396 protein-coding genes, 1 tRNA gene, 8 pseudogenes and 1 riboswitch (2 of these 406 only partly in view) are annotated in these 461,373 nt (G+C 60.0%); of the genes and pseudogenes, 194 read left to right on the top strand and 211 right to left on the bottom strand.

Features of this window, described 5'->3' with window-relative positions:
- From LRS06_RS14755 to LRS06_RS14715, 10 genes and pseudogenes are all read left to right on the top strand, one after another.
- A protein-coding gene (locus LRS06_RS14755; RefSeq protein ID WP_257872172.1) for a hypothetical protein crosses the window boundary here: on the top strand, positions 1-296 show its final stretch. 622 nt of this gene lie to the left of the window's left edge; 296 of the gene's 918 nt are visible here — the last part of the coding sequence; its start codon lies beyond the left edge, outside the window; it ends in the stop codon at positions 294-296.
- Positions 297-333: 37 nt separating this feature from the next.
- Positions 334-1,323, top strand: coding sequence for a hypothetical protein (locus LRS06_RS14750; RefSeq protein ID WP_257872171.1), 990 nt, complete (start codon positions 334-336; stop codon positions 1,321-1,323).
- Positions 1,324-1,332: 9 nt separating this feature from the next.
- Complete coding sequence (locus LRS06_RS14745; RefSeq protein WP_257872170.1) at positions 1,333-2,184, top strand: DUF4129 domain-containing protein; 852 nt, start codon at positions 1,333-1,335, stop codon at positions 2,182-2,184.
- A gap of 11 nt (positions 2,185-2,195) precedes the next feature.
- The gene (locus LRS06_RS14740) at positions 2,196-3,626 is read left to right on the top strand and encodes a DUF4350 domain-containing protein (RefSeq protein ID WP_257872169.1); all 1,431 of its coding nucleotides are present in this window, start codon (positions 2,196-2,198) and stop codon (positions 3,624-3,626) included.
- 219 nt (positions 3,627-3,845) lie between these two features.
- Positions 3,846-4,839, top strand: a pseudogene (locus LRS06_RS14735) (AAA family ATPase).
- A gap of 147 nt (positions 4,840-4,986) precedes the next feature.
- On the top strand, positions 4,987-6,345 hold the full coding sequence (locus tag LRS06_RS14730) for a DUF58 domain-containing protein (RefSeq protein WP_257872168.1): 1,359 nt from the start codon (positions 4,987-4,989) through the stop codon (positions 6,343-6,345).
- Between the two features lie 255 nt (positions 6,346-6,600).
- Positions 6,601-7,752: pseudogene (locus tag LRS06_RS14725) on the top strand (beta-N-acetylhexosaminidase); the annotation flags it as partial.
- Between the two features lie 50 nt (positions 7,753-7,802).
- Positions 7,803-7,958 (top strand): annotated as a pseudogene (locus LRS06_RS25555) (hypothetical protein); the annotation flags it as partial.
- A complete protein-coding gene (locus LRS06_RS14720) occupies positions 7,959-8,666 on the top strand; it encodes a hypothetical protein (protein WP_257872166.1) in 708 nt (235 codons plus the stop codon).
- 91 nt (positions 8,667-8,757) lie between these two features.
- Positions 8,758-9,117: a hypothetical protein gene (locus LRS06_RS14715; protein ID WP_257872165.1), complete on the top strand. Its 360-nt coding sequence runs from the start codon at positions 8,758-8,760 to the stop codon at positions 9,115-9,117.
- A 33-nt stretch (positions 9,118-9,150) separates the two neighbouring features.
- Here LRS06_RS14715 and LRS06_RS14710 read toward each other — a convergent pair whose 3' ends face one another.
- The gene (locus LRS06_RS14710) at positions 9,151-12,564 is read right to left on the bottom strand and encodes a hypothetical protein (protein ID WP_257872164.1); all 3,414 of its coding nucleotides are present in this window, start codon (positions 12,562-12,564) and stop codon (positions 9,151-9,153) included.
- Positions 12,533-12,829, bottom strand: coding sequence for a hypothetical protein (locus LRS06_RS14705; RefSeq protein WP_257872163.1), 297 nt, complete (start codon positions 12,827-12,829; stop codon positions 12,533-12,535). Before LRS06_RS14705 ends, LRS06_RS14710 begins: the two co-directional genes overlap by 32 nt.
- A 168-nt stretch (positions 12,830-12,997) precedes the next feature.
- Between LRS06_RS14705 and LRS06_RS14700 the strand changes: the two genes are divergently transcribed.
- Positions 12,998-13,432 (top strand): DUF6799 domain-containing protein, encoded by a 435-nt coding sequence (locus LRS06_RS14700; RefSeq protein WP_257872162.1) that lies wholly within the window; start codon positions 12,998-13,000, stop codon positions 13,430-13,432.
- Positions 13,433-13,605: 173 nt separating this feature from the next.
- A complete protein-coding gene (locus tag LRS06_RS14695) occupies positions 13,606-15,513 on the top strand; it encodes a WG repeat-containing protein (protein ID WP_257872161.1) in 1,908 nt (635 codons plus the stop codon).
- A gap of 88 nt (positions 15,514-15,601) precedes the next feature.
- Here LRS06_RS14695 and LRS06_RS14690 read toward each other — a convergent pair whose 3' ends face one another.
- The 18 genes from LRS06_RS14690 to LRS06_RS14605 form a co-directional block, all read right to left on the bottom strand.
- A complete protein-coding gene (locus LRS06_RS14690) occupies positions 15,602-19,309 on the bottom strand; it encodes a HAMP domain-containing sensor histidine kinase (RefSeq protein WP_257872160.1) in 3,708 nt (1,235 codons plus the stop codon).
- 159 nt (positions 19,310-19,468) lie between these two features.
- Positions 19,469-19,870, bottom strand: coding sequence for a DUF983 domain-containing protein (locus tag LRS06_RS14685; RefSeq protein ID WP_257872159.1), 402 nt, complete (start codon positions 19,868-19,870; stop codon positions 19,469-19,471).
- A 4-nt stretch (positions 19,871-19,874) separates the two neighbouring features.
- Positions 19,875-20,132: a hypothetical protein gene (locus LRS06_RS14680; protein WP_257872158.1), complete on the bottom strand. Its 258-nt coding sequence runs from the start codon at positions 20,130-20,132 to the stop codon at positions 19,875-19,877.
- Between the two features lie 123 nt (positions 20,133-20,255).
- A complete protein-coding gene (locus LRS06_RS14675) occupies positions 20,256-20,810 on the bottom strand; it encodes a DUF420 domain-containing protein (RefSeq protein WP_257872157.1) in 555 nt (184 codons plus the stop codon).
- Positions 20,785-21,279: an SCO family protein gene (locus LRS06_RS14670; protein WP_257873418.1), complete on the bottom strand. Its 495-nt coding sequence runs from the start codon at positions 21,277-21,279 to the stop codon at positions 20,785-20,787. The genes LRS06_RS14675 and LRS06_RS14670 overlap by 26 nt, the downstream gene beginning before the upstream one ends.
- Before the next feature lie 183 nt (positions 21,280-21,462).
- A complete protein-coding gene (locus LRS06_RS14665; RefSeq protein ID WP_257872156.1) occupies positions 21,463-21,798 on the bottom strand; it encodes a cytochrome C oxidase subunit IV family protein in 336 nt (111 codons plus the stop codon).
- 115 nt (positions 21,799-21,913) lie between these two features.
- On the bottom strand, positions 21,914-22,684 hold the full coding sequence (locus LRS06_RS14660; protein ID WP_257872155.1) for a cytochrome c oxidase subunit 3: 771 nt from the start codon (positions 22,682-22,684) through the stop codon (positions 21,914-21,916).
- Positions 22,685-22,709: 25 nt separating this feature from the next.
- Entirely contained in the window at positions 22,710-23,297 is a 588-nt protein-coding gene (locus LRS06_RS14655; RefSeq protein ID WP_257872154.1) for a cytochrome c oxidase subunit 3, read from the bottom strand.
- A 100-nt stretch (positions 23,298-23,397) separates the two neighbouring features.
- Positions 23,398-24,249 (bottom strand): heme o synthase, encoded by an 852-nt coding sequence (cyoE, locus tag LRS06_RS14650; RefSeq protein ID WP_257872153.1) that lies wholly within the window; start codon positions 24,247-24,249, stop codon positions 23,398-23,400.
- Between the two features lie 54 nt (positions 24,250-24,303).
- On the bottom strand, positions 24,304-25,380 hold the full coding sequence (locus tag LRS06_RS14645) for a heme A synthase (RefSeq protein ID WP_257872152.1): 1,077 nt from the start codon (positions 25,378-25,380) through the stop codon (positions 24,304-24,306).
- 153 nt (positions 25,381-25,533) lie between these two features.
- Positions 25,534-27,402: a cbb3-type cytochrome c oxidase subunit I gene (locus tag LRS06_RS14640; protein ID WP_257872151.1), complete on the bottom strand. Its 1,869-nt coding sequence runs from the start codon at positions 27,400-27,402 to the stop codon at positions 25,534-25,536.
- 24 nt (positions 27,403-27,426) lie between these two features.
- Positions 27,427-28,494, bottom strand: a complete 1,068-nt coding sequence (locus LRS06_RS14635; RefSeq protein ID WP_257872150.1) for a cytochrome c oxidase subunit II — start codon at positions 28,492-28,494, stop codon at positions 27,427-27,429.
- A 79-nt stretch (positions 28,495-28,573) separates the two neighbouring features.
- Positions 28,574-29,896, bottom strand: a complete 1,323-nt coding sequence (locus tag LRS06_RS14630) for a quinol:cytochrome C oxidoreductase (protein ID WP_257872149.1) — start codon at positions 29,894-29,896, stop codon at positions 28,574-28,576.
- 3 nt (positions 29,897-29,899) lie between these two features.
- Positions 29,900-30,652, bottom strand: a complete 753-nt coding sequence (locus LRS06_RS14625) for a cytochrome c (protein WP_257872148.1) — start codon at positions 30,650-30,652, stop codon at positions 29,900-29,902.
- Positions 30,652-31,176: a DUF3341 domain-containing protein gene (locus tag LRS06_RS14620; RefSeq protein WP_257872147.1), complete on the bottom strand. Its 525-nt coding sequence runs from the start codon at positions 31,174-31,176 to the stop codon at positions 30,652-30,654. The genes LRS06_RS14625 and LRS06_RS14620 overlap by 1 nt, the downstream gene beginning before the upstream one ends.
- On the bottom strand, positions 31,169-32,623 hold the full coding sequence (gene nrfD / locus LRS06_RS14615; RefSeq protein ID WP_257872146.1) for an NrfD/PsrC family molybdoenzyme membrane anchor subunit: 1,455 nt from the start codon (positions 32,621-32,623) through the stop codon (positions 31,169-31,171). Before nrfD ends, LRS06_RS14620 begins: the two co-directional genes overlap by 8 nt.
- A 93-nt stretch (positions 32,624-32,716) precedes the next feature.
- Entirely contained in the window at positions 32,717-35,746 is a 3,030-nt protein-coding gene (locus LRS06_RS14610; protein ID WP_257872145.1) for a TAT-variant-translocated molybdopterin oxidoreductase, read from the bottom strand.
- A 148-nt stretch (positions 35,747-35,894) separates the two neighbouring features.
- Entirely contained in the window at positions 35,895-37,229 is a 1,335-nt protein-coding gene (locus LRS06_RS14605) for a cytochrome c3 family protein (protein WP_257872144.1), read from the bottom strand.
- A gap of 380 nt (positions 37,230-37,609) precedes the next feature.
- Here LRS06_RS14605 and rpsF point away from each other — a divergent pair, with 380 nt between their 5' ends.
- From rpsF to priA, 7 genes are all read left to right on the top strand, one after another.
- Positions 37,610-37,987 carry a 30S ribosomal protein S6 gene (rpsF, locus tag LRS06_RS14600; RefSeq protein WP_196957458.1) on the top strand — a complete coding sequence of 126 codons (378 nt, stop codon included), beginning with the start codon at positions 37,610-37,612 and terminating at the stop codon, positions 37,985-37,987.
- A 4-nt stretch (positions 37,988-37,991) separates the two neighbouring features.
- Positions 37,992-38,243 carry a 30S ribosomal protein S18 gene (rpsR, locus tag LRS06_RS14595; RefSeq protein ID WP_149071344.1) on the top strand — a complete coding sequence of 84 codons (252 nt, stop codon included), beginning with the start codon at positions 37,992-37,994 and terminating at the stop codon, positions 38,241-38,243.
- A 107-nt stretch (positions 38,244-38,350) separates the two neighbouring features.
- Positions 38,351-38,794 carry a 50S ribosomal protein L9 gene (gene rplI, locus LRS06_RS14590; RefSeq protein ID WP_257872143.1) on the top strand — a complete coding sequence of 148 codons (444 nt, stop codon included), beginning with the start codon at positions 38,351-38,353 and terminating at the stop codon, positions 38,792-38,794.
- 206 nt (positions 38,795-39,000) lie between these two features.
- Entirely contained in the window at positions 39,001-41,661 is a 2,661-nt protein-coding gene (locus LRS06_RS14585; RefSeq protein ID WP_257872142.1) for a GSCFA domain-containing protein, read from the top strand.
- Between the two features lie 66 nt (positions 41,662-41,727).
- Positions 41,728-42,573, top strand: a complete 846-nt coding sequence (locus LRS06_RS25435) for a DUF255 domain-containing protein (protein WP_308239912.1) — start codon at positions 41,728-41,730, stop codon at positions 42,571-42,573.
- The gene (locus LRS06_RS25430) at positions 42,512-43,765 is read left to right on the top strand and encodes a hypothetical protein (RefSeq protein ID WP_308239911.1); all 1,254 of its coding nucleotides are present in this window, start codon (positions 42,512-42,514) and stop codon (positions 43,763-43,765) included. Before LRS06_RS25435 ends, LRS06_RS25430 begins: the two co-directional genes overlap by 62 nt.
- Positions 43,766-43,885: 120 nt before the next feature.
- Entirely contained in the window at positions 43,886-46,429 is a 2,544-nt protein-coding gene (priA, locus tag LRS06_RS14575; RefSeq protein WP_257872141.1) for a primosomal protein N', read from the top strand.
- Between the two features lie 1,010 nt (positions 46,430-47,439).
- On the opposite strand, the gene LRS06_RS14570 is transcribed toward priA, so the two are convergent.
- Positions 47,440-48,030: a hypothetical protein gene (locus LRS06_RS14570; RefSeq protein ID WP_257872140.1), complete on the bottom strand. Its 591-nt coding sequence runs from the start codon at positions 48,028-48,030 to the stop codon at positions 47,440-47,442.
- A 489-nt stretch (positions 48,031-48,519) separates the two neighbouring features.
- Between LRS06_RS14570 and LRS06_RS14565 the strand changes: the two genes are divergently transcribed.
- The 3 genes and pseudogenes from LRS06_RS14565 (at position 48,520) to LRS06_RS14555 (ending at position 50,943) form a co-directional block, all read left to right on the top strand.
- A complete protein-coding gene (locus LRS06_RS14565) occupies positions 48,520-49,290 on the top strand; it encodes a class I SAM-dependent methyltransferase (protein ID WP_257872139.1) in 771 nt (256 codons plus the stop codon).
- Positions 49,291-49,313: 23 nt separating this feature from the next.
- Positions 49,314-50,533: pseudogene (locus LRS06_RS25550) on the top strand (S-adenosylmethionine:tRNA ribosyltransferase-isomerase).
- A gap of 77 nt (positions 50,534-50,610) precedes the next feature.
- Complete coding sequence (locus LRS06_RS14555) at positions 50,611-50,943, top strand: hypothetical protein (RefSeq protein ID WP_257872138.1); 333 nt, start codon at positions 50,611-50,613, stop codon at positions 50,941-50,943.
- 136 nt (positions 50,944-51,079) lie between these two features.
- On the opposite strand, the gene LRS06_RS14550 is transcribed toward LRS06_RS14555, so the two are convergent.
- Both LRS06_RS14550 and LRS06_RS14545 read right to left on the bottom strand, forming a co-directional pair.
- Entirely contained in the window at positions 51,080-53,647 is a 2,568-nt protein-coding gene (locus LRS06_RS14550; protein ID WP_257872137.1) for a M14 family metallopeptidase, read from the bottom strand.
- A gap of 181 nt (positions 53,648-53,828) precedes the next feature.
- A complete protein-coding gene (locus tag LRS06_RS14545; RefSeq protein ID WP_257872136.1) occupies positions 53,829-54,101 on the bottom strand; it encodes a hypothetical protein in 273 nt (90 codons plus the stop codon).
- Positions 54,102-54,280: 179 nt separating this feature from the next.
- Here LRS06_RS14545 and LRS06_RS14540 point away from each other — a divergent pair, with 179 nt between their 5' ends.
- Entirely contained in the window at positions 54,281-54,760 is a 480-nt protein-coding gene (locus tag LRS06_RS14540; protein WP_257872135.1) for a hypothetical protein, read from the top strand.
- 70 nt (positions 54,761-54,830) lie between these two features.
- Here the strand turns inward: LRS06_RS14540 and LRS06_RS14535 are convergent, their stop codons facing one another.
- Both LRS06_RS14535 and LRS06_RS14530 read right to left on the bottom strand, forming a co-directional pair.
- Positions 54,831-56,345 carry a RagB/SusD family nutrient uptake outer membrane protein gene (locus LRS06_RS14535; protein ID WP_257872134.1) on the bottom strand — a complete coding sequence of 505 codons (1,515 nt, stop codon included), beginning with the start codon at positions 56,343-56,345 and terminating at the stop codon, positions 54,831-54,833.
- Between the two features lie 25 nt (positions 56,346-56,370).
- Entirely contained in the window at positions 56,371-59,415 is a 3,045-nt protein-coding gene (locus LRS06_RS14530) for a TonB-dependent receptor (protein ID WP_257872133.1), read from the bottom strand.
- 242 nt (positions 59,416-59,657) lie between these two features.
- On the opposite strand from LRS06_RS14530, the gene LRS06_RS14525 reads away from it, so the two are divergent.
- The 7 genes from LRS06_RS14525 (at position 59,658) to LRS06_RS14495 (ending at position 67,521) form a co-directional block, all read left to right on the top strand.
- Positions 59,658-60,827, top strand: a complete 1,170-nt coding sequence (locus LRS06_RS14525; RefSeq protein WP_257872132.1) for an HRDC domain-containing protein — start codon at positions 59,658-59,660, stop codon at positions 60,825-60,827.
- A gap of 358 nt (positions 60,828-61,185) precedes the next feature.
- The gene (locus LRS06_RS14520) at positions 61,186-62,631 is read left to right on the top strand and encodes a helix-turn-helix domain-containing protein (RefSeq protein ID WP_257872131.1); all 1,446 of its coding nucleotides are present in this window, start codon (positions 61,186-61,188) and stop codon (positions 62,629-62,631) included.
- A gap of 137 nt (positions 62,632-62,768) precedes the next feature.
- Positions 62,769-63,761 carry an endolytic transglycosylase MltG gene (mltG, locus tag LRS06_RS14515; RefSeq protein WP_257872130.1) on the top strand — a complete coding sequence of 331 codons (993 nt, stop codon included), beginning with the start codon at positions 62,769-62,771 and terminating at the stop codon, positions 63,759-63,761.
- 98 nt (positions 63,762-63,859) lie between these two features.
- Positions 63,860-65,092, top strand: a complete 1,233-nt coding sequence (locus LRS06_RS14510; RefSeq protein WP_257872129.1) for an OmpP1/FadL family transporter — start codon at positions 63,860-63,862, stop codon at positions 65,090-65,092.
- Between the two features lie 51 nt (positions 65,093-65,143).
- The gene (locus tag LRS06_RS14505) at positions 65,144-66,550 is read left to right on the top strand and encodes a hypothetical protein (RefSeq protein ID WP_257872128.1); all 1,407 of its coding nucleotides are present in this window, start codon (positions 65,144-65,146) and stop codon (positions 66,548-66,550) included.
- A gap of 79 nt (positions 66,551-66,629) precedes the next feature.
- On the top strand, positions 66,630-67,085 hold the full coding sequence (gene dtd, locus LRS06_RS14500; protein WP_257872127.1) for a D-aminoacyl-tRNA deacylase: 456 nt from the start codon (positions 66,630-66,632) through the stop codon (positions 67,083-67,085).
- Positions 67,086-67,179: 94 nt separating this feature from the next.
- The gene (locus LRS06_RS14495) at positions 67,180-67,521 is read left to right on the top strand and encodes a nucleotide pyrophosphohydrolase (RefSeq protein ID WP_257872126.1); all 342 of its coding nucleotides are present in this window, start codon (positions 67,180-67,182) and stop codon (positions 67,519-67,521) included.
- Positions 67,522-67,569: 48 nt separating this feature from the next.
- Here LRS06_RS14495 and LRS06_RS14490 read toward each other — a convergent pair whose 3' ends face one another.
- Together LRS06_RS14490 and gcvT are read right to left on the bottom strand one after the other, a co-directional pair.
- The gene (locus LRS06_RS14490; RefSeq protein ID WP_257872125.1) at positions 67,570-68,292 is read right to left on the bottom strand and encodes a 2-phosphosulfolactate phosphatase; all 723 of its coding nucleotides are present in this window, start codon (positions 68,290-68,292) and stop codon (positions 67,570-67,572) included.
- Between the two features lie 137 nt (positions 68,293-68,429).
- A complete protein-coding gene (gcvT, locus tag LRS06_RS14485) occupies positions 68,430-69,536 on the bottom strand; it encodes a glycine cleavage system aminomethyltransferase GcvT (RefSeq protein WP_257872124.1) in 1,107 nt (368 codons plus the stop codon).
- Between the two features lie 161 nt (positions 69,537-69,697).
- On the opposite strand from gcvT, the gene LRS06_RS14480 reads away from it, so the two are divergent.
- From LRS06_RS14480 to LRS06_RS14470, 3 genes are read left to right on the top strand one after another with little or no spacing between them, the layout of a single operon-like run.
- Positions 69,698-70,063, top strand: coding sequence for a CZB domain-containing protein (locus LRS06_RS14480; RefSeq protein ID WP_257872123.1), 366 nt, complete (start codon positions 69,698-69,700; stop codon positions 70,061-70,063).
- A 47-nt stretch (positions 70,064-70,110) separates the two neighbouring features.
- Entirely contained in the window at positions 70,111-71,655 is a 1,545-nt protein-coding gene (locus tag LRS06_RS14475) for an ATP-binding protein (RefSeq protein ID WP_257872122.1), read from the top strand.
- Between the two features lie 55 nt (positions 71,656-71,710).
- Entirely contained in the window at positions 71,711-72,160 is a 450-nt protein-coding gene (locus LRS06_RS14470; protein WP_257872121.1) for a response regulator, read from the top strand.
- Between the two features lie 151 nt (positions 72,161-72,311).
- Here LRS06_RS14470 and LRS06_RS14465 read toward each other — a convergent pair whose 3' ends face one another.
- Both LRS06_RS14465 and LRS06_RS14460 read right to left on the bottom strand, forming a co-directional pair.
- A complete protein-coding gene (locus LRS06_RS14465; RefSeq protein ID WP_257873417.1) occupies positions 72,312-72,887 on the bottom strand; it encodes a ribonuclease HII in 576 nt (191 codons plus the stop codon).
- Positions 72,888-73,272: 385 nt separating this feature from the next.
- Positions 73,273-73,512 (bottom strand): hypothetical protein, encoded by a 240-nt coding sequence (locus LRS06_RS14460; protein ID WP_257872120.1) that lies wholly within the window; start codon positions 73,510-73,512, stop codon positions 73,273-73,275.
- Positions 73,513-73,688: 176 nt separating this feature from the next.
- On the opposite strand from LRS06_RS14460, the gene LRS06_RS14455 reads away from it, so the two are divergent.
- From LRS06_RS14455 to LRS06_RS14440, 4 genes are all read left to right on the top strand, one after another.
- On the top strand, positions 73,689-74,270 hold the full coding sequence (locus LRS06_RS14455) for an NUDIX hydrolase (protein WP_257872119.1): 582 nt from the start codon (positions 73,689-73,691) through the stop codon (positions 74,268-74,270).
- 95 nt (positions 74,271-74,365) lie between these two features.
- Positions 74,366-75,184: a 1-acyl-sn-glycerol-3-phosphate acyltransferase gene (locus LRS06_RS14450; protein WP_257872118.1), complete on the top strand. Its 819-nt coding sequence runs from the start codon at positions 74,366-74,368 to the stop codon at positions 75,182-75,184.
- 41 nt (positions 75,185-75,225) lie between these two features.
- The gene (gene gatC, locus LRS06_RS14445; RefSeq protein ID WP_196953661.1) at positions 75,226-75,513 is read left to right on the top strand and encodes an Asp-tRNA(Asn)/Glu-tRNA(Gln) amidotransferase subunit GatC; all 288 of its coding nucleotides are present in this window, start codon (positions 75,226-75,228) and stop codon (positions 75,511-75,513) included.
- A gap of 1 nt (position 75,514) precedes the next feature.
- Positions 75,515-77,677 (top strand): hypothetical protein, encoded by a 2,163-nt coding sequence (locus LRS06_RS14440; protein WP_257872117.1) that lies wholly within the window; start codon positions 75,515-75,517, stop codon positions 77,675-77,677.
- Here the strand turns inward: LRS06_RS14440 and LRS06_RS14435 are convergent.
- Entirely contained in the window at positions 77,670-77,834 is a 165-nt protein-coding gene (locus LRS06_RS14435) for a hypothetical protein (RefSeq protein WP_257872116.1), read from the bottom strand. The genes LRS06_RS14440 and LRS06_RS14435 overlap by 8 nt on opposite strands.
- Between LRS06_RS14435 and LRS06_RS14430 the strand changes: the two genes are divergently transcribed.
- The 5 genes from LRS06_RS14430 (at position 77,826) to prfB (ending at position 82,186) form a co-directional block, all read left to right on the top strand.
- Positions 77,826-78,545 (top strand): M48 family metallopeptidase, encoded by a 720-nt coding sequence (locus LRS06_RS14430; protein ID WP_257872115.1) that lies wholly within the window; start codon positions 77,826-77,828, stop codon positions 78,543-78,545. The genes LRS06_RS14435 and LRS06_RS14430 overlap by 9 nt on opposite strands.
- A gap of 11 nt (positions 78,546-78,556) precedes the next feature.
- Positions 78,557-79,282, top strand: a complete 726-nt coding sequence (locus LRS06_RS14425; RefSeq protein WP_257872114.1) for an ABC transporter ATP-binding protein — start codon at positions 78,557-78,559, stop codon at positions 79,280-79,282.
- 57 nt (positions 79,283-79,339) lie between these two features.
- Positions 79,340-79,888 carry a cob(I)yrinic acid a,c-diamide adenosyltransferase gene (locus tag LRS06_RS14420; RefSeq protein ID WP_257872113.1) on the top strand — a complete coding sequence of 183 codons (549 nt, stop codon included), beginning with the start codon at positions 79,340-79,342 and terminating at the stop codon, positions 79,886-79,888.
- A gap of 54 nt (positions 79,889-79,942) precedes the next feature.
- Positions 79,943-81,007, top strand: coding sequence for a branched-chain amino acid aminotransferase (locus LRS06_RS14415; protein WP_257872112.1), 1,065 nt, complete (start codon positions 79,943-79,945; stop codon positions 81,005-81,007).
- A gap of 101 nt (positions 81,008-81,108) precedes the next feature.
- Positions 81,109-82,186 (top strand): peptide chain release factor 2 gene (gene prfB / locus LRS06_RS14410; protein WP_257872111.1). Its coding sequence is split into 2 segments (ribosomal slippage): positions 81,109-81,168 and positions 81,170-82,186, totalling 1,077 coding nucleotides; the frame shifts between segments, so codons are not numbered across the junction.
- A gap of 104 nt (positions 82,187-82,290) precedes the next feature.
- Here the strand turns inward: prfB and LRS06_RS14405 are convergent.
- The 5 genes from LRS06_RS14405 to lon all read right to left on the bottom strand — a co-directional run bounded on the left by LRS06_RS14405 (position 82,291) and on the right by lon (position 93,122).
- Positions 82,291-83,955, bottom strand: coding sequence for a SusD/RagB family nutrient-binding outer membrane lipoprotein (locus LRS06_RS14405; protein ID WP_257872110.1), 1,665 nt, complete (start codon positions 83,953-83,955; stop codon positions 82,291-82,293).
- 15 nt (positions 83,956-83,970) lie between these two features.
- Complete coding sequence (locus LRS06_RS14400) at positions 83,971-87,240, bottom strand: SusC/RagA family TonB-linked outer membrane protein (protein WP_257872109.1); 3,270 nt, start codon at positions 87,238-87,240, stop codon at positions 83,971-83,973.
- Positions 87,241-87,903: 663 nt separating this feature from the next.
- Positions 87,904-89,313 (bottom strand): ATP-dependent protease ATPase subunit HslU, encoded by a 1,410-nt coding sequence (gene hslU / locus LRS06_RS14395; RefSeq protein WP_257872108.1) that lies wholly within the window; start codon positions 89,311-89,313, stop codon positions 87,904-87,906.
- 97 nt (positions 89,314-89,410) lie between these two features.
- The gene (porQ, locus tag LRS06_RS14390; protein WP_257872107.1) at positions 89,411-90,478 is read right to left on the bottom strand and encodes a type IX secretion system protein PorQ; all 1,068 of its coding nucleotides are present in this window, start codon (positions 90,476-90,478) and stop codon (positions 89,411-89,413) included.
- A gap of 175 nt (positions 90,479-90,653) precedes the next feature.
- Entirely contained in the window at positions 90,654-93,122 is a 2,469-nt protein-coding gene (gene lon / locus LRS06_RS14385; protein ID WP_257872106.1) for an endopeptidase La, read from the bottom strand.
- 291 nt (positions 93,123-93,413) lie between these two features.
- On the opposite strand from lon, the gene LRS06_RS14380 reads away from it, so the two are divergent.
- A complete protein-coding gene (locus LRS06_RS14380) occupies positions 93,414-95,420 on the top strand; it encodes an OmpA family protein (RefSeq protein ID WP_257872105.1) in 2,007 nt (668 codons plus the stop codon).
- A gap of 207 nt (positions 95,421-95,627) precedes the next feature.
- Here the strand turns inward: LRS06_RS14380 and LRS06_RS14375 are convergent, their stop codons facing one another.
- The 3 genes from LRS06_RS14375 to LRS06_RS14365 all read right to left on the bottom strand — a co-directional run bounded on the left by LRS06_RS14375 (position 95,628) and on the right by LRS06_RS14365 (position 98,870).
- Positions 95,628-96,128 carry a DUF6702 family protein gene (locus LRS06_RS14375; RefSeq protein ID WP_257872104.1) on the bottom strand — a complete coding sequence of 167 codons (501 nt, stop codon included), beginning with the start codon at positions 96,126-96,128 and terminating at the stop codon, positions 95,628-95,630.
- A 137-nt stretch (positions 96,129-96,265) separates the two neighbouring features.
- Positions 96,266-97,576: an RIP metalloprotease RseP gene (gene rseP, locus LRS06_RS14370; RefSeq protein ID WP_257872103.1), complete on the bottom strand. Its 1,311-nt coding sequence runs from the start codon at positions 97,574-97,576 to the stop codon at positions 96,266-96,268.
- A gap of 127 nt (positions 97,577-97,703) precedes the next feature.
- Positions 97,704-98,870 (bottom strand): 1-deoxy-D-xylulose-5-phosphate reductoisomerase, encoded by a 1,167-nt coding sequence (locus tag LRS06_RS14365; protein ID WP_257872102.1) that lies wholly within the window; start codon positions 98,868-98,870, stop codon positions 97,704-97,706.
- Between the two features lie 158 nt (positions 98,871-99,028).
- On the opposite strand from LRS06_RS14365, the gene LRS06_RS14360 reads away from it, so the two are divergent.
- Entirely contained in the window at positions 99,029-99,520 is a 492-nt protein-coding gene (locus tag LRS06_RS14360; RefSeq protein WP_257872101.1) for a hypothetical protein, read from the top strand.
- A gap of 76 nt (positions 99,521-99,596) precedes the next feature.
- On the opposite strand, the gene LRS06_RS14355 is transcribed toward LRS06_RS14360, so the two are convergent.
- The 3 genes from LRS06_RS14355 to LRS06_RS14345 all read right to left on the bottom strand — a co-directional run bounded on the left by LRS06_RS14355 (position 99,597) and on the right by LRS06_RS14345 (position 101,215).
- Positions 99,597-100,166: a hypothetical protein gene (locus tag LRS06_RS14355; RefSeq protein WP_257872100.1), complete on the bottom strand. Its 570-nt coding sequence runs from the start codon at positions 100,164-100,166 to the stop codon at positions 99,597-99,599.
- 121 nt (positions 100,167-100,287) lie between these two features.
- The gene (locus LRS06_RS14350; RefSeq protein WP_257872099.1) at positions 100,288-100,734 is read right to left on the bottom strand and encodes a 3-oxoacyl-ACP synthase; all 447 of its coding nucleotides are present in this window, start codon (positions 100,732-100,734) and stop codon (positions 100,288-100,290) included.
- Positions 100,727-101,215, bottom strand: a complete 489-nt coding sequence (locus tag LRS06_RS14345) for a hypothetical protein (protein ID WP_257872098.1) — start codon at positions 101,213-101,215, stop codon at positions 100,727-100,729. Before LRS06_RS14345 ends, LRS06_RS14350 begins: the two co-directional genes overlap by 8 nt.
- Positions 101,216-101,316: 101 nt before the next feature.
- Here LRS06_RS14345 and LRS06_RS14340 point away from each other — a divergent pair, with 101 nt between their 5' ends.
- Entirely contained in the window at positions 101,317-103,530 is a 2,214-nt protein-coding gene (locus tag LRS06_RS14340) for a response regulator (RefSeq protein ID WP_257872097.1), read from the top strand.
- Positions 103,531-103,566: 36 nt separating this feature from the next.
- Here LRS06_RS14340 and LRS06_RS14335 read toward each other — a convergent pair whose 3' ends face one another.
- A complete protein-coding gene (locus LRS06_RS14335) occupies positions 103,567-103,989 on the bottom strand; it encodes a LytTR family DNA-binding domain-containing protein (RefSeq protein ID WP_257872096.1) in 423 nt (140 codons plus the stop codon).
- 168 nt (positions 103,990-104,157) lie between these two features.
- The gene (locus tag LRS06_RS14330) at positions 104,158-105,651 is read right to left on the bottom strand and encodes a GH3 auxin-responsive promoter family protein (protein ID WP_257872095.1); all 1,494 of its coding nucleotides are present in this window, start codon (positions 105,649-105,651) and stop codon (positions 104,158-104,160) included.
- A gap of 172 nt (positions 105,652-105,823) precedes the next feature.
- Here LRS06_RS14330 and LRS06_RS14325 point away from each other — a divergent pair, with 172 nt between their 5' ends.
- Together LRS06_RS14325 and LRS06_RS14320 are read left to right on the top strand one after the other, a co-directional pair.
- Positions 105,824-106,252, top strand: a complete 429-nt coding sequence (locus tag LRS06_RS14325) for an OsmC family peroxiredoxin (protein ID WP_257872094.1) — start codon at positions 105,824-105,826, stop codon at positions 106,250-106,252.
- An 84-nt stretch (positions 106,253-106,336) separates the two neighbouring features.
- Complete coding sequence (locus tag LRS06_RS14320; RefSeq protein ID WP_257872093.1) at positions 106,337-106,810, top strand: hypothetical protein; 474 nt, start codon at positions 106,337-106,339, stop codon at positions 106,808-106,810.
- A 198-nt stretch (positions 106,811-107,008) separates the two neighbouring features.
- On the opposite strand, the pseudogene dnaA reads toward LRS06_RS14320, so the two are convergent.
- The 3 genes and pseudogenes from dnaA to LRS06_RS14305 all read right to left on the bottom strand — a co-directional run bounded on the left by dnaA (position 107,009) and on the right by LRS06_RS14305 (position 110,480).
- A pseudogene (gene dnaA / locus LRS06_RS14315) lies at positions 107,009-108,500 on the bottom strand (chromosomal replication initiator protein DnaA).
- A gap of 141 nt (positions 108,501-108,641) precedes the next feature.
- Positions 108,642-109,556, bottom strand: a complete 915-nt coding sequence (locus tag LRS06_RS14310) for a bifunctional UDP-sugar hydrolase/5'-nucleotidase (protein WP_257872092.1) — start codon at positions 109,554-109,556, stop codon at positions 108,642-108,644.
- Between the two features lie 165 nt (positions 109,557-109,721).
- Entirely contained in the window at positions 109,722-110,480 is a 759-nt protein-coding gene (locus tag LRS06_RS14305; protein ID WP_257872091.1) for a 5'-nucleotidase C-terminal domain-containing protein, read from the bottom strand.
- A gap of 221 nt (positions 110,481-110,701) precedes the next feature.
- On the opposite strand from LRS06_RS14305, the gene LRS06_RS14300 reads away from it, so the two are divergent.
- The 9 genes from LRS06_RS14300 (at position 110,702) to LRS06_RS14260 (ending at position 121,036) form a co-directional block, all read left to right on the top strand.
- Positions 110,702-112,510, top strand: coding sequence for a methylmalonyl-CoA mutase family protein (locus tag LRS06_RS14300; RefSeq protein WP_257872090.1), 1,809 nt, complete (start codon positions 110,702-110,704; stop codon positions 112,508-112,510).
- Positions 112,511-112,569: 59 nt separating this feature from the next.
- Entirely contained in the window at positions 112,570-112,938 is a 369-nt protein-coding gene (locus LRS06_RS14295) for a four helix bundle protein (RefSeq protein WP_257872089.1), read from the top strand.
- A gap of 121 nt (positions 112,939-113,059) precedes the next feature.
- Positions 113,060-115,264 (top strand): methylmalonyl-CoA mutase, encoded by a 2,205-nt coding sequence (scpA, locus tag LRS06_RS14290; protein WP_257872088.1) that lies wholly within the window; start codon positions 113,060-113,062, stop codon positions 115,262-115,264.
- Between the two features lie 110 nt (positions 115,265-115,374).
- Positions 115,375-116,133, top strand: a complete 759-nt coding sequence (locus LRS06_RS14285) for an IS5 family transposase (protein ID WP_257869830.1) — start codon at positions 115,375-115,377, stop codon at positions 116,131-116,133.
- A gap of 21 nt (positions 116,134-116,154) precedes the next feature.
- The gene (locus LRS06_RS14280; RefSeq protein WP_257872087.1) at positions 116,155-117,021 is read left to right on the top strand and encodes a ParA family protein; all 867 of its coding nucleotides are present in this window, start codon (positions 116,155-116,157) and stop codon (positions 117,019-117,021) included.
- Complete coding sequence (locus LRS06_RS14275; RefSeq protein WP_257872086.1) at positions 117,018-117,494, top strand: hypothetical protein; 477 nt, start codon at positions 117,018-117,020, stop codon at positions 117,492-117,494. The genes LRS06_RS14280 and LRS06_RS14275 overlap by 4 nt, the downstream gene beginning before the upstream one ends.
- Before the next feature lie 2 nt (positions 117,495-117,496).
- Positions 117,497-118,219 (top strand): hypothetical protein, encoded by a 723-nt coding sequence (locus LRS06_RS14270; RefSeq protein WP_257872085.1) that lies wholly within the window; start codon positions 117,497-117,499, stop codon positions 118,217-118,219.
- A 395-nt stretch (positions 118,220-118,614) separates the two neighbouring features.
- Positions 118,615-119,577: a hypothetical protein gene (locus LRS06_RS14265; RefSeq protein WP_257872084.1), complete on the top strand. Its 963-nt coding sequence runs from the start codon at positions 118,615-118,617 to the stop codon at positions 119,575-119,577.
- Positions 119,578-119,893: 316 nt separating this feature from the next.
- The gene (locus tag LRS06_RS14260; RefSeq protein WP_257872083.1) at positions 119,894-121,036 is read left to right on the top strand and encodes an acyltransferase; all 1,143 of its coding nucleotides are present in this window, start codon (positions 119,894-119,896) and stop codon (positions 121,034-121,036) included.
- Positions 121,037-121,222: 186 nt separating this feature from the next.
- Here LRS06_RS14260 and nudK read toward each other — a convergent pair whose 3' ends face one another.
- A complete protein-coding gene (gene nudK / locus LRS06_RS14255) occupies positions 121,223-121,810 on the bottom strand; it encodes a GDP-mannose pyrophosphatase NudK (protein ID WP_257872082.1) in 588 nt (195 codons plus the stop codon).
- Between the two features lie 161 nt (positions 121,811-121,971).
- Positions 121,972-122,370: a DoxX family protein gene (locus LRS06_RS14250; RefSeq protein ID WP_257872081.1), complete on the bottom strand. Its 399-nt coding sequence runs from the start codon at positions 122,368-122,370 to the stop codon at positions 121,972-121,974.
- Between the two features lie 162 nt (positions 122,371-122,532).
- Between LRS06_RS14250 and LRS06_RS14245 the strand changes: the two genes are divergently transcribed.
- Positions 122,533-123,324 (top strand): SDR family NAD(P)-dependent oxidoreductase, encoded by a 792-nt coding sequence (locus LRS06_RS14245; RefSeq protein WP_257872080.1) that lies wholly within the window; start codon positions 122,533-122,535, stop codon positions 123,322-123,324.
- A gap of 82 nt (positions 123,325-123,406) precedes the next feature.
- Here LRS06_RS14245 and LRS06_RS14240 read toward each other — a convergent pair whose 3' ends face one another.
- Positions 123,407-123,895 carry an ankyrin repeat domain-containing protein gene (locus LRS06_RS14240; RefSeq protein ID WP_257872079.1) on the bottom strand — a complete coding sequence of 163 codons (489 nt, stop codon included), beginning with the start codon at positions 123,893-123,895 and terminating at the stop codon, positions 123,407-123,409.
- A 407-nt stretch (positions 123,896-124,302) separates the two neighbouring features.
- On the opposite strand from LRS06_RS14240, the gene LRS06_RS14235 reads away from it, so the two are divergent.
- Positions 124,303-125,106: a zinc-dependent metalloprotease gene (locus LRS06_RS14235; protein ID WP_257872078.1), complete on the top strand. Its 804-nt coding sequence runs from the start codon at positions 124,303-124,305 to the stop codon at positions 125,104-125,106.
- A gap of 128 nt (positions 125,107-125,234) precedes the next feature.
- Here LRS06_RS14235 and LRS06_RS14230 read toward each other — a convergent pair whose 3' ends face one another.
- The 3 genes from LRS06_RS14230 to LRS06_RS14220 all read right to left on the bottom strand — a co-directional run bounded on the left by LRS06_RS14230 (position 125,235) and on the right by LRS06_RS14220 (position 127,992).
- Positions 125,235-126,149, bottom strand: coding sequence for a YitT family protein (locus LRS06_RS14230; RefSeq protein ID WP_257872077.1), 915 nt, complete (start codon positions 126,147-126,149; stop codon positions 125,235-125,237).
- A 200-nt stretch (positions 126,150-126,349) separates the two neighbouring features.
- Positions 126,350-126,712, bottom strand: coding sequence for a hypothetical protein (locus LRS06_RS14225; RefSeq protein ID WP_257872076.1), 363 nt, complete (start codon positions 126,710-126,712; stop codon positions 126,350-126,352).
- A 92-nt stretch (positions 126,713-126,804) separates the two neighbouring features.
- On the bottom strand, positions 126,805-127,992 hold the full coding sequence (locus LRS06_RS14220; protein WP_257872075.1) for an NAD(P)/FAD-dependent oxidoreductase: 1,188 nt from the start codon (positions 127,990-127,992) through the stop codon (positions 126,805-126,807).
- Between the two features lie 166 nt (positions 127,993-128,158).
- Here LRS06_RS14220 and LRS06_RS14215 point away from each other — a divergent pair, with 166 nt between their 5' ends.
- The 3 genes from LRS06_RS14215 to LRS06_RS14205 all read left to right on the top strand — a co-directional run bounded on the left by LRS06_RS14215 (position 128,159) and on the right by LRS06_RS14205 (position 130,850).
- Entirely contained in the window at positions 128,159-128,893 is a 735-nt protein-coding gene (locus LRS06_RS14215; protein ID WP_257872074.1) for a murein L,D-transpeptidase family protein, read from the top strand.
- Between the two features lie 143 nt (positions 128,894-129,036).
- Entirely contained in the window at positions 129,037-129,585 is a 549-nt protein-coding gene (locus LRS06_RS14210; protein WP_257872073.1) for a CoA pyrophosphatase, read from the top strand.
- Positions 129,586-129,764: 179 nt separating this feature from the next.
- A complete protein-coding gene (locus LRS06_RS14205) occupies positions 129,765-130,850 on the top strand; it encodes a WD40 repeat domain-containing protein (RefSeq protein WP_257872072.1) in 1,086 nt (361 codons plus the stop codon).
- Between the two features lie 133 nt (positions 130,851-130,983).
- On the opposite strand, the gene LRS06_RS14200 is transcribed toward LRS06_RS14205, so the two are convergent.
- Entirely contained in the window at positions 130,984-132,378 is a 1,395-nt protein-coding gene (locus LRS06_RS14200) for a DUF5723 family protein (protein ID WP_257872071.1), read from the bottom strand.
- 144 nt (positions 132,379-132,522) lie between these two features.
- Here LRS06_RS14200 and meaB point away from each other — a divergent pair, with 144 nt between their 5' ends.
- Positions 132,523-133,497, top strand: coding sequence for a methylmalonyl Co-A mutase-associated GTPase MeaB (gene meaB / locus LRS06_RS14195; protein WP_257872070.1), 975 nt, complete (start codon positions 132,523-132,525; stop codon positions 133,495-133,497).
- Positions 133,498-133,559: 62 nt separating this feature from the next.
- On the opposite strand, the gene LRS06_RS14190 is transcribed toward meaB, so the two are convergent.
- The 7 genes from LRS06_RS14190 to LRS06_RS14160 all read right to left on the bottom strand — a co-directional run bounded on the left by LRS06_RS14190 (position 133,560) and on the right by LRS06_RS14160 (position 144,105).
- On the bottom strand, positions 133,560-135,359 hold the full coding sequence (locus LRS06_RS14190) for a peptidase (RefSeq protein ID WP_257872069.1): 1,800 nt from the start codon (positions 135,357-135,359) through the stop codon (positions 133,560-133,562).
- A 78-nt stretch (positions 135,360-135,437) separates the two neighbouring features.
- On the bottom strand, positions 135,438-138,059 hold the full coding sequence (locus tag LRS06_RS14185; protein WP_257872068.1) for a carbohydrate binding family 9 domain-containing protein: 2,622 nt from the start codon (positions 138,057-138,059) through the stop codon (positions 135,438-135,440).
- 185 nt (positions 138,060-138,244) lie between these two features.
- Entirely contained in the window at positions 138,245-140,938 is a 2,694-nt protein-coding gene (locus LRS06_RS14180) for a M56 family metallopeptidase (protein ID WP_257872067.1), read from the bottom strand.
- On the bottom strand, positions 140,935-141,333 hold the full coding sequence (locus LRS06_RS14175; protein WP_257872066.1) for a BlaI/MecI/CopY family transcriptional regulator: 399 nt from the start codon (positions 141,331-141,333) through the stop codon (positions 140,935-140,937). The genes LRS06_RS14180 and LRS06_RS14175 overlap by 4 nt, the downstream gene beginning before the upstream one ends.
- Positions 141,334-141,494: 161 nt before the next feature.
- Positions 141,495-141,863 (bottom strand): dihydroneopterin aldolase, encoded by a 369-nt coding sequence (gene folB / locus LRS06_RS14170; RefSeq protein WP_257873416.1) that lies wholly within the window; start codon positions 141,861-141,863, stop codon positions 141,495-141,497.
- Positions 141,864-142,066: 203 nt separating this feature from the next.
- Positions 142,067-143,089: a DivIVA domain-containing protein gene (locus LRS06_RS14165; RefSeq protein ID WP_257872065.1), complete on the bottom strand. Its 1,023-nt coding sequence runs from the start codon at positions 143,087-143,089 to the stop codon at positions 142,067-142,069.
- Between the two features lie 65 nt (positions 143,090-143,154).
- Complete coding sequence (locus LRS06_RS14160) at positions 143,155-144,105, bottom strand: WD40 repeat domain-containing protein (protein WP_257872064.1); 951 nt, start codon at positions 144,103-144,105, stop codon at positions 143,155-143,157.
- 128 nt (positions 144,106-144,233) lie between these two features.
- Here LRS06_RS14160 and LRS06_RS14155 point away from each other — a divergent pair, with 128 nt between their 5' ends.
- Positions 144,234-144,902 carry a 4'-phosphopantetheinyl transferase superfamily protein gene (locus LRS06_RS14155; protein ID WP_257872063.1) on the top strand — a complete coding sequence of 223 codons (669 nt, stop codon included), beginning with the start codon at positions 144,234-144,236 and terminating at the stop codon, positions 144,900-144,902.
- Positions 144,903-144,912: 10 nt separating this feature from the next.
- Positions 144,913-145,521: a redoxin domain-containing protein gene (locus tag LRS06_RS14150; RefSeq protein WP_257872062.1), complete on the top strand. Its 609-nt coding sequence runs from the start codon at positions 144,913-144,915 to the stop codon at positions 145,519-145,521.
- A 99-nt stretch (positions 145,522-145,620) separates the two neighbouring features.
- Here LRS06_RS14150 and LRS06_RS14145 read toward each other — a convergent pair whose 3' ends face one another.
- The 11 genes from LRS06_RS14145 to LRS06_RS14095 all read right to left on the bottom strand — a co-directional run bounded on the left by LRS06_RS14145 (position 145,621) and on the right by LRS06_RS14095 (position 154,864).
- Positions 145,621-146,502: a transglutaminase-like domain-containing protein gene (locus LRS06_RS14145; RefSeq protein ID WP_257872061.1), complete on the bottom strand. Its 882-nt coding sequence runs from the start codon at positions 146,500-146,502 to the stop codon at positions 145,621-145,623.
- Between the two features lie 161 nt (positions 146,503-146,663).
- A complete protein-coding gene (locus tag LRS06_RS14140; protein WP_257872060.1) occupies positions 146,664-147,122 on the bottom strand; it encodes a GNAT family N-acetyltransferase in 459 nt (152 codons plus the stop codon).
- 58 nt (positions 147,123-147,180) lie between these two features.
- The gene (locus LRS06_RS14135) at positions 147,181-148,095 is read right to left on the bottom strand and encodes a DUF5694 domain-containing protein (protein ID WP_257872059.1); all 915 of its coding nucleotides are present in this window, start codon (positions 148,093-148,095) and stop codon (positions 147,181-147,183) included.
- 123 nt (positions 148,096-148,218) lie between these two features.
- Positions 148,219-148,674 carry a hypothetical protein gene (locus LRS06_RS14130; protein WP_257872058.1) on the bottom strand — a complete coding sequence of 152 codons (456 nt, stop codon included), beginning with the start codon at positions 148,672-148,674 and terminating at the stop codon, positions 148,219-148,221.
- 100 nt (positions 148,675-148,774) lie between these two features.
- A complete protein-coding gene (locus LRS06_RS14125; RefSeq protein WP_257872057.1) occupies positions 148,775-149,632 on the bottom strand; it encodes a DUF5694 domain-containing protein in 858 nt (285 codons plus the stop codon).
- Between the two features lie 130 nt (positions 149,633-149,762).
- Positions 149,763-150,221, bottom strand: coding sequence for a DUF3368 domain-containing protein (locus LRS06_RS14120; protein WP_257872056.1), 459 nt, complete (start codon positions 150,219-150,221; stop codon positions 149,763-149,765).
- A complete protein-coding gene (locus tag LRS06_RS14115; RefSeq protein ID WP_196953720.1) occupies positions 150,199-150,441 on the bottom strand; it encodes a UPF0175 family protein in 243 nt (80 codons plus the stop codon). The genes LRS06_RS14120 and LRS06_RS14115 overlap by 23 nt, the downstream gene beginning before the upstream one ends.
- A 427-nt stretch (positions 150,442-150,868) precedes the next feature.
- Positions 150,869-151,180, bottom strand: a complete 312-nt coding sequence (locus LRS06_RS14110) for a hypothetical protein (protein ID WP_257872055.1) — start codon at positions 151,178-151,180, stop codon at positions 150,869-150,871.
- Positions 151,181-151,197: 17 nt separating this feature from the next.
- Entirely contained in the window at positions 151,198-152,826 is a 1,629-nt protein-coding gene (locus tag LRS06_RS14105) for an acyl-CoA carboxylase subunit beta (RefSeq protein ID WP_257872054.1), read from the bottom strand.
- Positions 152,827-153,031: 205 nt separating this feature from the next.
- Entirely contained in the window at positions 153,032-154,060 is a 1,029-nt protein-coding gene (locus tag LRS06_RS14100; protein WP_257872053.1) for an MlaD family protein, read from the bottom strand.
- Between the two features lie 63 nt (positions 154,061-154,123).
- Positions 154,124-154,864, bottom strand: a complete 741-nt coding sequence (locus LRS06_RS14095; protein ID WP_257872052.1) for an N-acetylmuramoyl-L-alanine amidase — start codon at positions 154,862-154,864, stop codon at positions 154,124-154,126.
- A gap of 175 nt (positions 154,865-155,039) precedes the next feature.
- Here LRS06_RS14095 and LRS06_RS14090 point away from each other — a divergent pair, with 175 nt between their 5' ends.
- The 8 genes from LRS06_RS14090 to rplS all read left to right on the top strand — a co-directional run bounded on the left by LRS06_RS14090 (position 155,040) and on the right by rplS (position 163,387).
- A complete protein-coding gene (locus LRS06_RS14090; protein ID WP_257872051.1) occupies positions 155,040-157,799 on the top strand; it encodes a putative LPS assembly protein LptD in 2,760 nt (919 codons plus the stop codon).
- A 121-nt stretch (positions 157,800-157,920) separates the two neighbouring features.
- The gene (panB, locus tag LRS06_RS14085) at positions 157,921-158,736 is read left to right on the top strand and encodes a 3-methyl-2-oxobutanoate hydroxymethyltransferase (RefSeq protein WP_257872050.1); all 816 of its coding nucleotides are present in this window, start codon (positions 157,921-157,923) and stop codon (positions 158,734-158,736) included.
- A 97-nt stretch (positions 158,737-158,833) separates the two neighbouring features.
- Entirely contained in the window at positions 158,834-159,541 is a 708-nt protein-coding gene (locus LRS06_RS14080; protein ID WP_257872049.1) for an RluA family pseudouridine synthase, read from the top strand.
- A gap of 243 nt (positions 159,542-159,784) precedes the next feature.
- Positions 159,785-160,540, top strand: a complete 756-nt coding sequence (locus LRS06_RS14075) for an acyl-CoA desaturase (protein ID WP_257872048.1) — start codon at positions 159,785-159,787, stop codon at positions 160,538-160,540.
- A gap of 294 nt (positions 160,541-160,834) precedes the next feature.
- Entirely contained in the window at positions 160,835-161,377 is a 543-nt protein-coding gene (locus LRS06_RS14070) for a 30S ribosomal protein S16 (RefSeq protein ID WP_257872047.1), read from the top strand.
- Between the two features lie 92 nt (positions 161,378-161,469).
- A complete protein-coding gene (gene rimM, locus LRS06_RS14065; RefSeq protein WP_257872046.1) occupies positions 161,470-162,075 on the top strand; it encodes a ribosome maturation factor RimM in 606 nt (201 codons plus the stop codon).
- A 75-nt stretch (positions 162,076-162,150) separates the two neighbouring features.
- On the top strand, positions 162,151-162,834 hold the full coding sequence (gene trmD, locus LRS06_RS14060; protein WP_257872045.1) for a tRNA (guanosine(37)-N1)-methyltransferase TrmD: 684 nt from the start codon (positions 162,151-162,153) through the stop codon (positions 162,832-162,834).
- Between the two features lie 172 nt (positions 162,835-163,006).
- Positions 163,007-163,387 (top strand): 50S ribosomal protein L19, encoded by a 381-nt coding sequence (rplS, locus tag LRS06_RS14055; RefSeq protein ID WP_257872044.1) that lies wholly within the window; start codon positions 163,007-163,009, stop codon positions 163,385-163,387.
- A 143-nt stretch (positions 163,388-163,530) separates the two neighbouring features.
- Here rplS and LRS06_RS14050 read toward each other — a convergent pair whose 3' ends face one another.
- The gene (locus tag LRS06_RS14050) at positions 163,531-163,899 is read right to left on the bottom strand and encodes a hypothetical protein (protein WP_257872043.1); all 369 of its coding nucleotides are present in this window, start codon (positions 163,897-163,899) and stop codon (positions 163,531-163,533) included.
- A 135-nt stretch (positions 163,900-164,034) separates the two neighbouring features.
- Here LRS06_RS14050 and LRS06_RS14045 point away from each other — a divergent pair, with 135 nt between their 5' ends.
- Both LRS06_RS14045 and LRS06_RS14040 read left to right on the top strand, forming a co-directional pair.
- Entirely contained in the window at positions 164,035-167,022 is a 2,988-nt protein-coding gene (locus LRS06_RS14045) for a M1 family metallopeptidase (protein ID WP_257872042.1), read from the top strand.
- The gene (locus tag LRS06_RS14040; protein ID WP_257872041.1) at positions 167,003-167,602 is read left to right on the top strand and encodes an inorganic diphosphatase; all 600 of its coding nucleotides are present in this window, start codon (positions 167,003-167,005) and stop codon (positions 167,600-167,602) included. Before LRS06_RS14045 ends, LRS06_RS14040 begins: the two co-directional genes overlap by 20 nt.
- 78 nt (positions 167,603-167,680) lie before the next feature.
- On the opposite strand, the gene LRS06_RS14035 is transcribed toward LRS06_RS14040, so the two are convergent.
- Entirely contained in the window at positions 167,681-168,355 is a 675-nt protein-coding gene (locus tag LRS06_RS14035; RefSeq protein WP_257872040.1) for a hypothetical protein, read from the bottom strand.
- Between the two features lie 308 nt (positions 168,356-168,663).
- On the opposite strand from LRS06_RS14035, the gene LRS06_RS14030 reads away from it, so the two are divergent.
- Genes LRS06_RS14030 through LRS06_RS14015 form a run of 4 tightly spaced genes read left to right on the top strand, consistent with a single transcriptional unit; the run spans position 168,664 to position 171,951 of the window.
- Positions 168,664-169,071, top strand: a complete 408-nt coding sequence (locus tag LRS06_RS14030; protein ID WP_257872039.1) for a 6-carboxytetrahydropterin synthase — start codon at positions 168,664-168,666, stop codon at positions 169,069-169,071.
- The gene (gene folE, locus LRS06_RS14025; protein ID WP_257872038.1) at positions 169,064-169,717 is read left to right on the top strand and encodes a GTP cyclohydrolase I FolE; all 654 of its coding nucleotides are present in this window, start codon (positions 169,064-169,066) and stop codon (positions 169,715-169,717) included. Before LRS06_RS14030 ends, folE begins: the two co-directional genes overlap by 8 nt.
- A gap of 60 nt (positions 169,718-169,777) precedes the next feature.
- The gene (locus LRS06_RS14020) at positions 169,778-170,716 is read left to right on the top strand and encodes a TIGR01777 family oxidoreductase (RefSeq protein ID WP_257872037.1); all 939 of its coding nucleotides are present in this window, start codon (positions 169,778-169,780) and stop codon (positions 170,714-170,716) included.
- Between the two features lie 38 nt (positions 170,717-170,754).
- Complete coding sequence (locus LRS06_RS14015; protein ID WP_257872036.1) at positions 170,755-171,951, top strand: hypothetical protein; 1,197 nt, start codon at positions 170,755-170,757, stop codon at positions 171,949-171,951.
- Here the strand turns inward: LRS06_RS14015 and LRS06_RS14010 are convergent, their stop codons facing one another.
- The 9 genes from LRS06_RS14010 to LRS06_RS13970 all read right to left on the bottom strand — a co-directional run bounded on the left by LRS06_RS14010 (position 171,952) and on the right by LRS06_RS13970 (position 179,013).
- Positions 171,952-174,330, bottom strand: coding sequence for a transglycosylase domain-containing protein (locus LRS06_RS14010; protein WP_257872035.1), 2,379 nt, complete (start codon positions 174,328-174,330; stop codon positions 171,952-171,954).
- 175 nt (positions 174,331-174,505) lie between these two features.
- Complete coding sequence (locus LRS06_RS14005; protein WP_257872034.1) at positions 174,506-174,841, bottom strand: hypothetical protein; 336 nt, start codon at positions 174,839-174,841, stop codon at positions 174,506-174,508.
- Between the two features lie 35 nt (positions 174,842-174,876).
- Positions 174,877-175,116 (bottom strand): hypothetical protein, encoded by a 240-nt coding sequence (locus LRS06_RS14000; protein WP_257872033.1) that lies wholly within the window; start codon positions 175,114-175,116, stop codon positions 174,877-174,879.
- Positions 175,117-175,237: 121 nt separating this feature from the next.
- On the bottom strand, positions 175,238-175,645 hold the full coding sequence (locus LRS06_RS13995; RefSeq protein WP_257872032.1) for a hypothetical protein: 408 nt from the start codon (positions 175,643-175,645) through the stop codon (positions 175,238-175,240).
- A 13-nt stretch (positions 175,646-175,658) separates the two neighbouring features.
- Entirely contained in the window at positions 175,659-175,898 is a 240-nt protein-coding gene (locus LRS06_RS13990; RefSeq protein WP_257872031.1) for a hypothetical protein, read from the bottom strand.
- Between the two features lie 33 nt (positions 175,899-175,931).
- Positions 175,932-176,306 carry a hypothetical protein gene (locus tag LRS06_RS13985; RefSeq protein WP_257872030.1) on the bottom strand — a complete coding sequence of 125 codons (375 nt, stop codon included), beginning with the start codon at positions 176,304-176,306 and terminating at the stop codon, positions 175,932-175,934.
- A gap of 19 nt (positions 176,307-176,325) precedes the next feature.
- Complete coding sequence (locus tag LRS06_RS13980) at positions 176,326-177,936, bottom strand: DUF4173 domain-containing protein (protein WP_257872029.1); 1,611 nt, start codon at positions 177,934-177,936, stop codon at positions 176,326-176,328.
- 66 nt (positions 177,937-178,002) lie between these two features.
- The gene (locus LRS06_RS13975) at positions 178,003-178,302 is read right to left on the bottom strand and encodes a transcriptional regulator (RefSeq protein WP_196953745.1); all 300 of its coding nucleotides are present in this window, start codon (positions 178,300-178,302) and stop codon (positions 178,003-178,005) included.
- A 72-nt stretch (positions 178,303-178,374) separates the two neighbouring features.
- Complete coding sequence (locus LRS06_RS13970) at positions 178,375-179,013, bottom strand: hypothetical protein (protein WP_257872028.1); 639 nt, start codon at positions 179,011-179,013, stop codon at positions 178,375-178,377.
- Between the two features lie 705 nt (positions 179,014-179,718).
- Between LRS06_RS13970 and LRS06_RS13965 the strand changes: the two genes are divergently transcribed.
- From LRS06_RS13965 to LRS06_RS13955, 3 genes are all read left to right on the top strand, one after another.
- Positions 179,719-180,066, top strand: a complete 348-nt coding sequence (locus LRS06_RS13965) for a hypothetical protein (RefSeq protein ID WP_257872027.1) — start codon at positions 179,719-179,721, stop codon at positions 180,064-180,066.
- Between the two features lie 391 nt (positions 180,067-180,457).
- The gene (locus tag LRS06_RS13960) at positions 180,458-180,991 is read left to right on the top strand and encodes a UbiA family prenyltransferase (RefSeq protein ID WP_257872026.1); all 534 of its coding nucleotides are present in this window, start codon (positions 180,458-180,460) and stop codon (positions 180,989-180,991) included.
- A 66-nt stretch (positions 180,992-181,057) separates the two neighbouring features.
- Positions 181,058-181,678 (top strand): hypothetical protein, encoded by a 621-nt coding sequence (locus LRS06_RS13955; protein ID WP_257872025.1) that lies wholly within the window; start codon positions 181,058-181,060, stop codon positions 181,676-181,678.
- A 9-nt stretch (positions 181,679-181,687) separates the two neighbouring features.
- Here the strand turns inward: LRS06_RS13955 and LRS06_RS13950 are convergent, their stop codons facing one another.
- Positions 181,688-182,353 (bottom strand): DsbA family protein, encoded by a 666-nt coding sequence (locus tag LRS06_RS13950; protein ID WP_257872024.1) that lies wholly within the window; start codon positions 182,351-182,353, stop codon positions 181,688-181,690.
- Positions 182,354-182,587: 234 nt separating this feature from the next.
- Here LRS06_RS13950 and LRS06_RS13945 point away from each other — a divergent pair, with 234 nt between their 5' ends.
- On the top strand, positions 182,588-183,343 hold the full coding sequence (locus tag LRS06_RS13945) for a hypothetical protein (RefSeq protein ID WP_257872023.1): 756 nt from the start codon (positions 182,588-182,590) through the stop codon (positions 183,341-183,343).
- A 73-nt stretch (positions 183,344-183,416) separates the two neighbouring features.
- Here the strand turns inward: LRS06_RS13945 and rho are convergent, their stop codons facing one another.
- Positions 183,417-185,498, bottom strand: a complete 2,082-nt coding sequence (rho, locus tag LRS06_RS13940; RefSeq protein WP_257872022.1) for a transcription termination factor Rho — start codon at positions 185,496-185,498, stop codon at positions 183,417-183,419.
- A gap of 445 nt (positions 185,499-185,943) precedes the next feature.
- On the opposite strand from rho, the pseudogene serS reads away from it, so the two are divergent.
- Positions 185,944-187,219, top strand: a pseudogene (gene serS, locus LRS06_RS13935) (serine--tRNA ligase).
- Positions 187,220-187,297: 78 nt separating this feature from the next.
- On the opposite strand, the gene LRS06_RS13930 reads toward serS, so the two are convergent.
- The 7 genes from LRS06_RS13930 to polX all read right to left on the bottom strand — a co-directional run bounded on the left by LRS06_RS13930 (position 187,298) and on the right by polX (position 195,425).
- Positions 187,298-188,551 (bottom strand): hybrid sensor histidine kinase/response regulator, encoded by a 1,254-nt coding sequence (locus LRS06_RS13930; RefSeq protein ID WP_257872021.1) that lies wholly within the window; start codon positions 188,549-188,551, stop codon positions 187,298-187,300.
- Positions 188,552-188,560: 9 nt separating this feature from the next.
- On the bottom strand, positions 188,561-188,977 hold the full coding sequence (locus LRS06_RS13925; RefSeq protein ID WP_257872020.1) for a response regulator: 417 nt from the start codon (positions 188,975-188,977) through the stop codon (positions 188,561-188,563).
- A gap of 30 nt (positions 188,978-189,007) precedes the next feature.
- Positions 189,008-191,308 carry an ATP-binding protein gene (locus LRS06_RS13920; protein ID WP_257872019.1) on the bottom strand — a complete coding sequence of 767 codons (2,301 nt, stop codon included), beginning with the start codon at positions 191,306-191,308 and terminating at the stop codon, positions 189,008-189,010.
- On the bottom strand, positions 191,305-191,877 hold the full coding sequence (locus LRS06_RS13915) for a biliverdin-producing heme oxygenase (protein WP_257872018.1): 573 nt from the start codon (positions 191,875-191,877) through the stop codon (positions 191,305-191,307). The genes LRS06_RS13920 and LRS06_RS13915 overlap by 4 nt, the downstream gene beginning before the upstream one ends.
- 158 nt (positions 191,878-192,035) lie before the next feature.
- Positions 192,036-192,491 carry an OsmC family protein gene (locus LRS06_RS13910; protein ID WP_257872017.1) on the bottom strand — a complete coding sequence of 152 codons (456 nt, stop codon included), beginning with the start codon at positions 192,489-192,491 and terminating at the stop codon, positions 192,036-192,038.
- A gap of 73 nt (positions 192,492-192,564) precedes the next feature.
- Entirely contained in the window at positions 192,565-193,557 is a 993-nt protein-coding gene (locus tag LRS06_RS13905) for a glycosyltransferase family 9 protein (protein WP_257872016.1), read from the bottom strand.
- Positions 193,558-193,646: 89 nt separating this feature from the next.
- The gene (gene polX, locus LRS06_RS13900) at positions 193,647-195,425 is read right to left on the bottom strand and encodes a DNA polymerase/3'-5' exonuclease PolX (protein WP_257872015.1); all 1,779 of its coding nucleotides are present in this window, start codon (positions 195,423-195,425) and stop codon (positions 193,647-193,649) included.
- Between the two features lie 127 nt (positions 195,426-195,552).
- On the opposite strand from polX, the gene LRS06_RS13895 reads away from it, so the two are divergent.
- The 5 genes from LRS06_RS13895 to LRS06_RS13875 all read left to right on the top strand — a co-directional run bounded on the left by LRS06_RS13895 (position 195,553) and on the right by LRS06_RS13875 (position 201,264).
- On the top strand, positions 195,553-195,951 hold the full coding sequence (locus LRS06_RS13895; RefSeq protein WP_196953761.1) for a hypothetical protein: 399 nt from the start codon (positions 195,553-195,555) through the stop codon (positions 195,949-195,951).
- Between the two features lie 484 nt (positions 195,952-196,435).
- On the top strand, positions 196,436-196,843 hold the full coding sequence (locus LRS06_RS13890; RefSeq protein ID WP_257872014.1) for an EVE domain-containing protein: 408 nt from the start codon (positions 196,436-196,438) through the stop codon (positions 196,841-196,843).
- A 97-nt stretch (positions 196,844-196,940) separates the two neighbouring features.
- On the top strand, positions 196,941-198,434 hold the full coding sequence (locus tag LRS06_RS13885) for a hypothetical protein (RefSeq protein WP_257872013.1): 1,494 nt from the start codon (positions 196,941-196,943) through the stop codon (positions 198,432-198,434).
- Positions 198,435-198,497: 63 nt separating this feature from the next.
- Positions 198,498-199,061 (top strand): DUF4252 domain-containing protein, encoded by a 564-nt coding sequence (locus LRS06_RS13880; RefSeq protein ID WP_257872012.1) that lies wholly within the window; start codon positions 198,498-198,500, stop codon positions 199,059-199,061.
- Positions 199,062-199,218: 157 nt separating this feature from the next.
- A complete protein-coding gene (locus LRS06_RS13875; RefSeq protein WP_257872011.1) occupies positions 199,219-201,264 on the top strand; it encodes a 3'-5' exonuclease in 2,046 nt (681 codons plus the stop codon).
- Between the two features lie 68 nt (positions 201,265-201,332).
- On the opposite strand, the gene LRS06_RS13870 is transcribed toward LRS06_RS13875, so the two are convergent.
- The 3 genes from LRS06_RS13870 to LRS06_RS13860 all read right to left on the bottom strand — a co-directional run bounded on the left by LRS06_RS13870 (position 201,333) and on the right by LRS06_RS13860 (position 203,476).
- Positions 201,333-201,881 carry a GNAT family N-acetyltransferase gene (locus tag LRS06_RS13870; protein WP_257872010.1) on the bottom strand — a complete coding sequence of 183 codons (549 nt, stop codon included), beginning with the start codon at positions 201,879-201,881 and terminating at the stop codon, positions 201,333-201,335.
- A 199-nt stretch (positions 201,882-202,080) separates the two neighbouring features.
- Positions 202,081-202,773 (bottom strand): YetF domain-containing protein, encoded by a 693-nt coding sequence (locus LRS06_RS13865; RefSeq protein ID WP_257872009.1) that lies wholly within the window; start codon positions 202,771-202,773, stop codon positions 202,081-202,083.
- A gap of 10 nt (positions 202,774-202,783) precedes the next feature.
- Complete coding sequence (locus tag LRS06_RS13860; protein ID WP_257872008.1) at positions 202,784-203,476, bottom strand: DUF421 domain-containing protein; 693 nt, start codon at positions 203,474-203,476, stop codon at positions 202,784-202,786.
- A gap of 845 nt (positions 203,477-204,321) precedes the next feature.
- On the opposite strand from LRS06_RS13860, the gene LRS06_RS13855 reads away from it, so the two are divergent.
- The 5 genes and pseudogenes from LRS06_RS13855 to LRS06_RS13835 all read left to right on the top strand — a co-directional run bounded on the left by LRS06_RS13855 (position 204,322) and on the right by LRS06_RS13835 (position 213,077).
- Positions 204,322-205,167, top strand: a complete 846-nt coding sequence (locus LRS06_RS13855) for a cyanophycinase (RefSeq protein WP_257872007.1) — start codon at positions 204,322-204,324, stop codon at positions 205,165-205,167.
- Positions 205,168-205,262: 95 nt separating this feature from the next.
- Positions 205,263-207,485 (top strand): bifunctional alpha,alpha-trehalose-phosphate synthase (UDP-forming)/trehalose-phosphatase, encoded by a 2,223-nt coding sequence (locus LRS06_RS13850; protein WP_257873415.1) that lies wholly within the window; start codon positions 205,263-205,265, stop codon positions 207,483-207,485.
- A gap of 127 nt (positions 207,486-207,612) precedes the next feature.
- Positions 207,613-208,401: pseudogene (locus tag LRS06_RS13845) on the top strand (ferritin-like domain-containing protein).
- 39 nt (positions 208,402-208,440) lie between these two features.
- Positions 208,441-209,412 (top strand): ferritin-like domain-containing protein, encoded by a 972-nt coding sequence (locus LRS06_RS13840; protein WP_257872006.1) that lies wholly within the window; start codon positions 208,441-208,443, stop codon positions 209,410-209,412.
- Positions 209,413-209,864: 452 nt separating this feature from the next.
- Entirely contained in the window at positions 209,865-213,077 is a 3,213-nt protein-coding gene (locus LRS06_RS13835; protein WP_257872005.1) for a PAS domain S-box protein, read from the top strand.
- Positions 213,078-213,335: 258 nt separating this feature from the next.
- Here LRS06_RS13835 and LRS06_RS25415 read toward each other — a convergent pair whose 3' ends face one another.
- From LRS06_RS25415 to LRS06_RS13795, 3 genes are all read right to left on the bottom strand, one after another.
- Positions 213,336-214,817, bottom strand: a complete 1,482-nt coding sequence (locus LRS06_RS25415) for an OmpA family protein (protein WP_308239909.1) — start codon at positions 214,815-214,817, stop codon at positions 213,336-213,338.
- Positions 214,818-215,115: 298 nt separating this feature from the next.
- Complete coding sequence (locus tag LRS06_RS25410; RefSeq protein ID WP_308239908.1) at positions 215,116-216,705, bottom strand: OmpA family protein; 1,590 nt, start codon at positions 216,703-216,705, stop codon at positions 215,116-215,118.
- A 231-nt stretch (positions 216,706-216,936) separates the two neighbouring features.
- Positions 216,937-218,232, bottom strand: coding sequence for an aminopeptidase P N-terminal domain-containing protein (locus LRS06_RS13795; RefSeq protein WP_257872004.1), 1,296 nt, complete (start codon positions 218,230-218,232; stop codon positions 216,937-216,939).
- Positions 218,233-218,357: 125 nt separating this feature from the next.
- Between LRS06_RS13795 and LRS06_RS13790 the strand changes: the two genes are divergently transcribed.
- The 8 genes from LRS06_RS13790 (at position 218,358) to LRS06_RS13755 (ending at position 230,273) form a co-directional block, all read left to right on the top strand.
- A complete protein-coding gene (locus LRS06_RS13790; protein WP_257872003.1) occupies positions 218,358-219,401 on the top strand; it encodes a glycosyltransferase family 9 protein in 1,044 nt (347 codons plus the stop codon).
- Between the two features lie 344 nt (positions 219,402-219,745).
- Positions 219,746-220,978 (top strand): pitrilysin family protein, encoded by a 1,233-nt coding sequence (locus LRS06_RS13785; protein WP_257872002.1) that lies wholly within the window; start codon positions 219,746-219,748, stop codon positions 220,976-220,978.
- Between the two features lie 28 nt (positions 220,979-221,006).
- Entirely contained in the window at positions 221,007-221,909 is a 903-nt protein-coding gene (locus LRS06_RS13780; protein ID WP_257872001.1) for a YDG/SRA domain-containing protein, read from the top strand.
- 10 nt (positions 221,910-221,919) lie between these two features.
- On the top strand, positions 221,920-222,570 hold the full coding sequence (locus tag LRS06_RS13775) for an O-methyltransferase (RefSeq protein ID WP_257872000.1): 651 nt from the start codon (positions 221,920-221,922) through the stop codon (positions 222,568-222,570).
- 94 nt (positions 222,571-222,664) lie between these two features.
- The gene (locus LRS06_RS13770) at positions 222,665-225,625 is read left to right on the top strand and encodes a TonB-dependent receptor (protein ID WP_257871999.1); all 2,961 of its coding nucleotides are present in this window, start codon (positions 222,665-222,667) and stop codon (positions 225,623-225,625) included.
- Positions 225,626-225,787: 162 nt separating this feature from the next.
- Positions 225,788-228,100: a LysM peptidoglycan-binding domain-containing protein gene (locus tag LRS06_RS13765; protein ID WP_257871998.1), complete on the top strand. Its 2,313-nt coding sequence runs from the start codon at positions 225,788-225,790 to the stop codon at positions 228,098-228,100.
- Between the two features lie 40 nt (positions 228,101-228,140).
- Entirely contained in the window at positions 228,141-228,914 is a 774-nt protein-coding gene (locus tag LRS06_RS13760) for a LysM domain-containing protein (protein ID WP_257871997.1), read from the top strand.
- Positions 228,915-229,058: 144 nt separating this feature from the next.
- Positions 229,059-230,273 (top strand): FAD-binding oxidoreductase, encoded by a 1,215-nt coding sequence (locus tag LRS06_RS13755; protein ID WP_257871996.1) that lies wholly within the window; start codon positions 229,059-229,061, stop codon positions 230,271-230,273.
- Between the two features lie 3 nt (positions 230,274-230,276).
- Here LRS06_RS13755 and LRS06_RS13750 read toward each other — a convergent pair whose 3' ends face one another.
- From LRS06_RS13750 to LRS06_RS13740, 3 genes and pseudogenes are all read right to left on the bottom strand, one after another.
- Positions 230,277-231,443, bottom strand: a complete 1,167-nt coding sequence (locus LRS06_RS13750; RefSeq protein ID WP_257871995.1) for a DUF4249 domain-containing protein — start codon at positions 231,441-231,443, stop codon at positions 230,277-230,279.
- A gap of 60 nt (positions 231,444-231,503) precedes the next feature.
- The gene (locus tag LRS06_RS13745; RefSeq protein ID WP_257871994.1) at positions 231,504-232,658 is read right to left on the bottom strand and encodes a DUF4249 domain-containing protein; all 1,155 of its coding nucleotides are present in this window, start codon (positions 232,656-232,658) and stop codon (positions 231,504-231,506) included.
- Positions 232,659-232,874: 216 nt separating this feature from the next.
- Positions 232,875-233,852, bottom strand: a pseudogene (locus LRS06_RS13740) (DUF4249 domain-containing protein); the annotation flags it as partial.
- 443 nt (positions 233,853-234,295) lie between these two features.
- On the opposite strand from LRS06_RS13740, the gene dnaE reads away from it, so the two are divergent.
- Positions 234,296-237,982 (top strand): DNA polymerase III subunit alpha, encoded by a 3,687-nt coding sequence (gene dnaE, locus LRS06_RS13735; RefSeq protein WP_257871993.1) that lies wholly within the window; start codon positions 234,296-234,298, stop codon positions 237,980-237,982.
- Between the two features lie 68 nt (positions 237,983-238,050).
- Here dnaE and LRS06_RS13730 read toward each other — a convergent pair whose 3' ends face one another.
- The gene (locus LRS06_RS13730; RefSeq protein ID WP_257871992.1) at positions 238,051-238,899 is read right to left on the bottom strand and encodes a YsnF/AvaK domain-containing protein; all 849 of its coding nucleotides are present in this window, start codon (positions 238,897-238,899) and stop codon (positions 238,051-238,053) included.
- A 19-nt stretch (positions 238,900-238,918) separates the two neighbouring features.
- The gene (locus LRS06_RS13725) at positions 238,919-239,383 is read right to left on the bottom strand and encodes a YsnF/AvaK domain-containing protein (protein WP_257871991.1); all 465 of its coding nucleotides are present in this window, start codon (positions 239,381-239,383) and stop codon (positions 238,919-238,921) included.
- Positions 239,384-239,699: 316 nt separating this feature from the next.
- On the opposite strand from LRS06_RS13725, the gene LRS06_RS13720 reads away from it, so the two are divergent.
- The 4 genes from LRS06_RS13720 to trxA all read left to right on the top strand — a co-directional run bounded on the left by LRS06_RS13720 (position 239,700) and on the right by trxA (position 242,221).
- Positions 239,700-240,221 carry a GbsR/MarR family transcriptional regulator gene (locus LRS06_RS13720; RefSeq protein ID WP_196953785.1) on the top strand — a complete coding sequence of 174 codons (522 nt, stop codon included), beginning with the start codon at positions 239,700-239,702 and terminating at the stop codon, positions 240,219-240,221.
- 103 nt (positions 240,222-240,324) lie between these two features.
- Positions 240,325-241,239, top strand: a complete 915-nt coding sequence (locus tag LRS06_RS13715) for a TIGR01777 family oxidoreductase (protein ID WP_257871990.1) — start codon at positions 240,325-240,327, stop codon at positions 241,237-241,239.
- Between the two features lie 76 nt (positions 241,240-241,315).
- The gene (locus LRS06_RS13710; RefSeq protein ID WP_257871989.1) at positions 241,316-241,699 is read left to right on the top strand and encodes a hypothetical protein; all 384 of its coding nucleotides are present in this window, start codon (positions 241,316-241,318) and stop codon (positions 241,697-241,699) included.
- 192 nt (positions 241,700-241,891) lie between these two features.
- Positions 241,892-242,221 carry a thioredoxin gene (trxA, locus tag LRS06_RS13705; protein WP_135397675.1) on the top strand — a complete coding sequence of 110 codons (330 nt, stop codon included), beginning with the start codon at positions 241,892-241,894 and terminating at the stop codon, positions 242,219-242,221.
- Between the two features lie 92 nt (positions 242,222-242,313).
- On the opposite strand, the gene LRS06_RS13700 is transcribed toward trxA, so the two are convergent.
- From LRS06_RS13700 to LRS06_RS13680, 5 genes are all read right to left on the bottom strand, one after another.
- Positions 242,314-242,577, bottom strand: coding sequence for an energy transducer TonB (locus tag LRS06_RS13700; RefSeq protein WP_257871988.1), 264 nt, complete (start codon positions 242,575-242,577; stop codon positions 242,314-242,316).
- On the bottom strand, positions 242,481-243,266 hold the full coding sequence (locus tag LRS06_RS13695; RefSeq protein ID WP_257871987.1) for a toxin-antitoxin system YwqK family antitoxin: 786 nt from the start codon (positions 243,264-243,266) through the stop codon (positions 242,481-242,483). Before LRS06_RS13695 ends, LRS06_RS13700 begins: the two co-directional genes overlap by 97 nt.
- Before the next feature lie 468 nt (positions 243,267-243,734).
- A complete protein-coding gene (locus LRS06_RS13690) occupies positions 243,735-244,199 on the bottom strand; it encodes an Lrp/AsnC ligand binding domain-containing protein (protein WP_196953789.1) in 465 nt (154 codons plus the stop codon).
- A gap of 537 nt (positions 244,200-244,736) precedes the next feature.
- On the bottom strand, positions 244,737-245,864 hold the full coding sequence (locus tag LRS06_RS13685; protein WP_257871986.1) for an isoaspartyl peptidase/L-asparaginase family protein: 1,128 nt from the start codon (positions 245,862-245,864) through the stop codon (positions 244,737-244,739).
- A 100-nt stretch (positions 245,865-245,964) separates the two neighbouring features.
- Positions 245,965-248,115, bottom strand: a complete 2,151-nt coding sequence (locus tag LRS06_RS13680) for a cytochrome c biogenesis protein CcdA (protein WP_308239907.1) — start codon at positions 248,113-248,115, stop codon at positions 245,965-245,967.
- A 251-nt stretch (positions 248,116-248,366) separates the two neighbouring features.
- Between LRS06_RS13680 and LRS06_RS13675 the strand changes: the two genes are divergently transcribed.
- Positions 248,367-249,698 carry a hemolysin family protein gene (locus tag LRS06_RS13675; protein WP_257871984.1) on the top strand — a complete coding sequence of 444 codons (1,332 nt, stop codon included), beginning with the start codon at positions 248,367-248,369 and terminating at the stop codon, positions 249,696-249,698.
- Between the two features lie 72 nt (positions 249,699-249,770).
- On the opposite strand, the gene LRS06_RS13670 is transcribed toward LRS06_RS13675, so the two are convergent.
- Together LRS06_RS13670 and LRS06_RS13665 are read right to left on the bottom strand one after the other, a co-directional pair.
- Positions 249,771-250,283, bottom strand: coding sequence for a gamma carbonic anhydrase family protein (locus LRS06_RS13670; RefSeq protein ID WP_196953793.1), 513 nt, complete (start codon positions 250,281-250,283; stop codon positions 249,771-249,773).
- A 113-nt stretch (positions 250,284-250,396) separates the two neighbouring features.
- The gene (locus LRS06_RS13665) at positions 250,397-251,380 is read right to left on the bottom strand and encodes a radical SAM protein (protein WP_257871983.1); all 984 of its coding nucleotides are present in this window, start codon (positions 251,378-251,380) and stop codon (positions 250,397-250,399) included.
- A 159-nt stretch (positions 251,381-251,539) separates the two neighbouring features.
- On the opposite strand from LRS06_RS13665, the gene LRS06_RS13660 reads away from it, so the two are divergent.
- On the top strand, positions 251,540-251,989 hold the full coding sequence (locus tag LRS06_RS13660; RefSeq protein WP_257871982.1) for a hypothetical protein: 450 nt from the start codon (positions 251,540-251,542) through the stop codon (positions 251,987-251,989).
- Positions 251,990-252,037: 48 nt separating this feature from the next.
- On the opposite strand, the gene nth is transcribed toward LRS06_RS13660, so the two are convergent.
- From nth to accD, 4 genes are all read right to left on the bottom strand, one after another.
- Positions 252,038-252,796, bottom strand: a complete 759-nt coding sequence (gene nth, locus LRS06_RS13655) for an endonuclease III (RefSeq protein WP_257871981.1) — start codon at positions 252,794-252,796, stop codon at positions 252,038-252,040.
- 124 nt (positions 252,797-252,920) lie between these two features.
- Positions 252,921-253,628: an OmpA family protein gene (locus tag LRS06_RS13650; RefSeq protein ID WP_257871980.1), complete on the bottom strand. Its 708-nt coding sequence runs from the start codon at positions 253,626-253,628 to the stop codon at positions 252,921-252,923.
- A 253-nt stretch (positions 253,629-253,881) separates the two neighbouring features.
- Entirely contained in the window at positions 253,882-254,622 is a 741-nt protein-coding gene (locus tag LRS06_RS13645; RefSeq protein WP_257871979.1) for an OmpA family protein, read from the bottom strand.
- Between the two features lie 227 nt (positions 254,623-254,849).
- Positions 254,850-255,746 (bottom strand): acetyl-CoA carboxylase, carboxyltransferase subunit beta, encoded by an 897-nt coding sequence (gene accD / locus LRS06_RS13640; protein ID WP_257871978.1) that lies wholly within the window; start codon positions 255,744-255,746, stop codon positions 254,850-254,852.
- A gap of 308 nt (positions 255,747-256,054) precedes the next feature.
- On the opposite strand from accD, the gene LRS06_RS13635 reads away from it, so the two are divergent.
- The gene (locus LRS06_RS13635; protein WP_257871977.1) at positions 256,055-257,068 is read left to right on the top strand and encodes an OmpA family protein; all 1,014 of its coding nucleotides are present in this window, start codon (positions 256,055-256,057) and stop codon (positions 257,066-257,068) included.
- Positions 257,069-257,137: 69 nt separating this feature from the next.
- On the opposite strand, the gene LRS06_RS13630 is transcribed toward LRS06_RS13635, so the two are convergent.
- The 4 genes from LRS06_RS13630 to LRS06_RS13615 all read right to left on the bottom strand — a co-directional run bounded on the left by LRS06_RS13630 (position 257,138) and on the right by LRS06_RS13615 (position 261,261).
- Positions 257,138-257,797, bottom strand: a complete 660-nt coding sequence (locus LRS06_RS13630) for an SIMPL domain-containing protein (protein ID WP_257871976.1) — start codon at positions 257,795-257,797, stop codon at positions 257,138-257,140.
- Positions 257,798-257,923: 126 nt separating this feature from the next.
- Positions 257,924-259,183, bottom strand: coding sequence for a hypothetical protein (locus LRS06_RS13625; RefSeq protein ID WP_257871975.1), 1,260 nt, complete (start codon positions 259,181-259,183; stop codon positions 257,924-257,926).
- Between the two features lie 116 nt (positions 259,184-259,299).
- The gene (locus LRS06_RS13620; protein WP_257871974.1) at positions 259,300-260,016 is read right to left on the bottom strand and encodes a GDSL-type esterase/lipase family protein; all 717 of its coding nucleotides are present in this window, start codon (positions 260,014-260,016) and stop codon (positions 259,300-259,302) included.
- A gap of 105 nt (positions 260,017-260,121) precedes the next feature.
- A complete protein-coding gene (locus LRS06_RS13615; RefSeq protein WP_257871973.1) occupies positions 260,122-261,261 on the bottom strand; it encodes a cystathionine gamma-synthase in 1,140 nt (379 codons plus the stop codon).
- A gap of 188 nt (positions 261,262-261,449) precedes the next feature.
- Between LRS06_RS13615 and LRS06_RS13610 the strand changes: the two genes are divergently transcribed.
- The 3 genes from LRS06_RS13610 to LRS06_RS13600 all read left to right on the top strand — a co-directional run bounded on the left by LRS06_RS13610 (position 261,450) and on the right by LRS06_RS13600 (position 263,379).
- Positions 261,450-262,343, top strand: a complete 894-nt coding sequence (locus LRS06_RS13610) for a DUF2167 domain-containing protein (protein ID WP_257871972.1) — start codon at positions 261,450-261,452, stop codon at positions 262,341-262,343.
- 110 nt (positions 262,344-262,453) lie between these two features.
- Entirely contained in the window at positions 262,454-263,179 is a 726-nt protein-coding gene (locus LRS06_RS13605; RefSeq protein WP_257871971.1) for a TVP38/TMEM64 family protein, read from the top strand.
- A 126-nt stretch (positions 263,180-263,305) separates the two neighbouring features.
- Positions 263,306-263,379, top strand: a tRNA-Arg gene (locus LRS06_RS13600).
- 58 nt (positions 263,380-263,437) lie between these two features.
- Here the strand turns inward: LRS06_RS13600 and LRS06_RS13595 are convergent.
- The 5 genes from LRS06_RS13595 to LRS06_RS13575 form a co-directional block, all read right to left on the bottom strand.
- Positions 263,438-263,938 carry a GNAT family N-acetyltransferase gene (locus LRS06_RS13595; RefSeq protein ID WP_257871970.1) on the bottom strand — a complete coding sequence of 167 codons (501 nt, stop codon included), beginning with the start codon at positions 263,936-263,938 and terminating at the stop codon, positions 263,438-263,440.
- A gap of 8 nt (positions 263,939-263,946) precedes the next feature.
- A complete protein-coding gene (locus tag LRS06_RS13590) occupies positions 263,947-264,720 on the bottom strand; it encodes a metallophosphoesterase (RefSeq protein WP_257871969.1) in 774 nt (257 codons plus the stop codon).
- Positions 264,721-264,781: 61 nt separating this feature from the next.
- Complete coding sequence (locus LRS06_RS13585; protein ID WP_257871968.1) at positions 264,782-265,240, bottom strand: DUF6428 family protein; 459 nt, start codon at positions 265,238-265,240, stop codon at positions 264,782-264,784.
- A 31-nt stretch (positions 265,241-265,271) separates the two neighbouring features.
- Complete coding sequence (locus tag LRS06_RS13580) at positions 265,272-265,622, bottom strand: helix-turn-helix transcriptional regulator (RefSeq protein WP_257871967.1); 351 nt, start codon at positions 265,620-265,622, stop codon at positions 265,272-265,274.
- Between the two features lie 238 nt (positions 265,623-265,860).
- On the bottom strand, positions 265,861-266,202 hold the full coding sequence (locus tag LRS06_RS13575) for a hypothetical protein (RefSeq protein WP_257871966.1): 342 nt from the start codon (positions 266,200-266,202) through the stop codon (positions 265,861-265,863).
- Positions 266,203-266,443: 241 nt separating this feature from the next.
- Here LRS06_RS13575 and LRS06_RS13570 point away from each other — a divergent pair, with 241 nt between their 5' ends.
- Both LRS06_RS13570 and LRS06_RS13565 read left to right on the top strand, forming a co-directional pair.
- On the top strand, positions 266,444-267,457 hold the full coding sequence (locus LRS06_RS13570; RefSeq protein ID WP_257871965.1) for an NAD(P)/FAD-dependent oxidoreductase: 1,014 nt from the start codon (positions 266,444-266,446) through the stop codon (positions 267,455-267,457).
- Positions 267,458-267,558: 101 nt separating this feature from the next.
- Positions 267,559-267,885 (top strand): 2Fe-2S iron-sulfur cluster-binding protein, encoded by a 327-nt coding sequence (locus LRS06_RS13565; protein ID WP_257871964.1) that lies wholly within the window; start codon positions 267,559-267,561, stop codon positions 267,883-267,885.
- A 123-nt stretch (positions 267,886-268,008) separates the two neighbouring features.
- Here LRS06_RS13565 and LRS06_RS13560 read toward each other — a convergent pair whose 3' ends face one another.
- From LRS06_RS13560 to LRS06_RS13550, 3 genes are all read right to left on the bottom strand, one after another.
- Positions 268,009-268,473: a hypothetical protein gene (locus LRS06_RS13560; RefSeq protein WP_257871963.1), complete on the bottom strand. Its 465-nt coding sequence runs from the start codon at positions 268,471-268,473 to the stop codon at positions 268,009-268,011.
- A 140-nt stretch (positions 268,474-268,613) separates the two neighbouring features.
- Complete coding sequence (locus tag LRS06_RS13555; protein ID WP_257871962.1) at positions 268,614-274,904, bottom strand: alpha-2-macroglobulin; 6,291 nt, start codon at positions 274,902-274,904, stop codon at positions 268,614-268,616.
- A gap of 137 nt (positions 274,905-275,041) precedes the next feature.
- Positions 275,042-275,653, bottom strand: a complete 612-nt coding sequence (locus tag LRS06_RS13550; protein WP_257871961.1) for a DinB family protein — start codon at positions 275,651-275,653, stop codon at positions 275,042-275,044.
- A gap of 275 nt (positions 275,654-275,928) precedes the next feature.
- On the opposite strand from LRS06_RS13550, the gene LRS06_RS13545 reads away from it, so the two are divergent.
- Positions 275,929-277,269, top strand: coding sequence for a response regulator (locus tag LRS06_RS13545; protein WP_257871960.1), 1,341 nt, complete (start codon positions 275,929-275,931; stop codon positions 277,267-277,269).
- A gap of 62 nt (positions 277,270-277,331) precedes the next feature.
- Positions 277,332-278,048 (top strand): LytTR family DNA-binding domain-containing protein, encoded by a 717-nt coding sequence (locus LRS06_RS13540; RefSeq protein ID WP_257871959.1) that lies wholly within the window; start codon positions 277,332-277,334, stop codon positions 278,046-278,048.
- A gap of 48 nt (positions 278,049-278,096) precedes the next feature.
- Here LRS06_RS13540 and LRS06_RS13535 read toward each other — a convergent pair whose 3' ends face one another.
- Positions 278,097-279,542, bottom strand: a complete 1,446-nt coding sequence (locus LRS06_RS13535) for a hypothetical protein (protein ID WP_257871958.1) — start codon at positions 279,540-279,542, stop codon at positions 278,097-278,099.
- A gap of 405 nt (positions 279,543-279,947) precedes the next feature.
- On the opposite strand from LRS06_RS13535, the gene LRS06_RS13530 reads away from it, so the two are divergent.
- The 4 genes from LRS06_RS13530 (at position 279,948) to LRS06_RS13515 (ending at position 283,994) form a co-directional block, all read left to right on the top strand.
- Positions 279,948-280,145, top strand: coding sequence for a hypothetical protein (locus LRS06_RS13530; RefSeq protein ID WP_257871957.1), 198 nt, complete (start codon positions 279,948-279,950; stop codon positions 280,143-280,145).
- 75 nt (positions 280,146-280,220) lie between these two features.
- A complete protein-coding gene (locus tag LRS06_RS13525) occupies positions 280,221-281,942 on the top strand; it encodes an ABC transporter substrate-binding protein (RefSeq protein ID WP_257871956.1) in 1,722 nt (573 codons plus the stop codon).
- A gap of 41 nt (positions 281,943-281,983) precedes the next feature.
- Complete coding sequence (locus LRS06_RS13520; RefSeq protein WP_257871955.1) at positions 281,984-283,021, top strand: ABC transporter permease; 1,038 nt, start codon at positions 281,984-281,986, stop codon at positions 283,019-283,021.
- 76 nt (positions 283,022-283,097) lie between these two features.
- Positions 283,098-283,994: an ABC transporter permease gene (locus tag LRS06_RS13515; protein ID WP_257871954.1), complete on the top strand. Its 897-nt coding sequence runs from the start codon at positions 283,098-283,100 to the stop codon at positions 283,992-283,994.
- Positions 283,995-284,577: 583 nt separating this feature from the next.
- On the opposite strand, the gene LRS06_RS13510 is transcribed toward LRS06_RS13515, so the two are convergent.
- Positions 284,578-286,656, bottom strand: coding sequence for an OmpA family protein (locus LRS06_RS13510; protein WP_257871953.1), 2,079 nt, complete (start codon positions 286,654-286,656; stop codon positions 284,578-284,580).
- On the bottom strand, positions 286,640-287,704 hold the full coding sequence (locus LRS06_RS13505) for a tetratricopeptide repeat protein (protein WP_257871952.1): 1,065 nt from the start codon (positions 287,702-287,704) through the stop codon (positions 286,640-286,642). Before LRS06_RS13505 ends, LRS06_RS13510 begins: the two co-directional genes overlap by 17 nt.
- 232 nt (positions 287,705-287,936) lie before the next feature.
- Between LRS06_RS13505 and LRS06_RS13500 the strand changes: the two genes are divergently transcribed.
- A complete protein-coding gene (locus LRS06_RS13500; RefSeq protein ID WP_308239906.1) occupies positions 287,937-288,359 on the top strand; it encodes a BrxA/BrxB family bacilliredoxin in 423 nt (140 codons plus the stop codon).
- A gap of 160 nt (positions 288,360-288,519) precedes the next feature.
- Here LRS06_RS13500 and recQ read toward each other — a convergent pair whose 3' ends face one another.
- The gene (gene recQ / locus LRS06_RS13495) at positions 288,520-290,718 is read right to left on the bottom strand and encodes a DNA helicase RecQ (protein WP_257871951.1); all 2,199 of its coding nucleotides are present in this window, start codon (positions 290,716-290,718) and stop codon (positions 288,520-288,522) included.
- Positions 290,719-290,882: 164 nt separating this feature from the next.
- On the opposite strand from recQ, the gene LRS06_RS13490 reads away from it, so the two are divergent.
- A complete protein-coding gene (locus LRS06_RS13490) occupies positions 290,883-291,860 on the top strand; it encodes an SIS domain-containing protein (protein WP_257871950.1) in 978 nt (325 codons plus the stop codon).
- Between the two features lie 84 nt (positions 291,861-291,944).
- Positions 291,945-293,030 carry a mannose-1-phosphate guanylyltransferase gene (locus LRS06_RS13485; RefSeq protein ID WP_257871949.1) on the top strand — a complete coding sequence of 362 codons (1,086 nt, stop codon included), beginning with the start codon at positions 291,945-291,947 and terminating at the stop codon, positions 293,028-293,030.
- 80 nt (positions 293,031-293,110) lie between these two features.
- Here the strand turns inward: LRS06_RS13485 and rlmB are convergent, their stop codons facing one another.
- The 4 genes from rlmB to LRS06_RS13465 all read right to left on the bottom strand — a co-directional run bounded on the left by rlmB (position 293,111) and on the right by LRS06_RS13465 (position 298,679).
- Positions 293,111-294,061 carry a 23S rRNA (guanosine(2251)-2'-O)-methyltransferase RlmB gene (rlmB, locus tag LRS06_RS13480; RefSeq protein WP_257871948.1) on the bottom strand — a complete coding sequence of 317 codons (951 nt, stop codon included), beginning with the start codon at positions 294,059-294,061 and terminating at the stop codon, positions 293,111-293,113.
- Between the two features lie 235 nt (positions 294,062-294,296).
- Entirely contained in the window at positions 294,297-297,290 is a 2,994-nt protein-coding gene (locus tag LRS06_RS13475; protein WP_257871947.1) for a DUF2723 domain-containing protein, read from the bottom strand.
- A gap of 145 nt (positions 297,291-297,435) precedes the next feature.
- Positions 297,436-297,822, bottom strand: a complete 387-nt coding sequence (locus tag LRS06_RS13470; protein WP_257871946.1) for a T9SS type A sorting domain-containing protein — start codon at positions 297,820-297,822, stop codon at positions 297,436-297,438.
- A 68-nt stretch (positions 297,823-297,890) separates the two neighbouring features.
- Positions 297,891-298,679 (bottom strand): biotin--[acetyl-CoA-carboxylase] ligase, encoded by a 789-nt coding sequence (locus tag LRS06_RS13465; RefSeq protein WP_257871945.1) that lies wholly within the window; start codon positions 298,677-298,679, stop codon positions 297,891-297,893.
- Between the two features lie 15 nt (positions 298,680-298,694).
- On the opposite strand from LRS06_RS13465, the gene rsfS reads away from it, so the two are divergent.
- From rsfS to LRS06_RS13430, 7 genes are all read left to right on the top strand, one after another.
- Complete coding sequence (gene rsfS / locus LRS06_RS13460; RefSeq protein WP_196953828.1) at positions 298,695-299,081, top strand: ribosome silencing factor; 387 nt, start codon at positions 298,695-298,697, stop codon at positions 299,079-299,081.
- 91 nt (positions 299,082-299,172) lie between these two features.
- Positions 299,173-301,284: an ATP-dependent zinc metalloprotease FtsH gene (gene ftsH / locus LRS06_RS13455; protein ID WP_257871944.1), complete on the top strand. Its 2,112-nt coding sequence runs from the start codon at positions 299,173-299,175 to the stop codon at positions 301,282-301,284.
- Between the two features lie 122 nt (positions 301,285-301,406).
- On the top strand, positions 301,407-302,060 hold the full coding sequence (locus LRS06_RS13450) for an LUD domain-containing protein (RefSeq protein WP_257871943.1): 654 nt from the start codon (positions 301,407-301,409) through the stop codon (positions 302,058-302,060).
- Positions 302,035-302,826 (top strand): UDP-2,3-diacylglucosamine diphosphatase, encoded by a 792-nt coding sequence (locus LRS06_RS13445; RefSeq protein WP_257871942.1) that lies wholly within the window; start codon positions 302,035-302,037, stop codon positions 302,824-302,826. The genes LRS06_RS13450 and LRS06_RS13445 overlap by 26 nt, the downstream gene beginning before the upstream one ends.
- A gap of 10 nt (positions 302,827-302,836) precedes the next feature.
- Complete coding sequence (locus LRS06_RS13440) at positions 302,837-303,769, top strand: hypothetical protein (RefSeq protein WP_257871941.1); 933 nt, start codon at positions 302,837-302,839, stop codon at positions 303,767-303,769.
- Positions 303,770-303,963: 194 nt separating this feature from the next.
- The gene (locus LRS06_RS13435) at positions 303,964-305,127 is read left to right on the top strand and encodes a zinc-dependent alcohol dehydrogenase (RefSeq protein ID WP_257871940.1); all 1,164 of its coding nucleotides are present in this window, start codon (positions 303,964-303,966) and stop codon (positions 305,125-305,127) included.
- Positions 305,128-305,303: 176 nt separating this feature from the next.
- Positions 305,304-307,928 carry a S8 family serine peptidase gene (locus LRS06_RS13430; RefSeq protein ID WP_257871939.1) on the top strand — a complete coding sequence of 875 codons (2,625 nt, stop codon included), beginning with the start codon at positions 305,304-305,306 and terminating at the stop codon, positions 307,926-307,928.
- 78 nt (positions 307,929-308,006) lie between these two features.
- On the opposite strand, the gene LRS06_RS13425 is transcribed toward LRS06_RS13430, so the two are convergent.
- Positions 308,007-308,804 (bottom strand): zinc-dependent metalloprotease, encoded by a 798-nt coding sequence (locus LRS06_RS13425; RefSeq protein WP_257871938.1) that lies wholly within the window; start codon positions 308,802-308,804, stop codon positions 308,007-308,009.
- Positions 308,805-309,133: 329 nt separating this feature from the next.
- On the opposite strand from LRS06_RS13425, the gene ricT reads away from it, so the two are divergent.
- Together ricT and LRS06_RS13415 are read left to right on the top strand one after the other, a co-directional pair.
- Complete coding sequence (ricT, locus tag LRS06_RS13420) at positions 309,134-310,594, top strand: regulatory iron-sulfur-containing complex subunit RicT (protein ID WP_308239905.1); 1,461 nt, start codon at positions 309,134-309,136, stop codon at positions 310,592-310,594.
- A 7-nt stretch (positions 310,595-310,601) separates the two neighbouring features.
- Positions 310,602-311,108 (top strand): gliding motility lipoprotein GldH, encoded by a 507-nt coding sequence (locus LRS06_RS13415; RefSeq protein ID WP_257871937.1) that lies wholly within the window; start codon positions 310,602-310,604, stop codon positions 311,106-311,108.
- A gap of 154 nt (positions 311,109-311,262) precedes the next feature.
- Here LRS06_RS13415 and LRS06_RS13410 read toward each other — a convergent pair whose 3' ends face one another.
- The gene (locus tag LRS06_RS13410) at positions 311,263-311,454 is read right to left on the bottom strand and encodes a cold-shock protein (protein ID WP_196953837.1); all 192 of its coding nucleotides are present in this window, start codon (positions 311,452-311,454) and stop codon (positions 311,263-311,265) included.
- Between the two features lie 276 nt (positions 311,455-311,730).
- Between LRS06_RS13410 and LRS06_RS13405 the strand changes: the two genes are divergently transcribed.
- Positions 311,731-313,266: a hypothetical protein gene (locus tag LRS06_RS13405; RefSeq protein WP_257871936.1), complete on the top strand. Its 1,536-nt coding sequence runs from the start codon at positions 311,731-311,733 to the stop codon at positions 313,264-313,266.
- A 105-nt stretch (positions 313,267-313,371) separates the two neighbouring features.
- Here the strand turns inward: LRS06_RS13405 and LRS06_RS13400 are convergent, their stop codons facing one another.
- The 4 genes from LRS06_RS13400 to LRS06_RS13385 form a co-directional block, all read right to left on the bottom strand.
- Entirely contained in the window at positions 313,372-314,244 is an 873-nt protein-coding gene (locus LRS06_RS13400; protein ID WP_257871935.1) for a hypothetical protein, read from the bottom strand.
- A gap of 179 nt (positions 314,245-314,423) precedes the next feature.
- Positions 314,424-315,434 carry a helix-hairpin-helix domain-containing protein gene (locus LRS06_RS13395; protein WP_257871934.1) on the bottom strand — a complete coding sequence of 337 codons (1,011 nt, stop codon included), beginning with the start codon at positions 315,432-315,434 and terminating at the stop codon, positions 314,424-314,426.
- 188 nt (positions 315,435-315,622) lie between these two features.
- A complete protein-coding gene (locus tag LRS06_RS13390) occupies positions 315,623-316,522 on the bottom strand; it encodes an SDR family oxidoreductase (protein WP_257871933.1) in 900 nt (299 codons plus the stop codon).
- Between the two features lie 53 nt (positions 316,523-316,575).
- A complete protein-coding gene (locus LRS06_RS13385; RefSeq protein ID WP_374679428.1) occupies positions 316,576-317,217 on the bottom strand; it encodes a peptidylprolyl isomerase in 642 nt (213 codons plus the stop codon).
- A gap of 143 nt (positions 317,218-317,360) precedes the next feature.
- Between LRS06_RS13385 and LRS06_RS13380 the strand changes: the two genes are divergently transcribed.
- Positions 317,361-317,993 (top strand): DUF2238 domain-containing protein, encoded by a 633-nt coding sequence (locus LRS06_RS13380; RefSeq protein ID WP_257871932.1) that lies wholly within the window; start codon positions 317,361-317,363, stop codon positions 317,991-317,993.
- Between the two features lie 167 nt (positions 317,994-318,160).
- Here the strand turns inward: LRS06_RS13380 and hemC are convergent, their stop codons facing one another.
- The 4 genes from hemC to LRS06_RS13360 all read right to left on the bottom strand — a co-directional run bounded on the left by hemC (position 318,161) and on the right by LRS06_RS13360 (position 322,188).
- Positions 318,161-319,114, bottom strand: coding sequence for a hydroxymethylbilane synthase (hemC, locus tag LRS06_RS13375; RefSeq protein ID WP_257871931.1), 954 nt, complete (start codon positions 319,112-319,114; stop codon positions 318,161-318,163).
- A 159-nt stretch (positions 319,115-319,273) separates the two neighbouring features.
- On the bottom strand, positions 319,274-320,410 hold the full coding sequence (locus LRS06_RS13370; RefSeq protein WP_257871930.1) for a DNA polymerase III subunit delta: 1,137 nt from the start codon (positions 320,408-320,410) through the stop codon (positions 319,274-319,276).
- Positions 320,411-320,532: 122 nt separating this feature from the next.
- Positions 320,533-321,771 carry a GlmU family protein gene (locus LRS06_RS13365; protein WP_257871929.1) on the bottom strand — a complete coding sequence of 413 codons (1,239 nt, stop codon included), beginning with the start codon at positions 321,769-321,771 and terminating at the stop codon, positions 320,533-320,535.
- Positions 321,772-321,942: 171 nt separating this feature from the next.
- Positions 321,943-322,188, bottom strand: a complete 246-nt coding sequence (locus LRS06_RS13360) for a type B 50S ribosomal protein L31 (RefSeq protein ID WP_196953848.1) — start codon at positions 322,186-322,188, stop codon at positions 321,943-321,945.
- A gap of 206 nt (positions 322,189-322,394) precedes the next feature.
- Between LRS06_RS13360 and LRS06_RS13355 the strand changes: the two genes are divergently transcribed.
- From LRS06_RS13355 to LRS06_RS13310, 11 genes are all read left to right on the top strand, one after another.
- Positions 322,395-322,619 carry a hypothetical protein gene (locus tag LRS06_RS13355; RefSeq protein WP_257871928.1) on the top strand — a complete coding sequence of 75 codons (225 nt, stop codon included), beginning with the start codon at positions 322,395-322,397 and terminating at the stop codon, positions 322,617-322,619.
- A 101-nt stretch (positions 322,620-322,720) separates the two neighbouring features.
- Positions 322,721-323,311, top strand: coding sequence for an RdgB/HAM1 family non-canonical purine NTP pyrophosphatase (gene rdgB / locus LRS06_RS13350; protein WP_257871927.1), 591 nt, complete (start codon positions 322,721-322,723; stop codon positions 323,309-323,311).
- 161 nt (positions 323,312-323,472) lie between these two features.
- Positions 323,473-324,099: a uridine kinase gene (locus LRS06_RS13345; RefSeq protein ID WP_257871926.1), complete on the top strand. Its 627-nt coding sequence runs from the start codon at positions 323,473-323,475 to the stop codon at positions 324,097-324,099.
- A gap of 157 nt (positions 324,100-324,256) precedes the next feature.
- A complete protein-coding gene (locus LRS06_RS13340) occupies positions 324,257-324,634 on the top strand; it encodes a hypothetical protein (protein ID WP_257871925.1) in 378 nt (125 codons plus the stop codon).
- A gap of 119 nt (positions 324,635-324,753) precedes the next feature.
- On the top strand, positions 324,754-325,800 hold the full coding sequence (locus LRS06_RS25405) for a hypothetical protein (protein ID WP_308239904.1): 1,047 nt from the start codon (positions 324,754-324,756) through the stop codon (positions 325,798-325,800).
- Positions 325,801-325,814: 14 nt separating this feature from the next.
- Complete coding sequence (gene secF, locus LRS06_RS25400; protein ID WP_308239903.1) at positions 325,815-327,734, top strand: protein translocase subunit SecF; 1,920 nt, start codon at positions 325,815-325,817, stop codon at positions 327,732-327,734.
- A 191-nt stretch (positions 327,735-327,925) separates the two neighbouring features.
- Positions 327,926-328,522, top strand: a complete 597-nt coding sequence (locus tag LRS06_RS13330) for an RNA polymerase sigma factor (RefSeq protein WP_257871924.1) — start codon at positions 327,926-327,928, stop codon at positions 328,520-328,522.
- Positions 328,497-330,047 carry a PorT family protein gene (locus LRS06_RS13325; RefSeq protein ID WP_257871923.1) on the top strand — a complete coding sequence of 517 codons (1,551 nt, stop codon included), beginning with the start codon at positions 328,497-328,499 and terminating at the stop codon, positions 330,045-330,047. Before LRS06_RS13330 ends, LRS06_RS13325 begins: the two co-directional genes overlap by 26 nt.
- Positions 330,048-330,085: 38 nt before the next feature.
- A complete protein-coding gene (locus LRS06_RS13320) occupies positions 330,086-330,451 on the top strand; it encodes a hypothetical protein (RefSeq protein ID WP_257871922.1) in 366 nt (121 codons plus the stop codon).
- 20 nt (positions 330,452-330,471) lie between these two features.
- Positions 330,472-331,029: a YceI family protein gene (locus tag LRS06_RS13315; protein WP_257871921.1), complete on the top strand. Its 558-nt coding sequence runs from the start codon at positions 330,472-330,474 to the stop codon at positions 331,027-331,029.
- Positions 331,030-331,106: 77 nt separating this feature from the next.
- Positions 331,107-331,934, top strand: coding sequence for a DUF5777 family beta-barrel protein (locus LRS06_RS13310; protein ID WP_257871920.1), 828 nt, complete (start codon positions 331,107-331,109; stop codon positions 331,932-331,934).
- Between the two features lie 99 nt (positions 331,935-332,033).
- Here LRS06_RS13310 and LRS06_RS13305 read toward each other — a convergent pair whose 3' ends face one another.
- On the bottom strand, positions 332,034-332,636 hold the full coding sequence (locus LRS06_RS13305) for a NifU family protein (protein ID WP_257871919.1): 603 nt from the start codon (positions 332,634-332,636) through the stop codon (positions 332,034-332,036).
- Between the two features lie 210 nt (positions 332,637-332,846).
- On the opposite strand from LRS06_RS13305, the gene LRS06_RS13300 reads away from it, so the two are divergent.
- A complete protein-coding gene (locus LRS06_RS13300; RefSeq protein WP_257871918.1) occupies positions 332,847-333,890 on the top strand; it encodes an OmpA family protein in 1,044 nt (347 codons plus the stop codon).
- Positions 333,891-333,902: 12 nt separating this feature from the next.
- On the opposite strand, the gene aroC is transcribed toward LRS06_RS13300, so the two are convergent.
- From aroC to LRS06_RS13285, 3 genes are all read right to left on the bottom strand, one after another.
- Positions 333,903-334,982, bottom strand: a complete 1,080-nt coding sequence (gene aroC / locus LRS06_RS13295) for a chorismate synthase (protein ID WP_257871917.1) — start codon at positions 334,980-334,982, stop codon at positions 333,903-333,905.
- A 75-nt stretch (positions 334,983-335,057) separates the two neighbouring features.
- Entirely contained in the window at positions 335,058-335,675 is a 618-nt protein-coding gene (locus tag LRS06_RS13290) for a BatD family protein (RefSeq protein ID WP_257873409.1), read from the bottom strand.
- Between the two features lie 175 nt (positions 335,676-335,850).
- On the bottom strand, positions 335,851-336,432 hold the full coding sequence (locus LRS06_RS13285) for a BatD family protein (protein WP_257871916.1): 582 nt from the start codon (positions 336,430-336,432) through the stop codon (positions 335,851-335,853).
- 399 nt (positions 336,433-336,831) lie between these two features.
- Between LRS06_RS13285 and LRS06_RS13280 the strand changes: the two genes are divergently transcribed.
- From LRS06_RS13280 to LRS06_RS13255, 6 genes are all read left to right on the top strand, one after another.
- Positions 336,832-337,548 (top strand): ferritin-like domain-containing protein, encoded by a 717-nt coding sequence (locus LRS06_RS13280; RefSeq protein WP_257871915.1) that lies wholly within the window; start codon positions 336,832-336,834, stop codon positions 337,546-337,548.
- Positions 337,549-337,577: 29 nt separating this feature from the next.
- Entirely contained in the window at positions 337,578-338,447 is an 870-nt protein-coding gene (locus LRS06_RS13275) for a ferritin-like domain-containing protein (protein ID WP_257871914.1), read from the top strand.
- 159 nt (positions 338,448-338,606) lie between these two features.
- A complete protein-coding gene (locus LRS06_RS13270) occupies positions 338,607-339,311 on the top strand; it encodes a ferritin-like domain-containing protein (RefSeq protein ID WP_257871913.1) in 705 nt (234 codons plus the stop codon).
- 17 nt (positions 339,312-339,328) lie between these two features.
- On the top strand, positions 339,329-339,823 hold the full coding sequence (locus LRS06_RS13265; RefSeq protein WP_257871912.1) for a ferritin-like domain-containing protein: 495 nt from the start codon (positions 339,329-339,331) through the stop codon (positions 339,821-339,823).
- Positions 339,814-340,227: a ferritin-like domain-containing protein gene (locus tag LRS06_RS13260; RefSeq protein WP_257871911.1), complete on the top strand. Its 414-nt coding sequence runs from the start codon at positions 339,814-339,816 to the stop codon at positions 340,225-340,227. The genes LRS06_RS13265 and LRS06_RS13260 overlap by 10 nt, the downstream gene beginning before the upstream one ends.
- 279 nt (positions 340,228-340,506) lie before the next feature.
- Positions 340,507-340,701, top strand: a complete 195-nt coding sequence (locus LRS06_RS13255; protein ID WP_149070906.1) for a hypothetical protein — start codon at positions 340,507-340,509, stop codon at positions 340,699-340,701.
- Here LRS06_RS13255 and queG read toward each other — a convergent pair.
- The 3 genes from queG to ruvB all read right to left on the bottom strand — a co-directional run bounded on the left by queG (position 340,698) and on the right by ruvB (position 343,453).
- Positions 340,698-341,663, bottom strand: coding sequence for a tRNA epoxyqueuosine(34) reductase QueG (gene queG / locus LRS06_RS13250; protein ID WP_257871910.1), 966 nt, complete (start codon positions 341,661-341,663; stop codon positions 340,698-340,700). The two genes, LRS06_RS13255 and queG, sit on opposite strands and share 4 nt — an antisense overlap.
- Before the next feature lie 131 nt (positions 341,664-341,794).
- The gene (locus LRS06_RS13245) at positions 341,795-342,241 is read right to left on the bottom strand and encodes a hypothetical protein (RefSeq protein WP_257871909.1); all 447 of its coding nucleotides are present in this window, start codon (positions 342,239-342,241) and stop codon (positions 341,795-341,797) included.
- A gap of 162 nt (positions 342,242-342,403) precedes the next feature.
- Positions 342,404-343,453, bottom strand: coding sequence for a Holliday junction branch migration DNA helicase RuvB (gene ruvB, locus LRS06_RS13240; protein ID WP_257871908.1), 1,050 nt, complete (start codon positions 343,451-343,453; stop codon positions 342,404-342,406).
- A gap of 182 nt (positions 343,454-343,635) precedes the next feature.
- Here ruvB and LRS06_RS13235 point away from each other — a divergent pair, with 182 nt between their 5' ends.
- Positions 343,636-344,601: a hypothetical protein gene (locus LRS06_RS13235; protein ID WP_257871907.1), complete on the top strand. Its 966-nt coding sequence runs from the start codon at positions 343,636-343,638 to the stop codon at positions 344,599-344,601.
- Between the two features lie 41 nt (positions 344,602-344,642).
- Here the strand turns inward: LRS06_RS13235 and LRS06_RS13230 are convergent, their stop codons facing one another.
- Positions 344,643-344,987, bottom strand: coding sequence for an HIRAN domain-containing protein (locus LRS06_RS13230; RefSeq protein WP_257871906.1), 345 nt, complete (start codon positions 344,985-344,987; stop codon positions 344,643-344,645).
- A gap of 138 nt (positions 344,988-345,125) precedes the next feature.
- Here LRS06_RS13230 and LRS06_RS13225 point away from each other — a divergent pair, with 138 nt between their 5' ends.
- Complete coding sequence (locus LRS06_RS13225; RefSeq protein WP_257871905.1) at positions 345,126-345,587, top strand: DUF4268 domain-containing protein; 462 nt, start codon at positions 345,126-345,128, stop codon at positions 345,585-345,587.
- Positions 345,588-345,663: 76 nt separating this feature from the next.
- A complete protein-coding gene (locus tag LRS06_RS13220; protein ID WP_196953869.1) occupies positions 345,664-346,029 on the top strand; it encodes a hypothetical protein in 366 nt (121 codons plus the stop codon).
- Positions 346,030-346,178: 149 nt separating this feature from the next.
- Here LRS06_RS13220 and LRS06_RS13215 read toward each other — a convergent pair whose 3' ends face one another.
- Entirely contained in the window at positions 346,179-347,411 is a 1,233-nt protein-coding gene (locus LRS06_RS13215) for an acyl-CoA dehydrogenase family protein (RefSeq protein ID WP_257871904.1), read from the bottom strand.
- A gap of 196 nt (positions 347,412-347,607) precedes the next feature.
- Here LRS06_RS13215 and LRS06_RS13210 point away from each other — a divergent pair, with 196 nt between their 5' ends.
- A complete protein-coding gene (locus tag LRS06_RS13210; RefSeq protein ID WP_257871903.1) occupies positions 347,608-349,347 on the top strand; it encodes an APC family permease in 1,740 nt (579 codons plus the stop codon).
- 180 nt (positions 349,348-349,527) lie between these two features.
- Here LRS06_RS13210 and LRS06_RS13205 read toward each other — a convergent pair whose 3' ends face one another.
- Positions 349,528-352,008 carry a TonB-dependent receptor gene (locus tag LRS06_RS13205; RefSeq protein WP_257871902.1) on the bottom strand — a complete coding sequence of 827 codons (2,481 nt, stop codon included), beginning with the start codon at positions 352,006-352,008 and terminating at the stop codon, positions 349,528-349,530.
- Between the two features lie 62 nt (positions 352,009-352,070).
- Positions 352,071-352,179, bottom strand: a riboswitch (TPP riboswitch).
- 203 nt (positions 352,180-352,382) lie between these two features.
- On the opposite strand from LRS06_RS13205, the gene LRS06_RS13200 reads away from it, so the two are divergent.
- Positions 352,383-352,628, top strand: a complete 246-nt coding sequence (locus LRS06_RS13200; protein WP_257871901.1) for a hypothetical protein — start codon at positions 352,383-352,385, stop codon at positions 352,626-352,628.
- An 88-nt stretch (positions 352,629-352,716) separates the two neighbouring features.
- Here LRS06_RS13200 and LRS06_RS13195 read toward each other — a convergent pair whose 3' ends face one another.
- From LRS06_RS13195 to pnuC, 4 genes are read right to left on the bottom strand one after another with little or no spacing between them, the layout of a single operon-like run.
- Positions 352,717-353,133, bottom strand: a complete 417-nt coding sequence (locus tag LRS06_RS13195; RefSeq protein ID WP_257871900.1) for a GNAT family N-acetyltransferase — start codon at positions 353,131-353,133, stop codon at positions 352,717-352,719.
- Positions 353,134-353,155: 22 nt separating this feature from the next.
- Positions 353,156-354,028, bottom strand: a complete 873-nt coding sequence (locus LRS06_RS13190) for an aldose 1-epimerase family protein (RefSeq protein ID WP_257871899.1) — start codon at positions 354,026-354,028, stop codon at positions 353,156-353,158.
- A gap of 3 nt (positions 354,029-354,031) precedes the next feature.
- Positions 354,032-354,574 carry an ATP-binding protein gene (locus tag LRS06_RS13185; RefSeq protein WP_257871898.1) on the bottom strand — a complete coding sequence of 181 codons (543 nt, stop codon included), beginning with the start codon at positions 354,572-354,574 and terminating at the stop codon, positions 354,032-354,034.
- A gap of 54 nt (positions 354,575-354,628) precedes the next feature.
- Positions 354,629-355,249, bottom strand: a complete 621-nt coding sequence (pnuC, locus tag LRS06_RS13180) for a nicotinamide riboside transporter PnuC (RefSeq protein ID WP_257871897.1) — start codon at positions 355,247-355,249, stop codon at positions 354,629-354,631.
- Positions 355,250-355,370: 121 nt separating this feature from the next.
- Here pnuC and LRS06_RS13175 point away from each other — a divergent pair, with 121 nt between their 5' ends.
- From LRS06_RS13175 to LRS06_RS13160, 4 genes are all read left to right on the top strand, one after another.
- Positions 355,371-355,694: a rhodanese-like domain-containing protein gene (locus LRS06_RS13175; protein ID WP_257871896.1), complete on the top strand. Its 324-nt coding sequence runs from the start codon at positions 355,371-355,373 to the stop codon at positions 355,692-355,694.
- A 99-nt stretch (positions 355,695-355,793) separates the two neighbouring features.
- Positions 355,794-357,557 carry an ATP-dependent helicase HrpB gene (gene hrpB / locus LRS06_RS13170; RefSeq protein ID WP_257871895.1) on the top strand — a complete coding sequence of 588 codons (1,764 nt, stop codon included), beginning with the start codon at positions 355,794-355,796 and terminating at the stop codon, positions 357,555-357,557.
- On the top strand, positions 357,532-358,323 hold the full coding sequence (locus LRS06_RS13165) for an ATP-dependent helicase C-terminal domain-containing protein (RefSeq protein ID WP_257871894.1): 792 nt from the start codon (positions 357,532-357,534) through the stop codon (positions 358,321-358,323). Before hrpB ends, LRS06_RS13165 begins: the two co-directional genes overlap by 26 nt.
- 122 nt (positions 358,324-358,445) lie before the next feature.
- Positions 358,446-359,222: a DUF2490 domain-containing protein gene (locus LRS06_RS13160; RefSeq protein ID WP_257871893.1), complete on the top strand. Its 777-nt coding sequence runs from the start codon at positions 358,446-358,448 to the stop codon at positions 359,220-359,222.
- Positions 359,223-359,308: 86 nt separating this feature from the next.
- On the opposite strand, the gene LRS06_RS13155 is transcribed toward LRS06_RS13160, so the two are convergent.
- From LRS06_RS13155 to LRS06_RS13140, 4 genes are all read right to left on the bottom strand, one after another.
- Positions 359,309-360,148: an FRG domain-containing protein gene (locus LRS06_RS13155; protein WP_257871892.1), complete on the bottom strand. Its 840-nt coding sequence runs from the start codon at positions 360,146-360,148 to the stop codon at positions 359,309-359,311.
- Positions 360,149-360,387: 239 nt separating this feature from the next.
- On the bottom strand, positions 360,388-361,302 hold the full coding sequence (locus tag LRS06_RS13150; protein ID WP_257871891.1) for a hypothetical protein: 915 nt from the start codon (positions 361,300-361,302) through the stop codon (positions 360,388-360,390).
- Complete coding sequence (locus LRS06_RS13145) at positions 361,269-361,592, bottom strand: hypothetical protein (protein ID WP_257871890.1); 324 nt, start codon at positions 361,590-361,592, stop codon at positions 361,269-361,271. Before LRS06_RS13145 ends, LRS06_RS13150 begins: the two co-directional genes overlap by 34 nt.
- Before the next feature lie 247 nt (positions 361,593-361,839).
- Entirely contained in the window at positions 361,840-362,685 is an 846-nt protein-coding gene (locus LRS06_RS13140; RefSeq protein ID WP_257871889.1) for an oxidoreductase, read from the bottom strand.
- A 619-nt stretch (positions 362,686-363,304) separates the two neighbouring features.
- Here LRS06_RS13140 and guaB point away from each other — a divergent pair.
- The 8 genes from guaB (at position 363,305) to LRS06_RS13100 (ending at position 373,615) form a co-directional block, all read left to right on the top strand.
- A complete protein-coding gene (gene guaB / locus LRS06_RS13135; protein WP_257871888.1) occupies positions 363,305-364,777 on the top strand; it encodes an IMP dehydrogenase in 1,473 nt (490 codons plus the stop codon).
- A gap of 278 nt (positions 364,778-365,055) precedes the next feature.
- Positions 365,056-367,065, top strand: a complete 2,010-nt coding sequence (locus LRS06_RS13130; protein ID WP_257871887.1) for a PP2C family protein-serine/threonine phosphatase — start codon at positions 365,056-365,058, stop codon at positions 367,063-367,065.
- Between the two features lie 14 nt (positions 367,066-367,079).
- Complete coding sequence (locus LRS06_RS13125; protein WP_257871886.1) at positions 367,080-367,409, top strand: STAS domain-containing protein; 330 nt, start codon at positions 367,080-367,082, stop codon at positions 367,407-367,409.
- Positions 367,410-367,437: 28 nt separating this feature from the next.
- Entirely contained in the window at positions 367,438-367,848 is a 411-nt protein-coding gene (locus LRS06_RS13120) for an ATP-binding protein (RefSeq protein WP_257871885.1), read from the top strand.
- A gap of 162 nt (positions 367,849-368,010) precedes the next feature.
- Complete coding sequence (locus LRS06_RS13115) at positions 368,011-370,302, top strand: peptidylprolyl isomerase (protein ID WP_257871884.1); 2,292 nt, start codon at positions 368,011-368,013, stop codon at positions 370,300-370,302.
- A gap of 273 nt (positions 370,303-370,575) precedes the next feature.
- Complete coding sequence (locus LRS06_RS13110; protein WP_257871883.1) at positions 370,576-371,964, top strand: peptidylprolyl isomerase; 1,389 nt, start codon at positions 370,576-370,578, stop codon at positions 371,962-371,964.
- Between the two features lie 119 nt (positions 371,965-372,083).
- A complete protein-coding gene (locus LRS06_RS13105; RefSeq protein WP_257871882.1) occupies positions 372,084-373,046 on the top strand; it encodes a MoxR family ATPase in 963 nt (320 codons plus the stop codon).
- A gap of 128 nt (positions 373,047-373,174) precedes the next feature.
- The gene (locus tag LRS06_RS13100; RefSeq protein WP_257871881.1) at positions 373,175-373,615 is read left to right on the top strand and encodes a hypothetical protein; all 441 of its coding nucleotides are present in this window, start codon (positions 373,175-373,177) and stop codon (positions 373,613-373,615) included.
- Between the two features lie 100 nt (positions 373,616-373,715).
- Here LRS06_RS13100 and LRS06_RS13095 read toward each other — a convergent pair whose 3' ends face one another.
- Positions 373,716-374,609, bottom strand: coding sequence for an SDR family NAD(P)-dependent oxidoreductase (locus tag LRS06_RS13095; RefSeq protein ID WP_257871880.1), 894 nt, complete (start codon positions 374,607-374,609; stop codon positions 373,716-373,718).
- Positions 374,610-374,799: 190 nt separating this feature from the next.
- Between LRS06_RS13095 and LRS06_RS13090 the strand changes: the two genes are divergently transcribed.
- Positions 374,800-375,399: a GNAT family N-acetyltransferase gene (locus LRS06_RS13090; RefSeq protein WP_257871879.1), complete on the top strand. Its 600-nt coding sequence runs from the start codon at positions 374,800-374,802 to the stop codon at positions 375,397-375,399.
- Here LRS06_RS13090 and LRS06_RS13085 read toward each other — a convergent pair.
- Entirely contained in the window at positions 375,396-376,574 is a 1,179-nt protein-coding gene (locus tag LRS06_RS13085; protein ID WP_257871878.1) for a hypothetical protein, read from the bottom strand. The two genes, LRS06_RS13090 and LRS06_RS13085, sit on opposite strands and share 4 nt — an antisense overlap.
- 202 nt (positions 376,575-376,776) lie before the next feature.
- Between LRS06_RS13085 and recA the strand changes: the two genes are divergently transcribed.
- From recA to LRS06_RS13060, 5 genes are all read left to right on the top strand, one after another.
- Positions 376,777-377,877: a recombinase RecA gene (recA, locus tag LRS06_RS13080; RefSeq protein WP_257871877.1), complete on the top strand. Its 1,101-nt coding sequence runs from the start codon at positions 376,777-376,779 to the stop codon at positions 377,875-377,877.
- 307 nt (positions 377,878-378,184) lie between these two features.
- Positions 378,185-378,973 carry a DUF3108 domain-containing protein gene (locus LRS06_RS13075; protein ID WP_257871876.1) on the top strand — a complete coding sequence of 263 codons (789 nt, stop codon included), beginning with the start codon at positions 378,185-378,187 and terminating at the stop codon, positions 378,971-378,973.
- Positions 378,974-379,108: 135 nt separating this feature from the next.
- On the top strand, positions 379,109-379,810 hold the full coding sequence (locus LRS06_RS13070; protein WP_257871875.1) for a response regulator transcription factor: 702 nt from the start codon (positions 379,109-379,111) through the stop codon (positions 379,808-379,810).
- Positions 379,811-379,831: 21 nt separating this feature from the next.
- Complete coding sequence (locus LRS06_RS13065; protein ID WP_257871874.1) at positions 379,832-380,902, top strand: cell wall metabolism sensor histidine kinase WalK; 1,071 nt, start codon at positions 379,832-379,834, stop codon at positions 380,900-380,902.
- A 38-nt stretch (positions 380,903-380,940) separates the two neighbouring features.
- On the top strand, positions 380,941-381,654 hold the full coding sequence (locus LRS06_RS13060; RefSeq protein WP_196953897.1) for an RluA family pseudouridine synthase: 714 nt from the start codon (positions 380,941-380,943) through the stop codon (positions 381,652-381,654).
- Positions 381,655-381,667: 13 nt separating this feature from the next.
- On the opposite strand, the gene LRS06_RS13055 is transcribed toward LRS06_RS13060, so the two are convergent.
- A complete protein-coding gene (locus tag LRS06_RS13055; protein ID WP_257871873.1) occupies positions 381,668-383,113 on the bottom strand; it encodes a hypothetical protein in 1,446 nt (481 codons plus the stop codon).
- 197 nt (positions 383,114-383,310) lie between these two features.
- Between LRS06_RS13055 and rplM the strand changes: the two genes are divergently transcribed.
- The 5 genes from rplM (at position 383,311) to LRS06_RS13030 (ending at position 386,333) form a co-directional block, all read left to right on the top strand.
- The gene (rplM, locus tag LRS06_RS13050) at positions 383,311-383,763 is read left to right on the top strand and encodes a 50S ribosomal protein L13 (RefSeq protein WP_149070942.1); all 453 of its coding nucleotides are present in this window, start codon (positions 383,311-383,313) and stop codon (positions 383,761-383,763) included.
- Positions 383,764-383,796: 33 nt separating this feature from the next.
- Entirely contained in the window at positions 383,797-384,183 is a 387-nt protein-coding gene (rpsI, locus tag LRS06_RS13045; protein WP_196953898.1) for a 30S ribosomal protein S9, read from the top strand.
- A 21-nt stretch (positions 384,184-384,204) separates the two neighbouring features.
- Positions 384,205-384,972, top strand: a complete 768-nt coding sequence (rpsB, locus tag LRS06_RS13040; RefSeq protein WP_257871872.1) for a 30S ribosomal protein S2 — start codon at positions 384,205-384,207, stop codon at positions 384,970-384,972.
- Positions 384,973-385,130: 158 nt separating this feature from the next.
- The gene (tsf, locus tag LRS06_RS13035) at positions 385,131-385,967 is read left to right on the top strand and encodes a translation elongation factor Ts (RefSeq protein ID WP_196953900.1); all 837 of its coding nucleotides are present in this window, start codon (positions 385,131-385,133) and stop codon (positions 385,965-385,967) included.
- Positions 385,968-386,036: 69 nt separating this feature from the next.
- Positions 386,037-386,333, top strand: coding sequence for a hypothetical protein (locus tag LRS06_RS13030; protein WP_257871871.1), 297 nt, complete (start codon positions 386,037-386,039; stop codon positions 386,331-386,333).
- Positions 386,334-386,413: 80 nt separating this feature from the next.
- On the opposite strand, the gene LRS06_RS13025 is transcribed toward LRS06_RS13030, so the two are convergent.
- The 5 genes from LRS06_RS13025 to LRS06_RS13005 are packed head-to-tail and all read right to left on the bottom strand — an operon-like array spanning position 386,414 to position 390,252.
- Entirely contained in the window at positions 386,414-387,010 is a 597-nt protein-coding gene (locus LRS06_RS13025; protein ID WP_257871870.1) for a DUF6624 domain-containing protein, read from the bottom strand.
- A gap of 54 nt (positions 387,011-387,064) precedes the next feature.
- Positions 387,065-388,105 carry a DUF3089 domain-containing protein gene (locus LRS06_RS13020; protein ID WP_257871869.1) on the bottom strand — a complete coding sequence of 347 codons (1,041 nt, stop codon included), beginning with the start codon at positions 388,103-388,105 and terminating at the stop codon, positions 387,065-387,067.
- Positions 388,098-389,216, bottom strand: a complete 1,119-nt coding sequence (locus tag LRS06_RS13015; RefSeq protein WP_257871868.1) for an SHOCT domain-containing protein — start codon at positions 389,214-389,216, stop codon at positions 388,098-388,100. Before LRS06_RS13015 ends, LRS06_RS13020 begins: the two co-directional genes overlap by 8 nt.
- A 33-nt stretch (positions 389,217-389,249) precedes the next feature.
- Entirely contained in the window at positions 389,250-389,972 is a 723-nt protein-coding gene (locus LRS06_RS13010) for a hypothetical protein (RefSeq protein WP_257871867.1), read from the bottom strand.
- A 34-nt stretch (positions 389,973-390,006) separates the two neighbouring features.
- A complete protein-coding gene (locus LRS06_RS13005; RefSeq protein ID WP_196953906.1) occupies positions 390,007-390,252 on the bottom strand; it encodes a hypothetical protein in 246 nt (81 codons plus the stop codon).
- Between the two features lie 148 nt (positions 390,253-390,400).
- Here LRS06_RS13005 and LRS06_RS13000 point away from each other — a divergent pair, with 148 nt between their 5' ends.
- Positions 390,401-390,577 carry a hypothetical protein gene (locus tag LRS06_RS13000; RefSeq protein WP_257871866.1) on the top strand — a complete coding sequence of 59 codons (177 nt, stop codon included), beginning with the start codon at positions 390,401-390,403 and terminating at the stop codon, positions 390,575-390,577.
- 128 nt (positions 390,578-390,705) lie between these two features.
- Here the strand turns inward: LRS06_RS13000 and LRS06_RS12995 are convergent, their stop codons facing one another.
- Both LRS06_RS12995 and LRS06_RS12990 read right to left on the bottom strand, forming a co-directional pair.
- Positions 390,706-391,734, bottom strand: a complete 1,029-nt coding sequence (locus tag LRS06_RS12995; protein WP_257871865.1) for a YeiH family protein — start codon at positions 391,732-391,734, stop codon at positions 390,706-390,708.
- A gap of 90 nt (positions 391,735-391,824) precedes the next feature.
- The gene (locus LRS06_RS12990) at positions 391,825-392,733 is read right to left on the bottom strand and encodes a LysR substrate-binding domain-containing protein (protein ID WP_257871864.1); all 909 of its coding nucleotides are present in this window, start codon (positions 392,731-392,733) and stop codon (positions 391,825-391,827) included.
- Positions 392,734-392,854: 121 nt separating this feature from the next.
- Between LRS06_RS12990 and LRS06_RS12985 the strand changes: the two genes are divergently transcribed.
- Both LRS06_RS12985 and LRS06_RS12980 read left to right on the top strand, forming a co-directional pair.
- Entirely contained in the window at positions 392,855-394,909 is a 2,055-nt protein-coding gene (locus tag LRS06_RS12985) for a S9 family peptidase (RefSeq protein WP_257871863.1), read from the top strand.
- Positions 394,910-395,092: 183 nt separating this feature from the next.
- Positions 395,093-397,663 (top strand): alpha-amylase family glycosyl hydrolase, encoded by a 2,571-nt coding sequence (locus LRS06_RS12980; protein ID WP_257871862.1) that lies wholly within the window; start codon positions 395,093-395,095, stop codon positions 397,661-397,663.
- A 97-nt stretch (positions 397,664-397,760) separates the two neighbouring features.
- On the opposite strand, the gene LRS06_RS12975 is transcribed toward LRS06_RS12980, so the two are convergent.
- From LRS06_RS12975 to LRS06_RS12960, 4 genes are all read right to left on the bottom strand, one after another.
- Positions 397,761-399,887 carry an FUSC family membrane protein gene (locus LRS06_RS12975; protein ID WP_257871861.1) on the bottom strand — a complete coding sequence of 709 codons (2,127 nt, stop codon included), beginning with the start codon at positions 399,885-399,887 and terminating at the stop codon, positions 397,761-397,763.
- A gap of 79 nt (positions 399,888-399,966) precedes the next feature.
- Positions 399,967-400,335, bottom strand: a complete 369-nt coding sequence (locus tag LRS06_RS12970; RefSeq protein WP_257871860.1) for an STAS domain-containing protein — start codon at positions 400,333-400,335, stop codon at positions 399,967-399,969.
- 198 nt (positions 400,336-400,533) lie between these two features.
- Positions 400,534-401,502: a bestrophin family protein gene (locus tag LRS06_RS12965; protein WP_257871859.1), complete on the bottom strand. Its 969-nt coding sequence runs from the start codon at positions 401,500-401,502 to the stop codon at positions 400,534-400,536.
- Positions 401,503-401,781: 279 nt separating this feature from the next.
- A complete protein-coding gene (locus tag LRS06_RS12960; RefSeq protein WP_257871858.1) occupies positions 401,782-403,611 on the bottom strand; it encodes a DNA mismatch repair protein MutS in 1,830 nt (609 codons plus the stop codon).
- 444 nt (positions 403,612-404,055) lie between these two features.
- Between LRS06_RS12960 and LRS06_RS12955 the strand changes: the two genes are divergently transcribed.
- Positions 404,056-405,627: a hypothetical protein gene (locus tag LRS06_RS12955; protein ID WP_257871857.1), complete on the top strand. Its 1,572-nt coding sequence runs from the start codon at positions 404,056-404,058 to the stop codon at positions 405,625-405,627.
- 5 nt (positions 405,628-405,632) lie between these two features.
- Positions 405,633-407,219 carry a response regulator gene (locus LRS06_RS12950; RefSeq protein ID WP_257871856.1) on the top strand — a complete coding sequence of 529 codons (1,587 nt, stop codon included), beginning with the start codon at positions 405,633-405,635 and terminating at the stop codon, positions 407,217-407,219.
- Positions 407,220-407,712: 493 nt separating this feature from the next.
- Here LRS06_RS12950 and LRS06_RS12945 read toward each other — a convergent pair whose 3' ends face one another.
- Positions 407,713-408,270: a (4Fe-4S)-binding protein gene (locus LRS06_RS12945; protein ID WP_374679427.1), complete on the bottom strand. Its 558-nt coding sequence runs from the start codon at positions 408,268-408,270 to the stop codon at positions 407,713-407,715.
- The gene (locus LRS06_RS12940) at positions 408,246-408,680 is read right to left on the bottom strand and encodes a RidA family protein (protein WP_257871854.1); all 435 of its coding nucleotides are present in this window, start codon (positions 408,678-408,680) and stop codon (positions 408,246-408,248) included. The genes LRS06_RS12945 and LRS06_RS12940 overlap by 25 nt, the downstream gene beginning before the upstream one ends.
- A gap of 118 nt (positions 408,681-408,798) precedes the next feature.
- On the opposite strand from LRS06_RS12940, the gene LRS06_RS12935 reads away from it, so the two are divergent.
- Both LRS06_RS12935 and LRS06_RS12930 read left to right on the top strand, forming a co-directional pair.
- Positions 408,799-409,617 (top strand): energy transducer TonB, encoded by an 819-nt coding sequence (locus LRS06_RS12935; protein WP_257871853.1) that lies wholly within the window; start codon positions 408,799-408,801, stop codon positions 409,615-409,617.
- A 93-nt stretch (positions 409,618-409,710) separates the two neighbouring features.
- A complete protein-coding gene (locus tag LRS06_RS12930; RefSeq protein ID WP_257871852.1) occupies positions 409,711-411,267 on the top strand; it encodes a DNA integrity scanning protein DisA nucleotide-binding domain protein in 1,557 nt (518 codons plus the stop codon).
- A 146-nt stretch (positions 411,268-411,413) separates the two neighbouring features.
- Here the strand turns inward: LRS06_RS12930 and LRS06_RS12925 are convergent, their stop codons facing one another.
- From LRS06_RS12925 to LRS06_RS12880, 10 genes are all read right to left on the bottom strand, one after another.
- A complete protein-coding gene (locus tag LRS06_RS12925) occupies positions 411,414-412,496 on the bottom strand; it encodes a 3-oxoacyl-ACP synthase III family protein (RefSeq protein ID WP_374679426.1) in 1,083 nt (360 codons plus the stop codon).
- A 164-nt stretch (positions 412,497-412,660) separates the two neighbouring features.
- Complete coding sequence (locus tag LRS06_RS12920; RefSeq protein WP_257871850.1) at positions 412,661-413,146, bottom strand: DUF4442 domain-containing protein; 486 nt, start codon at positions 413,144-413,146, stop codon at positions 412,661-412,663.
- Positions 413,147-413,279: 133 nt separating this feature from the next.
- Positions 413,280-415,271, bottom strand: coding sequence for a DUF3857 domain-containing protein (locus LRS06_RS12915; protein WP_257871849.1), 1,992 nt, complete (start codon positions 415,269-415,271; stop codon positions 413,280-413,282).
- A 148-nt stretch (positions 415,272-415,419) separates the two neighbouring features.
- Complete coding sequence (locus tag LRS06_RS12910) at positions 415,420-416,652, bottom strand: transglutaminase family protein (RefSeq protein WP_257871848.1); 1,233 nt, start codon at positions 416,650-416,652, stop codon at positions 415,420-415,422.
- Positions 416,652-417,380 (bottom strand): DUF3857 domain-containing protein, encoded by a 729-nt coding sequence (locus LRS06_RS12905; RefSeq protein WP_257871847.1) that lies wholly within the window; start codon positions 417,378-417,380, stop codon positions 416,652-416,654. The genes LRS06_RS12910 and LRS06_RS12905 overlap by 1 nt, the downstream gene beginning before the upstream one ends.
- Positions 417,361-420,672, bottom strand: coding sequence for a hypothetical protein (locus tag LRS06_RS12900; protein ID WP_257871846.1), 3,312 nt, complete (start codon positions 420,670-420,672; stop codon positions 417,361-417,363). The genes LRS06_RS12905 and LRS06_RS12900 overlap by 20 nt, the downstream gene beginning before the upstream one ends.
- Positions 420,673-420,836: 164 nt before the next feature.
- Positions 420,837-421,343, bottom strand: coding sequence for a PPC domain-containing DNA-binding protein (locus LRS06_RS12895; protein ID WP_257871845.1), 507 nt, complete (start codon positions 421,341-421,343; stop codon positions 420,837-420,839).
- Between the two features lie 90 nt (positions 421,344-421,433).
- On the bottom strand, positions 421,434-422,654 hold the full coding sequence (locus tag LRS06_RS12890) for a hypothetical protein (protein WP_257871844.1): 1,221 nt from the start codon (positions 422,652-422,654) through the stop codon (positions 421,434-421,436).
- Positions 422,651-423,403, bottom strand: a complete 753-nt coding sequence (locus LRS06_RS12885; RefSeq protein ID WP_257871843.1) for a hypothetical protein — start codon at positions 423,401-423,403, stop codon at positions 422,651-422,653. Before LRS06_RS12885 ends, LRS06_RS12890 begins: the two co-directional genes overlap by 4 nt.
- Positions 423,404-423,489: 86 nt before the next feature.
- Positions 423,490-424,053 (bottom strand): RNA polymerase sigma factor, encoded by a 564-nt coding sequence (locus LRS06_RS12880; RefSeq protein WP_196953927.1) that lies wholly within the window; start codon positions 424,051-424,053, stop codon positions 423,490-423,492.
- Positions 424,054-424,255: 202 nt separating this feature from the next.
- On the opposite strand from LRS06_RS12880, the gene LRS06_RS12875 reads away from it, so the two are divergent.
- Positions 424,256-424,756 carry a hypothetical protein gene (locus LRS06_RS12875; protein ID WP_257871842.1) on the top strand — a complete coding sequence of 167 codons (501 nt, stop codon included), beginning with the start codon at positions 424,256-424,258 and terminating at the stop codon, positions 424,754-424,756.
- 54 nt (positions 424,757-424,810) lie between these two features.
- Here the strand turns inward: LRS06_RS12875 and LRS06_RS12870 are convergent, their stop codons facing one another.
- The 16 genes from LRS06_RS12870 to LRS06_RS12795 form a co-directional block, all read right to left on the bottom strand.
- The gene (locus LRS06_RS12870; RefSeq protein ID WP_257871841.1) at positions 424,811-426,409 is read right to left on the bottom strand and encodes an aldehyde dehydrogenase family protein; all 1,599 of its coding nucleotides are present in this window, start codon (positions 426,407-426,409) and stop codon (positions 424,811-424,813) included.
- Positions 426,410-426,580: 171 nt separating this feature from the next.
- Positions 426,581-428,089 (bottom strand): Do family serine endopeptidase, encoded by a 1,509-nt coding sequence (locus LRS06_RS12865; RefSeq protein ID WP_257871840.1) that lies wholly within the window; start codon positions 428,087-428,089, stop codon positions 426,581-426,583.
- Between the two features lie 199 nt (positions 428,090-428,288).
- Positions 428,289-428,735, bottom strand: coding sequence for an Hsp20/alpha crystallin family protein (locus LRS06_RS12860; RefSeq protein WP_257871839.1), 447 nt, complete (start codon positions 428,733-428,735; stop codon positions 428,289-428,291).
- A gap of 244 nt (positions 428,736-428,979) precedes the next feature.
- Complete coding sequence (locus LRS06_RS12855) at positions 428,980-429,762, bottom strand: hypothetical protein (protein WP_257871838.1); 783 nt, start codon at positions 429,760-429,762, stop codon at positions 428,980-428,982.
- Positions 429,755-430,987, bottom strand: a complete 1,233-nt coding sequence (locus LRS06_RS12850; protein WP_257871837.1) for a M20 family metallopeptidase — start codon at positions 430,985-430,987, stop codon at positions 429,755-429,757. The genes LRS06_RS12855 and LRS06_RS12850 overlap by 8 nt, the downstream gene beginning before the upstream one ends.
- Positions 430,988-431,031: 44 nt before the next feature.
- Positions 431,032-431,427 carry a hypothetical protein gene (locus LRS06_RS12845; RefSeq protein WP_257871836.1) on the bottom strand — a complete coding sequence of 132 codons (396 nt, stop codon included), beginning with the start codon at positions 431,425-431,427 and terminating at the stop codon, positions 431,032-431,034.
- Positions 431,428-431,432: 5 nt separating this feature from the next.
- The gene (locus LRS06_RS12840; protein ID WP_257871835.1) at positions 431,433-431,990 is read right to left on the bottom strand and encodes a sporulation protein; all 558 of its coding nucleotides are present in this window, start codon (positions 431,988-431,990) and stop codon (positions 431,433-431,435) included.
- Positions 431,968-432,654, bottom strand: a complete 687-nt coding sequence (gene deoC / locus LRS06_RS12835; RefSeq protein ID WP_257871834.1) for a deoxyribose-phosphate aldolase — start codon at positions 432,652-432,654, stop codon at positions 431,968-431,970. Before deoC ends, LRS06_RS12840 begins: the two co-directional genes overlap by 23 nt.
- Positions 432,655-432,737: 83 nt before the next feature.
- Positions 432,738-436,145 (bottom strand): preprotein translocase subunit SecA, encoded by a 3,408-nt coding sequence (gene secA, locus LRS06_RS12830; RefSeq protein ID WP_257871833.1) that lies wholly within the window; start codon positions 436,143-436,145, stop codon positions 432,738-432,740.
- A gap of 224 nt (positions 436,146-436,369) precedes the next feature.
- Positions 436,370-437,548: a UDP-galactopyranose mutase gene (gene glf, locus LRS06_RS12825; protein ID WP_196953936.1), complete on the bottom strand. Its 1,179-nt coding sequence runs from the start codon at positions 437,546-437,548 to the stop codon at positions 436,370-436,372.
- 54 nt (positions 437,549-437,602) lie between these two features.
- Positions 437,603-438,826, bottom strand: a complete 1,224-nt coding sequence (locus LRS06_RS12820; RefSeq protein WP_257871832.1) for a glycosyltransferase family 1 protein — start codon at positions 438,824-438,826, stop codon at positions 437,603-437,605.
- 165 nt (positions 438,827-438,991) lie between these two features.
- Positions 438,992-439,507 carry a GNAT family N-acetyltransferase gene (locus LRS06_RS12815; RefSeq protein ID WP_257871831.1) on the bottom strand — a complete coding sequence of 172 codons (516 nt, stop codon included), beginning with the start codon at positions 439,505-439,507 and terminating at the stop codon, positions 438,992-438,994.
- 156 nt (positions 439,508-439,663) lie between these two features.
- A complete protein-coding gene (dapF, locus tag LRS06_RS12810) occupies positions 439,664-440,470 on the bottom strand; it encodes a diaminopimelate epimerase (protein ID WP_257871830.1) in 807 nt (268 codons plus the stop codon).
- On the bottom strand, positions 440,467-441,663 hold the full coding sequence (locus LRS06_RS12805) for a hypothetical protein (protein WP_257871829.1): 1,197 nt from the start codon (positions 441,661-441,663) through the stop codon (positions 440,467-440,469). The genes dapF and LRS06_RS12805 overlap by 4 nt, the downstream gene beginning before the upstream one ends.
- A 259-nt stretch (positions 441,664-441,922) precedes the next feature.
- Complete coding sequence (locus LRS06_RS12800) at positions 441,923-442,384, bottom strand: transposase (RefSeq protein WP_257869901.1); 462 nt, start codon at positions 442,382-442,384, stop codon at positions 441,923-441,925.
- The gene (locus LRS06_RS12795) at positions 442,381-442,698 is read right to left on the bottom strand and encodes a transposase (protein ID WP_257869900.1); all 318 of its coding nucleotides are present in this window, start codon (positions 442,696-442,698) and stop codon (positions 442,381-442,383) included. The genes LRS06_RS12800 and LRS06_RS12795 overlap by 4 nt, the downstream gene beginning before the upstream one ends.
- A gap of 122 nt (positions 442,699-442,820) precedes the next feature.
- Here LRS06_RS12795 and LRS06_RS12790 point away from each other — a divergent pair, with 122 nt between their 5' ends.
- The 3 genes from LRS06_RS12790 to LRS06_RS12780 all read left to right on the top strand — a co-directional run bounded on the left by LRS06_RS12790 (position 442,821) and on the right by LRS06_RS12780 (position 446,062).
- Complete coding sequence (locus tag LRS06_RS12790) at positions 442,821-443,705, top strand: class I SAM-dependent methyltransferase (protein WP_196953940.1); 885 nt, start codon at positions 442,821-442,823, stop codon at positions 443,703-443,705.
- A gap of 237 nt (positions 443,706-443,942) precedes the next feature.
- Positions 443,943-444,896: a phosphatase gene (locus LRS06_RS12785; RefSeq protein ID WP_257871828.1), complete on the top strand. Its 954-nt coding sequence runs from the start codon at positions 443,943-443,945 to the stop codon at positions 444,894-444,896.
- Positions 444,897-444,994: 98 nt separating this feature from the next.
- Complete coding sequence (locus tag LRS06_RS12780) at positions 444,995-446,062, top strand: Ldh family oxidoreductase (RefSeq protein WP_257871827.1); 1,068 nt, start codon at positions 444,995-444,997, stop codon at positions 446,060-446,062.
- A gap of 66 nt (positions 446,063-446,128) precedes the next feature.
- On the opposite strand, the gene LRS06_RS12775 is transcribed toward LRS06_RS12780, so the two are convergent.
- The gene (locus tag LRS06_RS12775) at positions 446,129-446,956 is read right to left on the bottom strand and encodes a murein L,D-transpeptidase catalytic domain family protein (protein ID WP_257871826.1); all 828 of its coding nucleotides are present in this window, start codon (positions 446,954-446,956) and stop codon (positions 446,129-446,131) included.
- A 327-nt stretch (positions 446,957-447,283) separates the two neighbouring features.
- Between LRS06_RS12775 and LRS06_RS12770 the strand changes: the two genes are divergently transcribed.
- A complete protein-coding gene (locus LRS06_RS12770) occupies positions 447,284-449,650 on the top strand; it encodes an alpha-amylase family glycosyl hydrolase (protein WP_257871825.1) in 2,367 nt (788 codons plus the stop codon).
- 57 nt (positions 449,651-449,707) lie between these two features.
- Here LRS06_RS12770 and LRS06_RS12765 read toward each other — a convergent pair whose 3' ends face one another.
- From LRS06_RS12765 to LRS06_RS12735, 7 genes are all read right to left on the bottom strand, one after another.
- Positions 449,708-450,196: an SMI1/KNR4 family protein gene (locus LRS06_RS12765; protein WP_257871824.1), complete on the bottom strand. Its 489-nt coding sequence runs from the start codon at positions 450,194-450,196 to the stop codon at positions 449,708-449,710.
- Between the two features lie 19 nt (positions 450,197-450,215).
- The gene (locus LRS06_RS12760) at positions 450,216-450,995 is read right to left on the bottom strand and encodes a murein L,D-transpeptidase catalytic domain family protein (protein ID WP_257871823.1); all 780 of its coding nucleotides are present in this window, start codon (positions 450,993-450,995) and stop codon (positions 450,216-450,218) included.
- A 120-nt stretch (positions 450,996-451,115) separates the two neighbouring features.
- Entirely contained in the window at positions 451,116-453,410 is a 2,295-nt protein-coding gene (locus tag LRS06_RS12755) for a TonB-dependent receptor (RefSeq protein WP_257871822.1), read from the bottom strand.
- A 108-nt stretch (positions 453,411-453,518) separates the two neighbouring features.
- A complete protein-coding gene (locus LRS06_RS12750) occupies positions 453,519-453,911 on the bottom strand; it encodes a hypothetical protein (protein WP_257871821.1) in 393 nt (130 codons plus the stop codon).
- Between the two features lie 19 nt (positions 453,912-453,930).
- Positions 453,931-454,614 carry a HupE/UreJ family protein gene (locus tag LRS06_RS12745; RefSeq protein WP_257871820.1) on the bottom strand — a complete coding sequence of 228 codons (684 nt, stop codon included), beginning with the start codon at positions 454,612-454,614 and terminating at the stop codon, positions 453,931-453,933.
- A gap of 36 nt (positions 454,615-454,650) precedes the next feature.
- Positions 454,651-455,985, bottom strand: a complete 1,335-nt coding sequence (locus tag LRS06_RS12740) for a lipopolysaccharide assembly protein LapB (protein WP_257871819.1) — start codon at positions 455,983-455,985, stop codon at positions 454,651-454,653.
- Positions 455,986-456,081: 96 nt separating this feature from the next.
- The gene (locus tag LRS06_RS12735; protein WP_257871818.1) at positions 456,082-458,196 is read right to left on the bottom strand and encodes a DUF4331 domain-containing protein; all 2,115 of its coding nucleotides are present in this window, start codon (positions 458,194-458,196) and stop codon (positions 456,082-456,084) included.
- A 390-nt stretch (positions 458,197-458,586) separates the two neighbouring features.
- Here LRS06_RS12735 and hscA point away from each other — a divergent pair, with 390 nt between their 5' ends.
- The gene (gene hscA / locus LRS06_RS12730; RefSeq protein ID WP_257871817.1) at positions 458,587-460,449 is read left to right on the top strand and encodes a Fe-S protein assembly chaperone HscA; all 1,863 of its coding nucleotides are present in this window, start codon (positions 458,587-458,589) and stop codon (positions 460,447-460,449) included.
- 99 nt (positions 460,450-460,548) lie between these two features.
- Positions 460,549-461,373: the 5' portion of an anhydro-N-acetylmuramic acid kinase gene (locus LRS06_RS12725; protein WP_257871816.1), read on the top strand. Its footprint extends 381 nt past the window's final position; the window shows 825 of its 1,206 coding nt (coding positions 1-825); the start codon lies at positions 460,549-460,551; its stop codon lies off the right edge, out of view.

The raw sequence follows: 461,373 nt of genomic DNA, 5'->3' as shown, positions 1-461,373 counted from the left end.
TGGCGATTCTAAGCGCCATCTTTAGCATCCCGAATACGGTGCTGGTATACAGCAAAGCGTTGCGTCTGAATGCCCTGGACTTTCCGCTGGTTTCCCTGGTTCTGGCGCTGCTCACCACTACCCTGAGTGCTTTTCTGTATGTGCTCGTTGCGGTGGCCGTGATGTTTCAGTACTTCAACCTGGTAGAGCGCAAGGAAGGCCACGGCCTGCACTCCCTTATCAACAGCCTGGGGCAGCAGCCCACGCCTGTAGCCCACAACCACCACTTCCGCCCCGACGACGACGGCGAGTATTAACCCCGTACGGCCTCATCCTCCACGTCCATCAGTTCCTATGAAAACACCCTTTACCCGCGCCGCCGACTTCCAGCAGGAGCGTGACTTCGGGCAGAAAATCAGCGCTACGTTTGAGTTTCTGGGCACGCACTGGCGGCCCCTGCTCAAGTGCCTGGCCTACTTCGTGCTGCCCGGTACGCTGCTGGCCGGCATCGGGCTGGGGCTGATGATGAACTCGATGTTTGACCTGATAACACAGACTCAGCAAGGGGAGGCGGCACGTATCAGCAACGGCAGCATGCCGTTTGGGCCGGGCTACTTTATCGGCATCGGCGTGGCGTTTATCGGCGGTATCATCTCGTTTGCCCTGCTGCTGAGTACCGTGTACGCCTACGTGCGGCTGCTGTACACTGACGAGCCCGCGCCCCTGCCGCAGCCCCGGCAGGTATGGCTGGAAATGAAACCTCGTCTGGGGCGGGTATTCCTGTCATTTGGCGTGCTGGGCGTGGCGTACCTGCTGCTGGCAGTTGTGTTGGTGTCCCTTATTGCTCTGGACGAAGTGGTGGGCGTAGTACTGCTGTTTCTGGTGATGCTGCCCGCACTGCTGTACGTGGTGGTACCCTTGTCGCTGTTTTTCCCGGCTATGTGGCTGGAGGACCTGGGCATCTTTGCCGCGCTGCGGCGCAGCTTCCAGCTGGTGGCCGGGCGCTGGTGGGCTACGCTGGCCTTGCTGCTGGTGGCCTCCCTTATTCAGGGCACCATGTCGTTTGTATTTATCATTCCCTTCTACGCCAGCATGTTCGGCAAAATCCTCAAGCTGCCGGTGCTGAGCTCCGATGTCTTTGGAATGGTGGTGCAGTGCCTGTACATGACGGGCGTTTCGTTTTTATACGTGGTGTCGCTGATTGCCAGTGCGTTTCAGTTTTTCCACCTGGTAGAGCAGAAGGAAGGCCACGGCCTTTTACAGCTGGTAGCCAGCCTGGGCCAGACGGCCGCTCCGGCCGCTGCCAACAGCGCCTACTCTCCCACCGACGACGGCGAATACTAACTTATTGCCGTGGCCTGCATTTCCCTTGAAAACAACAGACTGGTGACGTATTGCCTGCACTTTCTGTACGCTTCGCTTAACTGGCTGCGCGCGTTGCTAAGCCACTTAGAGCGGCCTGAGCAGCGGCTAAAGCTTCCGGCGCAACAGTGGCTGCTGGCCTTGCTGCTGCTGGCAGCCCCGGCCTTAGCTGCGCCCGCCCCCGCCCCAGTGCCTTCGCAGGCAGCTACGCGGGCTACCTACCGGGCCCCCGATACGGAGCGCCTGCGGGAGCTGCGCGGGCAGCGCGAGTTTCAGTACGTGGACGTGCGCAGTGAGCAGAGTGGCTGGGACCTGTTCTGGCGCCGTTTCTGGGAATGGCTGGGCGAGCTGCTGAATACGCGCGGCGGCCGGCTCACCTGGAAGTACGGCGTCTATGCCCTGCTGGTGGCGGCGCTGGTGTTTGGGGTGCTCAAGCTGCTGCAGGTAGACGTTACGCGGGCCTTTGGGCGGGCACCCCGCACCGGCCTGCTGGCCTACGATATAGCCAGTGAAGACCTGGAAACCATCAACTTCGACGCGGCTATTGCCGAGGCCGAGCGCCAGGAAAACTACCGGGTGGCCGTACGCCTGGGCTATCTGCTGGCCCTCAAGCAGCTGGCCGATAAGGGCCTGATTCGTCTGCAGCCCGAGAAAACCAACCACGATTACCTCTACGAGCTGCCCGAGGGCACGCTGCCGCCCGCTTTCCGGGAGTTGACACGGCAGTTTGAGTTTGTGTGGTACGGGGAGCACGAAGACCTCACAGCCAGCCAGTACCAGCAAACCCGAGCCACCCGCCTGCGCTTTCTGCAAACCCTTTCAGCCACCCGTAACGCCGCCTGATTTCTATGCGCATGACGACGTTTCGGTGGTATCTGGTGGGCCTGGTGCTGCTGTTTGCGGCTTACGTGGCCGTGGAGTACTACCGCCCCAAGCCCCTCAACTGGGCGCCTACCTACCAGAACAAAGACAAAATTCCCTACGGCACCTTCGTCCTGCACGACCAGCTGCCGCATGTGCTGGCCGTGCCGGCCCGCGAGGTATACACTGTGCGCGTGCCCATCTACAACCAGCTGGAAGGCCGCGAGGAGCCCCGCCCGACCGACGACGCAGCCACCGCGCTGGACTCGGCTGACATAGCGGAGATGATAGACCAAGCGGCCGATACAACCCGCGCCGGGAGTAGCTGGGAGGCTACGGATACAACGGCCGCCACAGCCGCCGCGCCTGCTCTCATCGACTCGGCTGATGCCACCGATGCCGATTACGCCGCCGGCCTGGCCGAATCGGGCTATAAGCGCGCCTCCTACCTGTTCGTGAATGGCTCTTTCAGCCTCAGCCGCCTCGACTGCCGCTCCCTGCTGCGCCACGCTGCCCGCGGCAACGACGTGTTCATTGCGGCCGAAAACTTCGATTTGCAGTTTGCCGATACGCTCGGCTTCCGCAGCGTGTCGACGGTAGACCAGCCAAACCCGAAAGACAAAAAGCTGCAGCTGGATTCGGTGCGCCTAAGCTTCACCAACGCTGCCCTGCAAAAGGCTGCTGGCGCCCCCGCGTTTAAGCTCCCCGCGCTTACGGCTTCCTACCACCTGGCACCCGACAGCAGCCGCATGGGCGAGTTTACGGTGCTGGCCATCGATGCCCGCAACCGGCCCGTGCTGGTTCGCCGCACCCACGGCCGGGGCCACGTATACCTGTGCTCAGTGCCGGTAGCTTTCAGCAACTATTACGTGCTGCGGCCTCGCACCCATGGCTTTGCTTTTGCGGCCCTCTCCTACCTGCCCACCGGCCGCCTGGTGTGGTGGGACGAGTATCAGAAGCAGGGCCGGGTGGGAGAACAGTCCTTACTGCGGGTGCTGATGGCCCACGATGCCCTGCGCTGGGCCACCTATCTGGCCTTGCTGGGCGCTCTGATGTTCATGCTATTCGAGGCCAAACGCCGCCAGCGCGTCATTCCCATTCTCAAGCCTCTTCCCAATACTACGCTGCTGTTTACGCGCACCGTGGCCGGCCTTTACCGGCAGGGCCGCAACCATCAGCTTATTGCCGAAAAGAAAATCGGCCTGTTCCTGGAGCATTTGCGCACCCAGCTGCACGAGCCTACCCTGGATTTGCAGGACGAGGCCCTGCGGGAGCGGCTTAGTCAGAAGTCCGGTGTGGCCCGCCCCGAAGTGGACGCCCTGGTACGCCGCATCAACTTTGCGCTGACGGCTCCGCAGCTTTCGGACGTAGAGCTGCTGGCGTTAAACCGGGCCCTGAATGATTTCCGTCGAGCCATGAGCTAAGTTGCACTATCCGGTAAATTATGATTTAGCTCATTTTGCACTATACCATTATGTGACTCTAGAACAGTTTAGATGATAAATTAAGCCATAATCTATTTTTTACTATTAAAACTATTCCACCCTGTTTTTCTCTTCTCTGACTTGATTTCTGCCGAATATATGGAAAACCTCCACCCCGAACAGCCAACTCCTGACGCAACCTCCGCTCCACTATCGGCCATGCCCGAGGCTACGGGTGACGCGGGCTCCTTTGCGCCCCGCACCGACCTTTCGGCCCTCAGTCGCCATGCCGATGCTATCCGGGCCGAGCTCGGCAAGGTGATTGTGGGTCAGCAGGCCTTGGGCGAGCTGCTGCTCACCGCCATTCTGGCCGATGGACACGTGCTCTTGGAAGGTGTGCCGGGCGTAGCCAAAACCCTTACGGCCAAGCTGCTGGCCCGCACCCTGGCCGTGCCGTTCAGCCGCCTGCAGTTCACCCCCCGACCTGATGCCTTCCGACGTGCTGGGCACCGCCGTATTCCGCCCCGCCCAGGCCGATTTCGAGTTCCGCCCCGGCCCCATCTTCGCCAGCGTGGTCCTCATCGACGAAATCAACCGCGCCCCGGCCAAAACGCAGTCAGCCCTGTTTGAGGTGATGGAGGAACGGCAGATAACCCAGGACGGCACCTGCTACGCTATGCCATTGCCCTTTATAGTGCTGGCCACCCAGAACCCCGTGGAGCAGGAAGGCACCTACCGTCTGCCCGAGGCCCAGCTCGACCGTTTTCTGTTCAAGCTGAACGTGGGCTACCCAACGGTGGAAGAGGAAATTGCTATTCTGCAGGGCCACCACGCCGGTTTCGGGGGCACGCCGCTGGATGTAGTGAAGGCCGTAGTATCGGCAGCGGAGCTGGCCGAGCTGCGCGAGCAGGTGCGCCGCCAGCACGTGGAGCCGCGCCTGCTGGAGTACATTGCCCGCCTCGTGGGCCAGACGCGCATGCACAAAGGCCTGTATCTGGGTGCTTCGCCCCGCGCCTCCCTGGCTCTGCTCAACGGCGCCAAGGCCCTAGCGGCCCTGCGCGGCCGCGACTTCGTGACGCCCGAAGACGTGCAGTACCTGGCGCCCCACGTGTTGCGGCACCGCATCCAGCTCACGCCCGAGCGCGAAATGGAAGGCCAGACCCCCGACGACATCGTGAAGCAAATCCTCCAGCAGATTGAGGTGCCGCGGTAGGTTGTTGCGTTGGCTGTCATGCTGAGCGAAGCCGAAGCATCTCTGGCTAATCAAAACCAGAGGTAGAGATGCTTCGGCTTCGCTCAGCATGACGCGGCTTTTCTGAGGTATTCCTCATTATTCACTCCTCATTTTCAATTCTCCTCTGTGAAGTCCCTGTACCTTACCCGTCGGTTTTTTCTGGCATTGGCTGCGGTGGTGGTAGGGCTGGTGGTGGCATTTTTTCTGCCAGGCTGGCTGAGTCCGGTGCTGCTGGGGCTGGGACTGGTAGCCGTGCTGCTGCTGGTTGACGTGGCTCTGCTCTACGCTCCGGCCCAGCAGGGCGGGGCGGGCAGAGTGTTTGGCCGGCGGGTGATGGGCGACAAGCTGGCCAACGGCTCCGACAACGACATTCACCTCTACCTCGAAAACCACTTCCGCTTTCCCATCCGCACCGAAACCATCGACGAGATTCCGCACCAGTTTCAGCGGCGCGACGTGCTTTTTCGCAACCACATCGGGCCGGGCCAGACGCAGGTGATTCACTACCAGCTGCGGCCCACCAAGCGCGGCGAGTACGAGTTTGGGGCCCTGAACGTGCTGGCAGCCTCCCCGCTGGGGCTGGTGCGGCGGCGCTTCCGCTTCGAGGCAGGGCGGATGGTGCCGGTGTACCCCTCGTTTCTGCAGATGCGCCAGTACGAGCTGCTGGCCATTCATAACCGCCTCACGGAGGTGGGCGTGAAGCGCATCCGGCGGGTGGGCCAGAGTATGGAGTTCGAGCAGCTGCGCCCCTACACCCTCGGCGACGACCCGCGCACCATCAACTGGAAAGCCACGGCCCGGCGCGCCACCGCCCCCCAGGCCACCGATGCGCTGATTGTCAACCACTACCAGGATGAGCGGGCCCAGCAGGTGTACTGCCTGATTGACAAGGGCCGGGTGATGCGGATGCCGTTTGAGGGCCTGAGCTTGCTCGACTACGCCATCAACGCCACGCTGGTGGTCAGCAACATTGCCATTCTCAAGCACGACAAGGCCGGGCTCATCACATTTTCGCACCAGCCCGGCGCCCTGCTGCCCGCCGACCGGCGCGGGGGCACTATGCGCCGCCTGCTGGAAGTGCTTTACCGCCAGAAAACCAAGTACCTCGAAACCGACTACGAGCGGCTCTACATCAGCGTGAAGAACAACGTGCGCCAGCGCAGCCTGCTCATTCTATTCACCAACTTCGAGACGCTGAGCGGGATGCAGCGCCAGCTACCTTACCTGCGCCGCATGGCCAAAGACCATTTGCTGCTGGTAGTATTCTTCGAAAACACGGAGCTACGGGCGTTTCTGGATGCACCCACGCTCACCACCGAGGACGTGTACAACCAGACCACGGCCGAGAAATTCGCCCAGGAAAAGCGTCAGATTGTGCGGGAGCTGAACCGCTACGGCATCCACGCCCTGCTCACGGCCCCGCAGAACCTCACCGTCAACACCATCAACAAATACCTGGAGTTCAAGTCACGGGGGCTGATATAAACCACGACGGAACAACGGATTCGCGCGGATTTTTCGGATTTCACGGATTTTGTGGACGGCGCGTATGTTAGGTGTTTCCGGGGTAAGCAGGCTGGTTTTTAGCTCTTTGAATGAGTTTACAGGCATTTAGGAACGACGCCCTGGCTGTGCCGGGGCGTTTTTCTTGCCTGATGTTTGCAACGGGTGCGTAGTACCGTATCCGCCGGCTGGCCACCCTGACATGGCTAACTTGCCGGCCCTCCTACCCTGTTGCTTATGTTTCCGCGCCTTTTCCTGCTGCTTGTTTTTGGTTTGGCTTGTCGGGTGGCTGGGGCCCAGACGGGCACTGCTCCCGCGTCTCGCAACCTGCTGCCGGTGCCCACGGAAGTTCGCTGGGGTAAAAGCAGCCTGCCCTGGAAAGCGGCCCTCCGGCCCCAGCTGGATGGACCGGTTGACTCGGTGGTAGCGCAGGCGGTGCTGCGCACGCTTAACCGGCTGCACCGCAACGGCACGGCCGCCCCGCCTAATACAGCCCTGCCGCTGCAAATCCGCTACGGCCAGGTAGGGCGGCCCGAGGCATTTGATGAGGAACGCTACAGCCTGCGCGTGACGCCCATGGGCGTATCCATTGATGCGCCCACCAGCCTGGGGGTGTTGCGGGCACTGGCTACGCTGGAGCAGCTGCCGGAGCGCCAGGGCCGGCACATGGTGCTGCCCGAAGTAGACATTGTGGATCAGCCGCGCTTTGCCTGGCGCGGGCTGCTGCTGGATGCGGCCCGGCACTTTATGCCGGTTTCGGTTGTCAAGCGCAACCTCGATGCTATGGCCGCCGTGAAGCTGAACGTGCTGCACTGGCACCTCACCGATGACCAGGCCTTTCGAATCGAAAGCACGCGGTTTCCGCGTCTGCACCAGTTCAACACCACGCCTGGCGTGTACAGCCGCGCCCAGATCCGGGAGGTGCTGGCGTACGCGGCCGGCCGGGGCATTCGGGTGGTGCCGGAGTTCGATGTACCCAGCCATACCACCAGCTGGCAGGTGGCCTACCCGCGCCTGGCTTCGCTCGATACCACGTATACGCCCTACCAGAGCTTCCGAACCTCCAACATTGCCCTCGACCCCACCCGCGAAACCACGTACTCGTTCCTGGATTCGCTATTCGCCGAAGTAATACCCCTGTTTCCCGACCCCTATTTCCACATTGGCGGCGACGAGAATGACGGGCGGCAGTGGCGGCGCAATCCGCGCATCCAGTCTTTCATGCGCGACCAGAAGTTTCTCAACGCCAAAGGGCAGCCCGACAAGCACCAGCTGCAAACCTACTTCAACCGGCGCGTGCTGACGATGGTGCAGAAGTACGGCAAGCAGATGATTGGCTGGGACGAGATTCTGGGGCCGGGGCTGCCCCCCGAGGCCATCATCCAGAGCTGGCGGGGTAAAAGGGGCTTGCCGACGCCGTCAAGGCCGGCCACCGGGCTTTGCTTTCCAACGGCTACTACCTGGACCTCTACTTCACAGCGGCCAGCCACTACACCACCGACCCACTACCGGCCGATTCTCCCCTTACGGCCGAGGAGAAAAAGCGCGTGCTGGGCGGCGAGGCCACACTCTGGGCTGAGTTTGTCGACAGCGTGGTGGTGGATTCGCGCATCTGGCCCCGGGCCGCCGCCGTGGCCGAGCGGCTGTGGTCGGCGGCGAGTGTAAACGACGTGGCGGATATGTACCGACGGCTGGGGTCCGTGTCGCAGCAGCTGGAAACGCTGGGTTTGCAGCACCGCCGCGCCCCGGAGCAGCTGCTCACGCAGCTGGCGGGCGGAGCTACGCAGGTGGGGCCGCTGCGCACCTTGGCCGAGGTACTGGAGCCGGTGAAGGAATACAAGCGCCATTTCCAGGGTTTCACGTACACGCCCCAAACGCCGCTCAATCGTCTCGTAGATGCCGCCCCGGCCGAATCGGAGGTGGCTCGAACGTTTGGGGTGCAAGTGGATAGCCTGCTGGCGCTGGCAAAGGCCAGTGGTGGGCAGCTGCCGCGCACAGCCCCAGTCCGCCGCCTGCTCAGCCAGCTTCAGGCGCAGCTGCAGCGCTGGCAGCTCAACGACGTGCAGGTGCAGCCCACCCTGGCCCTGAACCCCACGCTGCGGGAATACGCCCCGCTGTCCACGCAGCTCACCCTGGTTTCGACGCTGGCGCTGGCCCGCCTCACGCAGCTGGAACGCGCCGAGGCATCGAAGCCCGAGTGGCAGGCAGCAGCCCTCAAGCAGCTGGACGCCGCCAAAGCCCCGGCCGGGCAAGCAGAGCTGGCGGTGGTTTCGGCCGTGCGGCGGCTGGTGGAAGCGAAGTAATGTAAAACATAACAGTGCGTTGGAGAATCATCGTGTGACGCTGAACGCAACGGAGTTTTTGTAATTCTTCTCTCTCCCAAACTTAGTTTGCATGTCTGCTAGCCGAACTGTTCATCTGATCCAAGACCCGCTATTCGGCAATAAGCTGGCAACTATACCTGTTTTTGATGCGGTTTGGATACTTGACAGCGTTGAAAATCGCTATGCCGTAGCCGAGCTTAGAAAAGCTTCTCTCCGCCAGTTCACACTTTTCCAGGTACAGGCAATGGATGACCTTTTATATATGATTGAGTTGCATCATGGGGTGGACAGCCAGACGCCAGCCTTTCAACAACTCATTATTTGGGGATATAAGCCAGAAGAATCCTTATTACGGGCATGTCTGGAATCCATCGACTTCCAACTCGTGGAAAGTAAACAGAACTACATTAGGGCACATCGTAGGGCTTAGGCCTTACGGCTCATGTAACCTAGCAAGTCTTCGCTAAAACAATACTGCAACCTGCATGCGGCCGGTGTGAACGGCGCTGAGGCCATTGGGCTTGCGGCCGTCGTAGCTGAGCGTGAGGTTGAGGCCGTTGCTGAGGCGCTGTTCGGCGTTCAGGTTCCAGGTGAGGTTGTTGCCGGGGCGCAGGGCATTCAGGATTTCCAGGCCCACCACCGACGACAGGTCGCCCTCGAAGCCCACGCGCACCAGCCGGGTATTGGCCGTGACGGTGCGCTTGCCCACCTGGCTGAGGCGGGTTTCCACGCCTAGCTCGTCGAACACGCCGCTGGCGCCCTCATTGGGGCCTGCCAGGGTGTTTTGCTTGCTGGTATGCAGGTAGGTGCCGGTAAAGCGCAGGGTGTTGCTGGGCTGGTAGCTGAGCTCGGGCGCCACCTCATAAATCAGCAGGCGGAAGTTGCGGGGCGAGAGGTAGGTGGACTCGTTCTGGCGGATGGAGCGCGTGGACGTAAAGCGCCCCGTGAACGACTGGGCCAGCGTGCGGCGCAACAGCACGCTCTGGCTGGCCAGATTGCGGATATCGGTGCCCTGGGTGAGGAGTACCTTCTGCTGGGTTTGCTGCACCGTCAGCTCGCCCCCGAAGATGGGGTTGGAGCGGTTGAAGTAGAGCGTGTTGCGCAGCAGCTTGTTGAGGCTGAGCAGAAACAGATCCTCGGTCTGGAAGGCGAAGGGGTTGAGGCGGGAGCTGAGGCTTTTGTCGGTAGTGCGCCGGTCGAGGCTTACGGTGGTAAGGGCACTGAAGCGGGCGGCGGCTTTGCGCCAGCCGGCCTGTTCGCGCCAGCGGGCCGGGGCCGAAGTAGTAAGGCGGTAGCTGAAGCGGTTGGAGAAAGCCAGGATGTAGTCGTCGGTGGGCAGGAACACCTTGATGTGGGTGCGAAACTGGGCGTCCGTGGTCTGGGCCTCGAAGAACTCTTCCTTGTCTTCGCGGCCATTCTGGTTGGCGTCGCCAGCGTAGTAGTGCGTGCCCTGGCCGTTGGGCACCGGCAGAAAGGAGTAGTCGCGCTTCAGCTCCCGGCCCGAGGCCACGCTGTAGCTCAGCTCCGAGCGCAGGGCGTTTTGCAGCAGCGTGGCATTCCAGTCGATTTTGCCCAGCACGGTTTGCTGGCGGGCGCTGTCGCGGGCAGCCAGGTCGCGGTAGGTGGCCAGCACGTTCAGCTCCTGGTTTTTGCCCAGACGGCTGCTGAGCGTGCCCTGCCAGGTTTGGGCCCGGCCCCGGGTTTGCAGATTATTCAGCTCGGGCGTGGGCGTCTGGTCGCGGCGGAAGCTGTAGTCAAGCCGGAAGCGGGTACGAGCCGAGTCGCGGCTCTGCAAGAACACGTTGTGCTCGTCGTAGTAGTTGGCCGAGGAAATAGAGTCGCCGGAAGGCAGGGCGACGCGGTTTTTGTCGAAGCGGTAGGCGTAGCCGGGCACTACGGGGCCGCGGGCGTAGCGGGCCGTAGCCTCACCCCGCGCCCAGGAAGAGTGGCGACGACCGGCGTCGGAGTTCAGCAGAAACAGGGCCCCGCGCACTTCCACCGCGCCCAGCTGGCGGGCACCTTCCAGCCAGTGCTGTACCCCGCTCACCTCGCCCGTGCGGAAGCGCCGACTCAGGCGGTAGCTCAGCAGATTGTTGGCGTCCTTCACCGCGCCCAGCGAAAAGTTGAAGATGTTGTCTTCGCGCGGGGTCCGCCGGGTGCCGTTCCCGAGCACGGTGCTGGTGGTGCTCCAGTTGCGGTCAAACTCAATGTCGCGGTACCGGTCGATGGGCGCAAACAGGCGGCTGGTGTACTCGTAGTCGAGGGTGCTGCGCAGCTTGTAGCCCTGCAGCACCGGCAGCCGCAGCGGCTTATCCACCACCGCGTAGCCTACCCGAAACGCCTGGCCCTGGTCGGCCTCGGGCGAAAACCGGTTCAGATCCAGCTGGGAAGTTGCCACGTCCACGAACACGGTGCTGGTTGAGTCGACACGGAAGCTGGCGCCCCCGGCCAGCATCTGCTTTTGCAGGGGCGTGGGCAGCAGCCGGATGGGGGCGTAGCTGCCCTGGGGTACGCCATTGATAGAGGCTACGTACTGAAACACGCGCCCGTTGGCACTCACCGCGTTGGAACTCAGAACATAGTCGCCCTGGTTGGCGCCGAGGTTGGTGAAGCGCACCGTGTACACGCCCCGGGTAGAATCGGGCGGGTACGTAAACACCGGCACTCGCTGTCCGTTACTGTTCGTGACAATATCCCGGTTGTACTGCACCTGGCGCCGGTCGTAGGCTACGGAGTCGATGCCCGAAGTGGCTACCTGGCTTACGTTGTCGCCGGTGTTGCGCAGCAGCTCACGCTGGGCGGCGGTCAGCTCCAGGTTGGGCGAGTTGTCGGGGTTATCGGCCTCGCGGTAGTAGTTGGCGTGCACGCTCAGGCGGCCGGCCTGCTGGTAGTGGCTCAGGTGGGTGAGCGAGCGGGCGTAGTTGAAGTCGGAATACTCGAAATCAATACGGATGCGGGTGTTGCGGGTAATCAGGTGCTGAGGCGAAAACGTGACTTCGGCCTGGTTGTAGTCGATAACGTAGTCGTTGTCGAAACCCCGCGTCATCAGGCGCCCATCCAGGTACACCCGCTCGGAGTTGGCCAGCACGATGATAAACTGCTCGCCATTGGGCCCACGCAGGCGGTACGGCCCCTGCACGTTCTCGATGGGCGTGATTTCGATGGACGCAAACTTGCCCTTAGCCACGCCCGCCGCCGCCGTGGTGGTGGCAAAGCGGCCCCGCCCCAGCACCGTAGTGGCCCGGGCCGAGGTAGCGGGAGCCGCCTGGGCCGGAATGGTACTGTTGCCGGTATTGGTAGGCCCCGCGCCGGGCAGCGTGGGCAGGCGCCCGAAATTAGCCTCCACGGCCGCGCCCTGGATGTTTTTGTAGAAGCGCAGAAAGTAGTCGGGCTTGTTGCGCAGCACCACGTCGCCGGCCGTCAGGTTCCAGCGCGGGTGCGTCAGGGTCACGTAAATCCGGTCAAACTCCTGCAGCTGCTGGGTGTTGCCCTCCGGCTGAAACGGCACGCTCTGGTCGCTGATAGCGGCCGTAAGCTGAATCTGGTCGGTGAGCTGGCCTTCGAGCTGAAGGTTGAGCGCGGAGTTGACAAACACGTTCTGGGCATTGCCAAAGGAAATACCCCGCGAGAGAGTACCGGTTTTGTTGATGCCCGGCGTGGCCAGAATCTGCTCCTTCACCGCAAAATCCTCCAGTCCGAAAGGCTTGCGCGGGAAATTCACGCTGTCCATTAGCCCGATGGGCCGCCGGAACACCGGCCCGGCCAGCCGCAACGGCAGCACCCGGTAGCAGATCAGCACCGAATCTCGCAGGGGTACGGGCAAACGGATATCGGGCTGACCGGGCTCAAAAGCCGGCAGGCGGGTGGCGGGCCGCACGTAGCGGTAGCGCCCCGTGCGCGGCTCGTAGGCTACCGCCCGCCCGTTCTCCGCCCCCCACCGACGACGGCACCACCGTAAGAGTATCAGCCAGCTCAAAAAACGTGGTGTCGCGCTCCGCCGCCAGCAGTACCCACCGGCAGCGGCGGGAGCTGGGCGGACCGGCCTCGGGGCGCTGCTGGGCCCAGGCCGCAGTGGCCGCCAGCCATCCGCACGCCAGCAGCAAACACAGGCGCAGAACAGAAGGCGGAAAGCGGCGGGTCATTCGGTAAAAATAGGGCGCGGTAGCGGTACTGGCGGTACAACGCAAAAGATGCCCCGATTCGTGCCAGCCAGCGGCCGGGCGGAGTTGGCGCGGTGGTTGCTGCCAACCCCGGCCGGCCGGCTTCGTACTGCCCGGTACATTTCCCTCTCACCTGCCTCCACCGCTTGTATGCGAAGTTTTTTACGATTCTGCGTGGTGGGGCTGCTGTTGCTGGCCGCCCAGGCTCAGGCCCAGAGCAACGACGGGTTCCAACGCCTGCATGGCCAGATGTACGTGGTGCGCAACGGCCAGCGCCGCCCCATGACGCACGACGCCCACCTGCCCACCGGCCACACCATTACCAAAGACGGCTTCGTGGTGGCTGCCAACGGCCAGCGCACCGAGCTACGGGAAGGCCAGGGCTGCGACCTGCGCGGGCGCGCAGTGGCCGTCAGCAGCACCAGCCAGGGTTTGGCGCTGGCGGCCCCGGCTACGGCGGCGCCCCGCGCCCAGTCCCAGGCCACGGTGCTGGCCCGGCTGCTGGGCGGCGACTACCCCGGCCGGGGCCATGCCTGGGGCAAGCGCAAGAAAGCCAAGAAGCACAAAGGCCGGCACGATGAGTAATGGCGGTTTCTGCTTTCCAGGGTTGTAGCGCGAACTATATAGTAGGCTACCCCACGCTGAATCTTCCCAAGCAAGAACGGCACAGTTCGCGCTGCTATGCACCGCCGGTTTCGTTCAACGGCGAGCGGGGGCAAGCCCTGCCCCTACTATGAAATTGCTTTTGTTGATTTTTCATGTTGCATGAGTTTTTGATTACGCCGTTTGCCGATGCCGCCCGGCAGCGCCACTACGCGGCCGTACGCGAAGCCCTGCGCGCCGACGACACCGGCCCCATTACCCTGCTGCTGGGCAACTTGGCCGTGGAAGAGGATGGCCCGGCCCTGGATGCGGTGGTGGTGCGGCCGCACAGTATTACGGTGCTGCTGCTGGTGCCGCGCGGTGGTCAGCTCAACATCCCGGCCCTTCGCTACGGCACCTGGAAGCTCGATAATACTCCGCTCCCCGGCGACTGGGACACCGATAATCCATTTGAGCAGTTTCAGCGGCAGAAGGAAGCATTAGCTTCCTGGCTGGCGCCTCAGCTGAGTTCGGAGCAAGCCAACCTGCAGTTTATTTCGGGAGTGGTGGTGTTTGATGGGCCGGTGACGTTTGGGCCGGAGGTGGAAGAGCAGCTTGCCTCCAGCCCCGCTACCAGCGGCTTCCAGCTACTGTGCGAAGCGGGCCAACTGCCGCGCCGCCTGCGGCAGTTGGCCCGCCCCGATATCGACCTGACCGACGCCGACCTCACCCAGTGGGCCCGCGACCTGGCCGAAGACGACGCGCCCGCAGAACCCACCCCAGCCGCCAGCCATAGCCCAGCGCCCGAATCCACCAGCGGCAGCCCACTGCGCCGCCTCTGGCAGTGGCTGGGCGCCCACGACGTGCCCGACGATGCGCCCTACGGCTACGACGCCCAGGCGGTGGCCGCCCGCCGCGCCGAAAAGCAGGAGCTGGAGCAAGTGCGCCACCAGCTGCAAGCCGACCTGAACGAGCAGATGCGCGCCCTGGAAGCTCGGGAAGCCGAGCGGGAGCAGCATATCACCGCGCTACGCACCCAGCTCGCCCAAGCCCCAAACGCCCCCGCCGAAGCCGCCGCTCTGCAGGCCCGGCTGGCTGCTGAAAGCCGTGAAAAAACCCTGGTGGAAGAAGCCATTGCGGCTTCCCGGGCCGAGTCGGCGGCGCGCAACGCCGAGCTGGACGCTAAAATCGCGCAGCTAAGCCAGCTGATTCAGCAGCTGAATACGCAGCCAACGCCGGCAGCAGCTGCCACCGCTCTGGCTACTCCAGGCCTGGCAACCCCTACTGAGGCTACCCGCCCGGGTAGCATAGCCGGGGCGGAGGCCCCGCGACGAGCAACATCGGTGGCAGCTACGGCAGCTTTGAGCTTTGCCCGGCTGCGGCAGTGGCGGCGCCTGCTGCCACGCCTGGCTATGGCGGCCGGGGCACTGGCCGTGCTGGGGCTGGGTGGCTGGGGCCTGAGCCGGGCTGTTTCCGCTTCGGCCCCCAGGCCATTCCAGGAAAACGGCAAATGGGGCTTCACCACCGGGGGCGACGAGCCAGTGGTGCCCGCTCGGTACGCTTCGGTGGCGGAGTTTCGGGAAGGCCACGCCGTGGTGGAAGCCGACGGAGCATTCGGTCTGGTGAACGAGGAGGGCGAAGAAGTGGTGAAGCCTGCTTATGATGCCCTGAACCCCTACGCCGGGGGCTACGCCCGCGTGCGGGTGGGCGACGCCTACACGTTTCTGGATCAGGACGGACAGGAATTCAACACGTACTACTTCAACGCGCTGGACTTCGCCGAAGGCTACGCTGCCGTGCTCGACTACCGGGGCTGGCACTACATCAGCGGCCCCAGGGAGGAAGACCCCGCCAAACCACCCGTCATTTTCCGCGAGGCCTACTCTTTTCAGCAGGGGCTGGCCCGCGTGCGTCTGGCCGACGGCTACACCTTCATCACGCCCGACTACCTGAAAGACCCCACCGAGGGCACGGAGCCCTTTGGCCGCTACACCGCCGCCACCGACTTCATTGATGGTCGCGCCCGCGTCACGCAGCAGGGCCGCACTTTCACCATCGATACCGATGGGGACGAGGTGAAGTAGGCCGTGGCAGCTGTTGTCTCCTTCTGATCTTGCCGCAGGACGAAGCATTGGTGGCCCCCCCCTTACTCCGGAAACCAGCCCCAAACCATCAGCCTGCCAGCGGCAGCTCGATGTAGAACGTAGTGCCGGTGCCTTCCCAGGTTTCAAACCAGATGCTGCCGCCCGCACTTTCAATGCCACGCCGGGCCACGGCCAGCCCAATGCCGGAGCCTTTTTCCTTGGTGGTGAAGTTGGGCACGAAGATTTTCTCCTGTACTTCTTCCGGAATGCCAGCGCCGTTGTCTTCGATGGCAATGCGCACTTTACTGGTTCCCACCAGCTCTATACTGGCCTCTACCTCCGGCCGACGCCCCTCGGGCACTGCCTGTAGAGCATTGATGAACAGGTTGTTGAAGGTGCGCACCAGCAGGCTTTCGTCGGCGTACACAGTGTAACCGAGTTCCTCGGCTTCGGGGGGCAGCTGCAGGCGCACCTGGCCGTTGCCCTGGTGCAAACCCACGCAGCGGCGCAGCACGGCGGCCACATCCAGCCGTTCGGGGCGCATGGCGGGCAGGTTGGTGAAGTTGCTGAAGGAGGTAGCAATGTCCGTAAGCACGTCAATCTGCGTGATGAGCGTCTGCGACACCCGGCCAATCAGCTCCGAGAGGTCGGCGTGGCCGTCGTGGATAGCGCGCTGCAGAAACTGCAAGCTCAGCTTCATGGGCGTGAGCGGGTTCTTGATTTCGTGGGCCACCTGCCGGGCCATTTCGCGCCAGGCGGCTTCTTTTTCCTGGGCGGCCAGCTCCTGCTTGCTTTCCTCCAGCTTGCGCAGCATGGTGTTGTACTCGCGCACCAGCAGCCCGATTTCATCCGACGACTCGTAGGTGAGCATTTCGTTCTGGCCGGTGAGGGTGGTGTGCTTGAGCTTTTCGGTGAGGAGCTTGAGCGGGGCCGTAAGGTAGCGCGAGGCCAAAAACGTGAGGGCCAGAAACAAAATGAACATCACCGTGAAGATATTCAGGATAGTATCGACCAGCTCGATAAGCTTGGTGTCCAGCTCCTTTTCCGAGTCGAAAAACGGAATACCTACGTAGCCCACCACGCTGGTGCCCGCCGCCGTAACCGTCCGTAGCGGCAGATACAAGGCATTAAACGAGAGTGTACCCGCCCTTTCGGAAAGCAGGATGCGCGGCTGGCTGCGCTCGGCCAGGGCCTTCAGCGCCTGCGGGTTCATCAAAGGGCTCAGCAGGCCACTCTCAAAAATGAGTGGCTGGCTGCTGACCAGCAGCTGGCCCTGGCCGTCGTAGAGGTTCAGGTCGGTTTCGGTGAGGCTGGCTACATTGGCGGCGGCTTCAGTGAGCTGGGTACGGTTGGTGGAATCGGCCAGCAGCGCAGTGTTTTTCAGCAGGTTGTCCTGTACAGCCTTGCCGCGCCGCTCGTAGGTGCGCAGCAGGTCGCGCTTATAGGAGGCCGTTACCTGGCTGGCCGTGGCCACGCTCACCACCAGCAGCGGAATCAGGATGCCTACGTTCAGGAACAGCTGAATCTTGGTGCTGAAGTTGGTGCGCAGCATGCGCGGGTACTTGCCGCGCAGCACCATGTAGGCAACTACGCACAGCAGCCAGAAAAACGTGTGCAGCAAAAATAGAAAGGAGAAGTTGGCCAGCCAGCTCGTGAAGGAGTAGCGTGGTGTGGTAACCACCACCACCCGCTCCTGCGGCCCACGCACGCCCAGGTGGTGCATGCCGGCCAATGATAGGCCCGTGGTATAGAGCCGGGGGTCGTGCAGGGCCTGATGGTTCAGATTGTTAACGTAGTCGAAGTCCCCCTCACTGTACACGGGCCGGTCCTGCTCGAAGCCGGCGTAGCTGAGCTCCGGCCCCAGCCCCGGCTGAAAGAACTTTTCATCCACCAGCAGCTCCGGCACCAGGCTATAGGTGGTGAGCTTTTTGAGAGCCAGCTCCAGCACAATGGTAGCCCGTGCACCCGAGGGAGCCCGCACGGGTACAAACGTGACGTAGCGGCGCGTGCTGAACGTGGCTCCATCATGCAGCAGAAACAGCCGGGGCTGATCGGTGGGCACGGCGTTACGCAGCAGGCGGTTTTCCACGGCAGGCAGCGCCTCAGAGGCGGAGCTGCCCAGGGGCAGCCCGGCTCCGTCGAAAAACCGCACCGAGGTTTCATATTTATCGAAGTAGTCGCGCAGGTAGTACTTCTCGATTTTCTGGCGCACCAGGTCCTGGTTGCCGAACGGGCCGGTGATACGCGCCTTAATGAACGGGTCGTTGGCCATTTCGCGGGTACGCTCGGTAAGCAGGAACTCCCCTTGCAGGTCATTGTCGACGAGCAGGTTGCTGGCCAGTTTCTGCTTGTTCTGAATCAGCTGCCGGTTGAAGTGCATGTACAAAGCCAGGCCGCCGATGGCCGCGCTCAAGGCCACCATCAGAAACACAAGCAGGTAAAGCTGGTAGGGCACCACCGCCGCCAGCGGCCGCAGCCCGGTTAAGCGCAGAATCAGAAAAAAGCCCAGCGTGAGGCCCAGCAGCGTGATATATGGCTGGCTTAGCAGCAGCCCCAGCGGCAGAAACACCAGCATACTGCCCGCCAGCATCAGCACTGCCACGCTTTTGGTAGCGGGCCGCAAAATAGCTACGAAACACTGCGTGAGCAGGTACAGGGCCAGCAGATAGCCCCCCGTATGCAGCACAATGGCCAGCAGCAGCAGCAGCTTGAAGGCCGAAACCTGGATACTCTGGGTTATATCGAGGTTGAGCTGGGAGTTGGTGAAGGTGCTGGCGTAGAACTGGTACAGCGTGATAAGTAGCCCGTAGAACGAGAGTACCGCCACAGTACCCAGGGCCACGCGCGCAGGGTCGCGCTGCAGCTGCCCGATGCGCCGCAGCACCCCGTACCGCCGAAACAGCCGCAGCCCGTACACCGCCACCACTACCATCACCAGCGCGTTGAGGATCAGGTCGCCCAGGGAAGGAGAAATAGCCGAGGCAGCGTACACGCGCGGGTCGAACAGGGGCAACTCGATAAAGGAAAACGGCAGCCCCCAGTATAGCAGCACCGCCCGCAGAGCCACCAGCGGCAGCAGCACCGCTGCGGCGCCGCGCAGCGGCCGCCGCAGCGCAAACAGGCGCCGGGCCAGCAGCAGCCAGCCCGCCAGGTACAGGATAATACCCAGCAGCAGCAGGGCGGCCGGCACGTACTTGCCCGTAGTGGGGTTGGCCTGCACGCTTTCCAGGGAAAACAGGTAGGCCCCTTTGGCCGAATACAGCCGGGGCAACCGGCCGCTTACGTCATTCGGTACTACGCGCAGGTTCAGGCCCCGGAATAAGGCCTGCGTGGCGCCCTCCCGCAGGTAGCGGTTGCTGATGCCGTAGTTTTTTTCCAGCGGCACATACGTCAGAATCACGTAGGGGCCTGCCTGCCGACGCAGAGCCAGGAAGCGGCCAAACTTCATATCCACCAGCTTTTCCCGAAATGGCTGGGTGGCGTTTTCCATTTCCGGCCGCATGGTGTGGTCGGACCAATACAGCAGGCGCAGGTCGCGGAACACGAAGGTGGGGTACGTAGCACCCTGCAGCAGCCGTTCGAAGCTTACCTCGCCCCGCTGTATATCTATGGCCAGTTCGTCGGCTTCCTCGTCGGCAGTGCGCTCGGCCTGCCGTACCAGGGCCTGAATCTGGCGGGCCTCGGCCCGCATCAGCACGCTGGTAGCCAGCCCGTAGTGGTTGCTCACGAAGGCAGCTACAAAGCATAGCGCGGCCAGCAACAGCAGAAACCAGGGAGAAAAGCGCGAAGACGACAAGGGCGGAGGAACAAGAAAATGAGCTGTTGGCCACGGCAACATGGCTAAGCGCATCCCGAGTTATATTTGGCCGTGTTCCGATTTCTTAATAATGGACCACCGCTCTATACCTGGGAGGACGCCGCTACAGACAAAAATGCCGCCAAATGGCGGCATTTCCTATTGGTGAGTAGTCAGCGGGGCCCGGGCAGGGTCGTAGTCGATGGAGCCAAACCAGTACAGCATCAGGGCCCGGGCGTAGCGGAACAGCAGCGGCGTGAGCAGTATCACCGCGAAAGCCACGCTGGTAATGTACACCCACACGGGCGGGTCGCCGGCCAGATAGTAGAGCGTAAGGCCCACCAGCACCACAATACCCACCGACAAGCCGTAGCTGATGTACATGGCGCCCCAGTAGAACCCTACTTCCGGCTCGTAGTGCTGCCCGCACACGGGGCAGGCCTCATACATAGCATCGAACCTGCGCAGCTGGTAGGCCGGATACCGAAACAACGGCCCCGTGTGGCAGCGTGGGCACCGGAGTGCCAGCAAGGCCAGGGCCGTCGACGGATGGTGCGGCATTAGGTTAGCGCTGAGCCAGCTTTTTCTTTTTGTTGTTTCGATACCACCAGAAGCCCACCGTCCCAATCAGCAGGTACGGAATCGTCATCAGGTACAGAATCCCTTTGTTAAGACCGGAGGTATCGTAGCCGTCCTTATCGGAGCGGGAGGCCTCTACCTGGGTTTTGCACATGGTGCACTGAGCCTGCGCGGCCATTGGGGCCACGCTCCGCAGGGTGGTGAGCAACACCAGCCACAGGGCAAAAATAACTAGCTTTTTCATCTTCTAAGCCAACACCCGCTGCCGGGGAAAGTTTCGTTGTATCGGTTTTCAGTTGCCGGTTGCCAGTAGCAAGAGTTTAACGCTTCAGCCACTGGCAACGAAAAACTATCAACGGGCAACTGCCTACTGGTAATAGGGTGAAATCATTAGGTACACGATGACGCCCGTCACCGACACGTACAGCCAGATGGGAAAGGTCCAGCGGGCAATGCGGCGGTGCTTCTGAAACTGCTCCGTGAGGGCGAAATACAGGGTAAACAGCACAAGCCCCACCGTCACGGCAGCCAGCACAATGTGGGTAAGTAGGATAAAGTAATATACCCCACGAATCAGCCCCTGGCCGCCAAACCTGGTGGACGGCACCTGTGAGTGGTAGGCCACGTACGACACCAGAAACAACGAGCCCAGCAGAAAGGCCAGGCCCATCATCAGTCGGTGCCGGGCCACGTTTTTGCGCCGGATAAAGTAGTAGCCGACCACCAGGAAAAGTGCCGTGAGCGAGTTCAGCCAGGCATTTACTTCTGGCAGGGCCTTCACATTCAGCCCCGAAACCTGAAACGCGCCGGGAAAGAAGTACAGCACGGCCACGGCCAGCGGAATAATGGCCGCCAGCGCCCCCAAAAGGATTTTATACTTGGTGAAGTTGCCGGGATTAACGGCCGGGTTGTTCGAGGTCATACGAGTAAAGCATTACGCCGATTTCGGTGATGAGCCGCTCAATCTCCTTGGCACTGGTACCATCGTAGCGGCCACGCAAATGGCCGGTGCGGTCTACCAGCAACAGTTGCTGGCTGTGCTCCAGCCCCGGCGATACGCCCTGGGGCGGCGGCAAGCGAAACTCATCCGTGGCTAAACGATACAGCGCGCTTTTGTCACCGGTCAGGAAAAGCCATTTGCCCGCAATGGCGCCGTACTGCTCGGCGTAGCGCTCCAGTTGGGCCGGTGTGTCGTGGGCGGGGTCGAGGGTGAAGGACGCGAGGCGCAGGCGCGGCTCGCGGCGAAACTTCTCCTGCACGCGCTGCAGCTGGCTGCTCACCTGCGGGCAGGCGCCGGGGCAGGTAGTGTAAAAGAAATTGGCCACGTACAGGCCATCGGCCAGGTCCCGGCTGGAAATGGCGCGGCCGGACTGCGACTGAACCGGCGGCAGCTGGATCTGGTGAAAAACAGTATCGCGCTGCCACTCCCCCCTACCTGCGTCGAGTCGACGCGGTCGGGCAGGTAAGTTGGCAGCGCGTAACGGTTGGTTCCGAACGTATTCAGAAACAGAAACGCCAGCACCGGCACCAGCAACATCAGGCCCAACACGAGGGTTTGTTTGGGCCGCATGCGGTTAGCGGTTGAAAACGGCCTCGTTGATGTACGAGCCTTCCGTAATCAAAGCCACCAGCAGCCACACCAGCAGGGCCATCGGCACCATAATCGTCCAGATCAAGCCCTTGGTTTCATGCTTCAAGTGCATGAACTCCGCCACGATGAAGAACGCCTTGAAGATGGTGAGGATGATGAAGATGGCATTGCGGAGCGTGCCGGGGTCCATCAGGAATACGAACACGAATTCCAGGGCCGTGATGCCAACCAGAACGAAGAACGTTTTCCAGATCCAGCCGGTGTTTGGCTTGGCAATTTCGGCTGGATTATGCGGGTCGAGGCCTACGTGATGAGCCATTGTGTTGAGAATTAAGAATGGAGAATGGAGAACTAAGAATTGATGACTAAAAATCAAGACATAACCGGCCTGACCGATACTTCTCAATTCTTAATTCATAATTCTTAATTACCTCCTAAACGAGGTAGAAGAAGGTGAAGACGAACACCCACACCAGGTCTACAAAGTGCCAGTAGAGGCCAATCTTTTCCACCATTTCGTAGTGGCCGCGCTTTTCGAAGGTACCATTGGTGGTAGCAATGAATGCCCACACCAGCAGGCAGACGCCCGAGAATACGTGCGTGCCGTGGAAACCAGTGATGAAGAAGAACAGGTCAGCGAACAGCACGGGACCGTACTGATTCATCGTCAGGTTGGCGCCGTGGAAAATGGTGCCATCGGCCATGCGCGTACCTTCGTCGGTGCCGCCGATAAAGTGGCTCCATTCCCAGGCCTGCGAGGCCAGGAAGGTAGCCCCGAACAGAATCGTCCATAGCAGCCACTTCTGCACGTCCTTCTTATCCATACGATGGCCGGCTTCTACGGCCAGTACCATCGTCACGGAGGAGAAGATGAGAATCATCGTCATCAAAGCCACGAAAGCCAGCGGCAGGTCCATGCCGTGCAGGCCGGGGAAGGAGTTGAACACCTTGTCGGGCACGGGCCAGTAGGCCGAGGAAAATTCAAACGCTTTGCCGGAGGCCGCATCGAACGCCGCGTGGCGGTGACGGATGAGGCCGTAGGTGGTGAGGAAGGCGGCGAAGGTGAAGGCGTCCGACAACAGGAAGAACCACATCATCAGCTTGCCGTAGCTTGCCTTAAATGGTTCATTGCCGCCGTCCCAAGGTCCGCTGCGGGGCGTGTCGAGAGTGGCAGCGTGCTGCGTTGCCGCTTGTGAAATGGCCATAGTGCAGGTAAAGAAGGTCGAAAAACTAGTGGTTCAAAAGTAGGAACAAATACAGGTACAACCAAAGCCCCCCGAGGAAGTGCCAGTAGATTGTGACGTTGCCAATGGACAGCATCTGGCGTGAATGCACCTGATAGTTAAAGCTTTTGCGCAACACTTTCAGCAGAAAAATCAGCCCCGTAACCAGGTGAAAAGCGTGCACACCCATCAGCACGTACAGAAACGAACCCGATGGATTAGCATCAACGCCGCCAAAGTGAATCTTGTTACGCACCAGCTCGGCCCACACCTGCCACTGCCCTACCAGGAAAGCCGCCCCCAGCAGCAGCGTCAGCCCCAGGCCAAGCTTCACCTGGTTTAGCTCATCCTTGCGGGCGGCAAAGTAGGCCCACTGCACCGCGGCGCTGCTCAGCACAATCAGCACGGTATTGATGAGCATGCTGGCGGGCAGCTCAAACTCCAGCCAGTTGCCTTCTTCCCGGCGCACAATGTAGGCGCTGGTGTAAGCGGCAAAAATCATGAAGATGCTGATAATCATCAGCCACAGAACCAGCCGGGTCGGGTGCAGACCGGTACCGGGCTCTTTGTTGGTTAGGGTTTCGGCAGGATGCATAGTATTGACTTTTGAGGGTTGATTTGATGCCTTGCGGTAGGGTTGTCATCTCAGATAACAACAAGTAACCACTCAGCAATTCAGCTATCCACCCAGTTAATTACACTTTGTCGAGCACAAGGGCAATCTGCACGATGGGCAGATACAGGAAGGAGCCAAACATGATGCGCATAGCCGCTTTTTTGGTGCAGGTGCGCATCAGGTAGAAGGTTTGCATCAGGAACAGCACCCCGCAAATGGCGGCCACCATAGCGTACGTGGTGCCCGTCATGCCGAAGTACAGCGGCAGCAAGCTCAGCGGAATGAGCACCAGCGTGTAAGTCATGATCTGAATGGCCGTGCGCATGTCTTTGCCCCCGGGCGTGGGCAGCATCTTGAAGCCGGCCTTTTTGTAGTCGTCGTCGAGCACCCAGGCAATGGCCCAGAAGTGCGGAAACTGCCACATAAACTGGATGCCGAACAGCACCCAGCCCTCAATACCCAGCACGCCCGTGGCCGCTACCCAGCCGATGAGTGGGGGCATGCCGCCCGGAATGGCGCCTACAGCTACACAAATAGGCGAAATGGTTTTAAGCGGGGTGTAGATGAAGCCGTACAGAATCAGGGAAATCAACGACAGGGCCGCCGCCAGCGGGTTAAAGAAGTACGCCAGCATCCCCAGCCCCAGCCCGCCCAGCAGCAGTACAAATGCCCACGCCTCGGCGCTGGACAATATCCCCAGCGGCAACGGGCGCTGGGCTGTGCGCTTCATCAGCTTGTCGAGGTCCTTCTCGAAGATCTGGTTGATAGTGTTGGCAGCACCCGTCACGGCCAGGCCGCCCAGCATCACCAGCAGCGCGCGGCTCCAGTCCAGCTCCTTGGCGCCCAGCAGGTAGCCGACGGCGCTGGAAAAAGATACCGTCAGCGACAACCGAAACTTAAGGAGCTGAAAATATGCCCGGGCTTTACTCATGCGAGAGGATAACAACGCGTCGGGGGCAAATGCTTCCCGAACGGGGCCGCAAAGTTACGCAACAACGCCCGGACTAGCTTCTTGCCGCCGCAACTTAGTGGCCCGATGGTAAGCCAGCACTACTAGGAACTGCAGTCCAAACAGCACCGTAGCCAGCGTGAGGTGTACCGGCTGCACGGCCGCCGGCAGCGCCCAGTACGCCAGCGTAATGCCCGCCACAATTTCCAGCCCCAATGCTGCCACTACCGCCACCGACAGCGGCCGCAGGCTGCCCCTCGAGCCCACGTACAGCCGGTAGGCTAGGTACAGGTTGAGCACGAGCAGCACGGCTGAGAACGTGCGGTGTACCCGGAAGGTAGTGCCCAGCTGCTCTATCCACTCGCTGCGGCCAAGATACTGAGCGGCCGCGGCCACCATATCCACTTCCTCGCGTACCTGCGTGCCCAGCACGATCTGCCCAAATGTTGCCAGAGCCGCCAGCCACAGGCCCCAGCCCAGGCCCGCCACCGTGGCTTCCGATGTGGCCCCCTGCCGCAGCTGCGACCGGTCCACGGCATAGAGCAGCATAGCCACAATCACCAGGGCCAGCCCCATGTGTATCGTCACCATTATGGGCAGCAGGTTGGTAGATACCACCAACGACCCCAGCCAGCCCTGGAAGCCCGTTAGCACAAAGCTCCCGAAAGTCAGCCAGAACACGGCCCGGTCACGGCGCCAGTAGGGCAGCGCTAGCAGTACCGTCACGAAGATGAACACCCCAATCAGCGCACCCAGTAGGCGGTTCACGTACTCAATCCAGGTTTTGGTAGGATTGAAGTCCGTTTCGATATACTGCGTGGGGTGCGCGAATATTTCTCCGGCCACCTGCTCGAAGCCCAGCCGCTCCAGCGTGCGGGCCAGCTTCTGGTTTTTGGCTACCCGCTGGGCTGTGTACACTTCTTTGTAGTCAGCGGGCAGCTGGCTGATGTGGGTGGGCGGCACCCAGGAGCCAAAGCATTTGGGCCAGTCGGGGCAGCCCATGCCGGAACCGGTACTGCGCACAACGCCGCCTACCAGAATCAACAGGTAAACGCTTGCCACTGTCAGGATACCGAAAAATCGGAAACGGCGCACAAAAGCAGGAGTTTGCATAAGCAGGAGCACGCCTGACGGGTGCCGTAGATAACGGGAAACAAAGCAGCTTCCCAAGGTTTGCACATGTCTGGGCAGGTGCTACAAAATGCCGGAAAGAAAACGGGCCGCCGTAGATACAGCGGCCCGTTTCGGGTTAGTAGAAGCCAGCGGCTATTCCATGTCCCGCTCGTAGGGCAGGTTCGACGACTGCGTCTTCGAGAAGGGCACGTTTTGCGGAATGAAGTCTTCCACTGCGCCGGGCTTGCTGTAGTCGTAGGGCCAGCGGTACACAGCGGGAATTTCGCCGGGCCAGTTGCCGTGGCCGGGCTCGATGGGCGCCGTCCATTCCAGCGTAGTCGAGTTCCAGGGGTTCTGGGAAGACTTGCGGCCGCGGAAAATGCTGTAGAAGAAGTTGAAAATGAAGATGAACTGCGCAAAGAAGGCCAGAATAGCGGCCAGCGAAATAAACTTGTTCAAGTCAGCAAACTGCGAGAACATGTCGAAGCCGGTCCAGGCGTAGTAGCGGCGGGGGAAACCGGCAATGCCCACGTAGTGCATCGGCAGGAACACCAGGTACACGCCAATGAACGTCAGCCAGAAGTGCACGTAACCCAGTTTCTCGTCCATCATGCGACCGAACATCTTCGGGAACCAGTGGTACACCCCGGCCCACAGGCCGAAGAAGGCCGAGGAACCCATTACCAGGTGGAAGTGAGCAACCACGAAGTACGTGTTGTGCATCTGAATATCCAGCGCAGCATTGCCGAGAATGATACCCGTCAGACCACCCGAAATGAATAGGGACACGAAGCCGATGGAGAACAGCATGGCCGTGGTAAAGCGGATGTTACCGCGCCACAGCGTAGCCAGCCAGTTGAAGGTCTTCACTGCCGAAGGCACTGCAATGATGAGCGTCAGGAACATGAAGACCGAGCCCAGGAAGGGGTTCATGCCCGTCACGAACATGTGGTGAGCCCACACAATGAACGACAGCAGCGAAATACCCAGTAGGGAGCCAATCATGGCGCGGTAGCCGAAGATGGGCTTACGGGCGTTGGTTGCCAGGATTTCCGACACCATACCCATAGCGGGCATAATCACGATGTATACCTCGGGGTGACCCAGGAACCAGAACAAGTGCTGAAACAGAACCGGCGAGCCGCCCACGTTGTGCAGCGCCTGCCCGGCAATGTAGATGTCCGACAGGAAGAAGGAGGTACCAAACGAACGGTCAAAGATCAGCAGCAGCGCGGCTGAAAACAGCACGGGGAACGAGAGCAAGCCCAGAATAGCCGTCAGGAAGAACGACCAGATGGTGAGCGGCAGCTTGCTCATGCTCATGCCGCGGGTACGCAGGTTGATAACCGTGGTGATGTAGTTTACGCCACCCAACAGCTGCGATACAATGAACAGCGCCATCGATACCAGCCACAGCGTCTGACCAGCACCCGAGCCGGGAATGGCCTGGGGCAGCGCCGACAGCGGCGGGTAAATTGTCCAGCCAGCAGCAGCGGGGCCGGTTTCGATAAACAGCGACACGAACATAATCACACTGGAGATAAAGAAGAACCAGTATGAAAGCATGTTCATAAAGCCCGAAGCCATGTCGCGGGCCCCAATCTGCAGCGGAATCAGGAAGTTGGAAAACGTACCCGACAAGCCAGCCGTGAGCACGAAGAACACCATGATGGTGCCGTGCATCGTTACCAGGGCCAGGTAAAACTCGGGGTTCAGCTTACCGGCTTCAATCCACTTGCCCAGGAAGGGCGAGAGCCACTCGAAGGTAGCCTCGGGCCAGCCCAGTTGCAGACGGAACAAGCTCGACAGCGTGCCACCCAGAATAGCCCAGAAGATACCCGTAATCAGGAATTGCTTGGCAATAACCTTGTGGTCGGTGCTGAAAACGTATTTCTCCAGAAAGTTCTGCTCATGATGCTCGTGGTGCTCATCATGGTGCAGGTGTTCGTCGTGCTCGAGGCCGGGCTCGGTTGCCCCGATGCCCCCTTGCACGTTCGAATGAGTAGGAAGATTAGCAGCCATAGAAATGCGGGCGGTTTAGAGAGGTTACAGCGAAGCCTTGGCAGCAGGAACAACAGCGGCCGCGGCCGGAGTAGTTTCAGCAGTACCCAGCGGTGCGGCCTTTTGTTTGAAAGTAGCCAGCACATCGGGATTCTGCGACGAGAACGACTGCTGCTTGGCATACCAGGCCTGGTAGTCGTCCGGCTCATCCACGATGATAGCCAGCTTCATGGCGAAGTGTCCCCGACCGCAGATCTGGTTGCAGGCCAGCTCGTAGTTGAAGCTGGGGTTGCCAAGCTGGGCACGCATCTCATCCGTGGTTTTGGTGGGCGTAAACCAGAATTTGGTAGGCATACCCGGCACAGCATACATCTGCACCCGGAAGTGCGGCATATACACGGCGTGAAGTACGTCGCGGGAGCGGATTTTCAGCAGCACCGGGTGGCCTTTTGGTACGTGGATTTCTCCGGCTACGAAGTCGTCGAGGCCCTTCTGGTCGCTCAGGTCAAAGCCAAACTCGTTGGTGGCGTCAATCAGGCGGTAGTTTACTACGCCCAAGGTCTGGTCGCGGCCGGGGTAGCGCACCAGCCAGTTGAACTGCTTGCCCATTACTTCGAGCACCACCGAGTCCTTCGGGGCGGGGCCGGTGATACGGCTCCACTCCTTCCAGCCAGCAAACACCAGACCGGCCATTACGATGGCCGGAATAACCGTCCAGATAACTTCGATCTTGTTGTTGTGGGGAAAGAAGAAGGCGCGGCGGCCGTCCTGGTGCTGGTACTTATAAGAGTACACAAACAGGGCAACCTGCGTAATCACGAACACAATACCGATGATGATCATCGTGGTCCAGAACATACGTTCCGTGGCGTGGCCGTGTACGGAGGCAATCGGCGGGTTCATCTTGCTGTAGTTTTCGATGAAAGACCACGCGAAGGCCGCGCCGCCGAGCAACAGGAAGGCCAGCATCAGAATGCCATTCACGCGGTTGCTCATGCCGATTTCGCGCACGAAGCTACCCGAGAAGATAGAGGTGAGAATCTGGAGGCGGAACAGCAGGCCAAACACGACCAGCAGCAACACCAACACCAGAAGAATACCAAGAACTGTCATGGTGATGAAAGTTAAAGCTTGTGGTTAGTAAGCAGCGGCCGGAAGAATAGGTTCCGGCCGCTGGCTGATACTACCCGGATTAGGTGGTGTGGTGAAGGCTTTCGTCGAGGAAGGGGTGATTCAACGGAACCAGCGGAGCCTGCGCCAGCCGCTTGGTCATCAAAATCAGAAACGCACCCAGGAATACCAATGCCACGCCGATTTCAATCAGGTATCCGTTGTTTTCCTGCATGGTCGAAGGCATCAGCATCAGGTAGAAGTCCGACCAGTGGCCAATCAGGATAGCAATGCTCACGATTTTCATCATGATCATCTGGCGCTTGGCATCCCGCGTCATCAGCACCAGGAAAGGGAAGACGAAGTTGATAACCAGGTTGAAGAAAAACAGCCAGGTATACTGGCCGCCAAAGCCGCCAAGGCGCTGGTTGAAGTAGATGGCTTCTTCGGGCAGGTTGGCGTACCAGATCAGCATGAACTGCGAGAACCACACGTAGGTCCAGAAAATGCTGAAGCCGAACATGAACTTACCCAAGTCGTGCAGGTGGCTGGCCTGCACCCAGCGCAGGTAGCCGGCCTGTTTCAGCAGGATAGTGCAAAGCGTGATGGCCGCAATGCCCGATACCCACCAGGAGGCGAATACGTACCAGCCAAACATCGTGGAGAACCAGTGCACGTCAACCGACATAATCCAGTCCCAGGCCGACATTGACGAGGTTACTGCGAACAGCACTAGGAACAGAGCTGACACATTGATGTGCCGGTGGAAGTATTCCGTGCCTCCGTTCAGATCTTCGGTCAACGAGAGCTGACGCAGCTTATGGGTGAAAAAAGCCCAGATGCCAACGTAAACAATTGTGCGAATCAGGTAGAAAGGAACATTCAGGAAGCCTGACTTGCCCGCAACAATTGCATCGTAGTTGGCATCGCCTTCCACCATGATGCCCGGCATCGTCCAGTGGAAGATGTCATGATTGATCATGCCTAAGCCGAAGATGAGCAGTACCAGAATTCCTCCGGGCAGCACGAAAGCGCCCAGCGCTTCCATCACCCGGCGCAGCAGTACCGACCAGCCTGCGTAGGCTACCGACTGGATTGCCAGGAACACCGTGCCGACCACTGATACGCCGAGGAAGAACACGTTGCTGTGCCACAAGCTCATGATGAGACGCTTGAGCCAGATAGGACTGCCGTGGTGTTCAGCAGCGCCACCGTGGGCCGCGGCCGCACCGTGGGCTGCACCAGCTGCTTCGTGGTGCCCGCCGATGTTGAAGGCGGCAATCAGCAGACCGGCTGCCAGAACCAGCACCCCGGCAATGATGATCCAGATAAATTTTTTGCGCGTGCCCGACGAAACCTCCAGGTATTCGGCCGTCACGGCGTCGTGATGCGTCAGAGTTGCCATAGATTAGTTTGCCGTGCCGTTACGTGCTTTGTCTCCACCCTGGCCCGGAGTTTCCGAAGCCTTGTTCGCCTGTGCCTCCTGTACCGGAGCCTGCTGCTGCTGGTCGCGGGACTGCGATGAGTCAGCCACAGCTACGCCGGCCGTAGAAGCGCCGCGCGAAGCCAGCAGGTCCGTTACGCCATCCGGGCCTTTGCCCAGCTGTAGCGCCCGCACATACATGGTAATCTTCCAGCGTTCCTCGGGGTTTACCTGCGAGCCGTGTGGCATCATGCGGCCTTTGCCCCACTGAATCACGTGGTAGATGTGGCCGTCGTTCATGGTTTTATAGGCGCCCGCCGAGTAGTTGGGCACCCCTTTGAACTTCTTGCCTACTTCACCCTGTCCGTCGCCCTGCTCGCCGTGGCAGTGCTGACAGTTGCGCAGATACAGCGCTTTGCCTTCTTCCAGGTTTTCTTTCGAGTAAGCATACGGATTACGCAACGCCTTTTCGGCGGTAGCTACATCCTCTTTCCCGATGTGGTTGTAGTAATTGGCTTTACCACGGGGTACTGTGCCCACCACGGGGGTGCGCTGATTGATACCCATGGGGTTCACCCGGTTGGCATTCACTTGGCGCAACGGGTCGTACGGAATGGATTCGTACATCTCCGGAGCATACTCAATGCCGGGGTCGTCGGGGCGGTTGCAGGCAGTGGTGAACACCGATGCCAGCAGAACGGCCGACGCTTGCAGACTTAGTTTCAGCGAATGCGTCATTAGAACTTGGACATTTCTTTTTCATTCACCTCCGAAGCACCATTGGCGCGCAGCAGCTGGGTTACTTTGCCCAGATCTACGCCTTCCTTCAGCTCAATGGCTACTACAAACTTGTCGTCGGTAGAGCGCACATCGAGCACCGGAGTTTTCCAGCGCGGATACAGCTTGCTGATGGCATAGAAGGTGATAACCATGCCGTGGCAGCAGAAGAATACCGTCAGCTCGAAAGAAACCGGGATGAAGGCCGGCAGCGCAATGTGGGGCTTACCCCCGATGATCATTGGCCAGTCGAAGCCCAGCGTGTAGATCTGCAGCCACAGGGCAAAGCACAAACCTGTGAGGCCATAGAAGAAGGCCGCAATGGGCAGGCGGGAACGTTCGATGCCGAGAACATCGTCGATGCCGTGAATGGGGAACGGGGTGAAGACTTCGTAGATTTTCACGCCCGCTTCGCGGACGTTTTCAACGGCGTGCAGCAGCACGTCTTCGTCGTCGAAGATGCCGAGGGCGAAGCGCTTAGTCATGCTTATCGTAGTTTACAGGAGCCGAAGCCGGAACCCCGTGGGTGGCGGGTTGATGAACTGCGTGGTGCGGGTCGTGGCCCGTGTAGGTGGGGCCATTGTCCACGGTGTACTTAAGTACTGACTTCACCTCGGCCATGTTAATCACGGGGAAGAACTTGGCAAACAAGAGGAACAAGGTAAAGAACAAGCCCAGCGTACCTACATAGATGCCGATGTCAATCCAGGAAGGCGAGAACATAACCCAGGATGAGGGCAGGTAGTCGCGGTGCAGCGAGGTAACGATGATTACAAACCGCTCGAACCACATCCCGATGTTTACGATGATGGAGAGGATAAACGTGAGCGGGATGCTGTAGCGTACCCGGCGGAACCACACCAGCTGAGGCGTAATTACGTTGCAGGTCATCATGCTCCAGTAAGCCCACCAGTAAGGGCCCGTGGCGCGGTTGATAAAGGCGTACTGCTCGAACTCCACCTGCGAATACCAGGCAATGAAGAACTCCGTGATGTAAGCCACCCCTACAATGGAGCCCGTAATCATCATGATTTTATTCATGAGGGCAATGTGCTCCAGGGTGATATAGTCTTCCAGCTTGAACACTACGCGGGTAATCAGCATCAGCGTGAGTACCATGGCGAAGCCGGAGAAGATAGCGCCGGCCACGAAGTAGGGCGGGAAGATGGTGGTGTGCCAACCCGGTACAACCGAGGTAGCAAAGTCCATCGATACGATGGTGTGCACGGAGAGTACCAGCGGGGTTGAAACGCCGGCCAGAATCAGCGACACCGTTTCGTAACGGCTCCAGTGCTTGGCTGAGCCTTTCCAGCCCATGCTCAGGAGTGAATAAGCTACTTTGGCAATAGGACCTTTAGCGCGGTCACGAATGGTAGCAAAGTCGGGCACCAGACCCGTGTACCAGAATACCAGCGACACGGTGAAGTAAGTGCTGATGGCAAACACGTCCCATAAGAGCGGGGAGTTGAAGTTGGCCCACAGCGAGCCAAGCGTGTTTTGCAGCGGGAATACGTAGAAAGCCAGCCACGGACGCCCCATGTGCAGTACCGGGAACATGGCCGCGCAGATTACTGCGAAGATGGTCATGGCTTCGGCGGCGCGGTTGATGGAGGTGCGCCACTTTTGACGGAATAACAGCAGTACGGCCGAGATGAGCGTGCCGGCGTGGCCGATGCCTACCCACCACACGAAGTTCGTGATGTCCCAGGCCCAGCCCACCGTTTTATTCAAACCCCACTCCCCGATACCGTACCACAGCGTGCGGTAAACCGAGTAGAAGAAAATACCGAGAAAAAACAGGGCCACGGCCAGGGCCGCCATCCACCGAACATTCGGGGCGGCTTCTACCTGACGGCACACATCCTGCGTGACGTCGTGGTACGATTTTCCCCCGGTTACGAGCGGCTCCCGTACAGGCGATACGTGCTGCATAGTGTTTAGGTATTAGGGACTTGGGTACTTAGGGACTTGGTTTATGATGGGCGTTGGTCGCAAAAACCAATTTTCCAAGCCCCCTTGAACTGTTTAAGCGTTAAACTCCGACGAGTCGGTGTTGCGAATCTTGGTCAGGTACGTGATGTTGGGCTGCACGTTGATGGCATCCAGCACATGGAAGGCCCGCTCGCCGTCTTCGCGGCGCAGCAGCTTCGAGATGCGTGATTCCGGGTCGCGCATGTCGCCGAACACGATGGCCTGCGTGGGGCAGGACTGGGCGCAGGCAGATACGATTTCGCCATCCTGCGGACGACGCTTCTGCTTTTTGGCTTCGAGCTTGCCCAGCTGAATGCGCTGCACGCACATCGAGCACTTTTCCATCACGCCGCGGGCGCGCACCGTCACGTCGGGGTTCAGCACCATGCGGCCGAGGTCCGTGAACATGTGGCCGTTCACGTCTTCGAACTTCTCGTTGGAGTAGTACGAGAACCAGTTGAAGCGACGAACTTTATACGGGCAGTTGTTGGCGCAATAGCGCGTGCCTACGCAACGGTTGTAGGTCATCTGGTTGAGACCTTCCGAGCTGTGCGTGGTGGCCAGTACCGGGCATACCGTTTCGCAGGGAGCGTGGTTGCAGTGCTGGCACATCATGGGCTGGAAAATTACCGAGGGGTTCTCGGAGGGGTCTTCCATGGCTGCGTAGGTGTCCAGCTTGCCTTTCTCTTCGAAGTCCGACTTGTGAGCCGCGGAGCTATAGTAGCGGTCGATACGCATCCAGTGCATCTCCCGGCGGTTGATAACCTCCTGCTTGCCTACTACGGCCACGTTGTTTTCGGCCTGGCACCCTACCACGCACGAGCCGCAGCCAATGCAGGAGTTCAGGTCCACGGCCATGCCCCAGTGGTGGTTCTTGTACTCGTAGTCCTGCCACAACGACACTTTGCCGGGCATTACTTTGCCTTCGGGTGTAACCAGCTTTTCGTACTCGGTTACTTCCTTAGGGTCTTTCTGGTATTGCTTCAGCGTAGCTTCCTGCACCACCGGCTTGCGGTCCATGATGGTATGGTGCGTCTGCGTCTGGGCAATGGGCGAGGTAGCGCCGGTTTTTTCCAGCGTTACCGTAGTAGCATAGCTTACTGCCCCGTCTTTCACGGTAGTCAACGGCAGCACGTTGGCGCCTACCTTATCGGCCACCTTGCCGGCCTTTTCGCGACCATAGCCCAGCGCAATGCTGATGGAGCCGTAGGCCTGGCCGGGCTGAACCAGCACGGGCAACTCAACGCTCTTACCGTTAGCCGATACTTTTACTACATCGTTTTGCTCCAGCTGCAGATCTTTCGCCTGCTTTTGCGACATGGCTACGTAGTTGCCCCAGGTAGCTTTCGAAACCGGGTCGGGCAGCTCCTGCAGCCAGGGGTTGTTGGCTTCCGCCCCGCTGCCTACGCCTACTTTTTCGTAGATAAACAGTTCCATGCCTGAGCCTTTGGGAGCTGATGCAATCGACTGAGCAGCAGCAGCAGCACTCATGGGGGCAGTTAGCTGAGCTACCGGAGCTGGCGAAGCCGTGCCCGTAGCTACGCCATCGTGCACGGCTTTGTCCCAGGCTTTCTGGAAGTCACCGCCCAGTACGCCCTGCCATTGGGCCCGTAGGTAGTTGTAGTAGCTCTGTGGATTGCCGGCCCAAGTCAGGAGGGAGTCCTGCGCCTGGCGAGTGGCAAACAGCGGAGAAATAGCTGGCTGCGACAAGCTCAGGAAGCCGCGCTTAGGCTCAAAGTCATTCCACGATTCCAGCCAGTGGTGGTCGGGCACAGCGTACTGACACAGCGAGCCGGTTTCGTCCAGCCGGTCGTTCAGCGAAATCGTCAGCCCTACCTTGGGCAAGGCGGCAGCCAGCTGAGCACCTTTGGGGTGGTCGAAAACGGGGTTAGCGTGGTAGAAAATGACTGCCCCTATCTGGCCAGTAGTGATATTCGTAATCAGGCGGTCAATGCGAGCGTCGTCGCCCTGACGCACCATGGAGGGGTTAGCCGTATCCACAGCCGCCGAGCCCAGCGCAGTGTTGATGGCGGCAACCAGCGTTTGTACGGCCGGATCGTTCGAGCCCGACACGACCAGACCACGGCTGCCCGCAGCTTTCAGCTCGTTGGCGGCTTTGGTTAGCTGGTCGTTTTTGTAGGATGAGCCAGCGCCACCGCCTACTACGGTGTTGTACAGGGCCAGCGTGGCGGCACCGAGTTCCGAAGGTTTAACCGGCACGCGCACGTCGGCGTTGGAGCCGGTCAGCGACATAGCCGTTTCGAACTGGTAGTGGCGCGACATGGTGCGCTTCTCGCTCAAAACCTTACGGTTCTGAATGTACTGCGTGGCAAACTCCACCGGCGAAATCCAGGTACCAAGGAAGTCGGCCGCGAGGCTTACGATAACGTTGGCTTTGCTGAAGTCGTAGGCAGGCAATACGCCGCCGTTGGCCCGTAGCAGTGCCGAAGCCGAGTTCACGTCGTACATCACGTGCTCGGTTCCGGCGTAGCGCGAGGTAAACTCGGCAATAACCTTCTTGGTGCTCGGGCTGATGATAGTCGGCGACACAATGGCAATGCGGCCGGCGCTGGCCAGCTTCGCGCGGATTTCCTGGTCGACGCGGTCCTTCTCAGCTTTCTGGCCCTTGATGGCGAAATGCTGCAGACGAGCACCGTCGTAGAGGCTCAGCACAGCGGCCTGACCGCGGGCCGAAAGGCCACCACGCGTAACGGGCGACTCGGGGTTGCCTTCCAGCTTGATGGGCCGACCCTCACGGGTTTTCACCAGCACGCTGTTGTAATCCTGACCCGTGAAGTAGGTCGAAGCGTAGAAGTTGGCAATACCTGGATCAACCTCTTCGGGCTTGTTCAGGTAAGGAATAGCCTTTTTAATGGGTGTTTCGCAGCTGGCGAGGGTAGCGGCGGCCAGGCCGAAGCCCATCAGCTTGAGGAAGTCGCGGCGCGGGGCAACCGAGGCGTCGGAAGAGCCATAGGTTTCCTTCACCGGCAGGAAGTCTGCAAACTCCGTGAGTGCATTCTTCACGAACTCCGGCGAGTTCTCCAGTTCCTCAATTCCCTTCCAGTACTTAGGCGACTCTTGCATTTGTTATGGGGTCTTGGGGGCTTGGGGACTTAGGGTCTTGGATTTCGACCTTTCATCGTCCACAAGGTCAATGCTTGTCTTTATTTCCAGTAAGAGTAGTTAGGTGAGGCAGCTATAGGGCTAGCTGTGCCCTAGCCACACCAACCAATTAGTAGTGGCACTTCGAGCACTCGGTACCACCGTTTGACGATACGGTGAACGGCACGGCGCCATTGGCCTTGTCGTGCAGCTGCACCAGCTTGTCGTAGTAGCCGTTGCCCTTGGTGTTGAGCGGCGTCTCGCGGTGGCAGTTGATGCACCAGCCCATCGTTAGGGCCGAGTACTGGTACACTACATCCATGTTCTGGATGGGGCCGTGGCAGGTCTGGCATTCCAGGCCACCCACCTGCGTGTGCTGGGAGTGGTTGAAGTAAGCCAGGTCGGGCAGGTTATGAACCCGCACCCACTGAATGGGCTGGTTCTTTTGAATAGCCCGGTAGATTTTCTTGATTTCCGGCGACTCCGTTTTGATCTGCGAGTGGCAGTTCATACAGATGTTGGCGGAGGGAATGTTGGCCGACTTGCTTTTGTACACCGAGGTGTGGCAGTAGGCGCAGTTGATCTGATGCTCGCCGGCGTGGAGCTTGTGCGAGAAAGCAATAGGCTGGGTAGGCTGGTAGCCCTGCTGCAGGCCCACGGCCATTACGCCTTGTACCGACTCATACAGCACCGCCAGCAGGAAGATACCCAGGGCCAGACCACGAACCACTTTCGACTTGTAAAGCTTGGTCCAGTCGAAGCGCTGCTCGAGCAGTTCTACGTCGCGGCCGTCGAGGTCCTTGCGGCCCCGCAGCACGTCCTTCATGATGTTGGCAATGATAACCAGCGTTACCACCAGCACAATCAGCACCACTACCAGCACGATGAGCAGGATATCCACGTACTTACCGGCACCGGCTTCCGTGCCTGGACCCTTAGGATCAGTTGAATCTTTGCCAACTTCACCTTTTGCATCACCACCAACTGGGCTGGCTTTGCCTTCTTCGGCCGTGATATACGATACAATCGAGGTAATTTCAGCATCCGAGAGCTGGAAGCTGGGCATCTGCTGCTTCTGGTACTGATTGTAGATCTTCACCGCGTAATCGTCGCCGCTGGCCACCATTTTGCTGGAATTTCTGATCCACGGAATCAACCAAGATAGGGAGCGGCGCTTGGTGATGCCAGCCAGGGCCGGGCCTACCACCACTTCATTCACGGCGTGGCACTGGGCGCAGTTGCCTTTGAAAAGGGCGTCGCCGGCAGCAATAGCGGCAGCATCGCCGGTAGTGGCACCTGCCGCGGCCGCGGGGGCAGCTACGGCCGTAGCGCCGGGAGCTACTCCTTCCTTGCTCACATCCGGGGCAGCTCCCACATCCTGCGCTGAGGCACGATCAAGGGAAGCAAACGACAGAAAGAGAGCAAGTAAGCAGTAAGGAAGGGTACGTAGTCGGATGCCAGTCATAGCACAAATTGACGGGGAAAAAGAAACGCGGGGGTGCTTCAAGGCCACAAATGTAGGTCGGGAAACCCAGAGAACAAACCTGCACAGGCTAATTTTCGGCCTTACGAGCTTGTCTGGAATTGTTCTAAAAATGCGTTTATCTACTCCTTATATAATAGGAGCGCAATACGGGTCTGTTTTAGTTAGCAATGGGAGCTACCTGCTTTGGCAAAGAGTAGCAACGCTCTGATGGTAGCTGGCCAACCGGTTTTCGGCTGAGTGTTACGCCCTTACTATGCGGAGGGCAGAAAAGAAATTCGGAACCACCGGCTTCAATCCTGAATGGAAAGCGTATCTTTGCGCCCTCATTTAGTTTTCAATCACATTTTCACCCCGTCGTAATGGAAGTAAGAAATTACGAGACGGTCTTCATCTTGACTCCCGTGCTGAACGAGAGCCAGGTGCAAGAGACGGTCGAGAAGTTCACCCAGGTGCTTAAGGAAAATAGCGCCGACATTATCCACCAGGAAAGCTGGGGACTCAAGAAACTGGCTTACCCGATTCAGAAGAAATCGACCGGCTACTACTTTCTCGTGGAGTTCACCGGTTCGGGCAATATCGTGGACAAGCTGGAAACCAGCTTCCGCCGCGATGAGCGCGTTATCCGGTTCCTGACCACCGTACTCGACAAGCACGCTGTAGCCTACAGCCAGCGTCGTCGGAACGGGGAGATGAACCAGCAGAAAGCCAAACAACAATCGGAAGCTGTAGCCCAATAAGTATATGAGCCTCGCCAACGAAAGAATCCACAAGCAGGAGCAGCGCGTGAAGTACTGCCGCTTCAAGAAAGCCGGCATCAAGTACGTGGACTACAAAGACCCGAACTTCCTGCTCAAGTTCGTGAACGAGCAGGGCCGCATTCTGCCCCGCCGCATCACCGGTACCAGCCTGAAGTTTCAGCGCAAAGTAGCCCAGGCCGTGGCCAAAGCCCGTCACCTGGCGCTGATGCCCTACGTAACCGATTCGCTGAAATAGAAAATTAGTATTGGGTAGTTGGTATTGAGTAGTGAGACCTATGCGAAGTTTCTTCGCTCCGTTCTTACTCAATACTTACTACTCACTGCTCAATACTAAACATAGACATGGAAGTAATCCTGAAAGACGACGTAAAGGGTCTGGGCTACAAGAATGATCTTGTGACGGTAAAGGCTGGCTTCGGCCGCAACTACCTGCTCCCCCAAGGTCTGGCCGTACTGGCTGATAAGACCAACAAGAAAATCGTTGCCGAAAACGTACGCCAGGCCGCTCACAAAGCGGATAAGGTAAAGGGCGATGCCCAAGCCGTGGCCGACAAAATCGGTGACACCGTGGTAGACCTGCCCGCCAAGGTGGGTGAAAGCGGCCGCATCTTCGGCCGGGTAACCACGCTGCAGCTGGCCGACGCCCTCAAGGCGAAAGGTATCGACGTAGACCGTAAGCGTCTCTCGTTCGACCAGGAGCCTGGCTCGGTAGGCGAATACACCGCTACGCTGGACCTGCACCGCGAAGTGAAGCACAAAGTACGCTTCAACGTAGTATCGGAGTAAGCTCAGCTTGCTTTAGAAAAAGCCCGGTTGCTTTGGCAGCCGGGCTTTTTTATGGCCTTTGCGGTACCACTTTACGTACTCCCGGCAGGGCCGTGCCACAATCGGTGGCGGGCTGTTACCTTTGTCTTCTCTATAGCCGTTTTTTCCTGGCCTGGTAGCGTTTGCTCGGCCGGCTGAGGGTGCCGCCAGCTGGCTGGCGCCGCAGCATGGAAAAACAGCCGGTGGCCCGCACCGCTTTTCGGGTTGATGTACCGCTGATGTTTCGTACTGAATTACCTCTTACCCCTCACCCGCAGCAGCTGCCGCCCACCGCGCGGGTGCTTACGGTGGGTTCCTGCTTTGCCGATACCATCGGCAGCCGCCTGGCCGATTATAAGGTTGCTACGCTGGTAAATCCGTTTGGCACCGTGTTCAACCCGCTTACGGCCTGCCAGCTGCTGCGCACCGCCGCCGGCGAGGATATGGACTGGCAGCAGCACCTGGTAGAAGCCCGGGGCCGCTGGCAGAGTTACGACCTGGCCGCCAGCCTCGGAGCCGAAAACCCAGTGGCCCTACTCCAGCGCATACAGGAAGTGGTGCGCGAAACCGGTGCGTTCCTGGCCCAGACGGACGTGGTGATGCTGACGCTGGGCACGGCCTTCGTGTACCGCCTGAAGGAAACCGGGGAGCTGGTAAGCAACTGCCACAAAATCCCGGCGGAGCGGTTCGAAAAAGAGCTGCTCACGCCCGATGAAATTATCAATGCCGTAGCCGAAACCCACGCCTACCTGCGGCGCATCAACCCCAGGCTGCGGTTTATTCTGACGGTGAGCCCGGTGCGGCATATCAAGGATACGCTGCCGCTGAATTCCGTCAGCAAATCGGTGCTGCGCGTGGCCTGCCACTACCTCAGCGAGTTGCTGCCCGACATATCTTACTTCCCGGCCTACGAGCTGCTGCTGGACGATTTGCGCGACTACCGCTTCTACGCTCCTGACATGCTGCACCCCTCGGCGGTAGCGGAGGACTACATCTGGGAGAAGTTCACGCGCACGTACTTCGACCAGTCATTCGGGCGCTTTAAGAAGGAATGGGAAGCTGTACGGCAGGCGTTGGCCCATCGGCCGCTCTACGCCGCCGCCCCCGAGCATCGGCAGTTTCTGGAACAAACGCTGGAACGCCTGGAGCGCCTCAGTGCCCAGGCCAGCGTGCAGGCCGAGCTGGCTATTGTGCGCCAGCGCATAGCCGAGCTGCCCCTCCCTCCTGCCCCGCCGCAACTAACTCCCGAACCCGAAGAGGACGACGAGGAACGCATCGACGTGGGCGAAGAAGCTACGGTTGCCGTGCAGGAGCCGCTTGATGCCGGAGCCCAGCTGGACTCGGCCCTGGAATGGCCCGATGAAGACGTGGAGGAAGATGAAGCTGACGAGGAGCCCGAAGCTGCCGATACGCTGGTAGAAGCCGTGGGTGCGGCGCTGGAAGGCGAGCAGCCGCTTATCAGGAAAAAGCGCCGCAGCCGGGGCGGGGCCAAGCGCAACAAGAAAAAGCACGCCGCCCGCCTGGCGGCCGAGTCCGATGCTCTGGCGGCTACCACCGCTACGCTAAACCAGCTGCTGCCAACGACCGAAGCCGAAGCGGCTGTCGAGCCGGTGGCTGACTCGTTACCGTCACCGTTGCCACCGTCTCCGCCAGTTGTGGTTACCGAGCAGCCGGATATGCCGCTGCAAACCGCGCTGGAGCGCCGCAAGCGCAATTCGCGCCGCTCCAAAAACCGTAAGCCGGCTTTACCGGAAGCAACTGCGCCGGAGCAGACCGCAGAAACGCAGTCATCGGCAACCGAAACAGCGGATCCACCACAGCCGGCGGCTGAGTTGTCAGGCGAATTTGTTGCTGAAACTGCGCAGGCTATTGAATCTGGTTTACCAGTTGCTGCTCCTGAAGCAGATACGAATACCCCCTCGGAATTCGATACGACCGAACCCGCTGGTGACGATACCCAAGGTGGCCGACGCGAAGGCCGTTCGGGCCGTTCAGCCAGTGAGCGGCGGGCTGCTGCCGTACGCAAGCCGCATCGGCCTGCTCCGCGCTTTAAGCCATTGTATGCGGCAGATGCTTCTCCGACAACGGAAGAAATATCGGTATCCGCTATTTCGGACTCGCCGGTTTCCCAGGTTCTGCCGGACGAGCCGCAGACCAGCAACGTCGAACGGGTTGACGCGCCCGTAGCAGCCCCGGAGCCTAGCGTGGCGCCTACTCCTGAGCCCGTCGTTCCGGTGGTTGCGGCTTCCATTGAGGTAGCTCCCGCTGGTTCTGCAGCTGCGCCGACGCCAACTGCTCCGAAGCCACTCATTCCGCATACGGTGGGTACGGGTGCTTCTGGCAACCTGAGCAGCACCGGGCAGGCCAGCCGCCAAGCGCGGCCTGCCCGGGCCAAACAGCCTACGGAAGTTGCCATCGAAGCACCGACAGCTGCAGGGCCCGTTGCGGAAGCACCCGCGCAGCCCGCAGTTGCTGACGCGCCCCCAGCTGCTCCAGCAACTCCAAAGCCAGCTGCCAAGCCTCGTCCGGCCCGGAAAAAGCCCTTAGCATCCACCGAAACGCCAAGCGGGACTCCGGCAGAGACTACGGAAACGCCACCTGCTGCGCCAGTTGCCGGCAATAAGCGGCCTACGCGCCCATCGAAGCCCAAAGTGTCAACCCCAGAAACGCCAACCGAGGCCCCTTCGCCCAAAGTGCCGGCAGCGCGGAAACGCGGCAAGGCCCCGGCCGCCGCTCAGCCTGAAGCTCCGGCAGCTCCCGCAGAAACGCCGGCTCCATCTGCGCCGAAAAGGGTCCGCCCTTCCCGGCGCAAGCCGGCTGCCCCAGATACCGGCGCCGAAAACGCGTAAAATGTCTTCTTTCAAAACCCGGCCCGCAGTGGCCGGGTTTTGTTTTTCCAACTATGCCCCAGCCTAATGTCCAGCTCCCGTTCATCGTCGCCAAATCGGCTGGCTCAGGAATCGAGCCCGTACCTGCTTCAGCACGCGCACAACTCCGTAGACTGGTATCCGTGGGGTGAAGAAGCGTTGGCGCAGGCCCGGCAGGAGCAGAAGCCGATACTGGTGAGCATTGGCTACGCGGCCTGCCACTGGTGCCACGTGATGGAGCGCGAATCATTCGAGAATCCGCAGATAGCGGCCCTGATGAACGCGCACTTCGTCTGCATCAAGGTAGACCGGGAGGAGCGCCCCGATGTGGACCAGGTGTACATGGCGGCGGTGCAGGCAATGGGCGTGGGCGGCGGCTGGCCTCTGAACGTGTTTCTGACCCCGGATGCCAAGCCCTTTTACGGCGGCACCTATTTCGCGCCCCGCAACTGGACGCAGCTGCTGGCTAGTATCGGGCAGGCGTATCAGAATGAACACCGCCAGGAGCTGGAAGCTTCAGCCGAGCACTTCGCTCAGGCCCTACAAGTCAGTGAGCTGGAAAAGCACCGCCAGCCGGCCGCTGCCGAAGGCTTGTCGGAGGAAGAATTTCAGCTGCTCGTCGGTAACCTGACCGCAAAATTCGACCAGGAAAAAGGCGGACTAAGCGGCGCGCCGAAGTTTCCCATGCCCGGCATCTGGCGCTTTTTGCTGCGCGTGCATCATATGACCGGCAACCATGCCGCGCTGGAGCAAACCACCCTCACGCTACGCCGCATGGCCTGGGGCGGCCTCTACGACCAGGTGGGCGGCGGCTTTGCCCGCTACTCAGTAGATGAAAACTGGCTGGCTCCCCAGCTTCGAGAAGATGCTCTACGACAATGGGCAGCTCATTAGCCTCTACGCCGAAGCCTACCAGGTAACCGGCGACGAGCTTTTCCGGGAAGTAGTGTACGAAACCGTGCGGTTTGCGGAGGGCGAGCTGCTAAGCGCGGAGGGCGGCTTCTACTCCGCACTGGATGCCGACAGTGAGGGCGAGGAAGGCCGTTTCTACGTATTCACGAAAGACGAGCTGCGCGAAGCCCTGGGCCAGGAAGAGCTGCTGGCCGAAGCCTACTACAGCTGCACGGCCGCTGGCAACTGGGAGCACGGCCGCAACATCCTGCACCGTCAGCTTTCCGACGAAGACTTTGCCCGGCAGCACGAGCTGGCGCCCGGCGTAGTAGCCGAACTGGTGCAAGGCTGGAAGCAGAAGCTGCTGCAGTACCGCGCTGCCCGCCCCCGCCCCGCCCTCGACGACAAAATCCTGACGGGCTGGAACGCACTGCTGCTTCAGGGTCTGCTGGATGCCTATCGTGCCTTCGCCGAGCCCACGTTCCTCACGCTGGCTCGGCGCAATGCTGAGTTTCTGCAATCCAAGCTGCGCAACGAAGCTGGCGGCCTGTGGCGCACGTACAAAAACGGCCGCGCTACCATCACCGGGTTTCTGGAAGATTATGCCCTAGTCATTCAGGCCTATATCAGCCTGTACGAAGCCACGTTCACGGAAAGCTGGCTGCGCGAGGCAGAAGTGCTGACGGAATACACACTGGCAAACTTCTTTGACCCCGAGGAGGAGCAGTTTTTCTACACGGATGTGGCCGGGGAGACCCTGATTGCCCGCAAAAAGGAGCTGTTTGACAATGTAATTCCCAGCTCCAACTCCGTGATGGCGCACAACCTGCACCGGCTGGGGTTGCTGCTGGAGCAGCCGCGCTACACCGAGTTGGCCGCCGCCATGCTGCGCCACGTGCAGGCCCTAGTGGTGCGCGAGCCCCAGCACCTGGCCAACTGGGCCGCACTGTACGCTGCTCTGTTGCGGCCTACCGCCGAAATTGCCCTAATTGGACCCGAAGCCGATGCACGCCGGCAGGAGTTGAGCCGGCACTTTCTGCCCAATGTGGTGCTGGCCGGTGGCCCCGGGCCCGGCGAGCTGCCGCTGCTGCAGAATCGCACGGCCCTGCACGACGAAACCACCCTGTACGTGTGCTTCAACCACGCCTGCCAGCAGCCCGTGCATACCGTAGCGGAGGCCCTGGCTCAGCTCTAGAACCGCCTAGCCTTATATAGCTGCCCGCTCACCCTATTTGAGAGTTGGCCTCAATTGGCTGCACCGTAAGCGCGGCGGCGTGTGTTATCTTTACTTTCCGCTTTCAGTTTTGCTTTCCCTTTGAGCCTCACGTTTGACTTTGTGCAGCCGCAGCCAGAAGCGGCCACCGACCGCGTCACGCTGTTTGCCGACGTGATTCTGCCCCTGCCGCTGCCCAAGCTCTACACCTACCGCGTGCCCTACGAGCTGAACGACCAGGTAGTGGTAGGCGGGCGCGTGATTGTGCAGTTCGGGGCCAAGAAAACGCTGAGCTGCATTGTGGCGGCCGTGCACGAAAACCCGCCCAAGGAGTATCAGGCCAAGTACATCCTGGAGTTCATCGATGATGCGCCGGTAGTGACGCAGCCCCAGCTGAAGCTCTTTCGCTGGATGGCTGACTACTACCTGTGCACGCTGGGCGAGGTCATCAACGCGGCGCTGCCCTCGGCGCTTAAGCTCAGCTCCGAGAGTCGCGTGCAGCTCCACCCGGCCTTCGTACGCGACGAAAACCCTTATCCGCTCAGCGAGCAGGAAGAGAAGATTGTGGAGGCCCTGAGCACCGGCGAAGAAGGCAAGAGCCTTACCTTCACGGAGGTGGGCGAAATTCTGGGCATCACCTCCTTTCACAAAGTCATTAAGTCCCTGATGCAGAAAGACGTGGTCTTTCTGTTCGAGCATCTGCAGGACAAGTACTCGCCCAAGGTGGTGAAGAAGGTGCGGCTGGCCCACCACTACGTGGCCGAGGCGGCGGTAGAGAGCCTGTTTGCGCAGCTGGCCTCCCGCTCCAAGCAGTTGGATGTGCTGATGCGCTACCTGCAGAAGGTGCCGGTGTACCAGAACGAGCACCTCAACCACCAGGGCATTGAAAAAGCTTACCTCACCTCAGCCCCGCACCTTTCGCCCTCGGCGGTGAACACGCTCATCAAAAATGGCATCCTGGAGCAGTTCGACGTGATTGTGTCGCGCTTTCCGCTGGACGATGCCACCCAGGCCAACATGCACTTCACCCTGAGCGAGGCCCAGACCACGGCCCGCGACGACGTGATGCAGCAGTTCCAGGAAAAGGACATTGTGCTTTTGCACGGCGTAACGGGGGCCGGCAAAACCGAAATCTACATCGACCTGATCCGGCAGGCCCTGGACGGGGGCGGACAGGTGCTGTACCTGCTGCCCGAAATTGCACTTACGGCCCAGATTGTGACCCGCCTGATGCGCGTGTTCGGCTCCCGCCTGGGCGTGTACCATTCCAAGTTCTCCGACAACGAGCGGGTGGAAGTGTGGAACGGAGTGCTGTCGGGGCGGTTTCAGGTGGTGGTGGGCGTACGCTCCTCGGTGTTTCTGCCCTTCGATAACCTGGCTTTGATTATCGTGGACGAGGAGCACGAGAGCAGCTACAAGCAGTACGACCCGGCCCCGCGCTACAACGCCCGTGAAGTAGCCCTGATGATGGCCAACTTCCAGGGCGCCCGCACGCTGCTGGGCTCGGCCACGCCCGCCGTGGAAACCTACTACCAGACGCGCACCGGGCGCTACGGGCTGGTTTCGCTTACCAAGCGCTTCGGGGAAGCCGGGCTACCTGAAATTGAGCTGGTGGATACGCGCAAGAGCCGGGAGGCGAAGAAGATGCACAACCACTTCACGCCCGAGCTGATGCTGGAGATGGAGCGCAAGCTGGGCGCCAAGGAGCAGATCATCCTGTTTCAGAACCGCCGCGGCTACTCTCCTTTCATCAACTGCTTGGACTGCGGCTGGATACCTAAGTGCCAGAACTGCGCTGTAAGTTTGAGCTACCACAAGCACGCCCACGAGCTGCGCTGCCACTACTGCGGCTACCACGACCGGCTGCCGGTGGAGTGCCCGGCCTGCGGCTCCCGCAACCTCAAGCCCGTGGGCTTCGGCACCGAAAAGATTGAGGACGACCTCAAGATTATGCTGCCCGAGGCCAACGTGCAGCGCATGGACCTGGACACGACCCGCGCCAAAAACTCCTATCAGCAAATCATTGCCGACTTTGAAAACCAGGTCACCAATGTGCTGGTGGGCACTCAGATGGTGACCAAGGGCCTCGACTTTGCCAACGTGAGCCTGGTGGGCATTATCAACGCCGACTCCATCATTCACTACCCCGATTTTCGGGCGCACGAGCGGGCCTTTCAGATGTTTGTGCAGGTGAGCGGGCGGGCGGGCCGCAAGGGCAAGAAAGGCAAGGTTATTATCCAGACCGGCGACCCGCAGCAGGTAATCTTCGACAAGGTTATCCGCAACGACTACTTGGAGTTCTACGAGTACGAGATTCTGCAGCGGCGCGAGCATGGCTACCCGCCGTTCATGCGCATCATCCGGCTCACGGTAAAGCACATGGACCAGCATCTAGCCGAGCGGGCCGCCATCCTGCTCACCAACGAGCTGGTAGACCGGCTGGGCCGGGAGGCCGTGCTAGGGCCGGAAGCACCGTATATCTTCCGCATCCGCAACTTCTTTCTGCAGGAAATCACCATCAAGCTCAGCCGCGAGCATACGGTGCTCAAGCAAGCCAAAGCCGATATTCTGGCCGCCATTAATGCGGTAAAGGATCAGAAGGACTACAAGCAGGCCCGCTTCGTGGCTGACGTGGACCCGATGTAGCTTAGTTTCCGGTGATGCCCCGGCGCTGCCGGCGTTGCGCCTGCCGGTACTGGCGCACTTCATTTTGCCAGCGCCCGCGCGGGCTGCTCGGGTCTTTTGAAAAGAAAATGGCTAGGCCCAACCCTGTACTTACTACCCCAAGCACCATGCCTAACGTCCCAAAAAAGACAGGATCAGCTAAGGCAGCTATTAGAATCAGAAGACCACCTACCAGTGCTATGCCCGCTGTAACCTTTAGGAGGATAGCAAAAAAATCGGTTTTCCTTCCAGGATATGCATCCCTAATATCCTGCCGTAGCTGGCGCCTTCGGCTCTGGCGCCGCTGGTAAAGTAACATCAGCAGACCAACCAGCAGTAGACTGCCTGCTCCAATAGCGCTGGCTGTCGTCCAGGTTTCGTGTTTACTTAACCCTTGACCCACTAATACACTTCCGGCAGCTGTCATAGTACCACCCACGCCATTTACTATTAGTGTTGCTTTATCCCGTGGGTAGTCTTGGGGCAAAGGCGGTCTGATTCTACTGGTATCAGTAGGAATCGGTTGGGGCAGTTGCCGGGCTGGCTGAACCTGCGCACGTGGAGCAGCTACACTTTGCACGGACGCCAGCAGCGCAACCGGCGGCTCAGCAGAGGGCAGCGGAAGCGGTTCAACGGGGTGGTATGCACTGGTTAGTGGCAAGACCACCGGTACGCGGGCACTGTGGCAGCCAGCCACGGTTACCAGCAGAAGTATAGGCCGAATAAGATTGAATTTGAGCACAGCGGAGAAGAGAAAAGGTATCCGTTGCTAATTGCCACTTTACAGGGCCATATACAATCCTATTCGCCTGATAAACAGAGTTTACATACAAACCACAATCGTTTCTAAACAACTTATAACCAGCTGTTTATAAACAATAATTCTGACATTGAATGCCTGTAATTTCTTCCTGGACATGCGTAGGGCGGTTAAAAGCGAAAGCCCCGGCAGCCTGTTGGCAACCGGGGCTTTTTACGTTGACGAACAGTGGCTATATCTCGTCCAGCAGACCCAGTACAATGAATACTAGACCGATGATAGCAATGATGGCGCCCAGCAGGTAGATGATACCGATACCCGTAGCGACACCTAGGATTTCAACCAGCAAACCTACCAGCAGCAGAATAATGCCCTGGCGGATTTTGCCGCTCAACTTGTTGGACTCAGCTACGTCCTTGTGCTTTTTCACCAGCACTTTGGAAGCTACTTTATCTACGTTCTTCAGCGCCTTTTTCACCACCATTTTCTGCATGAAAGATGGCTTGGCAGTTGGCGTGGTGCTAGCCGTAGCCTTCTTGGCCGTAGCGGGAGCGGCGGCTACTGCCGGAGCAGCTTTAGCAGCAGGAGCAGCAACGGCTACTTCTGCGGCGGGGGCGGTTGCCACGGGCGCTTCAGTTACGGGCGCTTCAGCTACAGCCGGGGCAGCTACTGGCTTCTTCACGGCTACCCGCTCCGTGCCGTGGTACGACGAGGTCTTGGGCAGCATGGCGTACTCGGCGCGGTTACAGCTGCTCAAGCCAGCCGAGATGAGAACCGTCAGGGCCAGCAGGCTCTGCTTCCAGGAGAGGAGGTGTTGTTTCATAGAACAGGGAAATGGGTGAAAGAAAAGAAAAGAGTGTACGTTGGTGAAGAGCGGTGGTAAGCCCGTTGCCACTAATCCGGCTGGCTATGTTTACTGCAATGATAACTAATAAAATTGCTCTTACAACCGATGAGCCGCCTTACAAATACCGCTTTCGGGCGAACTGCCGCCGATACGACGTGGATCCAGGCTGGCAGTAGCACTGGCTACTCCAGCGCTGCCGAAGATACTCTGCTGCCTGGGCAAGGTTACACTTTACTGCCGCTCCCCGTCCAGTGCGCTGGCTCCGAAGCAAATAAAATCAGCGGCCGGAGCGAGTAAGAGCACCAAACACAGCGGCTAAGCTATGCCCTCGAAATAGCGCACACTACGGTTTAGCTGCCGGCCGTTATCTTGCGGCGGCCCGCAATACCGACTTTCTACCTGAAAGACCGAGCCGAACGCTTCCGACGGCAACCGTGTTGGAAAAAGCAGACCTGTTGAAAACGAATGCCTCGAAACTCTCTTTCTTTTTTGGGTAGCGCCGCCGCTCCGGCCGCTTTGCTGGCCCTTTCCGTAGCCTGCACCCAGCCCGTTCTCGAAACCCGTACCACCGCCAGCCGCGCCGTTATGCCCGATAGCCTGGGCTATGAGGTGCGACCCGCGCAGGACCCCAACGGCATCGGCAAGTACTACCAGGGCCGTCAGATTGCCCACGTGATGGGCCACGAAGGCGCCGGCTGGCTGGAGCGCGCCGACCGGGACCGGGAAGAAGGCACCGATATCTTGCTGCGGGAGCTGCACCTGAAGCCCACCGATGTAGTGGCCGACCTGGGCGCGGGTACTGGCTACTTCACCTTTCGGATAAGCCCGCTGGTCCCGCGCGGCAAAGTCCTGGCCGTGGATATTCAGCCCGAAATGCTGGAAGCCCTGCAGCAAACCAAAGTCCGCACCAACGCTGTTAACGTGCAGCCCGTGCTGGGCACCGTCCAAAACCCCAACCTGCCCGCCAAGAGCGTGGACCTGGTGCTGATTGTGGATGCCTACCACGAATTCGACCACCCGCGGGAGATAATGCAGGCGGTACGCACGGCCCTGCGCCCGGGCGGGCGGGTAGCGTTGGTAGAGTACCGCGCCGAAGACCCCAACGTGGCTATCAAGCGCATTCATAAGATGAGCGTGGCCCAGGCGCGCAAGGAAATGGAAGCCGTGGGGCTGGAGTACGTGCAGACGATTGAGAGCCTGCCCCAGCAGCACTTGCTCATTTTCCGCAAAAAGTAGGCGCGGCCTTACCTTTGCGGCCTATGACCACCAACCCGCGCCAGCTTTCCATCCACGACTTCACGTATCAGCTACCGCCCGAGCGAATTGCGCCCGAGCCCTTGGCCCGGCGCGACCAGTCGCGGCTGCTGGTGTACCGGGACGGCACCATCACCGACCAGGTGTTCAGCCAGCTGCCCGCCGAGCTGCCCGCCCATGCGCTGCTCGTCTTCAACGACACCAAAGTGGTTCGAGCCCGGCTGTTCGCGCAAAAGCCCACGGGCGGCACCGTCGAGCTGTTTTGTCTGGAGCCCGTAGCTCCGCACCGGGCCGTGGAGCTGGCTATGCAGCAAACCGGTTCCTGCGTGTGGAAATGCCTGGTGGGGAATGGTAAGCGCTGGAAAACCGGGCCGGTGACGGTAGCGTTTACGGCCCGCGGCCAGGGTGCTACGCTCACGGCCGAGCGGCTGGAAAATCAGGAAGGCTATTCGCTGGTGCAGTTCAGCTGGGAGCCGACTGAGCTGCCATTTGCCGAGGTGCTGCGCGAAGCCGGCCACCTGCCGCTTCCCCCTACCTCAACCGTACCGATACCGATGCCGACGCTGTGCGCTACCAGACGGTATATGCCGCCCACGAGGGCGCCGTGGCGGCGCCTACCGCCGGTCTGCACTTCTCGGAGGAAGTATTATCGGAGTTGGCAAGCAAAGGCATCAGCACTGGCCATGTAACGCTGCACGTGGGAGCCGGCACGTTTCAGCCCGTCAAGGCCGACCACATGGCCGGCCACGCCATGCACGCCGAGCCCATCAGCGTGTCGGCGGAACTGCTGCGGCAACTGCTGGCCCACGCGCCCCGACCCGTGCTGGCCGTAGGCACCACCAGCCTGCGCACCCTCGAAAGCCTGTACTGGCTGGGCGCCCGCCTGGCCCAGCACCCAGCCGACATGGCGCTGCACGTCAGCCAGTGGCAGCCCTATGAGGATGCCCCGGAAGTCACTACCAAAGCGGCACTGGAGGCCCTGCTGGCTTATCTGAAGGCTACGGGTGAAGACGTGCTGCACGCCACTACCCAGCTGCTGATTGCGCCCGGCTACCGCTTCCGGCTGGCCCAGGGACTTATCACCAACTTTCATCAGCCCGAAAGCACGCTGCTGCTGCTGGTAGCAGCTTTGGTCGGCCCCCACTGGCGCGAGATTTACGACCATGCCCTGGCCCACAATTACCGCTTCCTAAGCTACGGCGACAGTTCCCTGCTCCTGCCCTAGCGCCGGGGTGCACGGCTTTTTGTTATCCAAAACGGTCGAAGTCCGTATAGGCTGCTATCTACTCACAGACTTCAACCATGAAAAAGATAGTATTGCTGCTGGCATTTGCAGCGTTTTCCGGCTCGGCTTTCGCCCAGGAAGAAATCAAAACCCAAACCCAGAATCCCGCCACCGGCGCCCAGTCTACCACCGAAGTTGACGTGCGCGACAACGGCACGGTGAAAGTGGAGTCGGAAGCTCGCACGGGTCGCACGAAGGCCGGACAGAAAGCCTACAACACCGGCCAGGATGTGAAGCGCGCCGGCCGCAAAACCGGCCACGTAGCTAAAAAAGGTGCGCAGAAAACCGGCAAAGGCCTGAAAAAAGCTGGCAAAGCCGTAAAGAACACCGCCAAGGACGTAGTTGACTAGGGACTTAGGGACTTAGGGACTTAGGGACTTAGGGCATATGTATTACCTGATTCAGGGTTACCAAAAGGCCCGCTGATTTTCATCAGCGGGCCTTTTGGTATGGTAACCTCTAAGCACCAGGAACGAAGCACTAAAACTATTGCCCTACGAAGAATACCGCGTTGCCGAAGAGCAGCTTGCCGCCCTGCCAGAAGGCCCGGAACAAGGGGTTGTCGCCGAAATACACGACTTGGCCACGGCCCAGGTCCTGAGCGCCCAGCACTACAGTATCGTTGAGCTTGCGCCGGGCGCGGGAACCGGCAAAACCGGCGGCGTAGTTGTTTTTCTTAAGCACGCCCACGTTCCAGGCGCCGTCCCCGAGGAAGCGGTAGTTGAGCGTATCCCGGATGAGAGCGTAATAGCTGGGGCCATAGCCGAAAGCCAGCGGGTGGGTGTTGTCGAGCTGAACCTGATACACACTGCCCTGCACAAACTCCTGAATCTGCTCCCGCTCGGCATCGGCGTAGCGGCGCAGGGCGCGGTACGGGTTTTTCTGGCTGGCGGCGGTGCTGTCGGCGGGCTTGGCTTTCAGGGCGAAGTCTTTTTTACCGGCGAAGAAAGCCGCGCCACCTTCCATAGTAATGAGCTTGCCCCCGCTCCGAACCCAGCTTTTCAGATTTTCCAACTGCCGGTCCGACAGCACGTCGCCGTAGTAGCCGTCAGGCAGAATCAGCACATCGAACTTGGCCAGCGGCACGGAGCTGAAGTAGTCGGTGCCAAGCACTGTGATGGGGTAGCCGATCTGCTGCTCAAAGAAGTGCCATACCTCCCCAAATGCCGTGGGCGAAACGCCTTCCCCGGCCAGCACAGCCACCTTGGGCATGTTCACGAAGCGCACGTAGCCCGAGCCAAAATCGGCGCCGCTGGTAGAAAATCCTGTATTCACGGCCTGTACTACCACGCCCGAAGAATCGGCCTGGGCCTGCACCAGCTGGTCGAAGCGCTTGCCCAGGCTTTCGTTGCCGCTGCGCGTGATGACGAGCGTGCCCGACTGGTACTGCTGCCCCGCCGCCTCAAAGGGCCGCTGGGCCACCCGAACCTTCACTTTCTGCTGCAGAAGGCGACTCAGAAAGCGCACATCCTGCAGGTTGTTCCAGCGGGCCACATAGGCATAGGGCGTGCCGGTTGCGGCGGGGCCTTTCACGGTGGTGGTGGCGGGGGCCGCGCCCGAGTTATCGAGGCGCTGGGGTACGGCGTAGGCTTTCAGCCCGAAAGCGTAGGGCAGGGCCCAGGCCGTGATGTCGTAGGTAAGGGAGTCTTCCAGCGCGGGCTTGGGCTCAAACAGCACTTTTACCAACGTGGATTTGGGCTGGTACATACTCACCACCACGTCGCGGGCTTCAACCTGCACGTTTTCGGTTTTACCGCTCATGTAGTTGAAGCCGCGTGTTTTCAGGCGCTTGGGCGCGTAGCCGTAGCGGATCTGCTGCCGGTCGAGGTACTGGGTGAGGGCGCGCAGCTGGCCCGGGTCGCCGGAGCCGGCCACCACAAACGACTTGTACTCGCCCTGGGGCTTGGTGCGGCCCCGCTCGAAAAACTGCTGAAACTCCTTGAGCAGGTCGTCGTGCTTCTCGGAGGTAGCCTGAATGGTGGCCAGGCTGGTAGCATGGTGGTGCGCAATGCGCTGGGTGAGCGTGAGCGTGTCGCCGTCGGACTTGGCAAAGCTGAGGCCCGCCCGGCCCGAGCCGCCCTGCTCGTAGGTCATGCCAATGGCGCCGTTGAAGGTCGGGTACGTGTCGCCGTAGCTGGGATAAAACAGGTCAAAGGTTTCGCGGGTAAAGTACAGCCAGTTGTTCTGGTCGAATACCTTGCGGTTGTAGTCACCGATGACGTTCTGCATGGTCCGCTGCCAGGGCGTCACGTCGGCGTGGAAGGGCTTGGCGGCCGGCGAAAAGTAATATGGCGCATCGGGTCCCATTTCGTGGAAATCGGCGTGCACCTGGGGCAGCCACTGGTTGTAGAGCGTGAGGCGCTGACGGCTTTCAATCTGCGTTTGCCAGGCCCAGTCGCGGTTCAGGTCGAAGTAGTAGTGGTTGTAGCGCCCCCCGGGCCAGGGCTCGTGGTGCTCCCAGGCGTAAGGAGAGGCGTTGGCCTGACGGTTGCTTACGCGGTTGTACCACTGCACGTACCGCTCGCGCCCGTCGGGGTTCACGCAGGGGTCGATGACCACCACCGTGTTTTGCAGCCACTGCTGCGTCTGCTGGTTCTGCGGGTTGGCCAAGTCGTAGAGTACCTGCATCACCGCCTCCGACGACACTGACTCGTTGCCGTGCACGTTGTAGCTCAGCCACACAATGCCCGGCTGCTGGCGCTGCACGGCGCCGTTTTCGAGCCCGGCCAGGCGCAGGTTGTTGTGCTGGATGGCATCGAGGCGGGCCAGGTTTTCGGGCGAGGCCACCTGCACCACTTCCAGCGGGCGGTTTTCGTAGGTCTGGCCGTAGGGCTGCAGCTTCATGCGGCCCTGGGCATGCTGCACCACGTGGTCTACGTAGCGCAGCAGTTCGGCGTGAGGTGTGAAGCGGCCGCCCAGGGGGTAGCCCAGAAACTGCTCCGGCGTGAGCAGGGCCCCAGCCGCAGCGGATGATTGCGCCGTGGCTGTGCCTGCCCAGCAGAACAGCAGCAGCCACAGCCAGCACCCGAAGGCGCGGAAACGAACGTGTAGCACAGAGAAAAGAATAAGCCGCTCAAGACGGCAGGTGTAAGGAAACGTTGGCAGACCAAAGAAAGCACAAAGTAGCCCCCGGCCGGCTAAAAGTTGCGCCACCCGTAACGAAAAGCCGGCAAGGCATCTGTTTCAGCAGATGCCTTGCCGGCTTTTCGTTGAATTCCTCTTTGAAAACGGGCTGTTAGCTGGCTTCTGCCTGTGGCAACGCATCAACCACCACAGCGGCCGGGCCTTTCTCCCGCACTTCGTGGAGTACTCTCTCCACTACGCCCTGGCCAAACAGGCTGACCCCGGAATTGAGCACCACCAGGGCCAGCGTGCCGGCACCCACCCAATTGGCCGTAGGCTCACCTTTTTCTTTCAGGCTGCTGGCCCACTGCACGAGGCAGGCGCCAAAGCCAATGGTTAGTAAACCCGCCGGCGCGAAAGCCAGCCATTTCGTTTTGTGCGTCATGGTAATTGTGGCTGAAATACTGTGTAGGAAAAAGCCGCACGAGCCCCTGCAGGCTGCCAGACCCGTACGGCTACTTCTTCAATCGTACCTTTGCAGGGTTAGGTTGCACTGGCTCGTCAGTTTGTTTCGTGCCCTGGCAGTTCCTCGACCCCGTTTTCAGATCTGGCTTACCATTTCCTATGAGTGCTCCTGCTTTCGAAAAACTCCTGCGCGAGGCGTTTCCCCAGCCCGACGAGGCGACCAGCTACCTCACTCCCGCCGAGTATGGGGCGTATGCGGAGCTGGAAAAAGCCCCCAAGCCTGACCTGGCATTCCGCTTTGAGCGGGTGCGGCTGGTGGTAGCTATGGGCCTTATCAAGCTCCTGGCCGACCTGGGTGACCACGACGAAAGCCGCCGGGTGCTGGACGTGCTGCACCGCGCCGCCCAGGCCCGCTCCATTGCCGAAATCGACAAAGTTATCCACCGCGACGCGCAGGCCTTCGAGCAGCTCTACACCAATCTTTACGTGAACGACGACGGCGAGCAGGTGCTCCAGCTGTTTGAGCGCACCCTCGACGCCGACTCCCGCGAAAGTATGGACGACGTGCTGTTCGACGCCCTGGTGCTGCTGCCCCAGCTCGATTTCAGCCACTATGACGAGGAGGACGAAGCCGAGTAAAGAGAGTAAGAATCAGCAATAAAAAAGCCCCCGCCGATATCCGGCGGGGGCTTTTTTGTAGTGAAGGGGCTTAGTAGCCTTCGTTCTGTGGCAGGGCGTTGCCCAGGTTAGTCTCGTAAAGCGGAACTGGCAGCACCAAGCGGGGGCTGCTGACCGTTAGGCCACCAATGCTGCGTCCTGTGCGCTTGTAGTCGTGCAAGCGGAAGCCCTCAAACGCAAGTTCCAAGTCACGCTCATTCAGCACATCGGCTAAGGTAATAGTGCCGTAATTAGGATTATTCTCGTTGATAATGTTTCCATCAGCGTCCCTAACCTTAATAGGATTGAGCGTATCAGCTTGAGCACGTAAACGCAGGCGGTTTACATCCCAGTAAGGCTCCTCGCCAACAGCTGTACCTAAACGAACGTTAGCCTCTGCACGGATTAAGTACATTTCACTTAAGCGCAGAATCGGAATATTCTGGGAGGCTGTATTCCACTTGTAGGAACGCAGAACACCGGCCCGGCTGCCGTCACCAACGTAAATCAGGCCTGACCCAATCTGGTCAGCAAAGCCCCGCTGGTCTCCATCTTCGTATTTGGCCGCAAATGGTGCACTCACGCGCACATCGCCACGACCACCGAAACCCCGAATGTTGCTGGAATAGAATGTAGCCAGACCATCATTGGAGCCACCCGCATTATTCTGGTCGTTCTGCTGAATCTCAAACAGAACTTCCGAAGAGTTCTTGTTGGTGAAAGTCGAGATAACCGACGAGTTGAGTATAGCACCGCTGCCTTCGATTACCTCATTGGCTTTGGCCAATGCCTCTTCATAGCGCCCCATCTGCAGATAAACGCGGGCCAGCATAGCCTTGGCGTCGTACAGATCAAAGCGGCGGGTGTCAGTCCCTTCATTGGGGTCCGGCAACATGGTTTCGGCGGTGGTCAGGTCGCTCAGTACCTGCGCATACACCTCTTCCACTGTAGCCCGAGCCAGACGCTTAGAGGCCTGCTCTTCTGTCTTATTGGGCGTCAGATTGAGGGGTACGCCAGGTGTGCTGTTAGGTGCGGGCACACCACTTGCCACGTTGGAAAAATCTCCCTCCTTAGTCTGATAAGGCTGCGCGTAGAGGCGTACCAGCTCAAAGTAGAGCATACCCCGCACCATGTGCGCTTCCCCTTCAATCAGGTTTTTCTGGTAATCATCCTTCACTACGGAAGTGGCATCCAGTACCAGGTTAGCCAGGTTAATGGTCTGGTAGTTTTGGCTCCAGGTACGGTCGGCTTCCGAATTACCCGAAGTCATTTCTTTGCGCGTGACCTCGCGGTAGCTCTGAAATGTCCCCTGCCAAGTCAGGTAGTTCGCATCGGAGCCGAACAGGTCGGCCAGCAGCAACAGGTTGGTACCGTATGATTCGGGCAAGTCCATGCGGGCGTAAGCACCAATGATGGCACTTTCTACGCCTTCGGGTGTATCCAGAGCAGTGGCGGCATCCACCGACTGCTGGGGGTCAATGTCCAGTTGTTTTTCGCAGCTCATCAGCCCGAGTGTCAGCAGGAAAGCCAACGAGGCAGCGGAACGACGGAGTGTGGTATGTTTCATGGAATAAAGCATGATTACGCAGTGATTAGAAGCCTACATTCACCCCTACCAGCCAGGTTTTAGCCAGTGGCGGCGTGTAGAAGTCATGACCCAGTAGGTAGTTGGCTCCACCAAAGGTGGTGGTGTTTACCTCGGGGTCATAGCCATCGTAGTTGGTGATGGTAGCAATGTTCTGCCCGGTTATGTACACGCGGGCCGATTTCATGAAGCCACGCTTGGCAATTTCCGAAGGCAGGTTATAGCCCAGCGTTACGTTCTTAAAGCGGAAGAACGACCCACCGCTGATCCAGCGGGAAGAAGCACTCGTACCATTGGATTCGTAAATGCGGGCCTGGGGTACATTGGTGATATCTCCGGGCTTCTGCCAGCGCTTCAACTGATCAAGGGTCTGGTTGTCGTAGTAGTCAGCATTTACCGACTGAAATACCCCACCAATGTTGTAGATGTCGTTGCCGGACACAAACTGATTCAGAATGCTCAGGTCGAAACCTTTGAAGCTGAAGCTGTTGGTCAAGCCACCCGTGAAATCCGGATTCGGGTCACCTAGCTTCTGGTCTACCGCGTCATTGTACACATTGGTCGTGGTTCCTTCAGCAGTGTAATACAGCGCATCACCATTGGCTGGATCTACGCCCGCGTATTTCTTACCCCAATACACCCCCATTGGTTCCCCCACGCGAATGCGGCCTAGGTTACGGCCACCGGAAATGATTTCCTGACCTTGTAGATCAGTGATTTTATTGCGGTTGAATGAGATGTTGAAGTTCGTCGACCACTTGAACGCCTTGTCCAGGTTGCGCGTGTTCAGGCTGATTTCCAGACCACGGTTCTGCAGCTTACCCAGGTTGCGCGTCACTACCGAATAGCCACCGGTGTATGGCAGCTGCAGGTTCAGCAGCAGGTCACGGGTTTTCTTCTCATAGACATCAATCTCACCGGAAATGCGGTTGTCAAGAAACCCGAACTCCAAACCCAGGTCAGCCTGTGCTGTATTTTCCCAGGTCAGGTCGGGGTTGCCAAGGCCAGAGGGCTGAATACCCGCTACATCGGCGTAAGGAATAGCTGAGTACAGGCGCTGGTAAGAGAAGTTGCCAATTTCAGCGTTACCCGTCAGCCCGTAGCTGGCGCGCAGCTTGAGGTAGTTGGCCACGCCATTCTCCTTCAGGAAATCTTCTTCTGTGATAATCCAACCAATGGAGCCGGCCGGGAACGTGCCATAGCGGTTGTTCTTGCTGAAGCGCGATGAAGCATCCGTTCGTACGCTTCCCGAAACGATGTACTTGCTGCGGAACGAGTAGTTAGCGCGAGCCAGGTACGAAAGGAAGCTGTAGCCCGTACCAAAGCTGCTGGAGCCTGTGATGCGGGCAGCGGAGGCAATTTTTTGGAACTGGTCGTTAGGAAAGCCCTGGCCCTGCGAAGAGTTGGACTGCTCGTTGTAGCGCTGGTAAGAAACACCAGCCAATAAATCCAGCGAATGGTCTTCGCCAAAAGTTTTCAGCCAGGTGGCCGTGTTGTTGGAAGTGAAGTTCACGCCCTGCACCTGATTTTGGTAGCCGTAGCCTGTGGGTGCTCCATCTTGGGTGAGACGGCCGTAGTAGATGGATTCGTTCAGGTTGAGAAAGTCTACCCCATTTTCCGTGCGGAAGATCAACCCCTTAATTGGCTCATACCCTAAGGTAGCGGTGCTAAACGAACGGTAGGTACCAGCCCGGTTTGAAGCATTGGCTACTTGCACTAAGGCATTGTAGTAAATAGTGTTACGGTTGAACCCGCTGGGGTCGTTGGCGTCATAGGCCGACTGCAGCGGAGGCAGCGCGTTCATCTGGACCGGGTTGGAGAAGGCATTGTCGTCGGAAACCCGGTCGTTTACCGAGCGCGTGAACGACAGATTTACGCCCAGCTTCAGCTTGTCCGAAATAGTGTGGTCGAAGTTGGTGCGGATGGAGCCCCGGCGGTAACGGTTACCAATAATGATACCCGTCTGGTCATTGAAAGTGGTGCTGATGTAGAAACGGGTTTTGGCGTCACCGCCACTTACGTTGGCATCATATTGCTGCACCTTGCCTTTGCGAAAGGCCATCTCACCCCAGGGGGTATCGTTGGTCGAATTCAGGTCGATAACGGCACTGCCTGGTTCACCGTTGCCTACTTCAAAATCAAGAAATTCTGTTGGGCTGGGATCTTCGCCATAGTAGAAGTTTACGTAAGTATCCGGAATGCGCGAGGCATTAATGATGGACTCCGTGAGCAGCTCTTTATACTGGGCTCCGTTCAGAAACTTGCGCAGGTGCGTGGCCTCGGAAGTACCCATGTAAGCACCTACATTAACGCGGGTTTCGCCCTGGCGGCCTTTCTTGGTAGTTACCAGAATTACGCCGTTGGAAGCTCTGGAACCGTAAATGGCCGAAGCCGATGCATCTTTCAGAATGGTGATGCTCTCAATGTCGTTGGGGTTCAAGTCAGCCATCGGGTTGATAGGCTCACCATTCGCCGAGCCCACATCCTGCGACGTGACGGGAATACCGTCGATAACGTACAGCGGCTGGTTGGAGGCCGTTACAGAAGATGAGCCACGTACCCGTATCTGTACGCCTGCTCCCAGCTTTCCAGAGCCTTGGTTGATTTGCACGCCCGGAGTGCGGCCCTGAATGGCCTGCTCAAAGCTTACCGTCGGTACGTTTTCTACGTCCTTACTGCTCAGCTGCGTGACGGAGCCCGTCAGTTCGCGCTTGGCCTGAGTGCCATAACCAACTACGACGGCCTCGCTGAGGAGGGTTTCGTTGGTTTGCAGCCGTACGTTAATAGTGCCGCCCGTTACCGGAACCGTCTGCGACACGAAGCCGATAGAGCTGATAACCAGCGAGGCGCCGTCCTGTACCGACAGGGTGAAGTTACCGCTAGCATCGGTGCTGGTACCATTGGTAGTGCCCCGTTCGAGTACGGTAACTCCGGGCAGACCGGCACCGTCGCCGGCGCCGGTTACGCGGCCGCTCACGGAGCGGGTTTGAGCCCAGGCAGCTGCTCCCAGCAGGAGATACAGTACCAGGGAGAGGAGTACTTTTTGTTTCATGTGGGTGACCTTGCGGTCGGTTTAAGTGAGTGAAAGAGTGGTGAAAGAGTAGTGAATCGGCGGTTCCTGCAAGCCCCGCACGAAAGGCCTATTTGGCAATACTAAGAAATGAATGTCAGATTTCGGCCTGCCGGCGGGCAGATAGTTAACCGTAACGGGCAAAATCCCTCTGCAGGCGCCTGGATAGTATAGATGCTGAACCCCGGCAAATTCCACGTTTCTTTGTGTGAAATTTCTTCTAAATGCCCGCTATCCACTACCTCACCACCCCCGCAGCCATTCAGCAAGCCGCCACGGCCCTGCACGCCTGCCCCCGCATTGGCATCGACCTGGAGTTCGACGATATGCGCTACCGCTATGGCCGCAACCTGGCCCTGATTCAGGTATTCGACGGTGAAAATGTTTATCTGATTGACCCGCTTCCGCTTACCAACCCGGCGCACGAGCTGGAGCCGCTGTGGGAAGTGCTGCGCAACCCGGTCGTGGAGAAGGTGTTTCACAGCTGCAAGTCGGATATTCTGCTGCTCGACGAACTATATGGCGTGCACGTACGGCCCATTACCGATACCAGCGTGCAGTACACGCTGCTGGCCGAGTCGGACAATAATATTTCCCTGGGTCGCCTCATTCAGTCGGAGCTGGGGCTGGAGGTGGATAAGGGCGAGCAGAAGTCGAACTGGCTGAAGCGCCCCCTCACCGAAGCCCAGAAGCTGTACGCGGCCAACGACGTACTGTACCTGTTTGAGCTGACGGACCGCCTGGCTGCCCGTCTCGAAAGCCTGGGCCGCAGCCAGTGGGCCGCCGAGGAAAACAAGGCCCTGGAGGACGTGCGCTACTCCCGCGACGAGCGGCCTTACCTGCGCATAGCTGGCAAATACCGCATTCTGCCCGGTGAGCTGCCGCTGTTTCGCGACTTGTACATGCTGCGCGACACCATGGCGCGTCAGCTCGACCGGCCACCGTATATGGTGTTTGCCAACGACCGGCTGGCCGAGCTGGTGCGCGACACACCCCGCACCCTCAACGACTGGAAAAACGCCCGCGGCCTGCACCCCGAGCTGCGCCGGACGCCTTACCTGGAGCAGCTCACCGCCCTCTCGCCCGACAACTTCGTGGCCAAGCCTGAGCCGCCCGCTACTGCCGAGAACCGCCGCTTTCCGTTCCGTCGCCGCCTCACGGGCGAAAAAGCCGCCCAGGCCGATGCGCGTGAGCAACTGCTCAACCAGCTCAAAGCTCATATCACCACTGACGTAAATGGCTACGTGGCCAACCTGGTTTTGTCCAACCGGCTGGTGTCGGATATTATTGAACAGGGCGCCGATATGGTGCTGCGTCCCTGGCAGAAAACCATTCTGCAGGAAGCCGCCCGGCGACACGACCTTGAGTATGGTCAAATTGCCCAACCAATGTGAACCACGGATTGGCGCGGATTTTCGGATTGCAGGGATTTCGTGGATAAACAAAAGGGCTTGCCTTCCGGCAAGCCCTTTTGCTTTCTGCTTCAGGCGAAACTGCGCCGGCTACAAAATCCGTGCAATCCGAAAATCCGCGCCAATCCGTGGGATGATTGAACACCTCTGTTGGAAAGTTTATTAGCGAATTTTCGCTATAAAAAGTAAAATCGCAAACAAATCATATTTTTGCAAAAGGATTTGCGGGCCTAGTCCCAAAAAATTCACTTTTCTTGCAGTGTCGCTGCGTTGAGGCAGCTGCCTCTCTTTTCCCCTTGCTATGCTCAGTCACGGACAAGTTGTTCGCTTAATTTTCGGTTTGAAGCTGCGTGAGCTGCGTCAGGAGCGCGGCTTTACGCCCGCCGAGCTGGCCCGCGCCTGCGACGTTTCGGTTTCTTACCTCAACGAAATCGAGAAGGGCAAAAAATATCCTAAAGCCGATAAAATCCTGAGCATGAGCAAAGTACTGGGCGTCTCCTACGACCAGTTGACCTCGCTCACGCTCAGCCGCCGCCTGGAGCCGATTTCGCAGCTGCTGCAGTCGGATGTGCTCAAGGAGTTTCCACTGGAGATGTTCGGGCTGGAGCCCATCCGCATCGTGGAGCTTATTGCCGACGCGCCGGCCAAGATGAATGCCTTCATCAGCACGCTCTTCGAAATAGCCCGCAACTACGAGCTGCGGCAGGAAAATTTCTTTCTGGCTGCGCTGCGCTCCTACCAGGAAATGCACGACAACTACTTCGAGGAGCTGGAGCAGGATGTGCACACCTTCTGCGTGGAGCGCGGGCTCACTACCTCCCCACCCTTCGATACGGTCCAGCTAGAGAAGGTGCTCATGGAAGAGTACGGCTACGCCGTGGACCGCGTCACCCTCGGCGACTACGACTCGCTGGGGCGGCTGCGCTCCGTGTATCAGCCCAAGCTAAAGCGCCTGCTGCTGCGGCCCGGCCTCACGCGCGCCCAGGAATCCTTTGTGCTGGCCCGGGAAATAGCCTTCAACTACCTGGGCATGAAGGAGCGGCCCTACGTGAATGCCAACTTTCCGGTACGCTCTTTCGATGAGGTGCTCAACAACTTCAAGGCTTCCTACTTTGCCGGTGCCCTGCTGATGGAGGAAGACAACCTCGTGCGCGACCTGCAGCAGTTCTTTGGGGCCACGCACTGGGACCCCAACAGCCTGCTGGATCTGCTCACGAAGTATGGGGTGTCGCCGGAAATGTTCATGCAGCGCCTCACCAACCTGCTGCCCCGTCATTTCGGGCTGCAGAGCCTGTTCTTTCTGCGCTTCGACCAGGCCAAGGCCAACGCCGGCTACCTGCTGACCAAGGAGCTCCACCTCTCGCGCCTGCACAACCCGCACGGCAACGAGCTGCACGAGCACTACTGCCGCCGCTGGATTTCGCTGCGCCTGATTCACGAAAGCCGCCAGCAGGCACTGCGGCAGGCCCCGGCCTTCAGCATCGGGGCCCAACGCTCCCTGTACCCCAACGGCGACGAGTACCTGTGCTTGTCGTTGGCGCGGGCGGGCAGCGTGGTGGAGCCGGCCGTGAGCGTGACGGTGGGCTTGCTCTGCGATGATACGCTGCGCCACAAAGTGCGCTTTGTAGATGACCCCGCCATTCCGCAGAAGCGCGTAAACGAAACCTGTGAGCGGTGCCAGATTCCGGACTGCGAAGTGCGCTCGGCCCCGCCGGTGGAAATTGAGCGGCGTGCCCGGCACCAGGAACTCCGCGACGCCATATCCAACCTGGTAAACGCCGGCTAACCCGCCCGCGCTGTCCGCTTAGCCCAGCCAGCTGCCTATCTTTGGCCTATGGTTGGGCTAATTGCTTTTTCGTGGGTAGAAACGTTGCAAGCCGCGCACGGCTGATAAGCTGGATAAGTTTAGGGCTGCTGAGTCTGTTGCTGCTGGCAGGAAGCTACGCGGCCTGGGCGGTGCTGTGGCAACCCAACGTGGCGGCCTCGCCGGAAGGCCCCGCTTACCTGTACATCCGCACGGGCAGCTCATTTCAGGCAGTGCTCGACACGCTGCGGCGCCAGGAGCTGCTGCGCGACCCGCGCACCTTTGCGTGGCTGGCCCGCTGGCAGGGCTACGACGCGTACGTGCGGCCGGGCCGCTACCTGCTGGCCCCCGAGCTGGGCAATCAGGCGTTGCTGGCCATGCTGACGGAAGGCCGGCAGGATACGGTGGTTTTCGAACTCAATGCTTTCAAGTACAAGCCCCAGCTGGCGCGGCAGCTAACCCGGCACTTGGAAGTTGACTCCGGCAGCATCCGAGGGCTTCTGAACCAGAACGACTACCTGCAGCGGCGCTACAAGCTGGACACAACGACCGTCCTTACGCTGTTTCTGCCCGGCACCTACCGCCTGCTCTGGAATACGCCCGCGCCGGGGCTGCTGGACTCGGCGGCGGCTCTGCACGGCCGGTTCTGGACGCGTCGCCGCCGCCAGCAGGCCGATTCTTTGCGCCTCTCGCCTACCGAGGTACACGTGCTGGCCAGCATTGTGCAGCGCGAAACGGCCAAAAAGGAAGACAAACCCGTTATTGCCGGCGTGTACCTCAACCGCCTGCGCCGGGGTATGCGCCTGCAGGCCGACCCCACGCTGCTGTGGGCCATTGGCAACTTTGGCGTGAAACGCGTGCTGAACAAAGACAAGCTCGTGGACTCGCCTTACAATACCTACAAGCACAAAGGCCTGCCGCCCGGCCCCATCACCTCCGCCAACCGCCAGAGCCTGGACGCCGTGCTGCAGCCCGCCGCGCACCAGTACCTGTTCTTTTGCGCCCGACCCGATGGCAGCGGCTTTTCGGATTTCGCCGAGACCTTTGCCGAACACAAGCGCAACGCCCGCCGCTACCAGCACTACCTCGACAGCCTGCGCATTATGCGCTAGCTGCGTACCGGGCAGAAAGTCAACAGTTGTAAGCTTTTCCGGGAGAATGACACAGCACAATCTCTTACCTTTGTGCTATTGTCCGCAAACCCGTCTGCATGAGGCTTCCTTACATTTCCGCTTTCTTTTGCTTGCTTGCTCCGGCCGCTGTGGCCGGGGGCTTTGAAACCGGGCCGCAGGGAGCCCGCATCCTGGGCCTGGGCGGCGCGGCTACGGCCCTGGCCTACCACCCGGCGGCAGCCTACTACAACCCCGGCGCCCTGGGCATGCGCGACTCGCTTACGCGCATCAGCGTGGGCGGCATGGCCCTGGCTCGGCGCACTTCGTTTCTTTCCACCGACACCCAGCGCAAAACTTACCAGGATCTGACGCCTGTGGCCTCGGGTTACCTGTTTGCGTCGCACTACTTCGGTAAGGGCATCACGGGCGGCCTGAGCGTGACTACGCCGTTCGGCTACACCACCAAATGGCCGACCAACTGGGAAGGCCGCAGCGTGGTGCAGGAGTCGAGCCTGTACACCGTGCAGGTGCAGCCGACGGTGGCAGTGGCTATCAGTGAAAACTTCAGCGTGGGCGCGGGTGCCATGCTCACCCACGGCAGCGTGCGGCAGCTGCGCGCCCTGGGCCAGTACGATGCCTTCGACGCCGATGCCGAGTACGAGGGCAGCGCCAACGGCGCGGGTTTCAACGTGGGCCTGTACGGGCGCTCTTCCGAGGATTTGTCGTTCGGCATCAGCTACCGCTCGGGTGTGCGGCTGAAAGTGACGGATGGCACGGCCACATTCCGCAACGTGCCCGCCGCCGATGCCAGCCGCTTCACCAACAGCCAGAGCGTGGAAACGGATATCTACCTGCCCGGCACGCTGTCGGTGGGCCTGGCCAACCAGATTACGCCCAAGCTCAATATCCTCTTCGATTTCACGCTTACCAACTGGACCAAGACGGACTCGGCCACGTTCCGCTTTGCCAACAACCAGGCCGCCCGGGCTTCGCAGCCGCGCCGCTACGAGGATGCTATGGCCTTCAAAATCGGGGGCGAGTACCAGCTGGATCCTAAAACCGCGTTGCGCCTGGGCGTGCTCTACGACGAAAGCCCGGTGCGCGACGAGTACGTGGCGCCCGACCTACCCGACGGTAATAAGCTGGCCGCGTCGCTGGGCGTTTCCTTCGTCATGGCCGATAAGCTGAATCTGGACCTGGCTTACCAGTTTGGGGCATTGTCCAACCGTCAGGCCCGCGCCAACCAGTCGCAGGATCAGGTTTCCAACATTGCCGGCACGTACCGCACCTTCGTGCACACGGCGGCAGTAGGGCTGTCCTATTCATTCTAACTCACCCGGTTACTGGCTCCTGCCTGGCAGGCAGCTTCAAATTTTCTGTCTGTGAAGCTATTTTCTTTTCGTTTTTCGCGCTTGTGGCTGCTGCCCGCCCTTGGCCTAAGCGCCTGCGTGCCCGACCAGACCGAGCCCACGCCCAGCGCGGCCCAGCTGAACCTGACGCGCTACGTAGCCGTGGGCGACTCGTATTCGGCCGGCTTCAGTAATGGTGGCATCACGACCCAGAGCCAGCTGTACTCCTACCCTAATCTGCTGGCCGTTCAGTTTTCATTGGCGCAGCCCGGTATTGCCTTCGCGCAGCCCCTCGTAACGGGCGAAGCGGGCACAGGGTACCTGAAGCTGAAGGGAATAGGAGCCAATGGCCTGCCCGTTACGGAGCGGGTACCGGCGGCCCGCACCAGCATTCGGGCCAAGTACACGTCTCAGAACAGCTGCGGCACTACTGATACGACGTATGTATACAGCCGCGCTTCGGGCATTGAGCTGCCCAACAATCTGTCCGTTCCCGGTTTCCGCCTCAGCCAGCTAACCACTCCCGGGCTGGGCCTGGAAGCCAATGCGGCGGCTGGCTCGGCCTTCAACAGCTACTTTGAGCGCCTGTTGCCAGCCAACGACTCACGCTCTTATATCCAGGCCGTCAGTGAAAGCAAGCCCACCTTCTTCACCGCTATGGTGGGCCTGGAAGATCTGCTACCGTATGCCCTGAAAGGTGGCGAGTGTGTTCAGCGGCCTACCAGCACAACCAACAACCTGATTCTGAGCAACCTCACCGTATTGCTGGATGCCCTCACGGCCAACAACCGGCCCGGGGCTATTGCTACCCTGCCGGAACTGGGCGCGCTGCCTTATTTTCAGGTGGGAGCAGGCCAACGGGTGCTGGACGCTGTCCGGGCTTCATCGGGCAATGCACAGGCCGTGCTGTATATCATTTCCTCGCTTACCAACGAAGCCCGCCCTATCGTCAATGATGATATTGTGCTGCCTTCTGCGCTGGCAGCTATTGGGCAGGAAGTAACATTCACCAATGCAGATGGCAGCGTGGAAACACTCCGCTACGGACTAGACCTACGAGTGCCCCTGGCCCGCGCTGAGGTGCTCGACGCAACGGAGGCCGGCCGCGTAACGTCGTTTATCAAGCAGTTCAACGCCACGCTGAAGACGCTAACTGACCCGCTGCAGGGAAAGTATAGAATTGCGCTGGTGGATATAAACCAGCTGTTCCTGAGTGTCAGCGGCACGGGAGCCGTGCAGGGTGGCGTCAACATCAACGGCGTTGAGTACTCCGGCGACCCTGCCCGGGGCAACTTCTTTTCGCTGGATCTGTACTCGCTCACTCCCCGCGGCAATGGTCTGGTGGCCAACGAGTTTCTGCGGCAGATAAACAGCTACTACCGCGCGAACCTGCCGCTGCTGGACGTGAACCAGCTGCCTACTACGTCGCTGCCACGGTAACACCTACCTGTTTTTTACAAACCAAAAAGGCCATTCCGCTACCGGATGGCCTTTTTCCTGTCCGTTTTTTCCTTTCCTGATGCGAGCAGTTATTCAACGGGTGCGCCACGCCCGCGTGACGGTGGCGGGCCGCGTGACCGGCCAGATCGGCCCGGGCCTGCTGGTGCTGGCCGGCTTTGCCCCCGACGATACCCCACAGACGCTCGACTGGATTGCGCGCAAGCTGGTGCAGCTGCGCATCTTTTCGGACGAGGAGGGCAAAATGAACCGCTCGGTGCAGGACGTGGGTGGGCAGGTGCTGGTAGTAAGTCAGTTTACGCTGCTGGCCGATGCGCGCAAAGGCAACCGCCCCAGCTACACGGGCGCCGCGCCGCCGGCCGTGGCCGTTCCGCTGTACCAGGAGTTTGTGCGCCAGCTTCAGCTGCTGCTAAGCCAGCCGGTACCCACGGGCGAGTTTGGCGCCGACATGCAGGTCGAGCTGCTCAACGATGGTCCGGTCACGATTGTGCTGGATTCGCCGGAAATGAGAGGGTGAAAAGTGAGTTTTACGTTCAGGTGGCACTATTTGCGCAGTTTTGCGGCGGCCGAACGTCAACTCACCATTTCACAAACTCACCTTTTCAGCGCATATGACCATTGAAGAAGCCCAGCAGACCGTTGACCAGTGGATTCAGACCACCGGCGTGCGGTATTTCAACGAGCTGACCAACATGGCCATGCTCACGGAGGAGGTGGGCGAAGTGGCCCGCATTATTGCCCGCCAGTACGGCGAGCAGTCCTTTAAGCCCTCGGACCGCGACAAAGTGCTGGCCGATGAGCTGGCCGACGTGCTGTTCGTGGTGATTTGCCTGGCTAACCAGACCGGCATCAACCTCACCGAAGCCCTCCAGCGCAACCTGGAAAAGAAAACCCAGCGCGACGCTACCCGCCATAAGGACAATGAGAAATTGAGTAGGAAGAGCGAAGAATGAATTGTCAGTGCTTCGGCTCCGTCTCGCAATGACAACTCATCATTGCTCTTACCTCGCCACCAGCCGGTCTTCCTGCCAGATAGGTAGGATGCCCGCGTACTCGTCTATGCGCAGGCAGAACTCGAAGTCCTTGTTGGCTTCGAGGGAGTTGAGGCGCCGCACGTGCGAGGACTGCAGCAGATAGGCGTGCAGATCGGGCTGGGCCTGCTGCCACAGGTGCAGAGCGGCCAAAGTAGCATCGGAGCCGGCCACGTCGAAGCCACGCGGGGCCAGCCGAGAAGCCAGGGCGCCACCAAATACCGTATCCTCCAGGCAAAACTGACCTTTCCAGCCGGCGCACACCACCAGCACGTCCTTTTGTTGGGTTTCAGCAAAGGCGGCTACGGCTTCCAGGTTCAGAAACGCGCCCACCACCACGGCGTCGGCGGCCAGGGAGCGGCGCAGCGCCTGCGTACCGTTGGTGGTGCTGATGGCCAGTGCCCGCCCCCGCACCGACAGTTCCCCATCAAGGTAGCCGAAAGGCGAGTTGCCCAGATCGAAGCCGGCGGCGGGGCGGCCGTCCCGCTCCCCGGCCGTAAGGCAGTCGTGCTGCCGGCCCAGCGCCTGACACTCGGCCAGCTCGGCCACCGGAAACACGTGCGTAACCCCGCTGGCCAGCGCCGTAACGATGCTGGAGGTGGCCCGCAGAATATCCACCACCACGGCCACACGCCGCTCAAGCTTATACAGCGGCAACAATTCAGGCGAAAAACAGATGTCGACGGATGGCATAGATAGGATGCTTAAAAACAGAAAACCAGTTCGTCATTCCGAGCGAAGCCGAGGAATCTTGCGTGCTGACAGTGGATTACTCCTCTACCATCAGCACGCAAGATTCCTCGGCTTCGCTCGGAATGACGTTCGGTAGGTTACTCCTCGGTGCCGGGCACGAAGGGCAGCTTGGTGACGGTGGCAGGCAGGTTTTTGCCACGCACCTGCACGAAGATTTTGCTGCCAGGCGCGCTCAACGCAGTTTGCACGTAGCCCAGGCCAATGCCTTTGCTCAAACTCGGCGACTGGGTGCCGCTGGTTACCTCCCCTATTTTCTCGCCGGCTTCATTCACTAGGTCATAATGTGCCCGCGGGATGCCGGGCCCGTCCATCAGGAAGCCCACCAGCTTGCGCTGCACGCCCTGCTCTTTCTGCTGCCTGAGAGCGGCCGAGTTGGTAAATTCCTTGGTGAACTTGGTAATCCAGCCCAGGCCGCCTTCCAGCGGCGAGGTGGTGTCGTTGATGTCGTTGCCGTAGAGGCAGAAGCCCATTTCCAGGCGCAGCGTGTCGCGGGCACCCAGGCCGATGGGTTTGAGGCCGTAGGGCTGGCCGGCTTCCAGAACCTTGCTCCAGATGTCGGCAGCCGCTTCATTGGGAATGTACAGCTCGAAGCCGCCCGCGCCGGTGTAGCCCGTGGCCGAGATGATGACGCCCTCGTGCCCGGCAAACGTGCCCTGCACAAAGGAGTAGTACGGAATTCGTTGAAGGTCTACGTCGGTGAGGGGCTGGAGCGCGGCGGCGGCTTTGGGCCCCTGCACGGCGAAGAGGCTGAGCTGGTCCGAAACGTTTTCCATATCGGCCCCGAACTCCTGGTTGTACTGCTGAATCCAGTTCCAGTCCTTGTCGATGTTGGAGGCATTGACCACCAGCATGTAGTCCTCGTCGGCCATTTTGTACACCAGCAAATCGTCTATGATGCCGCCCTGCTCGTTGGGCAGGCAGCTGTACTGGGCTTTGCCGTCCTGCAGCTTGCTGGCGTCGTTGCTGGTTACGCGCTGGATGAGGGGCAGCGCCTGCGGGCCCCGCACCCGGAACTCGCCCATGTGCGACACGTCGAAAATACCCACGGCCCGGCGCACGGTGTGGTGCTCGTCGAGGTCGGAGGAATAGCGCACGGGCATATTGTAGCCGGCGAAGGGCACCATTTTGGCGCCCAGCTGCTGGTGCACGTCGTTGAGAACAACGGTTTTGAGGTCTTCGGCCATGAGCAAGCGGGTGGTTGAGGTGAATAAGGTGGAAGCGGCGGCGGGCATTAGCGCGCTACGGCGCAGCGAAATTAGCCAAAACCCCCGGCCCGCCATGCCTTCGGGGCAGAACGCTACCTTTGCTAAGGTCGAGCTGCTGTAGGCTGTCCGCTACTTTATTTATGCTCGACGAACTAAAACAGGAATTTGAAGGCGCCCTTATCAAGCATATGGTCTTCAAATCCAAGCTACGTTCCTTTCTACACGGCTCGGGCACGCAGGAAGGCCCCATCCGCGACCCGGAGGTGTGCAGCTTCGGGCAATGGATTCGGGAGAAGGCCCTGCCCGCCTACGGCCGCCTGCCCGAAACCCAGGAGCTGGACCGCCTGCACCGGCTTATTCATCAGCAAGCCAATCAGCTTATGGATCAGCACCTGCGGGGCCAGCGCGAAGAAGCGCTGGCGGGTTTTCCGGCCGTGCAGCGCCTTGCCGATCATATTACCCTCCTGCTGCAAACTATGGAGCAAAAGCTGCGTAACGGCGCCTAGCTCCGTGCCTGACCCCGCGGGCGGGCCATTATCTGGTTTTCAACTGCATGAAGGCAACCCTCGCAACCAAAGTATTTGCCGGCTTTCTGGCCATTTTCCTGCTGTTTACGGCCGTAGTCGCCGTTAACTACCAGCTCTCCCGCAAGGTGCTGCGCAACCTGGAGCGCGTTACCCGCTCTCAGCGCGTCACCTCCGATGCCACCTCGCTGCTGCGCAATATCATCGACATGGAATCGGGGTTCCGGGGCTATCTGCTGATCGGCAACGAAGCCTTGCTGGTGCCCTACTACCAGGGCGAGCGGGAGCTGCTCTCGGGCTTTGCCCACCTCAAAAACACTCTGAACCCGCAGGGCCGGCAGTACGCCCGCCTGCAGCGCATGCACCGCTTGTACCAGCAGTGGTCGGGGTACTCGCACCTGCTCATTACCGAGAAGCGGGAAGCCAGCCGGCGCCTGCCCAACCAAACCGGCCTCGATGGCATGGAGCATCGGGCTTTGATGGAAAGCCTCTCGGGCAAGGAGCTGACCGATGAAATCCGCACGATGTTCCGCAACTTCGACCGGGCCGAGCTGGCCGACCGCGACGAGCTGCGCGCCAAGCTGGCCGACAGCATCCAGGAAACGCGGGTGCTGTCCATCGTCATCACCCTGCTGGCCGTGGTACTGGGTTTGCTGTGGGCCTACTACGTGACGCGCCTGTTTGCCCGTCGCATCAGCACCATGGTGTCGCTGGCCACGCGCCTGGCCGGCGGCGACTACAAAACCCGCATCGACGACACGGCCCACGACGAGCTGAGCGAGCTGGCCACCTCGCTGAACGTGATGTCGAACACCATCGATACCACCGTGACGCAACTGGAAAACCGCAACCAAGAGCTCGACCAGTTTGCCTACGTGGTGTCGCACGACCTGAAGGCGCCGCTACGGGGCATTGAAAGTGCTTCGCGCTGGATCGAGGAAGACATGGGCCAGCAGCTGCCCGACCACATCCGGGAGTTTCTGCAGCTGATGCGTACCCGCGTGCATCGCATGGAAAACCTTATTACCGGCATTCTGGACCTGGCCCGCGTGGGCCGGATGCGCCATGTGAACGAGCGGGTGAACGTGCGCGAGCTGCTCACCGAAACCATGGATATGCTCAGCCTGCCCGCAGGCTTCCGCATTGAGCTGCCTTCCTACCTGCCTACGCTGTTTACCTCCCGGGTAGAGCTGCAGCAGGTGTTCAGTAACCTGCTCAGCAACGCCGTGAAATACCACCACCAGCCTGAAAAGGGCTGGGTACGTATCGGCTGCACCGAGCACCGCGCCCACTACACCTTCACCATTGCCGACAACGGCCCCGGCATTGCGCCGGAATACCACGAGCGGATTTTCGTGATTTTCCAGACCCTGACGGAGCGCGACACGCTGGAAAGCACCGGCGTGGGGCTGGCTATTGTGAAGAAGATTATCGAGCGGCAGGGCGGCACTATTCTCGTCGAATCGGCGGAGGGCAAGGGGGCCCGCTTTATTTTCACCTGGCCCAAAGTCAAAGAGTTGCGCCTCGACGACCCGGGGGCCAGCACTCCCGCCGTGGCCGAAACCGCACGCTAGCCGTATAGACCGTATTCCCTCCTCACTTTAACGCGCTGCTTTAGCCGTTTTCCGTATGTCTGACTCTGCCTCTGAACCCAGTATCCTGCTCGTTGAAGACGACCAGATGGATATCATGAATGTGCAGCGCGAGCTACGCAAGCACAATATTGAAGTGCCCCTGCACGTGGCCCGCAACGGCCGCGAAGCCCTGCAGCTGCTGCGCGGCGAAAACGGCCAGGAGCCCATTGCTAAGCCCAGTGTGGTAATGCTCGACATCAATATGCCCCGCATGAATGGCCTGGAGCTGCTGGAAGCCCTGCGCTCCGATGCCGATTTTGTGGGCCTGAATGTGTTTATCATGACCACCTCCGACCTGGAAACCGACCGGCTGAAAGCCCGCGACCTGGCCGTGAGCGGCTACATTATCAAGCCCCTCAACTTCGACAAGTTCGGGGAAGGCGGCTCCACTGTCGACGGGTTCAGCCTGTTCCTGGATTTGCTTCAGCTAAAGGAGAAGAACTAAGTTACCGAGGGCTAAAAGCCCGTCATTCTGAGCGCAGCCGAGGAACCTTGTGCACTGGCGTTGAATTACTTTTCAACTATCAGCACGCAAGATTCCTCGGCTGCGCTCAGAATGACGGAATACTATCCCACCATTAACCGGCAACTGATTATTACAGCAGCCGGAAACCCAGGCGGTGGTGCTCGGTGGGGCCATGCTCCCGGATAGCGGCGCGGTGTTGCGCGGTGGGGTAGCCGGCATTCTGTTCCCAGTGATACTGCGGGTAGGCGGCAGCCAGTTCGTGCATTCGGTCGTCGCGGAAGGTTTTGGCCAGCACGGAAGCGGCCGCAATACTCTGGAAACGGGCGTCGCCGCCGATGTGGCAGGTGTGCGGCAGGGTGGCGTGCGGCCGGAAGCGGTTGCCATCCACAATCAGGTGCGTTGGCCGTACGCCCAGCGCATCCACGGCGCGGTGCATAGCCAGGTAGCTGGCCTGGGCAATGTTGAAGCTGGCAATTTCTTCCAGGGAAGCTTCGGCCACGGCCCAGGCTACGGCCTCCCGGCAAATCTGCTCCCGGGCTCGGTCGCGGCGGCGGGCCGTCATTTGCTTGGAGTCGTTCAGGTAGTCGCACGCAAAATCGAGGGGCAACACCACGGCGGCGGCAAACACGGGCCCGGCCAGGCAGCCCCGCCCGGCTTCGTCGAGGCCCGCTTCCAGGGGCTGGCCGGAAAAAGAAGAAAGCAGCATCACGCCCGTAAAAGTACGCGCAAAGTGGCTAGCCTGGGGCGTCATGCCTACTACTCTGGTTGCGGGTGGCTCGCAACTCTAGTTATAAGCTGCCCTTGACTAGGGTTGCAGGCGGCTCGCAACCAGGTTGTGAGCCGCCTGCAACCTGGTTGCGGACCATCTACAACCCAGTTGTGAACGGCTTGCGAGGAAACCCGCTGTTTTCAGGATGGTTCGTGGGTGATAGCGCCACTTGTACAGCTTGCCCCTGCAACCAGCGCGGGAGCCGCTACCCCGTTTGCATTGCTACCTGAAACCCACCAAAAAGGCCTCCCCGGCAGCTAGTGCGCCCGGAGAGGCCTTTTTGGGCCGTAATGCGGCCGGATTCAGGAAATGCGTGGCTTGCCTAGTGGCGGCCGGCGGTGCTGCCAGTTTCTTCGGGGCCTGACTCGCCGCGGCGGTGGCCCTGCTTGTCGCGGGGACCTTCGTCGAGGGCTTCATCCTCGTCGGTGCTCACGTATTCGTTGGTGACCGGGCCCAGGCCGCCGGTTTTCTGCGCCAGCTCACTTTCGGCCTGCGCGTGTTTCAGGTTGAAGAGCGGGTCGCCGGCTTCCGGGGCGGCCGATTTGTTTGGTTGATTAGCCATAAACTACGCAAAAGCGGCCGGGATGTGAACGGCCGGTCTGGTAGGATACGGCCCGGCTGGCGGCTGGGTTGAGCAGCTCCTGATCCGGCCGGATAAGCTATACTTGCAGCGGCTACCGACGCCGTCTAGTGCGGTGGCCAGGTTGCCCCAGCTCTTTCTCCTTCCGTTTTCCGGCTATGTCTGCTTACCCCGCTCCCGACGAAACCCACAACCCCTGGCAGGTGCGGGGTTCCGAAATCAAGTATCAGAACCCCTGGATTCGGGTGCGCGAGGACCAGGTCATCAACCCGGCCGGCAACCCCGGCATCTACGGGGTGGTTTCCATGAAGAACAAGGCGCTGGGTATCGTGCCTGTGGATGCGGAAGGCAACACCTGGCTGGTGGGCCAGTACCGCTACCCCCTGAGTGAGTACTCCTGGGAAATTCCGATGGGCGGCGGCCCCGTGGAGCTGGACATCCTGGAATCGGCCCAGCGGGAGCTGCGGGAAGAAACCGGACTGCTGGCCGCGCGCTGGACCAACATTGCCCGCCTGCACACCTCCAACTCCGTGACGGATGAGGAAGGCTTCGTGTTTCTGGCCGAAGACCTGACGCCCGGCCCCACCGAGCACGAGGAAACCGAGCAGCTGCACCTCTGGAAGCTGCCGCTGACTGAAGCCGTGGACATGGCCATGACCAACCGCATCACCGACGCCATCAGCGTGGCGGGCCTGCTGAAGGCAGAGCGCTACCTGCAGCAGCGTGCCGCACAGCTGTAATGTAATTAGTTCTAATAGCCGGGGTATCTTCCGCTATTCTCAATCCGGGCAGCTCGTTATTCCGCATTCCCCTGCCACCTGTTACCTTTGCTGCTATGCGTCACGCGCTTCGCTATATCGCACACCGCCTGTACACCAGCTGGAGCACGTTCTGGTTTGTGCTGCCTTTTGCCGTCACGTATCCAGCCCAGCTGCTGCTAAGCAAAAAGCCCCAACGGCACCGCTACCTGCACGGCATCAACCGCCGCTGGTCTATTTTCTCCATCCGCATGTGGGGCGTGCCGGTGCGCATCCTGGGCCGGCAGCCGCGCCCCTCCGATCCGCCCTGCGTGTACGTGGCCAACCATAGCTCCTACGTCGATATCCTGCTGCTCTTCAAGGCTATTCCGGGCTTCCTGAACATCATCGGCAAAAGCGCCCTGGCCGAGGTGCCGGTGTGGGGGCCTATCTTCGGGCGCACCTACATCACCGTAAACCGCAACAGCGCCGTGAGCCGCGGGCGCTCTATGGTGCTGGCCCGCCAGAGCCTGGAGAAGGGCCGCTCGGTGGTTATTTTCCCGGAGGGCACTATTTCCAACAAGCCCGGCGAGGAGATGATGCCGTTCAAGGATGGGGCTTTCCAGCTGGCTATTGCGGCCGGGGTGCCCATCGTGCCCATCACCATGCCGCTCAACCACCGCTTCATGCCCGATGTGGAAGGCACGCTGCGGGTGCGCTACTCGCCTTTGCAGATTACCTTTCACGCACCCATTCCCACCCAGGGACTTACGCAGGCCGATGCGCCGCGGCTTCGGCAGCAAGCCTACGAGGCCATTGCCAGCGGCTTTCTGCCCGAGGCAGCCGGTATTCCGGCGCCGTCGTTCTGGCCCTGGTCCAAGCCAGTAGCGCAGCCGGCCGAGCAGCCGGTGGCGTAGGGCCATTTTCCTTTGCTTTTCATCCTATTCGTTTTTCTGTTTTGAGTACTGATCTGACCACCCTCCGCCAGCTGGCGCACCTGGCCCGCCTGGAGTTCGACCCGGCCAAAGAGCAGCAAATGCTCGGCGACCTGAATAAAATCCTGGATTGGGTAGACCAGCTGCGTCAGCTCGACACCACCGACGTGGAGCCGCTCGTGCACCTCTCGCACGAAATCAACGTGCTGCGCCCCGATGAGGCCCGCAACACCGTGAGCCACGCCGAGGGGCTGAGCAACGCTCCGCGCAAGGACTCTGACTATTTCCGCGTACCGAAAGTACTGGAGTAGCTTGCTTCCTCCCCTGCTTCCCGCAGCCAACCAGCGCCGCCGGCCCCTGACGCTGGTTTTGCTGGGGCTGCTAGCTCTACTCGTGGTGCTGGCGGCCGGCTGGCAATATGTGGTCGGTCCCGAGGCCACCCAGCCCCTGCAGACGACCGCCCAGCTGACGCCGGTTCCGTTGGAGCTGGCGCAGGTGGCCGTGGGCACCGCCCACCTGCCGGTGCAGGTGAATGGCTACGTCGTTACGGAAAACTTTACGGTAGCTGGGCCCGTCATCCGGCCGGCGGCCGCGCTGGGGCTGGTGCTCGTGCTAGGTGTTTGTTTAGCGTACGCCCTGGCCTTCCTGAGCACACTACCGCGCCTGAGTTTTGCTATAGCTATGTCGGCGGTGATTTTTCTACTGATGTCGCTCAACCTCGATGCGCTGGGTGTTTTCAATGATACCAAGCAGTACTTTCTGCTGCTGACGCTGGCTTTGCTGGTAGGCTTGGCCTTCGCCTTCCACGCGTTCTGGCCCCAGGTTTCGGTGGTTCGCCGGCTGTTGTGGTTTGTGTTGCTGATTGGCGGGCTGGGCACGGTCTTGTTCACGAAGGGCTCCGGTCCGGCCCAGGTAGCGGCTCTGCACCTGGCCAGCTACGCCACCCAGAGCGGCAGCGTAGCCGTGGGGCTGCTGGTGCTGTGGGTGGGCTTTGAGAATATCCGCCTGCTGCTGTGGCTGAACACCCAGGCCGAAAATCAGCAGAGCCGCTTCGGGCTGTGGCCGTTCGTGCTGGCCAGCGGGTTGTACCTGGCAGTGCTCCTGCTCTACTACTTTACCAATGGCGACGTGCAGCTGCTGCCCGGTCTGCGCCTTGACCCCTACCTGCTTTTGCTGCTGGCTACGGTAGTGGGGGCGCTGGGACTGGGCCGTCGGCAACCTACCCTGGCGGGCTGGGTGCCAGCTTCGGCGGCGCCCTATCTGTTTGGCGCGTTGGCCACCTATGCGGGCGCTACGCTGACCTATGCGTTTGCCGGGCAGAACGACCCACTGATGGAAGCCGGCCGCTACTTTACTGCTACCGCGTTTCTGGTGCTGGGGGCGGCGTTCCTGCTGTATGTACTGCTGAATTTCGCCCCCCTCATTCGCCAGAAGCTGCGGGTGTACCGGGTGGTATTTGAGCCCCGCCGGCTCCCGTTCTACGCAGTGTACGTGGTGGGCATCGGGGTTCTTATAGCCATTGTGCTGCGCAATAAGCTCGATTTGTACTACCAGACCCAGGCCGGCTACTACACCCAGCTGGGCGACCTCACGCGCTGGCAGAGCGAGCAGCAGCCGGACGACGAGGCGCTGGCGCTGCTGGCCGAGCGGTACTACGCCGAGAGTGACTGGATGGACCGCTTCAACCATAAAGCCAGCCTGGGCCGGGCGGAGTTGTACCGCGCCCGTACGCAGCGCCAGAACGAAATCAATGCGTTGCGCCGCGCTTTGAGTCGGGCTCCTTCGGAAAAGATTTCCCTGCGGCTGGCTTCCCTGTTTAACGACCCAACTGACTTTTTTGAGCGGCAACGCACGCTTTGGGCAGGCTTGCGCGCTACCCCCGGTAGCGCTGCCCTGGCCAGTGAGCTGGCCCAGCTCTACACCCGCTCCTCCCTCACCGACTCCGTCGCCTACTACCAGCAGCGTGCCCTGGACGCCGACCCCGGCAACGCGGCGCTACGCAGCAACCAGCTGGCTTTTCTGGTGCAGCAGGAACAATGGGCAGAAGCCCAGAAGTACGAGCAGGGCGCGGGAACGGGCTCCGATGCCCTGCAAAGCAACCAGCAGCTGGTAGCCCTGCACCAGCGCCTGCCGCAGCCTCAAGCCGCCGCCGTTCCCACCGATACCGTGCTTACTCCCGCGTCTTTTGCCCTGCTCTACCATGCGGCGCTGGGCCGGGTACGGCAGCAAGACACGACGTTGCTGCCTACCCTACGCTGGCTGCCGCAGTACCTGAGCAACGACCCGTACGCGGAGCAGCTCCTGTTTTTGCAGGCTCTGACCCAACAGTATGGGGGCCGACCGGCTTCGGCCCAAAATGCGCTGGCGCCGCTGGCCTCAGCTCAGAGCGCCAGCGCCGCGTATTACCAGCAGCTGCAGGGTTTGTGGCTGTTGGAACAAGGCGCTGCCCCCCACCGCCGTAGCGCGCCTAAGTGAAGCCCAGGGACCACAAGCTACGGCGGCCCTGCTGCCCCGCGCCTACGCGCTGGCGCTGGCCGGCCAGTTGGACTCGGCCCGGCGCACGGCGGCCCGAGCCATTGCCGAACCAGCCCAGGCCCAGGCCGCGCGGCGGCTGCTCGCAACCTTGCGACACACGACCGGCTCCGTACTACTGGCCCCGGATTCCAGCAAGGTCGATTATCTGGTGCTGCGCGGCGCGGCCTTATCGGCGGTAGAGCGGGCGGCTATTGCCAATGCCGTGCGGCAACCTGCATTGCGGCGGCTGGCAGCCCGGGCGCAGGCCTCTGCGGCTCTCACTCAGCAGCAACCCACCGAAGCTGCCACCCTCATTGCCACCTTCGCTCCACCTGTAGCTACCCGCACGGCTGAAGGCTCGGCCTGGAATGTGGTGCGTGGCCGCACGCTGGCTCAACAGCAGAACCTTACCGCACTTAGCCAACTTCTGACCCAGGCCCATTTCCAGGGGCTCGATAAAGGATATGCCACATATTTCCGGGCCCTCACGGCTGCTACGCCTGCCCAGGCCGATAAGCTCTATCAGCAGGTGGCGCGGGAGGCACCGTACGTGGAGGAAGCGTTGCTGGCGGCGGGACGGTTCTATCAGCAGCGGCGGCAGTTGCCGGTGGCGTACCAGGTGCTGCTGCGGGGCATAGAATATAATCCTGAATCCGTTCCTTTGCTGAAAGCTTACATTCTGGCGGCCGTAGCGGCCGGACTGCCCGACTACGCTACCGAACCCCTGCGCAAGCTGCGTACGTTGCTTTCACCCGCGGAATACGCTACCTTTCAAAGTCTGCCCGGTGTTACCCGCGCCTCCGCGCCCCTCACCTCATCCTGGAACTAACCTCCCCGACCATGTCCCCTCTTGTTATCGAAACCACGGATATTTCGAAGGTGTACCAGATGGGCACCGAACGAATTCACGCCCTGCAGGACGTGTCCATCAGCATTCAAAGAGGCGAGTACGTGGCCTTTATGGGACCTTCGGGCTCGGGCAAATCCACGCTCATGAATATTGTGGGCTGCCTGGATACGCCCAGCAGCGGCCAGTACGTGCTCAATGGCAAGGACGTGAGCCGCATGACCGACAACCAGCTGGCGGACGTGCGCAACAAGGAAATCGGCTTTATCTTCCAGAGCTTCAACCTGCTGCCCCGCGCTACTTCCCTCGACAACGTGGCGTTGCCGCTGATTTACGCGGGCTATAACAAAGCCGACCGCGAAGAAAAAGCCATGCTGGCTTTGCGCAGCGTGGGCCTCGATACCCGCGCCAAGCACCGGCCCAACGAGCTGTCGGGGGGCCAGCGCCAGCGCGTGGCCATTGCCCGCGCCCTGGTCAACGACCCCAGTGTACTGCTGGCCGATGAGCCTACCGGCGCCCTCGACTCCAAAACCAGCCACGAAATCATGGATTTGTTTGAGGCCCTGTACGCCAAAGGCAACACCATCATCATGGTGACGCACGAAGAAGATATTGCCAACTTCGCCCACCGCATCGTGCGCCTGCGCGACGGACGCATTGAGTCCGACGTGCTCAATCAGAACATTACCACCCACCACCTGTCGGCCACGGAACGGTAGCCTGGCGGGCGGCTGATGTCGTCGGCCCTTGGCTCGTTTGTTTCCGGCTTTCCTCTTATGAAGATTTACACCAAAACCGGCGACAAAGGCCTTACCTCACTTATTGGGGGCACCCGCGTTTCCAAAGCCAGCCTGCGCATTGATTGCTACGGCACCGTGGATGAGCTGAATTCCTACGTGGGCCTGGTGCGCGACCAGCCCATCAACGCTGCCCGCCGCGACCTGCTCAAGGAAATTCAGGACCGATTGTTCACCATCGGCTCCACTCTGGCCGCCGACCCCGAGAAGTCGCGCATGAAGCTGCCCGACCTGCACGCCGAGGATGTGGTACTGCTGGAGCAGCAGATGGACCAGATGAATGAGCTGCTGCCCGAGCTGCGCGAGTTTATTTTGCCGGGCGGTCATCAGTCCGTTTCCTTTGCTCACGTGGCGCGCTGCGTCTGCCGGCGGGCCGAGCGGCTGGTGGTAGCCCTAGCCGATGACGCCCCGGTAGCCGAGCTGGTGCCGGTTTATTTGAACCGCCTGTCCGATTTTCTGTTTGTGCTGAGTAGACTGATGGCCGTAGAGCTGGGTACCGACGAGGTTACCTGGAAGCCGCGCCATTAAATCCGTTCTTTCCCTATCCCACCCCACCCATTTCCCTGCTTACTTCCTGTTTCTATGCTCGACACCCTGACGATTCAGACGCAGCGCACCACGGCCTCCCGCTTGTCGCAGCTCGACCCTGAGCACATTGAGTTCGGTAAAATCTTCGCCGACCACATGTTTGTGGTTGACTACAGTGACGGGCAGTGGCAGGAGCCTCAGATTTTGCCCTACGGCGAAATGTCGGTTAGCCCCGCTACGTCGGCCCTGCACTACGGGCAGGCCATTTTTGAGGGCATGAAAGCCTACAAGAACGCTCAGGGCGACATTGCCCTGTTCCGCCCGCTCGACAACCTGCAGCGCCTGAATGCCTCCGCTGAGCGGATGTGCATGCCGCCCGTGCCCGAGGAGCTGTTCATGCAGGGCCTGGCCCAACTTATTCGCCTCGACGCCGACTGGGTGCCTGATGCCCCCGGCAGCGCCCTCTACATCCGGCCGTTCATGTTTGCCACCGACGGCTTCATCGGCGTGCGTCCTTCCGATACCTACCGCTTCGTCATCTTCACCTGCCCGGTGGGCTTGTACTACAACAAGCCGCTGCGGGTGCGCTTCGAGCAGAAGTACGTGCGCTCGGCCGAAGGCGGCGCGGGCTTCGCCAAGAATGCCGGCAACTATGGCGCTGCTATGTACCCCACCCGGCTGGCGCAGCAGGAAGGCTACAACCAGCTTATCTGGACGGATGCTTCCGAGCACCAGTACGTGGAAGAATCGGGCACGATGAACGCCATTTTCATCATCGACGGCCGCCTAGTTACTCCCGCTCTTAGCACGTCTATCCTGGATGGCATCACGCGCCGCAGCATTCTGCAGTTGGCCCGCGACTGGGGCATGACCGTGGAAGAGCGGAAAGTCTCCATTTTCGAGCTCCTGGAAGCCCAGCGGGCCGGTACCCTGCAGGAAGCCTTCGGTGTGGGCACAGCCGCTACCATCGCGCCTATTGCTACCATTGGCTACGAAGGCACGGATTTCGACCTGCCAGTGGCTGGAGCCGATGCCTTCTCCAAACGGGCTTCGGCCGCGCTGCAAGCTATTCGCACCGGCGAGGCCGCCGATGAGCACAACTGGATGGTGCGCATTTAGCCCGTCCTCCTATATTCAACGCCCGCTATCGGTTTCAGCCGGTGGCGGGCGTTGTTGTATAGCTACCTTTACGCTTTCTCCCATCACTCACAACTAACTCCATGACCTACGAACAGGTGAAGGAACTGAAGGGCCGCGCCGAGGCTCTGAGGAGGTATCTTTGACTACGATGCCCGCAAAGAACAAGTAGTACAGGCCGAAGCCCAGACCACGGCTCCCGACTTCTGGAACGACTCCAAAGCAGCCGAAATCCTGCTAAAGGAGATCAAAGCCCTCAAAACCTGGACCGACGACTACGAAGCCGTCCAGCAGGCCATTGCCGACACGGAAGTCCTGTTTGACTTCTACAAGGAAGGCGACGTAACGGAAGCCGAAATGCAGGCCGATTTCGACGCCACGCTCAAAAAAGTGGAGCAGTTGGAGTTCAAGCGCATGCTTTCCGACGAGGAAGACCAGCTTTCGGCCATCATCGACATCAACCCCGGCGCCGGCGGCACCGAAAGCCAGGACTGGGCCGAAATGCTCATGCGCATGTATATCATGTGGGCCGAAAGCCACGGCTTTGGGGTGCGGCAGATCAGCTACCAGCCCGGCGAGGGTGCCGGTATCAAGTCGGCTTCTCTGGAAATCGACGGGGACTTTGCCTATGGCTACCTCAAAAGCGAAATTGGTGTTCACCGACTCGTGCGCATCTCGCCCTTCGACAGCAGCGGCCGCCGCCATACGTCCTTTGCCTCAGTGTTTGCCTATCCCGTCATCGACGATACCATCAACATCGAAATCAACCCGGCTGATATCAGCTGGGACACGTTCCGGGCCGGTGGTGCGGGCGGGCAGAACGTGAACAAGGTGGAAACCGCTGTGCGCCTGACCCACGCACCGTCCGGTATCATCATTGCGGTGCAGATTGAGCGCAGCCAGCTCATGAACAAGGAACACGCCCTGCGTATGCTCAAGTCGCGCCTCTACCAGATAGAGATGGACAAGCGCCACGCCGAGCGCGACAAGCTGGAAGCTACCAAGAAGCGCATCGACTTCGGCTCCCAGATCCGCAACTACGTGCTTCATCCCTACAAGCTCATCAAAGACCTTCGCACCGGCATCGAGCGTACGGATGTGCAGAACGTGCTCGACGGAGACTTGGACGAGTACATCAAAGGGTTCCTGATGCAGAGTTGAGTTAGAGCCCTCAGTTATCTATCAGCTAAAACGCATTGCTTCTAAACGAAAAAGGGCTGCTCAAATGAGCAGCCCTTTTTGATAATTGCTGAAGACAGGATCGGTTAGTCAACCACGTCCCAGAAAATTTTGCTGTACTGCGTTACGCCGGTCGGTACGTTAGCAGAGTTGGTGCTCAACTCGCTCAACGGATAGAGCAGACGCGCTGGAAACTTAGCCTCTGCGGCCTGACCTGCAAGGGGAATTTTCGGAAAACCGGTACGACGGAAGTCATCCCAAGCCTCTACGCTGGCAACAGAGTTCAAAGCCAGGTATTTCTGGTAGATGATGATTTCCTGCTTGCCAAGGCCGCCTTTAGTGGTTGCAACATCAAAGTTCACCAGCGGGTTAGCCACATTGGCCCCACCAGCCTCGGTGGTTGCAATGAACGTATTGTACTGGTTGATACCAGGGGTTTCAGCCGTAGCTCCAGCTAGGGTAGAAGCGTTGATTGCGCCCAGCGAAGTGCTGGCCGGACGGTAGAAGTAAATGAACGAGGCTTTGATGCCGTCCAGATAATCCTTTTTGGCTTCTGCCTCGCCATTCGTGAAGAGTCCGCGGGTTTCAGCTTCAGCTTCGTTGAATTTCTGCTCGGCAAGCAGCATCAGGGGCGTTGGGGCGTTTGCTCCTTTGATGATGCCACCGCTAGCCGTGAGCGAGTTGGCACCCAGGAAACGGGAAGCCTGACGGGTGCTGGCCGAAGCCGTACCCACAGTAGGAGGCGAAGCTTCGCCCAATACACCACCAATGTAGCCCGGGGTGTTTACACCATCAATAACACGGGCACCTCTGGTATACAGCTGCGACACGCGGGGGTCGCTGTTGTTGACGTACTGGTCAATGATGTATTGCGTGGGCACCTGGTAGTTACGCTCGGTGGCGCCGGTACCAGCGGCGGTGTAGGCGTAGCGGTTGTACAGGGGGTTCTGCTGACCAGCGTTTATCGCGTAGTTAGGCTGCACTACCACGTCTGAGGTAATGAAACCGTCCGGAGCATTCTGCAAAGCAGCCAGCTGCGTCTTCACCTCATTATTGATAGCATCGCTGGCAGTTTGCGACTCACGCAACAGAATACGGAGCTGCAAGCTGTTGGCAAATTGCTTCCACTTGTCCATGTTGCCGCCGAACACAACGTCCTCACGGCTTACCAAACGGGCCGTTGCATCGTCGTGCGCTGCATCAATGTCAACAATGGCACCTTTCAGCTGTACCAGCAGATCGGCATAGATATCCTCTGCCTTGTCATACTTCGGCGTAACGTTACCAGCTCCCTTGAGGGCTTCCGAGTAAGGAATGTTACCGTACTGGTCTACCAGCAGCAAAAAGCCATACGCTTTCATGATGCGGGCGATGGCCGCGTGGTTGGGGAAACCGGTAGTGGCACCGCGAGTCTGAATGATGTTGTAGTCATTCAGGTTGTCGTAGGTGTTGTCAAACAGACCAGCGTAGTAAGCAGTGGAGTAGTTGTACGTCTGCTCTTCACCGTAACCGCTAACCGTGTTGGTTTTGGTCCAGTAACCGGCTGCCCAGCTGGCGTAGCTATTGTAGCTAGGGTTGTTGCCCGTATAGATAGCCGCCGTGTTGGTGAGGGCCTGAGCCAGAATGATGTCCGGCGCTACCGACTCCTGCGTGAAGGCATTCGGGTTTTCGTTGATGTCGAGGAAGTCGTCGCAGCTGGATGCAGCAGTCGTAAGCACTGCCGCAAACAGAATTTTGGGTAGTATTTTCATGAATGCGTAAGCAATTTAGAGAGTTACGTTCAGGGTTGCTCCGTAGAACTTGGTCGGCGGCGTGTTCAGGTTGGTGTTGATGCCGATGGCGTTCGAGTTGCTGAAGCTGAACTCAGGGTCAGTGTAGATGTTCTCTTTCGGTACCCAGGTAAAGATGTTCCGGCCGAAGAAGTTAATCGAAGCACCTTTCACAACACCGATTTTCGACACGAGGTCAGCAGGCAGAGCGTAGGACAGCGACACTTCACGGATCTTGAAGAACTTACCAGAAGTCACGTAGTTTTCAGCTACCGTACGGTTCCAGGTTGAGTTCTGGGCCCAGAACTCAGCACCACCAGGCGTTACACCTGACGTGTTCGGTACGTAGGTAACGTTACCACTAGCATCAGTTTGCGGAATAGCCGAGTTCGGGTATACGAAGTTTTCACGGTCGTACATCGTGCTGCGGGCACCGCTGCCGGTGAAGTCTAGATCTTCACCTATCGAGTTATACACTACATAGCCCGTGCGAAGTTCCCCTTGGCCGGCCAAAGTAATGCCTTTGAACGTCAACGAGGTGTTGAACCCGTATCTGTGCTTAGGCTGGGTGTTACCAGCGCCCAGCGTTTTCAGGTCACCTGCTTTCACGGGGTAGTAGTACTGCGTAGGGTCACCCGTCGGATCGTAGGCGTTGCGGGTAGGAGCCATTACGATCAGGTTACCAGGCGTACGCTGATAGTAGGACCCACGCAGGATCGGGAAAGGCTGGCCGGGAAGAGCATACAGCTGAGCGTTACCACCGGTTGATAGAGCAAGCTGGGTCAGGCCGCCGGGCAGCGAAACCACTTTGTTTGCATTGTAGTTGTAGTTACCGCCTACCGTCCAGGTAAAGCCGTTTTCCGAGCGCACTGGGGTCAGGTTCAAATCAATCTCCACACCGCGGTTTTCTACTTCCCCAGCGTTGATCAGGTTTGAGGCAAAGCCCGTAGCGCGGGAAATGCTCGTCGGAATCGTCTGGGCCTTACTGTTCTGTTTATAGTAAGTAACAGCCGTCGATACGCGGCGCTTCAGGAAAGCCAGCTCGATACCGGTTTCATACGAAACCGTAGTTTCGGGCTCCAGGGAGGCATTCACCAACTGGTTGCCAGCCGTGTAAGAGGCCGTGGCACCGAAAGGATAGCCTGCGCCAAGGTTGAACGTAGGCTGCAGTGCATAGGCACCAAAGCTTTGGTATACACCAGTGGGGCTATTGAAGGCACCGGAAGTAGAGCTACCGGGAAGGTTGATCTGGCTTACTTTGGTGATACCACCGCGAATTTTACCGTAATCCAGGAACGACGCGTCTTTCAGGGCCGGAATGGCATTGCTGAAAACAAACGAGGCGTCTAGGGCCGGGTAGAAGAAGCTGCGATTGTCTGGGTTTAGGACAGATACGTTGTCGTAACGGCCCGAACCGTGCAGGTAGACAAAGTCTTTGTAGCCTACGGTTGCATCGGCGTAGAAAGCTACCGTACGAACACGGGCGCTGGCATCAGAGCCGGTCAGGTTACCCACGCGGTTCGACAGGTTGTACAAACCAGGCGACGACAGGCCAGTAGAAGCAACGTTGCGGAAATCTGCGCTGAACTGCTGGATGTTGTTACCCAGAATGGCCTGCAGCGAAATGTCACCGAATGCTTTATCCATGCTCAGGTAAGCATCGGAGTTGATCCGGTTCTGATTGCTGGCTACATCCTGTACAAAGCCACCAGGCTGGTAGGATTTGTACGTATTTTCCAAGGTGTAGGTGCTCAGCAGCAGCTTGTTCTGATACTGCAGGCTAGACTGGTCAATAGCAGTAATACCAATGCGGTACTGCGCACGCAGCCAGTCAGTGATTTTGTAAGACAAATCAATGCTACCGATGATCGTGTTGCGACGATCTTTCGTGCGGTTGTTGTCCAGGATGTAGTAAGGGTTGTGGTAGAAGTTGTTGTAGTAACCGTCCGGCGAAGCGTAAGGATTGTTTTCCCAGTCCTTATAAGACGTCAGGGGAACCTGCACGCCCGTGTTGAACCAGTTCCAATACACCGACTCGTCGCGGTTAATGTTGGAAGTAGCATCTACCCGCTGCAGCGTGTACGACATGTTGGTCCCAATGGTCAGACGGTCGAACTCGTGCGAGGCGTTGAAGCGGAAGGTATTCCGGTCAAACTTGTCTTTGGGGACTATACCGTTGTTACGAACGTTCTGGTAAGAAGCGTAGTACTTGGTTTTTACGTCACCGCCGGAGAAGGTCACCGAGTTCTGCATCTGGTAGCCGTTGTTGAAAAACTTGCGCTTTTCGTCTTTACGGGCTACATACGGCATCATCTGCGTGGTGCCATCAGCCAGCACGTTGCCCAGCGGACGAACTACCCCATCGAAACGAGGGCCGAACTGCTGGTTTTCAAAGCTGTTGTACTGGTAGTCTTCGTTAAGGTCAACCGCGTTATTGGGAGCATAAACCTCACGGGTCTGGTTCCAAGAGTTGGCACCTACGCCAAACTGATCCTGGAAATCCGGCAGGAACGATACCGACTCAAACTGCGACGTTTGAGACAGCGTAACCTGCTGCTTGGTACCGCCTTTCTTGGTCGTGATTACCAGAGCGCCGTTGGAAGCCTGCGAGCCGTACAGAGCGGCGGCGTTGGCACCCTTCAGTACCGAGATGTTGTCAACGTCGTCGGGGTTCAAAGCAACCAGAGCGTCGTTGGTAGAGATGTTGCCGTCAATAACAATCAGGGCTTCGTTGTTGCCCAGCAGCGAACGGCTGCCGCGCAGCGTAACACGCACCTGAGGGCTTACACCAGCGCCAATAGTCTGGATTTGCAAACCGGATACTTTACCAGCCAGACCGTTGGTTACGTTGGTAACCCGTGCTTGCGTAACTTCCTTCGTGTCAAGCGTAGCCGTGGCATAACCCACCTGCTGTTGCTGACGCTGGATACCCAGAGCACCGGTTACGACTACTTCACCCAGCGTTTTCGTATCCGTAGCCAATCCTACATCAATGGTAGAAGCAGTACCAATAGGGCGCTCAACCTGCGTATAGCCTATTGAGGAAAACACGAGCGTAGTTGCAGAAGCAGGTACGCTAAGGGTATAAGTACCATCAGAGTTCGTGGATGCTCCGACAGTTGTTCCCTTCACGAGAACAGTTACTCCCGGCAGCCCCTGTCCGTTACTACGGTCAGTTACCCGTCCGGAAATAGCCCGATCCTGCGCCACGACCTGCTGCAACAGAGTCGTAATGAGCAGGAAACTCAGGAATAAGATTTTTTTCATGGACTTTTGGTTTGGTGAGTGAAAAGGGTAAAAAAGTGAATGATGATTGTCAAACGTACAAAAAATTATGATTCCAAGGATTATCTGCTGAGCAACGGTAGCAGGGTATTTTTATAAAACACGCCGGAACATTGGTCTTTTCTTGGATTCCTTGCATGCCTCACTGCTAAAAATTACGGGGAGTCGCACCAGACTTTTGATGCATTATACTATTTCTAACCGCAGAAAATGCCCGGAATGTCAACTGAGTCTGGCACCACTGCTCTGGCAAAGTGAGAAGAAAAGGGACCGGCTACCTGCAACCAATCCAGAATCGCTGATTGAACCTGCCCTCCGTGCCTTACTTCCTTTCAATCAGTGCACAATTTAGCAGGGTTTTATCATACATAAAAGCTGCTTCCATTCTTTATTCATTTCAGCAGGCCGGCTTCTACGTCCCAGCACCAGGCCATCTGCCTGCAGATAGCCCCCATCCTGCCAAGGTGCAACTCTCTTAAATGGATGCCATAAGCAGTATCTATGTATAGCACACTACTTAAAACCAACCTTCCAAGTATAGCTACTTCACTGCTGTGTGAGCCTGATATAGGTCCAGTGCCAAAATCAAAAAGAAGAGGAGGCAGCCTAGAGCTGCCTCCTCTTCTTTTTAGAATGCACATTCTGTCATAATATATACTGACTCAGGTCCCGGTTGCGGACCATGCTTTGCAGCCGTTCATCGACCAGCTCGCGGGTAATCAGAATGCGGGCATTGGGGCCGATGCGGTCGGGCACGTCGAAAAGGATGTCATTGAGCAGGCGACTCATCACCGTGTGCAGGCGGCGGGCACCGATGTTTTCCACATCAGTATTTACATCGAAGGCAATTTCAGCGAGGCGCTCCAGGGCGCTGTCGTCGAAGCTCAGATGCACCTCCTCGGCTTGCAGCAGGGCCTCGTACTGCTTGGTAAGGGCATTTTTGGGGTCTTTGAGAATCAGATAAAAATCCTCCTTGGTAAGACTCTGCAGCTCTACGCGAATGGGAAAGCGGCCCTGCAGCTCCGGTATCAGGTCCGAGGGTTTGGCTACGTGGAAGGCCCCGGCGGCAATGAACAGGATATGGTCGGTGTGGATGATGCCGTACTTGGTGCTCACGGCCGAGCCTTCCACGATGGGCAGCAGGTCGCGCTGCACGCCTTCCCGGCTTACGTCGGGGCCTCCCCCACCCTTGCCGCTGCGGCTGGCCACCTTGTCGATTTCGTCGATGAAGATGATGCCCGCGTTTTCGGCCAGCCGGATGGCTTCGTCCTTTACCTCATCCATATCGATGAGCTTGGCGGCTTCCTCATCCAGCAGAATCTTGCGCGCCTCGGCAATGGTGACTTTGCGCTTGCGGGTTTTCTTGGGCAGCATCGAGCCCAGCATATCCTGCAGGCCGGCCATGGAGGCCTCATCCATGCCAGCCGGACCGCCGACCACGCCGATGCCCGCCGTGGGGTTCTGCTGCACTTGAATCTCGATTTTGCGGTCATCCAGCTCCCCGGCCCGGATTTTCTCCCGAAACCGCTCCCGCGTCCGCTCATTCAATTCCTGATCGGAATCAGGCACGGTGTTGGTGTCGGGACTTGGACCGAGGCCCGAGGCCCGACTGAAGCCCGGGCTGCTTACGGGCGGAATCAGGGCATCGAGGATGATGTCTTCCACAGCCTGGGCGGCCTGCACCTTCACGGCTTCCTTGCGGCGCTGCTTCACCATGTTCACCGACTGCTCCACCAGGTCGCGCACCATGCTTTCCACGTCGCGGCCCACGTAGCCTACTTCCGTGAACTTGGAGGCTTCGACTTTGGTGAAGGGCGCATCGGCAATGCTGGCCAGGCGACGGGCAATTTCAGTTTTACCTACGCCAGTCGAGCCAATCATCAGAATGTTGTTGGGCACGATTTCGCGCTGCATATCCAGCGGGGCGTGCAGGCGGCGCCAACGGTTGCGCAAGGCAATGGCCACGTGACGCTTGGCGTCGTGCTGGCCAATGATATACTTATCCAGCTCGGCCACAATCTGGACCGGCGTGAGAAACTGGGAGGAATCGAGCATAGAAAAAGCAAAAAGACGGACAAAGGGCCAGATTCGGAGCATCATTCAAGCGTTGCCCTGGTAGCCGCCTACCCGTACGAAAAAGTGCTGTCCGGGGCTAGCTACCCGGGTCTTTCTGGAAAATGGAAGCCAGGCTACGGGAAAGGGTGAAATAGTTGCTGGCCCCGCTGGCGTGATAGTAGGCGCGGGTGTAGTCGAACTGGAACTGGCTGATGCGGAACGTGACGCCGAAGCTCAGGCCAGCCCCGGCCGAACGGGTATCGAGGCGCAGCTCGCGGCGGCGCAGGTGGTTGTAGCCGATGCGCACGTTGAAGTTCTTGCTCAGAATCAGCTCCCCGCCTACCACAAAATGGCGGGCAATCTGATCACCCACAGTTTTCTTGGGTTTCTTTTCTTCATTGTTTTCGTCGAGGGCGCCGCGCTGGGTGGAGTCGAGGTACACGATGTCGAACTGCTGCAGATTGTGCGCCGTAATGGACATGCGCAGGGGCATGTGCTCGGGCTTGATGGAAGCGCCGATCTGCACATCCAGCGGCATCGGCTCCCGGTCGGCGCCGGTATAGGGTTTGAACTGATAGCCCAGGTTTTTCACTGCCAGCCCCACCGTGAAATCTTTTGTGGGATGCTTAAACAGGCCGCCCGCATCAAGCAAAGCACCCAGCGCGTGGTTGCCGGCAATACCCGACACGGCTAGCTTGGCCGTGCCCGCCATGGTAAACGGGCCCGTCGTTACGGACTTGGTGACGCCCAGCGCGTACTCGTTCACCGAAAACTCGCCCAGCGGATTGCCGGCCGGGTCGAACTGCTCGAACTTGCCGTAGTTGAGGTACGTGAGGCCGAAACCCAACCGCCCCAGCCGGTCGGAGTTGTGCACGTAGGTGGCGGTGCTTTGCTTGATGTCCGACAGGTAGTCGATATAGGTAAGCGAGGCGCGGCCGTCCATCTGCTCGTTCAGTAGCGCCGGGTTGCCATAAAGCATGGTCACGTCGGCATCGTAGGAAGAGACGTTGGCGCTGCCGAGGCCGGCCAGCTTGGCGCTGGGCGGTAACGTCAGAAACGAAAATGCCCGCTGCCCACCCAGCTGAGCCAGGGCCGCCGGGCCGCTCAGCAGCAACCCCAGCAGCCAGCTGCCAATACCTATCCGAATGCGTAGCGCGTGCGTCATCTGCTGCTTTAGTTGCCTGTATTCCGTTGTTGGTTGTCAGTCAGGCCATTGAGAGCAGGTTTCTCTGGCGGAAGCTTTACTTGCCGGCCTACGATTGCCAAACCAGACATTACTTATTACCGAAAGCTAACACCCAATAACGAACAACTGACAACCAACAACGAATAACTGCCACTTATTGTACCTCTACGCTGGCCCCAGGCAGCGGCAGGACCTCGTCGCGCACGACCAGCTTCATCGGATGGGCCACTTTCTCCTCCAGCAAGGCCACGCGCAGCACGTCGTCTACCCGGTCGGCGTAGTGGATGGTGAGGTCCTTGAGGTATTCGGCCGAAATTTCGTCGATGTCCTTACGGTTTTTGTGGCAGAGGATAATGTCGCGCACGCCGGCCCGCTTAGCTGCCAGAATCTTTTCCTTGATGCCGCCCACCGGCAGCACCTTGCCGCGCAGGGTGATTTCGCCCGTCATTGCCAGGTGGCTGCGGATTTTGCGCTGCGTGAACACCGAGGCAATGCTGGTGAAGATGGCAATGCCAGCCGACGGCCCATCCTTGGGCACGGCGCCCTCCGGGAAGTGAATGTGCAGGTCGTACTGGTCGAAGAGGCGGTAGTCGATGTCCAGTTCCTCGGCCCGGCTACGCAGGTAGCTTAGCGCCGTTACGGCCGATTCCTTCATTACGTCGCCGAGCTGGCCGCTGAGCGTGAGCTTGCCCCGCCCCCGGCTTAGCAGGCTTTCGATGAACAGAATGTCGCCGCCCACCGAGGTCCAGGCCAGGCCCGTGACTACGCCGGCGGTTTCGTTGTCCTGGTACTGGTCCCGGTCGAATATGGCGGCGCCCAGGATACGGGCTACGTCTTTGGGTTCCAGCGTGGGCGGGTACGTTTCCTTCATGGCTTTGCTTTTGGCCACGTTGCGCACCACGCCGCCCAGCTTGCGTTCCAGGCTGCGCACCCCACTTTCGCGGGTGTAGTCGTCGATGACGCGCTGCAGGGCCGGCGTGCTGATGTTCACGTCCTTGAGGCCCAGGCCATGCTCGTGCAGGAGCTTAGGCCAGAGGTGCTTTTTGGCAATCTGGGTTTTCTCCTCCAGGGTGTAGCCCGTCAGGTCGATGATTTCCATCCGGTCGCGCAGGGCGGGGTGAATGGTATCCAGCGAGTTGGCCGTAGCAATGAACAGCACTTTCGAGAGGTCGTACTCCACTTCCAGGTAGTTGTCGGTGAAGGTGGCGTTCTGCTCGGGGTCCAGCACTTCCAGCAGGGCCGACTGTGGGTCGCCCCGGAAATCCGACGCCAGCTTATCGATTTCGTCGAGCACGATGACGGGGTTCGACACGCCGGCTTTCTTGATCTGGGAAATAATGCGGCCCGGCATGGCACCCACGTAGGTTTTGCGGTGCCCCCGGATTTCGGCTTCGTCGCGCACCCCGCCCAGGCTCATGCGCACGTACTTGCGGCCCAGGGCCTTGGCTACTGAGCGGCCCAGGCTGGTTTTGCCCACGCCGGGCGGGCCATACAGGCACAGAATGGGCGCTTTCAAGTCATTTTTCAGCTTGAGCACGGCCAGGTACTCAATGATGCGCGCCTTCACCTTTTCCATGCCATAGTGGTCCTGGTCGAGGATTTTCTGGGTGCGCTTCAGGTTGAAGTTATCCTTGGTGTACTCGGCCCAGGGCAGATCCAGCAAAAACTCCACGTAATTCAGACTCACCGGGTACTCGGCGGCCTGTGGGTTGATGCGGCTGAGTTTGTCGATTTCCTTGCTGAAGTGCTTGGCCACGGCCTCCGACCATTGCTTGGTTTTAGCCCGCTGGCGCAGCTTTTCCACTTCCTGGTCGGGCCCGTCGAAGCCCAGCTCATCCTGCAGCACTTTGATCTGCTGACGCAGGAAATAGTCGCGCTGCTGCTGGTCGATGTCGGTGTGGACCTTCGTCTGAATTTCGCGCTTGATTTCCAGCAGCTGAATTTCCTTGAGCATCAGCTCCAGCAGCTGGGTGCCGCGCTGCACGCCATCGGGTGTTTCCAGGAGCTGCTGCTTCACGCCCACTTCCACGTTGATATTGGAAGAGAGGAAATGCGTGAGGAAAGCCGGCGAGTCAATGTTGTCCAGCGCCACCTGAGCTTCCTGCGGAATTTCCGGGTTCAGCTTCATCATCTTGGTGGCCGCATCTTTCAGCGACGCCACCAGCGCCTTCACTTCCTTGGATTTCTTGTTCGGAAACGACTCCGGGAAGTACCGCACCCGCGCCGTGAGGTAGGGCGTTTCCTGCTGCAGCTCCTCAATCTGAAACCGACTCTGGCCCTGAATGATGATAGTCGTGTTGCCGTCGGGCAGCACCAGCAGCTTCAGGATTTTGGCCATGGTGCCCACCTGGTAGAGGTCGGCCAGGGCTGGGTCGTCGCTCTGGCCGTTCTTCTGCGCCACCACGCCTACTATTTTATTGCCCCGGTAAGCTTTGCGCACCAGCCGGATGCTTTTTTTGCGGGTGACGGTGACGGGCAGCACCACGCCGGGGAACAGTACCGTGTTGCGCACGGGCAGGAGCGGCAGCACATCGGGGGCCTGGTCGGCGGGCAGCGGCTGCTCGGGGTCGGCAGCTACCACGGATACCAGCTCGGCCGGGTCGTCGGAAGAAGAAAGCAGCATCAGGCGAGAAAAAGCGCTAGGCGAGGAAGGGTCGTTGCTCATAGGAGGAGAAAGGCCGCAGCGGTGCCAGATTGGCAGCCCAGCGGAACCGGCCGCCGCCGCAAGAAACGGAAGCTGCCGAATATACTGAATCGGCAAGCGCTGTGCCACGGCAGCGGGTCTGTCAATTTAGGTGGCGGGGCTGCCGGCCCGGCAGTAGCGACCGGGAAAGTGGCATGCGTGAGAAACGTAGAAATTCTCCTATTTTTGAAGCTACCCAGCCGCAGCCGTCGTTGCGGCTTTCCCTATTGTATGCCCTACCTTATCCGTTCTGCGTGGCTCTTGCTGGCTCTGATGTTTCTGGCCTTCGGGGCCGAAGCTCAAGGCAGCCTGCGCCAACGCCCGCTCAACCCCCGCCAGGTTCGTCAGCTCCGGTTGCGGCCCGATGGCACGCCGGAATTTCTGAACGTCAACCGCCTGCCTTACTTCTATAATAAGAAGGCGCTGAAAGCCATTCAGCAGGCCGAAAAGCGCCACAACTATGCCCAGGCCCGCACCCTGCTGGAGCAGTACGTGTCGCAGTTCGGCATCGAAAACTTCTACCGCGACACCAATCTACTCTGGCGCCTGGGGCAGCTTAGCGAACGGGCCAATCAGCCCGAAAAAGCCAAGGCTTACTACCGCCTGGCCCTCAAGCACCACCGCCAGGACATCCGCAAGGTACAGCTGTACTACGACTCGCTGGAGCAGAAGGAAACCGACTTCTACGTGCCGCTCAAGGAATACTACGCCTTGGTGGAGTACCGGAAAAACATTGCCACCTTCCGGCCGCCCAAAGGCGTGTACACCACCATGGGCTCGGCCATCAACTCCGATGCTCCCGACTACGGCCCCGCCATTACCTCGGACGCCGATTTGCTGATCTTCTCCTCCAAGCGCAAAGTCCGCGGGCTCTACAGCGTGGTGGACGAGGATTTGTACCTCTCCCGGCGCGAGGGCGAGTACTGGTCGGACGCCGAGCCGCTGCCCAAGCCCATCAATTCCCAGTACAACGAGGGCTCGGCCTGCCTCAGCAAGGACGGCAAAACCATCTTCTTTGCCCGCTGCGAGTGTATGGAGTGCAACGGCAACTGCGACCTGTACACGGCCACGCTGGGAGCCAACGGCGAGTGGAGCGTGCCCGTGAGCCTAGGCCCTCAGGTGAATTCCAAGGCCTGGGACTCGCAGCCAACCCTGTCGCCGGGCGGGGATACGCTGTATTTCGCCTCCGATAGGCTCGGCGGTTTTGGCATGTCGGACATCTGGTACACGCGCAAGCTGAAAAGCGGGCAGTGGTCGGCGGCGGAGAACATGGGGCCAATTGTGAACACCCGTGAAAGCGAAGTCAGCCCGTTCTACCACCCGCTCTACCATGTGCTGTACTTCAGTTCGCGCGGGCAGCTGCTCAACTTCGGCGACTTTGATATCTACAAAACCTACCGCGTGCGGGGACGCTGGCAGGAGCCCAAGAACATTGGGCCGCTGGTGAACGGCAAAGGCTCGGAGTATTACTTCACTATCGACGGCGACTCGAAAAACCTCTACTACGCCCGCTCAGAGGAGAAAGACCTCAAGAACCTCGACCTCTACTCCTTCCCGCTGCCCATGGAAGCCCAGCCCCTGGCTACCACGCACGTAGAAGGCACACTCCTGGACTCGCTTTCCAACCGCCCGCTCAACGGTATCGTGAGCGTAATTGATACCGACAACGGTATTGAGGTAGCCAGCAAGTACCTGCGCGACGACGGCTCCTTCGACTTCGACCTTATCGAAGGGTCCCACTATGTGCTGCTGATTCAGAGCCCCGACTTTTTCTCGGTGGAAAAGCAGCTGGAGCTGAAGGGCGACACGGTGATGAAGCTCATGACCAACTCCATCAACTACGGGCTGCCGCTGATTTTCAAGAACATCGAGTTCGACCAGGACAAGGCCAGCATCCGGGCCAGCATGTACCCCGTGCTCGACCGGATTGCGCTGTTTATGGTCGACCACCCCGATTTCCGCCTGAGCATCGAGGGCCACACCGACTCGCGCGGCAACCCCGAGTTCAACGAGAAACTTTCCCAGGACCGTGCCGAGGCCATCCGGCGCTATATCGAGCAGAAGGGCAAGCTCAAGCCCAACCGCATCGATAGTATGGGCTACGGCAGCACCAAGCCGCTCAAGGACGAAATAACGGAGGAAGATGCCCGCACCAACCGCCGCGTGGAGTTCCGCATCATCAAGCCCGAGGGCAGCAGTGACGGCGGCAAGGATGCTGGTGGCGGCTCAGGCTGGTAGAGCCTTATTGGCCTCACCCCCGGCCCCTCTCCCTTGGAGAGGGGAGCCAAGAGCCTGCCCGGCGCAGCTGCTTCGGCTCACGCTTCCGCAGCCGCTACCATGAATAGAATTGTTTATATACGACAACGCCTCGGCTTACCAGCCGAGGCGTTGTTTTGTTAGGCTCCCCTCTCCACGGGAGAGGGGCCGGGGGTGAGGCCAATAAGGCTACCAGCTGAGCGTTTTGCTTTCCTCTCCGCCCCGGAACAGAGTGCTTTGCTTCTGGCCGCCAGCCTCCAGGTTCACGATGTTCATCTGGTCGTTGAACTCGGCCAGGAGCAGCTGGTGGCGCAGGGAAATGCCGTGGAGCTTCTGGGCAGGCAGCTTAATGGTGGCGTAAATCCAGTGCGCGTCGCCCTCGTGCTGCATGCCCAGGTAGGTGAGCGGCAGCGTTTCGCCGGGCTTGGTGCCGAAGTGCAGGGTGCGTTTCAGGTAAGCGGCCACGAGCGGGGAAGTTTGGGCCGCAGGCATTTCCACCAAGCTTACGGGCCGCGGCTGGCCCGCCGACAGGGCTTTCTCAAAATCATCGGTGAAGACCTTGAGGGCAATTTCTAGCTGCTGCTTGGGCGCGTTGTAGCGTACATCCATCAGGCTGGTATGGTAGGCGTGGGCCAGGGCTACAAGGCTGCACAGCAGCAGGGCCGGCAAAAACAAAACAAAACGACGCATAGCAGTAGAAAAACGCAAAACTCCCCGCCATAAACCGAATCTGGCCGGGCGGGGCTGGTTGGGAACGGCTGCCGTTCAACAATCAGACCACTGGCGGGAGTTTCGGTTGCAGCGGGGAGTTTTCCTCGAACTGAACGCTAGAACAGGGACTTGATGAGGTCGTTGAAAATCACGAACACCATCAGGCACAGAATCATGGCCATGCCTACTTTCTGCGCGTTTTCCAGGAATCTATCCGAAGGCTTGCGGCCCGAAATTATTTCGTAGGTCAGGAACATTACGTGGCCGCCATCCAGCGCGGGCACGGGCAGCAGGTTCATGAAGGCCAGCACCATGGACAGCATACCGGTGAGCGTCCAGAACTTCAGCCAGTCGAAGGTGGCGCCGTACTGCTGGGCAATGGCCATGGGCCCACCCAAGGATTTGCGGGCCGAAGCCTCGCCCCGGAATATTTTACCGAAGGCCTTGATCTGGGTGGTGATGATGCCGAAGGCCTGCTTAGCACCCGCCGGAACCGACTCAACCAGGCTATACTCCCGCGTGGCATAGTTCAGCAACGACTTGGGCCGGAACCCGACTTTGCCATCTTCGTCCACGTTGACTTTCAACGAAACCGTTTGACCATTGCGCTCCACCAGCAGAGGAGTTTCCTTGCCGGCGTTTTCTTTCAGCGCCTGCTGCAGCTCCGGAAAAAAGGTGATGCGCTTACTGGCTACCTGGGCAATCCGGTCGCCGGCCAGCAGGCCTGCTTTAGCGGCGGGTTGCCCCGGTACCACCTCGGCTACCACAAATGGGTCGAGCGGAGCCACAAACAACGACTGATCCTGGTCGGAGAGGCGGTCCATGAAGTTGGCGGGCACTGGGACGTCAATCAGCTGACTACCACGCTCTACGGTGTAGTAGCTACCCGAGCCCAGCACCACCTCGGGGCTGTACACGTCGTTGAACTCGGTGAACGGGCGGCCATTGATCTTCACGATTTTGTCGCCGGTGCGGAAGCCGATTTCCTCGCCCAGCTTGTTGGGCACCACGCCGTAGCGCACCTCGGAGGCCGGCAGGTAACTTTCACCATACAGGAAGGTGATAACCGAGAAAATCAGAATACCGGTGATGACGTTGACGATGATGCCGCCGAGCATCACAATGAGGCGCTGCCAGGCGGGCTTGGCGCGGAACTCGTAGGGCTGGGGCTCCTGCTTCAGGGCCTCCGTGTCGAGCGACTCATCCACCATGCCGGTAATCTTCACGAAGCCGCCCAACGGAATGGCCCCCAGCATGTACTCGGTTTCGCCGATCTGCTTGCTGAAAATCTTGGGCGGAAAGCCAATAGAGAACTTCTCCACGCGCATTCCAAACCACTTGGCCGTGAGCATGTGCCCGAGTTCGTGCACGCCTACCAGAATCGTCAGCCCTAGAATGAGCTGCCCGGCCATCACTAAAATATCCATTCAGTTGAGAGTTGTCAGTTGAGAGTTGTCAGGCTGCGGTTCGTACTACAAGTCAGGGAAGTGTAAATGTCTTATTGTCGGCTGGGTTTCCCACAAGTCCTGACAACTGACAACAAATAACCGACAACTATAATCGAACCAGCTCCTGGGCTACGCGGCGCGTTTCGGCGTCGGTTTGCACGTAGTCGTCCAGGGTTGGGGCGGCAAGGTACGAAACCCGCGCGAGGGTCGTTTCCACTACCTCCGACATTTGCAGGAAGCCAATTTTTTCGCGCAGGAAAGCCGCCACCGCTACCTCGTTGGCCGCGTTGAGGACGCAGGGCGCGTTGCCCGCCTGACGCATGGCCTCAAACGCCAGGGCCAGGTTGCGGAAGGTACTGGTATCGGCCGGCTCGAAGGTAAGCTGCGGATAGTCCAGGAAACTGAAGCGCGGAAACTCATTGGCCAGCCGCTGCGGGTAACCCAGCGCATACTGAATGGGCAGCTTCATATCGGGCAGGCCCAGCTGCGCTTTCAGGGAACCATCCTCGAACTGCACCAGGGAATGAATGATGCTCTGCGGATGCACTACCACGTCTATCTGGTCGTTGCGCAGGCCAAACAGCCACTTGGCCTCAATCACCTCCAGCCCTTTGTTCATCAGGGAAGCCGAGTCGATGGTAATTTTGGCGCCCATATCCCAGTTGGGATGCTTGAGGGCCTGGGCTTTGGTTACCTGGGCCAGCTCGGCGCGGCTGCGGCCCCGGAACGGCCCGCCCGAGGCCGTGAGGATGATTTTCTCAATCGGGTTTCGCTCCTCCCCTACCAGGCACTGAAAGATGGCGGAGTGCTCGGAGTCGACGGGCAGCAGCCGCACGCCGTGCTGCTTCACCAGGTCGGTAATCAGCTGGCCGGCTACTACCAGAGTTTCTTTGTTGGCCAGGGCAATGTCTTTGCCGGCCCGGATGGCACGCACCGTGGGCAGCAGCCCGGCGTAGCCTACCATAGCCGTCAGCACGATGTCGGCGTCGGGGCGGCCGGCCACGTCGGCCAGGGCGGCGGCTCCCGTCAGCACTTCGGTTTCCGGCTGACTGGCCAGGGCCGATTTCACTTCCGCGTACTTGCCTTCGTCGCCGATAACTACTGCCGCCGGCCGGAACTCGCGGGCCTGGGCTACCAGCAGCTCGGCGTTGGACTGCGCCGACAGGGCCGTAACGGTGAAGCGGCCGGGCTGGGCGCGGAGCACGTCCAGGGCCTGCGTGCCGATGGAACCGGTGGACCCAAGCAGGGTGACGCGTTTAAGAGAAGAAGACATGGTGGGAAGTTCGGAGAAGAACGCGGGGCGCGGAAAGGCAAAAGTACGGGGAAGTTTCCCGCGCCGCCATTCTCTTCCCCATTTGAAGCCCCGCGGTACGTAGCGCGGCCCTACCCTAGCAAGCCGTACTTTTGCGCCTGCCGTATTCTGTTACCATCATGAATAGCCCTACTTCCGATTCCAGCCTCTCTGCCTTCGATAAAGCCCGCAACGGCCTTTGGGTCAGCCTGCAAAAGCACCTCGAAACCGTATACGCCGCCGAAAAGAGCTTCCGCGCCGCCATACCTCGCACCGAGGACCTGCCGTTTTCGGCGGCTCAGGTAGAGCCGCAGCAGCTGTTTGAGTACCAGCAGCAGCGCGCCGAGCTGCGCGACCTGTACTTGGACGAAACCGCCCAGCTCGACAGCCTGGTGAAGGCCGTGCGCCTGAAAAGCTACCAGGAAGACGAAAAAAAGCTGCTGTTGCTCATGATTCTGGGCTACATGGACGTGGCTGCCACCATCTTCGCGCTGCTGGATACGCACCGCCCCAGCCGCCTGGAGCCCGATGAGGAGTTGGCCGAAACCACTGCCAGGTTCGAGCGGATTCGCAATTTCGTGCGCCTCAACATCAAAGGAATTTCGGGTTTGCTGCCGAAGCTGGGCGGGTGAGTTGGTCGTTGTCAATTGTCAGCCCAGTACTTCAAGTCTAATTACAAACAACCAACAACTATATACTGGCTTTCATCTAGTCCTGCAGGGGCTCGATTTTGGTGCGTTGATACTTGCGCTGGCTTGCCGGCTGAAATTTGTCGTGCGCTACTGTATAGAGCGTTACCGTAGAATCAATATTGGCTGTAACTGACAGGCTATCCTCAGCCCCGACTGAAGTCTGGACAGCAGTGATACGGAACCGGGCTGGAGTTTCAAACCGTCCGTAGGCTTCTGACATCTCGCTGCCATCGGCCGCGAAATGGGCTACTTCCTGCTGGCCGATAAGTTGATGTCTGGCGTCATATACCAGACGCAGCAATTGGAATAGGTACTCGCCATCGTCGTGCAGCACGGTTATTTCCTGGCGGGCGGGCGTATTTTCCTGCAAGGAGTAAAAATAGTAGGGTGCCTGCTGCCGTTCGGCCGGGCGGCGCGGCCGGATTTGCAAGTAGCGCTGCTCTTGAGCTGCCGTGAGCTTCACCAGCTTCTCAGTTCCCAGGTCAAACCCACTGGTATCACTGGTTCGGTACACAACCCGAAACGTATCCAGCCTAGGCACGGTAAACCACGCCGGATCCAGGAAACCATCCGGCTGAACGCGCACAACAACCGGGGCGGTAGCGACTGAATCTGGGCGAGCCGCTGCGGCCTTTTCTTGCTTTTGCTCCGTTTGCGTACAGGCCAGACATACGGTTGCTAAGGCCCAGCTTATTTTCTTTATCAGCTTACTGAATAGCCAGGAGTTGGATGGATTTCCCGTTGAATACTACCTGCCCGCCAACCCGCTGGCCGGCCAGCGCCGCTGCTACCGGGGCCGCCGCCGACACGGCAAAGTACTCCTGCCCCTCTACCACCAGTTTGCCGGCGCTGATGCTGATATAGAACCAGCCCAGGCTGGTGTGCACCAGGGCGCCGGGCCGTACGGTGTCGCAGGGCAGCTCGGGGTGAATGCGCTGTAGTTCGCCCAGCAGTTGGCGGGCTTGCTGCAGCTGCACGGCGTTCCGGTCCCGCTCGTTCTGGGCCATGGCGCGGCCGGTTTCGTACTTGTCGCCGGCGCTGCTCTTGGTTTCGGAGTTGGCCGATTCCTGCGCCGCCTGAATGGCCGCCTGGCAGGCATCGATACGCTCCTGCACGTAGGCTAGGCAGAGAAGGTGGAGGCGGGGTTTAATCATTATCATTGGTATCTGGAGGGAACCATCCACTATTAAGAAGTGGAATAAGCTCCCTAATCCGTGCCTGGCTTTGCCCGGTTAAATCCAGGCACACGATTGTTTCAATAGGAGCGTGAGCCATGTTGGGTGCTAAAGTAGCCGCAAACCACAATCCTTCGTCAATAGAGCTGTCGGCCGTAGTTACCGGGGCAAAGTCATAATCGTACGGCTGGTGATGTTTCTCTTCCCAGCGCAATGCTGCGCTTACAATTTCCTCATCAAACCAATCTTCCAAGATGTGCGCTGCAGTACCCGCGCAACAGAGACCAAATGGGCGGTTCTTTACGCATTCAACTGTTACCTGATCGAAAAGCTCTTTATTGATTTCGTCTGCCAGTACCAGCAATAGCCAACTATTTAGCGGAAGCTTGCCGGGCCAGGCAGCATCTTGGCCAGCGTTTAAATATAGTATCTGATATTCCCCAAGTTTATTGGTTAGCATACTTTCATTTGGCTAAATGGAGGTATCAAGCAAGATTTCGTTTGGCACTACTTTCCTGGATCTACTACCCAAGTTGCAGCATTTTGGCTTATTCTTACGCTATGCCCACCATTCCCAACTCTCTGGCTGCTCAGCTGCTCGCCCAAAGTCCCAACCCTGTGCTGCATCTCACGGGGGCTGGTGCGGTAGCGTACGCCAACCCGGCAGCCGAAACACTGCTCGGGCAGCTGGGCACCGAACAGGAGGCAGCCGTGCTGGCGCAACTGCTGGCCTTGCCCACCGCGGCGGATATTTCGCTGAATGGCCAGCACTACCAGGTGGCCGTGGTGGCCAATGCCGATACGCGGACCCTCTATTTCACGGATACAACCGCACGGCAGCTCACGGAGCAGCGGGCTTTTTTCGAAACCGTGTTTCATCATTTGCCCACCGGGGTTGCCATCTTCGACGCCGACCAGCGGTTTCTGTACGTGAACCCGGCAGCCGTGCGCAACGACGAAGTGCGGGAGTGGCTTATCGGTAAGGATAACTTTGAGTACTGCCAGCACCGAAACCATCCAATTACGATGGCCGTGGAGCGCCAGCAGAAGTTTGAGCTGGCCGTGCAGCAGCGGGCCGAAGTTATGTGGGAGGAAACGGTGCACGGGCTGGCCGGCACGCGTCGCTGGCTGCGCATCTATCATCCGGTCTTCGATGCCGACGGCTCCCTGCGCATGGTGGTGGGCTCCAGCGCCGATATTACGGACCGCTACCTGGCCGAGCAGGAAACCACCCGGGCCCGGCATGCGGCCGAAGCGGCCGTGCGGGCCCGCGAAACGTTTCTGGCCAATATGAGCCACGAAATCCGTACACCCATGAACGGGGTACTGGGCATGGCCGGCCTGTTGGCCCGCACGGAGCTGAGCACCCAGCAGCAGGAGTACGTGAGCATCATCCGCAACTCCGGCAACCACCTGCTCTCGGTGCTCAATGATGTGCTGGACGTGGCCAAAATCACGTCCGGCAAGCTGGAGCTGGAGCATATGCCTTTTGATTTGGGCAACGTCATCCGCATTGCCACCCAGACGCAGGTGTTTCGGGCCCGGGAGAAGGATTTGCAGTTTGTGCTGGAACCGCTGGATCTGCCGGAAACCCTTGTGCTGGGCGACCCGCACCGCCTTAGCCAGGTGCTCCTGAATTTGCTCAGCAATGCCATCAAATTCACCCAGCAGGGTGAAGTGCGCCTGCTGGCCCGCTGCCAGCAGGAAACCGATATGGCGCTGATGGTTCACTTCCGGGTAAGCGACACCGGCGTGGGCGTGCCGGCCAGCAAGCAGGAATCCATTTTTGCCAGCTTCGCCCAGGCCTACGCCGACACCACCCGCAACTTCGGCGGCACGGGCTTGGGCCTCACCATCAGCAGCACATTGGTGGAGCAGCTGGGCGGCAACCTAGTGCTGTGCAGCGTGCCGGGCGAAGGCAGCACGTTCAGCTTCACGCTGACTTTCCCAAAGGCCCCTGCGGGTTTCGTAGCGGAGCAGCATACTCCCACTCTCCACGATGCCGGGCTGGTGCAGGGCTGGCGCGTGCTGCTGGTAGAAGACCACGACGTAAACCGCCTGCTGGCTCAGCTGGTGCTGGAACACTACGGCATACTGGTAGACGCCGCCGTGAGCGGAGCCGCCGCCCTGCAGCTGTTTGAGCAGCACCGGTACCAGTGTATTCTGATGGATATTCAGATGCCGGACATGAGCGGCCTGGACGTGACGGCCGCCATGCGCCGCCACCCCGATGACGCGCGGGCCCGCACGCCCATCATTGCCCTCACGGCCAACGCCTTCCGGGCTGACAACGAAAAGTACCTGGCTGCCGGCATGGACGACTGCGTGGCCAAACCCTTTGATGAGGCTGAATTGCTGCGCAAAATGCTGGCCCTGCACCAAAGAAGCGTCGCCAGCGCACCGCTTTTCGACCTGCACGACCTGCACCAGATGGCGCACGGCAGCCCCACGTTTGCGCGGCGCATCCTGAAATCCTTTCTTGAGCAAACCCCGGCTGTACTGGCGCAGCTGCAACAGGCTGCCACTGCTACGGACTGGCCGACCGTAGCTATGTGCGCCCATAAGCTTAAGCCGTCCCTCAAGCTTTTGCGCAGCCCGGAACTGCTGGTGGCCGTTCGGGAGCTGGAAAACCCGGCCGCAGAAGCCGCCGGGCGCCTGGCTGCCTCACATCAGCTTTTGAACACGCTACCAACGCTGCTGGTGCAACTGCAAGCCTACCTTGATGCTGATTCAACAAAGCGGCAGAACACCGGCGAAACCTCTGGCACAGTATAGCAGATCCAAGGTTGTATCGCTCCCCGCAAACTTGTGCTAAAGCCGCTGGGTGTCGTGGGGGTGCAGCCGCTCCGTTACGCGCCGGACGGCCTGTACAAACCGCTCGTAGGTGAAAGGCTTAACCAGATAGTCGACTACCCGTAGCTCGAATGCGTCCCAGGCAAAGTTTTCGTGCGCCGTAGTCAAGATTACCTGGGGCGGCTGGGGTAGCAGGCGCAACATGTCAAGGCCGTTCAGGTCGGGCATTTCCACGTCCAGAAACAACACATCCACCTGCTGCCCGGCGCTGAAAAATTCCAGCCCTTCTACGCTTCCGGTGAGCATAGCTTTCAGGTGTAGCTTGCCATTCAGCTGGATGAAATGCTCCAGCGACAGACGGTTGATTTCGTCGTCATCCAGGATGGCGCAGGTCAGGAGTGCCCCTGAAGAAGCGGGGCTGACGGCGGGGACATCCTGCATAAAAACTCCTGGCTGAAAAAGGGAAAATCAACTTGTATGGCCTTTCGGAAGAGCCCTGCGAGGCAAAGTACGAAGTGTAGTGCAAGTATGAAATTCAAGCGTCGCTCTGCATCCATCTTTAACGCCCAAGCCGGGCACTTCTGCCGCTACTTCGCAGACGATGATAAACTATGGTAAGGTCAGCCCTTGCGCCAACTTTCGGTCGTTGCTCAGGCGCGGCACTTTGTTTTGGCCCCCGAGCTTGCCCTGGCTTTTCATGTAGCGCTGAAAGGCCCCGGCTGGCAGAGGCGTGAGCAGCAGCGGGGCCAAGATGTTGCCGGCCAGCAGGTCGTCGTAATATACGTTGCGCTGGCGCAGGCCCGCATCCAGGGCTTCGGCAAAGGTGACGAGGGAGCGGGGCGGATGAGCAAACTCAATCAGCCACTCGTGGCGGGAAAGAACGGCGGGGTCGTCGCTTACGCGGGGTGCTACCGTAAACTCCACCACTTCGGCCTCGGGGTGCTGGCGCATGGCCTCCCGCAGGGCCTGCTCCACTTCCTCCCCAATCACATGCTCCCCAAAAGCCGACAGAAAGTGCTTGATGCGGCCCGTGACGACCACCCGAAACGGATATTTCTGGGTGAAGCGCACGGTGTCGCCGAGGGAGTAGCCCCAGAGGCCGGCGTTGCTATTCAGCACCACAGCATACTGCTGATCCAGTTCCACCTCAGCAATGGTGAGGCGGAGCGGGTTGGGCTCAAAAAACCGCTCAGCGGGGATGAACTCGTAGAAAATACCGGCATTCAGCAGCAGGAGCAGGCCTGGGTTGCCGGGCTCATCCTGAAACGCCAGAAACCCTTCCGAGGCCGGAAACAGCTCTATGCTATCCACTGGCCGGCCAATGGTTTCGAACAGCTTTTTGCGGTAGGGCTCGAAGTTGACACCCCCGTACACGAACAAGTCGAACTGCGGGAATACCTCCCCCACCGGCCGGCCCGCGCGCTGTACAATCCGGTCGAAGTACATCTGCACCCAGGGCGGAATCCCCGAAATGAGGGTCATGGGCTGGCGCAGGGTTTCTTCCACGATGCGGTCCAGCTTCTGCTCCCAGTCTTCGATGATGTTGGTTTGGTCGCTGGGCAGCTGGTTGCGGCGCAGGTAGGGCGGCACGTGGTGATTGGCAATGCCCGAGAGCCGGCCCGTATGGATGCCGCCCACCGTTTCCAGCTCTGGGGAGCCCGACAGGAATATCAGCTTACCATCCAGAAAACGGCTTTTCCCGGTGCGGTGCACATAATGGAGCAGCGCGTCGCGGGCCCCGTTGATGTGGTTGGGAATACTGTCCTTGGTGATGGGAATGTATTTAGCGCCGGAGGTGGTGCCGCTGGTTTTGGCCAGGTACAGCGGCTTGCCCGGCCAGAGCACGTTGGCCTCGCCGGTTTTCAGGCGCTCAAAGTAGGGCTTCAGGCCCTCGTAGTCGCGCACGGGCACGCGGGCAGCCAGATCCTGCGCGTTGCGGGCGGTGCCCAGGTCATGGTCGCGGCCGAAGCTGGTGCGGGCGCCCTGGCGCAGCAGTTCACGGAGTATCCGCTGCTGGGTACCCACGGGGTCCTGTTGCCAGCGGGCGTACTGGCGAGCTACGTAAGCGGCCAGCGGCCGGCTCAGAACAGATTTGATTCCCACGGATGATGAATGAGTGATTGAGTGAATGAGTGAGAAACCACCATCGGCCCAGCACTGCCAGTTTCGGTCAAAAATAGGGTTTCCCTCTTTGAAATAGACGAACGACTTATCCTTTACACGTTGGAGGCCGTACTTACTTTACTCAAGTATTCACCTTTCATACTTTCTCTATATGATCAACCAACGTGGCAAGGCCGTCTGGAACGGCGACATCAAAGGCAGCGGCGAAATTTCCACCCAAAGCGGCACGGTGCAGGCGCCCTACTCGGTAGGCGCCCGGTTTGAAGGCCAGAAAGGCACCAACCCCGAAGAGCTGATTGGGGCGGCCCACGCTGGCTGCTATACCATGTTCCTGACCAGCATTCTGACCAAGGACGGCAAGCAGGTTCAGCAGATCCGTACCGAGTCGAAGGTGACGCTGGATACCTCGGGAGAGGTACCGAAAATCGTAAAGATTTCCCTGACGACGGAAGGCGAAGTTGCCGGCGTCTCCCAGGAAGAGTTTCAGCAGTATGCCGAAAAAGCCAAGGACAACTGCCCCATTTCGCAGGTCCTGAAAGCCGTACCCGAAATGGAGCTGGCCTCGGCCACTCTGAAATAAGCCGAAAGGCAGTTGTTGGTCGTTCTGTGTTGCACAACCGACAACTTCTTACTTTTGCGGCTTCTCTCCTCTTCCCAAGCTTTTATGCCTCCAGCTTCTACCCGTTTCCGTCTTCAGCCCGCCAACACGCAGCGCATTCCGTTCTGGGGGCAGCTGTTCATCGGGCTTATCTGGCTGGGCTACGTACTGGCGCTGATTATCTCCGGCGAAGGCAGCAGCGACTTCCACTTTTTGCACTACGTGTTTCTGGTGTTCAGCGTGGTGTACCTGGGCTACGTGCTGGTGCACAACGCGCCTATTTTTGGCACCCAGAGCTACCTGGAGTTCACGCCTGCCTACATCGTGCACAAGAGCGGCCTGTTCCGGGCCAAGCAGGCTTTTCCGGCCGAAACCATTGCCGCTATTGAGTTGCTGCCCCGCCAGCTGCGCCTCAAGCTGAAAGATGGCACCAGCTTCCCCCTGAGTTTGCGCGAAGTGCGCGGCGTTAAGCGCAAGCGCCTCGTGCTGGAGAAAGTCCGCACGTTTGCCGCCCAGCACCAGATTCCGGTGCGGGAGTAGCCTCACCCCCTACCCCTCTCCCATGGAGAGGGGAGCCTGACGAAACAAAGCCTCGGCTGGTAAGCCGAGGCTTTGCTATGTGGTACAATTCCGGTTCCTGGTAGCGGCTGCGGAGGCATGAGCCGAAGCAGCTGCGCTGGGTAGCGCCTGGCTCCCCTCTCCTTGGGAGAGGGGCCGGGGGTGAGGCTCTACAGGCCCTTACTTCGCGAATTTCTTGCGCAGCTCCTGCACCTGGCTGCGGAACTGCTTATCGGAATCGATAAGGTCCGACACAGTTTGAACCGAGTGAATGACGGTGCTATGGTCGCGGCCGCCGAAGTGGTAGCCGATGCTTTTAAGGGAGTGGTTGGTGTGCTCCTTGGCAAAGTACATAGCCACCTGCCGGGCAGTTACCACTTCCTTTTTGCGGGTTTTGGCTTTCAGCAGGTCCACCGAAATACCAAAGTACTCGGCCACGGTTTTCTGGATAAAGTCCAGGTTTACCTCCGCCTCCACATCCTCAATGATGTGGCGCAGAGCCTGCTTGGCCATTTCCAGGTCAATTTCGCGGCGGTTGAGGGAGCTTTGCGCAATCAGGGAAATCAGCACGCCTTCCAGCTCGCGCACGTTGGTATCCACGGAGTACGCCAGGTACTCCACCACCTGCGGCGGTATGTCGATGCCATCCTGCTGCATCTTGTTCTGGATGATGGCCATGCGCGTCTCGAAGTCGGGGCTTTGCAGGTCGGCCGTGAGGCCCCACTTAAAGCGCGAAAGCAGCCGGTCTTCCAGGCCCACCAGGTCGCGCGGGGGGCGGTCCGAGGTCATCACAATCTGCTTCCCGGCCTGATGCAGGTGGTTGAAGATGTGGAAAAACATTTCCTGGGTCTTGTCCTTGCCCGACAGAAACTGCACGTCGTCCAGAATCAGGATATCCACCAACAGGTAGAAGTTGGCGAAATCCTGCACCGCGTTGGCCCGCAGGCTTTCGATGAACTGGTTCGTAAACTTCTCCGCCGACACGTAGAGCACGAACTTATCGGTGTTCGAAGCCTTAATGTGGTTGCCGATGGCCTGCACCAGGTGGGTTTTACCCAGGCCCACGCCGCCATAAATCATCAGCGGGTTAAAGCTCGTAGTGCCCGGCTTGTTGGCTACGGCTAGACCGGCCGAGCGCGCCAGGCGGTTGCAGTCCCCCCTCAATGTAGTTCTCGAAGGAATACGTGTTGTTGAGCTGGGACTGCAGGTAGTTGCGGTCGATAACCTTGGACGCCTCGAACGGGTTGCGCAGCTGGGCCGGCGCCACCGGCGCGGCCGCGGCCGCCGCCACGTTGCGGGCCGAGGCCGTGAGGGCCCCCGCGGCTATTGAGCCGGCCACCGTAGCGGCATCGGCCGGACCCGTCATCTTGCGGGCTGTGGGGATGTTGACGGTGCGCGGCTTGTTCTGGCTGTTGCCCTGGTCTACCACAATGGAGTACTCCAGCCGGCCCTCGGGGCCCAACTCCTGGTAAATGCCGCGCTTGAGCTCCTCCACGTAGTGCTCTTCCAGCCACTCGTAAAAAAACTGGCTGGGCACCTGGATTACGAGTACGTTGTTGTGCAGGGCTACCGGCACAATGGGCTCAAACCACGTGCGGAAACTCTGCTCCCCGATGCTGCTCCTGATGATGCGAAGACAGTTGGCCCATACGATACGGCAATCCTTCAACATCAATGAAAATCAGGCAAATGCGTGGTTGCGAGGGCAAAAAGGGAGAAGCAGGCCAAGGCTTACGATAGAGCCTTTTTTTTAGGGGGAGACAAAAATGTGGAAAAGTCAGGAGACAAAAAAACCCATTTCTGCTTGCGAATGTCAGGCCGTATGCACGGGTAGCACCGTCGCCTGCGCCACGCCCGGCCGGCGCGTGCCCCGCTCGAACACGTAATCGATACGGCCGAGATTGATACCCGACCACCCAACCTGATTAATCAGCGTCTGGTGACCGTTAGGGCCGGCTACCACATCGGGCTTGTCGAGGAACGTGTGCGTGTGGCCGCCTAGTATAAGGTCGATGCCGGGCGCACCGGCCGCCAATTTAAAATCGTCGATTTTCGCGCTTTCGTATTTGTAGCCCAGGTGCGAAAGGCAAATAACCATGTCGCACTTCTCGGGGCCGCGCAGCCTGGCTACCATTTCGTTGGCCGTAGCCACGGGGTCGAGGTAGCGGGTGGCGCCGTAGTTGCGGTCGGCTACCAGCCCGGCCAGCTCAATACCCAACCCGAACACGCCAATGCGGTGTCCGGCTTTTTCAAAGACCTTATAAGGCTGAAAACGACCGGCCAGTGGCGTCTGCGAGAAGTCGTAGTTGGCCGTCAGGAACGGGAAGGTAGCGTTGGGCAGCTGCTTCTGCAGTCCTTCCAGGCCGTTGTCGAAGTCGTGGTTGCCGAGGGTGCTGGCGTCGTAGCGCATCTGCGACATCAGCTTGTACTCCAGCTCGCCCCCGAAAAAGTTGAAATACGGCGTGCCCTGCCAGATGTCGCCTGAGTCGAGCAGCAGCACGTTGGCCTCCTGCTGGCGGATCTGGGCTATCAGCGAAGCCCGACGAGCCATGCCGCCCATGCCGGCCCACTGCGCCGCATTATCCGGGAAAGGCTCGATGCGGGAGTGCATGTCGTTGGTATGCAGAATCACCAGCTTTGCGGCATCGGCCGCGGCGGCCGGCAGGCTCAGCAGCCCCAGGCTGGCAGCACCCAGCGTACTATGCTTCAGAAATTCGCGACGGTCCATCTGACTAATGTGCTAATGTGCTAATGTGGGTTGAATGTGCTAATGTGGGGAATGTGCTGGTGTGCTAATGTGGAAAATGTGCTGATGTGGGATGGGTAAGCATTTCTCACATTATCCACATCAGCACATTAGCGAAGCGCAGCACATTCAACTCACATTAGCACATTATAACTTCACTCTTCCTTCTACTTTGGCTTCTACCGGGCGGCCGGCTTTGGTGAGCTCCTGAATGTGCTCCGTGATGGCCGTGCGCAGCAGCACGCCGGTTTTGCGCGGGGCCAGCGCCCGGAAAAACGTCATCTGGTCGCCGCCGCCTGCCAGGTAGTCGCTGATGGCAATGGTGTAGGTACGGCCGGCCTCGAAAGGCTTGCCGCCGATGAGGATGTTGGTGGCTTTACCCTCGGGCGTGGCCGTGTATACAGCGCCCGACAGCGCCATCTTCATCCGGGCCGCATAGTCGAAAATCTGCTGCACCACGGCGCCGGGCGCGTCCAGCACAACCAGCTCGTTCTCGAAGGGCATCAGCTCAAACACCGAGCCCACCGTAACCGGCCCGGCCGGCAGCGGGGCCCGCAGGCCGCCGTTGCTCATCACGCCTAGGTCGATGGGCTGCTTGAGCTCCCGACTGGCGCGGCTGCGCTGCAGGTCGGCCACAAAGTTGGCCAGCGGCGACTCGCCGGAGTTTTTGGTAATAGCCACCGGCGCCGTACCCAGCACGGTGCTCATCGTTTCCTCTACCTTGCGGTGATAGGGCGCAATGGTCGCCTCGGCCGTCGGGTCGGCGGGCAGCTGCTTGCCCACGGGCTGCGCCGTAACGGGCGCCAGCGTGGCCTTGGCCTGATAAGGGGCGCGCTGGCAGGCCGGCAACAGGCTGCCGCAGGCCAGGGCAACGCCCAGCAGAAGACCAGAAGAAGTGAATTTCATGCGAAAGCTCAGGTCAGGAAGAGGGCAAAGATACGCAGCCGCGCGCACCTGCACCGCCGACGGAGGCCGGGCTCTTCGCCGCAGCCGGAAGTTTTCCGTACGGGAAGTAGAGCGTAGTGCCTTGCTTGTCTGCCCGGCCAGCCGCTGCTAAGCGCCGGGCGGCCTCTCGCCGATATCTAGCCCATTCCGGTATCTTTAGCCCGTTTCCCACCCATTTTGCTATGTCCGATACGCCGCGCCCCGGGTCTGTTTCCTTTGCTGAGTTTGCCCCGCTTTCCACTGAGCAGTGGCAGCAGCGCCTCACCCGCGACCTGAAAGGCGCCGACCTGGCCGACTTGCGCTGGCATACGCCCGAAGGCCTGGTGCTGGAGCCCTTCTACCACCGCGAAGCCCTGGCTGCCCTCGGCAACCTGCCCGCTCCCCAGGTGCCTGCCGTGCCCGGCCGCTGGCGCAACGTGCCCACGCTGCTGGTGCCCGCCCACGACAACGGCCACACGGCCGTCGACCACGCTGCCCAGGCCCTGCAGCGGGGTGCCGACGGTATCCACTTCGATATCAGCTCCCCGGCGCTTTTTGACGTGGGCTACCTGGCCGCCACGCTGCCCACCGCCTCTGCCTACCTGTGCTACACCGTATGCCAGCACCCGGACGAGTTTCTGCAACGCCTGCTCGAAGCGGTGCCGCCCCATACGCTGCGCGGGTTTCTGCGCTACGCACCCGGCCAGGGCAGCTCCCCCGACGACTACGGCCTGCAGGTGGAAGCCCAGCGCCGCTGCCTGCAGCTGGCCCGGACCTGCCCCGACTTCCTGCCGCTGGCCATCAACGGCAATTTTTTCAGCAACCGCGGCGCCTCGGCCGTGCAGGAAGTGGCCTACATCCTGAATACGGCCGTAGCCTTTCTGGACAGCCTGCCGGCCGATGATACCAGCATCGACGTGACGGCGGTGGCAGCCGCCCTGCACCTGCACGTGAGCGTGGGCACCAGCTACTTCATGGAAATAGCCAAGCTGCGCGCCCTGCGCCGGCTGTGGGCCACCCTGCTGCACGCCTATGGGGTACCTCCGGAAGTAGCTGGCCGCCTCCATATCCACGCCGCCACCTCCTCCTGGGTGCAAACCACGCTCGACCCGCATACCAACCTGCTGCGCGTGACCACCGAGGCCATGAGCGCCGTGCTGGGCGGGGCCGATTCGGTATCCGTCACGCCCTTCGATAGCCTTTACGCCGAGCCCAACGAGTTTTCGAGCCGCGTGGCCCGCAACGTGCCCATCATCCTGCGCGAAGAAGCTTACCTCGACCGGGTGGCCGACCCCGCCGCCGGCTCCTACTTCATTGAAACCCTCACCGACCAGCTGGCCCAGGATGCCTGGACGCTGTTTCAGGAAATGGAAGCGGCCGGGGGCTTGCTGGCGGGCCGGGGCCGGATGCTGGAGTCTATTCGCCAGAAGACGATGGAGGAATTCCAGCGCATTGCCAGCGGTGAGCAGGTGATTTTGGGCACCAACCGCTTCCAGAACGCTCAGGAGCAGTTTGCCTTCGATGCCAAGAAGCTGCTGCGCAGCCGCTACTTCGATACCAACCGGGCTGCTTATCCCTCGGAGGTGCTGCGGCTGGCCACGGCCATGCACTTTGTGCGCAAGGAGCAGAAAAAGAAAAAAGCCGCCGTGGTGCTGCTCGGCACCGATACCATTCAGCTGATCTACGACTCCTTCGTGCGGCTGCTGTCCCCGGCCGAGCGGCCCGCGCTATCGGAGGCCCCGCCGGCGGGCGCCCTGTCCATCCTGTTTTCCTCGGCCGAAGAAGCCACGCTCATGTCGGCCACAAATGAGCAGTTCCGGCGCTTCTCGGAGTTTATTCTGCAGGAGCCCCAGGAAGACCCCGAGGAAATGCTGGCTGACCACGACGCGCCCGTGCTGCTCTCCGCCGACCTGGCTACCATGCGCGAGGCCATGCGCGTGTTCGGCTTCCAGGAGTTCACCCTCCACGGCCACACCACCGACGACGTGCTGGCCCGCCTGCAGGGGCGGTGAGTTTGTTGGGGTGACAAGTGACAGGTAACACGTGACAGGTTTTTAAGAGAACTGATACTATGCGGCGCGAGAAACCCCACTACCGCTTGGAATGCTGGCGGCTGGCTTTCGACTTCGTGCCGATAGCCTATCAAATAGCGCATTCCTTTCCTGCTACTGAGCGGTATGAGTTGGCTTCTCAACTGCGGCGGGCAGCTACTTCGGTTCCCCTGAATATTGCCGAGGGAGCGGGCCGCTATTCTTCAGCCGAATTCAGTCGGTTCCTACTTATTGCTCGTGGTTCCGTTACCGAACTGGATACAATCCTGTTGCTGGCCGAACGCCTTGGCTATATGACCAGTACTCAAACCGATGAAGCTATTGCTGCACTAGACCGAATCACCGGTTTGATTAACGGCTTACTAAAGTCACTCCGGCCAAAAGAATAACAGCTATTTCTCCACTGCTCCATCTTATTCTTTACTTCATTACTCTAGTATTCTCTATCATCCGCCACCCGCAAAACCTGTCACGTGTCACCTGTTTCGTGTTACGTGTTACCCAAAACCCATGAAACCCGACTTCGCCACCATCCCCTACAACGCCGCGCCGCTGGCTTCGCCACTTACGCAGCCGGCCACCTCTTCAACCCCCGAGGGCATTGAGTTGAAAGCTTACTACACGGCCGAAGACATAGCGACGCTCGACCACCTGGGGTTTGGAGCGGGACAGGCGCCGTTTCTGCGCGGGCCCTACTCCTCCATGTATGTGCAGAACCCCTGGACGGTGCGTCAGTACGCGGGCTTCAGCACGGCCGAGGCCAGCAACGCCTTTTACCGCCGCAACCTCGCGGGCGGGCAGAAAGGCCTGAGCGTGGCCTTCGATCTGGCCACGCACCGGGGCTACGACTCCGACCACCCCCGCGTGCAGGGCGACGTGGGCAAGGCCGGCGTGGCCATCGACTCGGTGGAGGATATGAAGATCTTGTTCGACCAGATTCCGCTGGACCAGATGTCGGTGTCGATGACCATGAACGGGGCGGTGCTGCCGATTATGGCCTTCTACATCGTGGCGGCTGAGGAGCAGGGCGTGAGCCCGGAGAAGCTGGCGGGCACCATTCAGAACGACATTCTGAAGGAGTTCATGGTGCGCAATACCTACATCTATCCGCCCGCGCCCTCCATGCGCATCATTGCCGATATCTTCAGCTACACGGCGCGGCTGATGCCCAAGTTCAACTCCATCAGCATCTCGGGCTACCACATGCAGGAAGCCGGAGCCACCGCCGACCTGGAGCTGGCCTACACTCTGGCCGACGGCGTGGAGTACGTGCGCGCCGGCCTCGCGGCGGGCATGACCATCGACCAGTTTGCGCCCCGCCTGTCGTTTTTCTGGGCCATCGGCATGAACCACTTCATGGAAATTGCCAAGATGCGCGCCGGCCGCCTGCTTTGGGCCAAGCTCATGAAAGGCCTCGGGGCCGAAAACCCCAAGAGCCTGGCCCTGCGCACTCACTGCCAGACCTCGGGCTACTCCCTCACCGAACAGGACCCCTTCAACAACGTCACGCGCACCTGCGTGGAGGCCCTGGCCGCGGCCCTGGGTGGCACCCAGAGTTTGCACACCAACGCCCTCGACGAGGCCATTGCCCTGCCCACCGACTTCTCGGCCCGCATTGCCCGCAACACCCAGCTCTACCTCCAGCACGAAACCGACATTACCCGCGTGGTAGACCCCTGGGGCGGCTCCTACTACGTGGAGCGCCTCACCCACGAGCTGGCCGACAAGGCCTGGGCCCTGATCCAGGAAGTGGAGGAGCTGGGCGGCATGGCCAAGGCCATTGAAACCGGGCTGCCCAAGCTGCGCATTGAGGAGGCCGCCGCCCGCAAGCAGGCCCGCATCGACTCGGGCAAGGAAATCATTGTGGGGGTGAACCGCTACCGCCTCACCGAGGAGGAACAGGCCCGCGAGGCGCAGATCGAAATCCTCGACATCGACAACGCCGCCGTGCGCGAGTCGCAGATTGCCCGCCTCACCCAGCTTAAAGCCAACCGCGACAACGCCGCCGTGCAGCAAGCTCTCCAGGCACTGACCGACGCTGCGCGGGAAGTTTCTAGTTCCTCGTTGCTGGTTGCTAGTTCGGACGATCAACCAGAAACCACCAACCAGAAACCAGAAACTAGAAACTTATTAGACCTGGCGGTCCAGGCCGCCCGCCTGCGCGCTACGCTGGGCGAAATATCCGATGCCCTGGAGGCTGTGTATGGCCGCCATCAGGCCACCATCCGCACCGTGTCGGGCGTGTACTCCCAGGAAATGGACTACGACCAGGAATTTGCCAAGGCCCGCCAGCTGGCCGACGAGTTCAGCCAGAAAGAAGGCCGCCGCCCCCGCATGATGGTGGCCAAAATGGGCCAGGACGGCCACGACCGGGGCGCCAAAGTCATTGCCACCTCCTTTGCCGACGTGGGCTTCGACGTGGACATTGCCCCCCTGTTCCAGACGCCCGCGGAAGTAGCCCGCCAGGCCGCCGAAAACGACGTGCACGTGGTGGGGGTTTCCTCGCTGGCCGCCGGCCACAAAACCCTGGTGCCCCAGCTCATCGAAGAACTAGCTAAATTGGACCGGGCCGATATCCTCGTCATTGCCGGGGGCGTTATCCCGGCCCAGGACTACCCTTTCCTCTACGACGCCGGCGTGACCGGCATCTACGGCCCCGGCACCGTCATTGCCGTAGCCGCCCAGGAGATTCTGCGGAAGCTGGAGACTCTGTAATCTATTTTCACATTCACATCAAATTAAGAGCGTGTTTGGGAATTGGGTAGGGCAGTAAACAGAAACGAGTCAGTAAGTTGCCGGGGGAGTTCCAAGGCTCCTTCCTGCTTATGGTTGAGTGCTATCAACCCCTTACTGACTCGCAGTGGCAAGTTATTGAGTTGCTACTGCCCGTGCACCGGCGACGGCGCTTGTGCTTGCGCCACGTGTTCAACGCCTTGCTCTATGTGTGCCGCACGGGCTGCCAATGGCGGGCACTGCCACGCCAGTTTCCGCCCTGGACAGCGGTCTACTATTACTTCTACCGCTGGCAACGTCTGGGCCTGTGGCAGCAGCTCAACACGGTCGTCAACGCCCTGGATCGGGTCGCGCACGGCCGCGAACCCACCCCGGCGCTGGCCTGCGTGGACAGCCAGAGCGTGAAGCTGGCCCCGCGCATTTACGAACACCGCGGCCTGGACGCACATAAGCTCATCAACGGCCGCAAACGCCAAGTTCTAGTCGATTCTGGCGGACGCATCTGGGCTGCGCATGTACACGCGGCCCACCGCCATGACAGTACCGGGGCTTTGGCCCTGTTGCCGCACCGCCCCTGGTGGGCGCGGCGCCTGCAGCGGGTGCTCACCGATGCCGCCTACCGCGGGCGCTTTGCGCGCCATCTGCTGAGCTTAGGCCTGGTCCAGCAGATCAGTAGTCGGCCGCCCACGCAGCGCGGCTTCGTGCCACTGGCCCGGCGCTGGGTCGTCGAGCGCACCTTCGCCTGGCTGGCCTGCTTTCGCCGGGTCGTCGTCGATTACGAATTTACCCCCGCTAGCCATGTCACTTGGTTACTGCTAGCCAACATCACCATGGCGCTCAATCGGGCTTGAATTCCCAAACACGCTCTAAACATGGCCGCTTTAGCAAAACCCACGACAATTTCAATATTAAATATGAAAGGTGGTGTAGGTAAAACCACACTCTCAGTTCATCTAGCTTATTTATTGTGCATAGAGCACAACAAAAAAGTTCTTGTAGTTGATGTAGACCCACAATTTAACGCAACTCAATATTTGGTTATAGATGATAAAAAAATTCTAGATCATTTCAAAAACAAGAAAACAACATATGATATCCTGTTAGATAAAGAAGATGAAGAAGATATTAATTTAGCAGGAGTAGGCACTAAAGAAGAAAACAAAGAAAATCTAGAAGATTATATAATTAATATAGTAAGGGGCACACGTGGCTCGCGTTTGGACTTGATACCATCATCATTAAAACTCGTTTATGTTGAATCTGGTAAACGCGGTATGGAACACAGACTATCCAACTTCTTGACTGCATCATGCCAACATTACGACTATATCATAATAGACTGCCCACCAACATTATCTATTCATACTATGAGTGCTTATCTAGCGTCTGAACACTACTTGGTACCGATTAAGCCTGATAAACTTTCTTCCTTAGGCCTACCCCTTTTGGAGAGAGGATTACGGCAAGCGGATAAGGATTATGGTCACAAACTGAACCAAATTGGGGTAATATTTACAATGGTTGACAATCGTTCTAAATTACCTCAAACGATTATGAATGATATAAGAGCAGCAGGAAAAAGAACAACCTTATCTAACTTCTCCAGCTCTTCGGTAATTGTTGCAAAGAGTGTATCTGCACTTCCAGCCTTCTATTCTGACCCCAAAAATTCAAAGTACACTGACGAGTTCAGAAATATTACCAAAGAAGTACTGAACTTAATAACTCCAAAGAAATGAACTTTGAAAAATTAACAAAGGCAGAGCTCATCAAAGTATTGGAAGCTATTAGCCAAGTGATAGAGTCACCTTCTGCACAAAAGAGCCAGAAAGAAGAATTCTTTTGGGATGGCCATATTAAAAATAGAGCAATTATTAAACGTTCTAACAGATATATCGCAGAAGATATAGATAGTGACTTATCCAATCTCATTGGTGTAATTCCATTCTTTTTATTGAACGAGAATATATTTCAAAAAAATCAGGACTTGTCAGACTTCGCCAAAAGACTCGATATACAAGTGCCTTTTGCAGGCAAGAGGGGCAAGGAGGAAATTGTCGGAAGAATAATTTCACAAATAGCACGTTTTGATATAATTAAATTAAAACAGTTAAATGCAATCATGGACCAGCTAACTTTCAACCCACCCAAAGAAGACAAAAATTCTTTCTTTAGCGCTTGGGATGATATAATTAGCAATATGAAACTTTAACCATGAGTAATATAAAGGATTCAAAGCTGATCAAGTCAGACTTAGAAAATACTATAAATTTCTTCAAACAACAAGAGAAACAGCCACAGACACCGCAAAACCCACATCTTGAAGAGATAGTCAAAAATATTCACAAAACAGCATATTGCATCAAATTATTTTCAATAAAACTCGATTCAAATATTGCATTAAATAAAAAAATATTCGTTAAAGGAATGCTTTCAGATTACATTACTATAATGCATTTATTAATAAACAATTTTGAAATATCGTCCGAATTAACATTAAGAAGAATAATAGAGTTATTTTACAACCACATATATTATTATGACCACCCTATAGAATACATTCAATTAGAGCAAGGCAAAAACGAATACACACCTATTATTGAGTTAAAAAAATATGTAGAAAAACATCCATTAATCCCTAATTCAAAAGATGATAATATTAAAATCATGAACGACAATATATTCAATCATTATCACAATATAAGCAGAACTGTTCATGCAAAAGGATCCGAACATATGGCATTATTTGACAATATTCAACAATTAAAAAATTCATTCGCATATATATCCCAGTTTCTGATTGACATTAACAGTATTTCCCAAGCAATTATTTATATATTATTCAAAATACATAAAGATATTCCTTTTACTCCTGTAGAACGCTCTACGCTAACAAGCTTTCTTCCCAGAGAATACAGACGCAAGATGACAGAATAATGAACGAAACTGGCCCGCCCTCCCAGCGGGCCGGCTTCGTTCCCAGAGTTTCTGCCAGCCGCTGCTGCAGCTGAGCAACGGGGTGGCGGCTGGGGGTTTCCCTTCTATGGGGCGGCCCACCGCTTCTACGCCCTTTCGCACCGCTTCTAGGGGTCTTCCCACCACTTCTACGCCCGTTTCCACCGCTTCTACGGGTCTTCACACCGTTTCTACGAGGCTTCACACCGCTTCTACACGGCTTCACACCGTTTCTAGGGTTCTTCACACCACTTCTACGGACCTTCACACCGTTTCTATGCCCGTTCACACCGGTGAGCAAGGGTAGATGCTTGACTTTATATCAGATACTTCCTATTCTTATTTCACGCTTTAACCCTTCACTATTTCAACGCTTTATGGAACACGCAGAACCTATTACCCGCCTCTACACCGGCTCCGATGCGACCATGCGCCAGCAGATGCGCACCATGCAGGGGCACTACCTCACCGACCAGGCCGCGTTTGCGGCCTTCAACCCCAGCTTTACCGCCGCGTTCGGCACCAGCTGGGCCGCCGCCCTCGATGCCGCCGATGCCGCCACGCCCGGCGCCGGCCGCGTGGGCGAGCTGAAAGAAGACACCCAGGCCGTGGAGGCCGTGATGGAAAAGGCCCGCACCCAGGTGCAGGGCCTGTTTTATTTTGTGGAGCAGGCCTACCCCGGCAACAAGGCCCGCCTCGACCAGTACGGCAAGAAGCTCTACCTGAAAGCCCGCGACAACCACGACAAGATGCGGGAGCTGCTGGAGCTGGCCGCTGCCGCCGCCGAGCGCGACAAGGTGGCCCTGGCCGCCAAAGGATTTTCGGCGGCCAAGCTCACGGCCCTCAAGGCCCTCCCCGACCAGCTCACGCAGGCCAACACCACCCAGGAAATGAAGAAGGGCACCAACGTGGAGGACGGCGACGGGTTTGTGCAGCTCCAAAACGCGGCCTACGGCTTCGGCCGGCAGGTGAGCGAGGCCGCCAAGGTGGCCTTCGTGGGCGACTACGCCAAGCAGCAGCTCTACCGCCTCACCGCGCCCGCCGCGGCCGGCCCCGAAACCCACGAGCTGACCCTCAAAACCGGCGCCCTCAAAACCCTTTTGCTCGAAACCCTGCTCACGGCCACCTCCACCCTGCGCCTGCGGGTACGGGAAGCCGAGGCCAGCGTGAGCGTGCAGCTGGTACTGGCCCCCGACGCGGGCGGGGGCACACCCTTTACCGTCACGGGTCCCGAGCCGGTGCTGGTACCCGCCGCCACGCTGGGCACGGGCCAATACCTGCTGGCCAGCCACGCCGCCGGCCCCACTGCCGTGCGGCTGCACGTGGAGGTAGTGGAGTAGCACAACGGCTGAAAAGGCTTCTAGAACGTCATTCCGGCAACCTAAAGCCCATCATTCCGAGCGCCATCAGACCGTCATGCTGAGCGCAGTCGAAGCATCTCTACCGCTTCGTCTGAAAACCAGTGCAACGAAGCGGTAGAGATGCTTCGACTGCGCTCAGCATGACAACAGGATGGTACCATCAGCACGCGGGATTCCTCGGTCCCAGGCTTGATGCGCCACATGCTCGGAATGACGTCCCTTCTATCAGGGTTGAGGTTCCAGAAGGCGGCACCAGATAGTTGGTTCCGCAACCGGGCGCCGCTTACATTCGCGTATGCAGACCCAACTCCTGGCCGAACCCACTGCCCCCACGCTCAGCACCAAGCCGCACTACGCCATTCTGGACGGGCTGCGGGGCGTGGCGGCCCTCACGGTGGTGGCTTTCCACCTGTTTGAGGCCCACGCCACCAGCCACCTCGACCAGCGCATCAACCACGGCTACCTGGCCGTGGATTTCTTTTTTCTGCTTTCCGGCTTCGTGATTGGCTATGCCTACGACGACCGTTGGCAGCAAATGACGCTCAAGGAGTTCTTCAAGGTGCGGCTGATTCGGCTGCAGCCGCTGGTGGTGCTGGGCATGGTGGTGGGGGCCGCGCTGTACTACTTCCAGGATTCGCCGCTGTGGCCCGGCATCAGCGAGGTGCCTGGCTGGCTGGTGCTGGTGGTGATGCTCATTGGCTGCACCCTGCTGCCCGTGCCGCTGTCGATGGATATTCGGGGCTGGCACGAGATGCACCCGCTCAACGGGCCGGGCTGGTCGCTGTTCTACGAGTATATCGCCAACCTGCTGTATGCCCTGGGTGTGCGCAAGTTTTCCAACGCGGCGCTGGCCGTGCTGGTCGCCCTCACGGGTGCGGCCCTCATTCACTTCGCCGTCACCAGCCCGGCCGGCGACGTTATCGGGGGCTGGTCGCTGGATGCCGAGCAGCTGCGCGTGGGCTTCACGCGGATGCTGTTTCCGTTTTTTGGTGGGCTGCTGCTGTGCCGGGTGGCGCGCCTGGGCCGGGTGAAGTACGCGTTTGGTTTGTGCAGCCTCTTGCTTTTGCTGGTGCTGGCCTTCCCCCGCGTGGGCGGGGCCGACCACCTCTGGCAAAACGGCCTCTACGACTCCCTCAGCATCATCCTGGTTTTCCCCCTGATTGTGTGGCTGGGTGCCAGCGGGCAGGTGACGGGACGGGTACCGGCGCGGGTGTGCAAGTTCTTCGGCGATATTTCCTACCCGCTCTACATCACCCACTATCCCTTCATCTACACCTACACCGGCTGGGTTAGCACGCACAAGCCTTCCTGGCAGCAGGCCCTGCCAGTAGCGGTGCTCACCTTCGTAGCGGCCGTAGGGCTGGCCTACGCCGCCCTCAAGCTCTACGACGAGCCCGTGCGGCGGTGGCTACGCCAGCGGTTCCTGACGGCCCGCTGAGGGCTAAGAGCGTGTTAGAAAATTGTCATGCTGAGCTTGCCGAAGCATTTCTACTGCTTCGCCTGAATACCAGTGCAACGCAGCGGTAGAGATGCTTCGGCAAGCTCAGCATGACGCAAATGGCGGTTGCACTAAATCCCCAACACGCCGCAGGGCTTCGGAAAGATACCGTGTGGCTTGGCTAGCTTACCCTAGCAGGTTGTTCAGCTGTGCGTATTGCAGCAGCAGGATGGTTTTGGCGTCCTTGATGGCGCCGGTTTGCACCATTTGCAGGGCTTCGGCGAAGGGCAGCTCCAGCACCTCTATGCTTTCCTGCTCGTGCTCCACCCCGCCCCCGGCGTGCACCCGCAGCTCCTCGGCGTACTCGGCCACGAAGAAGTACAGGATTTCGGTTACCGAGCCCGGCGACATGTAGGCCTCCAGCACTTTGGTGACGTTGCGCACCCGGTAGCCGGTTTCTTCCTCGGTTTCGCGCCGGATGCAGTCCTCCGCATTGTCCTGGTCGAGCAGGCCGGCGCAGGCTTCAATCAGCATCCCGGAGGCATTGCCGTTGAGGTAGGTAGGCATCCGAAACTGCCGCGTCAGCACCACGGCCTGCTTTTCGCGGCTGTAGAGCAGAATCACGGCGCCGTTGCCCCGGTCATAGGCCTCGCGGTTCTGGGTGCTCCACTCCCCGTTGGGCTGCCGGATATCGAAGGTGATTTTGCGCAGGGTGTACCAGTTGTCGGACAGGACTTCCGTTTGTTTGATGTGAACCTCGGGGGTGTAAAGCATAGCCAGGAGTTGAGGCTCAAAGGTAGACGGCGGTTTATCCGAAGCAAGCAGACTACGCCTCACACAATCATGTATCCGGCGGCGAGGGTTATGATTAGCAAAAAGCCGGCCCGCACTCCTGATAGAGGCGGACCGGCCAGGCATTCAACAAAACGCAATGGTTACCCGGCAGCGGTACTCCGGTGTCGCAGACTATCGAGGCTCCACGGGCCGGGCCCCTGGAAGAAGATGTAGAGAAACACAAAGCAGTACAGAACGGCCATTTCGCCCTGGTTCACCAAGGGCAATGCTCCCTGGGGTGCGTGCGCCATGAAGTAAGCTACCGCCATCAGGCCACTGGACAGAAAGGCGGCGGGACGGGTAAACAAGCCTAAGGCCACCAGCAGCCCACCCACCAGCTCAATGATACCGGCCACGCCCATCATCGAAGCCAGTTCTACGGGCGGTTTGTCGCCGGGGAAGCCCAGCAGCTTCTGGCTGCCGTGGAAAGCAAAGAGCAATCCTACCACAATGCGCAGCAGGGCGTAGATGTAGGGAGCGTAGCGGCTGAGGGAGCTCATGGCTGAACGGGTTGGGTTAGAGGAAGCGGAATGCGCTGGATGATAGCTCGACCAGCACCGGTACTTAACGCGTTGGCCTTCGTCGGGGTTGGCCGCGGCCTGTGACAAAAGCCCGGCTGACAGGTTATAGGCTGATAGCATTTCAACCAACCTGCTTTTCTTATGGACTTACAACTCACCGACAAACGCGCCCTGGTCACGGGCTCCACGGCTGGCATCGGCCTGGCTATTGCCCGCCAGTTGGCCGCCGAGGGCGCCGAAGTTATTCTCACGGGCCGCACCGAAGCCCGGCTGCAAGCGGCCCGCGCCGCAATTCTAGCCGAAACGCCGCACGCCCGCGTGCAGGGTGTCGCCGTCGATTTTGGGCAGGCCGCCGACGTGCAGCGCCTGCTGCAGGCAGTACCCGCCGTGGATATTCTTATCAATAACGTAGGCATCTTCGAGCCCAGGCCTTTCGCCGAAATTACGGATGAGGACTGGCTGCACTTTTTCGAGGTAAACGTGCTGAGCGGGGTGCGCCTATCCCGGCACTACTTCCCTTCCATGCTGGCCCGGAACTGGGGCCGCATCCTGTTCATCTCCAGCGAGTCGGCCATTCAGATTCCGCAGGAAATGATTCACTACGGCACTACCAAAACGGCCCAGCTGGCCGTGGCCCGCGGATTGGCCGAGCTCACGAAGGGCACCAACGTGACTGTAAACTCCGTACTGCCGGGCCCTACCGCTTCCGAGGGCGTACAGGAGTTTCTGGGCAAGCTGGCGGCCGAAGGGCAAACCCGGGAGCAGGCCGAGCAGGACTTTTTTCAGCACGCCCGCCCCTCTTCTTTGCTTCAGCGCTTTTCTTCGCCCGAGGAAATTGCCAGCATGGTGGTGTTTTTGAGCAGCCCGCTGGCCTCGGCTACCAACGGCACCGCCGTGCGCGTGGACGGGGGTACGGTACGCAGCATCAACTAACCAGCGCGCTACTTTACACGAAGCAGCCCCCGCTGCCGCACGTGTTGCGGTAACGGGGGCTGCGGCGTTTCTGAGGCAAGTGCTATTCCGGCAGCACCGACAGGGCGTACTCGTTGCCTTGCTGCACGGCTAGGTCGCGGGCCGTGAGGCCGCGCACGTCGCGCAGGGAGGTATCGGCGCCGGCTTCGAGCAGCAGGGGCAGGATGTTGTGGCGGCCAAACAGGGTGGCAAACATGAGGGCCGTGCCGCCGTTGCCGTTTTGCAGGTTCAGGTCGGCGCCGTGCTGGATGAGCAGCTGGGCCACTTCGGGGTAGCCTTTAAAGGAAACGCCCATCAGGGCCGTGTTGCCGGACAGGTCCTGCACGTTGGGGTCGGCGCCGTGCTGGAGCAGAAACTCCGTGGCTTCCACCTGCCCATCATACGAGGCCACGATAAGCGGCGTGAAGCCCTTGCCGTTCTGGCCGTTGATATCCAGAGGCGACTGGGCAAGCAACTCCTGGAGGTCGGCTACGCTGCCCCGGCGGGCAGCATCAATCAACAGATCTTCGGGGCGGGCAGAGGAAAACGTCATGAGAAAAGGAAAATAAGCCTGTGAATCTGGTCGTGGCGGTGCATACGCGAAGTACATAAATATGGCGCTATATGCAGCAAACCTTCCGTATTGATCTGGCTGCGCGGGTAGCACTTAGGCGGGCCAGCCCGAAAAGTCTACTGCTTAGGTTGGCACTGGCACTGGGCTGATGATACCGCTAAGCACAAAGCATTTACGAACAGTTGTTAGCACAAAACAGCTGACTCGGCTTATTGTTATTTTATATGATCATATCGTGTTATTTCATAAATCAACGAAGCCTGATTTGTGCATAATGGCTTCGTAAATGGCCTGTATAAGATTTTGTTGTTTTGCAAATATTTCAAAAACGAAGGTAGATTTGAGGACTCTTTTCAACCATCACCCCAAAAAACTTTCTTTTTTTCATGAAAAACGCAAAACTACTCGTATCCGCCCTATTGATGGCTGGAACCGCTCTATTCTCCAGCTGCAGCAAGCAAGAGGAAGTAGCCAAGAATGATGCGCCCAGTGAGGAAACCCTCTCACAGATTCGCGCTCTGGGCTTCAGCACCCACGATGTAAAGCGCGAAGGCACCGATTACATTGTAGAAGGTGACATCCGCCTGTCGGCCAGCGACCTGAAAAACAAGTATGCCGACGGCAAGTTGCTGCGCGTGGGCGAAGAAGAGCAGTATCGTACCACGTATCTGGTACGCGGCCCACGCACCATCACCCTGTCGGTAAGCTCCACGCTGCCTTCGGCCTACGTAACGGCCATCGACGAAGTGGTTCGCCGCTACAACGCCGAAAACCTGACGCTCCGCTTCCAGCGCGTAAGCACGGGCGGCAACATCGTGTTTACCAAGGCGCCCAGCGGCGCCTCCTACCTGGCTTCAGCAGGCTTCCCAACCTCGGGTGGCAACCCCTACAGCCAGGTGGTGGTGAACTCCACGTACCTGGGCTCCAACCCCGGCACCAACTATCTGGCCACCATTCTGGCCCACGAAGCCGGCCACTGCATCGGCTTCCGCCACACCGACTACATGAACCGGGCATATAGCTGCGGCGGTGCATACACCAATGAAGGGGCCAGCACGGTAGGCGCCATCCGTATTTCGGGCACGCCTTCCGCTGCCGACCCAAACTCCTGGATGCTGGCCTGCGTGGGTAGCGGCGTAAACCGTCCCTTCAATGCCAACGACAAAATAGCCCTGAACTACCTCTACTAAGGTTAGCCCGGCTTTCATCACCACCCCAAGCAAAAAGCCCTGCCGTCCTCCCGGCAGGGCTTTTTTGTGCTATATGATAAATGGCTTCATGGTTGAGTGGTTGTTTTGTCGGCTTATAACCACTCAACCTAATGCAGGGGGCGTTTTTTCACGAGGCCGCCCTTGGTTTCGCGCACGCTGCTCATCACCACGAAGGCCTGCGGGTCGAGCTTGTCGATTTCCTCGGTGAGGCGGCCCACTTCCAGGCGGGTCACGACGGTGAAGATGATGTCGATTCCCTGGAGCCGGTCGCCGCGGGAGCCGTAGCCGCTTTTGCCGGAATAGAGCGTGGCGCCGCGGCCAAGGGTTTCGGTTACCATGCGCCTGATTTCCTCGCTGCGCTGCGAAATAATGGTGACGCCGGTGTACTCCTCAATGCCTTCAATGATGAAGTCGATGGTTTTGGCCGCCGAGAGGTAAGCCAGAATGGAATACAGCGCCGTGTCGATGGACAGCAGAATAGCCGCCACCCCGAAAATCAGGATGTTGATAACCAGGATAATGTCGCCCACGGAAAGCGGGGTTTTGCGGCTGATATAAACGGCCAGGATTTCAGTGCCGTCGAGCACGGCCCCGCCACGCATGGCCAGCCCGATGCCAGCGCCCAGGAAAAAGCCCCCGAACACGGCAATCAGCAGCTTGTCCTTGGCCAGCACCGGGAAGGATATAACCAGCAGCACCAGCGCCAGCCCCAGAATGGCCAGAAACGTGCGCACGGCAAAGGCGCGGCCCAGCTGAAAGTACCCCAGGATGATGAAAGGAATGTTGATGACCACAATCAGCAGCGACAACGACACGCCAGTGAGCTGATTGGTCAGCAGGGAAATACCCGTTACGCCGCCGTCGATGAACTCGTTGGGGAGCAGGAAGCCTTTGAGGCCCAGGGCAGCGGAAAAAATACCCGCCACCACCAGAGCAACCTGTATTCCCTGACGACGCACCCAGCGGCGCCCTCCACTGATGGTATCGAAGGCAGCCTGGGTTTCCGGATTGATGCTTTGCATAAGAGGTTGGGTTCCGTGAAGGCGAGGTAGTTTTTAGCCTTGCACAAGGTTGAGGAATAGTTGCTGGAGTAGCACAAGCGGCCGTTTTCTGCTTACATAGGAACCACCGATGGCCGGAAATACCAGCCAACAAGCCGCACAGCCTCAAAACCGGGCGCGGCGTGGCCGTTGTAAGAAGGTAGTTCGTCAGAAGACGCTAGCTACGGCGCGTTGGGAAACACACTGGCCCGCAGCCGCCGCACCTGCCCGGGCGAACCTACCACCGGAGCAGCAGCCGTAGCGGCAACGTAGGGCAGGCAGATGTAAGCCAGGAGCACCCCGACGCTGTTTGCCGGAACCCAGCAAGCACCGCCAACGCCGGGCGCATGGTCGTCGGCCGGGGTTAGGGCGGCCTGGTAAGCGGCCTCTAAAATCCGCCACTGCGGGTGCGGGTTGCTATCGGTAGCGCGCAGGTAGTACTTGGCCCTATCGGTAGCGGCTCCGTGCGCTGAGCGCAGGCTTCCACCGCACAGCAGGACTGCCAGCAGAACCAGACGCAGGAAGGTGAAAGCAACAGAAGGCACGGGCAAACCGGATAGCTAAGACGAAGGACCGCCCTGCTTTTACAAACGCGGAGCCCGACGGAAAGTTAATAAAACGCCCCGAACGCAACACCTTAGCTAATCAGCCGCACCAGCCGGTGCAGCAGACCAGGCTGCCGGGCCAGCCAGAAACCCACCTGCAGCAAACCCGGCCACGCCGCCAGCAGGCGCATGAACCGGTAGCTACGCTGCAGACGGCGGCCCAGCTTCTGCTGCACGGCTGCTTCATACTGCCGTAAATAAGCAAGGCTGAAATCCTGCGTCCGGAAGCACCGCACGGCCTGCTCTGCTGCCAGCATACCGCTAATCACCGCCTTATCGATGCCGTGACCCTGTAGCGGATCGATCAGCGAAGCGGCGTCGCCGGCCAGCAGGCAGCCCGGCGCGGCCAGCGGCAAACGGCGCCCCGCCAGCGGCAAGCCAAACCCGGCTACTTCCGACAGCTGCCGGGCCCCAGCAAACCGCCCAGCCAGCTGCGGATGTTGCTTTAGCAGCTGCGCCAGGGCCTGCTTCATATCTATCCGCCGCTCGGCTACCTGCGCCGACAACAGCCCGAATCCCACGTTGTACACTCCTCCGCCCACCGGAAACACCCAGCAGTAGCCAGCCGGAAAGTCGCGCAGAAAGTAAAACTCGCTCGTGTGCTCATCGAAGCCCGTGAGGCCGGTGTAGTAGGCGCGCACGGCCGCGCAGTGGTAGCGCCGGTCGAGGGGACGGGGCAGCACCTTGCGCACGGCCACGGAGTTGGCTCCGTCGCAGGCCAGCAGCAACCGGGCCGAGAGAGGCGGCTGCGTAGGGTCGGCGAATACCAGCTCTACGCCTTGCTCATCGGTGCGTACGTCGCGCACGGCGTGGTTTTCGAGGATGGTAGTCTGGGTGTGGCGGCGCACCAGCTGCAGCAGCTGGAAGTCGAAATCCTGGCGTGGACTGTTGAACGTGGGGTTCTGCCAATGGACTACCAGCTCCTGCCCGGCGGGCCCTACCAGCCGGCTGGCTTTGGCCGGCGCCTGGGGCTGCACGGCCACCAACTCCTGGTACCAGCTTTCCGAAAGGCGCCGGATGGCCGTAAGCGTGGGGCCCGGAATAGCATCGCCGCACACCTTGTCGCGTGGGAAGCGGGCTTTGTCTACCAGCGCCACGCGCAGACCATGGCCGTGTAAAGCCAGGGCCGCCGCGGTTCCAGCCGGCCCGGCTCCCAGAATTAGAACATCGTAGTGGTGGGGCAGCAAAGTCACGCGGCAGGCCGGTAAATAGGCGGCCAAAGGTAAGCCGCCCCGGCCGCTTGCCGTTGCCCGCCGCGTGGGCTGATTTTTTTCTTTTTCTTTCTATATATAGAGTACATACTAGGCCGTATTTTTCCGGCGTTACCTCATCGTTGGCAGCTTGCCTGAACGGCCCGGGGCGGGGTTCAGCAGCTCACAAGCACCTATGCGTCTATTGATAGTTTGGGCCGGCGTGCTGCTGGCTACGTGCGGGCAGCCGCAATGGTCGTTTCGGGAAGATCAGCTGCAGTTTTCGCGGGTGCGGGCGGCTTACCAGCACCACGGTAGTACAGTGCAGGCGCTTTTCGTGAAGCATGGCATCGATCCGCAGCGGCCAGAGCTGTTTGTGCGGGCCATAAAAACCCGGCGGCAGCTGGAAGTGTGGGGGCGCACCAGCGGCCAGGGCTCCTACCAGCTGCTGCGCGCCTACCACATTGCGGCCACCTCGGGCACGCTGGGCCCCAAGCGCCGGGAGGGCGACCTGCAAGTGCCCGAGGGGTTTTATTTCATCGACCGTTTCAACCCCAGCAGCACCTTTCACCTGTCTCTGGGCCTGAACTACCCCAACGCCGCCGACCGCCAGCGCAGCGACCCGCAGCACCCGGGCGGCGACATCTTCATCCACGGCTCCAACGTCACTATCGGCTGCCTGCCCATCACCGACGACAAAATAGAGGAGCTGTACGTGCTGCTGGTAGAAGCCCGCACGGGCGGTCAGGAGCAGATTCCGGTGCATATTTTCCCTTTCGACCTCACGCCCACCAACCTTACGGCCCGCGCCCACAGCCCCCACCACAGCTTCTGGCGGGAGCTGGCTCCCGGTTTCCGCTACTTCGAGCAGCACCGCCAACTGCCTACCGTGGACGTTACCGCCGAGGGCAGCTACGCCGTGGGTCCGTAAACTTCGGCCATCAAACGAAGCAGGAATTCCAGGCTTCGGGGGCCGAGGGTCCGGCGAGTTAGCCAGGCAGCTTCTTTCGGAGAAATACAGACAGAACGCATAACCAACGAGCACCAGGCTTTAAATTGCCGTAGTTTGGCAACATGTCTGCTCCCCGTTCTCTGGATGATATTCCGATGCCCGCCAACCTGCGCGACTCAGCCGTGCTGGTGCCCATCTTCCGCGACGCGGCCGGCGAGCTGTACGTGGTGATGGTGCGCCGCGCTGCCTTTGGGGTGCACGGCGGCCAGCTGGCTTTCCCCGGCGGCAAGCCCGAGCCCGCCGATGCCGACCTGCAGGCCACGGCCCTGCGTGAAGCCCAGGAAGAAGTCAGCCTCTCCCCTGCCAATGTGGAAGTTCTAACGCAGCTGCCCACGGTGGATGTGCCTTCGGGCTTTCGCATTACGCCTTACCTGGGGCGCATCCGCCGGCCGGAGGTATGGCAGTGGCAGGCCGCTGAAATCGATGAAGTGCTGGAAATACCCTTGCGCCATCTTGCCGACGCGGCCACGCACACGGAGGAAATCTGGCAGCTGCCCGGCTGGCCCGACGCACGCCGCGTGCCCTTCTACCGCGTGGGCAACAACTACCCGCTCTGGGGCGCCAGCTACCGCATCCTCCAGCCGCTGCTCCCCGCGCCTGCTGGCCGGTGAGTGGGCGTTTTGAATGTGCTGATGTGGTTGAATGTGCTGATGTGATAAGGTGGGGAGTGTGGCATGGCGAGCAAAGCGAAGTAATGACAGCCATTTTCATTGAACACCACTTTGGCACGAAATTGCGTTTTAACGCTGCGGCCGGGGTCGGCGTATCAGGGCGACCAGGCTTTCTGCGTATGAAACGACTGTTTTTTCTGTGTGCTTTGCTTTGCCTGCCGCTCCTGGCAGCCGTGGCGCAGGTCAATCAAAGTATCTGGTATTTCGGCAATCAGGCAGGGTTGAGCTTTGCCGGCGGGCAGCCCACCCCACTCCTGGACGGCAAGATGAACACCTACGAGGGCTGCGCCGTGGCCACCAACGCTCAGGGCCAGCTCTTGTTCTACACTAACGGCGTGAACGTCTGGAACCGGGAGCACCGCCTCATGCCCAACGGCCGCCGCCTGATGGGCGACGCCAGCAGCGCCCAGAGTGCCCTTATCGTGCCCGACCCCGGCAGCGCCAACGTGTTCTACATCTTTACCACCGATCTGCAGGGCCACGGCAACGGCCTGCGCTACTCGGTGGTAGACCTCACCCGCGACAATGGCCTCGGCGACGTACCCCGCGCCAATCTGCTGCTCATCACACCGGTAGCCGAAAAGCTGGCCGCCGTACCCCACGCCAATGGCCGCGATGTGTGGGTGGTGGCGCACCGCTGGAACTCCAATGCCTTTGTGACCTACCGTGTGACAGCCGAGGGTGTAGACGCCACGCCCATTCTGAGCAACGTGGGAAGCATGTACGCCGGGCCGGGCCGCAACGCCATCGGCTGCCTGAAGTTCTCGCCCGACGGCACCCAGCTGGCTACGGCCATGTGGCGCGAAACCAACAAGTTCGAGGTTTTCAGCTTCGACCGCAACACGGGTCTGGTGAGCAACCCACGCCAGTTTGGGCCTTACGAGGAAGCCTACGGCGTGGAGTTCTCGCCCGATGGCAGCAAGCTCTACGGCACCAGCAACGGCGTGGGCGGCGGCGACGCTCAGATCTGGCAGTTCGATCTGCGCACCGGTCAGGCCGTGAGCGTAGGCAAGTCAGCCAACCGCAAAGTGGGCTCGATGCTGCTCGGTCCCGATGGCCGCATCTATGTGGCCCGCGAAGACAACCCGTACCTGGGCGTAATTCAGAACCCTAACGCCGCCGGGCAGGCGTGCCAGTACGTGGATGAAGGCCTGCACCTGGCCGGCCGCCGCAGCCGCCTCGGCCTGCCCAACTTTATCCGGTAGGCAGTTGCTTCGTTGTCATGCTGAGCTTGTCGAAGCATCTCTCCCGCTTCGTCTGAATAACATGGCAACGAAGCGGGAGAGATGCTTCGACAAGCTCAGCATGACGTCCCGGTTTTCGCATGATGCCCCGCCCCTACTGCGTCTTGCCAAACCGGAACCGCAGGAAGCCGGCGGCGCCCGATACGTAGGGGTTCGACTTGGATAGCAGCCCGGTCACGTCGCGGGTGCTGATACCGGCTTCGTAGATGGGGGTGGTGAGCGTGATTCCCAGCGGAATACCGAAACCGTAGCCGGCACCGCCGTTTACGCCGCTGCTCAGGCGCAGCCAGTGCCAAGGCTTATAGTCCAGCGCGGCCCCCACAAAGGTATTGGGCAGGCTTCCGGCAATCTGGTTGAGCGGGGTGGAGACTTCCACGCCGGCTTCCAGGTTTTCGCTCACGCGCAGCCCCGCGCCTATGCGCAGCTTGGTAGGCAGATCTTTCTTCAGCTCCTGGCCCGGCTGGTATACAAACAGGCTGTCGGTACCGGCCGCGAAGATGCGGGCCGCCTCCGTGAAGAAGTCGTAGCTGTCGACGCCATCGGACTGGAGCTGCTTGATGCGCTGGTCCTGGGCCGTGAGCAGGTTACCGTCCCACTTCATCCGGCCAATGTCGGTGATGGATACGCCTACGCGCAGCAGCTTGCCCGCTTCCATAGCTAGGCCTACATCGAAGCCGTGTCCCTCCCCCACGGGCTGCAGGCCGCTGGCCCGCTCCCGCAGGTTGAAACCCGGCTGTGTGGCCACCTTGCCATAATCGACGTCGAACAGCGGGGAAAGCGCCGAGTACGCCGTGGATTTGCCATCGGTCACCTGCACGTCGAGCACGCCTACGCCCTGGATGTAGCGGTAGCCCACGCCGCCCGACAGCCGGAACATTGGCAGATCTACCAGCTGGCGCCCGAAGGCGAAGTTGAATTCGTTGTACCAGGCCAGCTGAATCCTGGTGCCGTCGAGGGCCTCGGAAACCAACGGGGCCGTGGACGGGTCGAAGTTCTGGAAAATAGGCGCATCCTGGCCCAGGAACATGATTTCGGCCGCATTCTTATTGAGGCCTACGTGGGAGCTCAGCCGCTGCCGGTTGCTGAAAGCCACCGTACCAAACACCGGCAGACTCACCGATACCGCTACGGTTGTGGCGTCGGCGTTCAGGTTCAGCGCCTGGTCAGAGGTGAAGTCGCGGGCCAGCCCCTGCTTTTCGGCCTGCGTCAGCTCCCGGCCCGAGGCGTCGATGAACCGCTTGATGGTGGCGCGCGTGAGCGACTGGGAGCCTATGCCCAAGCCAAACTCGCCCACCGTGAAGGCAATTTTGGGCGAGCCTACCCGCGCCAGATTGCCCGGGTTGACGCCGATGGCCTGGTAATCGGTGGCGAAGGTGACGCCCAGCCCGCCCCGGCCTACCTGCGCGAAGTTGCTGAAGTCGGTTTGGGCCTGCAGCAGTTGCGGTGCTCCCAGCAGCGCGGCCGCCAGCCAATAAGAAAGGTGCTTCATAGCAAAAAATGTAGCGTAAGCTTTAGCTTGCGGCGGTAGGCCGGCGCCCGGTTGCGTATGCCAGCCTGCAGTGGCCGGCCACGTACGGTCAGGCCCCGCTTCTCACCTGCCGCAAGCTAAAGCTTACGCTACAGTATTCCTCTCTTGGCCAAGCGCTTTTCCGTTTCTGAATATACCGACGGCCTGCTGGCTGGCAACCGCCTCGTGCTGAGCCGGGCCATTACGCTGGTAGAAAGCACCCTGCCCAGCGACCAGCACCTGGCTCAGCAGGTCCTCGACCAGGTGCTGCCCCACACCGGGCGCGCCGTGCGCCTGGGCATTACGGGCGTACCGGGCGTGGGGAAAAGCACGTTCATCGAAGCCCTGGGGCTGCACCTCGTGGGCCAGGGCAAGCGCCTCGCCGTACTGGCAGTGGACCCCAGCTCGCCCCGCAGCGGCGGCAGCATCCTGGGCGACAAAACCCGCATGCAGCAGCTGTCGATGCACCCGCAGGCCTACATCCGGCCCTCGCCGGCGGGCCGCTCCCTGGGCGGCGTCACGCGCAGCACCCGCGAAGCCATGCTGCTCTGCGAGGCCGCCGGCCACGACGTAATTTTCGTAGAAACCGTGGGCGTGGGCCAGAGCGAAACCGCCGTTCACGGCATGGTCGATTTTTTTCTGCTGCTGATGCTGGCCGGCGCTGGCGACGAGCTGCAGGGCGTCAAGCGCGGCATCATGGAAATGGCCGACGCCGTAACCATCACCAAAGCCGACGGCCCCAACGAAGCTGCCGCCCGCCGGGCCCGCCGCGAGTACCAGAATGCCCTGCACCTGTTTCCGCTGGGCTCTTCGGGCTGGAGCCCACCCGTGACTACCTGCTCGGCCCTTTCGGGCGCGGGCGTGCCCGAGGTATGGCAGGAAGTGGAGCGCTACGTGCAGCATGCCCGGCAAAACGGCTACTTCGAGCAGCGTCGCCAGCAGCAACACCTGCAATGGCTGCATGAGGCCATCCGGCAGGGACTGGAAGAGCAGTTCTACACCCGCCCCGCCGTGCTGGCCCAGCTTGACACCGTGCGCCAGCAGGTGCTTAGCGGGCAGCGCTCCGCCTTTGGCGCCGCTACTGAGCTGCTGGGCTTGTAATCTAAACGCATAAAAAAGCCCTCTGCTAAATGTCAGAGGGCTTTTCGGCAAGTGTAAGCTACCTACAGGTTTTTCAGCCAGGCCTGGCGCAGGGCCAGCTGGGCGGGGGTGGCCTGCGGGTCGAGGGCAAAGTTGTAGCGCTTTACTTCGTCGCGGGCTATGGTGCGGCAGCGGACTTTCTTTTCCGCACCGTCGTGGCGGATGGTTAGCTCCACTTCCGTGCCGGGCGCGCCGCTTTGCATGGCCGTGAGGGTTTGGCGGATGGTTTCCGGAGCAATAACGGCTCCATTGAAGGCCACGAACTGGTCGCCCTTGCTCACGCCGCAGGCCTGCAGCGTAGAACTCACTTCGGTAAACCCAATGCCGGCGGGCAGCATACCGTAGCTATTAGTGCCCAAAGACGCCAGCTGGCGGCCGGTGCGCAGGCTGGCATCGTAGCGGATACCCACTTTGGCGTAGTACTCCTGCAGCGGCAGCGGCTCGGCGTTTTCCACGTAGCGCGTGAAGAAGTCCCGGATTTCGGGATAAGTCAGCTTGGTGAAATCATCGAAGAAATTCTGCTCGCTCACCGGCTTGCTGGGTCCGTACTTTTTGGCCAGCTCCAGCAGCACGTCGCGTAGGCCACGCTTGCCGCCCGAAAGCTCCAGCAGGCGCACATCCAGCAAAGCCGCCGTCATGGCCCCGCGCTGGTAAATATTGCCGTACTGCTGCTGGCCTTCGTCGGTGAAGGACTGCAGGCCCAGACGCTTGAGCGAGTAAGTGGTATCGGCGCGCAGGTGGTCGTAGGCTACTTTGTCGTGCAGGGTAGTAAGGTAGTCGTCGAGAGTGGTGAGGCCGCCGCGCAGCTGCATCATGTGGGCGGCCCATTCCGTGGTGCCTTCGTAGAGCCACAAATGCTGGGAGCCGGTGGGCTGCACGAAGTTGAACTGCTCAATAATTTCGGAGTGGATGTTGAGCGGCGTCACGATGTGAAAGAACTCGTGGGCGGCCATGTCGGTAATCTGCTGGGCGTACTCGGGCGTGAGCGGCTGCTCCTTCAGGGTGTACTCCGAGCTGTAGGAATGCTCCCAGGCACCCTGGCTTTGGTCTTCGAAATGGTACAGAAACGCGTAGCGCTTCACCGGCAGCTGCACCAAGAAGCTTTGCGCGGCGCCCAGCATCTTCTGCATATCGGCCAGCAGCGGCCCCGCCTTGATCAGGTCGGTTTTGGAGTAGCAGTACAGAGCCACTTCGGCGTCGCCGAGTTTGGTGGTCGCCTCAGTGAGGCGGCCGAGCAGGATGGGCGAGTCTACGGCCTGGTCGTAATTTTTGGCGTGGTAGTAGCCCTGGGCATCGGGCGTGAGGGCCGAGCCGGCTTGCCACCCGCTGGGGTAGTTGATTTTCAGGCGGAGCGGCTGGCCCTGCATGCCCTGCGGATAGCCCAGAATGGTCTGGCCGTTGAGCAGAGCATGGTCCTGCTCCAGCGAAGAGCCGCACATGCGGTAAATCCGGTGGTCCTTGACCGGCGTATCCCAGGTTTCGGCAATAGTGTAGCGGATTTCGCGGGTGTGCGTGGGGTCGGCCAGCTGCCACTGGTTGGTGGAGAGCTGCTTGCTTTCCAGCGGCTTTCCATCCTTATCGAAGGCCTCGAATTTGCGCACGAAGCGGCCCATATCCATTACCTGGTAGGTGCCCGGCGCGGTGGAGGCAAACTGGTAGATGGCCTGGTCTTTCTTCAGCTTTTTGGGTAGCTGCAGCGTCACCTGAAACTCGTCGGTGGAGCGGGCCGGGTCGATGCTGACGGTGTAGGTTAGCTCCGAACCCGCCAGGGCCGAGGTCAGGGGCAGCAGCGCCAACAGGGCACCGGATACAAGAATTTTCATGAAAAATGAACGGGGTGGAGAAAACGAAAAAGCGCCCCGGCACCAACGGGCCGGGACGCAAAGTACGCTGCTAGCTGACTACGAGCGAAGCTTGCGCAGCGTCAGGTAGTCGAGGTAGTACAGGATTTTGATGGACACGTTGTTGTTGTGGGGCGTGTTGATGGTGTTGCTCAGGTTGTCGAAGTAAAGCGGCGTGGCCTCGTTGGCTTCCAGAAACGTCGAGCCGGCGTTTTTCCACACCACGCTCACCTGCGAGCCGGGCGCAAACCACCACGCGTACACCGCATCCACGTTGAAGGCGTTGAAAGTATTGTCGCGGTTGCGGCGGTAGTCCACGGGGTTTTCAATACCGTTGGGGCCCAGTTGAGCAAAATCCTGGTAGCGCACGGTACTGGTGTAGTGGCGGGTGCGCACGGTGAGGGACATGCGGTTGGTGAACGTATAGCCCATCGACAGGACGTTGGACACCGTCACCACCCGGCGGCGGCCCAAAAGCACGTTCTTGGGTTGCAGCCCCAGCTCTGCAATGCCCCCCAGTTCCCGGATAATGGCCCTGTCTAGCGGCTCATTGCTGTTGAGCCCGCCATTCACGTAGCCGATCTGGTTCTGATTCTGCTCCCAGTCTATGCTGTACCGAAAGTTGAGCTTGTTGTTGACCCGGTAGCGCGGCGAAAACGACAACGAATAGCTGGTTCGGCGCGGGCGCTCCAGCCGCTCGTCCTTCACGTACTGCCGGGTACCCCCGCTCAGGTCCCAGGCCAGCTTCTTCCGATAGTCCGTTGAAAAGAAAGCACTGAAGCCGGCTCTGGTTGGCACGCGCACATAGTACTCGCCCAGCGGCTCCGTGCGCGGCTCGTAGAAGTCGTTGCGGGCCGGATCGATACTCACATCGAAGCCGGTGGTAATAAAGCTTTTGGTGAACGTTGTTTGCGTGCCTCCGGCAATGCTGACATCCTGGTAGCGCGTGGGCCGGTAAAGCAGGGAATGATTGAAGTTGAACCAGTTATACAGGTTATTTACCTTCCAGAACGGCTTATAAATGTTGTAGTTGGCGTAGATATTCTGGGAGATGTTGTTGTTACCGAACAGGATACCCAGGTCGTTGGGATTGTAGTGGTCCGACTCGATACCGTGGTTCAGGCCCCAGGTGAAAGCCCCACTGATCTTTCCGAAGCCTACCTGATACTTATAGCCATCCTGGTCGCCGATGGCTTCCTCGGAGCCGAACTGGGTGCCGCGGCGGCGCGAGTATACCACCCGGCCATCAATGGCGTAGGAGTTCTTTTTGTTGGAGAAGCGAAACAGCCCGCCCGTTACGTTGGCATCATAGGTGCTGCCCATGCGCGTCACGTTGGTGTTGATGAGCGACACGTAGGAGTTATTTTTCAAGCTCTGGTCCAGCACGAAGATGTTGTAGTTCGAGAACGGCTGCGTGAGAATGCGCCGCTCCTTGCCGTCCACCGAGTCGCGGGCTATGGCGTACACGTCGTTGCTGAGGGCATTAAACAAGCCCACGCCCAGGCCTTTGCTGGTGCGCCCCGAAATCTTGGTGGCATTGAGCAGGCGCGTCACGCCCGGGTCCGACACCAAAACTTCGCCCGGTATATACTCGCCTTTCTCATTTTCACCTCCGGCCCGCAGTTTGTCTCCGGCCGTACCAAACCCGATGGGGGTAGCGCCCACGCGACGGGAGTAGAACAGGTTGCCTTTGTTGAAGAGCTCGGTCCCCTCCGTAAAAAACTGGCGGTTTTCCTGGAACTGTACCTCAAAGGGCGAAAGGTTCAGCACCTGGTTGTCGCTCTGCACCTGCCCGAAGTCGGGCACCAGCGTGGCGTCCAGCGTGAAGCTTTCATTGATGCCCCACTTCACGTCGGCGCCCCCGTTGAAGCTGGTGCTGGTGTTGCGCGTGCCCTGCTCCTTATAGGGGTAGTGGTTGGCGTAGGCCGAAATGTAGGGCGTGAGCGAAAGGCGTAGCGGGGGCTTGATGTCGCGCAAACCCGTGAGCACGCCCCACTGGTTTACGAAGCCATCCACGGCCGGCTTGACCTCACTCCAGAAAAAGCCCTGGCGCAAACTTTGACGGTTACGCATAAACTGCAGGCCCCACGACTGCTCGGCCTGGGTGCTGAAGCGAATGGCCGAGTACGGAATGCGCATTTCCGCTATCCAGTCGGTGCCGCGGATGGCGGTGCGCGAGTCCCACACGGCGTTCCAGGCGAAATCCTCGCCGCTGGCGGGCGAGTAGCGCGCATCGGCCTGCACCCCGCCCGTGGTCACGAAGAAGCCGTAGCCGTTGATTTTATCGCGGTACGTATCGAGGAAGATGCCGAAAAAGTCGGTGTTGGGCAGGTTGTCCCGCTCCCCCAGCTCCCGGAAGATGGAGTCCTGGGCCACGTCGTGCATAATGGCGCCCACGTAGATGGCGGCATCATCGTAGAGGATGCGCACCTCGGTGGGGTGCTTTTCGTGGGGACCGGGGTTGGGCCGGTTCTGAATGAAGTCGGTAGCTATTGGGGCCTGCTGCCAGATGGGCTCATCGAGCAGGCCATCCAGCTTGATGGTTTCGCTGATGCGCACGGCCTGCAGCTGGCGCACGACGGCAGGAATGGGGGCCGGGGCGGGCGCGGGGGCGGTTTGTGCCAGGGCGCTGCTGAGCACCAAGCTCAGCCCAGCCAGCAACAGGAAACCTGCACGTAACATGGAGAAGGAAAAAGAAAGTAGATGGTAGACCGAAGCGAAGTTTATAGAGGTCAGGGCGGATGCGGCCAGCAGGCCGGCAGCGGAGTGCAGCCATAGATGCCGCCGTCCCCGCAACCGTTGCCTCTGGCTGAACAATAGGCACAAAAAAACCGGCGGCTTCACGTGCCACCGGCTTTCTGCATCCATTATTCACTCACTGAAATCTGGAAGGTTTGCTTGCTTTTTCGGCCCTCCGTCGGCTCAGGCATATCGAGCATATTACGGTATTTGCGGGCCATTTCGGCTGATTGGGTTTTGCCATTCACGCTCAGGCCTTCGTCGCTGAGCTGAAACTGGAAGCTTTTTTCCGTGGCTCCGAGCAGGCCATCCTTGCGCAGCTCCTGCCAGATGCGGTTGGAATCGAGGCGCGGAGGGGCGGGCGGCGCTGGTGGGGCGGGGGCGTCCGCGGCGCGGGGTGCCTGCGGGGCCCGAGGAGCCTGGAACCCCTGGGGTGCGCGAGGAACCTGAGGCGGCCGGGGCGGAGCCGGTGGGCTTACATAGCCGCGGCTGGTGCTATTGCTGCGGCGCGTTATCACGAACGAGCCGGTGGTGAGCTTGCGGCCCGCTTTGGCGGCAAACAGGCGCAGGTACTTGTCGCGCACGGCGGCCGGCAGCTTTTTGCCGTTTACCGTCATTTCCCGGGCATTCAGTCTCAGCTGATAGCTGTTGCGGTTTTTGATCAGCCCGTCGCTCAGCATCTGCCGGCTGAGGGCCTCTTCCACCTTGTTGTCTGCCCGGCGGGCCTCATCGGCGCGGAGCATCTCCTCATCGTGCTCCCGCATGGCTTCGTCATGGACGCGCATTGTCTCATCGAAGCCGCGCATGTCGTCGTCGTGCTCGCGCATTTCGCGGTCATGCTCGCGCATAGCCTCGTCGTGCAGGCGCATGGCTTCATCTACCTGGCGCTTCTGCGCGCTGTTGCGGGTATCGTCGGCGTTCTGCCGGGCGTCGGAGAGCCGCTCGCGCAGCTCCGCCCGCTGCTCGTGCAGCCGCTCCCGGGCTTCCTGAATCCGGTCTTTTTCTTCTTCGCTGTCGGCTTCGCGGTAAGCCTTGTTAAGCTTCAGCTCGGCCTGGCGCAGAGCTTCATCAGTTACCTCCGTCCAGTTCTCATTGCCCCCAAATGACTGCGTGCCATCGAGGTAGAACGTGTGCCCCTGACCGCCGCGTTTCAGCCAGAAACGGCCTTTTTCCCGTTCGGCCTGGGCACGCGACAACTGCCGGAGCGTAGCCATATCCCGCTGGTTGGGCACCTGCATCCACACCTGCGGCGCGGGCCCATTGCCGAACTGGAACTGAAATGCCTCATTGGGCTCGTTGCGCAGCACGTAACCGTTGGGCGCTACCCGAATAACCTGGGTGGACGTTTTGGCTTTCCTGCCGGGCTTGGCCGTCGTTTCCACGGGCTGGCCGTTCACCATCAGGTTCGTTACGCGGCCTTTTTTGTCTTTCTCGATAACTACCGTGCTGGCCTCACGACCTGGCCCAAACCGGCGGCCGGCGCCTTCCACTATCACCACCTGCTCGGAGGAGCGGTTGCGTGTGCCTTTGCGGCGGGGTTTGTCATTGGTCGGCGTTTCGTCCGTGGCTTCCACTTCGGCCGGTACTTTGGCAACCAGCGGAGTCGTTGTTTCGGTGCTGGTAGAGGACGTGGTAGAAGTCGACTGCTGCTTGGTCGTGTCTTCGGAGGTGAAAGCGTCCGGCAACAGGTTGCCCAGCGGGTTGCGGGGGTGCGTGAGGGGGCGTGGGTCGGCCAGGGCTACGGCGGTGGTCAGCAGCATCAAGCCGCCCAGCACCACGCAAGCCGCCATAAAGCCCTCCGTGAAGGTGGGCGCCGTGCGGCCTTGCACCAGTCGGCGCACCCGGCCCAGGAGCGTACCGCGGCTGCCCACGGCAGCCATAGCTAGTTGAGGGGTGTGGCGCGGCGAAAGGTTCAGCTCGGCCAGGGCGGTGAGGGCGCGGGCCAGCGTGAGCGGGTTGCCCCCCACCAGAGCCGTAGCCGTATCGTCGCAGCAGTTTTCGCGCTCCACTCGCATAGTAGCCGTCACAAACCACACGGCAGGGTGGTAGAAGAACAGGATTTCCGCCACCGACTGCACCAGATTCATCAGGTAGTCGCGGCGGGCCACGTGGGCCAGCTCGTGGGCGAGAATAGCTTCCAGATAGGTGTTGCTCAGGCCCGTTACCGTGCCCAGCGGCAGCAGAATGGCCGGCTTCAGGTGGCCGACCACCATGGGCACGCGCACCAGCGCCGATTCCAGCAAAGCCACTGGGCGCTGCAGATTCGCCTTTTCGGCCAGGGCCCCCAGGCGGTGCAGCCACTCTACACCCAGTGGCTGCACCCGATAGTGGCGCAGGCGCTGCACGTAGGCCAGCCCGCCCAGCAGGCGCAGCGTCATGGCCAAGAGCCCCAGCAGCCAGACCGTTACCAGCACGGGCAGATTCTGCTCGAAATACCGCTGCCAGGCAGCCAGTGGGCCAAGCGGGGCGGCCTCATCGGGCACGACTAGCGCCGGAGCTTCGGCCGAGGCTATAGTTGGGGCGCCGGTAGCCTGCCAGGAAGCCAGCCGCACGTTGGCATCATTGCTCGCCTGGAAGGACGACGGCACCTCAGCCAGCGCGGCGTAGTAATAGCGCCCAAAGGTGACAGAAGCCAGCAGCAGCATAGTACCCAGCGCGAGGCCGGCTACGCGGTAGCGCACGGCGGCTGTGTGCCGGCGCAGCACCAGCAGCAGGCCGCCCAGGGCCAGGGCTACCACGGCGCCCTGCCACAGGGAGTGAACGAGCGTCCAACCCAAAGCCCGCACCAGCGCGGGCGACAACGTGTGTTCGAGCCAGTTCATTGGGCGGAGTCGTTTTGGTTTTCGATTTCGTCGAGCAGGTGGCGGATCTGGTTTAGCTCCTCCTGGGAGGTGCTACGGTTGCCCAGGGCCTGCATCACCATTTTCAGAGCCGAGCCGCCAAATGTGGCGTCCAGAAACCGGTCAAGCAACAGGCCCTGGGTTTCTTCCTGGCGCACGGCGGCGCGGTACACGTGGGTTTTGCTGTCGTCGTCGCGTAGCACCAGGCCCTTGTCCAGCATCAGCTGCAACAGCTTCAGGGTGGTGGTGTAGCCTATCTCCCGCTTTTCGCTGAGGTAGTCGTTCACGAAGCGGACAGTGCTGGGGCCGTGCTGCCATAGCACATGCAGAATTTCCAGCTCCGATTCCGTGGGTTTGGCCGGGGGTGATTTGCTCATAGCTCAGAAAGATTAGTCATACGAATTGGTTCGTACATCAAACATATACGAAGGAAATCGTAGAAGCAAATTTATCCTACGATTTATTTCGTATACTATTTCAGTTGAGGAAAAACAAGCTTGAAAATCAGCTATTTCCCCTCAAGACCTGAGAAACGTTGCTACCGTTGCCCGGCCCGCTTACGCACCAGCGTAATTTGGGCGCGGTGGCAGATACCGCCCAGCGGCGGGTTGAACTTAGCTACTTTCACCTTCACGGAGCGCACGTACGGGAATTCTGCCATTATCCTGTCGATAACGCGGTGCCCAAGGTGCTCCAGCAGCCGTGCCGGGGCCAGCATTTCCTCCCGCACCACGCGGTACAGCACTTCGTAGTTCACCGTCTGCTGCAGGTTGTCCGACTGGCCGGCTGCATGCAGGTCAGTGCGGATGTAGAGGTCGACGCCGTACTTATTCCCGATTTTCTGCTCCTCGTCGTAGTAGCCGTGAAACGCGAAGAACTCCATGCCTTCCAGTGCAATCTGGCCCATGCGGTAAATCAGTGAGTGAGTGAATGAGTGACGCATCGGCGGCAAGGTCCGAAACTAACTCATGAAACCACGGATTGAGGCGTATTCCTGGCTTCCTCTTTACTACAAAACAGAAAAAGCCACCCAAAGGGGCAGCTTTTCCAATCGTCTACAGAATCCAGGAAATCCGTGCGAAACGAAGTTCGGCGCAGCCAATCCCTGGTTTAGATTTCGTCGAAGAATGACTTTTCACTGGCAGCAGCCATGCCTGGCTGGCCGGGGTGCGTGGTGGGTATGGGCTGGTTGATTTCCGGGTGATTCGGCCCGATGGGGCGGATGTCGGGTGCAACCGGCTCGACACGGGGCGGAGCGGGGTCGGGCACCTGCGAAGGTGCGGGCGGGTCGATGTGGGGAGCCGGCGAGATGCCGGGGTTTTCGGCTGGGGCACCGGGCCGCTCAATCTCGGGGCCGGGGGCCTGGGCCGGGGCGCCGGGGTCGGGCTGCTGGCCGGGTTTCGGGTTGTAGGCGCCGGGCTGAGAGCCAATGGGGGCGCGTTCCGAGGAGGCGCTGCCGGCTACCAGCCCTGCCGGACGGGCAGCGCTACCAACGGCCGCAGCCGACGAAGTGGAAGCAGTATGAACAAGCATGGGTGCGGGGGCTTCAGGTGAAGGTTCAGGTTTGTTCACCTTTACGCTGGCCGCCCGCGAAAGGATAGCCGCCATGGAGGATTTCGGCCGGTTACGACTTTTCTCCACTTTATCCAGAGCATCGGTAGCCAGGTGCTGCAGGTCGCGCACGAGGCCTTCGAGTACGCCTTCGAGGCGCTGGTGCTCCTGGCCCAGCAGGTTCACCTCCTTCTGCATTTCAGTAATGGTTTTCTCGGCCTGCTTATAGGCATCGTCTACTACCGTGCGGGCTTTCTGGCGGGCATCGGCCAGGAGCTGCTCGGCTTTCAGCTGGGCTTCGCGGATGCGCAGCTCGGCGTCGCGCTGGGCCTGCTCCGTAATGCTGTTACCCGTATCCTCGGCCGTTTTGAGCGTGCGGTAGAGCGACGATTCCACTTCGCGCATCTTCTGCACTTCCTGGGTGGCATGGTCCAGCTTCAGGCGCAGCTCTCGGTTTTCGTCGCCCATCCGCTCCCACTGCTGCGAAAGTGAGTTCAGAAAGGCCTGTACTTCGTCCTTGTCAAGTCCCCGAAAGGCTTTTTCAAAGGTTTTCTGCCGGATATCGAGGGCGGTGATTTTCATGAAGGAGCGAGAAGTTAGAAGCGAGAAGTCAGGAAACGTACATGGCGTGCGAAGGGAAACATACTCTAGCTTCCAGTTCCTGAGTCCTCCCTACTGATTTGCCAAACGACCAGACTACGGTCGTCGCTACACGAAACTAGCCGATTTTGGCGGGCCGACCAAAACAGCCGGTTTACCGAGGTGCCGTGGCCCGCGTGCCGGGCGCGGTCTACCACGCGCAGCAGCCGCAGCGAATCGGCGTCCCAGAGCTTGATGGACTTATCCATGCTACAGGTAGCCAGCAGCTGCCCGTCGGGGCTGAAGGTGAGGTGGTTGATGGCGAAGAGGTGCGCCACCACGCTGAGGTCCTCTGCATAATCGACCGCCACGTCCCAGCGGCGCAGGTGGGCGTCGCGGCCGGCCGTGAGCAGGTAGCGGCCATCGGGCGAGTAGGCGGCGGTGAAGATGGAGTTGGTTCCGGCAGCTATGGTATGCTTCACGGCCAGCGAGTCAGCATCGAGGATGTATACGCGGGTATCGGAACTGCCCACGGCCAGCTCGCCGCGCCCGGCGTGCAAGCTCAGGCAGCGCAGGCTTTTATCGGAGAGCGAAACCAGCTGCAGAAGCCGCAGATCTGCCGTGTGCAACACGGCCAGCTGGCCGTTGCCGAGGGCCACGTACACGCGCTGCCGGGTTTCATCATACAGGATTTCAAAGATGGCGGCCGGCGGCAAAGCGGTGGCGTGTACCAGCTGACGCGCATCTAAATCAATAGCCTGCACGCCCTGGAAGTTGTGGCCAATGAGCAGCCAGCGGCGGGCCGGCACGTAGCGCAGGGCATACACCGAGTTTTCGACGCGGGCCACCAGCTCACCATCCTGCGTAGGGTCGTCCAGGCTCCAGCTCACCACGAAGCCGTCGGTGCCGGCCGAGTAGATGGCGGCTTCGTCGGTGGCTCCGCTCAGGGCATACACACAGTCGCGGTGGCCGCTGAGCGTAGCCAGTTTCTGCACCTGCGGACGGAAGAGCGTAGTCATAGCGGAAAACAAACCAAAGCGCAAAGTACGCCAGATTTCCCGGCCCCGACCGGTTTTGCTCGGGCCGCGCATCGGAATCCGGCTTGGAACCCCGACTTTCGTCTTTGAACTTCTGTGCTCGCCTCCTCATGCCGCTTTCTTCCGTCACGCCGCTTGCTCCCCATGCCCTGCTGGGCCTATGGAACCTGACGGAACCGGCGCCGGAGCTGGCGTCTCTCCTGCCTTACTTCGAGTGGTACGCCGCCCGCCAGCCCGCCGGCCGCGACGAAACCCGCACCCGCCAGTGGCTGGCCGGCCGGGTGCTGGCCCACACGCTCCAGCAGCAGCTCACACCCCACCCGGCCGGCCCTCTCAGCAACGACCCGAACGGCCGGCCGTTCTTCGCCCAGCAGCCGGCGTTGGCCGTGTCGTTGTCGCACTCCGGCGAGTGGGTGGCGGCGGTGCTGAGCCAGGGCGGACGCGTTGGCACAGATGTTGAACTAGTGCGGCCCAAAGCCCGGCAGCTCGCGCCCCGGTTTCTTTCCAGCACGGAGTTGGAGGACGCCGGCGACGAAGCCCTGAAATACAGCTTATACTGGAGTGCCAAAGAAACCTTGTATAAGCTGCACAGTCGCCGGGCCCTGGTGTTTAAAGAGCAGATTCTGCTCGACCCGTTTCGGCTGCGGGAGGCGGGTGCCATGACGGGGCACCTGCTCCTGGACAACTCCCGCAGCCAACACCAGGTACAGTACCGCTGCCTTACTTCTTCCTACGTACTCACTTACTGCCTCGATGGCCCTACTTTTCCGCTCGCCTAACCTCTTCGCCATGAAGCTTCGCCGAATTTCCATTCTTGTAGCCACGGCTCTGTTGCTGGGTTCCGTGGCCGTGGGCGTAGCCCGGGCGCAGGGTCCGGCCACCGTCACCGACTTCACCCTGAAAAACGCCGCCAACTCCGACGTGAAGCTGAGCTCCTATGCCGGCAGCAAAGCGGTAGTAGTGGTATTCATCAGCCAAAGCTGCCCGTTTTCGCGCCTCTACCAGGACCGACTCAGCGCGCTGGCCAGCACCTACGGCGGCAAGGGCGTGCAATTTCTGTTCATCGATACCCCTATCAACCTGGAAGCCAGCGCCGATGCTGAGGCCGACAAGCTGAAGATCAAAGCCGACGGCACCAACAGCCTGACGTATCTGCGCGACGATGCGGCCCAGGTAAGCACGCTGCTCGGAGCCAGCAAAACGCCCGAGGCCGTGGTGCTGCAGCCCGCCGGCAACGGCTTTGCCGTGCGCTACCGCGGGGCCATCGACGACAACCCCCAGATGGATGCCTACGTGAAGCAGCGTTACGTGCAGCAGGTTCTCGACAACCTCCTGGCCGGTAAGCCCGCCGGTATGGCGGCCCAGCGCGCTGCCGGCTGCCTTATCAAGAAAAAGTAGCCGATCCAGAGGCTAGCTTCAGAATAGAAAACCCCTGATGTCTGCGCAGACGTCAGGGGTTTTCATGTTTCGACTCTCACCAGGGCCGGACAAGGGTGGCTATTCTTCCGTTTCGTCCTCGGTAGCGTCGGTGGTGGCTTCCGGGGCTTCGAGCAGGATGGCGAGCAGCTGGTTTACCTCGGCGGCTTTAGCGGGCTCCTGAATTTTCTCGAAGCTCACGGACAGGTTGCGCAGGGCCCGCCGCACGATATCCAGGTGCGAACAGGGCTCCAGATACATGGGATTGGGCGAGAGGTTGAGCTGCGCAATGTAGTGCTCGATATCTGTGCGCGAGAGGATGAGGCCGCGGTTGTAGCAGTTGATGTAGAACGGCTCCAAATTTGGGTTGGTGGGCCGGAACATGAGCACGAACAGGTTGGGCAGGTTTACGCCGTACACCGGCCAGCCTAGGCGCTGGGCTACCAGCAGGTAAATCACGCACAAGGTGAGCGGGTTGCCGCGCCGCGTTTCCAGCACGCGCTGCAGCATAGAATTGGCCGGCGAATGAAAGTTCTGGGTGTTGGCCGCAAACTTGTGCGTCTTGAATAGCACGTGGTTGAGCGTCTGCACCTGGTCGGCGGGGTGCATGGCCGGGCGCGTGAGCGTCCACACCTCAAAGCGCAGCTGCTCGATGGAGCGCGTGAGGGCCTGCAGATCGGCATCGGGGTACTGGTAGGAGTTCAGCAGCCACATACCTTCCAGCAGGTTTTCGCCGCCCGAGTCGCGCCACACGCGCAGGCGCTGCTGCAGCCCGTCGAACTGCAGGTGATGAATCAGGTTTTCGAGGCGCTGCTGCTGGTCGGAGTTCAGGGTTTCCTCCCACGACTCTTCCAGAAACGGAATAATGCTTTCCCCCAGCGTCTGAATCTTTTCCTGGATCTGGGGAGCAATTTCCGGGTCGTCGAGCAGGGAAATAAGGGCTTTGATTTCTTTGTTCGTCAAGGGATGCAGCGTAGAGTCAGAAGAGCGGAAAGCCTACAAATAGCACAGGAAGTACAAAGTAACGCAACGAAGGCAGGTTTTCCCCACCGCCGCTGAGAACTAACGCCCATATGGGGGCAGATTGTTCACTTCCTTAAACCGGCTCCAAGCAAGCGGCCGTCTTACTTCTCCCGCAGTTCCTTGCGCATGCACACGCTGTTCTCCACGCCGACGTACTGCCCGTAGTTGGGTGTGTGGGCATATTGGCTTTTCTCGTAGAGGCGGATTGCCTCGGGCTGCTTTTTACCGGTTTCAAGCACGCAGGCTGTGTAGTCCAGCTCTTTGGCCCAGGCTTCCAGCTCCTGCAGAATGGCCGGCGCCACGCCCTTGCCCCGAAACTCGGGCCGCACAAACATACGCTTCACTTCCACGGCCTCCTCATCATACTTCTTGATGGCGCCGCAGCCCACCGGCTGGTTGTTCCAGTAGGCCACCACCGCGTGCCCGATCATATCAATCTTGTTGAACTGGGCATAAAAGCCATGGTCGGCGCCGTCACGCACGGCCAGGTCCTGGTCGAGCAGGGCCACCAGCTCCTGGAAGTCGGCATCGGCCGAGGTGGTTTTCAGTAAAGTGAGCATGGGGTCTAAGTCGAGGTTAAATCAGCCAAAGCACTGGTGCCTTGCCCACGCCTAGCTTCTACAGAGGCACGTTTCCTTTCAGATACGTACTTACGGGCACCACTTTGTAGGCGGGGTCGCTGGCGAAGATCTTGGTGAGGGCGGCCGCATGCCGCTGGCCTATCACTACTAGCAGGCGCTTGCCGGGGTGCGCCAGCTGAGTGGCTACAATATTGGAGTATATTTTCAATTCCCGCTCCGTAAAGACAGAAATGAACTCAGCGCCGATGTAGCGGGGCGAGACGTAGGCCGTATCCACGTATTGGGCCGGCGGATTCGTGAACCGTCCCTGCTGCACCCGGGCCGGGTTGATAAACAGGGTGCGGTACGTTACATCCAGGATGGCGGGGTGGTTCAGAAACTCCAGATAGCCCTGCACCCCCAGCGTGCCGTCCTTGAACTGCGTATCGGCCAGGCGGCCAACCGCCGAAAACTTGTCCAGGCTGGATACAAAGTAGTTGAGATTGGTGCCGGAAGTCAGCATCCGGCTCGAAACGCTTTCGTAGCAGTCTATTCCCCAGACACGCTCATGGCCGAGCTGCCGGGCCACCGCAAAGCCAAACTGGTTTTTTTCGGAGCGGCTATAGGGCAGGTCGGCCGGCTTCACCTTGCCCGCTTTGTAGAGCGTGTACAGGCTATCGAGGCTGGCTTGTTCCTCCGGGGTATCTTCTACCATCACCATATCGGGCCGGAACCGGGCCAGACGCTTGTTTACCTCCGCCACTTCCTGCTGCCGCTTCTCACTCAGCAAATCGGCCTTCGGAAACTTTTGATAGAGGCTTTCCCCTCCAAAGTGCGTGCTGCCCAGCAGCACTATCTCAATGGGCTCTTTGGGCTTGTCCGCCACAACGGATTTCACTGCATTTTTCAGGTCCTGTCCCTGCGCGCTTAGGCTCAATAAAGCCAGAATACCTACCCGTATCAGGTGCTGCATACTTTTCTCTTGCTGGTGAAAGGCTCCGTGCCTTGTTCAATTAGCACGGAGGCACGCACCGAACAATTGGTTGCAGGTAAGGCGGCCGCATTTTCTGCTTTTACATTGCCTGTGGCAGCCTATCTACAAACTTCGGGCGCTGGTGCCCATGTCGGCACGGTGGCGGTTCAGCCAGGCCAGGCCCTGCTTGGGGTCGGTAAACCAGCCCATGCGTACGCCCTGCACCTGCTCGTCCAGCGGGTTGTCGTAGCCTACTTTTGGCAGCGCTTCCCAAATGAAAAGCGGCACCAGAAAGGCAATAAAGGGCATTTGCTTTAGCTCGCGCCGCACCCGCGGAAAATATTCCTCGCGCATCCAGTTGTGCAGGGTCTGAGGCTGCGGGCTCTGTTGCCGGAGGCCGTCCAGCATCCAGTAGGGACAGGCGTGGCGCACGGCCGTGGCCAGCAGCAGCTCGCATACTTCCGTGACTTCCAACGGACTAAGAGGCCGTACCGAGACGCCGTACAGCAGCGGTGGAGCCGACTGGAACACCAGATTATAGTAAGGCAAAACGGGCAATGGGGTCAGGTCGGGCTCCATAGAGCCCAATATAGAAATTTACCCGTATAAACTTGAACAATCATAGGACCAAGGGCTATACCTACCCAATTACTGCGTCTTGCTCCCGCAGCCTAGCCCGCTACTTTTTCAGGTACTTCTTCGACTCCACCACCCGAAACGCCGGGTCGCTGGCGAAGATGCTTTGCAGGGAGCCGATATGGGCCGCCCCAAACAGCGCCAGCACGCGCCGGGGCTTGGTTTGTAGCGCCTGCACCACGATGTTGGAGTAAATTTTATAGTCGCGGTTCTTGAACACCGAAATCAGCTCCGCTCCAATGTATTTCGGGTTGATAAAAGCGGTATCCACCTGAGCATCGGGTTTGGTGAAGCGGCCGTTTACCACGCGGGCCGGCGTCACGTAGCGCAGCCGGTACACCTGGTTGTACAGCTCCGGCTGGTTGATAGCCACCTCGTAATCGTAGAGCGAGAGGGCGCCCTGCTGCAGCTGCGTTTTCAGGCCGCCAGCCACTTTGCTTAGCTCCTGCTGGGCCTGCTGGTACAGCTCAATGTTCTGGCCGGTGCGCAAAATCCCCTGCGAGGTGCCGCCGGGCGCATTCGTACAGTAAATTTTATTCAGCCCCAGCTGTTTGCCCAGCCGGAATGCCACCTGAAATACCTCACTACGGCCGCCGGGCAGCGTCATCAGGTTCAGCTTGTCCTGCCGGTACAGGGCAAAGAGGCTGTCCACTTCGGCCTGCTCCTCGGGCAGACTTTCAACGACCAGCATATCGGGCTTGTACCGGGCCAGGGCTGCCGTGAAGCGTCCGATATCCTGCTGGCCTTTAGCCGTCAGCACATCGGTGGTAGGATAATCCTTGCTGTAGATTTGGTTGAGGTGGTCGGAGCCCGCAATCATCACCTCGGTGGGCGCCGTCTGGGCGAGGGTAGCAGCGGCACTGCCGAAAGCCAGCAGCAGGACGAGTAAGCGTTTTTTCATGCAGGAGTTAGGGAGAAAGTTGCCCTAGGGAGGCTTCCAGGCGCTAAAAGGTTGCACGCGCGCCGCCTGCATCCGGTAGGCGCAATGGCCCTCAGGACATTGCGCAGCTTGGGCGGGTGGTAGTGCCCGGTTATAGCTCGCCGGCAAGCCGAAGCACCTGCGTTTCCAGCTCAGCGGAAATACGAAAATTGGTTTGCCGGATGCGGGCCAGCACCGGCTTGATGGCAGCGAGGTAGCCGCTGCGTTTGGCTTGCAGGAGCACCCCAAACGTGCCCGTAACGGTTAGCTGTAACTGTTGGGCCACGCGGCGCCCCCGCTGTTCATCAATAATCAGCAAACTGTCCGGCTGCTCCAGCGCCAGGGCAATGGCACTGGCCTCGCCCGGGTCAAGGGTAAGCGCCAATACTTGTAGCTGCTTTAGGTCTTGTGGATGCTTTACCTGCGCCCATTCCGGTAGCGGTAGGCCGTATTCTTTGGCTACGGTGCCAGTCACGGTAATCGGCCCGAATACTTGAGGCAGCAAGGCCAGCTCACCGATTTTTTCCAGCAAAATCAGACAACTGGTGTCAGCAATGATAACGGGCGGCATTCAGCAGGTCGTTTTCCAGGTCAGTAGCCGGGTGGTTGATAACCGATACGCCGTACTGGCCCAGCAGCTCCATGAAGGTGCGCTTGCTATAGCCGGCTACCTCCGCCGCCTGACCCAGCGTAAGTTTGCCTTGCTCGTAGAGGTGAGCGGCCAGGAGCATGGCGGCTTCCTGGGCGCTAAGGTCCAGCGAGTCGGGAACAGTGAGGGTCAGCGTTTTCATAGTGTGGGGAAGATACGACTTGGATGATACATGCGCTACGGCGAATGAGGCAGCTCTGGCCTAACCTGCCGGAAGAAACAGGTACGCTGGCCGCTACCTCCTGTTCTTTCTGGCTGAAGCTGCCTCCCCCTCTTTGTATCTGCCCATCTGCCTATAGGAAGGAGGACGAATGTATTTGTATCGAAGCACCTGCTCCCGGAGTTGCCTGTATGCGTTTATCTATAGGCAACTTCCGGGAGCAGGTGCTTCGATGTAATCGTATACGGGCAACTTCTGCGGGAAACAGGGCTGTTATAGTTGCAGGAGGAAACCGGGGCATTTAGGCGTAGCGGGCCTTGGTTTTGTCCGCCCCGTTGCAGCCGATCAAGAGTCATATGGGTTCCATACAGACGGCAGACAATAATCCATTTGATGCCTGCCTGATTGCCTATTTAACTATCAACTGTTCTTTAAAGACATGAAATACTTCCGTACCATCTTCAGCACAAATACTATCAGGCTGGCTTAAATCTATTACGGCTATTTCCTGCCCATCCAGTTTGTAGGTTTCCCTGATACTAGTTGCAACGAGGCCCTGCTGTGGATAATGGCTATGCTCATCTAAATCATCCTCTGTGACTATTGGTATCTTCTCAACTATTGACCATTGCTTCCTATCAATGTCATAGAATATGGCTCTTACCCAACCAGGCTGAGCATCATCAAAAAACTCTTTGATGGTAACAGTCAACTCTGCCATAAGCGTTGAACCTTGCTTCATACCTGAATCACCCCCACGTTGTATGCTTTTTCAATCGGCGCGTGGTTGGCCATGTTGATGCCCTGGGAAATGACTTTGCGGGTTTCCAGCGGGTCGATGATGGCGTCGACCCAGAGGCGGGCGGCGGCGTAATAGGGCGATAGTTGCTCTTCGTAGCGGGCTTTGATGCGGTCCAGCAGCTCCTTTTCGGCCTCGGGCGTGATTTCCTCGCCTTTGGCTTTAAGCGAAGCCACCTGAATCTGCAGGAGCGTGTTGGCGGCGGCGGCCCCGCTCATCACGGCCAGTTGGGCGGTGGGCCAGGCCACAATCAGGCGCGGGTCGTAGGCCTTGCCGCACATGGCGTAGTTGCCGGCCCCGTAGGAGTTGCCAATGATGACCGAGAACTTCGGCACCACGGAGTTGGCCATAGCGTTTACCATCTTCGCCCCGTCCTTGATGATGCCGCCGTGCTCGGACTGTGAGCCGACCATGAAGCCCGACACGTCGTGCAGGAACACCAGCGGTATGCGCTTCTGGTTGCAGTTCATAATAAAGCGCGCGGCCTTGTCGGCCGAGTCGGAGTAGATAACCCCGCCCATCTGCATGGCGCCCTTCTTGGTTTTCACGATTTTGCGCTGGTTGGCCACGATGCCCACCGCCCAGCCATCAATGCGCGCCAGCCCGCAAAGAAGCGTCTGGCCATACAGGTCCTTGTAGGGCTCGAACTCCGAGTTATCCACCAACCGGTTGATGATGTCCATCATGTCGTAGGGCTTGGCGCGGTCGGAGGGCAGCAGGCCGTAGATTTCCTTCTCGTTCTGGGCCGGAGCCTGGGCCGTTTTGCGCGAGAAGCCGGCCGTGGACTGCGCCCCGAGCTTGTCGAAGATGTTGCGGATGTGGTCGAGGCACTCCTCGTCGGTTTTGAACTTGTAGTCCGTCACGCCCGAAATTTCGGAGTGCGTGGTAGCCCCGCCCAGCGTCTCGTTGTCGATAGACTCACCGATAGCCGACTTCACCAGATAAGAGCCGGCCAGGAATACCGAGCCCGTTCCGTCCACAATCATGGCCTCGTCGCTCATGATGGGCAGATAAGCGCCGCCAGCCACACACGGGCCCATAATGGCCGCCAGCTGCACAATGCCCATGCTGCTCATCACCGCGTTGTTGCGGAAGATGCGGCCGAAGTGCTCCTTGTCGGGGAAGATTTCGTCCTGCATCGGCAGGTACACGCCCGCCGAGTCGACGAGGTAGATAATCGGCAGCTTGTTTTCGATGCTGATTTCCTGGGCGCGCAGGTTTTTCTTGGCCGTAATCGGAAACCAGGCCCCGGCCTTCACCGTGGCGTCGTTGGCCACAATCACGCACTGCCGCTCCTGCACCCAGCCAATGACTACCACTACGCCGCCGCTGGGGCAGCCTCCCTCCTCCTGGTACATTCCCTCGCCCGCAAACGCGCCGATTTCGACGGTTTCGGAGTTTTTATCAATCAGGTACTCTATTCTTTCGCGGGCCGTGAGCTTACCCTTAGCCTTGTGGGCGGCAATGCGCTTTTCGCCACCGCCGAGCTGCACCTTTTTCAGGCGCTGCTGCAGCTGGAAGGTGAGTTGTTTGAGCTGGTCTTCGTTTTTGTTGAATTCGAGGTTCATGCGGGGTGGGATGAGCGGTGAGTTAGTGACCAAGCGACTAGTGAGTTTGATGTTCTGACCGCGCCACTTGCGCAAAACCGCGCCAGCGGAAAGACAAATTCACTAAATCACCAACTCACTAATTCACCGTAGGTCGGGCAAAAAAATCCGCCCCAGCGGGGGCGGATTCAAAGGTAGCGGAAGTGCCGGGATGCCGCGTTGGCGGCTACTGGCCGCTGGGCGTTACCAGGGCCTCGGTGGCAGGAGCCGGCGTTACTACTTTGGTTTTCTTTTCTACTTCGCCGCTGGGCTTGGTAGTCGTTTCGGTCTTGGTTTTCTTGCCGCCCCCGAACACCGAGAAGTGTACGTAATTTTTGGGGTTGGCCTTGAGGTCCTGCAGCAAAGCGTTGGAGCTGGCAGCCGTGGCGTTAAGGTTGTTGTAGAGTGAGTCGCTGTTGATGAGCTTGCCCAACGAGCCTTTCTGGTCGGTGAGCGAGTGGTTGAGCGTGGTCATGGCAGCCTGGGCTTCCGTGAGCGTAGCGTTCATCTTGCGCAGGGCGGGGCCTACCGGGGCGCGCTTAAGCGAGTCACTCAGCTCACTGAAGTTGCCGGCAATCTGGTCCAGCTTGCGCTGCGTCCCCGAGAGGTCGGCCGTCAGCTTGGCCATGTTGGAGGTAATCTGGTTGATGTTGCGCTGGTTCATCAGCAGCAGGTTTTTGAGGGCTTCGGTAGTGCCCTGAGCGTTCAGCAGCGTGGCCTGCAAGCTCAGGCGGGCATCCTTGTTCAGAAAGGAATTCACCTTGATCAGGGTCGAATCGACCGTACCCAGCACGGGCAGGGCACGGGCCTGGAAGGCATCGGTGATGCTGGCGGGGTGGTACGAGATGATGGTTTCGCCCCCATCAAACTGCTTGGTGTTGCGACCTAGCTTCAGGGTAATGGTTTTAGAGCCCAGGATGCTGCCGCCCAGCACAGCCACGGTGGAGTCGCCCACCACAATGCTCTTGCCCAGCTCTATCGTTACGCGCACCTGGTTGCCTTCTTCCGGCAGCAGCTGCATCTCCTTTACCTGGCCCACCTGGATGCCGTTGAGCAGCACCGGGTTGCCGGGCGTGAGGCCATCCACGCTGTCATACTTGGTATAGTAGGTGCGGTTGGAGGACAGCACATTGCTGCCTTTCAAAAACCGAAACCCAACGAACAGCCCCACCAAGGCCACAATGGCTAGCAGGGCTACTTTAATTTCTTTCGACACGATAAGGCTGAATTGGAACGTGGGCAGGTAAAGATGTGCGGGTGTCCAAGGAGTGCGGCCCGGCTAGTCGGCGGCGGAGTCGCCTTCGAGCTCTCGCTTGTACTCCTTGAAGGCACGATAAATACCCGAGGCCATATACGTCTGTCCCAACTTATCGTTGAGATACCGCTCATCCGCGCGGTTGGTCAGGAAGCCGGCCTCAATGAGAACCGAGGGCATGGCCGTTTTCCAGAGCACCAGAAAGCCCGCCTGCTTCACGCCGCGGCTGGGCCGGCCCACGGTGGTCCGGAACTGCTCATCCACCTTCTGCGCCAGCCGGATGCTGTTGACCATATAGGCGCTCTGAAACAGGGAAAATAAAATATGGCTCTGGGGCGAATGTGGGTCAAAACCGTTGTAACGCTCTTTGTAGTTTTCTTCCTGCAGAATTACGGCGTTTTCGCGCTTGGCTACGCCTAAGTTGGCATCAGTCTTGTGCGGGCCCATGGTCCATACCTCCGTACCGTGCGCGCTGCTCGGTCCGGCATTGCAGTGAATACTAATAAAGAGGTCGGCGTTGTGCTTGTTGGCAATGCCCGCCCGGTCGGCCAGCTCTACAAATACATTGGTTTTGCGCGTGTACACCACTTTCACGTCGGGCATATTCTCCTCGATCAGGCGACCCAGCTCCAGCACGAGCTTAAGCGACACATCGGCCTCCCGGGCGCTGACGCCGGCGCAGCCCCGGTCCTTGCCGCCGTGGCCGGCATCGAGCACCACCGTGCGCAGGCGGTACTTGTATACCGGCCCGGCAACGGGAGCCAAGGCTGAAGGAGCTGAAAAGCCGGAAAACAGCAGCCAGGCGGCTGTTCCGAAAGCGACAATATTCCGCACTGAGTTCGTTTGTTGGGGTAGCAAGGCGCTACCTTTGCACACTGCCACAAAATAAACGATTAAAAACCACGTGGCCCTGCCTGCTCTGCTCCCCGTCCGCTACCTTTTGTATTTAGTATACGGCAAAGTGCCCCGGCTGGCGCTGCTGCTGGGTTTGTGGCTAAGCCTGAGCGGAGCTGCGCTGGCTCAGCAGCGGCCCCTTCCAAAAGCCGTGCCGCAAGCCCGGCCGCGCCTGGCCGTGGACACCGCCCGCACCCGCTCCGCCGACTCCCTGCGTGTGGCCGCTGCCCCGCAGGGCGACATCAAAACCACTATCCGGTACTCGGCTACCGACTCCATCCGGTTTGATGTGCAGGGGCGCGTGGCTTACCTCTACGACAAGGCCAAGATTGACTACGACGACCTGTCTTTGAATGCCGCCCGCATTGCCATCGACTACAACAAGAACATTCTGACGGCTGAGGGCGCCCCCGACACCACCGGCCGCATCCGCGACAAGCCCGTTTTCAGAAACGGCGCTGAGACCTACCAGTCGGGGCGCATTGCCTACAACTTTAAGACGCGCAAAGGCAAAATAGCCGAGGCCGTGACCCAGCAGGGCGAAGGCTACGTGCACGCCGAAACCATCAAGCGCCAGGCCAATGGGGATATTTACGGGCGCAACGGCAGGTATACTACCTGCAACCTGGAAAACCCGCATTTCTACATCAACGCCGCTAAAATGAAGGCGGTGCCAGGCGAACAGGTCGTGAGTGGCCCGTTCAACATGGTTATCGGCGACATTCCCACGCCGCTGGGCTTCCTGTTTGGCTACTTTCCCACCCCCAGCAGCAAGAAGCGCGCCTCAGGACTGATCTTTCCCTCGTTTGGGCAAACCACCGACCGGGGCTTTTTCCTGCGCAACGGTGGCTACTACTGGGCGGCCAGCGAGTACGTGGGCGTGCGCCTTACCGGCGAAATATATTCCGGCGCGGGCAATGAATTCGGCGGCTGGGGCTCCCAGGCCGATATTCAGTACCGCAGGCGGTACCGCTTCAATGGGTCGTTCAACCTCTCGTTCAGCCAGCGCCCAGCCAATCAGATTCTGCCGGATGAGGACGTGACGCTCGACCAACCTTACCAGAAGCCCAAGTCGCCGCGCTCGTTCTGGGTGAGCTGGAGCCACTCGCCCCAAACCCGGCCGGGCGGCGGCCAGTTCAGTGCCTCCGTTAACCTGGGCAGCCAGGACTACAACCGCCTTAACTCCTTCGATACCGAACGTTACCTGACTTCCTCGTTCACGTCCAGTATCCGGTATTCCAAAACCATCCGCAACTCGCCGATAAACTATGGCATCAACCTCGACCAAAGCCAGAACACCGGCACGGGTGAGATGAACCTGACACTGCCCAACTTCACGGTGGGCGTAGCCCGGCAGTACCCGTACGAGTGGCTGGGCCTGGAGCCCCGGGGCCGTTTCTACGAGCAGTTTTCCATTGGCTATACCCTCAACGGGCAGAACCGCCTGAGCAATGTGCAGCCCGCCCGCCAGCTCAATGGCCTCCCGCTGATTGGCGGTACCAGTGAGGCCCGCCGCATTCCGATTCGGCTCAACAATCTAGGCGACCTGTTCAAAAACACCAGGTCGGGTTTGGAGAATCAGTTTCAGATTTCGCTGGGCAGCTACACCCTTCTAAAACACCTGAACTTCTCGCCCTCGGTTTCCTACAGTTCCAGCATGTACAGCAAGCGTCTGGACTACGAGTACATTCAGGAAGTGCAGGCGCTACGGATTGATACCGTGCGGGGCTTCAGCTATGCACATACTTACCAGGGTGGGGCCTCACTCAGCACCAACTTCTACGGGCTGTTTTCCATTAAGGGCAAGCGGGTGGAGGCTATCCGGCATAAGGTGACGCCTTCCGTAAGCTACTCCTACACGCCGGATCTGCGCTCGTCCAGCTGGCTGTACGAATCCGTGAACTTTGGAACGCTCACCGATGCCAGCGGCCGGTTGCTGGGAGAGCAAAACCTGTCGTTGTACAACAACTTCCCGTACGCCCTTTCGGGCAGTGAGCGAGGCAGCCTGCTTAACTTTTCCGTGAACAACCAGGTGGAAATGAAGGTACGTACCAAGCAGGACACCACGGGTACTACGCCATTTGAGAAAGTCAGCCTGATTGATAATCTCAACTTCAATGGCACCTACAATCTGGCGGCCGATTCGCTGAAGCTATCCATTATCAGCGCCTCTTTAAATACGCAGGTGGCCCGCAAGCTGAATGTGCTGGTGAGTTCTTCTTTTGATACGTACCAGCGCGACAGTACCAACCGCCGCATCGACCAGTTCCTATGGCAGCAGGACAAATTCCGGCTGGCCCGGCTGGTGTCGGCCAGCCTCTCGCTCACCTACCAGTTCAACAAGCAGCAGCGCCAGACAAATCAAGCCAACAAGAACATAGCCCCCAACAACAATCCGTCCTTGGGTGCCCCCAACACCACGAATCCTTACGAGGACTACGTGGATTTTTCGATTCCCTGGACGCTGAATGCCTCTTTTTCGGCAGCCTACTTCAACCAGCCTCCGGTATTGCCGCGTGCCGGCCAGTCGCGCACGGCCTCCCTCACGACGGTAGCCCTGAACCTGAACGGGGAAATCAAAATCACCGACAAGCTGCGCGTGGGCTACACCACCGGGTACGACTTCCGCAACAAAGAGGTGAGCTACACCTCCCTGGATTTTTACCGCGACCTGCACTGCTGGGCTATCAGCGGCAACTGGATTCCGTTTGGCCAGCGCCAGGGCTATAACTTCACCATTGCGGCCAAGTCGTCGTTGCTGCAGGATCTGAAGCTGACGCGCAACCGCTCGTTCTACAACCGGTAGGCAACCTAGCAAGCCAGCGCCAGTAGCTGGCAAGGGAGCACCAAGCAGGCCGAACCCGCAACTGCTGCCAGTTACCTACTTTTGCTCTTCCCCTTCCCGGGCTACCCTATCTCATCATTCCATGTCGCAGCACAAAGAAGTCAAGCTCGTTACCACTCACCAGCTGCTGGCCATGAAACGGCGCGGCGAGAAAATATCGATGCTCACGGCCTACGATTTCTCCATGGCCACTATTCTCGACGGGGCGGGCATCGACGTGCTGCTGGTGGGCGACTCGGCCTCCAACGTAATGGCCGGCCACGAAACCACTTTACCCATCACGCTCGACCAGATGATCTACCATGCCTCATCAGTGGTGCGGGCAGTGAAGCGGGCCCTGGTGGTGGTGGACATGCCGTTTGGCTCATATCAGGGCAATTCCTCGGAGGCCTTGCGCTCGGCTATTCGCATCATGAAGGAGTCGGGCGGGCACGCCATCAAGCTGGAAGGCGGGGCCGAAATCCGGGAATCCATCAGCCGGATTCTTACGGCCGGCATTCCGGTAATGGGCCATCTGGGCCTCACCCCGCAAAGCATCTACAAGTTTGGCACCTACACCGTGCGGGCCAAGGAAGAAGCTGAAGCGCAGAAGCTGCTGGAAGATGCGCAGCTGCTGCAGGAGCTGGGCTGCTTTGCGCTGGTCCTTGAGAAAATACCCTCGACCCTGGCCAAGCAGGTAGCCGAGCAGCTCACCATTCCCGTTATCGGCATCGGGGCCGGGCCCGAAGTGGATGGACAGGTGCTAGTAGTGCACGATATGCTGGGCATCACCAAAGAGTTTAAGCCGCGCTTCCTGCGCCGCTACGCCGACCTGGGCGACCTGATGCACGACGCCGTGGCGCGCTACATCAACGACGTCAAAACCCGCGACTTCCCGTCGGCGGAAGAAGCGTATTAATTTTAATTATGAATGAAGAATTATGAATTATGAATTGGTGGAATGCGCGCTGTGGCAATTCATAATTTATAATTCATAATTCATAATTACCCTTTCAGTGAATCGTCCGAATTTGTGGTCGGAACAGAAGGAAATTCTGTTCGAAGACAACCACCTGCTCATCATCAACAAGCCTGCCGGCCTGCTCGTGCAGGGCGACGCAACCGGGGATGAGCCCCTATCGGCCAAAGCCGAAGAGTACCTGCGCTTCAAGTACAAAAAGCCCGGCGCGGCTTTCATCGGCGTGGCGCACCGCCTCGACCGGCCCGTGAGCGGCGTGGTGGCCCTAGCCAAAACCAGCAAGGCGTTGAGTCGCCTCAACGAGCTGTTCCGCGACAATAAGGTGCATAAAACCTATTGGGCCCTCACGGGCAAGCGCCCGGAGCCGGAAAGCGGCCACCTCACGCACTGGCTGGTGAAAGACCCCATTCGCAACACTACCAAAGCCTACCCCGAGCGCCACTCCCAGGGCCTGAAAGCCGACCTCGACTACGAAGTGCTGGGCCAGGCCGGCAACCGCTGGCTGGTACAGGTAAACCCCATCACGGGCCGCCCCCACCAGATTCGGGTTCAGCTGAGCACTGGCCTCGGCACGCCCATCGTGGGCGACGTGAAGTACGGCTTCCTAGCGCCTTTGCCCGATGTAAGCATTGCCCTGCACGCCCGCCGGCTGGAGTTCCAGCATCCGGTTACCAAGGAAGAAATGCGCTTTGAAGCTCCCCTGCCCGACATGCCCCATTGGGAGGCCGCACAGTTGTACTATTAGTTGCTTTTGAAACCTCAGAACAGCCTGTTGCCAGCTTTTTGAGCGTCTGGCGCAGGTAATTTCTCTGGCACTTAGATCAGCTGTTGCACTTGAATAAGATTTTGGCCTTTTAAGCGCTTTGTATGGCGCTGGCTGGCCGTGGCTATAGTTTTGCAGATGTTTTTGAACGAAAGCCCCGTTTAGGGGTTTACGCCGGGTAGCAGCTTGCCCAACTACGCCTTCGCACACCTCATTTGCTGGCCCATGCCAATACTCATCTTTTTCGTTGCCCACTATTACCTGTCGCTGTTCACGCAGACGTTCTACCTGCACCGATACGCGGCACACAAGATGTTCACGATGAACAAGTTCTGGGAGAAGTTTTTCTTCCTGTTCACGTATATCTGCCAGGGCTCGTCCTTCCTCTCGCCCCGGGCCTACGCGCTGCTACACCGCATGCACCACGCCTACTCCGATACGGAGATGGACCCACACTCGCCGCTGTTCTCGTCGAATGCCTTTTCGATGATGTGGAAGACCAAGAACATCTACAACGATGTGCTGAACCGCAACTACGCCGCGGCCGAACGGTTTGAGGGCGACTACCCCGAGTGGCAGGCCATTGAGGACTTCGGCGACAAGTGGTACTCGCGCCTTGGCTGGGGCACGCTCTACGTGCTGTTCTATATCCAGTTTGCCACGGCTTGGTGGCAGTACCTGCTGCTGCCCATTCACTTCCTGATGGGCCCCATCCACGGCGCCATCGTGAACTGGGGCGGCCACAAGTATGGCTACCAGAACTTCGACAACCACGACCACAGCAAAAACACGCTGGCTCTGGATTTCCTGGCTTTCGGGGAGCTGTTCCAGAACAACCACCACAAGCTGCCCATGCGCGTCAACTTCGGCGTGAAATGGTGGGAGTTCGACCCAACCTATATGTTCATCTGGACGATGGATAAAGTGGGCGTGGTGAAAGTAAAACGCAAGTGGCAGGAGCCCGTGAACATGGCCGCCTAGCCCGCATTATCATTGCAAGCAACGCGAAGCAGTCTGCCTTCTGCGCCCATGTTTTGATAGTAGAAAGCCCTTAATCGTTGAATACGGTTAAGGGCTTTTCACTTACGAGCGTACCGCGTATTTCACGGGGTCAGGTTGCTTGGCCTCACGCCTCGAGGTAATAGGCAAATTCATTTTACACGGTAATCATCAGCACATTATTCATATTCTTCCACATTCGCACATTATTTTCCTTACCTTTGCACCTCATTTTCAACCAGACGCACGGGATGCGTCGCTTAACCAAACCGGTTTATGGCAGTTAAAATCCGCCTCGCCCGTCGTGGCCGCAAGAAGGCCGCACAGTTCGACATCGTTGTTGCTGACTCCCGCTCGCCCCGCGACGGCCGCTTCATCGAGAAAATCGGCACCTACGACCCCAACACGAACCCCGCTTCCATCAACTTCGATGGCGAAAAGGCATTCGACTGGATTATGAAAGGTGCTGAGCCTACCGATACGGTACGTGCTATGCTCTCTTACCGCGGCGTGCTTTACCGCAAGCACCTGCAGCTGGGCGTAATCAAAGGCGCTATTTCGCAGGATGTAGCCGACCAGCGCTTCACCGACTGGAAAGAGCAGAAAGACGCCAAAATCGAAGGCAAGCGCACTACCCTGGGCACTGCTAAAGACGAAGCTCGCAAAACTCGTCTGGCCGCTGAAACCAAAGTGAAAGAAGCCCGCGCCGAAGCCCAGCGTGCCAAGCAGGCTGCTGCCCTGGCCGCCGCCGCTCCGGCTGCTGCCGAAGGCGAAACGGCCGAAGCTACGGCTGAAACCACTGAGGAAGCCGGCGCTTAAGCTACAGGCCTTTCGTAGGAGGTGATGAGAAGCTGAACGGTCCGCCGTTTTTCTTTCTCATCACCTCTTTTCGTTTCTCTTTACCCTTCGCCATGAGCCTTACCCTTGATGACTGCTACGAGCTGGGCTCGATAGTGAAACCCCACGGCCTGAAAGGCTTCGTGGTGGCTGCCCTTGATGTGGACGACCTGGATGCCTACCGCAAGGTGAAATCGGTGCTGCTGGAACTGCCCACGGCACCCGGCAAGCTTACGCCCTACGCCATCGAGAAACTCACGCCGCAGTCGGAAGCCCGGGCGCTGGTCAAGTTCCAGGGCATCGACCGGATTGAGGACGCCGAGCCGCTGCGCAACGCCAAGCTGTGGCGCCCCCTGGCTGAGCTGCCCGCCCTGGCAGCAGATCAATTCTACTTTCACGATGTCATCGGCTTCACCGTAATCGATGAGGAGCTGGGCGAGCTGGGCACCGTGGAAACCTTCTACGAACTGCCCCAGCAGGATGTACTGTCCATGCGCTACCAGGGCCAGGAGGTGCTGATTCCGGTTGCCGATGAGCTGATTTCGCACGCCGACCAGGCCACCCGCACGCTGCACGTAAAACTGCCGGCCGGCCTCCTCGACGTGTACCTCACGCCGCCCTCCCGCGAGCGGGACGAGCCCGACGAATTCGACGGCCCCGAGCTGGAAACAGGGAAATAAAGCGGCTGGCTACTCCGCTGAGCATGACGTTCAAGAAAGGCTTGCTGATAGCCCACGGCTAAAATCTCACCCATTATGCGCATCGATATTGTTACCTGCCAGCCCGAGCTGCTGGAAAGCCCGTTTGCGCACTCCATCGTAAAAAGGGCTCAGGAAAAAGGTCTGGCCGAAATTCATCTGCATCAGCTGCGCCAGCACGCTATCAACAAGCACGGCCAGATTGATGACTACGTGTTTGGGGGCGGGGCCGGCATGGTACTACGCGTAGAGCCCATTGCCGCGTGCTTTGACGAGCTGCTGGCCCAGCGGGCCTACGACGCCGTGATTTATATGACGCCCGATGGCGAAACGCTGCGCCAGCCCCTGGCCAACCGGCTTTCCCTGGCCGGTAACCTGCTTATTCTCTGTGGCCACTACAAGGGCGTAGACGAGCGGATCCGAAAGGCTTACATCACCCACGAAATCAGCATTGGCGACTACGTGCTGAGCGGGGGTGAGTTGGGCGCGGCCGTGCTGGTCGATACTATTGTGCGGCTGCTGCCGGGCGTGCTGGGCAATGAGGAGTCGGCGCTGAGTGACTCATTTCAGGACAACCTGCTGGCTCCACCCGTGTACACCCGCCCGGCAGAGTGGCGCGGGCAGGAAGTACCCGCCATTCTGCTTTCCGGCAACACGCCCAAAATAGAGGAGTGGCGCCACGAGCAGGCCCTGGAGCGCACCCGCCAGCGCCGCCCCGATCTGCTGGAGGAGAAATTGTGAAGTGGTAAAATGGTGAATCGGCTGTTTAAAGGGCGTAACTGCCGCACGCAGAACAAGAAACTCACCATTTCACTAGCTCACCATTTCACAATTTGAAAACAGACCGCTATATTTGCGCCTCCTTAATAGAACCTACTTCGGCGGCGCGGCCGCCTTTTACAGTTTTCCAGCCATGAGCGTACTTCTCGACTTCATCAATTCGGAATCCCAGGAGCGCCGCGCCAGCTTCCCCAAGTTTGCCGCCGGTGACACCATCAACGTGCACGTAAAAATCCGTGAGGGCAACAAAGAGCGTGTTCAGCAGTTCCAGGGCGTGGTTATCCAGCGCCGGAACCCCAGCTCGAACGGCGAAACCTTCACCGTTCGCAAGATTTCCAACCAAATTGGCACAGAGCGTATCTTCCCCCTGTTGTCGCCCAACATCGACAAGATCGAGGTGATTCGTCGTGGTAAAGTACGTCGCGCCCGTCTGTTCTACCTGCGCGGTCTGTCGGGCAAAGCTGCTCGTATCAAAGAGCGTCGCCTGAACGTGGTAGAGAAAGTAAAGGCTTAATCTATCGGGCATCTGCTCTATGTGCAACGACCGGCTTCCCCAAGAAGCCGGTCGTTGTTATTTTCCGGCAAACCTACTGACTATAAAAAGCCCCGCTCTCCAATCTGGAAAGCGGGGCTTTTTATCTGTTAAAGGTTAGCTGCTTACTTCAGCTGGCCAGCGGCGGCCGTTAGGGACTCGCCAAGCTTGCTAATGCGCTCTGCCGTGTTGGGGTTTTCGGCAAAAACGGCAGCTTTCGAGGTATTCTCACCGAGGCGGGCCAGTAGCGTACCTACCAAATCCTTGTCGAAACCGCCGCCGTTGAAGTGAGCTTTCAACTCCTGCAGGTCGATAACCAGCTGGTGCAACTCGGGGTTGTTTTCGTCCTTAAGGTCTTCAATCCAGCGTTGCAGGTGGTTGTCGAGGCCAGCCTTTTCGGTTTCTTCCTGCAGGTCGAGGCCGAGTAGCTTGATGGCGCCGTCGAGGTGGTTTTGGTGCTGGGTGTCGTCTTTGGGCAGTTTATGAAAAGACATAGTCGGAAAAGATGTACCGCCGGGGGCAGTAGTGGATGTTGAGCTTGTGCAAACGGCCTCGCTCCCGCAAAGGTTGTCTGTCACATTTTCAGGGCATCCACGTACTTTCGTGCATCTCTTTTCTGGTATTCTGGTATGAAAAAATTTCTGGCGGGCTGCTGGCTGGCGCTTCTGCCCCTGGCAGCGGCTGCCCAAACGCCCACTACGCCGCCGGCCTCCTGGCAGCAGCAGGTAAACTACTCCATTGATGTGACGCTCGACGACGTGCGCCACGAGCTGACGGGCCGCGAAGAGTTGCGCTACACCAACAACTCGCCCGAAACGCTGCCGTTCATCTGGTTTCATCTGTGGCCCAACGCTTACCGCGACAATACCACGGCCTTCGCCAAGCAGCAGTTGCGCAACAACGACCGGAAGTTTCAGTTTGCTTCCGCCACCGACCGGGGCTTTATTGACCAGCTCGACTTCAAGGTAAATGGCGAAACGGCCCGGCTGGAATACGACCCACAAAACCCCGACGTGGCCAAGCTGGTGCTACCCCAGCCACTGGCGCCAGGCGCTACGGCTACCATCAGCACGCCTTTTCACGTGAAGCTGCCGGCCTCCTTTTCGCGCCTGGGCCACGTGGGCCAGTCGTACCAGATTACGCAGTGGTACCCCAAGCCGGCAGTGCTCGACCAGCGCGGCTGGCACCCGATGCCCTACCTGAACCAGGGTGAGTTCTACTCCGAGTTTGGCTCGTTTGACGTGCGCATTACGCTGCCGGCCAACTACGTGGTGGGCGCTACCGGCCAACTGCAGAATCCCGAGGAGCAGCAGCGAATGGAACAGCTGGCCACGGCTGGGGCGGCCAAGAAAACCGCAGAAGACTTCGGCAACGACCTTTCCTTCCCGGCCTCGGCTCCGGAAACCAAAACACTGCGCTACGTGCAGGACCAGGTACACGACTTTGCCTGGTTTGCTGATAAGCGCTTCAACGTGCTTAAAAGCGGCGTCACGCTGCCATCCGGCCGCCAGGTAACCTCCTGGGTGCTGTTCACCAACAAGCAAGCCAGCCGCTGGATTGAAGGTCTTCAGCACCTCAACGATGCCCTCACATACTACTCGAAGTGGGTAGGCGAGTATCCGTACGCCTCAGCCACGGCCGTAGACGGCGCCCTGAGTGCCGGCTCTGGCATGGAATACCCTATGGTAACCGTGACTGAGCCCAGCGCCATTTCCCACGAAGTAGGTCATAACTGGTTTTACGGCATTCTGGGCTCCAACGAGCGGGACTATCCGTGGCTGGACGAAGGCCTGAACTCCTACGTGGACAACCGGGTAGCGTTGATCAACAACTCGGCCGGCTCCCTGCAAACGGGCGTTATTACTCGCATCAAGCCATTGGCCTCCAGGTTCAACCTGGATGGGCTTTCGGCTTATGCGCTGGAGCAGGCCACGTACCAGAGCCAGGCCACCCGCGGCCTCGACCAGCCCGTGCACGGCGTTGCCTCAGCCGAGTATGGCCTGGTGAACTATCCGTTTATCGTGTACAGCAAAACGGCGGCGCTGTTCAACTACCTCGAAAATTACCTGGGGCAGGAAAAGTTTGACGCCGCCATGCACGCCTACTTCGAGCGGTGGAAGTTCCGCCACCCCTACCCCGAGGATCTGCAGGCTTCCTTCGAGGAAAGCACCGGTCAGAAGTTGGGCTGGTTTTTCCAGGATATGCTGGGCAAGCGCGTGCGCTACGATGCCACGATTGACGACGTGGAAGTTTCTGACACCGTGAAGGTGCTGGTGCGCAACGACTCGCCCGCCCCGTATGCCGTGCCGGTTTCTACCCTCGACGCTCAAGGCAAGGTGCTGGAAACGCTCTGGTCGCCGGTGCTGGGTATCACGGAGGAAGACGAAGCTGCCCAGCTCAACTTCCGCCGCGAAGGCGTAAGCGCAGTGGTAGTGGATGCCAACTACGTGACAACTGAGCTGAACCGCCGCGACGACCGGCTGAAAACCAGCGGCAGCTTCCGCCGCGTGGAGCCGTTCCGCCTGCAGGGCCTGTTTGCGCCGGTGCAGCGCTGGGACCGGGCCGTCGTCAACTTCACGCCGGTTATCGGGGCCAACACATCCGATAAGTTTATGCTCGGGGCCGCGTTCTACAGCAGCCCGCTGGTGCTGCAGCGTTTGAGCTACGTGCTGATGCCCATGTACAGCTTCAACCAGAAAGAGCTGAACGGCATTGCTGATGTGAACGTGAACGTGCTGCCCGACAAATATGCCCGCCGCATTGTGACGGGCGTGCTAGTGCAGCGCTTTGAGCGGTACCGCAAGGTGGAGCCTAGCATCACCTTCAACCTGCCCTTCTCCGCCTACGACCGGCCCCAGCACACCCTCAAGCTGGCCACGGCCTCCATCCACCAGCAGGACCTCGATCAGACCAGCAGCATCCAGACGGTGGAGTACCACGTGCGCGGCGGCAATGCTCTGCAAAAGTGGACGGGCTACGTTGAATTCAACCAACTCACGCCCAAGCCCGGCCTGGTTATCAGTCAGGCGGAAGCGCGCCTCCTGCGGGCTGCAGGCACGTATCAGCGGTTCTACAATGCCCGCAAAAGCGTATCGGTCCGGCTGTTTGGGGGGCGCTTTCTCTCGAACGTGGCCGCTACCGACCCCATGCAAGCGTACGTGCTGGGTTTAAGCGGCAGCCCCGACTACCGCTACCAAACCGCTTTCCTGGACCGCCAGCAGATTTCACCGGTCCTGGCCGCCCAGCGTCACCAGACCGACGACCGGGATGGCGCCTTCAAAGCCTACCTGCCGGTAACCAGCTCTAAGTGGCTGAGCACGCTCAATCTACAGGGCGACCTGCCCGTCACCAGCCTCAAGGTGTTTGCTGACTTTGGCGCTACCAGCCACAAAGTGCTGCTGGAAGACGGCCGCCAGCGCCGCCTGTTCTACGACGCAGGGCTGATTGTCCCCATTATTCCCGGCGGTGTCTTTCAATTCTACGTGCCCGTGGCCGGCTCGCAGTACAGCAACGGGCTGCCCAGCAGCCGCAAAGACTTCACCGACAACCTGCGCTTTGTGTTTCGCCTCGACAAGCTGAACCCTTTCCGCCTTCTGGATGAACAGCTGGCACAATAATCGGCTAGCCTCCGCGCTGCTGGCGCTGCTCGTGGGCGGGGCCAGCAGCTGCGGCACTGACTATACTTCCCTGCCTACATATTCAGCGGAGCGCCGGCTTCTGCAGATGGTAGTGGAAGTACCGGCCGGCACCAACCACTTGCAGGCCTACAACTCGGAAACCAGTCAATTCGAGCCGGTGCAGCGGGCAGGTCTGGCCCAGGTAGTGGACTACCTGCCCTGCCCCGGCAACCAGGGTTTTATTCCCGGCACCCAGGCCGGCGAAGCGGGCGGGCCACTACCCACGCTGGTGCTGGCCGAAACCCAGCCGCCGGGCACCGTGCTGGAAGTGCTGCCGCTGGCTCTGCTCACGCTCGACGATGCCGGCCAGCTGCGCCAGATCGTCCTGACGGTGCCGGCGCGCCCCAGCCAGCAGATTCTGCCGGGCATTACCACTTGGCAGGGCTTATTGGATAAGTACTCCGGCATCCGGACTACCATCGGGCAGTGGTACCAGCACCAGGGCCGCCCCGGCGAAATCCGCATTGTAAGCTGGAAAGATGAGCAGGCAGCGGAACAGGCCATCCGGCAGGCCCGGTAGCTTGCCGCAAAGTCCTATCAAAATAAAAAGCCCCGCTGGTGTACCAGCGGGGCTTTTTGCAGACAGAAGAAGTAGCAACTACTCAATCTTGTTCATGCGCTCCTTCACAGCTTCGAGGGCCACGCGCATGTTCACAATGTCGGCGCGGGCAGCTTCCTGCTCTTTCAGATTCATGTCGATCTGGTTGTTGTACTGCTGCAGCTCGGTGGCGTTCTGCACCAGCTGCTGCTGAATTTCTAGCTTCTTGGCTTTGTTTTTCTCGATGTCCTTTTTGATGGCATCGGCCTTCTGAATCACCGTCACGTGGTTGTTCTGCGAAGCTACGAGGGCCTTTTCGGCTTCAGCTACCTGCAGGGCCAGGTCTTCGCGGTAGAGCATGCGGGCAAAATCCTTCAGGTAGTTTTCGCCGGCTTTCCACTGTACGGGGGTAGCATCCTTGCTCAGGTAAGCGTTGCCCAGGTCAATAGACCACCATACGGAGGTACCGGTAGGCGTTGCATCTACTTTGCTGATGATGCGGATAGGCGTCTTCGAAATGGCTTCTACTACGACGCCATCCATGGTGTAGACGCCTTTATCGGCCTTCACTTTGCCAACTTTTTCGCTGATCCATTTGAACCAGGATTCCTCCACCCGCTTACTGTCGAGCTGGATGGTTACGCGCTGGCCCTTGCGCGGAATACCTTTGATGGCCATGTCTGTTTCATCCACGGGTGACTTCTGCGCGTAGCCAGTCACCGTCAAAACGAACATCAACAGCAGGGTTAAGAGTACGCCTGGTTTCATAGAAGTGAAAGTGGTTGAATGTTAAGAAAATGCAATAGGGTGGTGTGAGCCTCTAAGGAGGGAAAAGCAACTCACCAAATTTAACTAGCTCAAACCCAAAAACCGTGCACCGCCTGCCGTTTTTTTTGAGTAGCATTCTTTTGTTATATAATCACAATAGCATATTGCGTAAATACAACAAACAAGCCGTAAATCTGCGGATTTTTTAATATACGTAGCGCATTATCTCCTATTTGCACTAAACTTTTTGGCGGCAAACCGGTTTATTGGCCCATATGAAGGTAACTGTTTGCCGCAAAGAGCACTTCAACGCCGCCCACCGCCTGCACAACCCGGCGTGGTCGGCGGAAGAAAACGCCGACGTGTTCGGCCCCTGCGCCAATGCCAACTACCATGGCCACAACTACGAGCTGGTGGTACGGCTCACGGGCGGCATCGACCCCGATACGGGCTACGTGTACGATATGAAGCGGCTGAGCCTCCTCATCAAGCGCGAGATTCTGGATACCTTTGACCACCGAAACCTGAACCTGGACACCGAGGACTTCCGCCAGCTCAACCCCACGGCTGAGAACATGGCCGTCGTTATCTGGCGCCGGCTGCGGCCTCACCTTGCGGCCGAGCTGGAGCTGTCGGTGACGCTCTATGAGACGGAGCGTAATTTTGTAGAATACCATGGATAACCCTGCGCCTGGCGCTGCCGATTTGCACCTCCCCGCTGACCTGCGCACTCCCCTGCGCCCAGATGCCTTTGCCTTGTCGGATGACGAGAAAATTGCGGGCATCGAGCCCCACTTTCGCGCCATTATGGAGCTGCTGGGCCTCGACCTCACTGATGACAGCCTGAGCGGTACGCCGCGCCGGGTAGCCAAAATGTACGTGCAGGAGTGGTTTCGGGGCCTGAACCCCGAGCACCAGCCGGCCATGAAGTTGTTTGAGAACCGCTACCAGTACCACAATATGTTGGTGGAGCGCGACATCACGCTGTTTTCCTGCTGCGAGCATCACTTCGTGCCTATCATTGGCAAAGCGCACGTGGCCTACCTGCCCGGCGAAAATGTGGTGGGACTGTCGAAGCTCAACCGCGTGGTGCAGTACTACGCCCGGCGGCCCCAGGTGCAGGAGCGCCTCACCCGCCAGATTGCCGAAGAGCTGAAGCGCAGCCTGCATACCGAGGACGTGGCCGTACTCATCGAGGCCGACCACCTGTGCGTGATGAGCCGCGGCGTGAACGACACGAGCAGCAGCACCATCACGGCGGAATACGGCGGCCGGTTTGCTCAGAGCGAGCAGTATCGCGCTGAGTTTCTGCGGCTGATAGGCCGGTAACGGCGCGGTTGCCGTTTTTGGTTGTAGCTTGCGCGCCCAATTTTCCCACCCCGTTCGTTCATGGCACCCCACGCGCAGGAAGCGGCCCGTAAAGTTCTGATTGCCGGCGGCACCGGTCTGATAGGCACCCGCCTCAGCGAAATGCTCATTGATGCCGGCTACGACGTGGCCCACGTCAGCCGCCAGTCCGGGCCCACGCACTATCGGCGTTTCCGCTGGGATTTGCGCGCCCGCACCATCGACGAGGCCGCCGTGCCCTACGCCGACTATATCATAAACCTGGCCGGCTCCAGCGTTTCGGAAGGCAAATGGACGGAGGAGCGCAAGCGCGAAATCCTGGACAGCCGCCTGGGCGGCACCAACCTGCTGGTGCGGGAGCTGCGGGAGCGGCCGCACCACGTGCGCGCCTTTCTGTCGGTGTCGGCCATTGGCATCTACGGCGACGCCGGCAACCGACTGGTAACGGAAGAAACGCCCCCGGCCCCGGCCAACGACTTTCTGGCCGATGTATCGAGGCGCTGGGAAGCGGCGGCGCTGGCGGCTCAGGAGCAGGGCGTGCGCACCATTATTCCGCGGGTGGGAATTGTACTGAGCACGGAGGGCGGGGCGCTGGTGCCCCTGGCCCGCACCGTAAAAATGATGGCCGGCGCCCCCCTGGGCTCAGGCCGCCAGTATATGTCCTGGATCCACCTGGATGACTTATGCCGCCTGCTGATGCAGATGCTGGAGCAGCCGCAGTGGCAGGGCATCTACAACGCCGTGGCGCCCAACCCCGTCACCAACCAGACCTTCACCGAAACGCTGGCTGGGGTGCTACACCGCCCGCTGGTGCTGCCCAAAGTGCCGGAGTTTGGCCTGAAGCTGATGATGGGCGAGATGAGCGACATCGTGCTGGCCTCCCAGCGGGTAAGCGCCGAAAAAGTGCTGCAGGAAGGCTTCAAGTTTGAATACCCGGAGCTGAAGACGGCGCTGGAGTCTTTCTACGGGGAAGAGCTGTAAGCCAAGCGGAAATAATGCGGACACTCGCACGGTTTCTTTTGGGGTGTCTGCTTTTTTGTCTTGCTTATTTCAACTACCGGCTGCACTACCAGCCCAGACTGACGCACGTATCCGGTGGTATCGTCAACGAGGACGTGCTCAACCAGCTGCGGTTTTTGCAGGTGCGCATGCACAACGGTGCCCCAGCCGATATGCAGCAATTGTACCCTGAAGGCTTCGTTTATCTACACGCGCTGTATAGCCTCTCTTGCCTGGATCTGACGGTGCACCTTCCTCAGTCCAGCCCTGTGAAACAATGGGCGCTGACTGAGGCGGCCTGGTCCATTGACGAAATTGACTCCCCTTCCGCGCGGCTGATCTTTGATGAGGACTTGCCCCTGCCCTATGGCGCCTTTTATCAGGGGTGGCTGACGTACCTGGAAGGACGCTACCTGGCGGTGCAGCCGCCGGCCCAGCGCCCGCCCGACGTGGCCGCCCGTTACCGTAGCCGTTGTGCGCTTATTGCCCGGGCCCTCCGGCAACATCCCAGCCCTTACCTGGAAACGTACCGTGGCGCCGCCTGGCCCGCCGATGCTGTTGTATGCGTAGCAGCCCTAGCCGGGCACGACCGGCTGTTTGCGGCCCAGTACCAGCCGGAGCTGCGGCAGTGGCTCTCCGCAGCCAACACCCATCTGGATTCTTTGGGTATGATTCCGCATGCGGCTGATGCCCAAACCGGGCACGTGCTGCAGGCCGCGCGGGGCTCTTCCCAAAGCCAGCTGCTCAACTTCCTGATCGAAATTGACTCGGTATATGCCCGGCAGCACTTCAACCGCTACCGCCAGCATTTTTTGACGTCCCGCTTCGGCTTACCAGGCATCCGCGAAGCCGCCAACGATAGTGCGGATGTAGCCGATATTGACTCCGGCCCGGTTATCCTGGGTATTGGGGGGGCGGCATCCATTGTGGGCCGCCGCACCATGCAGCGCTACGGCGACACTACTACGGCCGTAGGGCTGCGCAATAGCATTGAAGCATTTGGAATGCCGTTTCAAATCCGCTGCCAGAAGCGGTACGTTTTCGGGCAGCTCCCTATTGCGGATGCGTTCATTGCCTGGAGCAATGCGTTGGAAAACAACCGAACGATTACGAATGACACTAACTGGCGTCTCAACTTTCACCTGGTTTCGTCAGCGTTGGCCTTGGTACTCTACTGGATTATGCGCCGCTTGGGCCGCCGACCCACAACTGTTTAATCAAAGGCTATCCGGCACGGCAATGGCGCCGCTGTTGATTTGCTCCAGCAGGTTGTCGGCCGCAATGGTGTCGATGGCTACGGCTTCGCGGCGGCGGCGCGGCTCCTCGGTGTAGCACACGTACTTCTTGTTGATTTTGACCGTGGGCTTTGGGAAGGGGCCCATGGTAATGTCCAGGTTTTTGTCCTGGTACAGCTTCTCCATGTAGGTGCCGAAGATGGGCAGGGCCATGCGGCCGCCCTCACCCTGCTGAGTACGGAAGAAGTGGATGCTGCGGTCTTCGCCGCCCACCCACACGCCCGTCACCAGGTCCTTGGTCACGCCCATGTACCAGCCGTCGGAGTAGTTGGAGGTGGTGCCGGTTTTGCCCCCGATCTGGTTGTCCTTTTTCCACAGCTCGTACTCCCACAGCGCCTGCGAGGTACCACCGGGCTCGTCCATGCCGCCGCGCAGCATGTACAGCATCAGCCAGGCCGTTTCGGGCGAAATCACGCGCTTCTGCTGGGGGTCAAACTGCTTGATGACGTTACCGTTGCGGTCTTCAATGCGCGTGACGAACATAGGCTCGGTGCGGAAACCCTGGTTGACGAAGGTGCCGTAGGCATTCACCATCTCGTACACGCTCACGTCGCCGGCCGAGCCCAAACCGATGCTGGGCACCGCCAGCAGCTTGCTCTTGATGCCCACTTTGTGCGCGTATTTGGCCACGTTGTCCCAGCCCACCAGCTCCGTGAGCTGGGCTGTCACGGAGTTCACTGAGCGAGCCATGGCGTGCCGCAAGGTCATGTTTATGCCGGTATACTCACGGGTCACGTTATCGGGCTTCCACTCCATGGGCTTGCCGTCTTCCACGTAGTTGATGGTCACGCGCTGGTCCCGGATCCGGTCGCAGGGCGTGTAGCCATTGTCGATGGCCGTGAGGTACACGAAGGGCTTGAAGGTGGAGCCCGCCTGGCGCTTGCCCTGCTTTACGTGGTCGTACTTGAAGAACTTGTAGTCGAGGCCACCCACCCAGGCTTTCACCTGGCCCGTGAAGGGGTCCATCGTCATCATGCCGGCGTGCAGGAAGTGCTTGTAATACGCCAACGAATCGAGCGGTGACATCACCAGCGTGGTATCTCCGTCGCCTTTCCAGGTGAATACTTTGATGGGGCGCTTGCGGTGCAGGGCCGAGTCGAGCAGGTCAGGGCGGCCGGGGTAGCGGGCGGCCAGCTCCTTGTACACGTCGGTGCGCTTCATCTGGGTTTCGATGAAGTTCGGAATTTCCTTGCCGTCCTCGTCCACCCAGGGGTTGGAGTCCCGATTGCGCCAGAAGTTGTCGAAGGAGCGCTGCAGCACTTTCATGCGCTTCTGCACGGCGTCTTCGGCGTGGGCCTGCATCCGCGAGTCGATGGTGAGGTACACCTTCAGCCCGTCGCGGTACAGGTCGTAGCCGTTCTTTTTACACCAGTCGTTCACGAACTGGCTTATGGCCCCCCGAAAGTATGTTTCGGGGCCATCCACGTGCTTTTCTACCTGATACTGCAGGGCAATAGGTCGGGCCTGAAGCAGCTGCACGCTGTCTTTGGACAGGTAGCCGGCCTGGCCCATACGCGCCAGCACCAGGTTGCGGCGGCGCTTGGCGGCCTCGGGGTGAAAGCGGGCGTTGTAGGCAGTCGGCGCATTCACGGCCCCGATGAGCATAGCGGCCTGCTCGGGCCGCAGCTGGGCCGGCGTGGTGCTGAAGAAGGTTTTGGCGGCTACCTTCACCCCGTAGGACTGGGAGCCGTAATCGACAGTATTGAGGTAGAGGCGCAGGATTTCCTCCTTGGTGTAGCGGCGCTCCAGCTCCACGGCCGTGAGCCACTCCTTGGTTTTGCTGATGATAGTGCCCACCACCGGCACGTGGCCCAGCAGGCCCACGTTTTCACCGCGGCGAATCTGATACAGGTTCTTGGCCAGCTGCTGGGTGATGGTGGAACCGCCGCCGCCGTTGTTGCCCGTCACTACCCCCGATACGGCCCGGGCAATGGCCTTGGGGTCGATGCCGGCGTGCTCGTAGTAGCGCACGTCTTCGGTGGCTACCAGCGCCTTCACCAGCCAGGGCGACATTTCATGCAACGGCACGGGGGCGCGGTTTTCGCGGAAGTAGCGGCCAATCATCACCCCGTCGGAAGTAAACACTTCGGAGGGCTGCTCTACCTTGGGATTTTCCAGCTCTTCCAGGCTCGGCGACTTACCAAACAGAAATAGGAAGTTGATGCTGACCAGGATGGGATATAGCAGGAATACGCCCAGGCCCACCACGAAAAAGCCCCAGATGAAGCGCGTCAGAACGTTGGGCCAGCGCCGGCGCGGACCGGCAGGAGTGGTGGATTTCGACGAGTCAGGTGCGGGCATGCAAAGCAGATTAGGCGGCAGCCACGCCAGCTGGCGGCTACGGGAAACGCAAATATACCATTTGGGCCCAGCCAAGCGGTACACCTAGCGGGCAAATTCACGGCCGCGCCTCAGGCCCAGGTTTCAGTCCTCTTCGCAGTTCTTTTAGGCGGTGAAGCCTCCAGGTGTCTTTTTCTTACCCCCACCACACCCACACAGCGCAGCCCAATACTACCAGTAACACGGCCAGCCCGGTAAAGGCCAGCACCACCGCGTAGCCCAGCCACCGCCAGCCCCGGTGCGAAATGCCGGCCGCCAGTCGCCAAAGCCACCAGAAGCCCAGCAAAGGCAACAGCAGGAGACAGAGCTGCACCACAAAGCGAGAGAGAGGTAGCGCCGCCGGCGTATAGGGCCACAGCTCCTGCTGCCACAAGATACTCCCAATGGCCAACACCAGCACAACCAGCACCCACCAAAGCGCAACGGGTGCCAGGCGCAAGGCCCGGCCAGCAGCTTCCGGTAAATGAATCATAGCAGGCAGTGAAGAAAAAAACGAAAATGACTCCGCTATACCTGCGCTGCCCAAGCTGCACCGGCCGGCGACCATAAGATGAACAGCCCGAAAAGCAACCCGAGCAACAACAGCAGCAAAGCTCCCACGCCGGGCACCACGGTCGTTAGCAGGCGGTAGCGGTGGTCGGGCTGGGCGGCGGTGCTTTCCTGCCAGGAAAGAAGCATAGCCAGCGCGGCTATATCGCCAATGGCTACCAACAGGGCCAGCAGGGAAAGAAACAGTTGCAGAAGCATGATCGAGCGGTGGGAAGTACGCGGGCGCAACGACGAGCACAATGCCGCGCCGCGCAGGGGCCATACATACTTAAAAACCTGAAAAACAGATTGCCTTGCTCCCGTACCATGTGCTATCAGCTTAGAAACTCAGCTCGCCGGCGACGCAGTAGAGCATAAAGCCCAGCAGCATAAACAGCAGCCAGCCGCAGAGCGTCACCACATGAAACAGCAGGCACAGCAGCAGCACGAACCGGTACTTGCGCCTGGCGGCCGGCCAGACCCGGGACAGGGCCTGCAACACGGGCCTGGTAGCCTGCCGAAATACGACCCAGTTTGCCAGCGGCGGCAGCAGCGTCCAAGCCCACTCGCTATGCACCAACCGCACGAGTTGATGGTGGGCCAGCGGCCACAGGTCGGGCAGCATCCACCATACCCACAGCACGGCGCACACGGCCAGCAACACGCTCAGCGCCTCGCCCGCCGCCGGTAGCGCCGCCGGCCGCGGCTGGTAGCCGGACTGCAACGCTCGTTCCTCTACAATTTCCATAGCAAACTACAGGTTAAAGGTCAGCCAGAATCGTGGCACCTTCCGGCGACCAAAGCACCATCAGCGAAAACAGCAGGCCCAGCAGCAAAAGCAGCAGCACGGTGCTGAGGGGCATCACGCCCGCCAGCAGGCGCCAGCGGCGGGTTCCAGGGTCGGGGGCGCGCTGCTGCCAGGTGAGCAGGCCGGCCAGGGCCACAATGTCGCCGGCGCACATGAGCAGGCCGCCAAGCGTAAGCGAGAATTGGAGAAGCATGAGAGCAGTGCTTAATTGTTTTTTATAAATACTTTAATTGACATACCAGCTTGTATCATTAGCATATAATGAAAGGCCAATGCAGCCAAATAGGATCAAGAAAATTTCTAATGAAATAATAAAAATCAACCAAATCCAGATCAAAATATGTAACCATATTGATGTTTTGTGTAAAGTAAAAATCATAACAGGCTTTACACCTTTCTTCCATATCATCAAACAAGCAAGCAAATAACCTATAATAATTATAGGATCTTCAACACCTGCAAATTGTGGCATAGCATTTACAAAGTACTGATTAATTTTAAGTACAATAATTAAATAAATTATAATAGCTAATAAAACCCAAGCCACACTCGAAACTAATTCTAAAAACCCTTTTTTATCAATTCCTATCTGCGTTTCCATGCCAATTTATCTAATAACACTATTTTAATAACTGATAAGCTACCCAGTCGGCCCAGGTGTAGCTGGGCCAGTGGCGCTGCTTTTGCTGGCGCTTGAACTGACCGATGCGCTGTTGCAGAGTGGCGCGGGCCTCCACAGCGCTGAGGCGACTGTAGCTGCCGTCGTAGAGCTGGTGCTTGAGTCTGTGCTGTTCCAGTTCTGCTGCGTGGGCCTGCAGCGTGGGCAGTACCCGGTCGGGCATATTCAGCAGGAAGCCATAGTCCACGCTGATGAGCTGGGGGCGCAGGTTGTAGCGGGCTATCCACACTTCCCAGTTGCCGGCCGCCAGCAAAAGCAGCACCACGTAGGCCGCCAGGCTGTTGAGGCGCACCAGCGCGAAAGTTGAGCGGCGCTGCCAGATTTTCAGGAGCATAGTGCCCAACCCAAACAGCACCAGCAGCAGAAAGAAGCACACGCCCAGACGCTTGTAGGCCAGCCCCGTGTACAGGATATAGTAGTAGTTGCGCAGCCCTACCGACACGGCCAGCACCACGTTCTGCAGCACCCACACCGTGGCCAGCCCGCGCAGCACCGGCAGGCCTGGCTGGTAGAAGTTGAGGTTGCGGCGGAAAAACCACAGCAGAATGCCCATAGCCACCAGAATGCTGAAGATGAGCACGTAGGTGCCTTCGTGCACGAACTGGGTAAGGTCGAAACCCGGCTCCCGCTCGAAGCCAAACCAGATCCAGTTAATATCCACGGAGTTTACCACCAGCAGCAGCACGTTCACCAGCCCCAGCAAACCCACGGCCACCAGGTATTCCTTGCGCAGGTCGAGGCTGCGCTGCTCCCGCCGCCGGAAGTCGGGCTGGCGCACGGCAAACGAGGCTACCCTATTGCGCTGCCGCTGCACAAACTCCGCAAAGCGCGACTCCCGGTCGGCGAAGTAGTGCACCGGCACGATGAGCAGCGCTGCAGCCGTAAGGGCCAGGCCCAGCACGAAAAACAGCACGTGTGCAAAGGAGAAGTGCCAGAACAAGGATTCCACCCAATGAGCCAGCACCTCCAGCACGTGGTCTGCTAGTGTCTCGTACTGCGGATTGGCTACCACGAACAGCACGTGAAACAGGAATAGCACCATGAGGGGCACCAGCAGCAACCGGCCGTAAAACCAGCTTCGCCGCACCTTTTCCCCTACGTTGGCCGGCAGGCGCAACAGCGTAGGCAGAGCTACTACCACTTGCCCAGCGTTGGCCAGGGCCGTAAGCAGCGCATTGCTCAGCAGCCGCAGGTGGGGCTGATTCAGATAGCCCAGCCAGCAAGCCAACGAGGCCATGCAGGCCAGCACAGCCGCGCCTGAACCATGCCAGGCCACCAGCCCCGCACTCAGCAACGTGCCCGCCAACAGCAGCCAAGTGTAGCCGGAGCGCCACTGCGGAGCGTACCGGGGAAGGCCAGCCACCGTGGCAACCACCACTGCCACCGTGTACAGCAGCATGTTCAGCCCGGCGCGCTCGTGCCAGAACAGCAGGTCAAACAGCACTGCTCCTACCGGCAAGGCCAGCTTTTGCAGAGCGGTGAGTACCAGGGCCGGGCGCGACGGGCCGGCCGCGGCCTTGTTGGGAATAGCGTAAGCAGGCGTAGGGTACATGGGCAAAAAGTGAAATGGTTGATTATCTAAAAGAACTTTGTATTACAAAGTAAGAAGGCAAAAAATTTAGCTCCCGCTCCGCAGCAATTTTTCCAGTGCCGTCAGGTGCTCCTGGAATGCCTTTTTCCCTTCCGCGGAGGCAGCGTAGGTGGTGTTAGGCTTCTTGCCAATGAACTGCTTGCTGACGGCCACGTACCCCGCTTTTTCCAGGGCCGCTACGTGGCTGGCCAGGTTGCCATCCGTGAGGTCCAGCGCCTCCTTCAGCTCATTGAAGCTTACCACGTCGTTGGCCAGCAGCACGGCCATCACGCCCAGCCGCACGCGGTGGTCGAAAGCTTTATTGAGCGTGTGAATGACGTGTTTCAAGGTAGAATTTCGCGACCAGCAGGCCGTAGGTACACAAGTAGAAAGCAGTGAGAAGGAAGCGGACCGGCAGTGCTACCGCTCGTAGCGGTTGTACATCAGCAGGCCATAGCCGATGTGACCCAGCCCAAAACCTAGCGCAAAGATCAACAATCCGGCGCCGGGCAGCAAAAGTGCCACCAAGCCCAGTCCGATTTGAGTGAGGCCCAGCCAGCGGATTTCCTCCAACGTGTACTTGCTGGCGTTGAGCAGCGCCAGCCCGTAGAACACCAGCATGCCCGGTATTACCAGGCCCACGGCTCCGTCGCGGTACAGGGCCAGGCAAAACAAACCGCCCGCAATCAGCGGAATAGCCAGGCTCAGGGCCAGCCGCCGCCCCAGTGCCCCCCAGATCTGCTGGCCCGCCTGCCGGGCCCGGCGCACCGTAAAAAAAACAGCCACGGCCAGCGCGGCCGCAATGATGCCCCCAGCCAGCAGCACCAGAAATGGCAGCACCCGCCACCTCTCGGCCGGGTTGCTGTCGAGCAAGCGCAAAAAGCCGGCGTCGCCATACTGCCCGCGCAGATACCAATGGCCCAGGCCCGCCCCCGCCAGCGCTACTACCCCTGCCCCTACCCCGGAAAGGCCGCTCAGGGAAATAAAGCGGGAGGAGCGCTCCATAATGGCGCGTATCTCGGTGAGCTGGGCTAGCGGATCGACGGCAGGCTTCATCATATACAAAAAGAACTTTGCGTCACAAAGCAAGTAAAATTCTTCTTACTGCCCAAATAACGACAACTCTTTCTTGAGAATACCCGGAAATTTTCCGCTTGACGTTTCGCTCTGGTACGGTAGCGGTATGGCCGGGCACGCAAGATCCGTCAGCGAAGCAGGCCCGGTAGTTTTTACCGCAACGCTTGCCTTGGCCTGCGTATACTGGCGCTGCCGGATGCGTTTCGTTGTCGAATCTTCATCCATTATTTCTTCTTGCCCTATGCGTATCCGTCTACAGCTGTTTGAGTTTGAAGACCAGCCCTGGTTTCCGGCAGCGGTGCGGGCTGGCATGATGGATTACCTGCGCTTCATGATTACGCGGCTGCACACCTACCGCCCCATTGTGCCGCTGCTGGCCGAAGGCATGCGCCGCACCAGCCAGTCGCAGGTGCTGGAACTGTGCGCCGGGGCGGGCGGAGGGGCCGAGGATGTACTGCAGGCATTGCGCACCGGCCCCCTGCCCACGGCCCGCATACAACTCACCGACTTATACCCGCAGCTGACAGCCTGGCAGCATCTGCACGCCCAAACGCAGGGCGCTATCGGCTTTGAGGAGGCACCGGTGGATGCGCTGCAGGTGGCGCCGGAGCTGCCGGGGTTTCGGGCGGTGTTTTCGGCTTTTCACCACTTCTCCCCCCAGCGGCCGAAGCGCTGCTGCAAGATGCCGTGCGGGCCGGCCGGGGCATTGGCGTATTTGAGGGGGCCGGCAAGCATTGGCTGGAAGTACTGCTGGCGCTCACGTTGCTGCCGGTGGCACAGCTGTGCATCACGCCCTTCATTCGGCCGTTCAGCTTCAGCCGCCTGTTCTTCACGTACGGGCTGCCGCTTATTCCGCTATGCACCATCTGGGACGGTTGCGTGTCGCTGCTGCGCTTGTACCCGCCGGATGCTTTGCTGGCGCTGGCCCGCCGCGCCGATCCGGCCGGCGCTTACCACTGGCAGGCCGGCAAAGTGCGCCACAGCTGGGGGCCGCAGGTGACGTACCTGGTGGGGTGGCCGCAGTCTGAGGCGTAAGCTTTAGCTTGCGGCGGCACTCTGCCCCAAAGGTTTTTCTGGTTTACCATGTCCGTTGCTGCCTACCGCCGCGCGCTGCCGCTGCTGCGCATCCCGTTTTCGGTGTATCTGATGCCCGTATACTGGTTTGGGCTGAGCGCGCTGCGGGAGCCGTTCAGTTGGTGGCGGGCCCTGGCCGTGTTTGTGGTGCTGCACGTGCTGGTGTACCCGGCGTCCAACGGCTACAACTCCTACTACGACCGGGACGAGGGCAGCATCGGCGGACTCAAGCGGCCGCCCAAAGTCACGCCGGAGCTATTGCACCTGGTGTGGCTGTTCGATGCCCTGGCGCTGGTGGGGGGCGCTGTGGCTGCGGTGGGAGTTTGGCGCGCTGGTGCTGGTATATCTGCTGGTGTCGAAAGCCTACAGCTACGAGGGCATCCGGCTGAAAAAGTACCCGTTGCTGAGCACGGTAGTCGTTATTGTCTTTCAGGGCGCCTTCACCTTTCTGATGACGCAGGTGGGTGTGGGTGCCGGGTCAGCCGTGCTGTTTGAGAAAACGAACTGCCTGCTGGCGCTGGTCAGCAGCATTTTTCTGTGCGGCTCCTACCCACTCACCCAGGTATATCAGCACGCCGAAGACGCCCGCCGCGGCGACCTGACGCTGAGCTTACGACTGGGCATCCGGGGCACGTTTGTGTTTGCCGGGCTAAGCCTGATGCTGGGGGCCGGGCTGCTGGCGGCCGTATACTGGTGGCGCCATGAGGTCCGGCATCTGCTGCTGTTTCTGCTGGCTACCGGCCCGGTGCTACTGCTTTTTAGCCGGTGGGTAATGGCCGTGTGGCAAACGCCCGCCGCCGCCGATTACGAGCACACTATGCGCATGAACCAGGTTTCCTCGGTGTGCATGAGCGCCGCGTTTCTGGCCATCCTGCTGTGGCCCTGAGCACGGGCCGAAGCCAACAACCTCCACCATTGGCGCGTACGTAGGAGCCACACTAATTTTTACTTTATGATGCGCGCTACTTTTCTTTTGGCTCCCCTGCTGCTGGCGGCGGCCTGCTCATCCCCTGCTTCGGAACAAACGTCTGCCACGCCTTCCACGGCGGCTACCTCACCCGCCGAGCCACTGGATACCACCCGGGCACCCAGCATTGATGCGCAGGCTGATACGCTCAAGGTGGTACGGCGGCGCCATGAGTTTTCCACGCCCGGCCAGCCCGACCTGTTCATGCTTGCCCTGCGCGGCACCGACATAACCACCGGCGAGGCTACTTTCACCATTACTTCCGCGACGGGCACCGTTATCTTCCGCGAAGTGCTGCCGGCAGCCGACCTCGAAGCTTCCCTGGTGTACAGCATGACCGGCCCTACGGCTTCCAAACAGGAGCGTGAGGCCTTCATTCGCAAGCGCATGGACGTCTTTTTCGAGGAAAAGCAATTCGGTAAGCCGGCCGTGCCTGCCTCCGGTTCGGCGCCGGCCGATACCGAAGACAAAGCCGCCTGGCAAGACCTGCAGAAGCGCCCCGAAGCCCTGCGGTTCACTTACCTCGTGGGCAAGGAAGAGCAGCGCCGCATAGCCTGGTCGCCGTTGCGCAAGCAGGTAATCCGGCTTGCCAGCGCAGGAGGTTAAGCAATTCTCCTATTCGGAGGCTTGGGCTAATGCCTGTTCAACGCCGTCCACCAGGGTGGCATAGGGCTGATAGCCCCGGGCCAGCACGTAGCCCTGGGAGCCGATGCGCAGAATGCACATTGGGAAGCCCTGCACGCCGATGCGCGCCACGGCATCAAATTCCTGCTGCACGGCCTGCTTGCTGGCGGGCAGCTCCCAGCGGGAAACAAACTCAAGCCATGACACGCCCAGCTTTTCCACGAGCGGCCGATACGTCGTTACCTCGTTCAGGTCCTGCCCTTCTGCAAACCAGGTGTGCTGCACCGCGTGAGCGAAGTTGACGGCCTGCTCCCGCTCGTCAAGCTGCCGGAAAACTGCCAGCGCCCGGCTGGGCGGCTCCGAGTCCTGCACCTGCTCGCCGGCCTCGCCGGCCTCGCCGGCTGCCCGAAAGGCGGTGCCGAAGGTGGCCCCCGTTACCTGAGCAATCTGCTGCATAGCCTGGCTGATAAACGGCCACATCTCCCCTATCGGGCCGACTTCGGCACCGGTAATCATGCCGCCGCTCAGGATGGTCACGTGCAGGCGGCCCGCCATATGTTGCTGCAGCTGTTGCACTACGGGCGTCATGCCGTAGCACCAGCCGCACAGCGGATCAAACAGGTACAATAGTTCAGGAAGGTCGGCAGGAGCTGGCATAAAGGCAGGAAGTAGAAAGTAGTGTACCCGCAAACTTCCGGATTGTTTCTTTTTATCGGCACTCTGACTTACCGGGCACCGCATGTACGTTTCTCAGAAAGGGAGGCAACAGATAAATTCTATTTTCAACCGAACTGCTTGTTGGCTCTATATTGTTCTGCGGGCGCTATACCTTTGTAGTAGCAACCTGCCGGACCTAATAGGTTGGGTTTTGGCCAATAACCTTCTGATTGTATGACGCAAGCCGTTTTATCCTCCTCCGCCACCACGCGCAAATCCCGTAAGAAGCTCTGGGCTATTATGGCGGCTATTATTGTCGTTGGTCTGGGCGTTATTCTGTACTACAATGTCAGCAAAGACGTAACACAGGAGGACGCTGAATACATCAAGCTGTACACGGCCGGCATTCCCGCCAAGCCCGCCGCCGATATGTCTTACGACGAGCAGATTCAGGCGCTGGAAGCTACGCAGCGAGCAGTGCTGCAGCAGGCCCGCGTGGGCGAAGGCATTCCGCACGGTGTGCCCCGCGAGCCCAAGAACCTGTATGAGGCGCGGCAGGGCCTGTGCTATGACCGTAGCCGGGTGCTGGAAAAAATCTTTATGAGCATGGGTTTCAATACCCGCCATATTGCGCTCTACGCCGATATGCCCGATATGAACAAGCTTCAGGAGCTTACTAAAGCCCAGATTCCCAGCCATGCTACCCTGGAGGTTGAAACCAAGAAAGGCTGGATGGTCGTTGATTCCAACAACCTGTGGCTGGCCCTGGACAAGAACAAGGAGCCATATTCGCTGGAAAAAATGGAAGCTACGTATGCGGCAAACCAGCCTATCACCTGGCTCCAGACCACACCCAGCGGCTACGAGAAGTTCTACAACCAGCCCTGCACGTACTTCTACGGCCTGTACTCGCGCCACGGCGGCTTCTACCCACCCTATACTCCCGGCATCCCCGACTACAATCTTCAGGAGCTGCTCTACAACATATAGCGTAGCCGAACCTGAAACAGAAAAGGCCCCTGATTCCAGAAATCAGGGGCCTTTTCTGTGAGTAAGTGCTTTCCTAGCCGTTCATCGAAATCAGGAACTCTTCGTTGTCGCGGGTGCCTTTCATGCGGTCTTTCAGGAACTCCATAGCCTCGGAGGCCGTCATGTCCGACATAAACTTGCGTAGCACCCAGATGCGGTTCAACTCGTCCTTGCTCATGAGCAGGTCTTCGCGGCGGGTACCGGAGGCGGGCACGTCGATGGCCGGGAAGATGCGCTTGTTGGCCAGCTTACGGTCCAGCTGCAGCTCCATGTTGCCGGTGCCTTTGAATTCCTCGAAGATAACTTCGTCCATCTTGGAGCCGGTATCAATCAGGGCCGTGGCAATGATGGTGAGCGAGCCGCCATCTTCCACGTTGCGGGCCGCACCGAAGAAGCGCTTAGGCTTGTGCAGGGCGTTGGCATCCACACCACCCGACAGAATCTTACCCGAAGCCGGCTGCACCGTGTTATAGGCGCGGGCCAGGCGGGTAATAGAGTCCAGCAGAATCACCACGTCGTGGCCACACTCCACCAGGCGCTTGGCTTTGTCCAGCGCGATGCTGGCAATCTTCACGTGGCGGTCAGCGGTTTCGTCGAAGGTGGAGCTGAGCACTTCGGCTTTCACCGAGCGGGCCATGTCCGTTACTTCTTCCGGGCGCTCATCAATCAGCAGGATCATCAGGTACACCTCGGGGTGGTTTTCGCTGATGGCGTTGGCAATTTCCTGCAGCAGCACCGTCTTACCCGTTTTGGGCTGGGCCACAATCAACCCGCGCTGGCCTTTCCCGATGGGGGCAAACAAGTCCAGAATGCGGGTGCTCATCTGGGTGGGCTTGGTGGAGAGCTTGAGGCGCTCCTCGGCAAACAGCGGCGTGAGGCTGCTGAACGGTACCCGGTCGCGGGCTTCCTCAATGGAGCGGCCGTTGATGGTTTCCACATTTACCAGCGCGTAGTACTTTTCGCCTTCCCGAGGTGGCCGAATTGTGCATTTTACCGTGTCGCCCGCTTTCAAGTTGAACTGCTTGATCTGCTGGGGCGCTACGTAAATATCGTCGGGCGAGGTGAGGTAGTTGTAGAACGGGCTGCGCAGGAAGCCATACCCCCCATCGGGCATCAGCTCCAGCGTGCCCTCACCCGGAATAATAATATCCAGCTCCTGGCGGGTGCGCTGCGGAGCAGCGGCATCGGGGGCAGCGGTGCGCTGCTGACGCTCTTCGCGCCGTTCCTCCCGGCGCTGCTGGTCGCGGGCAAACCGCTCTTCCCGGCGCTGGTCCCGGTCGCGGGGTGGGCGGGCGGGGTCGCGCTGCTCAACTCGCTCACCCCGTTCGCGCGGAGCATCACGGGCAAATTCGCGGGTTTCACGCCCCTCCCGCAAAGCCTCGGGGCGCGCTGCGTCGGCAGGGCGCGGGGCTTCGGCGGGCCGGGGCGTTTCCGGGCTGGCAACCTCAGTACGCACGGGGGCAGGGCGCGACTCGCGCGTGCGGTCGGGGCGGTATTCGCGCACCTCGCGCCCGTCGCGAGCCGGAATGAAGATAATGGGAGCTGGCGGCGTTACCGGGGCCGGCGCGGCGGGGGCTTCCACCGAAACAGCGGCGGGCCGGGCTACCACCTCGGCGGCAACTTCCGGCGTAGGCGCGGGAACCTCCGGGGCAGGAGCAGCGGCGGTTTCAGGCGCAGTTGCTGCCGGCTGCTCAGCTACGGCCTCCAAAGCTGCGGCGCGGCCATTGCTGCGGCCGGCGGCAGGCTTATCGGCGCGGGTGCGGCGCTCAGGGCGCTGGTATACTTTCACAGGGCGCTCGGGGCCATCTGCCGCTACGGCTTCCGCCGGAGCGGCTTCGGAGGCAGCCGGGGTGGGCGCAGGCTGCTCGGGAGCTGGTGCCGGCGCAGCCTCCACGGCGGCCGGGGCGGCTGCGGCTACCGGGGCGGCAGCCGGGGCTTTGCGGCCGGGGGCTTTTTTCTGGGGCAGTTGCTCGGCGGGCGTAATGGCCTGCTGATCGAGAATCTTATAAATCAGATCCTGCTTACTGAGTTTTTTAAAGTTGCCTACCTGCAGCTGCTCAGCTACTTCTTTCAATTCTGAAAGTAGGCGGTCCTTTAACTCGTCAATAGTGTACATACAAAGAAGGAAGGGGGGAAACGCGCGGGGCTAAGCCGCTGACAGCGTAAGGCAGACTTACCAGGCACCACATGCCACACCAGCGGGGGCGCAGCTCAGCAGAAAGTCGATGCGAAAAACGAACTCGTAACGGGAGGGTGCTGGAAGGATAAACGGGCCCTGGGCGAAAGTAAACTGATTCGCAGGCCCGGCGTCAGCAGCTGGCTTAGTAACGCAATGTTAGCGTAATACGTGCAAACTGCCAAATCCTCTCCCAGATTTCCCGGGCTAAGCGGCTTACGCAGAAGGCTCGGGCAAGGATGTCGGCGGCCCGGATTTTTCCTGTAAATCAGGCCCTGCAGCTGGCTCAGTGCCCGGCAAACCGGCGGCAAATATGGGCCGGTTGCTGTATCTGCGAAATCATTCGGCTACTTTTGCCTTGTTCCATTCCGCGTTTTCTGCTGTTATGCTGCAAGTTTCTGTTCTGCGAGAGTCCCCCGAGGCCGTTCTGGCTGGTTTAGCAAAAAAACACTACAAAACGGCCGAAGCCGACGTGCAGGCCATCCTGTCGCTCGACCAACGCCGCAAAGAGCTGCAAACCGCCCACGACCAGGCCCAAGCTGAAGCTAACGAGCTGGCCCGGCAGATAGGGGGCCTGATGAAAAGCGGCGACAAAGCCGGCGCCGAGACGCTGAAGGCCCGCACCGCCGAGCTCAAGCAGCTTATCAAAGCTCACTCCGAGGAGCTGGTGGAAGTGGAAAGAGAGCTGCAGCAGACGCTCTACAAGCTGCCCAACCTGCCCCACAGCAGCGTACCCCAGGGCCGCTCGGCCGATGACAACGAAGCTGGTGCGCGAGGTAGGCCAGAAGCCTACGCTCCCGGCCGATGCCAGGCCCCACTGGGAGCTGATTGAACAGTACGACATCATCGATTTCGCGCTGGGCAACAAGATTACGGGCGCGGGCTTTCCGGTGTACAAGGGCCAAGGCGCCCGGCTGCAGCGGGCTCTCATCAACTTTTTTCTGGATGAAGCCCGCAACGCCGGCTACGTCGAAATTCAGCCGCCGGTGCTGGTGAATGAGGCCTCGGGCTACGGCACGGGCCAGCTGCCCGACAAGGAAGGCCAGATGTACCACGATGCCCAGGACAACCTGTACCTGATTCCGACGGCCGAGGTGCCCATCACCAACCTCTACCGCGACGAAATCGTGGCCCTTGATAAGCTGCCCATCCGCAACGCGGGCTACACGCCCTGCTTCCGCCGCGAGGCCGGCTCCTGGGGCGCGCACGTGCGCGGCCTCAACCGCCTCCATCAGTTCGACAAGGTGGAAATCGTGCAGATTACCCAGCCCGAGCACAGCTACGCGCAGCTGGAGGAAATGCTGGCGCACATTGAAGGGCTGCTGCAGAAGCTTGAGCTGCCTTACCGCGTGCTGCGCCTCTGCGGCGGCGACATGGGCTTCACCTCGGCCCTCACCTACGACCTGGAAGTGTGGAGCGCGGCCCAGCAGCGCTGGCTGGAGGTGTCGTCGTGCTCGAACTTTGAAACCTACCAGGCCAACCGACTAAAGCTGCGCTACCGCCCCGAAAGCGGCAAAACCCAGCTGTTGCACACGCTCAATGGCTCGGCCCTGGCCCTGCCGCGCATTGTGGCCGCCCTGCTCGAAAACAACCAGCACGCCGGCGGCATTGCCCTGCCGGCCGTACTCCACTCCTACTGCGGCTTCAGCCAGATCGGGTAAGCCCCTGACCTGCCGGTTGTAGATACAAAAAGCCAGACGCGGCCGCGTCTGGCTTTTCTATGCTGCTTTACTGCAGTGCTAACTCCTGAGAAAGACCCGGAACATGGTGCCCTCGCCTTCCTGGCTTTCTACCTCAATGTGCCCGCCCGTAGCCTGCACCAGCCGGTTGACTAGAAACAGCCCCACACCCGTGCCTTCACCGGCCTGGGGATGAAAGCGCCGGAACAGCTGGAACAATTCGGCCCCGTGTTTTTCCAGGTTGATGCCCAAGCCATTGTCTTGCACTTCTAGCACTGGCTTTCCATCCTGCAACCGGCTGCGCACCCATACCTGCGGGGTGCGGTCGGGGTAGCGGTATTTGATGGCGTTGGTTGCCAAGTTCAACAGCACAGTTCGCAGATTGCTACGCACGTATTCTACCTCGGGCAGCTCCGCAAAATCGGTTTGGATGTCGGCTTCCGCGGCTACCATCTGCGGACGCAGCGCTTGCAGGATATCAGCTGTGAGGTCGGCCAAATCCACGGTTTCAGCCAGTTGCTCACCCGGGAGCTGTTCTACCTGCACTACGTGGGCCAAATCGGTAATAGTGGTAACCAGCGCACGCAACGACTCGTCCACCAGCCGCAGCACCTCGGCTTCTTCGGGGTCGTGGAAGGTGGCCGTGCGCCGCAACTCATCAAACAGGCCCCGCAGGTTATGCACCGGCTGGCGCAGGTCGTGGGAAGCAGCGTACACAAAGTTATCCAGGTCGGCGTTGGTGCGGGCCAGGCGCTGGTTGATGGTGTCCAGCTCTTTGTTGTGGGCCTTTTCCTGGGTGTGGGCGGTTTCCAGCAGGGCGTTTTTGCTGGCCAGCTCCTGACGGATGGCGGTCAGCTCGGCCAGGGAGTCACGCAGCTGCTGATTTACGCCCTGCAGCTCGGCGTGGTAGCGGGCCTGATACTGGCGCCACTCGTTTTTCTCAATGGCGTGCGTAACGGTCTTCACCAACAGGTCGCGGTCGAAGTGCTGCTTGACGAGGTAGTCGAGGGCGCCTTCGTTGAGGGCCCGCACGGCCAGCATTTCACTGCCGCCGCCCGTAATCATAATCACGCACAGCGTTTCGACGGGAAAGAACTGCTTGAAACCGACAAGCACTTCCAGGCCAGTGGTATCGGGCAGGTTGTAGTCAAGCAGCACGCAGTCGGGCCGGATGGCGCGGTACTGGCGGATGGCTTCCTCGCCCGAAGTGGCTTCGTGCAGCTCCAGACTTTCGTAGCCCAGGCTGCGGGTGAGGTAGCGCCGGTAGAGCATCCGGTCCTGCTCGTTGTCGTCGACAAGTAAAATCTTCTTCACGGCCTCCGCTTAACTTGCCGCCGGCAGCTCCGAATTTTCCAGCCAGTATCGGATGATAAGCTGAACCTTCAATTCCAGCGTAGCGAAATCGATGGGCTTGGTCAGGTAGCTGTTGGCTCCCAGCCGGTAGCAGTCTTCTACATCCTTGCTGTTGGAGGACGTACTGAAGATGATAACCGGAATCGAATGCAGATATGGATCCTGCTTGACGACATCGAGCACCGTACGGCCATCGGTGCCGGGCAGGTTCAGATCCAACAGGATAATAGCGGGCATGGCCTGAGGCCAGGCGGGCAGCTTGCCCCGGCCACGCAGATATTCCAGCGCCTGGTCGCCGTCTTCGCAACGCAGCACGGGGTTTTGCAGCGCATACTTGCGAAAGACGCGGCCCAGGGCCGTAAAATCTTCGGCGCTGTCTTCAACCACCAAAACGGGTTTGAGCGGGGCGGAATTCACTTATAGGTGTTTTGAAAGCGTGAAATAGAACGTAGTTCCTTGGCCTAGTACGGAATCAACCCACAACTGGCCGTGGTGTTTTTCAATCATCTTCTTGACGATGGCGAGGCCAGCGCCGGTGCCGCCCCCAAACTTTTCGGGGGCGTGCAGCCGCTTGAACAGCTTGAAGATGCCCTCATAGTGCCGGGCATCTATGCCAATACCGTTGTCGCGAACGTAAAACACGTGAAAATTCTCGGCATCTACCGGCCCAAGCGGGCTTTCGATTCCGGCGGGAGCCATGCCCACTATCACCTGCTTCTCGGGCTTGTCGTTGTACTTCATGGCATTCGTGAGCAGGTTGTTGAACACCTCCCGGATGCGCACCGGGTCGAGGCACATGCGCGGCAACGAGCCCCGTACCGCTACGGTGGTCTGGGTTTGCTCTAGGCGCGGGTGCAGCAAGTCCAGCACTTCGGCCAGCACCTCGTTCAGGTCTGTTTCCATCACCGTCAGCTCCATGCGGCCCACCCGGGAAAGCTGCAGCAACGACTCAATCAGCGCTTCCATGCGCTGGCTCAGGCGCACCAACGTCTGCAGCTTGCTTACGCCCTCGGCATCCAGCTGTTCGGCGTAGTCCTCCAGCAGGAAGAGCGAATAGTTGTGAATGCCGCGCAGGGGTTCCTTCAGGTCGTGCGAGGCCACGTAGGCAAAAGAATCCAGCTCGTCGTTGCTGCGGGCCAGCTCCGCGTTGAGGCGGCTGAGCATGGTAGCCTTGGCCTGAAGCTCGTTGAAAATCTTGACCCGGATATCGGAAATGTGCAGGCGGATTTCCTTGGCCGCTTCCACCTCACTGGGTTTCCAGGGCGCCGCCGTGCTATCCACCGACTGTTTCCAGGCCTCAAACGACTGCCGGGGCGAGAGGTGCAGCACGCCGTCGCGCACTTCTTCGGTTTTTTGCTGGCGGCCGGCCCAGGTCACGCTCTGCAACAGCTCGGGCCGGAACCAGAAGATGTAGTCGCCGGGCTCCTTGGCCAGTGAAATAGCCAGAATGCCGCTGGCCGTGGCCCGGATGGCTATTCCCTCGGGGTTGTGCAGCGTATAGGAGCTGGTTTGGAACACGTCCTGGCGCACGTGCTGCTGCATCCAGAGCACCAGCTCCTGAATCTGGGGCGTGGTGGGCGTATTGCCCAGCGTGATAATGTCGCCCTCGAAGCAGATAGCCGCCCCGCCACAGTCAATGACATCCAGCAAGGAGGGCTTGTACTTGTAGAGGCCCTCAATGAAGTTGGCCTGCGTGGTCATCTTCTCGAACAGGCGCAGGCGGTTTTCGCGGGCGCGCTGCTGGTATTCCCGGTCGGCGTGCTGCTCTTTGTTTTTGAGGAGGGCCGAAAACGTCTTGCCGATGAACAGGCTCAGGTCGCGCAGCTCGTAGCTCACCAGACGCGGGGAGTAATGGTGCCCCATAATCAGCCCCCACAGCTTGTCGTCCTGGATGATGGAAATAGACATGCTGGCGCCCACGCCCATATTCTGCAGGTACTGAATGTGGATAGGCGACACGCTGCGCAGCACGGCGTGCGTCATATCGGGCGGGCGGCCGCTGGTGGGGTTGCGCACGGGCACGAGCGGCGCAGGCTGGTAGCCTACGTCGGGAATAAAGCGCAGCCAGTTTTTCAGGTACATCACCCGGGCCTGCTTAGGAATATCGGTAGCCGGGTAGTGCAGCCCCAGAAACGGCTCCAGATCGGCGCGCCTGGCTTCGGCAATAACTTCCCCGCTTTCATCCTCGGCAAAGCGGTACAGCATCACCCGATCAAAGCCTGTAATACCGCGCACCTGCTCCACGGCGTGCTGGCAAAACGCTTCCACGGTTTCGGCTTCCAGCATCAGGCCCAGCGTCGTGTTCAGCGTAGGCAGGTCCAGGGTGCTGACGGTGGTTTCGGCCACAGGCTCAAACTCGGCCCACAGCAGCCGGTCGTAGCGGTGCAGGATGAGCTTGTAGAATGGCTGCCCCGCTACGTGGTCGAGGCGTACGCCCAGCAGCTTGGGAATTTCGCCCAGCGTGGGCCACATGGCTTCTACCTGCGCCAGGTGCCCGGGGCCCAGCAGCCGGCCAAGCGTGTCGCCCAGCAGGGCCGGTGCCGGCACGCCAACGACCTCCTCCGTGTTGGTGCTGGCGTGTACAATCTGCCGGGTTTCTTCATCCAGGCACAGCAAAAAGCCAAACGGCTGCACGGAGCCCGGTATATGAATAGGCTCCCGGTCGCAGTTGGTGAGGGTGATGGGCGCGCCTACCAGGCTTTCATCGGTATAGTTCATGGCTGATTGATCCAGGCGTGAAGCAGTTGAAACGTGCGCACGGCCGACTGGCTGATTTCGGCGTGGCTGAGGTGAGTGGCTTCCTCCGTCAGGAGCCGGCAGAAGGTTTTCCAGCGCGGGCCCGTCAGCTCGCCGTAGCCGCTGAAGTAGCGCTGCAGCGGAATACCACCCTTGGCCAGCTGGCGCGTAATTACCTGACCGCCGAGCGTGGAGCCTTCCAGCACGTACATGGCCCCCAGCAGCTGTGCCCGCGTGTGCAGGGGCAGTGGCTCCGGGCAAAGCGGCGGAACTTCGGCCGATACGGCTGCCAGGTCGGCCAGCAGCAGCGGCGCGCGGTAACGGGCAGGCAGCTCCCACTCTTCCGAAAAATCCGCCTGATGCCGGCGCAGCTGCTCCTCGTAGGGCGCCAGAAAGCCGTAGAGCCGCCGCAGAAAATGCACAGTAGCCTCCTGCGAAACGTGGCCCGCGCTCAGGGCCTGGTTGAAGCTGTTCTGCTCCAGGGCATCGTGGTAGGGGCGGGTTTCCTGCCGCAAACGGGTCAGGATTTCGGAACTGGAAATAGGCGGCATGCAGGCAGCGGGCAGAACGGCAATAAAAGCGAAATTCGGGAATAGACGCCACATATGTGGCTTGGGCTGGGTTGTTCGGGCAGTCCCGCCAGCCAAACCACCAGCGTTGCACGGCAGGTTCCACCAACTCGTGCGGCCGTGGCCAGGCGGTTTGACTTTTACTCTACCACCACCGTTACCACGCGCAGAGCACCGCTGGTCAGGGTTTTCTGCACAGGGCACTTATCGGCAATGATGTGCAGGCGCTGCTTTTGCTCGGCCGACAGCGGCCCCAGCAGCCGCAATTCCTTTTGCACTTCCTCCAGCATTTCGCCGGCCTGCTCGCACTTGTCGCAGTCGAGGCGGTGCACGCGCTGGTGGCGCAGGCGTACTTCAATGCCTTCGAGTGGCCAGCTTTTGCGGGTGGCGTAGAGGCGCACGGTAATGGCCGTGCAAGCTCCCAGCGCCGAGAGCAGCAGGTCGTAGGGCGTGGGGCCCTGGTCGTGGCCGCCCACCGTTTCGGGCTCATCCACGAAAAACGTATGGCGGCCCGCCTGAATTTCGGCGGCCAAGTCGGTGAGGCCAACTTTAACCACCACAGTGGCATTGGTAGCGGTGGGTTCGGGCGTGAGCATACAGGCGGTATGGTTGAGGTTGCTGCCTACGGGGCCCATCGACAGGAGTTGCCGACCGGCCGCGCAATTTCCCTTACGATGCGGCGCTGCCGAACCCGGTACCGAGGCTCAACTGGCTGAAATCCTGGTCGCGCATGCACCGGAAATGCCCCTGCGGGCACTTCGCATAGCCGATTTTGGAGCAGGGCCGGCACGGCAGGCCACGCACTTCCAGGGCTTCAAACTCGGTGCGGTACGGGTACATACCAAACTCCGGCACCGTGTTGCCCCACACGCTGACGATTTTCTTGCCGAAAGCCGCCGCAATGTGCATCAGGCCGGTATCGTGACTGACGACTGCGCGGGCCTGCCGCACGAGCGAGGCCGATTGGTTGAGGTTGAACTTCCCACAGGCGTTGAAAACGGCCGGCCCGCCAGCGGCCAATGCCTGCGCTACCAACTGGCCCGTAGGTTCGTCTTCGGGGCCGCCGAGCAGCACAAGGGGCTGCCCCAGTTGCCGGCACAGCTCCGTAATCTTCTCCGTGGGCAGGCGCTTGGTGGCGTGTTGCGCGCCAATGGCAAACGCCACGTAGCCAGCCCGAAAACCGGCGGGCAGCGCAACCGCTACGTCTACCTCGTCCTTAGCGGGGATGAAATAATCCAGCCCCCGCCCATCGTCGCGCACGCCCAGGGAGGCAGCCGCGGCCAGATAACGGTCTACAATATGGGTGCGGGGTAGCGTGTCAATCTTCAGGTTCACGAGCAGCCACTTCCGGCCGTTCAGCTTATCAAAGGCGGCCGACTTCACCCCCAGCTGCGCCTTGATGAGGGCCGTGCGCAGGTTATGGTGCAGATCCACCACAAAATCAAATTTCTCGGCCCGCAGCTCGGCCACCAGCTTCCGCAACGAGCCGGTCAGGCAGTGTACCTTATCGATATAGGGGTTGGGCTCCAGAAAGCTGCGGAAACCCGGCTTAGTAGCAAAATGCACCTGCGCCCCCGGCACCTGCTGCTTCAGCCCGCGCACCACGGGCGTAGTCAGCACAATGTCGCCAATAGAGGAAAAGCGCAGAACGAGAATCTTCATACTGTTTCGGTTGTCAGTTGTTAGCTGCCAGTTACCAGTAAATGTTGAACGGACTGATAACCGGCAACTGAACCCTGGCAACTGAATCATCAGCCAAACAACGAATCCTTGAACTCCAGCGGGGGCTTGATGCTGGCTTTGCGGCGGGCGAAGTACTCGGCTACTTCCGCGGCAGATTTCGCGTTGAACGTCATGGCCTTGGTCAGGCCGCCTTTGCGGCCCATCAGCACGCCGTAGCGCATATCGGCGTAGCCGTTGGTGTGGTGGGCATCAGGGTTGATGCTGAGTTGCACGCCCTGGTCGAGGGCGTAGCGCACCCAGCGCCAATCAAGGTCGAGGCGCCAGGGGTTGGCGTTGATTTCGATGATAACTTGGTGCTGGGCGCAGGCGTCGATAACGGCCTTGTGGTTGAGCGGATATCCTTCGCGGCGCAGCAGCAGCCGGCCCGTGGGGTGGCCCAGCATGGTGCAATACGGGTTTTCGATGGCCCGCAGCACCCGCGCTGTGGCTTTGCGCTCGTCCATCTTCAGGTTGGAATGCACCGAAGCCACCACAAAGTCGAAGGTTTCGAGCACGCTGGGCGTGTAGTCCAGGGACCCGTCGCCGAGAATATCGGCCTCAATACCCTTGAAAATGCGAAAAGGCGCCAGCTCCTGGTTTAGCTGGTCGATTTCACGCTGCTGCTGGCGCACGCGCTCCGGCGAGAGGCCGTTGGCGTAGTGCGCCGCCTGCGAATGGTCGCAGATGCCCAGGTATTCGTAACCCTGGTCGCGCAGGAACGTGGCCATTTCGCGCAGGGTGTGGCTGCCGTCGGAGTAGGTGCTGTGGTTGTGCAGAGAGCCGCGTAGGTCCTGGTCTTCGAGCAAAGCGGGCAGCTTGTTTTCGCGGGCCAGCGCCAGCTCGCCCAGTCCCTCGCGCAATTCGGGCTCCACGTATTGCAGGCCGGCCCGCTGGTACAGCTCCTGCTCGGTGGCAAACCGTTCCCGCTTCAGCCAGTGGCGCAGCGTAGCGGGCTGGCCGGGCCGGGCTTCCTGGGTAAGAGTTTCCGAAAGATGTTCCTCAGCAGCTGAGTGCAGCAGCAATTGATTAACAAACTCCGTCGGCGCTGCCAGAGTCACTTCCACCTTTACGCCCGATGTAGTGGCCGTGCCGCGCCACGCGAACGGGCCGCTACGGCGGGCATCGGCCGTCAGCCCGTCCAGGCCGTTAAGCAGCTGATGCGCGGCGGCGGGCTCAGTGGTGGCCGCTACCAGCTGCACGGTTTCCACGGTTTCGAGGCGGCGGCGCACTTCCCCGGCCACGGCTACCTGCTCCACGCCCGGTGCGGCGCGCAGCTGGCTGGCTACTTCTTCGCTTAGCTCCTCGGCCTGCGGATACAGCAGCTTGCCCCGGCTTTGGGAAGTGAATTCCAGTGCGGCCAGAATGGCATCCTGCGTTTTCTTGCCGAAGCCTTTCAGCTTGCTTACTTCGTCGTTTTCGGCGGCCTCGCGCAGTTGCTCGGCGCTTTCAATGCCCAGCTCCTTCCACAGGCTGCGAATTTTCTTGGGGCCGATGCCTTTCACGCTCAGCAGCTCTACCACGCCGGGCGGTGTGCTATTGAGCAGGCGCGTAAGCTCCTCAAACGAGCCGGTATCGAGCATTTCGGCCACTTTAGCGGCGGCGGTTTTGCTTAGTCCGGTTCGGTCGGGCAGGCCGGTGCGGTCCAGGTCGGCTACGGGTACCGTCAGCTGCTCCAGGGCATTGGCAGTGCCCTCGTAGGCCCGGATTTTAAACGGATTTTCCTCGTGCAGCTCCATCAGCTGGGCGGCGAGGCGGAAGGCACGAATGAGGGCGCGGTTGTCCAAAACAGTAGGGTGGTTGGGTAGCACGGGCGGGTAAAGGTACAAGCCAAAGTTGTAGATTGCCGGGAATAATCCTGGCCGGCCGCGGCGCAGGACTGCCCGGAGCAGCCACGCTTCGGCGGTAGTATACGCTGACTTTTTGCTTTTGAACCGTATGCGTTTGCTCTTTCTGTTTGCCTGCCTGAGCTTGAGTTTGATGGCCAGCACCTGTTCCAGCTCCGACCCGCGCGGGGGCAACCGCCGCCTGCAGCTGCTGGAGCGCACCTGGCTGCACGCCCACGAGGAAGACCAGGGGGAAGTACTGGTGTATCGGCCCAACACTTACGCCTTTCCGCCTTCCCGGGGCCGCACGGGCTTTGCCTTCGAGCACAACGGCCTGTTTACACAGTACGACATTGCCCCCACCGACGGCCTCGAAGGCCACAAGGGCCAGTGGAAAGCCCTGTCCGACAACCGCGTCAGTATCACTCTCGACGACCACAGCACCCCCGACTACCAGCTGGAAATCGTGTCGCTCGAACCGGAGCTGCTGAAAGTGCGGCAGGTGAAGTAGTTGCCCGTCAGCTACCCGTTTTCGTGAATTGGGCTGCTTCTCCGCCGCCTGTAAATCCATAGCACAAAAAAATATTCATCGAGCTTTCTTTACGCCAAGGGTTTCATTAACAGTCGCATACAATACATTTACATCTTAGAGTCCTGCTCTTCTACGGAGGAGCAGGACTTTTTTTTGCCGGGCTTGCAACCTCCCTACCCATTTGCCCCTCCTACTTACTGAGCGCCCACTTTCCGGGCGACAAGCGAAGAACCCATCCAGGTTTTGGCCGAGTAGCGGCAAAAACGGGCCTGATATTGGGAATTGAGGAGTTTGGGAGACCCTACCGGGAGTGCCGGGGTGGTGGCTCCGCGGTAGTTGGCTGGTCCGCAGCCCGCCGAAGTAAGAGAGGAGGTCGAAATTCTTTTTCGACCTTTCGGCTGGTTCGCATAGATCATACCTTCCCTCCCAAACTCCTCAGTTCCACTTTCGCTTCCTTTTCTGAATGCAGTATTGGTTAGTAAAATCGGAGCCCGCTGCCTACGCGTGGCTCGATTTAGTGCGCGACGGCGCCACCGACTGGACCGGCGTCCGCAACTTTCAGGCCCGCAACTACCTGCAGCAGATGCAGCCCGGCGACTTAGTTTTATACTATCACAGCGTCACGAGCAAGGAAGTAGTGGGCGTGGCCGAAGTGGCCGCCCCGGCCGCGCCCGATGCCACGGCCGAAGCCGGCAGCGCCTGGGTAGCGGTGCGGCTACGGCCACAGCAGGCACTGGAGCGCCCGGTTTCCCTTGCCCAGATCAAGCAGGACGCCCGCCTCAGCCAGATTGGCTTGCTGCGCCAGTCGCGCCTGTCGGTGATGCCGCTGCGCGCCGCCGAGTTCGATGCCATTCTGGAGCTCGGCAGCTAGCCTTTTTTCGCCAGAAGAATCAGCAAAACCCGGGGCAGCGCAAGGATTTGCGCTGCCCTTGCCGTATCTTGGATACACACGTTAACAGCAGATAATTATGCGGCATTTCTTCGCGCTAGGATGGTTTTGGCTGATAAGCTGCGGGGCTGCCTGGGCACAGGCGCCACAGCAGCCCGCCCGGTTTGAGCTGGCTTTGCAGCCGGCTACCAGTGATGTGGAGGTCCTGCCCCTGCCCGATAGCAGCGTGATTCTACTGGTACACGAGGAAACGTTCAGCCTGAAGGCCGATAAGCGGTACTTCCAGAAGCTGAACGCCGACCTGCAGCCCGTATGGCAGAAGCCGCTGGTGGTAGAGCGCGAGTACGAGCTGGTACGCACCTGCTCCGAGGGCGCGCAGGTGTACGCGCTGTTTCAATCGGTGTACCGCCCCACGCACCTGCTGGCCGTGCACCTCAACGGCCGCACGGGCATCATCGAAACCAGCGCCTTCGATACGCGCATCTCCCGTGATATCTTCGAGCTGAAGGCGCTGTCGGGGCGGCTGTTTGCCACGGTGCTCGTCGATCAGCACCTGACGATTCTGCACCTCGACCTGCTCACCCAGCAGATGCGGTTTCTGCCTTCCGTGTATGAGCAGCTGCCGGCCCAGTTTACTTTCCTGGCCGACTCCGTGACCAAGCGGGCGGCTTTCGTGCTCACCCAAACCAACGGCATGAAGTCGCGGCTGCAGCTCAAGCAACTCTCGCAGGACGGCCAGCTGCTGCGTACAGAGTTTATTCAGGCCGAAAGTGAGCGAAACCTTATCACGGCCCAGCTCAGCCCCGGCGACAGCGCCACCCGGCTGGTGACGGGCACCTACACTCTGCGCGACCCGCGCTACTCCCAGGGCTTGTTTGCCGCCGATCTGAACGCGGGCACTACGCCCGGCGGCGGCCGCAACTCCATGCGGTTCTACGACTTTTTGAGTCTCAAGCACTTTTTCGACTTTATGAACCCGGCGCGCGAAGCCCGCATACGGGAGCGGGGCGCCCGGCGCCGGGCAGCCGGCACTCCTATGCGCTTGCACTACCGCCTGTTCATGCACGATATGCTGCCCACCCCGGAGGGCTACGTGATGGCGGCGGAGGTGTACTACCCGCGCTACCGCTACTCCAGCTACGGCGGGCCGATGACGACCAGCTACCGGCAGTTTGACGGCTACCGTACTACCCACACCATCGTGTGCGGCTTCGACCGGCAGGGCAACCTTTTGTGGGATAACACCTTTGTGCTGAAGAATGTGGAAACCTTCGACGTGCAGCAAACTGTGCGCCTGCGCCCCCTGCCCGATGGTCGGCTGGCGCTGGCTTACTTAGATGAGGAAGATATCCGCTACAAGATTATTGACCGCACCAAGCCTTCGCCAAACGACCTGCTTACGCCGCTGCGCACCAACCTGGCCGCAAAAAAGGAAAAAGTTTCCTACACCTTGCAGGAAGACCTGGTGACCTGGACCGGCACCAGGTTCCTGGCCCACGGCTACCAGCACGTGCGCCCCGATAAAGGAACCGGACGGGACGTGTTCTTTGTGAATGCCATCGTGTTTGAATAAAACCGGAACGGCCGCAAAGCGCCAAAACGCGTATGTTGGCGGAAACTTTCAGCCCTTCCTGGTATGCGCAACCGCCTTCTCCTCGTTTGTTTCTCCCTTGGCCTTTTATGGTTAGCGGGCTGCCGCGCCGCCGGCCCCGAGCAACCTGCCCGCACAGTCGCCGAGTTTTTCCGCAAGTATGAGAGCCGCTCAGGCTTCAAAGCGCAAACGATAGAAGCCAATTTTGCCACCCGCCTGCTGCTGGGCCAACTGGGCCGCATCGGGGGCGACAACGAAACTACCCAGGCCATAGCCGCCCTGCGCAGCGTGCGGGTGCTGACCTTTACGCCCACTTCCGGCGGCGCCCGCGACCTGTTAGCGCGCGGCCTCAATCAGGAAGTGGAAGGCTTGCTGCAGAACGAGCAGTACCAACCCCTGCCCGTAGCCACCGATGCTGATGCCAGCACCCAGTTTAAGTTCTCGGCCCGCCGCAACAATGGCCGGGTGCAGGAGGTGGTGGGCACCAGCCAGGTTAGCGGCGTGCCCGACTCGTTCGTGCTGATGGCTATTTCCGGCAACTTCACCGACAGCCAGCTGCAGCAGCTGCTCAAGTTCCTGCCCGGTGCGGTAGACCAGCTGCCCAAGTAAGCGGCCTTCGTACTCCAACGCGAACCAGTTGCCTGCAGTAGTACATCCCGTCCGGGGCTTGGTGTAACTATAACCTGGTAGGATATTTTCGCTGGCTTAACTTCTTCAGAGCGGAATTTCCCGGACCTTTGCGCTCCATTTTCACGGGCAGCCAGTGATGAACGCAACCGAGCAGGAAGAGAAAGAATATCTGGAGGAAATAAAGGAGAAGCTCACGCTGGCTATTCGCCGGGTAGACGACGCCGTGCGGCAGTTTTCCACCGAGCTGCGGCAGAAAAAGGAGTACATCCACGAGCACCAGTCGGGCATGGACGACGCCGACATGGTAGCCGCCGGCCAGTCCATCGACCGCATGGCCTTTACGGGCGAGGCAGCCGTATCCCGCAAGCGTCGGCTGATCAAGCTGCGTCAGTCGCCCTACTTTGGCCGCATCGACTTCCTCGCGCCAAACCAAACCACAACACCGGTGTACATTGGCGTGCATACCTTTCTGGATGAGCGGCTACACCAGAGCCTCATCTACGACTGGCGCGCTCCTATTTCCTCGTTGTTTTACGACTTCGAGCTGGGTGAGGCCTCCTACCCTACCCCGTCGGGCACTGTGCGGGGCCACATTGAGCTGAAGCGGCAGTACCGGATCCGGGACGGCCGCCTGGAGTTTATGCTCGACAGCGGCGTGAACATCCACGACGACGTGCTGCAGCGCGAGCTGGCCAAGTCGTCCGACGACAAGATGAAGAACATCGTCGCCACCATTCAGCGCGACCAGAACGCGGTGATTCGCAACGAGGAAGCCGTGGTAATGGTGATACAGGGCGTGGCGGGCTCGGGCAAAACGTCTATAGCCCTGCACCGCATTGCCTTCCTGCTTTACCGCTTCCGCGACACCATTGCGGCCAAGGACATCCTCATCATCTCGCCCAACAAAGTCTTTGCCGACTACATCTCGAACGTGCTGCCCGAGCTGGGCGAGGAGCACATTCCCGAAATGGGCATGGAGGAGCTGGCGGCCGATTTGCTTGAAAGTCAATACTCGTTCCAGACCTTCTTCGAGCAGGTATCGGCGCTGCTGGAAACCCACGACGCGGCCTTTATCGAGCGGATTCGGTTTAAGTCTTCGTTTGAGTTTCTCAGTCAGCTCAACCAGTACCTGCTGCATATTGAGAACAACTATTTCTCCCTGAGCGAGCTGCGGGTGGGGCGCACCGTGGTACCGGCCGCCTTCATCCAGCAGAAGTTTAAGGGCTACCACCGCGTACCGCTACTGCAACGCTTTGCGTTAGTGGCCAACGATGTGCGGGCGTACGTGCGCGACGCAGCCGGCCGCAAGCTCACGGGCCAGGAAAAAGGAACGATTGGCGAAGCCATTCCGCGCATGTTCCGCTTCAGCAACGTGCTGGATTTCTACCGGGACTTCTTCCGCTGGATTGGCCGGCCCGAGCTGCTGAGGCAGGACCACGGCGGGCGCCTGGAATACGCCGACGTTTTTGCCCTGATTTACCTGCGCCTGCGCCTAGCAGGCCTCCCGGCTTACGACCACGTGCGGCACCTGCTGATAGACGAAATGCAGGACTACACCCCCGTGCAGTATGCCGTGCTGTCGCGCCTGTTCCGCTGCCGCAAAACCATTCTGGGCGACGTAAGCCAGACGGTGAACCCCTACAGCGCCTCCTCGGCCGAAACCATTGAGCGCGTCTTCCCCCAGGCCGATGTGGTGAAGCTTTACCGCAGCTACCGCTCGACCATCGAAATTACGGCCTTTGCTCAGCGTATCACGCCCAACCCCGACATTATTCCGCTGGAGCGGCATGGCCAGGAGCCCGTGGTGGCGCCCTTTGCGAGTAAGGAAGCGGAGTTGGCGGCCATTCAGGGGCTGATTACAAACTTTCAGAGCGCCAAAAGTCATTCGCTGGGCATTATCTGCAAAACCCTGCGGCAGGCCGAGCAGCTGCACGAGGCGTTACAGGCTCCAGGCGTGCATCTGCTCACGGAGGAGTCCACGGTTTTCAAGGAAGGTGTCATCGTCACTACGGCCCACCTGGCCAAGGGGCTTGAGTTTGATGAAGTCATCGTGCCCTTTGCCTCCGCCCGCAATTACAAAACGGCGGTGGACAAGAGCATGCTCTACGTGGCCTGCACCCGAGCCATGCACCAGCTCACGCTCACGTATACCGGGGAGCTTACCCCGTTTTTGCTGGCTTAAGCAGGATTGGCGGCGAATCACGGCTGCTCTTTCGTGTAAACGCTGTTTGCCCCGGTTAGCGCTATGGCTTACAACTCACGCCGCCGCGCCGTCCACGCCTGCTTATTCAGCTCGAACACAAAGTTTAGCTTGGGCTGCTCGCCGTAGTACGTCACTTCCTGCTCTGCGACCTTGGTGGCTCCCAGCCGCTGAATGGCAATCTGCGACCGAACATTGCCTGCCCCGATGTGGAACCGCACGATGTCTACGAACTGGAAAAGATAGTTCAGTAGCAGCTCTTTTACGGCTGGGTTGATACCCTTGCCCCAGTGCTGCGTTCCGTAGAAGGTATATCCGATGAGGATGCTATTTTCCTCGGGGTTGTAATCGTACAGGCGGGTGCTGCCTATGGTAGCGCCCGTGGGCTTATCCACGATTCTGAAGGCACCATTACTTTGGATGGCTCCTTCGAAGAAGGTGGAAAATGCCGGCTTCTGCCACCGGTCCTTATTGGGGTGCTGCTCCCAGATTTTAGGGTCAGAAGCTACGGCATACAGCTCTGCGAAGTCTGCTTCCCGCAGCGGCAGCAGCCGGACAACGTCGTTTTCTAAGCTGGGCTGAAGAGAGAAAGGCGGCATAACGGGCAGCAGAAGGGTGAAGCCTCACGGACTACGCGAAGCCGGTGGCAAGATTGGATTTATCCCGCACTTTAGAGGCAAACCGAGTAAGCCAGGAATCAATCAGCCCGAGCGCCTTCCCTAAACAACCCTTGCTACCGGGGAAACCTGATGCTTGGCCCTGCTGGCCGAAGCAAAATGGCGCAGCAGGTGCCCCCCTTTACTCCAGCACGGCGGGCTGCCACTCCTGCTCGCCGCAGCGTGGGCACGGGCTGGTAGGGGCTTGCTGGCCGGGCACTAGCTCGGCACAGCGGCCGCAGGCAAACTGGCCAGCGGCCTTTTTTTGCTCTTCCCGAAAGGATGTGTCTGCTGTGGGCAGGATGGACAGACCAGGCCGGGGCTCGGGGAAAGTAAGCAGGGAAAAGGCCCCGTTGGCTTCCTGATAGGCTCGTTGTACATTGCCCAGGTTGCGGATACCTTCCTGCCGCAGGCGCGCAAACAGCTGCTCACGCGACAGTACACTGGCTTCCAGCTTAGGTAGCTGCAGCTGGCCATCCTGCACCAGAATACGCACGTCGTCGAGCACGGCGCTTTCAAACTTCTCGCTGCGCAACGCCTGCCACGCAATCAGGCGCTGGTAGCCGATGATGACGGCGGCCACCACTACCACCGGCAGCAGCCCCCTGTCGGGCGCCATTAGGGCTACCCCGTTCGCCGCGGCCAGGGATACCATAGCTGTCATCTCATTACGGGTCAGTACTGAGCCCATGCGGTTGCCCATCAGGCGCATACCGAGCAGCAGCAGCAGGTAGATAAACCCCGCACGCAGGATGGCCTCAAGGTAAAAGCTGCCGGGCACTTCGCCCACAAGGATGCGCTGCCAGTCGCTGAGGTGGATTTCTTCGGGCTTCATAGCGGGTCTATCACATATGGTTTATACCGTGGGCCCACTGCTGGTGGCCACAGGTCGGGCAGGGAGCAACCAGCTGGTGGGCGGGCATATGTTGGCCGCATTGCTGGCAGATGTTCACACTGCTATCTGCGGGCTCGGCCTGCCGTATGGCGGCGTCTTTTTCGGGCAGCAGCGACAAGCCCGGCCGGGGCGGCTCCTGCGGATAAATGCTGAACTCACCATTGGCCTCGACATACACCCGCTTTACCTGCCCCAGCTGCTGCATTCCGTCGGCCCGGAGGTTGGCAAACAGCTGCTGGCGCGAGAGTCGGATGCGGGCCATCGTGTCCAGGTCCAGCACGCCATCGGCTACCACTATGTGCACGTCGCCCTGCGTAAGGAGTTCTACGCGCCGGAACCGGAAGGCCAGCCAGTTGATGCCCCGGTAGAGTCCTACTACGCAGGCCAACACGAGCAAACCGTGCAGAATACCCCGGTCCGGAATCTGCATCGGCACCGACACGATACCGCCTAGCATAATCATCACTGATAACTCGGCCACGGTAAGCTGGGCACTCATGCGCTTGCCCAGCAGGCGCATGGCCAGCAGCAGCACCACGTAGACGATGAGGGTGCGCACCACCACTTCCAGCAGAAACTCCAGCGGGGCCTGGCCCAGCAGAATCCGCTGCCAATCGGCTAAATGAATTTCCTCTTTCTTCATTCTCTGCTCAATAGATACCAACCTGAACCGACCGCCAATGCCCTGCGCTGCGCCACCCGCTTAGCGGGGCCGGCTCTCAATAGAGCCCTACCGCACCCAGACTGTCCACGGGTTTTTTACCGACCTGTCTTCGCAATAGTTATAGACCGGCTTCTGGGCAGACAAACTCAACGAGGCAGGATAGCTAAAATTAATAGCTTGGATTTCAATACTATATGTTCCGCCAAAATCAGTTGCCACGGATAAATACGGAGCTGAAACCGGAAGCTGTTCCCGTAAAATCAGTAGTTTCTCCAGGTTTGAATGCCGGAAACAGGCCGTTAGATAAGGCATGAGTCTGCCTTGTTTTAGTCCCGCCATAAACTCCGAACGCACTCCGGCCGACGTAGTCGCGCAGTCGGCGCTGGCTGTCCTTTCGTGGAGGACAGTTGTGGAAGCTTTCCTTAGTGTTCGGCAGCAACCCAGTCCCACCTATGGCCCTGTATACCAAGGCGGGCGCCCTACGGCTGGCCGCTTTGGCTGCACGTTTACCGGGCGGGGCATCAGTTTACGGACTGGTGACAGCGGCGCATTACCTACGCTTCTGGCTGAGAGAAGCCGGCCGGTCGAATAGCCGCTCCGAATGCCCAAATACGGGTTTCCCCGATTCCAAAATCCGTATTTATAGCGGCTCCTGCCCCGTTTTTGAGCCGTAAAAAGGGCTGAGCCTTTCCTTACCGCAAACTGTATTGACGGGCTGGGAGCAACTGCCACGCTGGCTTGGTTGCCCCGCATTTCAGCACGCATGTTTCTGACCGCCCCTGCTGGTCGGAACATGCGCGCTGTCTTTTAACTTCTTTCTTGCAATGCCTACCCGTATTCCCCGCCCCAAAGGGCGCCTGCTCGCCATTGGCGGCCACGAACAGCGCCAGACGTCCGACCAGGAAAATCCTACCTACGATACCTCAGCGGACTTCATCCTGCAGCGCTTCGTCGATGAGCTGTCCGGCTCCCGCACCATCGTTGTAATTCCCACTGCTTCTGAAGAGCCAGAAGAAGCTGCCCAGGACTACGTAAAACTCTTTTCGGAGCTTGGCATTGAGCACGTTGAAGTGCTTGACATCCAGAGCCGCGAACAAGCCAACAGCCCCGAAGCCTTGGACGTTATCAACCGGGCTGATGGGGTGATGCTCACCGGCGGCGACCAGCTACGCCTTACGGCTCTGCTCGGCGGAACCAAACTGCTGAGCCGCCTCACGGAGCGCTATTACCAGGAGCCCATTCTTATTGCCGGCACCAGCGCCGGGGCGGCAGCCATGAGCACGCCCATGGTGTACCAGGGGCGCAACAACGCCGGGTTTGTCAAGGATGAAATCCACATTACCACCGGCCTGCAGCTGCTGCGCGACGTAGCCATCGACACCCATTTTGTGGCCCGCGGCCGCATCGTGCGCATGGCGCAGATTATTGCCACGAACCCGGGCTGCATCGGGCTGGGGCTGGAAGAAGACACGGCCGTGCTGGTAAGCAAAGGCAGCGAGCTGGAAGTGCTGGGCAACGGAATCGTGGTACTGCTCGACGGGCATAACTGCACCGGCAACACCATTTATGAGATTAAGCCCGGCGAAGTATTTTCTATACGCGACCTGCGCCTCCACCTGTTGTCCAAAGGGCAGTGCTTTACTCTGCCGGGCTTCAACGAACCTGAGTAGACGGGGCGCCCGTCAAAACCATTGCTTATCCGGCGCGCGCGCATGCCTGGTGCGCACGCCTAGCTTTCGAACGATTACCCGGCGCGGCAGAATTGATGTCCAGAACGATTATTGTCTCCAACCGCCTGCCCACCAAGGGGCAGCGCACCGAAGAAGGCCTTGCGTTTCAGCCCAGCGAAGGTGGCCTGGCCACGGGGCTGGGCTCCATCTACAAGGCCGAAGGCAACGTGTGGGTAGGCTGGCCAGGGCTGTCGGTGGATGAGCCCGCCGAACAGGAACAGGTGCGCGAGCAGCTGAAGGCCGACAGCATGGTGCCCGTGTTTCTGACAGAGGCCGAAATCCGGGACTTCTACGAGGGCTTCAGCAACTCCACGCTCTGGCCCACCTTCCACTACTTCTCGCAGTACGCCACCTACGAGCAGAGCCACTGGGAAGCCTACGTGGCCGTGAACGAGAAATTTTGCCAGGCCGTGCTGGCCCTGGCCGGGCCCGAAGATACCATCTGGGTGCACGACTACCAGCTGCTGCTACTGCCGGCCCTGCTGCGGCAGGCCCGGCCCGAGGCTACTATTGGCTTTTTTCTGCACATTCCCTTCCCTTCCTACGAGCTCATTCGCGTGCTGCCCTGGGGGGCCGAGTTGGTTGAGGGCATGCTGGGAGCCGATTTGATTGGCTTCCACACCTTCGACTACATGCACCACTTCCTGAGTGCGGTGTCGCACCTGCTCGGGCTGCCCAACCACAATGGGCAAGTGGAAACGGCTACCCGCACGATACTGGTCGATGCACTGCCCATGGGTATCGACTACCACCGCTACGCCGAGGCAGCCGCTTCGGCGGTGGCCCAGCGCCACGAGGCGGTTTACCGGGAGGCTTTGGGCGACGTGCAGGTGGTACTGAGCATCGACCGGCTCGACTACTCCAAGGGCATAGCCCAGCGGCTGCGGGCCTTCGAGCTGCTGCTGCAGCGCAACCCGGAGTGGCGTGAGCAAGTGAGCCTGCTGATGGTAGTAGTGCCTTCGCGTGACCAGGTGGCGCAGTACGCCGCTCTGAAAGAGGAAATCGACGAGTTGGTGGGCCGCATCAATGCCCAGTACCGCACCATTAGCTGGACGCCCATTCACTATTTCTACCGCTCCTTCCCCTTCGAGGAGCTGGCCGCCCTGTACCGGTTGGCGGAAGTGGCGCTGGTGACGCCCGTGCGCGACGGGATGAACCTGGTGGCCAAGGAGTTTATTGCCAGCCAAGCCGACCAGCGCGGGGTGCTGATCCTAAGTGAGCGGGCCGGGGCTGCGCAGGAGCTGGCCGACGCTCTGCTTATCAATCCCACGGATACCGGCCAGCTGGCTGAGGCCATGCGGGAAGCGCTGCAAATGCCTGCGGAAGAGCAGCAAATCCGGATGGCAGCCATGCAGGCGCTGGTGCGTCAGTACGACGTGTTTGCCTGGACCAGGCTCTTTCTGGACCGTTTGGCGTACAGCAAAATCAAGCAGCTGACCCTGGCTACCGACGAACTGGATGCCCACGCCGAGGCACGGTTGCACCAGGATTACCAAGCCGCTTCCCGGCGCCTGCTCCTGCTCGACTACGATGGCACGCTGGTACGCTTCCACCCAAATCCACAGTATGCCCGGCCCGATCAGGAGCTGCTGAAGCTTTTGAGTAACCTGGCTGCCGATGCCCGCAACCGCGTGGTCCTCATCAGTGGGCGCGACCAGGCCACGCTGGATAGCTGGCTGGGGCACTTGCCCATCGATTTTATTGCCGAGCACGGGGTGTGGCTGCGACGGGCTGGCGAAGACTGGCACCTGTTTCAGGAAGGGCTGCGGGCCGAGTGGAAGCGTGACATCCGGCCTATGCTGGAGCAGTACGTCAGCCGTACGCCCGGCTCCTATATCGAGGAAAAGGACTATTCGCTGGCGTGGCACTGGCGCCGCGCCGACGCCGGCCTGGGGGCCGTACGCGCCCGCGACCTGCTCAACCACCTCACCTTTATGACGTCCAGTACCGAGCTGCAGGTGCTGGAAGGCAACAGGGTGCTTGAAATTAAGCACGCGGGCATCAACAAGGGTACGGCGGCGGCCCAGTGGCTCAGCGCAGATTCGCAGCCATTTGTGCTGGCCCTGGGCGACGACCGGACCGACGAGGACACCTTTGCGGCCCTGCCGCCCGAGGCCTACACGCTGAAGGTAGGCCCCACCTCCCGCTCTCTAGCCCGCTACGCGGTGGCCGGAGTAGCAGATGTGCGCCGGTTGCTGAGCGGCCTGCTGTCGAAAGTGGTAGCGGACCAGCCTGCCTCTGCTTGCTTTCCGGGCTGAGTCGGCGGCAGCGGGCAGCCCTGTGGAAAATACGGACGCTTGTACAAAACCGGTATTTCCTCCCATAAAACCCGTATTTCCGGTGAGTCAGGAGCCCGGCAGGCTAACAGGCAGCGTAGGCAATAGCATGTTTCACATTGAAAATAGTCTTTTACCTATGCAAAATACTCCTTCACAGGTACCGCAGCCAGCGGCACCCATTGGGCCGGCTCATGAAGGACGCCGCGCCTTTCTCCGCTACACCGGTGCCGGTGCCGCGCTAACCGGCTTGTTGCTGGTCGGCTGCGATGATGATGACGACGAACCGGCTGACGCCTCCCTGCTGGATGTGGGCTCCGATGATACGGGCGTGCTGAACTACGCCTATGCGCTGGAACAGCTGGAAGCGGCTTTTTATGCCCGCATCAAAACCGGCAGCTACTACAAAGGCTTAGCCAGTACCAGCGCCGAAAAACAGATCTTGGATGATCTGGCTATGCACGAGCAGGCCCACGCCGACTTTTTTTAAAAAGCCTTGGGCAATAACGCCATCAAGGCCCTGGAGCCGGACTTCGACAGTATCAACTTTGACAGCCGGGAACAGGTGCTACTCAATGCCCAGACGTTTGAAGACCTGGGCGTGGCGGCGTACAACGGCGCCGGCCGCTACATTAAGACAGCAGCCAACCTGGTGCTGGCTGGTAAGATAGTTTCGGTGGAGGCCCGGCACGCGGCCCTCATCCGCGACCTGCGGCAGTACAACTCCTTTGTGGCCTCCGATGTAGTGGATGTGTTTACGCCCAGCGGGGATGCCTCCACCCCCGGCGCAGGCACCGGTACCGGCATGGAGCGCTCCAAAACGCCGGAGCAGGTCCTCAACGAGGCCAACAAGTTTCTGCGGCCCGGTTCCAAGCTCAGTGCCAGGAACCTGCGCTAAACGGCGGCCCCTATCATCTTTAACCCGACTTTCTTCATCATGGATTTACTGAAACTACTTGCCGACATCGAGCGGGTTGACCCCGAGGTGTATGAGCGGCTGGATCCGCGCCGCCGCATTTTTCGCCACTTCGGCACGGCCGGCAAAGCCGTAACGGCAGCTATGCTGCCCGGCCTGGTCAGTGGCCTTTTCCAACGGGCCTACGGGCAAACCAGCACGCTCCCGGCCGATATTACGGCGGTGCTGAACCTGGCTTTGAGCCTGGAGTACCTGGAGTTTTACTTCTACGATAGTGGCCTGAAAGCGCCCAACCTGATTCCGGGAACCGACCAGCCCGCCTTCGAGACGATTCGCAATGATGAGTCGGGCCACATCAAGGTGCTGCGCGAAACGCTCGGTAACGCCGCCATTCCCGACCCCGGCCGTGCTACCTTCGACTACAGCGGGGGCAAAGGCACCCAGCTGGGGCCGTTTGCTGCGGTTTTCGCCAATTATGCCCTGTTCCTGGGCGTTTCCCAGTCGTTCGTGGATACGGGCGTGCGGGCCTACAAAGGTGGGGCTCCTACCCTGATGCCTAACCCGGACGTGCTGCAGGCAGCCCTCAACATTCATTCCGTGGAGGCGCGCCATTCTTCACACGTGCGCACCGTGCGCCGGGGGGTAGCGGCCGGTGCCACAGCCACCACGGTGCCCGGCGACTTAAGCAACCTGAACGAGCAACCCAAAAGCTGGATTTCGGGCACCGATAACGGCGGCCCTTCGCCGGATACCAACCCGTCTACGGCCCTGGTCTACGGCCCGGGCAACCCGTCCACGGGCGGCCCTACGGATATCTTCTTCCCGGCAGAAAGCAACACAACCCAGGCCGGAGTGCCCATTGTAAGCAATACCACCGGCATGACCATTACCACCGCGGCCGCCTCCGAGGCGTTTGATGAGCCGCTGGACCCAGCCACGGTGAAGAGCATTGCCCGCCATTTTGTAGTGGCCACCAGCCCGCTGTTCACCTAAGCGCAACTGGCTCGTCTTCTGGACGCCGCATTGCTCTACAAGCCTGCCCGAACCTGCCTGCCCCGCAAATGGCAGCACGTTCGGGCAGGCTTTTTGCGTTCTATTCGGTGCGTCTTTTCTTGCTCTGTCCGCAGAAACACTTTGGCTGACGCACGTTTCCTCTTTATTACAATACGTACAGATGTAGTCGGGCCAAACTGGTAGGTATTGGGCAGCTAAACGGCTGAGCAGCCTAGCGACACTATTACTATATGGTAAGTCGCCAATTTCCCGCTATAAGCTTTTTCCAGCCTTGCCGAGCTATACGTAGGGGCTACGGCAGACTCAATGCCAGGGGGTTTATTGGGCTGTGCACAGGAGTTCAACCGCACCTTTTTTCCTCTCATCTGCCGAAATATGCGTAGATAGCTCCCTTAGCGGACGTGTATTTTCGCACTCCACCCTGCGCTGCCATGCCTGTTGATTTCTCGTTTCAGAACCCCGAACTGTTTCCATCCGGCCCGTTGCTTTCCGCGGTGCTCGACCTTGCGGCAAATGGTCTGGTGCTCTGCACACCCATCTGCAACGAGGCTGGCACGCTCGTAGATCTGACTTTAACCTACCTCAACCCGGCCGCCCAGCGCCTGCTGCAGCTGCCGGCTCAGCCAATAGCCACCTTCACGCAGCAGTTCCCAGCAAGCCCCACGGATGGAACCTGGGCATTTCTGCGCGACGCGTTTTCGGCCAGCAAGCCCGGCTCGTTTCACTTGCCTCAGGCCGTTATCAGCCAACAAACTTGTCTACGCCTCGCCGGGCAGTGGTTGGGCGGCGGCCTACTGCTCAGTTTTACGGCGGCGCCCGACGCAGCTGCGGAGCCTGCCAGTCTTCAGGCCGACGGCATTCAGCAGCTAGCGCGCTTCGATGCGGTGCTGGGCAGCCTGCAGGAGTTTGTGTACCTCCTCGACCTGGAAAGCCGTTTCCGCTACGTCAACAAGCCTTTGCTCGATTTGTGGGGGCTGACGCTGCAGCAGGCCGTTGGTAAAAGCTTCTCTGACCTGGAGTATCCGGCGCCGCTAGCCACGCTCCTGCAGGCCCAGATTCAGCAGGTAATTGCCACCCGGCAGGCCGTGACGGGGGAAACGCCCTACACCAGCTCTACCGGCCAAGCGGGCGAGTACGAATACATCTTTGTCCCACTATTTGGGGCCGATGGCGAAGTGGAGGCTGTGGGTGGCCGCGCCCAGCCCGTAACGGAGCGCCGCCAGGCTGAGGCAGCCCTGCGCGCCAGCGAAACCAGGTACCACACGCTTTTCAACTCCATCGATGAAGGCTTCTGTCTGATTGAGGTGCTGTTCAATGACCAGCAGCAGGCCATTGACTACCGCTTTGAGGAAGTGAACCGCGCGTTTGAGCTGCAGACCGGTTTGGTAGATGCCACCGGGCGCACCGTCGGGGAAATGGCCCCCCAGCTGGAGCAGCATTGGTTCGACATCTACGGGGGCGTGGCGCTGACAGGCCAGCCCCAGCGCTTTGAGCAGCGGGCCGAGCCCCTGCACCGCTGGTACGATGTGTATGCCTTTCGTGTGGGTGAGCCGGGCCAGCACCGGGTGGCCGTGCTGTTCAATGATATTTCGCAGCGCCGGCAGGCCGAAGAAGCATTGCGTAAAAGTGAGCAGCAGCAGGCTTTTCTGCTCCAGCTCAGCGACCAGCTGCGTCACCTGACCAACCCGGCCGATATTCAGTACCAGGCAGCTTGCGCTTTGGGCCAGTACCTGGGCGCCGGCCGCGTCGGCTATGCCGAGGACCAGGGCGACGACGCCCACATCGTTGTCACGCGCACTTACACCCGCAGCGGTGTGCCCGGCATTGAGGGCCGCTACCACTATGACGACTACGGGCCGGAGCTGCTGCGGACGCTCAAAGAGGGAAAAACTGTGGTTCGCCCCGATGTAGCCCACGACCCGTTGCTCACCGAAGCAGAAAAGGCGGCCCACGCGGCGCTGCACCTCGGAGCCACCGTCAACGTACCGCTGCTCAGGGAGGGTCGGCTGGTAGCCGTGCTGTTCATGCACGAACTGGAAGCCCACGCCTGGACCGACGACGAGCTAGCCTTGCTGGAAGAAACGGCTGAGCGCACCTGGGCCGCCGTAATGCATGCCCGCACCGCCGCCGCCCTGCGCGAATCGGAAGAGCGGTTCCGGATTATGGCCGACGCCGTGCCGCAGATTGTTTGGATAACGGACGCGGAGGGCCACACGGAGTTTTTCAACCGGCAGTGGAGCCGCTATACTGGTGTGGCCTACGAGCCGGGCACGGCCGCTATTGTGACCGACGAATTTGTGCACCCCGAGGATGCCCGGCGCACAATGCAGGCCTTCGAAGAAGCGCGGCAAAGCGGCACCGGCTTTCAGGTGGAGCACCGCATTCGGGCGGCCGATGGCACGTACAGCTGGTTCCTGGTGCGCGCCGAGCCGTTTCTCGACCCGATTAGCGGCCAGATAACCCGCTGGTTTGGCTCGTCCGTTGATATTCATGACCGGAAACAGGCCGAGGTAGCCCTGCGCCGCAGTGAAAAGCGCCTGCAAAGGGCTCTGTCCATCGCTACGGTGGGGGTGCTTTTCTTCGATCTGGAGGGCGGTATTCACGACAGCAACGCCGCCTTCGAGCGCATGAGCGGCTACAGCCGTGCCGAGCTGGCCAACGGGCACGCCTACCTGGACGCGCTGACGGCGCCCGAGTTTATTACGCCCACCCACCGGGCCCTGCAGGAGCTGCGCGCCGCCGGCGAGAGTACCCCCTTCGAGAAGCAGTACCTGCGCCCCGACGGCTCCCGCTGGTGGGGCCTCTCGGCCGGCAAGCGCCTCGATGAAACCGAATGCGTCAAGTTCGTGCTCGACATCACCGAGGCCAAACAGGCCGAAGAGGCGCTCCGACATTCGCAGCAGCAGCTCCAGCACTCCAACGAGCAGCTCACGCGTACGAACGTAGACCTGGACAACTTCATCTACACGGCTTCCCACGACCTGAAGTCGCCCATCACCAATATCGAAGGCCTGCTCTACGCCCTGCAGGCCCAGCTGCCGGCCGAGGTGCAGCAGACCTACGACGTGGTTCCGCTGCTGACGATGATGCAGGAGTCGGTGGCCCGCTTCCAGCGCACGATTGGCCATCTGAGCGACATCACCCGGCTGCAGCAGGAGCACGACGAGCCGCTGGTTACGGATGTGCTTCTGCAGCCCGTTATTGAGGATGTGTGCCACGACCTGCAGCCACTGCTTAACGCTACCGGTGCGCGCGTAATGCTAGACGTGGCCGCCTGCCCGCGCGTCGCATTTTCGCTCAAGAACCTGCGGAGCGTGGTGTATAACCTGCTCAGCAACGCGGTGAAGTACCGCCATCCGGACCGTTCACCCCACGTGCGCATCTACTGCCGGCCGGACCCGAGCAGTAAGTTTGTGGTGCTGAGCGTACAAGACAACGGGTTGGGTATCAAGGAAAGCCGCTACCCGGAGCTTTTTGCCATGTTCCGGCGCCTGCACAACCATGTGGAAGGCTCGGGCATCGGGCTCTACATGGTCAAGCGCATCGTCGAAAACGTAGGTGGTCATATTGAGGTGCACAGCCAGCTGGACGTCGGTACAACCTTCTCCGTGTATCTGCCCTACGCCCCCGAGCCCACCTCATAAGCTGCTTTGCCGCACTACCAGCGGCAGCTCTTCTTCGAGTACTTCGCCACCCATCAACAAGGCCTATTTTCAGCGCTCAGACACCCTGCTCCTGGCGGTTGACGAGTTGCTGCCCGGCTCCTTGGCCTTGAATATTGCCCGCATTTTCCAAGCGAGTATGCTGCCCGGCCGTCCTGCCATACTGTAAGCCTTTCAGCACGGGGCACAAAAAAGGCGAACCGCTATGGTTCGCCTTTTTTGTGTCAAGTGCCAGGCAGCTTAGGGCTGGGGCTGGCTCGGGATGTAGAACTCGAACTTGAATTCGACGCGGCGGTTTTTCGCCATTCCTGCGGCCGAGCCGTTGGCTGTCGCCGGCTTCGACTCGCCGAAGCCTTGCGTGACTACCCGGGCCGGGTCAATGTTCTTGCCGGTGAAGTAGCGCTTGGCCGATTCGGCGCGGCGCTCCGAGAGGCGCTGGTTGTACTCATCGGTACCGCGGCTGTCGGCGTGGCCCGAGATGCGTACGGCGTACTCGGGGTGGTCTTTCAGCACCTGTACCATCTTATCGAGCGTGCCGTAGGACGTGCGCTTGATAACGGTGCTGTTGGTTTCGAAGCGCACCGGCTGCTCGAGGCGGCGGATGCTCTGCGGAATTTCGGGGCAGCCCAGCGAGTCTACTTTGGTGCCGGCGGGCGTGTTGGGGCAGCGGTCTACATTGTCGGGAATACCGTCACCATCCTTGTCCAGGTTAAGGGGGCAACCCGTAGCGTCTACCTGGGTGCCGGCCGGGGTGTCGGGGCACTTATCATCCTGGTCGCGCACACCGTCGTTGTCGGCGTCGGGGCAGCCACGCAGCGCCGCTTTGCCGGCCTGGTCGGGGCAGTCGTCTTCGGAGTCGCGCACACCGTCGTTGTCGCGGTCGGGGCAGCCTTCCAAGGCTTTCGAGCCGGCCTCGGTGGGGCACTTATCCTGGTAGTCGGGCACCCCGTCCTTGTCACCGTCCAGCGGGCAGCCTTTTTCGTCCACGGCTACGCCGGCCGGGGTGTCGGGGCACTGGTCTTTACGGTCAGGCACGCCGTCGTTATCGGTATCCTTGGCTTTGCCGAAGGCAATGGTGATGCCGGCTGTGTGCTGCAGAAACCGGTCGTCCCACTTGTTCTCGTCGCGGGCCGGGTCGCCGTCGATGTTGGCATTCAGTGGAATGTGCTGACCCGTCTGTACGAAGAGGCCCACGGCTTCGGAAAGGCGGAAGTTGATACCGGCCGCCCCAAAGAGGTCGAAGTAGCTTTTGTCGCTGTCCGTATTCAGGCTAGCCCCGTCGCGGTTAATGGTGCCTTCACGGCTGGTGTAGGTCCAGCCGGGCGCGGCCAGCAGGTAGGGCTGAATCACGGCGTCTTCCTTCAGGGCCCATCCGTTGTTGAGCTTCAGCTTCAGGCCCAGGTTCACGTTCACCACGTTGGTGGCAAAGTTGCTGCCGTAGTACGGCCCACTCAGGGGGCTGGTCGTCTTCTTGAACTCCACGTAGTTACCGCTTAGCAGCACATCGAGGCCGGGCGAGAGGTAGCGGTTGATGGAGATGCCGGGGCCGTATTTGTTTTCGCCCCATTTCCAGAAATCCGAGCCAAAATTGCCTTTGTACTGAAAAGCGTTACCGGTAAGGCTAATGGCCGTTTTGCGGTCAGCCGTCTGAGCCGAGCCATCGGGCGCAGCTGCCAGCAAGGCAGCTCCAGACAGCAAAGCAGAAGCTAAAATCTTCCTCATTTTGAGAAGGTTAAGTGAAACATATGCGTGCGCAGCAGGCCACAGGAAAGAGCCTGAACACAGGTTTTTTACTAGCTGCCTATACTGACACCCGGGCATAAAGTTGTTGGAAAAGCCTCCAGAACGATTGAGCTACGCAGCAGCCAGCCCCTGCCTTTCCGGCTTCTTATTTGATAACCACTATATTAAGATCAGGCGGCGCCAGCGCTTTTTTTAGCAGCAGAGGCCCTACAGCACAAAAGCGCGGCCCGCCGGAGGCAGACCACGCTTTTGCAGTTGAAATGATGAGAGCAGTCGGCTAACGACGCTTAGGGGCGGCCTTTTTTGCGGGCGCTTTCTTCACCGGCGCTTTCTTCACTGGGGCCGCCTTCGCGGGTGCCGGCGGAATTTCCGGGGCCACACCATACTTGGTTTCGGCCGGGTTCGGGTCACCGGGCAGGTACACGTCGAACTCCACGCGGCGGTTTACGGCGCGGCCGGCTTCGGTGGCGTTGTCGGCAATGGGCTTGGACTCGCCGTAGCCGTGCGACACAATCCGGTCGGCGGAAATGCCTTTGCTGAGCATGTAGGTACGGGCCGAAGCCGCGCGTTCGTCGGACAGACGCAGGTTGTAGTTGTCGTCGCCCTTATTATCGGCGTGGGCCGAAATGCCGAGGCTATAGTCCGGGTAGTCGTTCAGGATCTGCACCAAGCCATCGAGCGTGGGGAAGGAAATGGGCTTGAGGGTAGCCTTGTTGAAGTCGAACTGAATGAACTTCGTGGCTTCCTGGAGCTTTTTCTTTTCTTCTACCTTCATCTCGGGGCAGCCTTTGTTGGAGGCGGGTCCGGGGCGGTTGGGGCAGCGGTCCTGGTAGTCGGGCACACCGTCGCCGTCCTTGTCGAGGGGGCAGCCATTAGCATCCACGGCTACGCCGGCGGGGGTATCGGGGCACTTGTCGCTGGCATCGGTCACGCCATCGTTATCGGCGTCGGGGCAGCCGCGCAGCTCGGCTTTGCCGGGCGTGTCGGGGCAGGCATCGTCGCCGTCGCGCACGCCGTCACCGTCGCGGTCGGGGCAGCCTTCGAGGGCGGCCAGGCCGGCTTCAGTGGGGCACTTATCCTGGTAATCGGGCACGCCGTCCTTGTCGCCATCCAGCGGGCAGCCGGTGGCATCCACGGCCACGCCCTGGGGCGTGTTGGGGCACTTATCCTTGCGGTCGGCCACGCCGTCGCCGTCGGCATCCTTCATCTTGCCGAAGGCTACCGTGAGGCCCACGGTATGCTCCAGAAACCGGTCGTCGAAGGCGTTATCGTCGCGGGTCGGGTCGCCGTCGATGTTGGCTTTCAGCGGAATGTGCTGGCCCGTCTGCACGAACAGGCCCACGCCGTCGGCCAGGCGGAAGTTGATACCAGCGGCCCCGAACACGTCGAAGTAGCTTTTGTCCTGGGCCAGATCGAGCGTCTGGCCGTTGCGGTTGAACGTGCCTTCGCGGCTGGTGTAGGTCCAGCCGGGCGCGGCCAGCAGATAGGGCTGAATAAACGCGTCTTCCTTGAATGCCCAGCCATTGTTGAGCTTCAGCTTGAACGCCAGGTTCACGTTCACGATGTTGGTGGCGAAGTTGCTGCCGTAGAAGGGCGCCCCCGCATCGGTGTTCTTCTTGATTTCCACGTAGCCGCCGCGCAAACCCAGGTCGAGGCCGGGCGAGAGGTAGCGGTTAAAGGAAATGCCGGGGCCGTAGTTGTTGGAACTCCAGTCCCAGAAATCGGAGCCATAGTTGCCCTTGTACTCATAGGCGCTGCCGAAGAGGCTGATGGCGGTTTTCTTGTCGGCGGTCTGGGCCTGGGCCGGTGGCGTAGCGGCCAGCGGCACCAGCCCTAACGCCAGGCAGGTAGTAAGCAGATGTTTCATGTACAGCAGATAAAGTGGTGGAAGAGCCCCACGCCCGGCCCGAGGGCCGCAGCTTTCGGGGGCTTGCAGCCTGCTATACCCTTCCGCTTCCGCGAAGGTTGTAGTGTACCGGGGTATGGTTGGATGAAATCCAGCCTTCTGAAGCTCCACCGTAGGCCACCGGCCATAAAAAAACCACGTCACCCGGCTGCAGCTGCCGGGTGACGTGGTATGGGAAAACGAGACGGCGCTTTAGCGGCCCGCCTGCATCAGCCGCTCAATGTCGTCGGCTTCCAGCGGGATATGCTTCATCAGGTCGTCGTTGCCGGTTTGGGTGATGAGAATGTCGTTTTCGAGGCGGATGCCCAGGCCTTCTTCCCGGATGTAGATGCCTGGCTCGCAGGTGTACACCATGCCCGGCTCAAACACGCGGTACTTGGCGCCCACGTCGTGCACATCGAGGCCGAGGTAGTGGCTGGTGCCGTGCATGAAGTACTTTTTGTAGAGCGGCGCGGCGGGGTCCTGGTTGCGCACGTCGCTTTCGTTGAGCAAATCCAGCTTGATGAGCTCCTGCTCCATGGTGCGGCCCACGGCGGCGTGGTAGTCCTCAATGTTGTTGCCGGCCACCAGCTGCGAGGTAGCAAACTTCATCACGCGCAGCACAGCCTCGTACACGGCCCGCTGGCGCTTGGTAAACTGGCCGTTGACGGGAATGGAGCGCGACAAATCGGCGGCGTAGTTGGCAAATTCGGCCCCGAAGTCCAGCAGCAGCACATCGCCGTCGCGGCACTCCCGGTCGTTGCTCACGTAGTGCAGGATGCAGGCATTGGCCCCCGAGGCAATGATGCTGCCGTAGGCCGGCCCGCGCGAGGCATTGCGCAGGAACTCGTGAAAGATTTCAGCTTCGATTTCGTACTCCATCACGCCCGGCTTCACAAAGCCCAGCAGGCGGCGGAAAGCCTTGTCGGTGATGTCGGCGGCGCGGCGCATCAGGCGGATTTCCTCCTCACTCTTGATGGCCCGCAGGTGGTGCAGAATGGGCGCCACGCGGCGGTACTGGTGCAGCGGGTAGGCTTCCTTGATCCACTTGATAAAACGGGCGTCGCGGGTTTCCACTTCCACTACTGAGCGAATGTGCTCGTTGGCGTTGAGGTACACGCTTTCGGCCTCGTTCATGAGCGCAGGCAGCACCGTCTTAAAGGAATCCAGCCACATGATGGTGCGCACGCCGGTTTGCTCGCGGGCCTGCTCCTTGGTGAGCTTATAGCCTTCCCACACCAGAATATGCTCCGAGGTTTCCTTTAGGAACAGGATTTCGCGGTACTGGGGCAGGGTGGCATTGGGGAAGATGACAAGGATGCTTTCCTCCTGGTCCACACCGGAAAGGTAGAACAGGTCGTTGTTCTGGCGGAAGGGCATGGTGCCATCGGCGTTGGTCGGCATCACGTCGTTCGAGTGGAAGATGGCCAGTGAGGCGGCCGGCAGCCGGGCGGTGAAGCGGCGGCGGTTTTCACTGAAAAGCTGCGGGTCGATGGAGCCGTAACGCATAGGAAGCAGGAAAAGAAAGTAAACGAAGCGCGGCCCGGGGGCGCGAGCCGCAAGTTAGGGGAATGACGCGCATCCGCGCCCGGTGTTGCGTACCTTTGTGGCCGCCTTCTGCGGTTTTTCTGCCCATGCCTGCTGCCCCTGTCCGCGCCGTTCTGCTGATTCAAACTGCCTTTATCGGCGACGTTATTCTGGCCACGGCTCTGCTGGAACGCCTCCACCGGACCCAGCCCGATACGCCCGTGGATTTTCTGGTTCGCAAGGGCAACGAAAGCCTGCTGCAGTCCCACCCGCACGTGCGCCGGGTGCTGGTGTGGGACAAAAAGCAGGACAAGTACCGGGGGCTCTGGCGCCTGCTGCGGCAGATCCGGCAGGCCCGCTACGGCCGGGTGGTCACACTGCAGCGGTTTGCTTCTACGGGTTTCCTCACGGCGTTGTCGGGCGCGCCCGAGCGGGTGGGCTTCGACAAAAACCCCTTTGCCTGGGGCTTCACCCGCGCCGCGCCCCACGTCATCGGCGACGGGCGCCACGAGGTAGCCCGCAACCTGGCGCTGCTGGAGAAGGAGGAATTTTCATCCATCAGTTCCTCATTAACCCGCCCCCGCCTCTACCCTACCCCAGCCGACGAAGCCGCGGCTGCTCAGGCCGCCGGCCGTGCCCAGGGCAGGCCATATATCTGCCTGGCGCCTACGTCGGTGTGGTTTACCAAGCAGTTTCCGGAGGAGCAATGGCTGAAGCTGCTGGCCGCGCTGCCCGCGCAGTACACGGTGTTTTTGCTGGGCGGCCCACCCGATACGGAGGCTTGCGCGCAGCTGCTGGCCCGCAGCCCGCGGCCCAACGTTATCAACCTCGCGGGCCAACTTTCCCTTGTGGCCTCGGCAGCGCTGATGCGCGGGGCCGTGCTCAACTACGTCAACGACTCGGCGCCCATGCATCTGTGCTCGGCGGTGGATGCGCCCACCTGCGCGGTGTACTGCTCCACGGTGCCGGCCTTCGGATTTGGGCCGCTTAGCTCGTTTGCGCGGGTGGTAGAGGTGCCGCACGCGCTGGAATGCCGCCCCTGCGGCCTGCACGGCTACCAGGCCTGCCCGCTCGGTCACTTCCGCTGTGCCCTCGACATTCAGACTACCCAACTGCTGGCCGTGCTGGCGGAGGCGGAAGCGGTGATTTAGTGAGTTAGTGAAATGGTGAGTTGGTGCTTATAAGCGTGTCATTGCGAGGCAGAGCCGAAGCAATCCGTCCTGAATAACGTGCCAAGCCCTGAAATGTGAAAAGCCCTTGGTATAGGTGCCGCCTTTGGGCTTGATGAAGAAAGAACGGGTCTGGTTTTGTATAGGACGGATTGCTTCGGCTCTGCCTCGCAATGACACGCTTATAAGCACCATTTCACCTCCGCTCCTGCGTACTTTTGTAGATTCCTGAAACCCAGAAAGCCGGCTGGCCGGTTATACTGGGCCGGGTCGGGGTTGGCCGCCAGCCGAATCCCCATGACCCTAAGACTCCAAGACCCCATCAAATGTCTGAATACGACCTGTACGAGCTGCCCAACGGCATCCGGGTTCTGCATAAACAAGTACTGCACACCAAAATTGCGCACTGCGGCTTTCTGCTCGACATCGGCTCCCGCGACGAAAAGCCGGCCCAGCAGGGCCTGGCCCACTTCTGGGAGCATATGGCCTTCAAAGGCACCGAGAAGCGCAAGAGCTTTCATATCCTGAACCGGCTCGAAACCGTGGGCGGGGAGTTGAACGCCTATACCACCAAGGAGAAAATCTGCTTTTACGCCTCTCTGCTCAGCACCCACTTCGAGCGGGCATTTGAGCTGCTGACGGACCTGACGTTTCACTCCGTATTCCCCGAAAAGGAAATCGAGAAGGAGCGCGGCGTGATTCTGGAGGAAATGGCCATGTACGTGGATGCCCCCGAGGACGCCATCATCGACGACTTCGACGCCGTGGTGTTTGGCAGCCATTCCCTGGGCCACAATATTCTGGGCACGCGGGAAAGCGTAAGTGGCTTCCAGCAGCCCGATTTCCGGCAGTTTCTGCAGGAAAACGTGCGCACCGACCGGCTCGTGTTCAGTTCCGTGAGCAACCTACCCTTCAAGGAAGTGAAGCGCCTGGCCGATAAGTACCTGGCCCCGCTGCCGGCCCGGCTGGGTGAGCGGCCCCGGGTGGCGTTTGCGGGCTACCAGCCGCTCTCCCGCACCGAGCACAAGCCCATTACCCAGGCTCACTGCCTGATTGGGGGCGCGGCCTACGCCATTGAGGACGAGCGGCGGATTCCGTTTTTCCTGCTCAACAACCTGCTGGGCGGCCCCGGCATGAACTCTCGCCTGAATCTGGCCGTGCGTGAGAAATACGGCCTGGTGTACACCATCGGCTCCACCTACTCGCCCTACACCGACACGGGACTGTTCGGCATCTACTTTGGCACGGAGAAAAAGCAGGTGAACCGCACCATATCCCTGGTGCAAAAGGAGCTGAAGCTGCTGCGCGACAAAACCCTGGGCACCTCCCAGCTGCACGTGGCCAAGGAGCAGCTGATGGGCCAGCTAGCCATGGCCGAGGAAAGCAACGGCGGCCTGATGCAGCTGCTGGCCAAAAGCACCCTTGACCTGGGCCGCGTGGAGCCCCTCACCGAAATCTTTGAGCGAATCAAGCGCATCACGGCCCCGGAGCTGCAGGGCATTGCCCAGGATCTGTTGCGCGAAGACAACCTGAGCGTGCTGCAGTACCTGCCGGAGTAGCGGTACTTTTCAGCTTTTCCAGCATCATATGACGAAGCAGCCGATTATCATTTTTGGAGAAATACCCGGGGTAGCACCCGGGTATGAATTCGAAAATCGGCTGGCGTTATGGGGGGCCGGCGTTCATCGACAAACCCAGGCCGGCATCAGCGCCCGGCGCGGCGTAGGTGCCGAATCTATTGTACTGTCGGGGGCCTATGAGGATGATGAGGACTATGGCAACGTCATTATCTACACGGGCAAAGGCAGCCGCAGCCAGGAAACCGGACAACAGGTGGCACACCAGGTTTTGGCGGGAGCCAACCTGGAGCTGGCCCGTAATCAATCTACCGGGCTGCCTGTCAGAGTCATTCGAAAGATAAAAGAGCCGGGCGCAACGTTTTACCGCTACAGCGGCCTCTACCGGGTAGCCAGCTTTTGGCGGGCGGTCGGCAAATCCGGTTTTGAGGTGTGGCGCTTTCGGCTGGAAGCACTGGCCCCGCTGCTAGTAGCAGAGGAAACAGCCGCCGCTGCCCCTACCTTATTTAATTCCGCCCAGGAACCAGCGGCGGCTTATGATTCGGCGCTGCGCCGCGAAACCACGGTCTTGCGAATCGTGCGGGATACGGCCGTTAGCCGCTTGGTTAAGGAGCTCCACGACTTTCGGTGCCAGGTCTGCGGCCTGCGGCTGGAAGGCCCGGTTGGCCCCTATGCTGAGGCGGCACATATTAAGCCCGTGGGCGTCCCGCACCACGGCCCCGATACTTTGAGCAATGTGTTGTGCCTATGCCCGAACCACCACGTTTTGTTTGACTTGGGCAGCTTTGCTATCAATGACGACTTTTCCCTGCTGGGGCTAGCTGGCCAGCTGCGCACCGTGGATACTCATAGGATAGACAGCCAGTTCCTGCAGTACCATCAAGCTCACTTATATCACTCCTCCCCTATCTGATCTTCGCTTAATGTACTCCGCCGACGACGCCCAGCTTTACGCCGACTGCCATACTTCCCCGGAAAGCCCGCTGCTGGCCCGCCTCAACCGCGAAACTCATGTGCAACTGCTGCACGCGCGCATGCTCTCGGGCCATGCGCAGGGGCGGCTGCTGAGTATGCTCAGCCACATGGTACGGCCGCGGCGGGTGCTGGAGCTGGGCACGTTCACGGGCTACTCGGCGCTGTGCCTGGCCGAAGGGCTGGCAGAAGGCGGCGAGCTGCACACCGTGGAGCAGAACCCCGAGCTGGAAAGCCGCATCCGGCGCTACGTAGCCGAAGCCGAAGCCGGGCTTTCTGAGCAGATTCACCTGCACATCGGCGACGCCCGCCAGATTCTGCCCGCGCTGACCGAAACCTGGGACCTGGTGTTTATTGATGCTGACAAAATCAACAACGACACCTACTATGAGCTGGTGCTGCCTCAGGTGCGCCCCGGCGGCTTCCTGCTCATCGACAACGTGCTGTGGGGCGGCAAGGTGCTGGACGATTACCCCGTGAAGCCCGCCGACAAAGACACCCACGCCGTGCGCGCCTTCAATGCCAAGGTGCAGGCCGATGCGCGGGTGGAAAACGTGCTGCTGCCCCTGCGCGACGGGCTGCTGCTGGTACGCAAGTGCTAACGCGTCTGTCTGAAAACTTGCCTTTTTTGGGCGCCGGTTTAAACGCCAAAGCAAAAGTTACGTCTATGGTCTCATGTGGCCTTGTCAAGACGTGATGCAAAAAGCTCTTTTCCTTAGTATTTTCCTTGTTTTCAGCTCTTTCACCAGCCTGTTGGCCCAGACCACCACGGTGCGCGGCCGCGTGCTGGACGGCAAAGACCAGTCGCCGCTGATTGGGGCCAACGTGGTGCTCACGCGCCAGCCCGGCGCCCAGAAGCTGGGCACGGCCGTAGATACCGAAGGTAACTTTGTGATTAGCGAGGTGCCCGCCGGCACTTACCAGCTTACCATTTCCTTTTTGGGCTACCAAAACGTGGAGCGCACGTTGGAAGTCACCGATGAGACCCTGGAGGTAGGCGCCGTGGCCCTACAGGCCGGAGGCGTGCAGCTGAAAGGGGTAGAAGTAACGGGCCGCGCCCCCGCCGCTATACAGAAGGGCGACACAGCCCAGTACGATTCCCGCGCCTTCAAAACCAACCCCGACGCCAACGCCCAGGACCTGATTACCAAGATGCCCGGTGTGACGGTAGATGCCAACGGCAAGGTGCAGGCCCAGGGCGAGCAGGTGCAGCGCGTGCTGGTGGATGGCAAGGAGTTTTTTGGCAACGACCCCGACGCCGTGCTCCGAAACATTCCGGCCGAGGTGATTGACAAGATTCAGGTGTATGACCGCGCCTCCGACCAAAGCCAGTTCACAGGCTTCGACGACGGCAACCAGCAGAAAACCATCAACATCATCACCAAGCCTTCCTTCCGCAACGGGCAGTTTGGGCGCGTGGTGGCCGGCTACGGTCCTGATAAGGATGGCGGCAAGTACCGCATCAACGGCAACATCAATTCCTTTAAAGACAAGCGGCGGATTTCGGTGCTGGCCTTGTCCAACAACGTCAACGAGCAGAACTTCGGCACCGAGGATTTGCTGGGTGTGGTGGGCAACTCGCGCCAGGGCGGCGGTGGGCGCGGCGGCCGCGGTGGCGGACCGGGCGGAAACCAGGGCGGTGGCGGCGGCGGCAACAACTCCGGCGACTTCCTGGTAAACCAGAACAACGGTATTTCGCGCACCCACGCGCTGGGCATCAACTACTCCAACTCCTTCGGCGCCAAAACCGAGGTGCAGGGCAGCTACTTCTTCAACCTTTCCAACAACAACCTGCTCAGCACCACGGCCCGCAGCTACACCGCCGACGAGCTGCGCTACAACGAGGACTCGCGCGGGAGCAGCCGCAACATCAACAACCGCTTCAACCTGCGCCTGGAGCACAAGTTCGACTCGCTGAACTCCCTGCTCTGGCGGCCCACGCTCTCGGTGCAGCGCAACACCAGCAACAGCACGCTGGAAGGGCTGCTGTTCAAGGATTTTGCCGAAGCCAGCGCTTCTGACAGTACCCAGAGCACCAACAACAGCGCCTACCGCTCGGCCCAGACGGGTATCAACTTCGCCAATTCCCTGCTCTACCGGCACCGCTTCCTGAAGCGCGGGCGCACCTTTTCTCTGGGCCTGAACGTGGGCTACAACCGCCGCAACGGCAGCAACTACCTCACCAGCCGCAGCGCCGACTTTACCTCCGATCCGGTGGCGGAAAGCCTGACCGACCAGTACTCGCGCCTGGATCAGACGGGCTGGAGCTGGCGCGCCGATGCGAACTATACCGAGCCGCTCAACCAGTTCAGCCAGCTGCAGTTCAGCTACAATGCCTCCTATGCCCCCAACGATTCCGACAAGCGCACCTACAACTTCGATACCAACACAGGCCGTTATACCGCCTTCAACGACAGCCTGAGCAACGTTTTCACCAGCCGCTACCTTACCCAGAGCGGGGGCCTGAGCTACCGCTTCAACAACAAGGAATTTCAGTGGAGTGTGGGCGCCGACGTGCAGTATGCCTCCCTGCGCAACCAGCAGGACTTCCCGCGGGACACCCGCATCAGCCGCGACTTTCTGAACGTGCTGCCCAACGCCATGCTGCGCTACAACTTCTCGAAGCAGCAGAACCTGCGCCTGACCTACCGCATGCGTACCAGCAACCCCAGCATCAGCCAGCTGCAGGAAGTGGTAAACAACTCCAATCCGCTGCAGATTACCATCGGCAATGCGGCCCTGGAGCAGGAGTTTCAGCACAACGTGTTCGTGCGCTACTCGGCGGCCCAGCCCGAAAACTCCCGCTCGTTTTTCGCGCTCCTAGGCGGCTCCTATACCGATAACTACATCACCAACGCCACGCGCATCGTGCGGGAGCCTACCAGCATCGGAGGCGTGGTGGTGCCGGCCGGGGGCCAGATCACCCAGCCCATCAACCTCAACCAGCAATATTCTCTTCGCTCGGCCCTCACTTATGGCATGCCCATCACGGTGCTGAAGTCGAACCTAAACCTGAACGCTTCGGCCACCTACCAGCAAACGCCCGGGTTCGTAAACGACCAGTTGAACTACAACCGCACGCCGGCCTTTGGCTTTGGGGCCGCCCTCAGCAGCAACATCAGCCCGGAGCTGGACTTCACACTGTCCTCGAACTCCACCCAAACGTACGTGCGCAACTCCCTGGGCACCCAGGTAAACAGCCGCTACTTCCGCCAGAACACCACGCTGCGCTTTAGCTGGATTATCACCAAGGGCATCACGCTCAAGTCGGACGTGAACCACGTGTCGTACTCGGGCCTCTCGGCGGGCTACAACCAGAACTTTGTGCTCTGGAACGCCAGCCTGGGCAAGAAGCTGTTTGCCAAGCAGCAGGGCGAGCTGCAGGTGTACGCTTTCGACTTGCTGGGCCAGAACAACAGCATCCAGCGCAACATTCTGCCGGCCTATACTGAGGACGTGCGCACCAACATTCTGCAGCGCTACCTGATGCTGGCCTTCACTTACAACCTGCGCGCCTTCGGCCCGGCCGGCAGCCGCGACGACGCTCCGGATACCGGCCGGCCGCAGCGCGGCAACCGGCCTGATGGTCCCGGCGGCGTTCCAGGTGGTGGCGCCGGCGGCGTGGGTGGTCCGCCGCCCGGTGGTGGCCCGCGGTAATCCAATTTCCTGGCTCTCAGAACGCCCCTGCGCCGGCCCGTTGGCTGATGCAGGGGCGTTTTTTTCCTGTTTCGAACTGAAGCCCCCGGAATTTTTCCCCTACTTTGTAAGCTAAGAGGCGCGGCGGCCCGTCGGCCAGGGCCTTGTTTGAGCTGCTCACGTATGAAACGACTAGTACTTTTCCTGCTTTGCGTGCTGCCGTTGGTAGCCGGCGCGCAGAGTGTTTCGGTGCCCGCCGAGCTGGCTTTTGCCGGCCTGAAGCTGCGCCTTACCCCCGGTGGCCGCACGGCGCTGCAGCAGAAAGTAGACGCGCTGCGTCGCCATAATGCTTCCTTCCAGGCCCGCGTAGCACTGGCCGATGCCTACTTCCCTATCATCGACCGGGTGCTACAGGAGAAAGGCGTGCCGCTGGATTTCCACTTCCTGGCCATTCAGGAAAGCGGCCTGCAGGGCGACGCGCAGAGCATTCACGATGCCGTGGGCTACTGGCAGTTCAAGCGCGAATCGGCCCAGGACTATGGTCTGGTGATGAACGACGTGGTAGATGAGCGGAAGCACATTACGGCCTCTACCCGGGCGGCCGCGCAGTACCTCACGCGCAGCAACCAGCAGTACCGCAACTGGCTTAGTGCCCTGCTCACCTACAACCTGGGCGCTACCGGCGCCAAACCCTACACCCTGCCCACCGATGTCGGCGCTACCCGCATGGATATTTCGGAGCAGACGCACCCGTACATTCTCACGTTTCTGGCTCACAAGGTAGCCTACGAGCCCGCCTGCGGCCTCAACCCCAAGCCGGCACTGCTGCTCCAGGAGTTTCCGGCGGCGCCCGGTCAGTCGTTAGCGGCGGTGGCGGCCACGCTGCACGCCAGCCCCGAGGAAGTGGCCCGCCACAACCGCTGGCTGCTGGCCGGCACCGCCGTACCCACTGACCGCGCCTACACCCTGGTAGTACCCATCACCGACCCGCTGCAGCTCACGGCCCTAGCCGGCCAGCAGAAAGAAGCCGCTACGGCCCTGGTGCATGCTCCCAAACCTGACCCTGAAAACGTGGAGTTTGTGCGCGTGAACGGCCTGCGCGCCTTAGTAGCTTTGCCCGGCGACACCAAGGAAACCCTGGCCAAGCGCGCCAACCTGAAAGTGCGCCGCTTGATGCAGTACAACGACCTGTTCGCCTTCGACAACATCGTACCCGGTCAGGCCTACTTCGTGCAGAGAAAGCGCGACAAGGCCGATGTGGAGTACCACGTAGCCCAGGCGGGTGAAAGTGTGGCCACGGTGTCGCAGAAATATGGGGTGCGCGCCAAGGCCATCTGGCACAAAAACCGCATGGCCCGCAACGAGGAACTCAAGTCAGGCCGACTGCTATGGCTCCAGCACACCCGTCCCCGGGAAGTAGCCGTGGAATATCTACCCGTAAACAACCCCGCCGCGCTGGCCGCCTTCGAGCGTCCCCACGGTGCTGCTACCCCGGTGCCCAAGCCAGCCGCTGCTAAACCCGCTCCGGCTGCCAAGCCCGCGCCGAGCCGGCCCGCGGAAGCCGATGTATATGCCGGGCGCACGGCCGCCGGCCAGCGCATCCTCGACGACAATGAAAATGCCGAAGAAGAAGACAGCGTAAAGCGCAAAGGCCTGGGTCGTTTGCTGAAAAAGCCTGCTGCCCGCCCTGCGTCGGCCTCTACCGAAACTCCGCCCACCGCAGCCCAGCCGGAGCCGGCCGCCACTGAGGCTGCCCCGGTAGCAGCCGCTACCTCTGCTCCGACCACTCCGGCAAAAGCGGTATACACCGGGCGCCCGGCCGCGCAGCCCGCTTCCACGCCCGTGGCCGACGAGCCCCGGCAGCCCGCCTCCGAGCCAACCGTGGCTCAGGCGCCGGCCACCGCTTCTCCGGCTGCTCCGGCAACTGCAGCAGCCTCGCCTGTAGCCGCCGCGCCAACGAAACCAACTACCCCAGCTTCCAGCCCCGTTACAGCGGCTCCGGTGCAAACAACGCCGACACAAATACCATCGGCACCCGCACCAACGGCCGCAGTTCCGGCCTCAACGGCGTCCGCACCCGTTGCCACTGCTGCCTCGGCCACTTCCGCTGTACCAGCAACGGCAGTAGAGCCGATTCCGGCCAACGGCCTGCATGTGGTGCAGCCCAAGGAAACTTTGTATGGGGTGGCCCGCCGCTACAACCTACGCCCCGCCGACCTTATTGCCTGGAACGCTCTGCCTGCCAGCCCGGCCCTGCGCATTGGGCAGTCGTTGCGGGTGACGGCGCCGGCAGAAGTTGCTCCAGCTGCCGCAGCTGCCGAAGCGGCTGCTACCCCGGAAGCCGAGCCCATCAAGCACACGGTAGCGGCCAAGGAGTCGATGTACAGCATTGCCCGCAAGTACGGCGTGACAGTACAGCAGCTCCAGGAATGGAACAATAAAGCCGACGCCAGCCTGAAGCTGGGGGAAGTCCTGCTCATCAAAGCCGCCAAGTAATTTCTGTTTTCTCAGCCCAAGCTGCCTTTCCGTCTTTATAATGCGTTATTTCTTTCTTACTGCCTGCCTGACCTTGAGTGCGGCGCTGACCGCTCAGGCTCAACAGTTGCCCGAAACTCCTGCCCCGGCCCCGCTGTCGGAAGACTCGGTGAAGGCTATGTCGGGCATCGTGCAGCGCGGCGTGCGGCAGCTGCACGACATCTACTACGAGCCCAGCGACGCCCAGGCGGTGAAGCGCATTGAAGCGGCTTTGCAGGAAATTCCGGCGCTCAATCAGCGGCTGAAGAGCTATACTACCAGCCTGCCCCGCGAACAGCAGCTGCAGCTGGCTCAGCGGCTGCGCCAGCAGCCCTGGCAGGTGGAGTTGCAAACTCTGCTGCGCAGCCCGCAGTTTCAGGGTTTCAATGCCCGCGCCGCCAAAAACCCGGCGCTGAAGTCGGCCGCCGACCGGCTGCAGACGGCCGGCTTCATCGGGGCCCCGAAGCCGGCTGCCCCTGCCGCGCCAGCTGTTGCGGCAGCCAGCCCGGTTCCGGCACCAGCTGCCGCTCCCACGCGCCCGGCAGCTGCTCCTGCGGCTCCCTCCCCTGCTCCGCACCCGGCTACGGGGCCAGCCGCTTCTGCTGCGCCCGCGGCGACTACCGTAGCGCCCAAGGCTGCGACTTCCCTGAAAAAACACACCGTTCAGAAAGGGGAAACGCTGTTTAGCATTGCCAGGCAATACGGCGTGAAGGCCGCCCAGCTGCAAGCTTGGAACGCCAAGTCGGATGATGGTGTAAAAATCGGGGAAGTGCTGACCGTGGAGGCCGCCCGCTAACCTAACTTCCGGCGAAAAGTAAAAAAGCAGCCCTGCGTGGCTGCTTTTTTGTTTGAGCTTACCCCAGAACGTGCGCACTGGCTTTCCCGTATCTTTTGCAACTGGCGGCCAGGTGAGTTGTCGGGCCTTACACGGAGGTTTATTATGATTCTGACCACGGGGCAGCCGTTCTGGCTAACCGAACGGGGGCTGGTGCGCTATCCGGTGCTGGCACAAGACGAGCAGTGTGATGCAGTGATAGTGGGTGGGGGCATCAGTGGTGTCATGCTGGGCTACTACCTCACGCAGGCCGGTTTGCGGGCGGTATTGCTGGAAGAGCGGTACGTAGGCGGCGGTAGCACATCGGCCAGCACGGCTATGCTCCAGTACGAACTGGATGAAAACCTGGTAGACCTGCGCAAAAAAGTCGGCATTCCGCGGGCCAACGAAGCTTACCTGGCCAACCTCTACGGGGTACATGGCGTGGCCCGCCTGTGCCAGCAGGAGCTGCCTCAGGACTGTAGCCTGCGCTACTGCCACAGTCTCTACCTGGCCAGCAGCGCCTCGGATGTGGCATCTCTGGAAGAGGAAGGAGATGCTCGCCGCGGCATTGGCATCGAAGCCGAATTTCTGGGTGAAGCCGAGCTGTTGCGCCGCTTTCAACTGAAAAGCCCGGCGGCGCTGTATTCCGCCGACACAGCCGAGGTGAACCCCTACGAGCTGACGCACACGCTGCTCAATCAAGCACAGGCGGCAGGCCTGCGGGTGTATGAGCGTACCGCGGCTCAACGCTATGAGGTCAGCCCCGACGGCCAGCGCGTGACGGTACACACTGCCGGCGGGCATACTGTGCAGGCCGGGCACGTGGTCGTCTGTACCGGGTTTGCGGCGGCCGATCTGGTGCCGAAGGATATTGTCAACCTGCATTCCACTTATGTAGTACTCAGCCAGCCCGGTCAGGCCGACGCTCTGCCTACCGGTGACGCCCAGCTCTGGGAAACCGCCCGACCCTACCTCTACACCCGGCGCACCCCCGATGGCCGCATTATGGTAGGCGGCCGCGACGAAGTTATCAAGCAGCCTACGTTCCAGAACGCTATGCTGGAAACCAAAGCCGATAAGCTGGAAAAGCAGTTCCGGGAGCTGTTCGCCCAGCCCATTGCCTTTACCCGCGACTTCGTGTGGGCCGGCGTGTACGGCGAAACCGCCGACAGCCTGCCTTACATCGGTCAGCACCCGGACTTTCCCCGGGCCTGGTTTGCCCTGGGCTACGGCGGCAATGGCACCACCTACAGTCTGCTGGCCGCCGAGATTATCCGGGATGCCCTCACCGGCCGGCAGCACCGCTACGCGGGCACGTTTGGGTTTGAAGGCCGGTAAAACTCAGGGCCAGAAGCTCGGCTTCACGTTGGTTCCTCGCTTGCGGCAATCCACGCATTCAGGATAAGACATCAGATAACTTGGTCTGTAATAGCCTACAGGCGGGTTCAGGAGTTCCACAATAGGAATTGCTCCGCCGCGTTTAAAATAATCCATGATTTCCTGCACTGAATGAGATGCGGGAGTTGTGAAGGGGGTTGGAAGCACCCAACTGTCACAGGACTCATAGCCAGTCAGCGGGTTCCAGCTATCAGGAATCTGCTGGCGGCTGATGAACAGGCGCTGCTCCGACATTGACTGGGACCCGACAAAGCCAAGCACTGGCTCGCTGGGGTCGGCTATATTATGCACGTTGCCCGTAAGCTGAGTTGGTAAGGGGTCGAACAGGGTTCCTATATTTTCCGTGTTTTTGCGCAACTCTTCCCAATAGGCGTACTCTTCGGGCGTGAGGGCATATTGCTTGACCAGGATGCTGTACTTGAAGCGTAGCTTAGGCGAGCTTTGGGGCAGTAGCCTCAACGGCTGCAATATGACATTCTGCGCCAGTTTCATGGTGTTACCCAGTTGAATAGTTGTAGGCACTTCACTGCCCCAGCAGTTATAAATATTGTTTCTACGGTACACAAGTCCCTCTTTTGTATACTCTAGCTCTGAGCGAAAAGCCGAGGTAAACTCCCATGTTTCGTCAAAGGTCCAGCGATAGTGCCGGTTCAGGTTCGAGTCGTCGTGGGTGTTCACGTACACCTGCAGCCCGTCGGATTTAGTGCGCCACGAGAGCGAGTCAATCGGGGGCGTGACCTTCACGCTGGTATAGTCGGACACGTACTCCCGCTGGCCGGCCGTGGTGAAGTGCAGGCGCACCTGGCGGCCGGCCGGCAGCGTCAGGGCGGCGGAGGTATACGTGCCAGGCTGGCTTTCCGTGAGCGGGTACTGCGCCCCATCGGCCTCCTCAATGAAGACCCGGGCCCGGGCCTCGACGGGGGCAGCGGCGGTGGTTTGCAGGTTCACGGCCCGCGAGAGGCGAATGGTGCTTACTCCCACGCTGTTGATGTAGCCGTCAACCACCAGCAGGCTGGCCTCGCCAGGGGCTACCTCCGGCAGATAAGACTCCACGCAGCCCGCCACCAAACCGAGCAACACCAACAGGCAATAGGTAAGCAGGCTCTTCATCTAAGCAATATAATGCCGGCAGGCAGGAACGCGGAGAACGGACGCAGGCGGGCGCCTTCTCTACGGCCAGAACGTGGGTTTTTCCGTTACGCCCCGCTTGCGGCAGTCCACGCACTCAGCCGAAGAGTACAGGTAGAAAGACTTTGGCCCACTTGAAGTGGGAAGTTCAAATACATCTACCGGAATGGAAAAACCGGGGCTAAAGAACCCTTGAATCTCCGGGAGTTCGGGCCAGTCACTGGGTGGGTCGTTTGGCCGGGGAATTGTATCGAGAATGCAGGTTTCGTAGCCGTTTGCACGGGGCCAGGTATCAGGCAATTCTTTACGGTCGATAAACAGTCGTTTCTCAGCTACCGAGTGGGCACCCACAAAGCCAATAACCACTTCCTCTTTGTCCGATATACACTGCACGTTGCCGGTGAGTTGGCTAGGCAGCGGGTCATATAAAGAGCCGATGTTCTGGGAATTCTTACGCAGAATATCCAGGTAATTGTATTCCTCCCGGCTCAGGGCAGACTGCTTCACCAGAATACTGTATTTAAGCTGCAGCTTGGGCGTATTTCTGGGCAATAGCGTAATAGGTGCTTCCGATACCACGTTTTGCGCCAGCTTCTCCGTAGTACCAAGCCGAATACTGGTCGAGGCTTCGTTGCCCCAGCAGTGGCTTATATTATTGGTGCGCTCCTGTATTTTTCCGTTTTTGTATTCCAGCTTAGAAACAAAGGCAGAGTTGAACTCCCAGGTTTCCACGTATTCCCACTGATAGAATTTAAGGTTGTCCGTTTCATCCTGGGCGTTTACGGCAATCTGCAAACCTTCTGCCGTGGCCTTCCACGTAACTGATTCAATAGCCGGGGTGATTATTGCCTGGGTAAACTCGGAGACATATTCTTTTTGAGCGGCCGTGGTTAAGTGCAGGCGCACCCGGCTCGTATTGCCCAGTGACAATGCGGCCGAAGTATAGGTACCCGCGGGCCCTTCGGTCAAAGGGTACTGCTGCCCGCCTTCCTCTTCTATGTATACGCGCGCCTTACTTTCTACCAGCATATTGCCAACCTTATCCAGGGCAACAGCGCGCGACAACCGGATAGTCGTTACTCCCTGAGTATTGATGCTGCCATCAACCACCAGAAAGTTAATAGCTGCGGGGGTTAGGGCTGGTTCAAATGTTTCTATGCAGCTACTTAAAAGCCATAGGATACAAAGGGCCGCCATTCGCCCTGCCACAAGCACCTTACAATTCATAGTATGTATTGAACCCGTTTGTCTGCTACCTTATCCGTTTTCTGCGGGAAGCATTGCTCCCCCGTTAGCCTCGTCTGTACGGATACTCCATTGGGGCGCTACGCTTTTTATATGGTCGCCGGGTTCTGGTACTAAAGGTACCTATTCGGCCCGGTTGGTTGCATACCCAGAGTCATTTGCCGCCTATTAGGGCCAGAATGCCGGCTTCACGTTCACGCCCCGCTCCCGGCAATCGATGCATTCGGCGGTGGAGTAGTAGATGCCGGAGTCGCCTTTGGCAATTGCCACATACTTGGCATCGGCGAAAAGAGACGAGGACAACGTTGTATATAGCCCGCATGCTTCGTAGCCGGTGACCACCGGCCAGGTTGGCGGCAACTCGGCGCGGTCGATAAAAATACGCTGTTCGGTCACTGACTGGGCTCCGATAAAACCCAGCACCGGCTCCGTAGGGTCGGCTACATTATGCACATTGCCCGTGAGTTGGGTGGGCAGCGGATCAAAGAGGGAACCAATGTTTTCCGTGTTTTTGCGCAGCTCCTCCCAGTATTGGTACTCCTCCGGCGTGAGAGCATACTGCTTCACTTGAATACTGTACTTGATCGGCAGCTTAGGCGAATCATCAAACAGCTCCGTGATTTGCACTGACGCCACATTTTGGCTCAGGTTCAACGTGTTGCCCAGCAAAATAGTCGAGGGTGCTTCCGAGCCCCAGCAATGCTCGATATCCTCCGTGCGGTCGACCAGTTTTTCGTTTCGATACTCCAGATACGAGCGGTAGCGGGAGCGAAATTCCCAGGTTTCCTGGTAGCTCCAGCGGTAATGACGAGCGGCCTCCAGGTCATCATGTGCCGTTGATACGATGCGCAGCCGGTTTCCATCAATTTTCCAGGACAGCGAGTCTATGGCCGGCGTAACAAGTACCGACGTGTAGTCGGAAGCATATTCCCGCTGCTTGGCCGTAAGCACATGCAGGCGTACGCGCTGGCCCGCCGTCAGCATCAACGGGGCCGAGGTATAGGTTCCGGCCGTTCCTTCCGTGAGTTGGTAGCGCCGTCCGCCCTCTTCTTCGATGTACAGGCTGGCCCGGGCCTCAGCCGGCGGCGCGGCTTTGGTGCTCAGGCTGCTGGTACGCCCCAGTTTAATGGTAGTTACCCCCGGGTGTTGATGAACCCATCCACTACCAGCAGGTTGCTGTCGTTGCCTTCAACTGCCGGCTCATATGATTCAACACACCCGGTTAATAGCCATATAAGGCTATATAGCAACCATTTATTCGCCATTTTCCCTACAAATACCACGTTTCTATTATAGAACAAATTTCTTTAACGAGTAAATATAAGCTGGCCCGGGCTCTTGGCCTGAATCATGTTTGCTGCGTTGCCCTAGCTAGTTCAGAATTGGTGCCCGAATTGGTCGCAGCCGGGCTGTCTGCCTTTCCGCGTCTTATCTGATACGCAAAAACCACTTTCCGCGCAACCTTTCCCGCCCGCTGATTCGTGGGTAACTTTACTCTTAATAAATGTTGAATTGAGAATTGTGAATGCTGAATTATCGGCCTTCACAATTCCTAATTCAACATTCAGAATTCATAAATTCCCCGAAGGATGCCCGTATTCTCGCACCTGCACTGCCATACTCAATATTCCCTGCTCGATGGCCAGGCCAGCATCGGAGCCCTGATGAAAAAGGCCCAGGCCGACGGCATGCCCGCCGTAGCCCTCACCGACCACGGCAACATGTTCGGGGCCTTCAACTTCGTGGCTGAGGCCAATAAGTACAACGTGAAGCCCATTGTGGGCTGCGAGTTCTATATGGTGGAAGACCGGCACAAGAAGAGCTTCAGCCGGGAAAAAGGGGAGCGAGACGTACGCCACCACCAGCTCTTGCTGGCCAAAGACCAGGCCGGCTACCAAAACCTGGCCAAGCTCTGCTCCATGAGCTTCATCGAGGGGGTGTACAGCAAGTACCCGCGTATCGACAAGGAGTTGCTGCTGCAGTACCACGAAGGGCTGATTGCCACTTCCTGCTGCATCGGGGCCGAAATTCCGCAGGCCCTGCTCTGGAAAACCGAGGAAGAAGCCGAAAAGCAGCTCAAGTGGTGGCTCGACGTGTTCGGCGACGATTACTACATTGAAATCCAGCGCCACGGCATCGAGAACATCGACAACACCGGCAAAAGCCAGGAAGATCTGAATCAGACGCTGCTCAAGTGGGCGCAGAAGTATAACGTCAAGGTTATCTGCACCAATGACTCGCACTACGTTAACCAGGAGGATTTCGCGCCCCACGATATTCTGCTCTGCGTGAACACCGGCGAGGAGCACAGCATCCCGGTCGGTGACTTCCAGACCAAGTACTTCCGGCTGATGTCGCAGGACAAGAAGGTGCTCTACGACCACCTCGACAACCTGCGCCCCCTGGCGGCTTCCGACGACCAGGTGCGCCGCCAGCTCATGCGCATCGACGAGGAGTTCCAGATGCCCAAGCCCCGCTCCCGCTTCGGCTTCCCCAACGACCAGTTCTACTTCAAGAGTCAGGAGGAAATGAACCGGCTGTTCCGGGACGTGCCCGAAAGTGTGGACAACACAAACGAAATCGTGGATAAAATCACGCCGCCCAAGCTGCAGCGTGATATTCTGCTCCCCAACTTTCCGCTGCCGCCCGAGCACCCCACCGCCGACGCCTTCCTGCGCCACCTCACCTTCAAGGGTGCCTTCGAAGGACCCAAGCCGCGCTACTCGGTGCGCACGCCCGAAATCGAGGAGCGCCTCGACTACGAGCTACGCGTGATTGAGACGATGGGCTTTGCCGGCTACTTCCTTATCACGCAGGACTTCATCAACCACGGCCGCAACATTGGGGTAGCCGTGGGGCCGGGCCGGGGCTCGGCGGCAGGTTCGGCCGTGGCCTACTGCATCGGCATCACCAACATCGACCCGATTAAGTACTCTCTGCTGTTCGAGCGTTTTCTCAACCCGGAGCGCGTATCCATGCCCGATATCGACATTGACTTTGACGACGTGAACCGCCAGAAAGTCATTGACTACGTGGTGGATAAGTACGGCAAAACCCAGGTGGCCCAAATTATCACCTTCGGCACCATGGCCGCCAAAAGCAGCATCAAGGACGTGGCCCGGGCTATGGACCTGCCGCTGCCCCAGGCCAACGACCTGGTGAAGATGGTACCCGACCAGGTGGGTACTACGCTCACCAAGGCCTTTGCCGAAAACCAGGAGCTGGACATGATCCGGCGCGACGAAGCGCCCGATAACCTGCGCGGTCAGATTCTGCGCCTGGCTACCCAGCTCGAAGGCTCGGTACGTAACACCGGCATCCACGCCGCCGGCGTCATCATTGCCCCCGACGACATTACCAAGTACATTCCCGTCTCCACGTCCAAGGACTCGGACCTTTTGGTGACGCAGTTCGACGGCAAGGTGATTGAGAGTGCCGGCATGCTCAAGATGGACTTCCTGGGGCTGAAAACCCTGACTATCATCGTGGACGCCATCAACCTGATTGAGCAGAACCACGGCGTCAAAATCGACATCGACGAAATTCCGATTGACGACCAGAAAACCTACGAGCTCTACCAGCGCGGCGACACCATCGGTACGTTCCAGTTCGAGTCGGAAGGCATGCGCATGTACCTCAAGGACCTCAAGCCCACCAACATCGAGGACTTGATTGCCATGAACGCCCTGTACCGGCCCGGCCCAATGCAGTTCATCCCGAACTTCATCAACCGCAAGCACGGCCGCGAGGCAGTCGATTACCCCCACGAGCTGCTGGAACCCATCCTGAACTACTCCCAGGGCATCATGGTGTACCAGGAGCAGATCATGCAGACGGCCCAGATTCTGGCGGGCTACTCCTTGGGCGGCGCCGATTTGCTGCGCCGCGCCATGGGTAAGAAGGACATGAAGAAGATGGCGCTGGAGCGGGAGAAATTCTGCGAGGGCGCCGAGAAGCTGCACGGCATCAAGGCCAAAAAGGCCAACGAGGTGTTCGACGTGATGGAGAAGTTTGCGGCCTACGGCTTCAACCGCTCCCACTCCGCCGCCTACTCGGTGGTGGCCTACCAGACCGGCTACCTCAAGGCTCACTACCCGGCCGAGTACATGGCCGCCGTGCTCACCAACAACATGGGCGACATCAAGAAGGTGACCTTCTTTATCGAGGAAGCCCGCAAGCAGGGCGTAGCCGTATTGGGCCCCGACGTGAACGAATCCATCCTGAAGTTCAACGTGAACAAGCAGGGCCAGATTCGCTTCGGCATGGCCGCCGTAAAAGGCGCGGGTGAGGCTGCCATTGAAAATATTGTGGAAGAGCGGGGTAAGAAAGGCCCCTACACCGATATTTTCGACTTCTCAAAGCGCGTCAACCTGCGGGCCGTCAATAAGAAGACGTTCGAAAGCCTGGCTTTGTCCGGGGCCTTCGACTCATTTGAGCGCTACCACCGCCGCCAGTTCGTGGAAGCCCCCAGTGGCGACCAGAACCTGATTGACAAGGCCGTGAAGATGGGCCAGCAGTTCCAGGCCGACCAGGACTCGGCCCAGCAGAGCCTGTTCGGCGGCGGGGCGTTTGGCGCTGTGGCCATGCCTCTGCCCAAAGTAGCCGACATGGAGCCCTGGCCCGCCGTAGAGCAGTTGCGCCGCGAAAAGGAGGTGGTAGGCTTCTACCTTTCGGGCCACCCGCTCGACGACTTCAAGCTGGAAATAGACTCCTACTGCACCTGCGGGCTCGACAAAGTAGAGAACTACAAAAACCGCGAGGTAACGGTAGCCGGGCTGATAACGAACGTGCTGTTCAAGACCACCAAAACCGGTCAGCCCTTCGTGTCATTCAGCGTGGAAGACTACGAGTCCTCTCTGAACTTGGCGCTGTTTCGCGACGACTACTCTCGCTTTTCTCCCCTCATCAACCCGCGCAACTACGACAAGGAGCAGGTGCCGCCCATGTACATTCGGGGCAAGTACGCCCAGCGCTTCCGCGACTCCGACCAGTTCGAGTTCAAGATTCTGACCATGGAGCCCCTGTTCAACGTGGCCGAAAAGCTGGCCAACGGAGTGCGCGTGCAGCTTGACCTGCGCACCATCACCGAGCCCTTCATGGACCGGTTTATGGAAGCCGTGGAAGGTTGCCAGGGCTCCAAAAAGCTGGAAATCAAGTTTGCCGAGCCCCATGAGCACCTGGCCGTCGACACCTACTCGCGCCGCTACCGCATCGAGCCTAAGGAGTTCATCCGCCGGATGCGCGAAATGGAAATCGACGCCTGCCAGCTGATTTAATCTTGACAGTAAACAAAAAAGGGAGCCATAATCTGGCTCCCTTTTTTGTTTCAGTTATTCAGCAAAAGCTACGAACGACGCTGGTCGTCATCGGTGGTATAGCCACTACGTTGCGTGTTGGTGGTAGTATCATTGATGCGCTCCACATCTACTTCCGTTTTGCGCACCGTGTCGCGGATGGTTTCTTCCCGCTCAGTTACTTCTTTACCCAGCGTTACCTCCTCCACTACACGGGCTTCCTTGGCTACGACGGCACGCTCGGCGCTTTCCGTAATTTCAATTTCTCCTTCTTTGAAGGCAGCAAAATCGGCATCTGTGGCCGGGCGGTCTACCGCGTGGCGCTCTACGTTTACGTGCTCTTCGCGCAACCGCACACTGGCTTCCACGGGGCGCTCTACAATACGGCTGCGCAAACGGGCACCTCCGGTTTGCTCGGTTCGCTTACCTACCTGCAGGTTTTCTTCAATAACCTGAGCCGACAGGCCAGCCTGGCTGGTATTTCCACCCTGCAGACTATTGCTCATGGTGTACCCGGTTTGCGAGGCGCGCTCATCTACATCAACTGTCCCGGCCTGGTCAAGGATTTCGGCGGCCTGGCGGGCATGCTCGTCCGACTGGCAATGCACCGTTACCACGGAGCTGCTGTTGCGGGCCACGTGCGAGTAACGCTGGGCGTCATCATCACCGCCGAACAGGTTGTTGAAGAAGTTCCCGATGCTGTCGCCGGTGCGACCAGCGGCATCAGTAGCTCCTTCTACGGCCGTGCCGCTGGTGTTGCGGTAGTTGCTGCCCGACTGGCTGGCGCCGCTTGAGGCAACATCTACACTTTCCTGAGTGAAGCCGGCGGCAGCTAGTTGGCGGGCGGCTTGCTGCGCCTGGTCGGCGCTATCGAAAATTCCTACTACGGTCTGGCTCATGGGAAAGAATACTTAAGGGTTAATGGGTGGGTTGAGAAGTGGCAGCATCGTCTGAAAGAAAGGATTGACGCTCAATCTGGATTTCTTCCTGCCGTAGCTGCACGGTTTGGGTATGAGGCACTTGCACGACTTGCTTGGTGATGCGGATTTCCTCCACTACCAGTACCCGGGTTACCACCACCTCCCGCAAAACCGGGATAATGGTCGTGTCCCCTTCCTGGCGGCTGACAGGCAGTTCCGCATCGTCGGCCACAAACTGGTTGACGGGCCGCCGTTCTACCTGCACATTTTCCTGCTGCAGAAGCACGTTCAGTTGCTCCTCCTGCTCATGCACTCGTTTGATAATCTGCACCCGGCCACTCTCCATCACTTCCCTTGTCAGGATGGCTCGTTCCTCTATTACAGGTAAAACCACCGCTGCAGCCTGCTCAGTGCTGAGCCGGTCAGGCGTTTCGGACGAGGCGGAAGATGAGGTCGGATTCATTGCCCAGTCTTACGCTCATCCCCAGGCATAGGCCACCTAGCTGGACAGTATCCTGCTAAATCAGACGAACAATTATGGTATAATAATCATTTTTTCTATAGTATTTCTATGTGCGAATATAAAGGCATTGCGAACTTTAAGCATTAGAAGAACACCCTAATCAGCCTAAAAGATGGTTTGCACAATAGCAAGGTGTTCAAAATTGTGTCTTCGCTTTATTATCTGTTGGCTTCAGTATTTCTCACTGCGACAAAAGCACTTAAAATAAACTTTCAATTATTATTGAAAGTTTAAAATACTATCCTACATTTGAGCCATGCAACTCGACGAAGCCAAGCGCAGGTTCATTGAAGGCTGGGGCACCCTGGGCTCGGCCTGGGGCGTGAGCCGCACGATGGCCCAGGTCCATGCCTTGCTGCTGGTGTCGCCGGGGGCTTTGAGCACCGAGGACATCATGGATCAGCTGCAGATTTCGCGGGGCAACGCCAACATGAACGTGCGCGCCCTCATCGACTGGGGAATTGTGCGCAAGGAGTTACGGCCGGGCGAGCGGCGGGAGTTTTTCTCGGCCGAGAAAGACATTCACCGGGTGGCTACTCTCATTCTGCAGGAGCGCCACAAGCGCGAAATAGCGCCGCTGATGCGCGTGCTCGGCGAAATAAGCCAGGTGGAAGAATCACCGGCAGCTACGCCGGAAGAAACCAAGGCCTTTACCCACATGATAGGCAGCATCCAGAACTTCGCGCAGTTTGCTGACCAGGCCGCTGCTACCCTTATCAAAGCCGACGAAAACTGGTTTATCAGCACCTTCATGAAACTGATGCTTCCCCGCCCGTAGCCCGACTATTTTTTTGCCCATGTATTTCAATTTTTATTGAAAGTTTAATAACAAAGAATAGGCTCGATTTTTTTCTCTTCTCCACCCTTCACCTCTTACTTCCATGAATCAACCCTTGATGGTGCTGGCCGGTGGCAACGGCTTTCTGGGGCGGCACCTGGCCCGTCATTTTCGGAAGCTGGGGTACGAGGTGCTCACGCTTACCCGACGCGCCCAGCGCTTCGGAGAGGTAAGCTGGGACGGACGCACACTGGGGCCGTGGGCCCGGAAGCTGGAAGGTGCGGCGGTGCTGCTGAATCTGGCCGGCAAATCGGTGGATTGCCGCTACCACGCTGCCAACCGGCGCGCTATTACGCGTAGCCGCACCGAAAGTACACGGGTACTGGGCGAAGCCGTGGCCCAGTGCCAGGCCCCACCAGCGGTGTGGCTGAACTCCTCTACGGCTACCATTTACCAGCATACCACGGGCCAGGCGCCAGCCAATACGGAAGAGAGCGGCCGTATTGGCCGAAACTTCTCGGAGATGGTGGCGCAAAAGTGGGAAGCCGAGTTCTGGCTGGCTCCTACGCCCCGCACGCGGCGCGTGGCTTTGCGCACGGCTATTGTACTGGGTGCCGATGGCGGAGCGCTGCCCGTGATGGCGCGACTGGCCCGCTGGGGCCTCAGCACCCCGCAGGGCGACGGGCAGCAATGGGTACTGCACGTGGAGGACTTCTGCCGGGCAGTGGAGTTTCTGCTGGCGCAGCCGGCGCTGGACGGCACCTTCAACGTGTGCGCCCCGGAGCCGCTGTGCAACCGGGGGTTCAACGCCCTGCTCGACCAGCATTACCGGCCGCGCTGGCACCTGCCGCAGCCCCGGTGGTTATTGGAAATAGGCGCCTTCCTGCTACGCACCGAAACCGAGCTGATTTTAAAAAGCCGCAAAGTGGTGCCCCAGCGGCTGCTGGAAGCCGGTTTTCGGTTTCATTACCCGGTTTGCCAACAGGCATTGGCCGATTTGCTGCCGAAGCTGCCTTGAGTTACAGCCGCGTACTTGATACACCCAACTTTCTCTTTTCACCTTTTTCTCCTTTCACCTTTAACTCTTTCAAGCCATGAACTATCATCTGCTGGTGTACGGTGTGTATCTGCCCGTTACGGTGCTGCTTACGGTGTGGGTAGCGCGCACGCTCTTCAAAAACGGCCGCCTGTTTCTGGTGGATATCTTCCATGGCAACGAGCAGCTGGCCGATTCCGTCAACAAGCTGCTGCTGATGGGTTTTTACCTCGTCAACATCGGTTACGCCACGCTCACGCTGCGCACAACCGAGCCCGTAAACAGCTACCAGGCCAGCGTGGAAACGCTCAGCATCAAAATCGGCACCATCATCCTGATTCTGGGGGCCATGCACTTCTTCAACCTGTACGTATTCTACAAGCTCCGCAACCGGGCCCAGGAATATGCCCGGGCCTATCAGTTTGTAGTCGATAAAAAATAGGTAGCCGGCTTCTGGTGGCGAGCCGCCGGGTTTGGTCAGCAGTCGACTATGCTAAGAGCACAGTAAAGCTGCCAACCTGGCCGACTGAACTTTCCGGCGCGCTCCTTGTTTGAAACGCAATCTGCTACCTTGCGGGCCCAAGTTTCGTAAGCAGCACTTTCACGTTGTCATCACCACAAACCCCTTTCTATCATGGGACATAAAGCCATCGAAATCACCGATGCGAATTTCGACCAGATCATCAACTCCGATAAACCCGTACTCGTGGACTTCTGGGCCGAGTGGTGCGGCCCGTGCCGCATGGTAGGCCCGGTAGTAGAAGAGCTGGCCGGCGAATACGAAGGCAAAGCCATTATCGGCAAAGTGGACGTAGACTCCAACCCGCAGACGTCCGCCAAATTCGGCATTCGCAGCATTCCTACGCTGCTCGTGTTCAAGAACGGGCAGATTGTGGACAAGCAGGTAGGCGCCGTGCCCAAGCACGTTCTGGCCCAGAAACTGGACGCTCAGGTAACCGCTTAGGCGCATTACGGATCATATAAAAAGCCCCTCGTGCCAGCGCACGAGGGGCTTTTTGTTTGTGGTTTATTTGCTTTGCCAGGTTGTATAACGGCCTAATACTGCTGCCCGGGAAAGTTGGCGCGGGCTTCGGTGGGCGGGGTGCGGGGCGGCTTGGAGCTCCCAAACAAGCTGAAGTTGGGCGCGAAGGAAATAGGCACTGTGTAGGTTACAGCCGTGGGCACGTTGTATTCGCGCCCCGGCTGAAACTGCGGCAGCCGTTCTACCACGCGCCGGGCTTCGTTGTCGGCCTCCGGGGCCAGACCACGTACAACCCGCACCTGCCCCACCCGGCCGTCCTCACCAACTGTGTACGACACGTACACTTTACCGCTGATGCCCTTGCGGCGCGTGTCGCGCGGGTACTGGGTATTGCGGCTAATGAAATCCAGCAAAGCCTGCTCCCCCCGGGGAATTCCGGCATCTGGCGGCGCTGCAGCTTGCCGACGAAAGGGCTGCCATCCAGGTTAAAGAATGCCAGCGCTGGGCCCTTGGCCCGGTTCAGCAGTTCAATGGCACTCAGTTGGCCATTGTCGTAGTAGTAGCGCCACTCGCCCACGGGCCGCCCGTAGAGGTATCGACCTTCGGAGCGTTTCTGCCCGTTGCGGTGTACGGTTACCCAACGGCCGGTGCGCTGGCCTTCTTCAAACTGGCCTCGCTCCCGCACTTTGCCGTTTTCGTACCAGGCCACGTACACGCCGGCCGGCTCATCGTCTTCGAAGTGTACCTGGCTGGCTTTGGTGCCGTTAGGATGGTACCACGTAAACAAGCCCGTACGCCACACCGGGTCGATGCTGGCAAAGGTACCCCGCAGCAGCAAGGTGCCATTGATGGTATGCTCGCGGATGGTATAGCCTGCGTCGGTTTTGCGGTCGATGATGCGGTAGTGGGTGGCGCTGTCGGGCACCACTTCCTCACCCTGCTCATTGAGGTAAATAGCCGGCATACTCTGGCTTATAGCACCTCCCGATAAGCAAAACAATCCAATGATAAGTACGAGTGTCTTCATGCGCAGCTGGATTGGGAGAAGCTAAATATACAAAACAGAAGTACGCAAGCAGCCGCCGGAAGACCTAAAAAATACCGGCAATTTCTACTCTCTCCGCTTTGCCATTATCCTATCTCCCACTCATTTACGCGCCTTTCTGTTTATACAGCTCAGAAAATTGTTCGATTACATGATTAGTTATAACGCACTTTATAGCAACAGTCTTCATCTCACAATAATGCTATAGCAGTTTCTTGAACAATGTATCTGGTTTGTAGAGACGCGTACTCGCGTCTTGTCGTCTGTGTCGCTTATTTTTTCAATGACGAGACGCAAGTAGGCGTCTCTACACCCTTCGTGAAACTGCTATAAATACTGCTACTCGTTAAAACCAGTAAACAACCAGACGTAGCAGCAGCTATAAAAAACAGACAGCCTGCCCCTCCAAGGAATGGCGGGGCAGGCTGCAACAGGTGCGCGGCTGAGAGCTTAGAGCAGTTGAATAGGGCGGTTAAGGGTTTCTTCGAGCGAAATCAGAGTTTCTGTGCGCTCAATTCCCTCAATCAGCTGAATCTTGTCGTGCAACACTTCCCGCAGGTGGTTGGTGTCGCGGCAGATGATGCGGGCAAACAGGCTGTAGTTGCCGGTGGTGTAGTAAATGCTCAGGATTTCGGGAATGGCCTTCAACTGCTCGGCTACGCTGTTATATACCGAGCTTTTGTTGAGGTAAATCCCAAGGAAGGCGTTGATATCGTAGCCCAGTTGGGCGTAGTCGATGTTGAGGGTAGCCCCCCGCACAATGCCTAATTCCTCCATCCGCGCCATGCGTACGTGCACCGTCCCCCCCGAAACGTGGACTTTACGGGCAATTTCCGTGTAGGGCATCTTGGCATCATCTATCAGCAGGGCCAAAATCTTCCGGTCGGTGTCATCAAGTTCGTAATTACGAGCCATTTTCAAAAACTATGATTGCTGTTTTTTCAAGCAAATGAACTGTTTATTAAAAAGAATGTAAATTTTTAGCAAATTGTCTGCAAGTATTTTACAATAAGGGATTCATTTTTACCTTTGTCATAATCCAACGCAAACGGCGCGGGACATCTTGTAGAATGATGAAACTGGCAGACATGCCCTCCTCTCTCGGGGGTGGAGATTCGGGAAAAACTGGTCCGGCGGCCGGCTAACCACTCCGTGGAGGTTCGAATCCTTCTTCTACAGCTATTATCAGGGATGATTTGTGGGGGAGAAAAAAACAAGGACGTATCTGGGTGGGTGCGTCCTTTATCAGGAGGCTGCATCTGGGTGGGTGCAGCCTTTCTTTTTGTACCTACCATAACCCGCCTACCTACTGGCCTCACCCCGAAGCTTTTCCCGTGAAAAATCGCGCAAAGGTCTGTTTTTTCCTGCATAAAAGCCTGCGGGCAGGCCAAATAAAAGCCTCTACTACATCGATGCAGTAGAGGCTTTTATTGTGGCAACGGTTGCATTCAGTTACTTATATATTAATATCTGAGGCTTTCCATCGGCTTTGATATAGCCCCTATACATCCCCTCGGAGTTGAAAGGCATGGCCACGTTGCCCGCCGCATCCAGCGCAATCAGCCCCCCGTCGCCGCCCATCCGGCCCACTTTATCGATGGTCGCCTGTGCGGCCTGCTGCACGGGCACGTGCTGATATTCCACGCGGGCCGCTACGTCGCGCGCTACGGTAGCGCGGATGAAATACTCGCCCCAGCCGGTGCAGGATATTGCGCACGCACTGTTATCGGCGTAGGTACCGGCCCCAATAATGGGCGCGTCGCCGACGCGTCCGTAGCGCTTGTTGGTCATGCCGCCGGTGCTGGTGGCAGCGGCCAGGTTGCCGTACTGATCGAGGGCTACGGCGCCTACGGTACCGTATTTTTTGCCTTCAGTGAAGATGTTTTCTATGGCCCCGGTAGGCTGACGGCCGTTCTTGAGCTTTATCTTGGTTTTCTGCGGCAGGGCCGCGGGCTTGGTAGGGGCATTGAGCTCATCAGGCGTGCCCGCGCTTTTTTCGGCCTGCAGGGCTTTCTGCAGCTGTTGGTAGCGGGCCTCGGTATAGAAATACTCGGGCGACACTATTTCCAGTCCTTTCTCCCGGGCAAACAACTCGGCCCCGGCGCCCGTCAGCATTACGTGCTCCGACTTTTCCATCACGGCCCGCGCGGCGCTGATGGGGTTGCGCACCACCGTCACGCCCGCTACTGAGCCGGCCTTCAGCGTGCGTCCATCCATAATGGAGGCATCCAGCTCATTGCGCCCCTCGTGGGTGAACACGGCTCCTTTGCCAGCGTTGAACAGGGGCGAGTCTTCCATGAAGCGCACGGTGGCTTCTACGGCATCGAGCGAGGTACCGCCCTTTTTCAGAATAGCGTAGCCGATCTGCAGGGCCTGGTCTAGCGCCTCCTGGTAGGCTTTTTCCTTCTCAGGAGTCATCAGGGCCCGCGTAATAGTACCCGCCCCGCCGTGAATGACCAGGGTGATGCGGCTGGCATCTACCGACGGCGCGTCAGCGGGCGTGGCACTAGTGGCTACTTGTGCCAGCATGGGCGCGGAACTCAGCAACAACCCCGAGAGAAGTACGAAAAGCTTTTTCATGGCAAACGAAAAATGGAGCAGACGAAAAGCAGACAACCCACCCGGCAGCAGCTGGCGGCCAGACGGGTTGTGCAAGGTACGGGCTGCGCAGAAATGGGCGCTAGCGCGTAGCTACGGGCTGAGTTTGCTGGCGGTAGCGGGCCAGGCCGGCATCCAGAAACTGCAGGAACTTGGTGGCATCGGCCTCGTAGGCCATCGGCGGAGCCAGCGTGTGCGCCAGATCGGTCGGGGCGTTGGGGTCGAGGAGTACGTAGTACGGCTGGGCATTCACATTGAAGCCCGTGAGCTGCAGATCAGCGTTTTTCTTGCCCAGCGTGGTTTTCTGCTTGTTGTCGTGGCGGGATACGTACCACTCAGCCTGGGGCAGCTCGGTTTTGTCGTCGACATACAGCGCTACCACTACAAAGTCTTCGCGCAGACGCTTAAGTACCTGCGGATCGCGCCACACGGTTGCTTCCATCTTGCGGCAGTTGACGCAGGCGTGGCCGGTGAAATCAATAAACAGCGGCTTGCCCACGGCCCGGGCGCAACGCTTGGCCTGCTCCAGGTCGAAATAGCCCGGCAGGTTGTGCGGCAGCTCCAGAAACCCGGCGTAGCGCGGGGCCTCGCACTGGCTGTTGACAGCGGCCAGAGCCGGGGTTGCTGGCGCCGCTCCGGCCAGGGTGAAGTCGTGGCGGCTCTGGGGGGGCAGGTAGCCGGCCAGCAGCGGCAGTGGGGCCCCGAACAGACCTGGCACCAGGTAGGTCATGAAGCTGAACGCCAGCACGGCCATCAGCAGACGGCCCACGCTCAGGTGCGGCAGGTCGGAATCGTGGGAGAGTTTGAAGCGGCCCAGCAGGTAGAGCCCCAGCAGGCCGGAAAGGGTAATCCAGAGGACGAGGTAAATGTCGCGCGAAAGCAGGTTCCAGTGGTAGGCCAGATCAGCCATGCTCAGGAACTTCAGGGCCAGCATCAGCTCCACGAAGCCCAGCACCACCTTCACCGTGTTCAGCCAGCCACCCGAGCGGGGCAGGTTTTTCAGCCAGGCCGGGAAGATGGCAAACAGCGTGAAGGGCAGCGCGAAGGCCAGGGAAAAGCCTAGCATGCCCACAATCGGCGTCAGCCGCTCGCCCTGGGCCGCCAAACTCAGGATGGTAGCCACAATGGGTCCCGTGCAGGAAAACGACACAACCACCAGCGTGAGAGCCATAAAGAAGATGCCGCCCCAGCCGCCTTTGTCGGCCTGCGCGTCAATTTTATTGACCATGCCGTGGGGCAGGGTGATTTCGAACAGCCCCAGGAATGATAGGCCGAACACCACGAACACCACGAAGAAGATAAGGTTGGGCAGCCAGTGCGTGCTGATCAGGTTGAGGCCATCGGCTCCGGCCAGCACTGTCACCAGCAAGCCTACTACCACATAAATAAAGATGATGGACAAGCCGTAGACCATGGCTTTGAAGATGCCCTGCTGCCGCGTGCCGCCTCCGCTGGTGAAGAAGGAAACGGTCATTGGAATCAGCGGGAACACGCAGGGCGTAACCAGCGCCAGCAGCCCCGATACAAAGGCTGCTAAAGCAAAGCTCCACAAACTGGTAGCCGGCGCCGTAGCGGCGGCTATATTGGTTGGTGCCACCGTAGCTGTATTTGCGGTCGGGGCACCCGTAACAGCAGTATCAGCGGGCACGACGCTAGGCGCAGAAGCCAAAGCAGCGGTGGCCGTATCGGTAGGGGGAGCCGGACTGGCGGCAGCTGCAGCTGCCGGAGCAGCCCCAGACGCCGTGGCAGCAGCAGCAGGCATAGCGGCGGCCGTAGTAGGTGGTGCCGCGGCCGTACCCGTTACCTCAATCGGGCCGAAGCTCAGGCTTTGCTCGCCGGGAATGCAGCGGCCATCTACATCGGTGCAGGTCTGAAACTCCGTCTCGGCTTTGATGGTAAGCGTGCCGGGCTGGAGCAGGCGGATGCGCTGGCGGATCTGGCCGGTGCCTTCGAAATACGTGACGTCGCCCTTGAACACGTCGTCGTACTTCTTTTTGCTGCTGATAGACTTGGGTTTGCCTACCAGCTCGTAAGCGGGACTTTTAGCGAAAGTGAAGGTGAAAACCGTGGGGCCTAGGTCGGGGTCGAAGTCGGTGGCGTAGAGGTGCCATTTCTCGTCGATGCGGGCATTCACAATCAGGTCCAGCTCCTCCCCCACCCGGCCCGACGGCTGGCTGACGGCGCTGGTGAGCTTGGATGGGGTAAGTACCTGGGCGGCAACCGGATCTGGCAAAAATCTCAGCAGCAAAAGCGAAAGCAGAAATAGTCGAAAAGCAAGGGGCATAAGCACAAAAGCAAAAGCAGGGTACGGCAGCTGCTCGTACGCAACAAAGTTCAGGAAGAAGTAGCACAATTTTTCCGCGAAGGTTGCGGCCCGGATGGTCGGCTGGCTCCCGGGCTGCCGGTGCGCCAACCGCATGGACGGATTCTCGTACTTTTGTGGTACTTAGGGGAACCGGGCCGCGTGAGCTTCTCCCCGCATCTATGGGTTTACAAATACTTTTTACCGTTCTGCTGGTGTTGCTGAACGGGTTTTTCGTGGCAGCCGAATTCGCCTTGGTGAAGGTCCGGGCTTCGCAGATTGACCTGCGCGCCCAAAATGGCGACAAACTGGCCCGCGAAACGCAGAAAATCCTGCAAAATCTCAATGCTTATCTGTCCGCCTGCCAACTGGGCATCACGGTGGCTTCGCTGCTGCTGGGCTGGATTGGGGAAAGTGTAGCCGAAAAGGTGATTACCGGAGCGCTGAGCCTGGTGGATCTGACGCTGGACCCGAAGTGGATGCATTGGGTTTCGATTGGCCTTTCTTTCACCTTTATCACTACCCTGCACATTGTTATCGGGGAGCAAGCGCCTAAAGTGTTGGCCTTGCAACGCTCCGAAATGGTGAGCCTGGCCGTAGCCTGGCCCCTGAAAATCGTCTACTTCGTTTTGCGCCCCTTTATCTGGATGCTCGACCGCCTGAGCAATCTGGTGCTGTCGTTGTTTGGGGTACACGCTATTCACGGGGAGGCGGCCCACACGTCCGAGGAAATTCGGGTGCTGCTGGACCAAAGCAAGCAGAGCGGCGAAATCCAGGACTCAGAGCACGAGCTGATTGAAAACGTGTTCGAGTTCAACGACCGGATGGTGAAGCAGATTATGGTGCCCCGCACCAAGCTCTCGGCCATCAACGTGAATACGCCCGCCGACTTGGTGGTTGAAACGGTGTTCAATGAAGGATTTTCACGCATTCCGGTGTATCAGGACAATATTGATAACATCGTGGGTGTGCTTTACGTGAAGGATTTGCTGCCTATTATTCGTCGGCACGAAACCGTGGAGCTGGCCAAGATCATGCGGCCGGCTTACTTCGTGCCCGAAACCAAGAAAATCAACCGGCTGCTGCGTCAATTTCAGCGCAAGCACATGCACATGGCCATCGTGAGCGACGAGTTCGGGGGCGTGTCAGGCATCGTCACGATGGAAGATATTGTGGAAGAGTTGGTAGGCGAAATCCAGGACGAGTACGACAACGAAATTCCGGCCGTAGAGAAAATGTCGGCCACCGAGTTCCGTGTTAACTCCGCCACGGCCATTTCCGACGCCAACGAGTACCTGCCCTACCCGCTGCCTGAGGGCGAAGACTACGAAACCGTGGGCGGCCTGCTGAATTTGATTTACGGCAATATCCCGGAAGTAGGCGACGTGGCCGTGCTCGACAACTACGAGTTTCGGGTGCTGCAACGCTCCGGCCGCGCCGTGGAATTGGTGCAGCTGCGTGTCACCGGTCCCGAGCAAAACGAGTCCGGCTTCGAAGATACGCTCGAAGGGTAAGGAGCCGGAATCTGCTATCAAAAAGCCCCGCCCGGTTCCGGCGGGGCTTTTTAGCTTCCGAAACCTATAGCATTACTTCAGCCAGCTGGCGTAGAGCACGTAGTTGTCGGCGGTGCGGGCGAGTGCAGCCCGCTGTTTTTCCGTCACGGGCTTGATGCGCCGGGCCGGCACGCCGGCGTACAGGTAACCCGGCTCACACTGGGTATTCTCCAGTACTACCGTGCCGGCCGCAATAATGCAGCCCGTGCCCACCACCGCGTGGTCCATGATAATAGCGCCCATGCCCACCAGCACGTCGTCTTCCAGGGTACAGCCGTGCACAATGGCCCGGTGCCCGATGCTTACCCGGGAGCCAATGGTAGTAGATGCCCGCTGATAGGCACAATGGATAATAGCGCCGTCCTGCACGTTGGTTTTGTCGCCGATGCGGATGCTGTTCACGTCGCCGCGAATGACGGCCGTAAACCACACGGTACAGCTGTGGCCCATCACCACGTCGCCAACGATGGTGGCATTATCGGCCAGAAAGCAGTCGGAACCAAACTGCGGTAATACCCCGTGAACGGGCAGAATAAGAGCAGGCATGCAGGGAATAGGGGAATGTGCTAATGTGGAATGAATGTGGAAAATGTGCTAAATACTGTTCTTGCGAAGAAGCGCACTGAAGCAATAACCTTGTTTCGTAGCTCACCTTTACCTCAGCGCGTCAGCATCCGTTTCCAGGTGCCTTTTTCCCAGTTGTACTTGAGCGTGCTGGGCAAGGCCTGCCAGAAGTACTTGCTGGTTTCGACGGCGAAGCTGGGCTGCATGTAGCAGTTGATAGTGCAGCCTTCGCACTGGGGCAGGCGGCCCTCCAAGGCGGCCAGCTGCTGCACCTCGGCCGAGTGGTACAGCTCGCGCAGCTTACCCTCGATGGGAAATTTCCGCTCACCCAAGTGGTAGCAAGGCAGCACCAGCTCGTTACTCGGTGAAATCACCAGCGTAGTGCTGGCGGCCCGGCATACCGGTGCGGCCACGTGGTTTCCGCCGTCGCGGCGCAGCTGTATGAAGGCTTCGTTTAAGTACACGCCTTTGCGCTTGCCAAAGGCGGTGAGGTAGTCTAATTCCTCAAGGGTAAGCTGCTCGCCGGTGGCGACACTGTTGTACTCGAAAGCCGGATTCAGGATCAACACCAGCTTGTTGGGCTGGGTAATTTCCTGGTATACCTTTTCCAGGTCGTGGATATTTTCCCGGAACACAGTGAATAGGATATCGGGCCGCTCCCCCAGCTCCCGCGCCACCCGAATGCTTTCGAGCACGAAATCGTAGCAGGCCACGCCGCGTCCTTTATCGTGCACTTCCTTTTCGGAGGCATCCAGCGAAAAGTGCAGCATATCCACCTTTCCCCGCAGCTTCTCGGCGTACTTGGGGTAAAGCAGGCAGTTGGTGGTGAGCGTGGTGATGAAGCCCATGTCGTGCGCCAGCCCTACAAACTCGTGAATCTGGCGGTGCAGCAGCGGCTCCCCGCCCGTAAAATCCACCACCGAAACGCCCAGTGCTTTCAGGTCGCGCAGGTTTTGGGCCACGTCGTCAAGCTGGATGTAGGGGGAAGGCTTCTCCCAGATGTCGCAGAACGAGCAGCGCGCATTGCACCGGTACGTGACGTAATAATTGCACAAAACCGGATGACGAACCAGACGCATAACCAAAAGTACACTATAAGCTGATGGAGCTAACGCTTATACCCTGCAGCGCCATTCTATCCATTTGCAGACAGGACTAAAAAAAGCCCCGTTGATGCAACGTTTCTTGCCCTGAGAGGCCTCCTTCGTGTATCTCAACCAACGTAGATTCCACTTGTTATGAAAGCTTCAATCGTACTGACCGTATTGAGCACCCTTGGACTGTTTTCGTGCGCAAAAGACAACCCCGAAAAAGCACTCACGCTCGAGAACAGTACGGTGCTGTTTGGCTCTTACTATGGTGAATGCAGTGGCGAGGAGTGCATCGAAATTTATAAGCTCGATACAGCTGCCCAGTCATTAGCCGAAGACACCAAAGATGAGTACCCGACAAGCGCTTCTCCCTACGCTGGCGCCTATACAGCCCGCACCACGGCCGAGTTCGACGCGGTGAAAGATCTGGTTCAGCAAATTCCCCTTACCCTGCTTGCCAAGGAGGATGTGGTAATCGGGCAGCCCGATGCCGGTGACTGGGGCGGTTATTATTTGGAGGTACAGAACGGGGAGCAGCGTCGTTACTGGCTTATCGATACCAAAAAGAAAACCTTCCGGCTTATCTCCACCCTTTGACCGATGCCTTACAACAGCGCCTCGACCAGCTACGCTAGTTAAGCGGCACTAGTGCAGCTTCTCGCCCAGCCACTGCGCGGGCGTAGAGGCCAGCGCGGCCGCATCGGCGGGGCCGTAGTGCTCCAGGTAATAGTTGCAGAAGCCTTTCAGCGGGCAGCGCGGGCAGTCGGGCTTGGCAAAAAAGCAGATGTGCTGACCCAGCCAGTAGTTGTGCTTGTGAAAGTTAAGGAGTACGGCCGCATCCTTTGGGAGCAGCTCCAACAGTGCGTGGTGTGCCTTCTCTGTGGAAACTTTCGGGCCGATCATACCTACGCGCTGGGCCACGCGGTGCACGTGCGTATCCACGGGCAGCACCGGCTTCTGAAAGTTGAACAGCAACACTAGGGAGGCCGTTTTCAGCCCGATGCCGGGCATGTCAGTCAGCCACGCCAGCCCTTTTTCCACCGGCCAGTCAGCCAGGAAATCCAGCGTAAACTCGCCCTGCTCTGCCTTAATGCGGCGCAGGATTTCCTGAATACGCGGAGCCTGCGTATCGGGCCAGCGCGTGGTGCGGATGGCGTGCGCCAATTCGGCCGTGGGCGCCTGCAGCACGCCTTCCCAGTCGCCGAAGCTTTCCAGCATCCGGTTGTAGGCCAGTTCTTCGTCGCGGTGCGTGGTGCGGTGCGACAGCACGGTGCTGATGAGCTCCCGCATGGGCGTGCGGCGCGGGGTGGTATCGAGTAGGCCGTAAAAAGCATTCAGCAGCAGATGGTCCTGCCAGGCTTTTTCGGCGGGCGTAGCGGTGTAGGTAACGGTGGGCTCGGGCATACAGCGTGTACCGCCGCCCGGCCGTGCAAGTTGCACCCGCCGTTGCGCCGGCCACACAAAAAATCCGGCGGCACCACGCAGGCACCGCCGGATTGCGGGAAAGGAACCGAGAACTGCAGCTGGCTTAGATGTCGCCACGCTCAGCTGCTTTTTTCAGCTTCTCGTTGGCGTAGATGGCAATTTCCACGCGGCGGTTGGCCTGGCGGCCTTCCAGGGTCGAGTTATCGGCAATGGGCTGGCGGGAGCCGTAGCCATTCACGGTGAAGCGCGAGGCGTCCACATCCTGCTGCTGCGTGTAGTTGGCCACCGACTGCGCCCGACGAATCGAGAGCGGGTTGTTGATGGCGTCGTTGCCGCTGATATCGGTGTGGCCTTCTACCAGCACGTTGGTGTCGCCGTACTTCACCAGGGTTTTGGCCAGCTCCGCAATGTTCTGCTGGGCCGTAGCCGTCAGCTCCGACGAGTTTTTGGCGAACAGAATGCCCGAGTTGAAGGTAATCTTGATGCCTTCGCCCACGCGCTCAACGGTAGCTCCGGCCATTTCACGGCGCAGCTCTTCCGCCTGCTTGTCCATACGGCGGCCGATGAGGGCACCACCGGCCCCACCCACGGCCGCCCCGATAATGGCCCCTTTAGCAGTGCCCTTTTTACCGCCAATAACGCGGCCCAATACGGCACCCCCGGCTGCCCCGCCGAGGCCACCAATTACGGCGCCTTTGGCCGTCTTGCTCCAGGGCTTTTTGGTGGTCGTTTGGGCCTGCGAAGAAACAGTACCGGCCAGCAGCATTACGAAGGCCAGTAACAAGGCGAAAGAAGATTGGAGCGTTTTCATGGGAGGAAATGGTTAGTACTCAGTAAAGGAAAGCAGCGCCTTGGCAACGCCTGCTGAAGAGCGGTTTGCAACCACCTTGCCAAAAGTAGTTTTTCAGGTTTCGTTTCCTGCAAAAAGGGCTTTTAATAAACATCAAGGGCCCTTTTCAAGAAAACATTTTCTTATTCAGTAAGGCTGAGTTTCCAGGATAATCCATAAAAAAAGCCGCCCAGACGGGCGGCTTTTTTTATGGATTGTTGCGGCGAAAAGCGAATTACAGCTTGCCTGCTTCGGCAGCCTTTTTCATCTTTTCGTTGGCATAGATGGCAACTTCCACGCGGCGGTTGGCCTGCTTGCCTTCTACCGTGGTGTTGTCGGCAACGGGCTGCGAGGAGCCGTAGCCTTTGGTCGATACGCGAGCAGCGTCTACACCCTGCGTTACGGTGTAGTTAGCTACCGACTGCGCCCGGCGCTCCGACAGCGGCTGGTTGATGGCGTCGGAACCGGAGTTGTCGGTGTGGCCTTCTACCAGCACGTTCGTGTCGGGGTACTTCTTCAGGACTTCAGCCATTTTCTGGATTTCCGTCATCGAAGCAGCGCGCAGGTCGCTCTTGTTGGTATCGAACAGAATGCCCGAGTCGAAGGTAATCTTGATGCCTTCGCCCACGCGCTCTACTTTGGCGTTGGCCATGTCGCGCTGCAGCTCTTCGGCCTGCTTATCCATCTTGCGGCCAATGAGGGCACCGCTGGCACCACCCACGGTAGCGCCGATGATAGCGCCAGCAGCCGTACCGTTCTTACCGCCAATTACGCGGCCCAGTACGCCACCAGCCACGGCACCGGCACCGGCACCGATGATACCGCCTTTAGCGGTTTTGCTCATGCCGGTTTTGCGGGCACCCGAGCCATTGCCTTCCGGCAGGCTGCCGTCGCTGGCGGGCTTGGAAGAAGCACATGAGCCGAGGAACATTACCATGGCCATGAACAGGGAGAGAATCGATTTGCGAGAGTTCATTTGCATGAAACTTGGTGAAAGAGAAAAAAGGGAAACGGGAAATTCGGGAGTTTGGTGTGCTTACTGATTTCGGCAGAAAAATGTTCGGCAAACATAGCAGCGGCACTATACGCTGCCAAAACTTGCCTGCATAGGTACGGCGAGACCATGAAAAAGCCCCCAACCGGCACCGTATGCACTGGTTGGGGGCTTTAATCAAAATACGGGCCTAAATTGGCGGCACAAGCTTAGCGGGTCTGCCGGGTTGGCACCGAAGCTGCTTCAACGGCCTCTGAGGCAGAAGATTGCACCATGTGCAACAAATCGGTGAGCTGCTGCTTCAGCTCTTTGCGGTCGACGATGAAATCAAGGAAGCCGTGCTCCAGCACAAACTCGGCGCTCTGGAAGCCCTTGGGCAGGTCTTTGCCGATGGTTTCCTTGATAACGCGCGGGCCGGCGAATCCAATGAGCGCGCCCGGCTCGGAGATGTTGAAGTCGCCGAGCATGGCGAAAGACGCCGTGACACCGCCCGTGGTAGGATCAGTAAGCAGGGAGATGAAAGGCACCCCGGCTTCGGACAGCAGCGCCAGCTTGGCGGAGGTTTTGGCCATCTGCATCAGGGAATAGCCGGCTTCCATCATGCGCGCCCCACCCGATTTGCTGATCATCAGGAACGGCACGCGGTGCTGGCGGGCATAGTCGATGGCGCGGGCAATTTTTTCGCCTACCACCGAGCCCATTGAGCCGCCGATGAACTTGAAATCCATGCAAGCTACCACCAGCTCCTGGCCGTTCATAAGTCCGTGGGCGGTGCGCACGGCATCCTGCAGGCCGGTGGCGCGCTGAGTGGCGGCAATGCGCTGCGGATACGCCTTGGTATCGACGAAGTGCAGTGGGTCGCCGGACGTCAGGTTTTCGTCGAGCTCCGTGAACTGGTTGTTATCAAATAGCACCTCGAAATACTCGGCGGAATTGATCCGGTCGTGATAGTTGCACTTGGCGCAGGTGTAGAGCAGGCGCTTGTGCTCGGCCATAGGGGCCACGGTTTTGCACTCGGGACACTTATACCACAGGCCGTCGGGGGTTTCCTTTTTCTGGTCCGTCGGGGTGACGATGCCTTTTTCTACGCGCTTAAACCAAGACATGGGCGACTGTTGCTGGGAAGTAGGAGCTGGAAGCTGAAAATCGGAAGGGTCCATACGGCGGCGCCTCGGCCGACGATGACAAAGGTAGCATCCAAATTACGCAAAAGCCGGCAGCCGGTAATGCCGGCCTTTCTTTATTGTGCGGCTTTTTGCCCACGGTGAGCTGCCGAGCCGGCGTATATCGGCGCCCCTTCGCTCTTAAGTGCCCGCCCACGCTGCTACGAAACCGCCGAAGTAACTACCTTGCCCGGGCATTGGTTGATTTGACAAACCGGCCTCTGCGTTTAGGATTAACTTACTTTTTGGTTGTGAAAAACACTGCTTCTGCCTTCCTGCTGCTTTCTACCCTGGCCTCGGCAACGTTGCTGCCCGGCTGCGTGGCTTCCAAAAAATACGATGACCTGCGTGCCCGTCAGGCGGCCACCGAGCAGTCGTTGGCTACGGCCGAGCGGCAGCAGCGCGAAGCGGTAGCCGAGCTCCAGAAATCGACGGATGCGCTGAGCGAGCTGCGCCTGCAAACCAAGCGCCTGGCCGAAGACTCGGCCCAGACCGGCAACGCCCTGCGCCGCACCCGCCAGCTTTACACGCAATTGACCGACTCCTACGACAAGCTGCTCAAGAACTCGGACCGCGCCCTCGCCAACAAAGCCGACGACTACAATAAGGTAGCCCGCGACCTGGCCCGCCGCGAAGCCGAGCTGGGTGAGCTGGAAACCACGCTCAAACGCAGTAAAGCCGACATCGACAAGCTGAATACCGACCTGAAAGTGCGCGAAGTACGCGTTCAGGAGCTGGAAAAGGCGCTGGTAGAGAAGGACAAGGCCGTGAATGACCTGCGCACCAGCGTGGCCAACGCCCTGCGCGGCTTCCAGGGCTCGGAGCTGCAGGTGAAGATGAAGGACGGCAAAGTGTACGTGTCCCTCTCAGAGCAGCTGCTGTTCAAATCGGGCTCCACGAAAGTAGACCCCAAAGGCCAGGAGGCCCTGAAAAAGCTGGCCGCCGTGCTGCAGGAGCAGAAAGACGTGAACGTGGTAGTGGAAGGCCACACCGATAACGTACCCATTCTGAAAGGCACCGCCGGTATGCAGGACAACTGGGATTTGAGCGTGCTGCGCGCCACCGAAATTGCCCGCCTGCTTTCCACCAACGGCGTGGCCCCAGAGCGCGTGACGGCCTCGGGCCGCGCGCAGTACGTACCCGTCTCGGCCAACGATACGCCCGCCAACAAAGCCCTGAATCGCCGCACCGAAATTATTCTCACGCCCAAGCTGGATCAGCTGTTCCAGATCCTGGGCTCCAACTCAACTACGGGCACGAAGTAGCCGAGTTCAGGACAAGAAAGCCCCGCTCCACGGATACGTTGGGCGGGGCTTTCTTTATGGGACATAGCCTTACGGAAGCTCGTACTCTACGCTGAAATTTGCCCTGACTACGATTTTGCGTAGGCTTACTTCTTCCTGATCTTTCCGCTCTGCGTAGCCCTGCATTTTATAAAGAGACGGCAGATCAGCTTCCGACCGTGAAGCAACCGGCACTATTTCCGTCACGGAGTATACCTTTCCGACGGAAGTACCCATCTGCCGGGCAACGTGCTGGGCTTTGGTGCGCGCATCAGCCAGGGCCTTGCTTATGACTTGCAGCCGGAAGTCAGCGAGTTTACTGCTAATCAGGTTGACGGCCTCCACCCTGTCGGCCCCGCTTTGAATGAGCTTTGGAATGAGCTCGTCCATGATGGCTGGTTTTTCAACTACCAGCTTGTATTGCTTGGTGAGAAAAACGGTAGCGTTGGCAACCTTGTAAACTCCGCCCGAGCTGGAAGCTGATACGTTGTATACAATTAGCTTTTCGGGGGCAATGGCAAAGTCGCGTAAAACGGCCAGCAGGTTTTGCTGCTGCTCGCGGGCACGGTCAGCATCTTTCACGTTGTCCGAAAAGCGGTAAGTGAGCAGCAGCTCCGCTTTTTCCGGCTCCAGCTCCTCGGTAGCACTACCATATACAATAATGGTTTTGGCACGCGGCGCAGCTGTCTGTCCCCATACACGCCCCTGCATACTCAGGCCAGCAAGCAGCATTAGCAAGATAAAACGCTTCATCATAGAGTATCTATCAGGCCATTAATATTTACAATGTAGCTTTCCCCTTGTTATCGAGCTGCCAACTCAGGCTCCTTTCTTGCCTCAAACCGACTGAAGAGAAGGAGAAGCGCAAGCCGGGCGCAGATGCTGACGCACCTCAGCCCATAAACGCGCCGGTCGGGCCAGCCGGTACAGCGACACGTACGCCCCCACCATGATGAGGGTAAACATGCCCGTGAGAAACCAGGGGTGGAAAAACAGGATCTTATAGTTTTTCAGCTGCAGGAAATGCAACATCGTTTCCAGCTGCAGGAAGTAAGTAAACGACAGCAAGACAAACAGCACGTAGCGTCGCGTCAGGAAGCTATAGGCCGCCAGAAACAGCAGCGCCGAGTGCCAGTACCGCTCGTGCATCTGAGTGTTGAAGTACGTAAACAGCAGCGGAATCAGGGTCCCAGTCAGAAATATTATGGCCTGCTCCCGGCTGGAGGCAGGCAACTGGCGCGAGAGAAAAGTGCGCACACTCAGCAAAGCAACTGGCACCAGCCCTATTGCCAAGGCTGCCATAAAGCATACCATTCCCCATTGCCGGTACGTAAGGCCGGCGGCGCCCACGGTAGTATCGTGCCAGTCGGACACAAAGTGAAAAGGGCCATCCGGGTGAATCAGCACCCATAGGTTGTAGGCATTCATCGTAATGAACGGATACATATCGGCAGCGTGCAGATTCAGGTTGACGATGTGCGGCCAAGCATCCTGACGGGCCAGCACCAGGAAGGGAAACAGCAGCAGCGCCTGTAGCCCGGCTGCTGCCCCAAGGGCCGGCAGTACCTGGCGGCGCCCGGTGCTCAGCCATTGCGGCAGCCATAGCAGCAGCAAGAGCGGCAAAAAGATAATGGCCTGCGTTTTGGCATTCAGCGCCAGTACATAGAGCAGCGTGCTGGCAATAGTGCGCCGCCGCAGCGCCGCAACCACCGCCGCCAGCGCGAAAAAGGTAAAAATAGCGTCTACCTGCTCCCATACCAGGGTATTGTACAGGTAGCCGATATTAAACAGCAGCAGCAAAGACAGAATAAAGCGCCGCTCGGCCCCGGCTACAAACCGACTTACCAGAATAGCCCCGGCAAAGTCGAACAGGAGCGTAAAGGCCTTGAGATAATGGCGAAAGTGGAAAATCTTGCCCGTACTGCCCATCATCTTGCCGTACAGCCAGAGCACATAGTGATAGAACGGGTTATAGTTGTTATCCGGCAGCTCATACACGTTGGGCAGACCGTTCTCATAAATAAAAGTAGCCCAGCGGGTCCAGCAGTCCACGTCGCCCTCGTAGCCGGCCCGCGGCACCAGCAGCAGCAGCAGCACAAAAACAGAAGGTATAGCCAGGCGTATTGGTAAGAAGTTTTCATGAGCAGCAACAAGACGCCCCGAAACTACGGCAAATCCCCTTCTTGCCCATATCCGCCGGCTGGTGGTATAGGCTACTTCAGTTGCTGCTGTACCACCGGTAGCGCCAGCTGTGCCCACTGCGCCATGTGCTGGCCGGAATAGTGCAACCCATCGGCAGTAAACTGGGTGACGTCGCCGGCCGCGGCGCGGGTAGCAGGAGTAATATCCACGAAGGCTACACCTGCCGCCTGGCTTTCTTCTTGCGCCACGGCATTGAACTGGTCAATTTCTGAGGCAATGCGCTCCGGATTGCGGCTCTGCGCGTAGGGCGTGCGGCCCCAGTCGGGGATGGAGAGCATCAGCACGCGGCTGGGGCGGCCAGCCGCCAGTCGAATGGCCGTTTGCAGCAGCAGCCGGAAATCGGTGCGGTAGGTGGCCAGCGGCTGCCCGCGGTACTGGTTGTTCACCCCAATCAGCAACGACACGAGCCCGAAGTCTTTCGGCAAATTGGCTTCTTGAATGGCACTCTGCAACTCGGCCGTGGTCCAGCCGGTGCGGGCAATAATGGTAGGCGGTTGCAGATTGAGGCCCTGTGCCTGGGCTAGCCACGCCAACTGCACACTCCAGCGGTCAGCCTCGGCTGCCCCTTCCCCAATGGTGTAAGAGTCGCCGAGGGATAGAAACCTGATGGCAGGACCGGCTGGCGCGGGCAGGGGCGTAATGGCCGGCCCGGCCGTGGGCGTGGGCTCTTCCCCGGACGAGGAGCAGCCAAAACCCAGCACCAGCAGCAATACAAACAGGATACGCATCAGCACGGAAGTCAATGGAGAAAAGATGAGGCCTATACGCCAGAAAGGACCGGCTTAGATTGCCGGCCCTTTCGCTTAACTTCATATAGCACCAGATAGTGCCGCTTACCCAATTGCCTGGGCAAGGTCCTCAATCAAGTCCTCGGCATCCTCAATGCCTACGCTCAGCCGAATCAAGGAATCGGAGAGGCCGGCCTTGCGGCGCTCCTCGGCCGGAATGCTGGCGTGCGTCATGGTTGCGGGGTGGCCCGAAAGGCTTTCGACGCCGCCCAGGCTTTCGGCCAGGGAAAACAGCTGAAATTTCTCCAGCACGGCAATGGCGTCTTCTTTCCGGTCGCCTTTCAGCACAAAGGAAATCATGCCGCCAAAGTCGCGCATCTGCCGGGCCGCTACAGCGTGGTTGGGATGATCGGCAAAGCCGGGCCAGAACACTTTTTCAACCTTGGGGTGGGCCTTCAGGTATTCGGCTACCTTTCGGCCGTTTTCACAGTGGCGCTGCATACGCACGTGCAGGGTTTTGAGGCCGCGCAGCACCAGGAAGCAGTCCTGGGGGCCGGGCGTGCCGCCGCAGGCATTCTGGAAAAAGCTCAGCCGCTGGTGCAGCTCGTCGTCGTTCACTACCACGGCGCCCATCACGGTATCGGAGTGCCCGCCCATGTACTTGGTGAGCGAGTACATCACCATATCGGCACCCAGCTCCAGCGGGGTTTGCAGGTAAGGCGTGGAGAAAGTGTTGTCGACCACCAGCAGGGCCCCGGCCTTTTTGGCCACGGCCGAGGCCGCCGCAATGTCGATAACGTTCAGCAGCGGATTGGTGGGGGTTTCCACCCAAATCAGCTTGGTGCGCTCCGTCACGGCGGCTTCCACGGCGGCCATGTCGTGCATGGGCACAAAGTGAAATTTGATGCCGTAGGTGGCGTACACCTTGGTAAAAAGCCGGTAAGAGCCGCCGTATAAGTCGTTGGTGCTGATAACCTCGTCGCCGGGCTGCAGCAGCTTCACGATGCAGTCGATGGCCGCCATACCGGAGGCGAAAGCCAGGCCGTGCTTGCCATTGTCGAGGGCCGCCAGCGCATCCTGCAGCTGGGAGCGGGTGGGGTTGTGGGTGCGGGAGTACTCGTAGCCTTTGTGGTCGCCGGGGGAGCGTTGCACGTAGGTTGAGGTCTGGTAGATAGGCGTCATGATGGCCCCGGTAGCAGGGTCGGGATGCACGCCGGCGTGGATGGCTTTGGTTCCGAATTTCATGGGTGGATGCTGAGGTTGGGCAGAGGCTGGGAATACTGCCGCAAAGGTAGAAGGGTTTGGGCAGAGGCAGCGCGGCGTGGGCAGAGCAGGACTTTTTCTCACTCCACTAGCCAGTTACGCTTGCAATCCTGCGCCGGGCGGCGGTATCTTGTCGGGTAAAGCCTATCCTCAATTTTACCTATAGTCGCTTGAAAAGACTGCTACTCCTGCTGGCCGCGCTGGCCAGCCTCCACCTGCGCGCCGCCGCGGCCCCTATCCCACCAGCACCTGCCGACTCCGTTGACCGGGAAAAGGCCTACGTCGATTCGGTTCATGCTACCCTTCACTACCAGACCGGGCACATTGTCCTGCCCGATAACTTAGGCTCACTGGATGTGCCCAAGGGTTTCCGCTTCCTCGACGCCGAACAAAGCAACTATGTGCTGACCAAGTTCTGGGGAAACCCCGAAGGCGGCTCCCTCGGCATGCTGCTGCCCGACGACCGGGGCCCTCTGTCGGACAACAACTGGGCTTTCGACATTGAGTACGACCCCTCGGGCTACGTGGAGGACGATGATGCCGCCGACATCGACTACCACGACCTGCTCAAGGAAATGCAGGACGATACCGAAGAAGCCAACGAGGAGCGGGAAAAGGCCGGCTTCGGCCGCGTTTTGCTGATCGGCTGGGCCGCCAAACCCTATTACGACGCGAAGCTCAACGTGCTCCACTGGGCCAAAGAGCTGCGCTTCAGCGGCACCTCTGAAACCACGCTCAATTATAACGTGCGCGTGTTGGGCCGCAAGGGCGTGCTCAACCTCAACGCCATTGGGAGCATGCCCCAGCTACCCGAAATCCGCCGCACCATTCCCGCCATCATCAAAAGCGTGGAGTTTGCCAAAGGCCAGCAGTACGCCGATTTCAACCCCAAGCTCGATGAGGTAGCGGCCTACGGGATTGGCGGGCTGGTGGCCGGCAAGGTTCTGGCCAAAGCGGGTGCTTTGGCCTTGTTTGCCAAGTTCTGGAAAGTCATTCTGGCCCTGGTAGCAGGCGGCTGGACGGCCATCCGGCGCTTTTTCGGGGGCAAGACTGAAGACGAGTAGGCAGCAGACACCGGGACCAGCCAATCCGGAACATGTAGCCTTTCGGCTCATTCTTTCGTTCTACCTTCGGGCCAGCTGTTTCCAGCTGGCCTGTTTGTTTTACGCTGCCTATGGCTTTCCTGAAAGAGCTTTTCCACCAGAATAAATCCACCCTGGCGCTACTGCTGCTGCTGGCCCTGCTCCCGCTGCTGGGTGATAGTGCGCTGGCCTGGGTGCTGCACCACAACCGCGAGCTGCTGGCTCAGCCTACGGCCTGGGAAATGCTGCTGTACTTTGGGGTGGTAGCCATAGCCATGACGCTGGCCCTCACGCACACTACGGTGGTAGTGCTCATTACGGCCTTCTACTTCAACTGGGCCGGCTTTCCTGGTATGCTGCTCACCTACATGCTGGCGGCGCTGTTCGGGCATATGCTGGCTACCTCCCTCGACAAAGGCAAGCTTATTCGCTTGCTGGAGCGTTTCCCAAAGGCCCATGCCGTGATGCACGAGCTGCGCGGCGACAGTTGGCGGCTGGTGCTGCTCACGCGCCTTTCGCCGGTGCTGCCGTTTGCACTCATCACGTTCATTCTGGCTGTGGTAGGAGTGCCGCGCCGGCAGTTCCTCACGGCCTCGGTGGTTGGCATGCTGCCTCGTACGCTGTTTTTCTACTGGCTTGGCACCAAGGCGCAGGATGTGCTGCTGCTCATTCAGGACCCTGACACGGGCACGCTGGGCAAGGTGCTGGTGGCGCTGCTGCTGGCCGTTTCCGCCTTTGGTCTTTACTACCTGTTTACTCGTGCCTTAAAGCGCGTGCTGCAAAAAGGCGTCGAAAAAGAGCACAAAAATTTCAGCTGAATTTCAGCATCTTGCGGTATTTCGGCAAAAAAAACGGGCGAAATGCCGCTCCCAGCTTGCACAGCCCGTACTTACCCTGCTATCTTTGCACAACCAAAACGGAAAATCGTTCTGTTGGCGGTACCTGGTTGCATAGCTCAATTGGATAGAGCATCTGACTACGAATCAGAAGGTTTAAGGTTCGACTCCTTATGCGACCACAGAAAAGGCCCTCAGCAGCACGCTGAGGGCCTTTTTTATTGTTCCGTTACTTTCGTTTTATTCTACGCCCACCGTGGCGCTGCGGCGCTCCAGCAGAACGGTGTCGCGCCACAGGCCGCGCATCTGGCCTATTCGCTCCCGCTGGCCTAGTACTCGAAAACCGGCAACCTGGTGCAGATGGATACTGGCCGTATTTTCCGGAAATATCCCCGCCTGCAGCGTCCAGATACCATTTTGCTCAGACTCGGCAACCAGAGCCGCTAGTAGCTGGCGTCCTACGCCGTGCCCCTGGGCTTGGGTGGCTACATACACGCTCACTTCGGCCACGCCCGCGTACACGCAACGTCCCGATACCGGCGTGAGAGCAGCCCAGCCCAGTACCTGCTCGGTATTATCGAGAGCAACCAGGCGGCTGTGCTTGAGATGCGCGGCGTCCCAGGCCTCCCAGCTGGGAGCTTCAGTCTGAAAAGTAGCATTGCCGGTGGCAATACCCTGCTCGTAGATGGCGCGCACGGCCGGCCAGTGCGCTTCGGCGAGGGGTACAAGTCGAATGTCCATTCGGAAAGTTAGTAAGCGCGCCGCAACATGTCGGCGTAGGTATTGGGCAAAAGGCTGGCTTCTATGGCCTGTGCGGCTTTTTCAACGTCGTAGGGCACGCGCACCAGCTCGCTGCGCAGGCCATCGGGGCGGGTGAGGCAAGTATCGTTATCGAGGTGGAGCAGCAGGTAAGCTGCCTGCGGGGTCCCATCCTTGGGCTTGCCAACCGAGCCGACGTTGAGCGCGTGGCGGTAGCGAGTCTGGCCTTCCTGCTGATAAGCCAGGGCCCGATGGAAAGGCTTGTGCGTATGCCCAAACAGCAGCACATCGGCGCGGGCATCGGCCAGTATCCGCAGCAGGCTTTCTTCCGGTCGGTCTTCAAACAGATACTCGTTGATACGGCGTGGGGAGCCATGTACCATTAGTAAGCTCAACGTCCTGGGTTCATCGACAAACTCCAGGCACATATGTTTGGGCAGCAGGCGCAGGTAGCGGCGCTCCGCTTCCCCCACGACGGCGTTGGTGAAGGCAATGCTTTGCGCGCCCAGCTGTTTGTCTTCCTCCGTTTTGTAGGCGCAGCCGCACTCGCTGCTACCCAGACCAATGCCCTGGTCGTAGTTGCCGGCCAGGGTGGGAATACCGCGCCGCCGGATTTCGGCAACGACTTCATTAGGCCAGGGCGCGTAGCCTACCAGGTCGCCCAGGCAGAATACCATGTCCGGCTGGCGCTGGTCGATATCGGCCAGCACGGCCTGCAGAGCCGGCAGATTGCCGTGCACATCCGAGAAAAAGGCAATAGTCATTTGAAAAAGCGGGGTAGTAGCCGGAAAAGAGCCTCTCGCGAGGCCAGGCCTAACAGAAGCTTTAGCAGCACCCGCCTCCCGGGGCGCAACCGGCAACCTGCAGTTGCTGCAGGGCAAGCTGGTGGCTGGGAATGCCGCAGGCATCCTGGGCGAGGCAGGCCGTCTGCTTGGGAGTTAACACGAAATCCGTCCCGTCGAACATAAGGCCGAATTTGCCGATGGTCTGCTGCTGGTATTCCACCTCAATATCCAGATCCTCAGAACCCAGAATCTTCTCCGACAAGGTGAGAATGTGCAGAAACTTACGGGGAGCAAGCCGGTGGTCGTAGTCGCCGGCTTCCCAAAGCTGGAAGTTGGCCACGGTTTCGCGGCGCTCCACGCCCCCGCAGTCGATGAAGTGCTTGTTTACCAGGCCCACTTCCGTCACGTGGAAATGGGCAGGCAGGTAAGCGCCATCCGGCAGGCGAAAGTTAACGGCTTCCAAGCCCGCGAGAAAGGCTTTCATTTCGGATATCTTCATGATTAGGGCGTTTGAAGGATGAGAAAGTCAGTTAGCAGGCGCAGGCATCTGCCGGCCCGCAGGCAGGAGCAGTAGCCACCTCGCCGAAAAAGCCGGCGAACTGCTGCCGGACCTGTTGCAGCAGCTCATAGTTGAGGCAGTAGCACACGGTGAGGCCGTCGATTTCGCCCCGAATAAGGCCCAGCACCTTTAGCTCCTGCAGGTGCTGCGACACGGTGGTGCGGCTTAAGGGCAGCTCGGCGGCTATGTCGCCGGAAATGCAGGTTCGTTTAGAAGCTAATAGCTGGATGATGGCCACGCGGGCGGGGTGCGCCAGCGCCTTGGCTACGCGGGCAAGGTCCTGCTGCTGCTGGGTAAACTCCGTGGTTTTGGCGTGCGTCATACAAAAAGCGTCATACTATGACGTAAATATACGACATAGTATGACGGATGTTTACGTCATAGTAAATTTATTTTTCTAATATCCCCGAAAAGCCTGTGCTTAATCCGCTACCAAGCACAAACTCCGCGGCCGGCCCGGCTGCGGAGTTTGCACAGAATAGGTGCACCATTTTGTATATCAGCCAACTACACATCACGCAGCCACTGCGCGGCCACGCTGGCTTGCTCGAAGGGAAAAATCATGGGCCGCTCCTGCCCGCGCAGCTGCAGGCGAGCCGACAGAGTGTTGTAATACTCCGGGGGGCCACCCAGGCAATGGCTTCTACTCCGGCATCGGCGGCGCGCGGGAAAAACTCCCGCTCAACCCACTCGGCCGCTCCGGCCCAGGGCTTGGTAAGCAGGGAATTGTCGTTCAGGATTTTGCGCAGCTGCAACTGGTTCACGAAGCCCAGCACAGCGCGGCAACCGGCCGTTACCGTTTGCTGCGTCTGCTCGCCGCGCCACTGGTTGTAAAGCCAGCCATTGGCCTCATCGTAATAGATGGTGAGGTACTCGGTATGTGCCAGTGCCGGTAAATTCATGCTACTCCAAACAGTATTCCTGCGCCCGGGCAAGCCGGGCTACGGTACTCAACAACATCAGGCCTAACGCGGAGCCACCCCAGCCACTACCACCTCCTGCTCCACCAAATGTAGAAGAAATAGTATAATACAACGCCCCGCAGTGTACCTTTGCGGCCGTTTAGTGCGGCCCGCCAACGTTTTAGCGGGTTTAGGTGTTTAACGCCTGCGCAGTCTTTCTGCGCAGCCTTTTGCTTTCCGTATGAATTCTATTTCCACTGATATCTGCATCATCGGCGCCGGGCCGGTGGGGCTGTTTGCCGTTTTCGAAGCCGGCCTGTTGAAGCTGCGCTGCCACGTGGTGGATGCCCTGCCGCAGGTGGGTGGACAGCTTTCCGAAATCTACCCAAAAAAGCCGATTTATGACATCCCGGGCTTTCCCGAGGTGCTGGCCGGCGACCTGGTGCGCAACCTCATGCAGCAGATTGCGCCCTTCCACCCCACCTTCACGCTGGGCGAGCGGGTGGAGCGCTACGCCAAGCTCGATGATGGCACCTTCCAGCTCTTCACCACCGACGGCACCGAAATCATCTGCAAAACCATCTGTATTGCCGGCGGCCTGGGCTCGTTCGAGCCGCGCAAGCCGGCTATCGAAGACCTCGAAAAGTTTGAAGGCGGCCGGGGTGTACACTATATGGTGCGTGACCCGGAACACTTCCGCAACCAGCGCCTGGTTATTGCCGGCGGCGGCGACTCGGCCCTCGACTGGACTATCTTCCTGGCTGATGTGGCGAAGGAAGTGACCCTGGTGCACCGCGGCACTACCTTCCGCGGGGCCGCCGACTCGGCCGAGAAAGTGCAGAAGCTGCACGAAGCCGGCAAAGTACGCTTAGTGCTGAGCAGCAACGTCACCCACGTACACGGCAACGGCCACCTCGAAGCCGTAACCATCACAGCCAACGGCGGCGCCACTGAGTCGGTGGTATTGGACCATTTTATTCCGCTGTTTGGCCTTACGCCCAAGCTCGGCCCGATTGGCGAGTGGGGCCTGGAGCTGCAGGACGACGCGGTGAAGGTGAACACCCTGGATTACTCTACCTCCGAGCCCGGCGTGTTTGCCATCGGCGACATCAACACCTACCCCGGCAAGCTGAAGCTGATTTTGTGCGGCTTCCACGAGGCCGCCCTCATGGCCCAGGGAGCATTCAAATACATCAACCCCGACAAAAAGTACGTACTCAAGTACACCACCGTCAACGGGGTACCCACCTTGTAAGTGAATTAGTGACTGAGTGATTTAGTGAGTTGATGTTCTATCGTTTACCAACTCACAAAATCACTCAGTCACTAATTCACCCATTCACTCATTGATATAGCATGACCGACGAAGTACGCGTGTATGTGGAAGAAGCGCCCGGCCAGCGGCGCGAGGTAGTAGCGCCCACCGATATGGGCCTGAGTCTGATGGAAATCCTGAAGGCCGATGGCTATGACATTCAGGCTACCTGTGGCGGCATGGCCCTGTGCGGCACCTGCCACGTGGAGGTACTGGCCGGCCCGGCCCTGCCCGAGCCCAGCGACGATGAGCTGGCCATGCTGGAAAGCCTGCCGGTGATGACGCAGGGCAGCCGTCTTTCCTGCCAGATTCGCATCAATGAGCGGATGGATGGCCTGGTAGTGCGCCTGATGCCGCAGAACGCGTAAGAATTGCTGACTGCGGCATTTCGTACTATCCTACGAGAAGACCGAGCAATAAAAAGACGCGGCCGTTGCGGCCGCGTCTTTTTATTGCTCAGTTTCGCTTCACCTAGAATGCCCTTGAAGGCTCTAGCGGCGGCGCGAAGTAGTTTTTTTCTTCGTTACCCGTTTCTTGCTACTAACCTTCCGGCTGGTGGCAGACCGGTGCCGGGTGCGCGTATAGTGGCGGCGCGGGGCGGCGGGGGCAGCCGGCGTGGCAGTGGCTTCAGTGGGCTTCTCGGCAGCGGGAGCAACGGCCTCAGTGGCTGGCGCCGGGGTGGCCGCTACATGCCGGGCCGTGGCGTCGGCTGGTACTGCGGCAGTTGGTTCGGGCTTGGGCGCGGCGGGCTGCATCTTGCGACGCACGGGCATCAGAAAGTCCCGCTCTACCCGCTCCTGGGCCGTCAGCTTTTCTTCCCCGGGCAAAGCCGGACGCACGGGCACGGCTACTTTTCCAGCCGTATCGGGGGTGGAGGAGGCTGGCTTTTTCTGGGTCTGAGCCAGTGCTCCGGCCCCGCTCAGCAGCAGCCCCGCACACAGTACTAAGGTACGCATCAGCTAATTTCTTCGGTTGATGGGAGGGCAAAAGTACCAGATCCTGAATCGAATAACAAGCCACACCCCAACCGGCAGGCTGCAAAGAGACTTTTCAGGCCTTTGCGCCGCGATATTGAAAGTAAAAATGCAATTTTCTGCTACTTGCCGGACTGCTCCCCTATCTGCACCCGCGTGCCGGCCGAATGGGTAGTAAACTCCGGTGCGTAGAGGCACTGCAGCTGCGAAAGGCCTCCCGAAAAATCACCACTCTGAGCGGCCCGCAGGCGGTACTCGAACGTGTGCGTGCCTTTGGGGAAGAAGCCGATAAAGAAGTTGGTAGCTGCGTCGCGGGGGCTTTCGTAGTAGCCCAGCCCGCTTTGGTAGCGGTAGCCTGAGGTTTGGCTGATCAGCTCCAGACCGGCGGCCCGCTGGTCTTTCAGGTGTACATACTCCAGGTCACGGTCGGCGCGCAGCACGAGGCGCACCACTAGCACGTCGCCCACCCGCAGGGGCGCGGCGGCGGTAAAGCGCTCTAACACCGGACCGCCGGCCGTGCGCTGCTCCCGGAACAACTGCCGCTCCAGGCTCAGGGCCGTAGTAGCGGGCGTGATTTTATCGAGCTGCTCGAAGTACTGCCAGTAAAGCGCGCCCCAGGCAACGCCCGCATCGGGCTTCTGCACCGAAATCTTGCCCTGGGCCGGCTTCACCTCGGCTGCCGACCACGTGGTTTTGAAGTAGCCGGTACCGGTTTGCTGAGCCGTGGGCTTCACCAACTCCCCTCCTACCCGCACCTGCAAAGGCTGGGTGGGCTGCAGCCAGTCGGAGCCGCGCAGCAGCAGAGCGTAGCAGGCATCGGCGGTGGCGCGGGTGCTTTCCCAGTGCTGGGTTTGCTTTTGCTTGAGCAGCCAGAGCTTCATTTCATCCACCGCTTTCTGGTCGTCCTGGATTTCGTCGAATGCCTCGATGAGCGTGGCCTGGGTTTCGGTGGGCGCCTCGCGCCAGTAGTAGCCGCCGCGCACTTCCTTCCAGTACATGCCCAGCTCCGGCGAGTGCAAAGCATTTTCGCGCAGGGCCGTCAGCACGTCGCGCACGGCAGCCGGAGCCGCTTTCGTCCGGTGTAAAGCCAGCGCCAGCTGGGCCTGGAGGTAGCGCGTCTGGGAGGGCCAGAAGGTGGCGGCCTGCTGCTGGTAGTAGGCTTGGGCCGGCTGCGCCGACTTGGCTACGGCCTGCTTCAGCCAGAAGCTGCGGGCATACAAGGCCTGCACCTGAATGTCACCTAGGTGGTCTTTCTTCAGGTCTACCTTCGGTTGCTTGCGTAGCTCAGTGTAGTCGCGCTGCAGCTGCTCGTCGAGGTAGCGCAGGGCGTTTTGCAGGATGGGCCGGGCCTGCTCGTCCTGGCTGGCATCGAAGGCGCCCAGCTTCTGCAGCTTGCCAAAGCCCGCCACGATAAGCTGAGTGATGTACCGGTCGTCGGGCATCTTCTCAAACCAGGGGAAGGCGCCGTTGGGCTGCTGCATCTTGGCCAGCTTGAGGAGGGCGCGGGCAGTTTCGGCGCGCAGGCGGGGCTCATCGAGCAGTTCGGCCAGGCGGCGCATCCGCTCCGTGTCGCTCTGGGCGTCGCGCACCCAGGGGGTTTCCTGCAAGAGCAGGGCCTTTACTTCCTGGTTTTGCTCCAGCTTGCTGGTAAGGGCATCTTTGTCGCCAGCCTGGGCGGCGCGCTTCCACTCGGCCAGCACCGGCTGCAGCCTGGGGTTCTGCTGCAGAATGCGGGCGGCCAGCAGGTTGGCGTAGAGGCGGCTGAACACCTGCTCGGAGCACTCGTAGGGGTACTCCATCAGGTAAGGCAGGGCCTGCACGGCGTACCACGCGGGATTGGGCGTCATTTCCAGCGTGAGCAAGTAGTTGCGGCGCGTGCCGGAGGTAGTGCTTGTCAGCTTTTTCAGCTCAAACTCCCGCGTAGCCGGCCCCACAATGGGCAGCGGCAGGCTTTCGGTGATTAGGATGCGGTTGGGCAGCACGGGCAAGGTGTTTTCCTCGCCGTCGGAGACAGTTTCTAGTTGCTTGTTTCTAGTTGCTCGTTTTTGGTTTTTGGCTTCTTTGCGGGACTTTTTATCCGCTCTTACTTCTTCGTTCTTACCTCTCAGTTCTCCCGAAGCCACCACGCGGTAGGTAATAGCTTCAAGCGGAATCTGGCCTTCGGCGGTTTCGGGGATGCGCAGGCTCCAGCTCACGGCCGTGCTTTGGTTGGCGGCCAGCTGGAACGCCTGCTGTGCCGTGCCTTGCAGCACTTTACTTTCGATGGGCTGCTGAGTGCGGGCGTCGAAGAGGAAAAGTTGGGTGGTACCGCTCAGAGGCTGGGCGGTGAGGTTGCTGAGCTTGGCCGAGAAGCGCAGCTGGTCGCCTTCGCGGAAAAAGCGCGGGGCGTTGGGCGTCACCTGCAGGGACTTTTGCGTTACCAGGTCGCGGCGAAGCAGGCCGGTGTGCAGCTCTTGGTCGTGGGCCAGGGCCAGCAGCTGCCAGCGCGTCACAGCTTCGGGCATCTGGAATTCCAGCACCGTTTCGCCCTGGTCGTTGGTGCGCAGCGCGGGCAGCCAGAAGGCCGTTTCGCGAAAATCCTTGCGGGCCTGGATGCCGGACAGGTCGGGTTGATCGGGCTTGGGCGCCTGGGTGCTACCATCAGAAGATGCTTGAGCTTCTTCCCGGAGAGCTTTGCCTTCACCTGCCTGAGCATCCATAGCTACCATGGGAGCGGCGGGGGCAGCCATTACCGCATCCGCTTTCACCATCCGACTTACACTGCCTCTGACGCGTACACTCACGGGCCGGCCACCACCATAACCCACTATCACAGGCTCATCATAATCCCACAGATTTATTTCAGGATAAACCAACTCAGTGACATCCACACTGCTTTCCTGTTCAAACAGCACATTAGATTCTTCCGTCCCGAACTGCCCGCTCCAACCCAAAAGCGCAGGATGGTACGGTTTCGGGAAATCCAGATCCGTGAAACTGTGCGGCCGGAACGTGTCCAGAGACTGGTCGTAGAGCGTGGCCAGCAGCTCGGCATTGGCGGGCTTGCCGCCGGCGTTGTGGATGGTGACGCGCCAGGTTTCTTTCTGGCCGGGCTGGAGCTTGTCGCGGAAGGTGGCAATGCTCAGGCGCAGCGGCGCGGGCGGCGTGGCTACCTGCACCACGGCGTTGTGCAGGTACAGGCGGTTGTCGCGCACCTGGGTGGTGTGGATGTAAAGCTGCGTTTCGCCCAGGGCGGCGGGCACCGGCACGGTTACCAGGCGCTGCTCGTTGGCGTTCAGGGTCAGCCACTCCCGGCGCAGGGGCTGGCCTGCGGCTTCCACTTCCACCAGCACCCGGGCGCCGGCTTCGCTGCCGCCGACCAGGAACCGGGCCGTTTGGCCGGGGGCTACGCTGTCCTGCAAGGCCACAAACCAATCGGTGGTGGGCACGGGCAGCTCGTTGGCCGAGGGAGTATAGAGCGTGAACCGCTGCTCGGTTTTGGCAGGCTGCTCCGCCGAGGTGGCGGTAGCTTCCAGTACATAGCGGCCGGGCGCCTGCTTGGCTAGCGCGGCGGTCAGCTCCGGCAGCAAGGGCGTGGTGTTGGTATCGAAATTCTGGGTGAAGACTTCCGTGCGCGCCCAGGTGCTGTCGTTGTCTTCCGGGCCGTAGGCATCCAGCGGGAAGCGGCGCTTGAGCTCCTCCCGGCTCAATCCTTCACGCTCGGGCCGCTCCCAGGGGCGGGGCCGGAAGGCGCGGGCGGGCGGCGTGAGGCGGTAGAGGCGCAGCTGCCCCTTGGCGGGACGGGCTTCGCCGGTGGCGTTGGTGCTCAGCAGCCGTAGGGCCGGCAGCTTGTCGCGGTTCAGGAGCTCGGGCACTTCCAGCCGCAGCGTGAGGGCCGCGTTGCCCAGGCTGATGCTTTGCTGGCCGGTGCGCGTTTCGCCGGCGGCATCGGTTACGTCGGCCGTCACCTCAAACACGTAGCCAGGGCCCCAGCCACCGCGCTTGTTGGCGCCGGCCTCGCTCTGCGCGGTAAAGTTGACGGTGAACCCACCCGCCGAATCGGTTTGGGTGGTACCATTTATTATTTCCACTTCTGCCCGGCCATTGGGGCCCGGGTAGCCCATCCGGCCACCGTACGGGCGGTACAGAGGCCAGAACGTGCGGCGCACCACGCGGTAGCGCACCGTGGCACCATCAACGGGCTGCCCGGCGTAGGCCGTAGCCTGGCCGCGCACCACTACGGGCTGGCCCAGCACGGGCGTGCCTTTCACGGGTTCAAACGTGACCTGGAAGGTGGGCCGCTTGTAGTCTTCCACTGCGAAGCCCACGCTGCCGTTGTCGGTCTGCAGGCTCATTTCCCCGTTCAGCAAGCCCGTAGGCAGCACCACGGAGCCGTGGAAAGAGCCAAAGTCGGAACTGGTGAAGGGCAGCGTCTGCACCGTCTGGCCGTTCACGTCCACGAGCCGCACCGAAACGGGCTGCTTGGTGAGCAGGCGGGATTTGCCGGCCTGGGTTTCCGTCAGGATGCCTTTGAAGTAGAGCGTCTGACCAGGGCGGTAGATGGCGCGGTCGGTGTAGAGGAAAGTCTGGCGCTGGAGTTGCTCCTCGTCGCGGATGTAGCGCGGGCCGTAGTAGCCACCTTCCTCAATCAGCAAAGAGTCGGCACCTTTGATCAGCAACAGCCCCCGCAGCTGGGTATTCTCGCTGGAGGTCTGCCCTATGACTATTTGGGCCTGGCCTTCAGCATCAGTGGTGGCTTTGGTTCCCCGGCGCTGCTGGTAGTTGCGGCTGGGCTGGTCGTAGTACCGCATAAAGGGTAGCACGCTGGCCCCGGCCAGCGGCTGGCCGCTCTGCCGGTGCAGCACCAGCACCTGCGGCCCAGGCTGCGTGGCGGAGTTGCGACGCACTAGGCTCAGCTCACTCACGTGCAGCTCGCCGTAGGAAGTTATGACGTTGCCCTGAGTTTTGACGGGGTTATCAGCAGCCGTACTAAGCACAATCAGGTAATGCCCCAGCGGCAGCGCCGGCCCGGCCTGCTGCACGCTGTGGGAGGTATAATCGACGGGGCCGGAAATGGGCAGCGTCCAGGCCGCGGCGGGCTTGGCGGCCAGCACGCGGGCGTAGCGCTCCTCCCAGGTGAGCGGCTTGCGGTAGGCCTGCTCCAGCTGGCGCAGGGCCTGGGCGCTGCTTATGCGGTAAGCTTTGGCATACACCTGCGGCGCATTGCGCACCTGTAGCTTGAGCAGCCAGGGCTGAGCGGGCAGCACTACTTCTTCGGTGGTGAAGGCTATTGCTACGGCCTCGATGCGCTGCCGCAAGGCGCGGGCCCGCTGTGCCCCGCGGGATTTAGGAAAGCGCTTCTCAGCTACCAGGGCTATTTCCCGGGCTTTAACGGGTTGTGAGGCTTCCAAATTTTCGGCTTGTTCAGCCAGAAACTCCGTGCTGATAGGCAGAGGCTGGTAGGTTTCGGCGGCGCGGGCCAGGGCCCGCTGGTACACCGAGTCTTTGCTGGCCAGCACGGAATGCTGCTGCACGAAGCGCAGGCGCCTGAGGTCTACATCGGCCAGGGCCGCCACGTTTTGGGCTTCCTGCAGCCGAAAAGCGGTAAGCTGCTGCAGCACCTGCAGGGCGTGAAACTGGCCGTTGAGTGTATCGGCGGCGGGCGCTGTGAGCTTGAGTTGGGCAAACTGCGCGGCTGGCTCATACAGGTTGGTGGCTTTCAGCTCGAACTGTACGGCAGGGTGCGTCACGTAGAACTCGTCGTTCTGGAGGCCATCCACGGCGCGGTGCGCCAGCAGGTCGTAGAGCGTGGGGCGCAGGCTGCGGCCTTCGGCGTTGCCGCCCAGTACCGCGTAGCCCAGTCGGGCCAGGGGCAGTTGCTGCTGGCGGAGGGGCTCATCCTGCACCGAGGCACGGTAGTGCCGCACTACGGCGCTGCCGAGACGGGCGGCATCCCAGGTGCGCAGGTCCTGGGCACTGGTATCGGCAGGAGCGGCATTTTCGGTGGCGCCGCTGGTACGGTCGTAGAGCTGGTAGCGGTGCTCCTGGTAGTAGGTGGCATAGAGCTGGCCCAGCAAACTGTGCAGCACGGGCCGGGCCGGGAACTGCGCCGTTTTCAGGTCGGCTTCCAGCAAGGCAATGGCCTTCACGTCGGACTCTTCCTCCTTGGCTTCCAGCAGCCGCAGCTTGTAGAGCAGGGCGCGCAGGTACTCAGGCGCATCCTGGCGCTGGCGCGCAGCGCGGTACAGTTCGTCGACCAGCTTGGCAGCCGAAGTGGTTTGGTTCTTCGCCAGCAGGACATCTACCTGCTGCCATTTTTTAGGATCGGGGCCAGCGGGCGGCGTGGGCGCCGAAGAACCAGTGGAGAAAAGCATCAACAGGGAAAAGCAAGCCAGCAGGAAGAAACGCATGAGCCGATAACGCGCGAAACGCATGGGTGAGTACAGACATAGATGCACGGATCCGGCCAAAAGCACACACGCAGCCGAAAAATGTGCGGAAATAACCTCAACCGTTATGCTCCGCCCAACGAAAACGCCCGCTTCCGGAGTAACAGAAGCGGGCGTTTTCGTTATTCGGTTTCGAAGGTGGCGGGCCGGGCCGAGCCGGCGGCAGGCTTGGTGTTCAGCACCTGCTCGGCCTGCAGCAGGTGGCGGTCCAGGTGCAGCACCAGCGCCTCCAGCTGGTCGGTGAGGCGGATGCGCAGCAGTGGAAACACGGGGTTGGGGATGCGCACCCGGTTGGCGTTGATTTCGCGGGCCACGGCAATAATACGCAGCAGCTCATCAAGCTGCCGGCCAAACACCTCTACCACGGTGCGCGGCAGTCGGGAGCCGCTGGGCGCGAACTGCTGCGGGGTTTGCAGGGGCTTTTCGCTGGCGGGCGTACGCATAGCCTCCACCAGCTTGCTGCCGAAGTAGCCGTGTTTTACCTGCTCGGCGGGGCGGCTGCCGCGCTGGCGGGCCAGGCGCACGCGCCGCATCATATCGGGCAGGTAGTGGCCGCCCATAATGTTGAGGTGCTCCAGGCACTGTCCCACGCTCCACTTCCCGGGGTGCGGGCGGCGGTTCAGCTCCTGGATGTCGAGTTGGCGAAAACGCGCGTTATTTACTTCCTGGGCGCGGCGGATGCTTTTTTCCAGCTGGTCGAGAAATTCGGTAGTGCGGGTGGGCGAGGCAGACATACGACAGAAGGATAGCAGTGGCAGCGAGGCAAGGTACGCGTCTCGGCGCGTTTAGCCAACCTTTTGCCGGCCAAAGCCCGCGCCTGCCCTCAAGGTTTCTGCGGCATTCCGCTTTATCTTAGCCCCGGAGGCTGCCAGCCCTTGCTCCGGCCAAGCTTGGATGGCTGCGGCAACCCAACCAGAAATTCAGCTGTAGGCTTCCTTCCTGCCGGAACTGTTTGCCTTGGGGCCAGGCTTCCGGCTTTTCCCGCCTGAATTGTATGTCTATGCGCTGTATGGGGCTTTTGCTAACCGAATGGAGTGCCCGCTTGATTGGCCCCGCCCAGCAGTACCTGTTGCCGCCGGCCGGCAGCAGGCATCTGGCGGCGTCATTTTTCGCTCATACGCCCTTGGTTTTGCACCTTCCCGCTGCTTTTTGGCCTACTGTCTGGGTTGGGGCGCTGCTGATTCTGAGTTTAATGGTGGTTGGCTACGGTCTGCTGCGGGCGGCGCGGCGGCGCGAGCAGCAGCTGAAACAAACGCTGCTGCAGCGCGCTATCGAACTGGCCGAAGCACACGCTTCGGCAGAAGCTTCCCAGAGGGCCAAGACCCGGTTTCTGGCCGATATGAGCCACGAAGTTCGCACGCCGCTGAACGCCGTGATGGGCCTCTCTCACCTGCTGCGGCAAAGCCCGCTGACGCCCGGGCAGCTGCAGGACCTTACCGCGCTACAGGGAGCTTCTCATACGTTGCTCACGCTGTTCAACGACCTGCTCGACGGCTCCCGAGCTGATGCCGGCCAGCCGGATCCGACGGCCACGCCGTTTCACCTGCCCACGATATTGCAGCCATTTGAGCCGCCTCTGCGGGTACTGGTAGCCGAAGACAACGGCCTCAACCAACTGGTAGCCCGCCGAACCCTCGAAGCCTGGAATGTGGAGGTGACGGTGACGGCCAACGGCCGCCTAGCCGTGGAGGCAGCCCTGCACCAGCCCTTCAATGTGGTGCTGATGGACGTGAACATGCCCGAAATGGATGGCTATGAGGCTACCCGGGAGCTGCGTCGTCACTTCCCGGATGCTCGACAGCTGCCCATCCTCGGCCTTACGGCAGCTATTTTGCCCGAGGACCGCGCTTTGGCCCTGGCTGCTGGCATGAACGACGCCCTGCCCAAGCCCTTCGAGCCGGCTGCGCTCCACGCCGCGCTGGCTCGCTGCACCGACCGGGCCACTGCGGCCGGGCCGCCGGAGCACGCCGCCTTATCCCCTGCCGGGCCGCCTGAAACCGAGCTACGCCCCGACTGGAGTATCCTGGAAGAGCTGGCGGGCACCAATACCACCTTTATGGTGCGGGTGCTGGAAACGTTTCTCCGGGAGGCGCCCCGGCAGGTGGCGGCGCTGCTGGCGGCCTCCCAGAGTTCCGACCTGCCGCAACTGGCCCGCGAAGCCCACAAACTGAAAGGCCAGGTGGCCTATTTCGGCCTGCATAGCCTCACGCGTAACCTGGAGCAGCTGGAAATTTCGGCCAAAGCCGATAACCCGGAGGCCGTGCGCACAGTTGAGCTTATCGAGCAACAGTTTCGGCAGGTGCTACCGCTTGTTCAGGCCCGCCACGACGAACTGGCGGCCTCAGTCTGACTCCTGTAATTCGTTTGAGCCGCGTACCTTGTGGCCACTCTCCCAATCTCCTTTCCTGCTTTATGCCCGTACCCGCTGCTCCTCTCCGCTGCCTTATCGTTGATGATGACCCGCTGGCGGTGCAGATTGTCGAGAATTGCATTGTCAATACGCCGTTTCTGCAGGCTGTGGGGCACTATAACAGTTCGGTGGAGGCCGCTGAGTTCCTGCGCACCTCTCCCGTGGATGTGCTGTTTCTGGACGTGGAAATGCCGTTGATGTCGGGTATCGAGCTGCTGCGGGCCCTGCCCAGCCCGCCCCTCGTAGTGCTTATCACGTCCAGCAAGGAGTATGCGGTAGAGGCGTTTGAGTTTTCGGTGGTCGACTATCTGGTGAAGCCCATCAGCTACGCCCGCTTCCTGAAAGCCGCTCAGAAAGCCCTCGACCAGTTTACCAACAACGCCCCGGAACCGGGTGCCGCCGACTCAAGCGAGTTCACCTTCGTGAAGGTAGACAACAAGCTGGTGAAGGTGCTCTTCGACGAAGTGCGCTACGTGGAGGCCCTGGGCGACTACGTGCACATCGTTACGGGCCAGAGCAAGCTCATCGTGTACAGCACCATGCGGGCCGTTGAAGAGAAGTTTCCGCCGGCGCTGTTCGTGCGCGTGCACCGCTCCTTTATCGTGGGCATGAAGTGGATTCAGGCCATTGAAGACAACGCCATCAACATCGACCATAAGCTGATTCCCATCGGTCAGACGTACATGCGCGACGTCACGCAGCGCCTCAACAAGTTCTGACCGGCGGCGCCTTGCTTAGCTTCGGCTTGCCGAACGGTATACCGGTACTTACTGCTCTACTTGCTGCATCAGGTGCAGGGTGAGCTGCCACAGGTTTTCGTACGGAATGATTTCGATGCCCGCAAAGGCCTCGCCGGGCATGGGTGTCTGCGCCAGTTTGGCCAGCAGGGGCTGCCCCTTGCGGCGGCACAGAGCCTCATCAAAGTTCTCGGTGACGGTGAGCTGCAGCAGTCGGAAGAATAACCGCCCGCGCAGGGCAGCGGCCTCCCGCAGGTGGGTGCCGGCGTACTTGCGCAGGCCCTCCAGGCGCGAAAGCACCTCTTCCAGGTTGCGCTGCTTGAGGTAATACAGAAACTGCAGGATGAGGATGGCCACGTTCAGGCCCTGCTTGTCGCGGCTGTACTCGGGCAGCACATGCATCAGCTGGGCAAAGTGCAGGTTGCGCACCGGCAGGTTTTCGGGCGCTACAAAGTACAGATAGGCCCGGTACAGCTCCCACCGCTGCTGAGCCGCCGTGCGCAGCTTGCTGAAAAACGGGTTGTCGAAGGCCATTTTCAGCAGCTCGGTGGCCTTGCCGTATTCGCTTGCGTGCATGGCCAGCAGGAGGTAGTGCTCCATGAACACAAACCAGTTGCCGGACGAGCGGTGAAAGGCGCTCAGATACTGCGCCGCCAGCTCCAGGCCGGCCTGCAGGCGTCGGGCCTGCAGGTGAGCAAAAACGCTGTAAAACATGTTGTAGCGCCGGTCAAAGCGCTTGGCATTCAGCTTGCCGGCCTCCCACAGCTTTTCCGACTCGCTGGTCGTTTGAATAATACCTTCGTAGTCTCCGCTCAACTCCTGCTGCATCAGGCGCAGCTTGTAGAGGTGGTCGTAGACCCGGAACACGGGCGCCTGGTCGTACAGCGCCTCCATCTGGCGCACAAACTCCGGCAGTTTTGCAAGCAGCTGCTGCCGGATGCGCACTTTATCGGAGAGCATCATTTTGGCCTCCCAGAAAATTTCGCTGGCCTTTTGCTCTAGCTGCAGCAGCCGCTCGGCCGCTACCAGCTGCTTTACTGCGTGCCGGTATTTGCCTGCCTGGCGCTGCTCGGCATAAATCTGCCGCAGTCCCAGCAGGCTGGTCACTTCGTGCTGGTTGAACTCGCCCTCGGCGGCCAGCCGCTGACACCGCCGGTACAGCTTTTCGGATACCACGTACTCGCCCTCCCGCAGCAATACCCCGGCCTGGTATAGCAGATCCAGGCATTCCTGCTCGTAGCGCCGGTATACCGGGTGGCGGGCATCTGTATAATCCAGAAAAAACAGGTTACTGAACAGCTTGTGCTGCACCCGGGACTTGAGCTTGCGTAGGGCCGTCTGGTTCACGGCACTGCCGCTACCATACAGCTCCCGAACGGCTTGCAGCATTGTCACGTTGTCGCGCGTCTGCAGCAGGTGCAGCAGCTGCAACTCCTTACTCTGGCTGGGCTTCTGAGTAAAGTCTAATAACGGCATCACTTTCTGCCGTCTATTAGTCACAATTCGGGCAATAGACGCCAATTCCTTCATCTAATTTCCCTTAGTAAGTGATTCAAGCCAACCGTGATGCCAGGCAGGTTTCACCAGGCACTTACTTCTTACTCTCTGAGAGAAACACAATATTTATTGTGTTAACTCCGGCCACCAAGCGCCAACATCGTGTCACAAGATTAGCTATATTTTAGCATACGTCCATGTTATTTACTAACTTCTGTAATTAAAAAAGGCCTAAGCCAATAACTCAAATAAGGCAAAGTGCAATTAAGTTAAATCATAGTTATAGTCCCATTTACAGCCATACCTTCCTTTACTTCGGTCAAATTTCAGGGGAAATTCGAAACAAATCTTCATTTCTCTTCACCTCACTACAGTAAGCGTGTCATGTTAGAACTTATTGCACTCGTCCTTCTGCAGTTGGCCACTTTCCTGAATAAGCCTAATGGTACGGTTGCCCCCAAGCCCATAAATACCCTTGAGACGGGCGGCGGCAGCTGGGGTGAAGGCCAGGCAACCTCCACCACTCCTCCAGCCGCCACCGGTGGCGGTAGCTGGGGCGAAGGCCAGGTGAGCAAGCCCTAAAACCCGCCTTTCGTTCGGGCCATTCCAAAACTTGGGTATCTTGCCAGGCAGCCGGCTACATCCGGCCCTACCTTCATGCTTGGATTGTGGTTCCGCTCGGCGTTGCTGGTTTTACTGCTTGGTGCCTGTAAGCCGACTCCTCCTCCTGCGGCCCAGGTGCGTATCCGCTGGCCCCGTGACCCGGAGTCGTTGCATCCGCACATGCTGGCCAATGCTGTGGCCGTTCAGGCCATCAACCTCACGTACCAGAGTTTGCTAGCCGTTGATGCTCCCCGGCAGCAACTCGTTCCTTTGTTAGCCGATTCGTTGCCCGCGGTGCGGCGCACCGGGTCGGCTTCCTTTTTCTCCTACCGCATCCGCCCCCAGGCTACCTGGGACGACGGGCAGCCTATACTGGCGGCCGATGTAGCATTCAGCCTGCGCGCTATGCGCTGCCCCGGCTTGCCCAACGAGCGGATGCAGGCCCAGTACGGCTTTATTCGGGACATTACGATTTCAGCAACAGACCCGCGTCGCTTTACGCTGGTGTGCGCCCCATATGCCCCGGACTATCGGATGCTGTCCGGGGATTTTGCCATTCTTCCCGAGCACCTGCTTGATTCTGCCCACACGCTGCGCCTGCTTCCGCTGACTGACATCGATTCCGTGGCAGCCGCGCGGCCGGCCGTGGCGGCTGTCATTCAGCGGCTGGCCACGGCCGGCCTCGAACGCTCGCCCGGCCGGTATGGCAGCGGCCCTTATCAGCTGAAAACCTGGCAAACCGGCCAGCAGCTGACCTTGCAACGCAAGCGCCCGTGGTGGGGAGACGCCCTACAGGCCACGGTGCCCCAACTCACTGCCCACCCCGAACAGATTCGCTTTCAGATAATACCCGACCAAACCGCCGCCTTGCTGGCTTTGCGCCGCCAGGAGATAGACGTGTACGCCGGAATTCCGCCGGCCGATTTTGCCCGCCTCCGCCAGTCAGCCGCCGATACCTTGCGCCTGGGCTTGTACACGCCCGACTCCTATGAGATGGTAACGGCCGGCTTCAACACGCGGCGGCCGGTTTTGCGGCAGGCTCTCACCCGGCAGGCCATCAGCAGCTTGTTTGATGTAGAGGGTATTTTAAATGGCGCGCTGCATCAGCAAGGGTATGCCAGCGTGAGCATGATCAGCCCGCAACAACCCAGTTTTTACAACGACAGCCTGCCAGCAGACACCTTCAACCCAGCGGCCGCTATAGCCTACCTGCAGCAGGCTGGCTGGCGCCGCCGCCCCGATGGGTCCTGGTGGCAGGCAGGCCCCGACGGCAAGCCTATGGCGTTGGGCTTCACTATTGCTTACCGGGCCGGCAATGCCGCCTACGAATTTATTGCGCTGCAGGTCCGTACAGCCGCCGCACGCCTGGGTATTGCGGTTCAGTTGCGGCCAGCAGAAAGCGCCCAGCTCACGCAGCAGCTGCAAGCCGGTGAATTTGACGTGTACCTGCGCTCTGTGGTAGGCAACCCGTTTGCGCATAACTTTATTCCCCTGCTGCATTCGGCCAGCACTGGCACGGCTGGCGGCAACTACACCGGTTTCGGCTCCCCGGCATCCGACCGGCTGCTCGAACAACTGGCGGCGGCCGAGGACACACTCAGCAAGCGCAAGCTCCTGCGCCAGTTCCAACGCGTGCTGCAGCGGGAGCGGCCATTGCGGGTGCTGTACTTCATGCGCAACCCCATAGCCGTGTCGAAGCGGTTTACCAATTTGGGCCTGTCGAGCTTGTCGCCGGGCTACGAGGTAGCGGGGTTTGTGGAGCAGCCGAAGCTTTAGGTATGTGGTGGCGGGTTGCGTATCGGCTGCTTAAGCCCCTGATGCTGGGGTGGCTGCTGCTTTCGACCGTATTCCTGCTTAGCCGACTGGCCGGCTCCGGCAGCATAGTGCAGCTTACGTCCGAAACCGACATTTTATCGTCACGGCAGTTCGAGCGCCAACAAGCCCAACAAGCTTTGCAAAAGCGCCTGGGTTTGAATTTACCGCTGTTTTACCTGTCGGTTGCTCCCCATCCTTCCTATGGCCCATGGCTTCTGGCAGTGCGCTGGCATGGCCAACACAACCAATACCACCAATGGCTGTGGCAGCTGGCAGCGGGCAACCTCGGCAGCTCCTACCGGGACGGACGACCGGTAACAGCCATCATCAGTGAAGCCTTGCCCAACACGCTTCGCCTTACGCTGCCGGCAGCTGTGGGCTCGGTAGCGCTGGCCCTCTGGCTGGGGCTGCGGCTGGCCCGACGGCGCTGGTGGCGCCCTTGGGTCCTGAGTTTGTGCGTGGCACTGGATGCGGCCCCGCTTTTCCTGGTTTCCACGGCCCTACTGCTGCTGCTCGCCAACCCCGACGCTCTTCCGCTGTTTCCGGCTTACGGCTTGCCGGAACCAGCCGGCGCCGAAAGCTTGTGGGAATCAGGCACCCGAAATCTGTACTATTACACGTTGCCTGTCAGTAGTTTGCTGCTCGTGACCGTGCCTGGCCTGGTCTTGCAACTGGTGGCGGCACTCGGGCGGGAAGCCGGAAGCCAGTACGTGATAACGGCACGAGCGAAGGGACTATCAGACAAGCAAGTGTTGCGGGGTCACGTGCTGCGCAATGCCGCGCTGCCGTTTATCACCCTGCTTACTGATTTGCTGCCGGCGCTGCTGGCCGGCGCGGTAGTGGTGGAAGTAATTTTTGCCCTTCCTGGTATGGGCCGACTGCTGGCTGAAGCCGTCGCCACCCGCGACTATCCGGTGCTGCTGGGCGGCGTGGCCCTGGTAGCAGCGGCCCGACTGGTATCGTACTGGCTGGCCGACGTCCTCTATGCCTGGGCCGACCCGCGCCTGCGCCGCCAGGCTACTTCCCCAGCTCATGCGTAGGCCCTGGCACTTGTGGGTGGCTGTTGGTTGGCTGGCGCTGCTAGTTTTGGTTGCCGTCAGTGCTGGTTGGCTGCCTTTGCCGTTTGAGCCCGGCCAAACCGATATTACCTTCATAGCCACTGCGCCCAGCGCCGCCACCCAACACTGGCTGGGAACCGATGCGCTGGGTCGCGACGTGCTGGCCGAGCTGCTTTATGGCAGCCGCACACTGGTAGGAGTAAGCCTGCCCGCTACCTTACTGTTGACGCTGCTGGCAGTGCTTCTGGGCGGCAGCGCTGGCTACTGGGGAAACACCCGGCTCCAACTGACGCGGGCGCAATGGCTGGGCAGCAGCTATGCCGCCCTATTAACTGTGCTGTATTTACTGTTGCCAACCACTGATGGAACCACCGTGCTGGCGTGGCTGCTGTGGCTGCTCATTGGCGGGGCACTAGCCTGGGGAGTGGGCCGCACAAACTGGGGGCGTACCAGGAAAGCCGTGCCGCTGGATAGCTGGATCCTGGGCATAGCAGCCATACTGGGGTCCGTTCCCCGGCTTATTCTACTAGTGATTCTGGCGGCAGTTATGCCTTTCTCCGTGGTATCGGCCATCCTGATGTTGGGGATGCTGTTCTGGCCGGGCATGATGCGGCTGGTACGAGCCGAGATGCTGCGGGTGCAGGCCTTGCCTTACCTGGAAGCTGCCCGGGCACTGGGCCTCACGGACGGCCAGCTCATCTGGCGGCACGCCTGGCCGGCCCTGCGCGGTTTGGTGGCTACCTCCTTTCTGCTCTACCTCACTGTTATCATTGGGCTTGAAACCACTCTCTCCTTCTTAAGCATTGGCTTGCCCGCGGAGCAAGCCAGCTGGGGCCACCTGCTGGCCGCCGCCCGGCTGGCCCCGGAAGCCTGGTGGGTAGCTGCCTTCCCAGGCGTAAGCGTCCTGCTGACGCTACTCAGCCTGCGGGTTGTTGCCGGACGGAAAATAATATAGCCCGCAACGTGCCGAAATACTCCTGGCACGTGTCACAATCAGGCAGTAGACAAACAATCTGGTAACGCGCCATACAAAGCTTGTACACCGTTTTACCTTAAAGTTCTTCTCAAAAAGGAGCCTATATCTTCCTTATTCCTATGTCACAAATACCCACGTTGCTTCCTTTCCACCCGAACAAGGCCGCTCTATACTTGCATAAGAATTCGGACGCAGCAAGTAGCTGCCTTGAGTTTTTCTCAGCTTTTGCCGCCCATGACGGAAGTCGGAAGCCTGGAAAACAGCGCTATTGCTTCAACTGCTGAGGCAATAGCGCTGCAACCGAGAAGCGGAAGCTCACCCCAAGTACCGCACCTGCGGTTTGCGGTTGGTTGAAGTCAGAATAGCGCTGCTGCCAGTCAGCAACGGAATGAAGAGAAAGTTTAACGAGTGGGTTTTTATAAACTACTCGATTATGTTGCAATAGGTGTGTAGAAAAACCGCTGGCTCTGTCTGCGGTTTTTTTGCGTTTCCACCTGCCACAAAAAAGCCGCTCCTCCACCGCAGAACGGCGAAGGAGCGGCAGGCACTTTAACACGTTGGCCTACTTTTCCAGCACTTTGAATTCGGTGCGGCGGTTTTGCTGTCGGCCTTCCTTGGTGGTATTGGACGCTACCGGCTGCGTGAGGCCGTAGCCGGCAAACGTCAGGCGGCCTTTGTCAATGCCTTTTGTTATCAGGTAATCGACTACCACGCGGGCCCGGTTTTCCGAGAGCTTCTGGTTGTAGGCCGGGTTGCCCACATTGTCGGTGTGGCCGGAAATTTCGATGCGCAGCTTGGGCGTTTCGTTGAGCAGGGCCACGAGGCGCTCCAGCTCCGCGGTGCTTTCCTTGCGTAAGGTCGATTTGTCGGTGTCGAAGAAAATGTTGTTCAGCACCACTTTCGCGCCCACGTTCAGCTTCTTGAGGGCAATGTCCTTCACCACCTCTGAGTAAGCCGCGCCGGCCGGCAAATCAAAGTTCTCGGAGTGAAAAAGGTAGCCTTCCTGCCGCACCACAATGCCGTAGTTGATGCCCGAAGGCAACGACACGAGGTAGCGGCCCGACTGCGAGTTAGAGCGGAAAGAAGCAATAGTCTGGTTTTTCTGGTTGTCGACCACGTCGATGGTGGCTTCCAGCGGCTGCTTGCTTTCGGCATCCGTCACGATGCCCTTCAGGATAGTTACCTGGGTGGTAGCCACGGGCACGGCAGCGGCCAGCACGGTTTCCTTCACGGGCGCCGCGCGCGAGGCCAGCAGCTGGTCTTCATTGCTGAGCACGGGCGGCTTTTCGGGCCCTAGGAAGGTAATCTGGTAGATGTCCTTACTGCCCTGGCCGTCGTCGCGGTAAGAGGAATAGTAGCCGTGGCGCCCGGAGGCCGAAATCACGAAGAACACGTCGTCGTCGGGCGTGTTGATGGGCCAGCCGAGGTTTTCGGGCTTGCTCCACTTGCCGTTTTCATACACCGATTTAAAGATGTCGTAGCCGCCCATGGAGTTGTGACCTTCCGAGGAGAAGTACATCGTCTTGCCATCGGGGTGCATAAATACGCCTTCTTCACCGTAGGGCGTGTTGATAGTGGGGCCCAGGTTTACGGCTTTGCCTTTGCCTTCCAGCTCAATCTTGTAGATGTCTCGGCTGCCGAGGCTGCCCTCGGGCTGGTCGCTCACGTAGTATAGGATGCGTCCATCGGGCGAGTAGGAGGCCGACGACTCGTGGGCGTTGGTGTTCACGCGCTTGCCCAGCGTCTGGGGCTTGCTCCACTTGTTGCCGCGCAGGTCGCACTCGTTCAGGTCGCCGCCGTTGTTTTCCACGTAAATCAGCATGCGCTGCCCATCGGGGGCCAACCCTACGGTAGCATCGTGGCCTTCGGTATTGACGGGCTCGGCCAGGGCACGGGCGGGCCCCCAGCCGTCGCCGGCGCGGTTCGACTGGTACACGTCCTCAAAAAAGCCCCCCGATTCGGGGTCCGTCTGGCCGCCGGTAGAGTTGTCGCGGCGCGAGGTAAACAGAATCACCGACTCATCAGCCGAAATAACCGGTCCGTAGTCCGGGAACGGCGAGTTTACGCCCGGCCCGGCATTGTCAATAAAGACACGGGTGGGCTTTTTCATGAGGGCCATACCCGACTCGCACTCCGTAATGTGCTTGCGTATTTCCTGCTGCAAAGCCAGCGCGTTTTTAGCGCCGGTGGGCGGTACGGCCTTTTTGTACTCGGCAATAGCTTCCTGCCAGCGGGCATTCAGGTGCAGGCCGCGGCCCAGCAGAAAGTGCATGCGGGGGTCCACCTCACCGTCCAGCTCAAAGGCTTTCTGCAGGTAGCTCAGGCTGCGCGGCCGAAACCCGGAGTTCAGGTAACAGTCGCCTATTTTGAGGTTGAGCTGGGCGTTATTCGGGTTGAACTTCTGGGCTTCGAGGTAGTGGGGCAGGGCGCGCTCGTACTTGGGCGGATCAGCAAAATACCACTCGTCGCCGGCCTTGATTTCTTTCTGCGCAGTTTTCAGGCCTTCCTTATCGTTGCTGAACCGGTCTTTGCTGAACTCCACACTTTGGGCCAAGGCCGGAACCGCCAGCAGCAGCGCGGCAGCCAGGGCCACCAATCGGGTAAACTTCATCGAGTACGTCACCTTATTCACAAGCGGCATTAGCGTAGGCAGTTCCGTTTTCCAAGCCCAGTTCGGCGGCCTTGCGCCAGTCCTGGCACGCGCCGTCGGCCTCGCGCAGCATCTCGCGGGCATGGCCGCGGTTGAGGTAAGCCTCGGCGTACTGGGCGTTCAGCTTGATGGCCTGCGTAGCATCGTCGGCGGCTTTTTTGTAGTCTTCAAGCTTGAGGTAGGCGGCCGCGCGGTTGTTATAGGCGAAGGCATAGCCGGCGTTCAGCTCCAGCGCCTTGCTGAAATCGGCCACGGCGCCTTTGTAGTCACCGGCCTCGAAGCGGGCGCTACCGCGGTTGTTGAAAGCCACGGGGTTGTCCGTGACTTTGTTGAGGTAAGCGGAGAAGTCGGCTAGGGCGCCTTTCACGTCGCCGGCGCGGCGCTTGGCGCTGGCGCGGTTCAGCAGGGCCGGCAGCAGCTCAGGCTGAAGCTTCAGGGCCTGATCGTAGTCCTGAATGGCGGCGGCGTAGTTGCCGAGCTGACGCTGGGCGCTGCCCCGGTCGTGGTAGGCGTAGGCGTAGGCGGGGTCGGCTTTCACGGCCGCCGAAAAATCAGCCAGCGCCTCCTTGAAATTACCTTTTTCAAAGCGCAGGTCGCCGCGGTAGTACCAGGCGGGGGCGTAGTCGGGCTTTAGTTCCGTGGACTTGGTGTAATCCTGCTCGGCAGCCTCGGCCTGGTTGAGAGCCTGCTTGGCCTGCCCACGCCCAAAGTAGGCCGTGAAGCCTTCGGGCTCCAGCTTAATGGCCTGGTCGTAGTCCTGCACAGCCTGGTCGTACTCCTTTAGCTCGTAGCGGGTGGCGGCTCGGTTATAGTAGGCTTTGGAAAAATCGGCTTTGGCGGCCAGGGCACGGTCAAAGTCCTGAATAGCGGCGCGGTAGCTTTTCTGATTGAACTTGGCAATGCCGCTATTGTAGAGCTTTTCGGCCAGCTGGGCGGGCGGCAGCGTGCTGGCTCGCACGGTATCTACCTGCGCCTGGACGGGCCGGGCCAGGCCACCAACCAGCAAAAGCGCCGCCGCTGCGGTAAAGAGTGGTTTCATAGAAAGTTCGGGGGCGGGCCAGGTGGTGCCACCCGGTATAAATGTACTTTCCTTTCCCAACACTCCCAACCCATCCGGCATTCTTTCCGGGGAATTGAAGTTTCCCAAGCCGGCAGATTTCGGTCGGTCCTGAAAACCTTTGGGTAGGGCTGACACTTATTGTTTGCGTAATTTTGTCGACGGGTTTTTCCGCCCGCTTCCTTTTTTCTTTTTCTTCCTCATCTACATAGATATGGCAACGTACCCCGAATACATGGTGGCTCCCATCCGGCAAGACCTGGTGGAAGCCGGTTTTGAGCAGCTGATGACGCCCGAAGAAGTGGACCAGGCGCTGCTGCCTGCTACCGGCACGGTGCTGGTGGCCGTCAACTCGGTGTGTGGCTGCGCCGCTGCCAAGGCCCGCCCGGCCCTCAAGCTGGCCCTTTCCAGCACCGACAAAAAGCCCGCGAAGCTGGTGACGGTATTTGCCGGTATGGAAACCGAAGCCGTGGCCAAAGTGCGCGAACATCTGCTCCCCTACCCTCCTTCTTCACCCAGCATCGCGCTGTTCAAGGATGGCGAGCTGGTGCACATGATTGAGCGGTACCACATCGAAGGCAACGACATGATGCGCATCGTCGACAACCTGCAGGGCGCTTTTGCCGAGTATTGCTAATCACGGATTAACGCGGATTTCACGGATTTTGTGGACAATTACTCCCAAACAAAAAGCCTCGCACTATGCGAGGCTTTTTGTTTTTGTCTGTAGACCTGACTGAAGACTGTGCCAACTACAAAATCCGTGAAATCCGATTAATCCGCGCGAATCCGTGGTCTTAGTTGGCTACTTCGCTCAGGAACTTGATACGCATCAAGCGCAGATCTTCCTCGGTGTAGTCGTCGTCGCCCAGCTCTTTCAGGGCTTCGGCAATGTTGTCGGTGCTGGCCGTCATGAAGTAATCGTAGATTTCCTCCTGCCGCTCCTCGTCCAGCACGCCATTGATGTAGTAATCGAGGTTGAGCTTGGTGCCAGCGTAGCAGATGTGCTCAATTTCCTCCATCAGCTCCCGCATGTCGATGCCCTTGGAGGAAGCAATTTCCTCCAGGTCCATCTTCTTGTCGATCTGCTGAATGATATAAATCTTGATTTTCGACTTATTGACGGCTGATTTCACCACCACGTCGGCGGCAGTCATAATGTCGTTTTCCTCCACGTACTTCTTGATGAGCTCCAGGAAGGGCGCGCCGAACTTCTGGGCCTTACCCTGGCCCACGCCCGATACGTGGGCCAGGTCTTCGGTTTTGGTAGGAAAGGTGGTGGCCATTTCCTTCAGGCTCGGGTCCTGAAAAAGCACGTAGGGCGGCAGCCCTTTCTGGTGAGCCAGCTTCTTGCGTAGCGCCTTGAGCATATCGAACAGGGCCTGGTCGTGGCCGGCAGCCTGCTGCACTTCCTCCTGCTCCACCTGCTCCTGCATTTCCTCCTCGTAGTTGTGGTCCTTGGAGAGCTTGAAGTTGTAGGGCGACTGCAGAAACTCCTCGCCCTTGGGGCAGATGCGGATTACGCCGAAGTTTTCGATATCCTTGCCCAGCAAACCCGCAATCATGCTCTGGCGCAGCACCGAGTGCCAGAATGCCACGTCATGGTCTTTGCCGGCCCCGTAGATGGGCAGCTTGTTGTGGCCGTAGCTTTCGATGTGGGGATTGGTCAGGCCGGTGAGCACGCTCGTGAGGTGCTCGATGCCAAAGCGCTGCTCGGTCTGCACTACTGCCTGCAACGCCAGCTTCACAAACTCCTTGCCCTCGAACTTCTCGCGCGGGTGCTTGCAGTTGTCGCAGAAGCCGCAGTCCTTCTCGTAGGTTTCGCCGAAGTAGTGGAGCAACTGCTTGCGGCGGCACACGGCCGAGTCGGCGTAGTTGGCCATTTCCTGGAGCAGCAGCTTGCTGTTGTCGCGCTCCGTCACGGGCTTGTCCTTGTTGAACTTCTCCAGCTTCACGATGTCGTCGTAGCTGTAGAACATCAGGCAGTCACCCTCCAGCCCGTCGCGGCCGCCGCGGCCGGTTTCCTGGTAGTAGCCCTCAATACTTTTGGGCGTGTCGTAGTGAATTACGAAGCGCACGTCGGGCTTGTCGATGCCCATACCGAAGGCAATGGTCGCCACAATCACGTCGCAGTCCTCGTTCAGAAAGGCATCCTGGTTGGACATACGCACGTGTGGGTCGAGGCCGGCGTGGTAGGGCAGGGCGCGCACGTCGTTCACGCGCAGCAGCTCGGCTATTTCCTCCACTTTCTTGCGCGAGAGGCAATACACGATGCCGGCCTGGCCCTTGCGCTGCTTCACGTACTGAATCAGCTGCTTTTTGGTCTGGTGTTTGGGCCGGACTTCGTAGTACAGGTTGGTGCGGTTGAAGGAGGTCTTGAACACCGACGCCTCATCCATCTGCAGGTTTTTCTGGATGTCCAGCTGCACCTTGGGCGTGGCCGTGGCCGTGAGGGCAATAATGGGCACATCCACGCCCAGCCCATCAATGATGCTGCGGATTTTGCGGTACTCCGGGCGGAAGTCGTGGCCCCACTCCGAGATGCAGTGGGCCTCATCAATGGCCACGAAGGAAATGGTGGCCTTGTTCAGAAACTCGATGGTTTCGTCCTTGGTTAGGCTTTCGGGCGCCACGTACAGCAGGCGCACTTCCCCGCTGATAACGTCCCGCTTCACCTTGTTCATTTCCGTTTTCGACAAGGTCGAGTTCAGAAACGCGGCATTCACTCCGAAGGCATTCAGCTGATCGACCTGGTTTTTCATCAGGGCAATCAGGGGCGAAATCACAATGGCCGTACCGGGCAGTACCAGGGCAGGCAGCTGATAACAAAGGCTTTTACCGGCGCCGGTGGGCATAATCACGAAGGTGTTGTGGCCTTCAATGACGTTCTGGATGATGGCTTCCTGAGTACCCCGAAACTGGCCGTACCCGAAAACTTCCTTTAACTTGCCCTTCAGATCAGCTGCCGGCTTGGCGGCATGGGTAACGGCTGGCATGGACTTGCTCACTTCTCGGTTGGGGAATGCAGATGAGACAGACAACCCACGGGTTGCTTTCTCAATCTAGACAAATTTACAGTAGGGAGTATCGGGTACCGGGAATTAAGACTAAAACCGCTCTTTTCTCGCCGCACCACTCTCTATTTGATATCAAATTTAGATTGAAACAGCTCAAAGACACCAACGCACTGGCAAAAAAAGTGCTTCTCGAAGAAGCCGATGCCATCCGGGGCGTAGCTGCTGCCCTCGACCAGCGTCCCGATTTCGCCAACTGCGTCGCCGCCATCCTGGCCCTGCAGGGCCGCGTGGTCGTCACAGGTATTGGCAAAAGCGCCCACATTGCCAGCAAAATAGTGGCTACGCTGAACTCTACGGGCACTCCGGCCCTGTTTATGCACGCCGCCGACGCCATTCATGGCGACTTGGGCATGATCCTGCCCGAGGACTTCGTTATCTGCATCAGCAAGAGCGGCGACACGCCCGAAATAAAAGTGCTGGTGCCCCTGCTCAAGCGCAAAGGCACGGCCCTGGCCGCCCTGGTCAGCAACGCCGACTCCTACCTGGGCAAGCAGGCCGACTATGTGCTGCACGCCCCGGTGGAGCGCGAAGCCTGCCCGCACAACCTGGCGCCTACTACGTCCACTACCGCCGCTCTGGCCCTGGGCGACGCGCTGGCGGTGTGCCTGCTCGAAAGCCGGGACTTCACTTCCCAGGACTTTGCCCGCCTGCATCCCGGCGGCACGCTCGGCAAAAAGCTCTACCTGAAAGTAGGCGACCTGAGCCGCAACAACGAAAAACCCCGCGTGAGCATCGACGCGCCTCTCAAGGAAATCATCCTCGAAATTTCGGGCAAGCGCCTGGGTGCCACCGCCGTGCTCGACCCCGGCACCGACGAGCTGCGCGGCATCATTACGGATGGCGACCTGCGCCGGATGCTCACCAACTTCGCCCACCTCGACGACGTGCGCGCCCAGGATATTATGACGCTGGCCCCCGTGACGGTGGAAACCGACGACTTTGCGGCCGAAGCCCTTACGCGCATGCAGCTGCGCAACATCACGCAGCTGGTGGTGCTGGAAAACGGGCAGTTCAGCGGCTTCATTCACCTGCACGACCTGTTGCGCGAAGGGCTGGTATAGCCCGGCCGGATGCGGGAAAGCCGTACCTTGCCCCTCGGTATTTGATTTCCCCACCCGGCGCGGCCTTCCGCGCTGCTCGCTTCTATGAACGCACACACCTACCTCGTGGTCATGGCCGGCGGCATTGGCAGCCGTTTCTGGCCTTTTAGCCGCACCCAGCATCCCAAGCAGTTTCACGATGTGCTGGGCGTGGGCCGCTCCATGCTGCAGCTCACCATCGACCGGTTTCGCGGTATCTGCCCCGTGGAGAACATCCTGGTAGTAACCAACCGCGACTATACTTCCTTGGTAGAGCAGCACCTGCCGGAGCTGGCCCCCGAGCAGATTCTGGGCGAGCCTATCGGGCGCAACACGGCTCCCTGCATTGCCTATGCCAGCTACCGCATCGCCCAGCGCGACCCGGAGGCCGTCATTGTCGTGACGCCGGCCGACCACGCCGTGTTTCACGAGGACATTTTTCAGCGCGTCATCCGCCAGGCCGCCGACGCCGCCCGGGAGCATGATATCCTGATTACGCTGGGCATTCAGCCCTCCCGCGCCGACACTGGCTATGGCTACATTCAGTTCCTGGACGACAATACGTCTTCGCTCGGGCCGCTGAAGAAGGTGAAGACCTTCACCGAAAAGCCGAACCTTGAACTGGCTAAGATGTTCCTCGACAGCGGCGACTTCCTGTGGAATTCCGGGCTGTTTGTGTGGCGGGCCGAGGTCATCATTCAGGCGTTTCATCAGTACCTGAGCGACATTGCTGAGGTGTTTGACGACGGCCAGCAGCTGCTCGGCACCCCGCAGGAAGAAGAATTCATTGCTCAGGCCTACACCCGCTGCCGCAACATCAGCATCGACTACGGGGTGATGGAAAAGGCAGACAACGTGTACGTGCTGCCCGCCGACTTCGGCTGGAGCGACTTGGGCACCTGGGATTCCCTGCACCGCATGGGCCACCACGATGCCCAGAATAATGTAGTAGACGGCAACGCCCTGCTCTACGATACCAAAGAGTGCGTTATCAAAACACCTCCGGAGCGGCTGGTAGTGGTGCAGGGCCTCGAAGGCTACATCGTGGCCGAGTACGACAACGTGCTGCTCATCTGCAAGCGCACTGAGGAGCAGCGTGTCAAAGACTTCGTGGCCGATGTAAAGTCGAAGAAAGGCAACGGGTATAACTAATGTGCTAATGTGGAAAATGTGCTGAGGTGCTAATGAGCAAGTAGTCATTAGCACCTCAGCACATTTTCCACATTAGCACATTACTTCGTCAGGCGCTGTCGGAGCACTTCGTAGAGCATGATGCCGCTGGCAACGGATACGTTGAGGGAGCTGATCTGGCCGGCCATGGGGATGCGTAGCTTGTAGTCGGCCAGCTTGAGATACTCGGGGCTGATGCCGTCTTCCTCGCTGCCCATGAGCACGGCCAGCGGCCCGCTCATATCCACCGACTGAGCTTCCAAGCTGGCGTCCGCCTTTTCGGTGCAGGCCACCACTTGCACCCCCGACTCGCGCAGGAAGGTGAGCGTCTCCTTCAGGTTTGGCTCGCGGCAGACCGGAATCAGGTTGAGGGCGCCGGCGGAGGTTTTGAGCGCGTCGCCGTTGATCTGGGCAGCTCCGCGGCTGGGTACCACAATGGCGTGCACGCCCATACACTCGGCGTTGCGGGCAATGGAGCCGAAGTTGCGCACATCGGTAATACGGTCCAGGATGAGCAGCAGCGGCGTTTTGCCTTCCTCGTACAAGCCCGCCAGAATGCTGTCCAGCGGCTGGTACTCGATGGGCGACACGAAGGCTACTGCACCCTGGTGGTTTTTGCGGGTGAGGTCGTTGAGCTTTTCCAGCGGCACCAGGGATACGGGCACGTTGGCTTCCTTGGCCAGCTCGGTAATTTCCTGAGTGATGCTGTTCTTGGTGCCACGCAGCAGGTAGATTTTCTCCAGCGTGCGGTGCGCGTGCAGGGCTTCCAGAATAGGGCGCAGCCCAAACAGCATGTCGATGCCCCGGTCGGCGGCCGGGCGGTGCGGATAGCGGGGCTTATAGTCACCGCGGGCATCGTCGCGGATTTCGCGGCGGCTGTCGGGGCGCTCATCCGAGCGACCTTCCGGGCGGTAGTCGGCGCGGCGGCTGTCGGGACGGGGTACGGGACGGTTATCGGCGTCGTAAAAGGGGCGGCTCTTGGGCTGCCGGGGTCGGTCGTTGCGGTTTTCCATACGTCCACGGCACCACAAAGCGCCGACAACTGCCGGGCCGCGCACCGATTAATACAAGGTAGAAGGCAAAGGTACGGCGTTTGCCCCGGAATGCGCCCTTACCCCGAGCAGCGGACTCAGCCATTGAAGACGGCGTGGCTGCTTCACCGGTAGATGCTCGAATGACTCCCGCAAACGACAAACGCCCGACGCTGCTTGCGCAACGCCGGGCATTCAGGCATTTTCGGTTGGATCTTTACTGCTGCTGGGGCATGTACTGCTGCATCAGCCCGAAGGATTTGGCGGCGCGGGCCTGGTCGCCTACGCTGTCGGCGGCACGGGCCACGCTTTGCAGGGTAATCAGGCTTTGCTGGATTTCCTGGTCGTGCAGGGCCGGGTTGTGCGAGGTATAGTAGGCTAGTGCCAGCTGTGCCCGGTTAGTGAGCGTGTCCATAATCTGGTTTGCACGAACCTTTTCGCCACCCTGCACCAGGGCCGGTATCAGCTGTGGGGTATAGAAGTCGTAAGGAATGGCGGCGTCTGGCATCAGCGCCAGGCACTTATTGGCTACTTCTTTGGCTTTGGCCGTGTTGCCGACGGCCAGGTAGGCGTTGGCCAAGCGGGCGAACTTGTCGTGGTAGTTAGCCGGGAAGCGCTGGCTGTTTTCGTCGTAGTACACCCCGGGATTATCGAGGTTGCGGTAGGCGAATTTCTTGAGCAGGATGTCATACATCTGGTCTTTCACGATGTAGCCGTCGTCGCCGCTGCGCGGATTGTAGTCTGGGTCGCGGGCGGGCAGTATCCGATAGGCCATGCCTTCAAGCTGGAAGTAAGGTTCCAGGCCCATGTAGTCCTGAGAGTTGACGGTGGTACCGAAGTACACGGGCCGCTCCCAGTTGTTGGTGGCCAGGATGTCGAGAATAGCCAGGTTTTTCTTTTCGATAGCACCTTTTCCCATGTCCCATTCCATTACCGGTACCACATGGCGGCGGCGCTCCGGCGCAATAATGCCCAGCTTCTGCACGGCCACGGTATCGATGGGCAAAAAGAACTTGCTGGTGGGAAAAGACAGCAGCGTGGGGCCGCCCTCACCGTAGCTTACCTGCAGCAGCGGGCTGTTCTGCTTCACCAGGGAAATAAACTCTTTCAGGTTCACTTCCTTCACAGCCGGGTTAGCCACGTAGGGCAGGTAGTCGTTGGTACCTTCCACGTACTGGGTGCGCTCCATGGAAATGGGCAGCGGCGCCGACTTATAGGACGGGCGTTTCATCTGGTCGATGTACCAGTCGGTGTTCATGTAGCTGAGCACGGCTACGCGCACGTCGGTGCGGATGCCCTCTACCTCCTGGGCGTACCAGAGCGGGAAGGTGTCGTTGTCGCCGTTGGTGAACAGGATGGCGTTGGGCGCGCAGCTGTTCAGCATGTTCTTGGCCGAGTCGATGGAGATGTAGCGGTTGGAGCGGTTGTGGTCGTTCCAGCCCTGCGCCACCATGATGCCCGGAATCAGCAGCCCCAGCAGCGTGGCCACGCCGGCCCGCAGGCCGTCGGCTTTCAGCACGGTACGCAGCCCTTCGGCCAGCGCCAGCACCCCCAGTCCAATCCAGATGGCAAACGCGAAGAAGGCGCCCGTGAAGGTGTAGTCCCGTTCGCGGGGCTCGATGGGTGGCTGGTTGAGGTAGAACACAATGGCCAAGCCCGTAAACACAAACAGCAGGCCCACAATAAAGGCGTTTTTGCCGTCGCGGCGGGTGTGGTAAAACAAGCCGATGAGGCCCAAAATGAGCGGCAGCGCCAGGAAATTGTTGTAGGCTTTGCTGTCGGCTACCCGCTCGGGCAGGCCGTTTTTGCTTTCGAAAGGCGTCACTACGCCGGCCTGCTGCACGTCGCTTTCGCGGCCCACAAAGTTCCAGAGGAAGTAGCGCCAGAACATGTGCCCGAACTGGTAGCGGAACATAAACGACAGGTTTTGGCCCATCGTCGGCTTCACATCCTCGCGAACGTTTACCCACTTTTTGTACTGGTACAGGTGTTCGGGTGAGGCGCTGTAAAGGCGCGGCAGCAGCATCTTGTCCTCGGGAGCGTACTCATACTCGGTGCGGGGAGCGGCTTCGGCGTACTGGTCGCCCTTGCGCACGTAGCGCTTGGCACCTTCCTTCGAAGCAATGGGCCGGGCATTGAACTGCGGGCCGTAGAGCAGGGGCCGGTCACCGTATTGTTCGCGCTTGAGGTAGCTCACGAACGACAGCACGTCCTCGGGGTTATTTTCGTTGATGGTGGGGTGGTAGGAGCTGCGGATGGGCACAATCAGGTACGAAGAGTACCCAATCAGAATGAACACGAACGACAGCAGGGCGGTGTTGAGCAGGCGGTTGCCGGCGTTGGCCGCGTAGCGGAAGCCCATCCAGATGAGCGTAAGAAACAGCAGTAGGAAGATAATGATACCCCAGTTGAAGGGCAGCCCGATGGTGTTCACGAAAAACACCTCAAACCCACCCGCCAACGACGGCAGGCCGGGAATGATACCCACCAGAATCACGCCCACGATAATGCTGCTGATGAGCAGGGTGAGGAAAGAGCCCAGCAGCGTGGGGTGCTCGTTTTTGCGGAAGTAATATATAAAGCCCAGGGCCGGAATAGCCAGCAGATTCAGCAAGTGGACGCCGATGCTGAGGCCAATGGCGTAGGCAATCAGAATCAGCCATTTGTCGGAATCGGGCTCGTCGGCACGGTTTTCCCACTTCAGCATCAGCCACACCACCACGGCCGTGCATACCGCCGACATGGCATAGACCTCGGCCTCCACGGCGTTAAACCAGAATGAATCGGAGAAGGCAAAGGCCAGAGCACCTACGGCACCGCTGCCCAGGATCAGCCAGGTCTGCCCGCTGGTAGGCTCCAGCGTACGGTCGTCGGCCATACCGGGCCGGCGCAGCACAAGCTTCTTGGCCAGCATGGTGATAATCCAGAACAGGAACAGCACCGTGAACGAGGAGCTAAGGGCCGACAGCGCATTGATGAGCAGGGGCACTTTGGTGGCATCGCCAAAGGAGAGCAGTGAAAGCAGGCGGCCCAGCAGCAGGAAGGTAGGTGCTCCCGGAGGGTGCGGCACCAGCAGTTTGTAGGAGCAGGCTATAAATTCGCCGCAGTCCCAGTAGCTGGCGGTGGGCTCCAGCGTGAGCAGATAGGTGAGGGTGGCCACGGCAAACACCAGCCAGCCCACCAGATTATTCAGGCTTTTGTAACGACGCATTCCTTACTTGTTCAGAGAAGAGCCAAAAGTAGGCAATAAATCCGGCCGCGCCGCACCGCTGGCGGGCCTGCCGGCGGGGTACAGATGCAAAAAAAGCAGCCGGGGTTGCCGGCTGCTTTCACGAAATATCAGGAAAAAACGGGGGCTAGTTCTGCAGCACCAGCCGCTTCGTGCCCATCACCTTTTCATTCTGCAGCAGGCTGCACATGTACATACCCGCGGGCAGATCAGAAAGGTTGAGGGGCTGGCCGATGGCCGTAAGTTCGGCACGCAGCGGCAGCACGCGCACTTCCCGTCCAATGATGTTGGAGATGCGCAGCTTGTAGTCCTGGCCGGGCTGCTGCTGCAGCGTGAGCATGACCATGCCACGCGCGGGATTGGGGTAGAGCTGCATGCTGGCAGCCAGTTCCGGCTGCTGCCAGGCTGCTACCGCGGGCGGCGAAGCTTTGCGCGCCGTAACGGCGGCCGCTACGCCTGAGAGCTGCTGCCCCACGAGCAGCACCAGCAATACAACCAGAGTAGAGAGTTTCATAGCTCAAAGAGAAAGAGGTAGAAGAACGTTGTACTAGCTAGACAAGCATCGTGCCCATCTTGGTTGCATCAGCAGTACCGCAGTTCTTGTAGCCCGAAGGTACGCTCCTGCCCGTTTTCCTCCACCACTAATCGACCAGTAGCTTCTATACCGGTGATGACGCCCTGAAAAAGCCGACCAGCGGCCTGATACTGCGCCGGCTGCCGGTAGCGGTACAGCACCCGCAGGTACTCCTGCTGCTGGGCGGCTACGTTGCCGGCCCGCAGCTGCAGGTAGCGCCGCTCCAGGGCTTCCAGCAGGCGCTCCACGAGCGGGGCCAGCGGGTAGCTCCGCCCCGTCACCACCCCAATGGAGGTAGCCGTAGGCACGGCAAACTGCTGCTGATTGATATTTATTCCGATTCCAATGATGCTGGATTGAATTCCAACGCTGTTTAAGGTGTTCTCAATAAGAATGCCGCCCAGCTTCTGGTCCTGGTAGTACAGGTCGTTGGGCCACTTCAGGCGCAGCGCCAGCGAGTCGCCCAGCAGCGTGGCTGCCCAGTCACGCACGGCTAGGGCCACAGCCACGCTGAGTTGAAACTGGTCGGCGGCCGGCAGGAACGTGGGCTTCCAGACAACTGACAGCGTCAGGTTCTCGCCGGGGGCGGCTTCCCACCAGTTGCCCCGCTGGCCGCGGCCGGCCGTCTGTTTGTCGGTCAGCACTACGCAGCCTTCCGTGGCGCGGCTTTTGAGAAGTAAATCATGCGCCTCCGTGTTCGTAGAGGCACATTCGGCCAGCCAAATCACTTGCTGGCCCGTGAAGAGGGTTTTGGGATGCAGTGCCTCCACCTGATTTTCGTACTTTGTGATATTCAAACCTAACAATACCCCATGAAAAGTACGCTGGTTCGGCAGGATTCGGACAGATTGGCAGATGTTGTAGTACGCGGCATGCAGGAAAAAAAGGCTTCCGACATCGTAGTACTCGACCTGAAAGAACTTAAAAATGCCGTAGCAGATTATTTTGTTATCTGCTCGGCCTCCTCCGATACGCAGATTGAAGCCATTGCCCGCTCCATCGAAGAGGAGGTTGAAAAATTAACCGGCCAGAGCCCCTGGCAAACCGAAGGCCGCACCAACCGCGAGTGGGTGCTGCTGGACTACGTGGACGTGGTAGTACACGTGTTTCTGCGCGACCGGCGCCAGTTCTATGCACTGGAAGATCTGTGGGGCGACGCCGAAATCACGCACGTAGCGGAGGAAACCGCCGCCCGGTAAAGTAAACGACCGGTTGCTGCGTCAGCCCCCGAACAAACCCTGCCTGATGGGGTTGCTTCATTGTTTTCTGTCTTAGACTACACTCCTATTCATGTCTGATAAGACCCCGCAAAAAAAGAAAAAACCCCTGCTGCCTACCCCGTCGCCAAAGCCGGGTATGCAGCTTTGGATGTTGCTTGGGCTGGTAGTATTCGTTCTGGGGATGCTGTTCTTCAGCCGCAGCAACGCTGCCCTCGACACTACCCAGCAAAAGTTTGAAAGCTGGCTGGCGCAAGGCGACGTAAGCCGCGTGACGCTGGTAAACGACCGCACGGTGGAGGTAATGCTCAAGCCCTCAGCCCTGCGTAAGCCCGAACACGCTGAGAAGCTTGGCCGCCGCGGCGTGCTGGCCCTGGAGGCCGGCCCGCAGTACGCGTTCCGCGTTATCGACGGCAAGACCTTTAAAGAGGATTACGACAAGCTTCAGGCGCAGATTCCGCGTGAGCAGCAGATCGGGCTGGAGGTAGACACCCGTCAGGGCTACGGTGAGTTTATCAGCACCTGGGGCTTCATGATTCTGCTGATGGTGGGCTTCTGGTTCCTGATGCGCCGCATGAGTGGTGGCGGCGGGCCCGGCGGCCAGATCTTCAACATTGGCAAGTCGCGTGCGGCGTTGTTTGAAGGCGGTGATAAAGTTAAAATCACCTTCAAAGACGTAGCCGGCCTTGAGGAAGCCAAGGAGGAAATTCAGGAAATCGTAGAGTTCCTGAAAAACCCGTCCAAGTTCACCATACTGGGCGGCAAGATTCCCAAAGGCGCCCTGTTGGTAGGCCCTCCTGGCACCGGCAAAACCTTGCTGGCCAAAGCCGTAGCCGGTGAGGCCGACGTGCCGTTCTTCTCCCTGTCGGGCTCCGACTTCGTGGAAATGTTTGTAGGGGTAGGTGCGGCCCGGGTGCGTGACTTGTTCAAGCAAGCCAAGGCCAAGGCCCCCTGTATCATCTTCATCGACGAAATTGACGCCATTGGCCGCAGCCGCAGCCGGGGCAATGTACCCGGCGGCAACGATGAGCGGGAAAACACGCTCAACTCGCTGCTGGTAGAAATGGACGGCTTCGGCACCGATTCCGGCGTCATTATCCTGGCCGCCACCAACCGCCCCGACACCCTCGACTCGGCCCTGCTCCGTCCCGGCCGCTTCGACCGGCAGATCAGTATCGACAAGCCGGACATCAACGGCCGCACGGAGATTTTCCAGGTTCACCTCAAGCCCATTACCCTGGGCCCCGACGTGGAGGCCAAGAAGCTGGCGGCTATGACCCCCGGGTTTGCTGGCGCTGAAATTGCCAACGTCTGCAACGAAGCCGCCCTTATTGCCGCCCGCCGCGACAAGAAGATGGTAACCATGCAGGACTTCACCGACGCTGTCGACCGCGTCATCGGTGGGCTCGAGAAGAAAAACAAAATCATCAGCCCCGACGAAAAGCGCATTGTGGCCTACCACGAGGCCGGCCATGCTATTGCCGGCTGGTTTCTGGAGCACGCCGACCCCTTGGTGAAGGTGAGCATCGTGCCCCGTGGCGTAGCGGCGCTGGGCTACGCGCAGTACCTGCCACGGGAGCAGTTCCTCTACAACACGGAGCAGCTCACCGACGAAATGTGCATGACCCTGGGCGGCCGCGCTGCCGAGGAACTCGTCTTCGGTAAGATTTCGACCGGTGCCCTTTCCGACCTGGAGCGCATTACCAAGATGGCATACAGCATCGTGACCATGTATGGTATGAATGCCAAGCTGGGCAACATCTCCTTCTACGACTCCAAGGGCCAGAACGAGTATGGCTTCTCGAAGCCATACTCAGAGGCTACCTCGCAGATGATTGACGAGGAAGTGCGCACCATCATTGCCGATGCCTACGTCCGCACCAAGGAGCTGCTTACGGAGCGCCGGCACGAGCTGGAAGTGGTAGCCAAAGAGCTGCTGGAAAAGGAAGTGTTGCTGCAGGATGATCTGGAGCGCCTGGTGGGCAAACGCCCCTACGGCAACCAGACCAGCTACCAGGCCCACATGGCTGGCACCGACCGGAGCGAAACCCTCAGCGAGCTGAAGAACGAGCACCCGGTACCGCTTGGCAACGACCTGCCACCCCTGAACCTGCCCGGCGTGGACGACAAGCCGGAAACCGGTGCTACCTCCGAGCCTACCGGCTCGGCCGTTACACCAGTGTAGCACTGGTTGGCAGACCACTAACGCAACGCCAGCTTTCTTCCCGGAGGCTGGCGTTGCTGTGTTCGGCAAGCAATCCGCCGCCGACCGCCTATCTTTGATTGAGCCTCATTTTTTCCCGTGCCATGGCGCCTTCTTCCCGCGAACTTATGCTGGGCCGTATTCGTGAGGCCCTGCAGCGGCCCGCTCCCCAGCCGGCCGCCCCCGATTTTACCGCACCACTGCACCCGTCGGCGGCCGACGACTTAGACATTGCCTTTGCCGAAAGCTTCCGTCGGGTAGGCGGCGAGTTCTACTACTGCGAGTCCGTGGAGCACTTTTACAACCAGCTGTTTCTCTACAAAAAGGAGCACAAGCTGGAATACCTCTACGTGTGGGAGCCAGAGCTGAAAAAGCTCCTGCACGCCGGGGACATTGTGTTTCAGGGCGATGAAAGCGGCTTTCTGGAACACGCCTCGGCCAGCCTCACCACCTGCGAGGCCCTGGTAGCCCGCACCGGCAGCGTACTGCTGAGCGGAGCCACGGGCAGCGGCCGCCGCCTGAGCATCTACCCGGAGCGCCACCTGGTGCTGGCCCGCGCCTCGCAGGTAGTGGCCGACATCGGCGACGCGCTGAGCTTGCTGCAGGCCCGAGCCGACGACAAAATGCCATCTATGTTTTCGCTTACCACCGGCCCCAGCCGCACGGCCGACATTGAAAAAACGCTGGTTCTGGGAGCCCACGGCCCCCGGGCCATTGCGCTGTTTTTGCTTGATGATACCCCCTCCCCGACTGCCTGACCTGGCGCTACCGCCCGGCCGGCGGGTGTATTTCGCCTCCGACTTTCACCTCGGTGCACCAACTGCCGCTCACTCCCTGGAGCGGGAGCGGAAAATTGTGCGCTGGCTGGATCAGGCCGCCCAGGATGCGGCGGCCATTTACCTGCTGGGCGACATATTCGACTTCTGGTTTGAGTACCGGCACGCCATTCCGCGCGGCTTTATCCGTTTGCAGGGCAAGCTGGCCGAGCTTACCGATGCCGGCCTGCCCGTGACGTTCTTTACCGGTAACCACGATATGTGGATGTTCGACTACTTCACCCAGGAGCTGGGTATCCCCATTCTGCGCCAGCCCGTCAGTCAGCGCATTGGCACCCGGGAGTTCCACATTGGCCACGGCGACGGGCTGGGCCCCGGCGACCATACTTATAAGGTACTAAAGCGGGTTTTTGCCTCGCCGGTGGCGCAGTGGCTGTTTGCGCGCCTGCACCCCAACCTGGGCATTGGCATTGCCAACCGCTGGAGCCAGCACAGCCGCCTGCAGAACGGCGCGGCCGATGAGCGGTATTTCGGTGAGGATGAATGGCTGCTGGTGTACTGCCGGGAGCTGGAAAAGCGCCACCACCACGACTACTACGTGTTTGGCCACCGCCACCTGCCCCTTAACGTGGAAGTGCAGCCCGGCAGCCGCTACCTGAACCTGGGCGAGTGGGTCAATTATTGCTCCTACGCCGTGTACGATGGCACGCAGCTGGACCTGCAGCACTTCGAGGCCCGGCAACTGTAACTTCCGCATCATGAGTCAACTGCTACCAGCCGCATTTTCGGGCAACCGTCTCCGCTTCGTGCTGGTTGGCTTTGTGCTTGCGTTGCTGGCACCCGGCCAGGCGCTGGCTCAAACTACGGTACCGGCCGCAGCCTCCGTGGCGCCCCCCGCCAAAACGGCCCCGGCTGCGGCAACTCCCGCCTCCTCCGCAGCCGCCTGGACGCTGGTTCGCAGCATTCCGCTGCCCAAGGCCGGCGCGGCTTCCCTCGACCGACGCGGTACGCTTTACGTGGCCGATGCGCAAAACAACCTGCGTCAGTACGCTGCCGACGGACAGGCGCTGAATACGTACTCGGCTCCGCTGCCGGGCCACGTGGCGCAACTGGAAGCCTGGAACCTGACCAAGGTGCTGGCGTTCTACGATGACCGGCAGGAAGTGCTGCTGCTTGACCGGTTTCTGGCCCCGCTCACCCAGGTGCGCCTCACCGATTACCTCGACGGCCTTATCCGCGTAGCCACCCTGGCCCCCGACGACAAGCTGTGGCTGCTGAACGAATCAGACCTGACGCTGAGGCAGTTCGACTCCGGGGCGCAGCGCCTGGTAGCTAGTACCCCGCTGGATCTGCTGGTGGGCCGCACCCGTCCCGATTTTCGGTTTCTGCGCCAGTACCAGAATAATCTGTATCTCGTCGACTTTACCAGCGGCATCTATGTGTTCGACAACTTGGGAACGTACCGCAAGAAGCTGCCTTTCGCGGGACTTAACCAAGTAGGTTTTCGGGGGATGAGCTGTATTTCCTGCGGGATGGGGCACTGCATTTCTTTCAGCTTTACACGCTCACTGAGCGCACCGTGCCGCTACCACCCGAAGCCGCCGCCAGCCGGTTGGTGCTGCTGGGCGAGCAGTTCGCGTATCTGTTTACGGCCGAAGGTATCCTGGTGTACCATTTGTAGCCGTCAATAACCACTGGCTGAAGCGCTTATATAATTTCGGCTTTACGCAAGCACAACTATTTATCTATCAAACACATGACTTTTTATTCAGTAGCTATCCGATAACTACGCTCCGATGGGGCTCGTTTGGTTTCAGGAAGAGAAGGCAGCGCAAGCCAAGGCCTCTTTCACTTTCCTATTTCCCAACCAAACACCCTGTCCCGCATGAAGGCTCTTGTATTCCACGGTATGAAAGACGTCCGCGTTGATACCGTCGATGATCCGAAAATCGAAGATTCCCGCGACGCTATTATCCGGGTGACCAGCACGGCCATCTGCGGCTCCGATCTGCACATCTACAACGGCAGCATTCCGCAGCCCCGGCCCATGGTGCTGGGCCACGAGTTTATGGGCATTGTGGAGGAAGTGGGTAAAGGCGTGGGCAACAAGCTGAAAGTGGGCGACCGGGTGGTAGTGCCCTTCCCGGTAGCGTGCGGCACCTGCTACTTCTGCAACCACCAACTGCCGGGCCATTGCGAAAACTCCAACCCCGACCATTACGGCCCGGAGGGCGGCCTGCTGACGGAAAAAGGTGGCGCCCTCTTCGGCTACACCGATATCTACGGCGGCTACAACGGCGGCCAAGCCGAGTACGTGCGCGTGCCCTACGCCGACTTCGGCCCCCGCGTTATTCCCGATTCGCTGACGGATGAGCAGGCGCTGTTTCTGACCGATATATTTCCTACCGGCTACTCAGGCGTGGACTGGGGCGAGGTGAAAGGCGGCGAGTTCGTAGCCATTTTTGGCTCGGGCCCCGTGGGCATCATGGCGGCCAAGTCAGCGTGGCTGCGGGGGGCAGCCCGGGTGGTCATCGTGGATACCCAGCAGTACCGCCTCGACAAAGCCAAGCGCACCACGTATTGCGAAACCATTCTGTGGAAAAACCGCAAGGACGTGGTAGAGCAGATCCGGGCCATGAGCAACGGCCGCGGGGCCGATGTGTGTATCGAAGCCGTAGGCTTCGAGCCCGACCGGGACCTGATTGACCGTGCCAAGGCCGTAATCAACTTCGAAAAAGGCTCCCCCAAAGTGCTGGAAACCTGCATGAGCGCCGTGCGGCGCGGCGGTATCGTATCGGTACTGGGCGTGTACTCGGCGCCGTTCGACAATTTCCCCATTCATCAGTTTTTCGACAAAGGCATCAAGATTGTGGGCGGCCAGGCCCCGGCCCACAAGCACATCGACAAGTTGCTGCAGTACGTCATCGAAGGCAAAGTGGTGCTCGACGACATCATCACGCACCGCCTGCCGCTCTCGGAAGCCGCGCACGGCTACGACATCTTCCGCAACAAGAAAGACAATTGCGTGAAAGTTGTGCTGAAGCCCTGAACCGGCGCTAAGGCTTATAGCTGAACCTTGCAAGACCCGCCCCGTTTGGCGGGTCTTTTTGCTTGCAGCATCAGGCCGAAGCTAGCCGGCTATTCCTTTTCGACAAGGCCGGATTGCGTACCTTGAGCTTCCTCTCTTATTTCATTATACGCACCGCCACCCCACTGCCCACCCGCATGATGCGTGCTTTTCGATTGACTTCTGGCGCCTTTGCCTGGCTGCTGGGCCTACTATTGCCTCTGGCCAGCCTAGCCCAGCAAACCCGGCCGACAGCCTCACGCCTGGCATTGCCGCTGAAGCACGCCCCTTCCGGCTCTTATCAGCAAGTGCAGGTGCTGGTTTCTTCTCCTGCTGAGTTCAGCAGTTGGCTACAGAAGGAGCTGCCCAACGTGCGCAGCGCCGCCGATAAAAATCGTCCTACCGTTTTGCTGCTGGACCGCCTGGAGTCCGTCCAGCTTTCCCGGCTGGCAGCCTGCCCCTGGGTGCGCTTCGTGGATATAGCCCGGCGCCCGGTTCACGAAGAAACCAGCATTCCTTCCTCTGATCTGACGCTGAACACGCTGGCGGCCGTGTGGTACCAGTTTCCCGCCCTGACCGGCGAGGGACTGACGGCTTCTATCAAGGAGCAGGCTTTCGACTCGACGGATATTGACTTGCGCGGCCGCGTGGTACCTTTTTCCCTGGCTGGCCGCAACGAAACCTCCCACGCCACGGAAATGGCCACGTTTATTGCCGGAGCCGGCAACACGGGGCCGCTGGGTCGGGGAGCCGCCTCGCAGGCGCGGGTGGTTTCCGCTGATTTCAGCAATCTGTCGGCTGATGCTACCGATGAGCTAGCCTCAGCCGGAGTATCCGTCCAGAATCACTCCTACGGCGTGGCCATCGAGAATTACTACGGCCTGGATGCGGTGGCTTACGATGAGCAGACCCGGCAGCTTCCGGCCCTGCTGCACGTGTTTTCCTCCGGCAACAGCGGCGACCAGACCAGCTCCGCTGGTTCTTACGCCGGCCTGCCGGGCGTGGCCAACCTCACCGGCCAGTTCAAGCACTCGAAAAACACGCTGAGTGTGGGCGCTACCAACGCCATCAAGGAGCTTACGCCGCGCAGCTCCCGGGGCCCCGCCTACGACGGCCGCCTGAAACCCGAGTTGGTTGCCTATGGGGCGGGCGGCTCCTCCGATGCGGCCGCGCTGGTATCGGGGGCCGCACTGCTGGTGCAGCATGCCTACCGCAACCAGCACGCCGGCGCGCTGCCTTCTTCGGCGCTGGTAAAAGCCATCCTGCTCAACGCTACCGATGACGTAGGCGCCGTCGGTCCGGATTTCAAGACGGGGTTTGGCCAGCTGGATGCGCTGGGAGCCGTGCAAACGGTAGCCGACAGCCGCTTTTTCACCGGCTCCGTGGCGAATCAGGAGCAGAAAACCTTTTCCGTCGGCGTGCCGGCGGGCGCCCAGCTCTTCAAGCTTACCCTGGCCTGGAATGACCCCACTGCCGAGCCCAACGCGGACAAAGCGTTGGTGCATGATCTGGATGTGGAGTTGGTTGAGGTGGCTACCGGCCGGCGCTTCCGCCCCTGGGTGCTCAGCACCGCCCCTCACCTCGACTCCCTCGCCCTGCCCGCTCGTCGCCGCGCCGACCACCTCAACAACGTGGAGCAGATTACGCTCACTTTCCCCCCGGCCGGTCAATACCAGATAATTGTACGCGGCTATGCTGTCCCCCAAGGCCCGCAGGAATTTCACTTAGCCTACGAAACCGCTCAGGGCCTGCAGTGGACCTGGCCCATGGCGGGCAGCGCTGTTGAAGCTGTGCAGCCTCACTATGTGCGCTGGCAGTGGGCCGGGCCAGCAGCCAGCGCCGCGCTGCAATATCGTTTCGCGGGCGCGACTGAGTGGCAGACTATTGCCGCCGATGTGCCGGTTGAGGCCGGTTATTATGCCTGGCTTCCGCCCGACACCGCCGCACGGGTACAACTGCGACTACAGGGCAGCAGCCTCAGCGTTGAATCAGCGGAATTTACCATTAGCCCCGACCCGAAACTGCGCGTGGCCTATTACTGCCAGCCCCAGGCACTGCTGGCCTGGCAAAAGGTGCCGGGGGCTACGCAGTACCAGGTATACACGCTCCGCGGCCGGTACCTGGAACCGTGGCGCACCGTGACGGACACGACTCTGCTGCTGACCGACGAGGAAACGACCGGCTCGTATTACGCCGTGGCGCCGCTTGTGCAGGGCCAGCCTGGGTATCGGAGCCTTACCGTCAACTACCAGCAGGGCGCGGCGTGTTATTTCGTGAGCTTTCTGCCCGCCGGGCTTATCAACAGCGCCGTAACGTTCGATGTGGAGTTGGCCAGCACCTACCAGCTGGTTTCGGCCACGCTGGAGCGGCAGGAAAGCAGCGGCTTCGTGGCGGTGCAAACCCTGAGCCCGATCAGCTCTACTACCCTGCAGTTCGCTGATGCGGCTCCGCCGCAAGGCAGCAGCCTCTACCGGGTACGCCTAACTACTTCTTCAGGGGCCAGCTTCTACAGTCAGGCAGAACGGGTATTTTATTTGCCCGAAAATGAGCTGGCCGTATTCCCAAACCCATTGCGTGCCGGCGAGTTTGTTCGGGTAGCCGTAACGGGCGGCCCGGCCCTGCGCCTGCGCCTGTTCGACAGCCTGGGCCGCCTGTGCCGCGAGGCTACGGCCGACGGCGTCCTGAATGAGCTCAGCACCCAGGGCCTGAAGTCGGGTAGCTACCTGCTCCGCGCCGAAACCGAGGACGGCCGCCGCTGGACCCGCCATGTGCTGGTATATTAGCCGCACCTCCCACAAAAAGAGCCCCGGCCGTATGGCCGGGGCTCTTTTGCATTTCAAGCAAAGTGAGAACTGCTCCGATTAATACAGATAGTTCAGCGCGGTTTTGTCGTTGGCGTTGAAGTAGCGGTTCTGGCCGCTGCCAATGCAGGCCAGCATCCAGGAGTTCGGGTCTGCCGCAGCGGGTGTGCCCGGAATCAGGATGGCGCCTACCGTGCTGGCACCCTCGTTGGAGGTAGAGCCGCCGCAGCTATACGAGCGGTCCGTGTAGTCGGTGTGGCGGAAGCCGATGCAGTGGCCTACTTCATGGGCAATGATAGTTGCCGCGTAGTTCAGGTTTGGGTTGGTACCGATAGCGCGGGTATTCACGTTAACCGAGCCATAAGGAGCACCAGCCGACGTAGGAAAGCCAGCGGAAGCCAGGTAGCTGCCGTTGGCCGTAGTCAGCACGATGTTGCCGCCCGAAGCTACCCGCGAGAACGTCAGCGTCAGGTTTTCCGCGTTGTAGCGGCGCACTACCTCGTCAACTACCGCAGCATAGGAAGCGGGCATTTTGTTTGACAGGCTGATGGTGATGACGCGCGGCGCTTTTACCACGTTGGTCGTGCGGTACTGCTCCTCGCTGCCTACGCGCAGTAGCTTGCCATTGCTGTAAGCCCCGGCCAGGTCGCGGTCCGTCAGGCGGATGTCGCCTTCCACGATGTAGGCGTCACCATCGCGCTGCACATTGGCCGAGCTGAAGCCCAGGGCCTGAATCTTGGCAATAGCATCCGGGCTTATCTGGTCCTTGGCAATTTCGGTTTTCTCGGCGCAGGAGGCGAGCAGCGAACCAGCCAGGGCCAGCATGCCCAGCTTAGAAGAGAAAGAGGTAAACTTCATAAATGTGGGGTGGTGTGAAAGAAATGAATTGAAAAGAGTGCTGAAAATGTAAGGAGTTTTTGCGAGGATAGAAATAAAAACTAAGTCAAATCGAGATAAGTGCAATATTATGTACATTCAATTGCTGAGTTTGTCAAATCCATAACCGGTAGCTGTGGCAGGAACCTGTACCTTGGGCAGAGCGTGGGAACCCACACACAGTAGTGCACGGTTGCTTGCTTAGGTAGCTTACCGGCTGCTTCAGCGGCCCTGCCGAAATGTGTATCTTTGTTTGAAACCGTTTTTCAGCAGCTTTCGGGCTGCTTCACTATATATAGATCTTCCAAGCCGTGGCTTGTTCTTCTTGTTCCTCTGGTGGAGGCTGCTCTACAACTGCCCAGGGCTGCGGCTCCAAAGGCAGCTGTAGCACGGGTGGCTGCAACCGCCTCAATGTATTCGACTGGCTGCAGGACCTCGATCTGCCCAGTGATTTTAAAGGCTTCAACCTCGTGGAAATCCGCTTCAAAGGCGGCCGCAAGGAATTCTTTCGCAACGAGCAGCACCTGCCCCTCGTGACCGGCGACGCCGTGGTGGTGGAAGCGGCCGGCAACGGCTGGCACCTCGGCCACGTGTCCCTAAAGGGCGAGCTGGTACGCCTGCAGATGCGCAAGAAGAAAGTACCGACCGACTCCAAGGAAATCCGGCCCATTCTGCGCGTGGCTACGCCCCAGGACGTGGAGCGCTGGGAAGCGGTGCGCGACCTGGAAACCGGCACCATGTTCCGGGCCCGCTCGGTGGTGGATGAACTGCGCCTGAAAATGAAGCTTTCCGACGTGGAGTACCAGGCCGACCGCAGCCGCGCCACGTTCTTCTACTCCGCCGACGACCGGGTGGACTTCCGGGACCTGATCAAGCGCCTGGCTGAGGAGTTTCGGGTGCGGGTAGAGATGCGTCAGATTTCCCTGCGCCACGAGGCCGGCCGCCTAGGCGGCATCGGCTCCTGCGGGCGCGAGCTGTGCTGCTCCACCTGGCTCACTGAGTTCAAGAGCGTGAGCACCACCGCCGCCCGCTACCAGAACCTAAGCTTGAATCCGGCTAAGCTCTCGGGCCAGTGCGGGCGCCTCAAGTGCTGCCTCAACTACGAACTCGACACCTACCTGGTAGCCCTCAAGGATATTCCGCAGGTACAGCGCCCCCTGCAAACCGAGAAAGGCGACGCTTTCCTGCAAAAGACCGACATTTTCAAGAAGAAGATGTGGTTTGCCTTCCGGGGCGACAACAACTGGGTGGTGCTGCCCACTGAGCGCGTGCGCGAAATTCTGGACATGAACAAGCGCGGCGAAAAGCCCGAGAGCCTGCTGCCGCCCATGCGTGAGGAAGAGCGGGAGCCCGAGGTTTCGGCCATTGTGGAAGGCAACCTCGACCGCCTCGACGATAAAATCAAAGCCGGCAAGCGCAGCAAGCGCAAAAAGAAGAAGGAGCCCGGGGCGGTTACGCCCCCCGCTGCTCCCCGCGAAACCGACGCGCCTGCGCGGAGTACGGTGGTAGCACCAACGGCTACGGCAACGCCCCGCGGCGCCGATGGCCGACCCCGCGGCGCCGCTGCCAAACCCGCTAACCGCCGCCACCGTCCGCCCCGCCCTAGCGGCGACGGCACGGCCAAACCTGAGGGGCGCGGCCCGGAGCGCCCGGCCGGTGACGCCGGGGCCGGTGGCACTGCTGAGCCCCGCTCCGGCGCCGGCCGGGGTGGCCGCCGTGGGGGCCGCCGTAGCGGAGGCAGTTCTGCTGGTTCAACTCCTCCTCAAGCCTGATTTACTTATGCCTTTTCGTTTGTTTCCGATGCGCGGGTGGTTGGCGGCGCTGAGTTTGCTGTTTTTGGCTTCTTGCGACACCAGTGAGCTGTACGAGCAGAACGTAGACCTGAAGGACGCCGGTGGGCAGCCCTACGTGTGGGCCGTGCAGGAAAAACCATCCTTCACGTTTACTATCACTGATACTACGCAGCTCTATGACGTGTACTTCAACATCCGCAACGCTGCGGATTACGGGTATTACAACCTATATGTGAAGCATACGCTCACTGCCCCGGATGGCCGGCCGGTTTCAATGCTGCTGCACGAAATGCGGCTGCTGGATGCTAAGACCGGTGAGCCCCTGGGCAGTGGTAGCGGCGACATCTTCGACCACCGCATTCTGGCTTTGCCGCAGCAGCGCTTCCGGCAGCCGGGCGAGTACCGGCTCACACTGGAACAATACATGCGCCAGGACGCCCTGCCTGGTATTATGGCCGTGGGCGTGCGCGTAGCCCGGCATACCGCCGAGTAATAGCTCGGCCCGGTTTCCTACCTTTCCTGAACTCCTTTCCGGCGAGAGCCAGAAAGGAGTTTTCGTTTTCAGACTAGGCTGAAAACAAAACGCCCACCTTGGTTTGAAACCAGGGTGGGCGTTGAAGTAGCGCTAGGGTGCCGCTGGCGGAAAGCTAGATGCGCTCCACTTTCACGGCATTCAGGCCTTTTTTGCCATCAATGACCTCGAAAGCTACCCGATCATTTTCCCGGATTTCATGTACTAGTCCGGTCTGGTGCACGAAGATTTCCTGTGCCTGCTCGTCGTCTATTATAAACCCGAAGCCCTTAGTTTCATTAAAGAATTTGACTTTGCCCGTTTTCATGCTGGGTACTTGGTTGTGGTAAAAGGTTAAAAGGAGAAACAGATTGCGACGGTAAATCTACAGGTTATTCTGCGCATAGTCCAATAGAGTATTTGCGTACGATCTAGCGTTTACCACCTTGTTGAAGCAGTATAGCCTCGAACAGCACTGCCTAGACCAAAACAGTAACACCAACATGTTACACGCCATTCGAGCCGACAGATGTAGCCGGGGCTGACCAGCTTGCGTATAAAATCGGCGTTGCATCTTTCTTTTTCACGCCTAACCACCCACCTCATGGACAATCAGCAAAAGAATCAGACCAACTCCCCTGGCACTTCCGCAACCACTTCCGATAGCAACTCCCCCACGGCACAAAACCCGGGCGTAGGGGGCTCCAACAACCCGTCCGCCAGCCTCAATAGCGTTGGTACCACTTCCAGCCAGTCGCTGGCTTCTTCGGAGATGAGTGCCGGTCAGGGCGGCCTCGGCAACACGAGCCAGAGCACCCAGGCCAACAAAGAGGTGAAGCCTGCGGCGCTGAAGACTGACAGCAAAAAATCCAGCGGCAGCACCGGAAAAGCCGGTAGCTCCGCTCCTACGACCAAAAAATCAACCGACGGTGCTTCTTCGGGCAGCGGCAGGAAGAACTCTGAGCAGAAAAGCCAGCCAGCCAGCCAGAACGACCAGCACAGCCGGCAAGACAACTACGGCGGCAACTTTGGCAACAGCATGGAAGGTAGCTACCAGGACCGTGACCGAAGCGAGAATATGAGCAGCGGCGCCGGCCGGGGCGAGTTTGGCACGCACGGGGCCGGCAACACCCAGGGCGGATACGGCAATCAGTACCGCAACAACGACTACAACCAGCACGACAACCGGAGCGGCTACTATGGCAGCAACCAGCCAGCCGGCGGCTACAGCACCCACCAGAACTCCTACCGCGACTATGACGGGCGGGGCGACTACGGCCAGGGCGACCAGTACCGCGGTGGCAACGACTACGGCCGGAGCAACCAGGGCAATTATGGTGGCCCAAACAGCTGGGGCAACCAGCACCCCTCGAACAACTACGGCCAGCAGGGGCGCGGCTACCAGGACAACAACGGCCGCAATTCGGGCGGTAATATGTACAACCGCGACAACCAGGGCAACTCCGGCCAGTACGGCAACCAACGCCACGATGACCAGCAGCGCTGGAACGAAAACAGTCGCTACCAAAATGACAACGGCTCCCGCGAAGGCCGCGACCGGGGCTACAGCAACGACTATGGCTCTTCTTCGATGGGTGGTAACCCCTATGGCCGCCGCGACCAGAACCAGTATGGATCCAACCAGAGCTACGACCAGAATCGTGGCTCGCACGGCAGCCAGCAACGCAACCAGGACAATGACTACCGGCCTTCGCAGGGCCAGGACGGCCAGGGCCAGCGTGGTGGCATGAGCAGCCAGCAGGACTACGGCCAGCAGGGCGGCTACTACCGCGATGAGAACAACCATTACAGCGGCCAGGGCGGCTACGGCGGCAACAGCCGCTCTGACCGCGACCAGTACGGCTCCCGCAGCGGCTACAACCAGGGTTCGGGCAACTACGGAGGCAACGCCCGCGAAGGATTCGGCTCCCGCGGTGGCTCCTACAACGACGAGTACACTTCCGGCAGCGGTAATATGCGCGGTGGCTCCCCTTCCCGCGGTGACTATGACCAGCAGGATAGGAACCGGAACTACGGTGGCGACCAGCGCGGCCAGTACCGCAATCAGGATAACGATTCTGATGACTATGGTCCTATGCCCCGCCGCAACCGCGGCCGCGACGAGGACGACCAGCGTTAACCTATAGGCAATAGCCATAAAAAAGCCTTCCTGCACTGCGGGAAGGCTTTTTTATGCTTCATAAATTTCAAACCTGCTCCGCAGTTGAGCGGCTATGGGTGCGAGCTAATGATGGGTGGCCCGGTACAGCTTGCCTTTTTCGTTGCTGACAATGAAGTCCTGCTCACTTACAAACACCAGCCCTTCGGCCTGGCCCGATTTGGCGAGCGGCAGACAGCTTTTCCGGCCGTCGAACAACTTGTGGCCCGGCTGACGCTCAATCAGGTAAGCGTGGCCGTAGCCTAGCAGCGCCACCAGCTGGCCGTTGGGGCTGATGTCGGCCCCGGTTATCCAGGTATTGATGCGGATGCTGTCGGCCAGCACGGCTACGTGGTTGCCCGGCCGGGCGGGTACCTTGTAATATTTCACCCAACTGCCTTTGCCCCGGTTCTTGGTGAAAAGGTGCAGGGAGTCATCGGCGTAGAAAAAGGCTTCACAGTCGAAGTTGCGGGCAGCTTTGCGCGGCGGAAAAACCCGCTGGTCGGGGTAGCGGAAGGCAATGGTGTCTACCTTCTTGAGCTCGGGCTCCTTGAGGCGGTAGATACGCAGGTCGTGGCGCTTGTTGCCGTTGTTGCCGAAGTCGCCGATGAACAGGTAGCCATGCTGGCGGTCCTGGGCCAGGTCTTCCCAATCGATGTTGTTGGCATCAGGCACGCGGTGCTTGCTCAGCAGGTCGCCCTGGGTTGTTACTTTATAGAGTATCGACGTATTGCCCCCGTCGCCGTGGGTCCACAGGTCGCCGTGGGCATTGGCCAGCGCCAGGCCGGAGCTTTCCACTACATCCTCGCGGCGCATCCGGCCAACCTGCTGCACGGTATACTCAGAATTGATTTTCTCGAAGCTGCCCCGGTCGCCCTCCTTGGTGCAGCCGCACAGCAGAGCGTGCAGGAAAAACGCCATAGGAGCCAGACGGTCGCGCAGCAGTAGCAATACATTCATGCTCTCAGGTTCAGGATGTCGGCCAGCCCCTACGGCCGGCCGGATGCCTTCCCTTACGCAGGGCCGGCAATTTTGTCGCGGCAAAATACAGTTGCTGCGCATAATTACCCTGCCGTGTTTCCCTGCCACCTGCTTTAGGTGTTCATCAGCACATCTGCGTATGCGGAAAACGAGCCTGTTTACGGCGCCGCAAACCCCAGATACGGCCGAAGCTTTTCCAACCCAGCCGGCTCCAAAATCCGAATCTGGCGCAGGTCCTCGAGCTGCTGAAAAGCCCCGTGCTGCTCCCGAAAAGCCACCAGCACCCGCGCCAGCCGGGGACCTACATACGGGTGCGCCTTCAGCTCCCCAAAGCTTGCCCGATTCACGTGGAGCGGGGTCGGTACGTAGCCCTCGCGCACAAAGGTGTACTTGCGCAGGCTGTCGGCCAGGTCGGGCGGCAGGCCAAACACTTCCTGCAGCTGCTCCTCTTTGACGAAGCCACCCAGCCGTTCTCGGTAGGCCACCAAGCGCAGGGCCGTTTTCCGACCAATGCCCCGGATTTGCTGAAGCTGCGCCGTATCGGCCGCATTCAAGTCAAACGGCTGCAGGTTCGTAGGCTTACGTTTAAAGCGTGGCGCATTGGCGGCGTAGGCTGGTCGCCGAGTGCCTGCGTAAGCCGTGGAGTCGTGGCGGGCCCAGGCCGGCTTGGTGCGCGGCGGCAGATGCTCGGGCAGTTCAATAAACGGGGCCAGCCGAGCATAGACAGCTGGTTCCAGCCCATAGGCTTTCTGAATCTGGTCTTTGGCCTGGAAGCCTTTTATGGCCTGTCCGTAGCGTACGAGGCGGGCAGCCACGTAGCGCGGCACGCCCCGGGCTTCCCAGTCCTGGGCCGTCAGCGTGTTGGGGTTGAAGGGCGCCAGCGCCACCTGCTCCATGGGCGTACGGCTGTATTTCGACGGATACCGGGACTTGCCGCCCGCGTACTGGCGGTTTGGAGCCCGGCGGGAAGCCAACTCGGCGGCAAATTTATCGAGTTCCTCTTGATCGGCTGCCGGATTATAGTGAGACAGGGCGGGGAGCAGCAGCGTGGGCACCAGCAAAAGCAGGCTCATAAGCACCAGCAGCACCACAAACCCGTTGGTTTCGACCCGCGAAAAGTGGAAGGAACGGTGTACCCGCAGATAAAAGGATAGCAGAAAGCGCTTCATGCTCGCACCGGGCTGAATAAAAATTCCCAACAAGAAATACAGCGCCGCCAGACCGGTGTGAATGTCAGGCAGCTTATTGATAGATAGCGCACTGTCAATATAGGAACCGTATCGAAAAAATCAATGAGTGGTTCCTGAGGCACTACGCCCTAAAATGGCCGTTTCTATTTCGCATTGATAAACGCCCGCTACTCGGTTTGCCGGGCCAGCAGGGCAATACCTTCCTCGAAAGTATGGGGCGCGTAGCCCAATTCCCGGCGCGCCTTATCGATGATGAAGCCCGTGCGCAGCGGGCGCCGGGCCGGCTGGGTAAACGTAGCGGCATCTACCGGCGTGAGCAAACCCGCGTCCAACTCAAAATAGGCCGCTACGCGCAGGGCCATCTGGTAGGGCGTGAACACCTCCGCCCCACTGATGTGGTAAAGGCCGGTGGCGTTTTGGCGGGCGGCCAGCCAGCAGCCCTCGGCCAAATCCTCGACCAGCGTGGGCGTGCGGAGCTGGTCATTGACTACCTGGAGCTGCTTGCCGGCCCGCAGTGAGTCGCGCACCCACAGCACCAGGTTGGTGCGGCCGTACTCGTGGGCCGTGCCATATACCAGTACCGTGCGCAGAATAGCCCACTGGCCCCGGCTGGCCTGCACCGCGCGCTCAGCGGCCAGCTTGCTTTCCCCGTAAAAGTTAATCGGCGCGGGCACCGCGTCTTCGGTCAGCGGGCCAGTATCTCCATTGAATACGAAATCGGTGCTGAGGTGCAGCAGGTGAATGCGCTGCTGTTCACAAGCCGCCACCAGGTTTTCCACCGCCGTCACGTTTTGCCGCCAGCAGTCCTCGCGGTTCAGCTCGCACTCATCGGCGTTGGTCATGGCGGCCGTGTGGATGAGGTGGGTGGGCTGCTCCTCGGCCAGTACTTGCAGCACCTGGGCGCGGTCCGTGACGTCGAGCGGCACAAACCGCACAGCCGGATGCAAGCCGGCCAGCTTGTTGGTCCCCCGGGACGTGGCAATCAACTCAACGCCCGGCTCCTGGTGCAGGCGGGCTACCAGTTGCTGGCCCAGCAGGCCGTTGGAACCCGTTATCAGCAGACGCATAAAGTGGCAGGCTAAGAGAGAACAAAAGGCAAAAATGGCCTAAACCGGCGCGCTCAGGGATACTGGTAGCCGTAGAGCTCGGTAATCTTCTTCTTCTTCAGCTTTTCCACTTTCACCGTCATTTTGAGGTCGGTAGTGGGACGGTCACGCTCGTCGCAGGGCTGCTGGGCAATCTTATCTACTACCTCCAGCCCGCTGATAACCTGGCCGAAAACCGTGTAGGCGCCGTCGAGGTGCGTGGTGCCGCTATGGTTTTGCACGATATAGAACTGGGAGCCACTGCTGGCCCGCTGCGGGTTCACGTAGTCGCCCTGGCGGGCGGCGGCCACCGCCCCGTACTTGTGGCGCAGGGCCGGCAGGATTTCGGCCGGAATGGTTTTCTCGTTGGGCGGGCCCATACCGTCGTTGCCGGGGTCCGAGTCTTTGGTGTTCGGGTCCCCGCCCTGCACCATGAAGTTGGGAATCACGCGGTGAAATGTGGTGCCGTTGTAGAAGCCGTCTTTGGCCAGCTTCAGGAAGTTAGCCTTGTGCTGGGGCGTGAGGTCCGACAGCAGCAGCCGAATGTCACCTAAGGACGTGCTGATGGTCACAACTTCGTCCTTCTTGCTGGTGCGCGGTTTTTTGGCGGCCGTGGCAGCCTGGCCAAATGCCAACATAATCAGGAGGGCGGCCGCCAGCCGGAAAAGCAGTTTCATAACAGTAGGGTAAAAGAGCAGCTCAAACTTACGCGCTTTCTACGGAGGTGGCTACATTCGGAGGCGCCTGCTGTGCCGGAAACCGGCCGGATGCCGCGTCTTTTGCGTATGCACCGCCATTCGTCTTTCCTGCCCTTCGCTCTATGTCCGACTCTACGCCCGCCGCAGCCACGCCACGCCCCCATTGGTTTCCTAAGCTGCTTCTGCTGCTCTACCTCGTCGAGTTCGTAGCGCTGGGCATCAGCCCCTCCGACCGGGGCACGTGGTGGGCCGAGAACCTGCCGATTCTGCTGATTGTGGGCGGCCTCGTGCTGCTGTACGTGCGCGGCGTGCGGTTTTCCAACACGGCATATCTGCTCATGAGCGTGCTGATATTTATGCACACCGTGGGCGGGCACTACACCTTCGAGAAAGTGCCGTTTGACTGGTTCAACAACCTGTTTGGCTTCAAGCGCAATATGTACGACCGGGTGGCGCACTTTTCCGTCGGTTTCTACGCCTACCCCATTATTGAGCTGACGGACCGCTACGGTACCATTCGCAACCGCTTCATCAGCTACCTGTTCCCGCTCTGCGTCATCGGCACCATTGCTATGGCGTATGAGCTCATCGAGTGGGTATATGCCGAAGTAGCGGGGGGCAGCGCCGGAGCTTCCTTTCTCGGCAGCCAGGGCGACATCTGGGACGCGCAAAAAGACATGCTGGCCGATACCAGCGGCGCAGTAGTGGCGTTGATTGTGCATGCGTTGAGCACTAGGAAGACCACAAGCAAGTAGTCATTGCGAGCAGCGCGAAGTAATCCGTCCTGTACAATGTACCAAGCCTTAAGATGTGAAAAGCCCCTGGCGCCAGTATGGACATCAGGGGCTTTCTGCTATAAACGTGTGTCTGGCGCTGCTCAGGACGGATTGCTTCGCGCTGCTCGCAATGACAGAGGCTACTATTATACCGCGTCCCGCTGCTGACGGATATCGTCCAGGATCTGGCGGCCGCCGCGGCTGAGCACGTTTTCGGCTACCTGCACGCCCAGTGTTTCTGCTGCTGCTACGGGCGCTGATTGGGTTTCTTCGATAAACTGCTGCCCGTCGAGGCTGATGAGGCCACCATGAAGCTGAACGTGGGCGCCATCGGCAGAAAGCGTGGCCAGCGCGAAGGACGGGATGCTGCACCCGCCTTCCATCGTGCGCAGAAACGCCCGCTCCGCCGACAGGCACAGGTGCGTAGCCGGGTGGTCCAGCACGCGGCGTATTTCTGCTTTCAGCGCGGGCGCCAGGTTGCGGGCGCACTCAATGGCGACGCTGCCCTGGCCGGTGGCGGGTATGTACTGGTTTTCGGGCAGCACCTGCCGGATGAGGTGGTCGTACTCCATGCGGTGCACGCCGGCATAAGCCAGCACCAAGGCATCGTATTGGCCTTCATCCAGCTTGCGCAGGCGCGTCTGGAGGTTGCCGCGGGCCTCGGCGGTAGTGGCGTGGGGCAGGAAGCGCCGAAGCATGGCCTTGCGGCGGGTGCTGCTGGTGCCCAGCAAGAGGCCGGGGCGCTGCAAATCCAGCTTGGGGTTGTAGCTCACGATTACGTCGTTTACCCGTTCCCGCTCCATAAAAGCCAGCAACTCCAGATCGGCAGGCAGGCTGCTTTGCACGTCCTTGGCGCTGTGTACCGCAATATCGGTGTGGCCGGAGCGCAGACTTTCTTCCAGCTCCTCCGTGAACACGCCCTTAGCCCCGATCTTATCGAGGGAGCGGTCCAGCACCACGTCGCCTTTGGTGGTGATGATGACGATTTCGGGTTCGAAACCTGCTGCGCGCAGGCAGTCGGCTACGTGGTGGGCCTGCCACAGCGCCAGCTTGCTGCCACGGGTGCCAATGCTGATGGTCGTTTTCAGGGAAGAAGCCATAGTTGGACGTTTGCCGCCGAAAGCAGTTATTTGCCAGCCAGCGGCGCTCCGGCAAAGATACTGACCAGGATTTTCCCTGCCGGCTATAGCGGTTTTAACGCCGGCTATAACAAGTTAGCAAACTATACTTTCTGCGTTTCCAGTCAGATTAACGCGTTTTTAGCTCTGCCGCAGCAGCTCCGCCACGCGCAAAGAGGTATCCACGAACACCATGCGCGGGTTGGCGTTGCGCTCCACGTGGTAATGGGCTTCGTTGAGCTGCCGGGTTAGCGGCTCGGCGTTGCGGGGCGTCACGAAGCGGCTGAAGCCCTGCACGAACGGCTGCTCGGCGGCCGACAAATGCGGCACCAGCTGCGGGTCGAGGCCGAACAGCAGCACCTTGCGCAGCTCCGTGAGGGCGTAGTGCAGAAACTCCTTCTGATTTTCGCGGCCCAGCTTCTGAAACTCGTCGCTCTTTTCCAGCATCTCGCTTACTTTGTTGCCATAGCAGGTGCGCATCCACTTCGCAAACAGCTCGAAATAGTCGTGGTCGGTGGCTGAGGTGCTGTGCGCGGCCAGGGCGCCGCCGATGTTGCCCTCGGCCATTTGAGCCAGCTGGCGGGCTTTAGCTTCGGGCACCTGGCGCGTATCATGCAGCCATTGCGTCAGCTCCTCTTCCGTCAGGGGGCGTACTACCACGGGCTGCACCCGGCTGATAATGGTGGGCAGCAGTTGCTCGGGCGCGTAGCTCACCAGCAGAAACACCGTGGCGGGCGGTGGCTCTTCCAGCAGCTTCAGCACGGCGTTGGCGGCGGCCGGGTGCATCAGCTCGGGCAGCCAGATGATGACGATTTTAAACTGCGCCTCAAACGCTTTAAGCGACACCAGCCGCAGCAGCTGCAGGCTTTCTTCCTTCGAGATGCTGCCCTGCTTGTTGTCGGCCCCGATGTACTGCATCCAGTCGTTGAGGCCCTGGTAGGGGTTTTCCAGCGCGAACGTGCGCCATTCCGCCGCAAACTTGCTGCTCACGGCATCCTTGGCTACGGCTTTGGTGGTAGTAACGGGCAGGATGAAGTTGAGGTCGGGGTGTACCAGCTTGTCAATTTTCTGACAGCTGGTACACTGGCCGCAAGAATCAGCGGCCTCGGCGGGGCGGTTTTCGCAGTTCAGGAAGGCGGCGTATGCCAGGGCCAGCGCCAAGGCCGCCGAGCCTTCGGCGCCCCGAAACAGCTGGGCGTGGGCCACGTGGCTTTGGCGCACGCTCTGCCGCAGCACCTGCTTTACGTTCTGTTGCCCCGGGATGTCAGAAAAGCGCATGGGTTTCAGTTGTCAGTTACGGGTTGCCTGTCTCCAGTTTCCGGATGTTTCAGAACCGTAAAAGAACGTCATTCCTCGGCTTGGCTAGGAATGACGTTCAAATTGCTTTGATCCATTAACACCTACAGCTCCACGCTCCGCTCGGAAGCAGCCGGGCCGGTACGCTCCCACACCCGGTCCTTCACCGTCAGTTCGTACACGTGGCGTAGCAGGTCCTGCTCTGTTTGGTCGAACTCCAGCTGACGGCGGGCCATAACGCGCTCCGCTACTTCGGCCGCTTTTGGCAGCTTAAAGGTTTCGAAGCCAGCGGCCCCGCCCCAGCTGAAGCTCGGGATAAATGTGCGCGGAAAACCCGCCCCGAAGATGTTGGCCGCCACGCCTACCACCGTGCCGGTGTTGAACATGGTGTTGATGCTGCACTTGCTATGGTCGCCCATCATCAGCCCGCAGAACTGCTGGCCGGTATTTACGAAGCGCCCCTCGGCATGGCTCCATACTTTGACGGGCGCGTAGTTATTCTTCAGGTTGGAGGTATTGGTATCGGCGCCCAGGTTGCACCACTCCCCTATCACGGAGTTGCCGAGGTAGCCTTCGTGACCCTTGTTGGAATAGCCCAGCACGATGCTGTTGGCCACTTCACCGCCTATCTTACAGAATGGCCCCACCGTGTTGTCGCCGCGCATTTTGGCGCCGGCGTTGATGTGGCTGCCCTCGCACAAAGCCATAGGTCCGCTGATGATGGCGCCCTCATGCACCTGCGAATCCTTGCCGAGGTAAATGGGACCTCGCTCAGCATTGAGGATGGCCGCCCGGATTTTCACGCCCGGCTCGATGAAGATATTTTCCGGGGCATACACGATGGTATGCGCGTCGCCCACCGGCTCCGACTGCCGCCCTTTGGTCAATAGCTCAAAGTCCCGGCGGATTTCCACTCCGTTGCGCAGAAACAGGTGCCAGGGCTGCCGAATAACCGTCACCGGCTCGGCTACCTCGCGGGTGCGCTGAAAACCATCCTGAATCAGCTCGGCTACCTGCGTAGCATCGGACAGATGCGCGGCTACCAGCAGCTCGTCGCAAAACAGGGCCTCGCCGGGTTGCAGGGCCTGCACCTGCTGGGTGAGCACCTCATCGGGGCACACGGCGCCGTTGATGACCAGGGCCGGACCCTGGGTATCGCCGGCCGGGAACTTGGCCTGCAGGTAGGGCTCCGTGAGGTAGCCTACCGAGGCGGCACCCAGCCGGTGCTGCCACTTTTCGGCCAGCGTGAGAATACCGCAGCGCAGCGCGGCCACCGGGCGCGTGAAGGTAAACGGAAGCAGATGCGGCCGAATGGCCGGGTCGTCAAAAAGCAGAACGTGCATTGGGGAAGAGCGTTTAGCCATTGGCCGGCAGCCAACAGCATCACAAAGGCAAGGGGAATGAGTGGGGACTCGGGGTCAAATTTGGCAAATAAAAAACTCCCTCCGGCTGTCGGAGGGAGTCTGTTATCAAACCAAGAGCCCGCGGCCAATGGCCGACGGCTCCATAAAGGCTTACTTCTTCTGGTAGCGGTTGCGGAATTTCTCCACGCGGCCGGCGGTGTCGATAAACACGTTTTTGCCGGTGTAGAAGGGGTGCGAGGCCGAGCTAACTTCCACCTTGATAACGGGGTAGGTTTTGCCGTCTTCCATCGTGATAGTCTCGTTCGAGCCCATCGTCGAACGGGTGATGAATTTGAAGTCGCTCGAAGTGTCCTGAAACACCACTTCGCGATACTGGGGGTGGATGTCTTTTTTCATGGTCGGGGTTCCCGTTAAAACCTTGTCTGCCTGCCGATTTTGCGGAAGGGAGTGCAAAGGTACAGTGTAACGGCATAATTCAAAAGCCTTTGCCGGCTTTTTCCAGTATTAACATGTTCTTAACCTTGTCTCAGCGAAAGCCGTCTATATTTGAGGCTGCCTGTAGGTCAACTGCGCGGGCAGCTATTTCTGTTTATCTCAACCGTATGCCGCTTAAAAAGACCGTTTTCTGCACCTTGGCCCTGTTGATCTGCAGTCCGCTGCTGTGGTCGCAGCCGGTGGGCGGCAACGGCCCGGCGGGGCAGGGAGCCACTTCCTCGTCGCCGGTGGTGCAGATGTTGCAGCCCAGCCTCGCAGCGGCCGAGGCATCAACGGCCCCATTGACGGCCGTGCGCCGCTCCTGGCAAAGTGTGAAAACGATGTTCCGCTAAGTTGATTTCGACAATAACGACTCTTTTACAACCGGCTTTCGCCGGTTTTTTTGTTGGTTTACCGCTGACTTTTTGCCTGTTCTTTTAGCCTGCTACCTGCCGTGCGCCTCTGCTTTGCTTCCAATAATGCCCATAAGCTCGACGAAATACGGCCTTTACTGCCAGCGGGCACCGAGCTGCTGAGTCTGGCTGACATCGGCTGCTACGACGAGCTGCCCGAAACCCAGGATACCCTCGAAGGCAATGCCCGCCAGAAAGCCGAATACGTGTGGGAGCACTACGGCGTGGCCTGCTTTGCCGACGACACCGGTCTGGAAGTAACCGCGCTAGGCGGAGCGCCGGGCGTGTACTCGGCCCGCTACGCCGGCCCCCAGCGCCAGGCCGACAACAACGTTCAGAAGCTGCTGCAGGAGTTGCACAGCCACCCCGACCGCTCGGCCCGCTTCCGCACCGTGGTAGCCATGGTGGGCCTTACACCGGAGCCGCAGTTGTTTGCGGGCGAGGTACTGGGCCATATCACCAAAACTCCGCAGGGCCAGGGCGGCTTCGGCTACGACCCGGTGTTCCAGCCAGCTGAAGGCGACGGCCGCACCTTCGCGGAAATGGAGCTAAGCAAAAAAAACCAGATCAGCCACCGGGCCCGCGCCGTAGCCGGCCTGGTTCAGTGGCTGAACCGGGAAATGGTGAAATAGTGAGATGGTGAGTTTGACGTTCTGATGGCGCCACTTGCGCAGATTGCGCAGCCAGAACAGCATACTCACCATCTCACTATTTCACCATTTCACTATTAGTCCCCGCCGTTGTATTACTTTTGCAGGGTTGGCCCCACTGCAACGGGCCGCACTCCCACCCCATGCAAAAACCTTTTCTGGTCGGTATTACGGGCGGCAGCGCCTCCGGCAAAACCACTTTCCTGCGCCGCCTGCTGGCATCCTTGCCCGAGCAGGATGTCTGCCTGATTTCGCAGGACAACTACTACCACCCGCGCGAAATCCAGCAGGTCGACGGCAACGGCGTCACGAACTTTGATCTGCCCGGCAGCATCGACTCGGCCGCGTACGCCAATGATGTGCTGCGTATCAGCCAGGGTCTGGAGGTGCGGCGGCCGGAGTATACGTTCAACAACCCCAACGCCCCGGTCAAGGAGCTGGTGTTTAAGCCCGCGCCCATTGTAGTGGTAGAGGGCATTTTCGTCTTTTACTTCGAGGAAGTGGCCCGGCTGCTGGATTTGAAAGTGTACATCGATGCCCGGGAACACGTGAAGGTGCTGCGCCGCATTGTGCGCGACCGGGACGAGCGGGGCTATGACCTGGAAGACGTGCTTTACCGCTATACCAACCACGTAGCGCCTACCTACGAGAAGTACATCAAGCCCTTCAAGCAGGACGCCGATCTGATTATTCCTAACAACAACCACTTCGAGAAAGGACTGGATGTGCTGGTGTCGTTCCTGAAAAGCAAAATCCCGGCGGCTGTATAGCCGCCTGTACGCTGATTGATGTACTGCCAAAAACGCGCAATGCCGTTCCTGATCCGGGCGGCCCTGCGCGTTTTTGGTTACTATACCCGGCAAAAAGGCCGGAAATGCGCTTTCCCTGCCCGCTGGATTTGGTTATATTTGCACTCCCGATTTCGCAATGACCCTGACTTTCAACCCGTTTGTATCTCGCTTACGTCTGGTATTGCTCCAGCTTACCCTGCTATGGGTGCTGGGGCTGAACCATCAGGCCGTGGCGATGTACCGGGTTTCGGCGGCCGCGCCCGGCCACGCCACGCGGGTGGGTGCCTCGCCCAAGGCGGCCGTCATCAAGCAGAAAGTAACGCTTGAGGCCACGGCCCCGCTGGGGGTGTGGCTGGCGCCTGCCGTAGATGCGTGGCTGCCCCCCGTGCCGGCTTTACCAGGCTGGCCGCTGGCCGCCCAGGCCCCATTTGCCCGCGCCCCGCGCCCCTGCGCCGTGCCCGATGCCTTCCGCACGCGCCTGCTCGGCGCTTCGCTGTCGCCGCATGCTCCCTAGAGGATAAAGAGGAATGACGAAGGAGGGATGACGAACTGCTGCGCAGTGTAGCTTTTCATTCCCCGCAACTCATTCCTCCTTCTTTATTCCTCTTTCTTCATTGCCATCTTCCCAAGTACATGCGTAACAAAAATCTTATTATCACCCTCACGGTTATCGTTACCGCGTTGTGTGCCTATTTTCTCACGCTCACGTTCATCTCGCGGGGCGTGCAGCAAAAGGCGGTGAACTACGCCACCCGCAATGGCCGCGTCGACCAGAGCCTGCGCCAGCACTACCTCGACTCAGTGTGGCGCGCGCCGGTGTTTGGCCCCCTCACCTACCGCGACGTGCGGGAGAAAGAACTCGGCCTGGGCCTTGACCTGAAAGGCGGCATGCACGTGACCCTGGAAATTTCGCCGGTGGAAATTGTGCGGGCCATGGCCAACAACTCCAAGGACCCCAAGTTTGTGCAGGCCATGCAAAAGGCCCAGGAGCTGCAGAAAACCAACCCCACTACCCAGTTCACGGCCCTGTTTGCCCAGAGCTTCCGCGAAGTGGCCCCCGGTGACAAGCTGGCCCGCATCTTTGCCAACACCACGAACAAGAGCCGCGGTCTGACTTATAGCTCAACCAACGAGCAGGTAATTGCCGCCATCGACAAGGAAGAGGAAGAAGCCATTGACCGCTCCTTCAATATCCTGCGTACCCGCGTCGACAAGTTTGGCGTGAACCAACCCACCATCCAGCGCGTGAAAGGCACTGGCCGTATTCAAATCGAGCTGCCCGGCGTAGACAACCCCGAGCGCGTGCGCAAGCTGTTGCAGGGCCAAGCCAAGCTGGAGTTCTGGGAAGTATGGCGCACCGACGAGTTTGCCCCTTACTTCAATCAGTTGAATGAAGTGCTGACGGCCCAGGAAGCTGCTGGCAAAGCTACCGGCACTGCTGCCGCTACCACCGATACCGCCGCCACGGCCACCGCTACCGGCGACTCTACCTCCCTGGCCAGCCAGCTGGCCAAGAAAAACGCTACTGCCAAAGCCGACTCGGCCAACCCCGCGCAAAGCAGTCAGCTGGCTCGCCTGTTCACCATGCCTGGTGGCCTGGGTGCCAACCTGCGCGACACGGCCCGCGTGAATGCCCTGCTGCGTAGCCAGGAAGTGCGTGCCGTACTGCCCCCAACCTGACGCTGCTGTGGGACGTGAAGCCCACCACCATCGACGGCCAGGAATATCTGCAACTGAACGCCATCCGCAAAACCCGCGAAGGCGTGGCCCCCATGGGTGGCGACGTGGTATCGGATGCCCGCCAGGACTACGACCAAGGTGGCCGCCCCGAGGTATCGATGCAGATGAACCCGGCCGGTGCCCGCAAGTGGCAGCGCCTCACGGCCAGCAATATTGGTCGCCAGGTAGCCATTGTGCTCGACGACTACGTGTACTCCGCGCCGGTGGTGCAGTCGGAAATTGCCGGCGGCAACTCCAGCATCTCGGGCAACTTCAGCATCGAAGAAGCGCAGGATTTGGCCAACGTACTGAAGGCCGGCAAGCTGCCCGCGCCTACGCGCATCGTGGAAGAAGCCGTAGTTGGTCCTTCGCTCGGTCAGGAAGCCATCAACCAGGGTTTGTACTCTACGCTGGCGGGCCTGGTTATCATCATGATTTTCATGGCCTTGTACTACGGCCGCGCAGGTCTGGTGGCTGATGCCTCACTGCTGTTCAACATGTTCCTGGTGATGGGCGTGCTGGCACAGTTTGGCACGGCCCTTACGCTGCCCGGCATTGCTGGTCTGCTGCTGGTTATTGCCGCCTCGGTGGATGCCAACGTACTGATCTTCGAGCGGATACGGGAAGAGCTGAACCATGGTCTGCAGCTCAAGGATGCTATCAACAAAGGCTACTCGCGCGCTTTCTCGGCCATTTTCGACTCCAACGTTACCACGCTGATTATTGCCATTATCCTGGGCTTCTTCGGTACGGGCCCGGTGCAGAACTTCGCCATCACGCTGGGCATCGGGGTATTCACCTCTTTCCTGTCGGCGGTGTACGTGTCGCGTCTCATCATCGAGTTCCTGACCAAAGACAAGGAAACCAGCAAGATTCAGTTCTCCACGGCGCTGTCGCGCAACCTGTTCCAGAACCTGAACTTCGACATCGTGGGCAAGCGTAAGCTGGCCTACATCGGCTCAACGATTTTCATCGTCATCGGCTTTGTGCTGATGGCCGTGCAGGGTGGCCCCAACCTGGGTGTTGACTTCCGCGGAGGCCGTTCCTACGTGGTGGACTTCAACAAAACCGTAGCAGCCGATGAAGTACGCACGGCGCTGCTCGAAAACTTCCAAGGAGCCGGCACGGAGGTAAAAACCTTCGGCGCCAACAACCGCCTGCGCATTACCACTGGTTACCTGGCCGACGACGAAAGCCTGGCCGCTGACCAGAAAGCGCGCACCGCTCTTGACCAAGGCTTGCAGAAATTCAGTGCCGATCAGCCTCAGATCAAGAGCACCTCGAAAGTGGGCGCTACTATTGCCGACGACATCAAGAAAACCTCGGTGCTGAGCCTGGGCCTGACGCTGCTGGGCATTTTCGTGTACGTGCTGCTGCGCTTTGAGAAGTGGCAGTACTCCATGGCCGCTGTAATTGCCCTGTTCCACGATGCGCTGCTGGTTATTGCCGCGTATCCCATTGCCCGTCTGTTCGGCCTGAACTACGAAATGGACCAGATTTTCGTGGCGGCCGTGCTCACCATCATCGGCTTCTCCATGAACGATACGGTGGTTATCTACGACCGAATCCGGGAATACCTGCGCGAAAACAAGCACCTCACCTTTGCTCAGGTAGCCAACCCGGCCCTGAACAGCACGTTCTCCCGCACCATGATTACGTTTACCACGGTATTCCTGGTAGTGGCCGTGCTGTTCTTCTTTGGCGGCGAAACCCTGCGCTCCTTCTCCTTCGCTATGATGATCGGGATGGTGTTCGGCACGTACTCGTCGCTGTTCATTGCTACGCCCATCATCCTCGATACCTACGGCCGCAAGGAGGCCCGCGAGCGGGGCGTAGACCATACTACCACCATCACCGATACCGACGCTCCCAAGCTGAACACGACGCACGCGTAAGCAGCCCTCAGCGCTTATCGTATAAAGCCCCGGCTAGCTGGCCGGGGCTTTTTTGTGTCTTTGCGCAAACGCTGCATGTATTTCTGGCGCCTTATCAACCCCTTAGGTAATTTAAGCATCTTTTTTACGGGCCTGAGGCAACCCAGCTCTACCCCGCATCCGAGTTAGATAAAAACGACAACCCTGCGCCCGTGCCGCCCCAACCCGAACATGACTCTGCGCTGCTGCTGGCTTTGCTGGCCGGGTGCCGCCGCATGGACCGGGAGTGCCAGCGGCGCGTGTACCTGCTCTACTACAGCTATGCCCTGAGTGTGTGCCTTCGTTACGCCCGCCACCGCGAGGAGGCGCTGGAAGTGGTAAACGACGGGTTTATGAAAGTGTACCGCGACGTGGTGCGCTTCGATCCGGCCCGGCAGGAAATCAATTCCTCGTTTCGGGCATGGCTGCGCAAGATCATGGTACACACGGCCATCGACCATTACCGCGCCCAGTTGCGCCACCAGACGCAGGAGTTGCCGGAGCACGTCTACGGGCAAGCCGACGACAGCGCCGGCGCCCTGGATACGCTGGCCTACGAGGAGTTGGTGGCTTTGATCCAGCGCCTGTCGCCGGCGTACCGCACCGTCTTCAACCTGTATGTGCTGGATGGATTCACCCACGAGGAAATTGCCGGGCAACTGGGGATTTCGGTGGGCGCATCGAAGTCGAACCTCTCGAAGGCGCGGGGTCATTTAAAGGAAATGCTAAAGAAAATCAACCACCATGCCTACGCCGAATCTGTCAGATGAGGAGCTGGATGCTCTGTTTCGGCGCGCTACCGAGGCTTATCCCGAAGAGGATGGCACGGCAGCGTGGCAGGGCATGGAGCGGCCACTCGACGAGCTGGCCCGGCACCACGGCGCTTACCGCCAGGTACTGCGGTGGTTTGCCGCCGAAATTGCGACCGTGGCCGTGCTGTTGCTGCTGTGGTTTACGTATGCGCCCGCGCTCCTGGTCTCGGCCCCGTCGGCGGCCGCTCCACAGCCGGCTGGCGCAGCAACGTCGGGCTCCGGTCTTCTATCAGCTTTACCTCAGACATACAAGCCCCGTTCAACTAACGCCGGCCGGCTACCTGCCTCTGATGCAGCAGCACCAAAAGCCAGTGCTCCGGCCACTGTATTGCACGCCGTGGCTACAGAGGCTACGGCCAGGAGCAGCAGGCCGCAACGGCCGGACCGTCGCCCTCACGTGCGGCTTGCCTGGCTGCCTTCGCCACCAAAGCGCCATCTGCCCTCCGCTTCCCGGCCGGAGTCGGGCTTCGTCGGAGTTATTGCTGCTTCGGATAAGAAAACCGTGGTTCCGGGAGACATCTTGGTGGCTGTGGCCAAACCAGGAAATGAGCAGTCTAAAGCCACAACAGCCGAAAAACCGGCCACTACGGCCGCCGCTTCTGCGCCAGCCGGCCAGCTTGCCCCGGCGCTTACGGTAATCAATCCCGCGACGCAACCCACCGAGCAGCCGGCTACGCAGCTCTCATCAATCGGCGCCGGGACTTCCAACGCGGGCACTCTGCCGGCGGCTACGTTGGCTGACTCCTCGGCTCATCTTAAAACCACGCCGCCACTGCTCACGCTATCCGATTCCGCCGGGCTTCCGGCTCCGGTGGCCCCGGAGTCCGCAACTACCGCCCCGGCCGACTCCTCAAAGCTCAGGCAAAAGCAGCGCCCCACGTACCGGTTTGGGGTGTTGCTGCAGTATGCGCCAGAGGTGAGCACGGTGCGCTTTTCGCCCGTCACCAAAACCGGCAGCAACGTGGGCGGGCAGCTGGAGTATTTCTTCACCGAGCGCCTGAGCCTGAACGTGGGCGTGCTGCGGGCCATGAAGCGCTACGAGGCCCGCGGCTCCGATTACCACGCCCGCCCCGCCTACCTGCCTTATAATGTGGAAATTGATGAGGTATATGCTGCCTGCCGCATGGTAGACATTCCGCTGAACGTGCGCTATGCCCTGCGGGTGCAACCAAAATACCGGCTGTTTGCCAGCGCGGGCTTATCCTCGTTGCTGATGCGGGACGAGCAGTACGAATACTACTACGACTACTACAACCGCCCGGTGCAGCGCGAGTGGCGGGTGCAGAAAGGCAGCAACCACTGGCTGAGCGTCGTCAACCTCTCGGTGGGCTACGAGCGGCAGGTGGCGGCGCGCTGGGGCTTGCGCGCGGAACCCTTCGTGAAAATTCCCCTGGGCGGCGTGGGTGCCGGCCAGGTTCGCCTGAGTAGCGCCGGCATATTCTTCGGGGCGCAGTACCGGCTGCTGAAACCGGCCCCGCACTAACTATTTCTGGACGACTTTCCGCCTTTATCTACCACCGTATGAAACTTCGCTTCCCGACTTACTGGCTCGGGCTGGGCTTGCTGTTGCCTGGCTGCGCCTACGAAAATGCTGAGGAGCTCCTGCCCCAGCCCGCCTGCGACGTATCGGCCGTGACCTACAGCCAAGTGATTCAGCCCCTGCTGCAGCAGCGCTGCTACCCGTGCCACAGCACTGGCCGGGCCCAGGGCAACACGGTACTCGACAACCTGGCCGCTGTGCAGCAACATGCCGGCCGCGGTGCTCTGCTGGGTGTACTCACGCCCGGATCCGGCTACCCGGCCATGCCCCAGGGTGGCCCGGCCCTGGACGAGTGCGAAGTGGCTACCATCCGGGCGTGGGTAGCGGCCGGCTCTCCCGATAATTAACTCTTTAGCGCTGCCTCCCGATGAAACCTTTCTCGCTACTTCTGAGCCTGCTGCTATGCACGGCTTCCGGCGCCCTGGCCCAGAGCAAATACCACACCCGCACGGGCCGCATCAGCTTTTTTTCCTCGGCTCCGCTGGAGAATATTGAAGCCCACAACGAGCAGGTGGCTGCCGTGTTTGATCTGCAAACCGGGCAACTGGCCTTCACGGTACCGATGCGGGCGTTTGTGTTTCGCAATGCCCTGATGCAGGAGCACTTCAACGAAAACTACGTGGAATCGGAGAAGTACCCGCGGGCCACGTTTGCCGGGCAGCTGGCCGGCTGGTCGGCTACGGAAACCCTGGCCCCGGGCACCACCCGCAACGTGACGGTAGAAGGCGACCTGACGATTCATGGTGTAAAGCGCCACGTGCGCGTGCCGGGCACCCTGGCCCTGCGCGGCAATGCGCTGGCCGTCAACGCCAAATTCGCCGTAGCCCCGGCCGATTATCAGATTGAAATTCCGCTGCTGGTGCGCGAGCATATTGCCAAAACAGTCACCATCACGGTTGCCCTCACCTGCTCGCCCCAACCTTAACCTTGCTTCCAGTCATGCTCTTCAGGCATTCTATTCTTCGCAGGCTGCTCCCCGCAGCCATTTTCCTGCTATTTACTTTGCCGGCCCTGGCGCAGGACGACTTGCTGCAGCAGCTCAGCGCCGCCCAGGACAGCGCCCGGGCGCCCGAGCCCGTTGCGGCCACTTTCAAAGGAGTGCGCGTAAGCAACGGCCACTCCATCGAAACGCCGGGGCAGGGTGTGCTGCTGTTTTTGATTTCGCACCGCTTTGGTACGCTCAACAGCGGCGCGTACAATTTCTTTGGGCTCGATCAGGCCACCATCCGGCTGGGGCTGGAATATGGCCTCAACGACCGGCTGGCCGTGGGCATCGGGCGCAGCTCCCTGGAGAAAACCTACGACGGCTTTGTGAAATACCGCCTGCTCCGCCAAGCGCCGGCCCACATGCCGGTTTCGGTTACGCTGCTTGGAACTACAGCGCTTACGACGTTGCGCTTTGGCAATGAGCGGCCTTTCCGCACCCGTCTCACCTACACCTACCAGGCTTTGCTGGCCCGCAAATTCAGTCCTGGCTTTTCCCTGCAGCTGATGCCCACGCTGGTACACCGCAACTTCGTAGCCACGGAGCGCGACGACAACGACGTGCTGGCCCTGGGCGTTGCCGGCCGCCAGAAGCTTAGCAAGCGCGTGGCCCTCACCCTGGAGTACTACTACCTGCTGCTCGGTCCCACTGCCGACGACTTTCGCAACTCCCTGGCCGTGGGCTTCGACATCGAAACCGGGGGCCACGTATTTCAGCTGCACTTCACCAACTCGCAGGGCATGATCGAAAAATTCTTCGTGACCGAAACCCGGGGCAATTTCCTTGACGGCGACATTTATTTCGGCTTCAATGTGTCCCGGGCCTTCAGTGTAAAACGGAAATAACCGATTGGCGTTTTGTCATCGGCAGAGCAACCCAGACATCATAAAACAAGAAAGCCCGATTCACAGGAACCGGGCTTTCTTGTTTTATAAGAACAGGCGTTACACCGTAATGCCTTCGGCTACCACTTCGGTTACTTCGGGCACCATGCGCTTGAGCAGGTTTTCGATGCCTGATTTCAGCGTGACGGTGGCTGAGGGGCAGCCCGAGCACGAGCCCTGCAGGTTTACCGTTACCACGCCGGCATTGTAGCTCTTGAACGTGATATTGCCCCCGTCCTGCTCCACGGCGGGGCGCACGTAGTTATCGAGCAGGTCAATGATTTTCTGGCTGGTTTGCTGGTCCTGCTCCGAGGCGTTGCCGGTGGCGGCGGCCGTTTGGGCGGCTTTCTGCTCGGCGGCGGGGTCCACGGTGAAGATGGGGCCGCCCGCTTCCACGTACGACTTCAGGAACGTGCGGATTTCCGGAATCAGCTGCGTCCACTGGTGTTCGGTGGTTTTGGTGACGGTTACGAAGTTCTGGGCAATGAACACCCGGCCCACGTAATCGAAGTTGAACAGCTCCTGGGCCAGCGGCGAGTTGGTGGCCGCTTCTAGGTTGGGGTAATCCACGCTCACGCCATCGGTGAGCAGCTGCTGATTCAGCACGAACTTCATGCTCTCCGGGTTGGGCGAAGCTTCGGCGTAGATGGAAATGGTAGACATATCGGGCAAAAGAAAAAGACGGAGAAAGCAAAAACTTCGGGGCAGCCAGCCACTAAGCCACGGCTGCCGCCCACACAACAGCGCGGGCCCCCGATAGGTTACAAAGGTAGCAGAATGTGGCCAGCCCGTAGACGAAAATACGGGTTGGCGGGTATAGGCCGGCGCAGGCAGTGCCGGTAGCTTTGCTACCTCACCTTCAGTCGGTTTTCCATGTTTTTCCGCTTGTTTCTGCTGCTAGCGTGCGTTTGGCTTGCCCGTATAGCGCCCGCCCAAACGCTGGTGCCCCGCCTGATCCTGGAAGAAGATTTTCAGGACAATCGGCGCAATTGGCCCACGGGCGTCATCAATAATGCTGAGTATAAGGTGCGGCGCGGGGAGTACGTGGCCAAAGCGCGCGGCAACGAAAACAACACCAGCGTAGCCCTGCTCTTTATTCCGGAGCTGGAAAAAAGCCAGAACTTCATTATTGAGGCCGAACTGAGTACTACCTCGGCTGGCTGTCTGGCCTGGGGTTCCGGCAGCCGCGACAACATGCGCTTGTTTGGCACCATGAGCGAGCATCGGTTTGCCGTGTGCGGCTGGCGAGCCGGCAAGTTCTTTTCTGCCAACGGCGACAATGCCTATTCCGCCGCCGTGGGCCGCCAAACCAGCTGGCACACCATGCGGATAGAATGCCGCGGCCAGCAGGTGCAGTATTTCGTGAATGGGACGCGGGTGTGGGAGCAGCAACTGACGCGCATGCTGGGCCACGGGGTAGGCCTGGAAACCAACCTGGGCGCCGAAGCCAGCCTGCGCCGCCTGCGCATCTGGCTGCTGGAACCCAAGCCCGAACCAGCCGCTGCCCCAGCCCCACCGGCCGCCGCTACGGAAGCTACCGATGCGGCCGCTGCCCTGGCTACGCCGTTGCACGCCGGGCAGCGGCTGGCCCTTCGCAACGTATTTTTTGTGCAGGGCAAACCTGAGCTGCTGGGTTCTTCCAAACCCGAGCTGGCCCGCCTGGCCAAAGCCCTCAACGAGCAGCCTGCCCTGCGCATCCGCCTGGAAGGCCACACCGACAACCAAGGCCCCGAGGAGAAAAACCAGCTGCTGAGTGAGCAGCGGGCCCGGGCCATCCAGGACTTCCTGGTAAAGTACGGAGTAGCCGCCACCCGGCTGGAAACCATTGGCTACGGCTCCTCCCGCCCGGTAGCGGCCAACGACACCGAACCCAACCGCCGCCGCAACCGCCGCGTCGAGTTCGTGATTCTGGATTAGGCTTGGCGCCGACTATACCCGGTTGGCGCGGGCGCGCAGCAGCATATCGGCCAGCACTAGGTTGGCCATAGCATCCACAATGGGCACGGCGCGGGGAAGTACACAGGGGTCGTGGCGGCCTTTGCCGGCCAGGGCAATGGCTTCACCCTGGTCGTTGATGGTGGCCTGGCTTTGCAGGATGGTAGCCACGGGCTTAAACGCCACCCGGAAGTAGATGTCCTGCCCGTTGCTGATACCGCCCTGGATGCCGCCCGAGTGGTTGGTACGGGTGCGCACCTGCCCGGCTTCATCGGTGTAAAACGCGTCGTTGTGCTCCGAGCCAAACAGCAGCGTGCCCTCGAATCCCGAGCCGTACTCGAAGCCCTTCACGGCGTTGATGCTCAGCATAGCCTTGCCCAGCTCGGCGTGCAGCTTATCAAACACCGGTTCGCCCAGGCCAGCCGGCACGCCGCGCACTACGCCCGTTACCACCCCGCCCACGGTATCGTGTCGGTCGCGGGTCTGGCGGATGAGGTCGGCCATGCGCTCTGCCGTTTCGGGGTGCGGGCAGCGCACCATGTTCGAGTCGATAAGGCTCAGATCCAGCTCCTCGTAGCCTACTGGTACCTTTACGCCCCCTACCTGCGACACATAGCTCTGCACCTGAATGCCGTGCTGCCGCAGAAATGCGGCGGCTACGGCGCCGGCTGCCACGCGGGCCGCTGTTTCGCGGGCCGAGGAGCGGCCCCCGCCTCTGTAGTCGCGCCGGCCATACTTCTGGTCGTAGGTGTAGTCGGCGTGCGAGGGGCGGTAGGCGTGCTGGATGTGGGTGTAGTCGTGGCTGCGCTGGTCTTGGTTGCGGATAAGCAAGCTCAGCGGCGTACCGGTGGTGTAGCCCTCAAACCAGCCGGCCAGCACTTCCACCTGGTCGGCTTCCTGGCGCGGCGTGGTCAGCTCGCTCTGGCCGGGGCGGCGCCGATCCAGCGCCAGCTGAATTTCCGGCGTTTCTACTGCCAGCCCTGCCGGGCAGCCATCAATAATAACGCCGATGCCCGGCCCATGCGACTCCCCGAACGTGGTAATGCGGAACAGCCGCCCAAACGTGTTGCTCATTTCCCAATATGGCCTTCCCGGCCCCGGCTTAGTTGAAACGGGGCTACGCTGGCAGCCCGGGCCGCAAGCTACGGCTTACGCGCCGGTATTGCCACGCCACCACCCAAAAGCCGCCAGCGCCAGCAGCCCCACCAGCAGATAGTTGGCGTAGCGGCGCACATCAAGCGGGGCAGTAAGCGGCTGCAACTGGTTGTCGGAGTTGTTGAGGCGGCTCTGGTAGTAGGGGTCGGTGGTGCGGGCACTGACGGCCACCGGGCGGGCAGCGCCTTTCACGTCTACCGTCAGGCTGGAGCGCAGCACCTGGTACTGGCGGATGGCGGGGTCGAATACGGCTACGGAAAACAAGCTGTCCAGCGGCAGCCGGCCGGGTTTCTGCGCCACCACGCGGTAGCGGAAGGTTTTGTAGCCGCCCACCCGCCCGCTGGCGCGCGTCACTTCCTGGTGCACTTCCGGCCCGTACACCTCCACGCCCGCCCACACCGGTGCGGGCGGCGGGTTCACGGCCGATAAGTTGCCTTCGCCTTCCAGCCGCAGCGTGTACGTGAAGGCCTGCCCCGTCCGGAAGCTGGAACGGTCGATGGACTCCAGCAGCCGGTAAGAGCCCACCACGGCCTGGTCGCGCAGCGGGTGCGGGGGCAGCGGCTGCACCGCTACCGTGCGGGGCAGGGAAACAAAGGTTTTGAGCCCGGTCATCCGGTTGTCGAGGTTGGGGTCGGACTTCTTCGGGAGCTTGTACTTGATCATCTGCAGATCCATGGCCGGCCACTCCAGGGCCCGGGGCGTCAGGGGGTAGTAGACGGCCTCGTATAAGTGATACCGCAGATAAGGCTTGCCACCCACAGTGGTAGACTCCGGCAGCACTTCCTGCTCATCGGAAGGCTCTACCCATACGGCCGGCTGCTGCAGCCGGCGCAGAATACGCGGCAGTTGCCCGCCGAAATCGTAAAAATCCAGCAAGCCCTGGTCGGCGGGGGTGAGGTAAAAATACAGTCCCATGTGCACCGGCTCCCCCCACAAATACGCTGCTTTTATCGGGTACCACGGCCAGAAAGGCATTGTCGCGGGGCTCTACAAACTCCTGGGGCTTCTGCTTGCCAAACAGCTGGTCGAGCAGGCCGATGCCGGGCGCCGCCGTGGGCGGCGCAGTGGTGGCGGCGGCCTGGGGCAGCACCTTCAGCGTGGTGGCGGCCAGGCGCACCTGCTGCCCGTTCACCGTCATCATAATGGCCGGCAGCGCAAACTCACCCTCTTTGTAGGCAGCGTAACGCTGGGTAATGGTCAGCTCCGTGGAAGACTTGCCCTCCACGATGCGCGTGGTGGTGGTGCTGGACTTGCCACTTTTCTTGAAGCCTTCAATGTCTGGAAAAGCCGAGTAGCGCTCCAGCGGCGCCCCGGTCAGTTGAAAGCTCAGGGTGAAGTACTCATTCACCGGAAATGTGGCTGGCCCCATCAACAGTCTTGCCTGGCCCTGCGGCGCGGGAGCGGTAACAGCTGGCTGAGCCTGAGCATCTAGCAGCGGCCCTTGCAGCAACAGGCCAAGCCAGATTACCCAACGAAAAAAAAGTGCATGCGCCGAGGAAAACAGTGCGGGTGTTTAAAGCTACGTAAAAACCTGCCATCCTGCGAAAAGCAAGCTCCGCGGGTAGCTCAACTGTATATCGGATAAGTTATATACAATCTAGTAACGACTAAAATATTATAGCCATAGCAATCTGCTTTTCCTAACACGCCGTATGTGAGGTCAGATTCGGCTTTTTCCGGGTTTTTATTGGCCGTTTCCCAGCTTTGGGGCTTGGCTGGCTCGGTGTTGCCCAGACTCTCCATTCCCTCACTCAACTTTTTTTATTCCATGTCCAACCTCCTCAAAAAAGAAGGCAAAGAAGCGGATCTGAGCACGCCGCTGCAAGTCCCTATCAAGCGCCGTTCGTTTTTCATGTACGCCGGTGCTACGGCGGGTGCTACCGCTTTGCTGCTCTCAGGCTGCGACGACGACAACGAAGACGACAAAACTCCGGCTGCCGGCACAGTAAACCTGGGCTCAAAGGACATTGGCGTACTCAACTATGCCTATGCCCTTGAACAGCTGGAAGCCGCTTTCTATGCGCAGGTAATTGCCACGCCGTACGCCAACATGTCGGCCGACGAAAAGACGGCTCTGACGGCTATTGCTAAGCATGAGGCCATTCACCGCGACTTTTTCAAGGCCGCTATTCCAGAGGCTTCTCGTATTCCGGCCCTCAACCCCGACTTCTCGTCCATCACCTTCACCAGCCGTGACTCCGTGCTGGGGGCCGCCAAAACGTTTGAGGATCTGGGCGTGGCTGCATACAATGGCGCTGGCCGTCTGATTGAGAACCCAACGTACCTGCTGCTGGCGGGCAAAATTGTCTCGGTGGAAGCGCGCCACGCGGCTTACATCCGCGACCTGATTACGCCGGGAAGCTTCTCCGGTAGTGATGTGGTAGATGCTAACGGCCTGGACCAGGCCCTGCCGGTTTCCACTGTACTGGCCGCTGCCCAGAAATACATCAAAGAAACCATCAACGGCGACAACGTAGGTAAGTAGCCTTCTTCCACTCTCAATTCCCTTTCGATATGAATCTGTTCAATATAATCTCGGAGCTGGAGAAGGTCGACCCTGAAATCATGGACCGCCTCTCCCACCGTCGTAGCGCCCTGTCGGCGCTTGGCTCGCTGGGCAAGAAAATGGCGCTGGCCGCCGCGCCAATTGCTATCGGCTCGGCTTTCAACAAGGTTCTTGGTCAGAACAACTTAGCTGACCCAACGGCGGTGCTGAACTACGCGCTGCTGCTGGAGCGGCTGGAGTACAGCTTCTACGATCAAGCCCTGAAAGCCGCCACGCTCACCCCTACCCTTACGGGAATTGCCCGCACGGCCATTGAAACCATCCGTGGCCACGAACTGGCCCACGTGAACCTGCTGAAGGCTGCCTTGGGTGCTGCGGCTGCCCCTGAGCCCGCCAACGGCTTTGATTTCGGCGGCGCTTTTGCCACCTACCCCACTTTCCTCACGTTCGCGCAGGCGTTTGAAGACACCGGCGTACGGGCCTACAAAGGTCAAGCCGGCAACATTCCGCGCGACTTTAGCCCGACCGTAGGCGGAGCTACCGTAAACGTGCTAACCGTGGCCCTGCAGATTCACTCGGTGGAGGCTCGGCACGCGGCTCACATCCGCTACATGCGCCGAGGCCCAGCTGCCGGGGCGCAGGCCAACATCATGCCCTGGATTGTAGGCAAGGAGTCGAACGGTGCTCCGGCGGCGGTATATGGCGCCGGCAACCCGGTAGCCACTTTCCCGGCCGAAGACAACATTATGCAGGCTACCCTGACGCTGACCACCGGCCTGGGTGCTACCTACTCGGCCGCAGACGTCAGCGCGGCTTTCGACGAAGCCCTGGACAACACCACGGTTACCAACATTGCCAAATCGGTGGTAACGTTCTAGCTGACTGCCACATTGTTATTTGGCTTACTAAAGGCGCCTCCTGTTGCAGGGGGCGCCTTTTGCATGCAACCCTGGCGCGTATTTCGTGCATCCCGACATAACAGCCTATCTTTGTTTGACAACCGGCCTACCGCCTGCGCGCCCAGGTCTACTTCTCTTATGCCGAATTCCTTCTCTGCTTTTGACCGTCCTTTGCGGCGTCGTTCGTTTTTCCGGGTGGCAGGTGCTGCCGCCGCGGCTTCCACCCTGGTTTTGAGCGGCTGTGGCGACCCAGGCACTACCACCTCAGCCCCCGACCCGGTTCTGACCCTGGGTAGCGCCGATGCTGGTCTGCTCAACTATGCCTACGTGCTGGAACAGCTGGAAACCACTTTTTACAAGCTGGTGCTGGACACGCCGCCGGCTGACCTGAGCGCCGAAGACAAGGACCTGCTCACCCAGATCTACCAGCACGAAATAGTACACCGGGAGTTTCTGCTCAAAGCCCTGCAATCGGCAGGAGCCACGCCGCTCAACACGCTGGAATTCACCTTCACCTCCCTCACCCTAACCACGCGGGCCGGTGTGCTGGCCGCAGCGCGTATGTTCGAAGACCTGGGCGTGGCGGCCTACAACGGCGCGGCCAAGCTGTTTGCCGACGCCACGTACCTGCTGCTGCTGGGCAAGATTGTGTCCGTGGAAGCGCGCCACGCTGCGCTGCTGCACGACCTGCTGCAGCCCGGTTCCTTTGCTGATGCTACGGTGGTGGACGCCTCGGGCACTTTTGCGGGCCTGGAGCGCAGCCTTACCGTGGCAGAGGTCATTGCGGAGGTCAATAAATACCTGGTTATCAAGGTTTCGGCCGCCGGCCTGCCTACTTCCTGATTCGGAGCTTCTTCTCTATGAATTTTCTTCAGCTTCTGGCCGACCTGGCCCACACCAACCCCGCAGTCTATTCCCAGGCCAGCCAGCGCCGCGCCATGCTCCGGCAGCTCAGCCAGGCCGGGGTGCGCGTAGCAGCCACGGCGCTGCCTTTGGCCGGCCTGCTGGCCAGCCCGGCTCAGGCTGGTATACGCGAAAACCTGCTCGACTCCCTCACGCTTGCTCTCACGCTCGAATACCTCGAAGCTGACTTTTACCGCACGGCCCTGGGCTTGCTGGCCCTCGCCGATGGCAGTTTTGTTTCTGCCGGCTTTGTGCCGGCCGATGTACGCGCCGACATCGAAACCCTGCAGCAGCACGAAGAGCAGCACGTGCAGTTTCTGACGACAGCCCTGCAAAACTCCGGGGTAGCCGTGCCGGCCCGCCCCCGCTTCGATTTCACGGGCAGCCACAACGGCACTACTCCGGCCCTGTTCCCGGATGTGTTCAGCAACTTCGACTCTTTTTGCGGGTAGCGCAAACGCTCGAAGACGCCGGCGTCCGGGCCTATAAAGGCCAAGCTATATTTCTAAAAGGCGACAACGCGCTGCTGGAGGCGGCCTTCCGCATTCATTCCGTAGAAGCCCGCCATGCCTCGCACATCCGGCGGCTGCGGCGCCTCCGCCAGTCGGGCACGGGCGAGGCTATTCGCAACTGGGTAGGCCCCGGCCTAAGCGGCAGCCCGGCTGCCCCGGCTACCGACGCCGCCTACGTAGACGAAGGAGCCATTACGCAGCCGCTTCCTACTGCCATCATCCGGCTCGACGAACTGACTATCGGCTCCGACACCGACCGCGCCCTGCGCTCAGCCCAGGAAGCTTTCGACGAGCCCCTAAGCACAGCCCAAAGCACGGCGCTGGCCAACCTGTTCATCTATTAATCGGGAACAGCAACCATCAGCCAACCCACTTAAAGCGGCCGCCAACGAAAGCAGATTCTGCCCGTTGGCGGCCATTATTTTTCGGGACTGGAGGAGGCTTTATCCACAGCAGAATCCGCTCATGTACAAGACTATGGCAGTACTTGTATTTATCTATACACATTCAGTATATTTCACTATCGGCGCTGCAAACAAGCCGACAGATTAGCTTTTTTCGAAGGCCTGCGTATACCTCGCCGGTTCCCCTTTTTCACTCCGCACTACTAATCCCCGAACACCATGCTGGAGTACGCCAAAACCATTCTGGTTAAAGTTAGCTTCGATAAAATTCTATTTGAAAAAGAGCTGCGCAAAGCCCTGCGCATGCTGGTTCCCGACGAGCTGCGGGAGCTGCGCGCCTGGTGCTACCAGCAGTTTGCCCGCGTGTACCGCACCATCCTCAACCGCGTGTTCGGGCAGGCTGCCACTGCCTAACTGTTCTCTTCTTCGGGCCAGACAACCGGCGCGGCGTCCGTTACGAAACGGATGTTGCGCTGCAGCCCCGCGTACCCCGTGCGCTTCACTGCCGACTGCCGAAAAAGCTCCGAAAATAGCTCGTGGGTTATTTCCTGCCAGTCGCCGCGCGTGAGGTCTTTGAGGGCGGGGTGGGCCGTGAACTGTGGCTCCTGGTGCGGCCGCGCAAAGCGGTTCCAGGGGCACACGTCCTGGCAGATGTCGCACCCGAAAACCCAGTTGCCGAACTGCCCGCTTACTTCCCTCGGGATCTGGTCTTTCAGCTCGATGGTGAAGTAGCTGATGCACTTGCTGCCATCTACCACATAGGGCTCAGTAATGGCCTGCGTGGGGCAGGCGTCTACGCACTTGGTGCAGGTGCCGCAGTAGTCCTTGATGGGGCCGTCGTAGTCCAGCGCTACGTCCACGATCAGCTCGGCAATGAAGTAGAACGAGCCCACGCCGGGTGTAATCAGGTTGGCGTTTTTGCCTACCCAACCCAGCCCGCTTTTCTTGGCCCAGGCCTTATCCAGCACCGGCGCCGAGTCCACGAAGCAGCGGCCACCCACCTCCCCTATTTCCTCCTGCATACCCTGCAGCAGCGTTTTCAGCTTGTCTTTAATGACGAAGTGGTAGTCGCGGCCGTAGGCGTATTTGCTGACTTTGAGCGTATCGTCGGGTTGCTGCTCTTCTTTGGGCGGGTAGTAGTTCAGCAGCAGGGAAATGACCGATTTGGCCCCATCTACGAGCAGGCGCGGGTCGAGGCGCTTGTCGAAGTGGTTGGCCATGTAGGCCATCTGACCGTGCATGTTCCGGTTCAGCCAGCTTTCCAGGCGCGGGGCCTCTTCTTCCAGAAACCCAGCCTGGGAAATGCCGCAGTACATAAAGCCCAGCTCCGCCGCCCGGCGTTTGATGAAAGCAGTGTAGTGGGCGGTTGGGAGCATGTTGAGCTGTGCTATTGCACTGTAAAAATACGCTATTATTCCTGTCATATTCTTCTAAAACAACATATCTTTGATTAGACTAATTATACATTATAAATTAATATCAACCATAAAAGTGCATTTGTTAAGCATTATTTATTCAAAATTTTAATCTTTTTTTCTAGCATACGTATTTGTTGGTCTTTTCTATCCGACTGCACATCCTTATAAATGCCCCATAAGACCCCAATCAAAGCTACTAAAATAGAAATTATTTGTACAAGCCACTCTCTTCTCAACTTGTTTTTTGCTTTCCGCTTTTCTATAATATCTTCTTTATATGTAGCCAAGAAGCTATTATTTTCAAAGAAGAATCGTCCTTCAGGGCGAATAGTCACAATCTTTTCTATACCGCTTCGAGAAGTTGCGTCTATGAAACTAATCAACTTTAATTCTGACAACTCGCTCGTCAATACAAACACTGCATCAAAATCAAGATTGATTTTGATTGATATTTCAGTGACATTCAATGATTTTCCAGACTCTACTATATGCTTTAATATACGATCTTTCCAAAACGCCACTTCCTCACTGTTCATAACTACTGATTTGTTTATGAGACTATATTTTCCCAAACTAAATCGCGCCAATGTTCTATTGCAATTCCTTTTACTACGCCCATGCTACTTGACTAAAGTCCAAAGCACCAAAAAGCAGCACAATGTACTACTTTTTGGTGCTTCTTATATATAGTAAACATGTCAGCTAAACAGTTCCCCTGTAGCCCCGCTGTTACCGCGCAGGTGCTGGGGCATGAGGCGGCCCAGGTGCTGGTAGGCGTGCTCGGTGGCTTCGCGGCCCCGGCTGGTACGCTTGATGTAGCCTTCCTGAATCAGGAATGGCTCGTATACTTCCTCAATGGTTTCGGCTTCCTCGCCACAAGCCGTGGCAATGGTACTGAGGCCCACCGGCCCACCCTTAAACTTGTCGATGATGGTGCTCAGGATGCGCTTGTCCATGTCGTCGAGGCCGCGGGCGTCCACATCCAGGGCGGAGAGGGCAAACTGGGAAATGTCCTGGGTGATGGTGCCAGTGCCTTTGATCTGGGCGAAGTCGCGGGTGCGGCGCAGCAGGTTGTTGGCAATACGCGGGGTGCCGCGCGAGCGGCGGGCAATTTCAAAGGCCGCATCCTCGTGGATGGGCGTGCCCAGGATTTCGGCCGAGCGTTTCACGATGTTGGTCAGCAGCGCGGCGTCGTAGTACTCCAGGCGGGCCGAAATACCAAAGCGCGCCCGCAGCGGCGAGGTGAGCATGCCGGAGCGCGTGGTGGCCCCAATGAGCGTGAAGGGCGACAGGGAAATCTGCACGGAGCGGGCGTTGGGGCCCGAGTCGAGCATGATGTCGATGCGGTAGTCCTCCATGGCCGAATAGAGGTATTCCTCCACCACGGGGTTCAGGCGGTGGATTTCGTCGATGAACAGCACATCGTGCGGCTCCAGGTTGGTGAGCAGGCCCGCCAAGTCGGAGGGCTTGTCGAGCACCGGGCCGCTGGTCATCTTGATGCCGGCCTGCAGCTCGTTGGCAATGATGTGCGAAAGGGTGGTTTTGCCCAGGCCGGGCGGGCCGTGCAACAGTACGTGGTCGAGGGCCTCGCCGCGCTGCCGGGCGGCGCCCACAAACACTTTCAGGTTTTCGACCACCTTATCCTGGCCCGCGAAATCGGAAAAGCTCAGGGGCCGCAGGGCCTTGTCGATGTCTTTGTCGGTGGCGTCCATATGCGTGTTGCCGCCGGTGAGGTATTGTTCGCGCATGTGCAAAAGAAGCGGAAAGTTGAGTAGCAAGGTAACACCGACGCGGCAGGTTTCGTCCCCAGAGCACGCAATTTTATTAGCAAAATCACTGGGGAATCATCCAGCATACTAATAAATTTAGCACATAGTAACGTTAGGCATTCTGGTTTGGCTATGTACCTTGCGGGCCCCAACTGCCTACTATGTCCTCTGCCTCTGCTTCCTGGCTTGATGCCCTGCCGGCCGATTTCTACGATCAGCTGGCCCACTGCCTGAGCTTGCACGGCATGGCCTGCGCCGAGCTGCTAAGTTATCCAACCGCCCAGCCGCTCACCGTCCTCACGCGCCTGAACCTGGCCCAGGTGCAACGCCTGAATGGCATCCAGACGCACGAGACGCTGCTGCAAACCCTGCGCGCGGAGCCGCTGGCGCTGTATCATCTGCTGCTGCTGGGGCGCCTCACGCTCGATACCTCGTTGGCCGAACCGGTACTGGCCTACGTGCAGCAGCAGATGCATATTTCGCCGGAGCAGCTGGAGCAGCTGCGCACCTATTGCCTGGAGCTGAGCGGAGCTTTCCTCGCTACCCTGGAAGAGCACGTGCCCGCCCCGGAAGGAGCGGCTTCCCTGGGGCTGCACCGGTTGGGTGTGGAAGAAGCTTTCGAGTTGCTGCTGCGGGCCCAACCCGCGCCGCCCGTGCCGGCGGCCAACCTGCGCCTGGCCGAGCCGCAGCTGCAGATGCTGCGCCTGGCCCTGCTGCTGGTGCATAGCCTGCCCGAAGCCGCCGACCATCCCTTCCTGCGGGCCGTGGGCAGGCTGCCCCAGCTGCACCGCACCGCCCTCGAGCCCCTGATTGAGCGCCTGGGCCGCATTCACGCCCAGGAGCAGCTGCAGCTTACTATGCCCGAGCTGGTACAGCTCTACCAGGGCATGCAGGTGTGCGGGATGGTGTTCGTGTCGGACGTGATGAGCCGGATTGGGCTGGAAGACGTGTTTCCGGTGCTGCCAGCCGAGGAAAGCGCGGCCAGCGAAACGGCCCCGGCCAGCAACCGTCAGGCCGTGGGCGAAATGGTGAGCGGCTTCACGCGCTGGGTGCAGCACACCTTCCCCGACGACCCCGCCATTCAGCAGGCCCGCGGGGAAGTACTGGCCTTAGCCGACTTTCTCTAGCACCGGGAGCCCGTGCATGGTCCGTTATAAAAGCACTGCTCTTACCGCGCCGGCAGCAGCACTTCAATTTCCAGGTGCAGCCAGTCGTCTTCCCAGGCTTTGTGGGTAAGGCGAGCCGTGAGTGGGAAGCCGGCGTCGAGCAGCCGGGCCACGGTTTCGTTGCGGCCTTCGGGCAGGTAGCCCAGCCAGAAGGCATCCGGGCCGGTGGTGAGTACGCGCACGGCCCAGTCGTCGAAGGTGCTGTCGACCTCGCGCTCCACAGCCAGGGCCTGCCCGGGCTGCAGCTTGGGCTCAAACTCGCGCAGGCCCGCGCGGTGGGTGGTACCGGCCACGAGGCATTCAAGCAATACCAACTCCAGGCCGGTGGGAGAAACAGCAATAGCCATAGGGCGACAAGATGTGGATGAGGCCGTAAGTATAACACCAACGTCCTCAGTGAGCCAGCACTGCCTGCCGGAATATATAGTATTTCAGGCCCAGCGTGGTCGGATGCACCACTCACAGGCCCTAATTTCGCCGCCACGATGTACAGCAAAACCGAAGTAGCGCAGCTGCGCCAGGCCTTCTGGACCACCTTTGGCCAGTATATGCAACCTATACCCGGCGCCGAGGGCGAGCGGGTGAACTGGGTGAACTACAAAACCGGCCTCAAGCACGTGTACTTCCGCCTGCACGCCGACGCCCGCCACGCCACTATCGGCATCGAACTCACGCACCCCGATGCCGGCCTGCGGGAGCTGTTTTTCGAGCAGTTCCGGGAGGTGCGGCCGCTGCTGGAAGAAGCCACCGGCGAGGCATGGCGCTGGGAGCCCGAGGCCGTAAACGAAAGCGGCCAGCCTGTAGCCCGCATCTACCAGGAACTGCGCCCCGCCAACCTGTTCAACCGCGACGACTGGCCCCAGCTGATTTCCTTTTTCAAGCCCCGCATCATGGCCCTGGACGCCTTCTGGAGCACGGGGCAGTACGCGTTTGACGAGCTGCGGTAGAGCAGATACCAGTCGCGGAGTGGTATAAATTCTCCAGGTTGTTCCTTGTTACTTTTCTTCTTTCTATTTCGCTTGTATGAAAAAAGCACTTTCTTTCATGGCTTTAGCGCTGGTATCGATTGGCACGTGGGCGTTTTACCCAAAATCGGCCGCTGATGAGGCAACAGGCTACATGCTACTAACGCTCCGAAATGGAGCCGGCCGCCCTATGTTGGTACTGACACCCCCTACCGGCGAGCCCGAAGAAATTACCCTCAGCAAGCAGGACAAAAGCGCATACCGGTACGAAAGCCAGTTGGTGAAAAAGCTCAACGAGTTGCGGGCCCAGGGTTGGGTAGTAGTTCAGATGCAATCCTCGGATGCCCTCATGCCGGGTACCACCTACCCGGCTGTAAGCACGGATATCGTGTCTACCAAGACGTTTTTGCTGGAAAAGCGCTAATAACCTTCTAAGCGCTTGATTAATTAACCCAGACAGCTAAGTTCCGAAACTTCTTTCACCGTCGGGACTGGCGCTTTCTGACTTTGACAAAAGCAAAAACGGCCGTTCTCTTTCCAGAACGGCCGTTTGCTGATAGTACGTATGGCAGCTTACTTGAACGCCTGAATACCGGTAATATCTGCCCCGGTGATGAGCAGGTGGATGTCGTGGGTGCCTTCGTAGGTGATGACGGACTCCAGGTTCATCATGTGGCGCATGATGGGGTACTCGCCCGTGATGCCCATGCCGCCGTGAATCTGGCGGGCTTCGCGGGCTACGTGCAGGGCCATGTCCACGGAGTTGCGCTTGGCCATCGAAATCTGGGCGGAAGTGGCTTTGCCGGCATTCTTGAGCATGCCCAGGCGCCACACCATCAGCTGGGCCTTGGTGATTTCGGTAATCATTTCGGCCAGCTTTTTCTGCTGGAGCTGGAAGGAAGCAATGGGCTTGCCGAACTGCTCCCGCTCCAGGGAGTACTTCAGGGCCGACTCGTAGCAGTCGATAGCCACGCCGATGGCACCCCAGGCAATGCCGTAGCGGGCCGAATCGAGGCAGCCGAGGGGGCCTTTAAGGCCTTCCACGTTGGGCAGGATGTTTTCCTTGGGCACCTTTACGTTGTCGAACACCAGCTCGCCGGTAATGCTGGCGCGCAGGCTCCACTTGTTGTGGATTTCGGGGGCGGTGAAGCCTTCCATGCCTTTTTCCACGATAACGCCTTTAATGCGGCCATTATCGTCCTTGGCCCACACCACGGCCACCTGGCTTTCGGGGGAGTTCGAAATCCAGAGCTTAGCGCCGTTGAGCAGGTAATAGTCGCCCATGTCCTTGATGGTGGTGACCATGCCGCCGGGGTTCGAGCCGTGGTCGGGCTCGGTGAGGCCGAAGCAGCCCAGCCACTCGCCGGAAGCCAGCTTGGGCAGGTACTTGCGGCGCTGCTCTTCGGAGCCGTACTGGTAGATGGGAAACATCACCAAAGACCCCTGCACAGAGGCCGTAGAGCGCATGCCAGAGTCGCCGCGCTCAATTTCCTGCATAATCAGGCCGTAGCTGATGTAGTCGAGCCCGCCGCCGCCGTACTCGGTAGGAATGGTGGGGCCGAACGCACCTACGTCGCCGAACTTGCGCACGATTTCGGAAGGGAAGTGCGCCTGCTGGGCCCACTTCTCGATGTTGGGCGAAATTTCCTTTTTAACGAAGTCGCGGATGCTCTGGCGGATGAGCTTGTGCTCCTCCGTGAGCAGGTCGTCGATGTCGTAGTAATCGGTGAAGCCGGCGGCATTCAGGGAGCCTTTGTTGCGCTGGACCTGGGCCTTGGGCGAAAGAACGTCGGTTTCTGAAGACATAGTAGTGGGTGGGTGGGAATCAGCTTCAAAGATAGAAGTTTCGGGCACGCAACCTTGTTCCGGCGGGGTTGATTGCCGGACCTGCCCACTGCGGCGGCGGCATTTCCGGGTGGGCCGCTGGAGCTCAAGCAGGCCATACTACCATTTCTATCGTAGTGCGTATATTCTCCTCCTTTCCCGTATCCTCCACCCCCTCATGAGTCACGAAAAAAAGCTGAACGAGCTGGAAGCTACTGCCATCTGCGGCAACGATATTTCCTCGTCCTGCCTCTACGTTTCGGCCCTGGCCATTGCCTACGCCGGGCAGTATGCCTGGATTGCGCTGCTGCTGGTGGGTGCAGTGCTGTTTCTGTTTCGCAAAATCTACGGCGAAGTGGTGGGCGCGCTGCCTCTCAATGGCGGCGCCTACAACGTGCTGCTGAACACCACCAGCAAGCGAAACGCGGCGCTGGCGGCTTGCCTCACCATTCTGTCGTACATGGCTACGGCAGTTATTTCGGCTTCTGAGGCTATGCACTACCTGCACACGCTCTGGCACGGGCTGCCTATCATTTGGGCCACGCTGGGGCTGCTGGGGCTATTTCTGGTGCTCACCATCCTGGGCATCTCGGAGTCGGCGAAGGTAGCGGTAGGCATTTTTCTGGTACACCTGGCCTCTCTATCAATTCTGGTAGCCTGTGCTATCTGGTATCTGGCTACTCAAGGGCTCGATAATCTCACGCTCAACTTTCAGCTGCCAGTCAAGGGCGGCAGCATTGTGGGGGCGCTGTTTTTCGGCTTCAGCGCGGCCATGCTGGGCATTTCGGGGTTTGAGAGTTCGGCCAACTTTGTGGAGGAACAGGCCCGGGGCGTGTTTCAGAAAACGCTGCGCAACATGTGGGTGGTGGTGAGCTTCTTCAACCCCGTCATTGCCTTTCTGGCCATAGCCGTGCTGCCGATGGTGGAAGTAGGGGAACACACCGAAACCCTGCTCTCGCACCTGGGCAACACCACCGGAGGCCGCTGGCTGGGCACCCTGATTTCCATCGACGCCGTGGCCGTGCTGAGCGGGGCCGTGCTGACCTCGTTTGTGGGCGTGAGCGGACTGATGAAGCGCATGACCCTGGACCGCATTCTGCCGCAGTTCTTCCTGAAGGAAAACAAGGCAGGCAGCAACTACCTGATTCTCATTGTGTTTTTCGTGCTCTGCGTGTCGGTACTGCTGATTACCAACGGGCAGCTGGGGCCGCTGTCGGGCGTGTATACCATTTCGTTTTTGTCGGTTATGGCCTTCTTCGCGCTGGGCAACTTCCTGCTCAAGAGCAAGCGGCCCAAGCTGCCCCGCCCGGTGTACGCCGGCATTCTGACGGTGACGGTAGCGCTGCTGGGCATTCTGGTGGCCTTGTATGGCAACATCAAAATTCACCCCGACTACCTGATTGTCTTTCTGCAGTACTTCCTGCCGGCCATGCTGGTGGTGTATGTGATGCTGAACCGCACCGCCATTCTCAACCTAGTACTGGCGGCGGCCAACTCGTTTGCCACGCACTCGCCCCGCGTCTCGCGCCTGAGCCGCCTGAAGGTGCTGCACATGCTGCGGGAGCTGCACAAGCAGGAATTCGTGTTTTTCACCAAGGGCGACAACGTATCGAACCTCAACAAGGTCATGGCCTATGTGGTGGAAAACGAGTTTACCACCCGCCTCAAAATCGTGACGCTGCTCAAGCCCGGCGAACTTTATCCGCAGGACCTGCTCACCGATATTCGGGTGCTGGACCGCGCCTACGACCAGATTGAGGTGGATTTTGTGACCCTGGAAGGCAAGTTCGGCCCCGAGCTTATCGACCAGCTTTCCAAGGAATGGGGCATCCCCAAGAACTTCATGTTTATCGGCTCCCCCGGCAACCAGTTTCCCTACCACATTTCCGAACTGGGCGGCGTGCGACTCATCATCTGACCTACCGAAGGAACCACGGATTCGCGTGGATTTTTCGGATTCCACGGATTTTATGGATGGTGCGGTCCACAGCCATACCCACAGGAAAACAAAAAGACATCGCAGAGTGCGAGGCTTTTTTATTGATAAAAATCGTCTACAAAATCCGTGGAATCCGAAAAATTCGCGCGAATCCGTGGTTCAGAATTTCACGCCCACCGAGGCCAGGAAGTTGCGGGTAGCCTGCGGGAAGTACCAGTTGAAGGTGTCGAGGCCGCCGCTGGCACCGAGGTAGCTGTAAGTGTAACCGTTGGCCACGTACTCGCGGTTGAGCACATTATTGACCAGCAAACCCAGCTCGATTTCCTTCACAAACTGCGGCCTGATGCTGTAGCGCACCCGGAAATCGAGCACCTGATACGGCTTGATGCTGCGGTTGCTGTTGGCGGAGTTGTCGAGGTACTGGCGGCTGACGGTTTTGTAGAGCAGCGCCAGGCGCAGGCCTTTCAGCGGCTGGCCTTCCAGCGTGTGCGCCGACACGGTATTGGGCGAGTAGGAAATGGTGCTGATGCGCGCCTCCCCCACCACCGGGTTGTAATCGGCGTCATAGGTTACGTCGCGGTAGTTTAGAATGCGGTTGCGGCTCAGCGTCAGGGTGCTGCTCAGGCTGATTTTATCGTCGGCGGAGATAAAGCCGGTTAGCTCCACGCCCCGGCGGTAGCTGCGCGCTACGTTGGTGCGCAGCGGGGTTCCCACGTCGTTAAGCTGGCCGGTAGCTACCAGCTGGTTGCGGTAGTTCATGTAAAACCCGTTGGCTTCGAAGCGCACGGCCGTACGCGGCCCCAGCAGACTGAGGTCGGTGCGGGTGAGACGGTAGCCGCCTTCGAAGTCTTCGAGACGCTCGGCTTTGGCGCTCTGGTCACCGGCCGGACGGTCGGTAAAGTCGGCGCGCACCGGCTCGCGCTGCCCCACCGCGAAGCTGGCGTAGAGCTGCTGGCCCTCACTCAGCGTGAAGGTCGCCCCGGCTTTAGGGTTGAAGAAGGTGTAGCTGGCGCGGGTTGTCACGTCGTTCTGCTCGTCTTCCACGCCATCAATCGTGTACTCGATGTGACGCACCTGCACGTCGCCGTAAATGCCGATTCTGGGCAGCGCCTGCCAGGTGGCACGGGCGTAGCCATTGTAGTCGGTTTTGCGGGCCTCGTTGAAGTAGAAGCGCTGCCTAGGCGCCAGGTTGGCCGCGTATTGAGCCCAGATAATCTCGCCGTAGTGGTCATTCTCGAACCGGTTCCAGGCGCCGCCCAGCGTGGCCTGCAGCTTGTCGTTGGCCTTGGGCTGGTAGTTGAGGGCGAATGTGCCGCCGTAGAAATAGTTGTCGAGCCACTTTCGGTCAATCAGGTTGGTGCGCGTGAGTGTGTCGCCGCCGATTATCACGTTTCGCAGACCGTAATCCGCGAATTTGCGGCGGGCACGGTAGCTTTCGTAGTAGCCGAAGCCGCGCGTGAGGTGCAGCGCCGCCCCGATGTTCCAGTCGTCGCCGAGGCCCTGCGAGAGGTGCAGCTGGTAGTGGTTCTGCTGGTAGTTGTCGGTTTGGTTGTCGTAGGTGTAGTAGCTGTAGCGGCGCCCCTCCTGGCGCACCCGCTCGGCGTCGGCTTCGCTCAGCTCACCGTTATTGATGTAGTTCTGAAGCAGCGCCTGGTTGCCGGTAATAGCCGGTTCGGGCACGCCATTCCAGGCCTGATAGGACTTTTCGCGGCCCGAGAAGGTGATGAACTTAAGCAGCGTGTTTTTGGCCTGGTAGCCCGCCGCGAAGTAGTACGACTTCAGATCCGACGCGGCCCGGTTCATGTAGCCGTCGGTGCTGATGCGCGAAAGGCGGCCATCGACCGTGAAGTGCCCGTTCAGCAGCCCGGTTCCGAACTGCACGTTGTTTTTCCAGGTGTTGAAGGAGCCGACGCTGTTCTGGGTTTCGCCGTAAGCCTCGGGGCGCGAATCGAGGGTGCTGATGTTGATGCTGGCCCCGAACGCCGCGCCCCCGTTCTGGCTGGTGCCCACGCCGCGCTGCACCTGCAGGCTGCTGATGGACGAGGCCAGATCCGGCAGGTTCACCAGAAACGAGCCGTGCGACTCGGCATCGTTGAGCGGCACGCCGTTGATGGTCATGTTGATACCCGTGTTGCTCGTGCCCCGGATGCGGATATCGGTGTAGCCCACGCCCGCGCCGGCATCAGAATTCACTACTACCGAAGGCGTCTGATCGAGCAGATAAGGCAAATCCTGCCCGAAGTTGCGCCTGGACAGGTCTTCCCGGCCCAGGTTGGTATAGGCGGTGGCCGTGCGGTCGTTGGCGCGGGAGGCCGTCACGAGGGCCTCGCCGGTAAGCACCCCGCCCGGCTGGAGCAGCAGGCGCAACTGCTGCGGGTTGGCCTGCCCTTCCAGCCGCTGCACCAGGGGCTCGTAGCCGATGAAGGTGATGCGCAGCTCGTGGGAGCCAACGGCCACGACGGGCAGCGCAAAGGTACCATCGGTAGCAGCCGCTACGGGTGCGCCATCGAGTAGCACGGTAGCGCCGGGCAGGGCCGTGCCGCTGCGGGCATCCGTGATGGTGCCGGACACGGGCCCCTGGGCCCATGCCGCGCAAGGCAGCGCCAGAAGCGCTACCCCGGAAACCAGGAAATTTTTCAAGAAGTGGGTAATAGAAAAAAGTGGAACGGACCCGGTGCCAGGGGTCGGCACCTATAGGTTTTTCGTTCGCGGATCGTTTGTTCCCTTCGCCGGCATTACCCGGGCAGGTTCAATGGGTATGATCTCAGCCCCTAACGCCACTCCCGACGCGGGGCACCCCTAAACAGTTTGTGGCGCAAAGCTAGGGCCTGCAGGCTGCCGGTACAAGCAAGCCCGAATTTGCGTTGATTTTCCTGCTCAAATCCGGTAACTTAAACCCAGGGGGAATTCGTACATGCATTGCTAGCCCGAAGGCATAACGCCGCTTGCAGCCAACCCGTTAGCCAGTTATCCGTTTCGCCCTCGCACGCGGTGTTTTACTACGCTTTTTTGCCATGATTAGCCTTGTTTACACGCTTCTGGTGCTGGCCATTTTAGCTTACTTCCTCCTGATGCCGCGCCACCGCTACCAGCATCCGCCTTCTTCCGACAGCGACGACGAGGGCGGGGAGCCACTGGACGACGGCCTCCCCGACCTGGATCTGCCCCCCGGCATCACCCGTCCCATCAACGACTGGGAGCCAGACTACAACCGACGCCCCCGCGTGCCCGTGCGCCCGCCGGAGCCCGTGCTGCTGTAAGCTTCGCCGCTTACGTCTACTGATAAACAGGCCGCGCCGCCCCGATGATTTCGGGGCGGCGCGGCCTGTTTTTGCCTGACTTAGCTGCCTATAAATCCTTGCCCATGCGCAGGTATGGCATGGTACCGCGGTAGGTAATACCGCTTTCGGGCTCCAGGCCGAAAGCGCGGTAGAAGGCCCGGTTTTCGGCGCGGGCGTCGCACCAGATGTGCTTAGCACCTTGCTCGCGGGCTACCACTAGCACGTGGCGCAGCAGCTTCGAGCCGATGCCTTTACGCTGCTGGTCGGGGCGGGTGGCAAACTTGCGGAAGCGGGCCGTGTTGCCTTCCGTGAACAAGGAAATAACCGAAACCAGGTGGCTGCTATCGAAGGCGCCAAAATGCTGGCCCTCGTGGTCGTTGAGCAGGCGCACGTAGCTTGGCGACTCCTGGGGCCAGAGAACCTGGTGCCGCAGCGCGTAGGTGTCAGCGGCGGTAATAGGGCGAATATGTACTTCAGCGGACATGTGGGGTAGCCCTCACTCGGGGCTATTCAATGGTGATACTATACGAGGTAGCGTATTCTTGGCCGGGCCCGAGAATCCGGATGCCTTCTTTGTCGATGAGCGCGCCCGAATCGGTTACGGAGCTAGCCACGCCCTGCCAGGGTTCAATGCACACAAACGGCGCACCGGGCGCTTTCGTCCAAAGGCCCAGGTACGGAAACCCGTCGAAGCGCACGCGCACGGCCCGGCCGCTGCGGCGGCTGCGCAGGGTGAGGTGGTTGAAGTGCACGTCTTTCAGCACCAGCGCATCGTTCTCAAACAACGCGTAGGAAAGCGGCAACTCCGTTTCCTGGTCGAGCACCAGCTCCGTTTCGCCCGTGAGCAGGCCATTCTGCAGCAGGTAGCGGTGCAGGGTCACGGGCTCATCGAACTCGAAGGCATAGTCCTCAAAAGCCTCGCCGGGCAGCAGCGGGCAGCGGAACGCCGGGTGCGCCCCAATGCTAAAGGGCAACTCTTCGGCGCCGGAGTTTTCTACCTCCCAGCCCACGGTAAGCATGGGTCCGGCCAGCCGGTAGCTGATGCGCAGGCGAAAGGCAAAGGGAAACGCGGCGCGGGTCTGCTCATTGTCGCGTAGCTCCAGCACCAGTTCGGCGGGCGTGTGGCGCACCAGCGCAAATGGCTGATCGCGGGCAAAACCGTGCTGTGGCAACGAATACGTGCGGCCAGCGTGCTGGTATTGATCCTGCTGCAGGCGGCCCACTATCGGGAACAGCACCGGCGCGTGCCGGGCCCACACGGCGGGGTCGGCCGGCCAGATGTATTCCAGGTTGTCGAGGTCTTTGCGCAGAAAGCTGCTCAGCTCCGCGCCCAGCGGCTGCACAGTAGCCCGCGCCAGCTCATTTTCGAGTACGTACATAAGTCAGGAAATACGGCCGGCGGGCCCATACGTTGCGGCCAGCAGCTCATCTACCAGAAAGCAGGCCTGCTCGAAGCGCCGCGCCGGCTCCCCGTTGATATCAGCAAATGGCGAGGGGCCATCTTCCAGCTCGCTGCGGTAAAGGTCGTGGAAGTGCTGGCGCAGGTTGGGGTGCTCCCGCAGCGGGTCGGGGTACCAGGGCAGGTCCACGTCCAGCAGCAGCACCAGGTCGTAGCGGCGGCGCTCCATTTCCTGCGAAATCCACTCGGGGCAGTAGCCAAAGGCATGCTCACTCCAGATCTTGATTACCAGCAGGTCGGTGTCGCAGAAGACCACGCGGTGAGCCCGGGCCGCGGCGGCGTCTTCGGCGGCCATCTGCCCGCGCGCAATGGCCTCCAGGTCGTCGAGCGTGTAGTGCGCGCCCTGGCGCTCCAGGTATTCGCGGGCAAACTCCGGCGCCCACACCGTACCGTAGTGGTCGGCCAGCTGCTGGCTAAGCGTGGTTTTACCCGTCGATTCGGGGCCGGTAAGCGAAATACGCAGCATTCTTTTTTGGAATAAATAATCAGGATTGAGAAATGAAGAATTCAGGTAATCAGCTTATAACTCCATGGGTAATTCCTCCTTCTTCATTGATTTTCGCCACTGCCAGTAGCCGTAGGCAGCCAGCCCCAGGTACAGCGCGTACAGGCCGCTGGTAGGGTATAGCTCCTTGTACCACAGAATGGGCACGTATATAATGTCCACTATAATCCAGAGCCACCAATTTTCCAGGCGCTTGCGCATCAGCAGATACTGCGCGGCCAGGCTGGTAGCGGTAGTAAAACTGTCCCAGTGCGGTAGGGCGGCATCGGTGTGGCGCTGCAGGTAGTAGCCGAAGCCCAACGTGAAAGCGGCCACAAACAGCCCGCAAACCAGCCACTCTATCGGCCGCGTGCGCGTCACGACCAGCGGCGTCTTGCTGCGGCCGCCGTAGAGCCACTCGTACCAGCCGTACAAACTCAGCCCGATAAACAGGGTTTGCAGCAGCGAATCGGAATACAGCTGGGCGCGGTAGTACACCACCACGTAGAGGGCGCAGCTGAAAATGGCAATAGGGAAGTTCCAGAGCGACTCGCGGGCCGCCAGCCACACGCAGGCAAACCCCGTGAGCACGGCCACCCATTCCAGGGGGCTCTGGCCCACGGCGGCAGTCAGGAACTCGAAGAAGGAAGACGGCACAGCAGACTGATTAAACACGGAAACCCAACCGGCTACTGCCAACGGCCGGTCAAAGCTAACGAGCAATGCGGTATTTTTGCGGTGGGCACTCCTGTTTTTTATCCTGTTCCGGCCCGTTTCCATGCTCCCCGAACTCACTCCTGCCGACCTGCACGCCCGCCTGCAGCGCGGCGACGCCCTCCAGCTCATCGACGTGCGCCAGCCCGACGAGTACGCCTACTGCCGCATCGAGGGCAGCCGCCTGATTCCGCTGGGTGAGCTGCCCGGCCGCGCCCACGAAATCGACCCGGAGGTGCCCGCCGTGCTCATCTGTCACCACGGCGTGCGCTCTATGCAGGCCCTGGCCTACCTCCAGCACCGCCACGAGCTGACCAACCTGCTGAATCTGCGGGGCGGCATCCACGCCTGGAGCACGCAGGTAGATTCGTCGGTAGCTATTTATTAAGACCCATTGTTTTTAGCCCGCAGAAAACGCTGAAGGATGCGCAGAGGCCGCAGTGTCGTTCAACGAATGCTGCGAGATAATACCTACTGAACCAAGCCTATGCGCCTCCCCGACCTCCCCATCCAAGAAGCCCTGCCGGAGCTGCTGGCCACGCTGCAAACCCACAGCACGGCCGTGCTGCAGGCTCCGCCGGGCGCCGGCAAAACCACCATCGTACCATTGGCGCTGCTGGCGGCCCCGTGGCGGCAGGACGGGCGCATCATCGTATTGGAGCCGCGCCGGCTGGCAGCCCGCGCCGCTGCTACCCGCATGGCCCAGCTACTGGGCGAGCCGGTAGGCCACACCGTCGGCTACCGAATGCGCCTGGAAAGCAAAGTCTCGAAGCACACGCGCATTGAAGTGGTGACGGAAGTACTGCTGACGCGCCAGCTCCAGGACGACCCTTCATTGGAAGGTGTGGCGGCGGTGCTATTCGATGAGTTTCACGAGCGTAGCCTGCAGGCCGACCTGGGACTGGCCCTGGCCCTGGATGCGCAAAGCGTACTGCGACCCGACCTGCGCATTCTGGTGATGTCGGCCACGCTGGACGCCGACCGGCTGGGCGCCTGGCTGGGGGCGCCGGTGGTACGCAGCCAGGGCCGCATGTTCCCCGTGGAAACGCACTACCTGAGTCCGCAGCGGGCCGCCACCGTTTCGCGCCGCCCCCACGAAAAGCTCCAGGACCTCGCCCCCGCCATCATCCGCGAGGCCCTGGCTCAGCATCCTACTGGCGACGTACTAGTGTTTCTGCCCGGCCTGGCCGACCAGCGCCGCGTGGCCGAAAAGCTGGCGACTTTGCCCGCTTCCATCGACGTGCACACCCTGCATGGTGAGCTGCCGGCCGAGCAGCAGGACGCCGCCCTGCGCCCCGCCCCGGCCGGTCGCCGCAAAGTGGTACTGGCCACCAGCATTGCCGAAACCAGCCTGACCATTGAGGGCGTCACGATGGTGGTGGATGGGGGCTATGCCCGCGTGCCCCGATTTGAGCTGCGCTCGGGCCTCACTACGCTGGGCACCGAGCCCGTCAGCCAGGCCGCCGCCGACCAGCGCCGAGGCCGGGCCGGCCGCCTTGGCCCCGGCACCTGCTACCGCCTCTGGACGGAAGCCGAGTTCCGGGAGCTGCCTCACCATCTGGCCCCCGAAATCCTCACCGCCGACCTCAGCTCCTTGGCCTTGGAGCTGGCCCTCTGGGGCACCCGCGACGCGTCTACCCTGCGCTGGCTCGATGCCCCGCCCGCCCCTGCCCTGGCCCAGGCCCGTGACCTGCTGGTGCGTCTGCAGGCCCTTACTGCTGAAGGATTGCCCACCGCCCACGGCCGGGCGCTGGCCGGGCTGGGGCTGGCCCCACGGTTGGCCCACCTGGTGGTGCGGGGGCAGGAAATCGGGCACGGCGCCACGGCCTGCGCCCTGGCCGCTCTACTCACGGAGCGCGACATCCTGCGCCCCGCCGACGGCTCTTATGGGCCGCCTGATTTGCGGCTGCGCCTCGAAGCCCTGCATACCGGCCGGGCCCCTTTGCCGGGGCTAATGCCCGACGCCGGGGCCGTACGCCGCGTGCGCGAAGCCGCCGCCGTACTACGCAGTCGGGTGCAGGCCAAGGGAACTATCGAGCCTGATACCGCCGGCCTGCTGGCAGCCCTAGCTTACCCCGACCGCCTGGCCCAGCGCGAAACGCCGGAGCGCGTGCGTCTCGTGACGGGGCAGCGCGCTACGCTCCCGACCGAGTTTTTCAGTCAGCAGGACGTATTTTTTGCCGTGGCCGCGCTGGAAGGCCTGGTCGCGCAGCCCCGTGCCGGGCTTGCCGCCCCCCCTTTCCCGGACTGAGCTGGAAGAGTATTTCGCCGAGCAAATCGAAACCAGGGACGAAGTGCGCTGGGATGAAGCCCTCGGCCGCGTAACGGCCCGCCGCCTGCGCCGCCTGGGGGCATTGGTGCTGTCGGATGCGAATCTGCCTAATCCTGCCCCGGAGGCCCTTTCGGCCGCTTTGCTGGAGGCACTGCAAGCCGCAGGCACCGCCCGCCTTCCCTGGCCGGAAACGGCGGTGCATTTGCGGGAGCGACTAGGGTTTCTGCACCAACTGCAGCCCGAAAACTGGCCCGACGTTTCGGACGAGGCCTTGCTGGCAGAGTTGGAAGAGTGGCTGGGCCCGCACCTGACCGGTATAAAGTCATTAGCGGAGCTAAGCCGCGTGGACTTTGCGGAAGCCCTGCTCAGCCGCTTGCCGGGCGGCTGGAGCCAACGTCAGGAGCTGGACCGTCTGGCTCCCTCTCACCTCGAAGTGCCCACCGGCTCCCGCATCCGCCTCGACTACTCCGACCCAGCCGCGCCAGTGCTGGCAGTGCGGCTGCAGGAAGTGTTCGGGCTGCTGGATACGCCTACCGTGGGTGGCGGCCGGGTGCCGCTCACCCTGCACCTGCTTTCCCCCGGCTACCGCCCCGCCCAGGTCACGCGCGACCTGCGCAGCTTCTGGACCAGCAGCTACTTTGATGTGCGCAAGGAGCTGCGCGGGCGCTACCCCAAGCATTACTGGCCCGAAAACCCCTTAGAGGCCCAGGCCATCCGGGGCACGAAAAAGCAGAACGGGCTATAAGATCGGGCGGAAGCCAATGTTATGTTTTTAGCTGGAGGGCAAAACGTAACATTGGAGCTGGTAACAATTCCGTAATATGGGGTAACAATTCAATAACACTCCCCTATTACGCACGCCTACCCATGTTTCGTCTGCTGCGTCTGCTGCTTGTTCTGAGCCTGAGCTGGGCACTGCCGTATGCGGGGTTAGCCCAACGAACCACTACCAGCGCGCCGGTAATGGGCGCCGAGGTAGGCCGTCAGATGTGGGGGCAACTGGCCACGGAAGCCCGCCTGACGGAGCGGTGGGGTGCTTTCACCGAAGTTCAGCTCCGGCACAGCAGCGCCAGTCGGCTGCCGCGTCAGAACATTGTGCGGGCAGGATTGGCATTTTACCCGGCGGCGTGCCTGCAATTATCGGCGGGCTACTCCTACGGGCAATTTTATCAAGCAGCGCCTTCCTCGGAGGCCCGACTACTGCCTGAGCACCGCGTGTACCAGCAGGTACTGCTGCGTGACTATAACAGCGCCGTGCGCATGCAGCACCGCTACCGCATGGAGCAGCGCTGGATGCACCACGCCGAAGGCCCGCAGTACGGCTACGGCAGCCGGGCCCGCTACCAGCTGCGGCTGGAACGCGCCCTGCGCCGTGACCCCAAGCTGGAGCCCGGTACGCCTTACGTAGCAGCTTCCGATGAGCTGTTTTTCAACCTGGGCCGCAACGCCCGGCAGCAGTTTCTGGCTCAGAACCGCGCCTATCTGGCGCTGGGCTACCAGGCCGCCCGCTACACGGCACTGGAAATCGGCTACCTCTACCAGGTGGGTCAGTTGGATGAGTATCCCGAAACCGAGCGAAACCACACGCTCCAATTGGCCCTCAACTTCACCCCTGATTTCCGCAATCAGCCCGCCAAGCAATAAACGCTACCTGGGAAAGTTTCAGCGTCAGAGAATGTCATACTGACCATAGCCAAAGCATCACGTTCTGCTAGTCTTGCTAACCGGCTCTAACCAGATAAAGAGTCGATATCAGTCGGATTCTGGCTCTGCTTGGACGTGGGAGTGTAGTGGCGGTGCAGCCAGCGGCTGAGGCCACCCAGCCCGGGAAACAGCACCCGCTCCGTAATACCGGCCTGATCGAGCTTGTCGCGCACTTCCCACTTCAGGCGGGCCGGGATGAGGATGCGGAAGAAAAGCTCGGGGTGCTGCTCCAGCCATTCATGCAGCGTAGCCTGGGCCGAGTTCATCAACGAAAACAGCGCATATTGGTGCACAATGCGGGCATCGAGCGACGGGGGCTCCAGAAACAGCAGAAACGGCTCCTGCTGCAGCATTTCCAGGTCGCGCAGGGTGGTGCAGAGAGGCTCCAGCAGCTCGGGCGTAAACACGTTGGAGCCTTCGGTGCGCAAAGCCGCGCGCAGACCGGCGGGCAGAAACTCGGCCGCTTTCACATAGTCAATGGCCCAGATAACGCCATCCTGGTCGTAGGCCTCCAGGTCGTCGGTGGCGAAGTGCAGGGCCACGTACGGCGAATACGTCCAGTCGAGCATGCGGGTGGGCAGGCCGTGGTGCTGGGCCAGGGCCAGCCAGTTCCACACGGAGGTGCCGGGCTGGCTGAAGTCGCGGGCATACTTGCGGAAGTTGCGCAGCAAGTGGTTTTCCAGCTGCCCGTACTCGCCGCCCAGCCGTTGCAGGCTGGTGGTGAGGGCCCACTCCTTGGAGCGCAGCCCCCGGTATACAAACGGGGAGCGGTAGCGGCCAATGCGCCCGTCCCAGGTGTCGCGAAACAGGGCCTGCTGCAGATCAGCCCAGGAATTTACTACGAGGTCGTTGAGCGTGGGAAGCACGGAAAGGAAGTTAGGGCCGGCAAGATACGTGCAGAAGTATAGCGGCTCCGGCGCCAGTTGGTTATTGTGGAGCAGACACGATTTCAAGGATGCTACTTTTAGCAGCTCCTAATCGGAGCCAGAATGCAGCAAAACCTTCTAGCAAACAAAAGGCCCTCTGTATGTAACAGAGGGCCTTTCGGGATTTCCAGCTAATTGATTGCTCCTAAGAACGCGCTACAGACGGTAGAGCTCAACACTTAGCCTTTGTGGTTGGCCTGATAGCGGGCACGCTGGTCCTGCAATAGGGTGTCCAGGTCTTTGGCTGCTTCGTTGTAGCGGGAAATATCCAGCAGTTTAAGTTTGGCCAGCAACCGCTCCGTTTCGTCGAAGTTATTGAGCCACAGGTTTGCTTCGGCAGCATTGAGGAGCGTAGCGGCCGTTACCTTGGCATCAATGCGGGCTTTCTTGTCTTTTGGGTTGGATTCAGCCAGGGCCTTGTTCCATAAGGTTACGGCTTCTTCCATCTGCTTGGTGGCGTCGGCCGCACGGGCAGGCTGGCCCAGCATTTTATAGCCCATCAGGGCCTTTTCATAAGCCTGAGGAAACTCGTCGTAATTCACTTTTTTGTCTGTCACTACTATCACGCTGGTGTTGCGGGTGATGGTGCGCTGACCAAAGCGGCTATCAAGCATTTCGGCTACCAGCTTCATATTAGCTTTCATCAGGTCGTCATCCAGCTTACGCAGGAAACCCATTTGGTTGGCCTGCCAATACTTGGCAAGACCACCCTCCTGAGCAAAAGCTTCTGTCTTGGCTTCCTGATAGGCATTGGTAGCTTCCAGTTGCTCATCCAGCAGGACTGTACCATCCTTCGCCGTCACTTTTACGCTTATCGGCGACTTATACGATACCTGGTACGCGTGTTTGATACCGTCACCCGTGGAAACGCCCCCCACCTTTACCTGGCTGCCCTGAATAGTAACCGGCACGATATCCCCCTGAACGAAACCATCTAGCCCTACTACTACCTGCAAATCAGCATCGGCGCCCTGTGCACGCTGCAGGCCACTAACATTGACATAAGTGGTGGCCAGCGTTTTTGTATCGAATACCTGCGGCGTATAGTCGGCCGGTGGAATTACTGCGTCCTGAGGCTTACGCTCATCCAGCACCAGCTTGTTGAAGGCTTTGGTGCCGAGAGACTGGGCTTTATATTCTTTTTGGCTTCGGCAGCCTTGGTTTGGGCATCGGCAATAGCGGCAACCCGGTTGGCCTGCTGCTGCTTGATTGCCTCTTCGTACCGGGTAACTACTTCAGGCCGGAACGTGTGAACAGCTGCGGGCAAAGGCACCAGCGGCAGGCGCACATAGTCGAAGCTGATCTTCTGTGGATCGATACTCTGAGCAAAGCCAACCGTAGTCAGCAGTGCAGCAGCGAAAGTGAGAGTAAGATTCTTTTGCATAAGCAAAATGCAATAAGTGTGAATGAGAAAAAGAGAATACAGTCAACCTCAACAGTCAAAGAAGAAGCCCACAAAATTAAGAATAATTTTCTTAAAATGCATATTTTCAAAATTATACAATCACACAAACCGCTGCATTGGCAGCAATGGCTATAAAAAAGGCTGCCTGATAATATCAGGCAGCCTTTTCATTAACTTAAATAGTTCAATTTATACTTTGCATTAAACTATTCTATTAAGAGCCTTATTACTCCCCGGCCGGGTAATCGGCGGAGTCTCCGAGGTCGGCTACGCTGGCCAGTTCCTGCACCAGGGCGGTGAACTTGTCGCGGGCGCCTTTCACGGCGGCTTTGCCCAGGGGCAGGTGCAGGGGCGGATTTTCCTGGCGCACTACCTCAAACATGATGCGGGCGGCGCGCTGCGGGTCGCCGGGCTGGCGGCCGCTGTAGCCCTGGATGCCTTTCAGGTTTTCGCCCACGGTGGCGCGGTAGTCTTCAATGGCCGTATCCACGTAGGTGGCCGAGGAGCCGGCCCACTCCGTGCGGAAGCCGCTGGGCTCGATGTTGGTGACTTTGATGCCCAGTGGCGCCACCTGCTGGGCCAGGCTTTCCCCAATGGCTTCGAGGGCGAACTTGCTGGCGTTGTAGACGCCCACGCCGGGAAACGTTTTGAGGCCACCAATGCTGGTGATGTTGAGCACATGCCCGCTGCGCCGCTCGCGCAGGTGGGGCAGCACGGCTCGCAGCACCCGCAACGGGCCGAACACGTTCACGTCGAACTGGCGCTGCACCTCCGCCTCGTCGATTTCCTCAATGCTGCCCAGGGAGCCGTAGCCAGCGTTGTTGACCACCACATCGAGGTGACCGAAAAACTGAATAGCGTCCTGCACGGCCTGCTGCACCTGCTGCTCATTCACCACGTCGCACACGAAGCCGCGGGCACGGGTGCTGTCTTTTTGGGAGAATTCCTCGGCCTGCGCTGGCTGGCGGAAGGTAGCGGCCACGGAGTCGCCCTGGCTAAGGCAGTATTCGGCCAGCTCTTTGCCGAAACCGGTGCTGACGCCGGTAATAAACCAAGTTTTAGGAGTTGCCATATCGTAGGTTGAAAAGAATGAAAAAGGCCGGCCCGAAGACAAGCGGCTGGGTTCTTTAACCGCTGAGCGGCCCCGGCGGTTTTCCGGCAGGAGGCACCGGCTGCGGGTAGAGACGCCTACTTGCGCCTCGTCGTTGAACCGAAGGTCAGCGTAGCTAACGACAATCGTTGTGGCGGCGCGGCCTGTAGAAACGCAAGTAGGCGTCTCTACAAGCCTATGGCCCCAGGCACCACTGCTACTTAGCCACGACTACTCCGAAAATACTTCCGCCCGAACGCAAAACACTCCTGCCCAGACACAAAACACCTCCGCCCGAACGCAAAACACCTCTGCCCAAACACAACATACCACCGCCCAAACACGAAACACAACTGCCCGGACGCAAAACACTACCGCCGGAACACAAAATACCATTGCCCAAACAAGAAACACTACCGCCCGAACACGAAACACTTCCGTCCTAAAGCAAAACACTTCCGTCGTAGGGACGGAGAACAAGCCCCGCCCCTACGACGTTTTCGCACCTCCCGTCGAGTATCACTTCTATCTGATAACACGGAAGCCGATTATTCGCCGTAGCTTTGCCCGGCAATAAGTAGCACCTAACCTTCTTGTTGCCATGGCTGATTACGCTGCCAAAATTGCCTTCGAGGCGCTTACCTACGACGACGTCCTGCTGCTGCCCGGTTACTCGGAAACGCTGCCCCGCGACGCCGACCCCAGCTCCCGGCTCACCCGCAACATCCAGCTCAAACTCCCGTTCGTATCGGCGGCCATGGATACCGTGACCGAAGCCGACATGGCCATTGCCATGGCCCAGGAAGGCGGCATCGGCATCATCCACAAGAACATGAGCATCAAGGCCCAGGCCGAGCTGGTGCGCCGCGTGAAACGCTCCGAGAGCGGCATGATTCTCGACCCCTTCACCCTACAGGAAACTGCCACCCTGGCCGACGCCAAGAAGCTGATGCGCCACCACAACATTGGCGGCATTCCCATTGTGGACGAGCAGCGGCACCTGAAGGGCATCCTCACCAACCGTGACCTGCGCTTCGAGAAAGACATGGCCCGCTCCGTGACGTCGGTGATGACACCCCTGCCTCTGGTAACGGCCAAAGCCGGCACCGAACTGGCCGACGCCGAAGACATCCTGCAGGACTCGAAAGTGGAGAAGCTGCCCGTGATTGATGCGGAGGGACGCCTCGTGGGCCTCATTACTTATAAGGATATCCGCAAGCGCCGCCGCACGCCCAATGCCTGCAAAGACGAGCTGGGCCGCCTGCGGGTGGGCGCCGCCGTAGGCGTCACAGCTGATCTGATGGACCGCATTGGCGCTCTGGTAGAAGCGGGCGTGGATGTGGTGAGCGTAGACACCGCCCACGGCCACAGCAAAGGGGTGCTCGACGCAGTACGCGCCATCAAGCAGCAGTTTCCGAAGCTCGAAGTCATTGCCGGCAACGTGGCCACCGCCGAAGGGGCCCGGGCCCTGGCCGACGCGGGCGCCGACGCCGTGAAGGTGGGCGTGGGCCCTGGCTCCATCTGCACCACCCGTATCATTGCCGGCATTGGGGTGCCCCAGCTCTCGGCCGTGCTCGAAGCGGCCCGCGGCCTCGAAGGCACCGGCGTACCCCTCATTGCCGACGGCGGCATCAAGTACTCCGGCGACGTGGTGAAGGCCCTGGCCGCCGGCGCCGGCACTATTATGATTGGCTCTTTGCTGGCCGGCACCGAGGAGGCTCCCGGCGAAGTGACGCTATTTGAGGGCCGCAAGTACAAAAGCTACCGCGGCATGGGCTCGGTAGAAGCTATGGAAGAAGGCTCCAAGGACCGCTACTTCCAGGATGCCGAAGACGACGTGAAGAAGCTGGTGCCCGAGGGCATTGTGGGCCGCGTGCCCTACAAGGGCATGGCCAGTGAGGTGCTCTACCAGCTGGCCGGCGGCCTGCGCGCCGGCATGGGCTACTGCGGCGCCGCCACCATTGAGGCACTGCAAACCGCCCGCTTCGTACGCATCACCGGGGCCGGCCTGCGCGAGTCGCACCCCCACGATGTGCAGATTACCCGGGAAGCACCTAATTATAGCAGCCGGTAAAAATTAGTTGGCTCAGTTTCTGAGGACTGCCCGCGGAGGCGGCTCGTACGGCGGGCTGCCTCCGTCTTTTTTTGCGAAACCGGGAACCTCTCCGGCGGGAATACAATTTGCTAGCCGCTGCCGCAAAAACCCGGCTACTGTTTTATCTTGCTCCCTCATTGCCCGCCAATAGTTGTGGCGGATATGGCCTCTCCACCGTTTTCATGCAGCAATCTTTACGCAGACTTAAACAGATAGCCTTGCCTATTGCCATCAGCAGCTGGCTTTTGCTTCTGTTTATGATGCTGATGCGTACCGGCGGCATTCCGCTGCAGCTCTCCATCCCCAACTGGGCGTTGCTACTGACGCAGGGCATATTCGCCGGCGCGGTGTTCGTGTACCGCCGTTACCAGCCCGACCCCTTGCGCGGCACCGATTTCGTGGGGCTGCTGCGGCGGCTGTTGCTGGGCCCCGGCCTGCTGGCTACCATCTGCGTGGGCCTGCACCTGGTCCAGCGCCTCACGGCTTCCCAGCCTTCCAACCCTGCCTTCTTCACGGTTGTCTATGGCCTGAACCTGGGTTTGTTCATCGTGTTTCTGGCGTATACCTGCTACGCCTGGCGGGCCTTGGTGCTGTTTCGGGCACCGCAGCTGGTGCATAAGCAGTGGCTGTGGTTTGAGCTGATTCTGGGCGCTACCCTGCTGCTGCGCCTGCTCAATATTGCTATGCCGCCGATGCTGGCCGGTATTATTCTGGGCGGCGTAGCGGCGTTTGGCGTGTACCTGAGCACGCACCAGCGCTGGGTGGCTTACCTCAACCGCCGCCAGAAGTTCGTGGTGATTATGCTGCAGCTGGCGCTGCTGCTTTCCCTGGGTATCTTCTGCGTGTACTTCCTGCGCATTCAGTTCGACCCGCTGCTGGTAGCGCCCGAGCCCCAGCACGCATTCCTGATGCTTACGGTGTTCTTCGCCGCGTTTTATGCGCTCATGGGCATGCTCGTGACGCTGTTCAACCTGCCCACGGCGGGCGTGTTTGAGCAGAAGCGCGAGGAAATGCTGAACATGCAGCGCCTCACTCAGGAAATCCAGCGCGGCCAGACGGAAGCCGAAATCTACCAGACCCTGCTGGACGCCGCCGTGCAAACCCTCGATGCCGACGCCGCCTGGCTGCGCGTGGACAACTCGCCCGGCTACCTGGGCCAGCTGCACAACATAGAAGCCGAGCAGGCCGAAGCCGTGGGGGCGCTGCTGGACTCGTACAGCATAACCGAAATAGACTACCTCAACAATGACCTGGGCAGCAGCACGGGCTTCCAGCAGCTGAATCTATCATTCAACTCTCTGCTGATGATGCCGCTCCGCTCCCAGAAACACCTGTATGGGGCTTTGTTTCTGTTTCGGGAGCCGCGCCAAGGCTTTGAGCGCGAAAACCTGAGCGTGCTGCAGACCTTCGTCAGTCAGACGATGCTCAGCGTGGAAAACCTCCAGCTCACCCAGGCCGCCATCCAGAACGAGCGGTACAAGGAAGAGCTGAAGCTGGCCAGCTCGGTGCAGGACAGCCTTATTCCGAAGACCCTGCCTACCGACAACTGGTTTGAAATCAGCTCCCACGCCCAGGCAGCCCGGGAAGTAGGCGGCGACTTCTACGACTTTCTGCATTTGCCGGGCCGCCGCCTGGCCATTCTCATTGGCGACGTATCGGGCAAGGGCGTAACGGCGGCCTTCCACATGGCCCAGATGAAAGGCATTTTCCACGCGCTGATGCAGGAAAACCCGCTGGCCAAGGACGATAAGGACCGGTTCCCGCTGCCCAGCAAGTTTATGGCTATGGCCAACCGGGCGCTGGTTCACTGCCTCGAGGCATCTTCCTTCATCACGGCCTCGCTCTACATCGTCGACTATGAGAACGGGGGCTTTGTGTTTGCGCGGGCCGGCCACTGCCATACGCTCTACTACCACTCCCTGAAGGAAGAGGTATCGTACTTCCGCTCTACGGGCCTCGGTTTGGGTATCATTCGGACCGATGGGTACGAAAAGCACATCAAAAACCAATTCTACGACTATAACCCCGGCGACGTGATGGTGATTTACACCGACGGCATCGTGGAAGCCCGCGACGGGAACAAGGATGAGTACGGGGAAGAGCGCCTGCTGGCTATGCTGGAAAAGACGTATTACCTGGAAGCCGACCAGATCAAGCAGGCCATTCTCGACGACCTCAACGAGTTCAGCTACGGCCAGCCCATCCACGATGACCAGACCCTGCTGGTTATTAAGTTCAAAACGTCCCAACCCACTAGTCCAGCTTAACGTAAGCAAGCGCTATGAAAATAACTCAAACCCCTTCGGACACCACGCTTACGCTAGTGCTTGACGGTGAATTAGATGCCAGCTCGTCGGTTTTGCTTGATACGGAGCTTTCCAACCCGACAGTGCTGCAGTACCAGAAAGTACTCATCGACTGCCAGCGGCTCAACTATATTTCTTCGGCCGGGTTAGGCGTGTTTATCTCGCACCTGCAGCGCTTTCAGGATGCCGGCGTGAAGCTGGTATTCTTCAACATGCAGGAGAAAGTGCACAACGTATTCGAAATTCTGGGCCTGGATAGTCTGATGACTATTGTGCCCTCGGTAACCGAGGCCGCCGCACTCTGATTTTGTGTATCCGGTCGTCTCGTAGCACATGAAGAACGCCATCCGCATCAGTTGCGAACGTAGCAACCTGAAGGTAGTGCGCGACTTCGTGTCCGAATACCTCGCCGCGCTGGGCCAGAGTGAGTTGCGCGTCAATCAGATTGTGCTGGCCGTGGATGAAATCGTGGCTAACATCGTGATTCATGCCAACACCGAAGATGCCAGCAAGCACCTGGACGTGCGCCTGAACGTGGAAAACCAGGTTTTCCAGATTGAACTGCGCGACCAGGGCTCTTCCTACTCTCCGGCTTCGTACCAGGAGCCCAACATGCCGGAGTACATCCAGCAGGGCCGCAAGGGGGGTATGGGCATGGCCCTGGTAAACCGCCTGATGGACCGGGTGGAGTTTACGCAGCACGGCGGCTACAACATCTGCCGCCTCTACAAGCAACTTGCCTGAACCCGCCCCGCTTGGTTCCTGTGACGCACCCTGCCCAGCGGCAGGGTGCTTTCGTATAGGCCCCACCGACCGAAAAAAATCCGTAAAATTGCGTCTGTCGGCCGCCTGCGCGCCGGGCAATTCCCTGCCTCTGCCGACGTTATGAGCTTTCTACTCCCCTGTATGCGCACACGCATTCTTTTCGCCGGAGCCGCCGCAGTGCTGCTAGCCGGGTGTCAAACCTCCAAACCTACCACGGCCGCCAAGCAGCCGGTTCTCGAAACCCTCGGCACCCACGAGGTGCCGGTTTCCGAATTCTCCTACGTCTACCGCAAGAACAACGCCTCGGCGCCCGAGGCTGGCACCCGCGCCAGTGTGCAGGAGTACCTGGACTTGTACACCAACTTCCGGCTGAAAGTGCTGGAAGCCGAAGCCCGCGGCCTCGACACCACCCAGGCTTTTCAGCGGGAGCTGGAAGGCTACAAGCAGCAGCTGGCTCAACCCTACCTCACCGAGAAAAGCGTGACCGATAAGCTGGTGCGCGAGGCCTACGACCGGATGAGCAAGGAAATCAACGCGGCCCACATTCTGGTGCGCGTGGCCCCCGATGCCGACCCCAAAGATACCCTGGCCGCCTACCAGAAGCTGCAGGCCCTGCGCCAGCGCGTGAGCGGTGGGGAAGACTTTTATAAGGTAGCCGCCGAAGCCTCGGAAGACCCCTCGGCCAAGGAAAATGGCGGCCGCCTGGGCTACTTCACGGCTATGCAGATGGTGTATCCGTTTGAGTCGGCCGCGTTCAAAACTCCGGCCGGGCAGGTTTCGCAGCCCGTGCGCACCCGCTTCGGCTACCACATCATCAAGGTAAATGAAGTACGGCCCGCCCAGGGCGAAATCAAGGTGGCCCACCTCATGATTCGGGCCACCCCCGGCATGCCCGCGGCCGACTCCGTGACGGCCAAGAAAAAAATTGACGAGCTCTACAGCCGCCTGCAAAAAGGCGAAAACTGGGAAAAGCTGGTGGGCCAGTTTTCGGAAGATGTAGGTTCCGCCGCCAACGCGGGCGAGCTGCCGCCCTTCAGCACCGGCCGCATGATTCCGTCGTTTGAGGAAGCCGCCTACCGCCTGCAGAAGCCCGGCGACCTGTCGGCGCCCGTGCAGACGCCTTACGGCTGGCATGTGATTAAGCTTATCGGCAAGCAGCAGCTGCCTTCCTTCGAGGAAATGGAGCCCACGCTGAAAAGCAAGGTTTCGAAGGACTCCCGCTCGGAGCTGAACCGGGAAGCTTTCCTCAAGCGCATCCGCCAGGAAAACCAGTTCACCGAAAACAAGGCCGCGCTGGATTACGCGTTCAGCAAAGCCGATACGTCCCTGACCAACGGGCGCTTCAAGTACACCGCGCCCGCTACGGCCGCGAAGCCCCAGAAAGGCAAGGTGACCGACGAAACCGCGCTGTTCACCATTAAAGGCAAGGAGTACTCCACCAAGGACTTCCTGACCTACGTGCAGCAAAACCAGCGCGCCCGCCCCGGTGCCGACGCACGCCACACCATGCAGCTGCTCTACGACCAGTACGTGAACCAGACGCTGACCGACTTCGAGAAGTCGAACCTGGAAGCCAAGTATGAGGACTACCGCATGCTGGTGAAGGAGTACCGCGACGGGATTCTGCTGTTTCAGCTGATGGACGAGAAAGTATGGTCGAAAGCGGTGGAAGACACGGCGGGCCTGCAGAAGTTCTTCGCAGCCAACCAGGCCAACTATCAGTGGGCGCCCCGGGTGCAGGCCACCGTGGTAAGCGCCGCCTCCCCGCAGTTGCTGACGCAGGCCCAGAAGCTGCTGGCTACGGGCCAGTATCCGGTGAAGCGTACCGTGCCCGCCAGCGTAGCCTTCAAAGCCAACACCGCGGAACTCACCAAAGTCGGCCAGGATGCCCTGGACCGCCTGGCAACCTCTCTCAGCAACGATACGGCCCTGACGGTGCGCGTAACCGGCCAGATAAAGCGCGGCGAAACTGCCACGCTGGCCAAGCGCCGCGCCACCCGCGTAGCCGACTACCTGAAAAGCAAGCAAGTAGCCGCCGGCCAGATTACGGCCACCACCAACGCCCGCCCTACCGCCACCACCGCTTTGCTCAGCGTAACCACCTCGGCCCTGACCGGGCTGGAGGAAGCCCTGAACGAGCAGAACCCGCTGGCCGTGAAAGTAGAGCAGCGCCCCTACCAGAAAGGCGACAGCAAAGTGGTGGACGCCCTGCCCCAGCAGAAAGGCACCTACACCACCCAGCAGGATGGCCGCTACTACTTTGTCCGGGTGGAAGAAGTGCTGCCTGCCGGCCCCAAAACCCTGGCTGATGCGCGCGGCCAGGCCACGGCCGACTACCAGAACTACCTGGAAAAAGAGTGGATTGCCGAGCTGCGTCAGAAATACCCCGTGAGCATCAACCAGACGGAAGTTGACAAGCTCATCACGAAGTAAGTTGTCAGTTCATAGCTGCCAGTTATCATATCTGAAAGCCTGGACTGACAACTACCAACTGAAAGAAGCGCCTCAGCCAAGATTGGTTGAGGCGTTTTTGTCTTTGGCTCGTGCAACGTTGCAGCGTGTTTGCGGCCTCTTTTGGGCGCCGGGCCCCGGCTTTTTGCCGGAGAACGTAATTATGATGAAATTTACGGGCGACTTTGGGCGTTTCCGGGTCTGTGAGCCGGCCCCGGCTGTTTGCCGTCCGCGGCTTTTCTTTAGGTAATTCTCATGACTGATTTTTTGCGTACCTCGGCCCGCGCGGCCGTGCTGGCCGTTGGGCTGGTAGCCGGTGTAGTCGGCAGCACGTTTGCCCAGCTGGGCATAGGCCGGCCGGTGGCCCGCCAGATTGTGGACGGCATCATCGTGAAGGTCGACAACCAGATTGTGCTTCGTTCCGACGTGGAGTTTGCCTATCTGCAGGAACAGGCCCGCGCCGAGGGAAAAGCCCTGCCGCTGGACCTCAAGTGCCAGATCCTGCAGGGCATTGTGCTGAACAAGCTCCTGCTGGCCAAGGCTGAGACCGACTCCGTGGTGGTGGAAGACAGCCGGGTGCGCGACGAGCTGGACCGCCGCATGAACTACTTCATTCAGCAGATCGGCTCCGAGAAAAAGCTAGAAGAGTATTACAACAAGCCCATCCGGCAGCTCAAGGAAGAGCTGCGCACCCAGGTGAAAGAGCAACTGGTGACGCAGAAGATGCAGGACGAAATTTCGGGCAAGGTAACGGTGACGCCCCGCGAGGTGCGCCAGTTCTTCGCCCGCATTCCCAAGGACTCGCTGCCCTACTACTCCACCGAAGTGGAAATCGGGCAGATTGTGAAGCTGGCCAAAACCAACTCCAAGGCCAAGCAGGAAACCCAGGCCAAGCTCAACGATATTCGGGCGCGGATTGTGGGAGGTGAGGATTTTGCTACCCTGGCCAAGCAATATTCCGAAGACCCCGGCTCGGGCAAGGAAGGTGGCTACCTGGGCTTCTTCAAGCGCAAGGAGCTGGTACCGGAGTACGAAGCGGCCGCGCTGCGCCTGGAGCCGGGCGGTATTTCGCCGGTAGTGGAGTCGCAGTTTGGCTTCCACATTATTCAACTCATTGAGCGCAAGGGCGACAGTTATTCCACCCGCCACATCCTGCTCAAGCCAGCCGCCGCCACCGCCGACGTGAGCGAGGCCGGCCAGGAGTTGGCCAAGCTCCGCGCCCGTATTCTGGGCGACAGTATCTCCTTCGCCAAAGCCGCCAAGGACTTTTCCGACGACAAGTTCACCGGCGCCAGCGGCGGTTTGCTGCAAAACCGGCAGGAAGGCGGCTCGTTCCTGCCCCTGGACAAGCTTGACCCGGCCATCTTCTTTACCATCGACACGATGAAGGTGGGCAGCATCACGCCGCCCCTGCCCTACCGCACCGACGACGGCAAGGACGCCGTGCGCCTTATCTGGCTGAAGTCGAATACGCCGCCGCACCAGGCCAACCTCAAGGACGACTACCAGAAGATTGCCCAGGCTGCCCTCAACGAAAAGAAAAACAAGGCGCTGGATGACTGGTTTCTGAAAAACCGCGGCTCCGTTTTCATCGAAGTAGACCCGGAGTATACCGGCTGCAAGCTGCTGGACGCGGTAAACTAGTTTTCGGCTGCTTTCCTTTCCGTAAAAGCTAAACCGGCAAGCAACCTGCCTGGTCATTCTTAGTTGTTGGTTTTACGTAAGCCAGTCTGCAACTAAAGCCCATAATCAACAACCCTTCTATGCCTTTTGCCTCCGATAAAGAAGCCGCCGACGCACTGGCCAATTCGTACCGTACGTTGCGCCAGGAAATCGGCAAGGTCATTATCGGGCAGGATGACGTGGTACGGCTGGTGCTGACGGCGGTGTTTTCGCAGGGCCACTGCCTGCTGGTGGGCGTGCCGGGCCTGGCCAAAACGCTGCTCATCCAAACCATTGCCGACTCGCTGGACCTCTCGTTCAACCGCATTCAGTTCACCCCGGACCTGATGCCCTCGGACATTGTAGGCTCCGAAACGATGAACCAGCAGCGGGATTTTCACTTTGTGAAGGGGCCCGTTTTCGCCAACATCGTGCTGGCCGACGAAATCAACCGTACGCCACCCAAAACCCAGGCCGCTCTGCTCGAAAGTATGCAGGAGTACGCCGTGACGGTGGCCGGGCAGCGCTATCCGCTGGAGCGTCCGTTCTTCGTGCTGGCTACCCAGAACCCCATCGAGCAGGAAGGCACTTACCCGCTGCCTGAGGCTCAGCTGGACCGCTTCATGTTCAACATCGAGTTGGGCTACCCCAGCTACGAGGCCGAGCTGCAAATCGTGAAGAACACCACGTCCAACCGCAAAGCCACCGTCAATAAAATTCTGCACGCCTCCGAAATCCAGGCTTACCAGCAGTTGGTGCGCCGCGTGCCCGTGGCCGACAACGTGGTAGAATATGCCGTGGGGCTGGTACACAAAACCCGCCCCGGCACGGCCCGCGCCGGCGGCCGCGCCTCGCAGCTGCTGGAATGGGGCGCTGGGCCGCGGGCTTCGCAGCATCTGATTGTAGGTGCCAAGTGCAATGCCCTGCTCAACGGCAAATACTCCCCCGATATCGAAGACGTGCGCGCCGTAGCTTTGCCAATTCTACGACACCGCTTGGTACGTAACTTTAAGGCCGAAGCCGAAGGCGTCACGGTCGAGCAAATCGTGCAAGAGCTGCTTTGAGGCAATTCTGAATGTTGAATTATGAATTTTGAATTTGTAATTCGGCAAGGCCAAGGCTGTTCCCGGGATACTACCCGGCGCAACCCAGCCTAATTCAGAATTCATAATTCAACATTCAGAATTCTACCATGGAAGTACCTGCTTACTACGCGCAGTTTGAGCGCAACCTGGCTATCATCCTCGACGCGCTGCAAGCCGGCCTCGACCTGCGCACGACCACGCTCGAAGTGTCGCTGCCGCTGGAAATCTACGTGCTCTGTGAAGTGCTCAACCAAGGCGGCGGCCAGTTCCGGCTTACTACTGATGGCCTGGCCCGCGTTGCCGAGTTTCAGGAGCAGTATCAGCAGCAGGCCACGGCCACCGAAGGTATTATGCAGCGCCTGCTCGATGATAAGAAAGCCATGATGCGCACGCCCGAAGGCCGCGTGCTCACCAAGGAAATGCTGATCCGCCGGCTGGAGTTTTTCAACGAAGCTGCCCGCCAGGTGAACGTGATGCGCACCCAAAGCTCCCTCGGCAGCCCCGCGCAGGTGCGCTCCGGCATCGGCACACTGAAAGTTCAGAAGTAGATTTCAGCTTTAGAAAACACTAAAAAGGCCGCTCCCGAATTGGGGGCGGCCTTTTTCATTTCAAGCGAAGAAGTCAGCTGCTGCTCAATGCAGATTTTTGCTACCTCGTGACCATGGTGCCGGCATTCTGCGGCCGGATTTCGGCGTGGCCGTCCTGGGCGTGTTGCATGTTCAGGGTCGACTCAGGCTCTTTTTTCAGGGCGCTGGGCACCTCTTCCCCGTGCAGCCCTTTGGAAAGCGTCACGCCCCCATCCACGAAATAAGTGGCGCCGGTTACATAGCTGGCTTCATCGGAGGCCAGGAAAAGGTACACGTTGGCTACTTCTTCGGGCGTACCGCGGCGGCCCAGCGGCACGCCATTCACGGTGTTCTTTTCCATTTTGCTGTCCATCGGGCCGGTTTCCTTGTGCGTCCAGGCTGTGTCGATGGGGCCGGGGCCCACGCAGTTCACGCGTACGCCGTGCTTGGCCTGCTCCACAGCTAAGCCGCGCGAAAACGTCATCACCCAGGCCTTGGTACCCCCGTACGGCGTAATCATAGGAGAGCCCATTTGGCCCGCCTCCGAGCCAGCCGATACAATGTTGCCGCGCGTTTTCTGCAGCTCTGGCAGGGCCGCCCGGCTCATCATAAACACCGTATAGATGTTGTTTTTAATCATGTACTCGAAAGCCTCTACCGGATACTTATCCAGCTCGGCCGTGGCTGGAAATACTCCGGCGTTGTTGATCAGAATATCCAGCTTGCCGTAGCGGCTCACTGCTTCCTGCACGCAGGCTTCGGCGGTGGCCTGGTGGGCAATATCGCCGGTGAAGGCGGTAGCGGTGCCGCCGGCCTGCAGAATTTCCTCTACCACGTCGCGCACCGGGTCTTCGGCCAGGCCGGCCACCACTACGGCGGCACCCTCACGGGCAAAACGCTTGGCTATGGCTTCGCCAATGCCCGAGCCGGCGCCCGTCACAATGGCTACTTTGCCTTGCAGTCTTCCAGTTGTCATATCATCAGGAGTTAAGCAGCCCGGAGGCCACCAAAGTGAAAGCGCCCACTGCACCGCTTGAGGAGCCGGGCACGGGGCGCTTTTTTCTAACGGCCACTATTAAGCGGGGTTGACGTAGCGCCGTTACAAAACTTTGGTGCCCCCGTGGCGGTACTGTAGGCAACGTGCGTTTTCCAGCGTGCGGCCACGTATGGCTGATTTGTTGGCTTCAAGGTTTGTTTCGCCCGCGGTGCCCCTGAGCACGGCGCGCCTGCTGCTGCGCCCCTACCACCCGAGCGACGCCCCCGCTTTTTTTGCCTTGCTTGATGCCAACCGCCTGCGGCTGCAGCCCGCTTTTCCGGCCCGCGTAGCGGCTGTGCGCACCCAGGCCGACGCCGAGCGGGTGCTGGATACCTTTCGCCACGACTGGCGTACGCGCCGCCTCTACGTGCTGGGCATCTGGGAGGAGGCCACCGGCCGCTACCTCGGCGACATCAGCCTGAAGCCTAACTGGACGGACCCGGTAACCCTGGAAATCGGATATTACCTGGCGGCCGACGCCGAGGGTCAGGGCTACGCCCGCGAGGCTTTGCACGCGGCGGTGCAGTTCGGGTTCCGGCTGAGCTCCGATGTGGCCCGTCAGCTTATCCGGTGCCGCGCCGACAACCCGCGCAGCTGCGCCGTGGCCGAAGCAGCCGGGTTTCAGTTGTTGCCCGCGCGCCCTCGGGCCTGGCCCCTGCGCGCCTTCCGCACCGACGATATCCTGTATTTCTCTCTGAAGCGAGAAGATGCTGCTGTACAGCCAGCTTAGTCGGCGGTGCGCTTGAGAGTGGAAAGCAGGAAGCTCTGGTTGAAGTTGAGGTAAAGCGCGAAGGAAAAGTCGAACAGGCCGTTGTTGAGGTCGTAGAGCGGCTCGAACCGCGTAGTGAGCGTGAGGTGGCCGGGCAGCTGGTAGTCCTTCAGGAACCGTAGAATAAGCAGCTGCCGCTCCCGCTCAGTATAGCCCACATCCACCGGCGACGACGACACCGACTGGTACAGCCGCCCGCCCAGCGGCGACACGTAGCCGCGACCATGCCAGTAGGCGAGCTGCACATTATTGAGGCGCGTATCTACCCCGGCGTTCAGGTACACGCCCGTTCCGTCGCGGAAGGGCAGTTCCTCAGTAAATGAATAGTCGTTGAAATAGGTCACGTACCCATCGAAATGCACCGCCGAAACGAAGTCGGAAGCAAGGGCCCGCCGCAGGCGCAGGCCGGTAGCCACGTTGAACAGGGTTTGCAGCGGCTTGTCGATGGTATCAATCTGGCCACCGCGGTGGGTGGCCGTAAACTGAAACGGCAGCTTCAGCAGCCAGCCGGTGGAGTCGCCCAAGAGGCGGTGTTCGGTAGCGAGGCCGCCCGCCACTTCCTCCTGAAAATTGCTGAACCGGTACTGCTGGCGTACCCAGTTCACCCAGGCATCCACGCTGCCGCGGGGCGCCTGGTGCTGGTACTGAATGCCTTCTTCGAGTCGGTTGGTGATAACGCGCTCAAAATCAAACAGGGGTTCGATATAGCCGTGGTGCAGATTACCCTCCAGGTTGCCGAAGATGAGCGTGTGCGGCCCTTGCCGGTACTTGAGCGTGAACAGCGGGCTTATTTGCTTGAAGCGGGGCGTGCCGTAGTCCTTCCACAAAAACACACCTGCCTCCAGCCGCAGGTTGGCCGTCGGGAAGTACACCAGCCGCGGCGCCAGTTGGGCTCCGAAGTAGGTAAGGCCGGGGTCAATCTTATTGAAGTACTCGTTGTCTTTGTTGAACAGGAAGCCCTGCACATCCAGCCGCAGCTGCCGCTCGTAAGCCGGCCCAACCGGGGGGCGGTGCAGAAACGCCCGGTTATCGAGCTGGGCGGCGGCGGGGCTGGAAAATAAAACCAGCCCCAGCAGCGACCAGGCCAGCCCCCGGAATTTGCCTTGTCCCTGACAGTCAGCCGCTAACTTTACCAAAAATTTTAGCATCGAAAAATTACCCCAGACTCAACGAATTTTTTTAGCATTACGGGCACAAAATATAGGCCGGCGGCGTTACCACTAGCCGGCCCGAAACACCCTGGCTGCGGCCCCTTCACAACCAGATTTTACGGTTGCAGGGCCGGCCCAAAACGCCTACATTCACCAAACCTAAGCATTTATCCCTAACCCCTCTCTAATGGCTGCTACCACAGACAAAGCCGAGAAAACCGCTTCCAACCCTCAGGCGGAGAAACTGAAAGCCCTTCAGCTCACGCTCGATAAGCTCGATAAGAGTTACGGTAAAGGTACCGTGATGAAGCTCAGCGACAACAAGGTGATGGACGTGGAAGTCATCAGCACCGGCTCGCTCGGCCTCGACATTGCCTTGGGCGTGGGTGGCCTGCCCAAAGGCCGCGTGGTGGAAATCTATGGCCCCGAGTCGTCGGGTAAAACCACGCTCAGTATGCACTGCATTGCCGAAGCCCAGAAAAAAGGCGGCATTGCGGCCTTCATCGACGCCGAACACGCCTTCGACCCTGCCTACGCCCAGAAGCTCGGCATCGACACCAGCAACCTGCTCATTTCCCAGCCCGACAACGGCGAGCAAGCCCTGGAAATTGCCGATCAGCTGATTTCCTCCGGCGCCATCGACATCATTGTCATTGACTCCGTGGCCGCTCTGGTGCCGAAAGGTGAGCTGGAAGGCGACATGGGGGACTCGAAAGTGGGCCTGCACGCCCGCCTGATGAGCCAGGCCCTGCGTAAGCTTACCGGCACCATCAACAAAACCGGCTGCTGCTGCATTTTCATCAACCAGCTGCGCGAGAAAATCGGGGTAATGTTCGGCTCGCCCGAAACGACAACCGGTGGTAACGCCCTGAAATTCTACGCCTCCGTTCGTCTCGATATTCGTCGTATCGGCCAGATCAAGGAAGACAAGGACAACATCACCGGCAACCGCACCAAGGTGAAGGTGGTGAAAAACAAAGTAGCCCCGCCCTTCAAGGTTATTGAGTTCGACATTCTCTACGGCCAGGGTATTTCCAAAGTAGGCGAAATCCTGGACCTGGGCGTGGATATGGGCATCATTGCCAAGTCGGGCTCCTGGTTTTCCTACGAAGGCAACCGCCTGGGCCAGGGCCGCGAAGGCGTGAAAACCATCCTGCTCGACAACCCCGAGCTGGCCGACAAGATTGAAGCCCAGATCCGGGCTATGGTGAAAGGCGAGCCCGAAGCCGCTCTGGCGGCCATTCCCGAAGACCGTAGTACCGACGAAGACGAGGACGAGGCTGAATAAGCTGCGCTGCTTTCTTCAACGCAAAAACCTCGTTGGCTCCGGCCGACGAGGTTTTTTTGTGTCTTGCATTTCGCAGGGCATTCCGTAATTTGGACAGGTCGGCATCTGCACTTAATACAATTCCGTAGGTACTGGCTCATTCCGCCTTCCTGAACCTCCCGCCCGGTATTTCGTTCCAGCTACCGGAGCGGTGCTTGCCGCGCAGGCGCGCTCTGTATATTTGCTGGCACTGCATTTGAATAGTGCCAGCCATTGCCAACATTTCTTACGTATGCTTCGCCGCTGGTTTCTTTTTACTCCTGTTGCTGTGTTGGTTGCGTCGGCCTTGCTGAGCGCCCGGCCCGAATCTACGCAGCGTGCTATTCCGAATAACAGCTTTGCCAAGGGCGAAACCATGTACTACAAAGTACACTATGGCTTGGTAAACGCCGCCGATGCCACCATTGAGCTATCCGATGAGCTGCACCGCGTGAACGAGCGGCCCTGTTACCGCGCTACCGTCACGGGCCGCACCACCGGCTCCTTCGACTTTTTCCTGCGCGTCCGCGACACCTGGCGCTCCTACATCGATACGACCAGCATTCTGCCACAGAAGTTCTTCCGCAACATTGAGGAGGGCAACTACCGCAAAAAGGAAACTGTGGACTTCGACCACGAGCGGGACGTAGCCGTGGTGGAAACCCGCAAACGGGACCGGGAGCCCCGACACGGCACCTATAAAGTACCCGACAACATCCAGGACTTAGTAAGTGGCTTCTACTTCCTGCGCACCATCAACTACGACCAGCGCCGCGTGGGTGAAATCATCCGGGTGAAGGGCTTTTTCGATGATGAGGTATTCGACATGGACGTCATCTACCGGGGCCGCGAAACCGTGACGACGAAAGTTGGCAGCATCCGGGCCATTAAGCTGGTGCCGCGCATGCCCAAGAACAAGCTGTTCAGCGGGGATAATGCCGTAACGGTTTATCTTTCCGACGACCGCAACAAGATTCCGGTGCTCATCCAGGCCGAGCTCTTCGTGGGTGCCGTGAAAGTGGATATGTACAAATACCAGGGCCTGAAAAACAAGCTCAACCTGGTAGCCAGAAACTAGCCGACCGGCGGCTCCCCTACGGGAGCCGCTTTTTTTGCACGGTACGCTGGCCTGTTAACGAAAACGTAACATACCGCCGCGGCCGGGCTTCGGTACTTTTGTGCGTTTTCCATTTCACCTGCAACCCGCTCCGCCATGCAAATACCTGCCCACCCCAATGCGTACCGGATTCTGGTAGTTGATGACGACCCCGACATTGTGGAGCTGCTGGAATATAACCTGCGCAAGGAAGGCTACGAAGTGGCCAGCGCCCCCGACGGCCGCAAAGCTCTGGAAGTAGCTCCGCAGTTCAGCCCCGATATCATCCTGCTCGACGTGATGATGCCCCACCTGGATGGCATTGCGGCCTGCCGCCAGCTGCGTGAGCAACCCAAGTTCAAGGACACCTACATCATTTTCCTGACGGCCCGGGCCGAGGAGTTTTCGGAAGTGGCCGCTTTTGAAGCCGGCGCCGACGACTTCATTGCCAAGCCCATCAAGCCCCGAGCTCTGCTCAGCCGCCTAGCCGCCTTCGTGCGCCGCGACAAAGACCCCCAGCAGCAGTCCGAAACCATCGAAATCAACGGCCTGACGATTGACCGCACGGGCTTTGCCGTGTACCAGGACGGCCGCAAGATTTCCCTGCCCAAAAAGGAGTTTGAGCTGCTGGCCTTCCTGGCCGCCACCCCCCACAAAGTCTTCGGCCGCGACGAGCTGCTGCAGAATATCTGGGGCAACGACGTGTTCGTGCTGGCTCGCACCGTGGACGTACACGTGCGCAAAGTGCGCGAGAAAGTGGGCGAGCATCACATCCAGACCATCAAAGGCGTGGGCTACAAGTTTAACTCAGACAACTAAGTGAGATGGTGAACCAGTGAAATGGTGAGACTTAACCTTTCCTCGCGCACTATTGCCATTCTGCTGGCTTTGCTGGTAGCCTGCGTGCTCACCACGTTTGCCTGGATTGGCCCTACCCTTTCGTTTCGGGAGGCGTGCCTGGGCGCGGGCATCACGGTAGCGGCGTGCTTTCTGCTGGTGTACCTGTCATTTGAAGCGCTGATTTTTCGCGAAGTCAACCAGATATACGCCGGGCTGGAGCACGTGAAGCGCAAGGAATTCCGGAAGCTGTCGAACAAGTTTCTGTTCCGGCCGGAGCCGCTCAAGCGCATGCGCGACGAAATCCTGGACATGGCCCAGCGCAAGCAGCAGGAAATCGACGAGCTGAAGCGCCTGCAGGCCCTGCGCCGCGAGTTTCTGGCCGATGTGTCGCACGAGCTGAAAACGCCCATCTTCGCCGCCCAGGGGTTCGTGCATACCATTCTCGACGACGACGACATCGACGAAGTCACCCGCAAGAAGTTTCTGCAGAAGGCCGCCGGCAGCCTCGACGCGCTGGATGCCCTGGTGCAGGACCTGGTGACCATTGCCCAACTGGAAAAAGGCGTGGTACGCATGCGCCGCCAGCGCTTCGACCTGGCCCAGCTGATCCGGGACATCTTCGAGCAGCTGGAGCTGCGTGCCGGTCAGCGCCAGGTGCAGCTCCAGCTGCTGCCGGCCGATTTATCGGCGGGCGTGTGGGTGCTGGCCGACCGCAACCGCATCCGGCAGGTGCTCATCAACCTGATCGACAATGCCATCAAGTACGGGCGGGCCAGCGGCCTGGTGACGGTGACGCTGCTCGAAGCCGCCAAGAGTGTGCGTGTAGAGGTGCGCGACGACGGCGCAGGCATTGCCGAGGAGCACCAGCACCGCATCTTCGAGCGGTTCTACCGCATCGATAAAAGCCGCTCCCGCGACTCGGGCGGCTCGGGCCTGGGGCTGGCCATCAGCAAGCATATTGTGGAAGCGCATAAGTCCTCCATCAAAATTCGCAGCGAAATCGGGCAGGGCACGGCCTTGGAATTCAAGCTGGCCAAGCCCCGACAGCCCACTGAGGTGCCCGAAAGCTAATGCTTCGGGGCGGGTACCGTACCTTTGTGCTTCCTGATATGAAGCTACCCGATTTCTCCGACCTGATTCTGTTTGAGGACGAAGACTACGTCGTCATCAACAAGCCCCCATTCCTGGCTACGCTCGACGAGCGGTTTGGCGGCGCGCCCAACATCCTGCGCCTGGCCCGCGAGCAGTACGACGACATCCAGGCCTGCCACCGCCTCGACAAGGAAACGAGTGGAGCCCTGGCTTTGGCCAAAAACCCCGAGGCGTATCGTCATCTGGCCATGCAGTTTGAAAACCGCGAGGTGAAGAAAGTATACCACGCCGTAGCCTGGGGCGTGCACGACTACGACGGCCTGCGCGTGGAGCGCAGCATCGAAACCACTACCAAAGGCAAAGCCCGCCTGGCCTATAAAGGCAAGCCTGCTACCACGCTGGTGCGGACCCTCGAAGCCTTTGCCCGCCACACCTTGCTCGAGTGCCAGCCTATTACGGGCCGCATGCATCAGATACGCCTGCACCTGGCTTACCTGCAGGCGCCCATCGTGGGCGACCAGATGTACGGCGGCGACGACTTCTATTTATCCTCGCTCAAGAAGAAGTTCAACGTGAAGCAGGGCGAGGAAGAGCAGCCGTTTATCAAGCGCTTTGCCCTGCACGCCGCCAACCTCACCTTCGCACGCTTGGGCGGCGAGACAGTGACGATTGAGGCGCCCTATCCCAAGGACTTCCGGGTGCTGGTAGACACGCTACGCCAATACAGCTAAGCTCCGCCGCACTTTACAGCTTGCGAAAAATAGCCATCCGTACCGAGTCAGTGCTGGGCTTGTGGCGGATGCGCGGCATGGCCCCGTACCACAGCGGCTGGTAGGCCGGGTTGCCCCGCAGCGAATTCAGCGGTACGCCCATTTCTACCACGGCGTACCAATCGTCCCAGAAAACAAGCGTGCCGGCCGGTATCGGCTGATGGTCGCGAATGGACCGGATATAACTATGCCCGGCTCCGAAGGGGTCGACGCCCAGGGGCAGGGCGAAGTACGGATGGGCGGTGACTACGTGCGGAGGCCGGGGCTGCGTAGCCGCCCAGCGAACGGCTTTATCAGCCAGAAGCTGGTCGGAAGCCCGGCCAAAGTCACGCTGCCAGCGGAAGGCGGAGCGGGCGCCACTAAACAGAAAGCCGACGACCATAACCACCACACCTATCCGGATACGCTGCCGGACTGTTTCACTTTTTCCCAGCTGACTTAGGGCCAGTACGCCCCGCAAGGCTACCAGGGCCACCAAGGGCACGATGCCGCACAAAACCCGCGTCAGCCCGAAAGAGCCAAAAATTCCCAGCGCCCAGAACAGCGAGTGCGCCCCAATAAACACCACCACGCTGCCATACACGAGCAGCAGCTCGGCCAAAAAGCCCGGCCGGTGGCGCATTTCCGGCCGCGCCCACTCCCACAGCATGCGCAGCCCACCCAGCCAAAACAGCACAAAGAGCACCAGGCCGATAGTCCCGGGCAGGCTGGCAATGAAGTGCCCGGCCGTGCCGCTGCCGTACGCGGGGTTGCGCCAGGAGTAGGCATTGTGCGTGAAGGCCCACAGAAAATCGTGGTATTCAGAGAACACGCCGGCCACGCCGTAGACAAAGAACCCCAGCCCCAGCCATGGCAAAGCCCGCCACTGCCGGCTCAGCACCAGATACAGCCCGTATACGCCCAGCAATAGGTAGCCTTCGGAGCGCGCAAACGGCAGAAACGATAGCACCACGGCGCCCCAGCCCGCCCGGCCCAGAACAGCCAGCGCAACTCCGGCCATGAGCACGGTGCTGAAGAGTGGCTCGGTAAGGCCGGAGAATTGAATGCGGAAATAATCGGGGGAGGCGTAGCAGAACAGGATAGCCAGCCAGGGCCAGGGCAAGGCCAGCCGGTGAGCGGCCCGGTACGAAAGCCACGCTGACGCTGCCACCAGCAGGCATTGCAGCGCCATCACGCCGCGCAAGCCCAGTTGGGCCGGCAGGGCCATCAGTTCCACCACCAGCGGCTTCGACCACGACTCCAGAAAGTTGTGCGGATGCTCGAAGGCGTAGCGGGCAAACAGGTAATGATTGATACTGTCGCCGGAATCGTAGGTGCCCTGGGTGAAGCCAGCTACCACCAGGGAAAGCACCAGCAGGCTCAGCAACAGGCCCAGCGCCCGCCGGTTAGGCAGGCTGGAGGGAATAGAATCTGGAATCATTGGAAAGCAAAAAGGGCCGGGGCGAAAGTACAACCGCGCCTGTGGGCTTTCATAGCTCCGGGGCTAACGGCAACACTTTCAGGCAGAAATAGTGGCGTTTGGTTTGGATTTATAGTGAAAGGCGGTAACTTTGTGTCCGTTTTTCCCGGACCCGTGCTGGGTTCTATCTCATTTTCAAACGCTTACCTTCCTTCCCAATGGATCATCTGAGCTTCAAGACGGTATCCGTCAACAAAGCCAACGCCGATAAGGCCTGGGTGGTGGTTGATGCCAGTGTTGCGCCGCTGGGCCGTCTGGCTAGCCAGATTGCCAACATGCTGCGTGGCAAGCACAAACCTTCCTTCACGCCCAACTCGGATTGCGGCGACAACGTCATTGTTATTAACGCCGACAAGCTGCGCGTTACCGGCAAGAAGTTGACCGACAAAATCTACATCACCCACTCGGGCTACCCCGGCGGACAGAAGCGCATCAACCTGCGCGACAAGAAAGCCAAGAACTCGGCCAGCGTGATTGAGCACGCCGTGAAAGGCATGCTGCAGGGCAACAAGCTGGGCGCGGCCCAGTTCCGTAACCTGTACGTGTACAAAGGTGCCGAGCACCCCCACCAGGCCCAGCAGCCCCAGGCTGTTGAACTCACTAACCTCTAAGCCGAATTCGGCGTCTCTTTAATTCTTCACTTAATGGAAATCTCCAACACCTCTGGTAGAAGAAAAACCTCGGTGGCCCGCATCTACATGCAGGCCGGGCAAGGGAATATCACTATCAACGGCCGGGAAATGAAAGCCTACTTTGGCAATGAACTCCTGGAAAACATCGTGAACCAGCCTTTGGCGACGGTTGAGCAGCTCAACCAGTACGACATCAAGGTGAACGTGCGCGGTGGTGGTATCTCGGCTCAAGCCGAAGCCATCCGTCTGGCCATCTCGAAAGCCCTCGTGGGCGACAACGCAGAGGTTCGCCCCGCGCTGAAGAAAGAAGGCTTCCTGACCCGCGACCCGCGCATGGTGGAACGCAAGAAATTCGGCAAGCGCAAAGCTCGTCGCTCGTTCCAGTTCTCGAAACGCTAATCTTCCAGAGGAACCCCTATCATGGCTCAGACCACCACGTATAAAGAACTGCTGGACGCCGGTGCCCACTTTGGTCACCTGACGCGTAAGTGGGACCCGAAAATGGCGCCGTACATCTTCATGGAGAAGAACGGCATCCACATCATTGACCTGAACAAAACCCTCGTTTCGCTCGAGCAGGCCGCCAGCGCTATCCGCAACATCGCCAAGAGCGGTCGGAAAGTAATGTTTGTCGCCACCAAGAAGCAGGCGCAGGAAATTGTTTCGGACGAGGCTAAGCGCCTGAAAATGCCTTTCGTAACGGACCGTTGGCTGGGTGGCATGCTCACCAACTTCGCTACCGTACGCAAGTCGCTGAAGAAAATGAGCACCATCGACAAGATGGTGAAGGAAAACACGGCCTATGCAGCCCTTGCCAAGCGCGAGAAGCTGATGATGAGCCGCGAACGGGAAAAGCTGGAGCGCGTACTCGGTGGTATTGCCGACCTGAGCCGCCTGCCCGCTGCCCTGTTCGTGGTAGACGTGAAGCGTGAGCACATTGCCGTGAAAGAAGCCCAAAAGCTGGGTATCCCGGTGTTTGCTATCTGCGACACGAACTCAAACCCCGAGCAAGTACAGTTCCCGATTCCGGCCAACGACGATGCCTCCAAGTCCATCCAACTCATCGTGAGCATCATGGGTAAGGCCATCGAAGATGGTCTGTCGGAGCGCAAAGTCGACAAAGAAGACGCCGACAAGAAGCAGGCTGAAGAAGAAGGCATCCAGGAAAAACAGGCTGCCGACGAATAAGCTCTTTTCGTAGAAGCAAGAACTGAGAAGTTAGAGGTTAGAGGTTCGGGGAGTTAATTCACTTTTCAGACTCTGCCTCTAGCTTCTTCTTGCTTTTAATAGCCTATTCGCTTTTTCCTCTAAGTTCTAAGCTCTCAACTCTAAGTTCTAACAATACAATGGCAGCAATTACCGCCGCAGACGTAAACAAGCTCCGCACCATGACCGGCGCGGGCATGATGGATTGCAAAAAAGCCCTGACCGAAGCTGATGGCGACTTCGAAGCCGCCCGCGACATTCTGCGTAAGCAGGGCCAGAAAATTGCCGACAAGCGCGCTGAAAACGAAACCTCCGAAGGCTTTGTAGCCGTGAGCGTAAGCGAAGACGGTACCAATGGCAAGCTGGTTGCTCTGGCCTGCGAAACGGAATCGGTTGCGAAAGTGGCTAGCTTCCGCGAGCTGGTTCAGCGCATCCTCGACGCCGCCGTGCGCACCAATGCCGCGACCAAAGAAGACCTGCTGGCTACCAAGGAAGAAGATGGCCTGAGCATTCAGGAGCACATCACCGACCTGATGGGCAAAATCGGCGAGAAGCTGGATTTGACCTATGCCACCCTGACGGCCGAGAAAGTAGCCTCCTACATTCACTCCGACAGCAAGAAAGGCGTACTGGTAGGCCTGAAAAACGTAGGTGGTGCTGACACCGCCGCCGTAGGCCGCGACGTGGCTATGCAGATCGTAGCCATGAAGCCCGTAGCCGTTGACAAAGACGGCGTGGATGCTTCCATCACGGAGCGCGAAATCGAAATCGGCAAAGAGCAGGCCCGTGCCGAAGGCAAGCCCGAAGCTATGCTGGAGAAAATTGCCCAGGGCAAGCTCAACAAGTTCTACAAGGAAAACACCCTACTGAACCAGGAGTTCGTGAAAGACAACTCGCTGACCATTGCTCAGCTGCTCGACAAAACGTCGAAAGGCATGACGGTATCGGACTTCAAGCGCGTGGCCATTGGTGCCTAATCTTGTCGTTTAGTTGTAAGAAAAGCCCCGCTGGCATCGTGCCGGCGGGGCTTTTTTATTTTTAGCGCTATGGATGAAATCCGAAAAGCAGCTTACCGACACATACTTTATCAGTTCTTACTTGACGTTAGAACTGAGCCTGTTCCGCTAATGGATGATGAGCGCGCTATTATAAAGGGCAAATACGCTGGACCAGTGGCTTATCAACTGCATAATCTGGCACTGGCCTCTGTAAATGACTTCGTTGATTTCGATGAAAGCCATTTTTGGGCTTCTATTAATGGTTTTAACCAACGAAACCCAGATACAACGATTCTACATTTTCGGGTGGTTTTCGAAAGATTTTTGCGTTCTAAGCAGCTATAAGAAAAGCCCCGCTGGCATCGTGCCGGCAAGGCTTTTCTTATAGCTGCTCAGGTTTGCGCTTGTTCATTTGCCTTGTCATTTCAGTCATACGATTCAAATAATCCTGTAGCGTCTCCATTCCAATAGCAGCCCGGCGTTTGTCCACTTTTTTCGGGGTCGCGTAACGACACAGGAACAGCAATAACATTACTATAATCCCCACCTACATTCCCCGTGTACTTCACTTGCGTTCCGTATTCCTCAAGCTGACCAGAGTTAATGGCTATCCGGTCAAACAGGAAGGCGTAGTTTGACGGGTCGACATTGTGGCGTTTCACTTCGCGGCGCATCAGCTGAAGCACTTTCCGCTGAAAATCGATGTGCGCGTCGGCGTGTTGCACCATAAGCCAGAAGTTGAAGGCACTTTTCTCGCCTACTTGCCTGAAGCCGGGGTACCCGTACTGCTGAATGATTTTTTCCAGTACCGGCTGGTGGTTGGCGTAGTTGAGCTTTTCCACCTCTTCCAGATTTCGCCCGGCACTGTCGGGCAGTTGCTGCATCATCCGTTGCATGGGCCATTGGTCCACGTACACCAAGCTATCCAGCGTTTTGCTCAGCTTCGGATATAAGGCTGGCTTGGTTTGCGCCGTGGCCGCGCAGCTGATACCGAGCAGCAATAAAACAAAAAGCTTTTTCATTGATAGGACGTTGATATAGCGTTGATTGATAATACTAAACGTACTGATAGTATTTTACTTTTGCCTCCCCTCCCACGCCTGCACCCGCGTTACGGCGTTGCGGCGCACACTCTCATAGAACATGCCGTAGTCGACGATGTGGAAGGAGTGGCGCAATTCGGCGTGGCCGGGCAGCAGGAAGCGCACGTAGCCGCCGGGCTTGGGCGGGTGCACCCACAGAATGCCGTTGTGGATTTTGGCGTCCACGGCGGCCGTATCGAGCCGGTCGAAGCCGTAGGGCACGCTGCCGCGGTTGAGGGAAGCAGGGGCGGCAGCCGTATCGGTAGTCCAGGTAAGCGGGTTAACGACGGCCGAGCCCACATAGGGCGGGTACTCCTTGCCCCAAGCCGCCGCGTTCCAGCTCACGTAGCAGCCGGTAGCCAATGAATCGAAGCAGGGCTGCAACGTCTGATACTCTTTGGGATTGATGGAGAAACCTACTAGGTAGGCGGCCACCAACTGGCGGCGCAGCTTCGGGTCGTTATCGAAAAACTCCTTCAGCAGGCGCCGGGCGTGGAAGCTGCCCTGGCTGTGGCCCGCCAGAATGATGGGCCGCCCCTGGTTGTAGTTGGCCAGGTAGTACTGGAAGGCCTTTTTCACATCCTGGTAGGCCAACTCCTGGGCGTTGCGGGCGTTGGCCGAGCTGTCGAAAAACGAGAACAGCGCCGCCTGCCGGTAGCGGGGCGCGTAGATGCGGCCGGCGGCATTGAACACGCTGCCCTGCTTGCGAATGCTGAACCGGTCAGTGAAGTGGTTTAGCTCGGTATCGGCCAGGTTGCCATTCCAGGCTTTGGGGCGAATAAGCGTGGTGAGGTGCAGGAAAAACACGTCGGCCGGGGCCGTGGCTTGCTGGTCGCGAAAGGCCGTATGGTCCGGGTGGGCGTCGGCCGAGTCGCGGGTAGTGGGCAGGGCGGCCCAGCTTTCGGGGCGGCTGTAGTCGGGCGCAGCGGGCACGGTAGCCGTGAAGGCCTGCCGGGGCCGGATGACGTTGATACTGCAGCCCGCCAGCACCGCCGCCAGTAGCAGGCCGAGCCAGGCCCACGCTGCTTTACTCACTGAATACATTCTCCAACAGCCGCTCCTGGCGCAGGTAAGTTATTTTGAAGTTCTTGTCCAGCCGCACGCGCACCTGCGCCGTGGTTTGCTGGTGCTGCTGCTTGGACTGGCGAAAGGCGCGGCTTTTCTCGCGGTAGGTAATCATGCGGGAGCCGTCCTCCGTCACGGGGCCTACCTGCAGGCTGCCGGGCTCAATGGAGGTTTCGGCCTCCGTAAATTCCGGAAAGTGCGACTTGGCCAACTCCTCACTGATGGCGGCGGGCGTAGTGTTCTGCTGGGTGTAGAACCGCTCAACCTGCGGGGCAAAGTGGCTGCCTGCATCGAAGGGCGCTGCTTTCAGGTCTTCGTAGTAAGCAGTCAGGGCACTCTGGACCTGGCTGCGTACGGCGTTGTCGTCGGCCGGCGCGGGTGTAGCCACGGCAGGCGTTTCGGCCGTTGCGGGCGCCGGCGTTGCGGCTACCGAGTCGACGGGAGCAGCGGGCGGCAGCACGGGGGCCACGCGCACGGTTTCGGGCGCGGCAGCCGGTTCCAGCTCTATCTGCTCGGTCTGAGGGCCTTCTTCCGGCTGCACGGCCAGAGAGTCGGCGGCCGTCATCGTCGTGCTGGTCAGGCGCTCCGATTCGCGGTTGCCGATGGCCAGATACGCTACCAACCCCAGCAGCGCCACAATACCGCCAATAATCAGCACCAGCATCAATGGGTTACGCGGGGCCGGCTCCTCATACTCCGGCTCCGGCGCGGCTACGGGTGGCGGGCTGGCTGAGAAGTCGGGCTGCCCGGAAGGCGACTCCTGGGGCCGGCCGGCTTCGGTGGGGTGCGAGAAAAACTCGGCGGGCGTAGCGCGTACGGGCGGCAGCTCGGCAGCCGGCGGGGCCGGAGCGGGCGGACTTTCCACGTAGATAGGCAAGCCCGGGTCTTCCACGGGGCCGGGAATTACGTGCTCTTCGGGCAGCGCCACGGGTGCCACGGGCGCAGCCGGTGCGGGTGCCTGGCCTTCTCCAAACAGCAGCTTGCGTTTGAGCGTATCGAATTCCTGGGGCGTGATGGTGCCCGCGTCCAGCCATTCTTTCAGCTGGCGCAGGGTTTCAAGAGGGGAAGATTCCTGGGGCATAGCAAGGCGCGGCCGCCGAATAGCGGCTCCGGTTTATTTACGGTCGAGGGCAGAAAGACGGTCTTTGCGGCGCTGCAGCTGGGCTTTGCGGATTTCCAGCAGTCGGGCATTTTCGATGAGCTTCACCGAATCCTGCCGGGCTTTCAGCGTGTTTTCGATATTCTGCTTTTTCAGGGCTTCGATGCGGGCCAGGTTGGCGGTGGTGTTGGACTGCATGTTTTTGATGTCCTTGTTCAGGTCGTCCTTTTCCTTTTCGCCGTCCTTGAGGCGCTTCTCGGCTTCCTCAATCTGCTCTTTGTAGGCTTTCAGGCGGGCTGCCGTGGCAAACGACTGCACCATGCCGCGCAAAGCCGCGTACTCGGAAACGGTTTTGTCGGGGTGCAGAAACGCATCCGGTCCCAGCGCCGCCCACACCGACAGCTCAGCGGTGGAATCGGTGGGCGCCGTGACGGCGGAATACAGATCCAGCAGCTTGCCCGATACGCTCGACACCTGCGTCTGCTTGGCCTCCATCACGTCCTTCTTGCCCACGCCCAGCACGCCGCCACCCTTCAACTTGATGTTGTAGGTGTCCTTCAGCCAGCTTTGCCAGAACTCGCGCGTCCACTGCGCGGTGCCATCTAGCTGCACTTTCACCGCATCCCGCTCCCGCTTTTCAAACTGCACGCTGCCGGGGCGCACTTCGTAGAGCTGCGCGGCGGCGGGTCGGCTGGCCAGCAGCGTGAGGAGCAAGGTCAACAATCCGAGATATTTCATAGTCAGCAAAAGGAAAACAAGGTAAGTGGCGCCACTACAGGCCCTGCCGGTCGAAGGCGGCCTGCAGATCCTGGCGCATGAGAGTGAAGCGCTGCACGGCCGCCTGAATGAATTCCGCGTCCAGCAGCGCGTACACGTCGGCTTCGCTGGTGACGTCCAGCTCACTCACCTTGTACGTTTGCTCCAGGGGGCCTTTTTCGAGCTTAATGAGGTACTTCCCGTTCCAGGAGAACAGGGTGATTTTTGCGTCGGGATGCGGAATATCGGCCAGCTGGCGCATACAAAGGAAGTGGCGGGCGAAATGACTGGTGCGAAGATAGCCACCCGGCGCCAACCCCGGGAAAAACTCCACGATAACACCCCGCCCCTGCCCGCGTATAGCTAAGCGTCCTTCCTAGGATTTTTTCTCACCTCAACCTTTCTACATCATGCCACAGGGAGATAAATCGGCGTACACCGACAAGCAGAAGCGGCAGGCCGAACACATTGAAGAAAGCTACGAGAAGCGCGGGGTTTCGGAAGAAGAAGCCGAAAAACGTGCCTGGGCCACCGTCAACAAGCAGGATGGCGGCGGCAAAAAGAGCGGCTCCGGCCGGAAGAGCTAGCGCATACATAAATCCGTAAAAAGCCCCTGACGTGCGTACGTCAGGGGCTTTTTAGTAGCAAAACGTGTCTGGTGCTATACAGAACGGATTGCTTCGCTCACAATGACTGCGTTTCGCAACTTCACCTTTCACAACTTCACCATTTCCAGGATAGCCCAAAGTGAAACGCTGGAAACCACCGCCCACAGCAATACACCCTGCACAAAGGGCCGGAACCCGACGGAGCGCAGCACCGTGCCGGATAACCCGGCCCCAATCAGAAACAAGGTCAGGGTGAGGCCCACTTTGGCCAGGGCCACCACAACCGGAGCTACGGGCTGCAGCGCGGGCACATAGGTATTGAGCAGCATAGCGCCCACAAAGCCCAAGATAAACCAGGGCAGCGCTACTTTCGCGCCGGGCGTTTTGAACAACAGGGCCGTGCCCAGCGCTACCGGAATAATCCAGAGGGCGCGGGCCAGCTTCACGGTGGTAGCAATGCGCAGGGCTTCGTCGCCGTACTGGCTGGCGGCGCCTACTACGGAGCTGGTGTCGTGAATGGCAATGGCGGCCCAGAGGCCAAACTGGTGCTGGCTGAGCTGCAGGGCATGGCCCACGGCCGGAAACAGAAACAGCGCCACCGAATTCAGGATGAACACCGTGCCCAGGGCCACCGACATCTGCCCTTCGCCAGCGCGCAGCACCGGGCCCACCGCCGCAATGGCACTGCCGCCACAAATGGCGGTACCGCTGGCAATAAGGTGGGAAATACGCCCGTCGATGCCCAGCCAGCGGCCCAGCAGCCAGCCCAGCAGCAGCGTGCCGCAGATGGAAGCCACCGAAAACACCAGCCCTTCCTGGCCGGCCTGCAAAGCCTGCTGCGCGTTCAGCCCGAACCCCAGTCCGATAACTGACCACTGCAGCAGCCGTGTGGTGTAGCGTTTGCTCTGGGCCGGAAACGGGTTGCCAACTACCAGCGCAACCAGCAGCCCCAACACCAAAGCCAGCGGCGGGGAGCCGGCCGGCGACAGGCAAACCAACAAAGCCAGGAAAAACAGAACCTGCTGGCCCGTAAGCATCCAGGCGCCTAACGGCCGGGGCTGGCGTAAGGCATCCTGCAGGTTTTTGAGTAGCTCGGGTAGGGAAAGGTGGGGGTTGACAGAAGCTTTGGCGGGCATGGGGTGGGCCTGAATTACCCACAAACGTACGGCAGCCGCTCGCCTATCGATAATCAAAAATGATTATCATCGATAACCTAAAGTTATCAACTAGCTAGCTGACTTGCTCAGCGTATTGGCCGCAAAGCGCAGAAACCGTTGCGCTGGCGTACCCAGCTGCTGTCCCTGCACCCACACCGACTCGAAACGACGCGTGAGCCGCACGCCCGCAATGGGCACTATTTCCAGCAGCCCCGCGCGCAGCTCCTTCGCCAACGCCCGCTGCGACACAAACCCCAGACAGTCGGGGGCAGCTTCGAGGTAGGACTTGATGGCTTCGGTGTTGTCGAGGTAAAGAGCTACGGCAAAGTCGGTAAACTTGAGACCTTGCTCGCGCAGGGCAAACTCCAGCACTTCCAGCGTGCCCGAGCCCCGTTCCCGCAGCACCAGCGGGTGCCGGAGCAGTTCCGCCAGGGCGACCGGCGCGGCGGGCGGTCCAGCAGCCGTAGCGCGTTGCACGGGCAGCAGCTCATCTTCCAGCAGCAGCTCATAGTGCAGGTCGCGGGTGTGGGCCTGCCCCTCCACAAAGCCCAGATCCAGGTGGCCGTGCAGCAGCGCCTCAGCAATCTGCTCGGAGTTGCCGTTGAGCAGCGTAAGCTGCACTTGCGGGTAGCGGCGCTGGAAAGCGGGCAGAATGGGTGGCAGCACGTACTGGGCCAGGGTGGTGCTGGCGCCTAGGCGCAGGCGGCCGGCGGCTTCGTCGTGGAGGGCGTAGAGCTGATCGGTGAGTTGCTGGTGGAGGCTCTCTACGGACGCGGCGTGTTGCAGCAGCAGGCGGCCGGCCTCCGTGAGTGTGACGCGCCCCGCCCGGCGCTCAAACAGCCGCTGCCCATAGGTGCGCTCCAGCTCCCGGATGTGCTTGGTGACGGCAGGCTGGGTGATGTACAGCTCCTGAGCGGCCTTGGTGAAGCTCAGGTGCCGGGCCACCGTCTGGAAAACGCGCAAACGAAAATCGGGCATAGAACTGCAGAGAAAGGAGCAACAAGCAGCCGCCAAAGTACGGCAACGGTTTTTTTATCTTGCCGGAAGTTTCGGTACTCCCGGCCCGGCCGGCGCCGTCCCACCCCAATTCCCGTATTCCGTGAAAAGACTTCTTTTTGCCGGACTGCTGCTGCCATTGGCCGCCGCTGCCCAATCTTCCGCTGTTTATACGCCCGAGCTGCTCTGGAAACTGGGCCGCCTGGGCGAAATGCAGGTGTCGCCGGACCGCAAAACGGTGGCCTACACCGTGACGCGCTACTCCCTGGCCGACAACAAAGGCAACACCGACATCTGGACGGTGCCCGTAGCGGGCGGCCCGGCCCGGCAGCTCACCACCACGCCCGGCTCCGAAAGCACCCTGAACTGGCGGCCCGATGGCAAGCTCACCTTCCTGAGCAGTGAAGGCGGCTCGGAGCAGCTTTACGTGATGAATGCCGACGGCTCGGGCAAGCAGCTGCTGAGTCAGTTCCCCGAGACGGGCGTGGCCAACCTGAAGTATGCACCCACCGGCAAGTTCATTTTGTACACCCAGGACGTGAAAACCGGCAAATCGGTGCAGGACTGGTTTCCCGATCTGCCCAAGGCCGACGCCAAAATCATTGACGATCTAAACTACCGCCACTGGAACCAGTGGGATGACCTGCACGTGGGCCACGTGTTCTTCCAGCCCGTGGGCGACGACGGCAAGCCCACCGGCTACGGCAAGGACGTGATGGCCGGGGAGAAATTCGATGCACCCCTGCAGCCCTTCGGCGGCAACGAGCAGCTGGCTTTTTCGCCCGACGGCTACCAGCTGGCGTACACCTCGCGCAAGCTCACGGGCAAAGCCGAGGCCGAAAGCACTAACTCCGACATCTACCTCTACGACGTGCGCACCGGCCAGACCCAGAACCTGAGCCAGGGGCTGGGCGGCTACGACACCGAGCCCGCCTTCTCCCCCGACGGCTCAAAAGTGGCCTGGCTGAGCATGGCCACGCCCGGCTTCGAGTCGGACCGCAACGGCATTGTGGTGTATGACTTCAAGACGAAGAAGCGTGCGGACATAACGGCCGGCTCGGAGCAGGCCGCTGCCAACATCCGCTGGAGCGCCGATGGCAAAACCATCTACTTCGTGAGCGTGCTGGAAGGCACCGAGCAGCTGTTTTTCATTGCCAGCAAGGGCGGCAAAATCAAGCAGCTGACCAAAGGCGTCCACAATTACAACGCCTTTGAGCTGGCTGGTAAGGATGTAGCCATTGCCAACAAAACCACCCAGGCCCAGCCCGCCGACCTTGTGCGCATCGACCTGAAAACGGGCCGCGAAACGCCCCTGACGCGCATCAACGAGCAGGAGCTGGCCGGGGTGAAAACCAGCCGCACGGAAGCCCGCTGGGTGAAAACCACCGACGGCAAGCAGATGCAGGTGTACGTCATCTACCCGCCCGACTTCGACCCCAGCAAGAAATACCCGGCCCTGCTCTACTGCCAGGGCGGCCCGCAGAGCCCCATCACGCAGGCGTTTTCCTACCGCTGGAACTTCCAGCTGCTGGCTGCCAACGGCTACATTGTGGTGGCGCCCAACCGGCGCGGCCTGCCCGGCTTCGGCACGGAGTGGAACAACAGCATCTCCGGCGACTGGGGCGGCCAGCCCATCCGCGACTACCTCTCCGCCATTGATGCCGTGAGTGCCGAGCCCTACGTAGACAAGGCCCGCCTGGGCTGCGTGGGCGCCTCCTACGGCGGCTACTCGGTGTATCTGCTGGCCGGCAAGCACGAAGGGCGCTTCAAAACCTTCATTGCCCACTGCGGCCTCTACAACCTCACAAGCTGGTACCCCAGCACCGAGGAAATGTTTTTTGCCAAGCAGGACATCGGGGCCGCGCCCTGGGAAACACCCCAGCACAAAAGCTACACCGAGTTCAACCCGCAGCTGTTTGCGAAGAACTGGGATACGCCCATCCTCGTCATCCACGGCGGCAAGGACTTTCGGGTGCCCGAGGGCCAGGGCATGGAAGCCTTCGGCACGGCGCAGCTGCGCGGTATCCCAAGCCGGTTCCTCTACTTTCCCAACGAAGGCCACTGGATCAGCAAGCCTCAGAACTCGGTGCTTTGGAACCGGGTGTTCTTTGAGTGGCTGAGCCGCACGCTCCGGCCCGAGGTGCCGGCCGCAAAGTAGACCTACCGCCTGTACGAAAAGCCCGGCCGCAAGTGCGGCCGGGCTTTTTTGTGGTTTCCAAAGTTAATTAAAGCAGGTTTTTACCTGTACGCCAGCAGCGGGGCACTATTTTCGTGGCGGGTTGTTGAAGACTGCGCCTGCACAACGGTGCGGGGAAGCGGCCGACCAACTTAATTCTACTGCATGAAACACTTACTACTGTTGTTTGCCTTGCTGGCCGGCGGCCTCAGCGCCTACGCCACCAAGCTCACGCTTCGGGTTGATATGCGCCAGCAGACGGTTGCGGCCGGCGGCGTACACGTGGCCGGCACGTTCCAGAGCAAAGCCGGCTTCCCGGCCGACTGGGACCCGGCCACCACGGCCCTGACGGATGCCGACGGCGACAAAATCTACGAAGTGACGGTGGATGTGCCGGCCGGCACCTACCGCTACAAGTTCATCAACGGCAACTCCTGGGCCAGCGCTGAGCCCGTGCCTGCCGGCTGCGGGCAGGACGACGGCGGCGGCAACCTCAACCGCGAGGTAACCGTGGGCACCACCGCACTGCGCCTGCCCGCCATTGCCTTCAACGGCTGCGCTACCGTGCTGCGCTTTTCGGTGAATATGAAGGGCCAGACTGTGGCCAAAACGGGCGTCCACGTGGCCGGCAACTTCCAGGCCCTGGCCGGCTACGGCGCCGACTGGGACCCGGCCGCTACGCCCCTTGCGGATCTGAACAAGGACGGCATCTACGAGGGTGAGGTGCTGCTGCCCGCTCCGGGCCTGTTTCAGTTCAAGTTCATCAACGGCACCACCTGGGCCGAGGCCGAACCCGTGCCGGCCGAATGCGGCACCAATGACGGCACCGGCAACCTCAATCGCACCATCAGCGCCACAGCCGACGTGAATACCACCGGCACGCTCTGCTACGCCTCCTGCGCCAGCTGCGGTGCCCTGCCTACCGAGTATACCACCCACTGGTGGAATGACGCCGTGTTCTACGAAATCTTCGTGCGCAGCTTCTACGACAGCAATGGCGACGGTAAAGGCGACTTCAAAGGCCTCACCGCCAAGCTCGACTACCTCAACGACGGCGACCCAAATACGACTACCGACCTGGGCATCACCGGCATCTGGCTGATGCCCATGATGGAGTCGCCGAGCTACCACGGCTACGATGTGACCAACTATAAGGCCACCGAGCCTGATTACGGCACCATGGCCGATTTCGAGGCGTTTCTGGCGGCCGCCCACGCCCGCGGCATCAAGGTCATCATCGACCTGGTACTTAATCATTCTTCCGACCAGCACCCGTGGTTTACGCAGGCGGCAGCCAACACCACCAACTCCTACCGCGACTGGTACCGCTGGTCGGCCACCAACCCTGGCTACTCCGGCCCCTGGGGGCAGACGGTATGGTATCCCAAAAACAGCAGCTACTACTACGGCTTGTTCTGGAGCGGGATGCCCGACCTGAACTGGAGCAACGCCGACCTGAAAAACAGCATGTGGGACGCTACCCGCTTCTGGCTGAACAAGGACGTGGACGGCTACCGCCTCGACGCGGTGAAATACCTCGACGAGGACGACCGGCAGATGGAAGACACCCCGGAAACCTTCCAGCTCCTGGAGGAATTCAACGACGTGGTGAAGGGCACTAAAGCCGATGCATTTACGATAGGCGAGGCCTGGTCGGCCACGCCGAAAGTAGTGCCCTACGTGACCAACGACCGGCTGGATGCCTGCTTTGAGTTTGACCTGGGCTCAGCCATTATCAATGGCCTGAACGCAGGCAGTGCGGCCGGCATCAAAAGCCAGCTACAGCTCGTGGACCAAAGCTACCCCAAGCTCCAGTACGGCACGTTCCTTTCCAACCACGACCAGGAGCGGGTACTTGAAACCCTTAAAAACGACGTAGCCCGTATGAAGCAGGCGGCGGCGCTCTATCTCACCATGCCCGGCGTGCCGTTTCTGTACTACGGCGAGGAAGTGGGCATGCTGGGCACCGGTGCCGACGAAAACAAGCGCAAGCCCATGCAGTGGACGGCCGGCGCCAACGGGGGCTTTACGACGGGCACGCCCTGGCGCGGCCTCAATGCCAACTACACCCAAGCCAACGTAGCCACCATGCAGGCTGACCCGGCTTCGCTGCTCAACCACTACAAAAAGCTGATCGGCCTGCGCAATGCTTCGGCCCCGCTGCGCAAAGGCTACCTGCTGCCCCTTACCACCACGGCTACTTCCTTGCTGGGCTATGCCCGTGTGTATGAGCGCGAAGCCGTGCTGGTGTTGGCCAACCTGGGCAGTGCGGCCCTCACGCCCGCCGCACCTACCCTTGCTGTGTCGTCGTTGTCGGCCGGCAGCTATACGGTTACTGATATGGCTTCCGGGCAGGCCGTGGGCAGTGTTTCACTCGATACGCGGGGCGGGTTCAGCAGCTGGTCGGTAAATCTGACTTCGCTGGGGGCCAACCAGACGTGGCTGCTGCAGTTCAGCCCGGCCCGGGCCACGGCCAACGCTACCGGCCGCAACGCGCTGGCCTTGCAGCTCTATCCCAACCCGGCCAGCGCGCAGGTACGGCTGGAACTGGCCGCGCCCGCAGCTGCCCGCAGCCAGCTGACGGTGTACGACCTGAGCGGCCGTCAGCTACACCAGGCCACCATCGTGGGCCGGCACCATACACTGGTTACCGATGCCTGGGCGAATGGCACGTACTTCCTGCGCGTGGCGTCCGGCAGCAGCGTTTCGGTGCAGCGCCTGGTAGTAACTCATTAACTAACGTGGCACGGTCCACCTCGCCCAACCGTCAAACAGCCAAAAAGCGGCGCCTTCCAACCCAGCAAGGCGCCGCTTTTCTTTTAAAGCCTTTGCGTCAGGCCAGCACGGCCTCCGTCACTTTCCCAATGTCGCTGCTGACTTTGCGGATGAATTCCAGCTGCTCCTGTAGCTGCTGGTCGGGGGTGGCAGCAGCAAGGGGTAGCGGCGCTTCAGCTGGCTGATTTTCCGGCTCCTTGGGGTCGAGGCGCCACAGGCTGCGGTGCACCGACTGCTGGGCCTGCCGCACGCTGCGCAGGCTGGCCGCCGTCAGCTGCGGACGAGTTTCGCCGGTGAGGATGGACGACGTTATAGAAGCCACGTTGGACGACAGAATGTGGTTGAGCACCACAAACTCGTGTACCTCCGACGGGCGGTGCTGCTTGCCCTGGGGCTCCGATATCATGCGCTGGAATGCCGCCGCCAGGTTGGCTGAACTTACGTACACCTCTTTGCGGGCCAGCTTGTAATCGACCACCGCTACCGGCGAGCCGGCCAGGCTTTCGGCCAGTGTGTGCAGATAGCGGCCATTGGCGCGCAGCACGGCCGACATGTAGTCGTGCAGCTGCTCCGATTCCCAGCGCGGAAACAGCAGGTAGCTGGCCGAGAAGGCAATCAGGCAGCCGACCACGGTATCGAGCATCCGCTCCTCCACCACCTGCAGGTAAGGCAGCCCCACAAAGCTGAACAGAATGAGCACCATTGGCGTCATGAAGATGACAGCCACAATGTAGTTGCGGCGCGTGAAGCTGAAAGCCCCCAGCATACACCCTGCCAGCACCGCCACCAGCACCAGCCGGTCCGTCACCAGCCAGAGGAGCAGGGCCCCAATCACGCCGCCTACCAGCGTACCCAGCACCCGCTGCACGTTGCGCTCTTTGGTGAGGCTGAAGGCGGGCTTGAGCATGTAGGTTATCGTCATCAGAATCCAGTAGCTGTGGTGGCCGGGCAGCAGCACTTTGGCCACCACAAACCCCACCAGGCACGCCAGCGTCATGCGCGTGGCGTGGCGGAACACGCCGGAGCTGAGCGTGAGGTTGTCGCGCAGCTGCCCCAGGCTGAAGGTCTGGTGCGTGACGAAGCGGCCAAACTCCAGCTCGCGCCGGGCCGGGGCGGGCGCGTTGGCGTCGAAATAGGCCAGGATATCCTGCACGCGCTGGGTGAGGTTGCGCACGTTCACCAGAATCTTTTTCAGCACCAGCACATTGCCCGTCTTTCCCTCGGCTTCCACGGCATCGATGCGGATTTTGAGCTGATCCAGGGAAGCCAGCAGCGGGGCCCGGGCCGTGTAGCTGTGGTTGGCCTGAATGGCAAAGCCAATGCTTTCCAGCTCGGCGGCCAGCTGTTCCACCACGCCCGCAATGGCATCGAGCACGCCGGTGGCCTCAAAGCGCTGGTGCAGGGCTGAGTAGTCGTAGTAGGTAGCGGTGATATGCTCGTAGAGGTCCACAACGTCCACGAAGGTGAGCACCAGCCGGCGGCCCGTACCCGTGGACTCCTTCATCATCTGGCGGGTTTTGAAGAGCAGCTCGCGCACGGCATCCTGCTTTTCGTTTACCGTTACCTGCTGGGCAACCAGGCGGCGGTAGTCTTCTTCCAGACTGGTGCCGGTGCGGTAGAACTCCGCCTTCAGCCGCAGGAAGCCCGCCACCGCCCGAATGCACTCCCCCAGCGCCTGCTGGGCCGGCCGGTAGGGCCGCACGGTGTAAGTGAGCAGGCTTACGACCAGATACCAGGCCCCGCCCAGCGTCACCAGCCCGGCGTACTGCAGCAGCTGGAGTAGGGTAAGATGACGATCCATCATCAGAATGAGCAGCAGCAAGCCCGCCGTGCCCACGGACGCCGCCCGGTTGCCGTACACCAGAAACAAGGTAAACACGAAGCTCAGCACGCCTACCTCCAGCCCCAGCAGCCACAGGTGCGAAGCTGCCAGCCCGGTAACCAACGCCACGAAGGGGAGCAGCAACAGTCCGGCGAGCATGCCATTGCGCTTGTGTATCACCGGTCCCGGCGAGTCGGTAACGCTCACGCAGAGGGCGCCGAGGCAGAGCGTCAGGCCGGCATCGAGCTGCCCCCACCAGCCCATCCAGAGCCCCGGCAGCAACACCGTGAGCGTGGTGCGCAGGCCATCGGAAAAGTCCTGACTGGAAAAGAAGTAGCGAACCGAGCGGAAAGAAACAGGCATAGAAGTTAGTTGTCAGTTGTTCGTTGTCGGTTGTTAGTCATTGGTTTACTAACAACGAATAACTGATAACGCACAACGGCTACGAGGCCTGACGCTGCACGGCCTGAAGCTGATGGCAGTAGTGCTCGGCGTCGAGCAAGGTATCCACAATGGGCGGGTGCAGTATGGGGGCCAGGGCTTCCAGTTCGGCCCGCACCTCGCCGGAAAGATGGCAAAGTACCAGGCTCATGCCGTGCTTGTGCAGCTTGTGGTAGTAAAAAGTAAGCAGCTCCGCCGCGTCGGGGGGCAGGTGGGTGAGGTGGGAGCAGTCAATCCAGACGCTGGACTTGCCGCTGCGGGCGGCCCGGCGCAGGGCCCAGTCGAGGGCTTCTTCCCGGGGCGAGGCGGGCACTTCATCGGCCAGAATCAGTAAATAGCTTTCCGGGAGAATTTCGCGGTAAACTTCCATGATGGGTGGGATATTGGGGAGGCGGGGCGGCGGAGCGCGGGGGCGCTTCGCCTTAGAGCAGCAGGTAATTCTCCGTAGAAAACGGCACTGGGAAGGCGGGTAGCGGCTAGTTCGGCCGGCTGAGTGGCCCGTTGGCAAGGGTCCGCTGGTGCGCGCTTATACGCAGGCAGGCGCGGGATGGTGACGCGTACACCGGCTCTAATACAGGATATCGTTGATGGGCTCCAGCTTGGGCGGAATATCGGTTTCGCCCAGCATTTCGCGCAAGTCAATTTCGATGCTGCGGCACAGCGCCGTCATGGGCACGTCGTTCATCTGGTTTTCAAACGGATTTTCACTGGTGTGGCCCACCACTTCAATGGTGTTGAACACCCACGACACCAGCACGGAGAAAGGCACCGTCAGCCAGATGTGGTCGGGACCCATGTGGGCAAACTCGCCGATGAGGCCCAGGGGCAGCAGCGCCGCAAACAGCCACACAAACACGTAGCTAAAAAAGGCGTACTGGCGCGGAAACGGCGTATTCTTGATTCGCTCACAGCCGCCCTGCAAGGTGTAGAGCTGCTCCAGGGAGTTCATCATCGTCACGTGCTGGAAGTCGTTGAGCAGCCCCCGCTCCTCCCGTAGAATGCGCAAATCGGCGGCCTGCTGACGCAGAAGCTGGGCTGGCGGGTTGCGAAAGCGGCGCATCTTCTCCGACTCTTCGGGCTGCAGGAAGGGCGCCACCTCCGTGTCCCACAGCTCGGGCTGGCGGCGCAGCTGCAGGCGCAGGGCATTGCACCAGGCCACGTGCCGGTACACCAGGCAGCGGTGCCGGTCCGTCAGCTCCGCCGCCGAGGCCGCCGGGGCCTCCACGCCGGGCGCATCCACCACCGACGTAACGAACTCCAGCGCCTGAATGGCCCAGGTGCGGCTGGCATTCACGATGCCGCCCCATATCTGCCGGCCCTCCCAGAAACGGTCGTAGGAGCCGCTGTTTTTGAAACCGATATAGAACGACACGGCAATGCCCAGCGTGGCCACCGGCTGCCACGGAATAGCCAGCGAGTGAAAGTCGATGGGCCCGTAGATGATGCACACCAGCAGGGAATACAGCGTAAAAATCAGGATGTTTCGCCACGCCCCTTTCCAGATCAGGCGCCAGCGCAGGTTGTTACGGATGTACACGGAGGCAATTGGGTTGATGGTTGAATGGCTGCATGGCTAATGGTTTTCTGGTTGGATGGTGTTTCTAGTTGAATGGCCGCAGAGCGGTGCGGCTGCCTGCTTACGCAAGTAACCGGGCTAGTCGTTGCCAGGGTACAGCTCAAGTATACTGAGGCGGCAACCTACATACCAGCCGTTGGGCTGCCCGGCTCTGGCTTTACCTGGAATGCCACCGGCCGGAGTCAAGCCGGCCTAAACTTCAATAGCCCGGCAACCAGAAAACCATTCAGCCGTGTACGTTCACACTTCAATACCCATGAGGCGCATAAGCTGGCTGGCGTTGAAGGAGCGGCACACACCCGGGGTGAGGCGGTAATCGAACAGGATCTGCTCGCCCTCGAAGGTGCTGTTGAAGCTGTAGTTGGTCACGTAGCCGGGCAGCTCCTCGGCCAGCGCGCCCAGCTCCAGGTCGTGGGTGCTGATGAGGCCGCTGGCCGGCAGCCGGTGCAGCTGGTGGATGAGGGCCCGGGCGCCCCGGTGCCGGTCCAGGGAGTTGGTGCCCTTCAGGATTTCATCGAGCAGGTAAAACACCGGCTGCCCGGCCTGGGTAAGCTCCAGGAGCAGGCGCAGGCGCTTGAGCTCGGCGTAGAAGGAGGACGTGCTTTCGGCCAGGTTGTCCTGGGTGCGCATGGCCGTGTACACCTGGGCAGAACGCACGCGCAGCCGCCGGGCGCACACCACCGCCCCTGCCAGAGCCAGCACCATGTTCAGCCCTACCGTGCGCAGGAATGTGGTTTTGCCCGACATATTGGAGCCCGTGACCACGCCCGTGCGGCCCGCCCCTACCGTGCTGAAGTCGTTGGTGATGCGCTCCGCCGAGAAGATCAGCGGGTGGCCCAGGCCCTCAGCCGTGAACTCCAACGCCTCCGCGCTGATTTCCGGCACGGCGTACGTAGGGTTAGCCAGCTGAAACGCGGCCAGGCTCACCAGGGCTTCGGTTTCGGCTACCACGTCCAGCACCTCGTCCAGGCGGGAGCCCAGGCGGCGCTTCCAGCCTTCGAGCCGCCACATCCAGAAGAAGTCCCAGAACAGCAGGTTGTTGGCGAAGAAGGCTGCCAGCGTGCTTTGACGCATCGAGAAATACTCCACGATGGTAGCCAGCTGCCCGAGCTGCACGGAAGCCGGCTGCCCATCTTCCGGGAGCAGCACCCCGCGCAACGCCCGCAGCCGGGGCGCCTGCACCTCGCGGGCTTCCAGCAAGGCCAGCTGGTCGCGGTAGGCGCGCAGCACGTCGTGCATCTGCTCACTATGGTCGAAGTAGGCGTCGCGGGCCGCGCGGTAGCGGTGGTTGATGGCTCCCAGCAGCGCCAGAAACGGCACTACCACCAGGAAAGGCCGGCCGCTTAGCCACAAGCCCAGGCTGGCCAAGGCCAGCGGCGGCAGCACAAACAGCAGCGCTTTCAGCCACGTTTTATCGGCAAAGAAGTCCGGCTCGCGCAGCCAGGCCGTGAAGCGGCGCGGGTCGTCGGCCTGGTGCGGGAAGTGCCGGGCGCGGGCCTGCCACTCGTGCTGCCAGGCGGCATCGGGCGCCAGCTCGGTGGCGGCCTGCTGCCGGGCTTCCACCTCGGCAGGAGCAGCGGCCTGCTGCAGCCAGCCGGCCAGCGCATCCTGCCCCAGCCGGGAGGTGGCCCGGCTCAGCAGCTGAAACGCGGAGTGCGGCCCAAACACGTCGAGGTCGGAAGTATAGGCGTGGGCGGCGTCCTGGTAGCGCAGGCCGGGGTCGAAGTTGGTAAGGCGACCGGCCAGGCGGTGCAGCTCCTCCTGGCTGATAAGGCCCAGCAGCTGAAAGTGGCGGCGCTGGTAGCCCAGGCGGGCATGCCAGCGCAGCACCAGCACAAACACCAGGTAAGTCGCCAGCACCACGCCCAGGCCGGCCAGCCACTTCTGGTCTTTTAGCAGCCAGTACGCGGCCACAGCCCCACCTCCGAATACGGCCACCCGCAGCCAGGCCACGGCCTGATGGCGGCGGGCGAAGTACTGCTCCCGCTCGGCGTGCGCGAGCAGGTTGGCCGCAAACAGCTCGGCGGGATTTACGGAAAGCGGGCGGAAAGCAGAAGATTCGATAGACACGGCAGCGGAAGTCGGCGGACAGGCGAAGGTACGCGCCGGCCGCCGGACTGCCCGGGAGCTGTCGACAGGCAGCACCGGCGCCCGGAGTTAGCCAGGCAGCAAGCAGAGTGTTTATAACAAGCTACATTGCTTTGCCATGCTTCCCCAACTGTCTTAACCGGCCTGCTATTACCGGTCTTATACCGGGCAGTGGCGTGCCTTTCTGGTTTTGAAGCCGGCTTTTGGAATGTCTTTCATCTCAACCTCGCTTTAGGGCACCGAAATGTTGCTGTATTGTCCTGAACATGTACCAACAGATAAAGGAATGTGTACATTTGACTACTATTTATAGTCGGGCTCCATGCTCGTAGCTGAGCACTGATGGTTTATTTCCCAGCAATATTCAGGCAGCAGCGGCTTACTTGGGCGGGGCGCATATTCCTCCTACTTTCACTGCTGCTGGGTTTGCCTATCGTTGGACCGGCCCAGCCCAGCGCACAGCAGGTTGCCCAGTACCAGCGTCGGCTGCAGACCCAGCGCTTCGACCACCGCTACTGGGATGCCAGCAACGACTCGCTACGCCAAGTGCTGGCCGGGCAGCAGGCCGATACGCTGCGCCTGCAAACCCTCTCCCACCTGTTCCACCTGACGGACCTCTCGCGGGAGAAGCTGCCCGATCTGCTCCGTGAGCACCAAGAGGCGCAAAGGCTGGCTGCCCGGCTAGGCTACCCCGAGCGGGAGCCGCTGCGCCGGGTGGTTGCCTTCGATGAATTAGCGCTGGCCCCGACACTTAACCTGCCGGCCATACGCGACACCCTGCTCGCGGCCCTGCATGCCTACGATGCCCTGGGTAACGGCCCGCACCCCTATCTGCTGGAATGGATTGAGGCAACCAACAGCCAACTGGAGCAACCCGAGGCCAACCGGGCTTTCTTTTCCCGGCGGCTGGCGCACGAGCAGCAGCAGGGCAACGTGATGAATGCCGCTATCTGCTACCGGATGCTGGGCCGCTACTACGGGGCGCTGGGCGACTACAACCAGGCTATCAGTCAGCGCCTGCGCGCCGCCGAGCTGTTTCGCACGTGCTCGACCTTTCGGTACTACAACGAGCTGGGGGCCATCGGCATGCTGTACACCGAGTGGGGCAACTATGCCCGGGGCCTCCCCTACCTGCAAAAGGCGCTGACCATGCCCGGCACCCCGCCGGTTACTTTTTACCGGGTAATGAACCGAATCATTTCCTGGGCGCATCTGCAATTGGGGCACTATCAGGAGGCCCTGCGCTACAACGCCCGGGCCCAGCAACCCCGCCGGCCGGAAGCTACGCTCCCTCCCTATGACCGGGCCCTGGGATTGGTACAGCAAAGCGCTATCCTGCTGGCGCTGGGCCAACCGGCCACTGTGCGCCCGCTGCTGCAGGAAGCCCAGCACCTGGCCGACTCACTGCACATACCGCTGCGCTCCTACGGGGGAAATTGCGAACTGCAGGCCACCTGGGCCCGCTACTACGCCGCCCTTGGGGATGCGCCGCGGGCGCTGGTGGCCTGGGAGTCGGCCCTGCGCCAGGCCCGGCAGGAGCAGCAGGCGGCCCTGCGCCTGGACTACCTGCGCGCTTTAGCCGCTACCTGCCAGCAGCAGGGCCAGCCGGCGCAGGCGGCCACCTATGGCCTAGCAGCCCTGGCGCTGGCCGATACGCTGGAGGCGGCGCAGGTAGCCACGCGCGTAGCCCGGTATGAATTTGAGCAGGATGATCGGGCCCAGCAACAGCGCCTTGAGCACTTGCGTCGTGCCCAGCGGCGTACCACGGCCCAGGTGCAGCAGCAACGGGTGCAGCTGGGCGGGCTGCTCGCCGGCCTGGCGGCACTGGGCGGACTGGCGGGGCTATTGTGGCGTAGTGCGCGCCAAAAAAGCCGCGACAATACCCTACTGGCCACTCAGCGGCAGCAGCTCGAAACCCAGGCCCTGCGCCTGGAGGAGCTGGATGCCGCCAAAAACCAGTTCTTTGCCAATGCCAGCCACGAGCTGCGCACCCCCTAACCTTGGTGCTGGCTCCCCTCGAAACGCTGCTGAAAAACCCCGCAAAGCCGCTGCCTGCCGCCTTGCGTGGCCCCATAGCCATGGCCCACCACCAGGCTGGCCGGCTCAATGAGCTGGTAAACCGCATCCTGGATTTAACTCGCTTGCAGGACGGCCGTCTGCCGGTGCAGCCTACTTCCACTGCCATAGCCCCGTTTCTGCGTCGGGTGGTGGAGCAGTTTGCGCCGCTGGCTGCCGCCCGCAGCCTGGGCCTACACGGCCCGGAAAGCCTGCCTGATGAGCTGCACCTGCTAGTGGATTCCGACAAGGTGGAGCAGATTCTAACCAACCTGCTTATCAACGCCCTGAATCACACGCCCGTCGGTGGCATAGTGACCATGACGGCCGCGCTGCCCGGCCCCGACGGCTACTACGCCCTCACCGTGCGCGACACCGGGCCCGGCATCGCGCCGGTCGAGCAAGAGCGCGTGTTCGAACGGTTCTACCAGAGTCCGCAAAACCAGGCGCAGGGCGGCACCGGGCTAGGCCTGGCCCTGAGCCGGGAGTTGGCCACGCTGCTGGGCGGAACCCTCACGCTAGCCAGCAAGCTGGGACAGGGCGCGGCTTTTACGCTGCGCTTCCCGGCCGAGGTGGTCGTAGAGTCAATAGAGGAGAGCGAAGATCGAAGAGAAGAAGACAGTAAAGCGCAAAGCCAACTGAACAAGAATGTTGCGCCCCCGGAGCTTACTGCTGACCTTATCGCGCATACGCCACCCCGCCCCCGGGTGCTGGTGGTAGAAGACGAGCCTGACCTGCGCAGGTACCTGCAGGAGCTGCTGAGCCCAGCCTACGAGGTGCTAACCGCCACCGATGGCCAAGATGCCCTGGAGCTGCTGGCCCGCGAAGCGCCCGTGGACCTGATTACCACCGACGCCATGATGCCGCGCCTGAGCGGCACCGAGCTGCTGACCCGCCTCAAGGCCGACTCCGCCCGGGCGGGCCTGCCCGTGCTCATGCTCACGGCCCGCGCCGATGAGGGCCACCGCCTGGAAGCCCTCACCGTGGGTGTGGACGACTACCTGACTAAGCCCTTCGCCCCGGCCGAGCTGCTCACCCGCGTGCAGACGCTGCTGGTGCGCCACGCCGTGCGCCGCCAGTTTACCAGCTTGCCCGAGGATGGCTTGAACGAAAACGGCACCACGCCTATAGCTACCGTTGTAGTGCCGGTGGCACCAGAAACAGAAGCGGCAGCAGTAGCCACCGAACCGTTAGCCCCGTCGGCCGGAACAAGCAATCAGTTGGCTCAGTGGCAAACGCAGGCAGCCGGGCATTTATCCAACGAGCAGTTCGGCCCGGTAGAGCTGGCCCGCTTGCTGGGCTTGAGTGAGCGGACGCTCTACCGCCGCCTGGGCGAACTGGCGGGTCTCACGCCGGCGGCCTGGCTGCGCGAGCTGCGCCTGCATCAGGCCCGGCAGTTGCTCGAGGCCGGCGGCTTTGGCACGGTGACGGCAGTGTCCGACGCGGTGGGATTTGCCTCAGCCAAACACTTCAGCAACCTATACGCCGAGCGGTTTGGCCGCCGGCCCAGCGACTACCGAGCGGCCCCGGCCTAGCGCGCCGGCTGGCGTGGGGAGAGGGACAAAGCGGCGTGGGCGACCAGCGGGTAACCCCGGAGCAAGCGGCCCGGATTCAGACAAACTCCTGCCAAAAGATTGATAAATGGAGGTGGCGAAGAATGTCAGAAGTGTGACCCGGTTTCAATGCCATATCCAAATTCTGCCGAGCAATAATTACCGACCTGGGCTGGCTTCTTTTTATGATGTGGCGGGCAACGTGCGGGCGGGTATGGTCAGCTCGGTGGGCAAGAGTAGTCACCAACACCACCGGCAACAACATGCAGGCCGCGCGCCAAAACCAGATCAGTAATGGGAGCGGTGCGCTACAATACCTCCGGCAACTACAGCGTGGCCGTCGCCAGCACGGAGGTGTATACAACTACTTATTCCGGCCAGCAGTGGACTGAGGGGCGTGACCTTTGATAACATGCTGGTCAATGTCAGCCTTTATGGTATTACGTGGCCGCTGTTCTGCCCCGATCAGCGCAAGCTAGGCCGGCCGGGCCGCCGAGGTTTCAGGGTCCCAACCCGGCGGCAGGCGGTGGTACGCCCCGTCGCAGTAGGGCTTGTTGGCCGACTGCCCGCAGCGGCACAGAGCCGTGCGGGGGTGTTGCTCGGTGCGGCCATCGGGAAAGAGCACGTCCAGCGCACCTGTTACAATGAGCGGCCCGCCTGGCTTCACCTCTACCCGCACCTGGGCAGGCTGTACCGGCTCTTCGGCGGCCGTGGCGCGGGCATTGTCGGCAGAAGCTGCGAGCAGCCCGGCGTTGCGGAAGTAGCCGAGGGCGCCCGAGGGACACGGCTCTACCTGCCGCTCCATGGCTTCAGACGAAGCTGCCCTGGGGTCAATCCAGGGACGGCGCTCGAAGTTGAACACGCCGGGCAAGCCACGCACGCAGTTTTTGGAGTGGATGCACAGGGCCGGCTGCCACACAATGGTTACCTCCCGTTGGTGTAGTGCTTGACGATAGGCTGCATAAAAGAGAACATAACGCGCCGCACGGGCGCCAGTAGCATCAGCTGTTACCCGGCTACCACGGCTATACACTTCAGCTCAATGGCAATGGGCGTGGGCAGGCAGTTGATTTCGACGGTGGTGCGGCAAGGCTGGCTGCCGGCGAAGTACTCGGCGTAGAGGCGGTTGTAGGTAGCGAAGTCCTCGCGCATATTGGTCAGAAACACGGTCACGTCCACGAGGTCTTCCCAGCGGGCCCCGGCTTCTTCCAGGATATAGCGCACGTTTTGGAACACAGCATGGCACTGGCTTTCGAAGTCGTAGCGCAGGATGCGGCCGGCCTCGTCCAGCTCCACGCCGGGCACGGCCGCTTGGCCGCGCTGGCGCGGGCCGACGCCCGATAGGAACAGCAACTGGCCGACGCGGCGGGCGTGCGGGTACAGGCCCACGGGCTCCGGGGCGCGGCTGGAATGGTGGGCAACGGAAGTTTCTTCGGCTTTCATAAAGTCAAATCTATTGAAATTCGACTCTTTGTATAGAGGCTGAACCCGCCAGCCGGTTTCCGCCGTTGAGAAGCCGGGCCGCCCGGTCCACTTCCCTTTCCCGCTAGCCCCTTTTGCTATGAAGCAGTTGCTTTCCCGTTGCGTGTTGCTGGCCGGCCTATTGGCCTTTTCCCTGGCACCCGCCCAGGCGCAGAAAAAACTCAAAGCCCCCAAGCCCGACGAAGACAAAATCTACGAAGCCGCGGCCCAGCCGGCCGTGCCCGTAGGCGGCATGGAGGCCTTTGCGCAGTACCTGTCCGACAAGCAGAACTACCCCACGGCCGCCCTGCAGCGCGGCACGCAGGGCACGGTTGTAGTCACCTTTGTGGTGGAGAAGTCGGGCGTGGTGTCGCACGTGGAGCCCCAGCAGCCCATTGACCCCGACCTGGACCGGGAGGCCGTGCGCGTCATCAAGGAAGGCCCGAAGTGGACGCCCGCCCAGAACCGGGGCGAGAAAGTGCGTATGCGCGTGAGCATCCCCATCACCTTCCAGATTCCGGCCGACCAGAGTGCCCCGGCCGTTGCATCTGCTCCCGCTGCTACGCCAGCGCCCGCCCTACCGCCGGCACCAGCGGCTATGGACAAACCCACCGTGGTAGCGCCCGACCAGCCCGCCCGCCCCGTGGAGGGCACCGATGCCTTTTTTGCCTGGATTCAGCAGAACCTGAAATACCCCGCCCAGGCCAGGCAGCGCAAGGTGGAGGGCCGCGTCATTGTGGAGTTCATCATCCAGAAAGACGGTACGCTCACCGACATCAAGCCGGTGAAACGCCTGGGCTCGGGCTGCGACGAAGAAGCTGTGCGCCTGATTCAGGCCTCGCCCAAATGGGTTCCTGCCACCTATCAGGGCCAGCCCATAAAGCAAAAGATGGTGTTGCCGGTTGTATTCCAGTTGTAACCATCAGCCAGTTGTCACGGGGCATGCTTCACCTGCACTAAGCATCACCTTCTACTCTGCTCTGCTATCTATTCCCCTACCTGATTCTTTCCCATGCTTGCCCCCCTACCTCTGCTGAGTGCTCCGCCCGTTCAACCGCTCGTGCCCGAGCCCGTGGTGGGTCCGCTGGCTATGTGGCCTCACCAGGCCCGCTTTCGGCAGGCCGCCCAGCAGAGTGCCCAAAGCATTTTCGATGCCCTCGACGAGGAGCTGAACCCCACGGTGCTGCTGCTGGGCATTCCGGCCACGCCCGAGGGGGAAGGCGGCCCGCTCATCCGGCTGGAGCCCGATGGGGCGCTGCTGCACGGGGAGCGGTTTGCCGCCGTGCGGCAGCGGGGCCAGGAACTGCAACAGCAGGAGCCTTGGCCTTTCCAGGGCTACGAGGTGGTATCGGAGTGGTTTGAGCAGTGGCGGCAGGAAGCCGTGGCCTTGCGCCGGGCCGTGCAGGAAGTATTTGATGCCGACCCTTCCGCCACCAAGCGCGCAAGCTTTGTGGGGCTGCCCGTTCTGGTACACAACCACTTCGTGCTCACGGTATTACAGCTCAATGCCAAGGTACTGCGCCGCTACGCTGCCCTGGAGCCCCTGCGCTTCTACACCGATGGCCGCCCGCTGGCTACTTCGCTTATCCAGTCGGTGGTGATGCGCTTTCACGAGGAATGCTGGAAAGCCCTGAATGAAACCGAGCCCGGCCTCAGCCTCTTTATGCGCCCCCGCGACACGGAGGAGGTAATTCGGGCGGCGGGGCGGCTGTTTATGGATACGCCCGCCCAGGACCTGGGCCTCGACCCCAACGACGCCAAGCTGTTTGCCACCTGCAACACCATTTCCTCCCTACGCTACGAGGGCGCCGAGGGCGTGGGCAAGCTGCTCTTAGCCCGCCGCCACCACCCCAACCTGGAAGAAGTCTTTGCCCTCACCTGCCCCACCCCGCTCACCGACTACCGCGCCGTGCGCAAGCTGCTGGAGATGACCACGCCCGACGTGAGCCTGCTGGCCGACGGCGAAAACGTGTACGCCCTGGGCCGCCTGGTGGGCCACTACGACCCTGCCCGCGAAGATTTGTTCATTATCAACTTCGTGAAGCACTACATCTGGGAGTTTCAGCACGATGGGCAGGTGCTCATGCGCGCCAACTACGGCCAGCCCGCTTTGCCCCGAACCCGCCTCAACCGTACCCACTTCCGCCGCGACCTGCGCCGCACCTTCGGCCTTACCGATAACGCCAAAATAGAGCGCCTCTGGGATGTGGTGCTTGAAGCCAGCCGCCAGAAGCACGGCACCTTGCTCGTCATCACCACCGAGGCCCTGGCCGAAGCCGACCGCCTCAAGCTGCAGTGTACCCTCATCGAGCCCGTACCGCTCACGCCCCTCATCACCCGCCTCATTACCGCCATCGACGGCGCCGTGCTCCTCGACCCCGACGGCTACTGCTACTCTATCGGCGTCATCCTGGACGGCAAGGCCACCGGCCGGGGCACCAGTACCCGGGGTGCCCGCTACAACTCAGCTATCCGCTACGTGGAAAGCTCGCCCTACCCCTGCCTGGCTATCGTCGTCAGTGAGGATAAGCTCGTCGATGTCATCACCAAGGAAAACCTGGACGAGTAGCGGCGCTCACGCAAACACCAACCCCTTCCGGCAGTCTGAATGCGTTATTCAGGCTGCCGGAAGGGGTTTTTATGTCAACTATTATTATTTCTATACTTTGGCTATCAATATAATAACCAATACGAGAAGGAGCCGAGCGGCGGGGCTTAGATGGCCTGGTACACCATGGCGTTGATGTTCATGCCCGCGCCTACGGACGCAAACACCACTACGTCTCCGGCCTCTATGCGCTGGTTGGGCAGTTGCCCGCGGAGCAGCAGGTCCAGCAGCGTGGGCAGGGTAGCCACCGAGGAGTTGCCCAGCCAGGAAATTGTCATGGGCATCACACCAGCCGGAATGACGGGCAGGTTGTACAGCGCATACAGGCGCTTGAGGATGGCCTCATCCATCTTGCCGTTGGCCTGGTGAATAAGCACCTTGCGCACCGCCGTGAGCGGCACGCCCGCCTTCTCCAGGCATGCCTGAATGGCCTGGGGTACGGTTTTGAGAGCGTACTCGTAGAGCTTGCGCCCGTCCATCTTCAGAAACAGGTCACCGGCAGGATAGGTAGGGCTATAAGATGCTCCCATGCGCAGCAGGTGTGCTTCCTGCGCGGTATCGGAGCGGGTAAGATGGGCCAGAATGCCTACCGGCTCAGCACTGGCGCGGGCTTCGAGCACCACGGCCCCGGCCCCGTCGGCGTAGAGCATGCTGTCCCGGTCGTGGGGGTCGCACACCCGCGAGAGGGTTTCGGTGCCGATGACCAGGATGCGGCTGGCGTCGCCGGAGCGCAGAAAGTAATTGGCCTGAATAACACCCTGCAGCCAGCCGGGGCAGCCAAACGGCAGGTCGTAAGCTACGGTGTAGGGGTTGCGGATACCCAGCCGGGCCTTGATGCGGGCGGCCAGCGTGGGCACCATGTCGGTACGCCGGTTATCGGCGGCCACGTCGCCGAAGTTGTGAGCCACGATGATGTAGTCCAGCTCCTCGGGGTTGCCTTCCCAGGACGCCAGGGCGGCCTCGGCGGCCAGAAAGCCCAAGTCCGAGGTCACCAGGTCATCGGTAGCGTAGCGCCGCTCCCCGATTTCCGTGATTTGCTCGAACTTGGACGTTATTTCGGCGCCGGGCTTATCGAGACGGGTGCCGGTGGCGTCGTAAAACGCAGTATCGACGAAGTGCTGGTTGGAGACGGTACGAGGCGGCAAATAGCTGCCCGTGGCCGTTATAACGGAATACCGATTCATGCTCATGGCGCGGGCGCAATGACGTAAGAGTTCAGGGTTGGGCGCGTTGGACGCGGGCCACCAGAGTAATGCTAACCGGGCTCAACAAGCGGTTCTTTCCCAGGATAGCCGCTACCAAAGCGGTGCAAGGTCGCAAAATAAACGGCAAGCCCAACGGCTGCCGCCGTAGGCTAGGCTTTTTTGGCCCGGAACGACCAGGTAATGCGGAAGGTGGCTACTACGTCGCCGGCCTCGTCGCGGCCGGTGCTGGTGCATACCACGGGGCATCCCTCGCCCGTAGCCCGGCTTTCCCGAATTGCCTCGGCAATAAGCCCGCCATCGGCGCAGTCGAAGGTGACGAGGCCCACGGCCTTTTTGGTGAACTCCGCCTGCAGGCCCACCACCAGCATCGACACCGAGCCGGCCGCCGCCTGGATGTGCTGCATAGCCAGCACTCCGCTGGCCATTTCGGCGGCCATGCTCAGGCAGGCAAAGTAAATGCTGCGAAATGGATTTTTGGTGAGGTACTTGAACGGCACCGTCACGGCCGCTTCTTCCGCCGTGAGGGCTACCACGCGCAGCCCCGCCAGGTAGGCCATGGGCAAACTTTTGAGCATAAAAACCCGCAGCTTGGCAGGGTTCAGAATGGTTTGGCGGAAAGTAGCAGCTTTGTCCATAGAAAAGCAAAGTACGAAAAGTTCGGCATGCCGACTATTATTCAACCTGACCGTCCACGCCAGACGCGGCAACGGCGCCAGCTAGCGGGTAGCTGGCGCCGTTGCGGGCAGTTCTTCGGGTGAGGGGCTTTTTCTAGCTTTTCTTTTCCAGCACCAGCACTACCTTATTGAAGTTGGCGGCGGCATTGATGACGTTGCGGTAAGCCTCGAAGTCCTTTTTGGGCCAGCGAATCTGGTCGTACACTTCGTCGATGGTGACGGTGACCTGCTGGCCCTGCTGCTGGTAGCCCGAACGGAAATAGTACACGGGTGCTTTGGCGTCGGTACCGGCCTGCACGTCGGCCTTCAGGTCCTGGAGGTTGCGCACCTGGTAGCCGGCGGGCAGCTCGAAGGTGATGACGCGGTGGTAGCTGCGGTTGAAGTCGTTTTCCACGTCGAACTGCCGCTCCTCGGTCTGATACAGCTCCGACTGCGGTCCGATCAGTTCCCCGATGCGGAACAGGTAGCGCGGCCCCGCCCGGTCCAGCAGCGCCCCCGATTCCACAGTGGCATCCACAATAAAAGGCTTGCTCAGCGGGCTCAGGCCCCGCTCCCCATTAATTACTTTCAGGCTTTTGAAGGTGGCATCCTTCACGTTGGCCTTCACCAGCTCCTGCATGGCCTCGGTGCGCTTGTCTTCGGGAATGAAGGAGTAGTAGGGCTGAATGGCTTGCGCGTTATAGCCCCCAAACACCTGGCGGATATCGACGGTGGTTTTGTCTAGCGTGGGTGCAAACTGCACTTTCACGTCGAGGTCATTGCTGCTCTGGGCGGCCGTGAGGGTCGGAATAGCCCGCACCTTACCAACTGCCGAAGTGGTGCTACCCAGCTTCACAGTGCGGATAAACAGGCCCTGGTTGGCTGTCCACTCGGCCGGAATCATGCCGTAGCGGTAGTCGGGGCGGGCGGGCGCCAGCCACTGCTTGGGGCCGGGAAAATAGAAGATGGCGTTGTCGAGGTAGTTCCAGGTGTCGAAGGTTTCGTCGAATACCGCCTGGTCGCGGCCGGTGGTAAAGCCCAGCTCGTGCTCCACGCCCAAGCGCGTGAACAAGGCCGCAAACAGCTTGGTGAACACGCTTTCGGAGGCATTGCGGGTGGAAATGGACTGGGCAACGCCGCCATCGGCGCTGGGGTCGAGGTTGAAGTTGCCCTTCACATATTGCTCTACGGCCTGAATTTTGGCTTCGGGTGCGGCCCCGGCCGGCACGCTGACTTGCTTGAGCAGCTTGTCTACGGCTTTGTTGTCGTCCTTGGATAGCGAGTAGATGTTCTCGTACAGGTACTGGCTGGCGTCGGTCCAGGTGAAGAGGCGGGCATTTCCGCGGGCCTGGTTGTAGGCCAGCTTGTACTCCACCCGCATCTGCTCGGCCTGCACGTTGGCAAAAGCCTCCTCGCGCACGGGCGCCACTTTATCCAGGTGCAGGCGCGTCACGCGCTTGCCCTGTACCACCGTGTCGCGTTCAGCCCTGGGGCCGTGGTAGATGCGCACGTCGAAGCGCAGGGCCTCGGGCGTAATCAGCTCAAAGGTGACGTCGCGGGCGGGCGTTTCGCTCTGGAGGTAGTCGCGGCCGTAGAGGCGCATGGGGCGCGAGCGGGTGTAGACGTACTCAATCTCGCTGCCCTTCTCCACGCCTTCCACCGCGAAGATCTTGTAGCGCCGGTCGCCGTCGTCGTCCTGCAGCTCCTTGATGTTGCTTTGGTTTACTTCCACCATCTCCCCGCGCGGACTGATGGTGCGGGCCTTGATGGACAGCAGCTGGCCGCCATCCTGCACCGGAATGTAGATTTTGTTGAACCGCTCGATGGCGTCGGCGGAGTTCACGCGCACGATGCGGTGTTCGGTGCTGTAGATCTGGAGGTTTTCCCCTTTCTCATCAAACAGGTACTCGTGGGCCGTAAAGTCGCGCACTACCACGGCGGGCAGTTGGGCATCGGCGGCGGAAATGGGCAGGCGGGCGCGCTTGGCCTGCCAGGTGTAGGCACCGTGGCGAAGGTTGGCGGGAATGGATTGGGCCAGCAGTAAGGGCCCGGTGAGCAAACTGATGGATAGCACGGCCCACAAGCGGGCCCACACGCTGGATTTCATGCGGAATAGGTAAACGGAAAGGAAAAGGACGGAGGAAAAACGGCCTGGTATTTCAACCGCAGGGAGGAATCTGAGGCAAGCTACTCAACGGCAGTGACCCAGATTCCTCCCCGTGGTCGGAATGACAACCATGTGCAAACGAAAACGGCTAGGCTTTCTTGCGCTTGAGGATAATAACGTCGCGGTAGGCGGCGGTGAGCTTATCGACCATGGCATTCCACTGGGCAAACTCGGTGGGCTGCAGCAGCAGGTAGTTCACGTACACGTCCTTGCTCTGCACAATTTTGTTGCCCTGCCGCTCGTAGCGAATGTTGAAGCCCAGCACCTTGTCTTTGCCTTCAGCGTTGGCGGGCAGGTACTCCACATCGTAGCCGACCGGAATTTCAAACTCCGTGCGGGTGTGGTCGGTGTGGTTGTATTCGTTGTAGCGGGGCAGGCGGCGCTTGGTGGGGTCTATCCGGTCGTTGGCGTAGGGCTGCTCCAGGTTCAGGTTCACGTAGATTTCGTCGTCGAGCTTCTGCACGTAGTCCTGCACGTGGTACTCGTAGTCGATGGTCAGGGGCTGGTCGCGCTCCTCGCGGTTATGCACGGCGTACTTATCCACGAAAAACTTGTTGTTACCGCGCTCCAGCAGTCGCTTCAGGTACTTGGGCTCGGTGGTCTGGTCGAGTCCGTCGAGAGCATACGACTGCCGGATTTTGGGGTAGCCGGCCATGGAAAGCTGGCCTTTGCCGCGCAGGCCGGTGCCGTCCAGCGTCACCGTCGATACGTCGGCTACGTGGTTTTTTTCCTTTTCAATCACCGGTACGCTCACCACTTTGTAGTTCTTGCCATCCAACGACAGCAGCGCCTCCTTGCCCTGAATCATGGACGAAGGCAGGCCGAACGGGGTGTACTGGCCGGTAGCATCGAGGAACACGTACTGGCCGGGCTTGGCCTCATAAGTGGCAATCATATGGTTGTCGACGCCGGGCGTGGCCACTTCGGAGTAGCGGTAAGGCAGGTCGCGGGTGCCAATCCAGGTGAGGTAGGATTTCACGCCGGCCAGCTTCAGCATCTCGTGGGTGAGGTTGGCCATGTCCTTGCAGTCGCCGTAGCGGCGGCCGTACACCAGGCCAGCGGCGTGGGGCACAAAGCCGCGCAAGCCGTTTTCAAAGGCAATGTAGCGCACGTTGTCCTGCACCCAGTAGAACACGCGGCGCACCCGGTCTTCCTCGGTTTTGGCGCCCACCATTAGCGAGTCCACCGTCTTCTTCATAGCCGGCGCGTCCTGCTTTTCCATCTGGCCCACAAAGCCGGAGTAAAGCGAAAACAGCTCTGACACGCCTGACAGCAACTTGCGCGGCTGACCGGCCACCGTGGCCTCCTCAATGTAGTACATCAGGTGCGGGCGGTAGTAGCCACCTTCGGGGGCGTTGTCGTCGCGGGGGGCGTGGGCAGGTTTTCGGCTACCCAGCGGTACACCACCGTATTGCCTTTTTCCTGCTTGCTGAACTGCACGCCTGCCTGCTCGGTGTGGAAGGGCTTGGCGTCAATCTTCACCCCTTTCGGGGCCGTAATCGTCAGCTCGGCGTGGCGCACGGGCACGTAGGAGCTGAAAAAGAACGGCTGCAGAAAGCGCGAATCGGGGTGGCGCACGGTATAGTCGGAGACGGTGCGCACGCCGGGCGCCACCTGAGGAAAGCTGAAGGTGGTGACGCGGGTATCGTCGTAGAAAATACCGGGCTGGGTTTCAAACTTCGATTTGAAGTCCGTCACCTTCACCGTCTTGTAGTCGCGACCGTTGGGCACGAGGGTGCGGGCTTCCACCTTCTGCAGGCGATTGAAGTGGGAGCTGAACACCCGGTCATCGGCGTACATGGCCGACTGCGGCTCCAGGTGCAGCATATCATAGTGGTGGCGGGCCAGCACCTGCACCGAGTCGCCCACGATTTCCACCGTCAGATCCTGGCGGTAGTCGAGGTACACGGCCTTTTCGCCGGGGTACTGCTGCTGGGCCTGCGTGAGCTGCTGAGCGGCTTGCTGGGCCCGCGCCGTTAGTGAGCCGGCGAGGGCGAAAAAGACCAGCAGGCAGGTGGCCCACAGGCGGTTATTTGGTGCCGTATACATAGTTGTTCCAATACACTTCGGTTCGTAATGGTTTCCCATCAGCCCCATAATATACAGTAGGCCCGGCTTTTTCCCCAGCGCGGTACGTCTCTTCCCGCTCCAGCGTGCCGTTTGGCCGATAATATTTGCTGCGGCCGTGCAGTTCGTTGTGGAGGTAGTACTCTTCCTCCATCTTTTTGCCGTCGGGATAGTAGGTAACGAGCAGCCCGGTAAGCCCGCCCTGCTTGTTTTCGGAGCGGCGGTACACCTGCCCGGAGCTGTAGTAGAGGGTGCGGGGGCCTTCCACGTAGCCGGCCCGGTAGGTTTCCTCAGCGGCGGGCTTGCCGTTGGCAAACTGCGTGCGCAACGCAAAGTCGGGGCCGGCGGGCACAGCCTGGGTGGGACCGGTAGCGCCGGCTTGTGGCCGGTACTGCGCCAGCAGGCCGTGGTGGTAAATACGCTCCAGCATCAGCTCACCCAGCAGGTTGTACTGTCGGTTGGCGCCGTGCAGCTCGCCGCCTTCGTAGGTCAGCACCACATCGGGCTTGCCGTTCTCGAAGTAGTAGGTCCACTCCCCTTCCTCGTTGCCCTGGCGGTAGCGGCCCCGAAAGCGCAGCTGCCCCGATTCATAGTAGGATTTCCATTCGCCCTCGCGCTGCCCGTTCTGGTACTGACCTTCCGTGGACACCTTGCCGTTGGGGTGGTAGTTGCGGGAAGGGCCTTCGGGCTGGTTGCGCTGGTAAGCCAGAGTAGCCGAGGGCTTCCCATTCGAGTAAAACCAGGTGTTCAGGCCCTGACGCTGGTAGCAGCCCAGCGGCACGGTAAGGCGGGCGCGGCCCCCGGGGTAACGCAGGGTGTAGCCCTTGGCCTCGGGCCCCAGCTCCACGCGGTCCAGCACCTGCCCTGTGGAGTCGAAGGCGACCATGGTCAGCAGGCGGCCGCTGGCGCTGCGGCGCTCCTCGGTGAGCTTGCCGGTGGGCGAGTAGCTGCGGGCCGGGCCCTGGGAGTCGCCCTCGTGGATGTTATAGTCCTCGCTCAGCGTACCATCGGCGTAGAAATCCTGCCAGTGGCCCTCAGCTTGGCCGTTGCGGTAGTAGCCCGTCTGGCGCGTCACGCCATCGAGGTAGAAGGAAGTCGTGGGTCCGTCGAGCGCGCCGTCCACGTACTCCTGCCGGGACTCCAGCTGCCCATTGCGGTAGAACCCGTCGGAGCGGCCGTGCAGCGCCCCATCCTTGAACTGGCGCACCAGCCGCACGCTGCCATCCGGGCGCAGCCAGCGCCACTCGCCGCTGCGCTGCCCATCCACGTAGGCGCCAGTATACGCCACGGCCCCGCTGGGATAGAGGCCCCGCACAGCATTGCTACCTTTTTTGAGGGTGGTACGGGCCAGCTCCTTGCCGCCTTTATCGAAGTATGCCAGGGAGCTGACGCGGCCGTGGTCGTACTGGATTTCGGCGGCCAGCTTGCCGTCGTCCTCGTAGTCTTGGTAAAGGCCGTGCAGCTCACCTTCCGCATCGAAGTTGTTTACCTCGCTGAGCTGGCCGTTGCGGAAAAAGGATTTCCAGGTGCCCGTTTGCTTGCCGTGCTCGTAGAAGCCGGCACTCATCACTTGGCCATTGTCGAAGTACTCGGCGTACTCGCCGTGCAGCTCGCTGAAGTCGTAGCTACCTTTCTTCTCGATTTTCTTGCCGGGGTAGTACACCACGAACGGCCCCTGTCGGCGCCCATCCACGAAGGTATATTCGTACTCGGTGGTGCCATCAGGGTAGAAGCCGGTTTCGGTGCCGTGCTTTTCGTCGTTGCGGAACGTGCTGCGGGCTTCCAGCTTGCCATCGGGATAGAAGGACTCCAGCGGCCCGTCGAGCTTGCCAGTCTTGTACGTGCGGGCCTCGCGCACCGTGCCGCAGTAATAGTGCACAGTGGCTTTGCCCTCGGGCTCCCCGGCCAGGTACTTCCCGCTCACCGACAGGGCCCCGTTGTCGTGGTAGCTGCGGTAGTCGCCGGTTAGCTTGCCTTCGGCGTCGTAGCTGGGAGTGCTTTCCAGCTTGCCATCGGCCTGATAGAAGCGCCAAGCGCCGGTTTTCTCGTGGTTCGGGCCGAAGGTGCCTTCCCCGCTCACGGCGCCGCCGTAGCCTATCAGCAGCCAGGGGCCGGTAGCCTGCACTTTGCCTTCAACCAGCGTGCCGGCGCCCAGGCCGTACAGGTCGCCGTCTTCATCAAACCAGCCAGGCAGCTGCGTAGGGTAGCCTTTGTAGCTGACTGGCTGCTGCTCGCGCAGGCGCGTCAGGGCAGGGCCCACGGCGGCAGCCATCTTATCCACCTTGCTTTTGTTGGACTTCACCCACTTGCGCGCGCCCGCGTCATTGGCCGACGACAGGATGAAGTAAGTGAAAGCCGTGCGCGTGTCGGGGTTGCGCAGGGCTTCGACCAGGGGCGAGTAGGCCCGCACCCAGAAGTCGGCGGCCGGACTGGCCGCGGTGGGGTATTTTTCCACCAGCAGCTGCACCTGCTTTACCAGGTTGGCGTTGAACTTCACGGACGTGGTGTACTCCTTGCGCAGCGCAATCTTGGCGTCGATGAGCTGGTCCAGCTCCTCAAAGTCAGCGTTGGGAAACGTGGAAGGCAGCTTTTCCTTGTCTTCGTACTGCGTAGCGTGGGAGGCCAGCTGCTCCAGCAGCACCAGGCCGCCGTTGCTTCGCTCACTGCCCGGCTCCACGGCCAGAAACGCCATCAGGCTGAGCATAGCGTGGGTTGTCTGGCCCTGGCGGGCAGCCAGCTGGCCCAGCTGCAGGTGGGTGCCCGCGTGCAGAGGCTTCAGCTCCAGGCTGCGGCGCAGGCTGGCAAACGCCGCCTCGGGCTGGTTGGCCATGTTCTGGGTGAGGGCCTGATTGTACCACAGCAGCTGGCTGTAAGGGTATTGCTTCAGGCCGCGCTGGTAGGTTTTCAGCCCGGCTTCGTAGCCCAGCAATTCCTCCTGAGCGGAAGCCAGCGTATTGTAGATGCCGGGCTCCTGGTGGCCCATGAGCATGGCCCGCTCCCCGGCTTCAATGGCTTCCTTGTACTGCTTGTTGGCGTAGTACGACAGCGCCAGCTCCGACTGCACCTGGGCATAGCTCGTGTCGCTGGCCGGCACGGCCAGGTAGCGGGCAATAGCCTCCGTAAATTTGCCTTCGTCGTGCAGGGCTACCCCGGCTTTGATGGCCTCGGTAGAGCTAACCAGCGGAGGCAGGTTGGGGACATTTTGCCCCAGCGCTGCGTGACCTGCACCCCAAAGCAACCCAAGCAGTACGCCGCTGGCAGTAATCAGACGCATAAAATCAGGAAAACGAAATTCAATAATACCCGTCCATTACCCGAACAGAGCGGGGTGTTCTTACAATAGTACCACCATCAGCGGCAAAGGCCAACCTCCCATTGTGCTGGCTGCCCGTTATTTTTTGCCTTTGCGCGACGGAGCAGGCGTAGCCGGGTAAATCGTCAGTTCCTGATAGGTGGAAACCGGGTCAGTTTCGCGGCGGAACTCCAGTTCCGGCAGCTCCCCAATGACCAGCTCGGCGGTGGTATACACGCGGTTTCCTTCCAGTAGATGCCCCCCAGCATCCGGCCCGTGGAGTCGGCCACGGCCAGGTGCAGGTGGGAGCCGCTCAGCGCGAGCGTACCTACCAACGATACTATTTCGAAGTGCCCGTGGTAGGTGCTGGGCCCGCTCTGGTTGGCCAGCCGCAGCGAAACCTCGGTGAGGCTGCCCACACAGGTAAGCACGGCCGCGGCCCGCAGCTGATGCTGCTCCACAAAGCGCTGCAGCTCCCGGCGCAGGTCGTCGCCGGGGCGCAGGCGCAGGGCATAGGTGCGCAGCGTGGAGGCGGGAGCGAGACTGGCAGGCGTTGGCATAGCGGCGGGCGAGGAGGATTGCGCGTAGGCCGCCGGGCCGCTCAGCAGCGCAACCAGCAGCCAACCCCAGGGTTGAGCAGAAAAACAGGACATAGGCTCAAATATACCCATCACCGCGCAGCCCACCGAAAACAACAAAGCCGGCTACAGGGGCCGGCTCTGAGGTATTGAAGGGCAGAAAGGCTAGCGGTTGAAGCTCACGTTGGTGTAGCGGGCCTTGATGTTCACATTGGCCCCGGCCTTAGGCGTCGTGCGGCCGTACTGGCCCTGCAGGTCGCTGGAGGCCGGGCTCGACTCCTCGGAACGAACCGTGACGAGGCGCTTGTCGAGGAGCAGCTTGCCAAACTGGGTGTTCACGTCGAAGTTGAAGCCTGTGCCGTCGGGGAAGTTCAGCAGAATGGTACTGTAGCCTCCGTCCAGGTTGATCTGGCGGAAGTTGGGGCTGGTGTTGCGCACTTCAAAAGCTGGGCAGTGCTGCACTTTCATGTCCAGCCGCTCACTCACCTTATCCACGCTGAAGCGCCCGAACCCCGAGGTACCGCTGAGGCTGCGCACGGTGCCCAGGGCTACGTCGCCGTACTTGCTGTGCACGATCAGGTTCTGCACCGTCCCGATGTCGATATCCGAGTAGTTGTTGCGCAGCTCCACCACCTCGCCGGCATCGAGGCGCAGCTTGGCGTAGTTGGCATCGAGTGTGGCGCGGTTTACGTACTCCAGGGACGCGGAGCCGTTCTTGACGTGCACCACGTTGGCGCTGCCTTCGAGGCGGCCGGTGCGCAGAGTGCCGTATTCCATGCTCAGGTCCACGGGCGCGGTCAGGTCACCGGTGATGCTCACGTCGCCAAAGGTATTGGCCACGGCCAGCGCCTGGTTTTTAGGCAGCCACACGGTATAGTTGACTTCAAACAGCCGTTGTCGGCTCCAGCAGCCGCCGGGCATAGCGCCGAACTTCGACCGCACCGTGATGCCGCCGTTCGTGGTTGGGTCGTTTTCCAGCAGCGCTACCTGAATCATTTCCTGCAACTCCTGGGCTTTTTCTTCGCTGTCGGCCCGCGTGATGATGTCTACGTCGGTGCGCACTTCCTTGCGCGTCCACACGTTGATCTGCACCCGGCCGTAGCGCGTGTTCAGCAGAAACGGCTTGGTAAGCGGCGCCCGGAACGTGCGGCTGAGCTTGCGGCTTTTCTCGATAGTAGGCGTGGCCGGCTCGGCCTGGGGCCCCTGGGGGTCTTGGGTAGTGGTTTGGGTTGGACCCTGTTCAGTAGCAGGCTGGCGGTAATAGTCAGCTACGGGAGCATCGGGCACCGGATGGCTGGCAATCTGGCCCCGGCCCGGAGCGGCCAAAGTCAGCAGCCCAACCAGGGCCAGGGCCCGGCGGCTAGTCCAGAAAGATACAAAGCTCATCGGTTATCGGCGTAAAGCGTCGGCGTTTGCTGGGAGTCGTTGATTCGCTCCCGCATGCGCAGCTGCTGGTTGAGAATGTCCAGCCGAATCTGCAGGTTACGGTTCATGGCGTCCAGCACCATGTTGGGGTCGGGGTTGCGGGCCAGCTCTCCTTTCAACTCGTGGTAGGTGGAATCGAGGCTGGCCAACTCGCGGCTCCAGTCGGCGGGGCTGTTGGTGATGCGGGCTTCTTCCTCCAGCTGGCGCAGCTCGGCCTGGCGCTCCAGAATCTGCGCCGCGTAGTAGGACTCCATGCGGTGCACGGCGCGGGCAATTTCCAGGCGGGGCGAGTCGACGGCTGCCGTGGCAATGGCCGTGGGGTTGCCACCGGTGTAGAAGTTCAGGGCCTCGTCGGCAGAGGTAGCTTCGGGCTGAATGGCCCAGGGGGCCAGCGGAGTTTTTTTCCAGGCAGCCGTGGGCGGCGCGGTGTTGGGCAGCAGGAAGCTAATGCCCAGGATGCATAGCAGCGTTACAGCGGCGGCCACGCCGTAGCGCACCATCGACACGCGCCGGCGGGGTAGCGCGGCAGCTTCCGGCACGGGCTCAGCTACGGAAACCAGGCGCAGTACCGGCTCACCCGCGGCCTTGTTGGCCGGAGTGTTCAGCTTGGCTTCCAGGGTCTCCCAAAGGTCGGGGCTAGGCTCAAAGGCATCGAACTCGCCGCGGTGGCGGTCGAAGAATTCTTCAAGCCCGGTAGGTTTCTTTTGCATACAGGTGGTAGTTCGCACAATCCAACGTGGGGCCGTTATACGGCATGGCTAAGGCTTGGGTGGCCCTGCCGGCTAACGCCCGGTTTTTACATTCCGTGCTGGCGGGCCAGTTCCAGCAGTTTCTTGCGGGCCCGGCTGTACTGCGACTTCGAGGTAGACTCCGTGATATTCAGAATCCCCGCAATTTCGGCGTGGTCGTAGCCTTCCAACAGGTACAGCGTGAGCACCACGCGGTAGCCGTCGGGCAGCTCCTGCACGCAGCGCCGCACTACATCGGCCCGCCAGCCCGTGGTATCGGCATCCAGGCTTGGGTGCGCATCATCGGCTCCGATGCCATCGTGCTGGTCGGCCAAAGGCACCAGCTGCAGGCGGCGGTTGCGCAGGCAGTTAATGCTTTTATTGATGACGATACGCTTCAGCCAGGAGCCGAAAGACGAGTCGCCCTTGTACGTGTGCAGCTCCCGGAAGGCGCTCAGAAACGCCTCCTGCAGCACGTCCTCAGCCTCCGCATAGTCGCCGGTGATGCGCAGGGAGGCATTGAACATGGCGCGGGAGTAGCGCTTGTAGATTTCAGCCTGTGCGCGCCGGTCGCCCAGCCGGCACCGCTCCACGAGCGGTGCATTGATGTCGGTGTAGGCTACTGCTTCCATGCGGTATCGGGTTGGCGGGAAGGGGGAAAACGGAGAAAAGGTAAATATCCGACTTTTCAGGCGAAGCTCCCAGCGCCGGGAGGCAAGCAAAGGAAAGACAAGCGGTTAAGCCCAGGGTTGCACCACCGCGCTAACCTGGTTTTGCGGACGGTTGGTTCAGAGGCGCTTATCTTAGCAGCTTCTGCCAAAGCTTTTTCTACTTATGCGCGCTATTCATTGCTTACCCGCAGCAGGCCTTGTCATACTACTGGGCTGCAACAACAAAATCGACTTCGGCCCGAACGAAGGGTATACGGGCCGCGACAACAGCAACTACCCCGTTGGGTCTGAGGATAAAACGGATTGGACCTCCGACGAAAAATGGAATAAAAAAGAACTTGCCCTTTTCGATGACTTGGGGCTGGAGCTGAATGGCTACCAAGCTGGCGGAGTCCGCCGGGTGACGCTATATCCAAATCCTGTAGAGAATATGGCTGTCTTCTCACAAGACGTAACCAGCTCTTTTTCGAAAAAAATTAAGCTTGTTGACAAAAAGTACAAGGTTGTGCTAGAGCGTGACGCAGAGGTAGCCTCTCACGACTTAGCACTGAATACGAGTGCCCTGAAACTCAAAAAAGGCGCCACTTACCGCTTGTATTACGTGTACTACAACGGCAGCATCCTACACTACAAAGGTCACGGCGACATTCAAATGGCCAACTAAAAACGGCCCACCCGAATACCGGATGGGCCGTTTTGCCAAGTAGCGTGGGCGTGCTTAGATATCGAACTTGATGCCCTGCGCCAGCGGCAGCGCGGTGCCGTAGTTGATGGTGTTGGTCTGGCGGCGCATGTACACGCGCCAGGCGTCAGAGCCGGATTCGCGGCCGCCGCCGGTTTCCTTCTCCCCGCCGAAAGCCCCGCCGATTTCCGCGCCGGAAGTGCCAATGTTCACGTTGGCAATGCCGCAGTCGGAGCCGGTGTGGGCCAGGAAGGCTTCAGTTTCGCGCATATTCAGGGAGAAGATGCTCGACGATAACCCCTGGCGCACCCCGTTCTGCAGGGCAATGGCGTTTTCTACCTCGCCGCTGTACTTGATCAGGTACAGAATAGGCGCAAAGGTTTCTTCCTGCACCGTGTGGTATTCGTTTTTGGCCTCAACCAGCGCGGGCTGCACGTAGGTGCCGGTTTCGTAGCCCGCGCCATTCAGCACCTCGCCGCCCGTCAATAGCGTACCGCCTTCGGCCTGCACGCGCTCCAAGGCTTCGGAGAACATGCGCACGGCATCTTTGTCGATGAGCGGCCCTACCAGGTTGCCGTCCTGCAGCGGGTGGCCGATGGGCAGCTTGGGGTAGGCACTCAGCAGGCGCTGCTTCACGTCTTCGTACACATCTTCGTGGATGATGAGGCGGCGCGTAGTGGTGCAGCGCTGCCCGGCCGTGCCTACGGCCCCGAACAGCACGGCCCGAATAGCCATATCCACGTCGGCGTGGGGCGTGAGGATGATGGCATTGTTGCCACCCAACTCCAGCAGGGACTTGCCGAGGCGGGCGCCTACTACGGCGCCTACCTTCTTGCCCATGCGCGTGGAGCCCGTGGCCGAAATCAGTGGCATCCGCTCGTCGGCCGCCATCCGGCCTCCGATTTCGGCATCCCCGATAAGCACACTGAAAATGCCTTCGGGCAGCTCGTTTTCCCGCAGCACATCTTTGATGATGTGCTGCACGGCCACGGCTACCAGCGGGGTTTTCTCCGAAGGCTTCCAGATACTCACATTGCCGCACACAGCCGCCAGCATGGCGTTCCAGCTCCATACGGCTACCGGAAAGTTGAAGGCCGAAATGATGCCTACTAAGCCCAGCGGGTGGTACTGCTCGTACATGCGGTGCGCGGGCCGCTCCGAGTGCATCGTAAAGCCGTGCAGCTGGCGCGAAAGGCCCACAGCAAAGTCACAGATGTCAATCATTTCCTGAACTTCGCCGAGGCCTTCCTGCAGGATTTTGCCCATTTCGTAGCTCACCAGCTTGCCCAGCGGGTCTTTGTAGTCGCGTAGCTTGTTGCCAATCTGCCGCACAATCTCACCGCGCTTGGGAGCCGGCACCAGCCGCCAGGTTGTGAAGGCTTCCTCAGCGGTGCGCACTACCTGCTCGTAGTCCGCAGCCGTGGCCAGGCGCACTTTTGCAATCAGCTTGCTATCGGTAGGTGAGGTGATGCTTAGGAGCTGCTCGTTGTTGGCGCCGCCCCACTGTAAACCAGTGCTGTAAGCGGCATTTATTTCCTGGATGCCCAGCTCGCGCAGCACCTGACGGATACCGTGATGGTCGTGGTCCTGCACGTCGGTGCCGGTGGCGGTAGCTTCTTCGAGGGCTTGTTTCATGGGGTGTGGGTGGGTTATGGAAACTTGAGGGCTTGAGGCTTGGGGCCTTGATTAATATTATAAAACGCTTCTTACAAGCGCGAAAACCAAGTCCTATGACAGATACAAAGCTAACAAAAAAGCCTCCGCCAGGGTGGCGGAGGCTTTTCAAATAAACCCGGTGCAGCCAGCTTATTGGGCCTGCCCAATCGGGTAGAACGCTTTACGACCGTCGGGGTAAATACCCTCCACGAGCGCGCCCTGGTTGTTCTTCGCTTCTTCCAAGAAGCGTTTCACGTCCTGCGGCTTGGTTACTTTGTTTTTGTCGATGCGGGTGATGATGAACCCGTCGCCAATACCGGTTTCCTTGAAGTTGCTGCCGCGTACGCCCGAGATTTTAGCCCCGCCTTCAATGTCCAGCCGGTTCATTTCCTGGCGGGTGAGCGGCGCAAACTTGGCTCCTTCGTATTCCACCGAGGCCATCGATTCTTCGCGCACCACATCGGTAGTACCGGTAGCATTGCGCAGCGTAGCCGAGGCCGTACGCTCCTTATCGTCGCGTAGGTAGGTTACCTTGATTTTGTCGCCGGGGCGGAAGCGGGCCACCTGCTCCTGCAGCTGCGAAGACGTATTCACCTTTGCCCCGTTGATTTCGGTGATGATGTCGCCTTCTTTCAGGCCGGCATCGGCGGCGGCGCTGTTCTTGCTCAGGCCCATCACGTACACGCCGTTCAGGGTGTTGAGCTTTTTCTCGGAAGCCAGGGTAGCATCCACTTCGCGGATGTTCACGCCCAGCAGTGCCCGTTGCACCACTTTGTACTTCAGCAGGTCATCTACCACCTTGCTCACGATGGCGCTGGGCACGGCAAACGAGTAGCCCTCAAATGAGCCGGAGCGCGAGGCAATGGCTGAGTTAATACCAATCAGGTCACCTTTCAGGTTCACCAGGGCGCCGCCCGAGTTGCCGGGGTTCACCACGGCATCCGTCTGCAGAAACGACTCCACGCCCATGCGGTCTTCGCGCTGCAGAATGTTGATGTTGCGGCCTTTGGCGGAAATGATACCAGCCGTTACGGTGGAGTTCAGGTTGAAGGGGTTGCCCACGGCCAGCACCCACTCTCCTACCTTCACGTCATCGGAGTTGCCGTAGCGCACGAAGGGCAGGTTGTCGGCCTTTACTTTCAGCAAAGCCAGGTCGGTGGTGGGGTCGGCGCCTACCAGCTCAGCCTGGTACTTGCGCTTGTCGTCCAGCACGACTTCAATCTTGTCGGCTTTATCAATCACGTGGTTGTTCGTAACGATATAACCGTTGGCGGCAATGATAACGCCCGAGCCGGAGCCCATTTGTGGGCCCTGGGAGCGGCCGCGCCCCTGGTACTGGTCTAGGTCATCGCCGAAGAACTGGCGCAGAAACGGGTCCATCCGGATCTGGTCGTTCTGGGTCATTTTGGGGGCGTATTCCGTCATCACGTGAACCACGGCCGGCGTCACGCTGCCGGCAGCGGCCACAAAGTTGAGGCCTTCGGGCACCACGTAATCGGAGGAGCGCAGCTCACTGGTATAGCGCACATTGGGGTCAGCGGCGAGGGCCTGAGGCGAGTTGGTGTGCTCGGGCTCCAGCAGCTTGTATCCGCCCACGGCTACCGACCCGCCCAGCACGGCGGAAGCCATGAGGCCGAGCATCATTTGTTTGGCTTGCATGGATTGAGAACTGAGTTTGTTTTGAGGAAAAGAAGAGAGTTCTAAGATACAAATTCCCGCATGAATACCGCGTGAACGGCAGCAGCGGGTTCGTAACGTAAGAGGCCGACAACCTGGTATAGGGTTGCTTGTCTATAACCCGCGTATTGCAAAAAAGGCACCAACGAGTAGTGCCTTTTTTGCATTGAAGTCAAAATAACTAGCGAACCTTGATATGCTGCCTGGTAGTTTTGGCACTATCGAAGGGCAGCACCACCCGCAGGATACCGTCGGTGAGCTGGGCATCAATGGCCGTAACGTTTACGGTATCGGGCAGGCGGAAGGAGCGCGAGAAGCTGCCGTAGCGGGTTTCGATGCGGCGCAGCTGCGGGGCATCTTCGCCTTCCGTGGCAGGGGCTTTCCGCTCCCCGCTGATTTCGAGACGGCCTTCCTGAAAGTCTACTTTGAGGTCTTCTTTGGCTACGCCGGGCAGCGCCAGATGGAGCTCAAAACCCTGGGGAGTTTCCAGCACATCGGCTTGGGGAACAAAGGAAGCAGATGGTTTAGCGGTTGGCTGTACACTGTCGCGCAGGACTTCATTCAGCATGGAGTTGAACGCGCGGGAAGGACGAAGAGCAGGCAGGTTGTTATACAGAATCGTGGCCATGGTGTGGTACGAGAAAGGTTAGTTGAACACAGGAGCAATTCGCTGCTCTCTGCCCTACTTCTATAAATTCTGTACCACTCCCTAAACTGGCCAACCAAACCAGACAAAATGTCCTATTAAGCTCAACCAAATAATTAGATTCTAAATGAAACAACTATTAAACCGGCTTGCCAGCGTCAAAAGCGACAATTATACCAGCGCCAAAATGTCATTAAAATAGTATAAATTGTATCGGTACGGGTTGCTAATGCTGCGTAGGCAGTTGACGCCGCTCAAAGACGCGCCCTCCCTGAAATAAGGTAAAGCGCAAGTCAGCCCCGACTACTGGTCGGCGGAAATTGCGCGGACCACCGGGGATGGGGTTGCCTTCCTCATCGGTTTGGCCCAGCACCAGTTGGTAGGAAGTGGAGTAACCGGCCCAGGGCGTCAGATCGAGCCAGTCGGTAAAGCGCAGCCCCACTTCGGCGCGGGCAAGGCCAAAATCAATGAAACGTTCTTTGGGTTCGTCCTCAGCGCGCTGCAGACGCAAGTAAGCTGCGGCTTCGTAGGCCAGGCGCGGCCGGATGCGGATAGTGCGGCCAATCTGGAAGGCCCGCTCCAAGTCTACGCGCAGGCGCGTGCTGGCCCGGCTCTGGCCTACGTCGGTGATGCGGTACTCGGCGCTCAGGCGCTGGCCCAGCGTGAAGCTGCCCAGCTTGCCCCGGTGCCGGAGCAGAATTTCCGGGGTCAGGGCGCCTGTGCCCTCTTCCCGCTGGTAGCGGGCCGTGCCGCCGATGCTCCACTGCGCACTCCAGAAATGCTCGTACCCTACCTGCAGCTGCTTGCCGTAAAAGCCATCCGGGTTGGGAATAGCCGCGTTGGTGGTGCGCTGCCCGCGCAACCCCACAAACGCATAGTTTCCGCTTTGCAGGGCATATTCTACCTGAGCTTCGGGCCACAGCTCCAACTCGTAGCGGATGTGCTTCTGGGCCTGCGCCTGGCTGGCCGCTAGCAGCCCCGCAGCTCCTAGTAGAATACGTTTATGCATAGGTGGTTTCGGATTGGGAAGCGGCTGTCGGCACCATAGCCGCCAGCTCTGTAAGGGCCAGCCAAGCCATCAGGCCGGGGCCTACTTCCAGCGCATGAGCGTCCACGTCGAAGGTGGGCGTATGCACGGAAGAGGCGTGGCGGCCGTCGGGGGCGCGGGTGCCCAGGCGGTAAAAACAGGCAATGGTAGCCTGCGAGAAGTAGGCAAAATCCTCCGCAGCCATCCACTGGTCCAGCTCAACAACGTTTTCCGGGCCTAAATATTCTTCGGCGGCGGCCCGAACACGGGCAGTGAGCTGCGGCTCGTTTTCCAGGTACGGATACCCCCGCCGGATTTCCAGCTCGCACGTAGCGCCCATCGAGTCGGCCAGGCCTTCGCAGAGGCGACGCAGGTGCTCGTGGGCCTGGTTGCGCCACTCCTCGTTCAGCGTACGGAAGGTGCCTTCGATATACACTTCGTTGGGAATGACGTTGGTGGCGCCGTTGGCAATGACTTTACCGAACGATAACACCGAAGGCAGCTTAGGGTTGGCGCGCCGACTCACTATTTGTTGCGCCGCCACAATAATGTGGGCCGCCACCAGCACGGGGTCGAGGTTGAGCTCGGGCATGGCCCCATGGCCACCCTTGCCGCGCACGGTCAGGTACAGCTCGTCGGTGCTGGCCATGTAGCGGCCGGGGCGGATACCAATCTGGCCGGCGGGCAGCATCGGAAATACGTGCTGGCCCAGCACGCTGGCCGGCGCGGGGTTTTCCAGCACGCCTTCCGCAATCATCAGCGAAGCCCCACCGGGCAAAACTTCCTCGCCGGGCTGAAAAATAAGCTTTACGGTGCCTTCAAACTCGTCGCGCAGCTGGGTAAGCAGCCGCGCCACGCCCAGCAGCGACGACGTATGCACATCGTGGCCGCAGGCGTGCATCACCCCGGGGTTGGTAGATTTGTAGGGCACGTCATTCTGCTCCTGAATAGGCAGCGCATCCATGTCGGCGCGTAGGGCCACCACCCGGCTGGCGGGGTTGCGACCTTCGATAAGGGCTACCACGCCGGTTTTGGCCATAGGCTGTGGACTGAGCCCCAGCTGGCGCAGCTGCTCCGTAACGAAAGCAGCGGTATTAAACTCCTGGAACGACAGCTCGGGGTGCGTGTGCAGGTGCTGCCGCAAAGCTACCGTTTCGGCGGCGGCTTCGGCGGCCAGCGTTTTTAGGCGGGAAAGAAGATGCTGCATAACTATGCAAGGTAACGACCAGCCGCAGAAAACCGCACCCCTCTTTATTCAAACAATACGCTCAGCGTTGGCTTCACCGTAAGCACCATCGGGCGGCCGGGCGTATTGGGGCTGAAGGCGGCTTCCAGCTGCTCATCCGAAGCCAGCAGACGGCTCACCAGCAAACAGTCCGCAAACTCCAGATACTCGCCGCGCTTGTCGTTGTTGTAGCGGATGCGCCCGCGCACGGCCACCGTCAGATCCAAGAGAATAGCCCGGGAAGTAGTGGAAAACAGCGTTACGTCCACCATGCCGTGCTCGGGCCACAATGACACGCGCAGCTGCAGATCCTGCTGCTGCACGCGGTAGCGGTAGCTGCCGTTTTCGCCGGGCGTAGGCGTTGCTTCCAGCCCCTGCAACAGGTCCAGCTCATCCCACTGCAACTGGCGCAACGACAACATAAGCGCTAAAATGAGGTTTTGTTGAGTACCACCTGCGCGGGCTGCAGCTCGGCCTTGGGTGCCAGCGGCCGGATGCGTAGCAGAGCAGCTTCAGCCTCCAGGCGCGTGAGGTAGTCCCCAATCCAGAGGCGGTAGAGCGGCTGCTTGAAGGCAATGTAGTCGGTTTCCTCGGGGTAGCGGCTGATGACTTCGCGGCGGATGCTCATGGCCTGCTCGCGCTCCATGCCCACATAGGCCAGGATGCGGAAGCCCTGGGCATATTTCACATTTTGATTGGTGAAAGCCTGGTCGCGCAGGCGCTGCTCCACCTGGGCATTCACCTGATTGGTGGGCGTAATGGCTACCGGCGCCTTGGTCGGTGGTGCGGCAGGTGTTTTAGGAGCGTTGAACACCGGCCGGTAACGGCTCAGCTCCTCCGCCGATAACGTCGGAATTGCGGGCTGACGGGCAGTATCCGGGGCAGAGGTTTTGGCGGTAGACACGGCCGGGGCCGAGGCCGCGCAGGCACCCAGCGAAATCAAAGCGGAAAGCAAAAGCACGTTACGAAGTAGCAGAAGTTTCATCGGCAGTCGGCAGCAAAGCTATACTATTGGAAGAACCCAGCCGGTCGGCGCCGGCCGCTACCAGCGCCAGGGCGGCCTCGCGGGTGCGGATACCGCCCGAAGCCTTGATACGGATATGGGCCGGCAGGTGGCGGCGCATCAGCTCAATATCAGTCACCGAAGCGCCCCGGTTGGCAAAGCCGGTAGACGTTTTCACGAAGTCGGCGCCGGCTTCTGTGCACAGCTCACAGGCCCGGATGATTTCCTCCTCCGTGAGCAGTGCGGTTTCGATGATGACTTTCAGAATGGCCTGCTTGAAGTGGCACAACTCAGCCAACTCCCCTATTTCGTCTTCCACTTCCGCCAGCCGCCCCGATTTAAAGGCGGCCACGTTGATAACCATATCCACTTCTTTGGCGCCATCATTCAGCGCTTGGTGCGCTTCGAAGAACTTCACCTTGGTGAGCTGATAGCCCAGCGGAAAGCCTACCACCGTGCACACCGGCACACCGGAGCCATGCAACTCTTCAGCCGCAAAACGTACGTAGCAAGGCGGCACGCACACAGAGGCAAAGCGGTACTGGGCCGCCTCGGCGCAGAGCTGGGCAATCTGCTCCTGAGTAGCGTCGGGGCGCAACAGGGTGTGGTCAATGCGGGCGGCGAGGTCGGGAGGTGAAGCAGACATAGGCAGCGCGGAGAAAGAGAAGAAAACAGCAGTGGCAGGCGAAACTCACCTGCCACTGGCTGTACTATGCAATTGCAGAAAAATTAGTCGATGATAACGGCGCGGTTACTCACGATATCCTCTTCCACGCTTTTGTATTTCACGTCGCGCACGATGCGGCCGTCCATGTACTGCACGCTCACCCGCTCGTTGCGGTTAGCCACTTTCTGGGAGCGGGCGGGCGTCTGCTTTTCCAGCACCTGGGGCTGTTGCCCGGCCTGCTCCAGGTCTTCGGGGCCAGCGCCCAGCGAAGTCGACGACACCTCTTTCTCGGCGCGCAGCTTGGGCTGGGGCGCAGCCTGCGGAATTTCGTCTTCCACGTAAAACTCGGGCTCCTCAATGCCCGCTTCGCCGGCCTGCATGGGGATGTCGGCGCGGAACAGGAAGTGCACGGTTTCCTCGTTCACCTTCGCAATCATGCGCTTGAACAGCTCAAACGACTCGAACTTGTACACCAGCAGCGGGTCTTTCTGCTCATACACGGCATTCTGCACCACCTGCTTCAGGTCGTCCATGGCGCGCAGGTGCTTGGTCCAGGCTTCGTCGATAACGGCCAGCGTCACTACTTTTTCCATCCCCCTGATCAGTTCCTGGCCGTTGGTAGCCTGGGCACGGCGCAGGTTCACTACCGACTGCACCTGCTTGCGGCCATCGGTGAAGGGCACGGCAATGTTTTCGAAGGGCGCGTTCTGGCCGATCAGGTCGTTGATGAGCGGCATCGAATGCTCGCCAATCACCTGGCTCTTGTCTTCGTAGTAGCCCAAGGACTCATCGTAGAGCTTCTGGGTAAGTTGCGGCGCGGGCATGCTGTTGAGCTCCTGCGCCGTGAGGTGCGTATCGTAGCTGAACAGGCGGATAATGGCCAGCTTGAAGCCTTCAAAGTCGTTGGTGGTTTTGTGGGCCGTCACAATGTCTTCGCAGACGTCATAGATCATATTCCACACGTCCAGCTCCAGCCGCTCGCCAAACAAGGCGTTGCGGCGGCGCTTGTACACCACTTCGCGCTGGGCATTCATCACGTCGTCGTACTCCAGCAGGCGCTTGCGGATGCCGAAGTTGTTTTCCTCGACTTTCTTCTGGGCGCGCTCAATGGAGCTTGTAATCATGGAGTGCTGAATTACTTCGCCTTCTTCCAGACCCATACGGTCCATGAGCTTGGCAATGCGCTCCGAGCCGAACAGACGCATCAGGTTGTCTTCCAGGCTCACGAAGAACTGCGAGGAGCCCGGGTCGCCCTGGCGGCCGGCGCGGCCCCGCAGCTGCCGGTCTACACGGCGGCTTTCGTGGCGCTCCGTACCGATGATGGCCAGTCCGCCTGATTCTTTGGCGGTGCCGCGCAGCTTGATGTCGGTACCGCGGCCGGCCATGTTGGTGGCAATGGTCACGGTGCCTGGGTGGCCAGCGCCGGCCACAATCTCGGCTTCGCGCTGGTTTTGCTTGGCATTGAGCACCTGGTGCGGGATGTTGCGCAGCTTGAGCATGCGACTCACCAGCTCCGAAATTTCCACCGATGTAGTACCTACCAGCACCGGACGGCCGGCTTTCACCAGCGTCTGGATTTCTTCGGCCACGGCGTTGTACTTCTCGCGCACCGTCTTGTAGACCTTGTCGTGCTCGTCCTTGCGCGAAATGCCGCGGTTGGTCGGAATCACAACTACGTCGAGCTTGTAGATTTCCCAGAACTCACCGGCCTCGGTTTCGGCCGTACCCGTCATGCCGCCCAGCTTGTGGTACATGCGAAAGTAGTTCTGCAGCGTCACGGTGGCGTAGGTCTGGGTGGCGTCTTCCACGCGCACGTTTTCCTTGGCTTCAATGGCCTGGTGCAGGCCGTCGGAGTAGCGGCGGCCTTCCATTACGCGGCCGGTCTGCTCATCCACAATTTTCACCTTGCCGTCGTCACTCAGGATGTACTGGTCGTCGCGCTCAAACAGGGTGTACGCTTTCAGCAGCTGGTTCACGGTGTGCACCCGCTCCGACTTTTCCTGGTAGTCGTTGATGAGCTGCTCTTTCTGCTGCAGCTTGTCTTCTTCGGAAATAACGGCGCTTTTCTCGATGGCCGCAATTTCCATCCCAATGTCGGGCATGATGAACAGGTGCGGGTCTTCGCCCTGGGCCGTAATCAGGTCGATGCCTTTTTCGGTCAGCTCAATCTGGTTGTTCTTCTCGTCAATAGTGAAGAACAGGGGCTTATCGGCCGCCGGCATCTGGCGGGAGTTGTCCTGCATGTAGTAGTTTTCTACTTTCTGCAGCACGGCGCGCATGCCGGTTTCCGAGAGGAACTTGATGAGCGGCTTGCTCTTGGGCAGCCCGCGGTAGGCGCGAAACAGCATCAGGCCGCCCTCTCCTTCTTTGGGACCATCGTTGCCTTCTTTGATGAGCTTGCGCGCCTGCACCAGGTAATCCTGCACCTGCTTTTTCTGCTCGTTCACCAGCCGCTCAATGCGGGGCTTCAGAATGTGAAACTCGTGTACGTCGCCGCGCGGCACCGGGCCCGAAATGATAAGCGGGGTGCGGGCATCGTCAATCAGTACGGAGTCCACTTCGTCTACCATGGCGTAATGGTGCTTGCGCTGCACCAGCTCGCCGGTTTCGCGGGCCATGTTGTCGCGCAGGTAGTCGAAGCCAAATTCGTTGTTGGTCCCGTAGGTAATGTCGGCCAGGTAAGCTTTGCGGCGGGCGTCGGTGTTGGGCTGGTGCTTGTCGATGCAGTCAACCGTAATGCCGTGGAATTCAAACAAGGGCGCATTCCACTCGGAGTCACGCTTGGCCAGGTAGTCGTTCACCGTCACCAAATGCACGCCGCGGCGAGCTAAAGCATTGAGGAAGGCAGGCAGAGTTGACACCAGCGTTTTGCCTTCGCCGGTAGCCATTTCGGCAATTTTGCCCTGGTGCAGCACCACGCCACCAATCAGCTGCACATCGTAGTGCACCATGTCCCAGGTGATTTCGGCCCCACCGGCCAGCCACTTGTTGCTCCACGTAGCCTGGTCGCCCTGAATGGTGACGTTGCTTTTGCGGCGGGAAATTTCGCGGTCGAAGTCGGTGGCGGTAACTACCAGCTGGCCGTTTTCCTTGTAGCGGCGGGCCGTTTCCTTCACGGTGGCAAAGGCCGCGGGCAGTACTTCCAGCAGCACGACTTCCAGGTCTTTGTTGCGCTGCTTTTCCAGCGCATCAATCTGGTCGAAGATTTTTTCCTTCTCTACGATGTCCAGGTTAGGCTCGTCGGTGATGCGCTGGTGCAGGCCCCCAAGCTGGTCGTCGATGCCCTTCAGCCGCTCATCAATCCGGGTGCGTACCTCGGCGGAGTGCTGGCGGAGCTGGTCGTCGGTAAGCGGTGTCAGTTTGGCATATTCGGCGTTGATGAGTGCCACATACGGCAGAATCTCTTTCAAATCCCGCTCGGACTTGGAGCCGAACACTTTGGCAACTGCCTTCCCTATGAAATCAAACATGCTGGTAGATATTGACTGAAAACGCCGCAGCGTAACTCAAATTTACGGCGTTTTTCGGGAATCCCCCGAAACGACGAAACCCCAACACCTCAAAGAGTGTGCGGGGTTTCGTTTTGACAGACACATTGGCAAGATGTGAAGTTGTGAATTGACGTTTTGCTGACACATGACTGTTCAAGCAGCACGTCAATTCACAACTTCACCATTTCACAACTTCGCTTTTGCTATTCCTTGGCCGGGGTGCGGGGCAGGATTTTCTCCATGATAGAGGCGGAGCCGGTAATGGGAGGCGTGGTAGCGGCCTTTTCGATGGGCTTGTCGGTGAGCTTCTTATACAGCGTGAGGGCCTGCGCTACTACCTGGTCCATGTTGTAGTACTTGTAGGTAGCCAGGCGGCCTACGAAATGCACATTGGGCGTTTCATCGGCCAGCTTCTTGTACTTATTGTACAGCTCGGCATTTTCCAGGCGCGGCACGGGATAGTACGGGTCGCCTTCGGCTTTGGGAAACTCGTACACCAGTGCCGTTTTGGGGTGTTTCTGACCGGTAAGGGCCTTAAACTCGGTGATGCGGGTGTACAAATTATCGTTGGGGTAGTTCACTACCGGCGCGGCCAGATAGTTTTCTTGGTTCAGGGTTTCGTGCTTGAACTCTAGGGAGCGGTAGGGCAGCTTGCCGAACTTGAAGTCGAAGTACTCGTCTACCGGGCCCGTGAAAATCATTTCCTTGAACGGAATGAAGTCCACCACATCATGGTAGTCGGTGTTTAGCATGATGCTGATATTGGGGTGGTCCAGCATCCGCTCAAACATGCGGGTATAGCCGTGCAGCGGCATAGCCTGGTAGGTATCGGTAAAGTACCGGTCGTCGCGGTTGGTGCGGGTGGGCACACGCGAAGTTACCGACTTATCCAGCTCCGAAGGGTCCATACCCCACTGCTTGCGGGTATAGTTTTTGAAGAATTTCTCGTACAGTTCGCGGCCTACCTTGCTTACCACTACATCTTCCGACGTCTTGATAACCGGCACCTGCTCGGCCACAGACTCAAAGAACTGCTCTACTTCAAAGGAGTTCAGCGACAAACCGTAGAGCTTGTTGATGGTATCGAGGTTAATGGGCATGGGCACCAGCTGACCATCCACCGAAGCCAGCACGCGGTGCTCGTAGGGGCGCCAGTCGGTGAAGTTGGAGAGGTACTCGAATACGTCCCGGGAGTTGGTATGGAAGATGTGCGGCCCGTATTTGTGGACCAGGATACCCTCCTCATTGTAGTGGTCGTAAGCGTTGCCCGCAATGTGGTTTCGCTTATCGATAATCAGGACTTTCTTATTGCTGCGAGTAGCCAGCCGCTCGGCCAGCACGCTACCGGCAAACCCGGCTCCGACGATGAGATAATCAAACATATGGCTGGGCTTGGTTGGTGAAAAAGAGGGCGTTAACAGAGGTTAGTACGTAAGTCAGGCTTTTTTGGTGGCGAGGCGCTGGGCCATCAGGTCTACCATCTGCTGCCAGGTAAGGTCCCAGCTGATGGTTTTGAGGTACTCGTCGGTGCGGTGGCGCCAGTCGGTATCGGCGTTCTGCTCGAGGGCTTTCTCAATGGCCTGGCCGAACTCGTCGGCGGTAGCGGCTATGTGTACCAGGTTCAGGTCGCCGTAGGGCCGCACCACGTCGCGGATAGGCGTGCTCACCACGGGCTTGCCGGCTGCCAGGTACTCAGGCGTTTTGGTGGGCGAAATGAACTTGGTGCTTTCGTTGTCGGCAAAAAGCAGGGTGGCTACGTCCCAGCCGCGCAGGTAGGCCGGTAACTCTTGGTAGTTTTTGCCGCCGAGGTAGTGGATGTTGGCGGTGTGGGGCAACAGGGCGGGGTCAATCTTCACCACCGGCCCGATAATGACGAACTGCCACTCGGGGTGGGCGGCGGCCAGCTCGCCCAGCAGGGCAATATCCAGCCGCTCGTCTACTACCCCAAAAAAGCCAATACGCGGATGCGCAATACCGGCCTGGTCGGCGGGCTCGGGCATTTCCTGGCGGGCCTGCCCAAAATGTTCTTTATCGATGGAACTCGGAAACGCGTGGGCGTCGGCGTGCTGCAGGCTTTTGGCTTCGTAGAGCGTGTGGCCCCCGGTGAATACCAGATCAGCTTTCTGGAAGAGCTCCTGTTCCCGCTCCCGCAAAGCCGGGGGCGCAAACTTGAATGCTGCCAGCTCATCCATGCAGTCGTACACGGTAAGCACTGGCTGCAGGTGGCGCGACTTGGCTAGCGCCATGGGCGTGTAGTACCAGAAAATGTATTCGGTGAGGCTGTTATCGGCGAAAAAGCGGGTAAGCAGATCGGCCTGGGCCTCGTCGGCGGCATCTTCCTGGCCTCGCAGGCGCTGCGGCAAATGGGCCACTATCACCTTTACGCCGTTCTGCCGCTCTTTCACTTCGATGTGCGGCTCAATCAGGTCATCGTTGTGGAAGAAAGCCTCCTCCACGTAAAATACCCGACCCTGCTGCGCAAAGCGGGACAATAAGTGTTGAGGGCGCTGCCACACGAAATCCCAGTGCAGATGCGCAAAACAAACTAAATCCGGTAATGAGGTGTGAGTAGAGGTAGCGGAATGCAGAGCGGTTTGGGAATGTGCTGGCGTCGGGATAGAGGCGCGCGCGGGCGCCTCGGCCGAGGTCGTGGACGGCATACGGACGGAGAATAAGAAAGTGAAGTGCTGGCCGGGGTCTTTCTAACGATACCACACGCGCCGGTCAGCCTTCTGCCTTACGCCCAAACCCAAAAAAGGATACAGCCGTGAAGCTGAAATTTTTAACCGAGACTTAATCCCGCCTAAACAAGCTCATCCGTTAAATCAAAGCAGATATTGGTATTCTACCACGTCTTCCCAACCTTGCGTATTACGCAGCCACTGGCGGCGTATGCCTACCCGAGAAAATCCAATTTTCTCAAACAAGTGCTGACTGGCCTCATTGGACGCAGCTACTGAGCAATACACCTGGTGCAGGCGCAGCGTATGGCGGGCATAGGAAAGCAGCAACTCCAGCGAAGCCTGGGCATAGCCCTGCCGACGCTCCGCTGCCAGCACCATAATTCCCACGCCCGCCCGGCCATGCAGTGGGTTGAAGTCAAACAAATCGACGGTGCCTACAGCCTGCCTTGTGACCTGAGTGCCTATAACCAGCCGAAGCTGGCGCACCTGATGTAAGTCGGCGGCAGCGTGTTCCAGATACTGCCGCAGCAGGTGCCGCGACACGGGCGCCAGCGTATCAGAAACACCCCATACGTCGGCGTCGTTTTCCAGCATGTACAGGAAGTCTAAGTCCTCCGGTTCGAGGGCACGCAGGAAAACGAGGTCGTTGCCAAGCATAGGTGTGATGGTAACAGGTGACAGACGGGGCGGAGCACTGGGGTGCGTCACCGGCTGGCCGCTTTGCGGCCGCCAGTCAGGAGACTGGCTTCTATCCGGCGGCGGGCAGACGCGGCCTCTGGCCTAAGTCTGCCACCAGGGGCAACGTGTAACTTGTTACCTGTTACCTGTTACTACTTCGTAGCTTCCCTCAAACACGCAGGTGGCGGGGCCGCTGAGGTAAACGTGGGTGAAAGAGCCATCGGCGCGGGCTTCAAACGATACGCGCAGGTCGCCGCCGGGAGTGCGCAGGTGAACCGGGCTGCTGGCCCCGCGCCGCGAGGCTGCCAAAGCCACCGCCGTGACGCCGGTACCGCAGGAAAACGTTTCGTTTTCCACGCCCCGTTCGTAGGTGCGCACCTGCCAGGGCTGACCGGCAGCCGAGGGCGCTTCCACGAAGTTGACGTTGGTGCCCCGCTCCCGGAACCGGTCGTTGTAGCGGATGGCACGGCCTTCGGCAAACACGTTGAGCTCGGCCAGGGAACTGGCGGGCAGAAAGCGCACTAAGTGAGGCGAGCCGGTGTCCAGAAACACGTCCTCTTCCACGGCTTGTTGGCCCGCCACGTCCTGCATGCGCAGGCACACGGTACCATCCGGGTCGATGCTGGCCTGGTGAGGACCATCGGCGGCTAGGAAAGAGGTGGTTTGCTTTATCACGCCCAGGTAGCGGGCAAAGGCCACGGTGCAGCGGCCGCCGTTGCCGCACATGGAGCCCAGGTAGCCATCGGCGTTGAAGTACACCATCTCGAAGTCGTAGCCGTCAAGTAGACGCAGCAGAATCAACCCATCGGCCCCGATGCCGAGGCGTCGGTCGCAGAGGCGGCGCACGAGGGCATGGTCGTCGGCCGGAAACTGCCGGGCGCGGTCGTCCACCATCACGAAGTCGTTGCCGGTGCCCTGGTATTTATGGAAGTGAAGAATCATAGCGGGGTTGTGTGCGGCGGAAAGGTCTGCGTCCAGCAGAAAGCCGGCTCCCGGGGGTGGTTGCGGCCGGTCAGCAAAAGTACACCGGGATGAACTAACCGGATGGTTTCGATGCGTGCGGGCTGCCCAGGAGCGGGCGGCAGCCAGGTGATGCCCTCCTCGGAGCCAGCCGTGGCCAGCTCAAGGGGCGGTACCCACTCCCTAACCCGGCGGCGGCGTTCCTCGATTTCCTTGCGGCCCGGCATCCACAGCATTTCATGGTGGGTTACTCGCCGCTTCGGCCACGGTGTGTCGGGCGAAACCCGGAAGTAGCCTAAACCTCTGCCTTCCACTACAAACACCACGTACTGGCCGCACACCACAGCATCCCGCAGCGCGACTAATGGACTTGGTAAGTGCCCGGTAATCCGGTCACGCTTGAGGTAGGTAGAAGCTCGGCTGAGAAGCTTGAAATCCGGACGGCGCAGCACGGACAGATGCTGCCCGGTCCCGCCTTCGCCCACGGTTCGGGAGAGCAGCACCACCAGTTCTTCGTTCCAGCTGGCACGCTCGTAGGTTTCGTAGGTGCCGGCGGGAACCAAAGGATGCGTTTGCAGCCACTGGGGCAGCCCTTGCCCCTGAAGCTGATACAGGAACAGGTATTTGGGCATTACCACGTTGTCGAGCACTAGCAGCCGGCCCTCGGCGTCGCGTTGCAAATCATCAATTTCCTTGCCCGGCCCGAACGCCACGGGCAGGGGTATGGGTGTAAGCGGCGCGGGGTCGTCGGCCAGGTGCAGGCGGCTGAAATACTCGCCTACGGGCTCGGTTTGGGAGTTGAGATGTTGGCGTCCCCAGTAGCTGATGCCCCCGCCGAGGTACAGCCAGTCGCCGTCGAGCAGCAGCGTCTTCACCCCTAGCCCCGAGGGTAGCACCACGTCCGGGAGCCGCTCCAGCCGCTGCCCGTGGGCGTGCAGCCGGGCCCGGAACAGCACCTGGCGGGCGTCCCGCAACGAGTAAGGCAGCACCCCGACCACCCAGGCTTCGCTCAGCGCCTGCGGGTTTCGGTCCTGGAAAGAAGTAAACGGAAATGGCAGCCGGGGCCGCAGCCGGTGCAGCTGCCCGTCGGGCGCTACCCGCGCCAGCTGGCTGGCATTGTGCTGGCGGGCGTGGGGAACCAGGCACAGGGGCCAATCGAAGTTGGGAGGCGACATAGCAAGGAAAATAGCGGCAGCCATGCGGCAGGCCTGACAGAACGCCGGGACACGTCCTCCAAAGATAATCCGCTATCCTGCCGGGACAACCTGATGTCCTCCGAGGACAACCAGATGTCATTCGAGGACAACCGGAGGTCCTCGGAGGACCTCCGGATAGGTTCAGAGGACAACCAGATGTCTTTCGAGGATAACTGGTTGTCCTCCGAGGACCTCCGGATAGGTTCGGAGGACCTCTGGTGGTCCTCTAAGAAGCTGTTTAAGTTAGCTTGGTGAGTCGTCGGATGTTGGCTAGGTAGAGCCAGGCGTTGGCATGCTGCGTTTTCCGTTCGTAGTCTTTGGCCAAGCGGCGGTTGTTGCCGGCCCAGGCAATGCTGCGCTCCACCACCCAGCGCTTGGTGTGGATAAAAAAACGGCCTTTGTCGGCCACTACGCCCTTGGGTACCTGCGCCAGTACACCCCGGCCCGCCAGGTGCTGGCGAAAGCAGCGGCCAAAGCCGCCGTCCACGAACACGATCTGCAGCCGGTCAAGTAGTTCGTTGTCCAGCGCCAGTGCGTCCCAGAAGCGGGCCGTGCTGGCGCCGTCGTGGCAGTGGGCGGCGACCACGCAGCAGGCGAGCAGGTTGCCCAGCGTATCCACCAGGAAAAAGCGCTTGCGGCCCTTGATGCATTTGCCCGCGTCGTAGCCCACGCAACGCGTACTGGTGGCCGTGTTTTTCACGCTTTGGCTGTCGAGGATGGCCTCGGTGGGCTGGGCATTTTTTTTGCCCGCTCCCGGGCCTCAATCGTCAAACAAGCACTGACCCGTTGCCAGCTGCCATCCGCTGTCCACTTGGTGAAATAGTAGTACACCGTCGGCCAGGGTGGAAAGTCCGCCGGCACGTCGCGCCACACGCAGCCGTTCTTGAGCACGTAGAAAATGCCGTTTACTACCGCTCGCAACGGCCACTTGCTCGTGCGCTGCACCACCAGCAACGGCGCCAGCTTTGCCCACTGACGCTCCGTTAGATCCGAACTGTAACGCTTTTGCTGCATCCCCAAAGCTACTCGCTAACTTAAACAGCTTCTAAGGTCCAGCGGTGGCTCCTGGAGGATCATCGTTGGACCTTAGAGGACCTCTGGTGGCCTCACCTCTTCCCTTCGTTACCTTTGCGGGCATGTACTCCTTCCTCACTACCAGTCCCTGGCCCGATTACGAGCTGCTTGATGCCGGCAACTTCGAAAAGCTGGAGCGCTTCGGCCGTTACGTGCTGGCCCGCCCCGAGCCCCAGGCCGTGTGGGACCCCAAGCTGCCGGCCAGCGAGTGGCAGCGTGCCCACGCCACCTTCACCCGCGAAAAAGGCAGCCAGGAGCGCGGCCAGTGGAAGCTGCGGCCCGATATGCCCGAGCAGTGGGTGATTGGCTACGAGCGGCCCGACGGCCTGAAGCTGAAGTTTCGACTGGGCCTGTCTTCGTTCAAGCACGTAGGGCTGTTTCCCGAGCAGGACCCCAACTGGCAGTTCATTTATGAGCAGACGCGCAAGCGCCGTGCCGCCGTGCCGCGCGTGCTCAACCTGTTTGCTTACACCGGCGCCGCCACCCTAGCCGCCCGCGCCGCCGGGGCTGACGTAACCCACCTCGACTCGGTAAAACAGGTGAACTTCTGGGCCCGCGACAACATGGAAGCCAGTAGCCTCGACGGGGTGCGCTGGCTGGTGGAAGACGCCTGGAAGTACGTGCAGCGCGAAGTAAAGCGCGGCAACAAGTACCAGGGCCTGATTCTGGACCCGCCCGCCTACGGCCGCGGCCCGAATGGGGAAAAGTGGCAGCTCGAAGACCAGCTCAACGAAATGCTCAAGCTCTGCCAGCAGCTGCTCGATCCCGAGGACCACTTTTTCCTCATCAACCTTTACTCCCTGGGCTTCTCGGCGCTGATTCTGGATAACCTCGTTACGGACATCTTTCCGAAAACCCACGTCACCCGGGAGCTCGGGGAAATCTACCTGCATGACCAAGCCGCCCGCAAGCTGCCCCTGGGTACGTTCTGCCGGTTTGCGAATTAAGGTGGGCTGTCATGGCGAGCATAGCGAAGCCATCCGCCCTGAACAACACCAGCCCCGACAAAGCCCAATCAACTATAGGTAAGGCATTCTTCATTACTCCGGTCGGCTTATCCTGACCCCTGCTCGCTCTTGCAGCCAGTTGGCGCATCATGCCTCTGGGCTTTGTACATTGCCCGGAACGGATGGCTTCGCTACGCGCGCCATGACAGCGTTTTACTCTATCATCTTCTCTCCCCTATGCCTCACAGTCCGCACCGGCGCCTGGCCCTCATTGATATGGGCACGAATACGTTTCACCTGCTGATTGTGGAGCTGCCCGAGCCCCGCCACCAGGAGCCGGTGGTTTTGCTGCGCACCAAAGTGGGCGTGAAGCTGGGCGAAGGCGGCATCAGCCGGGGTGAAATTGCCCCGGCGCCCTACGCCCGCGCCTTGCACACGCTAACCGCGTTTCAGGAGGAAATTGAGCTCCACCAGGTCACGGAAGTGCGCGCTACAGCCACCAGTGCCATGCGCGTGGCGCGCAATGGCCCGGAGCTGGTGCAGGAAATCTTCGAGCAAACCGGCATCCGGGTGGAAGTTATTTCTGGGGAGCGGGAAGCCGAGCTTATTGCCAAAGGCATCCGTCAGGCCGTGCCCTTGGGAGAGGACACACATTTGCTCATGGACATCGGCGGCGGCTCGGTGGAGTTTATTCTAGCCAACGCCCATACTATTTTTTGGAAGCAGAGCTTTGAAATCGGGGCGCAGCGGCTGCTGGACAGGTTTTTCCACCACGACCCGCTTTCCGCCGAAGATATCCAAGCCGAAAAAGCCTACCTGGCCGACATGTTGGCTCCCCTCACGGCGGCCGTGGCCACGCACGCGCCGGTGGCCCTGGTAGGTGCCAGCGGCACCTTCGATACGCTCTGCGACCTGCAGGCGGCCCGCGCCGGTCAGCCCGAGTTGGTGGGTAAAGCCGCCCCGGCAACGGCCATTTCCTACGCCAGCTTCCGCACCAGCTACGCCCAGCTTACGACCCTCGACCATGCCGGCCGCCTAGCCTTGCCCGGCATGACGCCCCTGCGCGCCGACATGATTGTGGTAGCCTGCGTGCTCATCGATTTCGTGCTGGGAACCTACCAACTCCCCGGCATTACGGCATCCTCCTACGCCCTAAAGGAAGGCCTACTGGCGGAGCTGCTGGAAGGGTAGGTTGGTAGCGGAAACTTAGTCCGTCCGTCACGCTAAGCTTGGCACCCCTTTCCGACTTTGCTTGGCCTAATGCTCCTTTCTTCTGAACCACGCCTGCTATGACCACTACCCTCTCCTATACGCACCTTTTTTCCTTCACCGAAGCCGTGTTCCGGGGTATGGGCTGCCCGGCGGCTGATGCCACGCTGGCTACCGAAACCCTGCTTTCAGCCGATTTGCGGGGTATTGATTCGCACGGGGTGGCGCGGCTCATCGGCTACGTGCGCCTCTGGGAGGCCGGCCGCATCAACCCTACGCCCCGGGTAGGCGTCACCTACGAAACGCCCAGCACAGCCGTGGTGGATGGCGACGGAGGCCTGGGCCTGGTCGTCGGGCCCAAAGCTATGGACGTAGCCCTCGAAAAGGCGCGGCAGGTAGGCACGGGCTGGGTTTCAGTGAAGAACTCCAACCAGTTCGGCATTGCCGGCTACCACGCCATGAAGGCCCTGGCCCACGATATGATTGGCCTGGCTATGACCAACGCCTCACCGCTCGTTGCGCCTACCTATTCGCTGGAGCGGCTGCTGGGCACCAACCCCATTGCCGTGGCCGTGCCCGCCGGCGAGCAGCCCGATTTCGTGCTCGATATGGCTACCACTACCGCCGCCAACGGCAAGCTGGAAATTGCCCAGCGCAAGCAGTTGCCCATCCCCGAAGGCTGGGCCCAGGATGTTGCTGGCGTAGGCTCAATGGATGCCAACGCCGTGAAAAACGGTGGGGCGCTGCTGCCCCTGGGCGGGGCCACCGGCTCGCACAAGGGCTACGGACTGGGCGCCGTGGTCGATATTTTCTCGGCGGTGCTGAGCGGGGCCAACTACGGGCCATGGGTGCCGCCGTTCGTGGCGTTTCTGCAGCCCTCGGCCAACCCCGTAGGCCAGGGGCTCGGCCACTTCTTCGGGGCCATGCGCGTGGATGCCTTCCGCCCCGCCGATGAGTTCAAGGCCCACATGGATAACTGGATTACTACCTTCCGAAAGGCCCAGGCTGTGCCGGGCCAGCAGGTGCTCATTCCCGGCGACCCGGAGCGCGAAACCTCCGCGCACCGTCTGCTGGATGGTATTCCGCTGCTGGAGCCTGTGGTGCGCGACCTGGAAACCGTGGGCGCTAAGTTTGGGGTGAAGCTATAGAACGGCTACCCCACAAAAAAGCCCGGCTGCGTACTGCGGCCGGGCTTTTTTCTTTTCGTCAAACACTTATACCGAAGTGGTGCTCTGGAAATAGGTTTGTAGCGCTACTTCCTGGTTAAGGTACTTGGATGAATACTGCGCGTCGGCCCCGTTCAGGAACAGGCAGGTGCCGCCCGTTACGGTGCTGATAATTTCGTTGTACTGGTCCATGGGCAGAGCGGGGCAACCGAGGCTGCGGCCCAGGCGGCCGAACTGCTTGATGAAGTCTTCGCTCACGTACTCAGCCCCGTGCATCACCACGGAGCGGCTCATGGCATTGTCGTTGTAGCCTTCGTCTACGCCTTCCAGCTTGAGCGAGCGGCCGTGCTTGCCCCGGTACTCGCTCTGCGTCACGTAGAAGCCCAGGCTGCTCATGTTCGACTCATTCTCATTGGAGAACGTGGTAGCCAGGTTCTCGCCGGAGTTGTGGCCGTGGGCCACGAGCGTGTTAAACAGAATATGCTTACTGGCCAGATCGAGCACCCACAGGCGCTTTTCGGTGGAAGGCTTTTCGAAGTCGATTACTGTGAGCAACTGCTTGTCGTCGCTCAGGCGGCCTTCATGGCGCAGGTTCAAGTAGCCGGTCAGGGCTTTCTGGAACACCTCATAGCGCAGGCCGGTGGCCTCGGCGCCTAGCTCGGCGTAGAGCTGCTGAGCCGAGGTTTTGAAAGCCGAAGCCCGCAGCTCCGAAGTAGTAGGCACCCGGTACTCGGCCCCGGTGGCGTTGACCGAACCCACAGGCGTGGCCAGGGGGGTAGCCATAAACAAAGAAGCCACGAACGGCAGGATACGACGAGCTGCCCGACGGGCCCGGCGCTTCAGGCGGTTGCGGCGAATTACACTCGGCTTTTCCATAAGATGAGGCAGGTTGTTGCAAGTTAGAAACAGCAGATCCTCCTGAAGAGTGCCTGCGATAGGGTGGCTATACGCAGAACCGTCGGCAAAGGTGCATTCATTTATCCGACAATATCCTGAATCACATATACATAAGAACATTCAGATACTTAAAAAATAAAACACTGTAAGTGAATACTCACTTTCTGAAAATAATAACATTATGGCTTATCGATGAAATTTCCTGTCTACTCCCTAATTTACATGCCGCCTTTGCTGAAACCTCCTTTAGCACGGCGAATTTTCGCCCCTTTCCCTTTTCTCATCACCCCAAATTCCCCAACATTCATGCACACTTCTATTAAATGGTTACAAAAACTCGTTCTGGCGGGCGCGGCGCTTTGCGTGCTGGGCAACCACCCGGCCCACGCGCAGAAAGTAGTTCTGCAGGGCTTCTGGTGGGACTACTGGAACTCCAACTACCCCAACGGCTGGGCTAACTACATTGCCCAACTGGCTCCGCGCCTGAAGGCTATGGGCGTGGATGCTGTATGGCTGCCGCCGAGCATCAAAAATGGCAACCAGGGCAACGGCTACTCTCCCTTCGACCACTACGATCTGGGCGATAAGTACCAGAAAGGCTTTGTGGGCACGCGCCTGGGCACCAAGGACGAGCTGCTGCGCGCGGTGGCCATTCTGCACGCCAACGGCATTGAGGTGGTGCAGGACATCGTGCTCAACCATGTGGACGGTGCCGGCTCGCAGAGCGGGGCGGGTGGCCAGGACCCGGCGGCTTGGGAAGACTACTCGACCAGCAAGTACAAGAACTTCCGCTATGTGAGCTACAACAAGCCCGCCTCGGCCGAAGACGCCACCAACTACCTGGCCCGCAACGGCCGCTTCTCTAAGAACTGGCAGAACTTCAACCCCAATCCGGGCAACAACTCCACTTCCGGCGACTGGAACGCCGTGTACTTCGGGCCCGACGTGAGCTACTACTCCGGCTCCTACGGCCAGAGCTCCAATGCTTCTTTTAACCCCACCCAGGCCTCCGACTACATGCGCAACAACATGCGCAACTGGCTGATCTGGTACAAAAAGCAAGTCGGATTTGACGGCGTGCGGCTGGATGCCGTGAAGCACTTCCCCGACTTTGCCATGGAGGATTTTCTCTACAACCTGCAAAGCAACGCAGGCTGGGCCAACGGCGGCGCCACCATGTACGCCGTGGGCGAATGGGTGGGCTCCTCGGGCCAGATGGATGGATGGGTGAGCAACGTGCAGAACCGCGCCGGCACCTTTGATTTTTCGCTGCGCAACGGCATTTACAGCATTGTGAGCGGGGGCGGCAACTTCGATATCGGCTCGTTGCCCGGCTACCAGCAGGGCACGCGCGTGGTGCTCATCAACGGGCAGTACGTGCACCGCACCGTGCCCTTCGTGAACAACCACGACACCTACCGGCCCACCACCGACGCCAGCGGCAACATCACGGGCTGGAACACGGGCTCGGAGCTGGCCCCACACATCGACCCGGGCGACGGGCGCCTTTCGGCCGCCTACGCTGCGGCCTTGGCCCTGGATGGCTCCCCGCAGGTTTTCTTCGAGGATCTGTTCAACGTATCGACCACCGGCAAGCGGTTTTCGCACCAGCCCACCAGCACCACCGACCTGCCCACCCGCTCCGATATTGAGAACCTGATCTGGTGCCACCAGAACCTGCGCTTCAAGGAGGGCGCCTACAAAGTGCGCTGGCAGGCCGCCGACCACCTCGTAATTGAGCGCAGCACCAAGGCCATTATCGGCATCAATGACAACTGGAGCGCCTGGCAGAACAGCACCGTTTCCACTGATTTCGCACCTGGCACCGTGCTGAAGGACTATTCCGGCGCCAACGGTACGGCCACCGTGACGGTAAGCAGCTTGCAGACGGTGAGCATTAACACTCCGCCTTGCAACGGCACGGCCTCGGGTGGCCGGCGCGGCTACTCAGTGTGGGCGCCTACGGGCATCGGCACCAACTACGTGCGCCCAGCCCTGGCTACCACCCAGGAATGGGAGCTGGCTGATGACCTCGGCGACTCGCACGCTTCGTCCTTGAAACAGGGCGGGCAGCTGCCGGCCGCCTCTACGGCTTACCGCACGGCGGGCCGTATCTACTCGGCTTCCGGCAAAACCGTTACCTACAACCTCTTCCCCACCGATGCTACCCGCAGCCTCACAGTGGAGCTGGTGAACGGCAGCGGCACTATTCTGACGAGCAAAACCGGCATCGGTAACCTCACGGGTACTTACACGCCCACGGCTGCTGGCTGGATTACCCTGCGCACCAAGAATGCCAGCAACGCCAACCCCGCCCAGCGCGCCTTTGTGAAAGTGACGTACACGGCCCCCATGGCTGTAGTAGGCTCCATGACGGCCCGCGGTGGTGCCACCGTAACGGACGTTACCTCGGAAGCTACGCTGACCGACGCCCTCCACGTGTATCCCAACCCAACGGCTGCCAACCGCATCGACGTGGTGGTGGAATCGGTGGGGCAGCGCACGGCTACCCTGCACCTCTACGATCTGACCGGCCGCCTGGTACACCAGCAGACGGCCCGCCTCTACCCCGGCACCAACGAGCTGCGCCTGAGCGTAGAAACCCTGCCGGCCGGTGTGTATCAGCTTTCCTCGCCCGAGCTGAACCGCAGCAGCAAGGTGATGGTGCGGTAATTTTCGATTGAGTCCATTTGCAAAAAGAGCCGCTGGAGTTTCCAGCGGCTCTTTTTGTTACTGCGAAAGTATTTTCAGCCTTTCACGCCAGCCATACAGGCCTTCGCCTTCCTCGCCGCCAAAAATGCCGCCCTCTAAGAATTTGTTAACGAATTCATAAAGTGAATCTGTCAGGACAACGGACTCCTCGGTATGGTGATTGGAGTTCACAATGACGTAACGCGCAGGATTCTCTTCGTCGAGAACTACTTCCCATACGTCGCTAAAGATCATGTAGTCGGCAATAGGAAAGTGTAGGTTAGTGTTGGGAGCAGCAGGCCTTTCAATTTCTGTCAGTATATCGGACATTGAAAGAACCCGAAACAGGCAATCGTTCGTCCAGAAGCCAGGGCATTGCAAATAGAAAGCTCGTATTTCCTCCGGCAACTGCCTACCTAGTTTTGCCTCCACCTTGGCCATATGATGTTGGCTCTCATCGTGAAAACATACATCAAGCCGTTCGCGGGCATCCCGTATTTGCTGAAGCAAGTGTGGCAGTGAGACCATCGAGAGCGAAATGAAGAAACTACAACCACCCCCGCACTGCCAACCTTTCGGCAGCAGCGGCTCCTTCCAGCCACTTCGATTCCAGGCCGGGGCCGCTGAGCAGCAGGCAGCTTCCTTCGGGCACGGCGGCAATGATGGCGCGGTATTGATCGGGAGGCAGGGCGGGGCAGCCGCGGCTGTTGCCGGCCTGCCCGTGCCGCTGCAAGTGGCGGCGGCTCACGTAATCGGCGGCGTGCAGCACCACGTAGCGGCGCAGGGCGTTGTCGTTCCGGCCCGCGTCGAGGCCGCGCAGGCGGCGCGAGAGGCCGTGCTTGCCCTGGTAGGTATCCTGCGTGGCGTAGAAGCCCAGCGCCGTGCACGCCGATTTGATGGTGTTGGAAAACCGGCGCGCCCGCAGGTGGCCCGAGCCGCGGCCGTGCGCCACCGGACTGTGCTGCAGCACTTCGGCCTTGCGCAGGTCGATAACCCACAGTCGCTTTTCGGAGGAAGGCAAATCCATGTCGGCCACGGCCAGCACCCCGGCGCGACGTACCCGCCCGGCGCGGCGCAGGTTGAGGTATCCCACGCAGGCCCGCTCCAATACAGCCGGGCGCAGCGTAGCCGCCGCCGGCCCCAGGCGAGCGTGCAGCGCCCGCACAGCCTGCCGCAACGAATCGGGCACAGCAGCCAGGGGTGCTACGGGTGTCAGCTGAAGCGAATCAGGCACCAATTCGGTGGCTAACGGCGCGGGCGGGACCGGCGCGGTCCGCAGCTCCTGCCGCGCAACCTCCGGCGACTGGCAAGCGGCTAAAACAGCCATCAGCCCCAAAAGAAGCCGCCAGGAGCGTTCAGTCTTTACAACAGCAGAAGTAAACGATTCGAAAAGCAACACAGGTGTAAAGTTCGCACTTACCCTGCCGAATACAAATCAGCTGACCAATCAGAAAAACACGCTGGCGTTCAGCTTCACAAAAAACGGCGTGCCCGGCGTGAAATGCAGCTCCGACACCGGCTCGGCTTCCGTGCGCAGCTGGCTTTCGGTATCAAACTGGGCCTGATTCCACTCAGTATTCAGCAGGTTTTCGAGGTTGGCACCCACCTGGTAGCGGGGCCGCGTGTAGCGCACCACGGCATCAAGCAAAAAGTAGCCGCGGGCCTGCACTGAATTGGTTTCGTTGGCGGGCCGGTCGCGCAGGTGGCGGTAGCGCAGGCTGCCGCTTAGCCCACCGGGCTGCTGGTAGGTAAGCCCCCCAATACTGGTAAAGCTGGGAGCCAGCGGAATGTAGTTTTCCCCTTTGGGCAAGCCCACCGCCCGGCCCCGGTTGTAGTTCACGTCCACATCGGCATAGAGGCGGGGCGTGAGTTGGTAGCGTATTGATACGTCGGTGCCGAAGCGGCGGGTGGGGCCGGCGCTTTCCGTCACGCCCTCGTCACCTACGTACACCAGCTCGTCCTGCAGGTGCAAGGCCCAGAGCGCCACGTTCACCACCAGTGCCGGGCGGGGCTTGAAGGTGCTGCCTGCCTCGTAGCCAATGGCGCGGGGCAGCACCTGCGCCGTGCGGTTGGTGACTACTGCCCGGGCATCGTTGGAGTGAAACCCGAAGCCGGAGCGCGCAAATAGCTGCACGTTGGCCGTCAGGTCGTAATACAGATTCAGCTTGGGGCTCACCCGCGCCTTACCCGCCCGGCCCGACAGCGCGGCGTCCCGGTCTTCGTGAAACGCAAACCGGAAATAGTCGAGCCGCAGCCCGGCATTCACCGTTAACTTATCCGTGATGGGCAGGGTTTCCTCCAAGAATGCGTTGAAGTTCTGCTCGTATACGCGGCCGCTCACGATGGTATCGGTGGTGGTGCGGCGCATGGCGTGGCGCAAAGCCAGGTCCACGTCGTCCAGCCGTGTGCCGATGCCGGCCAGGGTGCGCAGGGTGCGGGCGCCCAGCGCCGTACTGCGCTCATAGGTGCCCAGGTAGCCGTAGAGGTTGCGGGCCTCGGTCTGGCGAATTGCGTCGCCCTGCGCCGGATTTTCCTTGAAGAAGGTGAAGTTGGAAAACAGATTAAACTGGTAGCGCGAGTAATACACCTGCTGCTTGAGCACGGCCTCGTGTGGCAGCGCCACGGTTAAAATGGCGTTGGCATTGGCCCGGCTGGTGCTACCGCCCTCCGAGTCGTCGATGCTGCCGTAGCGCGAAATCAGGCCCAGGCGTACGGCCCGCTCCGGCACCTGGCCCGAGGCATCCCAGCGCGAGGCGAAGTGCGAGCCGCTCAGCGTAAGTGAGGTGCGCTCCGAGAGCCGGCCCGTGTATTTAGCCAGCCCATTGAAGCGGTTGAGGTGCTGCTTGGCGTCGAAGTAAGAGTTGGTGAAGTAGTACTCGGCAGCTACATAGGCACTTTCGGCGCGCTTGCTCAACAGGTGCTTATCCTTGGGCAGCACATCCAGCAGCAATAGCGCCCGTCGCGTATCGAACTGGCCTACCTCTACTTTGGCCTGACTTTGCTCCAGGGACGTTTTAGTGGTGAACTCGCCCGCGCCGGCCGTGGCAAAATCCCCGAACCGAGCCGAGTACGGACCTTTATAGACTTTCAGCTGATCAACCGTTTCGGGAATAACGAAGTGAAAGTCAGCGTAGCCCTGGCCGTGAGCGTGGCTGACCATATTCACCGGCAGCCCGTCGATGCTCACGTTGAAATCGGTGCCGTGGTCGATGTCGAAGCCGCGCAGGAAAATCTGCTCGGCCTTGCCCCCACCCGCGTGCTGAGCAATGAACAGCCCCGGCACCAGCGGCAGCAGATCCTGGGCGGAGTTGAGCGGCCGCAAAGTCCGGTCGATGTGCGAAATGGCGGCCAGCGTCTGGTTGGGGTCCTGGGGCTGCGACACGGTGACTTCCCCAATGTTGAGGGCCACCACGGGCAGCACAAAGGAAGCCACCGTGGTTTCATTGGCCCGTATCGTCAGGGTTTGGGTGACTGCGCCGTAGCCCAATGCGGTTACCCGAATGGTCTGGGCACCGGGCGCCAGCGCCCGCAGATGAAAACGGCCCAGCCCATCGGTGGTGGCCCCGCTGGCTTGGCCATCAAGCCAGATGCTGGCGCCGCCCAGCGGCTGTTGCGAGGCAGAATCGACCACCGTGGCCCGGATGCTGCCGGTAGTAGCGGCGGACTGGGCCCGCACTGTGCCCGCCCCAAGCAGCCACAGTAGGGCCACTCGCAGCCAGTGGCTTCGTAAAAAAGCAGTCATGTACAAGAAAATACTGATGCTCAGCGGCTCTGAAAGGCCGCGCCGGGCATCAAAGTGGGGAATAAGACAAGCGCGGCGCCTTCCACAACAGAAAGAACCGCAACGAGCTTATCCCCGGCGGGGCGGCGCATCTATGGCGGCCCGGATACCCGTGGGCACGGCCGCAGTGGGCCGGCAAGGGTGCTGCACGGCAGCATAGTACATTGCCTGAATTGTCTCGGGCAGTGTTTCGGCTAGTAATACGTGGGTATCGATGCCTTTCAATAAACTCAACAGATGCACCGGCGAGTCGTGCGCGGTGCGCGGGTGCCAGCCTTTCTGGGAGCCGTTGCAGCGCTCAAAGCAGTCAAGTCGGAGGTAGTGTTGTTGCTGACACTGGGCGCTGTGCTGATACGGGTGCGCCACCTGCGTGCGCAGTTGGTCGTCAGGCCGCCGAACGAGGCCCGCGCCCACTACCAGCAGGTAGTTCAGCAACAGCAAGAGCACCAGGCAGCAGCGCATCAGGTAAAGTATAGATCAATCAGGAGGTGAAAAACACGCGCTCCACCGTCCAATAGGCCGCAATGAGCCCAATGACAACGGATGCCGGCACGACGATGCGCTGCTTGTACCAGGGCTTGCCGGCAAACCAGCGCCCCACCAGCGCATACAGCAGCAGAATAACGGTAACCTGGCCCAGCTCCACGCCCACGTTGAAGGCAATGAGCGACTCCACAAACGCCGCCTGCGGCAAGCCGACTGATGCCAGTGCGCTGGCAAACCCCAGCCCATGCACCAGCCCAAACCCGAACACAATGACCAGCCGCCAAGGATTTAGTTGCTGCACAATGATGTTTTCGAGAGCTACAAATAGGATGGACAGCGCAATAATGGGCTCCACGATGGAGGCGGGCGGCGAAATCAGCCCGTACATCGACAAGCCCAGCGTGATGGAGTGCGCCACGGTGAAAGCCGTGGCCTGCCACAGCACCGACTTGAGCCGCGGCTCCAGCAGGTACAAGCTCACTACGAACAGAATATGGTCGAGGCCCAGGGGCAGAATGTGCCTGAAGCCCTCCAGCAGGTAGGTCGAAACGATATCGGTGCGGGAAAGCTTGCTCAGGTCCTGGTCGAGCACGTGGGCCGACGCCAGCTGGGGCGCCAGCCATAAAAGAAGCACACCTACTGGCAGCCATCCACGACGAGCAAAGGAAAGATGACGCATGCGCTCAGGAAATCAGGATATAGATGGGAAAGCTGCTTAGCGCGCTGCCAGCAGCTTGCGGCCTTCATCGGCCAGGTCAGCTTCCAGGTAAGGGTTGATGGCCAGTGCCTGCTTGATAAGGGCGTGTCCAGTGGTTTCCTGACCGGTTTTCAGAGCTATAAGGCCCGCCCGGCACAGCTGCGTAGGATTATGCGAGTTGGTGCGGCGGGCTTTTTTCATGTATTGCGCTGCGTCAGCGTACTCGCCGCGCTTGTAGTGCACCCAGGCCATGGTCTCACACACGTCAATGTTATCGGGGCGGCGCTGGTATTCAATTTCGGCGTGCTTTAGAGCCTTGTCCAGTTCGTTGGTTTTCAGGTAAGCAAAGGCCAGCTCCCGGTCCACGTAGTGGCCCACGTTCTCGTCGGCATCTGCTGCCTCAGCGCTGGCATCCAGCTGCCGGATGGCGTCCCGGGCCGCAGCCTGGGCTTTTTGCGGTTCGCCGTTGAGGCGGTAGAGGTCGGTCAGCTCATCCGTGAAGGCATAGTCGGCTACGAGGTTGCGGGCTTTTTCGAGGTGCTTGATAGCCACTGGGTAATTGTGGCGGGCGCGCTCCACCCGGCCCAGGCCCGCTAGGGCATAAGCGTAGGCGGGGCGGTACTGCAACGACAGGTTGTAGTTCTTTTCGGCCTCGGGGAGGTTGCCGGTAGTTTCGTAAAGGTGACCCAGCATCACGCGGGCCCACTCGGTTTGCTCCATGCCCGGCACGCCGGCACGCACGGCCATGTGCATAGCCTCCACGGCGCCCGGCAAGTCGCCGTGAATTTCACGCAGGTACGACACCCGGGAATATGCGGTGAGGTCAGGACGCACCTGGTTCATGCGGTCGGCGGCGCGCACGGCAGCGGAGTAGTTGCCTAGTTCCACGTTGGCGTCACATAGCAATCCGTACACAAAGCCGCTGTGGGGGTTCTGCTCCTGGGCGCGGCGGGCCAGCGCTAAGCCTTCGGAAAAGTGGTGCTGCGTAAGGCTCAAGGAAGATTTGCAGCACAGGGCCTCAAAGTTGTCAGGCTCGGCGCGCAGTACCTTGTCCAGCATCTGCACGGCGGCGGCATCATAGTAGGCGTGCTCACCCGTCACGCGGCCCTCTTGCATGTAGGCTTGGGCCAACTGCAATTGAGCCTCATGGTCGTCGGGGTTGCGGCGCAGGCGTTCCTGCAAGCCGGCCACGGCTTTGCGGGTGTTCAGCCATTCGGCGCCCGCTGCCATGGAACCCTGCCGGATTTTAAGTTGAGGCACCGGCCCTGTGGGGCGGCTCAGCACCAAAGCAGCCACCGCAGCCACAAAGCCTAGTATCACCAAAAAATATAAAATGCGTCGAGGTGTACTCATAGGATCAATGTGAAGGGAAGCAACGCGTGAAGCCTTGGTCGTACACACGTCCGGCCCCCTTACGGCGGCCGGACGGTTACGAAACCAATGAGCCAATTATTCCTTGGTTTTCAGCAGTTTTACTGACTGAAGGTTGGTTTTACCAGTAGAAAGCTTGGCAATGTAGAGCCCGCTGGCCAAGCCCGCAGGCGCCGTCCACTTGAACTCATACGTACCAGGCTTCATTACCTTGTCGCGCACCGGCGTAGCTACTACGCGGCCATTGATGTCCACAATAGTAATCGTGACCGGCATGCGCTGGGTTACGCGGTAGCTGAACGTCGTCTGACCTACGAAGGGATTCGGATAGTTCTGAGACAATTCCGCCAACTGGGGCTTCAGGCCTAGTCCCGAAGCGCCACGCTGCGAGGTAACGGTAGGCTGCGCTTTGGTACCCGACCATGGCGTCTGCACGAACGGGAACATGGCTTTCAGCGTGGTATCATTCTTCTCTACGCCTGTAGTGAACGTCAGCACGTTCTGCAGCTGCTGCGTTACAGGGTCGGTATCCGTGGCCTCAAAGTCATCATACCATAGGCCTACGGCCGCCAGTACGGCACCGCTCACGGCTTGCAGCTCAATGCGCACTACGTCGTCTTCCAGGCGGCGCCCGTTCGGGAAGCCATCCATGTTCGGAATAGCTTGCAGCGTAGCATTAGCATTATAGCGCGGGTCCGTCAGACCTAGTACGGCAGCAGCCAGTAGGCCTTCCGAACTGAAGTCAGTCGACTTACGGTCCGTAACCGGTACAGCCATGTTCAGGCGCAGCATGTCACCAACCACAGGTAAGAAGTTGTTGATGAAGGGTTTGCCCGCCGCCAGCGGATTACCGGCTTTACCCGTAGCCAGCTGGTAAGGTGCCAGGTTCGGCACGCCCGTCATGAAGATCGGCAACAAGTCCACGGAGCGGGGCTTGTTTTCCTGCAGCAGGATGGGGCCAAACGTGGCATCAGCGAAAACAGTACCTGCCCGCTGGGCCGTCGTCAGCACCGACAGGCCATCGGCCCCGTTGCGGAAGTCAAAACCAGCTGGGGGCAAGCCGGCGCGACCAGCCAATGATTTGGACTGAATGCGCAGCTTGGAGAAGCCTGGTACCGCCTCGCCATAGTATGTCTGGCCAGCCGGCTTAGGTGCTGCCGGGTCCTTAGGGGCATTATCTGCCATGTACAGCGCCAGTTCCGGGTTCACGAAGTTGGCGTTGAAGTCCGGGTTTTCGTTGTACGGCGTGCGGGCATTGAACTCGTCTTTGTCGCCAATGGGGTTTACCACTTCGTTGGTCAACGGCATGCCCAGGCGCGACACCTGCACCCAGTCGCCCGTGTGAGTTTGCGTACCGTCCGTTTTCAGCGTGCGAATAGCGCGGCGGCTGGCGGAAGCCCATACCCCGATGACGAAGTCGCCATCAAGGATAGTCGTGGCCTTATCCACCGTTTTACCGTCTTTCTGCAGCTGCGAAATCGGGATTTGCAGGGCAATGGTGTTCACGTTTTTGTGATACAGCCCGTCGCGCGCGTTTTCGGGGCGCAAGCCGCCCAGGTCCTCAATGGCTCCGATATCCACGAAGAACGGATCATCCACGGGGCCGCAGAATACTTTGCCGCCGCCAGCCGTTTCAATGGCGGCCGTCATCAACGACTCGTAACTGGCCGCCGCCAAACCAGCGGCACCCGTAATGGCGCGAGGTCCTACGTTGTAGGGCGGCACGGTACCGGCGCTAACCAGCGTGGTAGTGGCACCACCGTTAATAATGCGCTCCAGTTTATACGTAGTCTTCAGGTTCTCCTTTTTGAGGCGAATGTTGAAGTGCGTAGTGGGGTCTTCGTTGGTGCGCGTGAACGTGAAGCGGTACGTAATATCGTCGCCGGTGGTCGTAGCGTCGTTTTTAACGTGGATTTCGTACCGGATGTCTTCGCCGAAGTGGTAGTAGTTCGGGCCTCCCTGGGGCAGCTGGAACGGAATGAAGTTGGCGATGATGGTCACCATCTCATCGTTGCTGGGGTCCCGGAACGCGTATACGTCGGTGTTGTCAGCCAGCGGATCATCCGCAATAAGGGGGGCTTCGCGGTGGCTGGAAGCTTCCATAGGGGTCGTCTGGCTGCTCCAGACTGCCAAGCCGGCAGCCCCAAGCGCAGCTAGCGCCACTGATAGAATCGGGCGAGTAATTTTCTTCATGCGAAACGTGGTGGGGGTTAAGTGAGAAAATAAGCAATAGCCACACGGTGCCCCAGGGGGCAAAACAGCCGGTGGAAAACAACCTCAACAAGTCGAAAAGGAAATAAAACGTCCGCTAGAATATGCGGAGCGCAAGCAGCAGGCTGTAAATCAACCTGCTAGATAGGTAGCGACGAATGCGCAGAACGAGTATGTATCGCAGATACGCAGATACAAGCTCGACCAGATTGCTTTATTCTAACTTATTTATGTACATAATTCCGGTTAACCTCAACAGCGCCACGCCCGCGCATTCTTCGTTACTTTTGTAGCCCCCGAAACGGTTTGCCGCTCCGGCTGTTTTATCGTCGTTTCGCCCTTCGTGCGCCGTCCCGGCGCTTCTTTTTTGCTATGGCTAAAGTTGCAATCAACCTCTCTACCGGCAGTATTCAGCAGGAAGAAATCATTGTCGGTATCGACCTGGGTACGACCAACTCGCTGGTGGCCTACATCCACCCCGACGGCCGGCAGCCCGTGGCTATCAACGACCAGGGCCGTGGCACCATCGTGCCTTCAGTGGTGCACTTCCCGGCCGGCGGCGAAACGCCCATTGTGGGCACCGAGGCCAAAGACTACCTGCTTACCGATCCGCAGAACACGATTTACTCGGTGAAGCGCCTGCTGGGCAAATCCTACAAAGACCTGGGCCAGCACGCCCGCGACCTGGGCTACAAGGTCATCGACGACAACTCCGAAGGGCTGGTAAAAATCCGGGTGGGCGAGAAGTTCTACTCCCCCATCGAGCTGTCGGCCGAAATCCTGAAGGAGCTGCGCGCCCGCGCCGAGCACGCCCTCAAAACGCCCGTCAACAAAGCCGTGATTACGGTGCCCGCCTACTTCAACGACTCCCAGCGCCAGGCCACCCGCGACGCCGGCCGCCTGGCCGGGCTGGAAGTACTGCGCATCGTGAACGAGCCCACGGCCGCCGCGCTGGCCTACGGCATCGGCCTCGACCCCGAAGAAGAGAAAACCGTGGCCGTGTACGACCTAGGCGGCGGCACCTTTGATATCAGCATCCTGCACCTGCACCAGGGTATTTTTGAGGTGCTCAGCACCAACGGCGACACCTACCTTGGCGGCGACGACCTAGACCGCGCCATCATCAACCACTGGACCCAGCAGCACAATCTGGCTTCCACCCTGGCCGACAACGGTCCGCTGCAGCAGGAGCTGCGCCTGCTGGCCGAAGCCGCCAAGCGCTACCTTAGCCAGCACGACGACTTCGGAGCCAACTTCCTCGACAACCTGGTGCTTCGCCTGACGCGCCCAGAATTTGAGGAGCTGATCCGGCCGCTGGTGGAGCGCACTATTGCCTCCTGCCGTATAGCCCTGGCCGATGCCAAGCTGCAGCCCCAGGACCTGACGGCCGTACTGCTGGTGGGCGGCTCTACCCGCGTGCCTCTGGTGTACAACGCGGTTTCGGCGTTTTTCCAGCAGCAAGCCAACAACTCCCTGAACCCCGACGAAGTGGTAGCCCTGGGAGCCGCCATTCAGGCCGATATTCTGGGTGGCAACCGCCGCGACGTGCTGCTGCTGGACGTAACTCCCCTCACGCTGGGCATCGAAACGCTGGGCGGGCTGATGGACCCGATTATTCCGCGCAACTCCAAAATTCCGACCAAGGCCGGCCGCCAGTATACTACCTCCGTGGATGGGCAGGTGAACCTGAAGATTTCGGTGTACCAGGGCGAGCGGGACTTGGTGAAGGAAAACCGCAAGCTGGCCGAGTTCGACCTGTGCGGTATCCCGGCCATGCCCGCCGGCCTGCCCAAGGTCGACGTCAACTTTATCCTGAATGCCGACGGGATTCTAAAAGTTGAGGCTATTGAGTTGCGCTCCAGCACCCGGCAGGAAGTGGAAATCAAGCCCCAGTATGGCCTCACAGACGAGCAGGTGGAGCAGATGCTGATGGACTCGATGACCCACGCCCGGGAGGATATTGCCGCCCGCATGGTGATTGAGGCCCGCACTGTGGCCGAGCAGATGCTTTATCAGGTGGAGCGCTTCGTGGCCAAAAACGGCCAGCACCTCACCGCCGAGGAAACTACGCAGACGACGGCGGGCGTAGCCGAACTCAAAGCGGCCCTCACCACCCAGGAAAAAGACGTAATTCTGAAAGCCGTAGACGAGTTGGAAGAGCTGACGCGCCCCTTCGCCGAGCGGGTCATGAACATTTCCATCAGCCAGGCTATGGCCGGAAAGAAAATTGACTAAAGGGTTGAATAGGTTTCTGGTTGAATGGCTTTTGGCTACAGGCCGAGCCATTCAACCAGAAACCTATTCAACCAAAAACCCATTCAGCCGCTCAGCTTCTTGAATCCGCACGTCGCCCGTCTGTACCAGCTTGCGCAACAGCCCAGCCGCCGCATTGTGGGGCTGATGTCGGGCACCTCGCTGGACGGGCTGGATGTGGCCCTTTGCCGCCTGCACGGGCACGGGCCAGGCACCCGGCTGGAGCTGGAACAGTTTGCCACTGTGCCGTACTCGGATGAGGTGCGGCGGCGCATCCGGCAGGTATTTGCCCAGCCCCAGGTGAGTCTGGAGTACCTCACGCTGCTGCATCCGTGGCTGGGCCAGCTGCACGCCGATATGGTGCTGGATTGCCTGCATGAGTGGCAGGTGTTGCCCGCAGCGGTAGATTTGCTCGCCAGCCACGGCCAAACGGTTTTCCACGCCCCGCACCATCAGCATTGGCAGCCCGACTTCCAGGGTCAGAACGCCACCCTACAGCTCGGCGACGGCGACCAGCTGGCCATGCGTACCGGCATTATCACCGTCAGTGACTTCCGGCAGAAACACGTAGCAGCCGGGGGCGAAGGAGCTCCCCTGGCCACCTACGGCGACTATCTGCTACTGAGCAGCCCCACGGAAGCCCGCGTACTGCTCAACCTGGGCGGCATTGCCAACTTCACCTTTCTGCCTTCCCTGCAGAACGATGCGCGCCCCGTATTCAGCACGGACACGGGCCCGGCCAACACCCTGCTGGATTCGGTTATCCGTGCCCGGCGGCCGGAGCTGGCTTACGATGAAGGAGGCCAGCTGGCGGCTGCCGGGCTGGTGCATTCCGGCCTGCTCACGGCTTTGCTGGATCATCCGTTTTTTGCGGCGCCACTGCCCAAAACTACCGGCCCGGAGCTG

The sequence above is a fragment of the Hymenobacter sp. J193 genome, assembly GCF_024700075.1.
GTDB lineage: Bacteria > Bacteroidota > Bacteroidia > Cytophagales > Hymenobacteraceae > Hymenobacter.
The sequence above is the reverse complement of the archived record's forward strand: the minus strand, read 5'-3'. Positions and strand labels throughout refer to the sequence as shown.

Excerpts from the sequence above, each read along its gene's own strand:
- LRS06_RS14750 (WP_257872171.1), top strand. The coding sequence starts at position 334 with ATGAAAACACCCTTTACCCGCGCCGCCGACTTCCAGCAGGAGCGTGAC.
- LRS06_RS14740 (WP_257872169.1), top strand. The coding sequence starts at position 2,196 with ATGACGACGTTTCGGTGGTATCTGGTGGGCCTGGTGCTGCTGTTTGCG.
- LRS06_RS14715 (WP_257872165.1), top strand. The coding sequence starts at position 8,758 with ATGTCTGCTAGCCGAACTGTTCATCTGATCCAAGACCCGCTATTCGGC.
- LRS06_RS14705 (WP_257872163.1), bottom strand. The coding sequence starts at position 12,829 with ATGACCCGCCGCTTTCCGCCTTCTGTTCTGCGCCTGTGTTTGCTGCTG.
- LRS06_RS14700 (WP_257872162.1), top strand. The coding sequence starts at position 12,998 with ATGCGAAGTTTTTTACGATTCTGCGTGGTGGGGCTGCTGTTGCTGGCC.
- LRS06_RS14695 (WP_257872161.1), top strand. The coding sequence starts at position 13,606 with ATGTTGCATGAGTTTTTGATTACGCCGTTTGCCGATGCCGCCCGGCAG.
- LRS06_RS14685 (WP_257872159.1), bottom strand. The coding sequence starts at position 19,870 with ATGCCGCACCATCCGTCGACGGCCCTGGCCTTGCTGGCACTCCGGTGC.
- LRS06_RS14680 (WP_257872158.1), bottom strand. The coding sequence starts at position 20,132 with ATGAAAAAGCTAGTTATTTTTGCCCTGTGGCTGGTGTTGCTCACCACC.
- LRS06_RS14675 (WP_257872157.1), bottom strand. The coding sequence starts at position 20,810 with ATGACCTCGAACAACCCGGCCGTTAATCCCGGCAACTTCACCAAGTAT.
- LRS06_RS14665 (WP_257872156.1), bottom strand. The coding sequence starts at position 21,798 with ATGGCTCATCACGTAGGCCTCGACCCGCATAATCCAGCCGAAATTGCC.
- LRS06_RS14660 (WP_257872155.1), bottom strand. The coding sequence starts at position 22,684 with ATGGCCATTTCACAAGCGGCAACGCAGCACGCTGCCACTCTCGACACG.
- LRS06_RS14655 (WP_257872154.1), bottom strand. The coding sequence starts at position 23,297 with ATGCATCCTGCCGAAACCCTAACCAACAAAGAGCCCGGTACCGGTCTG.
- cyoE (WP_257872153.1), bottom strand. The coding sequence starts at position 24,249 with ATGAGTAAAGCCCGGGCATATTTTCAGCTCCTTAAGTTTCGGTTGTCG.
- LRS06_RS14645 (WP_257872152.1), bottom strand. The coding sequence starts at position 25,380 with ATGCAAACTCCTGCTTTTGTGCGCCGTTTCCGATTTTTCGGTATCCTG.
- LRS06_RS14640 (WP_257872151.1), bottom strand. The coding sequence starts at position 27,402 with ATGGCTGCTAATCTTCCTACTCATTCGAACGTGCAAGGGGGCATCGGG.
- LRS06_RS14635 (WP_257872150.1), bottom strand. The coding sequence starts at position 28,494 with ATGACAGTTCTTGGTATTCTTCTGGTGTTGGTGTTGCTGCTGGTCGTG.
- LRS06_RS14630 (WP_257872149.1), bottom strand. The coding sequence starts at position 29,896 with ATGGCAACTCTGACGCATCACGACGCCGTGACGGCCGAATACCTGGAG.
- LRS06_RS14625 (WP_257872148.1), bottom strand. The coding sequence starts at position 30,652 with ATGACGCATTCGCTGAAACTAAGTCTGCAAGCGTCGGCCGTTCTGCTG.
- LRS06_RS14620 (WP_257872147.1), bottom strand. The coding sequence starts at position 31,176 with ATGACTAAGCGCTTCGCCCTCGGCATCTTCGACGACGAAGACGTGCTG.
- nrfD (WP_257872146.1), bottom strand. The coding sequence starts at position 32,623 with ATGCAGCACGTATCGCCTGTACGGGAGCCGCTCGTAACCGGGGGAAAA.
- LRS06_RS14610 (WP_257872145.1), bottom strand. The coding sequence starts at position 35,746 with ATGCAAGAGTCGCCTAAGTACTGGAAGGGAATTGAGGAACTGGAGAAC.
- LRS06_RS14605 (WP_257872144.1), bottom strand. The coding sequence starts at position 37,229 with ATGACTGGCATCCGACTACGTACCCTTCCTTACTGCTTACTTGCTCTC.
- rpsF (WP_196957458.1), top strand. The coding sequence starts at position 37,610 with ATGGAAGTAAGAAATTACGAGACGGTCTTCATCTTGACTCCCGTGCTG.
- rpsR (WP_149071344.1), top strand. The coding sequence starts at position 37,992 with ATGAGCCTCGCCAACGAAAGAATCCACAAGCAGGAGCAGCGCGTGAAG.
- rplI (WP_257872143.1), top strand. The coding sequence starts at position 38,351 with ATGGAAGTAATCCTGAAAGACGACGTAAAGGGTCTGGGCTACAAGAAT.
- LRS06_RS14585 (WP_257872142.1), top strand. The coding sequence starts at position 39,001 with ATGGAAAAACAGCCGGTGGCCCGCACCGCTTTTCGGGTTGATGTACCG.
- LRS06_RS25435 (WP_308239912.1), top strand. The coding sequence starts at position 41,728 with ATGTCCAGCTCCCGTTCATCGTCGCCAAATCGGCTGGCTCAGGAATCG.
- LRS06_RS25430 (WP_308239911.1), top strand. The coding sequence starts at position 42,512 with ATGAAAACTGGCTGGCTCCCCAGCTTCGAGAAGATGCTCTACGACAAT.
- LRS06_RS14570 (WP_257872140.1), bottom strand. The coding sequence starts at position 48,030 with ATGAAACAACACCTCCTCTCCTGGAAGCAGAGCCTGCTGGCCCTGACG.
- LRS06_RS14565 (WP_257872139.1), top strand. The coding sequence starts at position 48,520 with ATGCCTCGAAACTCTCTTTCTTTTTTGGGTAGCGCCGCCGCTCCGGCC.
- LRS06_RS14555 (WP_257872138.1), top strand. The coding sequence starts at position 50,611 with ATGAAAAAGATAGTATTGCTGCTGGCATTTGCAGCGTTTTCCGGCTCG.
- LRS06_RS14545 (WP_257872136.1), bottom strand. The coding sequence starts at position 54,101 with ATGACGCACAAAACGAAATGGCTGGCTTTCGCGCCGGCGGGTTTACTA.
- LRS06_RS14540 (WP_257872135.1), top strand. The coding sequence starts at position 54,281 with ATGAGTGCTCCTGCTTTCGAAAAACTCCTGCGCGAGGCGTTTCCCCAG.
- LRS06_RS14535 (WP_257872134.1), bottom strand. The coding sequence starts at position 56,345 with ATGAAACATACCACACTCCGTCGTTCCGCTGCCTCGTTGGCTTTCCTG.
- LRS06_RS14530 (WP_257872133.1), bottom strand. The coding sequence starts at position 59,415 with ATGAAACAAAAAGTACTCCTCTCCCTGGTACTGTATCTCCTGCTGGGA.
- LRS06_RS14525 (WP_257872132.1), top strand. The coding sequence starts at position 59,658 with ATGCCCGCTATCCACTACCTCACCACCCCCGCAGCCATTCAGCAAGCC.
- LRS06_RS14510 (WP_257872129.1), top strand. The coding sequence starts at position 63,860 with ATGAGGCTTCCTTACATTTCCGCTTTCTTTTGCTTGCTTGCTCCGGCC.
- dtd (WP_257872127.1), top strand. The coding sequence starts at position 66,630 with ATGCGAGCAGTTATTCAACGGGTGCGCCACGCCCGCGTGACGGTGGCG.
- LRS06_RS14495 (WP_257872126.1), top strand. The coding sequence starts at position 67,180 with ATGACCATTGAAGAAGCCCAGCAGACCGTTGACCAGTGGATTCAGACC.
- LRS06_RS14490 (WP_257872125.1), bottom strand. The coding sequence starts at position 68,292 with ATGCCATCCGTCGACATCTGTTTTTCGCCTGAATTGTTGCCGCTGTAT.
- gcvT (WP_257872124.1), bottom strand. The coding sequence starts at position 69,536 with ATGGCCGAAGACCTCAAAACCGTTGTTCTCAACGACGTGCACCAGCAG.
- LRS06_RS14480 (WP_257872123.1), top strand. The coding sequence starts at position 69,698 with ATGCTCGACGAACTAAAACAGGAATTTGAAGGCGCCCTTATCAAGCAT.
- LRS06_RS14475 (WP_257872122.1), top strand. The coding sequence starts at position 70,111 with ATGAAGGCAACCCTCGCAACCAAAGTATTTGCCGGCTTTCTGGCCATT.
- LRS06_RS14470 (WP_257872121.1), top strand. The coding sequence starts at position 71,711 with ATGTCTGACTCTGCCTCTGAACCCAGTATCCTGCTCGTTGAAGACGAC.
- LRS06_RS14465 (WP_257873417.1), bottom strand. The coding sequence starts at position 72,887 with ATGCTGCTTTCTTCTTTTTCCGGCCAGCCCCTGGAAGCGGGCCTCGAC.
- LRS06_RS14460 (WP_257872120.1), bottom strand. The coding sequence starts at position 73,512 with ATGGCTAATCAACCAAACAAATCGGCCGCCCCGGAAGCCGGCGACCCG.
- LRS06_RS14455 (WP_257872119.1), top strand. The coding sequence starts at position 73,689 with ATGTCTGCTTACCCCGCTCCCGACGAAACCCACAACCCCTGGCAGGTG.
- LRS06_RS14450 (WP_257872118.1), top strand. The coding sequence starts at position 74,366 with ATGCGTCACGCGCTTCGCTATATCGCACACCGCCTGTACACCAGCTGG.
- LRS06_RS14425 (WP_257872114.1), top strand. The coding sequence starts at position 78,557 with ATGTCCCCTCTTGTTATCGAAACCACGGATATTTCGAAGGTGTACCAG.
- LRS06_RS14420 (WP_257872113.1), top strand. The coding sequence starts at position 79,340 with ATGAAGATTTACACCAAAACCGGCGACAAAGGCCTTACCTCACTTATT.
- LRS06_RS14415 (WP_257872112.1), top strand. The coding sequence starts at position 79,943 with ATGCTCGACACCCTGACGATTCAGACGCAGCGCACCACGGCCTCCCGC.
- LRS06_RS14405 (WP_257872110.1), bottom strand. The coding sequence starts at position 83,955 with ATGAAAATACTACCCAAAATTCTGTTTGCGGCAGTGCTTACGACTGCT.
- LRS06_RS14400 (WP_257872109.1), bottom strand. The coding sequence starts at position 87,240 with ATGAAAAAAATCTTATTCCTGAGTTTCCTGCTCATTACGACTCTGTTG.
- hslU (WP_257872108.1), bottom strand. The coding sequence starts at position 89,313 with ATGCTCGATTCCTCCCAGTTTCTCACGCCGGTCCAGATTGTGGCCGAG.
- porQ (WP_257872107.1), bottom strand. The coding sequence starts at position 90,478 with ATGACGCACGCGCTACGCATTCGGATAGGTATTGGCAGCTGGCTGCTG.
- lon (WP_257872106.1), bottom strand. The coding sequence starts at position 93,122 with ATGCTGCTTTCTTCTTCCGACGACCCGGCCGAGCTGGTATCCGTGGTA.
- LRS06_RS14380 (WP_257872105.1), top strand. The coding sequence starts at position 93,414 with ATGCCCTACCTTATCCGTTCTGCGTGGCTCTTGCTGGCTCTGATGTTT.
- LRS06_RS14375 (WP_257872104.1), bottom strand. The coding sequence starts at position 96,128 with ATGCGTCGTTTTGTTTTGTTTTTGCCGGCCCTGCTGCTGTGCAGCCTT.
- rseP (WP_257872103.1), bottom strand. The coding sequence starts at position 97,576 with ATGGATATTTTAGTGATGGCCGGGCAGCTCATTCTAGGGCTGACGATT.
- LRS06_RS14365 (WP_257872102.1), bottom strand. The coding sequence starts at position 98,870 with ATGTCTTCTTCTCTTAAACGCGTCACCCTGCTTGGGTCCACCGGTTCC.
- LRS06_RS14360 (WP_257872101.1), top strand. The coding sequence starts at position 99,029 with ATGAATAGCCCTACTTCCGATTCCAGCCTCTCTGCCTTCGATAAAGCC.
- LRS06_RS14350 (WP_257872099.1), bottom strand. The coding sequence starts at position 100,734 with ATGATTAAACCCCGCCTCCACCTTCTCTGCCTAGCCTACGTGCAGGAG.
- LRS06_RS14345 (WP_257872098.1), bottom strand. The coding sequence starts at position 101,215 with ATGCTAACCAATAAACTTGGGGAATATCAGATACTATATTTAAACGCT.
- LRS06_RS14340 (WP_257872097.1), top strand. The coding sequence starts at position 101,317 with ATGCCCACCATTCCCAACTCTCTGGCTGCTCAGCTGCTCGCCCAAAGT.
- LRS06_RS14335 (WP_257872096.1), bottom strand. The coding sequence starts at position 103,989 with ATGCAGGATGTCCCCGCCGTCAGCCCCGCTTCTTCAGGGGCACTCCTG.
- LRS06_RS14325 (WP_257872094.1), top strand. The coding sequence starts at position 105,824 with ATGATCAACCAACGTGGCAAGGCCGTCTGGAACGGCGACATCAAAGGC.
- LRS06_RS14320 (WP_257872093.1), top strand. The coding sequence starts at position 106,337 with ATGCCTCCAGCTTCTACCCGTTTCCGTCTTCAGCCCGCCAACACGCAG.
- LRS06_RS14310 (WP_257872092.1), bottom strand. The coding sequence starts at position 109,556 with ATGGACCGTCGCGAATTTCTGAAGCATAGTACGCTGGGTGCTGCCAGC.
- LRS06_RS14305 (WP_257872091.1), bottom strand. The coding sequence starts at position 110,480 with ATGAAATTCACTTCTTCTGGTCTTCTGCTGGGCGTTGCCCTGGCCTGC.
- LRS06_RS14300 (WP_257872090.1), top strand. The coding sequence starts at position 110,702 with ATGTCCGATACGCCGCGCCCCGGGTCTGTTTCCTTTGCTGAGTTTGCC.
- LRS06_RS14295 (WP_257872089.1), top strand. The coding sequence starts at position 112,570 with ATGCGGCGCGAGAAACCCCACTACCGCTTGGAATGCTGGCGGCTGGCT.
- scpA (WP_257872088.1), top strand. The coding sequence starts at position 113,060 with ATGAAACCCGACTTCGCCACCATCCCCTACAACGCCGCGCCGCTGGCT.
- LRS06_RS14285 (WP_257869830.1), top strand. The coding sequence starts at position 115,375 with ATGGTTGAGTGCTATCAACCCCTTACTGACTCGCAGTGGCAAGTTATT.
- LRS06_RS14280 (WP_257872087.1), top strand. The coding sequence starts at position 116,155 with ATGGCCGCTTTAGCAAAACCCACGACAATTTCAATATTAAATATGAAA.
- LRS06_RS14275 (WP_257872086.1), top strand. The coding sequence starts at position 117,018 with ATGAACTTTGAAAAATTAACAAAGGCAGAGCTCATCAAAGTATTGGAA.
- LRS06_RS14270 (WP_257872085.1), top strand. The coding sequence starts at position 117,497 with ATGAGTAATATAAAGGATTCAAAGCTGATCAAGTCAGACTTAGAAAAT.
- LRS06_RS14265 (WP_257872084.1), top strand. The coding sequence starts at position 118,615 with ATGGAACACGCAGAACCTATTACCCGCCTCTACACCGGCTCCGATGCG.
- LRS06_RS14260 (WP_257872083.1), top strand. The coding sequence starts at position 119,894 with ATGCAGACCCAACTCCTGGCCGAACCCACTGCCCCCACGCTCAGCACC.
- nudK (WP_257872082.1), bottom strand. The coding sequence starts at position 121,810 with ATGCTTTACACCCCCGAGGTTCACATCAAACAAACGGAAGTCCTGTCC.
- LRS06_RS14250 (WP_257872081.1), bottom strand. The coding sequence starts at position 122,370 with ATGAGCTCCCTCAGCCGCTACGCTCCCTACATCTACGCCCTGCTGCGC.
- LRS06_RS14245 (WP_257872080.1), top strand. The coding sequence starts at position 122,533 with ATGGACTTACAACTCACCGACAAACGCGCCCTGGTCACGGGCTCCACG.
- LRS06_RS14240 (WP_257872079.1), bottom strand. The coding sequence starts at position 123,895 with ATGACGTTTTCCTCTGCCCGCCCCGAAGATCTGTTGATTGATGCTGCC.
- LRS06_RS14235 (WP_257872078.1), top strand. The coding sequence starts at position 124,303 with ATGAAAAACGCAAAACTACTCGTATCCGCCCTATTGATGGCTGGAACC.
- LRS06_RS14230 (WP_257872077.1), bottom strand. The coding sequence starts at position 126,149 with ATGCAAAGCATCAATCCGGAAACCCAGGCTGCCTTCGATACCATCAGT.
- LRS06_RS14215 (WP_257872074.1), top strand. The coding sequence starts at position 128,159 with ATGCGTCTATTGATAGTTTGGGCCGGCGTGCTGCTGGCTACGTGCGGG.
- LRS06_RS14210 (WP_257872073.1), top strand. The coding sequence starts at position 129,037 with ATGTCTGCTCCCCGTTCTCTGGATGATATTCCGATGCCCGCCAACCTG.
- LRS06_RS14205 (WP_257872072.1), top strand. The coding sequence starts at position 129,765 with ATGAAACGACTGTTTTTTCTGTGTGCTTTGCTTTGCCTGCCGCTCCTG.
- LRS06_RS14200 (WP_257872071.1), bottom strand. The coding sequence starts at position 132,378 with ATGAAGCACCTTTCTTATTGGCTGGCGGCCGCGCTGCTGGGAGCACCG.
- LRS06_RS14190 (WP_257872069.1), bottom strand. The coding sequence starts at position 135,359 with ATGAAAATTCTTGTATCCGGTGCCCTGTTGGCGCTGCTGCCCCTGACC.
- LRS06_RS14185 (WP_257872068.1), bottom strand. The coding sequence starts at position 138,059 with ATGTTACGTGCAGGTTTCCTGTTGCTGGCTGGGCTGAGCTTGGTGCTC.
- LRS06_RS14180 (WP_257872067.1), bottom strand. The coding sequence starts at position 140,938 with ATGAACTGGCTCGAACACACGTTGTCGCCCGCGCTGGTGCGGGCTTTG.
- LRS06_RS14175 (WP_257872066.1), bottom strand. The coding sequence starts at position 141,333 with ATGAGCAAATCACCCCCGGCCAAACCCACGGAATCGGAGCTGGAAATT.
- folB (WP_257873416.1), bottom strand. The coding sequence starts at position 141,863 with ATGGGCCAGATTGCACTGGAAGGCATGGAGTTCTTCGCGTTTCACGGC.
- LRS06_RS14165 (WP_257872065.1), bottom strand. The coding sequence starts at position 143,089 with ATGAAAATCACCGCCCTCGATATCCGGCAGAAAACCTTTGAAAAAGCC.
- LRS06_RS14160 (WP_257872064.1), bottom strand. The coding sequence starts at position 144,105 with ATGACTACGCTCTTCCGTCCGCAGGTGCAGAAACTGGCTACGCTCAGC.
- LRS06_RS14155 (WP_257872063.1), top strand. The coding sequence starts at position 144,234 with ATGCCGCTTTCTTCCGTCACGCCGCTTGCTCCCCATGCCCTGCTGGGC.
- LRS06_RS14150 (WP_257872062.1), top strand. The coding sequence starts at position 144,913 with ATGAAGCTTCGCCGAATTTCCATTCTTGTAGCCACGGCTCTGTTGCTG.
- LRS06_RS14140 (WP_257872060.1), bottom strand. The coding sequence starts at position 147,122 with ATGCTCACTTTACTGAAAACCACCTCGGCCGATGCCGACTTCCAGGAG.
- LRS06_RS14135 (WP_257872059.1), bottom strand. The coding sequence starts at position 148,095 with ATGCAGCACCTGATACGGGTAGGTATTCTGGCTTTATTGAGCCTAAGC.
- LRS06_RS14130 (WP_257872058.1), bottom strand. The coding sequence starts at position 148,674 with ATGGAGCCCGACCTGACCCCATTGCCCGTTTTGCCTTACTATAATCTG.
- LRS06_RS14125 (WP_257872057.1), bottom strand. The coding sequence starts at position 149,632 with ATGAAAAAACGCTTACTCGTCCTGCTGCTGGCTTTCGGCAGTGCCGCT.
- LRS06_RS14120 (WP_257872056.1), bottom strand. The coding sequence starts at position 150,221 with ATGCCGCCCGTTATCATTGCTGACACCAGTTGTCTGATTTTGCTGGAA.
- LRS06_RS14115 (WP_196953720.1), bottom strand. The coding sequence starts at position 150,441 with ATGAAAACGCTGACCCTCACTGTTCCCGACTCGCTGGACCTTAGCGCC.
- LRS06_RS14110 (WP_257872055.1), bottom strand. The coding sequence starts at position 151,180 with ATGGCAGAGTTGACTGTTACCATCAAAGAGTTTTTTGATGATGCTCAG.
- LRS06_RS14105 (WP_257872054.1), bottom strand. The coding sequence starts at position 152,826 with ATGAACCTCGAATTCAACAAAAACGAAGACCAGCTCAAACAACTCACC.
- panB (WP_257872050.1), top strand. The coding sequence starts at position 157,921 with ATGTCGCAGCACAAAGAAGTCAAGCTCGTTACCACTCACCAGCTGCTG.
- LRS06_RS14075 (WP_257872048.1), top strand. The coding sequence starts at position 159,785 with ATGCCAATACTCATCTTTTTCGTTGCCCACTATTACCTGTCGCTGTTC.
- LRS06_RS14070 (WP_257872047.1), top strand. The coding sequence starts at position 160,835 with ATGGCAGTTAAAATCCGCCTCGCCCGTCGTGGCCGCAAGAAGGCCGCA.
- rimM (WP_257872046.1), top strand. The coding sequence starts at position 161,470 with ATGAGCCTTACCCTTGATGACTGCTACGAGCTGGGCTCGATAGTGAAA.
- trmD (WP_257872045.1), top strand. The coding sequence starts at position 162,151 with ATGCGCATCGATATTGTTACCTGCCAGCCCGAGCTGCTGGAAAGCCCG.
- rplS (WP_257872044.1), top strand. The coding sequence starts at position 163,007 with ATGAGCGTACTTCTCGACTTCATCAATTCGGAATCCCAGGAGCGCCGC.
- LRS06_RS14050 (WP_257872043.1), bottom strand. The coding sequence starts at position 163,899 with ATGTCTTTTCATAAACTGCCCAAAGACGACACCCAGCACCAAAACCAC.
- LRS06_RS14045 (WP_257872042.1), top strand. The coding sequence starts at position 164,035 with ATGAAAAAATTTCTGGCGGGCTGCTGGCTGGCGCTTCTGCCCCTGGCA.
- LRS06_RS14040 (WP_257872041.1), top strand. The coding sequence starts at position 167,003 with ATGAACAGCTGGCACAATAATCGGCTAGCCTCCGCGCTGCTGGCGCTG.
- LRS06_RS14035 (WP_257872040.1), bottom strand. The coding sequence starts at position 168,355 with ATGTTCGTTTTGACGGTGACTGGCTACGCGCAGAAGTCACCCGTGGAT.
- LRS06_RS14030 (WP_257872039.1), top strand. The coding sequence starts at position 168,664 with ATGAAGGTAACTGTTTGCCGCAAAGAGCACTTCAACGCCGCCCACCGC.
- folE (WP_257872038.1), top strand. The coding sequence starts at position 169,064 with ATGGATAACCCTGCGCCTGGCGCTGCCGATTTGCACCTCCCCGCTGAC.
- LRS06_RS14020 (WP_257872037.1), top strand. The coding sequence starts at position 169,778 with ATGGCACCCCACGCGCAGGAAGCGGCCCGTAAAGTTCTGATTGCCGGC.
- LRS06_RS14010 (WP_257872035.1), bottom strand. The coding sequence starts at position 174,330 with ATGCCCGCACCTGACTCGTCGAAATCCACCACTCCTGCCGGTCCGCGC.
- LRS06_RS14005 (WP_257872034.1), bottom strand. The coding sequence starts at position 174,841 with ATGATTCATTTACCGGAAGCTGCTGGCCGGGCCTTGCGCCTGGCACCC.
- LRS06_RS14000 (WP_257872033.1), bottom strand. The coding sequence starts at position 175,116 with ATGCTTCTGCAACTGTTTCTTTCCCTGCTGGCCCTGTTGGTAGCCATT.
- LRS06_RS13995 (WP_257872032.1), bottom strand. The coding sequence starts at position 175,645 with ATGGAAATTGTAGAGGAACGAGCGTTGCAGTCCGGCTACCAGCCGCGG.
- LRS06_RS13990 (WP_257872031.1), bottom strand. The coding sequence starts at position 175,898 with ATGCTTCTCCAATTCTCGCTTACGCTTGGCGGCCTGCTCATGTGCGCC.
- LRS06_RS13985 (WP_257872030.1), bottom strand. The coding sequence starts at position 176,306 with ATGGAAACGCAGATAGGAATTGATAAAAAAGGGTTTTTAGAATTAGTT.
- LRS06_RS13980 (WP_257872029.1), bottom strand. The coding sequence starts at position 177,936 with ATGTACCCTACGCCTGCTTACGCTATTCCCAACAAGGCCGCGGCCGGC.
- LRS06_RS13970 (WP_257872028.1), bottom strand. The coding sequence starts at position 179,013 with ATGATGAAGCCTGCCGTCGATCCGCTAGCCCAGCTCACCGAGATACGC.
- LRS06_RS13955 (WP_257872025.1), top strand. The coding sequence starts at position 181,058 with ATGATGCGCGCTACTTTTCTTTTGGCTCCCCTGCTGCTGGCGGCGGCC.
- LRS06_RS13950 (WP_257872024.1), bottom strand. The coding sequence starts at position 182,353 with ATGCCAGCTCCTGCCGACCTTCCTGAACTATTGTACCTGTTTGATCCG.
- LRS06_RS13945 (WP_257872023.1), top strand. The coding sequence starts at position 182,588 with ATGACGCAAGCCGTTTTATCCTCCTCCGCCACCACGCGCAAATCCCGT.
- rho (WP_257872022.1), bottom strand. The coding sequence starts at position 185,498 with ATGTACACTATTGACGAGTTAAAGGACCGCCTACTTTCAGAATTGAAA.
- LRS06_RS13920 (WP_257872019.1), bottom strand. The coding sequence starts at position 191,308 with ATGAACTATACCGATGAAAGCCTGGTAGGCGCGCCCATCACCCTCACC.
- LRS06_RS13915 (WP_257872018.1), bottom strand. The coding sequence starts at position 191,877 with ATGCCGCCTATTTCCAGTTCCGAAATCCTGACCCGTTTGCGGCAGGAA.
- LRS06_RS13910 (WP_257872017.1), bottom strand. The coding sequence starts at position 192,491 with ATGCTCACGCCCGAACCCACCGCTACCAATGCCACTGTGGTGGTTAAA.
- LRS06_RS13905 (WP_257872016.1), bottom strand. The coding sequence starts at position 193,557 with ATGAAGATTCTCGTTCTGCGCTTTTCCTCTATTGGCGACATTGTGCTG.
- LRS06_RS13895 (WP_196953761.1), top strand. The coding sequence starts at position 195,553 with ATGCGTTTGCTCTTTCTGTTTGCCTGCCTGAGCTTGAGTTTGATGGCC.
- LRS06_RS13890 (WP_257872014.1), top strand. The coding sequence starts at position 196,436 with ATGCAGTATTGGTTAGTAAAATCGGAGCCCGCTGCCTACGCGTGGCTC.
- LRS06_RS13885 (WP_257872013.1), top strand. The coding sequence starts at position 196,941 with ATGCGGCATTTCTTCGCGCTAGGATGGTTTTGGCTGATAAGCTGCGGG.
- LRS06_RS13880 (WP_257872012.1), top strand. The coding sequence starts at position 198,498 with ATGCGCAACCGCCTTCTCCTCGTTTGTTTCTCCCTTGGCCTTTTATGG.
- LRS06_RS13875 (WP_257872011.1), top strand. The coding sequence starts at position 199,219 with ATGAACGCAACCGAGCAGGAAGAGAAAGAATATCTGGAGGAAATAAAG.
- LRS06_RS13870 (WP_257872010.1), bottom strand. The coding sequence starts at position 201,881 with ATGCCGCCTTTCTCTCTTCAGCCCAGCTTAGAAAACGACGTTGTCCGG.
- LRS06_RS13865 (WP_257872009.1), bottom strand. The coding sequence starts at position 202,773 with ATGAAGCCCGAAGAAATCCACCTCAGCGACTGGCAGCGCATCCTTGTG.
- LRS06_RS13860 (WP_257872008.1), bottom strand. The coding sequence starts at position 203,476 with ATGAAGAAAGAGGAAATTCATTTAGCCGATTGGCAGCGGATTCTGCTG.
- LRS06_RS13855 (WP_257872007.1), top strand. The coding sequence starts at position 204,322 with ATGCCTACCCGTATTCCCCGCCCCAAAGGGCGCCTGCTCGCCATTGGC.
- LRS06_RS13850 (WP_257873415.1), top strand. The coding sequence starts at position 205,263 with ATGTCCAGAACGATTATTGTCTCCAACCGCCTGCCCACCAAGGGGCAG.
- LRS06_RS13840 (WP_257872006.1), top strand. The coding sequence starts at position 208,441 with ATGGATTTACTGAAACTACTTGCCGACATCGAGCGGGTTGACCCCGAG.
- LRS06_RS13835 (WP_257872005.1), top strand. The coding sequence starts at position 209,865 with ATGCCTGTTGATTTCTCGTTTCAGAACCCCGAACTGTTTCCATCCGGC.
- LRS06_RS25415 (WP_308239909.1), bottom strand. The coding sequence starts at position 214,817 with ATGAGGAAGATTTTAGCTTCTGCTTTGCTGTCTGGAGCTGCCTTGCTG.
- LRS06_RS25410 (WP_308239908.1), bottom strand. The coding sequence starts at position 216,705 with ATGAAACATCTGCTTACTACCTGCCTGGCGTTAGGGCTGGTGCCGCTG.
- LRS06_RS13795 (WP_257872004.1), bottom strand. The coding sequence starts at position 218,232 with ATGCGTTACGGCTCCATCGACCCGCAGCTTTTCAGTGAAAACCGCCGC.
- LRS06_RS13790 (WP_257872003.1), top strand. The coding sequence starts at position 218,358 with ATGCCTGCTGCCCCTGTCCGCGCCGTTCTGCTGATTCAAACTGCCTTT.
- LRS06_RS13785 (WP_257872002.1), top strand. The coding sequence starts at position 219,746 with ATGTCTGAATACGACCTGTACGAGCTGCCCAACGGCATCCGGGTTCTG.
- LRS06_RS13780 (WP_257872001.1), top strand. The coding sequence starts at position 221,007 with ATGACGAAGCAGCCGATTATCATTTTTGGAGAAATACCCGGGGTAGCA.
- LRS06_RS13775 (WP_257872000.1), top strand. The coding sequence starts at position 221,920 with ATGTACTCCGCCGACGACGCCCAGCTTTACGCCGACTGCCATACTTCC.
- LRS06_RS13770 (WP_257871999.1), top strand. The coding sequence starts at position 222,665 with ATGCAAAAAGCTCTTTTCCTTAGTATTTTCCTTGTTTTCAGCTCTTTC.
- LRS06_RS13765 (WP_257871998.1), top strand. The coding sequence starts at position 225,788 with ATGAAACGACTAGTACTTTTCCTGCTTTGCGTGCTGCCGTTGGTAGCC.
- LRS06_RS13760 (WP_257871997.1), top strand. The coding sequence starts at position 228,141 with ATGCGTTATTTCTTTCTTACTGCCTGCCTGACCTTGAGTGCGGCGCTG.
- LRS06_RS13755 (WP_257871996.1), top strand. The coding sequence starts at position 229,059 with ATGATTCTGACCACGGGGCAGCCGTTCTGGCTAACCGAACGGGGGCTG.
- LRS06_RS13750 (WP_257871995.1), bottom strand. The coding sequence starts at position 231,443 with ATGAAGAGCCTGCTTACCTATTGCCTGTTGGTGTTGCTCGGTTTGGTG.
- LRS06_RS13745 (WP_257871994.1), bottom strand. The coding sequence starts at position 232,658 with ATGGCGGCCCTTTGTATCCTATGGCTTTTAAGTAGCTGCATAGAAACA.
- dnaE (WP_257871993.1), top strand. The coding sequence starts at position 234,296 with ATGCCCGTATTCTCGCACCTGCACTGCCATACTCAATATTCCCTGCTC.
- LRS06_RS13730 (WP_257871992.1), bottom strand. The coding sequence starts at position 238,899 with ATGAGCCAGACCGTAGTAGGAATTTTCGATAGCGCCGACCAGGCGCAG.
- LRS06_RS13725 (WP_257871991.1), bottom strand. The coding sequence starts at position 239,383 with ATGAATCCGACCTCATCTTCCGCCTCGTCCGAAACGCCTGACCGGCTC.
- LRS06_RS13720 (WP_196953785.1), top strand. The coding sequence starts at position 239,700 with ATGCAACTCGACGAAGCCAAGCGCAGGTTCATTGAAGGCTGGGGCACC.
- LRS06_RS13715 (WP_257871990.1), top strand. The coding sequence starts at position 240,325 with ATGAATCAACCCTTGATGGTGCTGGCCGGTGGCAACGGCTTTCTGGGG.
- LRS06_RS13710 (WP_257871989.1), top strand. The coding sequence starts at position 241,316 with ATGAACTATCATCTGCTGGTGTACGGTGTGTATCTGCCCGTTACGGTG.
- trxA (WP_135397675.1), top strand. The coding sequence starts at position 241,892 with ATGGGACATAAAGCCATCGAAATCACCGATGCGAATTTCGACCAGATC.
- LRS06_RS13695 (WP_257871987.1), bottom strand. The coding sequence starts at position 243,266 with ATGAAGACACTCGTACTTATCATTGGATTGTTTTGCTTATCGGGAGGT.
- LRS06_RS13690 (WP_196953789.1), bottom strand. The coding sequence starts at position 244,199 with ATGGCTCGTAATTACGAACTTGATGACACCGACCGGAAGATTTTGGCC.
- LRS06_RS13685 (WP_257871986.1), bottom strand. The coding sequence starts at position 245,864 with ATGAAAAAGCTTTTCGTACTTCTCTCGGGGTTGTTGCTGAGTTCCGCG.
- LRS06_RS13675 (WP_257871984.1), top strand. The coding sequence starts at position 248,367 with ATGGGTTTACAAATACTTTTTACCGTTCTGCTGGTGTTGCTGAACGGG.
- LRS06_RS13670 (WP_196953793.1), bottom strand. The coding sequence starts at position 250,283 with ATGCCTGCTCTTATTCTGCCCGTTCACGGGGTATTACCGCAGTTTGGT.
- LRS06_RS13665 (WP_257871983.1), bottom strand. The coding sequence starts at position 251,380 with ATGCGTCTGGTTCGTCATCCGGTTTTGTGCAATTATTACGTCACGTAC.
- LRS06_RS13660 (WP_257871982.1), top strand. The coding sequence starts at position 251,540 with ATGAAAGCTTCAATCGTACTGACCGTATTGAGCACCCTTGGACTGTTT.
- nth (WP_257871981.1), bottom strand. The coding sequence starts at position 252,796 with ATGCCCGAGCCCACCGTTACCTACACCGCTACGCCCGCCGAAAAAGCC.
- LRS06_RS13650 (WP_257871980.1), bottom strand. The coding sequence starts at position 253,628 with ATGAAAACGCTCCAATCTTCTTTCGCCTTGTTACTGGCCTTCGTAATG.
- LRS06_RS13645 (WP_257871979.1), bottom strand. The coding sequence starts at position 254,622 with ATGAACTCTCGCAAATCGATTCTCTCCCTGTTCATGGCCATGGTAATG.
- accD (WP_257871978.1), bottom strand. The coding sequence starts at position 255,746 with ATGTCTTGGTTTAAGCGCGTAGAAAAAGGCATCGTCACCCCGACGGAC.
- LRS06_RS13630 (WP_257871976.1), bottom strand. The coding sequence starts at position 257,797 with ATGCAGGGGCGTGTATGGGGACAGACAGCTGCGCCGCGTGCCAAAACC.
- LRS06_RS13620 (WP_257871974.1), bottom strand. The coding sequence starts at position 260,016 with ATGCGTATCCTGTTTGTATTGCTGCTGGTGCTGGGTTTTGGCTGCTCC.
- LRS06_RS13615 (WP_257871973.1), bottom strand. The coding sequence starts at position 261,261 with ATGAAATTCGGAACCAAAGCCATCCACGCCGGCGTGCATCCCGACCCT.
- LRS06_RS13605 (WP_257871971.1), top strand. The coding sequence starts at position 262,454 with ATGGCTTTCCTGAAAGAGCTTTTCCACCAGAATAAATCCACCCTGGCG.
- LRS06_RS13595 (WP_257871970.1), bottom strand. The coding sequence starts at position 263,938 with ATGGACATTCGACTTGTACCCCTCGCCGAAGCGCACTGGCCGGCCGTG.
- LRS06_RS13590 (WP_257871969.1), bottom strand. The coding sequence starts at position 264,720 with ATGACTATTGCCTTTTTCTCGGATGTGCACGGCAATCTGCCGGCTCTG.
- LRS06_RS13585 (WP_257871968.1), bottom strand. The coding sequence starts at position 265,240 with ATGAAGATATCCGAAATGAAAGCCTTTCTCGCGGGCTTGGAAGCCGTT.
- LRS06_RS13580 (WP_257871967.1), bottom strand. The coding sequence starts at position 265,622 with ATGACGCACGCCAAAACCACGGAGTTTACCCAGCAGCAGCAGGACCTT.
- LRS06_RS13575 (WP_257871966.1), bottom strand. The coding sequence starts at position 266,202 with ATGAATTTACCGGCACTGGCACATACCGAGTACCTCACCATCTATTAC.
- LRS06_RS13570 (WP_257871965.1), top strand. The coding sequence starts at position 266,444 with ATGAATTCTATTTCCACTGATATCTGCATCATCGGCGCCGGGCCGGTG.
- LRS06_RS13565 (WP_257871964.1), top strand. The coding sequence starts at position 267,559 with ATGACCGACGAAGTACGCGTGTATGTGGAAGAAGCGCCCGGCCAGCGG.
- LRS06_RS13560 (WP_257871963.1), bottom strand. The coding sequence starts at position 268,473 with ATGCGTACCTTAGTACTGTGTGCGGGGCTGCTGCTGAGCGGGGCCGGA.
- LRS06_RS13555 (WP_257871962.1), bottom strand. The coding sequence starts at position 274,904 with ATGCGTTTCGCGCGTTATCGGCTCATGCGTTTCTTCCTGCTGGCTTGC.
- LRS06_RS13550 (WP_257871961.1), bottom strand. The coding sequence starts at position 275,653 with ATGTCTGCCTCGCCCACCCGCACTACCGAATTTCTCGACCAGCTGGAA.
- LRS06_RS13545 (WP_257871960.1), top strand. The coding sequence starts at position 275,929 with ATGGGGCTTTTGCTAACCGAATGGAGTGCCCGCTTGATTGGCCCCGCC.
- LRS06_RS13540 (WP_257871959.1), top strand. The coding sequence starts at position 277,332 with ATGCCCGTACCCGCTGCTCCTCTCCGCTGCCTTATCGTTGATGATGAC.
- LRS06_RS13535 (WP_257871958.1), bottom strand. The coding sequence starts at position 279,542 with ATGCCGTTATTAGACTTTACTCAGAAGCCCAGCCAGAGTAAGGAGTTG.
- LRS06_RS13530 (WP_257871957.1), top strand. The coding sequence starts at position 279,948 with ATGTTAGAACTTATTGCACTCGTCCTTCTGCAGTTGGCCACTTTCCTG.
- LRS06_RS13525 (WP_257871956.1), top strand. The coding sequence starts at position 280,221 with ATGCTTGGATTGTGGTTCCGCTCGGCGTTGCTGGTTTTACTGCTTGGT.
- LRS06_RS13520 (WP_257871955.1), top strand. The coding sequence starts at position 281,984 with ATGCTGGGGTGGCTGCTGCTTTCGACCGTATTCCTGCTTAGCCGACTG.
- LRS06_RS13510 (WP_257871953.1), bottom strand. The coding sequence starts at position 286,656 with ATGCCGCTTGTGAATAAGGTGACGTACTCGATGAAGTTTACCCGATTG.
- LRS06_RS13505 (WP_257871952.1), bottom strand. The coding sequence starts at position 287,704 with ATGAAACCACTCTTTACCGCAGCGGCGGCGCTTTTGCTGGTTGGTGGC.
- LRS06_RS13500 (WP_308239906.1), top strand. The coding sequence starts at position 287,937 with ATGGCAACGTACCCCGAATACATGGTGGCTCCCATCCGGCAAGACCTG.
- recQ (WP_257871951.1), bottom strand. The coding sequence starts at position 290,718 with ATGCCAGCCGTTACCCATGCCGCCAAGCCGGCAGCTGATCTGAAGGGC.
- LRS06_RS13485 (WP_257871949.1), top strand. The coding sequence starts at position 291,945 with ATGAACGCACACACCTACCTCGTGGTCATGGCCGGCGGCATTGGCAGC.
- rlmB (WP_257871948.1), bottom strand. The coding sequence starts at position 294,061 with ATGGAAAACCGCAACGACCGACCCCGGCAGCCCAAGAGCCGCCCCTTT.
- LRS06_RS13475 (WP_257871947.1), bottom strand. The coding sequence starts at position 297,290 with ATGCGTCGTTACAAAAGCCTGAATAATCTGGTGGGCTGGCTGGTGTTT.
- LRS06_RS13470 (WP_257871946.1), bottom strand. The coding sequence starts at position 297,822 with ATGAAACTCTCTACTCTGGTTGTATTGCTGGTGCTGCTCGTGGGGCAG.
- rsfS (WP_196953828.1), top strand. The coding sequence starts at position 298,695 with ATGAAAAGTACGCTGGTTCGGCAGGATTCGGACAGATTGGCAGATGTT.
- ftsH (WP_257871944.1), top strand. The coding sequence starts at position 299,173 with ATGTCTGATAAGACCCCGCAAAAAAAGAAAAAACCCCTGCTGCCTACC.
- LRS06_RS13450 (WP_257871943.1), top strand. The coding sequence starts at position 301,407 with ATGGCGCCTTCTTCCCGCGAACTTATGCTGGGCCGTATTCGTGAGGCC.
- LRS06_RS13445 (WP_257871942.1), top strand. The coding sequence starts at position 302,035 with ATGATACCCCCTCCCCGACTGCCTGACCTGGCGCTACCGCCCGGCCGG.
- LRS06_RS13440 (WP_257871941.1), top strand. The coding sequence starts at position 302,837 with ATGAGTCAACTGCTACCAGCCGCATTTTCGGGCAACCGTCTCCGCTTC.
- LRS06_RS13435 (WP_257871940.1), top strand. The coding sequence starts at position 303,964 with ATGAAGGCTCTTGTATTCCACGGTATGAAAGACGTCCGCGTTGATACC.
- LRS06_RS13430 (WP_257871939.1), top strand. The coding sequence starts at position 305,304 with ATGATGCGTGCTTTTCGATTGACTTCTGGCGCCTTTGCCTGGCTGCTG.
- LRS06_RS13425 (WP_257871938.1), bottom strand. The coding sequence starts at position 308,804 with ATGAAGTTTACCTCTTTCTCTTCTAAGCTGGGCATGCTGGCCCTGGCT.
- LRS06_RS13415 (WP_257871937.1), top strand. The coding sequence starts at position 310,602 with ATGCCTTTTCGTTTGTTTCCGATGCGCGGGTGGTTGGCGGCGCTGAGT.
- LRS06_RS13410 (WP_196953837.1), bottom strand. The coding sequence starts at position 311,454 with ATGAAAACGGGCAAAGTCAAATTCTTTAATGAAACTAAGGGCTTCGGG.
- LRS06_RS13405 (WP_257871936.1), top strand. The coding sequence starts at position 311,731 with ATGGACAATCAGCAAAAGAATCAGACCAACTCCCCTGGCACTTCCGCA.
- LRS06_RS13400 (WP_257871935.1), bottom strand. The coding sequence starts at position 314,244 with ATGAATGTATTGCTACTGCTGCGCGACCGTCTGGCTCCTATGGCGTTT.
- LRS06_RS13395 (WP_257871934.1), bottom strand. The coding sequence starts at position 315,434 with ATGAAGCGCTTTCTGCTATCCTTTTATCTGCGGGTACACCGTTCCTTC.
- LRS06_RS13390 (WP_257871933.1), bottom strand. The coding sequence starts at position 316,522 with ATGCGTCTGCTGATAACGGGTTCCAACGGCCTGCTGGGCCAGCAACTG.
- LRS06_RS13385 (WP_374679428.1), bottom strand. The coding sequence starts at position 317,217 with ATGAAACTGCTTTTCCGGCTGGCGGCCGCCCTCCTGATTATGTTGGCA.
- LRS06_RS13380 (WP_257871932.1), top strand. The coding sequence starts at position 317,361 with ATGTCCGACTCTACGCCCGCCGCAGCCACGCCACGCCCCCATTGGTTT.
- hemC (WP_257871931.1), bottom strand. The coding sequence starts at position 319,114 with ATGGCTTCTTCCCTGAAAACGACCATCAGCATTGGCACCCGTGGCAGC.
- LRS06_RS13370 (WP_257871930.1), bottom strand. The coding sequence starts at position 320,410 with ATGCGCTTTTCTGACATCCCGGGGCAACAGAACGTAAAGCAGGTGCTG.
- LRS06_RS13365 (WP_257871929.1), bottom strand. The coding sequence starts at position 321,771 with ATGCACGTTCTGCTTTTTGACGACCCGGCCATTCGGCCGCATCTGCTT.
- LRS06_RS13360 (WP_196953848.1), bottom strand. The coding sequence starts at position 322,188 with ATGAAAAAAGACATCCACCCCCAGTATCGCGAAGTGGTGTTTCAGGAC.
- LRS06_RS13355 (WP_257871928.1), top strand. The coding sequence starts at position 322,395 with ATGCCGCTTAAAAAGACCGTTTTCTGCACCTTGGCCCTGTTGATCTGC.
- LRS06_RS13345 (WP_257871926.1), top strand. The coding sequence starts at position 323,473 with ATGCAAAAACCTTTTCTGGTCGGTATTACGGGCGGCAGCGCCTCCGGC.
- LRS06_RS13340 (WP_257871925.1), top strand. The coding sequence starts at position 324,257 with ATGACCCTGACTTTCAACCCGTTTGTATCTCGCTTACGTCTGGTATTG.
- LRS06_RS25405 (WP_308239904.1), top strand. The coding sequence starts at position 324,754 with ATGCGTAACAAAAATCTTATTATCACCCTCACGGTTATCGTTACCGCG.
- LRS06_RS13325 (WP_257871923.1), top strand. The coding sequence starts at position 328,497 with ATGCCTACGCCGAATCTGTCAGATGAGGAGCTGGATGCTCTGTTTCGG.
- LRS06_RS13320 (WP_257871922.1), top strand. The coding sequence starts at position 330,086 with ATGAAACTTCGCTTCCCGACTTACTGGCTCGGGCTGGGCTTGCTGTTG.
- LRS06_RS13315 (WP_257871921.1), top strand. The coding sequence starts at position 330,472 with ATGAAACCTTTCTCGCTACTTCTGAGCCTGCTGCTATGCACGGCTTCC.
- LRS06_RS13305 (WP_257871919.1), bottom strand. The coding sequence starts at position 332,636 with ATGTCTACCATTTCCATCTACGCCGAAGCTTCGCCCAACCCGGAGAGC.
- LRS06_RS13300 (WP_257871918.1), top strand. The coding sequence starts at position 332,847 with ATGTTTTTCCGCTTGTTTCTGCTGCTAGCGTGCGTTTGGCTTGCCCGT.
- aroC (WP_257871917.1), bottom strand. The coding sequence starts at position 334,982 with ATGAGCAACACGTTTGGGCGGCTGTTCCGCATTACCACGTTCGGGGAG.
- LRS06_RS13290 (WP_257873409.1), bottom strand. The coding sequence starts at position 335,675 with ATGACCGGGCTCAAAACCTTTGTTTCCCTGCCCCGCACGGTAGCGGTG.
- LRS06_RS13285 (WP_257871916.1), bottom strand. The coding sequence starts at position 336,432 with ATGGGGCCAGCCACATTTCCGGTGAATGAGTACTTCACCCTGAGCTTT.
- LRS06_RS13280 (WP_257871915.1), top strand. The coding sequence starts at position 336,832 with ATGTCCAACCTCCTCAAAAAAGAAGGCAAAGAAGCGGATCTGAGCACG.
- LRS06_RS13275 (WP_257871914.1), top strand. The coding sequence starts at position 337,578 with ATGAATCTGTTCAATATAATCTCGGAGCTGGAGAAGGTCGACCCTGAA.
- LRS06_RS13270 (WP_257871913.1), top strand. The coding sequence starts at position 338,607 with ATGCCGAATTCCTTCTCTGCTTTTGACCGTCCTTTGCGGCGTCGTTCG.
- LRS06_RS13265 (WP_257871912.1), top strand. The coding sequence starts at position 339,329 with ATGAATTTTCTTCAGCTTCTGGCCGACCTGGCCCACACCAACCCCGCA.
- LRS06_RS13255 (WP_149070906.1), top strand. The coding sequence starts at position 340,507 with ATGCTGGAGTACGCCAAAACCATTCTGGTTAAAGTTAGCTTCGATAAA.
- queG (WP_257871910.1), bottom strand. The coding sequence starts at position 341,663 with ATGCTCCCAACCGCCCACTACACTGCTTTCATCAAACGCCGGGCGGCG.
- LRS06_RS13245 (WP_257871909.1), bottom strand. The coding sequence starts at position 342,241 with ATGAACAGTGAGGAAGTGGCGTTTTGGAAAGATCGTATATTAAAGCAT.
- ruvB (WP_257871908.1), bottom strand. The coding sequence starts at position 343,453 with ATGCGCGAACAATACCTCACCGGCGGCAACACGCATATGGACGCCACC.
- LRS06_RS13235 (WP_257871907.1), top strand. The coding sequence starts at position 343,636 with ATGTCCTCTGCCTCTGCTTCCTGGCTTGATGCCCTGCCGGCCGATTTC.
- LRS06_RS13230 (WP_257871906.1), bottom strand. The coding sequence starts at position 344,987 with ATGGCTATTGCTGTTTCTCCCACCGGCCTGGAGTTGGTATTGCTTGAA.
- LRS06_RS13225 (WP_257871905.1), top strand. The coding sequence starts at position 345,126 with ATGTACAGCAAAACCGAAGTAGCGCAGCTGCGCCAGGCCTTCTGGACC.
- LRS06_RS13220 (WP_196953869.1), top strand. The coding sequence starts at position 345,664 with ATGAAAAAAGCACTTTCTTTCATGGCTTTAGCGCTGGTATCGATTGGC.
- LRS06_RS13215 (WP_257871904.1), bottom strand. The coding sequence starts at position 347,411 with ATGTCTTCAGAAACCGACGTTCTTTCGCCCAAGGCCCAGGTCCAGCGC.
- LRS06_RS13210 (WP_257871903.1), top strand. The coding sequence starts at position 347,608 with ATGAGTCACGAAAAAAAGCTGAACGAGCTGGAAGCTACTGCCATCTGC.
- LRS06_RS13200 (WP_257871901.1), top strand. The coding sequence starts at position 352,383 with ATGATTAGCCTTGTTTACACGCTTCTGGTGCTGGCCATTTTAGCTTAC.
- LRS06_RS13195 (WP_257871900.1), bottom strand. The coding sequence starts at position 353,133 with ATGTCCGCTGAAGTACATATTCGCCCTATTACCGCCGCTGACACCTAC.
- LRS06_RS13190 (WP_257871899.1), bottom strand. The coding sequence starts at position 354,028 with ATGTACGTACTCGAAAATGAGCTGGCGCGGGCTACTGTGCAGCCGCTG.
- LRS06_RS13185 (WP_257871898.1), bottom strand. The coding sequence starts at position 354,574 with ATGCTGCGTATTTCGCTTACCGGCCCCGAATCGACGGGTAAAACCACG.
- LRS06_RS13175 (WP_257871896.1), top strand. The coding sequence starts at position 355,371 with ATGCTCCCCGAACTCACTCCTGCCGACCTGCACGCCCGCCTGCAGCGC.
- hrpB (WP_257871895.1), top strand. The coding sequence starts at position 355,794 with ATGCGCCTCCCCGACCTCCCCATCCAAGAAGCCCTGCCGGAGCTGCTG.
- LRS06_RS13160 (WP_257871893.1), top strand. The coding sequence starts at position 358,446 with ATGTTTCGTCTGCTGCGTCTGCTGCTTGTTCTGAGCCTGAGCTGGGCA.
- LRS06_RS13145 (WP_257871890.1), bottom strand. The coding sequence starts at position 361,592 with ATGCAAAAGAATCTTACTCTCACTTTCGCTGCTGCACTGCTGACTACG.
- LRS06_RS13140 (WP_257871889.1), bottom strand. The coding sequence starts at position 362,685 with ATGGCAACTCCTAAAACTTGGTTTATTACCGGCGTCAGCACCGGTTTC.
- guaB (WP_257871888.1), top strand. The coding sequence starts at position 363,305 with ATGGCTGATTACGCTGCCAAAATTGCCTTCGAGGCGCTTACCTACGAC.
- LRS06_RS13130 (WP_257871887.1), top strand. The coding sequence starts at position 365,056 with ATGATGCTGATGCGTACCGGCGGCATTCCGCTGCAGCTCTCCATCCCC.
- LRS06_RS13125 (WP_257871886.1), top strand. The coding sequence starts at position 367,080 with ATGAAAATAACTCAAACCCCTTCGGACACCACGCTTACGCTAGTGCTT.
- LRS06_RS13120 (WP_257871885.1), top strand. The coding sequence starts at position 367,438 with ATGAAGAACGCCATCCGCATCAGTTGCGAACGTAGCAACCTGAAGGTA.
- LRS06_RS13115 (WP_257871884.1), top strand. The coding sequence starts at position 368,011 with ATGCGCACACGCATTCTTTTCGCCGGAGCCGCCGCAGTGCTGCTAGCC.
- LRS06_RS13110 (WP_257871883.1), top strand. The coding sequence starts at position 370,576 with ATGACTGATTTTTTGCGTACCTCGGCCCGCGCGGCCGTGCTGGCCGTT.
- LRS06_RS13105 (WP_257871882.1), top strand. The coding sequence starts at position 372,084 with ATGCCTTTTGCCTCCGATAAAGAAGCCGCCGACGCACTGGCCAATTCG.
- LRS06_RS13100 (WP_257871881.1), top strand. The coding sequence starts at position 373,175 with ATGGAAGTACCTGCTTACTACGCGCAGTTTGAGCGCAACCTGGCTATC.
- LRS06_RS13095 (WP_257871880.1), bottom strand. The coding sequence starts at position 374,609 with ATGACAACTGGAAGACTGCAAGGCAAAGTAGCCATTGTGACGGGCGCC.
- LRS06_RS13090 (WP_257871879.1), top strand. The coding sequence starts at position 374,800 with ATGGCTGATTTGTTGGCTTCAAGGTTTGTTTCGCCCGCGGTGCCCCTG.
- recA (WP_257871877.1), top strand. The coding sequence starts at position 376,777 with ATGGCTGCTACCACAGACAAAGCCGAGAAAACCGCTTCCAACCCTCAG.
- LRS06_RS13070 (WP_257871875.1), top strand. The coding sequence starts at position 379,109 with ATGCAAATACCTGCCCACCCCAATGCGTACCGGATTCTGGTAGTTGAT.
- LRS06_RS13065 (WP_257871874.1), top strand. The coding sequence starts at position 379,832 with ATGGTGAGACTTAACCTTTCCTCGCGCACTATTGCCATTCTGCTGGCT.
- LRS06_RS13060 (WP_196953897.1), top strand. The coding sequence starts at position 380,941 with ATGAAGCTACCCGATTTCTCCGACCTGATTCTGTTTGAGGACGAAGAC.
- LRS06_RS13055 (WP_257871873.1), bottom strand. The coding sequence starts at position 383,113 with ATGATTCCAGATTCTATTCCCTCCAGCCTGCCTAACCGGCGGGCGCTG.
- rplM (WP_149070942.1), top strand. The coding sequence starts at position 383,311 with ATGGATCATCTGAGCTTCAAGACGGTATCCGTCAACAAAGCCAACGCC.
- rpsI (WP_196953898.1), top strand. The coding sequence starts at position 383,797 with ATGGAAATCTCCAACACCTCTGGTAGAAGAAAAACCTCGGTGGCCCGC.
- rpsB (WP_257871872.1), top strand. The coding sequence starts at position 384,205 with ATGGCTCAGACCACCACGTATAAAGAACTGCTGGACGCCGGTGCCCAC.
- tsf (WP_196953900.1), top strand. The coding sequence starts at position 385,131 with ATGGCAGCAATTACCGCCGCAGACGTAAACAAGCTCCGCACCATGACC.
- LRS06_RS13030 (WP_257871871.1), top strand. The coding sequence starts at position 386,037 with ATGGATGAAATCCGAAAAGCAGCTTACCGACACATACTTTATCAGTTC.
- LRS06_RS13025 (WP_257871870.1), bottom strand. The coding sequence starts at position 387,010 with ATGAAAAAGCTTTTTGTTTTATTGCTGCTCGGTATCAGCTGCGCGGCC.
- LRS06_RS13015 (WP_257871868.1), bottom strand. The coding sequence starts at position 389,216 with ATGCCCCAGGAATCTTCCCCTCTTGAAACCCTGCGCCAGCTGAAAGAA.
- LRS06_RS13010 (WP_257871867.1), bottom strand. The coding sequence starts at position 389,972 with ATGAAATATCTCGGATTGTTGACCTTGCTCCTCACGCTGCTGGCCAGC.
- LRS06_RS13005 (WP_196953906.1), bottom strand. The coding sequence starts at position 390,252 with ATGCGCCAGCTGGCCGATATTCCGCATCCCGACGCAAAAATCACCCTG.
- LRS06_RS13000 (WP_257871866.1), top strand. The coding sequence starts at position 390,401 with ATGCCACAGGGAGATAAATCGGCGTACACCGACAAGCAGAAGCGGCAG.
- LRS06_RS12995 (WP_257871865.1), bottom strand. The coding sequence starts at position 391,734 with ATGCCCGCCAAAGCTTCTGTCAACCCCCACCTTTCCCTACCCGAGCTA.
- LRS06_RS12990 (WP_257871864.1), bottom strand. The coding sequence starts at position 392,733 with ATGCCCGATTTTCGTTTGCGCGTTTTCCAGACGGTGGCCCGGCACCTG.
- LRS06_RS12980 (WP_257871862.1), top strand. The coding sequence starts at position 395,093 with ATGAAACACTTACTACTGTTGTTTGCCTTGCTGGCCGGCGGCCTCAGC.
- LRS06_RS12975 (WP_257871861.1), bottom strand. The coding sequence starts at position 399,887 with ATGCCTGTTTCTTTCCGCTCGGTTCGCTACTTCTTTTCCAGTCAGGAC.
- LRS06_RS12970 (WP_257871860.1), bottom strand. The coding sequence starts at position 400,335 with ATGGAAGTTTACCGCGAAATTCTCCCGGAAAGCTATTTACTGATTCTG.
- LRS06_RS12940 (WP_257871854.1), bottom strand. The coding sequence starts at position 408,680 with ATGAAAGCCGAAGAAACTTCCGTTGCCCACCATTCCAGCCGCGCCCCG.
- LRS06_RS12935 (WP_257871853.1), top strand. The coding sequence starts at position 408,799 with ATGAAGCAGTTGCTTTCCCGTTGCGTGTTGCTGGCCGGCCTATTGGCC.
- LRS06_RS12930 (WP_257871852.1), top strand. The coding sequence starts at position 409,711 with ATGCTTGCCCCCCTACCTCTGCTGAGTGCTCCGCCCGTTCAACCGCTC.
- LRS06_RS12925 (WP_374679426.1), bottom strand. The coding sequence starts at position 412,496 with ATGAGCATGAATCGGTATTCCGTTATAACGGCCACGGGCAGCTATTTG.
- LRS06_RS12920 (WP_257871850.1), bottom strand. The coding sequence starts at position 413,146 with ATGGACAAAGCTGCTACTTTCCGCCAAACCATTCTGAACCCTGCCAAG.
- LRS06_RS12915 (WP_257871849.1), bottom strand. The coding sequence starts at position 415,271 with ATGAAATCCAGCGTGTGGGCCCGCTTGTGGGCCGTGCTATCCATCAGT.
- LRS06_RS12910 (WP_257871848.1), bottom strand. The coding sequence starts at position 416,652 with ATGTACTACATTGAGGAGGCCACGGTGGCCGGTCAGCCGCGCAAGTTG.
- LRS06_RS12905 (WP_257871847.1), bottom strand. The coding sequence starts at position 417,380 with ATGTATACGGCACCAAATAACCGCCTGTGGGCCACCTGCCTGCTGGTC.
- LRS06_RS12900 (WP_257871846.1), bottom strand. The coding sequence starts at position 420,672 with ATGCGTCTGATTACTGCCAGCGGCGTACTGCTTGGGTTGCTTTGGGGT.
- LRS06_RS12895 (WP_257871845.1), bottom strand. The coding sequence starts at position 421,343 with ATGTCCTGTTTTTCTGCTCAACCCTGGGGTTGGCTGCTGGTTGCGCTG.
- LRS06_RS12890 (WP_257871844.1), bottom strand. The coding sequence starts at position 422,654 with ATGAGCTTTGTATCTTTCTGGACTAGCCGCCGGGCCCTGGCCCTGGTT.
- LRS06_RS12885 (WP_257871843.1), bottom strand. The coding sequence starts at position 423,403 with ATGCAAAAGAAACCTACCGGGCTTGAAGAATTCTTCGACCGCCACCGC.
- LRS06_RS12880 (WP_196953927.1), bottom strand. The coding sequence starts at position 424,053 with ATGGAAGCAGTAGCCTACACCGACATCAATGCACCGCTCGTGGAGCGG.
- LRS06_RS12875 (WP_257871842.1), top strand. The coding sequence starts at position 424,256 with ATGCGCGCTATTCATTGCTTACCCGCAGCAGGCCTTGTCATACTACTG.
- LRS06_RS12870 (WP_257871841.1), bottom strand. The coding sequence starts at position 426,409 with ATGAAACAAGCCCTCGAAGAAGCTACCGCCACCGGCACCGACGTGCAG.
- LRS06_RS12865 (WP_257871840.1), bottom strand. The coding sequence starts at position 428,089 with ATGCAAGCCAAACAAATGATGCTCGGCCTCATGGCTTCCGCCGTGCTG.
- LRS06_RS12860 (WP_257871839.1), bottom strand. The coding sequence starts at position 428,735 with ATGGCCACGATTCTGTATAACAACCTGCCTGCTCTTCGTCCTTCCCGC.
- LRS06_RS12855 (WP_257871838.1), bottom strand. The coding sequence starts at position 429,762 with ATGCATAAACGTATTCTACTAGGAGCTGCGGGGCTGCTAGCGGCCAGC.
- LRS06_RS12850 (WP_257871837.1), bottom strand. The coding sequence starts at position 430,987 with ATGCAGCATCTTCTTTCCCGCCTAAAAACGCTGGCCGCCGAAGCCGCC.
- LRS06_RS12845 (WP_257871836.1), bottom strand. The coding sequence starts at position 431,427 with ATGTTGTCGTTGCGCCAGTTGCAGTGGGATGAGCTGGACCTGTTGCAG.
- LRS06_RS12840 (WP_257871835.1), bottom strand. The coding sequence starts at position 431,990 with ATGAAACTTCTGCTACTTCGTAACGTGCTTTTGCTTTCCGCTTTGATT.
- deoC (WP_257871834.1), bottom strand. The coding sequence starts at position 432,654 with ATGTCTGCTTCACCTCCCGACCTCGCCGCCCGCATTGACCACACCCTG.
- secA (WP_257871833.1), bottom strand. The coding sequence starts at position 436,145 with ATGTTTGATTTCATAGGGAAGGCAGTTGCCAAAGTGTTCGGCTCCAAG.
- glf (WP_196953936.1), bottom strand. The coding sequence starts at position 437,548 with ATGTTTGATTATCTCATCGTCGGAGCCGGGTTTGCCGGTAGCGTGCTG.
- LRS06_RS12820 (WP_257871832.1), bottom strand. The coding sequence starts at position 438,826 with ATGCCGTCCACGACCTCGGCCGAGGCGCCCGCGCGCGCCTCTATCCCG.
- LRS06_RS12815 (WP_257871831.1), bottom strand. The coding sequence starts at position 439,507 with ATGCTTGGCAACGACCTCGTTTTCCTGCGTGCCCTCGAACCGGAGGAC.
- dapF (WP_257871830.1), bottom strand. The coding sequence starts at position 440,470 with ATGATTCTTCACTTCCATAAATACCAGGGCACCGGCAACGACTTCGTG.
- LRS06_RS12805 (WP_257871829.1), bottom strand. The coding sequence starts at position 441,663 with ATGTCGCCTCCCAACTTCGATTGGCCCCTGTGCCTGGTTCCCCACGCC.
- LRS06_RS12795 (WP_257869900.1), bottom strand. The coding sequence starts at position 442,698 with ATGCAGCAAAAGCGTTACAGTTCGGATCTAACGGAGCGTCAGTGGGCA.
- LRS06_RS12790 (WP_196953940.1), top strand. The coding sequence starts at position 442,821 with ATGTACTCCTTCCTCACTACCAGTCCCTGGCCCGATTACGAGCTGCTT.
- LRS06_RS12785 (WP_257871828.1), top strand. The coding sequence starts at position 443,943 with ATGCCTCACAGTCCGCACCGGCGCCTGGCCCTCATTGATATGGGCACG.
- LRS06_RS12780 (WP_257871827.1), top strand. The coding sequence starts at position 444,995 with ATGACCACTACCCTCTCCTATACGCACCTTTTTTCCTTCACCGAAGCC.
- LRS06_RS12775 (WP_257871826.1), bottom strand. The coding sequence starts at position 446,956 with ATGGAAAAGCCGAGTGTAATTCGCCGCAACCGCCTGAAGCGCCGGGCC.
- LRS06_RS12770 (WP_257871825.1), top strand. The coding sequence starts at position 447,284 with ATGCACACTTCTATTAAATGGTTACAAAAACTCGTTCTGGCGGGCGCG.
- LRS06_RS12765 (WP_257871824.1), bottom strand. The coding sequence starts at position 450,196 with ATGGTCTCACTGCCACACTTGCTTCAGCAAATACGGGATGCCCGCGAA.
- LRS06_RS12760 (WP_257871823.1), bottom strand. The coding sequence starts at position 450,995 with ATGGCTGTTTTAGCCGCTTGCCAGTCGCCGGAGGTTGCGCGGCAGGAG.
- LRS06_RS12755 (WP_257871822.1), bottom strand. The coding sequence starts at position 453,410 with ATGACTGCTTTTTTACGAAGCCACTGGCTGCGAGTGGCCCTACTGTGG.
- LRS06_RS12750 (WP_257871821.1), bottom strand. The coding sequence starts at position 453,911 with ATGCGCTGCTGCCTGGTGCTCTTGCTGTTGCTGAACTACCTGCTGGTA.
- LRS06_RS12745 (WP_257871820.1), bottom strand. The coding sequence starts at position 454,614 with ATGCGTCATCTTTCCTTTGCTCGTCGTGGATGGCTGCCAGTAGGTGTG.
- LRS06_RS12740 (WP_257871819.1), bottom strand. The coding sequence starts at position 455,985 with ATGAGTACACCTCGACGCATTTTATATTTTTTGGTGATACTAGGCTTT.
- LRS06_RS12735 (WP_257871818.1), bottom strand. The coding sequence starts at position 458,196 with ATGAAGAAAATTACTCGCCCGATTCTATCAGTGGCGCTAGCTGCGCTT.
- hscA (WP_257871817.1), top strand. The coding sequence starts at position 458,587 with ATGGCTAAAGTTGCAATCAACCTCTCTACCGGCAGTATTCAGCAGGAA.